Origin of the sequence: Vibrio sp. TBV020 (assembly GCF_046056895.1) — a bacterium.
GTDB lineage: Bacteria > Pseudomonadota > Gammaproteobacteria > Enterobacterales > Vibrionaceae > Vibrio.
In genome coordinates this window covers 1,152,786-1,614,158 of record NZ_JBEEAQ010000003.1, presented here as the reverse complement: position 1 = coordinate 1,614,158, position 461,373 = coordinate 1,152,786, and the positions used below count along the sequence as shown (strand labels likewise).

General features: G+C 42.9%; 465 protein-coding genes, 5 tRNA genes, 1 pseudogene, 3 riboswitches and 1 other annotated feature (2 of these 475 running past the window's edge). Of the genes and pseudogenes, 149 read left to right on the top strand and 322 right to left on the bottom strand.

From position 1 onward, the window contains the following. Together AAFX28_RS15615 and AAFX28_RS15610 are read left to right on the top strand one after the other, a co-directional pair. Positions 1-26 carry the 3' end of a TetR family transcriptional regulator gene (locus AAFX28_RS15615; RefSeq protein ID WP_408688989.1) on the top strand. The gene continues 433 nt to the left of window position 1, outside the view, so 26 of the gene's 459 nt are visible here — the last part of the coding sequence; its start codon lies off the left edge, out of view; it ends in the stop codon at positions 24-26. Between the two features lie 138 nt (positions 27-164). Beyond that, positions 165-1,271, top strand: coding sequence for a M20/M25/M40 family metallo-hydrolase (locus AAFX28_RS15610; RefSeq protein ID WP_408688987.1), 1,107 nt, complete (start codon positions 165-167; stop codon positions 1,269-1,271). A 40-nt stretch (positions 1,272-1,311) separates the two neighbouring features. Here AAFX28_RS15610 and AAFX28_RS15605 read toward each other — a convergent pair whose 3' ends face one another. The 3 genes from AAFX28_RS15605 to AAFX28_RS15595 all read right to left on the bottom strand — a co-directional run bounded on the left by AAFX28_RS15605 (position 1,312) and on the right by AAFX28_RS15595 (position 4,147). After that, positions 1,312-3,090 carry a putative bifunctional diguanylate cyclase/phosphodiesterase gene (locus AAFX28_RS15605; RefSeq protein WP_408688986.1) on the bottom strand — a complete coding sequence of 593 codons (1,779 nt, stop codon included), beginning with the start codon at positions 3,088-3,090 and terminating at the stop codon, positions 1,312-1,314. A 149-nt stretch (positions 3,091-3,239) separates the two neighbouring features. Then, the gene (locus tag AAFX28_RS15600; RefSeq protein WP_408688984.1) at positions 3,240-3,974 is read right to left on the bottom strand and encodes a chromosome partitioning protein ParA; all 735 of its coding nucleotides are present in this window, start codon (positions 3,972-3,974) and stop codon (positions 3,240-3,242) included. A 14-nt stretch (positions 3,975-3,988) separates the two neighbouring features. Continuing rightward, positions 3,989-4,147: a hypothetical protein gene (locus AAFX28_RS15595; RefSeq protein ID WP_408688982.1), complete on the bottom strand. Its 159-nt coding sequence runs from the start codon at positions 4,145-4,147 to the stop codon at positions 3,989-3,991. A gap of 221 nt (positions 4,148-4,368) precedes the next feature. Between AAFX28_RS15595 and AAFX28_RS15590 the strand changes: the two genes are divergently transcribed. Beyond that, entirely contained in the window at positions 4,369-4,707 is a 339-nt protein-coding gene (locus AAFX28_RS15590; protein WP_408688981.1) for a 50S ribosome-binding protein YggL, read from the top strand. 50 nt (positions 4,708-4,757) lie between these two features. Here AAFX28_RS15590 and AAFX28_RS15585 read toward each other — a convergent pair whose 3' ends face one another. Beyond that, positions 4,758-5,000, bottom strand: coding sequence for a hypothetical protein (locus tag AAFX28_RS15585; RefSeq protein WP_408688980.1), 243 nt, complete (start codon positions 4,998-5,000; stop codon positions 4,758-4,760). Positions 5,001-5,417: 417 nt separating this feature from the next. Continuing rightward, positions 5,418-5,533: riboswitch (glycine riboswitch) on the top strand. Positions 5,534-5,640: 107 nt separating this feature from the next. On the opposite strand from AAFX28_RS15585, the gene AAFX28_RS15580 reads away from it, so the two are divergent. Then, the gene (locus AAFX28_RS15580) at positions 5,641-7,014 is read left to right on the top strand and encodes an alanine/glycine:cation symporter family protein (protein WP_408688978.1); all 1,374 of its coding nucleotides are present in this window, start codon (positions 5,641-5,643) and stop codon (positions 7,012-7,014) included. A 36-nt stretch (positions 7,015-7,050) separates the two neighbouring features. Here the strand turns inward: AAFX28_RS15580 and AAFX28_RS15575 are convergent, their stop codons facing one another. After that, complete coding sequence (locus AAFX28_RS15575) at positions 7,051-7,683, bottom strand: LysE family translocator (protein WP_408688976.1); 633 nt, start codon at positions 7,681-7,683, stop codon at positions 7,051-7,053. Positions 7,684-7,905: 222 nt separating this feature from the next. Between AAFX28_RS15575 and AAFX28_RS15570 the strand changes: the two genes are divergently transcribed. Both AAFX28_RS15570 and AAFX28_RS15565 read left to right on the top strand, forming a co-directional pair. Further along, on the top strand, positions 7,906-8,073 hold the full coding sequence (locus AAFX28_RS15570; protein ID WP_408688975.1) for a hypothetical protein: 168 nt from the start codon (positions 7,906-7,908) through the stop codon (positions 8,071-8,073). A 76-nt stretch (positions 8,074-8,149) separates the two neighbouring features. Continuing rightward, positions 8,150-9,631 carry a carboxypeptidase M32 gene (locus AAFX28_RS15565; RefSeq protein WP_408688973.1) on the top strand — a complete coding sequence of 494 codons (1,482 nt, stop codon included), beginning with the start codon at positions 8,150-8,152 and terminating at the stop codon, positions 9,629-9,631. Between the two features lie 71 nt (positions 9,632-9,702). On the opposite strand, the gene AAFX28_RS15560 is transcribed toward AAFX28_RS15565, so the two are convergent. Then, complete coding sequence (locus tag AAFX28_RS15560; RefSeq protein WP_408688972.1) at positions 9,703-10,041, bottom strand: zinc ribbon domain-containing protein YjdM; 339 nt, start codon at positions 10,039-10,041, stop codon at positions 9,703-9,705. Between the two features lie 189 nt (positions 10,042-10,230). On the opposite strand from AAFX28_RS15560, the gene AAFX28_RS15555 reads away from it, so the two are divergent. Further along, positions 10,231-10,443, top strand: a complete 213-nt coding sequence (locus tag AAFX28_RS15555; protein ID WP_408688970.1) for a hypothetical protein — start codon at positions 10,231-10,233, stop codon at positions 10,441-10,443. A gap of 97 nt (positions 10,444-10,540) precedes the next feature. Here AAFX28_RS15555 and AAFX28_RS15550 read toward each other — a convergent pair whose 3' ends face one another. The 8 genes from AAFX28_RS15550 to AAFX28_RS15515 all read right to left on the bottom strand — a co-directional run bounded on the left by AAFX28_RS15550 (position 10,541) and on the right by AAFX28_RS15515 (position 20,039). Beyond that, the gene (locus AAFX28_RS15550) at positions 10,541-10,963 is read right to left on the bottom strand and encodes a hypothetical protein (protein ID WP_408688968.1); all 423 of its coding nucleotides are present in this window, start codon (positions 10,961-10,963) and stop codon (positions 10,541-10,543) included. A 120-nt stretch (positions 10,964-11,083) separates the two neighbouring features. Continuing rightward, on the bottom strand, positions 11,084-13,786 hold the full coding sequence (locus AAFX28_RS15545) for a DUF6701 domain-containing protein (protein ID WP_408688966.1): 2,703 nt from the start codon (positions 13,784-13,786) through the stop codon (positions 11,084-11,086). Further along, on the bottom strand, positions 13,779-15,110 hold the full coding sequence (locus AAFX28_RS15540) for a diguanylate cyclase domain-containing protein (protein ID WP_408688964.1): 1,332 nt from the start codon (positions 15,108-15,110) through the stop codon (positions 13,779-13,781). The genes AAFX28_RS15545 and AAFX28_RS15540 overlap by 8 nt, the downstream gene beginning before the upstream one ends. A gap of 1,008 nt (positions 15,111-16,118) precedes the next feature. Further along, positions 16,119-16,838 (bottom strand): class I SAM-dependent methyltransferase, encoded by a 720-nt coding sequence (locus AAFX28_RS15535; protein ID WP_408688962.1) that lies wholly within the window; start codon positions 16,836-16,838, stop codon positions 16,119-16,121. 160 nt (positions 16,839-16,998) lie between these two features. After that, positions 16,999-17,841, bottom strand: coding sequence for a DUF3626 domain-containing protein (locus AAFX28_RS15530; RefSeq protein WP_408688961.1), 843 nt, complete (start codon positions 17,839-17,841; stop codon positions 16,999-17,001). Positions 17,842-17,984: 143 nt separating this feature from the next. After that, positions 17,985-18,431 (bottom strand): GNAT family N-acetyltransferase, encoded by a 447-nt coding sequence (locus AAFX28_RS15525; RefSeq protein WP_408688960.1) that lies wholly within the window; start codon positions 18,429-18,431, stop codon positions 17,985-17,987. Positions 18,432-18,576: 145 nt separating this feature from the next. After that, positions 18,577-19,032 carry an N-acetyltransferase family protein gene (locus AAFX28_RS15520; protein WP_408688959.1) on the bottom strand — a complete coding sequence of 152 codons (456 nt, stop codon included), beginning with the start codon at positions 19,030-19,032 and terminating at the stop codon, positions 18,577-18,579. Positions 19,033-19,094: 62 nt separating this feature from the next. Beyond that, complete coding sequence (locus tag AAFX28_RS15515) at positions 19,095-20,039, bottom strand: D-2-hydroxyacid dehydrogenase family protein (RefSeq protein WP_408688958.1); 945 nt, start codon at positions 20,037-20,039, stop codon at positions 19,095-19,097. A gap of 189 nt (positions 20,040-20,228) precedes the next feature. On the opposite strand from AAFX28_RS15515, the gene AAFX28_RS15510 reads away from it, so the two are divergent. Further along, positions 20,229-20,663, top strand: a complete 435-nt coding sequence (locus tag AAFX28_RS15510) for a BLUF domain-containing protein (protein ID WP_408688957.1) — start codon at positions 20,229-20,231, stop codon at positions 20,661-20,663. 47 nt (positions 20,664-20,710) lie between these two features. Here AAFX28_RS15510 and AAFX28_RS15505 read toward each other — a convergent pair whose 3' ends face one another. The 14 genes from AAFX28_RS15505 to AAFX28_RS15440 all read right to left on the bottom strand — a co-directional run bounded on the left by AAFX28_RS15505 (position 20,711) and on the right by AAFX28_RS15440 (position 28,975). Then, positions 20,711-21,220: an AAA family ATPase gene (locus tag AAFX28_RS15505; protein ID WP_408688955.1), complete on the bottom strand. Its 510-nt coding sequence runs from the start codon at positions 21,218-21,220 to the stop codon at positions 20,711-20,713. Between the two features lie 122 nt (positions 21,221-21,342). Beyond that, entirely contained in the window at positions 21,343-21,675 is a 333-nt protein-coding gene (locus AAFX28_RS15500) for a YnfA family protein (protein WP_408690887.1), read from the bottom strand. Positions 21,676-21,826: 151 nt separating this feature from the next. Beyond that, positions 21,827-22,273: a GNAT family N-acetyltransferase gene (locus tag AAFX28_RS15495; RefSeq protein ID WP_408688954.1), complete on the bottom strand. Its 447-nt coding sequence runs from the start codon at positions 22,271-22,273 to the stop codon at positions 21,827-21,829. Positions 22,274-22,344: 71 nt separating this feature from the next. After that, complete coding sequence (locus AAFX28_RS15490) at positions 22,345-22,566, bottom strand: VF530 family DNA-binding protein (RefSeq protein ID WP_004400149.1); 222 nt, start codon at positions 22,564-22,566, stop codon at positions 22,345-22,347. Positions 22,567-22,723: 157 nt separating this feature from the next. Beyond that, complete coding sequence (locus AAFX28_RS15485) at positions 22,724-23,263, bottom strand: isochorismatase family protein (protein WP_408688953.1); 540 nt, start codon at positions 23,261-23,263, stop codon at positions 22,724-22,726. A gap of 82 nt (positions 23,264-23,345) precedes the next feature. Next, positions 23,346-23,690 carry a VOC family protein gene (locus AAFX28_RS15480; protein ID WP_408688951.1) on the bottom strand — a complete coding sequence of 115 codons (345 nt, stop codon included), beginning with the start codon at positions 23,688-23,690 and terminating at the stop codon, positions 23,346-23,348. A 172-nt stretch (positions 23,691-23,862) separates the two neighbouring features. Beyond that, positions 23,863-24,288 (bottom strand): bifunctional diaminohydroxyphosphoribosylaminopyrimidine deaminase/5-amino-6-(5-phosphoribosylamino)uracil reductase RibD, encoded by a 426-nt coding sequence (locus AAFX28_RS15475; protein WP_408688950.1) that lies wholly within the window; start codon positions 24,286-24,288, stop codon positions 23,863-23,865. Positions 24,289-24,312: 24 nt separating this feature from the next. Continuing rightward, positions 24,313-24,807 carry a GNAT family N-acetyltransferase gene (locus AAFX28_RS15470; RefSeq protein ID WP_408688948.1) on the bottom strand — a complete coding sequence of 165 codons (495 nt, stop codon included), beginning with the start codon at positions 24,805-24,807 and terminating at the stop codon, positions 24,313-24,315. Positions 24,808-24,835: 28 nt separating this feature from the next. Next, positions 24,836-25,201, bottom strand: a complete 366-nt coding sequence (locus tag AAFX28_RS15465; RefSeq protein ID WP_408688946.1) for a VOC family protein — start codon at positions 25,199-25,201, stop codon at positions 24,836-24,838. A 255-nt stretch (positions 25,202-25,456) separates the two neighbouring features. Continuing rightward, entirely contained in the window at positions 25,457-26,113 is a 657-nt protein-coding gene (locus AAFX28_RS15460; RefSeq protein ID WP_408688944.1) for a Qnr family pentapeptide repeat protein, read from the bottom strand. Between the two features lie 267 nt (positions 26,114-26,380). Further along, complete coding sequence (locus AAFX28_RS15455) at positions 26,381-26,833, bottom strand: NUDIX hydrolase (RefSeq protein WP_408688943.1); 453 nt, start codon at positions 26,831-26,833, stop codon at positions 26,381-26,383. A gap of 84 nt (positions 26,834-26,917) precedes the next feature. Beyond that, on the bottom strand, positions 26,918-27,694 hold the full coding sequence (locus AAFX28_RS15450; RefSeq protein WP_408688942.1) for a phosphotransferase family protein: 777 nt from the start codon (positions 27,692-27,694) through the stop codon (positions 26,918-26,920). A 145-nt stretch (positions 27,695-27,839) separates the two neighbouring features. Continuing rightward, positions 27,840-28,265, bottom strand: coding sequence for a CatB-related O-acetyltransferase (locus AAFX28_RS15445; protein ID WP_408688940.1), 426 nt, complete (start codon positions 28,263-28,265; stop codon positions 27,840-27,842). Positions 28,266-28,594: 329 nt separating this feature from the next. After that, complete coding sequence (locus AAFX28_RS15440) at positions 28,595-28,975, bottom strand: nuclear transport factor 2 family protein (protein WP_408690886.1); 381 nt, start codon at positions 28,973-28,975, stop codon at positions 28,595-28,597. Positions 28,976-29,187: 212 nt separating this feature from the next. Here AAFX28_RS15440 and AAFX28_RS15435 point away from each other — a divergent pair. Beyond that, positions 29,188-29,664 (top strand): annotated as a pseudogene (locus tag AAFX28_RS15435) (peroxiredoxin). A gap of 89 nt (positions 29,665-29,753) precedes the next feature. Here the strand turns inward: AAFX28_RS15435 and AAFX28_RS15430 are convergent. Beyond that, on the bottom strand, positions 29,754-30,182 hold the full coding sequence (locus AAFX28_RS15430; protein ID WP_408688938.1) for a GNAT family N-acetyltransferase: 429 nt from the start codon (positions 30,180-30,182) through the stop codon (positions 29,754-29,756). A gap of 171 nt (positions 30,183-30,353) precedes the next feature. On the opposite strand from AAFX28_RS15430, the gene AAFX28_RS15425 reads away from it, so the two are divergent. Both AAFX28_RS15425 and AAFX28_RS15420 read left to right on the top strand, forming a co-directional pair. Continuing rightward, on the top strand, positions 30,354-30,560 hold the full coding sequence (locus AAFX28_RS15425; RefSeq protein WP_408688936.1) for a hypothetical protein: 207 nt from the start codon (positions 30,354-30,356) through the stop codon (positions 30,558-30,560). A gap of 9 nt (positions 30,561-30,569) precedes the next feature. After that, a complete protein-coding gene (locus AAFX28_RS15420) occupies positions 30,570-30,806 on the top strand; it encodes a GNAT family N-acetyltransferase (RefSeq protein ID WP_408688935.1) in 237 nt (78 codons plus the stop codon). A gap of 1,193 nt (positions 30,807-31,999) precedes the next feature. Here the strand turns inward: AAFX28_RS15420 and AAFX28_RS15415 are convergent. The 34 genes from AAFX28_RS15415 to AAFX28_RS15250 all read right to left on the bottom strand — a co-directional run bounded on the left by AAFX28_RS15415 (position 32,000) and on the right by AAFX28_RS15250 (position 58,708). Continuing rightward, a complete protein-coding gene (locus AAFX28_RS15415; RefSeq protein WP_408688934.1) occupies positions 32,000-32,644 on the bottom strand; it encodes a hypothetical protein in 645 nt (214 codons plus the stop codon). Between the two features lie 147 nt (positions 32,645-32,791). Further along, positions 32,792-33,220: an ester cyclase gene (locus tag AAFX28_RS15410; protein ID WP_408688932.1), complete on the bottom strand. Its 429-nt coding sequence runs from the start codon at positions 33,218-33,220 to the stop codon at positions 32,792-32,794. Between the two features lie 146 nt (positions 33,221-33,366). Continuing rightward, on the bottom strand, positions 33,367-34,257 hold the full coding sequence (locus tag AAFX28_RS15405; protein WP_005377010.1) for a hypothetical protein: 891 nt from the start codon (positions 34,255-34,257) through the stop codon (positions 33,367-33,369). 159 nt (positions 34,258-34,416) lie between these two features. Beyond that, complete coding sequence (locus AAFX28_RS15400) at positions 34,417-34,974, bottom strand: nucleotidyltransferase domain-containing protein (protein ID WP_408688930.1); 558 nt, start codon at positions 34,972-34,974, stop codon at positions 34,417-34,419. Between the two features lie 144 nt (positions 34,975-35,118). Next, entirely contained in the window at positions 35,119-35,937 is an 819-nt protein-coding gene (locus tag AAFX28_RS15395) for an AbiJ-NTD4 domain-containing protein (RefSeq protein WP_408688929.1), read from the bottom strand. Between the two features lie 105 nt (positions 35,938-36,042). After that, positions 36,043-36,579 carry a nucleotidyltransferase family protein gene (locus AAFX28_RS15390; RefSeq protein ID WP_408688927.1) on the bottom strand — a complete coding sequence of 179 codons (537 nt, stop codon included), beginning with the start codon at positions 36,577-36,579 and terminating at the stop codon, positions 36,043-36,045. A 157-nt stretch (positions 36,580-36,736) separates the two neighbouring features. Continuing rightward, positions 36,737-36,979 (bottom strand): hypothetical protein, encoded by a 243-nt coding sequence (locus AAFX28_RS15385; protein WP_004418123.1) that lies wholly within the window; start codon positions 36,977-36,979, stop codon positions 36,737-36,739. Positions 36,980-37,217: 238 nt separating this feature from the next. Next, on the bottom strand, positions 37,218-37,754 hold the full coding sequence (locus AAFX28_RS15380) for a nucleotidyltransferase family protein (RefSeq protein ID WP_408688925.1): 537 nt from the start codon (positions 37,752-37,754) through the stop codon (positions 37,218-37,220). A gap of 153 nt (positions 37,755-37,907) precedes the next feature. Continuing rightward, complete coding sequence (locus tag AAFX28_RS15375; RefSeq protein WP_408688923.1) at positions 37,908-38,255, bottom strand: DUF4156 domain-containing protein; 348 nt, start codon at positions 38,253-38,255, stop codon at positions 37,908-37,910. 246 nt (positions 38,256-38,501) lie between these two features. Further along, entirely contained in the window at positions 38,502-39,098 is a 597-nt protein-coding gene (locus tag AAFX28_RS15370) for a class I SAM-dependent methyltransferase (RefSeq protein WP_408688921.1), read from the bottom strand. A 159-nt stretch (positions 39,099-39,257) separates the two neighbouring features. Beyond that, positions 39,258-39,629, bottom strand: a complete 372-nt coding sequence (locus AAFX28_RS15365) for a hypothetical protein (protein WP_408688920.1) — start codon at positions 39,627-39,629, stop codon at positions 39,258-39,260. Positions 39,630-40,238: 609 nt separating this feature from the next. Next, complete coding sequence (locus AAFX28_RS15360) at positions 40,239-41,057, bottom strand: DUF4365 domain-containing protein (protein ID WP_258511253.1); 819 nt, start codon at positions 41,055-41,057, stop codon at positions 40,239-40,241. A 118-nt stretch (positions 41,058-41,175) separates the two neighbouring features. Continuing rightward, positions 41,176-41,736: a hypothetical protein gene (locus tag AAFX28_RS15355; RefSeq protein WP_408688918.1), complete on the bottom strand. Its 561-nt coding sequence runs from the start codon at positions 41,734-41,736 to the stop codon at positions 41,176-41,178. A 207-nt stretch (positions 41,737-41,943) separates the two neighbouring features. Next, entirely contained in the window at positions 41,944-42,090 is a 147-nt protein-coding gene (locus tag AAFX28_RS15350; RefSeq protein ID WP_408688916.1) for a DUF6404 family protein, read from the bottom strand. Continuing rightward, positions 42,075-42,296: a DUF6404 family protein gene (locus AAFX28_RS15345; protein WP_408688914.1), complete on the bottom strand. Its 222-nt coding sequence runs from the start codon at positions 42,294-42,296 to the stop codon at positions 42,075-42,077. Before AAFX28_RS15345 ends, AAFX28_RS15350 begins: the two co-directional genes overlap by 16 nt. 139 nt (positions 42,297-42,435) lie before the next feature. Next, entirely contained in the window at positions 42,436-43,035 is a 600-nt protein-coding gene (locus AAFX28_RS15340; RefSeq protein ID WP_408688912.1) for a hypothetical protein, read from the bottom strand. A gap of 154 nt (positions 43,036-43,189) precedes the next feature. Further along, complete coding sequence (locus AAFX28_RS15335; RefSeq protein WP_408688910.1) at positions 43,190-43,768, bottom strand: hypothetical protein; 579 nt, start codon at positions 43,766-43,768, stop codon at positions 43,190-43,192. A 168-nt stretch (positions 43,769-43,936) separates the two neighbouring features. Then, a complete protein-coding gene (locus AAFX28_RS15330) occupies positions 43,937-44,284 on the bottom strand; it encodes a DUF3024 domain-containing protein (protein ID WP_408688909.1) in 348 nt (115 codons plus the stop codon). 210 nt (positions 44,285-44,494) lie between these two features. Next, positions 44,495-44,752 (bottom strand): hypothetical protein, encoded by a 258-nt coding sequence (locus AAFX28_RS15325; protein WP_408688907.1) that lies wholly within the window; start codon positions 44,750-44,752, stop codon positions 44,495-44,497. Between the two features lie 209 nt (positions 44,753-44,961). Further along, on the bottom strand, positions 44,962-45,471 hold the full coding sequence (locus AAFX28_RS15320) for a hypothetical protein (RefSeq protein ID WP_408688906.1): 510 nt from the start codon (positions 45,469-45,471) through the stop codon (positions 44,962-44,964). A 604-nt stretch (positions 45,472-46,075) separates the two neighbouring features. Beyond that, on the bottom strand, positions 46,076-47,074 hold the full coding sequence (locus AAFX28_RS15315; protein ID WP_408688905.1) for a hypothetical protein: 999 nt from the start codon (positions 47,072-47,074) through the stop codon (positions 46,076-46,078). Between the two features lie 614 nt (positions 47,075-47,688). Next, positions 47,689-48,093 carry a hypothetical protein gene (locus AAFX28_RS15310; RefSeq protein WP_408688903.1) on the bottom strand — a complete coding sequence of 135 codons (405 nt, stop codon included), beginning with the start codon at positions 48,091-48,093 and terminating at the stop codon, positions 47,689-47,691. Between the two features lie 198 nt (positions 48,094-48,291). Further along, complete coding sequence (locus tag AAFX28_RS15305; RefSeq protein ID WP_408690885.1) at positions 48,292-48,612, bottom strand: DUF2834 domain-containing protein; 321 nt, start codon at positions 48,610-48,612, stop codon at positions 48,292-48,294. A 121-nt stretch (positions 48,613-48,733) separates the two neighbouring features. Then, entirely contained in the window at positions 48,734-49,150 is a 417-nt protein-coding gene (locus tag AAFX28_RS15300; protein WP_408688902.1) for a GNAT family N-acetyltransferase, read from the bottom strand. 137 nt (positions 49,151-49,287) lie between these two features. Beyond that, positions 49,288-49,764, bottom strand: coding sequence for a GNAT family N-acetyltransferase (locus AAFX28_RS15295; protein ID WP_408688900.1), 477 nt, complete (start codon positions 49,762-49,764; stop codon positions 49,288-49,290). 105 nt (positions 49,765-49,869) lie between these two features. Continuing rightward, positions 49,870-50,643 carry a hypothetical protein gene (locus AAFX28_RS15290; protein ID WP_408688899.1) on the bottom strand — a complete coding sequence of 258 codons (774 nt, stop codon included), beginning with the start codon at positions 50,641-50,643 and terminating at the stop codon, positions 49,870-49,872. Positions 50,644-50,737: 94 nt separating this feature from the next. Next, positions 50,738-51,400: a hypothetical protein gene (locus tag AAFX28_RS15285; protein WP_408688897.1), complete on the bottom strand. Its 663-nt coding sequence runs from the start codon at positions 51,398-51,400 to the stop codon at positions 50,738-50,740. Positions 51,401-51,541: 141 nt separating this feature from the next. Beyond that, positions 51,542-52,318 (bottom strand): putative phage abortive infection protein, encoded by a 777-nt coding sequence (locus AAFX28_RS15280; RefSeq protein WP_408688895.1) that lies wholly within the window; start codon positions 52,316-52,318, stop codon positions 51,542-51,544. 146 nt (positions 52,319-52,464) lie between these two features. Next, positions 52,465-53,076, bottom strand: coding sequence for a hypothetical protein (locus AAFX28_RS15275; RefSeq protein ID WP_408688894.1), 612 nt, complete (start codon positions 53,074-53,076; stop codon positions 52,465-52,467). Between the two features lie 133 nt (positions 53,077-53,209). Next, positions 53,210-54,514, bottom strand: coding sequence for an AAA family ATPase (locus AAFX28_RS15270; protein WP_408688893.1), 1,305 nt, complete (start codon positions 54,512-54,514; stop codon positions 53,210-53,212). Between the two features lie 156 nt (positions 54,515-54,670). Beyond that, the gene (locus AAFX28_RS15265; protein WP_408688891.1) at positions 54,671-55,735 is read right to left on the bottom strand and encodes a DUF6615 family protein; all 1,065 of its coding nucleotides are present in this window, start codon (positions 55,733-55,735) and stop codon (positions 54,671-54,673) included. 173 nt (positions 55,736-55,908) lie between these two features. Next, positions 55,909-56,739, bottom strand: coding sequence for a trypsin-like serine peptidase (locus AAFX28_RS15260; protein WP_408688890.1), 831 nt, complete (start codon positions 56,737-56,739; stop codon positions 55,909-55,911). Positions 56,740-56,853: 114 nt separating this feature from the next. Next, the gene (locus tag AAFX28_RS15255) at positions 56,854-57,627 is read right to left on the bottom strand and encodes a phosphotransferase (RefSeq protein ID WP_408688889.1); all 774 of its coding nucleotides are present in this window, start codon (positions 57,625-57,627) and stop codon (positions 56,854-56,856) included. 145 nt (positions 57,628-57,772) lie between these two features. After that, positions 57,773-58,708 (bottom strand): hypothetical protein, encoded by a 936-nt coding sequence (locus tag AAFX28_RS15250; protein ID WP_408688888.1) that lies wholly within the window; start codon positions 58,706-58,708, stop codon positions 57,773-57,775. Positions 58,709-58,912: 204 nt separating this feature from the next. On the opposite strand from AAFX28_RS15250, the gene AAFX28_RS15245 reads away from it, so the two are divergent. Both AAFX28_RS15245 and AAFX28_RS15240 read left to right on the top strand, forming a co-directional pair. Continuing rightward, positions 58,913-59,161, top strand: a complete 249-nt coding sequence (locus AAFX28_RS15245) for a type II toxin-antitoxin system Phd/YefM family antitoxin (protein WP_005377003.1) — start codon at positions 58,913-58,915, stop codon at positions 59,159-59,161. Beyond that, positions 59,151-59,441 carry a type II toxin-antitoxin system RelE family toxin gene (locus AAFX28_RS15240; RefSeq protein ID WP_408688887.1) on the top strand — a complete coding sequence of 97 codons (291 nt, stop codon included), beginning with the start codon at positions 59,151-59,153 and terminating at the stop codon, positions 59,439-59,441. The genes AAFX28_RS15245 and AAFX28_RS15240 overlap by 11 nt, the downstream gene beginning before the upstream one ends. Before the next feature lie 96 nt (positions 59,442-59,537). On the opposite strand, the gene AAFX28_RS15235 is transcribed toward AAFX28_RS15240, so the two are convergent. The 15 genes from AAFX28_RS15235 to AAFX28_RS15165 form a co-directional block, all read right to left on the bottom strand. After that, entirely contained in the window at positions 59,538-60,092 is a 555-nt protein-coding gene (locus AAFX28_RS15235) for an N-acetyltransferase family protein (RefSeq protein ID WP_408688886.1), read from the bottom strand. A gap of 156 nt (positions 60,093-60,248) precedes the next feature. Next, positions 60,249-60,794, bottom strand: a complete 546-nt coding sequence (locus AAFX28_RS15230; RefSeq protein WP_408688884.1) for a hypothetical protein — start codon at positions 60,792-60,794, stop codon at positions 60,249-60,251. Between the two features lie 149 nt (positions 60,795-60,943). Continuing rightward, positions 60,944-61,348, bottom strand: a complete 405-nt coding sequence (locus tag AAFX28_RS15225; protein WP_103412993.1) for a DUF1801 domain-containing protein — start codon at positions 61,346-61,348, stop codon at positions 60,944-60,946. 138 nt (positions 61,349-61,486) lie between these two features. Continuing rightward, positions 61,487-62,314 carry a TIGR02391 family protein gene (locus tag AAFX28_RS15220; RefSeq protein ID WP_408688882.1) on the bottom strand — a complete coding sequence of 276 codons (828 nt, stop codon included), beginning with the start codon at positions 62,312-62,314 and terminating at the stop codon, positions 61,487-61,489. A 143-nt stretch (positions 62,315-62,457) separates the two neighbouring features. Further along, positions 62,458-62,805: an SH3 domain-containing protein gene (locus AAFX28_RS15215; protein WP_408688880.1), complete on the bottom strand. Its 348-nt coding sequence runs from the start codon at positions 62,803-62,805 to the stop codon at positions 62,458-62,460. Positions 62,806-62,948: 143 nt separating this feature from the next. Beyond that, the gene (locus AAFX28_RS15210) at positions 62,949-63,683 is read right to left on the bottom strand and encodes a hypothetical protein (RefSeq protein WP_408688879.1); all 735 of its coding nucleotides are present in this window, start codon (positions 63,681-63,683) and stop codon (positions 62,949-62,951) included. 145 nt (positions 63,684-63,828) lie between these two features. Continuing rightward, on the bottom strand, positions 63,829-64,521 hold the full coding sequence (locus AAFX28_RS15205) for an FRG domain-containing protein (protein ID WP_408688878.1): 693 nt from the start codon (positions 64,519-64,521) through the stop codon (positions 63,829-63,831). 180 nt (positions 64,522-64,701) lie between these two features. After that, on the bottom strand, positions 64,702-65,070 hold the full coding sequence (locus AAFX28_RS15200; RefSeq protein ID WP_408688877.1) for a VOC family protein: 369 nt from the start codon (positions 65,068-65,070) through the stop codon (positions 64,702-64,704). A gap of 158 nt (positions 65,071-65,228) precedes the next feature. Further along, positions 65,229-65,765, bottom strand: coding sequence for a hypothetical protein (locus AAFX28_RS15195; protein ID WP_408688876.1), 537 nt, complete (start codon positions 65,763-65,765; stop codon positions 65,229-65,231). 131 nt (positions 65,766-65,896) lie between these two features. Continuing rightward, positions 65,897-66,325, bottom strand: coding sequence for a GNAT family N-acetyltransferase (locus tag AAFX28_RS15190; protein WP_408688875.1), 429 nt, complete (start codon positions 66,323-66,325; stop codon positions 65,897-65,899). Between the two features lie 159 nt (positions 66,326-66,484). Then, positions 66,485-66,913: a GNAT family N-acetyltransferase gene (locus AAFX28_RS15185; RefSeq protein ID WP_408688873.1), complete on the bottom strand. Its 429-nt coding sequence runs from the start codon at positions 66,911-66,913 to the stop codon at positions 66,485-66,487. A gap of 596 nt (positions 66,914-67,509) precedes the next feature. Continuing rightward, the gene (locus AAFX28_RS15180; RefSeq protein ID WP_408688871.1) at positions 67,510-68,094 is read right to left on the bottom strand and encodes a hypothetical protein; all 585 of its coding nucleotides are present in this window, start codon (positions 68,092-68,094) and stop codon (positions 67,510-67,512) included. A gap of 154 nt (positions 68,095-68,248) precedes the next feature. Then, a complete protein-coding gene (locus tag AAFX28_RS15175) occupies positions 68,249-68,893 on the bottom strand; it encodes a hypothetical protein (protein WP_408688869.1) in 645 nt (214 codons plus the stop codon). A 153-nt stretch (positions 68,894-69,046) separates the two neighbouring features. Beyond that, a complete protein-coding gene (locus AAFX28_RS15170; RefSeq protein WP_408688868.1) occupies positions 69,047-69,334 on the bottom strand; it encodes a type II toxin-antitoxin system RelE/ParE family toxin in 288 nt (95 codons plus the stop codon). Further along, positions 69,331-69,612 carry a type II toxin-antitoxin system Phd/YefM family antitoxin gene (locus AAFX28_RS15165; RefSeq protein ID WP_408688866.1) on the bottom strand — a complete coding sequence of 94 codons (282 nt, stop codon included), beginning with the start codon at positions 69,610-69,612 and terminating at the stop codon, positions 69,331-69,333. Before AAFX28_RS15165 ends, AAFX28_RS15170 begins: the two co-directional genes overlap by 4 nt. Positions 69,613-70,334: 722 nt before the next feature. Between AAFX28_RS15165 and AAFX28_RS15160 the strand changes: the two genes are divergently transcribed. Continuing rightward, positions 70,335-70,751: a hypothetical protein gene (locus AAFX28_RS15160; RefSeq protein WP_408688864.1), complete on the top strand. Its 417-nt coding sequence runs from the start codon at positions 70,335-70,337 to the stop codon at positions 70,749-70,751. Between the two features lie 732 nt (positions 70,752-71,483). On the opposite strand, the gene AAFX28_RS15155 is transcribed toward AAFX28_RS15160, so the two are convergent. The 19 genes from AAFX28_RS15155 to AAFX28_RS15065 form a co-directional block, all read right to left on the bottom strand. Next, complete coding sequence (locus AAFX28_RS15155; protein WP_031841535.1) at positions 71,484-71,789, bottom strand: NIPSNAP family protein; 306 nt, start codon at positions 71,787-71,789, stop codon at positions 71,484-71,486. Positions 71,790-71,864: 75 nt separating this feature from the next. Further along, positions 71,865-72,647, bottom strand: a complete 783-nt coding sequence (locus AAFX28_RS15150; RefSeq protein WP_408688863.1) for a winged helix-turn-helix domain-containing protein — start codon at positions 72,645-72,647, stop codon at positions 71,865-71,867. A gap of 145 nt (positions 72,648-72,792) precedes the next feature. Continuing rightward, entirely contained in the window at positions 72,793-73,395 is a 603-nt protein-coding gene (locus AAFX28_RS15145; RefSeq protein ID WP_408688861.1) for a DUF6988 family protein, read from the bottom strand. A 1,307-nt stretch (positions 73,396-74,702) separates the two neighbouring features. Beyond that, on the bottom strand, positions 74,703-75,134 hold the full coding sequence (locus AAFX28_RS15140; RefSeq protein WP_408688860.1) for a GNAT family N-acetyltransferase: 432 nt from the start codon (positions 75,132-75,134) through the stop codon (positions 74,703-74,705). Between the two features lie 184 nt (positions 75,135-75,318). Beyond that, complete coding sequence (locus tag AAFX28_RS15135; protein ID WP_408688859.1) at positions 75,319-76,533, bottom strand: DUF3644 domain-containing protein; 1,215 nt, start codon at positions 76,531-76,533, stop codon at positions 75,319-75,321. 110 nt (positions 76,534-76,643) lie between these two features. After that, a complete protein-coding gene (locus AAFX28_RS15130) occupies positions 76,644-77,291 on the bottom strand; it encodes an N-acetyltransferase family protein (RefSeq protein ID WP_408688857.1) in 648 nt (215 codons plus the stop codon). Positions 77,292-77,327: 36 nt separating this feature from the next. Next, positions 77,328-78,398 carry a hypothetical protein gene (locus AAFX28_RS15125; RefSeq protein ID WP_408688856.1) on the bottom strand — a complete coding sequence of 357 codons (1,071 nt, stop codon included), beginning with the start codon at positions 78,396-78,398 and terminating at the stop codon, positions 77,328-77,330. Between the two features lie 685 nt (positions 78,399-79,083). Further along, on the bottom strand, positions 79,084-79,560 hold the full coding sequence (locus tag AAFX28_RS15120) for a GNAT family N-acetyltransferase (protein ID WP_408688854.1): 477 nt from the start codon (positions 79,558-79,560) through the stop codon (positions 79,084-79,086). A gap of 230 nt (positions 79,561-79,790) precedes the next feature. Continuing rightward, the gene (locus AAFX28_RS15115; RefSeq protein ID WP_408688853.1) at positions 79,791-80,189 is read right to left on the bottom strand and encodes a hypothetical protein; all 399 of its coding nucleotides are present in this window, start codon (positions 80,187-80,189) and stop codon (positions 79,791-79,793) included. Between the two features lie 144 nt (positions 80,190-80,333). Next, positions 80,334-81,047 carry a hypothetical protein gene (locus tag AAFX28_RS15110; RefSeq protein WP_408688851.1) on the bottom strand — a complete coding sequence of 238 codons (714 nt, stop codon included), beginning with the start codon at positions 81,045-81,047 and terminating at the stop codon, positions 80,334-80,336. Between the two features lie 38 nt (positions 81,048-81,085). Then, complete coding sequence (locus AAFX28_RS15105; protein WP_408688849.1) at positions 81,086-81,262, bottom strand: hypothetical protein; 177 nt, start codon at positions 81,260-81,262, stop codon at positions 81,086-81,088. Between the two features lie 553 nt (positions 81,263-81,815). Beyond that, a complete protein-coding gene (locus tag AAFX28_RS15100; RefSeq protein ID WP_408688847.1) occupies positions 81,816-82,061 on the bottom strand; it encodes a hypothetical protein in 246 nt (81 codons plus the stop codon). A gap of 341 nt (positions 82,062-82,402) precedes the next feature. Next, positions 82,403-83,014, bottom strand: coding sequence for an SLATT domain-containing protein (locus AAFX28_RS15095; RefSeq protein ID WP_408688845.1), 612 nt, complete (start codon positions 83,012-83,014; stop codon positions 82,403-82,405). Between the two features lie 138 nt (positions 83,015-83,152). Continuing rightward, positions 83,153-83,506, bottom strand: coding sequence for a hypothetical protein (locus tag AAFX28_RS15090; protein ID WP_408688844.1), 354 nt, complete (start codon positions 83,504-83,506; stop codon positions 83,153-83,155). 144 nt (positions 83,507-83,650) lie between these two features. Continuing rightward, complete coding sequence (locus AAFX28_RS15085) at positions 83,651-84,310, bottom strand: restriction endonuclease (RefSeq protein WP_408688842.1); 660 nt, start codon at positions 84,308-84,310, stop codon at positions 83,651-83,653. 630 nt (positions 84,311-84,940) lie between these two features. Further along, the gene (locus AAFX28_RS15080) at positions 84,941-85,609 is read right to left on the bottom strand and encodes an SDR family oxidoreductase (protein WP_408690884.1); all 669 of its coding nucleotides are present in this window, start codon (positions 85,607-85,609) and stop codon (positions 84,941-84,943) included. 165 nt (positions 85,610-85,774) lie between these two features. Then, positions 85,775-86,407 carry a hypothetical protein gene (locus tag AAFX28_RS15075; RefSeq protein WP_408688840.1) on the bottom strand — a complete coding sequence of 211 codons (633 nt, stop codon included), beginning with the start codon at positions 86,405-86,407 and terminating at the stop codon, positions 85,775-85,777. Positions 86,408-86,540: 133 nt separating this feature from the next. Further along, on the bottom strand, positions 86,541-87,272 hold the full coding sequence (locus AAFX28_RS15070; protein ID WP_408688839.1) for a hypothetical protein: 732 nt from the start codon (positions 87,270-87,272) through the stop codon (positions 86,541-86,543). 137 nt (positions 87,273-87,409) lie between these two features. Then, positions 87,410-87,691 carry a hypothetical protein gene (locus AAFX28_RS15065; protein ID WP_050914604.1) on the bottom strand — a complete coding sequence of 94 codons (282 nt, stop codon included), beginning with the start codon at positions 87,689-87,691 and terminating at the stop codon, positions 87,410-87,412. Positions 87,692-87,893: 202 nt separating this feature from the next. On the opposite strand from AAFX28_RS15065, the gene AAFX28_RS15060 reads away from it, so the two are divergent. Then, a complete protein-coding gene (locus AAFX28_RS15060; RefSeq protein ID WP_408688838.1) occupies positions 87,894-88,496 on the top strand; it encodes a hypothetical protein in 603 nt (200 codons plus the stop codon). 273 nt (positions 88,497-88,769) lie between these two features. Here AAFX28_RS15060 and AAFX28_RS15055 read toward each other — a convergent pair whose 3' ends face one another. Next, complete coding sequence (locus AAFX28_RS15055; protein WP_408688837.1) at positions 88,770-89,474, bottom strand: class I SAM-dependent methyltransferase; 705 nt, start codon at positions 89,472-89,474, stop codon at positions 88,770-88,772. Between the two features lie 348 nt (positions 89,475-89,822). Between AAFX28_RS15055 and AAFX28_RS15050 the strand changes: the two genes are divergently transcribed. Continuing rightward, positions 89,823-90,161, top strand: a complete 339-nt coding sequence (locus AAFX28_RS15050; protein WP_408690883.1) for a thiamine-phosphate diphosphorylase — start codon at positions 89,823-89,825, stop codon at positions 90,159-90,161. A gap of 70 nt (positions 90,162-90,231) precedes the next feature. Here AAFX28_RS15050 and AAFX28_RS15045 read toward each other — a convergent pair whose 3' ends face one another. After that, the gene (locus AAFX28_RS15045; protein ID WP_408688835.1) at positions 90,232-90,888 is read right to left on the bottom strand and encodes an isochorismatase family protein; all 657 of its coding nucleotides are present in this window, start codon (positions 90,886-90,888) and stop codon (positions 90,232-90,234) included. A gap of 184 nt (positions 90,889-91,072) precedes the next feature. Here AAFX28_RS15045 and pncB point away from each other — a divergent pair, with 184 nt between their 5' ends. Next, a complete protein-coding gene (gene pncB / locus AAFX28_RS15040) occupies positions 91,073-92,296 on the top strand; it encodes a nicotinate phosphoribosyltransferase (RefSeq protein WP_408688834.1) in 1,224 nt (407 codons plus the stop codon). Positions 92,297-92,301: 5 nt separating this feature from the next. Here pncB and AAFX28_RS15035 read toward each other — a convergent pair whose 3' ends face one another. Then, positions 92,302-93,255 carry a LysR family transcriptional regulator gene (locus tag AAFX28_RS15035; protein WP_408688832.1) on the bottom strand — a complete coding sequence of 318 codons (954 nt, stop codon included), beginning with the start codon at positions 93,253-93,255 and terminating at the stop codon, positions 92,302-92,304. A 104-nt stretch (positions 93,256-93,359) separates the two neighbouring features. Here AAFX28_RS15035 and AAFX28_RS15030 point away from each other — a divergent pair, with 104 nt between their 5' ends. Together AAFX28_RS15030 and AAFX28_RS15025 are read left to right on the top strand one after the other, a co-directional pair. Further along, positions 93,360-94,700, top strand: a complete 1,341-nt coding sequence (locus AAFX28_RS15030; RefSeq protein WP_408688830.1) for an MATE family efflux transporter — start codon at positions 93,360-93,362, stop codon at positions 94,698-94,700. A gap of 45 nt (positions 94,701-94,745) precedes the next feature. Continuing rightward, on the top strand, positions 94,746-95,264 hold the full coding sequence (locus tag AAFX28_RS15025) for a hypothetical protein (protein WP_408688829.1): 519 nt from the start codon (positions 94,746-94,748) through the stop codon (positions 95,262-95,264). Here AAFX28_RS15025 and AAFX28_RS15020 read toward each other — a convergent pair. From AAFX28_RS15020 to AAFX28_RS15000, 5 genes are all read right to left on the bottom strand, one after another. Further along, complete coding sequence (locus tag AAFX28_RS15020) at positions 95,154-96,260, bottom strand: hypothetical protein (protein ID WP_408688827.1); 1,107 nt, start codon at positions 96,258-96,260, stop codon at positions 95,154-95,156. The two genes, AAFX28_RS15025 and AAFX28_RS15020, sit on opposite strands and share 111 nt — an antisense overlap. A 36-nt stretch (positions 96,261-96,296) precedes the next feature. Beyond that, complete coding sequence (locus AAFX28_RS15015; RefSeq protein WP_408688825.1) at positions 96,297-97,976, bottom strand: hypothetical protein; 1,680 nt, start codon at positions 97,974-97,976, stop codon at positions 96,297-96,299. A gap of 530 nt (positions 97,977-98,506) precedes the next feature. Beyond that, complete coding sequence (locus tag AAFX28_RS15010) at positions 98,507-98,728, bottom strand: hypothetical protein (protein ID WP_408688824.1); 222 nt, start codon at positions 98,726-98,728, stop codon at positions 98,507-98,509. A gap of 2 nt (positions 98,729-98,730) precedes the next feature. Further along, positions 98,731-99,351, bottom strand: a complete 621-nt coding sequence (locus AAFX28_RS15005) for an isochorismatase family protein (protein WP_408688823.1) — start codon at positions 99,349-99,351, stop codon at positions 98,731-98,733. Positions 99,352-99,407: 56 nt separating this feature from the next. Then, the gene (locus AAFX28_RS15000) at positions 99,408-100,088 is read right to left on the bottom strand and encodes a pirin family protein (RefSeq protein WP_408688822.1); all 681 of its coding nucleotides are present in this window, start codon (positions 100,086-100,088) and stop codon (positions 99,408-99,410) included. A gap of 117 nt (positions 100,089-100,205) precedes the next feature. On the opposite strand from AAFX28_RS15000, the gene AAFX28_RS14995 reads away from it, so the two are divergent. From AAFX28_RS14995 to AAFX28_RS14985, 3 genes are all read left to right on the top strand, one after another. Then, positions 100,206-101,087, top strand: coding sequence for a LysR family transcriptional regulator (locus AAFX28_RS14995; RefSeq protein WP_408688820.1), 882 nt, complete (start codon positions 100,206-100,208; stop codon positions 101,085-101,087). A gap of 257 nt (positions 101,088-101,344) precedes the next feature. Beyond that, a complete protein-coding gene (locus AAFX28_RS14990; protein WP_408688818.1) occupies positions 101,345-102,853 on the top strand; it encodes a DUF3360 domain-containing protein in 1,509 nt (502 codons plus the stop codon). A gap of 212 nt (positions 102,854-103,065) precedes the next feature. Then, positions 103,066-104,067 (top strand): metal-dependent hydrolase, encoded by a 1,002-nt coding sequence (locus AAFX28_RS14985; protein ID WP_408690882.1) that lies wholly within the window; start codon positions 103,066-103,068, stop codon positions 104,065-104,067. A 42-nt stretch (positions 104,068-104,109) separates the two neighbouring features. Here the strand turns inward: AAFX28_RS14985 and glgC (AAFX28_RS14980) are convergent, their stop codons facing one another. Beyond that, a complete protein-coding gene (gene glgC, locus AAFX28_RS14980) occupies positions 104,110-105,336 on the bottom strand; it encodes a glucose-1-phosphate adenylyltransferase (protein WP_408688816.1) in 1,227 nt (408 codons plus the stop codon). A gap of 612 nt (positions 105,337-105,948) precedes the next feature. Between glgC (AAFX28_RS14980) and AAFX28_RS14975 the strand changes: the two genes are divergently transcribed. Next, positions 105,949-107,307: a hypothetical protein gene (locus AAFX28_RS14975; protein WP_408688815.1), complete on the top strand. Its 1,359-nt coding sequence runs from the start codon at positions 105,949-105,951 to the stop codon at positions 107,305-107,307. Positions 107,308-107,580: 273 nt separating this feature from the next. On the opposite strand, the gene pheT is transcribed toward AAFX28_RS14975, so the two are convergent. Continuing rightward, a complete protein-coding gene (gene pheT, locus AAFX28_RS14970) occupies positions 107,581-109,986 on the bottom strand; it encodes a phenylalanine--tRNA ligase subunit beta (protein ID WP_408688814.1) in 2,406 nt (801 codons plus the stop codon). 18 nt (positions 109,987-110,004) lie between these two features. Beyond that, positions 110,005-110,988 carry a phenylalanine--tRNA ligase subunit alpha gene (gene pheS / locus AAFX28_RS14965; RefSeq protein ID WP_004413586.1) on the bottom strand — a complete coding sequence of 328 codons (984 nt, stop codon included), beginning with the start codon at positions 110,986-110,988 and terminating at the stop codon, positions 110,005-110,007. Positions 110,989-111,243: 255 nt separating this feature from the next. On the opposite strand from pheS, the gene AAFX28_RS14960 reads away from it, so the two are divergent. The 3 genes from AAFX28_RS14960 (at position 111,244) to AAFX28_RS14950 (ending at position 114,122) form a co-directional block, all read left to right on the top strand. After that, the gene (locus tag AAFX28_RS14960; protein WP_408688812.1) at positions 111,244-111,732 is read left to right on the top strand and encodes a GNAT family N-acetyltransferase; all 489 of its coding nucleotides are present in this window, start codon (positions 111,244-111,246) and stop codon (positions 111,730-111,732) included. Positions 111,733-112,188: 456 nt separating this feature from the next. Further along, positions 112,189-113,193 (top strand): diguanylate cyclase domain-containing protein, encoded by a 1,005-nt coding sequence (locus AAFX28_RS14955; protein ID WP_408688811.1) that lies wholly within the window; start codon positions 112,189-112,191, stop codon positions 113,191-113,193. Then, complete coding sequence (locus AAFX28_RS14950; RefSeq protein WP_408688809.1) at positions 113,184-114,122, top strand: ABC transporter substrate-binding protein; 939 nt, start codon at positions 113,184-113,186, stop codon at positions 114,120-114,122. The genes AAFX28_RS14955 and AAFX28_RS14950 overlap by 10 nt, the downstream gene beginning before the upstream one ends. A 3-nt stretch (positions 114,123-114,125) precedes the next feature. On the opposite strand, the gene AAFX28_RS14945 is transcribed toward AAFX28_RS14950, so the two are convergent. From AAFX28_RS14945 to AAFX28_RS14925, 5 genes are all read right to left on the bottom strand, one after another. Beyond that, positions 114,126-115,226: a GGDEF domain-containing protein gene (locus AAFX28_RS14945; protein ID WP_408688808.1), complete on the bottom strand. Its 1,101-nt coding sequence runs from the start codon at positions 115,224-115,226 to the stop codon at positions 114,126-114,128. A 191-nt stretch (positions 115,227-115,417) separates the two neighbouring features. Next, the gene (locus AAFX28_RS14940; RefSeq protein WP_408688807.1) at positions 115,418-116,599 is read right to left on the bottom strand and encodes a hypothetical protein; all 1,182 of its coding nucleotides are present in this window, start codon (positions 116,597-116,599) and stop codon (positions 115,418-115,420) included. A gap of 7 nt (positions 116,600-116,606) precedes the next feature. Next, positions 116,607-117,401 carry an outer membrane lipoprotein-sorting protein gene (locus AAFX28_RS14935; protein WP_408688806.1) on the bottom strand — a complete coding sequence of 265 codons (795 nt, stop codon included), beginning with the start codon at positions 117,399-117,401 and terminating at the stop codon, positions 116,607-116,609. A gap of 12 nt (positions 117,402-117,413) precedes the next feature. After that, positions 117,414-119,798 (bottom strand): efflux RND transporter permease subunit, encoded by a 2,385-nt coding sequence (locus AAFX28_RS14930; protein ID WP_408688804.1) that lies wholly within the window; start codon positions 119,796-119,798, stop codon positions 117,414-117,416. Between the two features lie 174 nt (positions 119,799-119,972). Next, a complete protein-coding gene (locus tag AAFX28_RS14925; protein ID WP_408688802.1) occupies positions 119,973-120,761 on the bottom strand; it encodes a TetR/AcrR family transcriptional regulator in 789 nt (262 codons plus the stop codon). Positions 120,762-120,986: 225 nt separating this feature from the next. Between AAFX28_RS14925 and AAFX28_RS14920 the strand changes: the two genes are divergently transcribed. Beyond that, on the top strand, positions 120,987-122,066 hold the full coding sequence (locus AAFX28_RS14920; protein ID WP_408688800.1) for a PQQ-dependent sugar dehydrogenase: 1,080 nt from the start codon (positions 120,987-120,989) through the stop codon (positions 122,064-122,066). 56 nt (positions 122,067-122,122) lie between these two features. On the opposite strand, the gene AAFX28_RS14915 is transcribed toward AAFX28_RS14920, so the two are convergent. The 9 genes from AAFX28_RS14915 to uvrY form a co-directional block, all read right to left on the bottom strand. Then, the gene (locus AAFX28_RS14915) at positions 122,123-123,607 is read right to left on the bottom strand and encodes a diguanylate cyclase (protein ID WP_408688798.1); all 1,485 of its coding nucleotides are present in this window, start codon (positions 123,605-123,607) and stop codon (positions 122,123-122,125) included. A 6-nt stretch (positions 123,608-123,613) separates the two neighbouring features. Further along, positions 123,614-124,081, bottom strand: coding sequence for a hypothetical protein (locus AAFX28_RS14910; RefSeq protein ID WP_408690881.1), 468 nt, complete (start codon positions 124,079-124,081; stop codon positions 123,614-123,616). A 259-nt stretch (positions 124,082-124,340) separates the two neighbouring features. Beyond that, a tRNA-Gly gene (locus AAFX28_RS14905) sits at positions 124,341-124,416 on the bottom strand. Positions 124,417-124,447: 31 nt separating this feature from the next. Further along, a tRNA-Leu gene (locus AAFX28_RS14900) sits at positions 124,448-124,534 on the bottom strand. 84 nt (positions 124,535-124,618) lie between these two features. Beyond that, positions 124,619-124,694, bottom strand: a tRNA-Gly gene (locus AAFX28_RS14895). Positions 124,695-124,697: 3 nt separating this feature from the next. After that, positions 124,698-124,771, bottom strand: a tRNA-Cys gene (locus AAFX28_RS14890). A 236-nt stretch (positions 124,772-125,007) separates the two neighbouring features. Then, on the bottom strand, positions 125,008-125,565 hold the full coding sequence (pgsA, locus tag AAFX28_RS14885) for a CDP-diacylglycerol--glycerol-3-phosphate 3-phosphatidyltransferase (protein WP_408688797.1): 558 nt from the start codon (positions 125,563-125,565) through the stop codon (positions 125,008-125,010). A gap of 78 nt (positions 125,566-125,643) precedes the next feature. Continuing rightward, positions 125,644-127,473, bottom strand: coding sequence for an excinuclease ABC subunit UvrC (uvrC, locus tag AAFX28_RS14880; protein WP_408688795.1), 1,830 nt, complete (start codon positions 127,471-127,473; stop codon positions 125,644-125,646). A gap of 47 nt (positions 127,474-127,520) precedes the next feature. After that, complete coding sequence (gene uvrY / locus AAFX28_RS14875; protein ID WP_004416227.1) at positions 127,521-128,165, bottom strand: UvrY/SirA/GacA family response regulator transcription factor; 645 nt, start codon at positions 128,163-128,165, stop codon at positions 127,521-127,523. Positions 128,166-128,489: 324 nt separating this feature from the next. On the opposite strand from uvrY, the gene AAFX28_RS14870 reads away from it, so the two are divergent. Further along, a complete protein-coding gene (locus AAFX28_RS14870) occupies positions 128,490-130,853 on the top strand; it encodes a DNA polymerase II (RefSeq protein WP_408688793.1) in 2,364 nt (787 codons plus the stop codon). Here AAFX28_RS14870 and AAFX28_RS14865 read toward each other — a convergent pair. Next, positions 130,850-132,928 (bottom strand): EAL domain-containing protein, encoded by a 2,079-nt coding sequence (locus tag AAFX28_RS14865; RefSeq protein WP_408688791.1) that lies wholly within the window; start codon positions 132,926-132,928, stop codon positions 130,850-130,852. The two genes, AAFX28_RS14870 and AAFX28_RS14865, sit on opposite strands and share 4 nt — an antisense overlap. A gap of 112 nt (positions 132,929-133,040) precedes the next feature. Further along, complete coding sequence (locus tag AAFX28_RS14860) at positions 133,041-133,808, bottom strand: nucleotidyltransferase domain-containing protein (protein ID WP_408688789.1); 768 nt, start codon at positions 133,806-133,808, stop codon at positions 133,041-133,043. Positions 133,809-133,940: 132 nt separating this feature from the next. Here AAFX28_RS14860 and yeiP point away from each other — a divergent pair, with 132 nt between their 5' ends. After that, positions 133,941-134,507, top strand: coding sequence for an elongation factor P-like protein YeiP (yeiP, locus tag AAFX28_RS14855; protein WP_408688787.1), 567 nt, complete (start codon positions 133,941-133,943; stop codon positions 134,505-134,507). Between the two features lie 2 nt (positions 134,508-134,509). Further along, positions 134,510-134,830, top strand: a complete 321-nt coding sequence (locus AAFX28_RS14850; RefSeq protein ID WP_408688785.1) for an HI1450 family dsDNA-mimic protein — start codon at positions 134,510-134,512, stop codon at positions 134,828-134,830. A 127-nt stretch (positions 134,831-134,957) separates the two neighbouring features. On the opposite strand, the gene ihfA is transcribed toward AAFX28_RS14850, so the two are convergent. Continuing rightward, entirely contained in the window at positions 134,958-135,254 is a 297-nt protein-coding gene (gene ihfA / locus AAFX28_RS14845; protein WP_408688783.1) for an integration host factor subunit alpha, read from the bottom strand. Positions 135,255-135,862: 608 nt separating this feature from the next. Here ihfA and AAFX28_RS14840 point away from each other — a divergent pair. From AAFX28_RS14840 to AAFX28_RS14820, 5 genes are all read left to right on the top strand, one after another. Continuing rightward, on the top strand, positions 135,863-136,084 hold the full coding sequence (locus AAFX28_RS14840; RefSeq protein WP_408688781.1) for a hypothetical protein: 222 nt from the start codon (positions 135,863-135,865) through the stop codon (positions 136,082-136,084). Positions 136,085-136,292: 208 nt separating this feature from the next. Further along, complete coding sequence (gene yciA, locus AAFX28_RS14835) at positions 136,293-136,685, top strand: acyl-CoA thioester hydrolase YciA (protein ID WP_408688780.1); 393 nt, start codon at positions 136,293-136,295, stop codon at positions 136,683-136,685. Between the two features lie 106 nt (positions 136,686-136,791). Continuing rightward, a complete protein-coding gene (locus AAFX28_RS14830; protein ID WP_408688778.1) occupies positions 136,792-137,088 on the top strand; it encodes a YciI family protein in 297 nt (98 codons plus the stop codon). A 5-nt stretch (positions 137,089-137,093) separates the two neighbouring features. Further along, a complete protein-coding gene (locus AAFX28_RS14825) occupies positions 137,094-137,498 on the top strand; it encodes a GspS/AspS pilotin family protein (RefSeq protein WP_408688776.1) in 405 nt (134 codons plus the stop codon). Positions 137,499-137,694: 196 nt separating this feature from the next. Next, a complete protein-coding gene (locus AAFX28_RS14820; RefSeq protein WP_408688775.1) occupies positions 137,695-138,249 on the top strand; it encodes a VC2662 family protein in 555 nt (184 codons plus the stop codon). Positions 138,250-138,309: 60 nt separating this feature from the next. On the opposite strand, the gene AAFX28_RS14815 is transcribed toward AAFX28_RS14820, so the two are convergent. Further along, entirely contained in the window at positions 138,310-139,632 is a 1,323-nt protein-coding gene (locus AAFX28_RS14815; protein WP_408688773.1) for an outer membrane protein transport protein, read from the bottom strand. A 435-nt stretch (positions 139,633-140,067) separates the two neighbouring features. On the opposite strand from AAFX28_RS14815, the gene AAFX28_RS14810 reads away from it, so the two are divergent. Continuing rightward, entirely contained in the window at positions 140,068-140,289 is a 222-nt protein-coding gene (locus AAFX28_RS14810) for a hypothetical protein (protein WP_408688772.1), read from the top strand. 1 nt (position 140,290) lies between these two features. Here AAFX28_RS14810 and AAFX28_RS14805 read toward each other — a convergent pair whose 3' ends face one another. Both AAFX28_RS14805 and AAFX28_RS14800 read right to left on the bottom strand, forming a co-directional pair. Beyond that, a complete protein-coding gene (locus tag AAFX28_RS14805) occupies positions 140,291-140,482 on the bottom strand; it encodes a DUF1289 domain-containing protein (RefSeq protein ID WP_408688771.1) in 192 nt (63 codons plus the stop codon). A 72-nt stretch (positions 140,483-140,554) separates the two neighbouring features. Next, entirely contained in the window at positions 140,555-140,800 is a 246-nt protein-coding gene (locus tag AAFX28_RS14800; RefSeq protein WP_408690880.1) for a DUF1289 domain-containing protein, read from the bottom strand. Between the two features lie 193 nt (positions 140,801-140,993). Here AAFX28_RS14800 and AAFX28_RS14795 point away from each other — a divergent pair, with 193 nt between their 5' ends. From AAFX28_RS14795 to AAFX28_RS14775, 5 genes are all read left to right on the top strand, one after another. After that, positions 140,994-141,440, top strand: coding sequence for an META domain-containing protein (locus AAFX28_RS14795; RefSeq protein WP_408688770.1), 447 nt, complete (start codon positions 140,994-140,996; stop codon positions 141,438-141,440). A gap of 196 nt (positions 141,441-141,636) precedes the next feature. After that, positions 141,637-142,779: an ABC transporter substrate-binding protein gene (locus tag AAFX28_RS14790; protein WP_408688768.1), complete on the top strand. Its 1,143-nt coding sequence runs from the start codon at positions 141,637-141,639 to the stop codon at positions 142,777-142,779. A 38-nt stretch (positions 142,780-142,817) separates the two neighbouring features. Next, positions 142,818-144,524 carry an ABC transporter permease gene (locus tag AAFX28_RS14785; protein ID WP_408688767.1) on the top strand — a complete coding sequence of 569 codons (1,707 nt, stop codon included), beginning with the start codon at positions 142,818-142,820 and terminating at the stop codon, positions 144,522-144,524. Next, on the top strand, positions 144,490-145,140 hold the full coding sequence (locus AAFX28_RS14780; RefSeq protein ID WP_408688765.1) for an ATP-binding cassette domain-containing protein: 651 nt from the start codon (positions 144,490-144,492) through the stop codon (positions 145,138-145,140). The genes AAFX28_RS14785 and AAFX28_RS14780 overlap by 35 nt, the downstream gene beginning before the upstream one ends. Continuing rightward, positions 145,130-145,738, top strand: coding sequence for a CDP-alcohol phosphatidyltransferase family protein (locus AAFX28_RS14775; protein ID WP_408688763.1), 609 nt, complete (start codon positions 145,130-145,132; stop codon positions 145,736-145,738). The genes AAFX28_RS14780 and AAFX28_RS14775 overlap by 11 nt, the downstream gene beginning before the upstream one ends. A 6-nt stretch (positions 145,739-145,744) precedes the next feature. On the opposite strand, the gene AAFX28_RS14770 is transcribed toward AAFX28_RS14775, so the two are convergent. The 5 genes from AAFX28_RS14770 to AAFX28_RS14750 form a co-directional block, all read right to left on the bottom strand. Continuing rightward, entirely contained in the window at positions 145,745-145,894 is a 150-nt protein-coding gene (locus tag AAFX28_RS14770; protein WP_408688761.1) for a hypothetical protein, read from the bottom strand. Between the two features lie 112 nt (positions 145,895-146,006). Next, complete coding sequence (locus AAFX28_RS14765; RefSeq protein ID WP_408690879.1) at positions 146,007-146,939, bottom strand: class I SAM-dependent methyltransferase; 933 nt, start codon at positions 146,937-146,939, stop codon at positions 146,007-146,009. 11 nt (positions 146,940-146,950) lie between these two features. After that, positions 146,951-147,646, bottom strand: a complete 696-nt coding sequence (locus AAFX28_RS14760) for a TIGR01621 family pseudouridine synthase (RefSeq protein WP_408688760.1) — start codon at positions 147,644-147,646, stop codon at positions 146,951-146,953. Positions 147,647-147,734: 88 nt separating this feature from the next. Next, a complete protein-coding gene (locus AAFX28_RS14755) occupies positions 147,735-149,351 on the bottom strand; it encodes a methyl-accepting chemotaxis protein (RefSeq protein ID WP_408688758.1) in 1,617 nt (538 codons plus the stop codon). A gap of 155 nt (positions 149,352-149,506) precedes the next feature. Continuing rightward, positions 149,507-150,937, bottom strand: a complete 1,431-nt coding sequence (locus AAFX28_RS14750) for a sodium-dependent transporter (RefSeq protein ID WP_408688757.1) — start codon at positions 150,935-150,937, stop codon at positions 149,507-149,509. A 366-nt stretch (positions 150,938-151,303) separates the two neighbouring features. Between AAFX28_RS14750 and cls the strand changes: the two genes are divergently transcribed. Continuing rightward, a complete protein-coding gene (gene cls / locus AAFX28_RS14745) occupies positions 151,304-152,758 on the top strand; it encodes a cardiolipin synthase (RefSeq protein ID WP_408688755.1) in 1,455 nt (484 codons plus the stop codon). A gap of 67 nt (positions 152,759-152,825) precedes the next feature. After that, complete coding sequence (locus AAFX28_RS14740) at positions 152,826-154,031, top strand: cystathionine beta-lyase (RefSeq protein WP_408688753.1); 1,206 nt, start codon at positions 152,826-152,828, stop codon at positions 154,029-154,031. Between the two features lie 33 nt (positions 154,032-154,064). Here the strand turns inward: AAFX28_RS14740 and AAFX28_RS14735 are convergent, their stop codons facing one another. The 7 genes from AAFX28_RS14735 to pspA all read right to left on the bottom strand — a co-directional run bounded on the left by AAFX28_RS14735 (position 154,065) and on the right by pspA (position 161,521). Then, the gene (locus AAFX28_RS14735; RefSeq protein ID WP_408688751.1) at positions 154,065-154,631 is read right to left on the bottom strand and encodes a DNA-3-methyladenine glycosylase I; all 567 of its coding nucleotides are present in this window, start codon (positions 154,629-154,631) and stop codon (positions 154,065-154,067) included. A gap of 121 nt (positions 154,632-154,752) precedes the next feature. Further along, positions 154,753-157,857 carry an efflux RND transporter permease subunit VmeI gene (vmeI, locus tag AAFX28_RS14730; RefSeq protein ID WP_408688750.1) on the bottom strand — a complete coding sequence of 1,035 codons (3,105 nt, stop codon included), beginning with the start codon at positions 157,855-157,857 and terminating at the stop codon, positions 154,753-154,755. Continuing rightward, positions 157,850-158,938: an efflux RND transporter periplasmic adaptor subunit gene (locus tag AAFX28_RS14725; protein WP_408688749.1), complete on the bottom strand. Its 1,089-nt coding sequence runs from the start codon at positions 158,936-158,938 to the stop codon at positions 157,850-157,852. The genes vmeI and AAFX28_RS14725 overlap by 8 nt, the downstream gene beginning before the upstream one ends. Position 158,939: 1 nt before the next feature. After that, complete coding sequence (locus AAFX28_RS14720) at positions 158,940-159,971, bottom strand: efflux RND transporter periplasmic adaptor subunit (RefSeq protein WP_408688747.1); 1,032 nt, start codon at positions 159,969-159,971, stop codon at positions 158,940-158,942. Positions 159,972-160,158: 187 nt separating this feature from the next. Further along, on the bottom strand, positions 160,159-160,578 hold the full coding sequence (gene pspC, locus AAFX28_RS14715; RefSeq protein ID WP_408688745.1) for an envelope stress response membrane protein PspC: 420 nt from the start codon (positions 160,576-160,578) through the stop codon (positions 160,159-160,161). Further along, positions 160,541-160,774, bottom strand: a complete 234-nt coding sequence (gene pspB, locus AAFX28_RS14710; protein WP_408688744.1) for an envelope stress response membrane protein PspB — start codon at positions 160,772-160,774, stop codon at positions 160,541-160,543. The genes pspC and pspB overlap by 38 nt, the downstream gene beginning before the upstream one ends. 78 nt (positions 160,775-160,852) lie before the next feature. Next, positions 160,853-161,521: a phage shock protein PspA gene (pspA, locus tag AAFX28_RS14705; protein ID WP_408688743.1), complete on the bottom strand. Its 669-nt coding sequence runs from the start codon at positions 161,519-161,521 to the stop codon at positions 160,853-160,855. A 202-nt stretch (positions 161,522-161,723) separates the two neighbouring features. On the opposite strand from pspA, the gene pspF reads away from it, so the two are divergent. From pspF to AAFX28_RS14670, 7 genes are all read left to right on the top strand, one after another. Beyond that, positions 161,724-162,719 (top strand): phage shock protein operon transcriptional activator, encoded by a 996-nt coding sequence (gene pspF / locus AAFX28_RS14700; protein ID WP_408688741.1) that lies wholly within the window; start codon positions 161,724-161,726, stop codon positions 162,717-162,719. 114 nt (positions 162,720-162,833) lie between these two features. Further along, complete coding sequence (sapA, locus tag AAFX28_RS14695; protein WP_408688740.1) at positions 162,834-164,453, top strand: ABC transporter substrate-binding protein SapA; 1,620 nt, start codon at positions 162,834-162,836, stop codon at positions 164,451-164,453. Then, positions 164,453-165,415 carry an ABC transporter permease gene (locus AAFX28_RS14690; protein ID WP_408688738.1) on the top strand — a complete coding sequence of 321 codons (963 nt, stop codon included), beginning with the start codon at positions 164,453-164,455 and terminating at the stop codon, positions 165,413-165,415. Before sapA ends, AAFX28_RS14690 begins: the two co-directional genes overlap by 1 nt. Next, the gene (sapC, locus tag AAFX28_RS14685; RefSeq protein WP_408688737.1) at positions 165,402-166,289 is read left to right on the top strand and encodes a putrescine export ABC transporter permease SapC; all 888 of its coding nucleotides are present in this window, start codon (positions 165,402-165,404) and stop codon (positions 166,287-166,289) included. The genes AAFX28_RS14690 and sapC overlap by 14 nt, the downstream gene beginning before the upstream one ends. Then, positions 166,289-167,302: an oligopeptide/dipeptide ABC transporter ATP-binding protein gene (locus AAFX28_RS14680; RefSeq protein ID WP_408688735.1), complete on the top strand. Its 1,014-nt coding sequence runs from the start codon at positions 166,289-166,291 to the stop codon at positions 167,300-167,302. The genes sapC and AAFX28_RS14680 overlap by 1 nt, the downstream gene beginning before the upstream one ends. Then, positions 167,299-168,084 (top strand): ATP-binding cassette domain-containing protein, encoded by a 786-nt coding sequence (locus tag AAFX28_RS14675; RefSeq protein ID WP_408688734.1) that lies wholly within the window; start codon positions 167,299-167,301, stop codon positions 168,082-168,084. Before AAFX28_RS14680 ends, AAFX28_RS14675 begins: the two co-directional genes overlap by 4 nt. A gap of 7 nt (positions 168,085-168,091) precedes the next feature. After that, the gene (locus AAFX28_RS14670; RefSeq protein ID WP_408688732.1) at positions 168,092-168,880 is read left to right on the top strand and encodes a DUF2927 domain-containing protein; all 789 of its coding nucleotides are present in this window, start codon (positions 168,092-168,094) and stop codon (positions 168,878-168,880) included. A gap of 74 nt (positions 168,881-168,954) precedes the next feature. On the opposite strand, the gene AAFX28_RS14665 is transcribed toward AAFX28_RS14670, so the two are convergent. Together AAFX28_RS14665 and AAFX28_RS14660 are read right to left on the bottom strand one after the other, a co-directional pair. Further along, positions 168,955-169,332 carry a DUF2750 domain-containing protein gene (locus tag AAFX28_RS14665; RefSeq protein ID WP_408688731.1) on the bottom strand — a complete coding sequence of 126 codons (378 nt, stop codon included), beginning with the start codon at positions 169,330-169,332 and terminating at the stop codon, positions 168,955-168,957. Between the two features lie 70 nt (positions 169,333-169,402). Beyond that, positions 169,403-170,308: a manganese-dependent inorganic pyrophosphatase gene (locus AAFX28_RS14660; RefSeq protein WP_408688729.1), complete on the bottom strand. Its 906-nt coding sequence runs from the start codon at positions 170,306-170,308 to the stop codon at positions 169,403-169,405. Between the two features lie 218 nt (positions 170,309-170,526). Here AAFX28_RS14660 and AAFX28_RS14655 point away from each other — a divergent pair, with 218 nt between their 5' ends. Continuing rightward, positions 170,527-171,252, top strand: coding sequence for a transporter substrate-binding domain-containing protein (locus AAFX28_RS14655; protein ID WP_408688727.1), 726 nt, complete (start codon positions 170,527-170,529; stop codon positions 171,250-171,252). Positions 171,253-171,346: 94 nt separating this feature from the next. After that, entirely contained in the window at positions 171,347-172,552 is a 1,206-nt protein-coding gene (locus tag AAFX28_RS14650) for a putative manganese transporter (protein ID WP_408688725.1), read from the top strand. A 95-nt stretch (positions 172,553-172,647) separates the two neighbouring features. On the opposite strand, the gene hisIE is transcribed toward AAFX28_RS14650, so the two are convergent. The 9 genes from hisIE to AAFX28_RS14605 all read right to left on the bottom strand — a co-directional run bounded on the left by hisIE (position 172,648) and on the right by AAFX28_RS14605 (position 181,778). Then, positions 172,648-173,283, bottom strand: coding sequence for a bifunctional phosphoribosyl-AMP cyclohydrolase/phosphoribosyl-ATP diphosphatase HisIE (gene hisIE / locus AAFX28_RS14645; RefSeq protein ID WP_408688723.1), 636 nt, complete (start codon positions 173,281-173,283; stop codon positions 172,648-172,650). Further along, on the bottom strand, positions 173,280-174,053 hold the full coding sequence (gene hisF / locus AAFX28_RS14640) for an imidazole glycerol phosphate synthase subunit HisF (protein WP_408688721.1): 774 nt from the start codon (positions 174,051-174,053) through the stop codon (positions 173,280-173,282). Before hisF ends, hisIE begins: the two co-directional genes overlap by 4 nt. Then, positions 174,035-174,772: a 1-(5-phosphoribosyl)-5-[(5-phosphoribosylamino)methylideneamino]imidazole-4-carboxamide isomerase gene (gene hisA / locus AAFX28_RS14635; protein ID WP_408688719.1), complete on the bottom strand. Its 738-nt coding sequence runs from the start codon at positions 174,770-174,772 to the stop codon at positions 174,035-174,037. The genes hisF and hisA overlap by 19 nt, the downstream gene beginning before the upstream one ends. A gap of 28 nt (positions 174,773-174,800) precedes the next feature. After that, complete coding sequence (gene hisH, locus AAFX28_RS14630; protein WP_408688717.1) at positions 174,801-175,415, bottom strand: imidazole glycerol phosphate synthase subunit HisH; 615 nt, start codon at positions 175,413-175,415, stop codon at positions 174,801-174,803. 13 nt (positions 175,416-175,428) lie between these two features. Further along, positions 175,429-176,502: a bifunctional histidinol-phosphatase/imidazoleglycerol-phosphate dehydratase HisB gene (gene hisB, locus AAFX28_RS14625; protein ID WP_408688715.1), complete on the bottom strand. Its 1,074-nt coding sequence runs from the start codon at positions 176,500-176,502 to the stop codon at positions 175,429-175,431. Between the two features lie 58 nt (positions 176,503-176,560). After that, a complete protein-coding gene (hisC, locus tag AAFX28_RS14620) occupies positions 176,561-177,601 on the bottom strand; it encodes a histidinol-phosphate transaminase (protein WP_408688713.1) in 1,041 nt (346 codons plus the stop codon). A gap of 11 nt (positions 177,602-177,612) precedes the next feature. Continuing rightward, the gene (gene hisD, locus AAFX28_RS14615) at positions 177,613-178,908 is read right to left on the bottom strand and encodes a histidinol dehydrogenase (protein WP_408688711.1); all 1,296 of its coding nucleotides are present in this window, start codon (positions 178,906-178,908) and stop codon (positions 177,613-177,615) included. 5 nt (positions 178,909-178,913) lie between these two features. Then, a complete protein-coding gene (gene hisG / locus AAFX28_RS14610; protein ID WP_408688709.1) occupies positions 178,914-179,810 on the bottom strand; it encodes an ATP phosphoribosyltransferase in 897 nt (298 codons plus the stop codon). 53 nt (positions 179,811-179,863) lie between these two features. After that, positions 179,864-180,000: a sequence feature (His leader region), on the bottom strand. A 176-nt stretch (positions 180,001-180,176) separates the two neighbouring features. Beyond that, positions 180,177-181,778 (bottom strand): Na+/H+ antiporter NhaC family protein, encoded by a 1,602-nt coding sequence (locus AAFX28_RS14605; protein WP_408688708.1) that lies wholly within the window; start codon positions 181,776-181,778, stop codon positions 180,177-180,179. Between the two features lie 114 nt (positions 181,779-181,892). Then, positions 181,893-182,074: riboswitch (Lysine riboswitch) on the bottom strand. A gap of 563 nt (positions 182,075-182,637) precedes the next feature. Between AAFX28_RS14605 and AAFX28_RS14600 the strand changes: the two genes are divergently transcribed. Next, positions 182,638-183,045, top strand: coding sequence for an H-NS family nucleoid-associated regulatory protein (locus AAFX28_RS14600; protein WP_408688706.1), 408 nt, complete (start codon positions 182,638-182,640; stop codon positions 183,043-183,045). A gap of 109 nt (positions 183,046-183,154) precedes the next feature. On the opposite strand, the gene AAFX28_RS14595 is transcribed toward AAFX28_RS14600, so the two are convergent. Beyond that, the gene (locus AAFX28_RS14595) at positions 183,155-184,459 is read right to left on the bottom strand and encodes an inosine/guanosine kinase (protein ID WP_408688704.1); all 1,305 of its coding nucleotides are present in this window, start codon (positions 184,457-184,459) and stop codon (positions 183,155-183,157) included. Between the two features lie 196 nt (positions 184,460-184,655). Next, positions 184,656-184,925, bottom strand: coding sequence for a hypothetical protein (locus AAFX28_RS14590; protein WP_408688702.1), 270 nt, complete (start codon positions 184,923-184,925; stop codon positions 184,656-184,658). A 173-nt stretch (positions 184,926-185,098) separates the two neighbouring features. Between AAFX28_RS14590 and mnmA the strand changes: the two genes are divergently transcribed. The 3 genes from mnmA to purB all read left to right on the top strand — a co-directional run bounded on the left by mnmA (position 185,099) and on the right by purB (position 188,414). Continuing rightward, the gene (mnmA, locus tag AAFX28_RS14585; protein ID WP_408688700.1) at positions 185,099-186,223 is read left to right on the top strand and encodes a tRNA 2-thiouridine(34) synthase MnmA; all 1,125 of its coding nucleotides are present in this window, start codon (positions 185,099-185,101) and stop codon (positions 186,221-186,223) included. A 31-nt stretch (positions 186,224-186,254) separates the two neighbouring features. Continuing rightward, positions 186,255-186,875 carry a high frequency lysogenization protein HflD gene (gene hflD, locus AAFX28_RS14580; protein ID WP_408688699.1) on the top strand — a complete coding sequence of 207 codons (621 nt, stop codon included), beginning with the start codon at positions 186,255-186,257 and terminating at the stop codon, positions 186,873-186,875. Between the two features lie 168 nt (positions 186,876-187,043). Then, positions 187,044-188,414, top strand: coding sequence for an adenylosuccinate lyase (purB, locus tag AAFX28_RS14575; protein WP_408688697.1), 1,371 nt, complete (start codon positions 187,044-187,046; stop codon positions 188,412-188,414). 290 nt (positions 188,415-188,704) lie between these two features. On the opposite strand, the gene AAFX28_RS14570 is transcribed toward purB, so the two are convergent. The 9 genes from AAFX28_RS14570 to htpX all read right to left on the bottom strand — a co-directional run bounded on the left by AAFX28_RS14570 (position 188,705) and on the right by htpX (position 195,792). Then, entirely contained in the window at positions 188,705-189,238 is a 534-nt protein-coding gene (locus AAFX28_RS14570) for a DUF3833 domain-containing protein (protein WP_408688695.1), read from the bottom strand. Continuing rightward, positions 189,235-189,777, bottom strand: a complete 543-nt coding sequence (locus AAFX28_RS14565; RefSeq protein ID WP_408688693.1) for a chalcone isomerase family protein — start codon at positions 189,775-189,777, stop codon at positions 189,235-189,237. The genes AAFX28_RS14570 and AAFX28_RS14565 overlap by 4 nt, the downstream gene beginning before the upstream one ends. Next, positions 189,734-190,252, bottom strand: a complete 519-nt coding sequence (locus AAFX28_RS14560) for a DUF2878 domain-containing protein (protein ID WP_408688691.1) — start codon at positions 190,250-190,252, stop codon at positions 189,734-189,736. Before AAFX28_RS14560 ends, AAFX28_RS14565 begins: the two co-directional genes overlap by 44 nt. Before the next feature lie 20 nt (positions 190,253-190,272). Further along, complete coding sequence (locus AAFX28_RS14555; protein WP_408688690.1) at positions 190,273-191,520, bottom strand: class I SAM-dependent methyltransferase; 1,248 nt, start codon at positions 191,518-191,520, stop codon at positions 190,273-190,275. A gap of 15 nt (positions 191,521-191,535) precedes the next feature. Next, positions 191,536-192,303 (bottom strand): DUF1365 domain-containing protein, encoded by a 768-nt coding sequence (locus AAFX28_RS14550; RefSeq protein ID WP_408688688.1) that lies wholly within the window; start codon positions 192,301-192,303, stop codon positions 191,536-191,538. Position 192,304: 1 nt separating this feature from the next. Then, positions 192,305-193,585 (bottom strand): NAD(P)/FAD-dependent oxidoreductase, encoded by a 1,281-nt coding sequence (locus AAFX28_RS14545; protein WP_408688687.1) that lies wholly within the window; start codon positions 193,583-193,585, stop codon positions 192,305-192,307. Between the two features lie 10 nt (positions 193,586-193,595). After that, positions 193,596-194,324, bottom strand: coding sequence for an SDR family oxidoreductase (locus AAFX28_RS14540; protein WP_408688685.1), 729 nt, complete (start codon positions 194,322-194,324; stop codon positions 193,596-193,598). Continuing rightward, positions 194,321-194,740: a nuclear transport factor 2 family protein gene (locus AAFX28_RS14535; RefSeq protein ID WP_408688683.1), complete on the bottom strand. Its 420-nt coding sequence runs from the start codon at positions 194,738-194,740 to the stop codon at positions 194,321-194,323. Before AAFX28_RS14535 ends, AAFX28_RS14540 begins: the two co-directional genes overlap by 4 nt. A gap of 188 nt (positions 194,741-194,928) precedes the next feature. After that, entirely contained in the window at positions 194,929-195,792 is an 864-nt protein-coding gene (gene htpX, locus AAFX28_RS14530) for a protease HtpX (protein WP_408688682.1), read from the bottom strand. Positions 195,793-196,097: 305 nt separating this feature from the next. Between htpX and AAFX28_RS14525 the strand changes: the two genes are divergently transcribed. After that, positions 196,098-196,265, top strand: coding sequence for a hypothetical protein (locus AAFX28_RS14525; RefSeq protein ID WP_171759056.1), 168 nt, complete (start codon positions 196,098-196,100; stop codon positions 196,263-196,265). 54 nt (positions 196,266-196,319) lie between these two features. Here AAFX28_RS14525 and bioD read toward each other — a convergent pair whose 3' ends face one another. The 4 genes from bioD to bioB are packed head-to-tail and all read right to left on the bottom strand — an operon-like array spanning position 196,320 to position 199,989. After that, the gene (bioD, locus tag AAFX28_RS14520; protein ID WP_408688681.1) at positions 196,320-197,006 is read right to left on the bottom strand and encodes a dethiobiotin synthase; all 687 of its coding nucleotides are present in this window, start codon (positions 197,004-197,006) and stop codon (positions 196,320-196,322) included. Continuing rightward, positions 197,003-197,806, bottom strand: coding sequence for a malonyl-ACP O-methyltransferase BioC (gene bioC / locus AAFX28_RS14515; protein WP_408688680.1), 804 nt, complete (start codon positions 197,804-197,806; stop codon positions 197,003-197,005). Before bioC ends, bioD begins: the two co-directional genes overlap by 4 nt. Before the next feature lie 4 nt (positions 197,807-197,810). After that, the gene (gene bioF / locus AAFX28_RS14510) at positions 197,811-198,950 is read right to left on the bottom strand and encodes an 8-amino-7-oxononanoate synthase (protein ID WP_408688679.1); all 1,140 of its coding nucleotides are present in this window, start codon (positions 198,948-198,950) and stop codon (positions 197,811-197,813) included. Next, the gene (gene bioB / locus AAFX28_RS14505; protein WP_408688677.1) at positions 198,937-199,989 is read right to left on the bottom strand and encodes a biotin synthase BioB; all 1,053 of its coding nucleotides are present in this window, start codon (positions 199,987-199,989) and stop codon (positions 198,937-198,939) included. Before bioB ends, bioF begins: the two co-directional genes overlap by 14 nt. 133 nt (positions 199,990-200,122) lie before the next feature. On the opposite strand from bioB, the gene bioA reads away from it, so the two are divergent. Beyond that, positions 200,123-201,400 carry an adenosylmethionine--8-amino-7-oxononanoate transaminase gene (gene bioA / locus AAFX28_RS14500; protein ID WP_408688676.1) on the top strand — a complete coding sequence of 426 codons (1,278 nt, stop codon included), beginning with the start codon at positions 200,123-200,125 and terminating at the stop codon, positions 201,398-201,400. Between the two features lie 70 nt (positions 201,401-201,470). Here bioA and AAFX28_RS14495 read toward each other — a convergent pair whose 3' ends face one another. Further along, positions 201,471-202,118: a DUF2057 family protein gene (locus AAFX28_RS14495; RefSeq protein WP_408688674.1), complete on the bottom strand. Its 648-nt coding sequence runs from the start codon at positions 202,116-202,118 to the stop codon at positions 201,471-201,473. 73 nt (positions 202,119-202,191) lie between these two features. After that, entirely contained in the window at positions 202,192-203,136 is a 945-nt protein-coding gene (locus tag AAFX28_RS14490; protein ID WP_408688673.1) for a porin, read from the bottom strand. A 516-nt stretch (positions 203,137-203,652) separates the two neighbouring features. On the opposite strand from AAFX28_RS14490, the gene dinG reads away from it, so the two are divergent. Genes dinG through AAFX28_RS14465 form a run of 5 tightly spaced genes read left to right on the top strand, consistent with a single transcriptional unit; the run spans position 203,653 to position 208,386 of the window. Further along, a complete protein-coding gene (gene dinG / locus AAFX28_RS14485) occupies positions 203,653-205,725 on the top strand; it encodes an ATP-dependent DNA helicase DinG (RefSeq protein WP_408688672.1) in 2,073 nt (690 codons plus the stop codon). A 31-nt stretch (positions 205,726-205,756) separates the two neighbouring features. Next, the gene (locus AAFX28_RS14480) at positions 205,757-206,536 is read left to right on the top strand and encodes a sulfite exporter TauE/SafE family protein (protein ID WP_408688670.1); all 780 of its coding nucleotides are present in this window, start codon (positions 205,757-205,759) and stop codon (positions 206,534-206,536) included. A 10-nt stretch (positions 206,537-206,546) separates the two neighbouring features. Then, positions 206,547-207,095 carry a primosomal replication protein gene (locus AAFX28_RS14475; RefSeq protein WP_408688668.1) on the top strand — a complete coding sequence of 183 codons (549 nt, stop codon included), beginning with the start codon at positions 206,547-206,549 and terminating at the stop codon, positions 207,093-207,095. Beyond that, complete coding sequence (gene rsmS, locus AAFX28_RS14470; protein WP_004413488.1) at positions 207,095-207,265, top strand: pleiotropic regulatory protein RsmS; 171 nt, start codon at positions 207,095-207,097, stop codon at positions 207,263-207,265. The genes AAFX28_RS14475 and rsmS overlap by 1 nt, the downstream gene beginning before the upstream one ends. Beyond that, positions 207,253-208,386 (top strand): JmjC domain-containing protein, encoded by a 1,134-nt coding sequence (locus AAFX28_RS14465; protein WP_408688666.1) that lies wholly within the window; start codon positions 207,253-207,255, stop codon positions 208,384-208,386. The genes rsmS and AAFX28_RS14465 overlap by 13 nt, the downstream gene beginning before the upstream one ends. A gap of 79 nt (positions 208,387-208,465) precedes the next feature. On the opposite strand, the gene AAFX28_RS14460 is transcribed toward AAFX28_RS14465, so the two are convergent. Next, positions 208,466-210,583, bottom strand: a complete 2,118-nt coding sequence (locus AAFX28_RS14460; protein ID WP_408688664.1) for a methyl-accepting chemotaxis protein — start codon at positions 210,581-210,583, stop codon at positions 208,466-208,468. 204 nt (positions 210,584-210,787) lie between these two features. Between AAFX28_RS14460 and xthA the strand changes: the two genes are divergently transcribed. Beyond that, entirely contained in the window at positions 210,788-211,594 is an 807-nt protein-coding gene (gene xthA / locus AAFX28_RS14455) for an exodeoxyribonuclease III (protein ID WP_408688663.1), read from the top strand. 213 nt (positions 211,595-211,807) lie between these two features. Here the strand turns inward: xthA and fabV are convergent, their stop codons facing one another. The 6 genes from fabV to AAFX28_RS14425 form a co-directional block, all read right to left on the bottom strand. Beyond that, on the bottom strand, positions 211,808-213,010 hold the full coding sequence (gene fabV, locus AAFX28_RS14450) for an enoyl-ACP reductase FabV (protein WP_408688661.1): 1,203 nt from the start codon (positions 213,008-213,010) through the stop codon (positions 211,808-211,810). Positions 213,011-213,214: 204 nt separating this feature from the next. Next, positions 213,215-215,506: an acyl-CoA dehydrogenase gene (locus AAFX28_RS14445; protein WP_408688660.1), complete on the bottom strand. Its 2,292-nt coding sequence runs from the start codon at positions 215,504-215,506 to the stop codon at positions 213,215-213,217. 67 nt (positions 215,507-215,573) lie between these two features. Continuing rightward, complete coding sequence (locus AAFX28_RS14440) at positions 215,574-216,200, bottom strand: TetR/AcrR family transcriptional regulator (protein WP_408688659.1); 627 nt, start codon at positions 216,198-216,200, stop codon at positions 215,574-215,576. Positions 216,201-216,549: 349 nt separating this feature from the next. Continuing rightward, positions 216,550-216,942: a GtrA family protein gene (locus AAFX28_RS14435; protein WP_408688657.1), complete on the bottom strand. Its 393-nt coding sequence runs from the start codon at positions 216,940-216,942 to the stop codon at positions 216,550-216,552. Further along, positions 216,942-218,360, bottom strand: coding sequence for an ArnT family glycosyltransferase (locus tag AAFX28_RS14430; protein WP_408688655.1), 1,419 nt, complete (start codon positions 218,358-218,360; stop codon positions 216,942-216,944). Before AAFX28_RS14430 ends, AAFX28_RS14435 begins: the two co-directional genes overlap by 1 nt. Continuing rightward, entirely contained in the window at positions 218,357-219,361 is a 1,005-nt protein-coding gene (locus tag AAFX28_RS14425) for a glycosyltransferase family 2 protein (protein ID WP_408688653.1), read from the bottom strand. The genes AAFX28_RS14430 and AAFX28_RS14425 overlap by 4 nt, the downstream gene beginning before the upstream one ends. A gap of 166 nt (positions 219,362-219,527) precedes the next feature. On the opposite strand from AAFX28_RS14425, the gene AAFX28_RS14420 reads away from it, so the two are divergent. The 4 genes from AAFX28_RS14420 to AAFX28_RS14405 are packed head-to-tail and all read left to right on the top strand — an operon-like array spanning position 219,528 to position 222,751. Further along, positions 219,528-220,202, top strand: a complete 675-nt coding sequence (locus AAFX28_RS14420) for a response regulator transcription factor (RefSeq protein WP_408688651.1) — start codon at positions 219,528-219,530, stop codon at positions 220,200-220,202. Beyond that, positions 220,202-221,473 carry a sensor histidine kinase gene (locus AAFX28_RS14415; protein WP_408688649.1) on the top strand — a complete coding sequence of 424 codons (1,272 nt, stop codon included), beginning with the start codon at positions 220,202-220,204 and terminating at the stop codon, positions 221,471-221,473. Before AAFX28_RS14420 ends, AAFX28_RS14415 begins: the two co-directional genes overlap by 1 nt. Positions 221,474-221,529: 56 nt before the next feature. After that, positions 221,530-222,426, top strand: coding sequence for a pyridoxal-phosphate dependent enzyme (locus AAFX28_RS14410; protein ID WP_408688648.1), 897 nt, complete (start codon positions 221,530-221,532; stop codon positions 222,424-222,426). A 10-nt stretch (positions 222,427-222,436) separates the two neighbouring features. Then, positions 222,437-222,751 carry a DUF1496 domain-containing protein gene (locus AAFX28_RS14405; RefSeq protein WP_408688647.1) on the top strand — a complete coding sequence of 105 codons (315 nt, stop codon included), beginning with the start codon at positions 222,437-222,439 and terminating at the stop codon, positions 222,749-222,751. A 4-nt stretch (positions 222,752-222,755) separates the two neighbouring features. On the opposite strand, the gene AAFX28_RS14400 is transcribed toward AAFX28_RS14405, so the two are convergent. The 5 genes from AAFX28_RS14400 to AAFX28_RS14380 all read right to left on the bottom strand — a co-directional run bounded on the left by AAFX28_RS14400 (position 222,756) and on the right by AAFX28_RS14380 (position 231,888). Further along, positions 222,756-224,387, bottom strand: a complete 1,632-nt coding sequence (locus AAFX28_RS14400) for a response regulator (RefSeq protein WP_408688646.1) — start codon at positions 224,385-224,387, stop codon at positions 222,756-222,758. Positions 224,388-224,392: 5 nt separating this feature from the next. Next, entirely contained in the window at positions 224,393-224,731 is a 339-nt protein-coding gene (locus tag AAFX28_RS14395; RefSeq protein ID WP_408688645.1) for a hypothetical protein, read from the bottom strand. A gap of 12 nt (positions 224,732-224,743) precedes the next feature. Next, positions 224,744-226,141: a diguanylate cyclase domain-containing protein gene (locus AAFX28_RS14390; protein ID WP_408688644.1), complete on the bottom strand. Its 1,398-nt coding sequence runs from the start codon at positions 226,139-226,141 to the stop codon at positions 224,744-224,746. A 139-nt stretch (positions 226,142-226,280) separates the two neighbouring features. Next, positions 226,281-229,613 carry an ATP-binding protein gene (locus AAFX28_RS14385; RefSeq protein ID WP_408688643.1) on the bottom strand — a complete coding sequence of 1,111 codons (3,333 nt, stop codon included), beginning with the start codon at positions 229,611-229,613 and terminating at the stop codon, positions 226,281-226,283. Between the two features lie 409 nt (positions 229,614-230,022). Continuing rightward, a complete protein-coding gene (locus AAFX28_RS14380) occupies positions 230,023-231,888 on the bottom strand; it encodes a fructose-specific PTS transporter subunit EIIC (protein ID WP_408688642.1) in 1,866 nt (621 codons plus the stop codon). A 202-nt stretch (positions 231,889-232,090) separates the two neighbouring features. Here AAFX28_RS14380 and AAFX28_RS14375 point away from each other — a divergent pair, with 202 nt between their 5' ends. Continuing rightward, positions 232,091-232,390, top strand: a complete 300-nt coding sequence (locus tag AAFX28_RS14375) for a PTS fructose transporter subunit IIB (RefSeq protein WP_408688640.1) — start codon at positions 232,091-232,093, stop codon at positions 232,388-232,390. A 27-nt stretch (positions 232,391-232,417) separates the two neighbouring features. Further along, complete coding sequence (locus tag AAFX28_RS14370) at positions 232,418-233,194, top strand: PTS sugar transporter subunit IIA (RefSeq protein WP_408688638.1); 777 nt, start codon at positions 232,418-232,420, stop codon at positions 233,192-233,194. A gap of 9 nt (positions 233,195-233,203) precedes the next feature. Here AAFX28_RS14370 and AAFX28_RS14365 read toward each other — a convergent pair whose 3' ends face one another. Then, on the bottom strand, positions 233,204-234,043 hold the full coding sequence (locus AAFX28_RS14365) for a helix-turn-helix transcriptional regulator (RefSeq protein WP_408688636.1): 840 nt from the start codon (positions 234,041-234,043) through the stop codon (positions 233,204-233,206). 392 nt (positions 234,044-234,435) lie between these two features. Here AAFX28_RS14365 and AAFX28_RS14360 point away from each other — a divergent pair, with 392 nt between their 5' ends. The 6 genes from AAFX28_RS14360 to AAFX28_RS14335 all read left to right on the top strand — a co-directional run bounded on the left by AAFX28_RS14360 (position 234,436) and on the right by AAFX28_RS14335 (position 241,753). Next, entirely contained in the window at positions 234,436-236,340 is a 1,905-nt protein-coding gene (locus tag AAFX28_RS14360) for a fructose-specific PTS transporter subunit EIIC (RefSeq protein WP_408688634.1), read from the top strand. 65 nt (positions 236,341-236,405) lie between these two features. Next, positions 236,406-237,623, top strand: a complete 1,218-nt coding sequence (manA, locus tag AAFX28_RS14355) for a mannose-6-phosphate isomerase, class I (RefSeq protein WP_408688632.1) — start codon at positions 236,406-236,408, stop codon at positions 237,621-237,623. A 181-nt stretch (positions 237,624-237,804) separates the two neighbouring features. Beyond that, positions 237,805-239,022 (top strand): hypothetical protein, encoded by a 1,218-nt coding sequence (locus tag AAFX28_RS14350; protein WP_408688630.1) that lies wholly within the window; start codon positions 237,805-237,807, stop codon positions 239,020-239,022. A 232-nt stretch (positions 239,023-239,254) separates the two neighbouring features. Next, complete coding sequence (locus AAFX28_RS14345) at positions 239,255-239,695, top strand: PTS sugar transporter subunit IIA (RefSeq protein ID WP_408688629.1); 441 nt, start codon at positions 239,255-239,257, stop codon at positions 239,693-239,695. A gap of 12 nt (positions 239,696-239,707) precedes the next feature. Continuing rightward, positions 239,708-241,105, top strand: coding sequence for a fructose-specific PTS transporter subunit EIIC (locus tag AAFX28_RS14340; RefSeq protein ID WP_408688627.1), 1,398 nt, complete (start codon positions 239,708-239,710; stop codon positions 241,103-241,105). Positions 241,106-241,339: 234 nt separating this feature from the next. Then, complete coding sequence (locus tag AAFX28_RS14335; RefSeq protein ID WP_408688626.1) at positions 241,340-241,753, top strand: VF530 family DNA-binding protein; 414 nt, start codon at positions 241,340-241,342, stop codon at positions 241,751-241,753. 75 nt (positions 241,754-241,828) lie between these two features. On the opposite strand, the gene AAFX28_RS14330 is transcribed toward AAFX28_RS14335, so the two are convergent. Together AAFX28_RS14330 and AAFX28_RS14325 are read right to left on the bottom strand one after the other, a co-directional pair. Then, positions 241,829-242,956 (bottom strand): HNH endonuclease, encoded by a 1,128-nt coding sequence (locus AAFX28_RS14330; protein WP_408688625.1) that lies wholly within the window; start codon positions 242,954-242,956, stop codon positions 241,829-241,831. An 18-nt stretch (positions 242,957-242,974) separates the two neighbouring features. Continuing rightward, on the bottom strand, positions 242,975-243,577 hold the full coding sequence (locus tag AAFX28_RS14325; RefSeq protein WP_408688623.1) for a class I SAM-dependent methyltransferase: 603 nt from the start codon (positions 243,575-243,577) through the stop codon (positions 242,975-242,977). 347 nt (positions 243,578-243,924) lie between these two features. On the opposite strand from AAFX28_RS14325, the gene AAFX28_RS14320 reads away from it, so the two are divergent. Further along, a complete protein-coding gene (locus AAFX28_RS14320) occupies positions 243,925-245,796 on the top strand; it encodes a hypothetical protein (RefSeq protein ID WP_408688622.1) in 1,872 nt (623 codons plus the stop codon). 233 nt (positions 245,797-246,029) lie between these two features. On the opposite strand, the gene AAFX28_RS14315 is transcribed toward AAFX28_RS14320, so the two are convergent. The 9 genes from AAFX28_RS14315 to AAFX28_RS14275 form a co-directional block, all read right to left on the bottom strand. Continuing rightward, the gene (locus tag AAFX28_RS14315; protein ID WP_408688620.1) at positions 246,030-247,700 is read right to left on the bottom strand and encodes a UvrD-helicase domain-containing protein; all 1,671 of its coding nucleotides are present in this window, start codon (positions 247,698-247,700) and stop codon (positions 246,030-246,032) included. Continuing rightward, entirely contained in the window at positions 247,697-249,625 is a 1,929-nt protein-coding gene (locus AAFX28_RS14310; RefSeq protein WP_408688618.1) for an ATP-dependent nuclease, read from the bottom strand. The genes AAFX28_RS14315 and AAFX28_RS14310 overlap by 4 nt, the downstream gene beginning before the upstream one ends. Next, positions 249,622-251,655 carry a DUF3732 domain-containing protein gene (locus AAFX28_RS14305; protein WP_408688617.1) on the bottom strand — a complete coding sequence of 678 codons (2,034 nt, stop codon included), beginning with the start codon at positions 251,653-251,655 and terminating at the stop codon, positions 249,622-249,624. The genes AAFX28_RS14310 and AAFX28_RS14305 overlap by 4 nt, the downstream gene beginning before the upstream one ends. Beyond that, positions 251,652-252,116 carry a three component ABC system middle component gene (locus AAFX28_RS14300; protein ID WP_408688615.1) on the bottom strand — a complete coding sequence of 155 codons (465 nt, stop codon included), beginning with the start codon at positions 252,114-252,116 and terminating at the stop codon, positions 251,652-251,654. Before AAFX28_RS14300 ends, AAFX28_RS14305 begins: the two co-directional genes overlap by 4 nt. Then, positions 252,113-253,240: a hypothetical protein gene (locus AAFX28_RS14295; protein WP_408688613.1), complete on the bottom strand. Its 1,128-nt coding sequence runs from the start codon at positions 253,238-253,240 to the stop codon at positions 252,113-252,115. The genes AAFX28_RS14300 and AAFX28_RS14295 overlap by 4 nt, the downstream gene beginning before the upstream one ends. A 681-nt stretch (positions 253,241-253,921) precedes the next feature. After that, entirely contained in the window at positions 253,922-255,823 is a 1,902-nt protein-coding gene (locus AAFX28_RS14290) for a DNA/RNA helicase domain-containing protein (protein ID WP_408688611.1), read from the bottom strand. A gap of 12 nt (positions 255,824-255,835) precedes the next feature. After that, positions 255,836-256,237 (bottom strand): (deoxy)nucleoside triphosphate pyrophosphohydrolase, encoded by a 402-nt coding sequence (locus AAFX28_RS14285; RefSeq protein WP_408688609.1) that lies wholly within the window; start codon positions 256,235-256,237, stop codon positions 255,836-255,838. Then, entirely contained in the window at positions 256,234-257,070 is an 837-nt protein-coding gene (locus AAFX28_RS14280) for an HNH endonuclease (RefSeq protein WP_408688607.1), read from the bottom strand. The genes AAFX28_RS14285 and AAFX28_RS14280 overlap by 4 nt, the downstream gene beginning before the upstream one ends. Positions 257,071-257,074: 4 nt before the next feature. Beyond that, on the bottom strand, positions 257,075-259,102 hold the full coding sequence (locus tag AAFX28_RS14275) for a hypothetical protein (RefSeq protein WP_408688605.1): 2,028 nt from the start codon (positions 259,100-259,102) through the stop codon (positions 257,075-257,077). A gap of 138 nt (positions 259,103-259,240) precedes the next feature. Here AAFX28_RS14275 and AAFX28_RS14270 point away from each other — a divergent pair, with 138 nt between their 5' ends. Continuing rightward, positions 259,241-260,101, top strand: a complete 861-nt coding sequence (locus AAFX28_RS14270) for a helix-turn-helix transcriptional regulator (RefSeq protein WP_408690878.1) — start codon at positions 259,241-259,243, stop codon at positions 260,099-260,101. 94 nt (positions 260,102-260,195) lie between these two features. Here AAFX28_RS14270 and AAFX28_RS14265 read toward each other — a convergent pair whose 3' ends face one another. The 5 genes from AAFX28_RS14265 to AAFX28_RS14245 all read right to left on the bottom strand — a co-directional run bounded on the left by AAFX28_RS14265 (position 260,196) and on the right by AAFX28_RS14245 (position 262,889). Further along, positions 260,196-261,821 (bottom strand): hypothetical protein, encoded by a 1,626-nt coding sequence (locus AAFX28_RS14265; protein WP_408688604.1) that lies wholly within the window; start codon positions 261,819-261,821, stop codon positions 260,196-260,198. Positions 261,822-261,864: 43 nt separating this feature from the next. Beyond that, complete coding sequence (locus tag AAFX28_RS14260; protein WP_408688602.1) at positions 261,865-261,990, bottom strand: hypothetical protein; 126 nt, start codon at positions 261,988-261,990, stop codon at positions 261,865-261,867. A gap of 201 nt (positions 261,991-262,191) precedes the next feature. Then, positions 262,192-262,419, bottom strand: coding sequence for a helix-turn-helix transcriptional regulator (locus tag AAFX28_RS14255; protein ID WP_408688601.1), 228 nt, complete (start codon positions 262,417-262,419; stop codon positions 262,192-262,194). A 10-nt stretch (positions 262,420-262,429) separates the two neighbouring features. Next, positions 262,430-262,663 (bottom strand): helix-turn-helix transcriptional regulator, encoded by a 234-nt coding sequence (locus AAFX28_RS14250; protein WP_408688599.1) that lies wholly within the window; start codon positions 262,661-262,663, stop codon positions 262,430-262,432. Between the two features lie 16 nt (positions 262,664-262,679). After that, positions 262,680-262,889, bottom strand: coding sequence for an AlpA family transcriptional regulator (locus AAFX28_RS14245; RefSeq protein ID WP_408688597.1), 210 nt, complete (start codon positions 262,887-262,889; stop codon positions 262,680-262,682). A gap of 589 nt (positions 262,890-263,478) precedes the next feature. Here AAFX28_RS14245 and radC point away from each other — a divergent pair. The 5 genes from radC (at position 263,479) to AAFX28_RS14220 (ending at position 266,205) form a co-directional block, all read left to right on the top strand. Next, positions 263,479-263,955 (top strand): DNA repair protein RadC, encoded by a 477-nt coding sequence (gene radC, locus AAFX28_RS14240; RefSeq protein ID WP_408688595.1) that lies wholly within the window; start codon positions 263,479-263,481, stop codon positions 263,953-263,955. Beyond that, positions 263,952-264,419: a DUF2787 family protein gene (locus tag AAFX28_RS14235; protein WP_408688594.1), complete on the top strand. Its 468-nt coding sequence runs from the start codon at positions 263,952-263,954 to the stop codon at positions 264,417-264,419. Before radC ends, AAFX28_RS14235 begins: the two co-directional genes overlap by 4 nt. Next, positions 264,416-264,880: a DUF2787 domain-containing protein gene (locus AAFX28_RS14230; RefSeq protein ID WP_408688593.1), complete on the top strand. Its 465-nt coding sequence runs from the start codon at positions 264,416-264,418 to the stop codon at positions 264,878-264,880. Before AAFX28_RS14235 ends, AAFX28_RS14230 begins: the two co-directional genes overlap by 4 nt. 121 nt (positions 264,881-265,001) lie before the next feature. Next, complete coding sequence (locus tag AAFX28_RS14225) at positions 265,002-265,328, top strand: hypothetical protein (protein WP_408688591.1); 327 nt, start codon at positions 265,002-265,004, stop codon at positions 265,326-265,328. 118 nt (positions 265,329-265,446) lie between these two features. Further along, on the top strand, positions 265,447-266,205 hold the full coding sequence (locus AAFX28_RS14220; protein WP_408688590.1) for a hypothetical protein: 759 nt from the start codon (positions 265,447-265,449) through the stop codon (positions 266,203-266,205). Here AAFX28_RS14220 and AAFX28_RS14215 read toward each other — a convergent pair. The 4 genes from AAFX28_RS14215 to AAFX28_RS14200 form a co-directional block, all read right to left on the bottom strand. Continuing rightward, positions 266,202-266,840 (bottom strand): inovirus-type Gp2 protein, encoded by a 639-nt coding sequence (locus AAFX28_RS14215; protein ID WP_408688588.1) that lies wholly within the window; start codon positions 266,838-266,840, stop codon positions 266,202-266,204. The two genes, AAFX28_RS14220 and AAFX28_RS14215, sit on opposite strands and share 4 nt — an antisense overlap. Positions 266,841-266,851: 11 nt before the next feature. Further along, a complete protein-coding gene (locus AAFX28_RS14210) occupies positions 266,852-267,034 on the bottom strand; it encodes an AlpA family transcriptional regulator (RefSeq protein ID WP_408688587.1) in 183 nt (60 codons plus the stop codon). Positions 267,035-267,351: 317 nt separating this feature from the next. Continuing rightward, positions 267,352-268,041, bottom strand: a complete 690-nt coding sequence (locus tag AAFX28_RS14205) for an inovirus-type Gp2 protein (protein ID WP_408688585.1) — start codon at positions 268,039-268,041, stop codon at positions 267,352-267,354. Positions 268,042-268,103: 62 nt separating this feature from the next. Then, positions 268,104-269,261 carry a hypothetical protein gene (locus AAFX28_RS14200; protein WP_408688583.1) on the bottom strand — a complete coding sequence of 386 codons (1,158 nt, stop codon included), beginning with the start codon at positions 269,259-269,261 and terminating at the stop codon, positions 268,104-268,106. A gap of 103 nt (positions 269,262-269,364) precedes the next feature. Here AAFX28_RS14200 and AAFX28_RS14195 point away from each other — a divergent pair, with 103 nt between their 5' ends. Next, positions 269,365-270,078, top strand: coding sequence for a hypothetical protein (locus AAFX28_RS14195; protein WP_408688581.1), 714 nt, complete (start codon positions 269,365-269,367; stop codon positions 270,076-270,078). Between the two features lie 60 nt (positions 270,079-270,138). Here the strand turns inward: AAFX28_RS14195 and AAFX28_RS14190 are convergent, their stop codons facing one another. Then, positions 270,139-271,362 (bottom strand): tyrosine-type recombinase/integrase, encoded by a 1,224-nt coding sequence (locus AAFX28_RS14190; protein ID WP_408688580.1) that lies wholly within the window; start codon positions 271,360-271,362, stop codon positions 270,139-270,141. Between the two features lie 654 nt (positions 271,363-272,016). Between AAFX28_RS14190 and AAFX28_RS14185 the strand changes: the two genes are divergently transcribed. The 4 genes from AAFX28_RS14185 to AAFX28_RS14170 are packed head-to-tail and all read left to right on the top strand — an operon-like array spanning position 272,017 to position 274,773. Beyond that, positions 272,017-272,784, top strand: a complete 768-nt coding sequence (locus AAFX28_RS14185) for a Rha family transcriptional regulator (RefSeq protein WP_408688578.1) — start codon at positions 272,017-272,019, stop codon at positions 272,782-272,784. 29 nt (positions 272,785-272,813) lie between these two features. Continuing rightward, positions 272,814-273,482, top strand: coding sequence for an HNH endonuclease (locus tag AAFX28_RS14180; protein ID WP_408688576.1), 669 nt, complete (start codon positions 272,814-272,816; stop codon positions 273,480-273,482). Further along, positions 273,479-273,790: a DUF4406 domain-containing protein gene (locus AAFX28_RS14175; protein ID WP_408688575.1), complete on the top strand. Its 312-nt coding sequence runs from the start codon at positions 273,479-273,481 to the stop codon at positions 273,788-273,790. Before AAFX28_RS14180 ends, AAFX28_RS14175 begins: the two co-directional genes overlap by 4 nt. Then, a complete protein-coding gene (locus tag AAFX28_RS14170; RefSeq protein WP_408688573.1) occupies positions 273,787-274,773 on the top strand; it encodes a DUF968 domain-containing protein in 987 nt (328 codons plus the stop codon). The genes AAFX28_RS14175 and AAFX28_RS14170 overlap by 4 nt, the downstream gene beginning before the upstream one ends. Positions 274,774-275,284: 511 nt before the next feature. Here AAFX28_RS14170 and AAFX28_RS14165 read toward each other — a convergent pair. The 38 genes from AAFX28_RS14165 to AAFX28_RS13980 form a co-directional block, all read right to left on the bottom strand. Further along, on the bottom strand, positions 275,285-275,425 hold the full coding sequence (locus AAFX28_RS14165; RefSeq protein WP_408688571.1) for a hypothetical protein: 141 nt from the start codon (positions 275,423-275,425) through the stop codon (positions 275,285-275,287). Between the two features lie 477 nt (positions 275,426-275,902). Further along, entirely contained in the window at positions 275,903-276,151 is a 249-nt protein-coding gene (locus AAFX28_RS14160) for a sigma factor-like helix-turn-helix DNA-binding protein (RefSeq protein WP_408688569.1), read from the bottom strand. A gap of 95 nt (positions 276,152-276,246) precedes the next feature. Continuing rightward, positions 276,247-284,121, bottom strand: a complete 7,875-nt coding sequence (locus tag AAFX28_RS14155) for a PLxRFG domain-containing protein (RefSeq protein ID WP_408688568.1) — start codon at positions 284,119-284,121, stop codon at positions 276,247-276,249. A 114-nt stretch (positions 284,122-284,235) separates the two neighbouring features. Further along, a complete protein-coding gene (locus AAFX28_RS14150) occupies positions 284,236-284,460 on the bottom strand; it encodes a hypothetical protein (protein ID WP_408688567.1) in 225 nt (74 codons plus the stop codon). Positions 284,461-284,489: 29 nt separating this feature from the next. Next, entirely contained in the window at positions 284,490-285,134 is a 645-nt protein-coding gene (locus AAFX28_RS14145; protein ID WP_408688565.1) for a hypothetical protein, read from the bottom strand. Between the two features lie 17 nt (positions 285,135-285,151). Further along, entirely contained in the window at positions 285,152-285,358 is a 207-nt protein-coding gene (locus AAFX28_RS14140) for a hypothetical protein (RefSeq protein ID WP_408688563.1), read from the bottom strand. An 89-nt stretch (positions 285,359-285,447) separates the two neighbouring features. Continuing rightward, positions 285,448-286,197 carry a hypothetical protein gene (locus tag AAFX28_RS14135; RefSeq protein ID WP_408688561.1) on the bottom strand — a complete coding sequence of 250 codons (750 nt, stop codon included), beginning with the start codon at positions 286,195-286,197 and terminating at the stop codon, positions 285,448-285,450. After that, positions 286,197-286,631 carry a hypothetical protein gene (locus AAFX28_RS14130; RefSeq protein WP_408688559.1) on the bottom strand — a complete coding sequence of 145 codons (435 nt, stop codon included), beginning with the start codon at positions 286,629-286,631 and terminating at the stop codon, positions 286,197-286,199. The genes AAFX28_RS14135 and AAFX28_RS14130 overlap by 1 nt, the downstream gene beginning before the upstream one ends. Further along, positions 286,631-287,779 carry a hypothetical protein gene (locus AAFX28_RS14125; RefSeq protein ID WP_408688557.1) on the bottom strand — a complete coding sequence of 383 codons (1,149 nt, stop codon included), beginning with the start codon at positions 287,777-287,779 and terminating at the stop codon, positions 286,631-286,633. Before AAFX28_RS14125 ends, AAFX28_RS14130 begins: the two co-directional genes overlap by 1 nt. A gap of 2 nt (positions 287,780-287,781) precedes the next feature. Further along, complete coding sequence (locus AAFX28_RS14120) at positions 287,782-288,117, bottom strand: hypothetical protein (RefSeq protein ID WP_408688555.1); 336 nt, start codon at positions 288,115-288,117, stop codon at positions 287,782-287,784. A gap of 9 nt (positions 288,118-288,126) precedes the next feature. After that, the gene (locus AAFX28_RS14115; protein WP_408688553.1) at positions 288,127-288,705 is read right to left on the bottom strand and encodes a hypothetical protein; all 579 of its coding nucleotides are present in this window, start codon (positions 288,703-288,705) and stop codon (positions 288,127-288,129) included. A 32-nt stretch (positions 288,706-288,737) separates the two neighbouring features. Further along, positions 288,738-289,418: a hypothetical protein gene (locus AAFX28_RS14110; protein ID WP_408688551.1), complete on the bottom strand. Its 681-nt coding sequence runs from the start codon at positions 289,416-289,418 to the stop codon at positions 288,738-288,740. Positions 289,419-289,477: 59 nt separating this feature from the next. Further along, a complete protein-coding gene (locus AAFX28_RS14105; RefSeq protein WP_408688549.1) occupies positions 289,478-290,542 on the bottom strand; it encodes a hypothetical protein in 1,065 nt (354 codons plus the stop codon). Between the two features lie 11 nt (positions 290,543-290,553). Then, positions 290,554-292,521, bottom strand: a complete 1,968-nt coding sequence (locus AAFX28_RS14100; RefSeq protein WP_408688548.1) for a hypothetical protein — start codon at positions 292,519-292,521, stop codon at positions 290,554-290,556. Further along, positions 292,514-294,532, bottom strand: coding sequence for a hypothetical protein (locus tag AAFX28_RS14095; RefSeq protein ID WP_408688546.1), 2,019 nt, complete (start codon positions 294,530-294,532; stop codon positions 292,514-292,516). The genes AAFX28_RS14100 and AAFX28_RS14095 overlap by 8 nt, the downstream gene beginning before the upstream one ends. Next, entirely contained in the window at positions 294,532-294,981 is a 450-nt protein-coding gene (locus AAFX28_RS14090) for a hypothetical protein (protein ID WP_408688544.1), read from the bottom strand. Before AAFX28_RS14090 ends, AAFX28_RS14095 begins: the two co-directional genes overlap by 1 nt. Then, the gene (locus tag AAFX28_RS14085) at positions 294,981-295,460 is read right to left on the bottom strand and encodes a hypothetical protein (RefSeq protein WP_408688543.1); all 480 of its coding nucleotides are present in this window, start codon (positions 295,458-295,460) and stop codon (positions 294,981-294,983) included. Before AAFX28_RS14085 ends, AAFX28_RS14090 begins: the two co-directional genes overlap by 1 nt. Before the next feature lie 56 nt (positions 295,461-295,516). Next, on the bottom strand, positions 295,517-296,509 hold the full coding sequence (locus AAFX28_RS14080) for a N4-gp56 family major capsid protein (RefSeq protein WP_408688541.1): 993 nt from the start codon (positions 296,507-296,509) through the stop codon (positions 295,517-295,519). Between the two features lie 20 nt (positions 296,510-296,529). Beyond that, on the bottom strand, positions 296,530-297,390 hold the full coding sequence (locus AAFX28_RS14075; protein ID WP_408688540.1) for a hypothetical protein: 861 nt from the start codon (positions 297,388-297,390) through the stop codon (positions 296,530-296,532). A gap of 107 nt (positions 297,391-297,497) precedes the next feature. Then, positions 297,498-297,683 carry a hypothetical protein gene (locus AAFX28_RS14070; RefSeq protein ID WP_408688538.1) on the bottom strand — a complete coding sequence of 62 codons (186 nt, stop codon included), beginning with the start codon at positions 297,681-297,683 and terminating at the stop codon, positions 297,498-297,500. After that, a complete protein-coding gene (locus tag AAFX28_RS14065; RefSeq protein ID WP_408688537.1) occupies positions 297,674-297,907 on the bottom strand; it encodes a hypothetical protein in 234 nt (77 codons plus the stop codon). Before AAFX28_RS14065 ends, AAFX28_RS14070 begins: the two co-directional genes overlap by 10 nt. Continuing rightward, complete coding sequence (locus AAFX28_RS14060) at positions 297,894-298,445, bottom strand: DUF2829 domain-containing protein (protein WP_408688535.1); 552 nt, start codon at positions 298,443-298,445, stop codon at positions 297,894-297,896. Before AAFX28_RS14060 ends, AAFX28_RS14065 begins: the two co-directional genes overlap by 14 nt. A 111-nt stretch (positions 298,446-298,556) precedes the next feature. Further along, positions 298,557-300,773, bottom strand: a complete 2,217-nt coding sequence (locus tag AAFX28_RS14055; RefSeq protein WP_408688533.1) for a hypothetical protein — start codon at positions 300,771-300,773, stop codon at positions 298,557-298,559. A 2-nt stretch (positions 300,774-300,775) separates the two neighbouring features. Beyond that, positions 300,776-302,317, bottom strand: a complete 1,542-nt coding sequence (locus AAFX28_RS14050; protein ID WP_408688531.1) for a TerL — start codon at positions 302,315-302,317, stop codon at positions 300,776-300,778. 125 nt (positions 302,318-302,442) lie between these two features. Further along, positions 302,443-303,195, bottom strand: coding sequence for a hypothetical protein (locus tag AAFX28_RS14045; protein WP_408688529.1), 753 nt, complete (start codon positions 303,193-303,195; stop codon positions 302,443-302,445). 298 nt (positions 303,196-303,493) lie between these two features. Continuing rightward, positions 303,494-303,682 (bottom strand): hypothetical protein, encoded by a 189-nt coding sequence (locus AAFX28_RS14040; RefSeq protein WP_408688527.1) that lies wholly within the window; start codon positions 303,680-303,682, stop codon positions 303,494-303,496. A 5-nt stretch (positions 303,683-303,687) separates the two neighbouring features. Next, on the bottom strand, positions 303,688-303,972 hold the full coding sequence (locus AAFX28_RS14035; protein ID WP_408688525.1) for a hypothetical protein: 285 nt from the start codon (positions 303,970-303,972) through the stop codon (positions 303,688-303,690). A gap of 10 nt (positions 303,973-303,982) precedes the next feature. Continuing rightward, complete coding sequence (locus AAFX28_RS14030) at positions 303,983-304,495, bottom strand: glycoside hydrolase family 108 protein (protein ID WP_408688523.1); 513 nt, start codon at positions 304,493-304,495, stop codon at positions 303,983-303,985. 40 nt (positions 304,496-304,535) lie between these two features. Next, positions 304,536-304,790: a hypothetical protein gene (locus tag AAFX28_RS14025; protein ID WP_408688522.1), complete on the bottom strand. Its 255-nt coding sequence runs from the start codon at positions 304,788-304,790 to the stop codon at positions 304,536-304,538. 84 nt (positions 304,791-304,874) lie between these two features. After that, positions 304,875-305,618, bottom strand: a complete 744-nt coding sequence (locus AAFX28_RS14020; RefSeq protein ID WP_408688520.1) for a TIGR02642 family protein — start codon at positions 305,616-305,618, stop codon at positions 304,875-304,877. After that, a complete protein-coding gene (locus AAFX28_RS14015) occupies positions 305,611-306,033 on the bottom strand; it encodes a VRR-NUC domain-containing protein (RefSeq protein ID WP_408688518.1) in 423 nt (140 codons plus the stop codon). Before AAFX28_RS14015 ends, AAFX28_RS14020 begins: the two co-directional genes overlap by 8 nt. Positions 306,034-306,244: 211 nt before the next feature. Continuing rightward, on the bottom strand, positions 306,245-306,850 hold the full coding sequence (locus AAFX28_RS14010; protein WP_408688516.1) for a 3'-5' exonuclease: 606 nt from the start codon (positions 306,848-306,850) through the stop codon (positions 306,245-306,247). A gap of 24 nt (positions 306,851-306,874) precedes the next feature. Continuing rightward, complete coding sequence (locus tag AAFX28_RS14005; RefSeq protein WP_408688515.1) at positions 306,875-307,201, bottom strand: hypothetical protein; 327 nt, start codon at positions 307,199-307,201, stop codon at positions 306,875-306,877. Positions 307,202-307,401: 200 nt separating this feature from the next. Next, positions 307,402-307,824, bottom strand: coding sequence for a Ref family recombination enhancement nuclease (locus tag AAFX28_RS14000; RefSeq protein ID WP_408688514.1), 423 nt, complete (start codon positions 307,822-307,824; stop codon positions 307,402-307,404). Between the two features lie 463 nt (positions 307,825-308,287). Continuing rightward, the gene (locus AAFX28_RS13995; protein WP_408688513.1) at positions 308,288-308,524 is read right to left on the bottom strand and encodes a hypothetical protein; all 237 of its coding nucleotides are present in this window, start codon (positions 308,522-308,524) and stop codon (positions 308,288-308,290) included. Between the two features lie 5 nt (positions 308,525-308,529). Next, entirely contained in the window at positions 308,530-309,249 is a 720-nt protein-coding gene (locus AAFX28_RS13990; RefSeq protein ID WP_408688512.1) for a hypothetical protein, read from the bottom strand. A gap of 134 nt (positions 309,250-309,383) precedes the next feature. Next, positions 309,384-310,391 carry a nucleoid-associated protein YejK gene (yejK, locus tag AAFX28_RS13985; RefSeq protein WP_408688511.1) on the bottom strand — a complete coding sequence of 336 codons (1,008 nt, stop codon included), beginning with the start codon at positions 310,389-310,391 and terminating at the stop codon, positions 309,384-309,386. A gap of 46 nt (positions 310,392-310,437) precedes the next feature. Then, complete coding sequence (locus tag AAFX28_RS13980) at positions 310,438-311,337, bottom strand: hypothetical protein (RefSeq protein WP_408688509.1); 900 nt, start codon at positions 311,335-311,337, stop codon at positions 310,438-310,440. A 795-nt stretch (positions 311,338-312,132) separates the two neighbouring features. Between AAFX28_RS13980 and AAFX28_RS13975 the strand changes: the two genes are divergently transcribed. The 18 genes from AAFX28_RS13975 to AAFX28_RS13890 all read left to right on the top strand — a co-directional run bounded on the left by AAFX28_RS13975 (position 312,133) and on the right by AAFX28_RS13890 (position 321,857). Further along, a complete protein-coding gene (locus AAFX28_RS13975) occupies positions 312,133-312,804 on the top strand; it encodes a helix-turn-helix domain-containing protein (protein WP_408688507.1) in 672 nt (223 codons plus the stop codon). 355 nt (positions 312,805-313,159) lie between these two features. After that, positions 313,160-314,056: a recombination-associated protein RdgC gene (locus tag AAFX28_RS13970; protein WP_408688506.1), complete on the top strand. Its 897-nt coding sequence runs from the start codon at positions 313,160-313,162 to the stop codon at positions 314,054-314,056. A gap of 91 nt (positions 314,057-314,147) precedes the next feature. Further along, entirely contained in the window at positions 314,148-314,525 is a 378-nt protein-coding gene (locus tag AAFX28_RS13965) for an Rrf2 family transcriptional regulator (RefSeq protein ID WP_408688504.1), read from the top strand. Further along, positions 314,522-315,100, top strand: a complete 579-nt coding sequence (locus tag AAFX28_RS13960) for an MT-A70 family methyltransferase (protein ID WP_408688502.1) — start codon at positions 314,522-314,524, stop codon at positions 315,098-315,100. The genes AAFX28_RS13965 and AAFX28_RS13960 overlap by 4 nt, the downstream gene beginning before the upstream one ends. Positions 315,101-315,114: 14 nt before the next feature. Continuing rightward, positions 315,115-315,333 carry a helix-turn-helix transcriptional regulator gene (locus AAFX28_RS13955; protein ID WP_408688500.1) on the top strand — a complete coding sequence of 73 codons (219 nt, stop codon included), beginning with the start codon at positions 315,115-315,117 and terminating at the stop codon, positions 315,331-315,333. A 29-nt stretch (positions 315,334-315,362) separates the two neighbouring features. Then, a complete protein-coding gene (locus tag AAFX28_RS13950) occupies positions 315,363-316,043 on the top strand; it encodes a hypothetical protein (RefSeq protein ID WP_408688498.1) in 681 nt (226 codons plus the stop codon). 67 nt (positions 316,044-316,110) lie between these two features. Next, the gene (locus AAFX28_RS13945) at positions 316,111-316,860 is read left to right on the top strand and encodes a hypothetical protein (RefSeq protein WP_408688497.1); all 750 of its coding nucleotides are present in this window, start codon (positions 316,111-316,113) and stop codon (positions 316,858-316,860) included. Then, positions 316,853-317,053 carry a hypothetical protein gene (locus tag AAFX28_RS13940; RefSeq protein WP_408688495.1) on the top strand — a complete coding sequence of 67 codons (201 nt, stop codon included), beginning with the start codon at positions 316,853-316,855 and terminating at the stop codon, positions 317,051-317,053. The genes AAFX28_RS13945 and AAFX28_RS13940 overlap by 8 nt, the downstream gene beginning before the upstream one ends. After that, positions 317,050-317,826, top strand: a complete 777-nt coding sequence (locus tag AAFX28_RS13935) for a hypothetical protein (RefSeq protein ID WP_408688494.1) — start codon at positions 317,050-317,052, stop codon at positions 317,824-317,826. The genes AAFX28_RS13940 and AAFX28_RS13935 overlap by 4 nt, the downstream gene beginning before the upstream one ends. Continuing rightward, positions 317,813-318,421, top strand: a complete 609-nt coding sequence (locus AAFX28_RS13930) for a hypothetical protein (RefSeq protein WP_408688492.1) — start codon at positions 317,813-317,815, stop codon at positions 318,419-318,421. The genes AAFX28_RS13935 and AAFX28_RS13930 overlap by 14 nt, the downstream gene beginning before the upstream one ends. Beyond that, the gene (locus AAFX28_RS13925) at positions 318,414-318,989 is read left to right on the top strand and encodes a single-stranded DNA-binding protein (RefSeq protein ID WP_408688490.1); all 576 of its coding nucleotides are present in this window, start codon (positions 318,414-318,416) and stop codon (positions 318,987-318,989) included. Before AAFX28_RS13930 ends, AAFX28_RS13925 begins: the two co-directional genes overlap by 8 nt. Positions 318,990-318,997: 8 nt before the next feature. Further along, a complete protein-coding gene (locus AAFX28_RS13920) occupies positions 318,998-319,630 on the top strand; it encodes a hypothetical protein (RefSeq protein WP_408688489.1) in 633 nt (210 codons plus the stop codon). Beyond that, entirely contained in the window at positions 319,630-319,851 is a 222-nt protein-coding gene (locus AAFX28_RS13915) for a hypothetical protein (RefSeq protein ID WP_408688488.1), read from the top strand. Before AAFX28_RS13920 ends, AAFX28_RS13915 begins: the two co-directional genes overlap by 1 nt. Next, the gene (locus AAFX28_RS13910) at positions 319,851-320,570 is read left to right on the top strand and encodes a hypothetical protein (protein WP_408688486.1); all 720 of its coding nucleotides are present in this window, start codon (positions 319,851-319,853) and stop codon (positions 320,568-320,570) included. The genes AAFX28_RS13915 and AAFX28_RS13910 overlap by 1 nt, the downstream gene beginning before the upstream one ends. After that, entirely contained in the window at positions 320,567-320,896 is a 330-nt protein-coding gene (locus AAFX28_RS13905; RefSeq protein ID WP_408688484.1) for a hypothetical protein, read from the top strand. Before AAFX28_RS13910 ends, AAFX28_RS13905 begins: the two co-directional genes overlap by 4 nt. Positions 320,897-321,017: 121 nt before the next feature. Beyond that, positions 321,018-321,323, top strand: a complete 306-nt coding sequence (locus AAFX28_RS13900) for a hypothetical protein (protein ID WP_408688482.1) — start codon at positions 321,018-321,020, stop codon at positions 321,321-321,323. A 16-nt stretch (positions 321,324-321,339) separates the two neighbouring features. Continuing rightward, on the top strand, positions 321,340-321,675 hold the full coding sequence (locus AAFX28_RS13895; protein WP_408690933.1) for a hypothetical protein: 336 nt from the start codon (positions 321,340-321,342) through the stop codon (positions 321,673-321,675). An 11-nt stretch (positions 321,676-321,686) separates the two neighbouring features. Further along, on the top strand, positions 321,687-321,857 hold the full coding sequence (locus tag AAFX28_RS13890; RefSeq protein WP_408688481.1) for a hypothetical protein: 171 nt from the start codon (positions 321,687-321,689) through the stop codon (positions 321,855-321,857). Between the two features lie 263 nt (positions 321,858-322,120). Here the strand turns inward: AAFX28_RS13890 and AAFX28_RS13885 are convergent, their stop codons facing one another. From AAFX28_RS13885 to AAFX28_RS13870, 4 genes are all read right to left on the bottom strand, one after another. After that, complete coding sequence (locus AAFX28_RS13885; protein ID WP_408688480.1) at positions 322,121-323,341, bottom strand: tyrosine-type recombinase/integrase; 1,221 nt, start codon at positions 323,339-323,341, stop codon at positions 322,121-322,123. A gap of 310 nt (positions 323,342-323,651) precedes the next feature. Continuing rightward, positions 323,652-323,739, bottom strand: a tRNA-Ser gene (locus AAFX28_RS13880). Between the two features lie 144 nt (positions 323,740-323,883). Next, entirely contained in the window at positions 323,884-324,333 is a 450-nt protein-coding gene (locus tag AAFX28_RS13875; protein WP_408688479.1) for an L-alanine exporter AlaE, read from the bottom strand. A gap of 223 nt (positions 324,334-324,556) precedes the next feature. Next, entirely contained in the window at positions 324,557-326,986 is a 2,430-nt protein-coding gene (locus AAFX28_RS13870) for an ATP-binding protein (protein ID WP_408688477.1), read from the bottom strand. A 127-nt stretch (positions 326,987-327,113) separates the two neighbouring features. Here AAFX28_RS13870 and AAFX28_RS13865 point away from each other — a divergent pair, with 127 nt between their 5' ends. Further along, on the top strand, positions 327,114-327,683 hold the full coding sequence (locus AAFX28_RS13865) for a UPF0149 family protein (RefSeq protein ID WP_408688476.1): 570 nt from the start codon (positions 327,114-327,116) through the stop codon (positions 327,681-327,683). Between the two features lie 62 nt (positions 327,684-327,745). Here AAFX28_RS13865 and AAFX28_RS13860 read toward each other — a convergent pair whose 3' ends face one another. The 19 genes from AAFX28_RS13860 to AAFX28_RS13770 form a co-directional block, all read right to left on the bottom strand. Further along, a complete protein-coding gene (locus AAFX28_RS13860; RefSeq protein ID WP_408688474.1) occupies positions 327,746-328,783 on the bottom strand; it encodes a potassium channel family protein in 1,038 nt (345 codons plus the stop codon). Between the two features lie 102 nt (positions 328,784-328,885). Next, the gene (gene nadA, locus AAFX28_RS13855) at positions 328,886-329,947 is read right to left on the bottom strand and encodes a quinolinate synthase NadA (RefSeq protein WP_408688472.1); all 1,062 of its coding nucleotides are present in this window, start codon (positions 329,945-329,947) and stop codon (positions 328,886-328,888) included. 138 nt (positions 329,948-330,085) lie between these two features. After that, entirely contained in the window at positions 330,086-330,856 is a 771-nt protein-coding gene (gene ybgF / locus AAFX28_RS13850) for a tol-pal system protein YbgF (RefSeq protein WP_408688471.1), read from the bottom strand. Positions 330,857-330,870: 14 nt separating this feature from the next. After that, on the bottom strand, positions 330,871-331,398 hold the full coding sequence (gene pal, locus AAFX28_RS13845) for a peptidoglycan-associated lipoprotein Pal (protein ID WP_408688469.1): 528 nt from the start codon (positions 331,396-331,398) through the stop codon (positions 330,871-330,873). Positions 331,399-331,432: 34 nt separating this feature from the next. After that, positions 331,433-332,746 (bottom strand): Tol-Pal system beta propeller repeat protein TolB, encoded by a 1,314-nt coding sequence (gene tolB / locus AAFX28_RS13840; protein ID WP_408690877.1) that lies wholly within the window; start codon positions 332,744-332,746, stop codon positions 331,433-331,435. Positions 332,747-332,795: 49 nt separating this feature from the next. Continuing rightward, the gene (tolA, locus tag AAFX28_RS13835; protein ID WP_408688467.1) at positions 332,796-333,869 is read right to left on the bottom strand and encodes a cell envelope integrity protein TolA; all 1,074 of its coding nucleotides are present in this window, start codon (positions 333,867-333,869) and stop codon (positions 332,796-332,798) included. 12 nt (positions 333,870-333,881) lie between these two features. Next, positions 333,882-334,325 carry a protein TolR gene (tolR, locus tag AAFX28_RS13830; protein ID WP_408688465.1) on the bottom strand — a complete coding sequence of 148 codons (444 nt, stop codon included), beginning with the start codon at positions 334,323-334,325 and terminating at the stop codon, positions 333,882-333,884. A gap of 5 nt (positions 334,326-334,330) precedes the next feature. Beyond that, on the bottom strand, positions 334,331-335,029 hold the full coding sequence (tolQ, locus tag AAFX28_RS13825; protein ID WP_408688463.1) for a protein TolQ: 699 nt from the start codon (positions 335,027-335,029) through the stop codon (positions 334,331-334,333). Further along, positions 335,019-335,438 (bottom strand): tol-pal system-associated acyl-CoA thioesterase, encoded by a 420-nt coding sequence (gene ybgC, locus AAFX28_RS13820; protein WP_408688461.1) that lies wholly within the window; start codon positions 335,436-335,438, stop codon positions 335,019-335,021. The genes tolQ and ybgC overlap by 11 nt, the downstream gene beginning before the upstream one ends. Positions 335,439-335,600: 162 nt before the next feature. Continuing rightward, a complete protein-coding gene (gene ybgE / locus AAFX28_RS13815; protein WP_408688459.1) occupies positions 335,601-335,903 on the bottom strand; it encodes a cyd operon protein YbgE in 303 nt (100 codons plus the stop codon). Continuing rightward, positions 335,896-336,003, bottom strand: coding sequence for a cytochrome bd-I oxidase subunit CydX (gene cydX / locus AAFX28_RS13810; protein ID WP_000270284.1), 108 nt, complete (start codon positions 336,001-336,003; stop codon positions 335,896-335,898). The genes ybgE and cydX overlap by 8 nt, the downstream gene beginning before the upstream one ends. Before the next feature lie 12 nt (positions 336,004-336,015). Continuing rightward, complete coding sequence (gene cydB / locus AAFX28_RS13805; RefSeq protein WP_408688457.1) at positions 336,016-337,152, bottom strand: cytochrome d ubiquinol oxidase subunit II; 1,137 nt, start codon at positions 337,150-337,152, stop codon at positions 336,016-336,018. 13 nt (positions 337,153-337,165) lie between these two features. After that, a complete protein-coding gene (gene cydA / locus AAFX28_RS13800; RefSeq protein WP_408688455.1) occupies positions 337,166-338,752 on the bottom strand; it encodes a cytochrome ubiquinol oxidase subunit I in 1,587 nt (528 codons plus the stop codon). A gap of 460 nt (positions 338,753-339,212) precedes the next feature. Continuing rightward, positions 339,213-340,217, bottom strand: coding sequence for a Holliday junction branch migration DNA helicase RuvB (ruvB, locus tag AAFX28_RS13795; RefSeq protein WP_171322695.1), 1,005 nt, complete (start codon positions 340,215-340,217; stop codon positions 339,213-339,215). Between the two features lie 11 nt (positions 340,218-340,228). Then, entirely contained in the window at positions 340,229-340,846 is a 618-nt protein-coding gene (gene ruvA, locus AAFX28_RS13790; protein WP_408688453.1) for a Holliday junction branch migration protein RuvA, read from the bottom strand. A 78-nt stretch (positions 340,847-340,924) separates the two neighbouring features. Beyond that, positions 340,925-342,376, bottom strand: coding sequence for a methyl-accepting chemotaxis protein (locus AAFX28_RS13785; RefSeq protein WP_408688451.1), 1,452 nt, complete (start codon positions 342,374-342,376; stop codon positions 340,925-340,927). A gap of 138 nt (positions 342,377-342,514) precedes the next feature. After that, positions 342,515-343,036, bottom strand: coding sequence for a crossover junction endodeoxyribonuclease RuvC (ruvC, locus tag AAFX28_RS13780; RefSeq protein WP_408688450.1), 522 nt, complete (start codon positions 343,034-343,036; stop codon positions 342,515-342,517). A gap of 68 nt (positions 343,037-343,104) precedes the next feature. Further along, the gene (locus AAFX28_RS13775) at positions 343,105-344,844 is read right to left on the bottom strand and encodes a glycoside hydrolase family 36 protein (protein ID WP_408690876.1); all 1,740 of its coding nucleotides are present in this window, start codon (positions 344,842-344,844) and stop codon (positions 343,105-343,107) included. A gap of 212 nt (positions 344,845-345,056) precedes the next feature. Continuing rightward, positions 345,057-346,010: a porin gene (locus AAFX28_RS13770; RefSeq protein ID WP_408688449.1), complete on the bottom strand. Its 954-nt coding sequence runs from the start codon at positions 346,008-346,010 to the stop codon at positions 345,057-345,059. Positions 346,011-346,382: 372 nt separating this feature from the next. On the opposite strand from AAFX28_RS13770, the gene AAFX28_RS13765 reads away from it, so the two are divergent. Continuing rightward, positions 346,383-347,126, top strand: a complete 744-nt coding sequence (locus tag AAFX28_RS13765; protein ID WP_408688447.1) for a substrate-binding periplasmic protein — start codon at positions 346,383-346,385, stop codon at positions 347,124-347,126. 51 nt (positions 347,127-347,177) lie between these two features. Here AAFX28_RS13765 and torA read toward each other — a convergent pair whose 3' ends face one another. Genes torA through torE form a run of 3 tightly spaced genes read right to left on the bottom strand, consistent with a single transcriptional unit; the run spans position 347,178 to position 351,076 of the window. Next, complete coding sequence (torA, locus tag AAFX28_RS13760; protein WP_408688446.1) at positions 347,178-349,640, bottom strand: trimethylamine-N-oxide reductase TorA; 2,463 nt, start codon at positions 349,638-349,640, stop codon at positions 347,178-347,180. A 24-nt stretch (positions 349,641-349,664) separates the two neighbouring features. After that, positions 349,665-350,849: a pentaheme c-type cytochrome TorC gene (gene torC, locus AAFX28_RS13755; RefSeq protein WP_408688444.1), complete on the bottom strand. Its 1,185-nt coding sequence runs from the start codon at positions 350,847-350,849 to the stop codon at positions 349,665-349,667. A gap of 50 nt (positions 350,850-350,899) precedes the next feature. Beyond that, entirely contained in the window at positions 350,900-351,076 is a 177-nt protein-coding gene (torE, locus tag AAFX28_RS13750; protein WP_408688442.1) for a trimethylamine N-oxide reductase system protein TorE, read from the bottom strand. A gap of 441 nt (positions 351,077-351,517) precedes the next feature. Between torE and AAFX28_RS13745 the strand changes: the two genes are divergently transcribed. Next, a complete protein-coding gene (locus AAFX28_RS13745; protein WP_408688440.1) occupies positions 351,518-352,306 on the top strand; it encodes an ABC transporter permease in 789 nt (262 codons plus the stop codon). Between the two features lie 404 nt (positions 352,307-352,710). Here AAFX28_RS13745 and focA read toward each other — a convergent pair whose 3' ends face one another. Continuing rightward, entirely contained in the window at positions 352,711-353,553 is an 843-nt protein-coding gene (gene focA / locus AAFX28_RS13740; protein ID WP_408690875.1) for a formate transporter FocA, read from the bottom strand. Positions 353,554-354,051: 498 nt separating this feature from the next. Between focA and AAFX28_RS13735 the strand changes: the two genes are divergently transcribed. Then, positions 354,052-354,285 (top strand): TIGR02647 family protein, encoded by a 234-nt coding sequence (locus AAFX28_RS13735; protein ID WP_408688439.1) that lies wholly within the window; start codon positions 354,052-354,054, stop codon positions 354,283-354,285. Positions 354,286-354,629: 344 nt separating this feature from the next. On the opposite strand, the gene AAFX28_RS13730 is transcribed toward AAFX28_RS13735, so the two are convergent. Further along, on the bottom strand, positions 354,630-355,070 hold the full coding sequence (locus AAFX28_RS13730; protein ID WP_408688437.1) for a PACE efflux transporter: 441 nt from the start codon (positions 355,068-355,070) through the stop codon (positions 354,630-354,632). Positions 355,071-355,161: 91 nt separating this feature from the next. On the opposite strand from AAFX28_RS13730, the gene AAFX28_RS13725 reads away from it, so the two are divergent. From AAFX28_RS13725 to AAFX28_RS13715, 3 genes are read left to right on the top strand one after another with little or no spacing between them, the layout of a single operon-like run. Beyond that, on the top strand, positions 355,162-356,049 hold the full coding sequence (locus tag AAFX28_RS13725; RefSeq protein WP_408688436.1) for a LysR family transcriptional regulator: 888 nt from the start codon (positions 355,162-355,164) through the stop codon (positions 356,047-356,049). Then, positions 356,046-356,867 carry an NAD(P)H-binding protein gene (locus AAFX28_RS13720; RefSeq protein WP_408688435.1) on the top strand — a complete coding sequence of 274 codons (822 nt, stop codon included), beginning with the start codon at positions 356,046-356,048 and terminating at the stop codon, positions 356,865-356,867. Before AAFX28_RS13725 ends, AAFX28_RS13720 begins: the two co-directional genes overlap by 4 nt. Positions 356,868-356,877: 10 nt before the next feature. After that, a complete protein-coding gene (locus AAFX28_RS13715; RefSeq protein WP_408688434.1) occupies positions 356,878-357,513 on the top strand; it encodes a YdcF family protein in 636 nt (211 codons plus the stop codon). Between the two features lie 81 nt (positions 357,514-357,594). Here the strand turns inward: AAFX28_RS13715 and clpA are convergent, their stop codons facing one another. Next, complete coding sequence (gene clpA / locus AAFX28_RS13710) at positions 357,595-359,865, bottom strand: ATP-dependent Clp protease ATP-binding subunit ClpA (protein WP_408688433.1); 2,271 nt, start codon at positions 359,863-359,865, stop codon at positions 357,595-357,597. Between the two features lie 42 nt (positions 359,866-359,907). Then, positions 359,908-360,228 carry an ATP-dependent Clp protease adapter ClpS gene (clpS, locus tag AAFX28_RS13705; protein ID WP_006879492.1) on the bottom strand — a complete coding sequence of 107 codons (321 nt, stop codon included), beginning with the start codon at positions 360,226-360,228 and terminating at the stop codon, positions 359,908-359,910. Between the two features lie 462 nt (positions 360,229-360,690). Here clpS and cspD point away from each other — a divergent pair, with 462 nt between their 5' ends. Next, complete coding sequence (gene cspD, locus AAFX28_RS13700) at positions 360,691-360,912, top strand: cold shock domain-containing protein CspD (protein ID WP_408688431.1); 222 nt, start codon at positions 360,691-360,693, stop codon at positions 360,910-360,912. 157 nt (positions 360,913-361,069) lie between these two features. Here cspD and AAFX28_RS13695 read toward each other — a convergent pair whose 3' ends face one another. Further along, positions 361,070-363,295, bottom strand: a complete 2,226-nt coding sequence (locus AAFX28_RS13695) for an NADP-dependent isocitrate dehydrogenase (RefSeq protein WP_408688429.1) — start codon at positions 363,293-363,295, stop codon at positions 361,070-361,072. 288 nt (positions 363,296-363,583) lie between these two features. On the opposite strand from AAFX28_RS13695, the gene AAFX28_RS13690 reads away from it, so the two are divergent. Next, on the top strand, positions 363,584-364,276 hold the full coding sequence (locus AAFX28_RS13690) for a pseudouridine synthase (RefSeq protein WP_408688427.1): 693 nt from the start codon (positions 363,584-363,586) through the stop codon (positions 364,274-364,276). 264 nt (positions 364,277-364,540) lie between these two features. Here the strand turns inward: AAFX28_RS13690 and aspS are convergent, their stop codons facing one another. Then, a complete protein-coding gene (gene aspS / locus AAFX28_RS13685) occupies positions 364,541-366,319 on the bottom strand; it encodes an aspartate--tRNA ligase (protein WP_408688426.1) in 1,779 nt (592 codons plus the stop codon). Positions 366,320-366,594: 275 nt separating this feature from the next. On the opposite strand from aspS, the gene AAFX28_RS13680 reads away from it, so the two are divergent. From AAFX28_RS13680 to AAFX28_RS13655, 6 genes are all read left to right on the top strand, one after another. Continuing rightward, entirely contained in the window at positions 366,595-367,476 is an 882-nt protein-coding gene (locus AAFX28_RS13680) for a DUF72 domain-containing protein (protein WP_408688425.1), read from the top strand. Between the two features lie 111 nt (positions 367,477-367,587). Continuing rightward, a complete protein-coding gene (gene cmoA / locus AAFX28_RS13675) occupies positions 367,588-368,325 on the top strand; it encodes a carboxy-S-adenosyl-L-methionine synthase CmoA (RefSeq protein WP_408688424.1) in 738 nt (245 codons plus the stop codon). A gap of 88 nt (positions 368,326-368,413) precedes the next feature. Further along, entirely contained in the window at positions 368,414-369,385 is a 972-nt protein-coding gene (gene cmoB, locus AAFX28_RS13670) for a tRNA 5-methoxyuridine(34)/uridine 5-oxyacetic acid(34) synthase CmoB (protein ID WP_408688423.1), read from the top strand. 241 nt (positions 369,386-369,626) lie between these two features. Beyond that, a complete protein-coding gene (locus tag AAFX28_RS13665) occupies positions 369,627-370,370 on the top strand; it encodes an ATP-dependent zinc protease (RefSeq protein WP_408688421.1) in 744 nt (247 codons plus the stop codon). Between the two features lie 17 nt (positions 370,371-370,387). After that, positions 370,388-371,893, top strand: a complete 1,506-nt coding sequence (locus tag AAFX28_RS13660; RefSeq protein WP_408688420.1) for an inactive transglutaminase family protein — start codon at positions 370,388-370,390, stop codon at positions 371,891-371,893. 2 nt (positions 371,894-371,895) lie between these two features. Then, a complete protein-coding gene (locus tag AAFX28_RS13655) occupies positions 371,896-372,876 on the top strand; it encodes an alpha-L-glutamate ligase-like protein (protein WP_408688419.1) in 981 nt (326 codons plus the stop codon). A gap of 72 nt (positions 372,877-372,948) precedes the next feature. On the opposite strand, the gene AAFX28_RS13650 is transcribed toward AAFX28_RS13655, so the two are convergent. The 7 genes from AAFX28_RS13650 to cmoM all read right to left on the bottom strand — a co-directional run bounded on the left by AAFX28_RS13650 (position 372,949) and on the right by cmoM (position 383,728). Next, positions 372,949-373,356: a phosphate ABC transporter substrate-binding protein gene (locus AAFX28_RS13650; RefSeq protein ID WP_408688418.1), complete on the bottom strand. Its 408-nt coding sequence runs from the start codon at positions 373,354-373,356 to the stop codon at positions 372,949-372,951. A 10-nt stretch (positions 373,357-373,366) separates the two neighbouring features. Beyond that, positions 373,367-374,536, bottom strand: coding sequence for a hypothetical protein (locus AAFX28_RS13645; protein ID WP_408688416.1), 1,170 nt, complete (start codon positions 374,534-374,536; stop codon positions 373,367-373,369). 13 nt (positions 374,537-374,549) lie between these two features. Continuing rightward, complete coding sequence (locus AAFX28_RS13640; protein WP_408688415.1) at positions 374,550-376,103, bottom strand: methyl-accepting chemotaxis protein; 1,554 nt, start codon at positions 376,101-376,103, stop codon at positions 374,550-374,552. A 333-nt stretch (positions 376,104-376,436) separates the two neighbouring features. After that, positions 376,437-380,894 carry a chromosome partition protein MukB gene (gene mukB / locus AAFX28_RS13635; protein WP_408688413.1) on the bottom strand — a complete coding sequence of 1,486 codons (4,458 nt, stop codon included), beginning with the start codon at positions 380,892-380,894 and terminating at the stop codon, positions 376,437-376,439. Continuing rightward, positions 380,891-381,616, bottom strand: coding sequence for a chromosome partition protein MukE (mukE, locus tag AAFX28_RS13630; RefSeq protein ID WP_408688411.1), 726 nt, complete (start codon positions 381,614-381,616; stop codon positions 380,891-380,893). The genes mukB and mukE overlap by 4 nt, the downstream gene beginning before the upstream one ends. Beyond that, a complete protein-coding gene (gene mukF / locus AAFX28_RS13625; RefSeq protein ID WP_408688410.1) occupies positions 381,597-382,934 on the bottom strand; it encodes a chromosome partition protein MukF in 1,338 nt (445 codons plus the stop codon). The genes mukE and mukF overlap by 20 nt, the downstream gene beginning before the upstream one ends. A 2-nt stretch (positions 382,935-382,936) precedes the next feature. Beyond that, on the bottom strand, positions 382,937-383,728 hold the full coding sequence (gene cmoM / locus AAFX28_RS13620) for a tRNA uridine 5-oxyacetic acid(34) methyltransferase CmoM (protein ID WP_408688409.1): 792 nt from the start codon (positions 383,726-383,728) through the stop codon (positions 382,937-382,939). Positions 383,729-383,842: 114 nt separating this feature from the next. Between cmoM and elyC the strand changes: the two genes are divergently transcribed. Beyond that, a complete protein-coding gene (gene elyC, locus AAFX28_RS13615; RefSeq protein WP_408688408.1) occupies positions 383,843-384,646 on the top strand; it encodes an envelope biogenesis factor ElyC in 804 nt (267 codons plus the stop codon). A 61-nt stretch (positions 384,647-384,707) separates the two neighbouring features. Here the strand turns inward: elyC and torR are convergent, their stop codons facing one another. Beyond that, positions 384,708-385,421: a two-component system response regulator TorR gene (gene torR / locus AAFX28_RS13610; RefSeq protein WP_408688407.1), complete on the bottom strand. Its 714-nt coding sequence runs from the start codon at positions 385,419-385,421 to the stop codon at positions 384,708-384,710. 236 nt (positions 385,422-385,657) lie between these two features. Between torR and torD the strand changes: the two genes are divergently transcribed. The 5 genes from torD to AAFX28_RS13585 all read left to right on the top strand — a co-directional run bounded on the left by torD (position 385,658) and on the right by AAFX28_RS13585 (position 389,616). Then, a complete protein-coding gene (gene torD, locus AAFX28_RS13605; protein ID WP_408688406.1) occupies positions 385,658-386,305 on the top strand; it encodes a molecular chaperone TorD in 648 nt (215 codons plus the stop codon). Between the two features lie 211 nt (positions 386,306-386,516). Next, entirely contained in the window at positions 386,517-387,524 is a 1,008-nt protein-coding gene (gene purR / locus AAFX28_RS13600; protein ID WP_408688404.1) for an HTH-type transcriptional repressor PurR, read from the top strand. Positions 387,525-387,668: 144 nt separating this feature from the next. Further along, a riboswitch (cyclic di-GMP riboswitch) is annotated at positions 387,669-387,756 on the top strand. A 132-nt stretch (positions 387,757-387,888) separates the two neighbouring features. Then, entirely contained in the window at positions 387,889-388,482 is a 594-nt protein-coding gene (locus AAFX28_RS13595; protein ID WP_408688402.1) for a TfoX/Sxy family DNA transformation protein, read from the top strand. 136 nt (positions 388,483-388,618) lie between these two features. Beyond that, positions 388,619-389,311 (top strand): TVP38/TMEM64 family protein, encoded by a 693-nt coding sequence (locus AAFX28_RS13590; RefSeq protein WP_408688401.1) that lies wholly within the window; start codon positions 388,619-388,621, stop codon positions 389,309-389,311. After that, entirely contained in the window at positions 389,311-389,616 is a 306-nt protein-coding gene (locus AAFX28_RS13585; protein WP_408688399.1) for a putative signal transducing protein, read from the top strand. Before AAFX28_RS13590 ends, AAFX28_RS13585 begins: the two co-directional genes overlap by 1 nt. 8 nt (positions 389,617-389,624) lie before the next feature. Here the strand turns inward: AAFX28_RS13585 and AAFX28_RS13580 are convergent, their stop codons facing one another. The 5 genes from AAFX28_RS13580 to topA form a co-directional block, all read right to left on the bottom strand. Beyond that, the gene (locus AAFX28_RS13580; protein WP_408688398.1) at positions 389,625-390,428 is read right to left on the bottom strand and encodes an alpha/beta fold hydrolase; all 804 of its coding nucleotides are present in this window, start codon (positions 390,426-390,428) and stop codon (positions 389,625-389,627) included. 152 nt (positions 390,429-390,580) lie between these two features. After that, positions 390,581-392,041, bottom strand: coding sequence for a glycogen synthase GlgA (gene glgA, locus AAFX28_RS13575; protein ID WP_408688397.1), 1,461 nt, complete (start codon positions 392,039-392,041; stop codon positions 390,581-390,583). Next, the gene (gene glgC / locus AAFX28_RS13570; protein ID WP_408688395.1) at positions 392,031-393,248 is read right to left on the bottom strand and encodes a glucose-1-phosphate adenylyltransferase; all 1,218 of its coding nucleotides are present in this window, start codon (positions 393,246-393,248) and stop codon (positions 392,031-392,033) included. Before glgC (AAFX28_RS13570) ends, glgA begins: the two co-directional genes overlap by 11 nt. A gap of 367 nt (positions 393,249-393,615) precedes the next feature. Continuing rightward, complete coding sequence (locus AAFX28_RS13565) at positions 393,616-395,313, bottom strand: diguanylate cyclase domain-containing protein (RefSeq protein ID WP_408688393.1); 1,698 nt, start codon at positions 395,311-395,313, stop codon at positions 393,616-393,618. A gap of 194 nt (positions 395,314-395,507) precedes the next feature. Beyond that, the gene (gene topA, locus AAFX28_RS13560) at positions 395,508-398,144 is read right to left on the bottom strand and encodes a type I DNA topoisomerase (RefSeq protein WP_408688391.1); all 2,637 of its coding nucleotides are present in this window, start codon (positions 398,142-398,144) and stop codon (positions 395,508-395,510) included. A 409-nt stretch (positions 398,145-398,553) separates the two neighbouring features. On the opposite strand from topA, the gene AAFX28_RS13555 reads away from it, so the two are divergent. Continuing rightward, entirely contained in the window at positions 398,554-398,802 is a 249-nt protein-coding gene (locus tag AAFX28_RS13555) for a YciN family protein (protein ID WP_408688389.1), read from the top strand. 76 nt (positions 398,803-398,878) lie between these two features. Here the strand turns inward: AAFX28_RS13555 and aroA are convergent, their stop codons facing one another. Together aroA and AAFX28_RS13545 are read right to left on the bottom strand one after the other, a co-directional pair. After that, positions 398,879-400,159, bottom strand: coding sequence for a 3-phosphoshikimate 1-carboxyvinyltransferase (aroA, locus tag AAFX28_RS13550; protein WP_408688387.1), 1,281 nt, complete (start codon positions 400,157-400,159; stop codon positions 398,879-398,881). A gap of 157 nt (positions 400,160-400,316) precedes the next feature. Beyond that, positions 400,317-400,772 (bottom strand): glycine zipper 2TM domain-containing protein, encoded by a 456-nt coding sequence (locus tag AAFX28_RS13545; RefSeq protein ID WP_408688385.1) that lies wholly within the window; start codon positions 400,770-400,772, stop codon positions 400,317-400,319. 20 nt (positions 400,773-400,792) lie between these two features. On the opposite strand from AAFX28_RS13545, the gene aat reads away from it, so the two are divergent. The 3 genes from aat (at position 400,793) to infA (ending at position 402,509) form a co-directional block, all read left to right on the top strand. Then, on the top strand, positions 400,793-401,521 hold the full coding sequence (aat, locus tag AAFX28_RS13540; protein WP_408688383.1) for a leucyl/phenylalanyl-tRNA--protein transferase: 729 nt from the start codon (positions 400,793-400,795) through the stop codon (positions 401,519-401,521). Further along, entirely contained in the window at positions 401,511-402,209 is a 699-nt protein-coding gene (locus tag AAFX28_RS13535; protein ID WP_408688381.1) for an arginyltransferase, read from the top strand. Before aat ends, AAFX28_RS13535 begins: the two co-directional genes overlap by 11 nt. An 81-nt stretch (positions 402,210-402,290) precedes the next feature. Then, on the top strand, positions 402,291-402,509 hold the full coding sequence (infA, locus tag AAFX28_RS13530; protein WP_001040192.1) for a translation initiation factor IF-1: 219 nt from the start codon (positions 402,291-402,293) through the stop codon (positions 402,507-402,509). A 308-nt stretch (positions 402,510-402,817) separates the two neighbouring features. Here the strand turns inward: infA and AAFX28_RS13525 are convergent, their stop codons facing one another. Together AAFX28_RS13525 and cysS are read right to left on the bottom strand one after the other, a co-directional pair. Beyond that, the gene (locus AAFX28_RS13525) at positions 402,818-403,396 is read right to left on the bottom strand and encodes a thymidine kinase (RefSeq protein WP_408688379.1); all 579 of its coding nucleotides are present in this window, start codon (positions 403,394-403,396) and stop codon (positions 402,818-402,820) included. A gap of 83 nt (positions 403,397-403,479) precedes the next feature. After that, complete coding sequence (gene cysS, locus AAFX28_RS13520; protein WP_408688378.1) at positions 403,480-404,862, bottom strand: cysteine--tRNA ligase; 1,383 nt, start codon at positions 404,860-404,862, stop codon at positions 403,480-403,482. Positions 404,863-405,064: 202 nt separating this feature from the next. Between cysS and AAFX28_RS13515 the strand changes: the two genes are divergently transcribed. The 4 genes from AAFX28_RS13515 (at position 405,065) to AAFX28_RS13500 (ending at position 408,147) form a co-directional block, all read left to right on the top strand. After that, positions 405,065-405,559, top strand: coding sequence for a peptidylprolyl isomerase (locus AAFX28_RS13515; protein WP_408688376.1), 495 nt, complete (start codon positions 405,065-405,067; stop codon positions 405,557-405,559). A 48-nt stretch (positions 405,560-405,607) separates the two neighbouring features. After that, the gene (gene lpxH, locus AAFX28_RS13510; protein ID WP_408690874.1) at positions 405,608-406,336 is read left to right on the top strand and encodes a UDP-2,3-diacylglucosamine diphosphatase; all 729 of its coding nucleotides are present in this window, start codon (positions 405,608-405,610) and stop codon (positions 406,334-406,336) included. Positions 406,337-406,417: 81 nt separating this feature from the next. Continuing rightward, the gene (locus AAFX28_RS13505; protein WP_408688375.1) at positions 406,418-407,635 is read left to right on the top strand and encodes an EAL and HDOD domain-containing protein; all 1,218 of its coding nucleotides are present in this window, start codon (positions 406,418-406,420) and stop codon (positions 407,633-407,635) included. 11 nt (positions 407,636-407,646) lie between these two features. Next, positions 407,647-408,147, top strand: a complete 501-nt coding sequence (locus AAFX28_RS13500) for a YchJ family protein (protein ID WP_408688374.1) — start codon at positions 407,647-407,649, stop codon at positions 408,145-408,147. A 32-nt stretch (positions 408,148-408,179) separates the two neighbouring features. On the opposite strand, the gene AAFX28_RS13495 is transcribed toward AAFX28_RS13500, so the two are convergent. Continuing rightward, positions 408,180-408,464 (bottom strand): YeaC family protein, encoded by a 285-nt coding sequence (locus tag AAFX28_RS13495; protein WP_408688373.1) that lies wholly within the window; start codon positions 408,462-408,464, stop codon positions 408,180-408,182. A 106-nt stretch (positions 408,465-408,570) separates the two neighbouring features. Between AAFX28_RS13495 and AAFX28_RS13490 the strand changes: the two genes are divergently transcribed. Further along, positions 408,571-409,389, top strand: coding sequence for a DUF2989 domain-containing protein (locus AAFX28_RS13490; protein WP_408688371.1), 819 nt, complete (start codon positions 408,571-408,573; stop codon positions 409,387-409,389). 52 nt (positions 409,390-409,441) lie between these two features. Here AAFX28_RS13490 and msrB read toward each other — a convergent pair whose 3' ends face one another. Continuing rightward, positions 409,442-409,846 (bottom strand): peptide-methionine (R)-S-oxide reductase MsrB, encoded by a 405-nt coding sequence (gene msrB, locus AAFX28_RS13485; RefSeq protein ID WP_408688369.1) that lies wholly within the window; start codon positions 409,844-409,846, stop codon positions 409,442-409,444. Between the two features lie 335 nt (positions 409,847-410,181). Between msrB and gap the strand changes: the two genes are divergently transcribed. The 7 genes from gap (at position 410,182) to AAFX28_RS13450 (ending at position 419,033) form a co-directional block, all read left to right on the top strand. Next, positions 410,182-411,177: a type I glyceraldehyde-3-phosphate dehydrogenase gene (gap, locus tag AAFX28_RS13480; protein WP_008080593.1), complete on the top strand. Its 996-nt coding sequence runs from the start codon at positions 410,182-410,184 to the stop codon at positions 411,175-411,177. Positions 411,178-411,352: 175 nt separating this feature from the next. Then, a complete protein-coding gene (locus AAFX28_RS13475) occupies positions 411,353-412,237 on the top strand; it encodes a D-hexose-6-phosphate mutarotase (protein WP_408688367.1) in 885 nt (294 codons plus the stop codon). Positions 412,238-412,481: 244 nt separating this feature from the next. After that, positions 412,482-414,518 (top strand): methyl-accepting chemotaxis protein, encoded by a 2,037-nt coding sequence (locus AAFX28_RS13470; protein WP_408688365.1) that lies wholly within the window; start codon positions 412,482-412,484, stop codon positions 414,516-414,518. A gap of 129 nt (positions 414,519-414,647) precedes the next feature. After that, a complete protein-coding gene (gene rlmA / locus AAFX28_RS13465; RefSeq protein ID WP_408688364.1) occupies positions 414,648-415,469 on the top strand; it encodes a 23S rRNA (guanine(745)-N(1))-methyltransferase in 822 nt (273 codons plus the stop codon). A gap of 82 nt (positions 415,470-415,551) precedes the next feature. Then, entirely contained in the window at positions 415,552-416,493 is a 942-nt protein-coding gene (locus tag AAFX28_RS13460; RefSeq protein WP_408688362.1) for a ChaN family lipoprotein, read from the top strand. A gap of 190 nt (positions 416,494-416,683) precedes the next feature. Continuing rightward, positions 416,684-417,040 (top strand): hypothetical protein, encoded by a 357-nt coding sequence (locus AAFX28_RS13455; RefSeq protein WP_408688361.1) that lies wholly within the window; start codon positions 416,684-416,686, stop codon positions 417,038-417,040. 100 nt (positions 417,041-417,140) lie between these two features. Continuing rightward, positions 417,141-419,033: a BCCT family transporter gene (locus tag AAFX28_RS13450; protein WP_408688360.1), complete on the top strand. Its 1,893-nt coding sequence runs from the start codon at positions 417,141-417,143 to the stop codon at positions 419,031-419,033. Between the two features lie 60 nt (positions 419,034-419,093). On the opposite strand, the gene AAFX28_RS13445 is transcribed toward AAFX28_RS13450, so the two are convergent. The 19 genes from AAFX28_RS13445 to AAFX28_RS13355 all read right to left on the bottom strand — a co-directional run bounded on the left by AAFX28_RS13445 (position 419,094) and on the right by AAFX28_RS13355 (position 443,420). Then, positions 419,094-420,761: a mechanosensitive ion channel family protein gene (locus AAFX28_RS13445; protein WP_408688358.1), complete on the bottom strand. Its 1,668-nt coding sequence runs from the start codon at positions 420,759-420,761 to the stop codon at positions 419,094-419,096. Between the two features lie 146 nt (positions 420,762-420,907). Further along, a complete protein-coding gene (locus AAFX28_RS13440) occupies positions 420,908-421,345 on the bottom strand; it encodes a YcgN family cysteine cluster protein (RefSeq protein WP_408688356.1) in 438 nt (145 codons plus the stop codon). A gap of 107 nt (positions 421,346-421,452) precedes the next feature. Then, positions 421,453-422,712 carry a type VI secretion system ImpA family N-terminal domain-containing protein gene (locus tag AAFX28_RS13435; RefSeq protein ID WP_408688355.1) on the bottom strand — a complete coding sequence of 420 codons (1,260 nt, stop codon included), beginning with the start codon at positions 422,710-422,712 and terminating at the stop codon, positions 421,453-421,455. 54 nt (positions 422,713-422,766) lie between these two features. After that, entirely contained in the window at positions 422,767-426,264 is a 3,498-nt protein-coding gene (tssM, locus tag AAFX28_RS13430; RefSeq protein ID WP_408690873.1) for a type VI secretion system membrane subunit TssM, read from the bottom strand. 60 nt (positions 426,265-426,324) lie between these two features. Further along, entirely contained in the window at positions 426,325-427,731 is a 1,407-nt protein-coding gene (gene tssA, locus AAFX28_RS13425) for a type VI secretion system protein TssA (protein ID WP_408688353.1), read from the bottom strand. Between the two features lie 2 nt (positions 427,732-427,733). After that, on the bottom strand, positions 427,734-428,375 hold the full coding sequence (gene vasI / locus AAFX28_RS13420) for a type VI secretion system-associated protein VasI (RefSeq protein ID WP_408688351.1): 642 nt from the start codon (positions 428,373-428,375) through the stop codon (positions 427,734-427,736). Beyond that, positions 428,372-429,961 (bottom strand): sigma-54 interaction domain-containing protein, encoded by a 1,590-nt coding sequence (locus AAFX28_RS13415; RefSeq protein WP_408688349.1) that lies wholly within the window; start codon positions 429,959-429,961, stop codon positions 428,372-428,374. The genes vasI and AAFX28_RS13415 overlap by 4 nt, the downstream gene beginning before the upstream one ends. A 2-nt stretch (positions 429,962-429,963) precedes the next feature. Then, on the bottom strand, positions 429,964-432,561 hold the full coding sequence (gene tssH / locus AAFX28_RS13410; RefSeq protein WP_408688347.1) for a type VI secretion system ATPase TssH: 2,598 nt from the start codon (positions 432,559-432,561) through the stop codon (positions 429,964-429,966). A 26-nt stretch (positions 432,562-432,587) separates the two neighbouring features. Next, positions 432,588-433,361, bottom strand: coding sequence for a type IVB secretion system protein IcmH/DotU (icmH, locus tag AAFX28_RS13405; RefSeq protein ID WP_408690872.1), 774 nt, complete (start codon positions 433,359-433,361; stop codon positions 432,588-432,590). Next, positions 433,358-434,692 carry a type VI secretion system baseplate subunit TssK gene (gene tssK, locus AAFX28_RS13400; RefSeq protein WP_408688345.1) on the bottom strand — a complete coding sequence of 445 codons (1,335 nt, stop codon included), beginning with the start codon at positions 434,690-434,692 and terminating at the stop codon, positions 433,358-433,360. The genes icmH and tssK overlap by 4 nt, the downstream gene beginning before the upstream one ends. A 5-nt stretch (positions 434,693-434,697) precedes the next feature. Beyond that, a complete protein-coding gene (gene tssJ, locus AAFX28_RS13395) occupies positions 434,698-435,177 on the bottom strand; it encodes a type VI secretion system lipoprotein TssJ (protein WP_408688344.1) in 480 nt (159 codons plus the stop codon). Between the two features lie 2 nt (positions 435,178-435,179). Next, the gene (gene tagH / locus AAFX28_RS13390; RefSeq protein WP_408688342.1) at positions 435,180-436,655 is read right to left on the bottom strand and encodes a type VI secretion system-associated FHA domain protein TagH; all 1,476 of its coding nucleotides are present in this window, start codon (positions 436,653-436,655) and stop codon (positions 435,180-435,182) included. 2 nt (positions 436,656-436,657) lie between these two features. Then, positions 436,658-437,674 (bottom strand): type VI secretion system baseplate subunit TssG, encoded by a 1,017-nt coding sequence (tssG, locus tag AAFX28_RS13385; RefSeq protein WP_408688341.1) that lies wholly within the window; start codon positions 437,672-437,674, stop codon positions 436,658-436,660. Then, positions 437,638-439,407, bottom strand: a complete 1,770-nt coding sequence (tssF, locus tag AAFX28_RS13380) for a type VI secretion system baseplate subunit TssF (RefSeq protein WP_408688339.1) — start codon at positions 439,405-439,407, stop codon at positions 437,638-437,640. The genes tssG and tssF overlap by 37 nt, the downstream gene beginning before the upstream one ends. A gap of 5 nt (positions 439,408-439,412) precedes the next feature. Then, positions 439,413-439,850, bottom strand: a complete 438-nt coding sequence (gene tssE, locus AAFX28_RS13375; protein ID WP_408688337.1) for a type VI secretion system baseplate subunit TssE — start codon at positions 439,848-439,850, stop codon at positions 439,413-439,415. 5 nt (positions 439,851-439,855) lie between these two features. Then, complete coding sequence (gene tssC / locus AAFX28_RS13370) at positions 439,856-441,328, bottom strand: type VI secretion system contractile sheath large subunit (RefSeq protein ID WP_408688335.1); 1,473 nt, start codon at positions 441,326-441,328, stop codon at positions 439,856-439,858. 53 nt (positions 441,329-441,381) lie between these two features. Then, complete coding sequence (tssB, locus tag AAFX28_RS13365) at positions 441,382-441,879, bottom strand: type VI secretion system contractile sheath small subunit (protein ID WP_408688333.1); 498 nt, start codon at positions 441,877-441,879, stop codon at positions 441,382-441,384. Between the two features lie 256 nt (positions 441,880-442,135). Further along, positions 442,136-443,152, bottom strand: a complete 1,017-nt coding sequence (locus AAFX28_RS13360) for a hypothetical protein (protein WP_408688331.1) — start codon at positions 443,150-443,152, stop codon at positions 442,136-442,138. Continuing rightward, on the bottom strand, positions 443,136-443,420 hold the full coding sequence (locus tag AAFX28_RS13355; protein WP_408688329.1) for a type VI secretion system PAAR protein: 285 nt from the start codon (positions 443,418-443,420) through the stop codon (positions 443,136-443,138). The genes AAFX28_RS13360 and AAFX28_RS13355 overlap by 17 nt, the downstream gene beginning before the upstream one ends. A 415-nt stretch (positions 443,421-443,835) precedes the next feature. On the opposite strand from AAFX28_RS13355, the gene AAFX28_RS13350 reads away from it, so the two are divergent. Further along, positions 443,836-444,084, top strand: coding sequence for a YkgJ family cysteine cluster protein (locus AAFX28_RS13350; RefSeq protein WP_408688327.1), 249 nt, complete (start codon positions 443,836-443,838; stop codon positions 444,082-444,084). A 66-nt stretch (positions 444,085-444,150) separates the two neighbouring features. Here the strand turns inward: AAFX28_RS13350 and recR are convergent, their stop codons facing one another. The 7 genes from recR to AAFX28_RS13315 all read right to left on the bottom strand — a co-directional run bounded on the left by recR (position 444,151) and on the right by AAFX28_RS13315 (position 449,855). Next, complete coding sequence (gene recR, locus AAFX28_RS13345) at positions 444,151-444,753, bottom strand: recombination mediator RecR (protein ID WP_408688326.1); 603 nt, start codon at positions 444,751-444,753, stop codon at positions 444,151-444,153. Positions 444,754-444,768: 15 nt separating this feature from the next. Then, positions 444,769-445,098, bottom strand: coding sequence for a YbaB/EbfC family nucleoid-associated protein (locus AAFX28_RS13340; protein WP_004413339.1), 330 nt, complete (start codon positions 445,096-445,098; stop codon positions 444,769-444,771). Positions 445,099-445,171: 73 nt separating this feature from the next. Continuing rightward, a complete protein-coding gene (gene dnaX, locus AAFX28_RS13335) occupies positions 445,172-447,292 on the bottom strand; it encodes a DNA polymerase III subunit gamma/tau (RefSeq protein WP_408688324.1) in 2,121 nt (706 codons plus the stop codon). A gap of 29 nt (positions 447,293-447,321) precedes the next feature. Then, positions 447,322-447,867, bottom strand: a complete 546-nt coding sequence (gene apt, locus AAFX28_RS13330; RefSeq protein ID WP_408688322.1) for an adenine phosphoribosyltransferase — start codon at positions 447,865-447,867, stop codon at positions 447,322-447,324. Between the two features lie 183 nt (positions 447,868-448,050). Further along, a complete protein-coding gene (locus tag AAFX28_RS13325) occupies positions 448,051-448,407 on the bottom strand; it encodes a YbaN family protein (protein ID WP_408688320.1) in 357 nt (118 codons plus the stop codon). Positions 448,408-448,463: 56 nt separating this feature from the next. Beyond that, positions 448,464-448,595 carry a hypothetical protein gene (locus tag AAFX28_RS13320; RefSeq protein ID WP_004413335.1) on the bottom strand — a complete coding sequence of 44 codons (132 nt, stop codon included), beginning with the start codon at positions 448,593-448,595 and terminating at the stop codon, positions 448,464-448,466. Between the two features lie 159 nt (positions 448,596-448,754). Then, positions 448,755-449,855: a response regulator gene (locus AAFX28_RS13315; RefSeq protein ID WP_408688318.1), complete on the bottom strand. Its 1,101-nt coding sequence runs from the start codon at positions 449,853-449,855 to the stop codon at positions 448,755-448,757. A 244-nt stretch (positions 449,856-450,099) separates the two neighbouring features. On the opposite strand from AAFX28_RS13315, the gene AAFX28_RS13310 reads away from it, so the two are divergent. Continuing rightward, positions 450,100-450,975: a LysR family transcriptional regulator gene (locus AAFX28_RS13310; protein ID WP_408688316.1), complete on the top strand. Its 876-nt coding sequence runs from the start codon at positions 450,100-450,102 to the stop codon at positions 450,973-450,975. 42 nt (positions 450,976-451,017) lie between these two features. Here the strand turns inward: AAFX28_RS13310 and AAFX28_RS13305 are convergent, their stop codons facing one another. The 3 genes from AAFX28_RS13305 to fadI all read right to left on the bottom strand — a co-directional run bounded on the left by AAFX28_RS13305 (position 451,018) and on the right by fadI (position 455,093). Then, a complete protein-coding gene (locus AAFX28_RS13305) occupies positions 451,018-451,566 on the bottom strand; it encodes an NAD(P)H nitroreductase (RefSeq protein ID WP_408688315.1) in 549 nt (182 codons plus the stop codon). A 96-nt stretch (positions 451,567-451,662) separates the two neighbouring features. Continuing rightward, complete coding sequence (gene fadJ / locus AAFX28_RS13300; protein ID WP_408688314.1) at positions 451,663-453,786, bottom strand: fatty acid oxidation complex subunit alpha FadJ; 2,124 nt, start codon at positions 453,784-453,786, stop codon at positions 451,663-451,665. Continuing rightward, positions 453,786-455,093 (bottom strand): acetyl-CoA C-acyltransferase FadI, encoded by a 1,308-nt coding sequence (gene fadI, locus AAFX28_RS13295; RefSeq protein WP_408688312.1) that lies wholly within the window; start codon positions 455,091-455,093, stop codon positions 453,786-453,788. The genes fadJ and fadI overlap by 1 nt, the downstream gene beginning before the upstream one ends. Before the next feature lie 667 nt (positions 455,094-455,760). On the opposite strand from fadI, the gene AAFX28_RS13290 reads away from it, so the two are divergent. The 4 genes from AAFX28_RS13290 (at position 455,761) to AAFX28_RS13275 (ending at position 460,175) form a co-directional block, all read left to right on the top strand. Further along, positions 455,761-456,267 carry a sigma-70 family RNA polymerase sigma factor gene (locus tag AAFX28_RS13290; protein ID WP_408690871.1) on the top strand — a complete coding sequence of 169 codons (507 nt, stop codon included), beginning with the start codon at positions 455,761-455,763 and terminating at the stop codon, positions 456,265-456,267. Next, positions 456,260-456,988, top strand: a complete 729-nt coding sequence (locus AAFX28_RS13285) for a DUF3379 domain-containing protein (protein WP_408688311.1) — start codon at positions 456,260-456,262, stop codon at positions 456,986-456,988. Before AAFX28_RS13290 ends, AAFX28_RS13285 begins: the two co-directional genes overlap by 8 nt. A 266-nt stretch (positions 456,989-457,254) precedes the next feature. Further along, entirely contained in the window at positions 457,255-458,562 is a 1,308-nt protein-coding gene (locus tag AAFX28_RS13280; protein WP_408688309.1) for an outer membrane protein transport protein, read from the top strand. A 320-nt stretch (positions 458,563-458,882) separates the two neighbouring features. After that, positions 458,883-460,175 (top strand): outer membrane protein transport protein, encoded by a 1,293-nt coding sequence (locus AAFX28_RS13275; RefSeq protein WP_408688307.1) that lies wholly within the window; start codon positions 458,883-458,885, stop codon positions 460,173-460,175. Between the two features lie 74 nt (positions 460,176-460,249). Here AAFX28_RS13275 and AAFX28_RS13270 read toward each other — a convergent pair whose 3' ends face one another. Both AAFX28_RS13270 and ccmI read right to left on the bottom strand, forming a co-directional pair. Further along, on the bottom strand, positions 460,250-461,008 hold the full coding sequence (locus AAFX28_RS13270) for a VacJ family lipoprotein (RefSeq protein ID WP_408688305.1): 759 nt from the start codon (positions 461,006-461,008) through the stop codon (positions 460,250-460,252). A 66-nt stretch (positions 461,009-461,074) separates the two neighbouring features. Next, on the bottom strand, positions 461,075-461,373 hold the final stretch of the coding sequence (ccmI, locus tag AAFX28_RS13265) for a c-type cytochrome biogenesis protein CcmI (RefSeq protein ID WP_408688303.1). It continues 919 nt past the right edge of the window; 299 of the gene's 1,218 nt are visible here — the last part of the coding sequence; its start codon lies beyond the right edge, outside the window; it ends in the stop codon at positions 461,075-461,077.

The following is a 461,373-nucleotide window of genomic DNA, read 5'->3' as shown; positions in this document are numbered from 1 at the left end:
GTGCTAGCTTTGTAAAGCTTCTGTAGTCGATGAACGCTTTCTAGTCATACAGAGTAAAATTTGCCAAAAATTGACTGAGAGCGTCAGATTACTTGATTTAACGCAGGCCTCACCCCTCTCGACAGCGATAAGGTAATGCCTCTGTTCCCATACAAGGTATTACAATGACTCTAATAAACCGTGAACGCTTAATTAATCACTTCACTCAAATCATCCAAATCGACAGTGAGTCACGCGACGAAAAACTGATCGCAGAAACTCTCGCAGAACAGCTAGGTGACCTTGGCTTCACAGTCCATAAGTTACCTGTTCCTGAAGAGGTTTCTAATGGCTTCAACATCTATGCTCGCCTTGAAGGTAGGCTCGATGAGAGCGTAGTTCTAAGCTGCCACATGGATACCGTGACTCCAGGTAAAGGTATTGAGCCAGTCATTGAAGATGGCATCATTCGTTCAAAAGGAAATACCATTCTCGGTGGTGATGACAAGTCAGGAATCGCGGCAATTATGGAAGCGGTTCGAACTATCCAAGAGCAAAACCTTGCACACAAAACTATCGAGATCGCTTTTACTGTTCATGAGGAAGGTGGCTTGTTTGGCTCTGAGCATTTCGATATGTCATTCATTCAATCAGACAAAGCGATTGTATTAGACACTGGCGGCCCAATTGGCACTATCGTCAATGCAGCACCTGGCCAACAAAAGATCGTCGCTAAGTACATTGGCCGACCTGCCCATGCAGGCCTTGCTCCTGAAGAAGGTATCAGCGCGATTCAAGTCGCTGCAGATGCAATCACACAAATGAACTTGCTACGTATCGATGAAGAAACTACTGCAAACATCGGTATTGTTGAAGGTGGCTGTGCGACAAACATTGTGATGCCAGAACTTAAAGTTGTTGCTGAAGCTCGCTCCCTTAACGATAGCAAGTTAACAGCTCAAGTCGATCATATGATTTCAACCTTCCAAGCAGCGGCGGATAAACACGGAGCTGAGGTAGAGATTGAATCAACTCGTGCGTACAACGCGTTCGTAATTGATGACAATCACCCGCATATCAAGACTATTAAGGCATCATTTGAAGCAATTGGCGCAAGCCCATATACCAAAGGTACTGGTGGTGGCAGCGATGCAAACAACTTCAATGCGAAAGGTCTAACCACCGTTAACATTTCTACTGGCATGGCGAAAGTACATACTACAGAAGAGTTCATCGCAATTGATGATATGGTAAAAGTGACCGAGTTTATGCATCACTACTTGACACATTAATCTAGTTCAACTCTATAAAAAAGCCGCTCTATGCGGCTTTTTATGATTCCATAACCGTTTCAGCCATTCTTTGCTGTTTTAGCATCGAAAAGAATTCGTCTCGAGATAAGGGCTGAGAAAATAGATAGCCTTGGTACTGGTCACACTGCTCTTCGGCAAGGACATTTAATTGCTCTTGCGCTTCTACCCCTTCAGCCACCAGCTTAATACCCAAACTGTGCCCCATTTGAATTATGGTCCGCACTAGCACTCTATCTGAGTGACTCACCGCGCATTCATCAACAAAGCATTTATCGATTTTGATAATATCAATGGGGAGCTGTTTGAGATACTTCAAGCTTGAGTATTCAACGCCAAAGTCATCGATAGCGATAGAAACGCCTATAGCTCGCAGCTGACGACAAATATCGGTGATGCTTTCAGGGTCGCTCATCAATGTCGACTCAGTAATCTCCATTTGAAGTAAGTGGGACGGCAATTCAGTCTCTTTTAATGCTTTAACCACCACATCAAACAAATCTGCGTGGGCAAACTGTACTGTCGATACATTTACTGCAATACATACAGGCGTACCCGCATCATCGAACAGCTTCGCTTGGCGACATGCTTCATAGATGATCCAATGACCGACAGGAACGATTTGGGTTGTTTTCTCTGCGACTGGTATAAACTCAATCGGCGGCACCATTCCAAGCTGAGGGTGATTCCAGCGAAGGAGTGCTTCAGCCCCCATGACTTGTGCACTGTCTACGGATACCTTCGGCTGAAACATCAAGACAAATTGGTCATTTTGGAGGGCCGATTTAATCTCAGTCTCTATCTGATGCTGACGGATGGTTTCGCCAAGAAGCTCATCATTAAACCAACATACATGAGTATTATCAGAGCGAGCTTTAAACAAGGCGAAATCAGCATTTTTCTCCCAGACTTCATTGCTCCCAGCAGCATGTTCAGCCAAGGCAATACCCATACAGAAACTCAAGCGATGGGAAGTATTGTCCACGCTATACATTACCTTTTGATATTGATTGAGCTCCACCACGAGCTCGTCGAGTTTATCCGTCAACTGATCGCTTTCTACCAATACTAAAAATTCATCCCCACCTAACCGGTACACAATTCCAGCACTACCCACCACATCACGTATGTTTTTGGCAAATGCCACCAGCAAATCATCGCCATGTCGGTAGCCTAGCCTATCATTGACATTTTTGAAGCCCACCAAGCCGATATGGATTAACCCAAAACGGCGCGCGTTATCTTTATCTACTTGAGCAATCTTCTCTTTGTAGGCGTTCATGTTGGGAAGCTTAGTCAAATAGTCAGTTTGACTTTCTAATTTAAAATCAGAAGCTTGTTGCTTTGTTTTTACGTAGTAGTAAGTCATTAGCGTGGCAAACAGTGTAATCGCCGTTAGCTCAAGAGATGTGTCGATAAAAGCTTCAAAGTCTGATAGAGATAATTGATATAGATAGCCATTAATTAACGCGGCGCAAACCGCAATTGGCCATAACGTTCCAGGAAAGAGTACGATGTAGCAAAAAGGCAATAAGAACAGGCACTGTTTAATCGCATCGAGTGGGAAAGGCTGAATAAGCCCACCAAAAATAAACAGAGCTGTCGCTGAGAACGCGAAAATATGTTTGTATGAAGGTGAGGTTACAATCAGTGCCATTAACAAAAAAGCTGGAAACAAGTAGTAAGCCAATGCCCATGGGTGAGGCTGGGACAACAGCCCATAAGAGGTTATGCCTACAGCCACGATATACGCTATATAGACAATCATTTGCATACCCTGATTCACTTTAACCAACTGCATGACCTGCCTTACAAATCTCTTGGTTAATATAAACAGTAGCGCAAATTGGAGATTTAGAGAGGGTGAATTAGATTCAGCGAAGATATCTGACTCTTCACGTACAAAAAAAGCGCCATTTAAAGCGCTTTTGTTATGCCATTGTTCGTTGGTTAGAGACCTAATTCTTCAGAGAGTGCTTGCATCTGTTTAAGATCCATCTTATGAACTCTGATCATCTGCTCGATCTGACTCAAACGAGAGTTCGCTTCATCTTGCTTATCACATGCATCTGACTTCGCGTCCCACGATGTTCCTTCGAGGTAAACATCACACTCCTTTTTCAACTTCGCAAGCTTAGGCTGTAGATCTTCACGTTCTTTTTCTAACGCTTCTAACTCTTGCTTTACCTTAAGTTCTTGCTGAAATAGCTCTCTTGAACGTTCAAACATTGTTGCTTGCATATCAGCTTGACGGTTTAGTTTATTGTTTGTCGAGCTTACCGTTTCAATCTGTTGACGTTGTTGCGCGATTTGTTCCTCAAGTGAAAGGTTCACCTTTTCTAATTCTTCCACTTGTTGCTCAAGTTTAGTTAGTGAAACTTGGTGCGCTTCCTGTTGCTCTTGAATAGCAAGTTGTAGTTTTTCTTCAACCTCGTCATCAACCTTAGCGACTTTCTCTTCCACCCGCACTGCCATCTGCTTCTTGTCAGCGGCAAGCGTCTGATACTGTTCTTGCAAAGTATGGTAGGTTGACTCCCACTTTTTTGCGGTCAGTGAAGACCCAATCAAACCGCCTAAAGCCAAGCCTAAAACGCCAGCAATCACAATATAAATGTGTGTACGCTTATCACGTTCTTCTATGACAACAACATCATCATCTTCTTGGCGATCAGTTTGTTCGTTCAATTGTTTGCTCCTAGTTAGCGGATAAGCTCTGTGACCATTAGTGTCGCTGTATAGATTAAAAAGCCAGAAACCAAAGTAATCACGACGTATTTTTGTAGCTTCTCGCTCGTTCGATAACGAATAAGAACATAAGCTAATGCAATCAAAAACACTATTGCCAATAACCTTGTCATAACCTCTCCTTAGGCAGACTTTCTACTTATTACTTTATACCATTTTTGTCCCTAAATAGTCAGAGTAGCGTTCGTTTCTTGTCGAGGAAATCCCTGCTATTCACTCTAACGCTAACTACTCGCACAAACATTCAACAACTATCTGTACGAGTTAGCATTTAATTTGGTGACTGTAGCAATTTGGGGTATAAAGGGCTAACAATTATCAATGAGATATTAGAATGAAACCATACAAACTAGACAACAAAAAGCGCCGTATTCAGAAAAAACTATTCGTAGGTGAGTTTGCAATGCTTGGTTTCGAGCTGAGCTGTGAAACAACAATCAATGATTTCGATCGTTACGATACGTTCGTCGATGATTTTATCGATTACATTGACTCTCTTGGCTTATGTTTTGGTGGTGGCGGCCTAGAGTTATTTGAAGGCTTCCTATGTTGTACTAAGCGATACGCTGATGTGACTGAAGAACAGAAAGCGCAAGTTGTCACTTGGCTCGAAGCTCGCGAAGAAGTCAAATCAGTGAACACAAGCGAGCTGATTGATGCTAACTACTTCTAAGTAATCCTCTTATAAAAATAGCGCTATTACAGCGCTATTTTTTTACCTTCTTATCTTACCTCTACCCCTAGATTGTATTGAGCTAAACACCGAGCCACATAACTCACCTTCAGTAGCGCAGCAATCACGATAGTGCTGATATGAGCAGCAACTTGTTGGTATAACGAAAATGAATCTGCGTATGGGTAGGAAATTAACACGCTCACAATTAACGCCAACATTGTAACGATCAGCGCGATATTGGAGTAAGAGAGTAACTGTTTGAAATTTTTTTTCGTTGGTTGAGCAATCATGTTTACCTCACTTTGATCTTTCTTTTGTTTTCCCTATCTTATTGCACAAAGCCTGCCATAAATTAATCAACTTTAAATACAACAACTTAATGACGAAGAAGGCAAAGAAAGAGTCATTTAGACATACAAAGAATATATGTCCAATAGACACAATAAATTCATTTAGACTCAATATTTCAAGACATCTATTCATCAAAAATTTGCATGAAATTTTGGTTGAATTACATCAAAAGAATGATACAGTTCACACGTCAGCATGAATTCAGAATTGTTGACTAACTTTTATCCATTTACTGGATAATCGTTCCGATGAAGACTGCAGGAGAGCGGTTATTTACCAATTGTTAACATTTGGTGAGAATAACCTACCGAAGAAGTAAATCTTTCAGGTGCCACTATGTGGCGGGGACTGTAGTTGGAGGAACCTCTGGAGAGAACCGTACTACTTTGTTGTAGAAAGCGGTCGCCGAAGGAGCAAGCTCTACCCTAATTGGTAGTGTGAAACTCTCAGGCAAAAGGACAGAGGAGTGGAAAGACCTATTCTGCTGCAGCGCAACCGCCCTGCATCGATACCAGAGATCCGCGATCTCTGTGCTTTCACTCTTCTCCTTAAATAAGCATTATCACTTAAGGGGAAATCATGGATAACCTTCAATCTTTACTTAAATCTATCGACAATTTTGTCTGGGGCCCACCACTACTCATTTTGTTAGTTGGTACTGGTGTCTACTTCACTTTTCGCTTAGGCCTACTACAATTTCGACACTTACCTACCGCCCTAAAAATGGTGTTCAGTAAAGATGACTCTAATAAGCAAGGCGATGTTTCAAGCTTTGCTGCTTTGTGTACTGCCCTATCAGCCACCATTGGTACGGGTAATATTGTTGGCGTAGCGACGGCGATCAAACTCGGTGGTCCTGGGGCGCTTTTTTGGATGTGGCTTGCTGCCCTATTTGGAATGGCAACAAAATACGCCGAATGTTTACTTGCAGTAAAGTATCGACAGCAAGACAGCAACGGTCAAATGATCGGTGGCCCGATGTACTACCTTCAATACGGTGTTGGTTCTAAAACGCTAGCCATTATGTTCGCAGTCTTCGCGTTAGGTGTCGCGTGTTTTGGTATTGGTACATTTCCGCAGGTCAATGCCATTCTAGATGCCAGTGAGATCTCTTTTGGTATCTCCCGAGAAATATCTGCAAGCGTCTTAACATTGCTCGTTGCTTTCGTCACCCTTGGTGGTATCAAATCGATTGCGAACGTAGCCGGAAAAGTAGTACCAACCATGGCGCTATTCTATGTTCTAGCTTGCCTAAGTGTGATCATAATGAATGCAGATAAACTTCTTGATGCTGTTGAGTTAGTGCTCGTTTCGGCGTTTACTTCGACAGCTGCAACAGGCGTTTTTTTGGGAGCGAGTATTATGCTAGCTATCCAATCTGGTATTGCTCGAGGGGTATTCTCTAATGAGTCAGGCCTTGGCAGTGCGCCTATGGCCGCAGCGGCAGCGAAAACAGACTCTTGTGTTAAACAAGGCCTGATTTCAATGACAGGTACATTTTTTGATACCATTATCATTTGTACGATGACAGGCTTGGCACTTATCCTTACTGGCGCATGGCAAAGTGATTTCGCTGGCGCAGCCATGACAACGCACGCCTTTGCAGTTGGCTTAAATGCAGAGACTTTTGGCCCAATGTTGGTCTCTATTGGTCTGATGTTTTTTGCATTCACCACAATTTTAGGCTGGAACTACTATGGTGAGCGTTGTGTGGTATACCTATTTGGTACCAAAGCCGTTCTTCCCTATAAATTTATCTTTGTCGGCTTAGTTGCGTCAGGTGCTTTCCTTCACTTAGATATGATTTGGATTATCGCTGACATTGTAAACGGCTTGATGGCGATTCCTAACCTCATTGGTTTAATAGCACTACGACAAGTTGTAATTGAAGAAACAAAGCAATACTTTGCAGCCAGTGTTCAATCACTAAAAGAGCCTCAGTTACAAAACTAAATAAATAAAAAAACAGCGACATCAGTCGCTGTTTTTTTAATCTTCAACCATCAACTTTATGCCTAAACCAACTAACACTGCTCCTGTCGTTGCTTCCATCCTTTTCATAAAAGTCGAGCTTTTGAGCAAACTCTTTGCTGAGTTAAGCAGGCCCGCTAATCCACACTGCCAAACCATCGCAATGACAAAGTGAATACTCGCCATTAAACATGATTGCAAAAAAGCAGAGCCTTCAGGGTTTATAAACTGCGGCAAAAATGCCAAATAGAACACCGCCGTCTTTGGGTTCAATACATTAGATAAGAAGCCTTCCCTGAGTGAACGTTTTATATCTAACCGGGTATGGTTACTATCGGTGACTATCGAACCAACTTCCCCCTTCCAAACACTTTTAAGAGTCGTTACACCAAGCCAGATGAGGTATGCAGCACCGACCATTTTCACCAAGTTAAATAGTTCTGCCGATTGCGCTAAGATTGCTGAAATTCCAATAGCTGAGAATGCCGCGTGAACAAAAAGACCAAGACATATCCCTAAGCTAGTCGTCGCACCATCCGTAAATCCACCACGAGACGAATTCCGCACAACAAGCGCCGTATCTAATCCTGGGGTAAGGGTTAGCACCGTTATCGCGAGCAAAAACGCTTCAAAATTATTAAACACATCCATTCCTTTAACTTGGGCTATTCCATATATCTAATCTTGTTTTAAACCTCTTTGCATTAGATAGCAATCACACTAATAAATGTGACCGTCGTTCCAATTACGACTGGATTCACATTTTATTGATATAGGTCAATATATAACATGACAGCCCATTTATTTTTATTTAGTATGATATCGGGTAATCAGGAAGATTACTTAAAATGTAATTCCGGGGGAGGGAAGCACATGGTTATAGTACAGTTATCATACCAGGTAATGGGTATTGGCAAATGGACGCAAGTAAATGTCAGCGAAGATGTAGCTAGAGCACTTTTAAATGAGTATGAAAGCTACGGTTGGCCAGTAAAGCTAACGTCACAGGCAACTGACTTACGACTCGTCAACAATTACTAAAACAGTGCGTAATAACTTGGTCTACCAGCCTTAGGTTGGTAGACTTTGTTTTTTATACAGTCACGGAAGGCGATCCATGAGCGCATTCAATAAGTTAGTAGCCCATTCTCAAAAGATTTCCCACTTTAACCACTTATCTGCCATTGTAGGCTGGGACCAAGCCGCGGTTATGCCCTCGGGGGGTAATCAAGCCCGCAGCGCAGCCGTCGCTGAGTTATCGGTTCATATCCACTCTCTTCACACTCAACCTCAACTCGAAGATTGGTTTCATGAAGCGGAGCAAGAAGCACTAAATGCCCAAGATAGCGCGACACTTCGCGAGCTAAAACGTCAATGGCAACAAGCCAATCTATTGCCTGAATCATTGGTACAAGCAAAGTCCCTCGCTGGCTCAAAGTGCGAACATGCTTGGCGTACTCAACGAGGTGAAAATGATTGGAACGGTTTTGAAAAAAACTGGGCAGAAGTCGTAAAGCTGTCTCAAGAAGAGGCACAGATTAGAGCAGAAGCGAATGGACTCACTCCTTACGATGCCATGCTCGATATATATGAGCCAGGAACAAGCTCAGAGTCATTAGGCGTTCTATTTAATGATGTGAAAACTTGGTTACCTGATTTGATTGATCAAGTCATTGATAAGCAAAGCTCGGAACAGTTTATTCAGCCAGAAGGTAAGTTCGATACCGACAAGCAGAAAGCACTCGGTTTAGAAGTAATGAAACTCCTTCAATTTGATTTTGAACACGGACGACTTGATGAAAGCGTACATCCGTTTTGTGGCGGCGTACCAAGTGATGTACGGATTACCACACGTTACGATGAAAACGAATTTGTTCAGTCTTTAATGGGTATCGTACATGAAACCGGCCACGCTCGTTATGAGCAAGGACTACCTACTGCTTTATCTGGACTACCTTCGGGCGAAGCACGTTCAATGGGTATCCATGAGTCACAATCACTATTTTTCGAAATGCAGGTTGGCCGAAGCGACGCCTTTATCGAGCACCTTGCTCGTTTTGCTGGTAAGCACTTTGATCAACATAACAAAGCGCTATTCACTCAAGAAAACTTCCAAAAGCTTTATACTCGAGTGAAGAAAGACTTTATCCGCGTTGATGCCGACGAGCTAACCTACCCTGCTCACGTAATTTTACGCTATGAAATCGAGAGAGATCTGATCAACGGCAAGATTAAACATACCGATATCCCTGAACTTTGGGATAGCAAAATGCAGCAGTATTTGGGTTTATCCACACAAGGTAATTTCAAAAATGGCTGTATGCAGGATATTCATTGGACTGATGGAGCTTTCGGCTACTTCCCTTCATACACCTTAGGGGCGATGTATGCAGCTCAGTTTATGGCTGTAATGCAGCAAACCGTTGACGTTGATGGTGCTATCCGCTCTGGAGATCTATCACCGATATTCTCTTGGTTATCTGAAAATATCTGGAGCAAGGGCAGCTTACTAACTACTGACGAGTTAGTGAAACAAGCGACGGGTGAAACGTTGAACTCCGCCTACTTTAAGCAGCATCTATCTAATCGCTACTTATAAGCTAATGACCTATTAATAAACGCCTCAGTGATCGAATCGTCACGGAGGCGTTCTCTATTTAATATGTATCGTTAAGCTTTTTTCACATATTTAGCCGTTACCATCATTTCTCCGCCTTTATCAAGCTTACAGTCAAGCTGGTGGTCTTTGCCTTCCACAATACGTCGAATGGTCGCTTTGGTGCCAATCTTAAGTACCAATGAACTCCCTTTCACCTTTAAGTCTTTAATAAAGGTCACTTTGTCGCCCTGCTCTAACACAGCTCCATTAACATCTTTTATTGCATTTGCTTCTTTCTCTGCAGCAATTTCTTCAGGGTTCCACTCATATGCACATTCAGGACATACAAGGTTACTTTGATCTTGATAAACATATTCTGAAGCACAGTTAGGACAAGGAGGAAACGACATGACTATCTCTTATTTTGTGATTATTCACTCTATGGTAAAGCCTATCTCTCGATATGGCGAGTGATAAAAATCAACACGTTATTGTACGGGCTTACACCTAGCTAACCGAATAGCTAACCACTCCGACTAGATAAGCATTCAGTTTTATATTAATCTCTATGTACTAGAAAAACCTTAAGGAATACCGTCATGGATAAACTGCTTTCATCAGCACTTGATATCGGTCAGCGAACCAAAGTAACTAGCTTGTTTGTTAGCAGAGGCTATAAGATTGCTATCACAGACTATGATGATGTGGTTTTTGAAAAGTCTGGTGTTCAGATCAACGTTCACTTTGATAAAGCTTCGGTTGCCGAATCCGTATCTGTACTTGGTGATGAGGCCCAGTTAGCCCCGAAATGATTTGGGTTTCAAATTCATTCCTTAATAACAAGTCTGTTGTTTTATAGGGAGTATTCATAAACGAAAAAGCCCGCCATATTTGATGACGAGCTTTCGACTACGCGCGATGACGTAAGAGCTGTTCAATATCCTTGAAGACCGTGAATTCCTCTTCGGTATAGCCTCGAGCAATACTAACCCAATGATCACCAGTCTCATCGGTCCCTATAAATTCCGCCCTTAACTCGTACTTTCGCCAACAAAAAAAAGCGATGAGTATCGTAAGAGCTAAACTGATAAGTCCAAATTGTGGCACGAATGCCCACGTCGCAGCTGAAAGAATGAACGCTAACGAAACAATATTGATCGCATTCTCTTTCACGCCTAATTTCCTAGCTTCTATTCGTTTTATCTTGCTTAAACTATAAGAGTCTTTGCCAACTGATAAAACCTGAGAATTCACGTGGAAATCGTCACATTTATACTGCTTTCGAATCCGGATTCTATCAACTATCCTTTTGCCATCGATGTTGCTTCTCATCGTCTTTCTCCATGTTATTAAAGGTTAGTAAAAACTAATATATTCATGGAGTTATAGATGAATTTCATTTTATAAATCAATTGAGTGATAAGTTCAAGACAAAACAATTGACGGTAGCTATCATTTCCCAAAAAGACCAGACTCTCCTCGAAAGATGATCCTGTCGTTGCCTCTAAAAACACCAAACGTGACGATAGCTGATGGTGGAGTTTCAGAGCGACTATCTTGGTTCCAATCAAAATATAGCCAATGGTGGTCCGCCCCAGTGCAAGATGACGTGCCATTTAAATTAAGACTTACTTTTACTTTCTCTTTAACATAGGTATCAATTTGCACAGCTTTTATTGCCGAAGATGTACCGCTACTAACTTTGCCTGCACCACTTATTTGTACGTTAGTGATGGAAGAGGTTGGCCAAATATTATCAATACAATGATTATCTCCATCAAATAGACTAACGTCATCCCTTGTATTCGTTTCAAAGCGTTGACCATTCCAATATTCAATACTTAGTGGAATCGTTAACGGGGAACCTGACGGTCCATTTACATCATCAAGCTTCATTCTTCCGAAAAGCAGTGATGGCTGCTCATCAGGTAGTAACTGAATGTTAGTTCCTACACCCGTTGGAGTGTCCTTAAATTGAACAGGATCGTTAACCTCCGACGGGTAGATTCGGAGAGAGACATCAAGTGCTTCTCCTTGATTTATGTTGTACGGTCCATCAGGTAACAAATCACTTTGTTTACGCCAATAGATGTCAGAACTAGCCAGTTTCCAAGTGCTGCCTTCATAATGAGACGAAAACATAAGAGAACCAGCATCACCATTCGCTATTCTATCCAAGTGATTAAACTCATATATCGCTTTTAACTTTTCATCAAACAAGCCGTAATTCATGACTTTGTTTCCGAATTTATTAAATGCTGACACATCAACAGTTACTTGCTCAAAAGGTTGATTCATATAAGTAAAACTTTGGAGTGGTGGATTCTCCCAGGAATTTGAGTCAATGCTAAAAAAATCTGGATAAAAGCGACCTATATCAACCTCACTCGTATTCGTATCTAGCCCTAAGTAATGAGCATTTGCTTTCAAAGTAAATGTTCCTACTTCTGACCAAGTATGTGTAACAGTCAATAACCCAGAAGAATCCGGAATAAACTCCGCGACATTACTGGAAGACAACGTACCTAGTGTCCCAGATTTAGGGTAACTGATATCGTATGATAGATTTATTGGACCGCTATCTTTAGCATAATTGTAGGTAATAGGATACGAACATTCAGACGATGTATTTGATGAGTCCGGATGAACAATTGGCCTATATGTGACATTAAAAGGATGGCCTGAAGCTAGAAAACCCTTAGAAGCTATCGACGTGCCTAAATTTTGAGTCGAACCATCATCCGAAGAAATATCACACATTGCAATTTTCCATGGTCTAGATCGAATTTCGAAATTGCCAGTTAGCACACCTTTATCTATAGGGCAGTGGTCCTCTTCTGAACATGTGAAACTGTGGTCTACAAGCTCTACATTTATGTGCCCTGTTTCGATAAAGTTTACCGAAGCCTGTAAACTAGCCCCACCTGAAGCGGTATCAAAAGCAAGATCGGATTGGTCGGCGTTGGTGTTGAATGGGCGAATATAGCCAAATGTTGCTTGGGGTTTTCCATTATACCCTAAAGATATAACTTCATTATTGTCGTCACATGCTAGCACTTCCAGTTGAACAGCTTTATTTTCGCCAGCAAAAACATCTATGTCATCAATATGAAATTTAAACGGTACATACTTAATCTTAGAAGTATCCGTCAATTTAGTACCGTTTGTATCTAACGCAGCAATTAGATCAATATCTTCTAAATGGGTAGTGTCTTTCTTAGTGACTTGGTATGTTGATATCCCGTTATCCTCTGAGACGAAGCTAATATCTAACGAAGAACTGTTTAGCTCCTTAAGGTTGGGAATATAACCCGGTAAAAGTTTTCCTTCTTTATCATAAACACTTACAGTCACTTCATTGTTTGGTGCCGTTTCACACATTAAATGACTGTTGTTCGGATTTATTTTTATCTCAAATGGTAAATCATCTTCCGTTGGTGGCTCACAAGTTAAGTCATTGTTGATGATTTGGGCATCAGGATACAGCTCAATGTTTTTTGCTGTTACTCGCCCATTCACCTGACCTAACGCTCGAAGTTCGACAGTACCTCTACTGAAAACATCACCTTTGATTGGTTGAACGAGCTTAACATTAGCTTCATTGCCACTGTAGTTTTCTGCCCATATGAATAACTGATGCCCATTTGCTTCGAAAGAACTTCCCCCACCAAATTCAAACGTATTCACATATAAATAGGTATCTTGAGTGAGAGATAATGTACCGTTGAACTTGTAATTTTTAATATGATAAACATCTCCTACAAGAGTCAACTTTCCAGACCAACCAGTTATGTCATTATAACTTCCTGAATCGAGCGACATACCATTCCATGGAACAACAACATCTGAACCCGGAAGCTTAAGTTGAACTACATCTGGCTCTGGTATTAATAATGACGAGTCTTCTTTGCATATATGAGAATCACAAGTTGGAGTGTTAGTAAAATTGCCTTCTACCCTTATCCCTATGTTTCCAGATTTATTATGTGTTCCGACAATTTTAATGTTAGGGGTATTTGAATGCCAACGAAGCGCACCTTGGTCAGTCCATGATTGAACAGCATATGGTGTATATTTACAATTTGCGTGCGCTAGATTTATGTTAAGGGAAAGTGCAAAGATACAAAGCAGGTACTTCAAAGTAGTTTTAAACATGATCATCCACAGAATTTATTTTTTTATTGTCATACATGGATGAATCAGCAGCAGCCAGTGCTTCTTCTACTGAAATATCTAAGCCTTGATTGAAATAGTATCCGATACTCGATTTAACCCAAATATCCACCCCACTAGCAACTACTGGCTCGTTAGATATAATAGAGTGGATTCTATTGATAATATGCATCACCTGCTTTTCATCTTTTACACTTGAAAGATAAATAAGAAACTCATCACCACCAATCCTAGACACGAGATCTACGTTTCTTACAGACAGATTAATCCTTCTAGCGACCTCGATAAGAACATCATCACCACAAGAGTGACCATATGTATCATTAATCATTTTAAAACCATTCAAATCCAAGTTAACAATTGCAAAGCATTTATTTCTCTTTATTGACGATTTAATGTTCTTTTTTAAATTAGACATAAAGAACCTTCTATTAGTTAACTTAGTTAATTCATCCTCCATAGATCTATTATATAAACTGCAATATTGGGAATAGACTAATAAAATCAAAGCATGAAATATAATCACACCCCCCCAACCTAAAAATCGAATGACATTTGAATCATTTACTGAGTCATTCAAAGAAATAGACACAACCCACTCATTAGAAGGAAATATAATGCTAGTTTTCAATACAGATTTTGAGAACATTTCACTTGTACCCAACAAAAAATATTCTTCATCTCTATTAACACCATGCCCAATAGATTTAACTGACAGGTCGTATTGGTTATCCACTTTCATGATAACTTCACTTTTAAATAAGCTATTTATATCTAACACAGCCCCACTATTACCCCAATATTTATTATTTTCTGGCGGATCTAAAAAGATAGGATTAAATGCTATTATGCTCAATCCACCTTGAACGAGCTCAAGTGGTTTTGATATATGAATTGTTTCGGTTGCTTTAGCCTCTTGTATCGCACTCCATTGTTCAGGAATTGTTCTATAATTTAACCCTAAGGCTCTCTTATTACCTTCTATTGGATATATGGATTCAATTATGTCATTTGGCGCAATACCCAAAACCTTTAAGTGCTTAGATTTTGAAAATATACTTCTAGAAATATAAGACCATTGTTGTTCAGATTTATTAATTTCAGCAATTGCAATTGCAATTGCCGACAAGGTGTTTGTATGATGTATATCAGAGTATATTTGAGCTTCTAAGTTTGAACTCACAGCAGAAAGTGTTTCTTCAATTTCTTCCAAACGGTTTTTCTTGAAAAAAAACTCAACAAAATACAACCCAACAATCGAGCTAATTAATAAAGCAAACATAAACACAAAGTGCTTTCTAGGCATAATTCAATCCCAATCCACAGCTGGATAAAAATTGATATTAATATGGCCAAAGACAAACCGAACTAGCACTAAACTGAAAGGATTGTAAGCTTTTTCCTAAAAGTCACAACATCGTATTGTGGAACGCCCGAACTGCTCTTAACTCACTAGCTGTCTTCAAATAAAGATTTAACAATGTAAGGCTTTCGTACCTGCTACCTAGGTAAGATTGATTAGTTGGGCCTAACCGCAAACTCTTATTACTTAGAGAGTTTTTAGTTGAGTGATTCTTGTTTTTTACAAGAAAAGTCTGATAAAACAGCCCTCCCGTTGCTAACTTTTCATCGTAAGGTTATTCATAATTTAGTCATCGCTAAAGAAGGAAAAACCATGAAAAAATTGCGAGGTAAGGATAGGCTCATCGAAAATGGGCGAGTAATCATTAAAAACCGGTACTTACCAAAGTTGCGTCTAGTGATCAAGCTAAAAAGTCGTTACTTCATGGAATATAAACTTAGTTACCTAGATCTAATATCTTTTTCCGCTGCAATAACACTATCTTTATTGTTTGGAGGATTAATGATTTATTTAACCCCTATAGTTATGAGAGCTATTTCATGAATATAAAATTAAAAAATATATTAATACTCGGTTCAATAATAGCACTACCCACAATTGGATGCTTCTATATAAATACATTCATGCAAGGCATAAAAATACTAGCACATTTACTGCTGTATAATACTTTCTACTAAAGCCCTCTATCCAGAGTCTCTGAATATAATTAATGATTGGTATTAATGATGCGATTATTCCAGCTAACAAACAATGAAGTCGAGTTACTGCTTTTTTTACTGCTGCTTGGGATAGGAGTAACTTTAGCATTTATGGTTGGGAAGTTCTTTCAGCTTGCCAACGAACTAATTAAACAAACACAACAACTTTCAGACAAGGATTCAGTGAACTCGCAGGCTTGATACATGACAAAACCAATAAACCCGAACATTATTAATCTGCTTAACTTGGCTGTCATGTCACTTTTACTCGATACACCGAATAATATGTATCCACTTTCACTTGATGGATATGGTTCTCTCCTAGCACTTTGACTACCAATGAAAATGTATCTTCTTCCCCAAAACGCGCTATTAATGCTAGATAATATTTCATGGACGAGAACAACACATGTGCCAATTGCTCAGTAGTCATAGGTAAGATTAAGCTATCTTGATGCACCTTTAACTCCCTGAATTCATTGTAACCTTCAAAGTTCTCAGCATGATTATAGTTTGAAGGCTTGGCCTTAATCTCAGCTTGTAAGAGAGACATATACTCAGATAACTGAACCTTAAAGTCATAGGCAACAACAATCGAACTCGGACGACAGACGCGAACGAGTTCAGCTACCAAAGCATCTGACTTCGCATAAGACAAAGAGCCAGCAAAGGTGACGATATCCGACGAGTGCTCATCTATAGGAATGTGTTCCCCAGTACTTTGGATATATGAGATATTATCACTTGGTTCTGTTTGAGACAGCATCTCAGTGCTTGGCTCTACACCTAAGACTTCTGTACAGAAGTCAGATAAAGCTTTGCTAGACAGCCCAGTGCCACACCCAATATCTACCCCACTCTGGAACTCATAGTTTCCACAATGAGATAAAGCCTGTTCTAGAATTTTGCTGTGTATAGGCGGGCGATAAGCTGCGTAATGCTTAGAGACTTCAGTATTATATTGCTCACTCATAGCAAATTCTCTCTTATTCTCGATAAAAATCGCCTGTGATATAACGCTGCATTGAATGGTGAACAATGCCAGCCACGACACTTAACCTATTGTAACGTAAGCACTAAGGCTGTCTTAAACAAATATCGGCAAGCGTTGAGAATCACTTTTAGATGCTTTGTTATGCTTGTACTGATTGATAACCAAACCTAGCCAAGTAATGCCATAGTTTTTTAACTTCTTGTTCTTCATAGCCCTGCTTGGCAACCGCTAAACCCAGTATCTTTGCATTTATGCTCCCGTTTTGAGCTAGCTCTTTGGCTAGTTCAATATACTTCTGACCTCGATAGTCAGGATAGCGACTCATTTCTTCCAGGCTAAGCTCGTAACCATTATGCCATTTGACTGGAACACCCAAGTCTAAAGCTTGCTGTTCAATAGGGCTAGCGCGAAAAATTGGGTCAAGAACAAGACATTCGATATCGTCTTTTATTGAGATTTCACCATGTATATGTGCCTCGATATAGTCATCTAATAAGTCTGAATTTGAAGCTAGTGCTTTATCTATTAAAGGGGTAACTCGATTGAAAACGGCAAAGTCTACAGGTTCAAAATAACTATCGGGATAGCAAAAGGTGGTTCGAGTAGAAACATGAGCTTTAAGCTGGAAGTATGATGACCCGAATCGAGGAGATGCACCCATTTCATAATTTCTGAAATTTAGAGCTCCATATTTTGGTCTAAGGCTAGTTGGAGCGTCATCGTATGCACGATCAAAGACACTTTCTTCCCAAAGCCAGCGTTCGCCGCCAAGATAAGCAGTCAAACCGCCATTGCTTGTACCAGTTTCAAATTGGGATTTCAGATAGCCGTCTTCTGCGATTGCTTGAAGTATTGGTTTGTTCTCAGCAGTAAAGCGATCAGGATGGAAGTTGATTGTAACAGAACTAGCCAAGGATGACTCAATACCTTGAGACTTGAGTCTGATATTTTCGATTGCTTGCTCTACTGCATTTTTAACCATGCGATCTCCTACTTTTCGACAAAGAGCATAAAGCTACGTTAAGTAGCGAACAACGCGACCACCAAACCTAAATCATTGTGCTGTAAACACTAAAACTTTGAACTTAAGCTGCCTAGCGTTGGGAATCACTCTTAAATGCTTTGTTATGTGCGTTCTAAAGACATTGGTACGAACCTAATTCCATTGAACTCGGCTTCTTTACCTGTTGCTACGAAGCCATTTCGATTGTAGAACCCAACAGCATTTACGGACGAACGTAGACTAATTTCACGAGCATCTGTCTGATTGAGCAAGTGATTCAATAAAGTACGACCTAAACCTGATCCCTGTTGTGAACTTGCAACAAACAAATGTGTTACATAATTTCCATCACGCAAAGCAGCAAAACCTAGGACTTCTCCACCCGATACAGCCTTAATGGATGAAAACTTCTCATTACAAAAAGTAGTCGCTAGGTCAGGTAAGATTCTGTCCTTATACTCTTGCTTTCCTTGCGCATTAAACAATGGAAGCACATCCTTGTCTGAGACCTCTGAAACTAGTCTTGTTACTTCATCTAAATCTGCTATTAGGACCTTCTGAATTTCCATATTTCCTCCGAGCACATAACGCCAAATCAAGTAGTGAGTAACGCTACTACCCAACTAAACCATTGTGCCTTAAACACTAGAGCTGATTAAAACCCAAAGCGCCAAGCGTTGTAAATCCGTCGAAAATGCTTTGTTAATAAACAGCTTACAACGCGAGTTTAAACCCTTCATGTGTTGCTTTGAATCCAAGTTTCTCATAGAACCGAATTGCATCAGGACGCTGTTTATCACTTGTTAACTGAACGATTGAACAGCCTTTTCTTTTGGCCAGTTCGATAGCATGTGTAAACATCTGCTCACCGAAACCCTCTCCACGATAGTCACTATGGATTCGAACCCCCTCGATAAGACAACGCCAACTACCAATATGCGTTAGGTAAGGAATAAATGTAATTTGAAGCATCCCCACTAGAGCGTTGCCTTTCTCTACAACAATTAAATCGTTGTTTGGGTCTCGCACAATTGCTTCGAACGCTTCAAGATAGGCACTATTCAACGGAACAGAAACATCTTCTCTTTTGCTGCCAAGAGGATCATTTGCAAGCAAAGCAACAAGAGCTTCCAAATCTTCAAATTCCGCTGAACGATACTTTAATTCCATTTATAGCCCCTTAATACTTCTGAAATTGTTTGTTGTAACAACGACTGCCTCAATGTAGAAACCTACAGTGTACCCCGTTCGAAAGCTAGAATGTTCTCGAATGCAATTTTAAAATACAGTTCATAACTATTGTGCTCTACATAGCCCAAATGAGGTGTAGCCGTAACATTGGGCAACGAAAGTAAAGGCTCGCTATTGAGAGATGCAGGTTCAACATCAAAAACATCGAGAGCAGCTCGCTTAGTCGGAACAGAAACAAGTTCATTGTAGAGAGCTGACGGTTCAACAAGTTCTGCACGACTAATGTTTACAAAAAGAGAATCTGCTTTCATCAACTTTAAATCGGAGGCTTTTACACACGCTCGGGTCACATCATTTAAGCGTAGGTGAAGTGAAATGATATCAGAGCCAATAAAAAACGCGTCTTTGGAGGTAGCAGCTTCAAAGCCATGTTCAATCGCCAGTTTCCTTGACGATTCACTGCCCCAAACAACAACCGACATTTCAAATGTTTTAGCATATTGAGCAATTCGTTGCCCTATTTTTCCATAACCCCAAATGCCAAGCTTTAAGCCTTTTAGAGTTCGACCTAAACCTAACACACCTGAGTCTTGCCATTTACCCTTTCTAAGGTTCGCCGAATAACTAGGAATGTAGCGACTGGCAGCCATAATTAGCGCCCATCCCAACTCAGAAGGTGCGACCGGAGAGCCACGCCCTTCTAGCACTTGAACCCCATACTTTTCACATAAATTCACATCAATATGATTGCTGACTTTGCCAGTTTGACTAATGACTTTGAGGTTAGGCAATCGTGACAGCAGGGATTCTGTTATTACTGTCCGCTCCCGAATTAGAACAAGCGCCTCTGTTTCTTGAAGTTGATCAACAAGCTCAGTCTCAGGGAGTGTCTCATTCAAAGCTGAAACGTCATGGTGTGATAATAAATCGAAACAATCTAAGGTTTTGACCACCTCCTGGTAGTCGTCTAGCACTGTGATTTTCACTCAACTCTCCTTGTTGTTATAACGACAAATTTAGGTACGAACAGCGCTATTACCTTAGCTAAACCCAAGTGCTATGGACACTAAACTAGCTTGAAGTGAAAGCGACAAGCGTTGCGTATCACTTTTAAATGCCTTGCTAGCTTAATGAGCTAGACTAATATAAGCAACCACACACTCAAAGGAATGACTATGGCTCTCTCTAAATTAATTTATACAAGCTCTATGTCTCAGCATTGTAATTTAGAAGAGATTGACAACATTCTGAATCAGTCACGAACACGAAACACGGACAAAAACATCACCGGTGTACTCTATTACTCCAACCAGTTTTTCTTTCAGTGCCTTGAAGGTGAACTTTCTGATATTGAACAAGTCTTTCAGTCAATAGCCCAAGACAAACGGCATACTGATGTCCAACTCGTAGATGTCTCAACTATCGATAATAGAGAATTCGGTGATTGGTCTATGGCGTATGTATTTCAGTCTGAAGAACTGATCCCGCTTCATAGAGAACTATTCAACACGGATAACTTCGATCCTAGAGATATTACTGTGGAACAAGCCTGCACACTAACCTCTAGGTTAAAGCATGAACTTCCGAAAGCGTATTGCTCTATTAGCTAAAGAGGGCAACCAACGCCACGTTAAGTAGTGAGTATTTCGAATCCGCCTTAATTGTTTTGGTATGCGTTACCTCCCACACGTACCATACTGAGTCTTTCACTCTCTGTTGGAACTTCAAAATACTGGGTCACATGATGAAACACAGCTTCTGTGTCAAACATAGCTCTTTCTGGTTGTTCAATTCGGCGTTTTGCAATTTGGGATAAACATTGATCATCTGTTAAGTCTAAATACCAAAGTTCATGCTCACTACCTACTTCGACGCACAGTGATACGAACCAAGCTCTTTGCTTAATAGTATTGGCTGGGAAATCCATGACAACGTTAGCTCCCACATTCAATAAACCTTGAACATGGCTTTTAACGAAAGGCTTAATGAGATTAGAGTACTTAATGTAGTCGTCAAATGTTTGAATTTGAGAAGGATAATGAGCCGACAACCAATCATCTTCTGAAATTAGGACTGCATTATTTTCCGTAGCCACAACCTTAGATTTAGTCGATTTGCCTGCTCCCATCTTGCCACAGAAGAAGAACAGCTTTCCTTGATTTTGCATGTTTCCCCCATTTACGCATAACGCTGCATTAAGGTGTGGGCGGCCCTAACACGAAACCTGACCACACCACCCAAGGATAAAATAAAGGTTAACATGCGTAGCGATTAACTTTCGAACCGTTTTCATGTGGTTCTGGGTGCGAACATTATGATTGCCATGCCTAACAGTGCTACTAACACGCCTAGCAAATCCCATAAACTCGGACGGATACCATCTACTACCCAAAGCCAAATGATAGCTACAAAAATATAGACTCCACCATACGCCGCATAAACCCTACCTGCTGCAGTAGGGTGAAGGGACAACAACCATGCGAATAACGCTAAGAAAAACGCTGCTGGTACTAATAGCCAAACCGACTTGTCCTCTTTTAACCATAGATAAGGTAAGTAACAACCAAGTATCTCAGCGATTGCCGTAACAAAGAACAAGCCGATTGTTTTAAGTTCTATCAATTGATTTTCTCCGTTTTTAATGCAACCACATACCGACGCGTAAAGTGATGTTTCATTGAACTTAATATTCTTTGCCACAAACACTTACGCTGCAACAAACCTAAAATGCCGCACGTTGAAACTCACTTTTAAATGCTTTGTTATATGCGTACTAGATATTTACGTACAATCTCAGCATGTCTTTGTGTTGAATACCATTTTCATAGATTGGCTCAGGGTAATTTAGCAAAAAATGGTCTTTGATAATTGAGTCTACGCGAAACCCAAGACGCTGATAATAAGTCAATTGATAGCCAAATGTACCCGTCCCCAGTTCAACTCTTTTTATCCCCTTAAGCGGTAATTCAGATAGAACTCGCTTTAAAAGCTCAGAGCCAATACCTTGGCCTTGCAACTCAGGAGACACCGATACATTAAATATCTCAGCAAGAGTGTCAGTCTTCGACTTAACGACACAAGCGGCTAGAACGCGCTTGTGATCCAATCCAGCAAAGCACCATGAATCTGACAGATATGAAGCAATACTTACCTCGGAAGGATCTGCTTCAAGCAATAAATCTAGCGGAATTTCGTTACTATTAACTTCGATATATTGCATATTTCCTCCAAGCAAATAGCGCCGCATTAAGGTGTGAGCGACGCTAGCCTATACTTAGAATGCACACTATATTATTTGCAGAACGTCTCAATATAAAGCGCTTCCACCTTGTCTCTTGCCCACTGAGTTCGACGCAAGAATTTTAGCGAAGACTTAATCGATGGATTGTTGTAGAAGCAATTTATTTGAATTTCTGCATCCAAGCCTTCCCAACCGTAATGCTCCTGCAAACGAACGAGGATTTTCTCTAGGGTCAATCCATGTAATGGGTTATTTGGTTGTTCTTGGCTCATTTGAGGGATTCCCGAATTACTTATGATCGTGGTAAGTCTAACAGATTAGCAGTAAAGATTTCTTAGTTTTAACCCTACTGGCAGCATGTTGAGCTGAGGCCACTAGAATCTAAACATCATGAGCGCTCGAGTCACTCCTAAATGCTTTTTAGAACGTCTAACGAACGAGACTTAAAACCTGCTTAAATTCAGAACTTCTACAATCTTTGACTAGCTCATAGAGACACATTTCTAGTCCCGAGATTTCAGCGCCGCTTTCCTTCAGACGATTAATACCTAGTTGAGTATTTGATAGCGTTCGAGAGGAAACACAGTCATTAACCAGTTCTACATTGAAGCCTAATTCAACCAACCCCTTTGCCGTTTGGTACACACATATATGCGCTTCAATGCCACAAACTAACCAAGTATCTACATTCATGTCTTTAATGGCCGCGAGAAAGTCGGGAGACTCGCAAGCATTGAAAGTAAACTTTGTTATCGGATTAACTTCACCAAGATGAACTCTTAGTTCTTCTACTGTTTCACCCAACTTCTCTGGATTTTGCTCCAAAAGAACTATTGGCAAACCCAGAGCCTTAGCGCCAACAATCAATTTCGAGCAATTAGAAATAAGGGTCTCACTATCATAGACTAAGCGCGCGAGCTTACCTTGCACATCAACAACGATAAGTCCTGTTTTATCTCGTGATAACATTTCACCATCCTTAGTTTGATGCTACCTAACAACGCCGCATTGAGGAGTGATCGACGCTTTGCTAGGTACAGAATGCTAAAGCTTACAATTCCCAGAAACCGTGTTCAATTGAACCCAGAATGTAGATAGCAAACTTACCTTTATTCGGAATCTCTAGTGGTGGAACGGCAATTTCAGCCCCCTGCTCTTCGACTTGTGTTACTGCTTTTTCAATATCATCAACTAGCCAATAAGGACGAACCACTGGTGTTTCATTTTCGCGTAATGGAGCACGGACACCAACGATACTCCCGCCTGATAACTCACAAGTTCTAGCACCTCCCAACATTTCATCTGGCTCACCAAAACTTGCATTTTGAGCTAATTCATAGGCTTTACATACTGATTCCACATCCGGAGTTACGATTTCAAGATAGTGAACTTTCATTATTATTCCTTTTGTTATTTCTGTTGTACTAGCAAAATCACCTGTTGCCAAACTAAGTTGTGAGGACCACAAACCATCTAACCTAAACCATTACACATTAAATACTAAAACCAGCTTAGAATACCAAGCGCTAAATGTTAGGTTTGTTCCGTAAACGTTTTGTTATGTGCCATTACGACTTACCTAAGTATGGCGCAAGAAAGCCTCTGACTTGTTCATAACAAAGGCCTATATCGACCTTAATACCGCCCTGCTCTAGTATCTTAATACCTTTGCCACTGTTGCGTTCATCTGGATCAAGCATTGAAACGACGACATGTTTGATACCTGACTCTACGAGTGTATTTGCGCACGCAGGAGTTCGACCGACAAAAGAACAAGGCTCCAAAGTGACATAAGCGACAACGCCCTCAAGAGTTCCATTGTAGGCATTCAGTGCTTGTACTTCAGCATGGTTTCCTCCAATCGCTTGTGTATAGCCTTCAGACACTACTATGTCATCTTTGACTAACACACAGCCAACAGGTGGGTTTGGAATACAGTCAGGCAAGGCATTACGAGAGATTTCTAATGCTCTCAACATATGTTTCTCTGACATTCTTTGAATTCCTCGCTCTGCTATTTAGCGCTGTGTTAAACGGTAGCGTCTTACCGTGCCCTCGACTTCATCTGTATAGTTACCGAGATACTCACCACCACAGTTTTCGATAACCTTTTGAGATGCTATGTTTTCAACTGAGCAAGTGACAATAGCGGGTTCAGTTAAAGCCTGGTCACGAACCCAAGCAAGGAGATATGAGGCAACGCCTTTGCCACGAGCGGAAGGTCTAGTTTCGTAGCCAATATGACCAATTACGTTTTCTACCTTGGGATTGCTACCTTTTCTAACTCGAATAGCACCTACGATTTCAGAATCTGATACGCAGTAATAGGTTGTACTGGGCAAAAATCCATTTGAAAGCACAGAAGTCGCTTTCGAGCGTTCAACTAAATCAGACAGATAAGCCTCAGTGTTTTGCTCAACACCTTCATATTTAGGGATCCCTGACTCAAAACACTCCCTTGCGTAACTCACTAGCATTGAGGCTAAATCTGGACTTGCTTCCAACACTTTCATGTCAATTTTCCTTAAACGCTTTGTTCCGTTACTTATTCTCAGCTATGCGCCATAGCACACCGCTAGGGTCTATTATGCAAAACTCTAGCATTCCCCAAGGCTGTTCAACTAAGTCAGTAATCTTGGAACCAAATTCTTCTGCAAGATTAAGTTTTTGTATGTGTTCAAACCAGCTTTGAGTATCTTCTACTAAAAGGTGCATCATAAAATTATTACTATGAACAGGTTCGTAAAAGTCTTGAAGTAAAAACGAGCACGAACCCAATTTAAAGTAGGCAATATCTTCAAATTCAGATGCCATCTCAAACCCAATTAGTTGATAGAAGCGTTTGGAGCATTCAAAGTCCTTTGCAGGAACAAAAGACTTTATTTCGACGGTATTTAAGTTTTCCATTTCTTACTCTAGTTCCTTTTACTGCTTGTAACTTAACGCGCATTTAGGTGATCAACGTTTGGCTATGCTTGAGCGATAAAACACGCAATGCGTTGCCAATCACTCTTAAATGCTATGTTATTTGCAGATTTCCGATAGGTGACTGATCTGTTTTACATTACCGACAGCACTTGTACTTTTGCTTACTTGGATTAAACCAAATGGCATCAATGCCCACCGTGATAGCTGGCGCAATGTCGTTGTCGTATCTCGCGCTTAGTCAGGAACAATGATTACCCCTAACTGCTCTAACAATTGTTCTTGTTGCCAAGAACATATCTTCACACCTGTAAGGTCCACTTTTCGAGGGTTTAAACCATATAGCTCTGAATGACTTAGATCGCTACCTTGCATTTTGAACTGCTCCCAACAATCTTCAGAAAAAACACCTCGGCTGAGATCTGAACCTTTAAGTGATGCACCACTCAAATTAGCACCAATCCATCGGTTCTCAAACAGGTCACACTTTTCAATTAACTGTTTTTCAAAATTTACGTAGGACAGATTGCAGCCCGTGATATACGCGGAACAAAAATAGGTCTTATGGGAGATTTGATTCACGAAATTAGCTTGAGAAAAATTAGCACCTTTTAGGTCACAATCTCTTAATTCAAGGCCAAAACAGTTTGCTCCATTGAAGTATGACATTGAAAGCTTACATCTTTTAAACGAAGCATCGCGAAGATCAGAATAAGAGAAATCACAACCTTCCAACTCCCCTTGTTCAATAAATGTGCAATCAATAAATTGCGTATCTCTTAGGCTGGTACGCTTAAAACTACAGCAATAGAACTTACATTTAATAAAGGTGAACCCATTGAGGTCTTGGCTGGAAAAATCCTCTTTGACGTAAGATCGTTCTGTTTTATTCATTTTTCAGTCTCTTTAACTCTTTGAGTTGAAGACTATCATTTACGACAAACTTCTCAAGGAAAACAAAACCAGAAAAAACAATAAGTTAAAATCATGCAAAATAGCCAAAATAAGGCACCTGTGAGGCAATATAAGACTCTTATTCTCAGATCATTGAACGCCCACAGCCAGAAAAAAGTTTTAGCTCGCCATGGCAATTATAGAAAAGGCACAAAACGCAACGCATAACAAAATGCCAAGCGTTGCGATCCACACTTTAACTGTTTGTTAGCCGACTTTAATACGAAAAAGATCATTCATTGGCTTGTCTACAAAATACTCCCAGACGTGTTTGAAAACTGCATGTTGCGTTGGAAAAGGTGATAACTCCAACGCCTCTTCTAAACTGCACCATTTAAAATCAGTGTGTTCATGATTAAGAACGACTTTTTGATCCGCTGGACACTTAACGACAAAGACCGGAATAACTTCAATAACGTTTGAGTAGGACTCATAAAACTGTTCTAGAAATTGTCCATTGTAGAGTTCAGTCGCATCAATCTGGGTTTCTTCCTTAAACTCTCGAACAATGGTTTGCCAAGGCAATTCACCCTCTTCCATTGAGCCTGCGACGTGGCACCAAAAGCCACCTTTTACTCGCTTCATTAGAAGCATCTTTGTTTCACCATTAATTTCCGACAGTGCCACTCCGGAAACAATTGAATTATTTATTGGAATCATTTTTATACCTAGAAACTACGAATGTCGGCTAACGCTGCATTAAGTAGTGAGCAGCACGCGGTGATAGTTGAGAGAAGCAAAAAGTCATACCATACTTTCTACTGAGGCTAACCACTTGGGGATATGAGCCCGATACCAAGCTATATACTTTTGTCTCTCCGGGTTGTTGCGTCTCACAAGGATGTTAACAACCTCAATAATGATCCAACACTTAGCGATGATTAGATTCTCTACCAACTCTTTTTCTGGTACTTCTGAGTTGTGTTTGACGTATTGGCTTACTATTCGTTCATATTCATTGATACTACCTAGCCCATAAACCAAAGGAGCTAAGTCTATTGCTGGGCTACCTTGACTAAAACGCTCCCAGTCAAACAACACTAATTCGCCATTGCCTCTCACACCCCAGTTACCATCATTGGTGTCACCGGATATTAGAGTCTTATGTTCTAAGATCTTACCTGAGAGTGTCTGAATTCGTTTTATGCTAGATGCTATTTCGTCTGGAAGAGCTAGAGTATTCAGTGCTTCTATAGTATCCGACATTGTCCAAGTGTGGCTCTTAACAGGGACTTCAGGTAAATATTTCGAACGATGCAGGTTCGCTAGTTGAGCATACAGATCAACTCTGCTTCGTAGCTCATTCAGGGTAACAATATTAGGTATCCGCTCAATATAGAGGTTACAACCATCTAACTTCAGTAATTCGGGAGTGTTCACGCCTACCAAGTTGGGAGCAACGGTTTGATAGAAGTCGACTTCTATTTGTGATGCATTTTGCTTAAGAATACAATCTACGCCGTTTAGGCTCTCAATAGAGACTTTAGCAGAACCCATCCTTGATAAATCTTCAGTCGTCATACCTTTCCTACACTTTAACGTCACTTTAAGGCGTGAGAGTCACGTACCCACGAATCTTAACCTTACCATCGTGAGCACTGAACTCTACTAATGAGCTATAAAGCCAAGCTTAACGACTCAATCTTAAATAATTTGCTAGCTGAACTTATGCTGCCAAGCCATTTTGTTTCGCGAATTCAAGGACTTTAGGAATATCACCTTTAACTAGAATTGGCATCGCTTTTTCGATTAACTCAATTTCCCAATCCCACCATGCTAGATCTAATAGAACTTCTTGGTCAGATTCACTAAACCGAGTTTTAACCACTTTCGCAGGGTTACCTACCGCAATACTATACGGTGGAATATCTGTAGAAACGACTGACTTAGCACCAATAATTAACCCATGACCGATGTTTACTCCGGGCATAATTGTTACGTCATAACCAAGCCAGACATCATTGCCAATTATGGTATCTTTGTATGCTTTAAATGGGTAGTCTGATAACGGTAGAGCCTCAGCCCATTTTTCACCGAAAACGGCAAATGGATATGTTGTGATACCTGAAGTTGCATGGTTTGCGTCAGGCATGATGAACTGGACTCCATTGGCAAATGCGCAAAATTTCCCAATATGAAGTGAGTGCCCGAAATACCAAAATTGTATAAAACATTCTTAGTCAGGAACTCTGTTGGGTCTTCAAAATCACTGTAATAGCTAAAGTCGCCGGCATGAACATTAGTCACTTCGCTTTCCGCGATTAATGGTTTCAAATAAACTGTATTTTTGAAGTCTTTGTTCGGAAAAAGATTGTCTGATTTCATAGAGTTATTCTCGTTCAAATTTGCTTCTATTATTGCACACGCTGTAGGTCAGTGTATTCAATGAACGCCGTATCACGTAGTGCTCAACGTTACCACCTAACCTCGTATGACCTTCACCCATTTTGATCGCCATTCTTGCGCTTCCATAGGATCAGGCCAAAACTCTTTTTGCTTTCTGATCAAACCCTTTTCAACGGTATGAAAAGTAACAGCACGGGCTTTTTGAACTCCATCTGTAATCGAAACATCAGTTACGACCGTAAAGCCGTCACAAACTACCGAATGAACATCAAACTCCCAAACACCGTTTGCGGGATAGTAGGAATTAATGGCGATGAAATTTTCTCTTCCTACAATTAGTTCACCTGATTGGGGCCAAAAAACCTCAAAATCAGGACTCAGCCATTCACTGGCTTTTACAAAATCATTTGTTTGCATCGCTTCCCAGAAAGCTAGCACGACTTCTTTTGAGTTTATTATTCCCTCCAAACTATTAACGCCCCCTTAAGGTGTACGTAACGCGACTACAAAACCTAACAATGGAATGAAAAGGCCAAACGTAGCGAATCACTCATAAATTTATTCTTATGTGTATTTTAGATATCCATCATACCCTTATTTTCTGTAGGTGGTCCCTTTTGGCTTTGATCGCTAAATTGTTCATGGCAAATAAAACAAGGAATGCAGACATGATCCAGAAAGGCCAAGCAATACCTACCACATCACTCTGCGAGCTAAGCGCGGAAGGCATGGTAACCCACAACACAGATGAGCTTTTTGCAAACAAACGAGTTGTTCTTTTCGCTGTCCCAGGGGCATTTACACCAACCTGTTCAGAAGCTCATTTGCCTGGATACGTTGTACTAGCTGACGAAATCAAAGCAAAAGGCGTCGATATCATTGCTTGTGTTTCAGTGAATGATGCTTTTGTAATGTAAGTGTGGGGAGAGGCACAAAATGCCACGGAAATTATTATGCTGGCTGATGGTGATGCTAGCTTTACCAAAGCTTTAGGGCTTGAAATGGATACGGCGACATTCGGTGGGATTCGTTCACAGCGATATGCAATGGTAATCGAAAATGGTGTAGTGACACAGTTAAATGTCGAGGAGCAAAAGCAATTTGAAACTAGCAAAGCAGAGACGATTCTCGCTGCTCTAAAATAACCTTTAAAATCTAGGAGGGTTCAGAACAACCTATTCTGAACCCTTTAGTCGCGAATCATTCTTGAATGCTTTGTTTACGCGCGCTGACACTACAACGAAATTCTCATCACCTTATGATGTGGCTCGCTTTCAATATCAACCGCTAACCAACCTAAAGACTCGTACAATGAAGGTACATTTGTGTAAGCGTACAAATTACTTTGAGACATTGTCGATACTTGATTAACACCTCGTTTAATCAGTTCGCTAGCAATACCTTGACCACGCCACTCATTGGATACAAAGACGGCGTTAAACCAAATAACTTCTGAGTCACCATTAGGCTCTTGAAAGCGCGAATATGCGAGGCCACCAACAACTTGATTATCTCTGAGAGCAACAATCACAGGTGGAAGGTTGGCTTCTGGTTTATAGATATCTACGAATAGAAAGTCAGACCATTCTGTTTGAAACAGCTTCTCTAGAGCAACCCAATACTTACTATTTTCATCGCAATTTCTGAATACTACCTTGTTCATATTGGATTATTTCCTCGAAAGCGTATAACGCCGCATTAAGGTGTGAGCAATGCTTGGCTATACTTGAGCGAAGCGAAACTGCCAAGCGTTGCGAATCACTCTTAAATGCTTTGTTATGTGATACTTTCCACATCGTATATACTGATTGAAAACAAATACATATGAGTGCTTATGCTAAGACAATTACAGCTTGCTGATAAAGAAAAAATGCTTGAGCTTGTGAACAAGACACAAATGTTTGAAGCAGAAGAAGTTTCATTTATCGCTGATACTTTTGAAGGTGAATCCAGTGAAGCTATTTGGTTCGGGAAATTTGACGACGAACTAATGACTGGTGTCGCGTACTGCGTGCCAATGGAAATGACCAACACAACATAGAATGTACTAATGTTGCTCGTTGATCCTGAGTATCATCGTAGTAGAATCGGTAGAGACTTGATGCAACTAATGGAAAGCACTTTGACCAAGCAAGGGCAAAGACTTCTTATTGTAGAAACCTCAAGCACAGACGATTTTCAGACAGCGAGATCGTTTTATAGTGCTATTGGCTATGCTCAACAAGGAGCTATAGAGCACTATTACGACGATAATGACCACAAAATTACGTTCATCAAAAGACTGTAGTTTACTAGGAGTTTTAATGTGAGCTCCTATCACATAACGCCCAATTAAGGGGTGAACAACGCCTCCACCCAAACCTAAAACATTGTGCCATAAACACTAAATTTGAAGTAGAAGCAAAAATGCCGAGCGTTGTGAATCCCTCTTAAATTGCTTGTTATGTTTTACCACAAGTTACTGACTTAATTGAGAAAGAACTGCTATTTCAAACCAGTTTTCTGAACCAAACCACAAGGCTTGAACCAACTTGGCCACTAAAAGCGATTAACCTAAAACCTGTAATTCCACTTCCCTGCCCAATGAGGCAACCTGACTAAGTTTCAACAAACGCCCTTTCTTTCCAACCAAAGCGCCAAACAATGCTGAATTGCCGAGGCAACTGCCAAGCTGAAATGCTTATTGGCAAAGAGCCTAAAAGCGACTTTAAGCCAGTTACACCAACAGCCAACCTCCACGACCTGACAATGAAGCAACCCGCGAACATTGGCATGTTTTACGGGCTGAGAGATTCAAGAACTTAGACCGACAATGCGGATTTGCTGAGTCTACTAGGGACGAATTGCCAGAGGGACAAAGAACCAGAGCCAAAGACCTTTAAGCCTTTGAAATACAAGTAAACATAACGCCCAATTAAGTAGTGAGCAACGCTACCACTTAACCAGAACATTGTGCCCTAATCACCAAAGCTGATTCAAACCCAAAATGCCGAGCGTTGCGAATCTGCTTAAATTGTTTGTTAGTTGCCTGCCCTAAGTCTTAGATTTGAAGCCCATTGAGATTTTGCCAACACTGTTTCTGACGCTAGCTAATATCCCAAACCAGGCGCAGTTTCAAAGCGACTGTCACTGAAAGCACTTGGAATTTACAACGCCGCAGAAAACAGACTTAAAACCCCAAAGAACATTTTTGGAAAGACTAAGTAAAAAAGCAGACTTTCAACGAGCGAATCAGTTTCTGAAACAGAGAATCCTGCGAAACACCAACCAAAACAACACTATCGCCGACTCGAGAAGCTAAAAGGTAAAACACGAAAACCTAGCCAAAAATACACTACATTAGCCTTAAAATTGCTGATTTAGTTACTTTTTTCTTCATTGGCAACTAACGCCGCATTAAGGTGTGAGCGACACTTGGCTATACTTGAGCGAAGCGAAACCGCCAAGCGTTGCGAATCACTCTTAAATGCTTTGTTAGGGTTAGCTTGCACCATTTTGCGATTTTGAAACTAATTGCTCCACTCGACTGTAAATAAACAAGTATAGATTGGTTGAGAACATGCCCACTGCAACTGCAACCAGCGCCATTGTATAAAAACCACTCGTTGTAGTTCCCTCAACAGTTGCTATAACCCCTTGCTTTTCAAGGTGAGGAGCAACTATAGCGAGCAATACACCACTTTTAATACCAATCCAAGAGAACATTGCCATCAGACCCGACGACACAACTAATGTTCCACGATGGTCAACCACGACGTCAGACATAAGAATGCGTGTTAACCCGCCAACAGAACCTAGCAAGAACGGAATTACTAATAGCACTACTGCATTAATAGCTTGATTTATGATCACCGAGGTTTCCGCGTCCAAAATAAACGCTTCTTTGTTAACAATGGCTGCAAACATAAAAATAGAAAGTGCAAAGAAAAACGTCAGAATTATATACATTCGTTTTCTGCTTTCTTTCTTTTCTAACTCGTACCTCTCTCGATCAAAACTATAACTAATTTGTCGTTTTTCCTCTCCTATTACTTCTTGCGACTCTTGAGATTCTTGCTCTAATCCTGATTCTGTTGAGTTTGGAAACTCTGTAACTTTTTCACTCATTTTCTGATCTTGTTTCATTATAATTTTCCTGAATATTACCGGCTAGCCCTAACGCCAAATTAAGTAGTGAGCAACGCTACCACTTACCTAAAGGGTTGTGCCGTATACACCTAAGCCGATTTAAACCAAAAGTGCCAAGCGTTGCGAATCTGCTTAAATTTATTGTTAGCTGAATTTCTTAAGGTTTGCTTCCAACTGCTCTCGTAAGCCTTGATTCTCTTGCTGAATCCAATATTCCACTATTAGGTTTTCACTGACTCGGTACACTGCGCTTCCTACTGTAGAAAGTTCTAGACCTGTCGGTTCATAACCATAAATGACTCCCTCATGACGACCGTCTTGACGCCAACGTACGTAGACCTTTTGACCTTGAACTAAAAACTCTTCTATTGTGAGGTCAAAATTACCGTAAGCTTCTAGAAATTCTTCAACGTGTTCACGATAGTTTTCAGGAGTTCTCTCAATTGCTTCTGAGACTCCGGAAACAATCTGATGCGCTACAACTACTGGGGCTAGATACTGGTTTACTAAGTCTGAATTTTTCCCTGACCTTACTTGTTCGATAAAACCTCTAACCACTTCTTCCACTGACATTAATTATTCCTTCTATTCTGCTAACGCCCTGTTAAGGTGTGAGCAACGCAATACTGAAGCCGCCGCATAACACCTTAAACACAAAACACAACGCATAGTAAAAATGCCACGCGTTGCGAATCACTCTTAAACAGTTTGTTATGAGTTTATGCGACGATGTTTTGATTTGATACTGCATAAACCTCAAAGCTCTTGAGCAGCCCTGATTTTGTTGTGATTCTCTTAACCCTACAAAACAAATTTGATAGCGGATCGTCATGATTTTTTTGAACATTAGCACTTAAACTTGCTACGATCAGCTGTAGTGAAGCTGGAGTCCTAGCCCTACCAAATAGCTCAAATGAAACAGGGCGACCTTCTGCCACTACATATATGCGTCCTTTAAACGTATTGCTATTGTAACTTGACACTCGACCATAGATAACTTCATGAGTGTCTAATGTAATTAATTCCTGTATATAGCTAAATGTATCTTCATTAAACCTCGCACTAATTGGCTTATTAACGCCATTAATACTTGCACAAATATTAGCTTCTAGTGCTGTCTTATTCTTAGTTATCGGGCGGTGAATGTCTGATATAGCCGTACTGCACTTTTCAATGAGTGAATCAGCTTGATGTTGTTTGATGACTTTGAGAGCTTTATTTTGTTCTTTAGCTTCTTCGTATAACTTACCAAGGCTTTTATCATAATCAACATGGAAACCTAAGCTCTCTGAAACCACATAGTCATATAGCGAATAAACAATATGCCCAATAGGAGTATTACTTGGTGCTGTACCAAATGTATAAAGACCACCCAATACGATACTAGCTGTTATTTTCCAACTCCCCTCTTCGGGAGGTAACGCTAGGATTTTTGCACCTTTCAACGCTGGTGCTTGAGTAATAATTTTATTGTTTAAGACTAAGTGGGTTGTTAGAGCTAAAGTCCTTTGAAAACCGATTAAAGCCTGAGAAACGTCGTAGAAGTCAATTTCATGGTGATCTGACGCACCGCCTTCATACGACAATGTAAATTCAATATTGTTGTTCATTTATTCACCATTTTATAACTACGGAAACTCATAACGCCAAATTAAGTAGTGAGTAACGCTACCACCTACCTGAAGCATTGTGCCGTAAACACTAAAGCTGATTCAAACCAAAAGTGCCAAGCGTTACGAATCTGCTTAAATTTATTGTTATACAAACAATTAAAGTTTATCGACAAGCTTCTTTAAATGGTTCTTAGCCAACTCATGATTTCCGCGACTCATCCACTTGATACAATCAAAAAGCTCCCAAGTAAGACCTTCATCACCATTCGTATAAGCGGGAAAGTCCTCATGCTTTGGAGCCGGTTCATCTGTTACCCTTTGCTCGATGATGCCCGTTTTATCGAATAGCACTTTAAACGGCTTTGAAATACTGAACGATTCGCTCAGATCTAAGCAGTGAATTTCAGCACTCGTAAAATCATTGAAGATATACTTTTTAAAGTAAGCATTATCATTGTGGAAACCATCAAGTAGGTAGAATATTTCCTTGTCGCGCTCAAAAGTTGAGAAGCACTGATTTGCAGACTTATGGAAGTTGTTCTTAGTGAAAACAATAATATCTGCATCCGAAATACGGTCACCTTTCCCAGCTGCCAATGAGCCTAATAACACCGTCGCTACTACGTCATTTTCTGAAATAAACGCTGAGCACACAGATCGAACTAACTCACTTTGGAGGGGAAGATGCTCCAAATCTAGCTTTTCTGAACTCAAAACCACCTCCGTTTGTATAACGCCCAATTAAGTTGTGAGCAACGCTGCCATAGACTTAAACCATTGTGCCTTAATCACTAAAGCTGATTCAGACTCGAAATGCCGAGCGTTGCGAATCAGCTTGAATTGCTTGTTAGGCGAATTTTATTCAATTTTATGAAAATAGTTAATAAATGAAATCGCCATTTCATTAAAGAGGAGAGCTTCATTTGCTGAAACATCCGCTAAATTCGGAGAACCATGTCCTACATTTTGAACTCTGTTTCGATAAATATAAAACTGCTCTAACGACTTACATATATTTTCGTGTACTTTCCCTAACTGTTTTACTTTATTTATAGCATCACTTAATGTAGCAGGCTCTCTCTGCCCTTGTTCAACTAACCACCCTTTCAGATATCCTTCAATAGAAGATACTGAGTTTTTAATTGAATTCTCGATGTCTATGTTTTTAGGGTCAATTAAAGCCTGCTTAGCTGATTTAATTGACGCAAGCACACCTTCATATGGGATTTCAAGTTCTAGTGCCCGATCGTTTTCTGTAATTACGCAGTCATACTTTACATTAACTTCATAGTCTAAAAATTCAGAATTTAACTTAATCTCATAACCTATATTGTGATAATCAAATAAATCGTTGATTTCGTTCTCGTCAGCGATTTCTTTAGTTACAACATATTCAACCATTGATAAAACTTCATGCCATTTAGCCTTTGTAATTAACTGTATTAACATATCCGGAGTATAGAACTCATGAATGTCATCTGACCCAAACAGTTGATAATGCTCCTTACTGATCTGAACGGCTAGTTCACGGTATATTACATATCTCTGTACAGTGTTATCACTATAGTTATCAATTAGCTTATATAAGTCATACTTAAATGCTGAAGGAATAAATTCATATATCAAATCACATTCTTCATAATCTAGTTTGTGTCTTCTACTAAAATTTTTCTTCATACTTTCCTCTATTCGCCTAACGCCGCATTAAGGTGTGAGCAGCGCTTGGCTATACTTGAGCGAAGCGAAACTGCCAAGCGTTGTGAATCACTCTTAAATGCTTTGTTAGGGCACTGTTCTCAAAGATGGCCACCTTACTAGCCAGCCCTTTGAATTTACACGATCTTCAAACGTTTCTCGTGACCTTTTAGGGTTATGTGTGACACAGTAACCAAATAAGGATTCGTACCCAAAAGCTGCAATACATTCATAGCTATCAGGTGCGACTTGTCGAATGGCAACAGCTGTCTCTTGTTCTGGCCAATAGCTCATAGCATCAAGGGAGCATGTGTAGGGTAAATCGCCATTCCGAGTATGCATTAGTGCTTGGTTACGAACTTGCCAGTTAACTTCTGGCATTAGCTGCTTGAGCTGAGATTCATGGTGTAAATATGCATTAGGGTCGTTCTCGTCTGGAGCAAAGTAAATAACATCCGCATCGCTCAATGGTGTTGCTACATCAAAGCCATGCAGTGCATCCCAAACAAGATTACGAACGAAACCAGCTGCAATGTAACACTGAGGCAAGCCCAATTTAGATACGCACTCTAAGGCTTTAACTCTAACTGGATCTTGCTTGATTAATTCTACGATTCTATCCATTTTCGCCCTGTGCCCTAACGCCCAATTAAGGTGTGAACAACGCTAACACCTTACCTAAAGCATTGTGCCATAAACACTAAACTGACTTGAAGTGACGGTGCCAAGCGTTGTGAATCACTCTTAAATTTATTGTTAGCTTTCTGTCTACAGAGGAGCTCTATTGAAATTCTGTGCCGTGGTTTTCTAGTGTTTGTTTACCACATTTTAGACAAACTACGTACCTGTCTGTTAGCTCCAGTGATGCTCCTCCTGGCAAAGAAGCCGCGGCTCCACTGAAGAAACCGTCTAGAAACGCTTTGAACTGTTCTTTTCTGGACTTCCCATATTTTGAGGGTTTCTGTTTGATTGCTTCTGTATGTTCAGTTTCTCTCTCGCACTTTTCACAAAACCTAATATTCATACTGCCTCCATTGAGATTAGCGCACGCATGGAAAACGACATATTAAGAATACCAAAAGCACTAAGTAAGTTCGTATTCTTACTTAATACATTCGACTTTGTGCCCAAACTTGAAAAGATAGCTAACGCCAAATTAAGTAGTGAGCAACGCTACCACCTACCTAAACCATAGTGCCGTAAACACTAAAGCTGATTCAAACCCAAAATGCCAAGCGTTGCGAATCTGCTTAAATTTATTGTTATGGCGCAATTTTCAAAGATGACCACCTAACTAACCACCCTTTTGAATTTACACGATTTTCAAATGTTGCTCGTGACCTTTTGGGATTATGAGTGGCATAGTGACCAAATAAAGACTCAAACCCAAATGCTGATACAACTCCATATTGATTCACGCCGGTTTGACGAACACCAACGGCTGTTTCTTTTTCAGGCCAGTAGCTCATAGCATCCACTGAACTTTGATAAGGTTCATCACCATTACGTTCATGCATTTGAGCTTGATTTCGAACTTGCCAATTAAGCTCTGGCATACACCCTTTCAAGTATGCTTCATAACCCAGGTAGGCATCAGGATTGGATTCATTAGGATCGAAGTAAATCACATCAACGTCATTCAAAGGAGTCGTAGATTCAAACTCATGTAACGAGTCCCAAACTAAATTTCGAACGAAACCTGCTGCTATATAGCACTGAGGTAGATTCAGCTGAGACACATGATCTAGTGCCTCAGTCCTTATTGGGTCACGTTTTATTAACTCTACGATTTTGTCCATTTTCGTCCTGCGCCATAACGCCCTGTTAAGGGGTGAGCAACGCAATACCAATGCCGCCGCATACCACCTTAAACACTAAACGCAACGCATAGTAAAAATGCCACGCGTTGCGAATCCCTCTTAAACAGATTGTTATGCGAACCTGTTTTGTACCTAATACTTACACTTATAGGCTTTCCCAATAACCGTAGTATTAGTTGTACCTAAGGAGCCAATTGTCGCATTGGTATTCTTAGACTCTTGTACATACACTAGGTTAGCACCTAGTTTGAATGCTTCGTTCCTAAGTTCATTTCTAGCACCCAATACTAAGTTCTCATTTGAAGTAAAGTCACCAGTAAGCCAGTTACCTTGCGAACCTATTACTTCGCCAACATATGAACACATAGAACGATTTGGCTCTGTTGTAACAATTTCAATACCTTTAGCTGACTCGATTACACCATTGGCAGAACAACCAAATAAAAGACTAACACCAAAGATTAACGCTACGTTTTTCATAAATACCCCTCAAAATGATAAAGGTAGTATCGTAGTGCAAACCATTTGTAGGTTCCCTTGTTCTATTGTCTTTGAGCCGTCAGAGTCTAGTAACTTATCTTTGATTCAGTTTCGATTCAGCTTTGGTCGCATAACGCCGCGTTAAGTAGTGAGCAACGCCCTCCTACTTAAAGCATTGTGCCGTAAACACTAATTTCAAAGCAAACCGAAAATGCCGAGCGTTGCGAATCTGTCTTAAACGCTTTGTTATGTACGTTTCACTGCAACCACGGAATATGTATGCCAATGCTTTATTCTACCCAATGAAGTTTTCGCTGTTTCATCACGTTCAAAGAACCTGACTATTTCAAAACCCGAGAACAGAGCCTTTACTTCTGATTCCGACAACGATGTTGTAAGACTACGATAGTTGTTAGCCCAACTGTCTTTGAAACCCATGAAGTCACCAGCAAACACCCCACCGATTTCAATTGAAGATTTGATGTTGCTCCAAGTCGATGCAAATTGGTTTGGGTCAGCGAAGAACAAACTGGAGTTTGCGATAACTACACCAGATTTTGGATAGTCGAACGACTCAAACGAGGACTCTGAAATATCCACTAATGACTTTGACCCGAACCTATCTCTACAAATAGCGACTGAATCAGGATTAATATCGAAGCCATGAACTTGATAACCCTGTTGATCAAGGTATTCGATATCACTGCCAGTTCCACAACCACAGTCAGTGGCTACTTTGAGGTTTGATTCATTGAGTCTGACAGCAAACTCCGTACGTTTTGAATGTGGGCGAGACAGTGCCTTTTGGTAAAATTGACGCCAAATTTCAGTATTTTCATCCATAAATTTCTGATTTTCCGTAAAAGTACATAACGCCAAATTAAGGTGTGAACAACGCTAACACCTTAGCTAAAGCATTGTGCCATAAACACTAAACTTGCTTGAAGTGAAAGCGCCGAGCGTTGTGAATCACTCTTAAATTTCTTGTTATGTAGCAAGAACTTACACCAAGGCATCATTGTTACGACCATAAGTTTTTCTAGTGTAGAAAAAGCTAAAACCCAACCACACTATGGAAACTGATGTACCGAGACCAACAAAATGATAGCTAAAGGCGGCATATGTAACTAACAAAAACATACCCACTGTTAAAAGGTAAATACGGCGATAGCTTGGAATTGCAGTCAACATTGCGATAAGAGTGCGATCTAACGAAAATAGCATAAAAATGAGCAGAAAAACGACTGATACCACCTTATCTTCTCTACTATCACTGCTGAAAACTAGGTAGCCCGAGTTTAAAACAACTGCAATCTGACTGACTAAAGGGACCAATGGCCAAGGAGCAAGACCTCTCATTTCCAGTTTTTTCATTGAGACTCCAATTTGCTTCATAACGCCACGTTAAGGGGTGAACAACGATGGCCGCCCAACCTAACCTTTATTCCGTAAACACCAAAACCCAACCAGAGCAAAAACGCCGAACGTTGTGAATCCCTCTTAAACGTTTTGTTAGGTTATTGATTTTGAATTAATTTACTACAAAACATAACCACAAACCATGCTACTGGTGTAAGCTTAGTTTCAAAGCCAATTTCAAGCGATAAACTGTGACCGCCCTTTGTATTGACTTGAACCTAACCAAAACCGCCAAACGTGAAGTCTCCACGGAACTTCACACTCAAAAACTTCAATTTGAATTGCGCCTTTCAAACGAAGTGACTCCCCAATTAACGACAAGCTAATACCATGAGAGCCTGACTAAGAAGCTTACAACCAGGGGCTAGTCTGATATGCGACTACAGCGCCCCAAAAATGAAACTGAGATTCCCTGAACGGGTCTAGGTGGGGAAAGAGCAAATACCCGCAAACGATGTCTTTAACCTAACGCCGCATTAAGGTGTGAGCGGCGCTTGGCTATACTTGAGCGAAGCGAAACTGCCAAGCGTTGCGAATCACTCTTAAATGCTTTGTTAGGTAAATTTAAACACCATTTAGTTCTAATTCACCTGCGCTATACTCAATAGCATATGGCCCTTCAGCAGCGCCGGTCGTGTCAACTAGTTCTTCCACTTTAGCTTGAACAGCCGCATAACTTTTTTTCATTTGGCTATCCATAATCTGGATATCGTTATAGATATCTTGGTGCTTAAATAGATGCTTCTCTATTTCATATACTTGGTCTCGAATCTCACGAGCATCATTTACTATCGACTCAACAAGATCAAGGTCAAAGTCATCGCGTGATTCTAATTCACAAAAGCAATCATCATGGCACCTAGTCGATTTACAGATAATAAGATCATTTAAATTGCCGATTAATTTAACTATTTTTTTATATTGCTTCTTATAAAGGTTAATTGGCTCAAGTAACGACAACTTCCTAAGATCCGGAATACTTGAAGCATCAAGCACATCAGACGAATCAAAACTTACGGATAAGCTTTGACCCGATAATTTTTTCAGTGATGACTTAATATATGTTTTTGTCATTGCTTTATAGAACACATCTTTAGAGTCAACATCGACAAACACAAGAATTACGGGCTCTTTAATTGACTTCCAATATGTAAAATGCTTCTTTTTTATTGGTACAGATCTAGTGCCGTTACTAGTTGCTTTTACTTGAGCAAGAACAAATTTACCTGTAACTCGATGCTGGTCATCAAGTACCTCAATCTGGGCATCAATTCCCAAATCTACATCCAATAATCGACAAGGCCACTTTAAGTTTTGAGTTATGTGGTAGGCAAAGTAGTACTCGCCTGCATCACCAACACGATTTCTTTTTGTATATTCCACCAAGTCTCTCCAATTTACCTAACGCCGCATTAAGGTGTGAACGACGCTTGGCTATACTTGAGCGAAGCGAAAGCGCCAAGCGTTGCGAATCACTCTTAAATGCTTTGTTATGCTAGCGCTAACACTGAACCCATTTTTTCTTATCTGTCTCAGAGCGTTTTATTTTGTTGCTACTAGAAAGGGTATTTACCGCTTTAGTAAATACTTGGCGTGATAAGCCCAACTGCTCTTGAAAACTAGGATCTAGATTTTTCGGTGACTCTAACGCTGCATATATTTTTTGTTCTGCTGATACAGAGTTAGGTTTTACATTAGGGACAATAGGAACAACAACTTCGTTTTTTGTCCTAGCAATTCTGAACTTAGCGCCCAACTTTTTGCATTGAAAATCAAAAGCTGAAATTAAGCTTTCATCATTACTAAATAGTTCAAAGTGAGCAGAAGCAAGAGCTTGCTGTTCTAACGTTGAAAGTACACGCGATAGATACGAAATGATATAGAAATCAGCTTGGTTCTGGCCACTTGGATAATCAGAAAGGTGATGAAATAGCTCTTTTTCACAATATTGCTTAATTCCGTTTGATTTGGAAAAAACAAAGACTTTATCTGCTAGAGTCGCTTTGACTCGTTCAACTCCTTTCACTCCAACATTCTCTGCGTCTACAAACACAAATTTCATCAATAGCTCCTGCTTGATTGCGGCAAATGATGGTCTAAATTACCTAACTTTAACCCCATTATCAAATAGGTAGCATAACGCCAAATTAAGGTGTGAGCAACGCAGCCACGAAACCCAACCATACCACCGTAAACACTGCACTCAAAATTGGAATGAAAAATGCCATGCGTTGGGAATCACTCTTGAATGCTTTGTTAGGTTTTGGGCTTATTCTCCCAATGAACCCCAATCTGTTAGATTTAATTGCTTACGTCTAATGTAGTAGAAGGTTGCCATAATAAAGCCAAACAAAGTGCCAACAAGTAACGAGATGAAAACTGCTTCTAAAAATGGTTTACCTAACTCGTTCCACACGAAAAACCATTGAAAGATCCCCCATACAGGAGCAAAAAAGTCACACAAAGCACCACGTTTACAAAATAACTTTGGTAATAAGGTGGCGGAAAACACATTCCAAATTTACGTAACCACTTTACAATTGGTGGATTGTAATTCGACTTCCAAACGCCTTTGTCATTTAATTCTTTGTGAGCAAGTCGTAGCTTCGCTTCATAATCCATGATCTAAAATCCTCGAATTCGATATTTCCCGCGGAGAAACCTAACGCCGCATTAAGGTGTGAGCGACGCTTGGCTATACTTGAGCGAAGCGAAACTGCCAAGCGTTGCGAATCACTCTTAAATGCTTTGTTAGCATTATTTACGAACACTGCACTGTTGTCATGCCTTGAATCATTTCATAACAAAACCACGGAGAACTGATAATGCAAGCAAGCCCAATAAATGCAACAGTAACATCATGAGACCAAGGGAAAGGAAAAATACCTAGCCAACGACCTGTATCACTGTTGATCGACATAACCCACTTGGCTATTGGTAACCACAGAAAGCCAAAAATAATAAACCAAAAGACAACCCGTAACCCTTGTGAAAGTTCATAGTCTTTACTCACAGGGTACACAAGGGCAAGAACAAAAAGCACACCTGATGTAAAGGCAACTAGCCCGAAAGTAGTTTCAGAGTAAAACACTAAGACATTCTTTAGTTTGTCTGTGATAAAAGTACGATTGGTTCTGCACAATAGCAAGACACCCAGAACAAGTATAAATACGGAAATATAAAGTATCAGCAAACTCAACGAGAAAAAGCTTCCAATTGATGAACATGCAAAGCTAGTAATATTTGAATCAGCACTTAATTCCATAAGCGCAAAAGGAATAGCAAGTACACCACTTGGCACTGCCATATAGAGGTATCTAGCTATTGCTTCCTTGTATGTCATTTCTGGAAATTTCTGCATAACTTGCCGTACAACTGTCTCAATTGAGTTTGAATTTGTTTTGATAATGCTAACGCCGCATTAAGGTGTGAGCGACGCTTGGCTATACTTGAGCGAAGCGAAACTGCCAAGCGTTGCGAATCACTCTTAAATGCTTTGTTATGCTACATTTTTGTTAAAAAATAGACTTTACAAACTTAAAAATACTAGAACCGTTTTGCATTACTGGTCTTAACAAGCTATCAATAGCCCCTCCTGTTGTACCAAAATAGCCAGATGAATTAGGAGTAACCTTTGAGAAGTCGGCATAATCTTTGATTAAGTAATCTGAAACCTGCTCATCAAAGTTAGCCGATACAGTAGCTAAAACATTTTGATAAACCTTTTGGTTTATAGGCTTTGCAAAACGAAGTTCGCGCTTATCGATATGAGGGAAAACATCTTCACCAAAGAATTTTAGCAATGTCCCGCCGCATATCGCACCTCGTTTAACATCTGTCGTCGCATAAAGAGTAGTAATGACAGATAGTATTTCACATATAGTCTGTTTATCCCGCTTAACAGCTGTATCAAAAGATAGTTGGATGGCGGTGTCTATGTCATGGATATTAACATTACCAGTCTTCTCTTGAATCAGGTCTGCTAAACCTTGAAACTTAGAAATAACCTGATCTTGTAATTCTTCATCTTTCTCCAATTTAGCCAAAGCTGCGCCTGCTAATTGTAAAAGAATTTCTGCTAGTACTGGATTCATCTCTTTACTCATATTGATTACAACACTCGCATTGTAGAGAACGCCGTACCAGATTTGTAGCATAACGCCGCATTAAGGTGTGAGCGACGCTTGGCTATACTTGAGCGAAGCGAAACCGCCAAGCGTTGCGAATCACTCTTAAATGCTTTGTTATGCGCGTGGTTGGATTTAACCCCAAAAGCAACCATATGTATCAGCTTCTAAAACTTCAAAGAGAACTTCGAGAGTTTTAACCTCTGGCACTGGCTCGTAAGAATGCCACTTCAGGTCTGATTTCATCCAGTAAACTTTCCATTCATTTCTAGATTTATAGTATTTAGCTTTAACTACCGAACTCTCAATTTTTTCAGAAGGGTCATTCCATTTTGGCCTGACTTCAAAAATTTCTATTGCTTGATCTTGAATACGAAAGCCAAAATCCAGCTCATTACGAATTTCTACAGGTGGACGACAAGAATCGAGGTACTTCTCGACTGCTTTTTCATACCGTTTATGCTCAATTTCAGAAAATGCCATTTTTATCACCTAAGCTTCTGTTTAGGCTAAGTTTACGACTCATTCTAGCAACTGGCTAGTCCAACTTTCACGAAAGCGCATAACGCCAAATTAAGGTGTGAACAACGCTTACACCTTACCTAACCCATTGTGCCATAAACACTAAACTGGCTTGAAGTGAAAGCGCCGAGCGTTGTGAATCACTCTTAAATTTATTGTTAATTGGCTATTTTACGGTTTTGACAAGGCTAGTAACCACCCACCTGCTGGAAGAATAATCAATAAAGCCCACACCCCCATAAAGATAAAAAGACCAATAGAAACAATTAGGGCAGCGCCTAATGATATAGTTGCTAGCGTGCTTGCAGACAAAGTCGCAACCATTCCAGAGGTGATTCCACCAAGTACGAACCAGATTGCAAAAGCTAAGATAGCTAAACCAATAATGGTAAATAGCATCCCGTAAGGGTTAATAAACAGCATTCTCATAATCAATTTGCCTTGTCGATAATTTACGCATTATCTTATGTTCGAATGCTATTTATGTTGGGATAATCGATATTCCTCACAATGCCATTTAACGCCCAATTAAGGGGTGAACAACGCTGCCACCGACACCTAAAGCATTGTGCCATAAACACTAAAATTGAAGTAGAAGGAAAAATGCCAAGCGTTGAGAATCCCTCTTAAATTGCTTGTTAGGCATTTGGTTGCCAATACGTAGATCTCAATACTTTGCCAAGTAGCTCACTAGCTGTATCGTAACCCTCAACAGCCTTTCTGTGATATGAAGCTGCTTCAAGTTCGTTATCCGCCATTAGACATTTGGCAAAGTCATCTTTCAAAGCCCTCAGACTAACTCTAAGTTCGTCATTGGATAATCGTTGAATCAAGATTGCTGTTTTAGCATTCAAAACACGATTTTTCTCGTCTAACTTATCCGGTATTGAGTAACCCCATTTACCAGTATTTTCAAAATTAACTTTGTCGTTTCTATAGATCTGACTACACGATCGAAAGTACTCTAAAAGTTCAGTTTGGAGTTCTAAAACTGTTTCTCTTTGAAATGCATTGGCAATTTCCTGCTTTTCGTGTTCTTTAACTTTATTACTCAAAACATGAGAACTCCAGCTAGCTATAGCTGTTGTTGCGATACTTGCCAAAGCTCCAACAATAGTTCCTACAAATCCCCAAGTAACAGCTTCCATTTATGTTTCCTCGTATATGCCTAACGCCGCGTTAAGTAGTGAGCAACGCGACCACCGAACCTAAACTATTGTGCCGTAATCACTAAAGCTAATTCAAACCAAAAATGCCAAGCGTTACGAATCTGCTTAAATTGTTTGTTAGTTGCCTGCCCTAAGCCTTGGATTTGAAGCTCATTGAGACTTTGCCAACACTGCCCTTTCCTGACTTGATAAGTTCAAATCAGGCGCAGTTTCAAAGCGACTGTCACTGAAACTACTTGGAATTTACAGCGACGCAGAAAACGGACTTTAAGCAACAAAGAAAGCTTTTGGAAAAACTAAGCAATAGAGCAGAGTCTCAACGAGTAAAAGTGCTTCTGAAACAGGAACCCCAACGACACATCAACCAGAGCTAAACTATCACCAATTTGGAAAGCTAAAAGGTGGAACACGGAACCTTAGCAAAAAACACACTGGCATTAGTCCTAAAACTTGCTGATTTAGCTACTTTTTTCTTCATTGGCAACTAACGCCGCATTAAGGTGTGAGCAGCGCTTGGCTATACTTGAGCGAAGCGAAAATGCCAAGCGTTGCGAATCACTCTTAAATGCTTTGTTAGTTGACTTTATAAATTAAACAATTTTTCTAACATACGTAACTCTTTTGTTTGTCTCGTAAGTTGTCTGTCCTGCATATGAAATACATTCTCACCATTTGTCTTAGCATAAAAGTGGTGTGCATGGAAAATCGCATCGCCATAGACATTCTCACACCTTGAGTAGAGGATAAAGTCTCTTAGACTAGAACTTTTTGATAACTGAACTTCAACAATATCAGTTTGCTCTGGTTTAAGGAACTTCAGTGAGAAACCATAATGATGTACTGTTTTTCTGTTACCTTCTACACGAAATAATAGAATATTTCTTGCTGTCGCTAACCCAACATTTTCAACTTTAATCTCTGAACGTAGAAAGTCCCCTTCAGCAGAGTCGAGACATATTATTTGGGTATGATCTGGTTTACCTTCTGGAGTTCCGTTATTTACAATGGAAATTATAGGTTTTACTGCTGCTTTCTTTTGATTTTCAGAGATAAGCCTAGTTTCTTTTAGAGTTGTATATATACCTAGTAGTGTTATAAACACTGTCAATGTTGGGATAAAAATTGCTATAAAATCACCAACAGTATTACTTCCCAAACTTTGATTTATATATCCTAAGGCTAAAACTGCGATGTATGATGCAGCTAAAGCTGCAACAAGTGACAAAAGAACCAGAGGTAAAAGCAAAATATTTATGACGTAAAAGAATTCAGATAGCGAACTCTTCTTATACCAATGTTTCAAGTCATGGCACTTATTACTTAACCAAGATTTCATATTAAAAACCGCTTTTCTACTTACAGGTAAGTAAATTTTATCATTTTTATATTTATATAATTTTGTTGGATATTGATTACTTTTTACTTCAATTAGAGCATCAACGGGCACTTCCTTATACGTGTAGCCTTGTTTTTCCTGAATACCTCCAACCGAGACAAAGCTTGTAATATTGCAATTTTTATCAAGCTCAACAATAGCTAGCCCATCTTGGCTTTTAGCCATGATTATTTGTTCATTATTCATTCAAATTATCTCTATATTCGAGGAGTCAACTAACGCCCAATTAAGTAGTGAGTAACGCTACCACTTAACCAGAACATTGTGCCCTAATCACTAAAGCTAGTTCAAACCCAAATTGCCGAGCGTTACGAATCTGCTTAAATTGTTTGTTAGTTGCCTACCCAAAGAAGTTACTTTGAAATTCATTGAGACTTTGCGAACACTGCCTTTACGTACTTTGGAAAAACTAAGTCAGGCGCAGATTCAAAACAACTGTCACTGAAACCACTTGGAATTTACAACGCCGCAGGAAACGGGCTTTGAACCCCAAAGAACACTTTTGGAAAGACTAAGCAACAGAGCTGAGTTTCAACGAACGAATCAGTTTCTGAAACAGAAAATCCAGCGAAACACTAACCAAAACAACACTATCACCGACTCGAGAAGCCAGAAGGTGAAACACGAAAACCTAGTCAAAAACACACTGAAATTAGCCCTAAATTTGCTGATTTATTTAATTTTTCTTCTTTGGCAACTAACGCCGCATTAAGGTGTGAGCGGCGCTTGGCTATACTTGAGCGAAGCGAAACTGCCAAGCGTTGCGAATCACTCTTAAATGCTTTGTTATACGAAACTTGCTACATGTTTAAATATTTCTCTAATTTACTGCTTAGAGATTTGACTGCTTCGACTGACCAGTTAACTACCTCTAGAGACTCTTGTGCCGCTTTGCTGAATATTTCAGGGTTGGACTCGAGTTCTTCACGATGCCCTTTGAAAGCTCTTACCTTAAATGACTTTTCGTGCAATTCATTGAGCAGTTCGTAAATTGATGCATCTTCTGAGAACAAGAACTTGGCAGCTTCCTTTTTCTCGATGAAGCCCTTGTGAGTTTCTGAGGTAACACCATCACCTATTAATTCTTGGTAAAACTTTAACGTAGCTGTATATACCTCGAATCTCTTATTGTAGAGGTCTAGTTTGAGTTTCTGACGGTTAGTTACCAACTGTTGATAAGCAATGTAAGCTAAAAACAGTGCCATTAGGACTGCAAATATGTAGTCTTTAAAAATTCCTAAGATATCCAATTGTTAACTCTCAACTATGTAAATGATGATTTCGTATAACGCCAAATTAAGGTGTGAACAACGCTGACACCATACCTAAAGCATTGTGCCATAAACACTAAACTGACTTGAAGTGATGGCGCCAAGCGTTGTGAATCACTCTTAAATTTATTGTTAGGGCTGTGGCTGAAGGGACTGTTTTTCTTTGAAGTAAAGATACATTGGAAGCCCAAACGATACGCCAACTGACAAAGTTCCCAACACTGCAAAATATCGATACTTCACGTTGTGTTTTTGCCCATCCACTAAGATAAAACCTATCAGAGCAATCGCACCAACTAAGACATCAAGCCAAGCCATTATACTAATGGGGTTTGCCACCGCTTCACTGAACAAAAGACTAATATCTAAGCCATGAGCAACTAGCCAAGGAACCAAAGCTCCATAGGGCAGCAATATTCCTAACAAAGTAAGAACTAAATAAAACCTTACCATTTCGCCATCCTTGCAATTTTTTGTAGTAAGCCCTAACGCCGCATTAAGGTGTGAGCGACGCTTGGCTATGCTTGAGCGAAGCGAAACCGCCAAGCGATGCGAATCACTCTTAAATGCTTTGTTATGTGATAATTTCACTACCACGATCCAATACCCAACAGCGATTGTTTTTGGTGTAGCCAATTTTTCCATAATAGTCATTAGCTGCTGGTGCGGCGATTAAAAACAATTTACATGTAGGCTCTATTTGGGATTGAGTTTGAACTTGTAACTGCTTGCCTACTCCCGCCCTTTGGTATGCTTCATCAACCGCTAGGTCGGACAGATAACAGCAATAATGGAAATCCGTAATAGAACGAGCAATGCCAACTAGTTTAGAACCATCCCAAGCAGTGACTATGAGGTTGCTATTATTCAACATACCGTTGATACATTCGATATTTTCTATCGGTCTACGCTCTCCTAATGTTGAGCGCCTGAGCAAGCATATAAACTCATCAGCCGAGATCTGCTGATTAACCTTGTATTCGATATTCAATGTGACCTCCTTATCACATAACGCCGCGTTAAGTGGTGAGCAACGCATACCACTGCGCTTAAAGTATTGTGCCGTAAACACTTAAATTGAAGCAAACCCAAAATGCCAAGCGTTGTGAATCCGTCTTAAACGCTTTGTTATAACCGTTTTTCCATGCGTAAAAGACCCCAAACCTCACCGTCGAAAGAACGAGAGCCATTTTCACGCGATGCCACGGTGAAACCAAGAGACTCATAGCAATTTCTCGCAACTATGTTTCGTTCAAATACGGCCAATGATAGTAAGCTAGCGCTGTATTTTTCTTTTGCTAGCTCAACTAACTGACCAAGCATGAGCTTTGAAACGCCCTTTCCACGAAAGCTGTCCGAAACAAATACGCGGCAAATTCTGAAATGTGACGCTGAAACTTTGAATAGTTCAACATAGCCAGCACTCTGACCTGCAACAACGAAGATAAAGGGAAAAACTTGCTCTTGAGAACAATGGTTAGAAATTTGCACTGAATCCAATGGAAACTCAAAGTTTGGACCACCCCATTGATAGTTCAATTTATCCGAGTCGATCCACCCGATAAGTAGGTCATGGTCTTCTTTTTCAAATGCTCTCAGTTCCATTTTTCCCTCTAAGGTTATAACGCCGCATTAAGGTGTGAGCAGCGCTTGGCTATACTTGAGCGAAGCGAAACTGCCAAGCGTTGCGAATCACTCTTAAATGCTTTGTTATGATTTTTGTTTTCTCAATGCTTCCTCAAGACGACTTACTACTGCCAGAGAGCGCTCAATGTCATAGCTAATAGACTCATCGCCAACGATAACTTTATTAGCGGATGTTAAATATTTCTTTTCTAGATTCTTGGTTAGCCAACTTAGTTTACCTGCTTTTTGACTTAGAAATTCTACTTTTTCTTGCTCGCATAGCATCGTATCTATAATGAATAGACAAATTTGGTCTTTCCACCAATGAGGCACATTGCCTTGTTCTCTTCCCTTTTTAATAAGTACTGAAACACGCCCGATAAGTTGCCTATACATAAAGAAAATTGACCAAAGATGCTCACCGCAATACAAACGATGCTTCTCCAATTCAAAACTGTCCGCCATCATTTTCGTGATATCACTATCAAATATTTCAGGGAAGTGTTTTACATCACACGTACCAAAATCTACCCCGAACTCCTCATCTACAAGTAAATCAGCGTATGTTAATAACAGGGGTTTTGTGGAATTGATTTCAAGCAAACCGCACCAAAGCTTATCGATGGCTTCAATGCTTTTCTCGTAAGAAACCTGTGTTCGATTGATGTTAGTTGCATGAATGAAATTCGCGACACCAATACTCTGTTCAATTTGGCTTTTATGCTTGTATAACTTCTTATCGTACTCGTGCTTAATACTGTTTTCTAACCGAGTCTTAAACCATGTTTTCAATAGAAAGGATATGGCAGCACCACTTAAAGCACCAGTAAGACCAGCCGTAATTATTTCTAGTGACATAACTTTCCTTAAAAATCATAACGCCGCGTTAAGTAGTGAGCAACGCAACCACGAAACCTAACCATACCACCGTAAACACTATACTTGATTCAAACTAAAAATGCCGAGCGTTGCGAATCTGTCTTAAACGCTTTGTTAGGCTTTGGTAGGTGCCTTTCGGGTCATGCCCCCACCTTGCAAAAATATAAAAGGGCATAATTAAACAAACCATAAAAGCCCCCGAAGTTAAACAGCTAAGAAAAACCTCAGGCATAAACTCAAGGACCTTGTTTATGTTCTCTTCTGGTAGTTTCCCTTCAGCTCCCAGTATCTCAATAACCAAACTAGCCGGTCTATAACCCACCCATACTAAAAACCAAGAACATGCCGATACAGGTAAAAGAAATAATAGTGGTTTTAAATTCCGATGAGGTAAGACGAAAAACAATAATGAGATCGCAAATATGACCGCAAAAAATGCTGTCCAAGCATGGATTCTCATCTCTTGAAGCCAGAAATGTTCTTTAATATACATTAAGAGAACCAGCGCACCTAGTGTGCTTACGAACAAAAGCTTTCCGGCTTCTTTCGTAGGTTCAAACCGAACCAAGACATAAGCAACAACACACCAAAATATGCTAATCCAACCAATGACATCGACTTCTAAAGAGAAGAATCTCGGAGTCGAACTATTGGTTAATATTAAAACACCAATAATTACTCCTAATAGTAAATACACTATTGCGAATCTCACTAAAAGCCAAACCAGTTTTATCATGAGTACCTCGTTCCATGAGAAGCCTAACGCCCTGTTAAGGGGTGAGCAACGCAATACCGATGCCGCCGCATACCACCTTAAACACTAAAGCCAACGCATAGTGAAAATGCCACGCGTTGCGAATCCCTCTTGAACAGTTTGTTAGGCTTCTGGTTCACAGAACTTCACTTTATCACTAATAAGCGTCATATGTGATTCATGAATTACGTATGATTTTTGTAGGTTATCCATTAACTGAAATGTTTCTATATAAGACTGAAATTTTTTCCCATATGGACCGAAGCTATTGTAGTAGATAAGAATCAACTCTTGATCAGACAACTGAGCCCGTACCAGGCGAGAGTAAAATTGCTTATTTTTAATTTCACTTTCATCAATAAACTTAAAGATGTTATACAAAAATCTAAAGTAGTGAGCTAGTTCATGCCCATTATCATCCCAGAAACTCGAATAAGCTGCATAAAGTCGGTTTGTTTCACCCTCGAGGTCATCATCCTTTCTAACTTGTGCATCGTAGTGCTCAAAGAAACGGTTAACGAAGGTTACAAAACAATCCCTACCTGCAGTCCTAACCACTCCAGCCTCTTTACGGGTATTCACTAAGTCTATTTCATTAATGATTTGATTGTGTAATTTCAACATTTGGAAAAAAGCATTTTCAAACCCTTGGTTTTTAAGCTCATCCCTAGTGACCTTTAACTCTTCACGTTGGGAGACAATTGTCCAAACCACACCTGCAAATGCAAGACCTGAGAAAATAGAAGTAAGAGCTCCGAAACTATCCCCAAATACGCCTGATTTATTAATTGAGAACTCAGATATAGGCCAAGTTAATAAAATTAGAGACGCAGCGTAAATTAGAAATATCGCTACTACTCCGACAAACACACCCAATGCAATTTTTTCTGTTTTTTCCACGAATTTAAATACCTAACTAAGATGAAGCCTAACGCCCTGTTAAGGTGTGAGCAACGCAATACCAAAGCTCCCGCATACCACCTTAAACACTAAACGCAACGCATAGTAAAAATGCCACGCGTTGCGAATCACTCTTAAACAGTTTGTTATGCCTTTACTACCTTTAGATCTCGGTGTACTTCTTGTGAGTCAAACAAGAACTGCGCAAAATAAATTTCTAGATGACGTTGCAGCATTTCGTACGCGAGGTATCCGAATGCCACCAAGCTAACCAATAATAGCGAAACGTAGTCAGTAAGAGACGAATAATCTATAAACTGGGAAAGAATAGCTGGAGACATAGCAACAAAAGCCATTAACAAATACATGACCATATAAAAATAGGTTAAGAACACTCTTTTTCGTTGAGACTCGTATTTTGGCTTAAATTTTAGCTTGGGATACTTAAGCTCATTAAACGGAATAAAGTACTTTCTACCTTTAACATAACATTTTAAAGACTTAACTGGGTTTTCGAGGCTTATAGCATATTCAATTTCCGCAGAACTTACGTAACTACTACCTGCGATCGTGTAAAAGCCAAGGTCTTTTGCGTAAGGATGTAAAGTGTCGACCTCAGATAGAAAAGCTCTAGCATGTTGATACTCCGCTATCATTGCCGAGCGGCGTGTAAACTTGAATTTTAGTACACCAATCAAAGTTGCAATAATTGCTACCACTGCACTACAAACCTTTAAAATCGTGAGAATATCTTCCATTTTTTCTCCTGAGGCATAACGCCCTGTTAAGGGGTGAGCAACGCAATACAACAGCCGCCGCAAACCACCTTAATCACTAAATTCAACGCATAGTAAAAATGCCACGCGTTGCGAATCCCTCTTGAACAGTTTGTTAGATTTCAGGCTCTGTGAGCTGTTGGAGTAACAGTTTTCTATCGACCATTCTAACGTACTCCGATTGATCAAGTTCAAGCATTACTCTCAAGCACATTCTGTATTGCGGGCGAACAAAACGATAAGTTTTTTTGTTAGGAGATAATCGAAGTATAGGGTTTTCAGCTTTTGAAATATCTTGCAGGATTGACTCCACATCAATTAGATCGATTAAATTTTGACCTTTATTATAATCAAGCAGCTTTCCACTAAAAATAGGAAAGTGAGTTTGAACCAACCCAGTGACATAGCTCGGGTTAATATCATTGTGGCTACTATGGCCAATAGCGTATAAGACCCTTGTAAGCTCTGTTGTACTCTCATCAAATTCTAGGATGGAGTTAATTGTAGCAAAACTTCCTGACAGGGATTGCTTGAACCATTGATGTGAACCATTAATTACATGTCTACTACTTATATTTTTATCACCATGCCTCTCCAATTGCATAGCGATGGCGTAACACAACTCTTGTAGCTGTTGCGGTATTTTATTCGTTGCGAATGAAATTCTAGTTGCAAGTTTGTCATAGTCATCGCAACTATAGCCTAATAGATCACGAAAACCTTTTACTGGCAGCTTCAAAGCCTGGGAATCAGAGAGGCTACCCACTTCAGTAATCTCAGTGATACGGTTGATTATCGTGGATACATTTGGTTGAGAAGCAAAGTACCTCTCAATGCCATTTGGCACGCCTACAATAACAATTTTGACGTTATATTTAGAGTATCGATCATCGTCTAACAAGATTATGCAATTCGCAACTTCACGGATTATATCCGATTGATCTAAGATTTGTTCAAAGTTATCGAAAACTAAACAAGAAGTACCGCCTTGGGATTGATTAAACAAAAGCTCTAGGCATTCTTCAAATGGCTCTTTTTGAAAAATTTCATATGTTGCTTTGTGAAGCAATTTACCACTACCAATACCTGCATTAAGACCTGCAGATTTTTCTTCTTCATATCCTGTTTTGCGGACATTTGAATTTTGATGAATTAAATTGCTAAGCTCATGCTCTAAGCCACCTAAGCGTGAAGCATTTGATAGGTTTGCAATCATAAAAGGGACATTTTGATCAGAGAATGTATGCTTATAAAGCCAAGACTTCCCTGTTCCACTTTCACCATGTATCAATATATGGTTAGTACCATATAGCGCATCTATCAACTCTTCCTCTAACTGAGAGCGATCGACATACATGTCAGCATTAACCTCAGACTTTCGAGGGGTGAACACCTGATTAGGTAAAATTCTTCTAGCCATATTTGTCTCTATTTGTACTTATTAAATCTAACGCCCAATTAACGTGTGAGCAGCGCAAACACTGAACTTGAATGCTGCGCCGTAAACACTAAATTCAACCCGAAGTGAGAGCGCCAAGCGTTGCGAATCACTGTTGAATTGTTTGTTAAGTGTTCTCTATACACACATTTCGACCTCCTTGCTTTCTTCATGATATTCGCAATTATCATCTGGGAGTTTCTTTTGTTTGCCATGACCCAGATTAGTTCCAAGATCATTGGATGGATTGTTCCCGTGGTTTTTCCACTTACAGGTGCTGTACAGAACTATATTTTTCGGTGCATTTACACCATCAAAGTATTTTTGAAGAATGGAATCGGCATTTTCTGGGCTCTCTAACAGCTCCTTGACATAATCTGGCATTTTAATGAGTTCTGCAAAGCTTTCTATAAAACTCTCATAGTTTTTCAAGTCCATACCACCCTCGGGTATAGGCGTACCTCCATTACCTCCATTACCTCCATTACCTCCATTACCTCCATTACCTCCATTACCTCCATTACCAAAAATATGACAAAATATATTATGAAATGGGAATGAATTTTTCATAATGTCTTTTAGCTCAACCTTTTTAGGCCTTTTATTTTTTGACTTTGAATTAGTATAATCTTTAATTATTTTTTCTAATGGTTCCAATACAGATACAAACAAGCTTAATTTGTCCGAACTATAACCATCACACTTTCCATTGGGGCATTTAGGCGACAACGCTGGTGTAATACCCTCCGGATTAGAGTAAAACATATATAGTGGGATACGTGTCACTTTTCCGAAGTTGCAATATTCTTTTAATTTCTTCTTCTGCAACCCGTTTACAAACCTTCCATTTACTTTCTTTCGACCATAAAGCAGCGCATTGTTTACAATTCCTTTTTTATCAGTGTAACTAGACAGTATTTTCTTCGATTGTATTACTAACGGTTTACGAATATACCCATTCTCTTCTAGGAAGATAATTTCTAAATCTGCGCCACTTAGACTTGATTCTTCCATTCGATTAAAAGGTATTATACTAATATCAGCGCCACCAGACCTTAGTTGCCATATAACATAATCAGTTATTGACTCCTCCCCGACACTATCAAGGCTGGTAATATACTCCCTAACATCTATATTAATATCCAAAACATCTACGCAAGGTGGTTGCTTTTTTCCGGTACTTTTTCGATTATCAACTTTCACAATATCTCCTTTTATTCCAATTATTAAATCATACACTCAAGTTCGATCACACTTAACGCCCAATTAAGGGGTGAACAACGCCTCCACCCAAACCTAAAGCATTGTGTCATAAACACTAAAACTGAAGTAGAAGCAAAAGTGCAAAGCGTTGTGAATCCCTCTTAAATTGCTTGTTATACGTTCTTTTGCTCCGCTGCTCTGGCTTTTCTCTTTAGATGATCACTTTCCGCAGCATCGAATAGCTCATGAAGGGCAGATACATGCCACACTACACCAAGATCAGATTGGGGGTTTACTCGCCCTGAATATATACCTAAAAATTCCCAAGTTTTAGTTGCAGTCATTTTCACCACTTCATTGCCATCATCATTTAGAGTTCGATAAGACGATGTTCTATAAGCTATTACTGGTGAACCAGATTGCCCTTGACGGGTTCGGCAATCAATCAAAAACACTGGGTGGGATTCATCAATAAGACTCAACTCTTGCGCTAAAAATCCAGTTGCCCATATAGGTAACTTACCATATGAACTGAGACCAAAAGGAAAGCCAATTACACTTACTGTTTCGGCTGGTGAGAGAACCATATTTGCACTATCTAGTTCAGTTTCTAGATAGTAAGTATATTTATGGACATCATTCCCCCAAGTTAGGTTAAGAGCAACAATATCTGCTTTACTACCAAACCTTGGATGTTCGATCCAATATGGCGTTCCATCATCTCTGTATAAAGGTAACCTAATTTGCTTCCAATGCTTACCTACAGGTTCATTTTCAACATTTTCATGGAAATGGATAACAATAGCATTTGGTTCTGCGGCATATTTACTAAGACACTCACCCGTTTCTTGATGACGACCAGTTACATTGTGACGGTTTGTAACGAGAGTTAAATACGAATCTTTATTTCGGGCAACCAAGGTTGCCGTACCAGAGCTCAACTTTGTTTCATTAAAATACATCTCGATATATAGAGACTTTAATGTTGGGATATCAATTTTCAAATTTTACTCCATTTATCAAGAACGTATAACGCCGCATTAAGGTGTGAGCTACGCTTGGCTATACTTGAGCGAAGCGAAAGCGCCAAGCGTTGCGAATCACTCTTAAATGCTTTGTTAGCTGCACAATGCACACTGAATTTTTTCTTTATTTTCAGTGATATATTCTATGTCATTTAGATAGGCTTGAAGATGACCTTGCTCTATGTTTTCAGCAAAGGTTTCATTACCATTTTCAGCTTCACTACGCATGAACAAAACTAAAGCTTGTAATCGCTGAGTCATTGCATCCGCTAGTTGGTGTCTTTCGGACTTAGTTGCACCGTAACTATCACAGAACAACTGAGCTCTCGTTACCTGCTCAGAGATTGTACCTAACTTATCGTTGCTGTCAGTTTTGAAAGGCGCCCAACAATACACTGAATATGCTAAATCCCATATTCTTGGCGCAGGGTGCGCAGTATCAAAGTCAAATACACCTACAACTGTGTTCTCGGATAGAGCAACATTGTATGGGGTAAAGTCACCATGACAGATAACTTCAAAAGGCTCCCTTGGCTTTAGCATCCACTTGTGTGCATTGACATCTACTTGATCCAAAAGTGGCACAGTTAAGTCATGTATTTTACGCAATAGTTTACCTGCTGATGTGAGTGCATCCACAGTAGCAATTGCACCGACTAGAGGGTAGTCATAAGTATTTCCAACGACAAAACTTAGGACTTCCTGTTCTTGGTTAACACCAAGAAATCTTGGACATTCATCTACATTTTCTCGCTCGAGGTGTTTCAAAATAAGGTGAATTGTAGGACTCCACGGCTGAAGAGGACGATAGACAACTTCACCATCTCGATATACTGCTGATTCTCTTCCACCTGATAGTTCTTCCACGAAACCTCCTCGTGCAACTAACGCCGCATTAAGGTGTGAGCAACGCTACCACTAAACTCAACCATACCACCGTAAACACAAAACCCAACGATGGAATGAAAAATGCCAAGCGTTGGGAATCACTCTTAAATGCTTTGTTATGCATTTACACGAATAGACCAAACCTTTGACTATTGTCATGGATATATACACCATTATCATCCGCCCTAAGAGCATACTGTATAAGGCGAACCTTAGTATATGGCACGTTCGAATTACCAGTTTTGTAAGACATATACTCTTCATGCAATTCAATAAAAACTGAGCGGATATTATTGTCGTAAAAATACCCATATGAGCTGTGTCTTTCAGACGGATAGTTATCTTTGTAATGTACATTGTAAAAAGGTTGAAAATACTTAATTAGCGCACCTTCAACACATGAAATCCATTGTTCACGAGGCATATTTTCAATTAAACCCCCACCAGGCATCCAATCATCACGTAAGTCTTCAAAAGGAAACTCTGGAGCAACAAGCATTTGAGTAAAGGGCTTTTGAAACGACAATAGTTTCACGATAATTTCTTTGTGGGGCTTATTGTCAATAATTTCATTTGCTACTTTGCTTATTTTCTCATGACCTTTAAACCTCAGATACTTCTTAGATATTTCAGTTTTTCCAATATATTGAACATCCAGTTTAAGTATGGAACTTATCATCTCTGAATTATCAGTAAATTTGGCAACCCGCTCAAGGAACAAGAATGTATTTGCAAACTGATGCGAACCTCCATTAGAGTTATTTAGCTCAACATGATTTCCTTCAGCTTTAAGAAATAACGTTATACCATCACGAACTCTAGGCATCGTGATATCATATGCCTCCCAATCAAAATCATTGACTTGCATGAATACAGTGAACGCTATTTCATTTTCTGTATGCTTTATAGATTCAGGTTTAATCCTTAACCTATTTGTTTCGCAGACTAGATAATGAGTGAATGGTTTGCTTTCGTTAACATCAATAATTTCTTGCTCTAAGAGATTGTTAGGACTAGCCAACAAAACAAAACTGCAAACATGTCCAATTGAAATCTGCATAAGGTACAATCTCCTCTAAATGCATAACGCCCAATTAAGGGGTGAGCAACGCTACCACCCAAACCTAACGCATTGTGCCATAAACACCTAAATTGAAGTAGAACCAAAAATGCCAAACGTTGAGAATCCCTCTTAAATTGTTTGTTATACCGCTTGGTAGGAGCTAAAATAACCAACATAAAGACCACTTAAGAGACCTATTGTATGACCACTAGAATTTTAGCTGATGTTGCTGCAAGCATTACTGAATTGAAAGCTAACCCTATGAAAGTTGCAACTAGTGCTTACGGAGAGCCTGTCGCTGTACTAAACCGAAATGAGCCTGCATTCTATTGTGTACCTGCCGAAGCATACGAAATGATGATGGATAGACTCGAAGATCTTGAGCTACTAGCTATCGCTAAAGAACGTGAATCTGAAGAGAGCATTTCGGTAAATATCGATGACCTATAAACTCGACTTTAAAAAGAGCGCGTTAAAAGAGTGGAAAAAGCTTGGCTCTACTCTGCAGCAACAATTTAAGAAAAAGCTAATTGAGCGCTTAGATAACCCACATGTTCCGGCTTCAAAGCTATCTGGAGCTGACAACATGTATAAAATTAAGTTGCGTCAATCGGGCTACCGTCTCGTTTACAAAGTTGAAGACGATGTCATCATTGTAACTGTCTTAGCAGTCGGAAAACGCGAACGTAGCGATGTTTACCGTAAAGCCATAAAAAGGTTAGATGATTGATTGCGGTATAACGCCGCATTAAGGTGTGAGCGGCGCTTGGCTATACTTGAGCGAAGCGAAACTGCCAAGCGTTGCGAATCACTCTTAAATGCTTTGTTAGGCAAATTTTGTTTCGCGCACCATCTCTTGAAAGGTTTGCCCACTTAGTTCAAAGTCTTTCGTGTAGTTGAAACCTGCTTTATTGGTATGAGCTACGAAAGAGCGAGCATTGTCTTTATGTACATACGTGTAAACATAAGGAAATTCGACACTTCTTACTTCACAACTGAATCGAAACAACTTCTCAAACACACCTTGACCACGACAAGCCTTACCTACACAGACCGGCCCCCAAAAGTATGAATTGGTAGAACTGAGTTGGGTGCTACCAACCACCAATGAACCAAGTTTGTACGCCACAGAGGTAAGTCCCTCAGAACATTCCCAAAACTTCCATGAAGCACAAGCAGCCATCGCTACTATCGTGTTGTTGAGTTCAGCAACAAATATAGCCTGCTCTTGCTCGATAACTTGAGTTAGAAGCGCTTCGTCCATAACTGTATTTAAGAAGCCATCGGATTTATCAGATTCATCTAAGTTAGATACATGACAAGATTTCTGGAGTTCTACGATTTGACTGATGTCTTCTAGCTTTGCAGCTCTTATTTCCATTGCTTCCTCTGCTGATTGTTTCTTCTTTTTGCCTAACGCCCAATTAAGTTGTGAGCAACGCTGCCACCGCACTCAAACACTGCACCGTAAACACCAAATTAATTGCAACCGAAAGTGCCGAGCGTTGCGAATCAGCTTGAATTGTTTGTTAAATGGCTAAATTTGCCCACATATTTCGTACAAAGTTACGCCCTGATGCTCATAAACCAGCCTGCGAACACTTGGGTCAGTATGTTGTTGATAAAGGGTCATTTCACTCTCAAGCAATGGTTCACCGTCAATCAACGCTACACTTCTACCTTTATAAATTGCCCACTCTATTGCACGTAGCAACCCTACATACATGTGCGATTTAACTAACTGAGGAGAGCTTCTATAACCTTCAATAGAATTAAGAAAGGCCTCAAATTCAACATCGCTATTGGGCTGCTGCTCATTTAATGCACGTAACAACAACTCCTTTGCTTCAACTGTATATGACTTGTTTGCCGACATGTTGGAATTAACTATTTGACCTATATCTTTGACTAGCACCTTTATTGAGCTTCTTTCGGAATAATTTAAACGCAACGAGACGTCACCGGCAGATACAATATGTTCTATCGATTTAGAGCCAACTAAGTCAAACTCCATTACGTCACACTCAGCACTTGCTGATAAAGTAAAGCCCCAAAACATCATGCCAATAAGTAGTTTTCGCAAAGTGCCTCCTAGCCATTTAACGCCGCGTTAAGGGGTGAGCAACGCAGACCACCCAACCTAAACCATTGTGCCGTAATCACTGAAGCGGAATCAAACCCAAAATGCCGAGCGTTGGGAATCCCTCTTGAACGCTTTGTTATGTGAATTTTTCACGCGCCCAAAAGAGGTAAATGTTTACGCTGCTGATAGGTTAAAGCCAACTCTAAACAGGACTTGATTGCTGTTTCTGGCAACACTTGCGATATGGACAGAACGATTGCTCTGTTTCCCTGAAACACCAGTTCTTCACCATATAATTCTCGAAATGTATCGACTAACTTAGTTTGGCAATTAAAGAACAGGTAATAGTTGTTAGGAGATTTTAGCTTCCAGTCCATTCTTAGTGGGCTGCCTGTTTTTACACTATAGCTAGGTTCACCCCACTTTAGAGTTTCATCGACTTCACCCAGCTCCAAATTAGATGCGATTTGAAAGACTAGATTTCGTAGCTCCTCTAGCCTAACACGAGCATTTTCCGGATATTCATCGAAGCGTTCTTTGACTACCTTGTTCACTGAAACCTCCTATTCACATAACGCCCAATTAAGGGGTGAACAACGCCGCCACCCAAACCTAAAGCATTGTGCCATAAACACTAAATTTGAAGTAGAAGCAAAAGTACCAAGCGTTGTGAATCCCTCTTAAATTGCTTGTTATATTTTATTTTCGTAGATCTTCCTTGCTTCAACTGCATTGTCTAAACGTCGGTGCACTAACGAAACCATTGAAAGTATGTCCAAGGCATCAAGCTCTTCAATCTTCCAAGTTACTTTTGGAGCATGTGCAGTCGTATTTCTAAAAGTACCAAATAGCCCAACCAACAAATTACCAAAGCCTTTTTGCTCGCTACGCTCACTTTCAGTTTCTAGCGAGTTGAGCGCTAAATGAGGAACGCCTTTTATAGAAAACGCTTCATTGACCAAATTAGCACCATCAGATGTTAAACCTGTCTTGTTCCTAATTTTATCAGCAACACTTTTCGTAGCCTCAAAAACCGCATGGAAATAATTATCAACAAGTAACTCTTCACGGCAATAATATAGGACATCATGATGTACATTTCGTGATACCAGATGCTCTTTCAGTTTACTTGCTCTAGCCGCAGCTTCACTAATAGTTGATGCTTTAGCCGTACGAAATATTTTGCCATCCTCTCCCAGATTGAGACCAGAAAAACTCAATACCTGATTGAGTTGATACCGTGTATCTGAAAACCAATCTAGGTTGTTATAGTGCCTCGATGGAGCCATAGCCAACTGCAAAAAATGAAGTACACTATTTGCACACCCATCTACTTCTTGCCTATTCGCAATAGCAGAATTGAGCCTTTTCCATTTAGTATTAGAGGGATCTATGTCGTTTATTTTGGCTTCGTATAGTAATTTTTCTATTTGTGAACCGGTAAACCCACTATCCGTATCCCCCAGTATTCTACAAATAGACTCAATTGCTCCAAAATCTAACTTCTCAACTCTTGCCATAAAACCTCATAAAAATATAACGCCAAATTAAGTAGTGAGCAACACTACCACCTACCTAAAGCATTGTGCCGTAAACACTAAAGCTGATTCAAACCAAAAGTGCCAAGCGTTGCGAATCTGCTTGAATTTATTGTTATGTGAATTTACTTTTTAGTTAGGTGATTTAAAGGAGCCCATGCCAACTCACCTCCTTCCCCTAACTTTGAGCACCAGATCCAACCATTGAGCTCGTACTCTCTAATTAAGGTTTCGCCCACTGTAAGCGTATGCTCTTTGGCAACATAGTCCTTAAGAACTGTCACTTGTTCACTATCGATAGTTAGAATTTGCTTTGGAACCCAACCTTCCTTATTTATTCCGCGACAAAAGACCCAATTTGGCCAATCGCCTTTCGGATTTGATTCTTCCACAAACTGCAATTTTTCACCTTTTACTACATGAATAGGTGACTCTGGAGCATCTTGATATTCTTTAACGACTTGGTATTCCATTTGTTATATTGACTCCATTCACATAACGCCCAATTAAGGGGTGAACAACGCCTCCACCCAGAGCTAAAGCATTGTGCCATAAACACTAAAACTGAAGTAGAAGCAAAAGTGCCAAACGTTGTGAATCCCTCTTAAATTGCTTGTTAAATGTACTTGCCTGAGGACTTGAGTTGCAAGCATACATCATGCTCATTGTCTGCAATGTACCTAAAACCTATTGCATCTATAAACCTCTCCGTTAAAGGGTTGAGGATGATTGGACTGTCACCCCAGAACGAATCATTGATTAAGTTTCGAGACTGTAATTCTTTAAGCAAAGTGTAAACAACATCATTAAAATCTTCTGAGTTCCACTTCCATTCCAACCGATTTTTTTCAATACTAAGTGTATATAAAACAAGTAACTGAATGTAGTTTAGCTGTTCGAGTTGAGAGTAATATATAGCCAATAATTCAGGCGATATGTCAGCGTCAAAACATGCTGATACATACAGCTCAGAGAATAATGGGAGTTTGATTTCTTCGTATTGCCCTGCAGCTTTCATAATAGTTGCATCTAAACACTGTTCAGCCGAAGATCTCTGACCTAACCTCTGCCTAAAGAAGTCATCATCACGCACAAGATCCCCGCTTTCCAAACGGTTCGCAATTTTCAGATGAGCATCAACGTAAACTGAAGATGTTCTTAACTTTTCACGTGGTGAAAGCGGTTTATTTTGATAATCATATAAGACATTACCTATCACGTTCGTCAGTAACGTTGCACTACCACCAACAAATGCAGGTAACACTCCTGTGCTGGCTTCAACAGACAATACCGCTGCACTAGGAAAGTATGCCTTAAAAAGCTCAAATCCTGTTTTTACAAATTCTGTCAAAATTAACCCCGTACATTTAACGCCGCATTAAGTAGTGAGCAACGCTAACCACCTAACCTAAACCTTTGCTCCGTAAACACAAAACTAAACTTTAAATGCTGAGCGCCAAGCGTTGGGAATCACTCTTAAATTGTTTGTTATATGCCTAGCGTATACCGTTCATCCAGTTGATATAATTACAAGTTCCCTCAACTCCTTGATAAATAAACTCGTGATTTATTCCTAGTTTATCTAGCTGCTTTAATAAAGCAGCCTTTCTGTTTCCCGGCACCACCCTAGATATAATTTCGTTTGAAAACTCTTTGTTTGCACCCAAGTGAACAAACTGGTTGTCTTTTTTCGAATATCTGTGAACCGTAAACCAACCATTTTGTGACGCTATACGCGAGTTATTTATATTCGGTTTCCAAATTTTAGTTCTGCTCAAATCAAAAGGTGACCGATCTTTAGCCGCATCAAGAAACATATTTTCAGTGGTAACAATCATGTAGACTCTACCATCGCTCATTTCATCAAGGTCTGAACATGCAAACCAAAGCGCAACCAAGGGGTTTGTCGTCCAATCAAGAAGCCTTGTTGCTAACCCGTAATGCTGAGCATAAGCAAGCTTGTCCCACTCGCTCATAGTTGTGAAACCTGAATTACTTGCTAGACGCCTAGAAAGCTCCCCAAGCATTTCTTTCTCTAATGCGGTAGTATCCTGATGAGGGTCATTTCTCGCAATTTTTGGATGCAGAGGAAAGTGTCCACCTTGACCTCTAAACAACAAAAGTACGTCAGACTCCAGCGCTGGAGCTAATGTCAGGTAGTCAGAAATACAATTTATTTCGTTATTCATTGATTGTTTTCCATCTTATTTTTATTGGAAATGCATGATTGGCATATAACGCCAAATTAAGTAGTGAGCAACGCTACCACTCACCTAGCCCATTGTGCCGTAAACACTAAAACTGATTCAAACCAAAAGTGCCAAGCGTTGCGAATCTGCTTAAATTTATTGTTATATGCGTATTCGAAGCTACATTGAAACTGCTTCGATTTTGTTTCCGTCTAAATCACGTACGAATGCTGCGTAGTAAGTTTCACCATATTCTGGTCTTAATCCTGGCTTACCTGCACATGAACCACCTAACTCAATGGCTGCAGTATAGAACTGGTCAACAGCTTCTTTCGAAGGCGCATTAAAAGCAATATGAGCACCATTACTTGATGTAGCTTTTCCTTCGCAGGGACTTCCGACCCAAAATTCAAAGTTTTCACCATAAGCCGCTGCGATATTTTCTATATAGTGAGTACGGCTAATAGACAATGTAGAAAGAACTGAGTCATAAAAACCAACTGCTTTTACCACATCAGAAGCGCCAACTGAGACGTGATTTAGAATCATTTTTAAGTCCTTTTATTGTTTGAAACTTGAGAGCATATAACGCCCAATTAAGGGGTGAACAACGCCTCCACCCAAACCTAAAGCATTGTGCCATAAAACACTGAATTTGAAGTAGAAGCAAAAATGCCGAGCGTTGTGAATCCCTCTTAAATTGCTTGTTATGTGTTTCTTTCCAATGAGTTTACATAGTAAAAATATGAGAAATCTTTACTTTTATAGGTGCGACCTTTTAAGTCTGAAACACCTGCCTCGATGGGCACATCTGTTTTAGCAAAATCTGTCTGATTACAATACTGATCTAAGCTTTTAAAACCAAGCTCTTCAAGAACGGAGTCCGTAATAGTGCCAACATCACACGAAGTGCCGGGATTAAGAGGTGACGAAAGCTTTCCAATACCAAACCAGTCGATCCTATTTTGAGACTCAGAAACACGCTTACCTAAAGCAGAAAAGTAAAACGACTCCGGTTTTAATATTACTGGTTGCCCTCCGATATTCGTAACTCGAATCTTTAGAGTTTCTTCTAATAACTCTTCATCAGGAGAAAATTCTTCCGAATAACTAGATAAGTCAGCAATGACGATTTCGACAACACAATTGGCTCTGCGCTCATACCTTGTTAAACAAAACGTAAGAACACTAATAATAAAACCGAGTACGCCCGCAATCTTCGCGACTACATCCAAATCTATCATCGAAACCTCAATTTTTCGGAAACACATAACGCCGCATTAAGGTGTGAGCGGCGCTTGGCTATACTTGAGCGAAGCGAAACTGCCAAGCGTTGCGAATCACTCTTAAATGCTTTGTTATACGCGTACTGACACTACAACGAAACTTTCATAACCTTATGATTAGGCTCGCTTTCAATGTCAATCGCTAACCAACCTAATGACTCGTACAACGATGGTACATTGGTATAAGCATACAGATTACTTTGAGTTGCTGCTGATACTTGGCTAACACCTCGGTTAATCAGTTCACTAGCAATACCTTGACCACGCCACTCTGGTGAAACATAAACAGCATTAAACCAAATGACTTCTGAGTCACCATGAGGTTCTTTAAAGCGCGAGTAAGCAAGACCACCGATAACTTGATTGTCTCTGAGAGCAACAATCACAGGTGGAAGGTTGGCTTCTGGTTTATAGGTATCTACGAATAGAAAGTCAGACCATTCTGTTTGAAACAGCTTCTCTAGAGCAACCCAATACTGACTACTTTCATCGCAATTTCTGAATACTACCTTGTTCATATTGGATTATTTCCTCAAAAGCGTATAACGCCAAATTAAGGTGTGAACAACGCTAACACCTAAGCTAACCCATTGTGCCATAAACACAAAACTAGACTGAAGTGAAAGCGCCGAGCGTTGTGAATCACTCTTAAATTTATTGTTATACGCGTGCTGACACTACAACGAAACTTTCATCACCTTATGATTTGGCGCACTTTCAATGTCAACTGCTAACCAACCTAATGACTCGTACAACGATGGTACATTGGTGTAAGCATACAGGTTACTTTGAGTTGCTGATGATACTTGGCTAACACCTCGATTAATCAGCTCGCTAGCAATACCTTGACCACGCCACTCTGGTGAAACATAAACAGCATTAAACCAAACAACTTCTGAGTCACCGTGAGGCTCTTTAAAGCGCGAATATGCGAGGCCACCAACGACTTGATTATCTCTGAGAACAACAATCACAGGTGGAAGATTGGCTTCTGGTTTATAGGTATCTACGAATAGAAAGTCAGACCATTCTGTTTGAAACAGCTTCTCTAGAGCAACCCAATACTTACTATTTTCATCGCAATTTCTGAATACTACCTTGTTCATATTGGATTATTTCCTCAAAAGCGTATAACGCCCAATTAAGTAGTGAGTAACACTACCACTTAACCAGAACATTGTGCCCTAATCACTAAAGCTAATTCAAACCCAAAATGCCGAGCGTTACGAATCTGCTTAAATTGTTTGTTAGTTGCCTGCCCAAGCCTTGGATTTGAAGCTCATTGAGGCTTTGCCAACTCTGTTTCTTACGCTAGCTAAAAACCCAAATCAGGCGCAGCTTCAAAGCGACTGCCACTGAAACCACTTGGAATGCACAGCGCCGTAGAAAACGGACTTTTAACCCCAAAGAACGCTTTTGGAAAGGCTAAGTAACAGAGCAGACTTTCAACGAGCGAATCAGATTCTGAAACAGAGAAACCAAACCGAGCAATAAGCAAAAGTACAATTCTCACAGCCTCAAAATGCTAGAAATTGAGATACGTAGCCCCAACAAGAAACACACTGACATTAGCCCTAAAGTTTCTAATTTAGTTACTTTTTCTTCTTTGGCAACTAACGCCGCATTAAGGTGTGAGCAGCGCTTGGCTATACTTGAGCGAAGCGAAACTGCCAAGCGTTGCGAATCACTCTTAAATGCTTTGTTAGAGCTTGTATTTCAACTTGTACTCTCTGAGCTTTTCAAGCTTAAACTCATCTTTTTTACTCAGATTAAGTGTCTCAACTTGAGTCAGAAAAGCATCAATATCTGGCATAGTTTCAAAGTTAATTTGCCCGATAGTATCTTTTGAGCGCTGGTAGTTTTCGTTTAACTCTACACGCTGAACATCATCTAGAATTTCGTAAACCATATCCCAAGCATGAATAACAATATAGCTATTTTTGGACTTCTCTGTTTCAGTATCCTCAAGTTGGAACTTAACCTGAAGTGACTGAAGTTGGTCAAATAAATCATGCGTTTTTTCGAAGTTGCTTCCTTGCATACGATTAGCTTGGGCAAGTATTTCGAAATTGGTCCTAATAAGTGGCTTAGCAAGTTCTTTTAGTTCATGGATTGACGCATTTGCTTCACTCACAGCTTCCCTCAACTCAGCTTCAAATCCCGCGCCTTTAGACTTGGTAAACTTGTCCAGATTGGCAAATGCCAAGAACACACAACTCGCAGCCACAGCAATACCCATTTCAGCGGTCATTCCCTTAAGACCAAAGAGAAAAACCGAAACGAGCATAAAAACAAATCCACAATATTGATGATTAACGCCATAATTTTCCTATTTCGAGAGCTCTAACGCCGCATTAAGGTGTGAGCGGCGCTTGGCTATACTTGAGCGAAGCGAAACTGCCAAGCGTTGCGAATCACTCTTAAATGCTTTGTTAGCTTAATTAGTCAACGATATCCGTAAGAAACACCCGATTATCATTAGAGAACTGACCACATTCGAGTTCAACTAGACGGTCCAACTGCTCAATCGTTTGGGTGTGAGCCCAAGAACTAAAGCAGTATGCATCATTTTTGCTTATGAACAATGGACCAATGCAGCCTCCACTACCACAGGACCATTCGTCCACAATAAGCAAATCACTTTGGTTTGAATTGCTAACTACCACCTCAATTGCTTTAACTGATAAAGGATTGGCCACGGAGCCACCTTCGCTTGTGACTTGTTCGAAGTACTTCCTATAAGCATTGATGATATCTTCTTTTTTAAAATAGAGCTTGTCGCGGTTTATTAAGTACTCGAACCTAACCTCTGCATTTACAACTGACAGATATAATTGTTCAACATAATGTTTCTGATTGGCTATTTTCATATTGGAATCTTGCAAAGCAATGACCTCTTCAGAAAGCGCAGCAACCCTAGATTCAGCTTCAACCAAAGAGTCTTTGGTTTTTTCTAGCTCATCATGTTGCTCGAACCTCGGGTGAACAGTATTAAAGTAGGCAAAAACTACAAACAACAGACTGATTAGGGGAACAGACGCTAACAAGTAATCAACTTTACCCTTTGATGAGTCAACCCATTTCAAACTTTTATCTCCATATTAAGCTAACGCCGCATTAAGGTGTGAGCAACGCTACCACAAAACTTAACCATACCACCGTAAACACAAAACCCAACGATGGAATGAAAATGCCAGGCGTTGGGAATCACTCTTAAATGCTTTGTTATAACACAATTTTTACACGTCACTTTCCGTGAGGATCTGACGACAGTTTCGTACCGTAAGGACTCTGATTTCGTGACTTAAGCTATAGATGATGCGGTAATGCCCGAAAATGATTTCACGATAGTTGGTATGAGGTAGCTCAGGAACCATACGCCCCATTTCAGGCATACCACCTAGAAGTTCCGTTTTATCAAAAATTTCATTGACCCAATTTTCGGCAGCAGCAGGATTATCCAAAGAGATAAACTCAGCTGCATCACCCAGTTTTCCCAACGCCAAAGGAGACCAAACTACTTTCATCGCTTAATGCGCCCTAAAACTTGAGCTCTAGCATCTTCATTGGAAACACCTAGACCTGAAGCTAACTGTGCTTCGGCAGTTCGCATTTCTTCGAGTAGCTCGATTTTCTCTTGCATTGCTTCATATTCAGCAACATCTAAAACCACAGCTACACCTTTACCACGTTGAGTAATAACGAGTGGTCTGCGAGTTTCATTAATTTGCTTGATAAATGAGGTTACGCCTGCACGAAATTCAGACAAAGGCTGAATGTCTTGATCAAAGTGGATACGGCTCATGTTGAACTCCAGATGGTACAATTTAATGTACAGATAATAGTTCAACTAACCATTCTGAGCAAGAGCCTGATTTTGTGTTATAACGCCCTGTTAAGTGGCTGCCAACATACCACAAAACCTAATTAGACCACAGTAAACACTGTACCAGACTAGAACCAAAAGTGCCCCGTGTTGGCAGTCCGTCTTTAACAGATTGTTAGTTGGTTAGATTACTCAGAAGTTTGGATTTTCCACCGTAGAAACAGGTGCGGGCTAAAACGCAGTAAACGACCAATACTTAGCGTCCGACACTGCTTTAACGCAAACAGTTTCAAAGCTGAGTTAGTTCATTGCATACAGGAGCAATTGAAACTGACTAACCTTATACGCTCGTTCATCTAACCAAACACGGACTTGATTAGGCAAGCAACCCTGAACCTTATTCAAAATTGGCGATTTGATGCTTGCCGAGATACGGTGAACGAATACAAACCACGCGCACGAAACTCGTACCTTAACCCAAGAAACAAATACCAACTAACGCCCTGTTAAGGTGTGAGCAACACAATACCCAAGCTGCCGCATACCACCTTAAACACTAAAACCAACGCATAGTAAAAATGCCACGCGTTGCGAATCACTCTTAAACAGATTGTTATGTGCGTGTTCATAGTAGGCACGATTCCCGTACGGAATATCGTAGTATATAATATGCAATTAAGTTTAATGCAATCAATTATACAATGAATACAAACTCAAACGGCTACGTTGAAACTTACATAGAACCCCAAACTGGTATTGTTGCCGATTTAAAAAAACGCCCTGGTCAAAAAGCACTCCCACTAAAATGCGACGTTGCTGACATAGAATGGTTTGGTAAAGTTCGACCACTTCATGAGCTTGATTTACCCGGTGAACCGGCTGACTTTTTCATCCAATTTGGGCTTCACGTTTTTAGCTTCGAATGTGAGGGAAATTGGGTACAGTACGTTATAGACCCGACCAAAACTAAATCTCGTGAAGACTTTAAAGAAATATCAAACGCTTGGAACGACCACTTTAAAACTGTAGAGGAACGCGAGTATTTTTGTATGAACCCAAGTTGCACTGAGTACATGGTTCCAAGTAGCTACAGTTGCGATTGTGACGGAGCTTACTAAAAATTCACCGAAGCACATAACGCCCAATTAAGGGGTGAACAACGCCTCCACCCAAACCTAAAACATTGTGCCATAAACACTAAATTTGAAGTAGAAGCAAAAATGCCGAGCGTTGTGAATCCCTCTTAAATTGCTTGTTATGTTTTACCACAAGTTACTGACTTAATTGAGAAAGAACTGCTATTTCAAACCAGTTTTCTGAACCAAACCACAAGGCTTGAACCAACTTGGCCACTAAAAGCGATTAACCTAAAACCTGTAATTCCACTTCCCTGCCCAATGAGGCAACCTGACTAAGTTTCAACAAACGCCCTTTCTTTCCAACCAAAGCGCCAAACAATGCTGAATTGCCGAGGCAACTGCCAAGCTGAAATGCTTATTGGCAAAGAGCCTAAAAGCGACTTTAAGCCAGTTACACCAACAGCCAACCTCCACGACCTGACAATGAAGCAACCCGCGAACATTGGCATGTTTTACGGGCTGAGAGATTCAAGAACTTAGACCGACAATGCGGATTTGCTGAGTCTACTAGGGACGAATTGCCAGAGGGACAAAGAACCAGAGCCAAAGACCTTTAAGCCTTTGAAATACAAGTAAACATAACGCCGCGTTAAGTAGTGAGCGACGCTGCCGCACAACCTAAACTATTGTGCCTTAATCGCTAAAGCTGATTCAAACCAAAAATGCCGAGCGTTGCGAATCTGTCTTAAACGCTTTGTTATGCGTAGTTTCTCAGCTTAGCACTGGTCTAAAAAAGCTACGTTCATAGCTGATAATACAGTCCACCTTGTCAGCAAATTCGAATGCCTTAATACATTCTGGATCTTTTAGAGATTTAACTCGGTATTCTTCATAAGCCGACAAACTTTCAAACGTGAATAGAGCGAGAGCAATATTGTTCGCACCTTCAGATGGAAGAAAATAGCCATTGTGCTGACCACCAAACCTTTCAACCAATGGAATCCACATTTTCGCGTATTCTTCGAATTCTTTAACCTTTTTAGGGTCTATTACATACCTGACATAGCAAGTAATCATGAGCATTAATTCCTTCTAATTGCTTGATTTTGTGGGCTACGCATAACGCCGCATTAAGGTGTGAGCGGCGCTTGGCTATACTTGAGCGAAGCGAAACTGCCAAGCGTTGCGAATCACTCTTAAATGCTTTGTTATACCATTTGATACACGACCAACTCTTTGATTCCATTGATTTCTATAATTCTTCTCATCACGTTCTAATTCACCTATTACAACGTCTGCATAATGGAGCATTCGGTGATGATTAGCACATAGTATTACAACATTTTCCTCATGCTGCCCACCGCCTTCCGACAATGGTTTTAGATGATGGGCTTCCGAATAATGCTCTCCGTTGCTTTTTACAAATGAAAACTGACAAGACTTAATTTGACACTTGTTTTGGTATTTAGCTTTTAGCTTCTTGACGATACCTTGATAACGTTTTATCTGCTTACGCTTAACTTCAACAGTTTCATTTTCCAAACCTAAATCCGAGACTAACTCAAGAGAGTTGACGCTGTTTAAATCGACTTCATCACCAAACACAGAGGCACGATCAATACGGCTAAGGTTTTCACTAGACTTTGCAATCGAGAGTAAACTTTCTAAGTACTGACTTCCATTCGGTGTAAGCTCCCAAAGCCTAGTTGATTCACTGGATAAGTATCCTTCTTGAACTAGGTGCTGTCGCACGAACGCAAATTCATTACGCCATCGCAGTTCATTTCGACTTGAAAGAGTTTCCAAGTCAGAATCGATATAATTGAGCCACGAGTTTTCATCAATACAGTCTAAGACTTCCTTTTTAGTCGCAGAACCACTTAGAAGCCTCAATGCATACAAAATCAGAAAACGACTTTGTTCTTCTCTTTTCATCTAATACCTAACTTCCCAAAAATGGTATAACGCCCAATTAAGGGGTGAACAACGTCTCCACCCAAACCTAAAGCATTGTGCCATAAACACTAAACTGACTTGAAGTGAGGGCGCCAAGCGTTGTGAATCCCTCTTAAATTGCTTGTTAAATGGATATTCCCAGAAAGCGATCAGCCAAAGATATATGTCTTTGAAGTACATTAATATCTTTCAGTAGTTCACCAACAGAACCTAGAGAGCTAATGGCAAAACGGTTAGCAAAATCAATTGTATTACTTCCCGTTTCTTCTATTCCGGCAAGCCCTCGTTGAAATTGGTTCAACTGCATACTTCCTGAGTGTGTAAAGCTATTTAGACCTTTCCAATGATAATCTTTGAAAGCTTGTAATGAACCTTTTAGATGTGGTTTCTTATTCTCTAGATCGGCAATCATTTCTTGGAAACTGATGGAATACTTAGAATTTTTTGCTGATTTAACACTATCGCGTTTAAATTGTTCTATTTGTTTTTCCGAAGCGCACACCTTTAACCACTCAGCTTTTATATGGCTTTCAAATAGAACTCTCAGGAGGGCAGACGCCGCACCTAAGTGCTTTAACCTGACTAGGTCAAATATTGCTCGTTGAGTGTCAAATACTACAAAGTGAAGCATTAAAGACAAATTATCTCTTTCATTGAGATCCGGCTTCATATCTTTCAATGATTCTAGAATTTCAATTCCAACGTCGTTATTCAATATTTTTCCCATCCATTTAACGCCCAATTAAGTTGTGAGCAACGCTGCCACTTTACTAAAACACTGCACAGTAATCACCAAACAAGTTGAAACCGAAAGTGCCGAGCGTTGCGAATCAGCTTGAATTGTTTGTTATGTTTTACCACAAACATATGATTTACTTGAGAAAGGGCTGCTATTTCTAACTAGTTTTCTGAAGCAAACCACAAGGCTGAAACCAACTTGACCAAGAAACAGCAAGCGCTCTGTCTTTCCAACCAAAGCGCAAAACAATGGCAAATTGCCGAGGCAACTGCCAAGCCAAAATGCCAATTGACTAAGAACCTAAAAGCGACTTAAAGCCAGTTAAACAAGAAACCGACCGCCACGACCTGACAATGAAGCAACCCACGAACATTGGCATGTTTTACGAGCTAAGAGATTCAAGAACTTAGACCGATAATGCGGATTTGCTGAGTCTACTAGGGACGAATTGCCATAGGGACAAAGAACTAGAGCCCAAGATATTTAAGCCTTTGAAATACAAGTAAACATAACGCCCAATTAACGTGTGAGCAACGCAGACACTGGACTCAACTACTGCGCCGTAAACACTAAATTCAACCCGAAGTGAGAGCGCCAAGCGTTGCGAATCACTGTTGAATTGTTTGTTATGTTTTACCACAAACACATGATTTACTTGAGAAAGAACTGCTCTTTCTAACTAGTTTTCTGAAGCAAACCACAAGGCTAAGGCCAACTTGACCACCAAAGGCGACCAATCTAAAACAAGTAATTCCACTTCCCTGCCCAATGAGGCAACCCGACCGACTGACAACAAACGCCCTATCTTTCCAACCAAAGCGCAAAACAATGGCAAATTGCCGAGGCAACTGCCAAGCTGAAATGCTAATTGGCTAAGAACCTAAAATCAACTTTGAGCCAGTTAAACAAGAACCCAACCGCCACGACCTGACAATGAAGCAACCCGCGAACATTGGCATGTTTTACGGGTTGAGAGATTCAAGAATTTAGACCGACAATGCGGATTTGCTGAGTCTACTAGGGACGAATTGCCAGAGGGACAAAGAACTAGAGCCTAAGACATTTAAGCCTTTGAATTTAAAGTAAACATAACGCCAAATTAAGGTGTGAACAACGCTAACTCCATAGCTAAACCATTGTGCCATAAACACTGAACTTGCTTGAAGTGAAAGCGCCGAGCGTTGTGAATCACTCTTAAATTTATTGTTATGTGATTTTTTCATTGCATACGGAAACGCCCAAAGTTATTAGCTTTGGGCGTTTCTTCTAGCAAACTGGTTACGACAAACCGAGCTCTAAAGTGTCATATGCAGAATGGGAAAAGGTTTTCCCATATCATCAAGCGGTGAACGAGAAACTACTTTAAAACCCATATACTCGTAGAAACCTACGGCTTTCGGGTTTTGTTCGTTTACATCGACTTTGGTTGCGCCTAACTGCTCTATTGCGTATTGCAGTAGCACCTTACCAACACCTTGCCCTCTTGCCTCGTTTAAGATGAACAGCATTTCAACCTTTGAGTCGTGGATTCCCACGAAACCTAAAATTGAACCACTTTCATTTTTGACACATCTTAACGTCACAGCAGGAAAAGCCTGCTCAATGATAATTGGTTTAAAAAACTCAATATCTTCTTCTGATATGAAGTCATGAGTTGCTCGGACTGAATTTTCCCAAACATTAAGCATTTCTGCGTAATTTTCAGGAAGCACATTTTCTACAATCATCGTAATGTCTCTAAAGTTGACTGAAATTCATGTGCAGCCGCGAGCAGGTATTTTAGCCGCAATAGGTATGAAATGTCCACCAATCACATAACGCCGCATTAAGGTGTGAGCTGCGCTCGGCTACACTTGAGCGAAGCGAAAATGCCGAGCGTTGCGAATCACTCTTAAATGCTTTGTTATATGCTTATTTCACCCGAACCCTTGCGTACCACTGGTCAAACTGGTCGATGACCCTGTTGTGATAGAAAGTTTTACTAATACTTTTAGGATTGTCAGGATCTAATCGACGCAGTTTACAGTATCTCTCACCTTCAGTTTTTAACGTTCTCATTTGGTCATGAAAGACTTTATTTTGCTTAAAGTTCGTATAGCGTGCCTTGAGTATTTCCAGCAGCTCGTAGTAATCGTGTGGATAGTTTTTCAGAGCATCTTCTTCAGAAAGAACAATTTCCGGAGCATCAGGGTCATTAGTTAAGCGCACTTGTAAGGCTTCATCATTTGTCGTTTTTACCAACTTAGTATGAAGTTTCAACGATATTGCATAGTTCGCATCTTTGTCGTGCTCATGGTCTTTCTCAATGTCTTTCAGATACTTCAAGAGATTTGACTTAACCTCACTATCCACGCTAAAGCTAGCAACATCTGAAAGATGGAAAAATGATACGGGCATGAGGTAGAAATTGTACCGACTAAAGTCATGGTGGAACCAGTTCATCGCAAGAGTCATGAAGTTTTTCAGTGATGCTGTGCCAATTTCTTGGATACTAGTGCTCAACTCAAGGTCACCACAGACGAAATGTACCGAGTCATCTCGGATATTCATTAACAATCGAATGTTATCTCCGACCACCTTTGGGATAGCACCATTGGCTAGTAAACGATTCAGGGCTGCGCCCAATGAAATCGTTTTTGGGTTACCGCTTGGGGATATTACAGCTTGTCCCTTATTAAAAATATGAATGGACTCAGGATTGTCAGCACCATCCTTTACCAATTTAGACTTTAGAAGAAGTTCCCATGCATTTGTCATTAGAATTGAGAAAGTCTCTTCTCGATGCTGAAAATTAGGTTTGTTATATATTTCTATCGCTGAGATACACGCCGAGATAGCCTTTTCTAACATGATCTGGTGAAGGTACTTATCTACCTCGTCTTTTTGGCTTTGATGTTGACGAAAAGTAGTTGAGTTAAAAGTTGTGATAACTTCTGTGACCTTATAACCATTGTTCGTTCGCTCCAGCAATGAGACCCATTTTTTACGTAAATACGTTTTTACTGTAGATACACTCCAACCTGTCTTTTCAGCTAATTCATCTAACGTGAACTCGTGCCCAGACTTAAAACTCTCAAGGAAGAATGTATACGCCTTGTCTACTTGTGACCATTTTTTCTCTGACATAAACCTACCTACTGACTGCATATAACGCCGCATTAATGTGTGAGCGACGCTTGGCTATACTTGAGCGAAGCGAAACTGCCAAGCGTTGCGAATCACTCTTAAATGCTTTGTTAGGCAAATTTCGTTTCGCGCACCATCTCTTGGAAGGTTTGCCCACTTAGCTCAAAGTCTTTGGTATATTTAAAACCCGCTTTATTGGTATGAGCTACGAAAGAGCGAGCATTGTCTTTATGTACATACGTGTAAACATAAGGAAATTCGACACTTCTTACTTCACAACTGAATCGAAACAACGTCTCAAACACACCTTGTCCACGACAAGCCTTACTTACACAGACTGGTCCCCAAAAGTATGAGTTGGTGGAACTAAGTTGAGTGTTACCAACTACCAATGAACCAAGTTTATTTGCCACAGAGGTAAGTCCTTCAGAGCATTCCCAAAACTTCCATGAAGCACAAGCAGCCATAGCTACTACCGTATTGTTGAGTTCTGCAACAAAGATAGCCTGCTCTTGTTCAATAACTTGAGTTAGAAGCGCTTCGTCCATAACTGTATTTAAGAAGCCATCGGATTTATCAGACTCATCCAAGTTAGAGACATGACAAGATTTTTGGAGTTCTACGATTTGACTGATGTCTTCTAGCTTTGCTGCTCTTATTTCCATTGCTTCCTCTGCTGATTGTTTCTTCTTTTTGCCTAACGCCGCATTAAGGTGTGAGCGACGCTTGGCTATACTTGAGCGAAGCGAAAGCGCCAAGCGTTGCGAATCACTCTTAAATGCTTTGTTATATTTTTATTGCTTGACTGACTTTATCAATTTTCCGAGTTGTTCTACACCATCGAAAGTCGAAGGTATGTTTTCAGTGCTGGCTGTTATCCCTGAGAATATAATGTTCTCAAATTTCTCCAATGAGAACTTGTCCTGTTTTTTCATATCACTAGCATATTCCGAATAGTTATGAATAAACCGACAAAGTGTCATTCTTAGATCTATTTGTAGTAACTGAGATTGTAATGATTTGTAGTTACTCAGAAGTACACGGAAATAATAAACTAGGATAGCAATCAATGAGACAGTGGGTAATGCCACTAACATCATGATTCTTGAAAGCTCGGCACCCTTATCGATATTTGCTAATACATATACGATTTCTAAAGCTAGAGGTAAAACGATTAGTATCGACACTAACCTTAACCAAAAAAGTACATCTCTTACTTCTTGCTTCTTTTGCTCTGCGAGCTGATTAAAGCCTTCGCTCAGTCCAACAAAATTAAATGCATCTTTATAACTATCTAGGGACTCTTTTAGCTTGCTAGCTTTTTCTTCTCTCTCACGAAGTTCAACGTCCCATCGATTTTTGGTCTCTTCAAACTCAGAAGTTGCTACGTGAAGTTTTCTAACACTTTCAATCGCTGGGCTATTAGCAATTTCCTTTAAAATGGCTATCGGCATTTCTCTAATAGCGAAATATATATCCGAACGACCCTCTTCACTAAAATCCGCAGCATTCTCTGAACAAAACCGTCTAACTCTTTCCAAATCTCGATGCATATCATTTGGAGTCGATAGATGAAATTCAAGTAGAAACCTAAAGAGTAACCCCATAACACTGTCTAAATCATCTTTGTCTAGATTTGAGGTTCTCTCTGACAGAAAATGCAGAAGATGTTCGCCAACCCAGCCAATGTTAATTTGGCAACGCTCATCCCAAAGTTTTGGGTTATCTTTGATGGCTTTGCAAACAACAAGTAGGTATTGATTACGAGTTGTTTCAAAATCGGTTTCATACGTCAGCCCATCAATACGATTAGTGAACTTCGCTATAACTCGTTGAGTTGTCTCTCTTTCAAAAAACTGGTTCATATAACTCCATTAAAAATATAACGCCCTGTTAAGGGGTGAGCAACGCAATACGGAAGCCGCCGCATACCACCCTAAACACTTAAACCAACGCATAGTGAAAATGCCACGCGTTGCGAATCCCTCTTGAACAGTTTGTTATGTGCGTGCTTAAACTGAACACCTTTGCTTTCAGAACAGCTAATCGATATAAGAGGCGACCGCAACTGCACCAAAATAGAGTTCAAGTGCGAAGTAAAAAAGTACACTTTTAGAGACTTTCTTCTTTAAAAGCACTTTAACCATAAGAAGTGTGACAATGATGTATACGATGGCAACTAACATTCTATCCCTACATGTAGCCTGAGCCTACCCGTGGACTACCAACCGACGACATTTAGTAACCCGAACAATCAAGATGTTGGAAATGCAAAAAAGATATACAAGGCTGCACCAAATACCGAGCCAGCCATGAACAAACCCAACTTAAGTACGGTACTTTTATTCGATTCCTTTTTGGACATAGTAATTCCTTTTACTATTTAAAATGACTTTCATGAACATCTTACTGTCATAAACACACAAGCACATAACGCCGCATTAAGGTGTGAACAACGCTACCACGAAATCTAACCTTACCACCGTAAACACTGAACTCAACGATGGAATGAAAAATGCCAAGCGTTGAGAATCACTCTTAAATGCTTTGTTATAAAGCAGTTTCCATCTGGATCAAAGGCCATTTCTGTCCATTGAACTCTCTAAATTTTGGCTCTTTGTCTACAGTTACAAAACCATAGGATTTGTAGCAATTATAAGCGGTTACATTCTCTGCAAAAACAGCCAAAGTCACAACATTGAACTGTTCGCGCTTCCTGACTTCTTCGATAGAAAGTGCGATTAAAGCCCTGCCAAATCCACGCCCTCGATATTCAGGGTTAATGGCGACTCTACACAAACGTATTTCAGTTTCACTGATGTGCTGAAGTTCGATGAAACCATGCCTGTCATTTCCATCAGATAAAACGAGGAACTCAATTTCTGGAAGCTCACTACGGCTTACCATTTCAGCTTCAGAAAGTGGCCAACCGAACATCCAGCCACCCCAATATTGGGATTCCTTTTCAGTTGAAAACCATGAAATGACTTCAAGTGCATCTTGAGCTGCGAATTTTCTTAAATTCACGAAACTTCCTTATCCCGTTGATTTTGAATCAATTAGATTAAAGCTAAACCACACTAAATGCTCTTACTTTCTAATTTCTAGCGCAGATGCTGATTCTGCTTTATAACGCCGCATTAAGGTGTGAGCAACGCACCCACGAAACCTAACAATACCACCGTAAACACCGCACTCAAAATTGGAATGAAAAATGCCATGCGTTGGGAATCACTCTTAAATGCTTTGTTAGGCATTTACCCCACCTTAGATTTTGGAGGGTTCTCTAAATAACTTGCACGGTACTCTTTGAAGTACTGTTTTTCCATTGCATCTGGCTTGTCGGTAGAAATATAACCTAGCCTTAAACCACCGTAGTTATTGATAATATACCTATAAAAACAACCACTTGAACCCGAAGCTAAATGTTTTGAGTATTGAAAATACCTAGCTTTTAGTGATTGCTTGGTTTTACCAATATAGAGAATTTCTGATTGCCCTCTTAATCTTGGCACAGGGTTAACTGAACAGAAAAAGTACACAACACTTTTCGCATTAGCAGATTCAGGTAAACCGAATAATTCCCGAAATTCACTTTCAAGATCATCCGTATCAGTGATCACTTTGGGGATCATTTTTATGTTTTCAATATTCAAACTATACTCCTGATGCCTAACGCCGTATTAAGGTGTGAACAACGCGACCACAAAACTAAACCATACCACCGTAAACACAAAACCCAACGATGGAGTGAAAAATGCCAAGCGTTGGGAATCACTCTTAAATGCTTTGTTAGGCCACTATGAAGAATATGGATAGACTCTATGCGTAAGGTCTTGCGAGTGTGATAAATAAGTTTCTATTTTCTCTTCTGTAAAATCAACTGGTTTAAACTTTATGGTTATTAATACTCGGTCTTCACAACCAGCTCTGTTTACGCCAGATGGAAGAGGATCACCAACAGCTGTCGGCAAAAGCATCAAGTTAATGACGGTATGATAAATTTCATCTTCATACTCCAACTGCTTTGATAGTTTACCTAAGTAAGAAATAAGGGGCTTTCTTAGATCAATATTAGCAAGATTATGGGGATGAATCATAACAGTCAAACCAACATCATGAGTTACAGAAGGCAAAGGCCTAATAATATTATTTGGATCGGTAATTGGATACGTTTTAGGAGCGATACCAATTAACTCCATCGACAGATCCTCAAATGCAATCTCCCCTTTATTTTTAATTTGTAATATATGAGAAAAATTTTTACCTAAAGATTCCAAAGAAGTGAGATCAATATTTTGTTCAACGCTATTTATATGAACTAGCGGCTCAGACCTAAATCTGCGCTTTGTTATCTCAGTAGCGTCGAAAGCCAATTTGTTTGCTTTTTCTGCCAATTCCAATGCTTCTTTTGCCTTACCTTGTGCCTTTCTTGCATTAAAATTGGAAATAAAGAAAGTAGCAACTGCAATAATCAGTGTAATTAAAGGGATTGATTCTTTAAAGAAATCCACAATTTCATCCTCTATGTGTATGACTTGGGTTAAGTAGCCTAACGCCCAATTAAGTAGTGAGCAACGCTACCAACCAAACCAAACCAAACCAAACCAAACCAAACCAAACCAAACCAAACCAAACCAAACCATTGTGCCGTAAACACTGATGCCGATTCAAACCCAAAATACCAAGCGTTGCGAATCTGCTTAAATTGTTTGTTATGTTTTACCACAAGTTACTGACTTAATTGAGAAAGAACTGCTATTTCTGTCTAGTTTTCTGAACCAAACCACAAGGCTAGAACCAACTTGACCGCCAAAGGCGGCCAACCCAAAACAAGTAAGCCCACTTCCCTGCCCAATGAGGCAACAAGACCAAGAAACAACAAGCGCCCTTTCCTTCCAACCAAAGCGAAAAACAATGTTGAATTGCCGAGGCAACTGCCAAGCCAAAGTGCTAATTGACAAAGAACCTAGAAGCGACTTTGAGAGTTAAACAAGAAGCCAACCGCCACGACCTGACAATGAAGCAACCCACGAACATTGGCATGTTTTACGGGCTGAGAGATTCAAGGATTTAGGCCGACAATACTGATTTGCTGAGTCTACTAAGGACGAATTTCCAGAGGGACAAAGAACTAGAACCTAAGACCTTTAAGCCCTTGAAATACAATTAAACATAACGCCACATTAAGGTGTGAGCATCGCTTGGCTATACTTGAGCGAAGCGAAAACGCCAAGCGTTGCGAATCACTCTTAAATGCTTTGTTAGGTTGATGCTCACAATCAGCACATATTTGCATTACCAGTTTGCTTAACGCAACTCTCATGCTCAATCTGAGCTTCAGATTTAAAAAGGTTCGACTTACTGAGCATTACCTTACCAAAGCCCATAGCTAAAGCGATACCAACAATAAGTATTATCGTCATGGAAAGAGATAAACCTTTATGATCATTGTCACCAGATTCTTTTGGTGTAACGGCATCCTTAGTCGCTAACATGAAAATTGCGGTAATCACTGCTGATATCATCAACACTTTCGGTAATGCCGCTGATATGCAGTAGCTTTGAAAACATGAGCCATATGAAAACTGATTAAATATCAGTGTAATACTGCTAACTATTGCAAAGGTGATTATTGCTTTTATCATTCACTCGAAATTTATCAGATGAAATACCATAACAATAATATACCTGAACAGCGAAATGATAGGAAATTCAACATAAAAGATCAGCAAGTTGGCTTGAAAACCTAACGCCGCATTAAGGTGTGAGCAACGCCACCACGAAACCCGACAATACCACCGTAAACACAAAACCCAACGATGAAATGAACAATACCATGCGTTGGGAATCACTCTTAAATGCTTTGTTATGAAGCTGGGTGAAGTGATACGAAGACTGTATAAAGCACATAACCAACAAACAACCACGGTGGAAAATACAGCATTAAACCTTTAATTTGATGATACCAATATTTTACGCTAAACCAGATGTACCCTAGATACTGGGCATGGTTTTGGGGCTTCACTTCAAGCTTTGTTGCATAATAATCGACAATTTCATGGTTCTCATACTTTTCAAGGATTGAATAGTATTCCTCAACCAAATCGGTGTATTGAGCCTCTGTGCACGAACGAATATATGGCTTTAGTTTACGAGCAAACTTGCCTAATTCTACACCGTTTCGGTGCATAGCTTCAGAACGAGAGATAAAGTTCTCTTGACCAAGCAGTAAAGAATAAACAAGGACAAGTACAGCCAAAATAGATTGGATGAAATTTAGCTTTTGATTGTCAATTCCAATAGTTAAACCCCACGCTTGAGCCATTGGGATCACCAACAATGCGATAGATATGAAAGCGACTGTCCATTGAGATACACGATGATGGAATTTGAACCTTAAGCTTGCCCCATAACGTGATGACGTTGTCATTTTCACTCGACGCAGCAATTCACCAATATCATTATCTAACTCTGTCACTTGAATATTTCCTTTTGCTTCATAACGCCAAATTAAGTAGTGAGTAACGCTACCATCTACCTAAACTATTGTGCCGTAAACACTTAAGATTATTCAAAGCAAAAATGCCGTGCGTTACGAATCTGCTTAAATTTATTGTTATGTAGCGATGCTCGCTAAGACACAAACCAAGAATGCTGGCACCCCAGATATGAGTAGCTTGATGCAAAAAGCTGTGTTTTCTGAGAACCGTTCTTCATCAACTTCATCCGTTACAGTACGGTCCACCATGGAATCTGTAACCGTATCAACTCTGTCGTCAGACTGCCCTATACCACCTAGAGGCGGGTACATGAAAAATAAGGCAGTCGTTCCCCATAAAAGCATTACGATGAAAAATGCATAGTCCGATATAAACTTAAGCCCAAAGAAGCCTGTAGACACCTCTAGACCAACAACTATTACGGTTGCTATTACATTCGCAACCAATACAAATCGAACTAAACCAAGCATTTATACTCCATATCTTACCTAGCTACATAACGCCCAATTAAGGTGTGAGCCACGCTACCACGACACTCAAATTGGACACCGTAAACACTACACTAAACCCAAACCAAAAATGCCAAGCGTGGGGAATCACTCTTAAATTGTTTGTTAAGTTTCTTTTGCTACGTGAGCATAAAAGACATCCCGCAATTCGCAACATGGTTCTTCGTGTTCAGCAACAGTTACCCAGCCGCAAGAATCACAGTAAACAGTGTATGATTTGCACTTCAAACACCGTCCTACTGAGCCCATAGAGAACTTACCAAATTGATTAATGCCTAACCCATGATTCCAACAGAGTAACCCAGGAACAGACCGCCCAATTTTATAGTTTTCAATACAATGAGAACATATGTCTGATACACGCCCATATGACTCCTCAGCAAAGGATTCACTGTAAGCTTCTTGCCAATCTAAATGTTCAAGTTTAATTCTATCGCCAAACTCACGGACTCTTTTAGGAACTGATGAAGTGAAACCATTGGAAGATATTAATACACCAAAATTAGCTCCAACATCATTCATCATACTCATAAAGGATTCAGCAGCTTTAACATCTATCGGCTTATCATAATGTTTACACTCAACGATCGTTCGAATAGAGCCTTGCTCAATCAAAACGTCTATTTGACGTGATCTTTCAGAGTACTCACCTCTAATGCGCGAGTCACCTAATACCGTCACATTCGGTTCTGAGCGCTCATCATGCAAAATTTTAGTTATCAGCCACTCATATTGTTTCCAATCCGGAATCTGTTTAGTTTTCATATGACCTCAACTAGAAACTTAACGCCGCATTAAGGTGTGAGCGGCGCTTGGCTATACTTGAGCGAAGCGAAACCGCCAAGCGTTGCGAATCACTCTTAAATGCTTTGTTATGCTTGTTCTATCAGTGGACACCGTAAAATTCCAACGCTGTATACAGTTAGATTATGCCTAAAGAGATCTTATTTACGATGTTCTTTGCCACGTGAATGTTCGGCATACTTTTTGGAAATTAGTTGATGTATATGAAGTCCTGTTTTACGAACAAGATACCAATCTATCGCAGCTAAAATGACCAATCCTATGATAGTTCCCATCTAAACCCCTCCTTACACATCGGATCATAACTCTATCAAACCACTGAAAAGTTAGATAAGACAGAAGGCAATTTTTTGGGGGCAGCGATGGTTTTCAAAGAAGTTAGAGTCAAATAAGGGATAGAAACCTCATTTCTGATAAAGATGCTAGGACAGATACAAAGTGGTATTTGTTAAATACGTAAAGTGCTCATACTTATAAGTTTGAGAAAGAGCATAACGCCGCATTAAGGTGTGAGCGGCGCTTGGCTATACTTGAGCGAAGCGAAACTGCCAAGCGTTGCGAATCACTCTTAAATGCTTTGTTATACGAATTTTACCAGACGTGTTCCGTCCCCTGCCATGTTAAGAATTTACCACTTTGTTCTAAGGTCAAGTTGCTTGCAAGCTTTACAATACCTGATGCACTTTCTTCAACAGTGATATCTGCGTCCTTGCCACCCATATCCGTTTTAACCCAGCCAGGATGAATTGGGCACACAACAATTCCTTTAGGCTTAAGTTCCAATGCCAACACTTGCATTACCTTATTAACCGCTGCTTTTGAGCTTCGATACGCATACATACCATAGCTTTCTCGGTTTAATGCCCCCATTTGGCTTGAGACGGTGATAATACGAGGGTTAGCACTAGGTTCGAGAAGCCCTAAAAGAGCTCGACTAACCATAAGAGGCGCGATTGAGTTCACTGCAAAGGTATTGAGCCATTCCTTTGGGTCGATAGCCTCCATGGATTGCTCATCTGAACCAATGACACCCGCATTATTGATAAGTATGTCTAACTGAACATTGGATAGCTTAGAGGCCAAATTAGCTATTGAGGTTTCATCAGTGACCTCTAGTTCATGTAGTGTCAGCGAACGATTAACAAGCATGCTTTTTAACTGCATTGAAGGCTGACCACGATAAGTCGAGATGACGCTATAACCTAAAGCTAAAAACTGACGAGTTAATTCAAGCCCAATACCTCTTGAACCTCCAGTGATTAAGACTGTTCCATTTGCTGAATTTCCTTATTCGTATAACGCCGCGTTAAGTAGTGAGCAACGCCACCCCGAAACCTAACCTTACCACCTTAAACACAAAACCCAACGTCAGCACTAAAAATGCTATGCGTTGGGAATCTGTCTTAAACGCTTTGTTAGGTTGATTTACGCTGTGTTAGGTTTTCTTACAATTTGCCAAACTGCAATAAATATAGAAATAATTGCCCCAACAACGCCTGCGATACCAAAAATCAGTGACCATCTTGCTTCTGTTTTAGCTGATTCTAACTCTTCAAATCTAGCAAGTTCGACACTCGCAAGTTGCCTAAGTTTAGCTTCTACTTCTGGCTTATCATTTAAGAGTGAGATATCTAGGAATAGACTTCTTTCGATAGGGTGTAAACCTTCGTAAGGTGCAGTTTCTTCAAATTCATCTATGTTCTTTCGGATTTGTTGTAACCAACTAGCATATGATTCTTCGTTTATTTCTGGAACCTTGCCTGAAGCAATATTAAAATGAAGCCTCACTAATGCCTTTCTCATAGTAGGTTTAAAGTCTAGTGACTCAAACCCCTTATTTGCTGCAGCTTCATAATATAGGTTGAGTGAATCGACGTCTAAAGGTGCATTTTTTTCCATCGTATTTATCACTGCAGATTCAAACTTACTATATGTAGCTTCAAATCTGTCAATTTCTTTAGGCTCAACTGTATAAAAATACACTGACATAGCTGCGCCAATGAAGCCTGCTATAACTGAACCTACACTGATAATTAATTCTGTATATTTTTGTTTCATCTGATCCTCTGAAACCTAACGCCCAATTAAGGTGTGAAGCACGCGACCACGACACTCAATTTGAGCACCGTAATCACTGAACTCAACCCAAACCAAAAATGCCAAGCGTGCTGAATCACTCTTAAATTGTTTGTTATATTGCCAGTTCGACGTTCCTTGCGTAAACCATTCCTTTAGTGGTTGTTATTGGCATTTTGTCTGGTGTGCAGAATATATCTATACGGTCAATGTTATTCGAAATTGTGAATGTTTCGTCTAATTCCATAACGACAGACTTACTTGCTAGTTCCTCAATCTCTCGACAACGGTCAGCAATTACATTAGTAACGTTAAAGATAAACCTATACATATCAAAGCCAAGCTCATGGATTTCACCATCCAACTTCAACGATGGCTTATTACAAAACACATCCATGTTGGTTAGGATATCACTGTTGTAAGAGTAACATTCTGATATGGCATCCATCTCTTTCGCAACGAACTTAAGTTTCTTCTGATATTGTTTATGATTTTCTGGAACCATAGCATTATCAATAAAAGACTTAACACTTCTAGCAAAGGTTTCTAGAGGTATAATCAAATGCTGTACACGATCAAAGTGTACATTTTCTTCAATAGAAACAAGCATTCTAATGTCATCTACATCCCCAACATGATGAAAGTAGTTTCTAATTATTCTAAGTAATTTAAAATCTGGGTAATCTTTTATATTACAGTCAAATAACTCTTTCAGCTTATCTGCTGTGGAATGAAGGTTGTTCAGGTAAGTAAACAAGCTATTTACATCATGCTCTTCAATTGTATCAAGTCTTAAGAGAACGCGCTGACTTTCAAAATACCTATCTATAAATGTATATTTTTTCATAAAATCTCGATTGCAATATAACGCCGCATTAAGGTGTGAGCAACGCTACCACAAAACCTAACCATACCACCGTAAACACAAAACCCAACGATGGAATGAAAAATGCCAAGCGTTGGGAATCACTCTTAAATGCTTTGTTATAAGAGAACTGGCAGGCATTCCTCCGAAACCCCTTGCTCTCTTAACTTTCGCCGTTCTAAAGCAGTTTTCTGCACACGACTTTGTTCACATGCTTGAGGGATATACACTTGTTCAAAGACCTCAAGAACGCAATAAGTTACGTCTTGCCCTTGTTCACGAAGGTAATCTGCAAATTCTTCATCTACTGGGCGAGAAAAATAGTCACACCAATACGGTAAATCTTTATCAAAGAATCTCTTTGCCTCAATATATTTGTTTAAAAAATCTTGCATCATCATCTCTCTTATAACGCCAAATTAAGGTGTGAACAACGCTGGCACCTTACCTAAAGCATTGTGCCATAAACACTAAACTGATTTGAAGTGATGACGCCAAGCGTTGTGAATCACTCTTAAATTTATTGTTAAGCAAAATTTCACCTTGACCCCATTCATTTTATAGAACAAAATACCATTAAGTTAATTTAAAAGGCCACACACTATGAGTTTTTTCGCTTCGTTAGCAGCAGATCTTGTCACAAACGTTTTATCTGATGAGAAAACAAGGAATGAGTTAATTCAAGGTGGAAAGAACATGTTCTCTTCGATTTTTGACGAAGATGAGAATGGCGAACTTAGTGAAAGCGAGCTAGATAACTATATTTATGCCGAAATGTGTGATGTAGCAATACTTGGTCATGTCGCAAATATTGATGAAGAGACTAGTCAATTTATAGAAGACTATACTATGGGGCTCATTGACGGAAAGTTCGAAGAAGATGGTCCTTTCAATAGCCAATTCGTAGAGAGCAATGAGCTTTCAACACGAAAGTTAAAAAAAATGCTGAGTGAGTCCTTTGACGAACCGGATTCACTTGAAGAGATTAGTGATTTTTCTGAGCACTTTGAATTGGAAGAACACTACTATCGTATGGCAGCTAGATTAGTAATGTTCAACGCTGTTGAACGAGATGAGCCTAACGCTCAAGAACTAACATTTCTCGCTACTGCTGCAAAAACTTTCGGCTTATCAAGATTAGAAGTAAGCTCAATTAATCGCGAACTACTCACGGAAGCTGAACAGTGGAAACAAGATAATAACTAAATGTTCTGATTGGTGGCTAGCTGATATGCTAGCCATGTTGCTTAACGCCAATTAACCCACACTAAGTCAATCTAACCACCAGCTCAAGTGTCGCTTTTCTCAATATCTATAGGGGCGACCAAACTCTAACTAAATGAAAACACGTGGATTATACCAATGAGCATATCATACGCTTAGGCGTTAGATTGCAAAGTGTCTCTTAATTTTCGAAATTTCAGAAAATCAACCGAGAGACACTTCTCTGATAGGTGATGTGAGGATAATATCTAATGCTTATACCAGCTTGAGACATTTCATAAAGATGAAGTTCGGGTTGTGGAACAAACGTTGATATACATTCATATCAATCTCTTTAACCGCCTCTGAAACCTTACCTTCAGAAAGTTGTGATATCACAAGTCCACTGTTATTAATTGCATCCGTGATTTCCATCAATGAGCGGCGATAAAACGTCACTTGAACAGGGTCACCCACTGTATTCCACTCTTCTTTAACTAATTCGCGTTCAAAGTAATTGCCTGATGTAGAACACTCAAAATCAGCAAACGGATGATGGGTCGAAAATACAATGTACCCGTTCGGCTTTAAGACACGGCTAACATCTTTAAAAAATACCGTTAGGTCTTCAATATAGTGCAGTACTAAAGGACATATCATGACGTCTGTGCTCTCACTCTCCTCTTCAGGTAGGCCTTTAGCTAAATCTTGTTGGTAGGCCTTAACACGTTCGCCGAGCTTCTCCTTAACTAGTGAAACCATTTCATCTGAATAATCAACACAGGTAATTTTATTGGCTTTCGAATCAACTAGGATCTGAGCATACGCACCCGGGCCACAGCCAAGATCCAACACGTCTAAACCTTTGACATCATCCAACATACTCAACAGGGTTGGACGCTCTAAATGGGCATTGTAAATATTATCTTGGATAACCGAGTCGTACTTTTTCGCATGAGTTGAGTAGAGTTCTGATTTCACGTTGATTCCTTAATTACATTCGCGAGCGGTGTGATCATAGCCACCAAAAGCTGTTTTATTGTCGAGTGATTGTCAAATATAGGTACAGCGCTATCAAAGGGAAAAACATCTCACTGAAAATTTTATTTATCGTCTAAACAAAATCCCTAAGTTGCTGTCGGTTTTCCATCTCACTACCATGCAGTTCATTAGTAACGAACCCCTGCTAAATAGAAGTAGTTATAGATCGACCTTTGAATGTGAATTCGACTTCACCGTTTTGAGCCTATTTTGGCTCTATTTACATCTATAAAAATCTCTATTGGAGTAACTTTCGTGAACCATTTAAAAGATATTTGTCCTGCAAAAATGAGCAAAGAGCGTATTAAGCGTGAATACGATTTACGCGTGCTCAACTGCGTCAGTGAAGGCGAGTATGAATCACGAATGGCTGTTTGGAATGGTTTAACCTTAGCGGGAGCAACCACTCAAGAAGCCAAAATTTATGTGGATAACGCATTTAACAAGCTGCAAGAAGACTTAAAAGACGCGAAGCGCGAACTCGTCATCAACTACAATGAATTCTGCGTTATGGCGAACGAAGAAATCAACTTCATCAAAGTGCATGTAGCAGACAACAAATCTCAGTATTTCTGGTACGCGACGATCGCACTGATGGTGGCTGGTACTATCGCTCTTTGCATCTAATATTTACGCGAGAGCTCATTGGCCATGGATGGCTAACTTCCTACTCTCGCAATCTCTTTAAAAGTACACCTTAATCAATTAACACTATTGACTCTGAACTCTCGATAATTTCAACACCCAAGCTAGATAGCAGCTCAATCACCTCGTTATTATTTTCAGGAAACACAGCGCGTGTAGCCTCTAAATTCAAAACAACATCGAATCCAGCAGCAACAAGTTGTTCAACAGACTTCTTAACGCAAAAATCCAGCGCAAGCCCTCCCACGATCACAGATTTAATCTGACGAGAACGTAAAAATTCAATGCCTCCAGTAGATAAAGTATCTGCTTGATCGTGATAAAATGCCCCATATGGGTGAGCATCAGGATCAATGCCTTTATTGATCTGAAAGTCGTATTCTCGAACAGCAGGCAACCCTGGTAAAAGTTCAACGCCACTAGTTCCCACCACACAATGAGGGTTCCACTTAATATCAACTTCGGGTAGCCCTACAGGTTCAAGCATTTGACTCGGTGTTTCAGCTTCCCAAGCCGCGCCAGGTGGATGCATGTCTCTAGAGACGATTTTGATGGACGCCTTAGCGTGGTTGTATTTTAGTTCGCTAACAATCTCCAAAGCTCCTTGAACTGGCAGTTCGTTTGGGCAAAGTTCACTAAACCCTTTTTGGGGGTCAACATCAACGGCTGCTGTTTGAGATCGTCTTAACTGTATAACTTTCAGAGGCATAGTGATTACTCTAGCAAAGGTTCAAAATGAAATAACGGTGTCAGCTGATTATCATACTTAACTTATCGGATAAAACACCTGCTTTCACCTATGATTAAGGTCTATAGAAGGTATTTGACAATTTTCTCAGCCTTATCTAGAGTGCGACTCTTCACCAAGCCTAGTAACACAATAGGAAGGCCGAATGTCTGCCTCACTTTTCAACGACCGTATTATTCAAAGCGCCCTTGACTTAGATGTCTACAAGATCAATATGATGTTTGCAGCTTTTAAGCACTATCCACAAACTTCGGTGCGTTATGAACTTATCGTACGATCGAATGAAGATTTATCTAACCTTACAGAACAGGTTGAGGAAGAGATTAACGCACTGTCAGGTTGCCATTTCACCTCTGATGACATTGCCTACCTAACTCAAAAAGCGCCCTATTTAAGCCAAGACTTTCTTAGCTATTTGGCTGAATTTGCATTTTACCCGCAGCAACAAGTAACGGTGTCGCAAACAGATGGCCAACTAACGGTCTCGATTAAAGGGATATGGCACGAAACGATCTTGTATGAAACCTTGGTGATGAGCATTGTCTCTGAAGTTCGTAACCGTCAGCGCTGGAAAGACATTCCATCTCAGCAATTTGAGGACGTTCTCGCCGAAAAAGTAAATCAGCTACAATCTAAGATTGAAAAGCGCGGAATTCATCACTTTCAGTTTTCTGAAATGGGGAGCCGTCGCCGTTTTAGCTCACAAGTTCAGCGCGGCGTCTTGAACTACCTGAGCACGAATGTCCCACATTTACTAACAGGCACAAGCAACTATCATCTAGCGAAAGAGTTTGATCTAACTCCAATCGGTACCGTTGCCCATGAGTGGTTTATGGCGCACCAAGTACTTGCCGAACCAGCAGAATCTCAACAAGTCGCTCTAGATAAATGGCAATCAACATTCAGCGGCAAACTTGGCATAGCATTGACGGATACCATCGGCATTGATGCATTTCTAAAAGACTTTAACGTCGAGCGCGCGACTGCTTACGCTGGGGTTAGGCACGATTCGGGCAGCCCTTTTGAATGGGGAGATAAAATCATCGCCCATTACCAATCGCTAGGCATTGATCCACTTTCTAAACAGCTTATTTTTACCGATAGCCTCAACTTTGAACTTGCATTGGATATATGTGAGTATTTTGCAGGACGCGCTAGCGTTAGTTTTGGTATTGGAACCTTTCTAGCCAATGACATGGGCGTTTGGCAAAGGGACTCTGAGCACTATCACCCCCTTTCGATGGTGGTAAAAATGGCGGAGTGCAATGGACTCCCCGTGGCAAAAATCAGTGATGAACCTGAGAAAGCCATGTGTGAAAGTGAAGAGTTTCTGGCGATTTTGAAAGCTAGCTTCGCACTTCCTGCATAATCTCCCTACCACTCTACCTCTGCAGTCGACCAACCAAATTTGTCGCACAAGGCTTTCAATTGTGCGACGTCAGACTGCGTTTGAGCCACCAGCCAATCCAAAATCTCATTAGCAATCGGAGCTGGCTTGTTTTGATAACAAAAGTATTGCCACTCACTGTGCTGCAAACTTATCTTTTCAGGGCATTTCAAGAACTCTCTATTGAGTTCAGGTAATACAAGCAATAGATCAGTTACCGTTACTCCCTGTCCAGATAGACAAGCACTTAGTGCCAAGTCTAAACTGTAGAACACCGTGTCACGGCCAAGCTTTTTTCCTTTGAGATTGGCGTTGTTCAGCCATAGTTTCCAATCTTGATGATCTAAAGTCGCGTGCAAATGAGGTAATGTAAGTACGTCTTCAATCTGTATGCACTTCTCTGATAATGATTGCGCATAGACTGGCGCCATATATTCGCTACGCAATAAAGTGATGCCCGAACGATGCTGGTATCGCTCCCGCTTGCGAGAGTTAATGATCAACAAATCGCAATCTTCTGATTCTAGGTGCGGATCCTCGTCAATCGATGGGATAATGACGATCTCATGATCTGGATATTTATCGTTGAGAAGCGCCACATTGGGCATTAAAACGCGAGTAGCGAAACTCAACGCACTTTTGATGACAATACGCTTTTTCGCCGGCGCCTTCCACTGCGAAATCAATGAGTCTAAGTTATGGTAGTTCTGCCGTAGAACTTCATACAAATCTTTACCACGTTGATTCAATTCGATCGCTCGGTGCTTTCGTACTAATAGTGGTGAATTTAACTCTACTTCAAGCTGCTTGATCTGCCGACTTACGGCGCTTTGCGTAACATTTAACTCATCCGCAGCTTTAGTGAAACTCATTAGTCTGGCGACGGTTTCGAATACTTTTAAAGCATTATGTGAATAAGGAAGATTGACGTATGGGCTCATAACAGGCTCGCATGATCTGAAGTCATGTAAGAGTGGCATAAATGTCATTTGAATGGCAACCGGATAACGAATACCTTTATGCGATAACGATCACGAGGCGCTTCATGAAAAAAATACTCTCCCTAGCCATTCCACTTATTATTTCGCAAATGATCTCTATGGCGTTGGTCCTGACTGACGTATGGATGATGTCGCGACTAAGTGTTTCTGCTATTGCAGCGGGAGGATTAGGGGCTTCAGTTTACTCATTTGTGTTTATTGTCGCGGGCAGCACCGTTGGTTGCGTAGCGAACTTAATTGCTATTGCTTACGGGCAACGTGTTGCAAGACCAGAATACGGCAATCAACAAATCAGACTGGCAGTTAAAGGCGCGGTTTTGCTCTCATTCATACTAACTCTAGTGCTGACTATCAGCTTTACGTTTGTGCCAGAACTGCTCGCGCTCGCAAATCAACCAATCGAACTAGCCGCGCCTGCGATGCTGTATGTCGATACATTAAAATGGGCAATGCTCCCTTCCCTGCTGTTGCTTGTTTTACGCGGTTTAACCAGCGCGTTTGGTAATGTTCGCTCAATCATGGTGATGTCATTGCTAACCGTCACACTGAACGTTCCAATTAGCTACTTACTCGCTTTCACCTTCAATCTAGGCCTAGCTGGTTTAGGTGCAGGAACGGCATTAGCAGCATTTATCGTGATGATTGGTTACGCGCTTTGGGTATTTAAGCGCCCTGAATACGCGCCCTTTGCTCCTTGGCTACATCGAGAAGAGTATTCACTTTCTTTGCTGACACCACTATTGGCAATGGGCTTACCTATCGCCATGGCAGCGCTACTTGAGCATGGCCTGATCTATGGTGGCACGTTAATGGCGGGGACAATTAGTATTGCCGCGTTAGCTCTGCACCAGATCTTGCTGCAGTGTTTAAGTTTTACGTGGAACATCAACTTTGGTTTTTCACAAGCAGCGGCGATACTCGTCGGCCAAGACTTTGGCGCTGAAAACTACGAAGGCATTAAACGAACTGCCTTACGTAGCTTTGGCATTACAACCGCGCTGAGTATTGTTCTAGCCGGTGGTTTTATGTTGTGGCCTGAAGTTATCGCGAACATCTTCAGCCTCGATGTTGAGTTAACTAACTTACTGACCATGGTTTTATGGGTAGTTGCGCTTTCATTTGTCGTTGACGCGTGGCAGTTACTGGCCATTAACCTACTTCGCGGTATGAAGATTGTTATGGGCCCGACGATGTTAACTGCTATCGGTTATTGGTTGTTTGGCCTACCAGCAGCATGGTTACTTATACCAAACTACGAGTTGGCGGGTATTTGGGGCGGTATAGGCATTGGCTTAGGTGTCACTGGCGTCTTGTTACTGGTTCAGCTTCTGATCGCGATTAAGAAACAACGTAATTCAAATTCCCTTGCGATGGCAATGAGCTAGGCAATACACTGCCATAAAATACATCTTTATACTTCGCTAACACCTATGACCGATCAAGATATCGAGCTAGAACATATTTATCTCGAAGTGAAGGCCGAGAGGTGGCATCACATCGAACGCTTTCTTTTTAGCTATTACTGCTATAAATGCGGCTATGTGACTAAAGGTGGTAAACCAGACTGGGAAGAGGCTCGTCGAAGTGTTACTCGCTCGGTAAAGTTCACCCAACTCTCTGATTCTGTACTAGAGCCCATCGTGCCATTAGAAGTTATCATCGGAGAAATCAAGCGCTATTGGCGTGATGGTGAATTGACTCCTGCGACTCTACAGCGAATTATCGACTGCCTGTTAGATTATGTTGCCATTACACAGCAGGAACTAAGAGCATTAAAAAAAGCTGGCTTGCAAAACGCAATGCCAGCTTCTTGGTATCAAGGTAAAGAACGTGAGCCGTTAGCTCGGTTCAATGCCAAAGTATTCATTGAATGTGCCACCAATTTGACCATGGCAACTTTGGTGCAGATTAAGGGAAATATAGTTATCCCAATCAAAGGTACCTGTTAGATCCACATCCCCTTCAATATCAAACGTCGATCCAAACTGACACTCGAGGGTACTTGCAGTTAAACCACCGCCATCAGAAACACTGAATGAACTGTTTTTCGATACCAATACTTCACCGGTAACTGACGCATCGCCCCAAACCGCCAAGCGAGAGTTTCCATAGGCTTCGATGTTGCCTGATACTGTCATCGCATCCGCTTCAACAACAGAGCCTCCTTCAGATACGACTTTCGATGCGTTAATCGCATTTGCGAAAATGAATGAGCTTCCAATTGCTTCAACGATACCCAAGTTCACTGTGTCATTATCAATCACAACTGACGAATTCACATCGGACATCACTTGGTCTGCACTGCCCGTCACGCTATCTTTAACATCTACCGTCGAGTTTCTACTTGCTCGTAAAGCCAGGTTATTGATCGACCCGCCATTGATACGCAGATAAGAAGTTCGAATATCCACGTTAATCACATACTCATCACCGTCCGGTACTCCTGTCGGCAACACCACATTTTCGAAACGAACGTTGGAATTGTTTCGTGCATACACCTTGCCCTCTAACGTTAGATTCTGCAGGCGAACATTTGATTGACCGTCAATAAATACTGATTCTCCATCCCAATCAGGGTCGTTGAACGCGGCAATTGACGCTGTTCCTCCGCCGTCAATTCGTACATCGTTGCGAGTGATTTCAACTGCATCACAAGTACCGGTAATGTTGTATGTAGTCCGCGTAGAAGTGTTACGTGAATCTTCAAGTGCAGTCGCTAGTGCTGCTGAGTCATCGTCACAGTCGACGCTGACCGTCGTATACGCATCCGTTGCTGAGTCTTCTAAATCCGATACACGCGTATCTAGATCAGAGAAGTTAGCATTAACTTCACTGGCAAGTGCTGGTGTGCCCGAGCTAAATGTGTGTGGTACCGCCGCCAACGCAGACGATGCAAAAAGCAGACTGATACTTGTAGCCAACAAAGTTGTGTTTGTGTATTTCATTTCTTATGTCCTTTCAATTTCATTTCATCGAGTCGGCTATTGCCAAGTCGCATCATCCCAATTGGTGTTGTCCCAAGTTAGTGCCGAGTTCGAGTCACACGCATCACCAAGCCCATCGTTGTCTTCATCTGCTTGGTCTGCATTTGGCGTTGCCGGGCAGTTATCGCTGTCATCAGCTACGCCGTCATTGTCTCCATCCCCTGGATATTGATCATCTTCGTTATCACCCAACCCATCATTGTCAGCGTCTGCCCATTCGCTAGGATCGTTAGGGAAAGCATCAACATCGTTGGTATAACCATCGTTATCTGAATCATTCGGATACTGATCATCCTCGTTGTCACCAAGTCCATCACTATCGGCATCGACCCACTCGGTTGCGTCAGTAGGGAATTCATCCACATCGTTGTTGTAGCCGTCGTTATCGGTATCGTTGAGGTACTGGTCATCTTCATTGTCACCTAACCCGTCGTTGTCACCGTCTGCCCATTCGGTTGGGTCATCATCAAACAAGTCTTGATTGTCTCCGTAACCATCTGAGTCCGCATCTGCCCACTCTGTTGGGTCATCGTCAAACGGATCTTGGTTATCACCATAACCATCGGCATCTGCATCGGCCCATTCACTTGAGTCATCATCAAACAAGTCGATGTTATCGCCATATCCGTCGCTATCGTTATCACTCCACTCCGTTTTATCTTGTGGGAATACATCATCCACACTATCGACACCATCTAAGTCATGGTCTCCTGCGCGTGAGCGATCGGTAGGAAAGGCATCAATGGTATCTGGATAGATATCATCTTCACCATTGACGGTATCGTCATTCAGGTCCGCATTGTTACCGGTGCCATCACCGTCAGAGTCAAGGCTTTCGGTCGGGTCATTAGGGAAGTCATCGAGGTCGTTCGGTACACCGTCGTTGTCACTGTCATTAGAAAAGTCGACGCCATCAGTAGCACCACCTACATTTTCGAATGTCTTACTGTTATCCCCAGCGACTTCTTCGATCTTTTTCTTGATTTCATTGTTGACTGAGGCTGTCACAGAAAAGAACTTGGTCCCTTCTTCCTCGTTCTCGGCGACTTGCTCAAGTTCAGTAGGAGTGGAAGGGAGAACGTTAGAGTCAACTAAGTTTTCAGCAGCATACGCCGCGGCCTGTACACCTGATTCTACAAAGTCTCCCAAGATTTGATTTTCATCTAAGCCGAGCTGATCAGCGACCTGTTGAATCGCGGCTTGTTTAGCAGCCTCAACATCTGCAGCACTAGCAGAATCAGTTGTATTTTGCTTAATAAGAACATGCACCAGAGTCGTTAAGGGGGTGACATCTTGCTCACCTGGAGGTGCAGACATCATGTAGTCGTTTGCCACCGTCACATTCGGCTCATCTTCATCGATGGTCTGCCCTGCGATGGCCTGAACAACCACTGGGTACTGTTCAGGATTTTCGATGCCTGTTACGTCAAGATCCGCCACTCCACCATCACCAGAGATAGCGCTAGGCTCACCTTCATCCAGCACATAGTTTCCGTTAAGGTCTAACCAAACACGAGCATTGCGCAAATAGCCATCGATAGCGGTAACGCTATAACTGGCGCTGGCAGAAGGAGTAGAAGGTGTGGTCGTATTTGTCGTAGAGCTATCATCATTACATCCTGAAAGAACGACAGCACTAGCCAGCCCAAGCGCTAGCGAAATAGCGTTAAGTCTCATTTATATTATCCATATTGTTGCACTAACCAACGTCGCTAAAAAAGTAATATTCGTTGATCAGATTTACAAGATTGAGACCTTGTGCCACTTTTTCGTTATTGACATTTTTAATGGTTATTAATTTCAGTCACTTATTTGCAATATAAATGCGAGAGACGTCAAACCATAATCACGTGTTATTTTATAAATTAGTCATTTAGCACTTCGCCAGAAATTTCTTTGAGAATGAAAATCAATAATAGAAATCTGATAGAAATCACAATATGGATAAGAACTCAGACAAACATACGGCTCTGTTTGAGAACGAAAAAGCTCAACTTACTATTCATAAATACACAAAAAGCATGAGATAACTTTATTCACCTCATGCTTTATATGCACAATAATTGACTACTTATTGTGCAGCACCGTATTCTGAATAACGTTTAATACGTGAAAAAGCAATCGAATCTTGTAGGCTCGTAGTATATGTTTTAGCTCCTGCCCCACTTTCGAGTGGGGCTTTTTACATTTTGAAGATTGTCGTTCTGTTATGAAAAACGCAGATGCAGCTTAATTGCCGCTGGTAAGAATAGGTAGGAAACCAAAGGAACTATGACTGCAACGGATATAAAGGTCACCATCGCATTATTTTGCGAGATATGCTCAAACACCAAAGGCGGTATGAGATAGACTAACGGCAATAAAATAATAAATGTGTACAACGCCACCCAATGCCGAGAAGGTGGCGTCGATTGCTCAACGCCTTCCATGATTAACCTCTCGCAAAGTAGCTGTTCATGACATAGCCGTATTTCGTCGTATGGTCTGCTAGAACCTGCCCGAGCGCTTCACCATGATCACTGCGCCAATCATTCATCAGTTCTGCTAAAACAGAGGCCCAGGTGGTCACTTTCACCCCTGCTTGAGTCAGGCGCTGCACAGTCACTTCTTGCACGGTTTTGTTCCAAGTGCCCGACGCATCAATCACCGCATACACATCATACCCCTCTTCCACTGCCGACAGCGCAGGAAACAGTAGGCACACATCTGTCACAATTCCAGCCATGATGATCTTTTTACGCCCCGTTTTTTCTATTGCTTGCTTAAACGCCAAACTATCCCATGCGTTAATTTGTCCTTCACGTTCAATGACGTCATCGCCCAGTATGTTGGTGATATCAGGCATGATTGGTCCATTCGGGCCTTCTGGTAGACTCGCTGTCACCACACTTGGCAGGCCAATCGCTTTTGCGGTTCTGGTTAATCCCACAATATTGTTCTTTAATACCGTTGGATGCTCGTCGCCAAGTCCAACCATCAAGCCGGTCTGGTGATCGATCATGGCTAACACTGCATTGTCTGCAGTTAGAAACTCTGAATATTTCGTTTTCATTGTGTATCCCTCACTGGTTCATTTATTTTTCTGTGGTTCTGATAAAGCGGTTGTCATTAAAAGTCTTCGGTAAAAACAAGAATGAGCTGACTCTCTTCGCGTGCCGTGAAGCTAAGTTCTTCGGTTCGAACGAGTGTTCCTGCTTCTATTTCAACGCCATTAATTTGCGCTCGGCCAGTGCTTAAGTAAGCCAATACTTCGCCTTGATGCTGTGTTTGGTAACCTTCTTCTGCTTGCACAACTTCAATAATGGTGTGGCTATCGAAAGTCTCAGACTGCGTTTTGCTGCCCCCATAAATTCGTGTGCGTTGATTCGATTGAGGGGTATAAGATTGATAACTTGCTGGCTCGCCGGCTGTTTCAGGCAGCACCCATAGCTGAATCAATTGGTTCGGCACACCATCTGGGTTTACTTCGTTATGAGCGAAACCTTCTCCACCTGCACGTTGAACTTGCGCCTCACCCGCGACTAGCCCTTTACCGTGCTCCAGCGAACCTTTGTGGCTAACTCTGCCTTTCGCCATCACGCTGATCACATCAATTTCACGATGTGGGTGCATACCCGTCTCCCCGTATGGGACGAAGTTCGCATCGGCTAGGTAGACACAGTTACCAATGCCGTTTGAAGCCTTAGGGTGTTTGCGCGCACCGAAAACACGGTAATCGGTCACGACCTGTTTTTCTTTTAGGCCTGCAAAGCCGCCTTGAGGTAGTTGTTCAAGAGTTAACATTTCCATCGTCGCTTCCTTTGTAAGTTTGTTAGCTGATGGAAGTAGAATAGTTTGGTATCGAATGTTGATATATAAGGCGATTGATACAATACTGTTCGATATTTGATAACAATAAGAACGTTAATGCTCAATTGTGATTTAAACGATTTGATGGTGTTTACCACGGTAGTCGAGCAAGGCAGCTTCACGGGTGCCGCAGAGGCTTACAACACACCAAAATCGAATATCAGCCGTAAGATTACTCGACTTGAAACTCACTTAGGTGTGCGATTACTAGAGCGCTCAACTCGCTCTCTTCGCCTTACTGAAGTAGGACAGCGATATTACGAATACTGCCGTCGCATTAAAGATGAACTCGATGCTGCCGACAGCGCCGTTGAATCCATGTTAGAGAAACCTCAGGGACGATTACGGATTTGTACCTCGCTCGGTGTCGGGCAATCTCTACTCTCGGAGCACCTAGCCAATTTTTGCTTGAACAATCCAAATATTGAGTTGGACTTAACGTTAACCAACAGGCGAGTTGATCTTATCGAGGAAGGGTTTGATCTTGCTTTTCGAGTCGGTGACCTTGCGGATTCGAGTTTAGTCGCCAAACGTCTATGCTCAATCAATTTAAGGCTCTACTCTGCACCAGATCGTGGGTTTGAAACACTCTCCCATCCTAGTGAGTTACTGTCACACCCTTTAATGCTGATGAGCGCGAAAGAACGCAGTGCCGATTGGCAGTTATTCTCTGGAGAGGAACAGCATCACCTTACCTTTAAGCCAAGTGTTCGATGTGACGACTTTTCAATGCTCAAACGTATGGCAGTTCAAGGGTTGGGGATCACAGAGCTCCCCGACTATATGGCAAGAGAATTCGAACACAATGGCAAGCTCATTAACGTTTTAGCTGATTGGCACTTTAAACCGGTAGAACTTTACGCGCTGTACCCAAGTCACCGAGGTGCAACTCCTAAAGTTCGAGCGTTGCTGGATTTTTTAAGCAATGCATTAAAATAAAGGAAGAACGATACAACAAATAAGGCCCCACGATTGTGAGGCCTTATTTGTTTATAACTACATTCCACCTAGCTTATCTAACACCCTCAAACTTGCAGGCTAACTCTACGACTAATGTCTAACCGACTGAGACTATTTGTTTTTTTCGGTTTGGTTTAAGGTACTAACAACTTAAATGATTACGTTTATTTAAGTGTCGTGAGTAAACAACGTTTGTTGCAACAACACACCACAGAGTGTGAATGAAAGGAATCAAAATGAGCAGCACTTTAGAGTCCGTACACCTACGAGCAGATAAGCCTCAAACTAATGAGGATGAACTCACTTATGAACAACAACACAAACCAAGATCGGAATTTAATTCCCGGGAACAGTATCTAGAACACGAACTACAAATCATGTCGCCAAAGCGCTGGCGCCCGAACTTGCCGTCTAAAGATTATCGATTCGAGGTAGAAGATACCATTCCAGCAATGGCAGCAACCATTGGTAAAGTGGTGATGGTGGGTGCTATTGCAGCAACCTTTGCCGGAGCTCTAGGACTAAATGAAGGATTTATTCTAGAAAATGTTCGTTATGAATTACTGATAGCTTCAGTTTTCATTATTCTTTTCTCTGGCTTCTTATTGCCAACAGCTAACCTTGCAGGTACACACGGCCCACTTATCCCTCTAATTCCTATTGTTGTTGCCGCTGGCGGTCACCCAATGGCCTTTGGCTTGTTGATTGGCGCTTTTGGCTTACTGCTGGCCATCAGTAAAGGTGGCAGTATGTTGGCCAATCTCACCAGTAAAGGCGTGTGTGGTGGCTTATTGCTCTACTTAGGTTTTGTTGGAACGGTTTCTCAAGTCAAAAAGCTGTTCGCTTGGGCTGAAGGAATAGACATGAGTCATATTGCTTTTGTCGTCATCTTTTGCACCATCATTTTATACGCCTTATTAGAGCATTTTCGTAAACGTTGGTTAGCCGTTCCGCTTAGTTGCTTACTGGGTGGCAGCATTGCTTTTACCATGGGCGCGCCGTTTTCTTTTCAAACCGAGCCTGGTTTACCCAACATGAACCCTATGTATTGGTGGGGTGAGAATACAGGTTGGATGCTAGGCCTGCCGACCATTGAACACTTCATGGTGGTATTACCCTTTGCAATTTTAGCCGTGGCTATGTGGTCGCCAGATTTCTTAGGCCACCAAGTGTTTCAAAAGATCAGCTATCCAGAACGCACCGAAAAAGTACATATGAACATTGACGATACCATGACCACGGCGTCAATTCGTCAAACCTTCGGTTCTTTGCTCGGTGGTACTAACTTTACCTCTTCATGGGGGACATACATTGTGCCTGCAGCGATCGCTAAACGCCCTATTCCTGCCGGAGCTCTGCTAACTGCTCTATTCTGCATCATCGCCGCTGTTTGGGGTTACCCAATGGATTTGGCTATCTGGCAGCCTGTGCTTTGTGTTGCACTGATTGTTGGGGTATTTGTGCCATTGCTAGAAGCAGGCATGGAGATGACGCGTGAAGGCAAGACAACTCAATCGGCAGCGATTGTTGTATTTTCTTCAGCACTGGTTAACCCTGCATTTGGTTGGTCTCTCACCATGCTGTTAGACAACTTAGGCTTGGTAGGATGTAAAGAACGTAGCGGAGAACTGAGTAAAATGAGCCGTTGGGTGTTGCCGGGCATTATGTTTGTTGTACTAACAAGTGTGATGGCGTTGGTTGGCCTTCTTCCTCGTATTCCTGCAATTATCCCTAGCTTTCGTTAACCAGATTAAAACGGTTTAGTACTGTGGTGCTAAACCGTTTTTTCGATTCTTCATTAAGAATACAGCTCGCTGGTATCAGGAGTGGGACATAGGAGAATTGAGTTACTAAAGTCAGTGGCAATGTGCGGCGTTCACTAACATTACTGGCATTTTCGGTGGTGAAGCTCATCGAATCATCTACTATTAACTAATACATAATCAAAGAGTTAATGATGGACCCACTAACGCAAGGTGTACTGGGCGCTTCCCTCTCTCTATCGGCGAGCAAAAAACAGCACTTACTCGCCGCCGGCTTTTTTGGGCTAGTCGCTGGAATGGCACCCGATCTGGATGTATTGATTCGGTCTGAAAGCGATCCTTTACTCTTCTTAGAGTTCCACCGACAGTTTACCCATTCACTCTTTTTTATCCCTTTTGGCAGTTTCTTATGTGCTCTGGTTTTATACCCGCTATTTGGTAAAAAACTCCAACTATCATTTCAACAAAACTGGCTTTATAGCGCACTTGGGTATAGTACTCATGCATTGTTAGATGCTTGTACCTCTTATGGTACTCAGCTGTTTTGGCCTTTAACCAATGAGCGTTACGCCTGGAATGTTGTGTCCGTGATTGATCCAGCCTTCACCCTTCCTATATTGATATTGCTCGTCTTCACAATGCTAAAACGAAACGCTTGGCTAGCCCGTACTGCCGTTGTTTGGGCGTTAACTTATCCCACGCTTGGCATGATTCAAAGAGACAGAGCAGAGGCAATAGGATGGCAACTCGCGAAAGAACGACAACACATACCGATTCGATTGGAAGCCAAGCCGACTTTCGCGAATATTTTGGTTTGGAAGGTCATTTACGAAACAGCGGAGGACTACCATGTTGATGCCATTAGAGCGGCTGGTTCAATAAAAACGTATCCCGGTGAGAGCATCGCAAAGCTAAACCTAAGTCGGGATTTTCCTTGGCTCGACCTTAATTCGCAACAAGGTAAAGACATTGAACGCTTCAGGCAGTTTTCAAACGACTTTCTAGCGAGATCCCCCAACGGCGAACTCAGTATCATAGATGTACGATATTCCATGGTACCAAATCAGTTCAATGCACTATGGAGTATCACGCTGTCACCATCAGCAAGTGCGGACGACCATGTCAAATACGTAACACACCGTGACAATAGTTTAGAATCGAGACAGCTCTTCTCCGACATGCTATTTGATTTTTAGCCAAGCCAATCGAAAGTGATTTTCTACTGATCCGTTTTTTGGTCAATCGAAACGGTAGCTTTCAGGAATTACGACTACCCCATTTTCTGAAATATGAAAACGCTGAGCATCTTCAGTAGGATTAAAGCCAATTCTAGTATTAGGTGGGACCTTCACGTGTTTATCCACTATACAGTTTTGTAGTTGGCTATTTTTTCCGACCTGAACACCATCAAATAAGATGGAGTCAGCGATGGTTACCCCGTCATTAATTCTCACGTTAGCGGATAGAATGGAATGATGAACCGAACCTCCAGAGTTCACGACACCGTTAGCAATAATAGAGTTAATAAAGATACCTTCATTTCCCGTATCTGATGACACGGTTCTAGCCGGTGGGTATTGACGTTCGAAGGTTCTCACTGGCCAATTAGGCTGATAAAGATCTATTGGGGGAACCGCCTCCAAAAGATCCATGTTTGCTTGATAGTATGAATCGATCGTTCCTACATCTCTCCAATAAGAGTCTCTACTAACGCGGCCTTGTTCGTCACCAAATTGGTAGGCATAAACAGACTGCTTATCGATGAGCTTAGGAATGATATCTTTGCCAAAATCGTGGCTAGATAAATCATTCCCTGCATCTAACTCTAAACTTTCAACCAGCGCTTTCATTGAAAAAATATAGATCCCCATAGAAGCTAAACTTTTGGTTTTGTCCTTCGGTGTCGCTGGTGGGTTTTCTGGCTTTTCTTCGAAGGCCACAATTTTTCGTTCACTATCGGTGCCAATGCAACCAAACGCACTCGCTTCACGAATAGAGACTTCCATACACGCAATAGTAAGATCGGCCCCCGTTGCTTTGTGTTGAGCAAGCATAGGTTCATAGTCCATACGGTAGATATGGTCGCCAGATAACACCACCACATATTCGGCTTCACTTCTGTCCAGTAACCATAAGTTTTGGTAAATAGCATCTGCCGTTCCTTCATACCAATTTTCACCTTTACGCATTTGCGGCGGTACGGCGGTAATATATTCTCCAAGTTCTGGGTTGAAGATAGACCAGCCATCTCTCAGATGTTTTTGTAACGAATGCGATTTGTACTGAGTGAGAACAAGTACACGCCGCAAACCTGAATGGAGACAGTTGGATAAAGTAAAATCAAGGATTCTGTATTTACCACCGAACGGTACGGCAGGCTTTGCTCTATTATCGGTAAGCGGAGACAAGCGAGAGCCCATACCTCCGGCAAGTATTATTGTGAGTACATCTTGCATAGTCGTCATCCTTGATTCTAATTTAACGTTTGGGGGAGATACTCAAATAAGCATCAAGAATTGGACCATTTATAATTCATTGGTTTTTATATGGTTTAGCTAAACTTAAATTTTCTCTGCACTATGTTGGTGAGCACATATCAACACAAGAGCACCGAGTTGGTGCGTTTGCATTCGTCCTTTGCCAATTTCAACAATCTTTGCAGTTAAACATATAGCTGCACTTATCACGTTCGCTATTCAGTTCGTCCCCTCTCCTAACAACAAGAGATACGAGATGTAAACCAATGGGGAGGTTCTAAGCTCCAACCATGAATACCAAGAGTGTGATGTTTAGAATTAAACGTTTCCTAGTGTCTCTCTACTTATTTTGGAGGGAACACAGAAAACGCCCCTCTCAGTCAATATAGCCAATGGAATAGCTCCATATATTTCCTTGGGCTAATGTTCGGGAAGAATTGATGCTAATTAAAACCCTCAGTGCTTGGTACTCTGTCGTAGACACTAACCTCGTCAAGTCAGATCATAGATCTTTTATCTCCAAAACAGACTTCAACTCAATTACTTAGCACTCGAAACTAGATAGAATACAGAAGCCTTATCAACACGGATTTAGAAACGATGGGAAGCTATGCATACGACTCCTTAAATGATTCGTTGCTACTTGATAGTACACTCGTAACTAGATTTTACAGCGGTTTGTCAGACGCTGTACTAGAACAGGAACTTATCAAGTATCGTGAATACTGCTTAAAGGTACTGCCCGAAATACGCGATGTAGTGAAATCTAACGGTGTAGTTAGTTGCTTGGCAACTGACACCCTGTCTCATATTTCTCATCTAAAACAGGCTGCACTGTATCTAGAAGAAGTTGTAGTTGAAGATCCAGTCTTTAAACTGACGGACTTTAGAACCCAAGCTACAGAAGCCCTAACGTCATTTATGGGTATGGTGTCAACCCCAAAAGTAGACCGCGAGAAACTAGCCAAAGCAGCGGTTCGACTGATTGAATTGCGTCCGTTAGTAGCAGGTGGTTACGTCAAACTGTACCCAGTTACTTTTGAACTTGAAAAGGGTGCTGAAGTACCACTGCTCTACTCAGATGTTGGATTTGAAGACTGCTTACCTCCAAACGTCTTAGAACAGTACAAAGCTAGTGCAGATGTTCGAAGTGTTCAAAACGACAATGGACGAATGCTCGTAATGCGAGATCTGTATCCATGTAGAAACATCAGCATTCATTTTCAAGGTATGGAAAGTGGCTTCGCTATGGGTTATCTATTAAACCCCACAAAATTTGAACCGACTGATAAAGAAAACGTATTCACCATCATTCAAACTAAGTCCTCTGTGCCACCCAATAAAGCTGATTTTGAAGCTTGGGTAAATCAATCTGTAAATCAAACCGCACGTAATCACTTCATTGAACTAAGTAAGCGCATAGCGTTATCTGAATACCTTGGCTGCATGTTTGGTACGGAACATCCGTTTGAAAGCAATCTGCTTAACATGAATGTTGGGAGTACGGATATTCAAGCTAATACATTAAATTGTGCGCTACAAATGGACGTGCCATTCTTGGAACAAGTGTCCTCTGCTGATTTGATGTCTATCCGAAACAACGACGGTGAAGCATTCCAGTCATTCCGTGCTGAATTAGAAAAAGGACTGCGTGAAGCGAGGCATGAAACTAACCCTCATCGCGTGAAAGCAATTATCGAAGATACTCAGCATGAACTATTCGAAGTACAGATGCGCCAGATCGCACCTCAAATTAAGCACATCAGAAATACTCATCTTGCTGAAGCAGTAATTGCTGTAGCGGGTTTAGGTCTTAGTGTCGTGACTGGCGGGACAAGTTTGATTGCTACTGGCATAGCAGGGCTTAGTGGAATGAAATCACATAGCGACTACAAATCAAAACTCACGGCGAATCCAAGTCATTTTTTGTGGAATGTAAAACAAAAAGCAAAGAAGTAGTTCGTGATTCGACAGAAAGTCCGCTGTATGCGGGCTATTTGTTGTGGGATCTTTTACTCGGACTTGTAGGATCGGGGTCGTTCTCTCTGTTGCTATCGAACCTGACAGTGGCTCTTTTCCTTTTTTCATACCTGTCGTATTTCATTAATAACTAATTTAGCAAAGGGGCTGACACGTTTTTATCCAATAATGAGTTAGCATCCGTTTCCTGATCCAACAAAAAAGGCCTCGCAATGCGAGGCCTTTGATTTTCTATCTAATCAGAAGTGATGATTAGTCACGTAGTGAAGCACCGAACTTCTCAGATACGTGAGCAACGATAGCGTCAACCGCGCCAGCGATGTCTGCATCTTCAAGCGTGCGCTCTACAGATTGTAGTGTTAGCGCGATAGCTAGGCTCTTCTTACCTTCTTCAACGCCTTTACCAACGTAAACGTCGAACAGCTTCGCATCTTTTAGGAACTCACCACCTTGCTCTAGACATGCTGCAACGATGTCGCCAGAAGCTACTGCTTCGTCAACAACTACCGCGATGTCACGACGGTTTGATGGGAACTTAGAAAGCTGTACTGCTTCAGGAATCACTTTAGTGTTGATTGCAGACCATTCCACTTCGAATACGATAGTACGGCCGTTTAGACCAAACTTACGCTCTAGTTCTGGGTGAACGGTACCAATCACACCAACTTGCTTGCCATCAACGATGATAGCTGCAGATTGACCTGGGTGAAGCGCTGGGTTCGCTGCTTTTTCTTCAGCAGATAGTGCTGCGAAAGAATAAGCTGCTTCGTTAGCTGTTAGCTCAAGAACGGCTTCTAGATCGCCTTTCAGGTCAAAGAAATCAACTGTGTTAGTTTCGATGTCCCAGTGCTCTTCGCTGCGAGTACCTGCGATAACACCTGCAAGCATAGGCTCTTGGCGCATACCGTTTTCAGCAGACTCACAAGGAATGAAACGTAGGCCGTATTCGAATAGACGAACGCGTGGCTGTTGACGCTTCTGGTTGTGAACCACAGTGTTTAGTAGACCTTGGATTAGGCCTAAACGCATTGCTGACATATCTGCAGAGATTGGGAATGGCAGGATTAGCGGCTCAACACCTGGAACAACAAGCTTTTGCTGCTCTGGCTCAACGAAGCTGTAAGTGATCGCTTCTTGGTAACCACGGTCAACAAGTAGGTTACGAACGCGTTTTAGCGGAATGTTCGCTTCAACGTGGTCGTGCATCTTAAGTGCTGCCGCTGGGTTTTGGTTAGGGATGTTATCGTAACCGTAGATTCGACCTACTTCTTCAATTAGGTCTTGCTCGATTGCGATATCAAAACGCCATGTTGGTGCTGTTGCTGTCCAACCTGCGTCTGTAGTCTCAACAGTTAGGCCAAGACGCTCTAGGATCTCAACAACATCGCTGTCTGCAATGTGGTGACCTAGTAGGCTGTCTAGCTTAGTGCGACGTAGTGATACTGTGTTTGCTTTTGGTAGGTCAGCTTCTGACTCTACTGCAACAACCGGTGCTACTTCACCGCCACAGATCTCAACTAGAAGTTCTGTTGCGCGCTCCATTGCGCTCGTTTGTAGTGCGAAATCGACACCACGCTCAAAACGCATTGAAGAATCCGTGTGTAGACCGTAGCTACGAGCGCGGCCACGGATGTGGTCTGGTGCGAAGAATGCACACTCAAGTAGTACGTCTTTAGTCTCAGTCGTTACACCAGACTCTTCACCGCCAAAGATACCTGCGATAGCAAGTGCTTTGTTGTGGTCTGCGACAACTAGAGTATCAGCGTTTAGCTCAGCTTCGTTGCCGTCTAGAAGAGTTAGCTTCTCGCCCTGCTCTGCCATACGCACTACGATGCCGCCTTCAATCTTAGCAAGATCGAATGCGTGCATTGGCTGGCCTTGCTCTAGAAGAACAAAGTTAGTGATGTCTACTACTGGGTCGATAGAGCGGATACCACAACGGCGCAGCTTCTCTTGCATCCATAGTGGTGTTTCAGCTTGAACGTTTACGTTCTTAACCACACGGCCAAGGTAACGTGGACATGCTGCAGGTGCTTTCACTTCGATTGATACTTGATCGTCGATAGCTGGAGCTACCGCATTTACCGCAGGCTCAGTTACGTCAGCACGGTTTAGAACGCCAACTTCACGCGCCATACCACGGATGCTGAAACAGTCAGCGCGGTTAGCCGTTAGGTCTACGTCTACTGTTACGTCGTCAAGACCTAGGAATTCGCGGAAATCAGTACCGATTGCTGCGTCTTCTGCTAGTTCCATGATGCCATCAGATTCAACGTCGATACCTAGTTCAGAGAATGAACACAGCATGCCATGTGATGGTTGACCACGTAGTTTTGCTTTTTTGATTTTGAAATCGCCTGGTAGAACAGCACCAACAGTCGCTACAGCAACTTTGATACCTAGGCGACAGTTAGATGCGCCACAAACGATGTCTAGAAGTTCTTCAGCGCCAACATCTACTTTAGTTACACGTAGTTTGTCAGCGTCTGGGTGTTGACCACACTCAACCACTTTACCTACTTTAACGCCAGTGAAAGAACCAGCAACAGGTAGTACGTCGTCTACTTCTAGACCCGCCATTGTGATTTGGTGTGTAAGTTCGTCAGTAGATACCGCAGGGTTTACCCACTCACGAAGCCAAGATTCGCTAAATTTCATAGTGATGTATCCCCTGGATTACTTGAACTGTTTTAGGAAACGAAGATCGTTCTCGAAGAACGCACGAAGATCGTTTACCCCGTAACGAAGCATAGTTAGACGCTCAACGCCCATACCAAATGCAAAACCAGAGTATTTCTCAGGGTCGATGCCTACGCTGCGAAGTACGTTCGGGTGAACCATGCCACAACCTAGAACTTCAAGCCATTTGCCGTTCTTACCTTTCACGTCTACTTCTGCTGAAGGTTCAGTGAATGGGAAGTAAGAAGGACGGAAACGAACTTCAACTTCTTCTTCAAAGAAGTTACATAGGAAATCGTGCAGAATGCCTTTTAGCTGTGCGAAGTTTACATTCTCGTCTACTAGCATGCCTTCCACTTGGTGGAACATTGGCGTGTGCGTTTGGTCGTAGTCGTTACGGTAAACACGGCCCGGTGCAATGAAGCGGAATGGTGGTTTACCATTTTCCATCGTACGGATCTGAACGCCAGACGTGTGAGTACGTAGCATTAGATCTGGGTTAAAGAAGAACGTGTCGTGGTCAGTACGAGCTGGGTGATCTTCTGCGATGTTTAGTGCATCAAAGTTGTGGAATGCATCTTCAATCTCAGGACCAGACTCAGTGTTAAAGCCTAGCTCACCAAAGAACTGTTCAATACGCTCAACAGTACGAGTCACAGGGTGTAGACCACCGTTCTCGATACGACGACCTGGTAGAGTCACGTCGATTGTTTCTGCTGCTAGCTTCGCTTCAAGCTCTGCACGTTGTAGTGCGTCTTTACGAGCTGCGATCGCTTGCTGAACAACGCCTTTCGCTTTGTTGATCTCTTGACCAGCTTCACGGCGCTCTTCTGGTGGTAGTTTGCCTAGGCTTTGAAGTTGAGCCGTTAGCTCACCTTTCTTACCTAGATACTGAACACGCACTTCATCAAGTGCAACTAACGAATCCGCAGCTTCAATAGCAGCATTCGCGTTAGCAATGATCTCTTCTAGATGTTGCATCGTTTCCTCATCTACCTACACCTACATGCAATAGGCATAAGTGGTAGTGTCCATTCTGGGTTAGGCGCAAATTGCACTTACCCGATAGGGATCTTGGGTCTATAAATAGCTGTACATAGTAACGAATGACAAGGTCAAATCCAAATTGAAATCACGCTATTTACTGCCTTTGGGTAAAATTTCGGCTGAGCGCTTGATAAAAAGGCTTTTAGCACCCAGTTATTTACTGATTAAGCCAAATTATAAGGATGTTAGATGACCGTTTTGATTGAGCCAATCCACAGTAAATACGATGACGACATTTGCGCCATAATCAAATCTGTCGGTGCAGAATTTGGCGCCGTTGGTGAAGGGTTTGGACCATCAGATCCTGAAGTGGAAGAAATGAGTCTGCATTATACGTCTGATCGAAGCAGCTTGTACCTCGTTGCAACTATCGATGGAAAAATTGTCGGTGGCTGTGGGCTCGCGCCTTTTAATGGTTCAGCAAAAACATGTGAGCTAAAAAAGCTTTTCCTACTGCCGGAAAGCCGCGGCTTAGGGCTTGGTAAAACCTTAAGTTTGCAATGTTTAGAGTTTGCCAAACAGCGCGGCTTTGAGTCGTGTTATCTTGACACTCTCTCTTCAATGAAAGCCGCGATCAAGCTTTATGAAACACTGGGCTTCGGGCATTTAGATAAACCTTTAGCAGGCACCGAACACGGCGGTTGTGACGTTTGGATGTTGAAAAACCTTGAAGATTAGTGATGAACATCACAAAGTGAGCAAGGATAACCAGAGCAGCCGGAACACCCGCTGTTCATTTATTGAAACCTCGAGGAACATAGAACGTCAGGACTATCCATTTAGATGTTTTTCGAGGACAGTATGAACAACAGAAATAGCAAACAGCTGATTACAATGAAATTTATTAATTAACTCTCAAAAACAACCACACTCCATCAGTGTAAAATGAAAATACATTTAATGAGATTTATAAAACAAGGCCTTTTTAAAGGCCAAATTTATACTCTCCTTACCCCACTTATTTAACAATGAAAACAAACAATTTAAAATGCTCATATAAAATTAAGAAAAATGACGCTTAATTTATATCGATTGGCGCTATTTTCCCTTTCCAATCCCAATTCAAACAAACTTGGTTGCGTATAAATATTTAAGCTAGTATCCCTATAACTTATAGGTTTACTGAGTTGCTATATGACTATTAAGACGCTTTTCCAAATCTGCGACCAAACTCCCTTAAACGATCTCTTTAATGATATGGATATTACGTTGTGGGAAACATTACTTCAGCAAGTAGCTCGCTTTCTCGATTGCCCGGCTGTTGGGCTTATCTTAACTTCTGATGTTGGATATCAAAATATTGCCCTAGCTAAAACGGATGACATAACCGCGACCCCAGGGAAAATAATACCGCGCGAGGTCAATATATACTGTAAAGAGGTATATGATACTAAAAAGCAGTTTTATATTAATAACGCTTCGAATGTTGAAAAGTGGCAAGATAACCCCGAACTTACAATGCAAGGCTTTGTTTCCTATCTAGGCTTTCCAATTAAAAAACGCAACGGTGAAATATTCGCTACTCTTTGCGCCTTAGATACAAAAGAAACCAACTATAATATACAGCAAGTCGACTTGATGGGCTGTATTCGAGATATTATTCAAAGAGAGCTTCATACTGCAGAGCAACTCGCTGAAGTCCGGCATGAATCTCATCATGATGAATTAACGCAAGTGTTAAATCGTCGTGGTCTAATCGAAAAATACCAAGCACTATTGAAGTCTCAAGAAATCAGCAATAATAATCTCGCCATCATTTACTTTGACTTAGATGGCTTAAAAGTGATCAACGACACTTGGGGCCATGGCGTTGGTGATGCCTATATTTCCGGGTTCGCACAGGCGCTAAAAGATGCGTTGAGAGGATCTGATCTTTGCGCTCGACTAGGCGGGGATGAATTTGTAGCATTTTGTTCTTCAAGTAGACCTATCGATGTCGATAAGATCATCGAACGTATTACTGAACACTACGAGGCGATTTGTGCTTCGCTTACTGTGCCCTGTAATGCCGCGTTTAGTGCTGGAATTCTCAACTATCCTGTCCCACCTAAGGACATTAACAGTGCGCTCGAAATTGCCGATAAACAGATGTACGAAAATAAGCGAAGAAAAGCTCAGAGAGGCCAAATATGCTCTTAACTCGTGTGATGTTTTACGCTGTACTTGCTTTGCAAATATTTTCCGCTAATGCAGCCTATCAGGTAACGGTTAATCAATTTGTTCGCCATCCTGCTCTCGATATGGCGTATAAAGGGATCATTGAAGGATTACGCCAAGACGGGTTTATCGAAAATGAAACTATCACTTTCGATTACGCGGTCGCCCAAGCCGATATGGGAACCTCTCTACAAATTGCTCGGCAGCAAGTCGCGCTAAATCCTGATGTAATGGTGACACTCTCAACTCCATCGGCTCAAACAACCGCAAGTATTAACAGACGTATCCCCATGGTCTTTTCTGCAGTTAGTAACCCTCAACATGCTGGACTTCACCTTCAAGGAAACATCACTGGTGTATCTGCACTCTCGCCGATAGAAGAACAAATTCAACTCACGCGAGAGGTCTTCCCGATGGCTACTAGCATTGGTGTTCTTTATAATCCCGGAGAAGATAACTCCCGTTATATCGTTGACCTATTGGAACAGAGCGCCGAGAAACACCACTTCACGTTGATTAAGCGCGCAGTGATATCATCAACACAAGTGTCGCTCGCGACAAAGTCTTTGATTGAGGACGTCGATCTTATCTATCTGCCAACCGACAATACCGTGGCGAGTGCATTACCAGCGATCATCAAGGTTGCACAAGCTCAATCTGTGCCGACTATTGGGGGGACGATCGACTATGTAAATCAAGGCGCGGTAATGGCGCTAGGATTTAATTTTTTCGATAACGGTGTACAAGCAGGCCATTTGGTGGCGCATATTTTATCCGGCGCTAAGCCGGAGTCATTGCCTATTCAACCCACTAAAGGGCGAGAGCTCCATATAAACTCGGCCCAGCTAGATGCATTGAACGTGCAGCTCCCAAAATCTGTTCAGGAGCGTATCACTAAAACGCATTACTAAAGGCTAGTAAGCAACGCAATTTCTCCCCTTCAATTTAGCGGCATAGACAGCATTGTCTGCCGCTTTAATCAGCTCATTGTAGTCACTCATACTCTCACTGCGCTCGCCAACACCGACACTAATACTGCCACGCCAGACACTATCAGCAACTGGGACCAACATTTGATTGACCTTATGACGAACTAGCTCAGCGATGTGCATCCCCCCTTCTAAGTCGGTATTCGGGCAAATTACAAAAAACTCGTCCCCACCTAAGCGGCAGACCAAATCATCACTGCGGAAAGAATCTGCGAGTGTTTGTGCTAGCTCGATGAGTAGTCTATCACCCGCATCATGCCCAGCGGTATCGTTGACTTGTTTAAAGTAGTCGACATCAATCATGATACAAACAAGCGGTTCATTGTTTTGTACTGATTCTTCCCAGTAGGTTTTTAAGCTTCGAATTGCACAACGGCGGTTTGGTAACTTAGTCAGTGAATCGGTTAAAGTTAACTGTTCCAACTGTTTATTGGCTTGAGATAACTGTTTTGTGCGCTCATGAACTTTATCTTCAAGGCATTGGTTTAGCTCCAACAGCTCTTTGTTTCGCTCTGAAACTTGTTCAAAGAGCCCATTCAACGCTTTAAGTAATGGCTCCGTCGAGCTATCTTGCTCTTTCTCCTCACTTTCCCATGCCGATTTAGGATCAATGCCCGCTTCGATTTTCGCCACCTGACGCGACATGTTTTGATCAATCCCTAGGATATGATAAGCCAACCAATGAATAAGAAAATTCAGTAAATGCTCTGACGCTTTCTTGTTCTCTTCACTAATAAAAGCTTGCATGCTCAGTATGTCAGACATGAAAGCACGATGAATTTTAATATGCTCTTCAATATGTTGTTCATATAACCCTACAGAGCGCATCAAGCTTTCTTCTTCTTTAAAGTGATACTCTGCGTAGCGAGACAATTCAAACAGCGCCATACGGATGTCATGCAATGAAATGTTGTTCTCAGCAATGAGTGCACCATAGCGGTTGATAATTTCGACAAGATACTGATGCTGCTCATCAACATCATGAATACCTGTTTCGTAACAGCTATCCCATTCAAAAGACTTCATAAATCAGTACCTTCTAACATTTTTTGCTGGAGTCTTTCATAGAATCCAATACTTTATAATAACCATTTCTATATAATGGATTTTACATATTTATCTGATAAATCTAAGTGCAATGAAACAAAAAAGGGAGCTAGATCAGCCCCCCTTTTGTTTGGAATGGATATCACATATCAAGTTTCATCGAAAACTAATCAAAAGTAGTACTCTAATGAAAGTTCTATGAAGTCATCTTTTTTCGCAAAATAAAGTAAATCGTCGGGCGTTTCGTTCTCAAACCAATACCCATCAATTCTCCATGTCAGGTGGTTAGTCAACCTGCTAGACGCTTCGAGCTTTGCGCTATAGACGTCAGAGTTATCCAGATCCTGAGTCAACCCGAGTAGGACTTCAGTGCTATCTTCATCATTCAATGCTAATCGAGTCCCAACAAACAGATCGTTTTGCCCAACACTTTGTGCATTATTGCCACGGCTGTCATATAGGTACTCAGCAATCAACCCCACGTCCCAAACCGTTTCAAAAGCACCAACAATCGTGTACTCAAACCCCGAGACTAACCCCACATGATGATCAGCACTGTCACGGTAGATAGTCTCAAGCTTCCAGAGCCAATCTTCCACGATACCTTGCACATCCAGTCCAACTTGTTTGGCTTGTGCGTAGTATGGTTTCAGCTCACTACCATGAAGTTGATAGTAAGGATCTCGATTTGTTCCCTGAAAATAACTCAAGCCAACATCCCAATCCCCCAACATTTGAGAGTAACGGAATGCGAAATCGATATGTTGCTCCTCACGAGACGATTCATAAATGGCATCATTAGATACCGGAATCGTCGGCCTTAAGCGCCCATCAACGCCAGAGAACGTCCGCTCTCTAAAGTACGGGAGGAGAATCGCATCAACACTGCCCCACTCTTTAATCGAGGTAAAGTGAACCATAGGTTGGCCAAGCTTGTCTTCACCATCCACAGATTCTATTGCATCGGTTTGATTGACCACATCGACTAAATGAGAGGACTCTGTTACGCCCCAAAATACCTTACCAATGCCAGCCCTTAGTTCGTAGTCGTCCCAGTAAGTTAAATAAAGGGCTTCCCGTATGTCTCCATGACTGCGCTCATCATCCAAGCTATCCAATCGATAGAAAGGAGTGAAGGTGAAGTCCGAGGAATCACCTAACTCCCAGTAAAACTCTGGCTGCAATACTAAAGAGCTCTGGCCCTTATTTTGTCCCTGAGTTCCTTGGCTAAAAAATTGCCGATGCTCTGCATTGATTTGACCAGATAATCCAAACGCGTGACATTGTAACGCAACAATCGTAAGTGAAGCGCAAGCCGCTAAGCGACCTGCTGCATTTATAACTGCTTTCATACAACCCCTACTTCACACGTTTGAGGACATTCTTTTCGAAATCTTTTTCACGCAACCCTGTTTGGAAATCTAAAAGACTCGTAGTTAGCAATGTGCTTTTCCCTGTTTGATGGTTAACCATGTCCATAGTGTGAGCACGCCAATACTTATCTAAGTACTGTTTGTAGTCCTCAAATTTAAGCGTTTTAAGTAGTGAGCCCTTTCGATCGTAAAACTCTACCTGCAACGGACGGTAATGTTCAGTGTCCAACCAAACCAACTGCTTGGTATAGCCTGAGTTTTTGTCCGTTGGTGTTTGTTCTAACAAGTACGTTTCAACACCATTAAGCTGCTGATTACCCAAATGGTTAAAGGTATATTTTTCTAACTCAAACGAGCTAAGATCTTCGTAGGCAAATTCACTGCCCATGAAAGGACCAGATTTATTACGTGATGAAATGCGCTTAACTCGTTTTAGCGCGGGTAAATAAAGCCACTGGTCATCGGCATCGATACTATGAGAATGATTGAGAAATGCAGTCCCTTTCACATCTCTTGGTTGGTCGAAGATCGTTAGACCTTTATCACCGTCATTGGCGACTTCAAACGATTTAAGGCGCATTTCTCTGGTACTGCTCTCTCCTTGCGCGTTTTTTAAAATCATCTGCATGGTGGCGACAGAATCTCCCCATCCTTCATCTCTCGCTTTGCGTTCTTTAGCTATCACTAATCCTTGTTCCGGAGACGCATAAACTTGACTACTCAGCGCCAATAAAGCTGATAGCGCGATCATTTTGATTGCTGAATTACTTTTTACGTTCATTGTGACATCCTTTTAACTTTGTAATTGAGTAGGCTGAGAGTTAATTGCAGTGGTACTTTGCGCTTGCGTAGATGCCTCGGTATAACTGGCAGTATCAAACTTCATAAGCAGTGCTGGTAAGAAAACAAAGTCGACCACCAGCGCAATGAAAATAACAATTGCACTCAGTTGTCCCATATCTGCATTCAATCTAAAGCTCGACATAGCAAGTACTGAGAAACCAGCAACTAGCACAACGGTCGTTATCCAAAGGGCTCGGCCCACAGTATGAAAAGCATATCGAACCGCTTCTTCCGCTGATTTTCCTTGTTTACGGGCTCGTTGATACTTAGAAAGGAAATGCACGGAATCATCAACAACAATCCCAAGTGTTAGGGTCACCACCACCGATAGGCCCAAATTGATTTCCCCAGAGAACACAGCCCATAAACCAAAGCCAATGATTGCTGGTGCCATATTCGGAACGACACTGATCATCCCAAGCCTCAATGATCTCAGTGAGAAAATCATTAGCGCAGAGATCAAAATCAAGGTGATTGGTAAGGTAGAAAGCATACTCGCCATGTTCGTTTCACCGATATGAGCAAACATCAATGTCGGGCTCGAAGCGACAACGTCATATTGAGGCGCGTTATTGGCAAACCATTGGTAAATGCGATTTTCTAAATCCACCATTTCAACACTGCCTAAATTGTCCACCGTTGCGACCATTTTGATCGACGATTTATCTACGTTGATTTGGTTATTCAGGTCGAGGCCATATGGCAATGACATTTCGTAAAGTAGTAGGTACTGAGCAGCGAGTTCGCGATCAAGGGGCAGCGTGTAATGGCTATTATCGTCCCCATGCATATTTTTGTTTAAGCGCTTATACACATCAGACAGTGTGGCAACATGGTCAGTTTCAGGTTGCTGACGAAGCCAGGTTGAGAAATCACCGATAGTTTGTAAATACACTGGATCAGCAATACCTTGCGACTCGCGGCTTTTAACAACAATGTTGATGTTGCTCATTCCACTAATACGCTCTTCCATAAAATCAGCGGCTCTACGGAATTCACTGCGAGAGTCAAAATACTTAACCGACTCATCATTGATTTTGTTCAGAGGTAGCAAAGCTGCAGAAATAGCAATGACAACCGCTGATAGTGGTAATAGAGCCTTTCGATAACGAACAACTAAATCGCCCAGTCTATCCATAAAGTCCGTTGGGTTAGCGTTGTCGGCGTCGACAGGTTTTACTTTTATTGGTAACACTCTGAGCATGGCTGGAAGTAACGACACCGAAAGCAAGCAAGCGATCATCACGCCTAGTGCAGCTAAATTACCAAAGTCGCGTAGCACAGGTGAGTCAGACATATTCATCATCAAAAAGCCAATCGCAGTGGTCACTGAGGTAATCACGATAGGCATGAAGTTGATGGCGACACTCTGGTCAATTGCAAACTGCTTACTATGGCCGAGTTTCATATTTTGTCGCATAGTCGCAATAACGTGAACACAGTCCGCAACTGCTAAGGTCATGACCAGCGTAGGGATATTGACCGTAGCCGTACTGAGAAACATGCCAGCCCAGCCTGATAACCCCATCGTTGCTGCAACCGAGCCAATAATTACAATCAGCGTTGCTATCACACTTAAGATTGAACGTAACATCACGGTTAGAAACAGAAGAATTACCGCGAGCATCGTAGGAACAAGTGTCGAGCTGTCATCTTGCGCCGCCACCATAAACGCGTGGTTCATAGCAATGATCCCTGCTTTATGAAACTCTACGTTTGGATATAAGGTTTGGTATTTATCTATTAAAAGGTTGGCTGCTGAAATGACCTCAATGACTTCCGCAGTTTCATCCACTTCAGGGAGCTGGACCGTGATATTGACAACCGACACATCGCCTTTTTCAGAGATCATCGAATATTTTACTACCGGCTCAGACAATGCTATCTGCCTAACTTTGGCTATACGCTCTGGAGTAAGAACGTATTCATCAAGCAACAAGTCTTCGACGATAAGATCGTCTTCTGTTGCTTCAGTGTTTTGATAGTTAGCCAGAGAGTCAACGCGGCTGGAATAAGGGACTTGCCATGCGTCTTGTGTGAGTTGTTGAATCAGTGTGAGGGTTTCTGGCTCAAAGACATTGCCACTTTTCGGGGCAATAACAATTGAAAGGTTATCTGACTTAGCGAATGTGGTTTGAATTTCGTCAAAGGCTCTTAGCTGTGTATTCTCTCCATCGAAGAAAATGTTGTAGTCACCTCGAAAGTAGAGGTTCTTTCCTCCAATAGTCGCGGCAATAACCATTGAGATCGTAATTAAGAGTACCCACCAGCTGAAGCGGGTTGGCATGGTCAACCAATTAGGCGGTTGTTTGGGGATAGCTTGTTTAGTTTTCATCACACTCTCCGTTTGTGACGTTTCGTCAAAATTCATTACTTAAAAACCAGCAAGTGCTGGTATTTAAGTAACAAAACTCAAATCAACTACCGAACTAAAGTTCGAGTGTCATTTATTGACGGTTCGTCATAAACGTTGCTTTAAAAAGCCCATAAGGGCTTTTTATCTGAGTGTTTAACGCCCAACGGATTGTAAGTATTCGATCTCTTCAGCGAACAACTCTTGTTCTACTCGCTGCCAAGTCTTACGGTAATCCCACTCACTTGATAGCGGTTTCCAGTTGAGTCCATCAAGCAACATATTGGCGTTATGTAAAACGGAGAATGGATCTTGAATGCGTTTGATACAATGGCTGTTCGAAGCATTCTGAGTCAGTGCGTTAGAACCAAAAGCTATCGACCAGTTGGCGAAAACAATCGCGTCAGATCCGATACCAGGTGAGAACTTCAAGTCACCTTGTTCTACTGCGAAGTTAACCAGTTGATCAGCGTTGCCAATCACTTGTTCTTCTAACTCATTCAACTCTTTCACTCGCTCAGGAGATGCTTTTTCTAGTACCCATGGGCTCTTAGCCATGATTGCACAAGTAGAAAGTACCGGCTCCATTCGCGCGTAAATTCGATAACCAACATGCATTGCCATCACTTTTTCACGAGTATTGCCTTCAAATTCAGCCGCTCGTGCAAACAAGATAGCTTCACTTTTCAAGGAGTGAATGCACAACGCAATGATCACATCTTCTTTGCTGCAAAAATGATTATAGATAGTCCCTTTTGAATATGAACTCGCTGACGTCAGCTTATCCATAGACAAATTACTCCACCCTTCTTTCTGAACTAAAGACTTAGCTAAAAGGGTTAATTCTACTTCTCTATCTGCGATAGCTTGCTGTTTCTTGGTACGCCCAAAACGACAGCCAGCACCATCTTGTTTATCAGTTTTATTGCAGCCAAAGCCAAACATGATCAATTAATCCATATTTATCCGTTACTCCTTAACGTTCTAATTGTAACACGAATCACAACAACGTGATAAAGCACATTTGTGACGTTTCGTCATTTTTGACACTTCGTCATAATAGCGCATATATTGATCACTTCAAGCGAATTTATAAAAAACATTTGTGACAGTGATGAATTCTCATAAATGCTACTATTGCTTAATCTGATATGAGAAATGGACTTTGGAATGAAATACCTTATTAGTGCAACCGCCTTACCGTTTGCTATCTCTTTCTCTGCTCTTGCAGATAACTGGAGCGCTGAACCAATTGTTGAAGGACTAAATATTCCTTGGGGGCTTACTTACGTCGGAAACAACCAGTTAATGATCAGCGAAAAAAATGGTCAAGTTGGTCTACTCGATTTGAGTGACAACACATATGCCCTCATTGGAAAACACCCAAGCGCTTACGTTTATGGGCAAGGTGGATTGTTAGATATTGCCTACTCCCCTTTTAACAATGAGTTGGTCTATTTTACGTACGCTAAGCAAGTTAATAATACCGTTGAAACCACATTAAGCGTTGCAACCTATAAAGAAAAAAAATTGTCTGGTTGGCAAGATCTTATCGTGACTCAATCCGGTGCAGATGGTGGCAGGCATTTTGGTAGCCGCATCACATTTGATCAGGAGTCTCTTTATTTCAGCATTGGCGACAGAGGTGAGCGAAGCAACGGGCAAGATCTAACCACACACGCTGGCAGTATTTTAAAAGTAACGCCACAGGGTAAGCCTGCCAGCGATAATCCATTTATCAAAGAGCACCAAGCAAAGCCCGAAATTTGGAGTTATGGTCACCGAAACCCCCAAGGATTGTTCTACGATGACCAAACCAAACAGTTATGGTCGATAGAGCATGGTCCAAGAGGCGGAGATGAGATTAACTTAATTGAGAGAGGGGCAAATTACGGTTGGCCTGTTACCTCACACGGGAAAGAGTATTGGGGACCCATTTCCGTTGGTGACTCACAAGAAAAAGAAGGCGTTCAATCACCGAAAAAGGTCTACGTTCCTTCAATTGCTCCTGGTTCACTGATTCTTTATCGAGGAAAGACACACCCACAGTTGAATGGAAAACTACTCGCTGGTGCCTTGAAGCTTACTCATATCAACGTTTTAACCCTAAAAGGTACTGAAGTCGTCAAAGAGCAAAGAATCCTAGAAGATCTCGGTGAAAGAATTAGAGACATTGAGAGTCTACCTAACGGGGAGATCGTGTTTAGTACTGATAGCGGAAAAATCTACCAATTGAAAAGCGACAGCTAAAGAGAAGAGTAACCCAATTCGCTTCAAGTATTAATGAAACCTTGTTTAAGGGCTGTTTACTCTTTACAGCCCGCCCAAGTGACTTGGTTACGTCCGTTTTGCTTACCGACGTATAGCGCTTTATCTGCGACATTAAACATCGAATCTTGCAGTTCTTGATGGGTAATGAAATGCTCATTAATGTCAATTTGCGTCGCTACAGAGCCACCTACCGTGACAGTTAAACAATCGTATGGAGCATTCCCGTCATGAACAACATTGAGCCCTTCGATCTCTTTTCTTAATCTTTCAGTAAAGTTGAGCAACTGGCTCATCTCTGGCCTCGCGCAAAGTAGCACGAACTCTTCACCACCGTATCGAAACGCTAAGTCACTATCTCTGGCAATTTCATTAATTTTGGCACCAACGAGAGATAACGCATTGTCCCCTTCCGTATGGCCATAGATGTCATTAAAGGCTTTGAAATTATCCACATCGCAGATGATCAATCCGACATGATGTCCTTTTGCAAAGTGACGCTTAATGAAGGGAATAGCTGTCCGAGAATATTTGTAACGCGATCCTAAACCAGTCAGCGGATCAGTGTCTGACCGCGTACGCAATATACTGAGTTGATTATCCAGTTTAGTCAGCAACCCATGATATGCTTTGGCCAATTGACCAATCTCATCACTGCGGTCCCATTCACCAAGTGCGATAAGGTTTTCACTGGTGTTATCTGAACGCATGTGCTCAGCCAAGGATTTGAGTGGCGAGACAATCCAATGAGACACCCAACCAATCAACACCAGAGAGATAGCGAGTGCGACGATAGCTTCGGCGATGATCTCTTCGACCAGAGAGTTCTGTAACTCTGTCAGTTCACTTGCGTCGAATACTGCCCACACTTCACCGCCATTCTTATTTCTAAGCGGAAGAATAACGTTCAAGGTGCACAGCCCCTCATCTAAGTAAAAGCTGTCATCGTTCACGGGTGTTTTTTGCCACGGGATATAAATATTGTCAGAAATATAGATACTTTCGGCCACCGCATCATACTCACGCGTCATTCTATTTTTAATGAACCTGAGTTTTTTGTGTCGAACTGAATTATCCGCGTCTGTAGATTCTATTCGATCATTCAGCTCATGGATTTTTTGTTCTAGCTCTTGTAGTTCGGCTTGTTTAACGTCAGCACGCCACAAGTATTCAAAGCGCTTAAAATAGCTAACATGAATGCTCTGCCCCGAGTAATCCGACCGCCCTGTTATGTCGAGAAATTCTAACCCTTCAATGGATGAGAACATTTCTTTTGTCGCAGGCATGGTCAAATTCGCGTAGTTAATACCCGCGACTGAATTTGATATGAATGAGATATGAGGAGCGAGGGTCAGTTTTGCTAGGCTAGCCGAATATTCAATATGACGGTGCCATTCACTCTGATAGCGCGTGTAACTAAAACCAGAAATTAAAATCACAACCAAAAACAAATGAGATACGACCAACATTTGGTTGATCGACAGTCTGGTGACGAATTTTTTAGGTAATTTTTGTAGCTTCAACTAACTTTATCGCTCACTGTAGATATCAAGAACTGGCTCAGCACATGTTCCATTGATACAAATATCTTTATACGTGGAGTGACAGCTTTGACAGAAAGCTGGCTTCAAAGATGGATGCTGATGACTAATATCCTCGCCCTGACGATTATAACTACCGTATACCGCCTCGCCGCCAATATGTTCTGTCACCCAGACAATACCTTGAGCTTCTGACACTGCTACAGCCGTAGGGCCATCACTATAGGGTCCATGAGTTTTATATTCTTCTAACTTATTAGGATTGACTCTGATCGTCAGAGGCGAACCTTGTCCGTCATTGATCCAGCTATAAGCACGTACAGACTCTTGGATAAAAAGAGAAGTGTTCGGTGGAAGAATCGCATCTGCCGGTAAATTCGCGGACTCTTTCACTACTGGCCAATCTAAAAAATCGGGAGGAAAAGAAGCTATAGACTCTGCTCTTACCGGAGTCATAAACAGAGATACAACGAACAGAAAAACTTTCAGTAGACCATTTTGTCTATCCACTCTTAATCCTCTCACTCATATGGGTGATGCATATTTATAAACTGAGGCTATTTTATTCGATTTAAAAATAAATTCATTAAAAGTATGCGCAATAATCAGCCTAAATGATTGTAGAAGAGACCGTGCTCACTAAGAGTTAGAGATTGAAGGCAAGAAAAAGAGGAAGATACGAAAAAGCCCCAGCATTTCTGCTAGGGCTTTAATTTGGAGCGACACACGAGGTTCGAACTCGTGACCTCAACCTTGGCAAGGTTGCGCTCTACCAACTGAGCTAGTGTCGCAATTGTTTTTGCTAATTTATTAGCAGATAGATGGTGCCCCGGGCCGGACTTGAACCGGCACAGCGCGAACGCCGAGGGATTTTAAATCCCTTGTGTCTACCAATTCCACCACCAGGGCACACAAATCTAAATTTGTGATGCCTTTACTGAACTAAGTAAAACACCATCTTGATATCGAACTAAAATTCGCTATCCAAAAATTTGGAGCGACACACGAGGTTCGAACTCGTGACCTCAACCTTGGCAAGGTTGCGCTCTACCAACTGAGCTAGTGTCGCAAATGGAGGCGCGTCCCGGAGTCGAACCGAGGTCCACGGATTTGCAATCCGCTGCATAGCCACTCTGCCAACACGCCTTCACACTCCCAATCGAAACCGTTTTCACGTCGTTCCTCTTGGGTACGGAATGCATTCTACGGATTCGAACTAATGAGTCAACACTAATTTTTATTTTTTGAATCGTTTGTCTATTTAACGTTCAAAATCGCTCAAATTGATGAGTTTTCTAGCAAATAAAACTTAAAAACCGCTGACTTAATTGAAGTATTTAAAAAGCAGATACAAAAAAACGGACCGGAGTCCGCTTTTTCATTTAATGATGTTCTTCGTCGAGCAAATCATCTTTGGCTGCCATTAGATATTGAGCCATCGACCAGTAAGTCAAAATCGTCGCGATGTACAGTGCTGCATAACCAACCCAGATCATCCAATCATCATAACGCCAGATAAGTACCCATAACGCAAACATCTGACTCACTGTCTTAACTTTGCCAACCCATGACACTGCGACACTGGCACGTTTGCCGATTTCAGCCATCCACTCTCGCAGTGCTGAAATAATGATTTCACGTGCAATCATGGTAACTGCGGGAATAGTCACCCAAATGGAAGCGTAATGTTCAGTAATGAGGATAAGCGCTGTAGCAACCAACACTTTATCTGCAACAGGGTCAATAAATGCCCCAAAACGCGAGGTTTGGCCCAACTTACGAGCTAACATGCCATCGAGCCAATCCGTAAAGCCTGCAACCCAAAACACCATTGCTGCGGCGAAAGGAGACCAGCTATAAGGAAGATAAAAAACAACGACAAATACTGGTATCAAGAAAAGTCGCAACAAAGACAAGATGTTTGGAATATTTAAACGCATATTTTTAAAAGGCTCTTTTTGTTTGCGTATTGCTCTATTTGGTGCTTCAAACAGGGCTCTTATGGTGCGGGATTTTTCTTATTGTTTCAATGCTTGATGAATGTTTTCTGCCAAAGAAAGGCTGATACCCGGCACTTTGGCGATTTCTTCTACACTTGCTCTCTTGAGTTCTTGCAGACCACCCATGTATTTCAGCAACGCTTGACGACGTTTCGGCCCTACCCCTTCAATGCCTTCTAAAGCACTGGTTCTTCTTGTTTTTCCACGTTTCGCTCTGTGCCCTGCTATTGCATGGTTATGGCTCTCATCTCGGATGTGTTGCATTAAATGAAGCGCAGGCGCATCACTTGGCAAATTGAACTCATCCCCCTCAACCGTAATCAAAGTTTCCAATCCTGGTTTACGAGTGACCCCTTTCGCAATACCAATAAGGTGAGGTCGTTTCGGCCAATCGCCCCAGTACTGAGAAATGATTTCATGAGCTCTATTTAACTGCCCCTTACCACCATCAATGAACACGATATCAGGTATTTTTTCCACTTCGAGCTGCTTAGAGTAACGACGCTCTAATGCCTGCCCCATCGCGGCATAATCGTCACCACCCGTGATGCCAGAGATATTGTAACGACGATACTCTTGCTTAACCGGGCCTTCATGATTGAACACCACACAAGATGCTATCGTGCTCTCTCCCATGGTGTGCGAAATATCAAAACACTCCATACGAGAGATACTTTCCATACCCAGTAAATCCCTGAGTTCTTTGAAACGCTGAGAGATCGTCATTTTGTGATTGATCTTGGTCGTGATCGCTGTGAGAGCGTTAGTATTCGACAGTTTCAAATAACGGCCGCGCGTGCCGGTTGGATTGATATGGAAATGGACACGACGTCCTGCAATACCTGACAAGGCTTCTTCTAACGACTTAGTCTCATCCACCAGCCCACTATTGAGAATGATTCTAGCTGGCACGGTACGCGCTTCATTGTGGCTCAGATAGTATTGACTCAAAAAGGAATAAAAGACTTCTTGTTGAGTCGTATTGTTTGGAATCTTTGGAAAATGACTACGACTTCCGAGTACCTTACCCTGACGAATCATTAGGATGTGGATACAAGCAATACCATTCTCTTGAGCAAAGCCAAGTACATCCATATCTTCCATCGAATCATCAGAAACAAATTGCTGCTCTTGGACGCGGCGAATCGCCTGAATTTGATCACGGAACTTCGCGGCATCTTCAAACCTTAGTGATTGGCTCGCTTGCTCCATTTTCTCAACTAAGGTGCTCAATACTTGCTGATCTTTCCCTTGAAGGAACAAGCGTACAAGCTCAACCAAGTCTGCATAATCTTCGTCTGAAATCACGCTGCTCACACATGGGGCAGCACAACGACCGATTTGATACATCAAACATGGGCGAGTACGGTTGGCGTAAACGGTGTCTTCACACTGCCGGACAGGAAATATTTTCTGCAAAAGGTGCAACGTTTCTCGAACCGCACCTGAGTCGGGGTAAGGACCGAAGTATTCGCCTTTACGCTTTTTCGCCCCACGATGCATAGACAGTCGAGGATGCTTGTGGCCGCTAACAAAGATATAGGGGTAAGATTTATCATCACGGAGCAGCACATTATATTTGGGCAAGTATTGCTTGATATAGTTGTGCTCTAAGATCAACGCTTCTGTTTCGGTATGAGTCACCGTCACATCGATCTTATCGATATTGCTAACTAATGCGCGTGTTTTTTCGCTATCTACTTTTACTCGAAAATAGCTAGATAGGCGTTTTTTTAGGTCTTTGGCTTTACCGACATAAATAACGACAGCCTCGGCGTTATACATACGATAAACGCCAGGCTGGTTAGTCACGGTTTTTAGAAAAGAAGCCGAATCAAATTGGCTCATACCAACTCCGTGAATTGGCTTAGTAGAATTGCGATGGTAATGATGCCCTATAGTGTTTCGGTATCAATCATGCCATGGCGAATAGCTAAGTGAGTCAGCTCTACATCACCACTGATGTCCAATTTATTGAACAGGCGGTAACGATAGCTATTCACCGTTTTAGGGCTCAGGTTTAGCTGCTCAGAAATGTCAGTTACTTTCTGCCCTTTGGTAATCATCATCATGATTTGCAATTCACGCTCAGACAAATCAGCAAACGGGTTTTCCGATGCCGGAGAAAATTGACTTAGTGCCATTTGTTGAGCAATTTCAGGTGAAATATAGCGTTGGCCACTATTCACCATACGAATTGCGTTGACCATTTCATCAGGGCCAGCGCCTTTAGTCAGGTAGCCAGCGGCTCCTGCTTGCATCACTTTAGTTGGAAACGGATTTTCCGTATGAACAGTTAAAACGATAATTTTCACATCAGGATTAAAACGCAGGATCTTCTTGGTTGCTTCAAGACCACCAATGCCCGGCATGTTCATATCCATTAAAATAACGTCTGCATGATTGCTACGACACCATTTTACTGCTTCTTCACCGCTTTCAGCTTCCCCTGCTACGTTCATTCCACGGACGTCTTCAATAATACGTCGTATCCCTGTGCGAACCAGCTCGTGATCATCTACAAGGAAAACATTTATCAAACTTGTATCTCCACACTTTTATATTGGCTCTGCACCCACAAATTGTGGACTACAGCATAGCTGCCTAGTTTAACTCAAATTTCAGAATTTGCTTACTCTGAATATGTGCTGAAACGCAAACTTTAGCAAGTACTTATTTTCATATATGCCACTTAAGTTGCAATCAATCTATTAATCAATAAGTTATGTACGGTTTTATTAATTCTAACTGAATCTATCGCACACCAGTAACGACGCCGTTTGAGATTCTATTTATGTGGCGCAGCATGTGTTAATCTTAGCTTGCGGGTCAGTTTCCGTATTACCTCATTAAGCATTATTAGCATGGTTATTCAAAGCGGTTTCTTACTTACTCGTCAAGCTCGTGACATTAATGGTCAAACTCAAATTGACCTTTGGTTATCTACTCCTCAAGGGCCAACACAACTCGTCATTCAAGGCGAGAAACCGGTGTTTTTCATCCACCAAAAGGATTTAGAACAGTCAAAAGCCCTTGCTCAGCAACATTCCATTACGGTGGACTGGAAGCCTCTAGAGCTCAAAAGCTTTTCGTTAGAACCTCTCGCAGCTTGTTATAGTTCGCTTACCAAGCAATCTCAGCAATTGGGTAATGTGCTCAAGCAACATGATATTACCGTTCTGGAAGATGATATTCGCCTTGCTGACCGCTACTTAATGGAGCGCTTTGTTAAGGGCAGCCTTGAATTTGCAGGTAATAAGCAACCGAGAGGGAATTATCTTAGCTACTCTGACGTTAAATGCCGTCAAGGTGATTACACTCCCGAGCTGAATGTGGTTTCTCTGGATATTGAGTGTTCAGAGAAAGGTATACTCTACTCGATAGGTCTTGCGAGCCCAATGGACAACCGAGTCATTATGATCGGCGAGCCCCAAGAGTCTGATACTCCGATTGAGTGGGTGAAGGACGAGAAAGCGTTACTCCAAGCGATGGTCAACTGGTTCCAGCAGTTTGACCCAGACGTGATTATTGGCTGGAATGTCATCGACTTTGACTTTCGATTACTGCATAAAAGAGCAGAATGGAACAAGGTTAAGCTCGTCATTGGCCGAGGGCAGCAAAGCAGTTACTTTAGAACCTCAAATACAACTCAACAAGCGTTTATCTCTATTCCTGGTCGAGTCGTCATGGATGGTATAGATACCCTAAAAACCGCGACCTATCATTTTCGTAGCTGGTCTTTAGAGTCAGTTTCTCAAGAGCTTCTTGGCGAAGGTAAACAGATCCACAATGTGCATGACCGCATGGACGAGATCAATCACATGTTTCGTCACGACAAGCTGTCATTGGCAAAATATAATCTGCAAGATTGTGTGTTAGTGAACAAGATCTTTGCTCATACACATTTGCTCGAATTTGCCATCGAACGTGCCAAATTAACCGGAGTAGAGTTGGATCGTGTTGGAGGCTCAGTTGCCGCCTTCACTAACTTGTATCTACCTCAAATCCATCGCGCAGGCTACGTAGCACCCAATTTGCATCCTGAAAACTGGATTGCGAGCCCTGGCGGCTATGTCATGGACTCGATACCTGATCTCTATGACTCCGTATTGGTATTAGACTTTAAGAGCCTATACCCGTCGATTATCCGCAGCTTTCTGATTGATCCTATGGGTTTGATAGAAGGTCTTCAGCTCGATATTGGCAACGAAGACAATCAGGCTGTACCGGGATTTCGTGGGGGGCAATTTCATCGCTCTCGCCATTTTTTACCAGAAATGATCGAGCACTTATGGGCCGCACGGGATGTCGCAAAGAAAAACAACGAAAAAGCGTTTTCTCAAGCAATAAAGATCATCATGAACTCGTTCTATGGCGTCTTAGGCTCCTCTGGTTGCCGCTTTTTCGACACTAGGCTCGCTTCAAGTATTACCATGCGTGGGCATGAAATCATGAAGCAGACTAAAAAGCTCATCGAAGAAAAAGGCTATCAAGTTATATACGGAGATACAGATTCGACGTTTGTATCGTTAAATGGCGAACATTCGCAGCAGCAGGCCGACACGATTGGCAATGAGCTTGTTACTTACATCAACACCTGGTGGACTCGACACCTAAAGGAAGAGTACAACCTGAACTCGATACTAGAACTAGAATATGAAACCCATTATCGTAAGTTCCTTATGCCGACCATTCGTGGCCAAGAAACGGGCTCCAAAAAGCGCTATGCTGGTTTAATCGGAGAAGGTGATAATGAACGAATCATATTTAAAGGCTTAGAAAGTGCTCGTACCGACTGGACTCCTCTTGCTCAAGAATTCCAACAGACACTTTATGCGATGGTTTTTAAAGGTGACAACCCAAGTGATTACGTACGCTCGTTTGTAGAGCAGACCAAAGCAGGTGTATATGACGATAAGCTGATCTATCAAAAACGGCTACGCCGAAAGCTACATGAATACCAAAAGAACATTCCACCACAAGTTCGAGCGGCTCGAATGGCTGATGAGATCAACGCCCAATTAGGCCGACCGTTACAATATCAAAACAAAGGTCGGATCGAGTATGTGATTACCGTATCAGGCCCAGAGCCAAAAGAGTACCAAAAGAACCTAATTGACTATCAACATTATATTGATAAACAGCTCAAGCCGGTTGCCGAAGCTATTCTACCTTTTATCGGTATCGACTTTGCTACTCTCAGTGAGCCCCAATTAGGGCTATTTTAATTCTGGACTAGCGCCTGAACGGTTTGAGCTGGCTGCATAGATTCAACATAGCTCACTAGCTGGTGACAGGGTAAAGACTTACTGTAAATCCACCCTTGGATGGTGATATGGTCAAGTTCTGGAATCCAACTTAATTGGTCTTTCGTTTCAACACCTTCAATGACAATGCTCAGATGCAGCTCTGTTGCGACATTAATCAAGCCATTCAGTACACAGCGTCCTTTTTCGTTCTCAATCGTTTTAATAAAACTGCGGTCAATTTTAATCGCATCAATATCAAACAAGGTCAAATAACTGAGCGAAGAAAAGCCTGAGCCAAAGTCATCAATGTACACTTTTGCCCCAACCGAGTGTAAAGCGGCGATTGACTCCGTGACTGTCGCTTTATCCTTAAGCAAAGATTCTTCGGTAATTTCAATATGAATCTGATTCGCCACTGGTTTGATGATCTCGGTGATCTTCACCATTAGCTCATGATCAACCAATGTATCCGGCGTGAGGTTCACACTAATAGGGTGTAACAACCCTGACTTGGATAAACGCTGTAAATCTTCCACAGCTCGGTTTATTGCCCACAAATCAATGTCTTTCATCAAGCCAGCTTTTTCGAACCAAGGTAAAAATGCGCCTGGGTTTTGGATATTGCCCTCAGTATCAATCGCTCTAATCAAGGCTTCATATCCACACACACGTTTTGTCACATGGCAAATTTGTGGTTGATACTCTAAGGTGAACTCCCGTGAGCTGAAGGTTTCTAACTGGCGCTCTAGTCGCTGCTGTTCTTTTCGACTATTGGCTGCACGTTGCACTCTATCATCCATCAGCAAAGACGCTTCTTCTTGCCGACGAGAATAGGTTGTGTCAAACGACGTCATATGGATAGTCTTATTTTCTGCGTCCCGATTCATCTTTAATACCGATGGGATATAGAGCGCGGCTGAGGTACAAACTAGAAAAATTTGCAGCAGTGACGCATAGATATCACCTTCTGTCACTATGAACGCATTAATAAAAACTGGGCTATTAAAAGGAACAATCGCGGTAGGGATGGAAACATAACCACTCGATACAAACCAATAGGCAATCAGAGTATTAACTAGCGGAGCGCAGATAAATGGAAGTAGCAACCTCAGATTGAAAATGATTGGCAACCCAAAAAGCAGCACTTCGTTAATATTAAAAAAACTCAACGGTAGACTCGCGATCGCGACCAATCTATGCGCCCTATTCTTGCTAAATATCAGTAACGCGAAAACCAACCCTAAAGTCGCCCCTGCCCCACCAATAAAGCTGAAAGCGCCCATAAATGAATAGTTCACTGCACTCGATGTAATGCCGCTAGATAGTAGCTCCACATCTGCAATACTCACTGCATGTTGCAAAGTCTCTATCCAAGGCAGTAGCGCATAATAGCCATGAATACCAACGAACCAAAGCAGCGAATTAGCCACTGCGAACATACTCGCAAACAGCAAAGGAGCATCTTTGTATTCAAGGTGCCAAATACTATCGAGTTTAAGTGCATCAACACCAACAACAATGAGTGCATTCAGCGATATGACAACCAATCCAACCGCGATCGATGGAAGGATCATATTAAGGGACTCTTTGACAATGCGGCCAATATGGCGACTGTAAGCAATAGTGAAAACGCGTTTTTGATAACAGTAGGCAAGAAGCGGAATCGAGTACAGAGGAGTCAATACGCTGATAACTAGCTCAAGTACTTGTACGCTGTCTGAATAGTCAAATATTTTTTGAAACAGCGTTAAGTAAACAATCGAAACTAACGCAACAGGAGGCCGAGGAAGCCGCCACTTCATCGCTAAAATGTAAGCTAGCGCGGCCGTTAGTAACAGTGGGAATAAATCTTTGAGAAATTGGTACAGTTCATTAAGCGTGGCGACCCAAGGTGTGTCAGGACCGACAATAAACTCACCAATAGATGCCACAAGGAGAATTAATGAGATGAGCATCAGGCACGGTAGTATCCAAAGTAATCCTTCCCGGATCGCTTGCAACTGTTCACCGACTACCTCTTTTAGCTGAGACAGTCCCATTTGTTCCTTTTGCACTTACAGCACCATGCTAAATCTTTAGAGACTAAACAACTAAGATTAGACCAGAATTAGACGATGTACTGTGCTCTATATCAATCTATGGGCAATTTTATGGTACAGCGTTTATTTACCCAATCCTAAATTCTGTCTTTTTGTACTGCTTGACCAGCCAATCACCATAGCTGTCTAAGATTCCTATCACTGAACGCTTCGCAATCACTCGACCAGAAAGCAGAATCCCTAGGCGTTCGATTTCAATTTGTTTCTCTGGGTAGTAATTCAAGAACTGTTTTCCACATTCGATTGGATCATCAAACCACTGCTTATCTTTGTACATGACTAAAGAGTAACTGGCACGCAGTAACTTCTTCGCGATGATTTTTTGCGCCTTTACTTGGTCTTCATCTTTGTCAGTTCGAGCAATTCGATTGCGATACACAGCAACCCAATCTTCAACATCCATATTCCAGTGTTTAGCGATTTCCCAACTTGGTTCGTAATCACCAAAGCATTCTGAAAGGTTTTCACCATAGATACACACTGAACAGTGTCGAAGTAGAAAACCCCAAGAGAGAATTCCGTCAAGGCTCGCCACATCTTCCACCAACGCAGTTTTGAATGAGACTTCAGTGACAAATGGGTATGCCTTTTGAAAGCGCCATTTGATGGAATTAAACAAGGTTGTTCTAAGATCACTAAAGTTTTTATGAGTGACCACAATAACATCAATATTCGATTGGCCCGGCCTAGCAGTTTTACGTGCAACACTACCATACAGGTACAGACTATGAAGATTTTCCCCTAAGCCATTTTTTAGATAACTCACGAGATCATCGATAGCGGGCTGATATTGGGCCTGAAAGGCTTGGTTAGGGTCAATAGTGGTAAGGTGCATCTAATTTCGAACAATATAATGAACTGATTGCTTACAATGTTCGCTCACACCGATTGATGAATCAAGATATTCCTTCCTTTATTACCTCGGTATATAATGCCCCGACTCCCTAACACACGAAGGAAAATGTTCATGCCAAAGGCAAGTGAGCTTAAAAAAGGTTTTGCTATCGAATCTAATGGTAAAACACTATTAATCAAAGACATCGAAGTAACCACTCCTGGTGGTCGTGGCGGCGCTAAAATTTACAAACTGCGTTGTACTGACCTAAACACAGGTGCTCGCGTTGATGAACGCTACAAATCTGACGACGTGCTTGAAACTGTAGATATGTTTAAGCGCGCATCTTCTTTCTCTTACGTTGATGGCGACGAGTACATCTTCATGGACAACGAAGATTACACTCAATACACATTCAAACAAGACGAGATTGAAGAGGAACTTCAGTTCATCACTGAAGAGATCAAAGGTCTACACATTATTCTTGTTAATGGCAGCGCTGTCGGTATTGAACTACCAGCAACAGTAGAGCTAGTGATTGAAGAAACTGACCCTTCTATCAAAGGTGCATCAGCTTCAGCACGTACTAAGCCAGCACGTTTCTCTACTGGCCTAACCGTTCAAGTTCCTGAATACATCGCAACGGGCGATCGCATCATTATAAACACGACTGAACGTAAGTACATGAGCCGCGCATAATTATGGCTGATCTTATTTCTTACGACGACGCAATTGATACCGCTTACGATATCTTTCTAGAAATGGCTCCTGATAATCTCGAGCCTGCTGACGTTATTATCTTCACAGCACAATTTGATGAGCGCGGCGCCGCTGAACTTGTTGAAACTGGTGATGATTGGGCTGCGCATGTTGGTTTTGACGTAGACAAAGAAGTTTACGCCGAAGTACGCGTAGGTTTAGTTAATGAAGAAAATGATGTATTAGATGACGTCTTCGCTAGATTATTGATTAGCCGCGATCCAGAACATAAGTTCTGCCACGCATTGTGGAAACGTGACTAATTAGTAAGTGCCGAATACTAAAACACCCTAGCAATTGCCGGGGTGTTTTTTTATCAGGGTTTGTCCGAGAGATAACAGTATTCGTTATCTATATCCAAAAAGACACGCTGACCTCGGAAACCAAGATTTAGCTATCGACCTTGATGTTTTCGACTCGGGCTTTTAGCTTTTGCCCTGGACGGAAGGTCACTACGCGACGTGCACTGATTGGAATGTCTTCACCTGTCTTCGGATTTCTACCTGGTCGTTCATTCTTATCACGCAGATCAAAATTCCCGAAACCAGACAGTTTTACCTGTTCGCCACTTTCAAGTGCCTTACGAATTTCTTCGAAAAACGCCTCAACCGTTTCCTTGGCATCCCGTTTACTGTATCCAAGCTTTTCAAACAGGTTCTCAGCCAAATCGGCCTTTGTGAGCGCCATAAAACTTTCCTCAAAGCTGTGTTAAACATTGCCACCATTAGGCGGCACCTAAACATTTCGCCAAGCCAATCAACAACATATCGGCTTTACTTTGGAAAGTGTATGCCAAGCTTATGATTTTCGCCAACTTTTTTATTAAAAGGCAAGACTTTAACCACTTAAAACAAAGACATAGATGCTATTCCAATCAATATTTTCTAAAAACTTAGTTTAAAAATACCTTAATTATCAGAATATTAAACCATTACTAACACTTCACTCAGTATCAATCACCAAATAGATCAATTTTGCCAATTAAGCCGTTGATGTAAAAAGAGAAACAAAATACCCCTATTGGGTATGTGGTAGGGCTAAGTAATCGCAAAAATGAAGAATTTGTTCTGCGTGTCGAATTGAATCTCAATTTGCCTCTCAACTTACATTCTCATTCTAAAAAATTCACTTGTAGCATAGTGTCAAGTTTCTTACGCCCTCTTCTACAATCAGATCCTTCGTAAATTCATAGCATTATCCTGCTTTGAATTAATCTGGCACTGAATATGCTTTTAAACCGATTAAGAAACATATCGGCAAGGTTTCGACACTGCCACGACGTTAAGGGGTACATTATGGAAATTCAACGTCATACATATTATCGACTCATTCATCATGGTATTAAGAGTCTACTCGTCGACCGAATTGGCCACTTTACAGAACTGGAATATCACGAATATTTAAATGGTATGACTGGAAAGTCGAGTTGCTTTGCCATGAGTGAAGACGAGCTTAGATTCACCGTTGATAGTTTACGCAGCGAAGGATATTTAGAAGACTACAAGCACTTTATGTAGCATGAGAGCACTGAGAGACTAAAGCTCATTGAAGTAGCACTTTGTCCATAAAACATATTTCGTTAGACTGGAGTCAATGTAGTTATCTATAAACACATCCCGAAAGGTGGCGACACCGCAACCCCTAGCGAATAGATCACTTGTTTTGTTACAATACCTTTTTCCAGCGGCCTCTTTGGTCGCTGTTTTGTTTGTACCGGATGTCAAAATGAGCCCTGAAATGAATACACCTAAAGGTCAACTTCTTCTAAGAACCCTCGCAATGCCCGCTGATACTAACGCTAATGGCGATATTTTCGGTGGCTGGATCATGTCTCAACTTGATTTAGCCGGAGGCATACTCGCCAAAGAAATTTCCTCTGGGCGTATTGTCACTGTTTCAGTATCGAGTATTACGTTTAAGAAACCTGTTCGTGTTGGTGATGTGGTTTGCTGCTACGGAGAATGTACACGTATTGGTCGTACATCCATGAGTATTGACCTTGAAGTATGGGTTAAACCGGTCAAAGAACACGGATTAGAAGATCGCTTCATGGTTTGCGATGCGACCTTTAATTATGTTGCCATTGACTCCGAAGGAAAGCCTCGCCCGATCAATTAACTCGATGGCAGAAGTCTAATTATCTCAACGTAAAGGCTTTAAAACAGATCGATTTCGGGTAGAGTAAGCAAACTCCATTACAAATTTCACATAAGGACATCTGAAGATGTGGTATGTCATTTTCTCACAAGACGTTGAAAATTCATTAGAGAAACGTTTAAGCGTTCGCCCTGCGCACTTAGAGCGTTTACAAGCACTACAAGATGAAGGTCGCCTATTAACTGCTGGACCTATGCCGGCGATTGACTCAGATAACCCAGGTGAAGCGGGCTTTACTGGCTCTACAGTGATCGCTGAGTTTGACTCACTATCTGATGCACAAGCATGGGCTGACGCCGACCCTTATATCGAAGCTGGTGTTTACGAAAACGTCATCGTAAAACCATTCAAAAAAGTATTTTAATCACTATGAATACACTGCGAACTATTGCTTTGCTTGCCATGACAGCCATTGTCGCCGGTTGTTCTTCCGCTTCAGCAGAGAAACAAAGGCATCTCGAAATGCTTGCTGACAGTCGCGCAAACCTGTTGGCATCAGAGCTTCCTCTTGAGCATGGCCCTCTTTCAATTATGAGAGCAAACTCAAAAGGAACCACGATTGAAATTATGATGGTTTACAATCAGGATGCTCCAGGAGCAAAAGACACCAAACAGGTTCTTAAGCAGAGTATTCATACCTACTGCAGCAGCCCTGATACTCGAAATAACTTGGAAGTTGGCCTTAGTTACCGAATTAAAATGCGCAATAGTCGCGGCCAACTAATGGCAGATGAACTGGTCACTTATGACCGATGTGTAAACTCAGCCAACTAAAAAGTCACTAAAAACCTCGCTCAGCGAGGTTTTTTATTAGCATTGATTCATACGCTACCGCTTGCTCTCTATTACAAGGCGACATATAGTAAAAATATCACTCATCGCTAACGTATTGACCGATGGCGGAAAATACTAGCGTGAGTGACCAATAAAACTCAAATGGGTAAACGGAATAATCCTCGGAGCTATAACTATGAAAAAAATTCTAACTGCAGTGGCCATTACAACAGCATTCGCATCTTCAGTTGCTGTTGCTTCAACGCCTGTTATGTTCTCTTCTATCAACAATTTCAATGCACCTGATGATGCAAACGTGGGCGGCGTTCGCTTAGCAGCACTGCACGGTAAAGTTGATACACTGAAAGGTGTCGATTTCTCAATTGTTGGTATGTCTGAGTCTGATGTGACGACAGGTGTTAACTTTGGCTTGTTCTTCGGTGCATCTAAAATCAACCAAGAAATGACTGGTGCTTCACTAGGCCTATTTAACTGGAACGAAGGTAAAACAACTGGTGTTAACCTTGGTGCTGTGAACGTCACTAATGACGTAAGCGGCGCAAACGTCAGCTTTGTGAACTACTCAGAAGGTAACACGATGGTTGATGTAGGCGCTGTAAACCTTTCTAGTGAATCAACTGTTCAGGTGGGTATCTTCAACAAAACGACGAAAATCGAAGGTGTTCAGGTTGGTCTAATCAACTGTGCCGATAACGGTTTCCTACCTTGTTTCCCTATCGTGAACTTTTAATCTTATCGCTTCATAAAGAAAGACCTCGCGATTGCGAGGTCTTTCTTTTGGTACTAGAAGTTAAAAACTACGACTGTATTGTAGGCCAACTAAGATTGCATTAGCTTCTGTGGTACCGCTAATATTTGACGTCAAACCAATACTTTGTTCTTCAAACACATCAACTTCTTTACCCATTAAATAAGTAAAACCAAAATCAATATTAGATTTACTATCTATGTAGTAGGTAAAACCAGCGGAGAACCATTGACGATCTGAATCAGGAACAGAGATTGATGTAATCTGATCTTGTGCACTTTCGTCATACATATAGCCAGCACGTAATGTCCAATCGCTACTCAAGTAATAAGTTGTACCAATCGAGTAATGAAATGCATCCTTCCATTCATAAAGTGCAATAGCTCCTGAACCATCGGCGTCTAAAGTGTTAAACTCAGACCAACGAGTCCATTGGATGCTATAATGTACTGCAAATTTAGAGTCCTCAATGCGATGATAGCCCGAAAACTCTGCCATATCAGGTAACGCTATAAATAGTTTTGAGTTTGGATTGTCGTTATCACCAATAACACTAACATCACCTTTTGCTTCAAGTTCTGGGCTGTATCTATACGCTAAACCAAAACGATTATTCTTGTTTAGCTCATAAACTGTACCCAAATTAAAGCCTACTGCGACACCATCTGCTTCTGCCTTGACAGCATTCAACTGCCCTGAGACAGTCGGAAGAGTAACATCTTTTGGTTCACAAGCTGGCACAGGATGCGAGCATGGTGATACTGAGTAAGTTCCTCCACCTAAAGAGATATTAGCATTTCTCTCTAACTCACCTTTACCGTAAATTACATCTAAACCAGCACCAAAGCTAAGTTTATTACTTAAACGATAAGAACCAGACAAGCCTAAATTCAGGCTCATTATATCGGTTTTACCGCCATACTCTGTACCCGCAAAAGTCGTATCATCAAACTCAGTACTTGTACCGAAGTTAGAATATAGATTTACACCCCATGCAAACTGATCATTTACAGGCACAATCAGATGGATGTTTGGCGCTACAGACGTGCCACCAGCGTTATCATAGTTAGAATCTACGGTATCAGTTGTCGCAAATGCTTTGTACTTAGCGTCGGAAACGGTGATCTCCGTGATGATTGTTTCAAAACCAAGAGATAACGACATCTCGTCAAACAACGCCATCGCGGCTGGATTGCGAGCCATAACAGATGCGTTGTCTGCAATCACAGCGTCACCAGCGAATGCGCGACCGATGCCTGTTGCTGACTGGGCATTTAGTTGAAAACCAGCAGAATTTGCTTGAGAAGAGATAAGAGCAGCGCCAACTAAAATAGCTGACTGAGCGAAGGTAAATTTCTTGTACATGGAAAAGTCCGTAACAGTTTGTTTTACCTTTCCTTGGTACAAATGCCTAATCCATATGGCGTATTGCCAAGTATTTTACAGAACTTTATTCCATAGTAAATGTCGTACCATAAAGTTATTGATAAAACATTAGATTAGAGTTTTTGCTCCACACGTGACACCTGAGTATTTGCACTGATCTGACCAGATTGATTGAGGAAGGTTTCGAACTAGAGCGCACAAGATTAGATGAATTTTTTGTGTCAGTGGAGAACTAACATTCATTCGTGTGAAGTTTGAGTTATCAATAACCTACGAAAAGATGCCAACGTATGAGATCTCCCGTCGTAAATTTGGAATCGAATGCTGACTATTTTTTAACCTAATCTTCATTGACGAATATCACATCCACTTCTAACTTTTGATATTAGTGTCATAGCCAAGGAGGTCCACCAAATGAAACGTGCCAGCAATTCCTATCGTCTGCAGTTGATTAAAGAAGTCGCTACTCGCCAAGCGCGGCTGAATGGTGGAGATCCAATGGCCAGCCATATTCAGCACTTAATTGATGACAAGGGTCATGATGACTCTAAAAGCGAGCTAAACCAGCGTTTTTCCGGTAGCCATTTTGACGAACATGCTGGCGGTTGGGTAAGTGATCATTGGGGACCCAAATAGATCAGCGTGGATCAACAATAATCGAGAGAGGTTCACTTTCTAATCGCATTAGAATCTCTCTCTGTTCATCATCAGACAGTCGATACCATTGATGCCGTTCTTGACGGGTTCTACCACAACCCAAACAGCGTCCATGACTTCCTGCTCTGCACAAGCCGATGCAAGGATTAGCTTGTTGGTTTCTCACATCCATATAACACCTCAATATACAATGGGAGATACTTATTGTATGGTCGTTATTTCAAGGTATGTCAAGGAGTTAGAACTAAAACAAGTCTTGTTGAGGGTTAGAAATCTGTGAATCGTTCAATTCAGGTGGTGGTTTACGGTGTTTACGAATGTAGCGTTGGCGGCAAAGCTTTATAACATGCAATTGTTGAGCAGACGTCATATTTAACCAATTGAAGCGTTCCTCTCGTTTACGCATACATCCCTGACAGTAGCCTTTTTCATCTACCGTACATACGCCTACGCAAGGGCTAGGGACCGTAAAAAATTCGAGTTGCTCCAATTGATGACTCACCTATTCATGTGCCACAGTTATACTCTAAGCTAAGTATAAGTAGATGTTTATCAATAAGTTCCAATATGTGATTCACACCAAACTATGACTTAGTGCTGACAAAAACAGTGTTTTATTATCTATACTGCTTTCATCAGGCCTATGAATAGGCTTATCTATCTACTATTGGAGTTGATCTATTATGAAGCTTAGTCCAAAAACGTTACTTGCAGCAATTACCCTTCCTTTTATTGTAACTGCATGTGCGAGCAATGGTGACGATGTGAAACAAATTACAGCTCAAGATCTTCAGCACCATAATTGGGAGTTGGTGAGTATTGACGGTAAAGATATCGTTCTAGAAGGCCGCCAAACAGCACCCCGTCTTGAAGTGGGCGAGAAAATGACTGCAAACGGTAATGCTGGCTGTAACAACTTCTTCGGTCAAGCAGAGTTAAAAGATAACCAGTTCCGTATTGAGAAGATGGGTATGACAATGAAAATGTGTGTTGGCGACCTAATGGACGTTGAACAAGCATTCTCTCAAACTCTATCTGATTGGAGCGACATGACTCTTACTAAAGATGCGATGGTTCTAAAAAATGACGTACACACACTTACGTTCAAACTAAGTGACTGGAAGAACTAATCAACTCTTTTAAAAAATCGATATAAGCAGCTTTCGGGCTGCTTTTTTGTTTTGTGGCTCATTTTTCAAACAACTCATCAACAAATACATCAAATAATTAATAAATCAGCCTTTTTTCAGTCATAATGAATGAATATTTGGATTGCTCCGGTCTTACCCATTGGCCAATACAATTATTCAACAAACAGGGACTATTATGACAAGGTTGATCACTCTATTCTCGATACTACTTTTTACCCTCACTACCCATGCTTCCGACGATTGGCAAAAGACTCTCGAAGCGGCAAAAGGACAAACTGTCTACTTTCATGCCTGGGGTGGAAGCCAAGAGATTAACCAATACATTCAATGGGCTGGAGCCAATTTAAAATCGAACTACAACGTGACGCTCAAGCACGTAAAAGTGACCGATATCGCCGAAACGACCGCACGACTTATCGCAGAAAAAGCAGCGGGGAAAAATAGCGGCGGTAGTGTCGATATGGTTTGGATCAACGGCGAAAACTTCAAGTCGATGAAAAACAATCAATTGCTGTTTGGCCCGTTTGTAGAAGAGCTTCCAAGCTGGAAATTCGTAGACAAAACCTTACCTGTCGATAGCGATTTTTCTGAGCCGACTGAAGGGTTGGAAGCGCCTTGGGGTGTCGGTCAACTTGTGTTTATCCACGATACTCAGTCTTTAAACAATCCACCGGCGTCATTCAGTGAAATGTTGAGTTATGCAAAAGCATTCCCGAATACACTTAGCTACCCTCGCCCTCCTGAATTCCACGGTACGAGCTTCTTAAAAGCTTTGCTCATTGAGCTGACAAACAACGATCCATCACTGCAGCACCCTGTTGATGAAAAGAACTTTGACCTCGTCACTTCTTCGCTATGGAAGTATCTTGACGAGTTCCACCAAGTGGCATGGCGTCAAGGCAAACAGTTCCCAAGCGGTACAGCTGAAACTCTACAACTTCTGGATGATGGGCAACTCGATTTAGCCATTACGTTTAACCCAAATGCGGTATTCTCTGCGCAAGCCAACGGTAACCTTGCTGATACCACTGCTGCTTACGCTATGGAAACAGGCGCTCTGTCGAACATACATTTTCTCGCTATCCCTTGGAACGCGAATGCGTCAGAGGGTGCCCAAGTCGCAATTAACTTCTTACTGAGTCCAGAGGCTCAATCACGTAAAGGTGATCTTAACATTTGGGGTGACCCATCAGTATTGGAGAACCAATACTTAACAGGAACCGCAAAGAATACAACGCTGTACAAATCGGTTGCTGAGCCACACCCTAGCTGGCAAGCAGCATTAGAAGCAGAGTGGCAAAAGCGATACGGTAACTAAAACCCGTTTGCCAATAAACCCAACACTATGAGAGCCAGATGTTAAGAGCTGCATATTTATTAGTATTCGTTGTATGTATTGCCCCAATCTTCCCCGGGTTCATTGGTGTTTTGCTCTCTTCATTTGGCTACGTTCCACCAGTAGGGTTGTCTGATTTCTCCGTCGCCGCTTATTGGCAAGTTTTCGACTGGTCAGGGGTTGCAACCTCCATCGCACTAACAGTATTTAGCTCACTAACTAGTACCTATCTATCTTGCTTGTTCTGTTTTGCAATATTGCAAAGCCTTTGGTTAAACAAACACTGGAGAAAAGTAGAGGCCCTGCTTTCACCATTGTTAGCGATGCCTCATGTTGCGTTTGCTATTGGATTCGCATTTCTTTTCTCGCCAACTGGTATGATTGCAAGACTATTTGCTCAAAGCTTTGGGATCGAATTAGATACAACCCAAGCATCTTGGTTTGTTAATGATCCTTATGCACTTGGACTTGCCCTTGCCTTATCATTTAAAGAAGTGCCATTTTTGCTCTTGATGAGCATCCCTGTTCTTCAACAACTTAAGCTAGACAAGACGTACCAAGTCAGTACTGCTCTGGGTTATTCACCTGCACAACTATGGTGGAAAGTGGTCTTTCCTCAATGGTTAAGCAAAATGCGTTTCGCCCTGTTTGCTGTTATGGCTTATGGCGCTTCAGTTGTAGACTTGAGTTTGATTCTTGGACCAACCAACCCACCGACATTCGCTGTATTAGTATGGCAATGGTTTAACGACCCTGATCTATCCCTAATACCTCGCGCCGCGGCTGGTGCCGTTTTATTGTTTGCTTTAGCAAGTGGGTTGTTGCTTCTCATAGTAGCGATTGAGAAAGGCTTAACGCGTCAATTTGGTGATTGGCAGTTTTCTGGTCGTCACGGTATCCACTTACCAGGTAAAACTTTGTTCACCCTATCGGCATCACTGGCTGCTATCATGTTTCCGATTATGCTGATTTGGAGCTTCGCTCATCGCTGGCGTTTTCCAGATCTTTTACCTTCACGCTATAGTGAGCGCTTTTGGCAAAACGAATGGACTAATATTATCCCGTCTATCAGTCAAAGCCTGTGGATTGCGCTTGCGACGGCCTTTATTGCACTATTTTTTGGTATCATTGCCCACGAATACCGCATCAAACACAAGCTACACTTACCGAGCTATATCATCGCTTTGCCGATGTTGATTCCTCAGCTTTCTATTCTGTTTGGGCTTCAAGTTTCTACACTCTATCTGTCTGGAGATTCTTATTATTTGTGGGTAATTTGGTCACATGTCTTTTTTGCTTTCCCATTTGTATATTTAGCCTTGAACGGCCCATGGCAAAGTTACGACCAAAATTATACTCGCGCCGCACTAAGCCTTGGCAAATCTCCAATGTATGTGTTCTTGAAAATTAAAGGGCGTCTGCTGCTACCTGCGATTCTCTATGCATGGGCAGTAGGTGCAAGTGTCAGTCTTGCACAGTACTTGCCAACTCTGATGCTAGGTGGTGGGCGAATAGCCACAATTACTACCGAAGCCGTTGCGCTCTCTAGTGGCTTTGACCGACGAGTCACCGCCATCTACGCAATTTGGCAGGCGATATTGCCATTTGTATTTTTCTCTTCAGCGATTGTGCTAGGAAGACTTTTACTCAGACGACCTCAATACCAACAAAAAACAAAGGATACGGTTGCGCATGACGTTATGTCTCGAAAACCTCGCCATCCATAAACACAACGGCGAAACGCTTTTTGCAGAGTTCAATCTCACCATCCAAGCAGGCGAAATGGTTTGTTTGATGGGACCAAGTGGCTGCGGAAAATCAACCTTATTGAACCTAATAGCTGGGCATCTTAGTGATGAATTTGCCTTTCAAGGTAGCTTAACTTTAGATGACAAAGATCTGGTTGAGACAGAAGCCCATTTACGTCAAGTAGGCATCCTTTTTCAAGATGACCTGCTTTTTCCTCACCTGAATGTATGGCAAAACTTAGCTTTCGCCCTACCCAATAACATCAAAGGTGAAACACGTAAAATCAGAGTCTTAGAAGCCTTGAAAAAGGTTGAACTCGTGCATCTAAGCGAATCCTTCCCTGAACAGATCTCTGGTGGACAACGCGCTCGTATCAGCCTACTACGTATGCTCCTCGCTGAGCCTAAGTTAGCCTTGTTGGATGAGCCATTTAGCAAACTAGATAAAGCATTAAGAACTCAATTTCGGGATTGGGTCGTGGAGCAACTCAAACAAGCTAATATTCCTGCATTAATGGTTACACACGACATTGAAGACGCTCCGACACATGGGCGTATTGTCAGCTGGCCATGGGAGACAAAAGATGCTGGATAGATTTAGTATTAAGGTGATTCGCTGGCCCCTTAATCAAGCAGCCGGCATATTAGACAAAGCTGGTGCAACCGCTAACCAAACGACGTTGTTTGGTTTTCTGCTCGGGTGCTTAGCCTTTCCTGCCCTAATTTTGGAGCAATATACAGCTGCGTTAGCCTTTATTGTTTTAAACCGAGTCTGCGATGGACTCGATGGCGCTCTAGCCAGAAAACAAGGGATTACCGATGCGGGTGGTTTCTTAGATATCAGCCTAGATTTCCTATTCTACTCTCTGATCCCGTTTGGTTTTGTTCTTGCCAACCCAGAACAAAATGCGATAGCTGGTGCATTTTTGATCTTTTCTTTTATAGGCACAGGCTCAAGCTTTCTCGCGTTTGCTTCTATGGCCGGAAAGCGAGGCATCGATAACCCTGTCTACAAAAACAAATCTCTCTACTACATGAGTGGTCTAACAGAAGGTACGGAAACCATTGCGTGCTTCATTGCTTTCTGCTTGTTCCCGCAGCACTTCGCCATCATCGCCTATGTTTTTGGCGCTGCATGTTGGTTTACCACCTTTACTCGTATTTATTCTGGGTTTCATACACTCAAGGAGTGACGTGAGCTAAAAGAGAATAAACAGCAGCATCGAGGCAGCAAAACCTGCACTGAAGCTCATCGCATGGAAAGTTTCTTTTCCTGCGGCAACATATTGACGAGATATCTCTTCTTGGTAACTTTTCACATAAAGTTGCTTGATGTAGTCGTTATACATAATGAGTCCTCCTGACGTAGTAAACTCATTACAGCGTAAAACCTCAAGCTAACTTTAGGTCAAGTGCCGTATTCAAAAAAAAGCGCCAACTTAGGCGCTTTCTTTTATTGGTTTACTTAAACCTTAATACCTTCAATGACGCTTCAGGATCTGCGTCTTCAAACTCAGGGGGGTTTTCCAAACGTTCCACGAAGTTAAGCTCCGGCGCTTCCTCTTTCATTCCATCAATCAAGAATTGGCTGGTTACTTGAGGTGAGTTAACGCAAGCAATGACTTCTCCCCCCTCAGCGAGTAAGTCAGGTAGCTTTCTAAGGATACGCTTGTAGTCTTTCGTCAGAGCAAAGCTGCCTTTTTGAAATGATGGTGGATCAATTACGATCAAATCATAACGGCCCATCTTCTTGATTTTGCCCCACGAACGGAAAATATCATAGCCAAGGAACTTAACTTGATTGATGTTGTGAGCATTCAGCTTATGGTTCTCTCGACCTTTCGCTAATGAACCTTTAGACATGTCAACGTTCACGACTTGATCCGCACCACCAGCAATAGCTGCAACAGAGAAGCCACAAGTGTATGCGAATAGATTTAACACGTTCTTATGTTTAGCGTTCTCTTTAACCCAGTCACGTCCGTAGCGCATATCAAGGAATAAGCCGAAGTTCTGATTACGTCCAATATTAAGCTGATATTTAAGGCCTGACTCTTCAACCACTGGCTGACTATCAAGTTCACCCAAAATTACTTCAGAAGGAGCACCTTCAGCAAAACGGTATTGAACAACAATCGACTGACCTTGTTTGTCTAACCACAGTTGAGATTGAGATAGCTCAACTAAACCCTCTTTAAGCGTTTCGATAAATTCATCATCGACTTGCTTAAAAATGGCAACAATTAATTGGCCCTGAATCCAGTCACAGGTGATCTGCTCAAGTCCCTCAAAACGACGGCCACGGCCATGGAACAAACGGCGCACCTCATTTGGTGCTTGTTCTAACTGCTGATTCAGTTGGTCAAAAAAAGTAGCCAGTTGGTCAGCCTGCATTGGAGCAGGAATTACTTGTTGATCTTCGGCCATGATAGCTCCCATGGGGTGAGCCAAGTCTCTATGCCTTGGCGAATAGTATCGTTGTTCCACTTACGACCCAAAAGAGTTTGATTTCTTGGGTCGCAAACAAAATTAAAATCTTGATTTTGATAGGTAAAGCAAAGTGCAAATGCATGGAGGTAACCACGATCAGACTCATTACCCGCATTGTATATAGGGTCGCCTACTATCCCAGAGCCAACCGATTTGAGCGCAACTCGAATTTGGTGCGTTTTTCCACTATGCGGTTTACACAAAAACAACCTTTCACCTGGCTCTGCGGCCAAAGAGAAAAACTGTGTTATCGCTGGGTTAGTCTGAGAGTTAAGAAGCTTCCAAGATGCACGGCGAGAGCGTTCCATATCGCCACTTACTAGCCCTTGTTTCTTTTTAGGCTTCTTGCTACCAATTGCTAGGTAATACTTCTCTACGTTTCTCTGAGCGAACAATTGAGATAATTCGCTTGCCGCAGAAGAATGTCTCCCTAGTAGCAGAATGCCCGAGGTCATTTTATCCAAGCGGTGTATGAGATAGAGTTTTTCATCGCCCGTTTGTTTGGCAACTTCTTGAAGCAGCATTGTATCGCCATCATCCTTATGTACGGAAACATTAGGGTGTTTGCAGATGACGATAAAGTCAGTGTGGGTGTATAAGATATCAAACATTTAACTGGCTCCACTTTGGACGCACGAGTATACCCGTTATCCTAATGAAAGCCAGTTTTGTAAAGGTTACAGCCAGATCAAGTTAGGCTCAATTAAGTTTGAATTTGCCGACAAGTACTTCGAGCTCCTCTACTTTAGCATTCAAACCATCCACGTTTTGAGAGCTGCTAGTCGCCAATTGGAGAGACCGTTCAGAAATATCACTAATTGCCGTAATGTCTGCGGCTATTTCTTTGGTTACCGCAGTCTGCTCTTCTGCTGCGGTAGCAATAGAGTTGACCATAGATTGTACGTTAGCTGCGCCGGCTACAATCTCTTCAAGTGCATCGACCGCACCAGAGCTTCGTTCTACTCCAATTTCCACCAGCTGGCAGTTTTCGACCGTATACGTCACCGCTTCTTGAGTACCCGATTGAATCTGCTGGATGATCCCACCGACTTCTTGTGTGGCCTTAGTTGTTCTTTCTGCTAATGCTCGGACCTCATCAGCAACAACTGCGAAACCGCGGCCAAATTCGCCCGCGCGTGCAGCCTCAATTGCCGCATTGAGTGCGAGTAGGTTAGTTTGCTCTGCGATTTCTTCAATCACGCGGATAACAGAACCAATTTGCTCACTGTGTTTACCAAGTCCATCCATTTGCTTTGACATCTCTGTCATCTGTAGGCTCACTTGCTGAATTGAATCAACCATCTCTGTGATAATCTGACGGCCAGATTCAGCACTACCTTCTGAGCGTTGAGCCTCTTCGAAGGTAGCAGAGCCTTGTTGAGCGACTTCTGCAATCGTTAAGCTTAACTCTTCCGCTGCGGTAGCAATCAGATTCGCTTTGTCTGCTTGAGATGATGCACCTTCAACAATGTCTTGGCTAACGTTAGATAGTTGACCAGTGACACTTTTCACTTCATTCGCAACCGATGAAATACTGCCGATAAGAGTGGTTAGAGACCCTTGCATCTTGTTGATTGAAATCGCTAAATTCGCAAGTTCATCGCCAGAATTATCGACAATGTCTTCTGCAGTCAGATCACCATCAGACACCTTCTGGGCCACTAAATCTAACTTAGTTAAACGAGTGGTAATCGAATTGGATAGTACATATGCAATAACACAAGTCACCGCCAAAGCAATAAGGAATAAAACAATAATACTGCTCTCGATTGTGCTGAATGAGTCTGTTAGTTTCATTAGAGATTCATCAGTTTCAACAATCTCCGCTGACGATGCTTCATCGAGCAGATTTTCAATTGGAGCTAAATAAGATTCATAGAGTTTGCGTAGTTCCATGATTTCTTGTTCAAGCGCTTCCTTGTTACCCAAAAGAGGGACGATTTCTTTTTCGAAGCCTTGGGTGAATCCGCGCATCAATTTTTCGATTTCTTCAATACGGCGGTAATCAGCTTTACCTGGGACTTCTAATGCTTTGACAACCGCGATCGCATCCGCAAACTCTTGTTTATTCGTTTTATAATCGTTGAGCGCTCCCGGTACACCAGTAATCGCACCAGTCGCATCACGATAGACGTCGCCAGCTTCATCAATAAGGATTAAGTACCCCACCACTTCTGGGACATCATCCATGCGAATTTCATCAGCTACCGAATGAGATTGGGTGACCTCTGTCCATATCACACCAACCATGAGAGTCATGATTGCAAGAATACAGCCAAAACCGGCATACAATTTTTTCCGAACCGACCATTTCACTACACACCTTCCTTTGAGTAATGTTCAATCGTAAATTTATGATTACTCAATAATATCGACTTATTGATAGGTTTCTTTAATAAAAGTAGTTGATTGAAACGAAAAAACCTCCCAATTGGGAGGTTTTTATTTTAGTCGGTTTAATCGCTGCTAATTTATAGCTTCTTAGATAGAACACCCGCCAGAGCGATAATACCTAGACCAAGCAACATGATTTCGCCTTTACCGCTGTCGAAACCTGACTTGATCCCCATAAATGCAACGATTGCGATTGCAAATGGGATTACGTACTTAACTAGGTTGTACCATAGACCGAATAGTGGGAATGATACTTCGCCGTCGTTCGTGATTTCTTTTTCAAGCTCAGCGCGAGATAGACGCCAGCCAGCAAAGATACATACCAACATACCGCCAACTGCTAGGAAGATCTTATCAGTTAGAAGGTCGAAGATATCAAATGCGCCCGTGCCGAATAGCGTTGGACCTACACCGCCAAGTGATAGTGATGCGAACACACATAGTGTCGCCATTACTGCACTTGCAGAGATAACTGCTGTTGAACGCTTCATACCTTTTTCATCGATTAGGTAAGAAACTACAACTTCAAGTAGAGATACAGAAGATGTCAGCGCCGCTACCGTTAGACCGATGAAGAACATTAGAGCGAATAGAAGACCAATTACGCCGCCCATTTCAGCAAATAGCTGAGGCACAACAACGAATACTAGACCAGGACCTGCTGATGGCTCCATACCGAATGCGAACATTGCTGGGAACATTGCAACACCTGCAAGAATCGCAACACCTGTATCCATCGCAGTAACCATACCTGTAGTTTGAACTAGGTTCTCTTTCTTCTTCAGGTAAGAGCCGTAAGTCATCATACAACCCATACCAAGCGATAGAGAGAAGAATGCTTGACCTAGTGCTGCTAGAACAACGTTACTGTCAACTTTTGAGAAATCTGGCATGAACAGGAACTCAAGACCCGCCATTGCACCAGGAAGCATTAGACCTTTCACCGATACAACGATCAGGATAAGGAATAGTAAAGGCATTAGAACCTTACCTGCTTTCTCGATACCGCCAGAGATACCTTTCATTACAATAATGATGTTAAGGAATAGGTATACTGCCATCCACATTAGTGGCTGAACTGGGTCAGAGATGAAACCACCAAAGCTGTCGCCAATTGCTTCAGGCGTGCTTAGTAGGCCGCCACCAACTTTGAAGATATATGCTAGTGCCCAACCACCTACTACAGGGTAGAAACCCATGATAAGTAGACCACTGACCACACCAATAACACCAGTAAATGTCCAACGACGGTCCGTCGATTTGAACGCGCCTACTGCTGATAGACCTGTCTTACGACCAATAGCGAATTCAGTAAGCATTACGCTAAAGCCGATAAAAATTACGAATAGTAGGTAGATCGCAACGAACGCACCGCCGCCACTCTCACCTGCTGTGTAAGGAAATTTCCATATGTTGCCTAAACCTACAGCTGAACCAGCTGCTGCCATTACGAAGCCTAATTTAGACCCCCACGTATCACGGGGCTGTGCACTTGTACTTGTAGCCACGGTTACTCCATTAAATCGTTTTGTATGTTGTGTTTGCTTCTGTTAGGCGCCTATAAAAGCGATTGTAAAATTATATTTACACTTATTAGAATTTTGAGTGACGCTAACGTTGTAGCAAGTAAACCAGTTTAGGAATAAAATTGGAAGCCCAAATAGTTTATTTTTCCACCACAAATGTAATTAATATGTTTAAATGCTGTTTTTTTAGCCTTTAACACAAATTACCCACCAGTTTTTACATTCACATAACAGATTCGTTCTATCTATCAATCTGTAGCCATGATCAACTGATTTCCGAAAATCATGCTTGTCGTTATTCAACCTGAGTTCTAATATTGGGAGTGCCACACACTTCTAGGTTATTGAATGGAAAAGTTTTATCACTTTCTGACACTTGCAGGGATTGCCTTTTACTGGATCTTGGTCGCTGGTGTGACTATTCGAGTAGTACTAAAACGAAGAGCCGTCAGTGTTTCTCTCGCTTGGTTGATGATCATCTATATCATCCCGATTGTTGGTGTCGCCTGTTACTTTCTGTTTGGTGAACTTAATCTAGGTCGAAAACGTGCTGAACGCGCCAAAGAGATGCTTGCTCCATTTGCATCATGGTTCTCTAGCCTCAATAACTGCCATGCTCATTCCCCGGAAAGCTTTGGTCGCCACATCTATCGCATAGATGAACTGTGTAACAACCGACTGGGTTTACCCGCTCTATCAGGTAACTCACTCTCACTACAAAGCTCGCCCGATCAGATTCTCCACTCTATTATTGAAGATATCGAGAACGCGCAATCAAGTATCCGCCTTGTCTTTTATATATGGCATCCCGGTGGTCTAGCTGACTCTGTTGCCTCTGCGCTTATCCGAGCATCTAAAAGGGGCGTTGATGTAAAACTGCTTCTCGATTCCGCTGGTAGTCCACGCTTTTTCCGCAGTCAGTGGGTACAAATGATGCGTAACGCTGGCATTCAAGTGGTTCAAGCATTAGAGGTGAGTCCGTGGCGTATTTTCCTTAGACGACTTGATTTACGTCAGCATCGTAAAATCATTGTTATTGATGAGAAGATTGCTTACACCGGTTCAATGAACTTAGTCGACCCTGCCCACTTCAAACAAAATTCTGGTGTTGGCCAGTGGATCGATATCATGGTCCGTATCACTGGCCCAACCGTAAACGTTTTGTCTGCCATTCATTGTTGGGATTGGGAAGTGGAAACTGGTTCAAGAACATTCCCTCAACTTCCAGAGTGTTCCATCAACCCAAATGAACCTCAGCATCCAGTTCAAGTTGTGCCTTCAGGGCCAGGTATGCCTGAGCACTTAATATCGCAAGTACTAACACTCGCTATCAACCAAGCTAATCGCTCGGTACGAATTACTACCCCTTATTTCGTTCCGAGCTCTGATTTGCTCGAAACACTCAAGATGACGGCACAACGCGGTATCAATGTTGAGTTAATAATCCCACATAAGAATGACTCCTTAATGGTTCAGTGGGCCTCTCGCGCGTTTTATAGCGAGTTATTAAGCGCTGGAGTTAAGATTTTTGAGTTCTATGGTGGCTTACTACATACCAAGTCAGTTGTAATAGATGAACAATTCTGTCTAGTCGGAACCGTTAACATGGATATGCGCAGTCTATGGCTTAACTTCGAGCTCACTTTGGCTATCGATGATGAAGCATTCACCAAAGAAATGTACTGGTTGCAACAAGGCTATATCGATAACTCCCATCAAGTCGACTTTGAACAGTGGAAGAAGCGAACACTCTTTTCTCGCTTTTTGGAGCGTGTTTTCTACCTATTCAATCCGCTACTTTAATCGGGCTTGCTATTCATGCTTTGCCATGGTTTAAATAAGGCAACCTATGATTAGATAAGGACTTCCAATGTCAGAGAGTAAGCAGACCAAATACGTTACCGCAGGTCGTGATAAAAAGTGGACTAATGGTGTTGTAAACCCTCCTGTACAGCGAGCGTCAACCATCGTATTTGATACTGTAGCTGAAAAGCAGCAAGCAACGATCAACCGTGCAAATAAGACGCTTTTCTATGGCCGCCGAGGTACAAATACGCATTTCGCCTTTCAAGATGCAATGACAGAGATAGAAGGTGGCGCCGGCTGTGCTCTTTACCCTTGTGGTACGGCAGCGATCTCCAACGCGATCCTTTCGTTCGTTGAAACGGGTGATCATATCTTAATGGTGGATACTTGTTACGAACCAACTCGTGATTTCTGCGACACCATTATGAAAAAGATGGGCGTCGAAACTACTTACTACGAGCCAACCATTGGTGAAGGCATTCGCGACCTTATTCAACCAAATACAAAAATCCTGTTTTTGGAATCTCCTGGGTCGATCACCATGGAAGTTCAAGACGTACCGACTCTTTCAAAGATCGCTCATGAACAAGACATCATTGTGATGCTCGATAATACCTGGGGCGCAGGGGTGAACTTTTCACCATTTGATCATGGCGTTGATATCTCGATTCAGGCTGCGACTAAATACATTGTCGGCCACTCGGATGTCATGCTTGGTACTGCTGTCGCGAGCGAGAAATACTGGGATCAACTACGCGAACAAAGCTATCTAATGGGCCAATGTGTTTCACCAGACGACGCGTACTTGGGTCTACGCGGTATTCGTACGTTAGATGTACGTCTACGTCAGCATGCAGAAAACAGTTTGAAGGTGGCTAAGTGGCTTCAATCTCGCCCTGAAGTTGACCATGTTCGTCACCCTGCTATTGAAACCTGTCCTGGTCATGAATTCTATAAGCGCGATTTCACAGGCGGTAACGGTCTGTTCTCGTTTATCTTAAAGACGTCTTATTCTAAAGCGACCACAGCACTATTAGACGGAATGAAGCATTTCAGCATGGGCTACTCTTGGGGTGGCTATGAAAGCCTTATCTTAGCCAACGAACCTAAGAGCTTTAATAGCTTGCGTACAATTGCGAACCCGAACTTTGAAGGAACTCTGATTCGTCTGCATATCGGCCTAGAAAACGTCGATGACTTAATTGCAGATTTAGAAGCTGGATTTGCTCGCTATAACGCACTCATTCTAGAGAAAGAAGCGACAGCGTAAAGACCGCATAATTAGTTAAATTAAAAAGAGCGCTTAGGTGCTCTTTTTCTTCGCTGGGCAGCTCATCAGATGATCATCAACAAGACCTGCGGCCTGCATAAATGCGTAAACGGTAGTCGGACCAACAAACTTAAAACCCCGCTTTTTCAAGTCTTTACTGATCTGTTTGGATAGTTCCGTGCTTGACGGGAGCTCTGACATGGCTTGCCACTTGTTCACAATAGGATTGTTGTTTACATACGCCCAGAAGAACACATTAACTGAACCAAACTCTTTCTTGATTAGCAGTAGTTGCTTAGCGTTATTAATAACCGATTCTATCTTTCCACGGTGACGAACTATGTCGGGGTTTACGACCAAAGACTCAACATCTTGTTCAGTCATCTGGCTAACACGATCAATATCGAAACCATAAAACGCGCTTCTGTAGCCTTCACGCTTTTTTAATATCGTGGTCCAACTTAATCCTGCTTGTGCGCCTTCCAAAGACAACATTTCAAACAGCAAATTGTCATCATGGACTGGTACGCCCCACTCGGTATCATGATACTCCTTATCCAATTCAGACACATTTGCCCATGCACAGCGCTGCTCTTCCATATTAACTCTCTCCTAAATAGCCCTGACACTCAATTTAACGATAAGCCTGTCTCTACTCAATAAAAAAGCGCTAACTCTTATCTCAGAGTTAGCGCTTTGAAACACTTGATCTAATTAACCTTTAGATCTCGACCACTTTCACTTTATGGAAAATACGATACAGCACCGGAACAACGATCAGCGTCAGTACCGTGGCAAAGCCCAAACCAAACATGATGGTTACCGCCATCGGCTTAAAGAAGATATCAGGAAGCAACGGAATCATACCAAGAATGGTTGTGATCGCCGCCATACATACTGGACGCACACGACTTAGTGACGCATCTACCACCGCGATGTATGGCTCTTTACCCGACTTCATCTCGATTTCAATCTGATCAAGTAACACGATGCCGTTTTTAAGTAGCATGCCTGACAAGCTCAAGAAACCGAGCAAAGCCATAAAGCCAAATGGTGTATCGAGCGCAAGTAGACCCGTTGTCACACCGATAATGGCGAGAGGGACAGTTAACCATACAATCAGAGGCTCCTTTACTGAGTTAAATAGGAACACAGTAACTAGGAACATGAACAAGTAACCCATCGGCATAGTGGTAAATAGAGAAGCTTGTGCATCACCCGACGATTCATATTCACCACCCCACTCTAATGAATAGCCTGGAGGCAGTTCAATCGCTTCAATTTGAGGCATCAAACGTTTCTGCAGAGTCGCTGCCGTCTCTTCGCCGAGCAAATCAGGATCCGCCATCACCGTTAACATACGCTTACGGTTCTTACGTACAATGATCGGATCTTCCCAACGTAAGTCATAACCCATTGTGATTTGCTGTAATGGGATATATTCACTTAGTGCTGGGCTCCAAATCTTCATACCTTCGATGTTACGAATATCGATGCGTTCATCTTCAGGTAGTCGAGCCACAATCGGCATTAACGTTGTACCGTCACGATACACACCCACTGATTTTCCTGAGAAAGACATCGCTAAGAATTCATCCACATCTGACTTAGTGATACCGTAACGACGTGCTTGGCTCTCATTGAACTGAGGTTCAAGTACCTTAGTACGCTCACGCCAGTCATGACGAATATTAGTTGCACCAGGATCTGCGTGCATGATGTCTTCTACTTGCTTAGCGATACCACGTAGAATCGTTGGATCTGAACCAATGATACGCGCTTCGATCTTCGCACCGCCACCTGGACCTAACTCGATCTGTTTAAGCTTGTAGTTAATCTCAGGGAACTTGTCCTCTAGATGCTGTCTGAAGTTCGTCATCAAAGTAGCAAGCTTTTCGTAATCAGTGACGCGCGTAGTGATTTCTCCATACGCTGCGTAGCTTTTCTCTGGCGCGTAAGTCAACATAAAACGTTGCAGACCTTTACCTGCGGTTGTCGTGATATGGTCAACACCATCTTGCTCAGAGATCCAAGACTCTAGCGCTTTTAACTTGGTGTTAGTCGCACGAATGTCCGTTCCTTCAGGCAACCAGATATCCGCTTGGAAAATCGGTGTTGTCGATGATGGGAAGAACGACTGCTTCACTTGAGTAAAACCTGCAATACTTGCCGCAAGACCTAGAATCAAGACAATGACGGTTAGCCAAGCGCGCTTCATACAAAATTCTAAGAAGCCCTTGTAAAGTACAAAGATCATGCCGTTGTATGGGTCACTTTCTTCACCATCTTGCTTGAATTTTTGACCTTTGAAAAAGATATCAGCAAAGAATGGTGTTAGTGAAATCGCCGTAAACCAACTCAACATCAAAGAGATCAATAATACGGTGAATAGAGTCCCACAGTATTCACCGGTCGAGTCTTCTGACAGACCGATTGGTGCAAACGCGGTGACGGCAATTACGGTCGCGCCTAAGAGCGGCCATTTCGTCTGCGTGACAATGTCTGTCGCCGCCTGCATTCGCGTCCGACCTTTCTGCGTCCCTATCAATATCCCTTCGACGACCACGATGGCGTTATCCACCAGCATACCCAGTGCAATAACTAGGGCACCTAAAGAGATACGTTGCAAATCAATAGCAAAGTACTTCATGAAGATGAAGGTACCTAGCACTGTTAGTAATAGAATCAGACCAATCAGTAGTCCAGAGCGTAGTCCCATAAAGAACAGCAGAACGATAATTACGATCGCGACTGCCTGCCCTAGGCTGACTACAAAGCCGCTAACCGACTTATCTACTTCTTTCGGCTGACTATAGATTTCAGAGATATCTACGCCAACCGGCTGCTGGAATTTAAGTTCAGCCAAACGTCGGTCAAACCGCTCGCCAACTTCAACCACATTGACCCCTTGAGCAAATGAAACACCCAAGTTAAGCGCTAAATCGCCATTAAAAGTAATGATGTTCGTCGGTACTTCAATATAACCGCGCTTAATTTCAGCAACGTCTTTTAAGTAGATTAACCCTTGTGCACCACTTTCCGTGATGATCAAATCGCCCAACTGATCGACATTTTCGAACTCACCCGTCGGATGAATTCGAATGTATTCATCGCCGATTCGAATCGCACCAGCGTCAGATACAACGTTTTGAGTTGAGAGAAGGTTGAACACTGTGCTTGGCGCAAGACCTAAACTACTCAAGCGTTTCATCGACACTTCGATAAATACTTGTTCTTGCTGTTGACCCGAGACCGAAACTTTACTCACTCCATCAATGAGCTCCAATTCACGCCTCAAGTAATCAACATAATCAAGTAACTCCTTATAGCTGTAGCCATCACCCGTGACAGCCAACAAAATGCCGTAGACATCACCAAAATCATCGATAACTTGTGGGTCATTCACCCCCGGAGGCAATTGTCCTTTTAGATCATTAACCTTACGGCGTAACTCATCCCAGATCTGAGGTAAATCGTCTGGACCGTAGTTGTTTTTCATTGTCACAGTAATTTGCGACAAACCACGGCTAGAAATAGAGTTAACTTCATCTACGTAGGTAAGCTGTTGGATAGCCTTTTCTAGCGGATAAGTCACCTCTTCTTCTACTTGTTGTGGGGTTGCACCAGGGTAAGATGTAACAACCATCGCATCTTTAATGGTGAAAGCTGGGTCTTCTAATCGGCCTAAGCCAAAAAATGCTGCTGCGCCACCAATCAAGAAAATCAGAGAGATCATCCAGCTGATCACACGATTTCGAATAAAGTACGCTGCAATTCCTGTGATGTCCTCATCGCTTTGAGGCGAGTTTACTTTGTTATCACTCATGACCAGCCTCCTGCTCCACTACTTGTACTTCCATTCCTTCTCTCAATCGTGATACGCCTGCAATAACCACTACTTGGTCGTTATTCAAGCCCTCAAGCACCTGTACTGAGTCTTTACTCGCTTTACCGGTTTTGATCAGTTGTTTAGTCACTAAGTTATCTGATCCTAATACCCAAACATATTTATTTTCTCGCTCTAAAGGCTCGCCATCGTCATTAAAAATGGCTTCAATTGGAATTTGTACACCAAGGTTCATTTCTAGGCCGATATCTTCACCCTTTGATGTCACTTCTACAGCCATACCATCAAGAATGTATTCATCTTCAGGCATGGGTAAAGATAGCGTCACTGTAAAGGTTCCCGTCGCAGGATCTGGTTCGGTGGTGAATTCTTTGATTTGCGCCTTGTATTCATTTCCGCTCGGTACTTTAACAATGGCATTTACTTTTTCTAACGCTTGCTGATTCGGTTGATTGACGTACAAACGATCCGGAAGCTGTATCAAGATTTCAACGCTCTCCACGCTGTGAATATTGACCACTTGTTGTCCCACCTGCACATTTTCAAACTGATCAGCACTGACACGAGAAATAATGCCATCTACTGGTGCTCTCAATTTAGTGAATGAGAGGCGAAGCTTCGATAGCTGAAGTTCTGCATACGCAATCTGTCTATTGGCTGCAATTTCGTCAAACTGAGACTTTGCCAAGAGTCCTTTATCAACGAGAGGCTTTGAGCGCTTATATTGGCTATTAACAACGCTATAGCGGGCAGAGGCGTTATCAACATCCAACTGATAATCGGTTGGGTCGAGCTCAGCAATCAGGTCCCCTTTTTTCAGTTGGTCACCTTCCTTGACATAAAGCTTGCTGATTTCTCCCGCAACACGAAAGCTCAAATGAGAGCGCTCTGCCGCATTAGCCACTGCCGGGAAATACAACCGATCTTCTTTGACCTTGTGTTCAGAAAGCTCTAACACTTTCACCTTGGGTTTACCAAAATCGACATATTGCAGCTCACCGCCACAACCTGCTAAGAGCGCTACTGTCGACAATGCGCATAGATTTATCCATTGCTTCATCTTATAGACCTCGCTCTTTAACCCACTCTCGAACTTTGATTCCCGGTTCGATACCACCAACTCCAGATACAATGATTTGATCGCCTTCATTCAAACCACTTTTCACCTGACGCTTTTCATTTAACTCAACTTGTGCTTTAGCCACAATGCCTTGTTGATCCACTCGCCACACATAGATTTCGCCATTTTCTTCCATTAGCGCAGACTCAGGGATTCGTGTTGCATTCGTTGATTCAACCGCGACATGAACTGCGCCCGCCATACCTGGTAGCACGCCAATATCGGTAGGTCTTTCCATCACCATGGTCACTTTGTAAGAGCCGGTTTTTTGATCGGCTTCGGTATCAACCTCTTGGAAAAGTAGCTCATACTGATTTTGCGGGAACGCATCGAAAGTCATGGTTGCCGTTAAGTTCACCCCACTAGCAAAACGGTTGAGTAAATGGTCTGGCAGCTGAAAGAGCACCTTCATCAATTGGTTGGTTTGAATGTTCATCACCCCCTGTTTAGCGGCAATGTATTCATAGGTTTCAGCAGGTACAAGAGAAATAGTACCGTCATAGGGAGCAACTAATTGGGTGTAGCGCAGGTTAGCTCTCGCCTGCTCCAAAGTCGCTTTTGCAGAATTGTGGTTTGCTTTCGCTTGGTCAAAGTCTTGCTCAGAAACAACTTTGTCCTTACGAAGCTTTTTATAGCGTTGATATTGAACATCCGCTAAACGAAATTGAGCTTCGGCCTGCTTAGCAAGCAAGGTATATTCATCGGGGTTTAAAGAAGCAAGTACTTCACCTTTTTTAACAGGCTGCCCTGCAAGTACATCAATAGATTGCATTTGACCAGGAACACGGAATGCGAGAACCGCTTTATCGCCAGCTTCAGATGTTGCAGGAAAGGTTCGTTCAAATTGAGCATTGCCAACGGAAACTGTAAATAATTTGGCGGGCCTAGAATCAGGCTCAGGAACAGGAGGAAGCTCCTTACCACAGCCGCTCAATGCAGCAGTTATGGCAAGAAGCAAAACAGATTTATACATAGTCAACCATCCATTTGTAGCTATTAGTTACAAAGATAGATGAATGCTAACCTGACTTCCATAACAGTAGCAGTAAATTGTTATGAAAATTAGTAATTTGCTTTTATATGGACGAAGCGTCGCAAATTTGAACAACTACAAAAGTATAGATTGAGCACTCTTAGATAGAGTGCTAGTGGTCGCTTCTTTACAACGACTTAAACTCTCGATTGACTTTGAAAGCATCGGACGTCACATAAGCTTCTATATCACGTACTTGAGCTTCAAGGTTTGCGAAATCCTTTTCGATGGTATTTAGCAATAACTCTGGAGTTTGCCCTTGCTTCCAAGGTTTATTCTTTAACTTGTGTTCTTGCTCTGCTTTCATCGCTTCGACATAGTTTTTCGGTTGTTTCTCTATCATCAATGTCATTGCGATGTAAGCAAGAAGGACAAGGAAGCTTCCCCCAAGCAGCGCAGCCGAAATAACCAGAATTCGAACTAACCACACTTCCAATGAGAAGTAATTTGCAAGACCAGCACAAACACCACTGATTTTTCCATTGACCGTATCGCGGTAAAGCTCACGTTTAGTCATATCGACGTCTCCAAGTTGGCGATTCTGCATCTAAGATTCGTTCCAGAGTATCAACACGCTTTTGCATGCTCTCGGCTTTTTCAGACAATAGCTCTAAGCGTTGAAGATCTTCTTGCGATAACCCTGTACTTGCATTTTTTTTGCTTCGGTAATGTAAAAACAACCATAACGGTGCAACAAAAATCAGAAAAACAATTAACGGACCAGCAATTAAAAATGACGACATATATAACTCCTTAAATGGATAAGAAGAGTGGGTTTATTCACCCTTCCACCTAGCTAAACTAACAAAAACAAACAGGAATTACTTTTTATCTTCCATTTGCTGCTTTAATTTTTCTAGCTCTTTTTCTATGTCATCTTGAGCCTGAAGTTCAGCGAACTCTTGGTCTAAAGATTTTGCATTGCCTGTCTTGGCATACAAATCTGCCTCAGCTTCCATCTCATCGATTTTTCTAGAGTATTGCTCGAACTTTGCCATCGCTTCGCTCGTACGTGCAGTGTGCAAATGCTTTTGAACATCTCTGCGGTTTGAAGCCGTTTGACTGCGGATTGCTAATGCTTGCTGCTTCGCGCGGGTCTCTGTAATTTTTGTTTCTAGCTTGCCAATTTCGCCCGTTAGCTTTTCGATGGTTTCTTCAACCAAAGTTTGCTCTGTATGCAGGCCTTTGAGCATATCTTGCAGTTTTTGCTTTTCGATTAATGCGGCACGAGCTAAATCTTCACGCTGCTTAGTGAGCGCTAACGTTGCTTTGTTTTGCCACTCATCAATCGTGCTTTCAATTGATTCTACTTTGCGCGCCAACTCTTTTTTGTCTGCAATTGCTTTCGCCGAGTTGGTGCGAACTTCAACCAAGGTGTCTTCCATTTCTTGGATAATTAGACGGATCATCTTTTCAGGATCTTCCGCTTTGTCTAATAGAGCACTGATGTTTGAATTAACAATGTCTGCGAATCGAGAGAAAATACCCATAGCGAGGCTCCTTATGTTGATAATGTAAGAGCGCAGCAGTTGCACTCCATATAAATTCATTTTGTACCCTAGCTATACTCCAAGTAACGTGCCAACTTTTTAGTCTATATAAATCAGTCGGTTAACAAAATTTAATTTGCATTCGACGATATCTTGTGATGAATTTAACCAACAGTAGGTAAATTTCGCCACGGAGCGTGTCATGCAACAAAACTTGATCGGAGAATCACCGTCGTTTCTGTCAGTACTGGATAAAGTGTCTAAATTGGCCGCCATTGAACGACCAGTATTGATCATTGGCGAGCGAGGTACGGGTAAAGAATTAATTGCGCAGCGACTCCATTACTTGTCTAAGCGTTGGGACCAACCACTGATTTCACTGAATTGCTCTACACTCAGCGAAGGATTAATTGACTCAGAACTATTTGGTCACGAACAAGGCGCATTTACTGGCTCTAAAGGTCGTCATAAAGGCCGTTTTGAACGTGCTGAAAACGGAACTCTATTCTTAGACGAATTAGCGACTGCACCATTACTCGTTCAAGAAAAACTGCTTCGAGTTATAGAGTATGGTCAATACGAACGCGTTGGTGGCCACCAATTGCTTAACGCAAATGTTCGCCTTGTGTGTGCAACCAACGCAGATTTACCCCAAATGGCCAGCGAAGGAAGTTTCCGGGCTGATTTGTTAGATCGACTGGCATTTGATGTCATTCACCTTCCTCCTTTAAGAGAGCGACAAGAAGATATTTTGCTGTTAGCGGAGTATTACGCCATCAAGATGTGTCGTGAACTTGGTTTTGAGTACTTTGTCGGGTTCACTCAACACGCAGAGCAGAGCCTACTAACCTACCCATGGCCCGGAAATGTCCGTGAGCTAAAAAACGTCATTGAACGCGCCGTATATCAGCACGGAATCCAAGATTCCCCTATCGATTCCCTTGTATTCGATCCATTTCAATCAAGCTGGGAAACCCCAACTGTTCCCGAAAGCGATGTAAAGGAACTCGCACCCACAACAGAGTTTCACTTCCCGGTCAACTATAAGCAGTGGCAAGAAGAGCAAGACCAACTCATACTTAAAGCAGCATTGGTTCAAAGTCAGTATAACCAGAAGAAAGCAGCAGAGCTTCTTGAGCTGAGTTACCACCAATTGCGTGGCATGGTGCGTAAGTACGATATAACCAACGAGAGTTAACCCACCAAATTTGTGGTTTTACTTTGGTTCCTTGTGGCAAATAGTGGTAAATTATTAGGATCTTAAGGCATAATGGTGAGTTCCATTGCGCTTTGTCCCAGACAAGTTCTTTCTATGAAAGCATTCATTCAATTTACATTAGGTTTATTCACTCTCAGCCTTATCGTTGGCTGTGGTGAAGAGATTGATCACGAAAAAATCCGTCAAAAGGGTTTTGTTTATTGTGGTCAAGGTGGCCCAGAGACGTTCAACCCTCAATTGGTTGATAGTGGTATTACGCCAGAGACTTTAAGCCCACAGCTATTTAATACGCTCCTCACATTAGACAGTAAAACGTACCAACCAGCGCCAAGTCTGGCGAGTTCATGGAAAGTGAATAAAGAAGGTACTGAATACATTTTTGAGCTGCGCGAAGGCGTTCAATTTCAAACCACAGCTTGGTTTACCCCTTCACGCGCAATGAACGCCGATGATGTCGTGTTCAGTTTCCGTCGCATTATCGACAGCACCAACCCTTTCCATTATGTAGGTAGTGGCCTATACCCTTGGTTTAGTGGCATTGATTTTCAAAATCTCGTTATTGATGTAGTCGCACTTTCTAAACACAAAGTGCAGTTTACACTCAGCCGCCCTGACAACAGTTTTCTATCGAATATTGCCACCAGCCACGCGGTTATCCACTCTAAAGAATACGCGGGTCAACTGGAACTCAGTGACGAAAAAGCCATGCTCGACAGTCACCCGGTAGGCACTGGTCCTTTTTATCTTTCCGAGTATCAAGTTAACGATTTGATTCGTTTAAAGCGTCACAAGAGCTATTGGGATACCACACCAAAAATGGATCAGGTGGTATTCGATATTTCTCAACGTGGTACTGGTACGCTAGCGAAGTTGCTTAGAAAAGAGTGTGACGTTTTAAACTCGCCACTTTCGAGTCAACTACCAATCATTGAGAAAAATGAGCATGTTAAGTTGACAGCTAAACCTGCAATGAACGTTTCATTTGTAGCAGTTAATACGTCACACCCTGCTCTTAATGATGCGCGTGTTCGTAAAGCACTTAACTACGCGATTAACCGTCAAAACATACTCGATTCAGTCTATTATGGCACGGGTAGTCAGGCATACTCGGTGTTGCCTCCAACGTCGTGGGCTTACCACAAAGATGCCGTCCAAATCCGTTATGACCGCAACTATGCGATTGCTCTACTTCGAGAGGCCGACTACAGCAAGGGATTAGAACTCACGATGTCTGTTCCTCTAGAGCCACGAGCTTACAACCCTAGTCCACGCAAAACCGCCGAGCTTATCCAAGCAAACTTTGCCGATGTGGGTATAAAATTGAACCTGATTACTGACGACCGATTCGATCGCAGCAATCTTGGCAACAACGAGAACATTGATCTTTATTTAACAGGTTGGAGTGCCAACACCGGTGACCCTGACAACTTCTTTAGACCGCTCCTTTCTTGTGATTCGAAACGAGCTGGATTAAATGTATCAAGCTGGTGTAACCCTGATTTTGACTTCTTGCTCGACTTGGCACTAGAAGTAGACAAGCCACGTTACCGACTCAATCTTTATAAACAAGCACAAAACATTTTGAACGAAGAGTTTCCTGTAATTCCTCTTAACCATGGAATGCAGATGCAAGCACACGACCGTTCATTAGAAGGGTTTAAAGTGAGCCCATTTAACGCTCAGCCATTTGATACTGTCGAGAGGGTTCAGTAATGCTGTTGTACACTGTTCGACGCCTGAACCTGTTCATCATCACCTTGCTCATTTTGACCATGGTTGGCTTTAGTATTCTGCGTTTAGAGCCAGAATCACCATGGGCGATACAAGAATTTTGGAATGGCTGGCTGACTTATCTCGGCGAGTTAATGCAGCTAAACTTTGGGGTGAATAAAGCGGGAATACCGATCATTGATGAACTGAGCATCGTCTTTCCGGCAACTTTAGAGCTGTGTTTAATCGCCTTTGTCATTTCACTGCTCATAGGTATTCCTGTGGGTACCGTCGCGGGAATGAAACAAGGTAAATGGATAGATACTGCAATCTCTTTTACTTCTATGTCTGGTTACTCTGCGCCTCTATTTTGGATTGCGCTGTTGATGATCATGATTTTCTCTCTTCACTTTGAGTTTTTCCCAGTCGCGGGTCGATACGATTTGCTGTATCAAATAGAGCACGTCACCGGTTTTGCCTTAATCGATGCCTTTTTTGCGGACGGTAAGTATCGAGCTCACGCTCTGCAAAGCGTCATTGAACATTTGATTCTGCCTTGCTTAGTCTTAGCATTAGCGCCGACTACGCAAGTTATTGGTTTGATGCGTACATCCGTTGCAGAAGTTATGGGGCAAAACTACATCCGCGCGGCAAGAATCAAAGGTCTTTCGACTCATGAAATCGTCACTCAGCACGTGCTTAGAAATGCCATTCCTCCGATCATTCCGAAAATTGGTGTCCAACTTTCAAGTATGTTAACGCTGGCGATTATTACTGAATCCATCTTTAACTGGCCTGGTATTGGGCGCTGGTTATTAGATGCACTGTCTAATCAGGACTATGTGGCGATTCAGGCTGGGGTTATTGTGGTCGCAACCTTAGTACTAACTGCTAATATTTTGTCTGATTTGATCGGTGCGATGATCAACCCGCTAGTAAGGAAAGAGTGGTATGCTAACCGATAACGTATATCAAGAAGAGCGCATCCCTACTCAGTTTGAGCGCTTTTGGCGTAGCTTTCGCGCGAATAACTTAGCCATGTTTGGCCTATGGTGTTTGTCGCTGATCATACTGCTTACTCTAGTATCCCCTTGGATCACTCCGCACGATCCACAAGCGCAAACGGGAGAGCTATTGGTTCCTCCATCATGGAACCCTGCAGGTACAGTTGAGTATTTCCTAGGTACTGACGACTTAGGCCGAGATATACTTTCGCGTTTAATCGAAGGCTCTCAGCTAACGTTTGGCGCTGCGCTCATCATCACTTTAATTGCCACGGTTATTGGCTGCATTATTGGTGTACTGGCGGGGATGACTAAAGGCTTACTGTCTAGCACACTGAACCACTTGCTCGACACGGTGATGTCAATTCCATCACTACTCCTAGCGATCATATTTGTCGCATTCCTCGGCTTTGGTGAGTTCAACATCTTGTTAGCTATCTGCTTGGCCCTGATCCCTCGCTTCATTCGCTCGGTGTATATCGCTGTGCATACTGAAGTAGAAAAAGATTACATTATGGCGGCGCGCCTTGATGGTGCAAACGACTTCTATCTACTATGGAATTCTATATTGCCAAACATATTAGTCGTGATTGCTTCAGAGATTACGCTCGCACTCTCAATTGCGATCTTAGACATCACGGCTTTGGGCTTCTTAGGTTTAGGCGCACAAGCTCCAAGTACCGAATGGGGCGCTATTTTGGGTGATTCAGTAGAACTTATCTATTTAGCACCATGGACCGTAACCCTGCCAGGGCTTGCCATCATGTTTACTGTCATTGTTATCAACTTAGTTGGTGAAGGGGTTCGCCAAGCATTGAATGCGGGGATCGAATAATGCCTTTACTCGATATTCGACACCTGACCATAGAGATCGAAACACCGCAAGGTTTAATGAAAGCCGTTGACCGTATGAGTCTGACCCTCAATGAAGGGGAGATCCGTGGTCTTGTTGGTGAGTCCGGTTCTGGTAAAAGCCTTGTTGCGAAAGCCATTGTTGGTGTTTGTAAAGATAACTGGAAAGTAACCGCTGACCGTATGCGCTTGGGTAATGTTGACCTGCTTCAACTAACGCCTAAAGAACGCCGACGTGTTATTGCCCGCGATATTGCAATGATTTTCCAAGAGCCTTCAACCTGTTTGGACCCTTCAGAAGAAGTAGGCAGACAGCTAATCGAGGCTATACCTTCTCGCTCGTTTGAAGGAAAGTGGTGGGAACGATTTAAGTGGCGTAAAAAACAAGCCATTGCACTACTCCACAAAGTGGGAATCAAAGATCATAAGCAGATCATGAGTAGCTACCCCTACGAGCTCACCGATGGTGAATGTCAAAAAATCATGATTGCTATGGCCATCGCCGCCAAGCCTAAATTACTGATTGCCGACGAGCCTACAAATGACTTAGATCCCATCACTCAATCTCAGATCTTACGCTTATTGAGTCGTATGAACCAAGTACACAACACATCGATTATGTTGATTGGTCATGATTTAACGACAATTACTCAGTGGGCAACCCGGATTACTGTGATGTACTGTGGCCAGTCAGTTGAGTCAGCGGATACCAAGAAAATTCTGGACAAACCTAAGCATCCATACACGGTCGCGCTTCTAAAAGCGATGCCGGACTTTAGTGATTGGATCCCACATAAAGAAAAGCTTCAGTCTTTGCCGGGGACAATTCCTCCGCTGCAGCACCTTCCGATAGGATGTCGACTAGGCCCCCGTTGCCCTTATGCTCAGCGTCAGTGTGTCGAAATACCTATGACTCGCCGTATTAAAAACCACAAGTTTGCTTGTCACTTCCCATTGAACCATTCACCGAAAGAGCGGGAGAAGAAAAAAGCATGAGCGCACTATTAGAAGTAACCGATCTTTCTAAGTCGTTTATCACTCGTTCAGGTCTGTTCCGCAAGAAGACTCAAGAAGCCGTCAAACCGGTAAGCTTTAGTCTCGAAGCAGGTCAAACTATTGGCTTCATTGGGCAAAATGGTTCAGGAAAATCAACCCTGGCGCGAATGCTCGCTGGTGTGGTTGAACCGACTTCTGGCGAAATTCGAGTCAATGGTGAACGTTTAGAACACGAGGACTACTCGACACGCTGTAAGCTGATCAGGATGATTTTCCAGGATCCAAATACCTCGTTGAACCCGCGTATCCAGATTGGTCGCATCCTTGAAGGTCCGTTAAAACGAAACACTAGCATGCCGCCTGAGGCACGAATCAAACGAGTAAAAGAAACGTTACTGCGCGTTGGTCTATTACCAGAGCATGCTTATTTCTATCCTCAGATGCTAGCAACAGGCCAGAAACAGCGTGTATGTCTCGCTAGAGCTCTAATTCTGCAACCCTCTGTCATTGTCGCTGATGAAGCACTTAACGGATTAGATATGGCCATGCGCTCACAAATCATCAACCTATTTCTGGAACTTCAAGAAGAAATGGGCGTATCTTTTATTTATGTATCGCAACACATTGGTGTCGTGAAACATATCACGGATAAAGTGATGGTGATGCATGAAGGTGTCGTCGTAGAGAGTGGTGAGACTCACCAAGTGCTCTCTTGTCCAGAGCACCCCATTACTCAACGACTGGTTGAAAGTCATTTTAATAAGGCGACATGCTTTAAGTAGGAGAACCATGCTAAGGATAGCAACAACTTTATTCGGTTTATTCTCCCTTTCCTTCAGCTCCTTCGGCTATACATATTCGTCGCAGCTCACTTGGTTAGATCCTAACTTCGTGGCTCAAGCCTTTGTCGAAGTCGCATTAAGAAATGAATACTCTTCGGGTCAAAAGCCGTTGGTTAAATGGCAAGAACCAGTCAAAGTTTGGATAAAGCATGATGTCACCGACGAAGAGCTGCATGATCAGCTGACCAATGCGCATTTACGCCACTTAAGCTCAATTACCGGCCACCCAATTAAGCGTGTATCTTCTCGGAAACAAGCAAACATCGTTTGGATTTACACTACGGATGCTAAATGGGAAAAACACATTGAAAGGGAAATGGGAAAAGCCTCCCTAAAAAACACCCGCGATGCGATTTGTAAGGCTGGTTACCGAGTCGCGAGCAATAGTGCTATTACATCGGCATCGATTGTCATCCCCATCGACCGTGCACGAGTACATGGCAAGCTCGTTGCCTGTATCGTCGAAGAGATTACCCAAACGCTCGGCCTACCCAACGATTCAGACAGTGCATACCCGTCCATCTTCAATGACAATACCCCTGAAGACCTACTTTCACCATTGGATGTCGTTTTATTAAAACTGCTTTATGAACCTGAGCTAAAGGTTGGGATGACTGAAAAACAGGTGAAACCCATTATCAAGCGATTGCTTAAGCAATACCAAAACAACGGTACTCTCGATAAAGCAGTATCAGTGGCTAAGGGCGGAGAGCTATTTCAGCTAGTCGGATACTGACCAACGTCAGATTGTATGAAGAGAAAAGTGATGCCCAAGTCGTTAATGCAGACACCACTTCAACTAATTAGAAACTATTTAGCGCGCTTTTTTAATTCGAACTCAAATTCGTCTGGGTAAAGCACAACACCTTCTTCATTGTCGTTAGGGAATACAACGACAGAGAGTTCATCATCTTCTAGACCGTAAGTCCAACGACTGAACCATTTCGCAGTAGAGATAGCTTCCGCTTTACAATGTTCCCACTCACCTGTTGCCCACTGAGCAGCAAATTCTTCGTGTGGCCACACTGGAACGCAATCTTCATCTTCCGTGTTAAGCATTACACAGCCATGCTCATCGGTTAGAATCCAAACTTGACGGTTCTGTGCAATCTCTTTGATACAGTAATTGAAGCGCTCATCTGAACGCATTTTATTCACAGACTCTAGTTGTTCTTTAGATAGTGACATTTTTTGTTTCCTCTAAATAAAACGCCCACGGCAAGGCCATGGGCGTTTAAAATTCTTGGAGCTATGGAAATTAAGCCAGCTCAGTTTGAAGCCAAGGCCAACCTTGCTTCTTACGGCTTAGCGTGTTTTCCATCATTAGCATGCCATTTTCTTCATGCTTAACTAGCTTCTCTGCCCACTCACCTTTGTACAGTAGACGAGTTTGAGCTGTAGTGATGTCTGTTAGCATAACTGCCGCAAACGCTAGACCATCTTTCTCACAACGAGTTTCTAGGTCTGCTTCTAGTGCTTCAATCATACCGTCAACTTGCTCTAAAGTTGCTAGTTCAACTTGACCAACAACAACATCACGGCCGTTGAACGGGTAACCTTTCAGGTCTTTCTCAACAAGCTCTGCTGCTGATAGACCTTCAATGTTTGTCTTAGCGATTAGAAGATCTTTAATGAACGCGTCAACGTCACATACATCAGCAATAGCTGCAAGTTCTTGAACTGCATCTTTATCTTTCTGAGTACATGTTGGAGAAGCAAAACCTACTGTGTCAGATAGGATAGCTGACATCATTAGCTTAGCGATCTGAGGAGTGATTTCGTGACCTTCAATCTTGAACATGTTAAATAGTACTGTGTTAGTACAACCAACAGGCCAGATCCAAGCTTCCATTGGGTTAACAGTCATCACATCACCTAGACGGTGGTGGTCAACAATACCTAGGATTTCAGCTTCTGCTACATCGTCTGGAGCTTGAGCAAGATCTGAGTAGTCTACTAGCCAGATTTTCTCGCCAGCTACTGAAGTACGTAGTTCTGGAACCTCTGCACCCGCAACTTCTAGAATGTGCTGAGTTTCACGGTTGATTTCACCTTGACGGATTGGCATCGCTTCAACGCCACGTGCTTTTAGTAGCTCTGTTGCTACTAGTGCACTACAGATACTATCGCTATCAGGGTTCTTGTGACCTACTACTAGAATCATCTTTTTTCCTATCTGACTATATTTCTACCCAACAAAGGGCCATTACTCACAAACCCGACATTTTACCTAATTTTGATAATTTGTCATCGGCTTGAAAAAGAATATTTAAGCATAAGCCATGACAGACCTTATCTATGCTGTCTATTCTCTATGTAAGTTTAGCACTAATTCCACCCGTTTCGTTGTCACTGATAACCTTTACCTGTGGAGTAAATTTTATGTGGAGCCGTCACTTTTTACTTTTCGTGACTACGTTATTTTTTTCATCGACATCCATCGCAGTTCAAGTTAATGCTACTCAGGCAGTTTGGCCCCCTTACGTATTCAGCACAGTGAATTCAGGGCTAGCAACAGAAATCGTTACAGAAGCCTATGCCACACAAGGCTATCAGGTTGAGATGGAAATTAAGCCGTGGCTTCGCTCACTAAAAGAGGTACGTAATCAACAAAAGGACCTGCTCATTTCTCTTTGGTGGTCAGACGATCGCACCGACAAACTGGATTTAAGCGTGCCCTACTTACTCGTTCAACTCAAATTTGTGGTTCTCAAGGAAAACTCTTTCGAATATCAAAACTTCGACTCACTTCAAGGCATGAAAGTAGGGATAATTGAAGACTATGGTTATGGCGACGCATTCAATCAATCGACGGCCTTTAAACGAGTTGCCGCTGACGACTTAGAAACGAACATCAGAAAACTGAGAGCAAGGAGGATTGATGCCTTGATCGCAGATGAACGAGCAACACTTCACACAATTCGTAAGCTAGGGTTTGAGCCGGATGACTTTTACTTCGTACATAAAAGTTTGATGATCAAACCCGTACATCTTGCTATCGCCAAGGATCATCCGAATAAACAAAAGCTTCTAGTTAAGTTTATGATTGGCCTCCACGAACTGAAACAAAGTGGCCGTTATGATCAGCTGCTAGATAAATACAAATAAGCGGAGTTGGCTTGAAAACTAGCAATTAATTATTGCAAATAATTCTCATTAACATATAGTTGATAATAATTCGTATTCAACATTGTATCAGCTTATGAACTCTCTACGACTTTTCCCTGCTTTACCGAGTTGGCTCTCGCTCGCACAATTTAGGCCTGCATATAAACGCCTAATCTTACCTGTTACTTTGATTGCTCTAGTGGCAAGTGATATCACACGAGAAGTAACCGTGAACACCTTGTCTGATGCATTTTGGGCTGTGTCCAGTTATGTGGCTTTCACACTCGCTATCTATCACTACCTCTCCATTTTTATCAATAAAGAGAGTCGGATTGTTAATCTATACAACTCTTCTCGCGATCATCAAGTATTCTTCGCAGCCTTACTGGGGGCACTGCCAGGTTGTGGGGGCGCTATCATAGTAACCACCCAATTTGTCAGTGGACGCGTTGGATTTGGCGCTATCGTTGCGGTTCTCACTTCAACAATGGGTGATGCAGCTTTCCTATTGCTTGCCAGTAAACCTGATATAGGATTAGCCGTTGTTGCACTGGGCGTTTTTGTTGGTGCGCTTTCTGGTTGGGTGGTCAATGCTATCCATTCAGACGACTTTTTGCGTCCAGAAATGTCAGCCCTTGCTGAGCGATTTAGCTGCGGTAAAGAAGATAAAACCAATATGGAGCAAAAAGCGATTAACCTTCAAGGGGCGTTTTGGAAATGGTTACTCGTGCCTGCGACCATTGTTGCTGGACTAGGCTCATTCCAAGTCGATGTTAACCAACTCTTCCACCTACCTGAAATGAGTATTGAGTGGCTTGGGGCAGTATTAATCATCATCAGTATGCTGCTTTGGTCATTAACCAAAGAGATCAAAGATTACGAATCCACCGTTGCTGAAGACGTTAAACAGGTCTCTTCTCACCCAATTCAAAAAGCTGCACAAGACACAAACTTCGTAACAGCATGGGTTATTCTCGCCTTTATGGCTTTTGAACTCATTACCTTCTTTGGCCATATTGATCTTGCGACAACGTTCTCTGGTTGGGGAATTTGGATGCCGTTGATGGGATTAGCCGTTGGATTACTGCCTGGCTGCGGTCCACAAATCTTAGTAACTAGTCTGTACATTTCAGGTGCTGCACCATTATCGGCACAACTAGCAAATGCGATTTCAAACGATGGTGATGCCCTATTCCCAGCGATTGCCCTTGCTCCTAAGGCAGCCTTAGTAGCCACCATTTACTCAGCAATACCTGCATTTATTGTCGGATACGGTTACTACTTCCTGTTCGAATTATAACAACCTTTGGCTAGGTTCAATAAAAAAGCGCCCTCACAGTGAGGGCGCAGTTTCATTCAAATTAACCGTGTTGAAATCACAGACAATCCGACAATCTATTTATGACGCTCTTTGAGCTTATTGACCACATCATTCATCGATAGGCCTTGGTCTTGAAGAAGAACCATTAAGTGATAGATTAAATCTGCAGACTCACACACTAGCTCCGCCTTATCACCCGACGTCGCCGCAAGCGCGACTTCAACGCCTTCTTCGCCCACTTTTTGCGAAATACGCTTGGTACCACGCGAATATAAGTGCGCTGTATAAGAAGATTCTGGGTCGGCGTTCTTGCGGGCAGCCAGTAGCTGCTCAAGTTGATGAAGCCACACCATTTGGCTCTCTTCTTGAGGATCGCCATCCCAGCAGGTTGTTGTTCCTGTGTGGCATGTAGGCCCAATTGGATCAACTTTAACTAGCAGCGTGTCATTATCACAGTCCAAAGCAATATTTTTAAGTTGGAGCACATTGCCTGACGTTTCACCTTTAGTCCAAAGACGCTCTTTAGTGCGTGAGAAAAACGTTACTTGACCCGTTTCACCCGTTTTGGCTAACGCATCTCTGTTCATGTACCCCATCATCAGCACTTGGCTAGACTGAAAATCTTGAACAATTGCAGGTACAAGGCCATCCACTTTGTCCCAATCAATACGTTCAGCTAGCGTATTTACTTCTGTCGCCGCAAAACTCATAGACGTACCTCTACACCTTGTTGTTTCAAATACTGCTTAAGTTCACCAATATTGATGGCTTGTTTGTGGAATACCGATGCAGCTAGTGCTCCATCAACATTGGTTTGTTTGTAAGCTTCAGCAAAGTGTTCCATTGCACCTGCACCGCCAGAAGCGATCAGCGGAACATTACACACTTCACGAACCATATTAAGCTGATCCAAGTCATAGCCGTTACGGACACCATCTTGGTTCATCATATTCAATACAATTTCACCTGCACCACGCTTTTGCACTTCTTGGACCCAATCACGAGTTTCCCAGTTAGTTGCTTTAGTGCGCGCCTCATCACCAGTAAATTGGTAAACCTGATATTTGCCTGCCTCTTTGTCAAAATAAGAGTCGATACCCACAACAATACATTGCACACCAAACTTGTCCGCAAGCTGTGTAATGAGCTCTGGATTTGCCAGTGCAGGTGAGTTGATTGAAACCTTATCTGCCCCGAACTCTAGAATACGAGCGGCATCTTCTGCTGATTTAATGCCACCAGCAACACAGAAAGGAATGTCGATCACTTCAGCAACGCGCTGAACCCAACTTTTATCGACCACACGGCCATCACTTGAAGCGGTGATATCATAGAAAACCAGTTCATCAGCACCTTCTTCAGCATAACGCTGTGCCAGAGGGACAATGTCACCGATGATTTCATGGTTACGGAACTGAACGCCCTTCACCACTTGACCATCACGAACGTCAAGACATGGGATTATTCGCTTTGCCAGCATGCGAATGCCTCCTCTGCAGTAAACTTACCATCAAGTAGTGCTCGTCCAACAATCACACCTGATACTCCTGATCCTTTCAGCGCTTCAATATCAGCCAAAGAGCCAATGCCACCGGAAGATTGGAATTGCACCTGCGGATACTGCTTACAAAGGTCTACGTAAAGCTCAACATTTGAGCCTTCAAGCGTACCGTCACGAGAAATATCGGTACAAAGCACATGCTTAAGACCAACGGTCAGGTAGTCATTAATCAAGGCTTCAATCGTCACGCCTGAGTCTTCTTGCCAACCCGAAATCGCTACTTTACGCGTGCCGTTTTCATCAATATTGATATCAAGCGCTAAGACGACTTTCTCTGCACCGTATTTTTCCATCCAGCCTTTAACTAGCTCTGGTTGTTTAACCGCTGTAGAACCTACAACAACGCGCTGCGCGCCTGCTTCCAGAAGGTCTACAACATCTTGTTCACTGCGAACGCCACCACCAATTTGGATATTTGCTGGTGTGCTAGCCAATAACTTTGCAATAAGGTCTAGCTGACGAGCAGTGGTATCTTTCGCGCCAGTTAAGTCAACAAGGTGCAACCAACCCGCTCCTGCCTGATGATAAAGGTTGAACTGCTCGGCTGGATCTACTTTGTATTCGGTTACTTGTCCGTAATCACCTTGATAAAGACGAACTACCTGACCTTCAATTAAATCTAATGCTGGAATAATCACTGAATTACTTCCCTTTGATTCTTTAAAATTACAGCTCTAAAAAGTTCTGTATAAGCTTTGAGCCAGCTTTTGATGAGCGCTCTGGGTGAAATTGCACCCCGTAGTAATTACCGCTTTGCACTGCTGCAGTGAAAGGTTTTCCGTACTCACATTGAGCAATGGTGTAATCACCTACAGGCATACCAAAACTGTGCACGAAATAAAAATACTCACCTTCTTCGATATCTTTAAACAGTGGATGTTCAGGGGTAGACTTAACGGTGTTCCAACCCATGTGTGGTAATGGTAAGTTACCGGTTTCAAGCAGCTTCACTTCCCCTTCACACAGGCCCAAACATTCAACAAGCTCATCCGCTTTCTGGCCTTTTTCTTGCGAGACTTTGCCCAGTAACTGCATACCCAGACAAATACCTAGCAGTGGCTTCTCAACTTTCTTCACGAGTTCTATCAAATCACGCTGCTGAAGGTTTTTCATCGCCTCACTAGCAGTTCCGACTCCTGGTAGAAATAGCTTATCAGCCGCCAATACAACCGAAGGCTCTTTAGAAATCGTGACTTGGTAACCTAGGCGCTCAATCGCAAACTTAACCGACGAAACGTTGGCACAGCCAGTATCGATAATAACAACTTTCTGATCTGTCATAACTAGCCCTTAATTAGAGTACGCCTTTACTGCTTGGTAGCTCGTTACCTTCCACCTTAATTGCTTGGCGTAAAGTGCGACCAAACGCTTTAAATAGAGACTCAATAATGTGGTGATCATTATCGCCAGCAGAAGATAAGTGCAACGTACACGCTAGGGTATCGGTCAACGAGCGGAAGAAGTGCACAACCATCTCTGTTGATAGATCCCCGACTTGTTCACGACTGAACTCTGCCTCAAATTTGAGGTAAGGACGACCAGAGAGGTCAAGCGCACACTGAGCTAGGCACTCATCCATAGGCAAGCTAAAACCAAAGCGACCAATACCACGTTTTTCGCCCAGTGCATCTTTAAGTGCCTGACCAAGCGCGAGTGCAGTATCTTCAATAGTGTGGTGATCATCAATGTGCAAGTCGCCTTCAACGTTACACACCATTTGGAAACCACCGTGGGTCGCAATTTGATCCAGCATGTGATCGAAGAAGCCTAAACCTGTAGAGATTTTATTGCCGCCCTGCTCATCAAGATTAACCATAACCTTAATGTCCGTCTCTTTGGTTGTACGAACAACTTCAGCAATGCGAGCTTTAACCGTGAGGTCTTTTAGGATTTGCTTCCAACCCATGGTTTCTGGGTTGTATTGAATACCTTGAATTGCCATGTTTTCAGCAAGCTGAAGGTCGGTGATGCGATCACCAATGACAACTGAGTTTTGAAAATCAACTTTGCCACCTTGCAGATATTCTTTCACCATACCTAGCTTTGGTTTGCGACACGAACAATTATCTTCTTCAAAGTGCGGGCAGATAAGAACATCATCAAACTTCACGCCCTGAGATTCAAAGATTTCCATCATCATATTGTGTGGCGCATCGAACTCATCTTGCGGGTAGCTATCAGTCCCTAAGCCATCTTGGTTCGTTACCATCACTAGACGATAACCCGCATCTTGCAGTGATAATAGGCTTGGAATAACAAACGGCTCTAGTTTTAGCTTATCTAAGCGGTCTACTTGGAAATCAACCGGTGGCTCGACAATAAGGGTGCCATCACGGTCAATAAATAGGATTTTTTGTTGCTTGCTCACACGAACTTCCTTATTTCAAAATGGGTAGCTCCTGCAAAGGGCAAGAGCCAATAAATCGTTAGTTGTAGTAGTTTCTAATAAAACCGAGTGTCTTTTCACACTCGTCTCGGCTACCAATACTAATGCGCACACAGTTTTCAATTGGCGAATTGCGTAGAATGATACCGCTATCCCATGCCGCCTTAAATAAAGCGTCACCATCAGGGAACTTGACCAGCAAGTAGTTACCCCATCCTTCAAATATTTCTAGCCCTTGAATCATAGATAAGCCTACTTGCAGATATGCGCGATTGGCATTTAGATCCAGAACTTGATATTTCGCGCGAGCCAAACCAGCTTCAGATAATGCCTGTGTAGCAATTTCTGCCACTGGGATTGGCACTGGGTATGGCGCGATGACTTTTAGCAACACATTGATTAATTCTTCGTTTGCTAGTGTAAATCCACAGCGAAGACCTGCCAGTGCAAATGCTTTTGACAGCGTGCGTAAAATCGCCAGATTCGGATACTCAGCGAGTAAATCGACGGTTGACGCTTCTGGACAAAAATCGATATACGCTTCATCCATAACCACAATGGCTTTGTCTTTGGTCATCTCTAGTAAAGTAACGATATCTTCACGCTTAACTAGGTTTCCCGTTGGGTTATTCGGGCTGCAAACAAAAACTAATTTAGTGCCTTCAAGGTTCTGTTTAATGCCATCTAAGTCTAGTTGCCAATCTGCAGTCAGAGGCACTGTTTTGCGCTCTACACCAATTGTTTCAGCGCTAATTGAATACATACCGTAAGTTGGCGGGCAGTATAGAATCGCATCTTCACCGGGCTCACAAAAGGCGCGAATTAGCAGTTCGATACCTTCATCAGCGCCACGCGAAGTTAGCGTTTGTTCTGGCTTAACCCCAGCATAGGCAGCATAAGCTTCGATCAGTTCTTTCGGCTGACATTCGCTATAGCGATTCAAACGAGAGAAATCCGTTTTGTACTCATTGTCGAACGGAGATTCATTAGCGTTAAGCCAAACATCACCACTACCGCCTATGCGTCTCGCTGAAAGGTAAGGCGTGAGCTTTTGAACTTGTTTACGTGCTAGCTTTTCCATCTCTCACTTCCTTACGCTTTTGACACTAACTTTTCTACGCGAATTGTCACTGCGCGTTTGTGCGCATCTAAACCTTCCGCTTCGGCCATTGTCACAACGGTTGGCGCTAGGTTCTGTAAGCCTTCTGCACTCAACTCTTGCACTGTCATGCGCTTAGAAAAATCCGCAAGACCAAGGCTTGAGTATGTACGTGTGTAGCCATAAGTCGGCAAAACGTGGTTAGTCCCTGATGCATAATCCCCCGCTGATTCAGGAGACCAATCACCCAAGAAGATTGAACCTGCGTTGTCTAACAGCGGCAATAGCTCACGAGGGTTCTTCGTTTGCACAATCAAGTGCTCTGGACCGTAGTAATTCGAGATAGACACCGCTTGTGTCAGTGATTCAGAAATAATGATTAAGCTTGACGCTAGCGCTTTCTCAGCAATATCTGCGCGTGACAACTCTTTCAGTTGACGCTGAACGGCATCAGTTACTTTATCAGCAATAATCGGCGATGGCGTAACAAGAACGACTTGAGAGTCAGGACCGTGCTCAGCTTGGCTTAATAGATCGGCGGCAATAAAGTCAGCATCCGCTGTGTCATCAGCCAGTACTAGTACTTCCGAAGGGCCTGCTGGCATGTCGATAGCAGCACCACGGAAATCATTGCTTACTTGACGCTTTGCTTCTGTTACATAAGCGTTGCCCGGGCCAAAGATTTTATCGACTTTTGATACCGTTTCAGTACCGTAGGCCATCGCTGCAACTGCTTGGCCGCCACCTACGTTATAAACTTCATCAATGCCGCAAAGCTTCGCTACATACAAGATTTCGTCAGCGATAGGTGGTGGAGAACAAAGAACGACTTTGTGGCAACCCGCGATTTTAGCAGGCACACCCAACATAAGGACCGTTGAAGGTAACGGTGCGCTTCCTCCTGGAATGTACAAACCTACTTTCTGAATCGGACGAGTTACTTGCTCACATACCACACCCGGTTGAGTTTCAACTTTAATTGGCTGTGGCTTTTGCGCTTTGTGAAACTTAGAAATGTTAGCGTAAGCCTGCTCTAACGCCTGCTTCATTTCGTCTGATAAACGGCCGCACGCCTCACCCACTTCTTGTTGAGAGACACGAATAGATTCAGGTTTAACGCCATCAAACTTTTCTGTTAGCTCTTGGAGTGCCGCATCACCTTCGTTACGTACTTTCGCAATGACTTCTGAGACCGCAGCTGTAATGTTAGCGCCTTCTGTGATTGCTGGACGTTCAAGAATCGAATCTTGCTGTGTCTCACTTAATGATTGCCAAACGACTGTTCTCATCGTCACTACCCCATCATTTTTTCGATTGGAAGAACCAGAATCGAGCTTGCGCCAAGTTCCTTAAGTTGTTCCATCGTTTCCCAGAACAAGTTTTCTGTACTCACTAGGTGTACAGCAACTTTGTCTTTATCTGATGACAGAGGTAGTACTGTTGGGTCTTCAGCACCTGGAAGTAGAGATTTGATTTGCTCTAGTTTGTCTGTTGGTGCGTGTAGCATGATGTACTTAGACTCTTTTGCTTGTTGTACACCCTGCATACGAGTTAGTAGTTTCTCAATTAATGCTGTTTTATCTGCATCAAACTCACCCGTGCGTTGAATAAGAGTCGCTTTAGATTTAAAGATGATTTCCGCTTCTTTTAGACCATTGGCTTCTAGTGTTGCACCTGTCGACACCAAGTCAGCAATCGCATCAGCAAGACCCGCACGAGGTGCAACTTCTACTGAACCAGTAAGCATACAAGTGGAGAATGGTACACCTTGCTCATCCATATAAGCTTTCAGTAGCTGAGGGTAAGTGGTAGCAATACGTTTACCCGCTAAATCTTGTGGGCCGTTGTACTGTTCATCTTTGTCGATAGCAATTGATAGACGGCAACCACCAAAGTCTAGACGGCGCAGCTGTACAAAATCAGATGGCTCACCGAGCGCTTTACGGTCAAGACGAACCTCTTCTAGCTCATTCTCACCGATGAAGCCTAAATCAACCACCCCATCCATGATTAGACCTGGAATATCGTCATCACGAACAAGTAGTAGATCAATTGGCATATTTAGTGAGTGCACAACCAGACGCTCACCCATGATATTGAATTTTACGCCGCATTTTTTAAGCAGAGTTTGGCACTCTTTACTAAGGCGACCTTTCTTTTGAATTGCGATTCTTAGGCGTTGTGTTTGCATTGCTGTATCCCTGTGCAAGATTTTGTAATTCGTAAACTTTTTAAAACTGTAAAACTAAAAAACCCTCGGAAGAGTGTATCTCCCGAGGGTTCTAAATCTTGTAGTTTGCGATTTTAGCCTCCGGGAGTTTCCTGTCTCCCGGGTATGCGTGCATCTCCCGAAAGACTAGACTGGGTGATGGTGATGATGAATATTCATGACTAAATTACGCATACTTAATAAGCTCTTCTGTTTCGCTTTGTTGATATCCACACTAACTAAGGTGTAAACATTTTTCAACCATTTATTTAAACTTTTTTCATTTTGTCATATACAAATAAAAAGGGAGCCGAAGCTCCCTTAAATATCATTATTCAAATGATGTATTTATGCGTTCTGACAGCTTGCCATTTTTGACTTTGACAATACTGAAAGCAGCACACAAACTGCCACAAATGCTGCAGAAGAAGCTGCAAACGAAATACCAATTGACGCAGTCATACCTAATGTAATGAAACCAATACATGAAACAGCTGCAACAGAAAGCGCATAAGGCAGCTGCGTTGCAACGTGATCAATATGGTTACAACGTGCACCTGTTGACGAAAGAATTGTCGTATCTGAGATTGGTGAACAATGGTCACCAAATACTGAGCCCGCAAGTACAGCACTTAGCATAGGTAGCATTAGAGCAAGGTCCGTTGCACCTGCCATATCACCTGCAATCGGTAACATGATGCCAAACGTACCCCAAGATGTACCTGTAGAGAACGCCATCAGACCCGAAAGTAGGAACAGAATCACTGGAAGCCAATGTGGGTTAATATTGCCTTGTGCTAGCGTTGATAGGTATTTACCCGTGTTCATATCACCGATAACAGAACCAATCGTCCAAGCAAATACAAGAATCAAGATTGCGCCAAACATTGATTTTGCACCAATCCATAGCGTGCGAGAGATCTCAGATAATGCAATGCCCTGCTTGAATACAGTAAATAGAGCAACAGCAAGACCTACTAAACCACCGTAGATTAAAGACGTACCAACATCCGTATTTTCAAATGCACCTAGTAGGTTGAAAGCTACACCATCAGAAGCAAGTGCTTGGCCACCTGTGTATAGCATTGATGCAACCGTTGCTACGATCAAAGATACGATCGGAAGAATAAGGTCAGACACTTTGCCGCCTTCGCTTTCTTGAATATCAAGCTCTTCATTGAGCTCATGAGCTTCTTCAGAATCTTCCGCCTGCTCTTTCGCAAACCCGTGGCCACGAGACGCTGCAATTTCATGTTCGCGCATCTTACCGATATCTAAACCGAACCAAGCGACAGCAAATACCATTAGTAGAGCAAAGATAGCGTAGAAGTTCATTGGAATAAGGCGAACATACGCACCTAGAGCAGAGTACTCTGTAATACCATGCGAAACTAAGATACCGCCGATGATCGTCATGATGTAAGCACCCCAACTAGAAGCTGGCATGATCACACACATAGGTGCAGCAGTTGAATCAAGGATGTAAGCAAGCTTCGCGCGTGATACGTAGAAACGGTCTGTAACAGGACGAGAAATCGCACCTACAGCTAAGCTGTTGAAGTAATCATCGACAAAGATGAAAACACCTAAAAATGCCGCTAGAAGTTTCGACCCACGTTTACTTTTAACGCGTGTTTGAGCCCACTCAGCAAATGCGCGAGTACCACCTGACAAAGTCAGTAGCGCAGTCATCATACCAAGCAGTAATAGGAAGCCAACAATACTCATATTCCAGGTATTGATGCCACCGTCTTCAATAAAGACACTAGACACAGTTGAAGCGACGTAGCCAATTGCACTACCAAATGAGTAGTCATTCAGCAAGATAGCGCCAAGAACAATACCAACACCCAGTGAAACAAGTACACGGCGTGTAATGATAGCAAGACTCAAAGCCACGATAGGCGGCAAAAGAGATAAAGGAGATGATGCAAAATCAATTAAATTCATGATCTTCAAAAACCAGTAATAAATGGTTAGAGATCTACTGCAGACTTATGGAAGGAAATCATTTCCTAACAAATAAGCAAAAAGAAGCGATGGGAAAGCGAATGCTTCTCCCAGCCCTACAGTAGCGCTCCATAGTTTTACAAATTATAGACTATGGCAGTGTTACCCCTTTCGAGTGTAACCCCAGCGAATGCCTTTGATATGAACATTCACTTCGGCGAAATAACCTTTCCTGTTTACTCATTGGCATCACCCCAGTAAACATTACTTATTTATTCCGCGCCTCTACCGCGAGTGATGGAATTTTAAACTATTGAAAAATCATTTTAACAACAATTTAACCAACACTACGCATTAGGTTCCGCCCATTGTACTTATCTCAAGCTCCATTTCAACATATCATTCCATTTTTATTGTTAAAAATATCGCTAGATGTCTGTGCTTAAGTTTCCAGAGCATTTGAATACTCTTTCTAACTACTTCTTCATAGAAGGGTGAGACAAATCTAGGTAATGAATAACGTCCCATATCAATTTATGCAAAAGCAGTCTCCCCCGCTTCATTCGAGTCTAGAAACCCTTTCATTGCTCTATCAATTACAATACTAAACATATTGCTGCCTATATATGTTCAACTCGTCCAATAAATATCGATCACGTTTTATATGAAACTAAAGCAAAAGATTAAGCGTGACACCTAAGCTCCACTTTTACTTTCTATTACCAATATTAATTATCAGTAGTGATTAATTAAAATAATTGGCAAATTAGTTTATTAATTTCCCTTTTCCCGATTGTATTATTTAATTCCTCAGTTTATGATTCATATATCGACAACTTTTATATGAAGAGATGAATAAATGTCGGAACTAACAAAGACACTATTAAACATTCGTAGTCTGCGTGCATTCTCACGTGAACTAACACTTGAACAACTAGAAGAAGCACTAGAGAAACTCACTATTGTAGTTAGTGAGCGTCAAGAAGCTGAAGAAGAAGAGCGTGCGGCAGCTGCAGAGCAAGAAGCGAAACTTGCTGCAATCGCTGAGCAGATCTCGAAAGATGGTATCGATGTTGAAGCACTAATTTCTGCTTTGTCTGGCGAAACAAAAACTAAGACAAAGTCAAAGCGTGCTCCACGCCCAGCTAAATACAAATATGTAGATGCAACTGGCGAAGAAAAAACTTGGACAGGCCAAGGTCGTACACCTTCTGCAATCCAAGAGCAATTGGACGCAGGTAAGTCTCTAGAAGACTTCCTAATCTAATTACACTTATTCGTATTAAAGTAAAAAGCGCCAAATAGGCGCTTTTTTTATTGTCTAAAATACTATTAAGCCCCACAAATGTGAGGCTAATATTAATTCAAACTGAAAATTAACGTTCCCAGTACGCTTCTTCTAAGCTATCTTCACGCTCTGGTAAACCACGGGATAAACGTGGCGAGTGTTGAACCAACACCTCATAACTTGCTCGGTTTGAATATTTACAAACTTGAGAAAAAGATGAATATGTTAAGTAAGAGTGAGCATGCTTACTGGAATTCGGTACATTCTCTCTATGGTATTTATTCGCTGCCATATCGTGTAGTAACGCAGATAACGCTGCATCGCCCGCACCATTAGTATTCTTAATTTTCTCTGGTCCACCCATATATGGAGCAATATGTGAATAAACCTTAATAGGGTTGTCACACAATTCTTTCGATGCTGGGCGACTAAATTCATAACGGTTGAACTCAGCAATGCTACCTGGCAACAATGGTAGTGACGTTTCACGCTTCGCCGAGTCTTCTGTATAACCTGCCATAAATAAACCCACTGGGCCGGCAGTACATAGTACAAGATCAACCCATTCTAGTGCTTTATCTGACGCTGCAAGTGGTTCTGACTCGCCTGTTAGCGCTTCTGCTTCGTCTTCATTCATTGCAACAACAGAAACATGGTCACGTAAGAAGTCTTGCCAGAATTTAGGATCATCTTGAATCACGAACTTAGTTCCTAGAGTCAATACAACCGGTACGTCATGCTTCTTAGCATACTCAATAGCCTTCATTGTTGCTTCAGGCATTGGGTCACCTTCTTTGCAACGAACCAAATACGCCGTCAAAACAAGCGCTGATGCATTTTTGAAGATTTTCTCTGGGATGCTCTCAGGCTTCAGTTGGTTCATTTGACCTTCACTGATAGCAAACGTACGTTCGCCGTCCTCAGTAATAAGCGCGAAACAACGACCAATAGCACCTTCAACACCTTGAAGGTGGTTTAAATCCATACGGCTCGACGTATTACATAAATAACGGTAACCGTAGCTGCCGATCTTAATATCTTGGCTCATTACACCCAATAACGTAGAACGGTCATCGGCTAATACTGAGTAGTTATGAAGCGTATTACCAATCGTACCACCAGCGTATTCATTAGTGATCAACTCACGTTCTTTTAGTTCGTTGTATAACGCTTCTGCAGTCGCATCATCAATAACTAAAGAATGTCCCTTACTCAGATTGTATTTGTCGATCAGTTCACTGCTCACCTTAGCTTCAATATCAACCAAAGTTTGGTCAATACCGATGATATGCGTGCGCGACATTTTTTTGCTTTCTTGTGATTGGCTTACAAGCGGATCACGGGCATGAACAGGAAAGTAATGCTTAGATTTACGTTGACCAGGAAATTTCATAGCTATGCTTCTGCAGTAAAGAGTTCGGAATAAGGGATGAAAAGAAGCCGGATTCTACCTCGCACTGATTAGCGCGGCAACACGTGGAATTATAGCAAACGTTTGCAAGAGTAATAATTTTGTGAACAACTTTAGGTGTAATAAATAAGAGGAATAAAAAAGCGGATTAACACTCTGCATTAATCCACCATAAAAGTTACTCGCCTTCCATAAAACTTAGATCAGGTAGTGAATCTAAATTTTCAGAATAACGTTTTAGGTCAAACTCGTTACCATTCTTCATCACATCAAATATTTCGATCGCTACTGCGCATGCCATCATTGCTACCGCCTCATCACGAGGTGTTCCTGTCATCATCAGGCGCATCAACGTTTCTTTTGTTTTGATAGGGCTTCCATCAGCCAATTGGTTTTCAATTACTTCAACTAGCTGCTCTTCACCCATCATCTGATTTTCATCAGTCATATTATTTTCTCGTATTGACTTGAATTCCGCTTACTATGCCATATATAGCCATTCTATACTCGTAAAACCGCAGATATAGTGAAAATTGGAAGTGTGATTTCAGTCTCGGATCTGTCCCACTGGCACGCTTTCTGATAAAATCTGCGTCCAGTTAAATTAAGTGGTGTTTAGTAATGTCTGACAACTGTACTGATAACAGTCAAAAGAAAGTCATCGTTGGCATGTCCGGCGGTGTTGATTCATCGGTTTCTGCTTACCTTCTCAAGCAACAAGGCTACCAAGTAGAAGGCCTGTTCATGAAGAACTGGGAAGAAGATGACAATGAAGAGTACTGTACAGCAGCAGAAGATCTGGCCGACGCACAAGCAGTGTGTGACAAGCTAGGCATTCACCTACATACAATTAACTTTGCTGCGGAATACTGGGACAACGTATTTGAATACTTCCTTGCTGAGTATAAAGCGGGTCGTACACCAAACCCTGATATTCTTTGCAATAAAGAAATCAAATTTAAAGCTTTCTTAGAATTTGCGGATGAAGTACTAGACGCAGACTATATTGCTATGGGTCACTACGTACGCCGAACTTTCCCTACAGCTGAAGGTGAAAAAGCAAAAATGCTCCGCGGCTTAGACGGCAACAAAGACCAAAGTTACTTCTTATACACATTAAGCAGTGAGCAAGTGGCACGCAGCCTGTTCCCTGTTGGTGAACTAGAGAAGCCTGAAGTTCGCCGTATCGCTGAAGAACAAGATCTCATCACTGCGAAGAAAAAAGATTCAACGGGTATCTGTTTTATCGGCGAGCGCAAGTTTACTGATTTCTTAGGTCGATACTTGCCTGCACAGCCAGGTGACATTGAAACACCAGAAGGCAAAGTGATCGGCAAGCACAATGGTTTGATGTACCACACTCTTGGTCAGCGTAAAGGCCTACATATTGGTGGTCAAAAAGGCGGCGGCGGTAACGAAGATCCGTGGTTTGTTGGTGACAAAGACCTTAAACGCAACGTCCTAATTGCCGTTCAGGGTAAAGATCACCCAATGCTGAAATCTCAAGGTTTAATCGCCTCTCAACTACACTGGGTAGATCGTGAAGCGATTAAAGAACCGTTACAATGCACTGTAAAAACTCGCTACCGCCAAACAGATATCCCATGTACTATCATCCCTATCGATGATGAAAACATCAAAGTTATCTTTGACGAACCGCAAGTTGCTGTTACGCCAGGGCAATCTGCTGTCTTCTATAAAGATGAAGTCTGCCTAGGCGGCGGTATCATCGAAGAGCGTATTTAAATTAATCGTAACCATTTAGGAGTAGAATTACGTGGCTAACACACTTTACGACCGCACTATCGCATTTGCTGGAATCTGCCAGGCCGTTGCTCTGGTACAACAAGTCGCTAAAAACGGTCACTGTGACTCTGACGCGTTTGAAACTTCTTTAAAAGCGATCTTAAACACCAGCCCTAGCAATACAGTAGGTGTTTATGGTCGTGAAATTGATTTGAAGTTAGGCCTAGAATGCTTAGTCAAAGGCATTGATAGCACTCCGACTGGTAGTGAGATTACTCGTTACATCATTAGCTTAATGGCTCTAGAGCGTAAACTTCAGACTCGCAACGACGCGATGTCTCAGCTTGGTGATCGTATTCAAATGCTTGAACGCCAATTGGATCATTTTGAACTGCTTGATGAACAGATGCTAAGTAACCTTGCTAGCGTTTATCTTGATGTGATTAGTCCAGTTGGGCCACGTATTCAAGTGACGGGTACTCCAGCAGTGCTTCAGCAAACTTCAAATCAACATAAAGTGCGTGCTCTACTGCTTTCTGGTATTCGAAGTGCTGTTTTATGGCGTCAAGTAGGTGGTAAACGCCGCCACTTGATTTTCGGCCGTAAGAAGATGGTCGAACAGGCCCAGATTCTACTCGCTAGAATGTCATAATCACTATAAGCTCGCGCATAGACGCGAGCTTATTTTTTGTACTCAGGTACAACTTTCCTTATACCAGAACAACACTCACGCAAACGTTTGCGCAATATTCGTGACAAACGCGTCAGATACTGGTATAAAGCTCTCAAAATTTCGAAACTCAATTTTCAGGAGAACATCATGGAACTGTCAGCATTGACTGCTGTTTCACCAGTAGACGGTCGTTACGGAAGTAAAACTATTGCACTTCGCAGCATCTTTAGTGAGTTTGGCCTACTAAAGTACCGCTCTATCGTTGAAATTCGTTGGTTACAGAAGCTTGCAGCTACAGATGCAATCACAGAAGTTCCTGCATTCAGCGCAGAAGCAAACAAGTTCCTAGATGAGCTAGCAGCAAATTTCTCAGAAGAAGACGCGGCACGCATTAAAGAAATCGAGCGTACAACAAACCACGACGTTAAGGCTGTTGAATACTTCCTTAAAGAAAAAGTTGCCGGTGTACCAGAGCTAGATGCAGTTAACGAGTTTATTCACTTCGCTTGTACTTCAGAAGACATCAACAACACTTCTCATGCTCTAATGCTAAAAGAAGCTCGCGATGAAGTTATTCTTCCTGAAATCAAAAACATCATTGACGCGATTAAAGCACTTGCTGTCGAATACCGCGACATTCCTCTTCTTTCTCGTACACACGGTCAGCCAGCTTCTCCATCAACAATGGGTAAAGAAATGGCGAACGTTGCGTACCGTATGGAGCGTCAATACAAGCAAATCGCTAACGTTGAGATTCTAGGTAAAATCAACGGCGCTGTAGGTAACTACAACGCTCACCTGTCTGCTTACCCTGAACTAGACTGGCACAAGTTCTCTGAAGAGTTCATTACTGAATCTTTAGGCGTAACTTGGAACCCTTACACGACTCAGATTGAACCGCACGATTACATCGCTGAGCTATTCGATGCAGTTGCACGTTTCAACACTATCCTAATCGACTTCGATCGTGACGTTTGGGGTTACATCGCACTAGGTCACTTCAAACAGAAGACAATTGCTGGTGAGATCGGTTCATCAACAATGCCTCACAAAGTTAACCCAATCGACTTTGAAAACTCTGAAGGTAACCTAGGTCTTGCGAACGCAGTATTTGGCCACCTAGCACAGAAACTTCCTATCTCTCGCTGGCAGCGTGACCTAACTGACTCAACAGTTCTACGTAACCTAGGTGTTGGTGTTGGCTACGCAATCATTGCATACACTTCTACGCTGAAAGGTATCAGCAAGCTAGAAGTTAACCGTGAAGCGCTACTTGCTGAACTAGACCAAAACTGGGAAGTTCTAGCAGAACCTGTACAGACGGTTATGCGTCGTTACGGTATCGAAAAACCATACGAGAAGCTAAAAGAGCTAACTCGTGGTAAGCGTGTAGATGGTGAAGCAATGCGTAACTTCATCGATGGCCTTGAGCTTCCAGAGCACGAGAAAGCACGTCTTAAAGAGATGACTCCAGCGAACTACATCGGCCAAGCTATCGAGCTGACTGATAAGCTGTAATTGCTTTAAAGTACGAAAATTTAAAAGGGTTGGTGTGTAAGCATCAACCCTTTTGTTTTTTGTGTTTCATATTTGATGGTAAGTCGATAACTTAATTAGATTCCCTACTCCTTCCTTCGTCAGTCTATGGAATGACAATGTATACAGCATTAGCCCGCATTCTTATTGTCATCCCCGAGAGCGAGAAACGAGAGAGTTGGGGAACTCCCAAAGCTGTCCGAAAACTAAAAGAGATTCCGTACTCACAACTTCGTTGATTTAAGGAATGACGTATTTACAGCTTCTGTCCTTCATGTTTTCTGAAAGAATAGAGTTATTTGTCCAACCTCAACACCGAACTTTTTTATCTTTGTCAGATTAAAAACATGTTCATCATCTTGGCGATATAACCAGTCATCAAACGCGACAACCACTGATGAATCGTCTAGCTGGAGCTCAAAGTCATATTGCCATTGAAGGGCGTTACCGACTTCTCTTCCGGTAGCTTGACCGATAATATCGTCAGCCTGGCCCACATAACTGCCATCTTCTAAACGTTCAATGACCCAAATCCGCTGTGATATTTCTCCGTCGTCAAAAACAAAGTCTTCAACAAGCGTCAAGGTGTTACCTTCAACACTGCCTTCAATCTTAACTTCAAACCGTCTGGTCTGTTTGTCGGTATAGTCCTGCACCATTCCCCAAGCTACAGTTGAGCCTTGAAAATACTCGAATAAATCAAAGTCAGGTCCAGATGTTTCGTAGTCATCTAAATCACTACTACAACCAATTAACGCTAATGAAAGGACGATTGCGAACAGCGCTATAAAAAAGGATTTGATCATCGATTGTTCCCTATTAAACCTTGTCTAAGCTTTGGGTACTCAGTGTCTGGCGACAGCCAAATAGCTAGGAAAGCATCATTAAGCGTTTCATCGGTAATCGCCCCAATCAATTGCTGAGATGCTTCAACAGAGTGAAAGAATTGGCCTTGTTGACCATCAGTTACATAGGTGATGTTGTGCCCTTCTTCAATATCGGGAAATATGGTTTCAAGCTCTACAGCCCACGTTCTGGCTTGGAAGTAGCTGAAACCCAGTTTCTCCCACTGCTCTACTGTTGCGTCTAACAACTGCTGTTGCGATATGTCGCGCTGATAGGTGATAGACAAAGCTAAAGGATGTGGTGTGATGTCTTTATCTACCTTGTACTGTCCACTAGGAGTTAGTAACTGAGAATTATATATATCAAAGAAGAACATGGATAATTGAGCTCTACCCACTTCATTCCACTTATTCCAGTCGGTGCTTTCGTCGTGATTAATACCTGACGCCGAGACACTACTGGCTAGAGTTAGAAGCCCGACTATTATTAGCGTTTTCATATCTATACCCTCTTAAAATTAGGGCGATGATGCATGTCCATTCAAGAGCCAGCATAAGCGCACTGTAATGCAACGGTAGAGAAAATGTCACTCCACCAAATTTTTCTCCAGCGATGTAGCTCAATGACCCAGCAACGCCTCCTACTAGAGATACGATAACAATCGGGTATTGGTTCAGTAGAGAGCTAAGAAAAGAGGCGTACCAAGAAAAGATAAACCAAAGCGCTATTAACCAAAGGGGGAATGAGTCATTTGCAAACTCAAACCACCCTACCGCCATGTGGAAATAGTCGAGCATCGTGCCCAAGGCTGCGATGACAACGACTTTTTTCCATGCGATATCTCCTTTCACACTTGAGATTACTAAGGTGAAGAAAACAAGCGAAAGAGTAACGTATTGAAGACTTTCTGCTCCTATTACGGCCATAAACCAAATCACTTGAAACCAAGTCGATATAATAATAAGTCGCTTCATAGCCATCCCCAATCGAGTCGCTATGAACGCTGAAAAGTCATGTGCACTGTACTAATAGATTTGGCTTTAAATCCGCCTTCGCAATAACAAAAGTAATAGTTCCACATTCTAATGAAGCGTTCATCGAATCCTAGTTCGTTAACTTCTTCTAGCTTACTATTGAATCTCAGGTACCAATGACGCAGCGTTGTGGCGTAGTCCTCACCGATATCAAAGAGATCTCTAAGTATGAGGTCACTATGTTGAGTCGTCGCTTGAGTTAACGCAGTGATTGACGGTAGGAAGCCACCTGGGAAAATGTATTTTTGAATAAAATCAACGTTGTTACTGTAGTAATCATAACGTTGGTCGGCAATTGTTATAGCTTGAATTGCCATCAAACCACCGGGCTTAAGCAACGATTGGCATTTTTGAATGTATGAGGTGAGAAACTGTTTGCCCACGGCTTCGATCATCTCAATAGACACTAGCTTGTCATACTCTCCCTCTAACAATCGATAGTCTCGTTTGAGGAGGTTTATCTTACCTGTGAGACCTTTAGCCTTAATTTGCTGCTCAGCGTATTGATGTTGCTGTTCAGATATAGTGGTAGTCGTTACATGACAGCCATAAGTCTCTGCCATATAGATTGCCATCGCCCCCCAACCCGTACCAATCTCAATAACATGATCACTTTCTTTGAGTTGAAGCTGTTGGCAAAGGCGCTCCATTTTGTTGACTTGAGCTTGTTCTAACGTGTCAGTTGCAGACTCAAACAGAGCAGATGAATAGAGCATGCGTTCATCTAAAAACGTTTTGTACAAATCATTGCTGAGGTCGTAGTGAGCTTCGATATTTTTTGCGGAATTTTCCACTGTATTCCTATTCAGCCAATGGCTCACCTGGTACATCAATTTGGACAGCATACTTGAACGACTTTCTATCGAATCAAGTGCTGATAAGTTAAGCGCCATCAATTCCATGAGCTGGGTGAGATCAGGACTGTCCCACCAGCCGTCCATGTAAGCTTCACCTGCTGCAATACTACCGCCCTTCAAAAGACGTGAGTAAAACGCTGGGTTCTTCACCTCGATTAGCGCATTCGGTTTATCATCACTAGGCTTGCCAAAGGTTTCGCGCACTTGGTGAGATGATCCTTGATGAAAGGTTTCGACTACGGCCAATGATCCAATTTGAAGCTTATACAAACAGGCGAAAACGATATTTCTGGCACTTTTTTGTACAGTCGTCAGTGGCACGGGTAAAGGTAATGTTTGAGAGTTCATCATTGTTTCAAATCCTTGTTATTTTTCTACATCAGCGCGTGTCAAAGGCTTGTTGTCGTCATGGCTTTTGTACTTAGGGTGCGAGTAAAACGGTGCACCCTTTATCAATAGCTTTAGAGCATGCCAGTAGATACCTGTAGTCACTTTTACTGCCATCAATGGCGTCGAGATCAGATGTCTCAGCAATATTTTTGAGCACAATGGGTGTTTACGCATTTTCAACGTAGCATCAAACACTTTCGTCTCTTTATGACACTCTAAATGGATAGACAGTTGACGAATCAGAGGTCTAATTTTCCACTGGTATCGTTGATCTATCGGGTTAAACGGTGATACATGAAATTCCTTAGCGTGGCTCCACGTTGCTTCATCATTAGCATCCAAAGCATAGTAATGGCGTTCGTTCCAAGGGGTATTGCTCACTTCAGCAAGAAGGTAACGCCATTGGTTTTCTTCGTCATAAATATAATAAAAGTTGACTGGGCTAAAATAGACACCCAAGTATCTTAAATGCACAACAGCTTCCACACGCCCGTCGATCCTCTGCCCGGTTAACTCGAATAGTTTATCGAGAATGGCTCGTTTAAGATCACCCTGTCCAAGGTAGTCTTCACGTTTAAAGCGAGCCCAATGCCACCACTTACTACCAAATCCCCATACCTTTTTTTCTAGATGCTCGATTTCATCTAAATCAATACAAGGCATAAAAAGCGGATAGTTCAAGCTATGCTCTATGGGTGTAAAACGTCGATGTCGAACCGTGCCAACAAGCAGAGAACTATTCATATTAAGCGGCCCCTTGCTGACGGTTAGCATGATCTAAGCGATCAATCTCCCGCACTACATCCAACGCACTCCTTACCCCATCTTCATGAAAACCGTTGTACCAATAGGCTCCACAGAACCACGTGTTTGTTACACCGTTTATTTCGCTGCGTCTTGCCTGCGAGTTTATGGTCTCAAGGTTAAATACCGGATGGTGGTAGACAAAACGTTTTAAAATCTTATCTGAGTTAATTTGGTCACTGCTATTCAATGACACACAGAAGGTATGTGGTGAGTCAATATGCTGCAGAATGTTCATATTGTAGGTAAGTGTTGGAGCTCTTGATTGCTCTGACGAAGAACCATCTAGCCAATAGTTCCATGATGCCCAAGCCGCCTTTCGTTTTGGGAGTAGCTGCTCGTCAGTGTGAAGAATCACTTCATTCGCTTGATAGCAAAGTCCTGCGAGCACATCGCTTTCTATAGAGCCAATGTCACTCAACAACTCTTTTGCTTGATCACTGTGACAAGCAAAAATCACATGGTCAAATCGTTCTACTTCACCGTTAACATGAATGGTTGCACCTGCCGCATCGCGATGAACTGACTCAACCGGACTGTTTAACTTTATCTTATCGGAGAAACCTTCAGTCAAAGGAACAATATACTCACGGGAGCCTCCTTTTATTACATACCATTGCGGGCGATTTGTAATATCAAGCAAACCATGATTTAGAAAGAATCGCGCGAAAAATTGAAGTGGAAAAGCTCTCATATCTGCTAGAGTTGAGGACCAAATTGCTGCCCCCATCGGCAATATGTAGTTCTCACTAAAGTAATCGCTGAACTGATGCTTAGATAAGAAATCTCCTAGCGTCATCAAGCCTTTGTCACCTTCAGTCGCCACCTCTTTCACCATTCGATTGAAACGCAAAATTTCCAAGATGAATGAGTAAAACTTAGGGTTGAACCAGTTTCTTCTTTGAGCAAAGAGCGTTGACAGTGTATGGCCGTTGTATTCCAATCCGTTGCTATCATTACGAACACTAAAACTCATTTGGCTAGGCGTACCTTCAACACCAATTTCGTCTAATAGCGCCATAAAGTTAGGGTACGTTCTGTCGTTGTAGACAATGAAGCCTGTATCTACAGCATAATCTCGTCCATCAACCTCAACATCAACCGTCGCAGTATGGCCCCCAATATAGTCGTTAGCTTCATACAAGGTAATGTCATGTTGACGATGAAGGTAATATCCACATGTCAGTCCAGATATACCCGTTCCAATAATTGCTATTTTCATAATGTCGCCTCTAACCTTGAGCTAACAGTTTTGATGTGATGGCGTTTTGCCAACGATACGGGAGCAACCCAATCACTCTTAGTAAAGATGTGAACTTTCTCGGAAAGTAAATGTGAGATTTCTTTCGTGCCAGACCTTGGCGGATTTCTTCTGACGCTCGCTCCGTTGAAATCAACATTGGCATTTCGAAGGTATTTTTGTCGGTCAATGGCGTTTTTACGAAACCAGGATAAATCACAGAAACATGAATATTTTTGGGTTTGAGATCCACTTGAAGAGTGCGAGCGAGGTAGCTCACGGCCGCTTTTGATGCTCCATACGCCTCTGCCCTAGGAAGCGCGACTTCACTAGCAATGGAGCCAACAATGCCGATATGGTGCCCTGCCTTATAATATTGCTGACTCGCCTCGATAACGTTCGTTAAACCAATGACATTAATATCAAACACACGCTTCATTAGGCTGGCATCGACAACTCCTTCATCCATATATTCACAATCACCCGCATTAAAAATCCACAGTTCGGGAATGAAGGGGAGTGAATTGAAGATGTCACGTGTTTGCTCAAAATCCGTTAGGTCAAACATTAGAGGTGTAATGTTAGGATACTGGGAGCAGAGCTGGTCGAGTACCGCGTGATTTCGCCCACAAGCAAGAACGCGCTCTCCAGAAGATGCGTAGTCACTGGCAAGTTGTAGACCGATCCCTGAAGTTGCCCCTGTTATCAATACGCCACTCATTGCCCTAACCTCTGCTTAATCGTCTTGATTACCGAGCCCAGAAGCGGCAAGTTTTCATACAGCATTTCACCCAAGTCGAAGTAATCACGGTGATAAATAACTCGGCCTTGAGAAAACTTTAAATGACTCACACCATTAACGTAGATGACAGAGCCTTTAGACAATTTGGGATGCTCTAGGGCCATCTGCCATGTTAAAAAGCCACTATCACCTGTTTGCTGATGGTCTTGGATAGTGAATTCGCAGCGTTTTACATTAGCGTAAAGGGACTCAAAGTAGCTTCTTAGTGCATCCCAGCCTTCTAAGCGATGAGCAGCGTCCTCAAAAACAACTTCTTGATGATATATATCAGACAACAAGTGCAAACTAGACTTGTTGAGTTGTTGATATACGGCCCCTACTTTTTGTACATCCATTCGCTTCCCTCTCATAGTTGTACATAAAATAATTCTGTACAATTAATATAACCTTAGATGAATACATAAAGTTGTACAAATATTTTTTTGTACAACTTTTGATGGGTTGTACGAGAGGCTCATGAGAATAGATCAAAAAAAGGCTTGGTAATAAACCAAGCCTTTTCAATAAACTAGCTAAATTCTAATTACGAGTTGCGCAGTGCCGAAATACGCTTATCCAATGGTGGGTGGCTCATAAGTAACTCAGTAAGAGACTGTTTACCGTTGATACCAAATGCCATCATAGAACCCTCTAGCTGAGACTCTTGACTCATTTTTAGGCGTTCAAGTGCAGCAATCATCTTATGCTTACCAACTAATTGTGCAGCGCCAGAATCAGCATGGAATTCACGATGGCGGCTGTACCACATTGTGATGAAGCTTGCTAAGAAACCAAACACTAGCTCAAGGACGATGCTGACACCAAAGTAAACCATCATGTTACTGCCGCCTTCTTCCTCGTCACTATTCGACGACACAATGTTGGCAATAAAGCGTGATAGGAAGATAACAAATGTGTTCACGACACCTTGCATTAACGTCATGGTTACCATGTCACCATTTGCAATATGGCTAACTTCATGGGCAAGTACCGCTTCAGCCTCATCACGGGTCATGTTGTGAAGTAGACCGGTAGATACCGCAACCAGAGAGTCGTTTCGTTTGGCACCTGTTGCGAATGCGTTGATATCCGCAGAGTCGTAAATCGCTACGGTTGGCATACCAATACCGACTTGCTCAGATTGACGACGGACTGTTTCTAATAGCCAGTGCTCCGTCTCGTTGCGAGGGCTTTCAATTACCATACCACCAACAGAACGCAAGGCCATGCCCTTTGACATCATCAAAGAGATGAAAGAACCACCAAAACCAAATACAGCAGCCATAACGAGCAAGCCTGACAGGCTACCTGGTTGCATGCCTGTCACTGCATAAACAATGTTCAGGACAACACTTAATACCAAGACAACAGCTAAGTTAGTTGCAAGGAATAACATTACTCGCTTCATTACTTTTCTCCAAAAAAACGGAAGCATTTTATTATTACTGGAGATAAATCTAGCTCCAGCTTGTTCTTAACCTAATAGATATAGTCTATTCCTTTTATTTACAAGGTTAAGCAGCAAATTGAAACATTTGATTTCTATATTTTTATTTTTTATCACTAACGCGCCAAGCATTCACCACGTAATGTCTCCAGCATAAATAACAGTTGTAAAATATCGGGTGTTAGACTTTGGTAGTATTGCTGTGGAAGATAGACGTGGTAGATTTGGGGAAGATGAAAAAATCCATGGAACAAAGGAATCGAATCATGGTTGAAACTAACGACTATCAAATGGCTATTGATCTGTTGTGCTGTCACCTAGGGCTTTCCGAAGAAGAAGCAAAAAAGCAGCTAGGTATTTCTGCTGAAGATAAAACGCAGAAGCGAATCATTGAGACTCAGTCTGCATTAATGGGTCTGAATCAAGACAAATAATACGCACACTGTAATTAAAAACGGCTGCCCACTGGCAGCCGTTTTGCTTTTTAACTAGTCTCGACTGAGTAATGGTGAGACATCAATATACTTTGCCAGACCCTGACGCTTCACCGAAGGAACGTAAGGAATTTCCCCTATCTTCGGTGCATCAATTTTCTGCTCAAGCATTTCAATGATCTCTGCATAATGTTCAGTGCCTGGGTTGATTCGGTTAGCAACCCAACCTACGACTTCTAGTCCATCCGCTTTGATAGCATCGAGAGTTAACATAGCGTGGCTTAGACAACCCAGCTTGATCCCTACAACAAGTACTACAGGCAATTTCTCTTGCTGTACCCACGTTGATAAGCAATCCGAGCTAGATACCGGCACTCGCCAACCACCCGCTCCTTCAACTAATACGATATCTGAGTTTTGTTTATGCTGAGCCAATTTATCACTCAGTACCGAGTACTCAATCTCAATATTTTCACGTATTGCCGCAATATGTGGAGAGGCAGGCAGTTCCAATGCGTACGGGTTTACATCGTCATACGCAACGTCAACGGTCGCAGCTTTTTGTAAGTACAATGCGTCTGAGTTTCTAAAACCCTCGGCAGTCTTGTCACTGCCCGCAGCAACCGGCTTGTAGCCAATTGTGTTTAATCCTTTTTCCGCAAGTGCGTTTAAAATCGCTTTAGAAGCAACTGTTTTTCCAACATCGGTATCCGTACCCGCAATAAAAAATGCATCAATCATAGATTAATAACCCCTAAACAGACCTGATATGTTGCAGGTAGAAGACCCTGATGATTTCGGTAGGTTTGATATTCTTTCTCAACTAAACACAGTGATTTTCGACTGGTGAGTCCATTTGCTCTACCGTCTACATGTGTTGCTCCAATGCCTTTTAAATCACGCATCAGAGCAAAAGCAGTGTCATACCAAACCGTAATGGCCGCTAAGTCTAGTTGATGCTCATGGCATTCAGATTGCGCTAACGCAATTTTTACCTGATTGTTTGAAATAAACTCATTGACGTGTTGATATGAATCAATTTTGGCCCATGCTTGCTTTAGTTCGCATAATGAACCGTCTAGAAGCGTAGATAAATAGGCTTGACCGTGAGGCTTAACCACTCGTTTGATTTCTCTCAGTGGAACCGATAAATCCAAACACCATTGAAGGGCTAGGCTAGAAAAAACGTAGTCAACGCTACTATTGCCAAAAGGAAGTTGCTCCGCATCGCCTTGTTGGTAAGTCGTAGCTAAATCTCCACAACGAGCTTTGGCTGCTTCAAGCATCTGCTCGGACAAATCAAAACAGATGACGTGTGCTCCTCGCTTAAGTAGTTCAAGAGAAAAATAACCAGTACCACAACCAATATCTAATACCGTTTTACCGGTAAGGTCATTGGGCATTTTTTCGAGTAAACGCTCACCAACATCACGTTGAAACGCTGCATGTTGGTCATAACTTTTTGCAGCACGACCAAATGCTTCCGCGATTGCTGTTTTGTTGACTAAATTAGGTGAATCAATTAATACTGCCTGTTCCATTTCTTCACTTCTCTACAGCTCGTTTTATTTCGGTTGCCAATCGGTCTATATGATGTAATTCATGCCTAGCTGTTAAGGTAATCCGAAGCCGAGCACTACCATTTGGTACCGTCGGAGGTCGAATAGCGGTAACCCATATACCTGCATTCTTTAGTTGCTCCGCAACACCCACCGCATCTTCGGAACGACCAATAACGAAAGGCTTAATTGAAGTGTGAGTGTGCTGATAACCCTCAATATCAGACAAGGCGTCATGATAATGTTCATTTAGCTCAGAGAGCTTATCTCTGCGCCATTGCTGAGTTTGAATCATCTCCGCTGCATAAGTTAATGCCACGGCTTGTGCTGGAGGGATTGACGTTGAATAAACATGGTGACGTGCAAACTGAGTTAAGTAATCACCAACTTCACTACTGCACATAATCGCAGCGCCAGATAAGCCAAACGCTTTGCCAAATGTCACTACGAGAAGTTCTGGCTGGATTCCAGCAGCTGCACAACTCCCTTGTCCGTTGCTCCCTAACACACCGATACCGTGCGCGTCATCAACGGCTAACCAAGCTTTTCCACTAACCTTTGAGTAGATATCCGCAAGAGGTGCTAGATCACCATCCATACTGAATACCCCTTCTGTGACAACCAAAGCACTGTCAGATAATAAACTCGTCAAGTGTTTCACGTCGTTATGCCTAAAGCGCTTCATCGTCGCTGGTGACAACATACCTGCTTCCATCAACGATGCGTGGTTGAGCTTATCTTGAAGCAATAAGTCACCTTTTTGCAGCAAAGAGAAAAGTAGCGCTTGATTAGCAGAAAAGCCCGAGCTAAATAAAACAGCGCGTTCAAACCCCAGCCAGTTACACAAAGTTTCTTCAAGTCTTTGGTGTGCAGAGCAAAAGCCCGTCACTAAAGGTGAAGCACCGCTACCATTCCCATACATGTCTAACCCTGCCTGCCAAACTTTGGTTAGCTCTTTATCAGCAGCTAACCCAAGGTAATCATTGCTGGAAAAGTTTAGGTACTCGAGGCCATCATTGGTTAATTTCGATGTGTTACCACCATCCACCAAGCAAACTGAGCGATTCAAGCCCTTCTGATTTCTTTCAGCAAGGGCTTGTCGGATACGAGAGCTAAACAGTGGCATCGTAGAACAAGTCGTCTTTTGTCGGCCTTGCTGCTACACGCTCCACAACGCGATCGAGCAGATCGTTCTCTTCTATCTCATCAGGTTTTTGGGAAACTTCTTGGCGGTTGATACCCAACTTGTTAAATAGCTGCATATCTTTATCTTCAGATGGGTTTGGTGTGGTTAGTAGCTTACAACCGTAGAATACTGAGTTTGCACCTGCCATAAAGCACAATGCCTGCATCTGTTCATTCATGTCTTCACGACCAGCAGATAGACGCACAGCAGACATTGGCATCATGATACGAGCCAATGCAATCAGACGAATAAAATCGAACGGTTCAACATCATCCACCTCTTCAAGTGGCGTACCTTTCACTTTTACCAGCATATTAATTGGCACACTCTCAGGATGAGTAGGTAAGTTAGCCAATTCAACAAATAGTCCTGCGCGATCGTTCGTACTTTCACCCATACCTATGATACCGCCAGAACAAATCTTCATACCTGCATCGCGAACGTGAGATAAAGTATCTAGTCGATCTTGGTAAGTACGCGTAGTAATAATGCTGCCATAGAATTCTGGCGAGGTATCTAGGTTGTGGTTGTAGTAATCCAAACCTGCATCAGCCAATGAGTTAGCCTGCTCTGGCGTCAACATGCCTAGTGTCATACATGTTTCCAAGCCCATGCCTTTAACACCTTTGATCATTTCGGTCAGGTGGGGCATATCGCGTTCTTTCGGGTTTTTCCAAGCAGCTCCCATACAAAAACGTGTTGAGCCCGCATTCTTCGCTTTTTGCGCAGCATCAAGTACACGCTCAACTTCCATTAAACGTTCTTTCTCAATATCTGTGGTATAGCGAGCACTTTGAGGACAATATTTACAATCCTCCGGACAAGCCCCGGTTTTGATGGAGAGTAACGTACTCACTTGTACATGGTTATGTTGCTGGTATTGACGATGAACCATTTGCGCTTCGAACAGAAGATCCATAAATGGTTTCTCCATAAGCTCTCGAACTTCGGCAACAGTCCAGTTGTGACGTACTTCCACGTGCTTTCCTTTGATTTATAGTTAGTTTGATTACTTGGCTAGTCTACTGACACAATGTAAACTGTCAACACAACGCAAAATCAAAAGTTTACAACTGATGATTTTTCAATCACCTCTATATCGGGAATTGAACATGGATCTCACTTTCGATCGCCGCCATATATGGCATCCTTACACATCGACGTTAACACCTCTGACCTGCTATCCCGTAAGCTCTGCAAAGGGAGTAATGCTTGAATTAGAAGATGGCAAACAACTTATCGATGGGATGTCCTCATGGTGGTCAGCAATTCATGGATACAATCACCCACACCTTAACCAAGCAGCCCACAGTCAAATCGATAAGGTTTCTCATGTGATGTTTGGTGGTATCACTCACGAACCCGCAATTAACTTGTGTAAAAAGTTACTCTCGTTTGCACCAAGTAATTTACAACACGTCTTTTTAGCTGACTCAGGCTCTGTTGCCGTTGAGGTAAGCTTAAAAATGGCCTTGCAATACTGGCATGCGAAAGGTGAATCGAGGCCCAAGTTTCTAACTCTTAAGGACGGCTACCATGGTGATACCTTTGCCGCAATGTCAGTCACCGACCCAGATAACTCGATGCACTCTTTATATAAGGGCTTTCTTCCTGAGCACATCTTCGCTCAGTCGCCAAAGACGGGTTACTGGCAAGAGTGGGATGAAACTGACCTTGATGATTTCAAAGCAAAACTGGCTAAGCACCATCAAGAAGTTGCAGCTGTGATCTTAGAACCGATCATTCAAGGTGCCGGTGGTATGCGTATTTATCATCCAAACTTCTTGAAAGGTGTAAGAGATCTCTGCGATCAATATGGGGTGCTATTGATCCTTGATGAAATTGCCACAGGCTTTGGCCGTACAGGTAAAATGTTTGCTTGTGAGCATAGTAGTATTCAACCCGATATTTTGTGTGTTGGTAAAGCGCTCACCAGTGGTTACATGACATTGTCGGCAACCTTAGCCTCTAGTGAAGTCGCACACACAGTTTGCGGTGGTGATGCTGGTTGTTTTATGCATGGACCAACCTTTATGGGTAATCCACTCGCATGTGCTGTAGCAACTGCAAGTATGGAGTTGTTGGAGGAGAATAACTGGCAAAACCAAACCCGCCAGATAGAAAAGTTATTTGCAGAGCTGCTACCAAAACTTAAGCAATATGATCTAGTCGCCGATGTCCGTTGGCTAGGTGCGATTGGCGTGGTTGAAACAAAGGTCCCTGTCAATATGGAAGCGATTCAAGCGCATTTTGTTGAACAAGGCGTTTGGATTCGTCCGTTTGGTAAGCTTATTTATATGATGCCGCCATTTATTAGCGAGCCAGAGCATATTGAAAAGCTAGTCAATGCGATTGAAACCGCACTAATAAGCCCAGACTGTTTTCAATAACTTTTTCACTCTCCAAAATCAAAAAAGGCTTCCAATTTAGGAAGCCTTTCTATTTTTTACCTTTAGATGATTACTCTTGGTCAATCATCCAACGGCGGAATTCTTTACGTTCTTCTTTAGAAGATTTTAGGTACCATGCTTTTAGCTGGTCAAGGTTGCTTGTTTCAAGTTGAACCACTTTTTTCTCACCAGACTCAGCAACTTCAACAACCGTCGCATTCGCATCTTGCGCTGTCGCTGCCAATGCTGCACCTGAACCTACAACTAAACCACGCTTAGCATTGTGTTCACGAACAAGTTTAGGCATATCATAATAAGGAAAGACACCATCCCCACGATCCAAGACCTCTTGAGAGTAGTTAACGACTTGACCATCTTCAGTTACAATTTTCCACTCAGGTTCAGACTTGAAATGTGAATTCGCCTGCCCGTAGCTATAAAGTTTAGGTGCAATGAACGACAGTTCCGAGTCGGGAGCATCGAGACTAATAACATATGGTGGGGAGTCAAATAGTCTATCATTACCGCTGTCGTTTAGTTTTTTATTGTACTTTACGACAAGCTGTACCGGACCAGCAGGTATGTTCGCTACATCTCGCTTCTCCTCAACTTTAACTCCATCAATAAATAGGAGCTCTATACCTTCTTTTGGCTCAAGAGTCCCCGCCATCGCTGTTGAAGCTATTAACAACGGTAATAAGGAGAGGTGTCGTTTCATAGTATTTCCCTGTTCTTGTAATTAAAAAAGCCACCCTAGTGGGTGGCTTCTATGATAGCTAATTCAACTAAGATTAGAAGAATGCTTTAACACCAACTGCGTAACCAGTGTCAGTGTTGTCTTCGTTAGTACCACCAACTTCTGCGTAAAGAGTTGTGTTTGGAGCGATACCGTAACCTGCGTTCACGTACCAATCGTCTTGGTCTTTAGTAGCATCAACGTTGTCGTCTGACATAGCGTAACCTGCTGCGAAAGTAACTTTGTCTAGAGTGTAAGTTGCAGCAAGAGCGATTGTGTTAGCTTCGAAATCTTTAGATACATTTGTGATATCTTTAGTGAAATCGTAGTAAGCAATTGCTAGGCCTAGATTTTCTACACCGTTGTAACGAGCTTGAACAGACCATAGCGTCTCATCAGCTTCTACACCAGATTCGATAATTGTACCGTTACCGTAAAAACCAGTGAAGTCAAAGTCAGCTACACGGTAACCGATAGCACCATCAACATATGTATCGCTGTTTTTAAGAGCGATGTCGTTGTTGTAATCTTGAGCAATTGCAAGAGTACCGTAGAAAGAACCATTGTCGTAGTCGTAACGAGCGATTTCGTCTTGACAGTAAACTTCAGAATCTTCGAAGAAAGTAGTTAGACCGAACTGGTAGTCTGAACCAATGCCAGCGTCATCAAGAGCTGTACATAGACGACCAACTTTTAGAGAGCCTAGAGAGTCGTTGTAAACTGCAACGTAAGCATCACCTTCAGATGTACCAACATCTGTGAACTGCCAGAATGCACCTACTTGAGTGCTGTCAGAAACTGCGTAACGTACATCAAAATCTAGGTCAGCATCTTGAATGTCTTGTGCGAAGTCAGAGTTTTTAGCTGTATCCTTTACGTATACAACCTCGATGTCGCCGCCCATTTGAACAGTAACGCCGTCTTGGTTGTAAATTTCAAAACCAGCTGTTGCTGAAGCTGATGCTGCTAGAACTGAAAGAGCTACTAGAGTCTTTTTCATAATAATCCACTGCCTTTTCTATAGAATGGGAAATCCTTGCCCGGTTCCCTTTATGTTTTTTGATGATGACTCCTACCTCTTTTGGGTTGGATATCATCGCCACTAAATTTCGAGGTCTAGATTGCAAAAGATTATTCGGACTGTCAAATATTCTAAAAAACTTTGCTAAAAAAACATAAAATACATATAAAACAACAAGTTACATAAATATCAGAATAAATTACGAGCAACTTCATAACATTTTTGAGTAGTAAGTTAAGTTTCTCCTAAAACTGCCTTTTGGAATTTATCACCACCATCAACATTAAAACACCATCAACACGGAATATTTCACTACAAAACACTGCAATCTAGCGAGATATATTTTTTACATTTAGAATTAATTGTAAGTATTTGAAGGTTCAGTTTTTTTTTGTGAACAAGATCCACATTTGGTGATTAAGGATTCTATTTCGTGAACTGAGTAGTGTTTAGCAAAGTGTGCTATGATGCCGCTCCCGCAACATAGGTCACAATATGATTACCAGTAAAATCCAGCAATCTATCCGCCACAGTTATCAAAACCTGCAGTCACAGCTAGAAAACTTTGTACCTCGTCGTGCTCAGAACTATCTCGTTGCGGAAATCGCCAAGACTCTTTGCGGCGAATATCACAAATCTACGCGTATGATTGTTGCTGAAGCTGGAACCGGAATTGGTAAATCCCTCTCTTATTTAATGGCAGTGATCCCTGTTGCGGTGCTTAACAATAGAAAGGTTGTGATTTCGACAGCGACCGTTGCACTACAAGAACAGTTAGTGAACAAAGACCTGCCTCTATATAGAAGACTAACTGATCGCGAGTTTTCTTTTATATTGGCCAAAGGACGCCAGCGTTATTGCTGCGCCGAAAAACTGGCAACAGCTAGTGGTGTCGACGGCGGGCAACTGGCTATGTTTGAAAGTAAACCCAAAAAGAAAGACCTTGAGCTGCTTGAAACCATGTATAAGTCGCTTGCACAAGGTAAGTGGGATGGTGACCGAGATTCTTGGCCAAAACCAATCAAAGATGAAATTTGGCAACTTATCGTTAGTGATAAACACAGTTGCAACAACAGTATGCCAGCACATCGCGACTGCCCATTTCAGAAAGCTCGCTCTGAACTCGATAAAACCGATGTCATCATCGCTAACCACAGCTTAGTCATGGCTGACGCCGATCTCGGTGGTGGTGTCATTCTTCCAGAGCCTGAAAATACAATTTATGTTTTTGATGAAGCGCACCACCTTCCTCATGTAGCGCGCGACCATTCATCGGCTGCCGCTAGCTTAAAAGGCGCAGCGAGTTGGTTAGAACGATTGAATCAGTCCGTCACAAAGTTTTCCAATATGGCCGATGAAAAACGGGTATCTCGTTTTCGCAATGAACTGCAAGACTCCGTGCAGCAACTCATTCCTTCATTGAGCCAACTCGCAACTAGGTTCGATCCGGCTCATTTTGAAGAGAATATTTATCGCTTTGAAAATGGTGAGCTCCCTAGTTGGTTAGAAGAGGAGTCTAAAGAACTCAAAAAACTTTCTCAAAAAGGAGCTCAAGCAGTTGCCAAAATTGCTGACTTAATTGCTGAACGGGTAAAAGAAGGCGAGCTTGCCAATCGTCTAGCAGAACCAGCATTAGCTGAGCTTGGTTTCTACATCCAACGTATGGATAACCTAGCCCAAGTTTGGAACTTGATGGCTGAGCCTTTACGAGATAAAGGCGCTCCTCTGGCTCGCTGGCTTGAAGTTAGTTCCGAGCGTGAAGGCGACTTTATCGTTAATGTTTCTCCATTAGAAGTAGGTTGGCAATTGGACCAGCAGTTATGGAGTCGCTGTGTTGGTGCGGTCCTGACGTCTGCAACAATGAGGGCTCTAAACTCATTCAGTTTCTTTTGTCGCCAAGCAGGTGTGAGCGAAAAGCCAGACGATGGCGTGCGCTTCTTAGCACTCGCATCTCCTTTTGACTACCAAAACCAAGCCGAACTTCATGTGCCAAAGATGATGTATGAACCTCAAGCTCCACAGTTTACGGAATATCTTATCGAGATATTGCCTAACCTAATTGAAGACAAGAAGGCCAATTTGGTTTTATTCTCTTCTTACTGGCAAATGAATCAAGTGGCCGAAGCGTTATCAACAAGTTTCGTTAAAAAAGGCTGGGCTTTGCAGGTTCAAGGGCAAGAATCACGTTCTGAGATCCTAAAAAAACATAAAACCTTAGTTCAATGCCAAAAAACAAGCATTCTATTTGGTACCGGCAGCTTTTCTGAAGGTCTTGACTTACCTGGAGAGTTGCTTGAAAACCTCATTATTACCAAGATCCCTTTTGGCGTTCCGACCTCTCCGGTAGAAAGAGCGCACGCCGAGTATATTGAAAATCGTGGTGGTAACCCATTTATGCAGATCGCAGTACCTGAAGCGAGCAAAAAGCTAATTCAGTCAGTGGGACGTTTGCTGCGTAAAGAAAGAGATTCTGGTAAAGTCATCATCCTTGATCGCCGTGTAGTGACCAAGCGCTATGGCAGTGCACTGCTTGACTCACTGCCGCCATTTAAACGTGTAATAGAATAATCTTCGCTCTACATACAAGAAGAATAAATATATGGAATTTTTAGAGCCAACCATGCTGTTGGTGTTGGCACTTGTCGCCTTTCTTGCTGGATTTATTGACGCGGTCGCCGGAGGTGGTGGAATGCTTACCGTCCCTACCCTGCTTTCATTAGGGCTGCCTCCTCATATTGCATTAGGTACGAATAAACTTGCTGCTACCTTTGCATCATCGACAGCGGCATTTACTTACTACCGTAAAAAGCTCTTCAAGCCTGAATGCTGGGGACGTGCCTTTGCCGCTACATTGACAGGTGCAATACTTGGAACGTTATTTGTCGATCTTATCAGCACCGAATGGTTAGAGAAAATTCTTCCACTAGTCATTTTAGCCGCCGCTATCTATACCATTTGGCATAAAACGCCAAGCAAGGTAAATAACGAGACACCTCAACCATGCCCTACATTTATGAAAAAGCAATATGCTCAAGGGCTCACCCTAGGTTTTTATGATGGTGTAGCAGGCCCAGGAACCGGAGCATTTTGGACCGTAAGTTCAATGGCATTATACCGACTCAATATCTTGCTTGCGTCAGGTCTAGCAAAGGCGATGAACTTCACCAGTAACTTTACCTCTTTGGTGACATTTGCGATTTTGGGCCATATTGATTGGGTTCTTGGTTTAACAATGGGCGTATGTTTAATGGCTGGTGCCTTTGTTGGTGCACATTCCGCAATTAGATTTGGGGCTAAGTTTATCCGACCTGTATTTGTTACGGTGGTAAGTATCCTTGCCGTCAAACTTGCTTACGAAGCTTGGTTTGTAAACCTGTAGGGTCGCAGTCATGAGTAAAATTAAGCAATTACAATCAACGCTCGAACAATTATCCGTTCAAGCAGCCGGCCTCGACAGACAGCGTGGCGAGCACCACCTTGCTCTATTTGATGAAAGGCTCTTTCAATGTAAAGCTAAGCTTCTGGTTCCTTGCGTTAAAGAAACTCAATCAACGTTACAATCCATTATTCGTGAGGAAGAAGCCGGCAAACTCACGGCTCTACGCGCTGAGTATTTAACTGAACGACTTCTTGCTCAAATTGGTGCAATACAGCGTGAATTAGCAACAACCAAAATTCGTAAGAATGAGCCAAAACACAAAAGCTATTTCCAAAAGCCAATTAACGAGCTTTATCAAAATTTATCGCAACACCAAGATTGGGAGCGCCGTTTAATGGAAATGGTGCGTGACAAAGAGCTCGCCGTTCAATACGCACCTCCATTTCAACAGCAAGCAGCTCAACAAGCTCTGCTATCTACAGAGCAACGTCTGAAGCGCTGCCAAGAAGCAAAACTTAAAATCGAAAAACAGATCACTTACCGAGAGAGAAACCAATAATGTCTTCATCGAACTCAGGCTTAGATCAAGCGCCTGATGAAATAAAACTTGCCGTCGACCTTATCTATCTATTCGAAAGCAATGAAGTCGACCCTAAAGTCGCCCTTGAAGCATTAAAAATTGTTCAGTCTGATCTAGAAAGAAAGTTGGAGCAAACATGTACCAACTAACAATCGATATGAAGGCTTTCTTAGCAGAACACTGGCACAAGAAGCCTACTGTGATTAAAGGTGGATTTGCTGACTTTATTGATCCTATTTCTCCTGACGAGCTTGCGGGCCTTTCGATGGAAGAAGAGATCGACTCTCGCTTTATCTCCAATAAAGATAACCAATGGTCTGCAAAACACGGGCCGCTGCCTGAATCTCATTTCGACTCTCTGGACGAATCTCACTGGCAACTCATCGTTCAAGCATGTAACCACTGGCACTTGGGCTCGGCTGAGCTGATTGAGCCGTTTAAGCAACTCCCTCAATGGCTGTTTGATGATCTGATGGTTTGCTTTTCAGCACCAGAGGGTGGCGTTGGACCACATATCGATCAATATGATGTGTTTATCATTCAAGGTAGTGGTAAACGTCGTTGGCGCGTTGGCGATATCGATAAAGGCCAATACAAAGAATCGATTCAAGCGGGAGCGCTAAGACAGATCGAAGGATTTGATCCTATCATCGATGAAGTGCTTGAGCCCGGTGATATTCTTTATATCCCACCAGGCTTTCCACACGAAGGGAACACGCTTGAACCCAGTATGAGCTACTCAATTGGGTTTCGATCTCCTAAAGAGCAAGAGCTATTGAGCAATTTTGCTGATTACGTACTGGCGCATGATATCGGTGATGTTCACCTACATAATCCAGAGCAAAGTGTCCAAGATCATAATGGTGAACTCCTCGCGCAAGATGTCAATAAGCTCTCTGATATGCTCAAGGCTGCGCTAAATTCAGAAAAAGATATTCAAGCATTTTTAGGGGCGATGCTCAGTCAGTCTCGCCACCAGCTAGATATTGTCGAGCTCGAAGAGGAAGTCGACTCTAACGAGATCCAAGAGTTTTTATCTGGCGGCGGTATGTTACGTAAGGTATCAGGCCTTCGTACTCTCTATCTTGAGAGTATGACAAACCAAATTCACGTTAATGGTGAGACTTTTACTACTGCTGATCGATCGGTCACTCAGACTCTATGTAACAGTGAAAGTATTACACTTGATGAAATTAACGACATCAACTTGGATACTAACATTGCGCTTATCACTCAATTAGTGAATCGCGGCTACTGGTACTTTGACTAACAGAGCGCTAGGCCAAACAATATAAACTAAAATGGGCTTCGATATACGAAGCCCATTTTTTATTGCTTTAACTCTGCCTCTAAACTTTAAACTGATTGACTAGCTGTTGCTGTTTCGAAGAGAGATCACCAATCTGTGAGCTAACTGTCTCGGACTCTTCTGCTTGCGTTAAGATCTGTGCACTTAGATCGCGAATATTACTGACGCTTTGGTTCACTTCGGCAGACACTGACTGCTGTTCTTCAGCCGCTTTTACAATCTGCGAGTTCATATCATTGATCGATGCAATTGCTTCAAAGATCTGGCTTAACTCTGCTGCAGCATTCTGTACCTGTGTCGCCGAGTCATTGGCGAGATCATTACCATCTTGGATTGCTCGAACTACATCTCGAGTACCATTTTGCACGTTTTCAATCACTTTGCGGATCTCACCGACAGACTCTTGTGTTCGACTAGCTAAGTTACGAACTTCATCAGCAACCACAGCAAATCCACGACCTTGTTCACCTGCCCTCGCGGCTTCAATCGCAGCGTTAAGAGCCAATAAATTCGTCTGTTCTGAGATGCCTTCGATCACAGACAGTATTTCGGTAATGTTGGCATTGTTTGCTGCCAGCTCTTCCACCACAGGAACTGCTGCTGTCATACGCTCCACCAAGCGAACCATTTCTGTTTGCGATTGCTCGATAACATTTTGTCCACTTGCCGCAACTTCATTGGCTTTTTCCGCTGCTCTAACTGCTACTTCAGCGTTTTGTACAACTAAGCTAGCGGTCTGAGTCATTTCTTCAGATGCAGTAGCTACCAAGTCCACTTCTTTAAATTGAGAGTCACTGCTGGTTCTTGTTTGCTGTGCTGCTACTCTTGACTGCTGTGTCGTTGTGCCGATTTGTAGCGTTGTATCAACGACATCGCTAATAATCGATTGCAACTTATCGAGGAACTTATTGAACCCGATAGCAAGCTGACCAATTTCATCTTGAGACTTCACTTCCAATCGTTGAGTCAAGTCACCTTCACCAGATGCTATGTCTTCTAAACGGCTAACCACTTCTCGAATTGGCTTAACTAACCGAGAGGCGGCAAGTGCAATGGTTGCTAACCCCAAAATCACCAATGCGGCGCCTGCTATTAGTTCAGTACGAACGCTAGATTCAACCTGCTGACTAATAATTGCGTCTAACTTCTCGGCGTCAGACAATACACTCGCGCGTGGCATATCAAATAATACGCCCCAAGTTTGGTTCGCGACTACGATTGGTGCAAAGACACTTAACCAAGCTTCATCTTTACTCCATTGCGTTGTCACTTCTTGACCAAATAATAAATCTGTCAGTTGATCGTTTGAAAGAATATCACTGCCGAACGGTTGACCAACTTGGCGAGAAGAATCATCACTTGCAATCAAAGAACCATCTAGACTGATCAAGTTAATCTCACCACTTCCTGCAAATAGCTCTTTATCTGAATTAGCAACAATATTAGATAAAGAGTCTAGCCTTAGGTCGATACCAAAGAAGCCTACTGTTGTGTCATCAATTTTCAGAGGAACTGAGATAGAACTGGTTAAGAAGGCGCCTCCATCTTGCTGAACAACACGAGGAGTAGTGACACACGTATCTTCTGAAGCAAGCGGACAATAGAAGCGTTCACTATTTACAGAATCGGCTAATGTCGCTTCCGAGATAACATTCGAAACAACATTTTCACCATTTTGAGCCGTCATCCAATAAGGAGCAAAACGACCCTTATCATTTGAGCCTACATATTCCGCATCAATATAGTTGCTGTCTTCACCATCAAGCATTTCAGGGCGAAATACTAAATAAGCACCTTGAATAGTGTCAAAATCCACTACTGCTCTACGAACCATTTCATCAAGTGCGATACGCAGCTCTTCACTGTCACCAAAGTTTTCTTCACTCAGCCCCTTTTGAAACATCGCACTTGATGCCAGCATTTCAGCTCGATATAAGGCTTCATTTAGGAACTCCGTAACCTCGGTCGCATTGAGCAAAGCGCGGGTTTCCACAATCTGTTCAGATTTATCAATAACAGAAGCAGAGCTTTGCTGCTTGATTTGATGCTGATTAGAAATGGCGTTATAAACAGAAAAGCCAATTAGAGAGACTGAGGTGATAAGCAGGCACAAACCTGCAAGAAGCGTGATTTTCCACTGCACAGATAACGTTCGCATATTACTTCCTTTTAGCAAACTCGGTGATTACAGGACTTTCGATACAAATGTGATTATCAATTACACCACAATTGATTTATATATCAATCGAAAGTTTAAATAATTGTTAACAATAGCGAGCCACTATTTCCCTTTCGCCGCAACAGAGGTTTGATGCTAATATTGCGCTAATAAAAATAAAGCAGTCATAGCTAAGGAACAGAAATGAAAGTAATTTCTTTCAATATTAATGGCCTTCGTGCCCGACTTCACCAACTACAGGCGGTCATCGACAAACATCAGCCAGATGTCATTGGTCTTCAAGAGATCAAAGTTCACGATGAAGCGTTCCCACTCGAAGATGTTGAGGCCATGGGTTATAAGGTTTACTTCCATGGTCAAAAAGCGCACTACGGCGTGGCTATGCTATGTAAAAAAGAGCCTATCTCAGTTCAAAAAGGCTTCCCAACGGACAATGACGATCATCAAAAACGTATGATCATGGTAACCGTAGAAGATGATAACGGTGAGAAAGTGACCGTCCTAAATGGTTACTTCCCGCAAGGTGATAATATTGGCCACGAAACCAAGTTCCCTTACAAACGTCAGTTTTACAAAGACTTAATGACCTACTTAAATGACCATCACACTAACGATGAACAACTGATAGTGATGGGTGACATTAATATTAGCCCGCTTGATTCAGACATCGGTATTGGCGAACCAAACCGTAAGCGCTGGTTAAAAACAGGTAAATGTTCTTTCCAACCTGAAGAGCGTGAATGGTTGAAGACGCTACTAGACTGGGGATTTGTGGATACATTCCGTCAAATTAACCCTGATGTAAATGATCGCTTCTCGTGGTTTGACTACCGCTCTAAAGGATTCCCTGATAACCGTGGCCTTCGCATTGATGTGGTATTAGCAACGCCGAAGTTAGCTGAGAAATGTATCGAATCAGATATCGATTACGAATTACGCGGTATCGAAAAGCCGTCTGATCACGCACCAATTTGGTCGACGTTTAAGTAACGAGAACACGAACAAAGATTCCCTACTCTCTCCTTCGTCGTTCTATGGAATGACATAGATTTTATCCTGTCATCCTCAAGAGTGAGGCACGAACGAGTTGGGGATCTATAATAGCAAGTAGATACAAATCTTAGATTTCTTCAGTATGCCAAATACAAAAAATCCGGAGCCAGCGCTCCGGATTTTTATTTATCTTTCAGTAACTGAATCTTATTAGATAGCTACGAAATCTGCTTTGTAGTCTGGGTTAACGTCAGCTTCGTAGTCAACGCCTTCAACACCAAAGCCGAATAGCTTCAAGAACTCTTCTTTGTACTCAACGTAGTCAGTCAGTTCTTTAAGGTTCTCAGAAGTGATTTGTGGCCATAGCTCACGACAGTGCTGCTGGATGTCATCACGCAGTTCCCAGTCATCTAGACGTAGGCGGTTCTTATCATCCACTTCTGGAGCAGAGCCGTCTTCTTTGTATAGACGTTGACTGAACATACGGAAGATCTGTTCCATACAACCTTCGTGTACGCCTTGCTCACGCATCTTCTTAAATACCATTGCGATGTACAGTGGCATTACAGGGATTGCAGAACTTGCTTGAGTTACAACCGACTTAAGTACTGCTACATTCGCTGTACCGCCAGTTGCAGAAAGCTTGTCGTTTAATGCTGTTGCTGCACGATCTAGATCCATCTTCGCTTTACCTAGCGCACCATCCCAGTAGATTGGCCAAGTTAGCTCAGTACCGATGTAGCTGTATGCTACCGTCTTACAACCGTCAGCTAGAACACCCGCTTCAGAAAGAGCGTTGATCCAAAGTTCCCAATCTTCACCGCCCATTACAGTAACAGTGTCTTTGATCTCTTCTTCAGTTGCAGGCTCAACACTTGCTTCGATGATCACGTCTTTGTTTGTGTCTACTGCTGTCGAAGTATACGTTTCACCAATTGGTTTTAGTGATGAACGAATCACTTCACCTGTTTCAGGCATTTTACGTACTGGTGACGCTAGTGAGTATACCACCATATCAATCTGACCTAGGTCTTCTTTGATTAGGTCGATCGTTTTCTGCTTAGCTTCATTAGAGAATGCGTCGCCGTTTAAGCTTTTTGCGTAAAGACCTTCTTCACGAGCTAGCTTTTCAAATGCTACTGAGTTGTAGAAGCCCGCTGTACCTGGCTTTTTCTCTGTGCCTTCTTTTTCGAAGAAAACACCGATAGTTGAAGCACCGCCACCAAATGCCGCAGCGATACGAGAAGATAGACCGTAGCCACTTGATGCACCCACAACAAGTACACGCTTAGGAGCGTCTTTGATAGGGCCTTGCGCTTTAGTGTAAGCAATTTGTTCTTTTACATTAGCTTCACAGCCTACTGGATGCGTAGTAGTACAGATAAATCCGCGAATTCTAGGTTTGATGATCATATTCAACTTCCTTTAAATAACCCCGCTAGAATAAAAGTTTCGACGTAAGATCGCATCTAATTTCTGTAAAAATGTCGCCAAAATGCAAGTGGTTGGAGCACTTTAAAGCAATTGTCCTCTCACAGACGAAAGAAAGGCGCCCAATTGGACGCCTTATTGAGTAATTGAACAAATATCGTTCAATATCTATTTTCCAAATCGCATTTAAGCGACGCTATCAAGCTTTGCTGGTGACTTTTTTTGCGTATCATGAGTGCGAACTTCGCTGAAATCATGGCTAAAGTGGTCAACTTGAATCGCTTTATAGCGTAACTTGTCAGCCGCTACGATTTGATCCACTTCATCTTGAGTCAGTACGTTCGCTTCAAGTGCTTGTGCAAGGCGATCTTTAAGCAGACCTTTACGTGCTACCTTGCCCTCTTTCGCTGCACGCATCATCTTACGCTCAAGGCTCTTAATGTCGTACATCGCTAAGAATGCATTTTCCATCAAGCCTACACTGTCATTTTCATCTTGACCGACAAAGCAAAGGTGAGTCAGACGGTCACGGTGTGCGCCCGGAGTCATCAAGCTTTCCGCCAATTTAACTGTCAGGTCATCACTTGGCTTAGCGAAATGGTTACCTAGTGGGAAGATAATGACTTTAAGTAGGCGACCCACCGCTTTTTGAGGGTAGTTACTGAATGCTTCTTGCAGTGATTTCGCACCATTGTGAAGACAGTGCTGAACAGCATAATGTACATAGTCTAGATCTTGTTGCTGACGACCTTCGTCTTCATACTTTTTCAGTGCTGCCGAAGCCATGTAAAGATAAGCGAGTGCATCACCTAAACGAGCTGAAATCATTTCTTTACGTTTTAGATCTCCGCCTAACGTCGCCATGGCGATATCTGCGCTGACTGCAAGTGCACGGCTCAAGCGAGTCATATCTTTGTAGTAGCCCTGCGTTGGACCGCTCATGTCTGCTTTGATAAAGCGAGAACCAGTTAACGCTGCACCAAATGCACCAAAGGTGTTACCCATTGCATGTTTGATATGTTTGAACAGCAAGTCATCAAACTCTTTTGCACCTTGCTTTTCGTCTGGGTTGGCTGCCGCTTCCATCTCTTTCAGTACATATGGGTGACAACGTGTCGCACCCTGACCAAAGATCATCAGGTTACGAGTCAGGATATTTGCACCTTCTACCGTAATCGCAACAGGGATACCAAGATATGGTGCCGCTAGATAGTTCATCGGACCGTCTTGAATTGCTCGACCTGAATGGATATCCATTGAGTCATTAAGAATCGTACGAGCCATTTCGGTCATATGGTACTTCGCAATCGCGGTAACAATTCCCGGCTTTTCTTTTAGATCGAGTGACGTTGTCGTTAGCGTGCGCGTTGCTTCCAACAAGTATGTTAAACCACCAATACGACCGAGTGATTCTGCGACACCTTCAAACTTACCAATCGACATACCAAATTGTTTACGTACGTATGAATATGCACCGGTCGTGCGAGCTGTCAAATGGCCAATTGCAGTGCCAAGTGCTGGTAATGAAATACCTCGACCTGCTGAAAGACACTCCACCAGCATACGCCAACCTTTGCCCGCGTAATCTTGACCGCCAATCAGCCATTCCATTGGAATAAAGACATCTTTACCACGAGTAGGACCATTCATAAACGCTAGGCCAAGTGGGTCGTGGCGCTCACCGATTTCAACACCTTTATGGTCCGCTGGAATAAGAGCACAAGTAATGCCTAGCTCTTTCTTATCTCCCATCAGTCCGTCTGGATCGTACATCTTAAATGCTAAGCCCAATACAGTAGCCACAGGAGCCAAGGTGATGTAACGCTTGTTCCAGTTTAGACGAATACCTAATACTTCTTTGCCTTCATGTTCGCCGTAACAAACAATACCTTCATCTGGAATACCACCTGCGTCCGAACCAGCTTCAGGGCCCGTCAATGCAAAACATGGGATGTCGGTACCGTCAGCTAGACGCGGTAGCCAGTAGTCTTTTTGCTCTTGGGTACCATAGTGAGAAAGTAGCTCACCGGGACCTAACGAGTTTGGAACCATCACCGAAACTGCGGCACTGATACTGCGAGTCGCAATTTTGGTTACGATTGTTGAGTTAGCCAGTGAGGAGAACTGACGACCACCATATTCTTTAGAGATGATCAGAGAAAAAAAGCGCTCTTTACGTAGGTATTGCCAAACTTCTTCTGGCAAATCGCGATCTTCTTTTACGATCTTATGATCATCTAACATTTCCAACAGTGTTTGCAGTTCATTGTCCATGAACGATTGCTCTTCTGCTGAAAGCGTTGGTTTAGGGTATTGATGTAGTTTGGTGAAGTCAGGACGACCTGAAAACAGCTCTCCATCCCACCATACACTTCCCGCTTCCATCGCTTCTTTTTCAGTGCTTGAAAGAGGTGGTAGTACTTTCTTAAACATTTTGAAAGCCGGGTCGCTAACCCATTTTCTTCGTAGAGAGCCCATAATCAGATCCTTTTGTTCGTTTAATGGTCCAATATTTTTATTTTTTGTATAGGTACAGATTTAAGTTTTATTCCGCCGCGACACCCGCAGCTAAAAATGGAATCAGTTGGTCTACAACAGACTTAGCGTCCATCGATTTTCCGTAGTCGTTCTCAGCAATTTCTAGTAGTGCTTGGCTTGATGCCATGGTGAAAACACACGTCCCAAGGGTAAAGTGCAAACGCCAGAACAGCTCTTCTTGAGTCAATTTAGGATTTGCTTTCATTACCGATTCAGTAAACAAAGACAGTGTTTCCGAATACCGCGTCGTGATAAACCAACGCAGGTGACCTTGAACATCGGTGTAACCACGACCAATCAACAACATAAAGCGACTTGTTCCGTTTGGCCTTACATCATTCAAGTTACGCAAAGGCGCTCTTAAAGACTCAAATACTTCAGCCATGCTGTAATCGTCATTCAAGTTCAGATTTATCAACGCATCTTGAACCGCTGGCATAAACGCCTCGAGGTATCGATTAAGCACCGCTCTTACCAATGTTTTCTTATCACCAAAATGGTAGTTGACCGACGCAAGGTTAACGCCCGCTTTGCTGGTAATCGTACGCAAAGAGGTATCTTTGAAGCCATGCTCAGCAAACAAAGCTTCAGCAACATCAAGGATTTTCTCTTTAGTCGAATTTCTCACTGGCATTTCAATCACTCGTATTAAACAACTGTTTGAAAATATACATTCGAAACACGAAAGCAACAAGTTATTAACATCACATTTTTGCTTATTGGTCTGACCAGAGGGCGTAACTTGTTGAGATGAAGAAAAATTTAATTTTTTTTAATTTGAAGGGAACTGAATGGAAAAGTCTGAGTCTTACTAAGTGTAGTTAGCAGAGCATTCAGGGTTTGGAGAACCCATTAAGTTTAACAGGCCGTCAAACTTGTTTTCTTACTGAAGCTACTAATTTACGCTGCTTTTTCTTATTAACTCCTATGTTTATTTGTATCCGCCCAGAGCCAAATTGCTCTGGGCTTTTTTTATTCTGTAGTTATTTGTGCGCTTTCTTAAATACCCAGAACGAACTAAGTAAGTAATTACTAACCATTCCTACCAATACTCCAACAACCAATGCAACCATCGGTATAACTCCCGACTCCCCTAACGTTAATAGCACCGCTTTAAAAGACAAGAAATTGGGAATCGCCGAAATACATGCGCTGCCCATAAACTTAAGCCATTGTTTAGCTAGCGCACTGTCTTGGCTGGCAAACGTAAAAGTGCGATTGCCAAACCAGGTCACGGTCGCAGCAACAACAAACGAAATAAGTCGGCTGCTGATGAGCGGAACTTCAAGCAAATAAAAACATAACGCAAATGTAGCAGCATCGGCGATAAAGCCAATGCCTCCTACTAATGCAAATTTCAATAGACGATGTGCCATTAACTAGCCTCACATCGATAGAGAGAACGGCGACTCTTCGACGTAAATTCTATGATGCAGTTGAGTGACCTTTCTTGAACAATTAGATCAACTTGCTCTTTGTGTCCAATCAACTGGACTTTTTCTAAAGAGTCCAACACGGTTTCATCAGTCAATTTTTTTGCTTTACCGTAACTATAAAACTGTCCTGAAAATGGTCGGTGACCAATGTAAAAAGTTTCAACATTGTGGTCTGCCATTCTAAAAATAACCTTGTCACTTTTCTTGTCCCCTGTTCCTAGTTGAATGAAGGTTACTGCGCCTATCAGCAACACAGGGACGATACTCGCAACGAGTTTGAACCATCTAACATCCTTTTTCACATCAGACATTAGAATCGTAATCAACAAGCCTATCGCTGGAATTCCCGGAAGCACATACGCTGGAAGAATATTCCCTGAGAATGTAAATAGAATCAGCGGTGCAACCATCCAAAGAACCAGAAAACTAAACAGTCCATGTTTTGGCGTAATTGAAGAACCAAGTGCTTTACGTTTCACCCAGAACAATATTGGTAACACAATTGACCATGGTGCCGCTGAATAAATCCAAAACAGCCAAATTGTACCGCGTACTTCATCATGTGCACTGCCATACAAATCCCCTTCCCAGCCACTGACTAAGAAGCGTTTAAAATGTTCGCCGACAATAAAGTAGTCTATAAACCCTGGAGTTGCTTGCTCGGCCATCACATACCAAGGTAAAGCAATCGCCAACATCAATAGTGTACCGAATACAATTGGGAGTCGGTGCCAAAGTGTCTTAAATGCCCCAATAAAGCCATGTTGAATCAGCAACCATGGGAAGACAGCTAACCCCATAAGCACGATCACAAGTGGACCTTTTGCTAAAAGCCCTATCGCCAACCCACAAAAGCCAATATAACCCCATGCTTGATTTGGCTTGCTCTCTTCATAGCTCAGCCAACATAAGTAAAAACCCAACATAGCGATGGTCATGCCTAAAGTTAGCGCCATATCAGTCATCACAGCGCCTGCAGCAATAGAAAATATCGCACACGTCGCAAGCACCAATGCAGTGATCAAACTGTTGTAACCAACACGCTTTGCAAACATCGCCATCATAACGATGATCGTAAGACCCGCTAACCAGTGAGGAACACGAACCGCAAACTCATTAATGCCGAAAGTTTCAATACCTAACGCACTCATCCAAGTAAACAACGGCGGCTTCCCCCAAAATGGGACGCCATAATCAAATTGTGGTGTGATCCAATTGCCTGTTTCGATCATCAACCTAGCCATTTCCCCATACCTCGCTTCTGTTGTATCCATTAGCGGGTATGCACCCAAGCTTAGTAGCCGAATAAATAGGGCTGCACCTAGAATTGCCCAAAGATGTACTCGGTTAAAACTCACGCTCTTTTCTCCACAGTTTGTAATAATTGTTTGGGTTGTTTTTCATTCACGGATTGCACTAGATAAAGTGGTCGCTGTTTGGTTTCGATAAAAATACGACCAATATATTCACCCATCACACCGATACTCAGCAGTTGAATACCTCCGAGCGCTAGTTGAACTACCATCATCGATGGATAACCTGTGACAGGGTCTCCAAACAGCATGGTTTTGCCGATGATCATCATGCCGTAGATAAACGCACTCGCTGCTATCAAACTCCCGAGGACAGTGGCAATGCGCAGTGGTCGAATCGAAAATGACGTAATACCATCAACCGCAAGACCAAATAGCTTGAGATAATTCCATTTCGTTTCACCGCAATAGCGAGCATCGCGCTGAAATTGAAGTGTTGTTTGCTTAAATCCAGGCCAAGTAAATATACCCTTCATGTAACGATTACGTTCAGGTAGGCGATTAATGTGGTCTACAACCTCTCTTGCCAGTAAGCGAAAATCACCGACATTTTCTGGAATATCAGATTTGACCATTGAGTTAAGTAGTCGATAAAAGGCAGCGGCTGACTTACGTTTAAACCACGTTTCTCCGCGTCTTTCGCTGCGCTGCATATTGACTACGTCATAGCCTTCTCGCCATTTAGCCAGCATGTCAGGAATCAACTCTGGGGGATCTTGAAGGTCTGCATCGATTAAAATCACAGCCAGTCCATGACTATGCTCTAGCCCTGCACTCATCGCCGACTCTTTGCCAAAGTTTCGGCTCAATGCAACACTTTGAATTGATGACGTTAATGAGGTGAAGCTATTTACAAGGTTTAGGCTATCGTCTGTGCTACCATCATCGATGTAAATGATCTCGCTCGTATCTGGAAGTTGGTCTAACACCGCAGTTAGACGAGCATGAAGTTCAGGTAGTACTTCCTGCTCATTAAAATATGGCACGATAACACTGAGTGTAACCGTCGCGTTTATATGGTTTGGAACTGAGCTAACGATACCCATAATGTCCCCTATATGCTGTCATTTATGCTTGGATTGCTGCTTGCGAAGACTTGCTTCACAGCTTATAGGAGACCAACTTATCAATAGTGATGTGGAAAGGTTGTTGTTCACGTTTTTTCCACAGTCAGATTGAGATCATTCTGCTGTCTAAAATTGAGAGAACACTATGAATAAAGTATTGCTAGTCGAAGATAACCGTGAAGTTGCAGGCATCTTATTTGATTACTTCGAATGTGAAGGGATGGAACTTGATTATGCAGACAATGGGGAGCTTGGACTTCAGCTTGCTTTAGAAGGGTCATTTGATCTAATCCTCCTTGATTTAATGTTACCACGTATGGACGGGCTGACCGTCTGCAACAAATTACGTGAAGCAGGAATCAATACACCGGTGCTAATGCTTACCGCTCTCGATAACCGTGAAGATATGCTAAAAGGCTTTAAACATGGGGCTGATGATTACTTAACTAAGCCTTTTGATTTGGAGATTCTAGAAGCTCGCATTCAAGCATTGATCAAACGCTACCGTGGCCAAGTTGCCAATACCGTCATTCAATTTTCTAGCTTAAAGATCGACCAAAAAACTCGTCAAGCGTACCGAGAAGATAAACTACTGGCGCTCAACCCAACGACATACACAATACTGGAACTGCTGTGTCAAAAAGCACCCGAAGTAGTAACACGACAAGAGTTATCTGAGAAGCTTTGGCAAGAAAGTGAACCTAACAATGATGTGCTGCGAAGCCATATCTATCAGTTAAGAAACCAGCTTGATAAACCTTTTGCGACACCAATGCTAACCACCATACCTAAGATTGGTTTCCGCCTAGAGGACGCTTAATGTTCAACCCTTCGTTTTCTAACACCAAGACCTTAACAGGCCACTTAGCGATATTCTTTACTGCGGTATCCATCACAGTGGGTATCGTCAGCTTCTGTATTTTCTACCTCGCATTGCAATGGTCTGAAGATAGAGTTGGAGAACGACGAATTCTGATTGATAGAGACGCCGCCGTCGAACGTTTCTTAGCGGGAGAACAAGGTCAGATCAGGCTTGACGAGTTGACCACTGCCTATAACGACATGACTTTGGTACCAAAAGAGTACCAAGACTTATTGGAGTCCAAAGAAGATTACTTAGGGGAGATTGGCGACGGTTTTGACCCTTTGTCCCATATGGTGTTCAAAGGCCAATATACCGATAAAGGTCAGACTAAGTCTCTGGTTCTACTTTCACTGATTGATCGAGTCGAGTTTGGCGTTGACGAATTAGTGTATTCGGGGGCTATTGTCACCATGTTTGTGGCGACCTTGATGTTCGCCTTCGGTACGATCCTATATCGCCTGTCTATCCGTCTTATTGAACCTCTCAACGATATCACCGAACAATTGAACCAAGAATCGATAGATGTTGAGCGTGCCTTCTCAATTAAGCCAGAATCCGCCAAGGAGTTTCATCTACTTTCTAATCGATTGAATCAATACCGAACTGAGCTAAAGCAAACTCTCAAACGAGAACAAGCTTTTGCTCGCTACGCTAGCCATGAATTAAGAACACCTCTAACCGTCGTAAAAGGCGCGAATAAACTGTTAATGCGCGCAGAGTCTACTGATTTCCAAGGAAGACAGATACAGCGAATTGAAGATGCTACCCGTGAAATGATCACCATGGTCGATGCGCTATTGTCCATCGTCCGCTACGAGCGAAGTATTACTGAAACCCCGCTTAGGGAAGTGAGCAGAAGTGAACTGGAATCGATCATTGATACCAATACCGTGCAAGCTTCGAGTAAGAACCTTAGCATAGAACTTTCTGTTACCGGTTCACCGACCACCCGAGCCACTGAACCTGTTATCAACATGGTTTTGGGCAACCTACTGCGTAATGCTATTGCCGCCACTGACCAAGGAAAAATAACGGTTCAAGTCTCAAAGGATGCGTTGATATTGATCGATGATGGCCCCGGTCTTAGTGACACTCCTAGTTTGGAAGGGCATGGCTTAGGACTATTGATTGTTGATGATTTATGCCAACGATATGAGTGGCAGTTTGACATACAGAACCACGAATCCAGAGGCTGCGTTGCTACAATAAAGTTTGATCCAGTTTGATACTAATCGGCGACAATTGGGTAATATGGTCGCCCGTTTCTTAGCAATTAGACCAAATGAAACTTGCCAATACACCGATAACCCAACACCATTTTGATGGCATTCCCTTTTTTCTAAAGCGTGATGATCAACTTCATAGCCATTTTAGTGGGAATAAAGCCCGTAAGTTTATGGCTTTGTTAGAGCACGACTCCTCTGAAGTAAAGACGCTAATCAGTTATGGCAGCGCTCAGGCAAATTCGCTTTATTCTTTGTCAGCTTTGGCAGCAATTAAAGGTTGGCAGCTGGAGTTTTATGTCGATCGAATCCCGAGCTGGCTAGCGGAAAATCCTATTGGCAATTATCGTGGAGCATTGGAACTTGGTGCAAAAGTGATCCCAGTGTCGGATTCTCAGCTTCACCCGGCGGAATACATTGCGCAAATTCGCCAACCCGACCAAAGTTGCCTTGTCGTTCCTGAAGGTGGGCGAAGCAACATTTCACAGAAAGGCATCCAGCAACTTGCTAGCGAGATTCTATCTTGGAGCCGATTTGAACCAAACCGTAATTTCGTCGTAGCGCTACCAGCAGGAACAGGCACTACCGCCCTCTATCTCCATAAATTTTTGAAGCCCCATGAGATCGAGGTTATAACCTGTCCATGTGTCGGTGGGAGAACATATCTCATTGAACAGTTCAAGCAACTGGGCGAATCTGATCATCCAACAATTCTTGAACTCGAAACTAAGCATCATTTCGGTAAGCTCTATAAACAGGATTATCTAGTTTGGCAGCAGCTACTTGATGAAACTGACGTTGAGTTTGACCTGCTTTATGATCCAATGATGTGGCAATGTCTACAATCATGGTATAAAGAAAACCCACATAAGACGATTATTTACGTTCACCAAGGCGGCATACTCGGCAATGAGAGTATGTTACCCCGCTATGAACGAAAATATGGTGTGATTTAGGAGTGCGATAATGAAGCCTTTCCCTTTGCTTGCGCTAGCAATGATCAGCTTGCCTACCTTTGCCAATATTATCACCACACCAGCTAAACCCGTAATTGGAATCAATGCCTCAGAAGTGGCTAAAAGAGTCTGTTATTACCAAGATCAAGCCTATTCTGACGGCGCAATTCTACAAGTGGGCGAACACTACATGTTGTGCACAAACGCCAATGATTTTGAAACCAATGGCGCGCTTAAATGGGTGCAGTTGGGTTCCAATTCTGTCCCTGTTCAAGAAACAACGGAGCAACCGCCAAAGGCTGGAAAACGTTACTCCGTTAACTAACGATTTAGGCAACATTCGACATCGCTTTAGCGTATAGCTCCTTGTAGTTCATGCGATTTTTTTCACTGCTCGTCAGCTGCGTAAGGATCACTCGGTGGCATTCAGCAAGTACATTGCAAAGTCTCTTATAATCCTTAGCTGGGAAGTCATTATCAGCGACTAAACGAATAATGGCGAGACGAACCTTAACTGAGTGTGGCATCAAGCTCTTAAGCTGAACATAAAGTTCAAGGAATACACTATTGTCTTTTTCTCCTTGCCGACTGAGCTGCGCCAAGGCTTCTTTTATCTCTCTGATTTTTTGCTGTTTATTAGCATGGAGCTGTTCGAAATTCTGCGCCATATGTTCCTGACTACGTTTGATGTGATTGCCTTGCTCACCTCTGATTGAACGCCTCATATTAGGTAAGGTATCAATAATCTGTTTTGATAGACCTAACTTGTCGAGCAAGTAAACGTAGTGATAGTAATCGTAAAAGTGCATATCGTTTACAACCGCCAAATCAGCAAGCTTCGTACTGGCTTGACGCAGTTCATCTCTAACAATATGAATATGTATATTGAGTAGTTCAGATTGAAAGCTCAATGACTGGTGCTTCGACAACGCATTTATTTTCGAAGCAATAAGCACTAATTGATTTTCAAAATTATTAGAAGCGTCACTCTCATTAAATCGATATAAAAAACACCGTACGTAGTTCAAATTGATATGTTCATTATCACGGAACGTCCATTCGTTCTTTTCTGTATATCGTTTAATGAAGGCGAAAGCATCTTCATAGTTTTCAATCGCTAAAGACAGGTTGGAGACGATCAGTTCACGTTCAGCACCGACTTCCATTAGGAGTGTTGCCTTTTTTAGATGAGTAATCGCTTCAGCGAGCTCGCCTTTTTGAAGACTTATTGATGCCATTTCATCATGAAAGTAGGGATTGTTGTCGCGGTTATCGAGCGTCGTAAGCACACCACTGGCTCTTTCCCTCTCATTTATCGCAATGAGAACATGTGCCAATCGTACTTTGAGCAAATCACTTTCGTACGCTTGAAGTAACAGCTCATACTCTTCTACAGCCTTACGGTATTCTTTTAGCGCCGTTAATGAACGCGCCTTTAACAACCCTATAGTTAGAGCATATTCAGCCAAAAACGGTTTCAGGTTTTCACACTCATCAACAGCAGCCTGATAGTCTTGTTCTTGGAGGGCTTGATAAATAGGGGCCAATGCTCGCTTTCTTCTTAAACCTGAGTACAACCTTGAAGAAAGAAAAGGCTTATTAAATGGCTTTAACAGGTAGTCATCAGGCTCACTATCGATGATACTGCGTACAACCTTAGGCTGATTCTCCCCAGTCAGAAAAGCAAAGAAAGTTTGGCTAGTCAGTAACTTCATGCTCTTCAACTCTTCGAGCAACTGGTACCCATTTAATTTGGCGTTGAAGTTATAGTCACAAATGACGATATCAAACTGATAATTCTTACAGAAGTTGATCACATCCGTTGGTTTGTAAGCACACATAATATTGTTGCTATCAAAACCAATCTCTCGCAGTGTTACAACAATTGAATTGCATACTAAGCGTGAGTCATCGGCCACCAGCACTTTAAATTGCTTTACGTCTAATTTTGAATTTTTCATGACTTTCAGACGTTGTCAGAATCAAAGAACCAACGCTCAACACTAGCAACACTGCTTTCGAGCTCACGAACAAACCAATCTATTTCAAAAGGTTCTACTGACATTTGATCTAGAAGGTAATCCAAAAGCATCTTCGCTTTCTCATAGAGTGAGTCATATCCGATCATCGCGAGGCCACCTTTAATTTTATGCAAAGGCTCGACCAAGCTACCACCAGTGTTGTGCGCTTTCCTAAGCACCATGGCATCATCCCTCATGACTTCGATAAAAGACTCAGCTAATAGCGCTCTAGAGTCTGGTGGGTAAGCCAATAACCAAGCTATATGTGAGTTACACTGAACCATAGAATCGACCTTTTATGACTCTGCTTCTCTAGACGATGACTTATCCTCATAAAGGCTTTCATCAGCAGCGACTAAGGCATATTCCAAATCATCTTCTGGCCTTTTAAATGCAATACCAACACTTACTGAAACCTTAATATTATGAAGGCTGCTGCTTTTACGTGAGAGTTCTTGTTGTAGTCTTTCCTTTAATTCCAATGCTCTTTCTGTTGTACAGCCAGGCAAGATGGCAAGAAACTCATCACCACCGGATCTCACTAGATAATCAGACTCTCTAAAGACGGAAGTCATTGAATCAGCAATACACTTAATTGCCGCATCTCCATAATGGTGTCCATATGTGTCATTGATGTGCTTAAGCTTATTGCCATCAATCGCCAATACAGCCAGTGTTTGATTTACTGTATCCGACAGAAATTTTTGAGTGCTAAAAATTTTTCTATTGTATAAACCTGTCATATCATCCCGATTTGACTCTTCATATACTCGAGATATCATCGTTTTTTCAGATTTATACCTTTTGTACTGTACCGTACCAAAAACTGAGATAATGAATAAAGTTGCTAGGATCGGCAAAGTATCAATAAACAATTTACTTAATGGGTATTCGTATACTATTACTGACTTATTATCAACCACGTATGTTGAGCGGAATGAAAGGTCATACATTGGATAGCCTGGGTAGTTAATTGTGATATAGTTAATTCCTCCTTTATTATTATTCTCTACACTTGAGCTATTAGCAGTCATCGAGGATTCAAGGTACATATCAACACTAATATCCCCAATAATATTTCCTTGCACAATTACAGGGCTAGAAAGTGTAATGCTTGTCGCTCCTGTAATTTGGTCACGGTATACATTGGAAACAAGAATCCGATCAGAAAGTGATTCCTTAGTTGCATATGTTGAGCATAAATTATTCTCTCTACATCGTTCCTTTCCGATCGTGTCACTGCCTAACTTCGAACCGTCAATTTCTTTTAAAGTAAAGATCTTTCCTAAGCCTTCATAAGAGCGGTAATACGTTAATGCGTTCTCATCTTCAATAAATGAATTCATATTCCCAAATGCATAAACCATTGATGACATAACTGTATCTTCACTGCCTTCATATTTAGGCTCTTGACCAGAAAGAGGGTAAATAAAGATATCAATTCCATATTTATCCGCTTCTGAGTAGACGTTATCTAATATATCATTATCAATATAAAGCACTGTGTTAACAAAAAGGGATGTATATACCAAACGCTGTTTTTGTTTATCGATAAATTCTGTTGAGTACGCAAACTTGGTTTTTTTATTCGTTAACTCAACAGCTGAGTAATAAAATAAAATAACAACATAAGCAATAAACGCGAATACTGTCGCTTTGGACATTACATCCCATTTGCAGTCTTTTAGAGTCATACTTGACCACTTCATAAGTACAAGCCTCACTACCTTAGATATAAGTTTATGATATTATTGATATTGATTTATAAGTATGTACGACTTGGAAAAACCATCAGAATTACTACTTACTGAATATTTCACTCAAGAAGTCAGATTAAATAGAGGGGGCCTCTGTTAAATATTCTTTTAAGATTGTGTGTAATACTTCAATACTATATGGCTTGCATAACACCGTGTCGACGCCAGACTCTTCACCCAGTTTACTCGCGACTCGGGCATCTTCAGCAGTGATCCCTATCACGGGTAAATGTCGATAGGTAGGACTGCTCTTAATTAGCCGAGTCAGTTCAAAGCCATCCATTTCAGGCATATGAAAATCGGTTAAAACCACAGAAATGTTTTGAGAACTCTTTAAGCAATTGAACGCCTCTTTACCGTTACCAACAATGTGATATTGCACACCAAACTCATCTAACTGCATTTTGATGATGTTTTGATTGATTTCATTGTCTTCAGCAACTAACACTTTACCAACTAGCGAGTGAGTTTCTGTAGACTCGTTTGTTTCGACACGTGATTGAATCAAGTGCTTTTGTATGATGTCTGGATAACGGCACTCTTCTACCGACAACATTTCCACTGCCTGTCCCTGAACAGAGATTGCAATTCGATCCTCCCCACTCAATGACACGTTAGTGTGTTTGGATCCGACCGACATCCCCCAGACTCTACACCACTGCTTTAAAGCAATTGGCAGTTCCTCAGAATAGGTCAGCTGACTAATCTCACCATCTTCAGGCTCTGCAGAGTCAAAAGGAATAGTGAGACTAAATACAGATCCGACATTAGGAATGCTCTCTACTGTCATAGTTCCTTGCATACAGGTAACCAACTTATCAACGATACTTAAACCTAAACCAGAACCACCATACTGCCTTGTCACACCAGCATCCGCTTGAGTAAAGGGTTTAAGTACTTTAGTCAGCTGCTCTTTGGACATGCCAATCCCAGTATCAGATATGGTTATTCTTAAATCCGACTGCGTACCATTGACCTCGATTTTCACGAAACCAGAAGCCGTGAATTTAATCGCGTTGGAAAGTAAGTTATTGAGGATTTGTACCAGTCTCAGATCATCGATTAAGGCATATCTAGACACCAAAGGATTGACTTCAACTCGATACAGCAGCCCCTTCGCTTGAGCGACTTGTTCGTGAGATCGAATAGACTCGCACAACAGTTCAAGCAAATTCACTTTATTGGGGCTTAAGATTAGCTGTTCAGCATTAAGCTGAGAAAAATCCAACACCTCATCAACTAAGGTGTTCAGATGGCGCGTCGATTTCTGCGCCTGAACAAGCAAATCTGTTGTGCCAGTATGCGACTCTCTAAGACAAGCAAGTTCTAACAACCCCTGAATCGCAGCAATAGGAGTTCGGAGTTCATGGCTCATCGTTGCCAAAAACTGTTCTCTCGCAATAACGGCTTGTTGGGCACTTTCACGAGTGCTGATTAATTCTGTCTCACGCTGCTTTTGCTCTGTAATATCATCGATTACCGTCAACACATACTCTCTGTTCGCAATTAACGAGCGGATCGCTTTGCGTTGTCTATGAACATGAACAAGGTTCTGATTACAGTCTTTTACCTCATGGAAATCGGCTATTACTTTCCCTTTCAGCACTTCGTCCACTTCAGTCGCATTATCAACTAAATAACAACTAGAGGTGTCTGCTCCATCGTGATCACTTAAATTACGTTTATTAAGGTAGTCATTGCAGTTGCTAAGCAAAAGGTTATTGTCTTTGTCATGAATGAAGATCCAGCTATCAAGCTCAGATATGATGGATTTAAACCATTCCTTCTCTTTCTCTCTTTGATTTGCGCTAGACTCAGCTAATTTCACTTTAAGCTTCAAATTAGAAATAGCGAAATAGGTAAACAAAGCGAAGAAAACAAGAACAGCAATAGCACCAATCCCCATTTGCCAAAGCTTATCTGCAGTGTAACCATTGACTAGGTTGATATTTCGATGCCCGCGCATGATCTTCTTCAGCTCATTTTCATCAATGCTGGTGAATAAACTATTTAACAGGCTATTGAGTGCAGGATTATCCTTAGTAGCAAGCGCTAAATTAACTTTTAAGACGTCACGCTTACCTATCTCTAATTCATCTGCATCATTTCTTAATAAAATGGTGTAGGCAAACTCTTGAGGTATATACGCAACGTCAATAGCCCCTGATTTGAGGTCTTCAACAATAGATAGTATCTCAGTGTATTGTGAAACCTGTTGGTCTTGCCAACCAACTAAGTGAACGAGCCCCTTTTTATCTACACCACTCAATATGCCAGTATTCATTGCACCCGCATCATCTGAATCAGCTCCTTTTTTAGTCAAAGAAACATAATTAACTGTCATAAAAGGATTCGTTAACTGCCAATTTGGAATTAAGGTGGTATCAACATAAGCAACAGGAACAAGATCTGAATTAAAAGCCGAGAGGTTCCCATTTACAGTCTCTACTGGCTCTACATACTCAAACCTTAAGCCACTGCGTGATTTCAATAACTCGAAAAAATCAAACAAGAAACCATCAATATCTCCCTTCTCATTACGAAATAAAAAAGGGTATGACGTTGCCGAAGTACTGTAGGTGATAGGAGTGTCGCTATCTTTTGTATTGAGATATCTCGCCAATCTCCGCTCAATTGTGTGGTAACGGTTGTTGGATACTAGTGAGCGAAGAGTTCTGCCTGACTTCTCAACAGAAAGTACGTTATTAACTTGATCCACTAACCATTGATTTTGCTTAGCCGTAATCAAGCCTACTTTTTCTCCCTGAACCCAATCAGGCGTATCAATCATGCCGCGAATAATGTTGCTTTGGTCAAGATAAGTACTAAGTACAACAAAGCTATCAATCAATGCGTTGCTTTTACCATCGCGCATACTTTTCATAGCATCGGCAAGATCTATTGCATAATTAATTTTTGAGATTCCCTCTCGTTCAAGTTGATCACAGTAAGACGAACCCTTTACACATGACCAGCTCAAGTCACTTGGCCGACTATCCACTAAGGACTTGTCTGAGTACCAAACGGCGATACGACTAGTAAAAAACGGCTTCGAGAACAGGAAACGAGATTCACGTTGTTTCGTTTGGCTGAATCCCACCGCCCCAGAAACTTCTTGATGCTCAACCGCAAGTAAAAGCTGATCAATATTAGGGTAAGGTTTGAGTTCAACTTCGACATTCATCGCTGAAGCAATGTTGTGCAGATAATCATTCATAATCGAGAAGAAGGTATTAGTCAGCAATACACATGCATGATTCTCACAATTTCCATTCGATACAACACCGAAAGTTAAAGTAGAAGACTTTGAATCAGCCTCTGTTGATTGTGCATACAACACTTTACTTGTGAATGTGAGAGACACTAGCAACAATAGAATCAATGAGACTGTACGATAAAAATAAGGCATTTCACTTTCCTAACATATTGGAAAGTTAGAGTATTATTAGAGGATTTAAAGTCAAATATGCTTGAAAGAACAATTATATATAACTGTTTGAATTAAAAGAATAATAAAACCAAAAGTAAGAATATTACTACACAACAATCAGATATTGATAAGCATGAAAAGTTAATGTGAAGCCAAATTTCCTACAATATAAAATCATATAACGATTATTGATAGACATCAGAAATAGGGAGGAAACCAATTTTATTCCCCTACAATAGAGGTATATATAATCAGTAATTTATAAGTAGTGATGATAAGAGGTATCAGATTTATCTTAAACGCACAGCTCGGACATATAAAAAAGCTCCGCCATAATAGCGGAGCAAAGAGCATAATAGTCGGGGGACTATTGACTAAATTATTCAGGTTAGCGTCGGCTATAAAGTAAAGCCCGTGCATTTAATATTGCATCTCTTGTTGGTACATCGACCGTCTTCATTCCCTTAAAACGCTCTGGTTCTTTAATTGCGACATCATGGGCTAAAACCACCATCCGCGCGTTTTTTATATCTTTCTCCGTAATGCGATTATTGATGCCATTCGCACCTTGAGTTTCAACCTTAATTCTCACACCCATGGTATAGGCGGCTTTTTCTAGTGACTTAGCAGCTAAAAAAGTATGCGCGACACCTGAAGGGCAAGACGTTACAGCCAGAATCTCGGCTTCCCCATCTCCTTCCATTGCATGATAGACACGGGCCAGCGCAGCCTCTTCTTCCTCATCAAGAACGTTTTTCTTCAGTAAGATGACTATCAGAGCTGTGGTTAATGAGCCAGCTAACGTACCGACGATATAACCGAGCTTTCCATCGACAACAGGGAGCACGATCCAGCCCCCCCAAGGCGCATGGTTGATGACATGAAACATAAAGCCAATCACATTACCGACAATACCACCGACAACGATGGCAGGTAGTACCCTCGCAGGATCCGCCGCGGCAAAAGGGATTGCCCCTTCGCTAATACCAATCATCCCCATGATACCCGCCGCTTTACCTGCTTCACGTTCATCACGTTTAAACTTTTTCGGTGACAGGAAAGTCGCTAATGCTAATCCCAAAGGCGGTGTACAAATCGCAATACCAACGCCACCCATTAACCATGGTTGCGTATTAACCTGGGTTTGGGCAAACAAAGTCGCCACTTTATTAATAGGGCCGCCCATATCAAACGCTGTCATTGCGCCTAATACAGTTCCAAGCATCACCTTCCCTGAACCCGCCATACCGGTTAGCCAATCATTCAAACCAGCCATTGCTGTCGATATAGGCGAGCCAATCAGCCACATCACTAAACCACAGGTCGCGAAAGTCCCCACCAATGGATAAATAAAAATGGACCCGAGAGAGGCCATGCTGTCTGGTAATTGGATCTTCTTAAGTAGTCGTACGACAAAACCAGCAAAGAAACCAACAACTATCGCACCAAGAAAACCCGTATTGTATTGGTCTACGGCGACCCATGACCCAATCATTCCAGGAGCTAAACCAGGCTTATCGGCAATCGAATAAGCAATGTAACCACCTAAAACAGCAGTAAACAGGGTGAGTCCAGCAATACCCATTGTTGCGATATCTGCAAGGACGCCAGTTTCAGGCACTGCGCCATGACCTGAAATCATTACCGATAATGAAAGTAGCACCCCACCAGCAACGATGAATGGGATCATGTGGGAGGTACCAAACAACAAATGTTCTTTGACATGCGCTAAACGCAGTTTCCATGGACTCAATGGCTCATACTGCGGCAGGGGTTCCTCATCCCAAAACTCGTGCTTTGGCTGCTGGATATCAGTCAAAAGATCACACGCTTCATCTACACTTTGCGCAGCCTTTAGCTGACTAATAAACTCTTCTTCAATTAACTTAGTTGAGAGTTGAGCAAGGACCTCAATGTGGTGATGATCGCCACCATCCGGCGATGCTAGCATAAAGAATACATGCGACAACTCACCATCTTCTGCACCATAATCAATGCCACTTCGACTTATCCCAACCGCTACTGCAGGTTGTGTGACCGCATCACTTTTTGCATGAGGAATGGCTACGCCGTCTTCAAAGCCCGTATTACCAATCTCTTCTCGCTTCCATAAATCAGCTAGAAACCTCTCTTGATCAGCGAGCTTTCCTGCGCCGTCCAGTAATCCAACCAACTCTTTGAGCGCGTCAGCTTTGGTTGTCGCCTTAAGATCTAAACAGATGATCTCTGGCTCAATTAGATTAGTAATGTCCATTGTATTTACCTTGCAATGTTCACGCTCGAACATAGATTAACCAGCGACTATGGTGTTAGATATAGGACGAAAACACCAATAACTGGATTATTGTAACACTCGTATCAAACTGTGATGCGCGTCTTTCGAATCATGGTGCTAAATCAATGCCAGCACTTTATGCTGTGCTAATATTCGCAAAAATAACTAGCCGAGAAACATCGTGAAAATAGTCGCTGTCACCGCCTGTCCAACAGGCATTGCACATACTTATATGGCAGCAGATGCACTTATCAAAGCTGCGCCCAAATATAAGGTACAAATCAAAGTCGAAACACAAGGTGCGATGGGAATAGAGAATCTCCTGACACTACAAGATATCGCTCTCGCTGATAGAGTGCTCATTGTGTCCGACATTGATATTGACCAAGCTGCACGCTTTGAAGGTAGCAACGCGATCCGAGTTTCTATCGAAGATGTATTAGTTAATGTCGATAAAATCTTTCTAAAACACTGTCGATAATCATCTTAGGCCAGCAGTCCATTAGTTATGAATGAATACCAACTTACCTTTTTGGTCGAAAACGCAGAAGCAAGTGCGCACATTGCACAGCCCCTGCGTCGTTTGGCGAAAAAGTTTAAAAGTACGATTCAAATCATCAACATAACCCGCGATCGCAGTGCAGACCTAACCAAAGCAGTGGCGATGCTTCAAGTCGGCCTAGTTCAAGGCGACCTGTGCCAAATCACTGCAATGGGGATCGATGCAGAACTTGCCTGCTTTGTCCTAAAAGATGTTATTGCAGAGCATTACACTCTAATTGGCTCGCAGAATAATTATGAATTTTCTAGCGAGCTTGCAAAACGTTTACCGCAGCTATGCCCCGTTAGTGACACTATATGGCACTATGCTAAAGCACACACGGAACTCACCAAATTCGAATGCCTCAAAGGTCTGGCTCAATTGATTCATCCTGGCCACCCAGATGAGCTGCTACTCGCTTTCATTAAACGGGAAGAGCGCTCTTCTACGTGTGTCACTCCTGGCATCGCTCTGCCCCACGTAATGTTTGAGAATATCGATCATGTATCTATCGCTGTCATTGCGAGCGATAGTCCTATCGATTGGGCCTCTCAAATGGGAGACGTTCATCTAGCTATAGCACTGGTGATGCCTACCAAGCCAACGCGTGAGCAGATTATCGCAGCCACCAATCTAACTCGAAACCTACTTTGCGATCAGCTTTCTGATCGCCTTCGACTGACGCGCAGCAGCGTTGATCTTCAAGCGCTGCTGATGTACTCCATGTCCCAATTATTGTCTTAAGCAGCTTTCTTAAATGGAGCCACGATATTCTGTGGGTGTTCTTCCGGTTCGATTTTTAAAAACGCGGCAGAAATAGTTCACATCTTTAAAACCGCAACGCATTGACACTTCATTGAGCTTGAAATTGTACTTTTTAAGCATGAACTTGGCACGATCAATACGAACCCACGTAATATAGTCTGCTAGCGTCATATGCCCTTGTTGACGGAACAGCCTAGAAAGGTGATTCGACGAGATACTAAAACGAGTCGCAATGCTGTCACGGGTGATCTGACGGTGAAAGTTCTCTTGGATATAAATACATATCCCTTGGTAAAGATCCTGTACTCGACTTTGCGACTTTTCTACTGGTGCGTCCAACATCGTTTTGCTGTATTGCAGTAACGCTTGCAACAACAACTCATCCATTGGCTTTTTATTGTTTTCTCTCGCCAGCGAGCTTAACGCTTCTAAAATATTGTCTATCGCAAAGCCCGACCGTGTTTGAATACTGTGCTTTTGAATGTCGTAAAAGCACGCCTCCCCTTTACGCTTACTGACTAGACTGAGTCCCAACTGCCTGCGACCAAATAGCATACTTAGTACTGAACAGTCGGTATCCCAATCAGGCTTATTCCAGCAGTTTGGCGGAATAAAAATCGCATCACCTGTTTTAGCAACAATGCTGGTCACTTTGCGTTCATGACTTTCCATTTCATTGACGTATTCACCATCTAACACCAATTCAAGACGCGGAAAGTTTACCTGATAACTAAATGCTGGAGGCGTATGAAAATCTCCAGCAAACCAGATGTTATGGAAAGGCTCTCGTTCATTGAGTACTGACGAGATTAAGTCATGAAATACCATTTTTAATCATCTCTAACTACAGGTAAGTCTGCACAATAAGTGCCAATAACCTAGATATACTCCTTCAGGGAAAGAAGTGCTATTGAGCAAAATCACAATCCGAGATCTAGGTTACAAAAATCCAGCTATGGCAATAAATTTCTAGTTCTAACGAGCCTATAAATGACAGTAAACCAAGTTGCCCAACAGCTCTAATTCTTTGTTTAAAAAGAGCTTATCTTACATAACTCTTTGTCAACATTGACCTAAATTAACACCTCTAACCGATCAAAATCACACTCTACACGTAACGCAACAATCCTCCAGTAAATGCATTTTTTCTTCACTACAGAGCGTTGCTGATAGATTTCAAAATACCCCTAACAAAACAAGAAAAGCACTAGGGGTCCATTATGATCACCAAACTGATCAACGAGAACTTAATTAAGCTTGAGCTTCAAGCCAATTCCAAACAAGAAGTATTTGAAGAGCTGATCGAAGTCCTACACCAACAAGGTCGAATTTCTAACAAAGCTGATTTCTTAGCTGATATCCAAAAACGCGAAGCTGAGGGTAATACCGGCTTTGAAGATGGCATTGCAATCCCACACGCAAAAAGTGCAGCGGTGATTGAACCTGCGGTCGTGATTGGTATTCACAAAGCTGGTATCGAATACGGCGCAGACGACGGTCAACCATCAAAACTGTTTTTTATGATCGCCTCTCCTGATGGCGGTGATAACCACCACATTGAAGTACTAGCTGAACTCTCTTCTAAATTGATTGAAGATGGTTTTGTTGAAAGTTTTATTAACGCGACTTCCCCTCAGCAAGCCCTTGAGTTGCTATTACAACAACCTCAAGCAGAAGAGACACAACCTTTAGAGAACACCAAAGGCTTTATCATCGGTGTTACTGGTTGTCCTGCCGGTGTTGCTCATACTTACCTAGCGGCTGAAGCGTTAGAGAAAGGCGCCCATGCTATGGGCTTTGAGGTCAAAGTTGAAACCAATGGCTCAATTGGCGTGAAGAACAGTCCAACAGAAGAAGAGATTGCTCGCGCTGATGCGATTGTTGTGGCCTGTGATAAGCAAGTTGATATGGCACGCTTTGCCGGTAAACGAGTGATTAAAACTAACGTAAAAGCACCAATTCGTGACGCTCAAGGTTTGATTTCTCAAGCGCTTGATGCTCCAGCTTACCAAGCCGAAACCACAAGCACACAGCAATCAGTGTCTGATAAAGCGTCTCAAGCACGTTCCGATCTGTACCGTTACCTAATGAACGGCGTATCCCACATGATCCCATTCGTAGTCACTGGTGGCTTACTTATCGCCCTTGCTCTAGCAATAGGTGGTGAACCGAGTGAAGCGGGGATGGCAATTCCTGCTGGCAGCATGTGGAACCAAATTTTAGAAGTTGGTGTAGTCGCCTTCACTCTAATGATCCCTATTCTTGCGGGCTACATTGCATACGCTATTGCTGATCGTCCTGCCCTAGCTCCAGGCCTAATTGGTGGTTGGATTGCGAACAATGGCTCATTCTACGGCGCTGAAGCAGGCACAGGTTTTATCGGTGCTATTGTTGCTGGTCTATTCGTCGGTTACTTCGTCAAGTTTATTACTTCAATCAACTATCACAAGTTTATCCAGCCGCTTGTGCCAATCATGATCGCTCCGATTACCGGCTCACTGTTTATTGCAGGTCTATTCATCTTTGTTATCGGCGCACCAATCGCAGGACTAATGGATGGTTTAACTGCAATGCTAACCAGCATGAGCACAGGTAACGTTGTTCTTCTCGGCATCGTACTCGGTGGTATGGCTGGCTTTGATATGGGTGGTCCATTTAACAAAGTCGCGTTCCTATTCTCTGTCGGCATGATTGCTAGCGGCCAAACTCAATTTATGGGCGCGATGGCGTGTGCAATCCCTGTTGCTCCATTGGGTATGGCTCTCGCTACAGCACTAGGTCGCAAGTTTGAACTGTTCGAGTCTTCTGAAATTGAAGCAGGTAAAGCTGCAGGCGCAATGGGCTTGGTTGGCATCTCTGAAGGTGCAATTCCATTTGCTGCGCAAGACCCTATGTCTGTGATTCCTGCTAACGTCCTTGGCTCTATGGTTGCCGCAGTTATGGCGTTCTCATTTGGCATCACCAACAGCGTTGCTCACGGTGGTCCTGTTGTTGCTCTCCTTGGCGCAATGAACTACCCATTGCTAGCCCTTGTTTGTATGGCAGCAGGTGCGGGTGTCACAGCGCTAACTTGCATCACCTTAAAGAACCTTCGTAAAGCGAAATACACAGCCGCAGCGGCTTAATCCTTCTCTATTGATATTGGCTTGGGCAACACGTCCAAGCCGCTTTTCTCTTTATGGTGATGTCTATGTCTGAACTATCAATTAATACCGAATCGCTGCTTGAACGCGTCTTTTATCCAATGACTAATGTCATTCAAAACTACGCTTGGGGCAGCTCATCTTCATTTACTCAACTGTTTGGCACTGCTAACACTGCGGGTGAGCCGCAAGCAGAAATCTGGATGGGTGCTCACCCTAACGGTTGCTCAATGGTTAACACTGGAACCGAGCAGACCAAACTGTCGAACCTTATTAGCCAAAACCTTAGCCTATTTTTAAGTGATAAGATTGCCCGTCGATTCGGCGAACTGCCTTATCTATTTAAAGTGCTTGCCGCTGAAAAAGCGCTTTCTATCCAAGTACACCCAAACAAACATCAGGCCGAACTTGGTTTTGAGCATGAAGAGCAGCAAGGCATTCCATTGTCAGCAAGCAACCGCAACTACAAAGATGCGAACCATAAGCCCGAATTGGTCTACGCATTGACTGACTATACAGCGATGAACGGTTTTAGGCCGATTAGCGAGATCCTTGCGCATTTCAACTACCTTGATATTCCTGAGCTCAACTCACTGGTTAACGATCTATCGGGCGATCAAACGCCGAATGGGTTGGCAAGCTTTTTCTCAGGGTTGCTATCACTGCAAGGAGAACAAAAAGAAATCGCGCTGATGATGCTTATCATGAAAGCCAAGCTCTCGCCGACTCCGCTGTTTAATCTCATCACCGAGCTTGAAGAACAGTATCCAGGCGACGTCGGTTTGTTTGCTCCACTCATCCTTAATGTGATCGTCTTAAAACCAGGTCAAGCTATGTACTTAGATGCGGAAACACCACACGCCTACATCAAAGGTACAGGACTTGAGATCATGGCGAACTCTGACAATGTACTGCGTGCTGGGTTAACACCTAAGTATCTCGATATAAAAGAGCTCGTTTCATGCACTCGCTTCAACGAAAAACGTATCGATTGTCTGTTGTTAGAGCCCATTAAAAATAATGGCATGTTGGAGTATCCAATTCCGGTCGAAGACTTCAAATTCGCCATTATTGAGCACTCTGAGCAGCGAGAAATAGAAACTCAAGGCGCTGAAATTCTATTACCTCTCGATGAAGCCATGGTGCTTACCCACATTTGTGGCGAGCAATGTGTCATCGAAAAAGGTCAGTCAGTCTTTATTCCGGCTTACGCGCAGCAATACACTATTGATTGCTCAGGTCGAGTCGCTCGCGCTTATAGTTAAGCCTTATCTACCTTCCAATAAAGCCCTGAAATAAAGGGCTTTTCTTATGAAATTTAAAGAATAAGCAACCAACTAAAGCAGAGAGTTGGGGACAATATCAACCGCTTAAAAAACAACCGTTTACTGTAAAAAGAATCCCCCCTATAAACATAAGGAATTCAATAATCATATAGAGGGAATTATGTTTTTTTCACGACTAATAAAAGTGTTACCAACTCTTGCCCTATTTACACTATCCATACCAGCAGCTAACGCTTATCAGGTCTCGATAGATGAATATCAACTTGAGTCTGGCCCAGCGTTATTCGGCTACGTTGATGGTCAATTAGCTAAGAACTTCACTGATGATGGAATAGAACTGGAAACTTATTGGGTCTCTCCTACACATCAAAAGGTGAGTAACAAAATTTATTTCATTCACGAGCAAGCGAATGTTGGATCAGTTAAGTTTTGTATTAAACCAATAAGCGCAAATGAAATATGTTCACAGCCTTATGCGCCTACCAATAAGAATTCACAGAGGCAATCAAGAAGTAATGAAGCAAACGTGGATGTCTCTTTTGTCAATTTTTCTGCGCTGAATAAGTTCTATGTCGGAGTAAAACCAACCTCAAAAGTAGCTGTCGACGTGACTAAGGGTAATATTTCTTTTATCTACCATGAACAACTCGATGAACTAAATAGAGTAAGAGACAATAAAATTGACTATTCTGTTGAAAATTCGGAATTAATAGGGAGAGCGTTAGATAATACGATAAGCAAACTTAAAGCTTGTACCCTCGTTTCTTTTTCATTTTCATCTCCTGTTAACCTAGAGTCTTGTACCGACTATGTCCCTGTTCTTGACCAATCAATGGATCCCGACAGCACGATTTGTTTATTCGCAGACGTTAATGCGACAGGTGCTAAGTACTGCTTTGATAATAAAACGTTGAATAAGCCTCTGCGTGTTCCAGCACCTTTTGATCAACAAGTGTCATCGATCTCAATCGCACCGAACTATAGGGCAACGATATCAACAACAACCTACATTCGGGATAATAGTCAAATAATGACCTTAGGTCCGAACAATACATATAACCTAAATGACAACTTCAATGATCGAGTTTTTGTGGTTTTGATTGAGTCCGAAGACACTGCAATGTGTATCTATGAAGGCGTTAATTTTACCAACCTTCATTCTTGCAAAGCACTGCCTAATAGCCCTAGTGTGGTACGTGTTCCAAATACAGGCGTATCGGCAATCACCCTGTCTCCTCGTGCGAAAGTAAGTACCTACGTAAACATCAATGGTACTTATAAGTACACAAATTATCAGGCAACGACCCTTTGGAGTCCTAAAACCTACTTAGATGGACTGATACTAATGAAATCTAGTACCACGGTGATTGGTCATTAACGCAATTGCAGCAAAGATAAATCTCTATCGCGTTCTAAAATTAACACCTCGCCATTGCGGGGTGTTTTTATATTCATAGCTTCCAAAAATTATGACCTCATTTGATGATACGAATCACACTTGAATTTGGTGGATACAAAAGTCTAGTAGTTGGATTTTTTTTACTATTTTCGAGTTTACCGGCAAGGATTAAATTAACTCTATTGCATAAGCACTTCGAGTTAAAAAATAAATGATTACTGAACTAACAAACGTCAAATTAATTAAAGGCAACCTTCAAGCAAATAATAAAAAAGAAGTGTTTGAAGAACTTGCTCAAATGCTGCTAGACAACGAGCGTATTAATAACAAATCTTCATTCTTAGATGATATTGAAACACGAGAATCTTTAAGCATCACCTCTATGGATGGTATTGCCTATCCACATGCAAAAAGCCAAGCCGTCACTAATCCTGCTATCGCAGTGGGAGTAAAGCGCGAAGGCATCGAATATGGCGACGAAGACGGTATCAAACCAAGCCTGTTTTTTATGATCGCATCACCGGATAACGGCGCCGACCATCATATTTATGTTCTTCAGGAACTGTTCGGAAAATTCAGCGAAGAGTTCATTGAAGAAATCCATAACGCGAAAGACGAACAACAAATCCTTAATATTTTAATCAATTCATAAGGCGTAGTAATTATGAGTACCCTAACAGCTCAAGCTACTAACAATAGCGACTTTAAGAAACTACTCAGCACCATGAAAGGACACCTTTTATTCGGTACTTCTCATATGCTTCCATTTATCGTTGCGGGTGGTGTACTTCTGGCACTAGCGGTAATGGCATCAGGTAAAGGTGCGGTTCCGGCTGATGGCTTACTGGCAGATATTTCCAACATTGGTATTAAAGGTCTAGTGCTATTCCCTATCATCCTTGGCGGGTTCATTGGTTACTCAATTGCTGACAAACCGGCGCTTGCACCAGCGATGATCTCTTCTGGCATCATGGCTGATATGGGCGGCGGCTTCTTAGGCTGTATCGTGGCAGGTTTCATTGCCGGTGGCGTAGTATTCCAGCTTAAGAAGATCCCGCTTTCAGCAAACATGACCGCTCTAGGTGCTTACTTCATCTACCCGCTTATCGGCACGTTGATTTCTGCTGGTATCGTTCTTTGGGGTATCGGTGAACCAATCAAACTGTTCATGGCGTCTATGAACGAGTTCCTAGCTTCAATGGCTGGCGCATCTAAAGTAGTTCTAGGTACGATTCTTGGTGGTATGACTGCATTCGATATGGGCGGTCCAATCAACAAAGTAGCAACGCTATTCGCTCAAACTCAAGTTGATACTCAACCATGGTTAATGGGCGGCGTGGGCATCGCAATCTGTACGCCTCCTCTAGGTATGGCGCTAGCAACCTTCCTATTCAAGAAGAAATTCACTAAGCAAGAACAAGAAGCAGGTAAAGCAGCTGCAATCATGGGTTCTATCGGTATATCTGAAGGTGCGATTCCATTCGCAGCAAACGACCCAATGCGCGTCCTTCCTTCAATCGTAGCGGGTGGTATTGTGGGCTGTGTATTTGGCTTCCTAACAGACGTTCTACTACACGCACCATGGGGCGGCCTAATCACAGCACCTGTATCAAGCAACATCCCAATGTACGTGGTTGGTATTGCACTAGGCTCACTTACAACAGCAGTTATCGTTGGCTTCTGGAAACCAGTCGCTGATGAGTCAGAAGAAGAAATCGAACAAGCAGCACCTGCACAAACTCAAGCGGCTCCAGTAGCTGGCGAAGGTGAGTACGACATCGTAGCAGTAACATGTTGCCCATCAGGCGTAGCGCATACATTCATGGCCGCAAAAGCGCTAGAGAAAGCAGGTGCAGCAGCAGGTATTAAGATTAAGGTAGAAACTCAAGGTCAAAACGGCATTCAGAACCGCATCACTGACCTAGATGTGGCTAACGCTAAACTGGTTATCTTAGCTCACGACATTCAAGTGAAAGATGCACAGCGCTTTGCTAACGCTAACGTGGTTGAATGTTCAACCAAAGAAGCAATGAAGAAAGCAGCTGAGTTAATCACCGTCTAACTTCAAATTCGTCAAACCAAGACGCCATCCAAACGGGTGGCGTTTTTGTTTGTACGGTATACATCTTCGCCATATCTATGCTCAACAGAGCGTTTTATTGATTGATAATTAGGGAAAGCTGGTCAACTCTGCTAGTATCCGCCCCCAACGACTTTTAGGGCCAACGACCATTGTTTTATCGAACTCGGAAGCAACCCAGCCACCAGCTAGGTATGTAAAAACCAGGAGCTTATTATGATGACTGATGAAGAAAGAATTGAACTGCAACAGAACAACCCGTTGCACGGTCTTAAGCTAGAAACCATGCTTAAAGAGTTGGTGGATTTCTATGGTTGGGACATTCTTGATACGGCAATGCGCTTTAACTGCTTCCATACCAAGCCGTCAATTGCCAGCAGTGTTAAGTACTTAAAGAAAACCGACTGGGCTCGCGAGAAGCTAGAGAACTTTTATCTTTACCGCTTTAAACGCATGCCTCGCGCTTCGGCTGAAGAGTATGACTTGCCCCCTCGTGCTCGTACCTTTCCGCATGGCCTAAAGCCGAAAGAGCCAATGGAGTTGACCGTTGAGTCTATCTTGAAGTCTCAAGCGAAAGCGGCGTCAGCGCACAAAGCGAAATCATCACGTAGTCGAAACTTCCGTCGTTAGTTAGACACGTGAATTAGAATTGATTAAAAGCCAGACAGCGATGTCTGGTTTGTTTATTAGAAATGCAGAGCAAAGTTAGAACCCTTTAAACAACACCCCACGATGGTAGCCAAGATAAGGCTTATTCTCTCGTCTGATATTAAACGACATTCCCTCCTTAAGACCTAGAACATCGGGCGTTTCTAGGTATTTTGAAATCATCACCTTACCGCTATCATCAAAGGATATAAACCCGAGGTCGAACGCTTTATCTAAGTTCGCAACAAGCAACAATCCATTATATTTATCTAACCTCTCTTCGTTATTTGAGTTACGCCAAGGCTTAATATGTGAAGCAAGCAGAAGCTGTGTATTTCGATAGCCCGTCACCGCGCAGCCACCCCACATCTCGATCAGTTTTGATCGAAATTGGCCCTGCCCCATTCGGGTATTAATCAAGATCGTCTTTTCTGTTTCCGTCAGTTTTTTATCGCTCATAACACGGCGAACATCGGCATTAACATCAATCTGAGATAGATCGGCTAGGAACTGATGGTAGTGGTTTAACGCAGCGCTATACATCCCTTTACCGCGCGAGTCCCGAATTTTAAATTCATCCAACTGCCTTACCCGCTCTTCATAGCGAATAAACTGCTTATAAGATTTAACCTCAGTGAGCGGCTGTTCAAGTTCACCTGCATCTGCGAGCCAATGTGAGATAGAGCCTCTAATCGCTCCCACGTAGTTCTTCGCCGTTTTCTCTGACTTGCCAATGTCTAGCAGCCATTGGCGGAACAAGGATGGAAGATCGGCGAAATTCGCCACAAGCGCATCTTTCAAGTCATTAGAAACAATTGAACTACTCATGTAATCAAACAGCTCAGGATCTAAAGAGGCATACTCTATCGCTTTGGCTGAATATCTTTTGGTGTTTGTCTCATCAAAGCCGACGTGATAACTCAGGTGCCAAAAACCTTCACTTTTGAGATGGTAAAACGGGTTCTCTGGAGTATTACGATCATTGCCTTGAGCAAAACTATCAAAGTAATGGCTAAAGCGATCTTTCACCGCTTGGTTGAACTCAATTCGGTTCTTTAGCAGGTGACCCGCTTGAATTAAATCCATTACGGTAAGTAGCATGCACACCTTGTGCGGACTTTTCTTGCCCCCAGCACTGTTCATATTCAGGTTCTGGAACTTTTCAACATAAAACTCAAGAGACACGGCTTACTTCCTCTTTATCTACACAGATGATGCTTTTTCTAATACCACTGTTTGCCAAGTCAACCCTGTCCGAGATAGCCCATCTTCAGTATCTTCAACGTGACAAACCACTAACTCTAATCGTTGGGCAATTTGTTCTAACTCAGCAAGAGAGACACCATAGCTTGTACGGCCATCACCGAAGGCACCATGACGTAAGGTAATAACTATTCTGCCCCTTCCGGCTAACCGTTCCACCAAAGAACAAAGTGACTGATAACGCTTAGGAACCGGAATATGCATCCACACTGCTGAGACAAGAATAAGATCGAAGCTATAAGATAAAGCGTCTAGAGCACGAAGATCTGGGAGCTGGGCATCAACCCAATTAATCGTTGGCGAGGTGCGCTGTTGGCCTAACTGACGAAAGCTTGCCGAAGGCTCAATAGCCACAACCTTACAGCCATGTGAATCAAACCACTGAGCGTCTCTACCCGACCCTGCCCCTACATCCAGCACTCGACTACCAGATAGAGGCCAGTATGAACGCCAACTAATATGTACGGATTCAAAATCAGCAGAGTCATACTGCTCAGCCAATTGAGCCGCATTTTCGTCGTAAAAAGAGAGGTTTACATCCATGGCAAATACCCAAAAGTTTCCCTAAAGGCATAATAACCATCTTAATTGCATATAGCGATAAAGTATTAAAAAGGAATGAGGGGTTGTGAGGAAAGTTCAACCTTATAACGCTAAATGCGAAAAAGCCCTAGTATTTCTGCAAGTGAGAAAGTCGAACTTCCGGGTTATCTCATTGAAATTTAGTAACTTATTGCAAGTCGACTTTCGGGAATATACACCCTGTCATACACAGCAAACTTGTGAACAATATCACAAATAAAAAATTTACCTTGGGTTTGTCAAAAGATGATTGCCTAGTTTAACACGCCCTGATACTGTACACACAACCAGTATCCAAGAGGTGACCTATGACTCCAGAAGAGCGAAACGAATGGCAAGTGAAACTTGCCAAAATACCGTTAGATATAAAGCTTAATTCCTTACCTCTTGACATGTCATGGAACTACTTTGAAGACCTATGCCAAAAACTTGCGTCTGAAGAAAGCAACTTTGGTAATATTGAAGTATCAGATGTAATGATTTATGGAAGAGGTGGACAGAAACAAGAAGGCATCGACGTAAAAGCAACTATACCGAACTCCGAAAAGTTCTTTGTAATGCAATGTAAGCGATACAAGAAAGTTACTGCCGACAATATCACTAAATGGGTTGACAGTTTTATTGAAGGTAAGTTTTCAAATCAAACTTCTATGTATATCTTGGCAACCACTTTCGATCTCAGCTCTGATACAAAGCTAGTGGATTCGTGGCATAAAGCCCAACAAAAGCTAAATTATCTTGGGATTAGAAGCGCAATATGGGACCAAAAGTCCATCCTAGCCAAACTGAAAAACTCGTTTAAAGTTACTAGTATGTTCTGGGGAGAAACCATCGCCGCAAGATACTGCCATCAAGATTTTTCAGAAAATCTCTACCCCTACTCTTTTCCTGTGGAAAATATTAATATTTCCAATAACATAGTCCATATACAAAATAACACATGCCAACTTGACCTAATAATACCAACCGAGAAAGAAGGAATAAAAGCTGGTGGTATTTTTTCATTTGCAAGAAGAGATCTACATGGAACCACATTTAGTATTGATGGCGAGGCATTGATTCCTTTATTGCAAGTCAAGGCTCATACCTCTTCTCTTCGTGATAGCAACTACCTGTACAAAAGCGAGGCTAAATACTATTTGTCATTAGCCAATATTCGTTTAACTTTGGCGGAGAATGAAGTAGACGATCTTGACTGGATTCTAGAACAAGCCTTTTCTTACTATCTAGACGGTAGTAAGAAAATTGAAGAAAAATTCAAAACAAAGCGATTTAAACGTTCTAATGGAGATTTCAAGGTCACACTCTGCGAAATAAAACTCAGCTTATGGAACACCATCATTGACTACACTTATGATCATGACATAGCGAATGGCAACACCTCTGACTTCATTTTTAAATCAGACCCAAGCTGCCTTAGAGTTGTTGTAGGTAGTGACACTGAAAATTTGGACTTTGGATATCACCTAATCATGTATCCAAAACCTAGTGATTCAATGCTCAATGATAATGTAATACTTGAATGGAAACCTTTGAATGATTTTTCTGGAAACCCAGTAGAAATAAACCAAAGAAAAGCCTGGGATGCAGAGTTTACCTATCACTGGCTGCACACCTACTTATTCCCTAGGGTGTATGATTGGGCTAAAAGTACAACAAAAAACAACACAAACCTTATAAGGCGACTCTTCAAAAAAGAGAGCGAAAGTAATATACCTCCCTTAGATTACTTTATTGCTAGCAACTATAAAGCGACTTCGAGAAATCTAGGGGGAAATGTTAGTTGCCTTAAAACCATGCAAAATTACTCTGATAAACTGCAACAACACTTTCATTGCTACCAACACCAAGCAAGAATTAAAAAAGAATTAATTCTGAATGTGGTTGACGCTTGTATTTTTCTTCTTAATGAAAATACCGAATTGAACTGTAACTACATTAGAGGGAATCTGCGTTTGGGAAAAGAAACTACTCTGAAAGAACTCATTCTACTGAAAGAGAATAAGGAAACTCGAGTCTACGCTACCTCGACTATGCTCGATATGGCCTTGAGATCTTTAGGAAAACTACTTGAAATAAAGCCTGAACTGTCTCAATACGAAATTGACTCTTTGACCGACTACCTTTCGCCAGTATCTGATAGATACGAAGAAGACTGTATCTGTAAAACATATATTTAGTTTAAATGGGCTCTATAAGAGCCCACTTTAATACCCAGAGTGAACACCGACAATGGTAGCCTCTCAATAAACCAAAGAAGCCAACAGTAGAATTTAAACAAAGGAAATTTGAAACAAAAAGATTGCAGTACTCGGACAGTCAGAAAAGGTACCGGGATCTAGTTATACGCATTGACAAAAAATATATCACGCTAATAAACAAGCTTTACGTTCACTCGCTTTAATCCGTAGCTTCAACCTAAAAAACCTTCATTCTGTTGAACGTACCCTAGGTATTCTTGTTGTGGTGTGCGGTCTTCCCTCCAATTTCCCGTGAATCCCGAAGGCCTCTCTCTTTTACTTGTGTTGGTCATGACTAACCTATGTTTGGCACGTGAAACGCCAACAAAGAAGGCGCAGCGATTTGCATCCTGATCGCCGAAAAAAATCTCATTCTCAATTGCCATCATGACAACTGAATCGAATTCGAGCCCCTTGCTTTTGTGGATGGTTAGAATCCTAACTGCCTGGTCATCAGAGAAGCGACTTATCGCGCCCAATAAGTCCGCCTCAATAGTCCTTAGTTTATTTATGTGGGCATGAATTTCGGAGGCCACTTCATTAAGCCTATCTTTTGACTCGTAATCTGGAGATAGCGATGTAACTGTCTCAATACCAACAAACATAAGAAAAGAACGAACCCTCTCCCACCAAGAAAAGTACCTATTTCCTTCAATGTTTTCCTGTGCAATTTCTCGCCTTTGCTGTCGAATAAACTGACCAAATGATGGCCTACCACTGGATTGGGGATATTCGTCCTCGAATGGTGTTAGGAGCTTAGACAGGCTTCTCCAGGCACCGGGGCAACGCTCCCCGTAGAGGCATTGAAGGTAATCAACAATGAGTCGGGCTAATGGCTCAGTGGTGATATCTTGCATCTGCTGTTCGTTGCGATAAGGGATACCACGAGCCTCCAGAGCAGTCATAAGTGGGGCTGCGTAAAGATCGAGTTGCTTGGATACTAATATGGCTATTTCAGACCTGGGTAGGCATTCAGTTCCGATCCAATGTGAGACTGTTTCAGCGATCCATTCAGCTTCATTAACACAAGTGTCAAAGTGCAACGACTGAACTTCACCTTCGAGGCCAGTTAGTTGCTCATCGGAAATAACGGATGCAGGATCTAAAGTTCGTATTATCTCATTCTGAAGGCGCAGTAATACTGGCTGAGATCGAAAGTTTCGATACATGTTCAGTGGTCTGGCTCCAAAGTCATTAGAAAATTGCAGGAAAATTCCCTCTAGAGCGCCGGCCCAGCCCATGATCTTTTGCTTAGTATCACCAACAGCCGTAAGGCGAGCACCTGTTCCTAGAAAAGCTACTTTAACTAACTCGTACTGCAAATTCGTGCAATCCTGAAATTCATCGAGAAACACGTCGCAATATGTCTGTCTAATTGCGTTTCTGGCAATTTCTGAGCTCTGAAGGATTTTGATTGCTAAGGGGACCAGGTCAAGAAACAAAATCTGCTGATGGGGGATTTTAGTCTCACCAATTGTATAACCGACGTTGAGCGCATCATTGCCAGTGAGTACCAGCCTGAATCGATCAACAATGCGTTTAGCAAACGCATGAAAAGTATAACTATCGAGACGGGAACCAAGCTCAGGGCCACAACGTTGAAGCACTCTTTCTTTAAGGTTTTTACTAGCATCGACTTTAAACGAAATAGCAAGAATCCGTTTCGGGTATCTTGATACACCTGTGCGCAGAAGGAAATCGGCTTTTTGAGCCAGCATTTCTGTCTTTCCTGCTCCAGGCCCTGCAGTAAGAGCCAAGGACTGATGTTGCTCTGTTGCGGCAGTGTATGCATTGGGTTCCAGCTGTAAACCATCAGAAGGCCTCCAAGAGTCTATCGCTATCATTCTGGTATAGCCTCTAGACACTCTTTGACTACACGCGCTAAACGATTAATAGATTCAGGTATGCTTTCGAGTATTTCTGCATCAGATAGCTCTGCAAAGGCTTCAATGTGTGAAGCTGGCTTGCTTCCTAGTTTAAATAGCTGATGATAAGTGTTAAACAGCTTTAACTCATCAGGAGTATATTGTGCTGAATTAAAATGACTTTTGCCCAACACAGCTTTAATGGTTGAATCTTCTGCAACTTCTTCAACTACGTTGTAAGCCCTCGGGTAGGCAAGCAACATTGCAAAATCTAAGTCCATCGGAGAAGAGAAAAAGACTCCTTTTGACTCCAACTCTTGAAAAATGCTGTGAGTTCCATTGTCGAAAAAATGGTGTGTTCTTACTGGAATCTGCGGTTCATTCCACTTTGGTAAAGGGAAAAAGCGATCTGGGAGCTTATTCATCTCAGAGTACTTGGCAATCTGGTCAGAAGCATACTTAATTCGCCCCCATCCCGCTTGGTATCGAGCTACATCGAGATCGAGTAAGGTCACATAAGGAATCTCCAAAGCAGACAAAAGTCTCCAGAAATGGTTTACATGTCGGCCACCCAGTGGGGCGACGGCGATAGCAGATTCATCAACCGGTATGCCTTTCGCTGCAAGGAGTCTAGGAAGGACTATTTCTTCGCTGTCACCTTCACCTAATACGACCAAGCGGGAGAAGTATATTTCTGGAAAGGCTTGTACTGCTTGTCGGACAAACTTGTGCGCCTCATCAGTTGTGGACGGCATTTGAATATGTTTCACCTGAGTGTGACGCGCAGAGTTAAGTCGCAGATAGCGAATATCTTCAGGTTTAACACGACGTAGCATAGAAGGGGCGTGGGTGGCTATCAGTGCTTGCGCATCACCACCTTTCGTCATATCCACTAGCGCATTCACTATACGACCCAGATAGTGCGGCGAAAGGCTGTTTTCGGGCTCTTCTAGCGCAACGATAGTAAAAACTGGTGGCTTAAGCTTTTCTAGGTCAAATGCAGCATCCTCACCGCAGAGTGTTGCCTTATTTACTGCTTGTGATGATAGTACTAAGGAAAGGTAAAGCATCGACTTTTGTCCATCGCTAAGGCGAGAGAAATCGACGCTCCCCTCATCATGCCCTGGTCCAAAGGAAATCGACGTATGTTGCAATAAAGCCTCTATCTCTGATGCGACAAATGTAACCTTGGGGTCTGTAAAGAAATTGCCTTTGTGCAGCTTGTTCCACGTGCTTGTAAGACCTTGGCTTAGAGCCAAAATAGAAGGATTTCCAACCAAACTATCGCTTATTTTTTCTGTTAGTCTTGAGATGGTTTCTCGTTCATTATCCCACTTAATAGAGCGTAGCATTCTGCCCAAAATAGCATTGGAACCGTACTTTACGTGCTCCGCAGGATCACGCCTAGCAGGAAGATAGTGAACATGAATGTGATTACGCTCACCACGTGGCACTTTCGCACTATTTTGTGGTGAACCATCTGGGTTTACTTCCAGTACATAATCAAGTGTTTCTTCGATATCACCATCAATTCCCATCGTCGCAGTAAGGCGATAGCGTACCCTTGGGATGCCGTCAAGAGCATCCAACCTCATATGCCCGAAGTGCGGAGCGACTGTACTGTTATCAACGCCCTCTCTCAGCTCTGGAAAGGTGAATTCCGCCTCGATCCATAGCGACCGTTCTTCAGGAGGCACCTCTTCCGCTACTGGCACATGGAAGTCTGAACGCTGAATTCTGCGCATAGCTGGATTAAAGCCGAACATACGACTCAGAGCCAACAGAGCTGACGTCTTACCAGAACCATTTGGTCCAATCAGATAGGTCATATCTGCGAGCAAAATCGTTGTTGGCTCACAACCAAAAGACTGAAAATTGAAAAGCTTTACATAACTGAGTTTCATTCTTCACCCTCTAGCACATCGTAAGCGAGCTCAATTAACCCCCTAGAGCGCCATCGATTCCCATTCACTAAAGACTCAAATGAGATCCCGTTAGAAAGCGTTAAACCATCAGCATGATCTGTAACTATGATTTGTGGGCTATATCCGTATTTTAACTCGAGCTCATTGCAGTATATAGAAAGCTGACTAAACAGTTTTTCAACCGCTTCAATATCCTCATCAACATGCCTTTCTTGTTTCGTCCGCTGTTTAGCTTCTCGATCTTTTTGCTCCTCGAAAGTCTGAGAGTTGTCACGGTTAAAATTCGGAAAATAAACCTGCGTCGGCTGATCAAAGAACAGAACTGACGGGATCGCACATTTATCGCCAAGCTCTACAAAGTACTTATGTAATGCCAAAAATAAAGTTATATGGCAGTAGAGCCAGTTCGCACCACTGCCCATTGACCTCAGATAGATCCTTTCATTGCTAGGGGTCAAATGATAGAGATCAAACGACTCAAATGAGAAGTGGAGATTGATAGGCTTATAACTGGCTTCAAACTCGAAATGGCTGCCGATTTCTGCCATATATTCATTGACCTTAGACGAAGCGCGCTCGAGTCCCTTTTGAACATCATACTGTTTCAGATCCTTATTGATACCTTTCAGCTTCTTAGCAATCTCTGTGATTTTCTTTTCAAGCTCTTCATCGTCGGCCATATTGAGAGTGTCAAGAAGCATGAATAGCTTAGCTTTCTGCATCAGGATACTCTCATACAGGCTCTTTTGTTCTGCTATCTTCTTTTCTGTTTTCTCAATTTCCGTTATTTGCTTGTTTAATTCAGTCAGTGCGCTACCAACTACCTCGGTACTGCGTTTCACGTCAACCAAAGATGATTCAAATTTTGCTTTCATAGGGCGTGCTTGAGCAAGGTTGCCTGACACTTTCAAGATGGCTTGCTGCAGTTTTTCTGCACTCTCTTTAAGGCTATCTTTTTCAGTGTGACAAAACGGACACACTGAAGCAGATATGTGGATATGCCCAGGCGAGCTAAACTGCTTTATGTTATCTACAAAAAGCTCTTCTTCTTGAATATGCTTATTAATTGACGCGGCTTGGCGATGCAGCTTTCTTAACTCAGCAGACTTTTTGTTGCGTGCCAACTTCAGCTCAATATATCGTTGTGTAGTAGCGTCTGAATTATGGTTTATTCTTTCGGGCACTATGATGCTATCAAATTGCTCCTTGGCATCTTGTGGATGACGTAGCACCTTCTCCAATGGCAATGGTTCTTCTTTAAATCCCATCAGAGCATAGAGTTGCTTCAAAGCCGGACCGACATTTTGCTTAAATCTCTCTGAAGTACGCTTGTTTGTTTCTCTTTGCCTCTCCAATCTCCTGTTCTCGGCACTTAAGCGTTCTTTCTCTTGCTTTAAATGAAAGAACTTTTGATCCACTAAGCCTAAGAATATTTTTGTGTGGTCAATTGCCTGATCGCGCTTTTCTTTCTCATCAAACCGATAAAACAACGCATGTTTATTTGCTACTAGGTTTTGATGCTGAAGAATAAACGATGAAAAACTACGTATGGATGGTGTAGCTGCCTTAGCATTATTGCGCCGATTAGCCCTGGCGACTAATGACTCATCTACATCATCTATATCCAAGAAAAAGTTTCTTAGATGCTTCTTAAACTCACCTAGCGGCCGAAAATAGTGAATACTGAAATAGTCTCGAGCAAGATCATCAGAATTGAACGACTCCTGACGACGAAAAAAGGCTTTTGTCGCCATATCAGGATCACGAGCAATCACCATCTCTTGTCCATTGACAGCTAGCGCAACATAATAGATCGCAGCATTTGTTGTAATAACGCCTTTAGGAACAGTGTTTTCATCACTACCAAAGCAATAGTCAAAGATTTCAATTAAGGCGCTCTTACCCGTCGATGACTTACCAGTAACAACATTTAGCCCCTTTTTAAAGCTAACCGGGTGCTTATTTCCTTGCTTATCAATAACACCAATCTCATGAATTAATGTTTTCATCTAGGTTTCACTCCTAAAAACGCATAAATCTCAATCACTGAGTGACCGCTAAATAGTCGCCCTAACTTCTCCGCACTTTTTTGACGGGTAAATGCTGAACCTGAGCCATCACATGTAGAGAGGGACAAACGTTGCTCATTTATGGATAACCAGTCATTGATCAAGCAATATTGGACGCATTGTTCAGTTAACACCTGAAACCCATCGATTCGCTCTTGAAGATCAAACAGTTTGGTTCGATCGCTGAAAATAGACCAAATCGAGCTTTGTTTTTTATCCCCAAATACAGCACTAGAAACTTTCTTACCAAAAACCGGATGGCTACAAAGTGGGATAACCAAGGGGGCGAGTAAAAGGTTATGTTCAGACTCCCCCATGGCCGTGTAAAACGAGGCAATGTATTTGCCATATTCAAAAGGGTTGTACTTCAACTCATATAAGGCGTCCGCAATACTGCTCATAGCTCAACCTTCCATCTTAAATCACGTTCTTCATCATCCATGGCGTCGTGTATAAGGCCATTTTTGTATTCAATAGGCGGGATATCACTGCCCATATTCAGCGGCTGCTCGCCTATAGTCTTGTTGTAAAGCAATTTGGAGCTTTTAATTTCATTCGTTACTTCAAGTTGAGCACTTGAATGGGCAAGCTTATATTTTTTGACCAACTGGTTCTGATAAGCAACTGTTTTATCCCTAAAAAGAGGGTATTCATCCAACTGTTCAAGTAGCGAGTTCTGCAACTCAAGCCAATTACCGATTGCATCTGGTATCATTTCATGATGTTCAATTTCAGCAATTTTTTGTACAAACGACCTATTCTGGAGTGACTTCACTTCCAGCTCAGACGCCTCATACCCTTCAAAAGCAGGAAAAGTGAACTCTTTTTTACAAAGTAGCGCAGTTAACTCTTCGCACTTTGCCGAAAAGTCATTGTGTTTAATGCACCAAGATTGCTGTGTTGCTTGTGCGTATACAAACCCAATAAGCCCATGAAGATAACTTTTCAGATTGTTCTTCGGAATACCCACTGGTTTTGAGAGCACTTGTTTTTCCAGCTCTGCACCATTGTCAGCTTCTGTAAATAACGTGACCTTATCAAGAACACTTTCAAGTACTGACTCATCAGATCCCATTACGGCTTTCTGTAATTTGATAACCTCTGGAAGCTTCTCGGCGTTAAGTTGTTCTGCTGTACGTTCAGAAAAAATCGTCTTTAGTACTTCCAGGCGTTGGCCTTTATTCTGTATGTTCCAGTCCCTAAGGCGAGTTGTCGAACCAAACGCTTGTGTAGTGTGTAGGACTAAAGCGCCATATTTGGTGTGGTCAAAATCAGCAGCAAGCCAGTTTTTAAGTGTTTTCCAAAGGTTTTCATGGTGATCAGTGAGTGGTGCAGCGTATTCTTTTACTTCGATTTGTGTGGATGTCAAACTATCAGTTGAAAGGAGGCTTACATCACCATCTTTTTCGAACCAAACCGACTGACTATCTTCAAGTAAAAAACACTTGTTCAAGCCGATTAGCACCTGGTAATGAAATGCTAAAGCGGTTGTTAGCGCTGCATTTTTGGTTTCACCACTACTCACACTCACTCCTTAATGGATATCTCTTACTTAAATGTGGGGCAAAGCCAACAACACAACAGCCAACACATCTTTCTTACTAATAAAATACTCAAATGTCTTTAGGTACCTAATAACTACCTTCCACACTATGAATGGGGGAAACAAAGACTGAAGAAATCAATAATATACTAATTTCATTGCTATCTGTGTAGTATGCATTTTATTGTGAGCTCTCAAATTTGGTATCCCTGATTTAAGTTACGATATGACGTGTTCTCGGTTGGCATCGCATATGAGTTAATAAAGTTCAGTTCACAGCTATAGACGATTGCTTCCACTATCGGGAGCTAAGGTGCTATTTTCTTTCGTAGCAAAGCAGACATATGGGGTGAATACATGTAACCCCGACGGTTACACAGAATTATTTACAGGATCGAACAAAGTCCAAAATCAACCTATGACTTATGGAATCAAGTTCCACCCTAACAAGCTAGGTCCCCCCAACTTAGATAATAAAGACAACAGGTATAAGTGAGTTCTATCCAAATATAGAAGCGGGTGCTGGGCAGTAATAGCTGTATTTGTTGTTATCTGACGATTACGCCATTCGATCAAGCTAGTACAATTGCGCTTGTTTGCTAACTGAATCTTTACGAGCTTTCTTACTCTTGTTAAATCTAATATACACTTAATGAAAGCCTCTCAAATTTCCCTCATGCCACACAGCTTTAAGTATTCAAAAGTTTCCTGGTCATCACATTTTATGACCAAACCACTACGCCCGCGGCTGAGCAATACCCTGTAACTACCCTCGGTGTAATGCTCGTACTGGCGCCGGTCTTCAGCCACCAGCTTTCCATTCCTATAGACCATATCCTGTCCCCAGTTAAACAGAGCAAGTGATAGTTCTAAACCTTGACAACTAAACTCAGTACAAGCCGCTCCAAATTGGCAACATGAATTTCTAGAGCTTGGTGGCTCAACGTACCAAGGACCAATATGTTTACCTGGTTTGTATTTGTCTTTCTGGACTTCCTCAATAAACTTGCCACCTTGGCTTGACATCAACCAGCCTGTTCTAAAGGCGTCTTTAAGCTTGTTTCCTTCGTGCATCGTTTGTTGTAAATCCAGAGCGTAAGTTTCAGCAGTTTGCTTGTTTTTAGTCAGTCGTAATGGATAGTCAGCCTGAATGTCCAAAGCGACTTGTTGTGCTTGGTCAGGATTGTTAGATAGAACCGCTTCAATCCACTTGTCTAAACTTTCCGTATAGGCCTGCCGAATGGGCGTTTTGAGGTTATACACTTCTTTCTTGAGTGGCGTAATGAGCTGCATTTTATCAGCGTGAAGCGATGGCATGATGGGAACTACTTTGCCGTTTTGTGCTCTTATTGCTGCATCTAGGTCTGCTAGCATCTGCTCTAACTGCATCTCATTGCGATGGATCGCTTGGCCATCCCCCACCAAAAGCACCAGTACCCCGAACGGTTGACGAGCAAGCCAATTACAAAACAGCATCAACTCAGATGGTGATTGTGATTCTCTAGGGCTTGCTTTGTCCCACGCTCGCTGCGCTTCATCAAATACGACAAAAGTCTCTCCGCGTGATTTTAGTGAGCGCTTCAGATCCTTCTTGAACGGGAGCAGATCTTGGATCATCACTCGACCATCAATGACCTTATCTACAATCCGATTGCCTAGCTGTTTACCACTGTACTCTAACGTATGTTGCAGGACCTGAACGAGAGGTCCATTACCAGAAAGAAAAATAGGCTCACTCTGCTTTACGCTCTCGCTGCGTGCAATTTCTGCAACAGAACTAATACCTAGTAACGTCTTACCGGCACCAGGGCGCCCATGAACAACGACAACATATCTTTGCTGCTTATCCCTAGCATGCTGGTAAAGCGTTAACAGTGCCGCACGTGCCTGGTCAATATTTTCACCGGCTGAGGTTTTTAACGTAGGTATTTTAGCGTCGAAAAAGACCTGAGCAGTGCCATGCAATATGCTTGGCTGGCGATAAAACTCACCTTTTGCCCACTGGAGTACATTATAGAAACTAGGTTTACTTAATGACGTTATAAGCTGTGAAGCTAACTGGGGGGCCAGGCCATCTTCTGCTATGTCACACACAACATTTGGGTGTTGGAACGGCTTAGCACCAGGTTTGGTGAGAACAACAAAGCCATGACCGACTAGGTCGATAGATTCACTGTGATAGCGTCGCATTGTTTGCAAATCAGAGTTTGCTCGAAGAATTTCGTATTCAGAGGCTTCTTGCTTATGTTTGAACTCGACTACAAACAATTCGCCAGCTGGAGTAACTAGGTTAACATCCGCCGCTCGTTTTCCGCCTTCACCAATCAATTCTTGTTCAAAGGCTATCCAGCACTTCTCTGGTTCCACTTGAGTTTCTGTAATAACGTGATTAAGGGTAGACGTCATTACATCGTATTCAGTTTCCCATGCGTAGCGTTGCGCAGGATCGAGATCTTGCGTCCAACTCAAACTACGATGGAAAGATACTAACGACTCTAGAAAACTAGCTTTGTCTGTAGAAAGAAAGTCTTGCCAAGTCCCATCCCAGCCTGCTTTTAGATCCATTTTCGTTATCCTTCAGAACGTAAACTGGAGTTTTTCAACGGCCGGTATATCGGCCGCAGCCCAATCAACATCCCAAAGTTGGTCTATGGATAACCAACGAGAGTCAATATGCTCTGTAAGCTCAAGTTCGCGCGTTGGTACCTCAATAACAAAACAATGCATGGTGATATCAAAATCAGGGTAGCTATGCTCAATCGTCAACAAAAACTTTGGTTCAGTAACGGCAATTCTTAACTCCTCGTCTAGCTCCCTGGTAATGGCTGCAACAAGCGTTTCTCCAGGTTCTACTTTACCACCAGGGAACTCCCATTTTTCGCTAACATAATCTAGCTTCGATGGCGCTCTTTGTACGGCTAGGAATTCACCTTCATTTTTCAGTACAGCCGCAACGACTTCAATGTGTTTCTTACTCATTGATTTAGCTCTTCTAATAATTTATTGCTACGAGATTTTAAAACCTCAACATCCTTTGCGTCATCTACGATATGCATTTTCTTGTGGCAATTGGGGCATAATGCGACTGTATTTTCAGCCGTATCGTCTCCACCTTTGGCGAGCCAAACAATATGGTGTGTCTCGAGATATGGCTCGCCTTTCGCATTTTTAAATGGCGCCGGTTGTCGACAAAGTTGGCACTGACCTTTAGCAAGGCGTTTAGCCAGTTCTGCTACCCAAATATTTCGCTCATAGCTGGTGGATTGTTGTTGGTACCGTGTAGCGGTTTTTCCACCTTTTGTCGCCAAAGACTGAAGCTCCTCAAGAGTCAATTTCTTGGCCTTACGAACTCGGACACTCTCAACGTTATCGCGATCTTCTTTTCTAACCTGGCGCTCACCCGTTACAAGCTTTAGAGGGAATATATATGCTCTTCTTGGATTACCTTGTTCATCATCTTGCGTTTCCGAGTACGGTTCACCGTCGAGAGCGACTTCGCCAACATAGGTGTATTCTTGGTCCGTAAACACCTCAAATAAGTGAACAGCGACACCATTGGTTCTCGATTCAGCTAGCGTTTTATTCTGCTGAAACGTCAGGCTTTGATCGCCTTTAGAACCCATGCCAGTATAGTGGAGAACGCCCCCTACCCACCGATCATCATAAATAGACTTGATATGGTTCGATACAATGACCAATGTATTGGTTTTATGAGAGCGACGCATCCCACCTTGTGGGCTACAACCGAAGACTTCGCATAGTTCGGTGTTGTTGAGTTTTGTGCCGACGGGAAGAGAGTTATGTTCATACATGATGCTATTTCCACTCTGTTGCTGAAGTGTCGTTGCGCAGTAAATATTGCTTTAGTTGATGAGCTCTATTTATTGCTTCAGGTTGATTGTAAATATAAAGTCCGTCATCCAACCAGTCCCAAAAGTTCAATAGTTTTTTCAATGCATCTACATCTACTCGACCATAAACTTTTACGAATGCTTTGTTATAGTGCTCATTAATCAAGACAACTAATCGTTCAACGAACATATTTAAGGCTTCTTCAACCCAATCTTGTTCCTTAGCTTCAAGCTCTGATGGATCTTCAATACGCAACAATAACCCCGCCCTTTCGATTGAATCTCGATAGGTAGAATCAGGGGTCCAGTTCCCCATCAAATCTTTCCAATTGGTATTCAAAAACTGTGTTTTGGTCCTGTTCTTAATCTCATTCAACTTCTCTTCAAACATTTTGATGTCTGAAGGAGACTTATAGATTAAGTACGCTGATTGCTGTTGCGACATCTCGATTGCCAATAGACTACGAGATTCAAAAAGTTGCATACGTTTCTCAAGTGAGTAGCTGAGAAGATCATTAGTGATTCTCCAAAGAGCCATCGGTTGAGGTAAATCTTTGGCACGCAATTCTGTTTGCTGTCCGATGCTTTCTAAAAGGAGATTCAAATAACGCTCCCAAACGCTAGAAGAAAGATCACTAGATATAACACTCCAGTAATTACTCGCTACATCTGCCAAATGGTATCTGAGCTTTGTTAGCTCTTGGATTGTAATACTTTCTTTGAGCGCTTGTCGGGCATAAATCAATTGATGCCGTAACCCTCTAAGCTCCTTGGCATGCTCTATACGCTGAGCTTTCCTTTGTCGCTCTTCAAGCCTAGTTCTTTCATGGGCGATTGTTTGACGAGTTAATTCAAGTAAGGAGCTCCGTTCATCATACTCCTGTAATACATAATCAAAGCATTCATTTATCTCATCTGATAAATGCGTCAGTGATAACGATGAAAGCTCACCCTTCTCTCCACAAGAAGCAATCTGATCGAGCACTTGATAAATTCGTTTAACTGACTGCCGAGACTCTCGTTGAGCCTTTTCCTGTATAGCAGCTGACAGTTCTTGTTGTTTTCCATGCAAAGCAGCTTTTGTATTGATTGCGTATGGTAGCCTTTCTGGAGACAATATTAAGTCACTCAAAACCACCATTTGACACCCATAGCTCATCTCTAAGAAAAGCTCTGTTGACTTAAAATCAAACTCGGGGAAATGTGCCTCGAAGTAGAACTCTCCACTCTCTTGGCTTTTATCTAACGCTTCTTGAGAGAAAACAAAGGCATTACATTGGATGTCTTTCACTTTGCTCTCAAACTCCGCAAAACTTTCAGGGTGAGCCTCTAAGGCGGTACCGTACATGATGTAATAGAAAATAGAATCGCTTCGACCTTCACTAAACAACCAAATCAGGTTGATCTCTTCCCCTAAGAAGAAGTGCTCGCGAGCATGGATTATTTCTGGGTCCAACCAACCTTGAATCAACTCTATCGCGAATCGATTACCATTGGTGTCTTCAAAGTAAATATCCGGCTTGCGCCATTTTTTGGAAGTGCCTTTTTCTGTAAAGACAAACTTTTCTACTTGGATAGAATCACGCTTTATCTGATCTGATTCCCTCAATGTACCGGCAATAAAGTGCTTTGTGCGAAAGTGCCATTGAGTTTCATGCATTTCAGCTTCAGTAAATGCAAAATCACCATGGTAGTCACTGTGAAATGGACAATCTACCTCATCCAACTCCGGAATATGCTTATGATAGAAAGCAGCTCTACTAGTCGCACTTCGTGCTCGATACCTTACAGGGAGCCCACAATAACCACATTTAATAAAGTCTTCACCTTCCGCGCTATGAACTACAATTTTCTTCTTTATAGATGCTGTACGAGCTTCATCAGGTGTTGAGCCATAAAGCCCCAGATAATCACTGGCTAATATTGGACCTTCGATGCCTTTAATCGCAAGTTCCCATAAACCATTTTTGTTATCGCTGTTAATGTAATTCATAAAGGCCACCCGCAAGTGCGTTACGCTGTTCTGGTTACTTTCTTGACGATTTTCAGTCCCAACAATATTATGACGCCAATGACGACAGGTAAATACTGAATACATACACACGTCGCATAACTAGACAGGAGTTAGATGATGAGCAAATGGCCAATACGTTGGGATCTACTGTTCCGCTACAGAATGATAGAAGTCATCGCACTATGGGAAGGACGGTTAACGACCAATCACCTGATTAAGAGCTTTGGTATTGGCAGACAGCAAGCATCGAAAGATATCAACTCTTACCTCTCTGAGGTGGCACCTGGCAACCTCGTTTATGACAAGCAATTAAAAGGTTATAAGCCAAGTGACAGCTTTGCTCCACAGCTAACAAGTGGACATGCCGATGAATATCTTCATATTCTAGCGCGCAGTGAAGACATGGCTGTGACCTTTAATGAACTGGATATGGGTTTTGAAAATGTTTCCATGGTCCACCCTGTGACTCGCAATATATCACCACAAGTCTTGCGTCCTTTAGTACTGGCTATACGAGAGAAAAAACGTGTCGATATAAGCTACACATCACTCAAAGACGGAATTGAAGTTGAACGGATTATCTCTCCACATACCCTAGTTTGCACACCTCTACGCTGGCATGTTCGGGCCTATTGTGAACATGCGAATGATTATCGTGATTTTGTGCTCAGCCGTATAAGAGGCATTCCATGCCTTGAGGCTAAAAGAGTAAAAGGAAGAGAGCATGACGAGTTATGGAATACTCCCCTCACAGTTGATTTAAAGCCTGACCCACGACTATCAGAAGTTCAAGCCAATGTCGTTGAGCATGATTACGGTATGGAAAAAGGTACACTCACAATACCAACCAATGCTGCGTTGGTTCGCTATGTTCTCGATGCCTATAATATCGATATTAATGTATTGGATTCGAATCCTAAAGGTCAGCAGATTATTGTGGCGAACTTTGAGGAACTAAAACAATACTTATACTTCTAGCTTAAAAGAGATCAAACACATTGGTGGTTTGTACCAATTCAAATTAGATATGGCGGTTATCCATTCTTCCAATCATTGGCTTCGTATTAAGTGGTCATAGCTGCCAGTACCGTGCAGTCTTCATTAACGCATATACTGTACGCAAGCTATCTTCAGACTCAGGGTCTTCCATTCCTCGCAACCAACGAACCTTGATTCCAAGATAGCTTGCCCACGCAATGGCTTTTTTGAACTCTCTGTAATTATCGGCTTTAGCGCTGCTTTCAATATATTGATTAACGAGCAAGTATTGCTCCTGTCCTGCCGAATAACGCGCTAAAGAAAAGGCTCTTTTAAAATGAGGATGTGCATTTTGATAGTCTTCATTTCTATAGTGGAAAATAGCTTTACACCATTCCACCAGCCAGCAGAGCATTTTGCCGAGCTCAGCAATTTCGACTCTATTCTTATACTCATCAATTTCACTTAATGACGTTGCTTTTCTCTTGAGTTTTAGCCCTTCATCCAGCAGCCGAGGAAAATCACTAGGCACCAAGTCGTTAGTCGGATTCTCATGATGCTTCACTAAGCTATAAGTCATGACAGGCCCAATATGAGCTATCAACTTCCTGAACTGCGCGATGCGGATAGTGCCTTTGCTGTCCAGTTTATAGTTGATGCCTTGGGAGCCCCATTTAATTTTATCAGCCCTAAGCCACCACAACTCCATTACCGCACTATACCAATAGTCTTGTCGTTCAAGCGCCAGAACATCCATATTGTTTACACGCTCTTGCACCAACACCCTATAGTGGCATGTCTCTCTGTTAAACCTACGGTACTGTTTCTTAAAACCGATAACGAGTTGATACAAATAATCATCGCCATAAGCGCTTTGAACAGACTTAAAGCAATATGTTGTAAATCGTCCCAGCAAGAGTCCTACTCGATAAGCACTAATCTGATTTGGAGTAACATCTCTACTAAATCTTTCATCATTAGTCTCGGCCAAAGCTTCGATTGAATCATTCAGCGCTTTACTGAGAGCATGCGTACTAGGTAGCTGCTGATCTGAGGTCCACCTTTGTGCATTTTCAAGGTTCCGTTCATAACGCTTGTATTTTTCTACCAATTGCTTGTTTGTCTGATATGAAATATCACCCTGCGCCGGATTGTGAAACCTTATCTGTGATAACCCCTGAGAGCTATATATCCACTGCCACACTTTTGTTATTGGAAACTGAACTGCTGCTCCCTTGGCGTCAAAGTTCACATCAGGCAACCACCAAAACTTGTCTTCAGGTAATGATAAACCTGATGCATTAACGTCGAACGCCAACGAGTTTTTAAATAATGAAGTTAATACCCTATCTATTAAGCGATGCTGAACTACCCATTTAATTGTCTCGGGAAAAGACAGATATGTTCCATCGAGGCGGACAAGGTCTCTATATTGGTCCAAAGCATCTTCAATTGACGCCATTATGGCTAATGTTACTCGAGGGTCATCGACTAACTCGAACACTATTTCACCGAAAACACTTAATAAATCCTCTAATTGGTTATCAATCTTAGAGCTCTCTCTCGCTAACCGCGCAAGATTTTTCTGTATAGTCTTTTTGTGTTTCTCGCCTCCAACAACCGAAGTTTCATCGTTCTTCTGAGGGAGGATACCGGCAGCATTGAAAAGCTCTCGAACAACCTCTCCTATAGTTGGAAAACGGTAGTGTAGTTCTTTCATTTCAATCAAAGGGCCTGGAACCAGGCCCTCTCCTACCTTCTAATTATCCTTTCTTGGGAGTAGCCACCCCTCGTCCACCACCTGATTTATTACCTGTTGTTGACGGCCAGTTTCCTCCTGGACCAGGGTGGCTTGATGGTCCACGTCCACTACTTTTGCCTTTTGCCATATATCTATCCTCCATAGTAGCTATTTCTATTGTTTACTATTGAGCACGCGTTCACGCGCTCCTGAAGAAATTTATTCTAGCCTCTGATTTAATTCTGCCTGCGTTTTGGAGACACTTTGCCCTGAGTGGCATCCAACAATCAGTCAAAAAAATAACATACCAGAGTAGTACCTAGCTCACGCTAGGTACTACTCCATCACTTTAGCGCAGCATCAACCTCTGCTCGACCCAGTCAAAAACCTCTCTTTCATCCCAGGCAACTGCCCTGCCTCCAAGGCTAATTTGCTTAGGAAAGTCTCCCTGCTTTATAAACCGATAAATCGTAGCTCTAGATAGACCCACAATATCACGCACTTCGTCCAAACGAATGAGTCGGTAACCTTGCGTTATGGAGTTCCCTGACATTATCGAACCACTTCCAAGACTCATATCTTTCTCCTTATTGCCGAAACACTTGATTAAGCATGACATGGCTAGCGGTTAATGACTGAACAGCAATACGAGTTGATTTATGCTCTGCTACCCAGCGATCTACTTCGCTTTCCAGCCAGCCTGTAGCACGCTCACCAAGTTTAATTTGCCTTGGAAATTCTCCTCTCTCGATAAGTCGCATTAATCTGGTTTTTCCAAACCACAATTTGTCTAAAACCTGTTTCAACTTAATAATTTTCATCTAAATCTCCACCTAGCTAAGCAATTGATACCTCCAATGAGGATTGAGCTCGACTCTCAGCTATTGTTTTCAAAATCCACACATCGATGTCTTCTTCTAACCAGCCAACGCTGCGCCTACCCAAGTTGAGTTTCTTGGGGAAATTTCCATCTTTCATTCGTTGATAAATTGCCGAGCGGCTAAGTGAGGTTTTGTGAATCACTTCTTGAAGCCTCAGTATTTTCATAACGTATTCTCTATCTCTGATACATATTAAGGATGCCCTGTGTATTTTTTGATTCAGTAGTACTCAATACGTCCCGAACCGTCTCATTGACCCAGTATCTATAAGTACAAACTCCACTCACAGTTAATACTTGCGAATGACTAAAACTCGAGAGCCTCTCCTAACCTGTCGATAGTTTCTTAGCGCGGTCAATATTCCCGCCCCACCGGAAAGCCAACAAAGCTTGATTAATGTAGATGTATGGGCAAACCCGAGCATTGATACAATTGAAAAAGGTGGTGCAGGCTGGCGTGCGAGGCACCTAACAGCTAATACAGACATTAAAGCCGCAAAAATCAGAAGCCATTGCCTTAATCCCACCCCCCGAATAGCTATCACTCCCGATGCTAAATCCCCCTCAATTTCCAAGAAATGTTCACCTCGATTTACAGCATCAACCAGCTGCTGCTCTGAATAAACCTTCATTCTTTACCTCATTCTGTTGGTTGGTGTTCGCCTGAATAATGTGTGCCTAAAATCTGGTTATTTAGAGTCGGATTAAAAGAAATTTCACGCTCATATCATCGTGATGAACTCAAAGGAGAGCATCATGAACCAACACGCCCTAGAGCCTTACCCGTTGAATCCCCCAGTCACTCGTCATCAAGTGTTAGAAGCTGCCGCAAGTATCCTCCAAGAGCAGTTTGTAAGGGGGGATGTATTCACTAGTCCTAACACCGTTAAAGAGTTTGTCGCGTTCAAGCTTGCAAGCAAAGAACAAGAAGTTTTTGCGGTGCTGTACCTTGATAATCAGCATCGCCTCATCCAATACGAAGAGTTGTTTTTTGGAACAATAGACGCAGCATCCATCTACCCAAGAGAAGTCATCAAGAAAGTCCTAGCCAATAACGCCGCAGCCGTCATTCTGGCGCACAATCACCCATCAGGAGTGGCTGAGCCTTCTACCTCAGATAAACACATCACAACGAAGCTGGTGGACGCTTTAAACGTTATCGAAGTCAGAGTGCTCGACCACATTATTACTGGTGAAGAGTGCGTCTCCTTTGCCGAGAGGGGGTTACTGTGAATATTCATTTCCATCCAAGCACATCACTGCTCAGCAGCGAACAGCTTTCCCCGTGTCTTAGCCATCAACTCAAGCGCTGGGATATTCCAACCGATGCCAAGCGACTCGCTATGAACCTAAGAAAGCGCAGCTTTTACACCCAACGCTTGGGCCATCCACCTGTAGAAATTCATTTGGAGCGAGCCACTAAGTCTGCACCTTGGCAAATCATCGTCATCGCTAGCTTTGGCTTTATCGATGAAAACGATAAACAGCTCGATATGGACCTGTACTTCAACTTAAAACGAGGGTGGATTTATCAACCCCTTACTCTGCAATGCAATTTGCTAGAGCCAAGTGCTCTCTCGTTATTGGTCAGCTTCAGCAATGCGCTAGCCAAGAGTATTACAAACAAGAAGTTTGACGAGTTGACACTCTGCGTATCAGGCACCTTCACTACACCAGTTCAAGGACAACGGATATGAACCAAAAACAAGAAAAGGTAGAGCACTCTATCGCCCTAACTCCACTCCCACATTCCCCGTTACTTTTATCTTATTTAATCAACAAGGTGAGTGAGCTAGAGAAATGTCACTCAAAACTCGCGGTAACGATTAACTTCAAAGATACCAGCTACACCCCCTACGACGGTGGCTACCACCCTGTAGAAATACGTCTGAGCAAGTTGGACCAACAAAACACATCACGCACTGTTTGGCAATTGGAGTACATAACGGATTTTGCCTATCAAGGCCACACCTTCCCAGAGCTGGCGAGAGACATTGACTTTGATTTTGCCAATGGCTGTTTTTATTCCGTGTTTCTGGGGTGGAAAACCATCAAAGGCAATCAAGATGCCATCGAGCTCTACACATTATGGGAAAGCAACTTTCTTAGTTATCTCGATATGGACGCGTTTGATTCGATATCGGTAAAGGCAGATTAATTGATTGCCCATGTAGGAAGTCAGTCGCAATTGTTAGTCAACAACTCCGCCCCAAATTGCATTGGACATTATTTGTCTTAGCCATCCGTATCTTAACCTACTCAATTACAGGAGATACTTCATGGACGTCATTAGCTACTCAGAACTAAACGATGAAAAACTTCGTGAACTCATATCTAAAAGACGCTCGTTCACCTTAACCGATGTTGATGGAATCAGCCGAACGGTTACTCGCCTTGAATCGCATATAGAAGGACAAGGTCTGTCGTGTCGAATCTACACGGCAGGAAGAAAAGCGGTCATGGCTTCTACATTCAGCCCTGCCGCCTTATTTGGCTTAGCATCCTCAGCGGCTATTGCTGCTCATAACCTTGCAACGAGAAACCCAGACTATGAAGTGGCGAAATACCCACTAACCAACAAGCTTGAAATCACCTTCATGAAATAACCTCATTGGGCTGTGTGGCCACCAGCCCAGTTTCACAACACCTACCGCAATATAACGCCCTGCACCACTGGGTGGGGCTTCGTGCATTCGCGGTCGATACATGAGACTGGAAGTCACTATGAAAAGCAGCCCAAACAAGCAAGCCTCGGCTCATATTGAATTGATATTGGAGCTTTACACTCTCATCCCAAGCAGCTACAAAATTACGTTAGGAGAACTTCATCAAAAGCTGCTACAACGTGGCATACATCGCTCGACCAGAACCATACAACGCTCATTGGATATCATCACTCATTACTTTGATGTAGAGAAAGATGAGCGTAGCAAGCCCTATGGCTATCGAAAGATTCTAACTGGCTCAGCTCGGCTAAAAAGCCGAGAAACAGCACTACTGCTGTTATCCATGCGTTGCTTAAACCCTATCCTGCCCAAGGAAATAAGCTCGTCATTTACTCAAAGCTATAACGATGCAGAGCATTACTACTCCAAACACCATCACAAACATAAAGAGCTTCTTTGGCTGTCACGTATTCATCTCGTGGACAATCACATATCGACAAAACAGTTGAGCATGTCAAAATCCTTTAACACAATTAACGAAGCCCTTTACCATCAAAAGCAAGTAAAACTAACCACTAGAGACGCACGCTATATGGCGACACCTGTAGGTGTAATTATTGATGACGAATGCAGTGGGGTTCTAATAAAGGAAAGTGAACCTGACTCCCCGGTTCGCTTTATAAGATTCGATACCATCGAGTCTGCTCAACGCTCAACATTTCACGCAGAGCAAAACTCTTTTTCAGCCTTTGCCCAATGGTTAGCCAATAATGGCTACAATCCACCCTCTTCACTTGACCATTTTCCGAGCCGCTAAGCCAGCTGCTTTTTACTGGCCAACCAACCCTGTTTGATACCCACCTTATGCTCACTTTTCATTGGGCCTAAGGTGGGCATTTCGGCCATGATTGAAAGAAACATAAATAGCTCCTCTATTCTCTCCCTATAGTTTTCCTCTCCTGCTTTAAGTACTTTCACCTGTTGTTGGTCAACCTTAACAAAGGCCCCGATGGCAGAGCTTGGGCACCAAGTAATTTTTTGCCAACAAAGACCAATGATTTGTTTAATCCAGGCGAAATCCGAGGGTTTAAAAGTTTCTAGGTTGAGTAAAAAAACAGCCCTGTATATTGGTCGAGTATCGGTTAGTTTTTTTGCATAGATAATCTGAACCTTACAGAAAGGTCTAAACCCGCCAAACTTGTTATGCGTTGCACTATGGATTCGTACCGCAAGAGAGTTAAAACATTGCTCGATGTTTTTTTTGCAATTAATAGGAATTGTCAATCGGACAGGTACCACAAGTAAATTTGGATGCCTATGTAAAGCATGGTCCATACTTTGTTTGATTATTGATAAGTTCTCGGTTGCAAGGCTATGCATCGTCTCGACCACAGGCAAGCCTTTAAATGAATCTTGAGTATGTGGGGTCAGTAAATGTTTCCTCCTGTTCATAACTCTCCCTCCTAAGTCTTGCGATGCTGCAGGCGTTGCATTATCCACTGGTCGATTTCTTCTTCAATCCAACTGACTGATTTAACACCTAACGTAATTTGAGTTGGGAACCTCCCTTCAGACATGAATCGATAGATGGTTGCTCGGCTTAGAGTGGTCTTTTCCATTACTTCTGGAAGTTTGATTAGTCTCATTTCACTTCTCCTGTGTGTGGGATACACAACAAGGAGTGAGTATGTAATTTAAAACACCATCAACATCTTGAGAGACAAGCTGGTTGATTAACTGGTTTAACTTCCTCATACAATTAACTGATAGAAGGAGCCCTGTAAGGGGCTCCTAGCTAGCTTATTTAGATGACTAAAAAGAAATAAGGAAGTCGTACTACGTACTCCTCTACTAAATAGATACCCCATTGGTCAATGGATGGTAACCAGCAACCAGTAAACCTAGTTGCTGGGTAAGAACTCGGGGATAACTCTTACATAAGATAGGGGTAATGAAAGTCGTTTTATTTTTTTTTGTTAGCGCAAACGCCGTGAAAAAGCACGCAAAGGCCATTCGCTTTACTCATGCCAGGAGTTGGTTGCAGCGCCAACTCACTGAGCTCGAATTTCAATTGCCTTAATCTATGCGGGTACGAATCAATGTCTCGGTTTAAAAACTGCACATTGCCATTGGGATGTGTTACTAGAGAATAGTCTGTTTTAGGGAGCTGCAGTGCCCTTGACCAGCAATACCCTATCATCCCTTTAAGTTTACTTAATCCCGTTGCTGTGTCTTTAGTCCTATTACCTGTTTTACGGATGAATAGTCTTGGGTTAACCATTAAAGTGAGCTTATAACGTTTAGTTTTAGAACCTGCTTGACCCTTCGATAAGGATTTGGCGCCGAATAAGTAAATATCTCTTGGTCCTAACTGCTGTTCTTTTATGTAACGGATGACCTGGCTTCGAAGAGAATAGAAAAAGGCCTTAATAGCTTTAGTTTGCTCAACATCGCAGTTCGATATCATCTTCACTGAAAAATGGACAGCCATCACGTTAGAAAACTTTTCATCGCAATGGTCATACAAATCAAATATCTGCTCTAGGCAAAGTTCATTCAATGCGCCTAACTCTGAGTTAACCTGTATACCATTGAACATTAACTTGGTGTATGCCTTGCTCTTATCTGAGGTTAAGGTGATAATTTTGTTCATAGTTTTGTTCCTATATAGCTTGCATTAACGTCATGCAAAGGAACAAGGAGCGATGTAAAAAACTACTGATTAGGTGTCGAATGAAAAGATGCACCTGATATGAACATATCTTTGGGCGGAGAAGAAAAAGCATCCTCCCCCCCAATACGTAGCAAAACACCGGGGCTTCCCTCTTCTAATACAAGCCCTTTATCGTTAAGCTTTTCAACAACCCTCATTGCAGCACTCATTAACAGGTCAACTAAGAATGCATAAGACCGTTCATCCACACCACCTCGGAGAGGCATATAACCCTTGATGACCTTTTCTGCTGCTCCTTTCCCACTGTGCAGCATGGCTACCATCATTTCATCAAAAACAAATTGTAGCCTTTGAATAACTCCCACGCCGTGGGATTCCAACATAAAATGACGAAAATCGTCACTAAACGGCAGCGCATCCTCACCACAAAATTCGCGTACATATGTGTCAGGGAAGCGAATAGCCACTAGCATCCCCTCATCTCGGCGGGTGTTACAAAATACTATTTGGTAGAGGCTACGAACATCAAAACAGTCACGCCGAGATAACGCTGCTGCATCAAAATCAGGAAGCTCCATTTTCACTTCGTAGATGCCAGTACATCTACCAAACAACACTTTGCCACTTACCCCTGGCGCGACTTGATACAGATATTTTTTATCTAGTAATCCAGATAATTGATTTCTCAATACCTTTGAGCCGGATACATGCCCTGTAAACTGTTCAAGCTTAGTCTGACTCATTCCATATATGCGTCCCTGCGTATCGGAGTGTAGGAGCATCACTAAGAAAATCATCACTTCTCCATCCTTCAAGCCATTAGACTGGCTTAGAGTGTTAATAAACCTTTCAACCTTCCATTTAGGTGGCTCTGTTCCGAGGATGGTTCGGTATTGAGAATAGCTCCCCTGCAACTCCAAAAGAAACTCTTTATTCAATCTAAACGATGACTTAGGTCGGCCACGTTCAAACGTACGTGACCTAATCTCAGTTACCTTGTTTTGACCTAGTAATAACTTTGTCAAAGCTTTCGAGCTTGATGGTGACAGTCGTGCTTTTTGAGAAAAACTCTCCATATCAAATCCATCAACAAAGCCCCCTCTTTCGATGAACCGCAACAAACCTAACTTCCATGTTGGCTTTATATTTTTAATCTTTGCTAGCGTAAGACCCCAAGCTATTCTATAGTTTTCTCCCATAATAACCCCGGTTAAATAATATTTTAAACAAGTTTCAAAACTTGTTTAAAATTAATACAGCGAGTATATTTTATCCAGTAGCTATTCCTAAAAAGGTGACCCGATGAATCCCAAACACACTCTGGCAAACTTTGATTGGACGCCTTTAAGTGAAGACACCACCTGGTTGAGAAAGCAAATTGCTGGAGAATACAATACACCGAGCAACGCGGAAGAATACAATACACCGAGCAACGCGGAAGAATGCCGACAGTTTCTCGAAAAGCTACACAATAGCGATAATTCCAAGAAGTTCAGAGCAACACTCAAGAACCGTTGGGCAAAAAGATGTAGGGATAGAAAAAACACAAAAAAGGGACTAGTTCTCCTGCACGAATGGTTGCCGAAAAAAGTGATGATAAAGCTTGAGTCACTAATCACATCTGGATATGAAATAACAAATAGACAGGAGGCTCTAACTCAACTAATTGAGGGCCAGTACCAAACAAATAAGGAAGTAAAACGGCAAGCTAAGTCAGATAAAGAAAGGTACACACGAGAAGGACAATGGAATGAAGTCGGTTCTAGATCATCTGAGCAAATTGCTGCACTAAAAAATCAATTGAATGAACTTACCGAGAAGTACCAAAAACTAGAAAGGTTGAGCCAAGGCTTAGAGAAAACGAATGAAGCCCTTAAATTAGAAATTAATGAATTAACCAATGGGAGTGCAAACATCGACCAGGTAAGTAGCATATCATCACAGGTTAAGATCAACATTCCAGAAGACGTACAGGCCCTAGCCGAAGTTCTCGCAAAAAATGAGGGACTAAAATAATGTCCTAGCACAAGCTTTTTCTCACGCTGAGAACCTAATATCCATATCTCAGTCTCTCCGTCAATGACTGCCGTGCGCCACAGACAAGCATCCTATCGAAGCTTTTTCAATATAGGTACTCCACCACTCCATCATTTCTCGTCGGCGTTCTAGATAATCGGTTCGGTTGTATGCTGCTCGGATTGCATTTCTTTCTTGGTGCGCGAGGGCCGCTTCAATAATGTCAGGAGCAAAGCCCTGCTCATTGAGTGTTGTGCTAGCTAGGGAGCGAAGACCATGAGCTGTAGTCCGATTTTTAAACCCGATACGTCCCAATGCTTTATTAATAGTTTCAGAGTCAATAGAACGCTTAGGAGAGCGATTTGAAGGGAACACATAAACTCGGTGGCCACTCACTGGCTGCATTCTATTTAAAATCGCAATCGTATGATCTGTTAAAGGTACGCGATGCTCTCTTTTCATCTTCATTCGTTCAGCTGGGATAATCCAAAGCCTACGCGCTAAGTCAATCTCCTCCCACTTTGCTCCAGCCGCCTCTCCAGGGCGAGCCATAGTATGTAGCTGAAACTCAATTAAGCACTTAGTCGCTAAATACATATTGGCAGTAGCAACTGTTCTCAATAATTCTGAGATTTCCTTTGGTTTGAGAGCGGCCATATGCGTTACTTCTGGCGATTCAAAAGTCTTTCCTACCCCAGCAATAACGTTGTGCTGTAATAAACCACTGTTAATCGCATAGGTCATGATCTCGTTGAGCAGTTGAACTACCCGTTTAACAGTCTCAAGCTTGCCACGTTTCACCAATGGCTTAAGAGAGTCTTGTACTAGCAGTGGCGTTATTTGATTGATAGGGACTGAGCCCAAAGATGGAAATGCATGTATCTCAAGCTTGCGCCAGTTATCATGTAACGTTTTAGGCTTGAGTCGGTTCTTAGTCTCTTTCCACTTCTCTGAGATGAAAAGTAGAGTATTTGCATGCTCTTCCAGATTTAAACGAGCTTGCTGTAAGCGTGCTTGTTTAGGGTCAATCCCATCACTGAGCATAACTCTCATTGTATGGGCTTTCTCCCTCGCTTTCTTAAGAGTTACTACGTCCAAGCTGCCCAAGCCAAGTAATGTCGGCTTGCCAGTCAGTCGGCTTCTGTAGCGGAACTCCCAGTATTTCAAGCCATTTGGTTTTACAAGTAAGTACAAGCCTCCTCCGTCGCCAATCCTGTATGGCTTTTCTTTGCCTTTAGCTTCTTTTACCCTTAATGCGGTTAGTTTGTTTAGCAAGTGCGACATGTTCACCTCCAGTGTATGACAAATCAAAAAGTACAAAATGATGCCTTTTTTAGCGTCATACACATTGCAGGTAACCGAATGAAAGTATTGAACTTATAGCAATTGCTCGAGCAAGAACCTAAAGTTCTGCACTTAATGGTTTCTAGTCGAAATCGAGTACAAAGTGTATGACTGGGCATCTGAGGTAAATTGAATCATACACACAGCCCTACACTCGAATGAGGGTCCCTGTAAGACAAGTTAAGAAGTGTGGGGATCGTAACGTGTTGTTTTTAAATGCTTTAGATATAAAAAAAGACGTCCTAGGACGTCTTTCTTCAAAAATGTGGCGGTGAGTGAGGAATCAGGATTAACCACATAACCACATGTTTTAAAAAGAATCCTAGTAAAAGCTGACTTTCTTGTGTTTCATTATGTGTTACATAATGCACGCGCCCATAAATCCATACGACAACATCAAGACAAGTCGACTCCTCAAAAAGTCCATAGGGTGACAAATAAGCATCGATTTAGACAAAATAAACATCAAATAATGCAACCACGATCTCATTAAGGAATAAAAATGTCTCGTTCGAGTTATTGAAATTTGCGAACAAAAAAGCCCCTATGTATTATTAGTCGTGCTAACAGCTAATATACAAAGGAGCTTTTCGTATGCTTAAGGATAATACACACCGCCAATTGGTTTCAAGTCAATCGAATAGCCAACCTCTTACAATGTCGCATCGCGAGATTGCTAATCTAACAAATACTCGCCCTGATAACGTAAAGCGCACCATTGACTCTCTGGCCTCTAAGAACTTAATTACTTTTACTCAAACTGAGGAAAAGCCCACATCGGGTAGACCTGGCATCGCTTACCACGTAAATGAGAAAGACAGTTACGTTGTTGTTGCTCGCTTATCCCCTGAATTCACCAAACGACTAGTAGACCGCTGGCAAGAGCTTGAAGCTCAGGTTTCTACTCCATTACCAAATTTTAGCGATCCTGCTGAAGCTGCTAGAGCTTGGGCTGCTGAGTTCGAACGTAAACAGATCGAAATACAAAGAGCAAATGAAGCAGAGTCAGAAGTAAACCGTCTTCAAGGTGTATGTAACGCTGTCACGGCTCAGTTTGCCAGTGGCATGACTCCACCAGCTTTTTGTAAGCAACTAAATGGCGTCAATATCCAACAGGTAAATAACTACCTTATCAAGATCGGTGCTCTCATCCGAACTAAGGCAGGTTTAGAACCAACTGCATACCATCGCGATCGCTACTTCAAAGTTTCTTTTAATGCGCACGGCGGTAAAAACCGCGCTGTTGTTTGCTTAACACTAAAAGGAGCTAAGTGGTTATACAGCCACTACATCAATAGAAACCTCCCTATGAAAAAAGATTGGGACAACAGAACCTCACACATTCTGTTTACTGACTCTTAATTCAAATTACATTCACAAGGTAAAGACCAATGACCAAAAAGAAAAGACAACAAATCTGGGATAAGACAGAAGGCAAATGCTTTTACTGTGGCTGCGAACTACCAGAAAAAGGCTGGCACGCCGATCACTTCCACCCAATAGTTAGAAGCATTGTTCCAGTCTTAAACGATAAAGGTAGAACAACCGGTTTCACCACAGGCAAAGAATGCGCTTATCCTGAATTGGACACAATTGAAAACCTTGTCCCATCCTGCGCACCTTGCAATCACTTCAAACATTCTTTCTCGATCGAGGGTTATCGCTACATAGTTGCAGAACAATTTAAAAACACTCTCAAGAGCTCGGCGGGGTTACGACAACTAGATCGTTTGGGATTAGTTGAACTCTCGGAAAAGCCTGTGCAGTTCTACTTTGAAAAGGTTGGCATTAAGCCCCCATGTGAATTTGAACTAATGGGAATAAGTAACGAAGCAAGAGAAATTACTTGGGAAGTAGACAACTCTGAACCTGATTACTTTTACCACTCGTTTGATAGCTTCATTTGCTCTCTTAGAAGGATTGGTCCCAAGTGGCTTGTGATAGCTATTGGATCTGGTTGGCAGGAATTTGGCCGCACAGAAATACCCAATAGTAGGAACTCCAAATATCAAGCCGCTGAATGGGCTTTACGAATTCAAAAGGAAGTAAGCACACAATGAAAATCTACATTGCAGGGCCAATCACTGGCATTGATAACTACAAAGAAAACTTTAATACCGTTGCTGACAAGCTTACCAACTTAGGCTTTCGAGTTATGAACCCAGCGATCTTACCAGAAGGTTTTGAGTGGGAAGAATACATGGCAATCTGTATTCCTATGCTTAGTTGCTGTCACGCTGTACTAATGCTCGAAGGTTGGGAAGATTCTCGCGGTGCTCGCGAAGAGTACGACAAAGCTCTTGAGTTAGGGTTAACAGTCATAACTCAACAAGAGCTTAAGGAACTTGAGCAGGGTGCCGTTGCATGATCAAGGTTAATATCGACATTGTTCCCACTTTAAAAGCGGCCATTGTGCCACTTGAGGGGATCACAGACAAACTCAAAGAGTTAATTGTTAATGGTCAGGTAGGGTTAGTGTCACCTGGTGCAAACCAGTCGACAGAAGAGCGTGAGGTTTTGCAATACGATGATGCAACACTTGTCTCTTTCTTCGCCGATCGGGACGTACAACAGTTAATTGGTCCCACTTCTCGCTATGCTGACTCTCTAGATAAATGTCAATTGGCAGATAACGGCTACTGCGATCACAACTTAAAGACTCGCAATACAGGTGAAGGTGCGATTCGACTGTGTTGGCATCACGACAATTTGGCAGATAACGACCACAAAGCCTTTAATATTGCCCGACTTAACTCAGTTCGTCATGGATTGCAGCGCGTGTCACAGCAACTTCATGGCAAACAAGTACCAATTACTGACGCTGATATTTGCTGGTGGGCTGTTCGCAACGGTGTTTCAGAGTTATTACCCCAATCGATACTCGATCGACAATTCCCAAGAATGGCAACGAGTAAACGGCTAGGAGTAACGGGAAGCAAAGATACCAACGAACGATACAACCCAGAAAGCCAACGTGAGCAGCTTGAGCGCTTAGCTAAACCAATGGTGCTCTTTTCTATAGATAACGAACCACCAGCAATGTATATGCGCAAACCTAAGCCTTTGCGTTGGCACAATGTTCAATACATTGACTTTGTACTCAAGCTAAAGTGCTGCGCTTGCGGTGAGCCAGCTGAAGTTGCTCAGCATTTGATCGGCCACGGTGAAATGAAGATGGGAGAAACTGGCAATGACTTTTTTACATTCCCTTTATGCCATGTACACGCGAAAGAGCTCGGGAACAATCCGCTTGCTTGGGAGCAGAAGCACGGTAACCAATTATTCCATATGAAAACGACTCAGAAAAAAGCTTTTGAAGTGGGCGCCGTAATGACAGGAGATACACAATGATTGTACTCGCAGTATATGCCGCATTATGCGGAACAGGCTATGTGATTTATATGAACACAGACAACACTAAAAATAAAGGCTATTCGGATTAAAGTGAGGATCGAATTAGCTCAACTAATACGTTATTAAAATGAGTAAGGGGGGTCGAACTCTCTCATATAAACACAATATCTAGTATCAATTGCAGCTGAGGCAGGCACTACATATAGGGATTACGAACATGAAAGCATACAAGCACAGCAATAAAAGAATTCAATATAGAGATAATAAAGGCAAGTTTACCACTCCATGCTTGGATGCTGAGTGCTGTCCTAATTGTAGAGCCGTTATTCTGCCAGAAGGTGTGCGTTTCAATAAGCGTTATCCCGATAAATGCCACCAGTGCGGTGCAGCCTTGGACTTTAAAATCTAGAGGGATAGAGCATTAGACAAATTAATGCTCAAATCCTCACATACGCACTTTAATCCGCATACCCAAAATAAAAAGCAGGGCTAATCCCCTGCTTTATTTTTATCCACTTTGTTTCAACTTCTCAATTACCTTAGCTAAGCGCTCCACGGTAATTGCCCTGTAAGCATCAGACAAATCATCACGCTCTAAAGCATAAACCAGATTGGTTAAGTGTTTGATCATCTTGTCTGTATCATCCATAAAAATCCCTTGATGTTATCCAATTCCCCCTAATTCATAATCGTTCCCAATACGAAAGGGGCAGAGCAACATTAAGCACTGCACCAAAAGTGCTACTGCATATCTTTGCTATCTCTCATGAGTTTCATTGATCTTCGAGACAAACATCCCCTACCTCGACAACAATATGTCAAAGAATATTAGACTGAAGAAATTAGAATATTTAACGAACGGAGTTCGTAATTTATGGACTTTAAGTTGTGTCTGTTGGGAGAGCTTTCATAATTCACCTAGCCAATAGTTTATTTATATTATTTTGTTACCTTTTATTTCTTGTGGTTATCTTAACAAGATTGTCAAACCAAGAAAAATTGCAGAATGAATAAGCGCACCCCTGAAGGGTTCAGTTTGCATTTTACCAATGAATTAATTATGAGATTCAAGTCTCATTAATGAACAAAAGAAAATTTTTCAACAGAAACCGAAACTATTAGTCCATTACTTTAAGCTCTCTAATAACCTTCGTAAAAAATAAGATTCCAACTCATCACCTTCACGCCTTCGCAACGTCACCCTAGCTCGCCGAACACTAGACTTAACTGTGTTAACAGAAATACCAAGTTGACGAGCAGCTTCATCACGACCAAAAATAAAAAAGAATAGAACTGGCAAAGCCTGTTTCTTAGTTAAGACAGGGAAAACTTTAACAGCCAATTTTAGGTATTCTTTCTTTACCAACTCATCCATAAGTGTGATTCCCTAGATAGAAACAGGAAACCAACCGACTAGCTAATTATAAACAAGTTAATAAAAATGCGCACAAATGAGAGCTAAATCACCAATCAAAAGAAGTCATATTCATTTATAAGCGACTGATACTTATCATTAATACGAAGCCCTGAATTCGTCTTCTTCAAGTTATTCAACCTTGCTTTAATGGAACGCTTGATCGAATCATTAGTAATTGGGTTCATTCGACCATACTTACTTTTATTCCATTTCTGAATTTTCTCCATAACTTCTTTCATTGCGTTCTTATCGCCCAGACGATAGGCCGTGTAGTACCCATTAACCAATTGAGAGCGACGCTTAGTTAAGTGCACTTCATAGTTCTTAATTGCACTATTCTCATCATATTGAATGTTTGCACGACCAGAAGAGAAACCAAGGGCTTGAGCAGCAAGTTCTGCAGCTGACATATCACCGATAACTTGTGCACCAGAGCGGGTATATACCCCCTCTTCGTTAATGTATCGCGCCATTTTAAGCATATCCTTAACTACCTTAGGCGACATTTGCTCAGCGCTTCGGATCCCGAAGTCATCACCAATATCACTTAAGCCTCGTGCAAAGCTAAATCCTATGCCACCCAATACAGGACCAAGACCTTGCTTGATGTATTCAAGGTAGCGCTGATCTGTATCTATATCGCGATCAATTGAACGCACCCACAAATCATTAAGAGAAATTCGACCAGAAATAGAAGGCAGTGATCCATACCAGAGCAAGGCGGCATTCTCATTACCCACGGCTTGAGACAACATTGACTTAAGCTCTACTTCAGCGCTCCATGGTTCGTCGTCATCACCAAAGGCTGCTTGAGCTGCATCTACAGCGATCGTTAGTGCACTTAATGGCAACGCACCTAAACCACCAATACCAAATGTCATTGCCAGCGTAGACAGCAACTGCTTACGAGCTTGCGATTTAACTTCTGGGCTTTCACCCTTTAATGACTTGGCTAAGTTTGACCATAAGTAGTACGTCATGTTTTGCGAGTATTGCTTAAATTGCAGCGCAACCGCGGCTAAGTCTGATTGCATAAACCTAGCACGGTTAGTTGATGTGTAATCGAAGTGACTTTCCCAAGTGTCTTTTATTGCCTCATCAACTGCCTTCTGGTGATCCCCATATTTTTCCTTGGCCAATCGATACGCCGACATAAAGGTAACTTCACGGTTGAATACTTCAGCATTGTGGAATGACCAGCCGATCACATTCATTGCTTTGTTCCACGCGCCCGAATACTTTGCGTTCGGGTTCTCTGCTAAGCCGGCTAGGTCTGCTGCTTGAGTTGTATCAATCACACCTTGCTTAACCGCCTGGCGAAACGCATCCAATTCTTGACCACTTAAATGGTTTCCCATCACGCCATAACCACGCTTACGCTCACTACCCGTTAGCGCCTTTGAAGCCGCTTTCAGGAACTCTTTCGAAGTGTTAGCCATAACTGCACTTGATTTAGCAAATCCATGCTTAGAGCCAAGTACGGGGATTGCTACTTGAAGGTTTTGCGTTAAGTTCACTAGCGCCGCCGCTGGAGTTAAACCCAGCAACCAACTAAAACCAATTGAAGTAAGTTTTTGTGCCCATGCGCTACGATGAGGATTGCGAACCCATTCGTGACGCTTATCCATTTCTTCAGTAATACGGCTTATCTCCGCGTTGTCAGTTGCGGTATCAGAGTACTTCTTGATGTTGACCAAGTGGTTATCAAGAATGTCCATATGATCAAGCCTTGCTTGCTGGCGCGACTGCTTGAAACCATTGTCGGCAAGCACACGTATTGCGTCGTTACTAAAGCCTTCTACCCCTTTACGGTGAATAAAGTTTCTACGTAGCGATCGACCGGGCAACGTACGCAAGTACATTTGATAAACCTGATCCGATAGCGTATCTGCATTGTGCTGATTCATCTTACTACTACGGATCAGATTCATTACATCAGCAACAAACGGTAATGATACTTGCTGACCTTCATTACCCTGCGCTTTCATGCCTGACTTAACTTCAAAACCCGCATCACGCAGCTTATCTCGCGCCGCTTCCATTTCCGATTTCGATTCAAACATCATGTATTGACGTTCGCCATTCTTGTCAGCAAAGTCTATCCAGTAATCACCAAAGCGAGATAGTGGGAAATACAGTCCTTTAGCACGAACCTCTTGGCGCTGACGAAGCTTAGCCAGCATTTCTTTACGGATCTTCTGATCTTCTACAGCGCGATTAATATTCTCTTCCAATGATTTATCAAAGCGCTCACCTTGTTTCGTGTAGTAGTCTCGCATTTCACGGAACTTGGCTTTTTGCTCTTTAGTAAGTCGACCCCATACCGGCTTAAGCCTTACGTGCTCTTTCTGTCGGTTTGGTTCTTGTTTGAGGATTTGTCGAAGCTCTTTGAGCTCTTCAAAGATAGCCGAACCACGCTCAGAGTTATGACCACCATATTCCTTATAGGCACGCTCAAGTCGTTCAATCTCTTGCTTGAGGTCTTCCGTGCGAGATTCAAACGGCTTGCTTGGGTCCACATCAGCAAGTGTCGCATCGTGCGCAAACTCAAACAGCTGATCCGCGGCTTTGCGATTCTTTTTTGCCCACTTGGATAGATCATCTGAAATAGTAGCAGCCTCTTCCGCTAACGTATTTTGAGTGGAAACCATAGAGTTAACCTCTTGCTGGTAACCATCAATCATTTTTTCTAAATCTTTATCGATGAAACCAGCGACTTCACCAATTTGTCTCAAAGTAAGCATTGCATACTTGTTTCGCCCAAGAGCCTCAATAGGTGCAAAGCCACCGATCGCCGACTTAATACGTTTTACTAAATCGGTTTGTTTGGTATTAAGCACCTGATCAACACTTGGTTGAACATCAAGTGAGTAGTTAACGCGTCCCTTTTTGCTACCTGGTGGATTACTTGGTGGAGGATTATTTAACGATGTACGAATATTGGTTAATAGCTCGAGTAAATCTGATTTACCATACTTAGCTAATGATTCGAAACCGTGGCGGCGTAACCAGTTTTTCAGTTTCAGAATCAAACGATCAAGTGCACTTGAAACGCGTTTGCTTTCAGCAACATGCGCAAGCAGTTCATCAAATAAAATGTAATCCGATTGTTCTGTAGAGATTTCATTATTCGCTACCGCTCGATCGGTGACATTAATGTAAGCCCCTAAATCAACATTCATCTTACGCGCTAAACTAAGAACCCCACTCTTACCGCCAAGCAGGTTACGAATGTTAGCAAGCTCTTTATTGATCTCATCACCAAATAAACTGCGTAGACCGTGGTGACCGACAAGCTCATGGAATATAAAACGCTCCGCATGTTCTTTAGTTGGTATCTTCGGTGCGATTAAATAGACACGCTCACTATGAGGATCATACAAACCATTGACCTTGCCTTCGACTCCATCATTCATAATTTGATAGCGAATATGGTTAGGTAAATCTTGTTCTGAGCCCACAACTTCTACCAGTTTTTCCGCGTGTGCTAAATCAGGTGAACCTTTAAAGATACTTTTAACAAACTCTTTTACTTGCTTGGTTGTTGGGTCGCTGTCAATTTGAGAGGTTTGTGAAGCATCTAATCTGTATAAAGTAACGTTACCATCGGAACCCGCGTCCTCTTTAATCGACTTGGCAAATTCAGAGTAAGCCTCAGAGATCCCACGCTCCATTTCTTTTGCGGTTGGGTATGGGTAATCTTCCTGATTGTCGTGAGGTAACACATTCGCTAGATAGTCATTAGTAATACCATTGTGAGAGTTTTGCTCAATTACCCACGTTTCAAAGGCACGGGCCACCAGCTCAACATCAGTATTCCAATAGCCTTTCGAACGTAACTCATCGCGCTTACCCGAACGTTCAGGTAACTTAGAGTCATGGATCGCCTTCTTAATGTTGTCCCACTTCTCGGCCATTTCTGGTCTAACACCCTCAACAGTGCTAGCACTCTTGCGACCTGAAACATTTATTCCATTACCAAAATGATAATCCAACGCATGGAACCATTCGTGAGCCAAAGAACCTTTACCATGGACCTTTGTTAAGTTAATGACGAATGTACCTGGTTCAAAATGCGCAGCTGCGCTACTACGACCACCTTGGCCACGCGCACCAAATGCTAAACCTAACTTGCCACCCAGTGATATTGCTCGAGTGGTCACCCCCATCAGATTAGCCAAATCCACCAGCGAGTCATAAGCATTATTTAGATCTTGCTGACGGCGCTTACCTTCTACCCAGTTACCAAATTGGACCCCACGGAAACCAAATGCTTTCGAAAAGTCTTCTGGAGTAACATCACCTTCACGTTCAACAATTCCATCCCTTGGGCGATTGGTGTCTGCTCTCACTTGCTGGCGAGCTTCATTACGTCTTGTGATCACTTCGTCTTCAAGTGCGATCTGGTTTTCTGCCATGTATTCGCGAGCTTGTTTAGTGCTGTCAAAGCCTGACTTAATCTCTACAACTCGTGACCCTACTTTTACACCAATGAATACTTCACCTGTAAAACGCTTAACGTACACGCCCATATCAACACGTTTTTTCGGTGTGCTGGTTGTGGACTGCTGCTGGTTATTGTTGAGCAACTGAAGCGCTTTATCGTTAAGTTCTTCCATCGTTTTCGCTTCGACTGACTCACGGCCATACGACTTTTTACGCTTAAAGGTGTAGTTCTTGGAAATGTTGTAATAGTTGGCTTCAAAGTTCCCAAGCGTTTCAATCTGTTCGATCGTGAGATCGTCAGCGATTGATTGAAGCAATTGCCCCATGGTTGATTTATGGAAAGGGGAATCATCTAAACGCGGATCATTGTCCATCGCTAGTTTTAATACCGAACGAGTAGAGTCCACTGCCTGTACCCAACGATCAAGGCGATAAGTCTTACGAGGCTTAGAAGGAATTGCACCGCGCAGTACTGCAACCATCGCAAGGTTAAAGTTCGATACGCCTTCTTTAGACAGCTTCTTATAGTTCGGCTTAGGCAGCAACTTAGACAGAGGCTCTGACTTCATTTCCTCTTGAGTGAAGTCTTTGTTCAGACTATCGCCAAACGCACCCCATGTATGCTTACGGGCGCCATGAAGTGTTTCACCAAAATCTTCAATCTTATTGTTCGCCTGATCATTGTTTGATGTTTGGTTGGTTGGTTCTTTATCTATAGAGCTATCGGCTTCTTGCTGAGAATCATCGACTTCAGAGGCGCGTTCCTTCGCTACTTCTGGTGAATAGTTCGTTTCACTCTCTTGGTCCGTTTGCTGATCGGCATTAGCTGGTGGCGCTTCTTGCACTGGTTCAGGATCAGGCTGAACGTTAGACTCTGATTCATTACTAACCTCGTTCTGTTGCCTATGAGCACGTAGACGCTCATTCATTGAAGCTGTTTTACCAATAAACTTGTTGGCAAGGGTTCGGACACCATTTGATAGCTGGCGTTTTACCTCAGGTAAACTGACTTCTTGACCATCGATTTCAAGTACAGTGCCTTGAGATTCATCAACAATCTTATTCACTTCATTCATCGTAGAAGTGATCAGGTTTTCTTTAAATTCTGCGGCTTCAGCTGACTCCATCTTATCCGCGAACAAAGCTTCTGCTGACTGTCGTCTTGCTACGTTTTCAGGCTTATTGGCCTCGATACGAGCTTGCTCCTTGGCTTCTTGCTCATAAGCTTGTAAACGTTTCTCGTTTTGCTGGAACTCTTTCAATACAGCATTGGTATCAAAACCCTTAGCTCGTTGAATGCGGCGCTTAAGACGCTTACTCATCCCTTTCGTTTTTTGCATCATTGACGCTAAATCTTTGATCGGCTTCTTGCCTTCTTCGCGAAGCTTCATTGACGCTGGGCGATCAGAAAAATTAGACACTCGCTCAGGTGGTAAATGATTCAATAAATCATCATTAACTGGATTACCTGGTTCATCCAATTGGTTTTTGGCCATATCATAGTCACGGCGAGACTCTATGCTTTGTTGATTAAGCTCAATGTCTTGGTTCGCTAGTTTTTCATGCACCGCATGAGCTTGCTGTGTTGGTCCCTCACTTGGAGTAATAGCCTCCACTCTTGGTTTATCATCGAGGTAATCAAGTTTATCACGTAGTGCAATACCTTGCTCTTCACGAATGCGCTGTGCCGTTTCGGTTGGTTGATAATCTTCTTCAAGTCCATATTGACTGCGGATCTCTGAATCCATTTGAGCTTGCTCAAGCTCTGCTTTAAGTTGTTTGGACGATTCAGTGTCCACTAGAGATTGTTCGGCTAGAGGTAACTCATTCTCTGATGCTGGTTGATCAAGTGCTGCGATTGCAGATTCTTTGTCAGCGACAACACCATTGTCTTGATAAATAGAAAGTCGCTGGCGAATCTTCTGCTGCACATCCGGTGAGACACGGTTAGCAGCAACACGGCGATCCACGTTCGTTTGAAGTGGATCTATATCCATTTGTTTCGCTTGCTCTGCCAATGAAAGCAATTCATCTTCTAATTGCTGTGCGTAGTCTGGAACGTTATCAATTGCAGGATCAGAAAGTTCTTGAACAATTTCCTGATAACGCTCTGGGTTGTACGCTTGCGCCAACTCCAAAGTATCTTGTTCTGCATTTCGTTCAGGTAAAACCCCACGCTCTTGAAGAGACAAACGACTTGCCTGACGTTTAGCAGAAAGTGCATTCTCAATCTGTCGCTCTTTGGAGCCTTCTAATGCAGCACTTGCTGCACTGTTTGAATCATCAAGACGGTTAAGCTCAGTATCAAGAGATGTGTTGCCAGTGATCGGTTCTTCAATCGCTCGTTGTTCAGGAGTGCGTTGTTCCACAGGTTCTTCTTGGTGGACCACTTCCGGGCTAGATAATTCGGCTGGTGGCTCAATTGCTTTAGACTTGCGACCGTTCTTGTACCCTTCCACGGTGCCTGTTGTACCACCCAACATACCGCCAATCACACCTTCATTAAGCGCACCAGAAACCACCCCATCCATCACATCATGTTCTGGGTTAACGAAATCACGATAGATTTCATTTGAGACATAGGCCTCTACACCACCCTGCCCACTTTCTTGCACCCCTTCGATCGTCGCACCTTTCACAAGGCCTGTCTTAGCCGTTTTACCTGGCTGGAATAGGTTGTTCGTAATACCTAAGCCACGACCACCAACCGCACCAGCTAAACCACCGATAGTATTAACAGCGGTAATTTTGGGATCGTAGTAAGCGCGATCAGCTGCTGCTTCTGCCAATGCTTCACGAGCGGCTAATCCCACTTCTTGATCGCTTAACTGTTGGTTCTCAGGGTCTTCACGCATCTTCCAGAACATATCGGAAAACGCCGGGCTATTTTGCAACTCAGTAAACGATAAGTTTTTGAATTTCTCACGCTCATTGTTAGCAATCATACCGTTGCCTACCGTCACACTGATCGCAGCATTAGCCACGAAGTCGCGAGCCTTGCCTTTAAAACCGAGCTTTGACGCTTCTTTTTTGGCTGCTTCCTGCAGCGCTTTCTTACCTGTTGCTGTCGTGAGTAAACGAGCACCACCCTTAGCGATCATGCCACCAGCACCACCCGTACCAATGAAACTACCGACTGTACCAATCCCCTGACCTAAGTAGTTCAACCAAGTCGCTGCATTTGTAGCCCCTTCACCAAGAGTAAGTTTACCGTTTTCATCTTCAGTAAAGATTTCTTGTGTTAGTGCGTTTTGCCCCGCTTCGGACATTTCAGAAATTTGCTTATCCGCTTGGGTATTTAACCAATCTCGAATACCACCACCAAAGCCAGTTAGCTGATCAACCGTTTCAAACGTGCCGGCCATACCTTGATAAAGGCCACGCTGAACGCTATCAACAAAATCACCAACCATGCCTTGAGTATCAACCGAGTCGTCAGGCGCTGTGCCAAAGTTTAAGTTGCGTATTGGGCTTCGATACATTTTGAGTTCCTCAGAAACTAAAAAGCCCGCACAAATGGCGGGCATAAAAAAACCGACTCAAAAGAGTCGGCTATGTTCATTATTGGGAATTATCGCGCAAATTTGGTTAGATCGTCAATTATAGTCACGCTCTAGCTCTTTGGATTTCTGATACTCTTCAATTTTCACTTGTACCACCAAATCCTCTTCACTCTTTAGTAGTTCACTAATATCAAAGTCACGATCAACTTTAACCTTTAACTCTTCGATTCTTCGATTCCTTTTTTCCAGTAATTTCTGTTTTCGACGGGATTCCCAAATACAAACAAGAATCACCAATCCTACTATCCATGTGATCATTGACACCTCGACTTCAAATTAAGAACAACTTAACCTCTAGGTAAAAACCTACGCCCAAAGAAGTTGTCATCTTTTGCAGCATATAACGTAGATTGCAGCCCAGAGGCCAACTGCTCAGTGGTTAGCGCATCACTACAATAAGTCACTATAGCAGCTCCATAAAGTCCACCATTTGAAGAGACAAGGGGGTTCCCTACAGTTGCGCAATTCATATCCGATTTTGTTTTTAACTCTAAAACATAATTGGCCTTGTAATAACAATCGTGCATCAGAACTTCAGAACCAAGAGCTTCGAGCTCGCACATACTTGTAATATCATCCAAAGGACTTACAACTTCAAACTTATCATCTTCAGAGTATTTCGAGATCAAAAATTGCCTAACATGCTCATACCACGCGTAAGGAGCATGTTCTCTGGGTGGGAGGCTTGTTCTATCTTTATAAACTGTAAGAGATATTTGAGGTTCAGGAAGGTCATCGTAAAATACCATAATGTCTTGGGTACTCGGAACATCTAGACCTTGCAACTCTGCCAATTTCAACCTTTCGAGATACCTCTCATTACTCACTTTAACTCCATTCGGTAAGGTTATTGCTACTTTTTCTGCTTGTGTAGAAGTAGTTTGGCAACCTAAAAGACTAAATATCAGAGCCATTACTATTGAAAACCGCATTGTTTAAAATCCTTTTCCTACTGAAACATTAAAATAATTGTGAGCTCTGCGTTGTGGTACATCTCACTAACTAAAGGCCAGCCACCACCCGTTTGTTCTATAAGTGCATTGTAGTAGGGGCTGAGTTGATTACGTATTGCACCAAACCAAAACAGAGCGACAAATACGCCAACGCTAAAGAGAATAGGATCTTGAAGGTACTTATAAAGTAGTTTCCTAAACATGGTGTGCATCCTTGGTCATAACCTGACACCAAGTTTAGGAGGAAGAGAAGTGGTAGGTCTATTGTTTTGATCAAATAAACAACAAATAGTTAAAAAGGTCGTACATTTCCTGATAGCTGCAACTGTTCCATATCCGCGGTTTGCTGACCTGTAGACGGCTTGAGTCTCATCGATTTTAGAATGCCACTCAACGGACCTGAACGTTCCAAATATTCAGTTTCGGCAGTAGAGCGATTGCTAACTGTGCTGCTGTCATTCTTAACAGGAATGACAAAATCATCTGTCATATTGGTTGCCGTCTGATCCGGTTCCGGTTCTGGTGTCGGCTGTTCAAACTGAGTAAGAAAGCCTTTCGCACTAGAATGAAAAGAACTAAACAACGGACTCAGCTCAACCATATCAGGGTTATTTTCAACCAACTCATCAAGTCGAGCGTAAAGAGGCGCAGCTGCTGAGAGTTTCTGCTCTGGAGTCATCATTGAATCTGTAGAGATCTTATCAATACTTTCTAAATACTTTGCACCTTGATTTTCAAAGCTCTTAACTCTATTCGCTAACAAAGTATTGCTTCGATTTCCGCTCTTATTCGATTGGTTACGAAGCTTGGCCAATGCTAAATCGTGCTCACGCCCAGCTTCCAAATCAGCTTCCTTATCAGCCCGGACCTTCGCATAATGTGCATCACGATCAGCACGTTCGTCGGCAAGACGAGTTTGATATTTCTCATCTTCAGCTTGCTCTTGGCGAAGGCGCTCTTGATCTTCGATACTTTGCCTAGCGTTTTCTCGAACACCTTGGCCACCGCCGCGAAGCATACCACCTAAGATTCCTACTGCCATTACATATCTCCTTGTGATGGTTGAGGCGCTTCTTGTTGCATACCTTGATTCACCATTTGCATGAACTGCTCATATTTAGCGCGTTCTTCTGGTGAGATAGCTTCCTGTGCCATGGCTAAGAAAGACTCCATAGCCACAGAGAAAACCTGAGCCATAATCGCCTCTAGCTCTTGTGGTTTTAAAGAAAACTGACTAAGTGCTTCTTTAGCAATATCCACAGCACTTTGGAGAACAACTTGTGCTGGTACCTGCTTTTTATTCGCTTTAGCTTCTTCTAGTGTAGCGAGCATAGCATTAGCTAAAATTAACCCCAAACTAGCTGGAATGTTTTTCGGGTCTACCTGAGCACCAGATTTTTGAATGCTCTTTTGCATGATGCCATTAAACACTTGTTGCATTTTGGCCTGACCATCTTGCTTCATTCTATTTAACATTATCGCTTAAACCCCATTCCATAATTTGAATTAAACTCGTCACCATCAACCCATGTAAAATCGGGCAACATTGGACCTTGATTTACGAGCTCTGCCGCCGGCGTTGGTTCAGGCAGCATTCCCGCTAAAACCCCTTTGTTTCTATCTCGATTTCTATCACGATTGAAGTTATGAGATTGACTATCTGATAGTAGGTTGTTCTCTTCCAGATACTTTTTGTTGTTATTGATGTAATTATTGAGCCCAACAATATCATCCGCAACACCAATTACAGCCCCAGCGACAGGATTTAATACTGCAGGGGCAATATCTTTAATGACTCCTACATCATTCATAGAACCTAAAAGAGCACCGGCTTGAGCTGCCCCGCCAATGTTTTGAATTATGTCACCTCCACTCATTGCCGATTTAGCTTGCTCTTTTAGATTTTGTTCATAGTCAGTATCACTATCAAACAAACTACTTACCCATCCAATGGCTTCTGATGCTATCTTCCCAGTTGGTCCCAAAGGAGAAGAAACGAAATCACGAGCTATTTCCATTTGCTTTTCTTCTATTGCGTCGCCTGTCAAACGAGCAATGTTTTCGTCACTGGTGTTCTCGTTAATAGCTTCACCAGAATACGCATTTTCTTTGTTATAAATACCTGCCTTAGCTTCTGATTCCGTAGGCTCCCTGAAATGAATAGAACTATATTCAGTAGGATTTTGGCTGCGCTCATAAGCTTCGTTTTCTTCAGGATTACTGGCACTTCTCATGCCAGCCAGCACACCACGCCCACCGACTGGAGATATAGACGAAGCATTCAAACCATACGTGCTCATTCCACCCATTGGAGAGAAACCACTTCGTTCATTCTCGGCTTCAGCTTTCTTTTCCGCTTCAGCTTCTGCTTTTTTCTGTTCAGCACGCGCCTTACGCTCTGCTTTTTCTCTAGCCTCTCTTTCAGCCTTCTCTTTAGCAGCCTTAGCTCGCTTTATTTGCTCTTGACGTTCTCGCTCTTCACGCTGTCGTGTAGAATATGAGGACTCTCGCTTCTTGCGATCATGGTCATTTCTATCTCTGTGACGATCTCGCCCAATAGAATTATCAAAGTCACGCTTACTTTGTCCGTAAGAGGACGCCCCACCCATTGGAGAAAAACCCATAATTAACCTCGCATACGCTGAAGAACGCCATTCGACAACTTACCGCCACCAGCAAGAGAATCACGCGTCGCTCCCATTGAATAATCCAAAGGAGCAAGATTACTTTCAACCCATTGATTGCGATCATCCTTTTGCTCTTGAAGATGGTCGTTAAACTGCAGGCGCTGATTTTGCTCCAGCTCCATACGCTCGAGTGTGTTTTGGTGTTGGCGGTCTTCAAGTTCTGATTTCACCAGGTAGTCACCAGCCGACTCTGCGACAGACCCCATAACCTGCATTCCTTGATCACTAGTTAGCCAATCCATGGCTTTACCGAAAGATTCTGTAAAGTTAAACATACTCACCCCTTACGTCAGTAGATCTGCAAAATCAGACCAGTCTTTTTCTGTAGTAGCTAACCCACCATATAGCTGTTTCATTTGGTTAAGTTGTTGCTGCTGCTTAGCGTAGAGATCTTTAATTGCATTAGCCTTCTCAGCTGCTGGGATCTCTGCTGATTGAATATCTTTATAGGCATCAAAGAAACTGGTTTGAAGTTCTTTGGCTGCGTTTAAATATTCGCCAACCGTGTTAGCTCGAACTGAGTCTTCCTGCATCTTAATGTCATGCTGACGGCCTAACTCATTCTCGCTTGATGTAAAACGTTGCTGTACGTTCTGCTGAGCCATTGGTAAAGCCGCATCAACCATTGCACGCTGAGCCGCCTCTGCACCAAGTGTTGAGTTTTGCATACCTCGACTTGCTGCGATTTCGTTACCTTTTGATTTCGCTGATCGCATTGCTAACGAGTTTTGGCTAGTAATGTTTGCAACTTCATCAGCCACATTAAGAGGATCAGGCGTCTTATTGGCTTGTGTTTGAACCGGCTGGTCGGCGGTCGTCGCCCCACCCGGAATACCTGAAGACATTGAACTTAAGATAGACATACATACCCCTTTTTAGGCACAAAAAAACCGCTTTAAGCGGTTATGTAAGTAAATGGTTTGGTTTTCTCTCCAGCATCCCAAGCACCAAACTTAGCCCAAACATCGCGCTTGCGCACTACATGCGCAGCAAGCACCTGGCGAAGTTCAGCAAGAGTCGTCGTACGCCAAGAGTTATCCGCTAAGCGAAACATCTCGGTTTCATTTTCTGTCGCCCCAATCGTTTCGGCATCATCGATCACCGTACGAATATCAACGGCATCTTCGAGACATTGCCATTCCACACCAAGCAGAAATAGATTCGCACTCACTGCTGTATCACGAATTATTTTCGCTTGTGCCTCTAGCTCTTCAACCGTTGGCGGGCGTGGTGCTGCTGGTGGCGATACATCCCAATCATGTGCTCTAACCAATCCGTTATCGATATGCCATTGCACTCGATACTGTTTCCAGTTTGGATGATACGGCGTAATCATTAGGTCTTGGCCAATCACCCGCACTGAGAAATTGCTTTCCGTAGTAAAGCAGAGATCATGAATCGGCTCGGCCACAGGATCACTTACCTCTTGGACAGGCTCAACATAGTCATGTGCAAAAATTTCACTATTCGCTGCCTTAATATCTAGCCCTAAGCTGAACCATTTCTCGGACCCAGCTTCAATAACTTGAACACCATCGGTTACCGCGGTATTCGTTTCATCTGTGTATTGCCACATAATCGCCTCGTTTCGTTAGGCATTAAAAAAGCCTCCGAAGAGGCTTAATTAAAGAAAGGTTAAATGACTGTCCAAGTGGTGACATCAGCGTGTTTAAGAGTGGCATCTGCAGAATATATTAAGCCGTAAATCCTATACGCTGCATTAACAGTTGTCCCCACCCTTACAAGCAGTCCCAACAGGCTCTTGTTTGTAATATCATAGAATGAGCACCCATCATAAACTGCACCAGAAATTGTAACATTTGGGACTGCTCTCATTATGACAGGGAAGTTAATTGAAACCCCAAATGAGTCAGGACGACCACACCCAAGCATAAAACCGGCACTAGAGTGTTCATACCTTCTAACATATTGACTGTAACAATTGCGTTGCTTGCTTTCTTCATCCTCTGGATGCCAAGGAACTTTGACCTCACCCATACGCAAATCGACTTTATCTGACGTATTTGGCAGTGCAATACCCCAATGTCCACTAGCTGGACTCTTGCCTTCCCAGATAACCACACCATCGGCTTGCAATATGTAATTCGCTTCCGGTAAGTATGAACCATCTTCTACCACTTGGAACATACGAGTAGCATCGTACTTGCGCCATAAATCCCAACCTTGAGCGTCAACGACCAATGCTGACCAGTTACCATCAAAGCCAATTTGATTTACTGGATGAGTCATATCCGTGTTGTGAAGCAATCTAGGCTGAGCTGCTACTGATAATAATTCTTCCAATGAACTAGTAGATTTACGGTTTTTACAACCAACCAACATGATCGTATTACATGTTGTACCCGATCTAGTTGCCTCAACCGTTGTAGCAGATTTTGCAGTTAAAGTTACGTAAGACGTACCTGCGCTGTCATTTGGATCGTAAACTCGTTGTGACCACCCTGTCGGAGAACGAGTAAGCACTTCTTTAGGAATGATTGTTGTTACGGATTCGTCAACATGATTGCCAACTGTCCAAGTCCAATGTAACTCGTCAAAATCTTCCCAAGCACAGGTTGTAGGTAACGTATATAAAGATGGGTTAACTACACCGTCTAAATCGAAAGGAATGATAGTTAAACGTTCTACTGTTTCTCTACTGCCTTTACCGAAGACAGTCTCTGGTGTTAAAAATGCCATAATCTGTCTCCTTAGAGTTCCGCGTTTGCTATTAACCAAGTAGTGGTGGATGGGTTGCTAGTACTATATCTCGCTCCCCAAGGAGTATGCGATGTACCTGTAGGGGTCAGCGACACATCAGAACTAACGTCTGGTTGTGTTCTCATAGTTACAGGGAAGCATATCTGTGTCCAATGCCCCGCATTGTTAAGCGCAGAAAGACCTACATATAACGCATCCGCATAATCGTTTGCATCCATACGAATATAATAACGCTGACACTTCGCAAGGTTAGTAGCAGGGTCATCCGGTACGAATGGCGTAGCCACTGAACCTAGTTCTAGTTTCATCATTGACGCTGTAATAGGTACATCTAAATCCGTACTATCCCAATGACCACTAGCAGGTGATATAACCTGCTTAACTATAGTGTCACCACCGTCTACATAGCTCAGCGTATATGTGGTACTTGGTAGTAATGCTAAATCTTCTACAGGCTGACGCTTAGTATTGGCATCAATTTTTTTCCATCTATCGAACCCGTACTCACCTATGGTTACGCTCGCCCAATCAATCACTTCACGCTGGTTTTCTGTCTCCAGTGCATTAATGAACACATTAGGATTAGGCTGCATAACATCAGGCATTCTACTTGTCTCACCAACACCATCAGCAACCACCCACTTGCCGCGATTATTCTTGCGGAAGTAATAAGTAGCATTGCTATTAGCTGGGAACTTATAGCCGGTATGCGTACCGTCGTCGTAATCCCACGTTTCCGTTTGAGTATCGATTGTGATGTAAACGCTATCGGCACCCGTTGATCCAATTGCACTAACCGCAAACCAAGTGCCATTTGGCATACCAATCGGAACAAGAGCGGTTTTGCTTATGTCATCGGACATATCCAGTTCATATGCTTTCTTTTTAGCTACGGAAAAGTTGGCCGTTTTCAGAATGAACTTAGGGACACCGCCGCCACCAACGCCAGCCCACTCAACACCGTTACCACCTTGGAATTCATCTTCGTCGTCGTCATAGCGAAACGCGCCTTTATCTGGCGTTCCGCCTTCAGCCGAAGTACCCACTGGCATGAAAGCTTTACCAGTTGGTGAGTCTTTTGAAACCGTTGTTAATGCAGAAAGATTCGTAACAACCCAAGCGCCTTGCTCGTAAACGTAACTTTTACCATCAGTACTGTTGTAATAACTCGCACCTTCAGTAAGTGGGTTACCATCGTTGTCTGTGGTTGGTGGGGTAGCATGACTGCCTAAGTGAAGCTTTTGCAGTAAAGCATAAGTTGCTTTGGTTTCATCTTTTGCCTGAACCGTCGTGTCTTTATCTTGGCTAACTTGTTGTTGCCAACTATCGACATCACTGTGCATCGAAGTAACCTCTTGATGCTTAGTGGTTACGTCTTGTTGTTTTTGAGTCACATCGGTTTGACGCTCGGCAATATCTTCTTGAATGGCGATCAGATCAGCGAGTACCGCATCAGGGACCATACCTACATCCACCAGCACTTCATCATTAAGTGTGAGCGCACTGGTAAAGGTAATGGTCTTAGTAGGTACATCATAGTTAAAGCCTACTGTTTGATAGAGTCGGCCCCCGTTCTTATGTACATACGCTAAAGACTGAAACTGAGAAGGTAAAACAATCTGCGTTTGCCCCTCTGTCGCAACATAACGCAGAGTAGTGAATCGCCCATCAACTGGCCCCAAACCTGTGAGCGAGTTTTCAATGTTATCTAAGCGATCATCCTGTTCATTGTTTTTGTTACCTTCGGCTGCAACCTGACCATGCGTAGCTGGATGATTATCCTCAGTCGGCGCAACAATAGTAAAAGAGGTAAGAAAGCCAATAGTTCCATCTTGGCGAGGTTTAGGTAGCTTCTCAAAAGCACTTTGAACGGCATCTAACTCATTGCGCACATCATCAGATCGTGCGGTAGTAAACGGTTCTAACTCGGCTTTACGTTCGTAGTAATCGTTAGACACGGTACTTTCTCCTTGGAATATAAGAGAGCGTATAACCGTCTAGCTTGAAGTTCTTTTCGTAGTCACTTCGACCAGACAGCAGAATGGAAATATTTTTCGAATGGCCATTGAGATAGACCGTTGGTGTCACGTAGTCAGGACTTGACCAGAAGAAATTATCCCAAAGGGATTCATCCCATCGACCACCACCACCAAATACGCCTTGAATCTCGCTTCGTGATTGCGCGTGCTCCATTGAGCCATAATCGAGAGAGTGAATAAATTTTAGATTGAGCGAGCCTTCAGAAGACATTTGCAGTTCGAACGAATCCCAAGACTTAACGATATTAGGGCTACCCGTATGCGTATAAGCCAAGCGAAGCACCCAATAAATTTCGCTACCAGCAAACGAACAGATCTTGTCGTTTTGTCGATAGATGAGCCCATCATCAAATGCGAGGTATGTATGCTCCTTAGTATCCCATACTCCCTCTAGTGGCTTAGGGTATGAGAAAAAGGACGCACGGTTTTTTCCGTCAGAAAGTAACTGAACAATAAAATGCCTAGCTAAGCCACGCTGATAAAAACGGACTTGGTTATGCTCTCTTTTATGTGAATGAGCAAAGAACTTGGTATGAAGAGGATGAAACGCATCATCACCTAACAGCGCATTCGCATGAATTTCACTGGCAATAAAGTCACCAAACGCCTCGGTTTGGGTTACATCGATAAAGCCGTTGTTACTGTGTGCAATCGGCTTGAAGGTGCCTGTCAATGTACCAGCGGTAATACCAACCTTTGACAGTGGCCCTGCAACCCAATCTTGGCGAGTACTACCACTTAACACATGTAGGCTATTCTCACAGCCGATCAACATGTAACCACCTGGCATTGATTGCAATGCGGTGATCTCATCCCCAGTACCAAACTGCTCAGCACCTAATAGGATTTCCCAATTTAACGGTTCACCGACAGCACAATGCCCATACTGACCACCTTGAAAGGCGACAAACAAGTGATTGCGGTGTATTGCTATCGCAGTGATCGTACGAGTGTCATGCACGGGAATGGGAATGATCACGCCATTAGGACGGACTTCAACCAGCGATTCCCCATTAGTGCCGTAAGCGTAACGAGTAGCACTACCTGCATAGAAGTTGTGATACTTAAAGGTCCAGACTTTCCCAGCAGAGTAAGTCGCCTTGATCATCGATCCAGCTGTAACTGCTTTTACTGCCCCGCCAATGGATACATTAACATCCGCATTAACAGTAACTGGCTGGTCAATATACATAATGCCGGTTTGACCATCGGCTGAGAATGTTGCCGCGTGCAAGGTAACGACTGTCCCGCCAACATCAACGCTAACCCCATCGACAAACGCTTCAGGCTCAGTCACTGTTTTAAGGGTCACTTCATACACATCAGGCACAGCCGTCCATGTATGATCGTTATTGCCCAATGAGATTGCGAGATCACTGCCATTATCGCGAAACGCAATTAACTGACCATTAAGATCCACCACACCGCGAAGTAAACCATCACCGATAGGCTTAGCGATTTTGCCAAACATGAGCTTATGTGCTGACGCCAAAATTTGCGCCTGTTCTTCAGCATTACTGCCAAAGCCAAATGTGGTGATGTAATTCAATGGCTGAGTAACTGGCCCACCGCTAGGAGGTGTGATAGTCACTGTGTCATCTTTGACACCAACTAACTTCACAGCGACCACTTTTAATGACAGGTTAGGCTCATCAATAGAAAAGATGTGGCCAACAAAACCATTTAACTCGAGCGTACCGCCCACCCACGCAGCGTCGACCACTGGCAAGATCACACGATAGTAAATGTAGTCACTTGGGGCTGGCGCACCATCAACAGGCTCATAGCCCTCAATGCGCCCAAAGCCACCACCCCATAAAGGCTGAACATTATCGGCAGTTATGGCATGACTTGGCGATTTAGCGATCGGAGGCGTAACAAGGTCGACCGTGCCTTGCAATGCTACGTGTTGAGTTTTTGGTTGTGGCATTATGGTAGCGGGCTCTCAGAAACAGGTTCAGAAGGTTTACCCCAATTCGCACCGATATAGCGATTAGCCATTTTAGACATAATCTTGCTATGACCTTCATCTGCAATAGCACGCAACTCAGGCGCATTAAGAGACAGAGATTGTTTCTTCATTGCCTGATAAACGATGATCATTTGGTACTGCTCGGGAATGAATGGGGTATGAAGTTGCTCAGTGAGAACTTGAGGGTCGTGACGGTTGTAAAACGTATCTGCTTCAGCGGGATCGTCTTTAGGCTTCAAACCAAAAAACTCACTATCCCAGTTGTCGTCTTGGACCTCTACCCAAGCTTCACGAATAGCATCCACGATTTTCCCGTAGCGCCCAGTTTGGTTAACGACAGCGGTTAACCCCGTACCGCTGTCGTTCATCTCACCGTGCAATCGATTACACAGCTGAAGGAAATTCATTACACTTCAGACACTGCGTAACAACGGCGAATGATAGGAGTGATTGAACCATCTTTCTCCTGCTTGTAGGTCGTCACCTTCACATCTTTAATGTGCTTGATCATCGGCTCAGGCAGTTCAATCTCTTCTTCAAACTTAACCAGAATCTTGTATTCATTGATCTGGAAATACTCTTGAGGGGAGTCAGTCAATGAGTTTTGCACAATCACTTTACGGCGAGGATGCGCAGAAACTGGTTTGTAAACAGGTTCTTTAGCTCCTGTCTGTGCAGGTACAATTGGATCTTGAGGTTTTAAGCGCTCAGGCAATAAGCTCATAGGACGCTCATAACCGTTGTTTTCTTCAAACGCTAGAATTGCGTCTTGCAGGTCGTTAATACTTGCACTGCCATCGGGCTCAATGCCACATACATCTTTTAAGTGCGTAATGAGCGGGTCTTTACGTTTAACGTCTAAGTTAATGAAATCGTAGTTGGCCATAATCAGTTTCTCTTATTCAAAAAAAAGCCCCTCGTTAGAGGGGCAAAGGCAAGGTATTACAGCTGAGTTGCTGCTACCTCGATGCGCATGAGCCATGCTTGGTTGAGGATGACACCTGCAAACCACATGATCCAACCAACGGAACCATTCTGGCCGAGTTCATCACCAAACTCAGGTTTACCTGGGTTACGCACTTTCAATTCGTGCGACTGTTTACCTTTCAGTGGGCAGACACCGTAAGCGTCCTCACCGAAGACAACGATCGGGTAAACGTCTGCATTAGTACCAGTGGTAGAAATCACCGTACCACCAGCTGCACCGCCCGCATCTTCGAGAGGAATTAACAACGGCGTGGTAATAAAGCGCACGTTCTCAACACTACCGAACTCTTCAGGTACGATAGGGCTACGTGAGCCGTATTTCGCTACTGGGGTAAAGCCTTCCAGATCGCGAATATCTGCTTCAAGGTCGGTATGACAAACAGCGATGTACGCAGCTTCAACCGGCTTGGTAGCGTAATCTGCCGAACCGGACAAGATACGAGTTTTCTTCTTCGCACGGTTACCAGACAGCGAACGTACTGCCTGACGAAGTTTCACTAGAGAAATCTTAGTGTTTACTTCGTTACGAGCGGTACCGTTAGCAAAAACAACCGCAGTACCAGCAGATACGATACCCCAAAGAACAAGCTCTGCAGTTTCTGCCGCTTGTTGACCACACAATTGAGTCATCTTTTGAAGAATTGGATCTTCGTGCGTGTCTTGGATTACATCAGTAATGCCCGTCCAGTCACCGTATTGCTTTAGATCCACTTCCACATCTTCGACCGCAAGCTTTTGACCTGCAGGACGAACACCTTCAGTAAGTGGTACGGTTGCGGCTGGGAATGGCACCGCACGACGGAACTTAGCTTTCTGACCTTTATTCTTTGGTACAGGCTCAGTTTGACCAAGCTTAGAAAGGACTTGGATCACATCGGCGTGAACCAAGAATTGCGCCTTCGCGTAAAGACCTACGCGTGGGGTAATATCACCGTATTGGGTCGACATAGAATCACCTTTAGAATGAATTAACTATGTCCGAAGTCCTTTTCGACCTGCTGAGAGATAGACTTCCAAAGTGCATCTTCATCATCTACATCAGCATTGTCTTTCGGTACTGCAGAGCGGCCACCAGCCGTATTAAGAGAGCGCTTTTGCTTCTCACGGCGACTTTGGACCTCGCTACCGGGACTCGGACTGGATTTGAATTGATTGAGCAGGTAAATGGCGTCTTGTGGGTCATCGGAATCGAATAGCCCTTGTACCCCTGCAGGTTGAGATTCGAGCCAAGAGTTGAAACGAGGGTCTTGTAGAATCTGTCGAGCGTCAGGAATAGCGTCTTCAACCGCTGATTCAGCAGCAATCTGAGTTTCTTCCTGTAGGCTTTCCAGCTCCCCATCAACGAGGCTCTGCATTGGGTCAAGTGCGGCTTTGATTGACTGATTTGTTCGTTCAGTACTTTTCGCCATGCTTTTTTCAAGCTCTTCAGCAAGCTCAGGGAAGTTCTCGCGGAAGTCATCATCGAGAAAACCTTCTGGGTTCTCAGCTAGACTTTGCGTAACTTGACTAAGCTTCTGTTGAGCACCTTCCCAACGTTTTAGCGCGGATCTAGTGCGTCCCTTTTCTGAATTAAGAGAATGCTCTAAACGCGCATTGGCGGCTTTCAGTTGCTCAAGCTCATCAGGCTCCTGTTCATTCGAACTAGTCGCTTTGTCTTCTTCCCCTTGGCCTAGAGGATCCAACTCGCTTTCATTTGATTTAATAGGGTCTACCGTTGGCTCGTTCACGACTTCGCCAGTTAATTCACCCGTCATTTCAGAGACTGCGGTTGCAAAAACGGCATCTTCATCAATGTCTAGGTGATCTTGGTTGTTATCTTCGACCTTCATCGAATATCTCCTTGCGGCATTTCTGCGGCTTGGGTAAGGCGGCATTGACTGCGGCCAGAAACGAAAAAACCCCGCCGATTGGCAGGGTTTCAGTAATGGTTAATTGTTTATTGCTGTAGTGGTTTGTCTAACTTATCTAGGAGCTCTTTAAGCTTCTCAAGCTCTAAGTATCGACCTCTTAGCAATGTGGTTTGAGTCTCGTCATTCGGATAAACCAATTGGTCTTTAACTTGCTCCATTCGCTCATCGACATATTCAGAGACTTTCTTGCGTGCTATGGCATCTAACTGCATACATAAACCTGTAAGCTTTTAGTGCCTTTGTGCTTTAGGTTGACGCACATAGCAGCGGCCTTGAGTCGGCCATTAAAAAAGGTTTCGACGCGCTCACGCACATCAGAATAATTTTTGAAAGGGTTACAAGCGATCACCAAAGCATACTCGCCAAAGCGATCGTATAAGTAAGCTTGCACCATGCTTGCAGCTAAAGTTTGGTTAGGTTCTTTATTGGTTTGCATCTACCACCACCCAATCTTCAGCATCCATATCAGATTGACTTGCCAACCAACCGGGGAGCATTGCTCGACGGCCTTCAGCATTGACAGTGTACATATCAAAGTGCGGTAAGATTTCACATTCATCTACACCGTGGCTCTTGTACACGCTACCTTCAAACATGGCATGTGTTTCACCTTTAGAACCTGGATTGTAAATACACCACATTCCCTTACCATTCCACCCACGACGAGCAACCTTAAAGCCTTTCTTCATGGCGTTAATCGCCTGGCCAAATGTCATTGACAATGTTGTTCCCAAAGCCAAATCAAACAACGGAAGAAATGCCCCACCATCAGCGGTATTAAAACCAAATCCCACTTCCGAAAAATCTTTACCTTCTTCGGCAGGAATATCAGGATTCATAAAAAAGTCAGGATTGCGATAGAACCGTGCAACTACAGTCTCATCAGTTACTGTAGTTAGCGTATAATCCAACCCTTCCACTAATATAATCCCTTTGTGACTATGGACTGTTTGGCCTTTGCTTTGATCACTCATTGGTCATTACCTTTCTTTCGGAAACAAAAAAGCCCAACCGGTTAGGGCTGGGCTCAGGGGATACTTTTGCATTATTGGAAATTATCGCGCAACTAATCTGTAAGTCAATACTTAGTCAAGGCCAAAATTGCCTTCTTGACCAAGAGTGAACTTCAAGTCGTACTCAGCTAAAAACTTCTGCATGTCGTGATCTTGCTTAGCTCTTTGCTTGCTTAGCTCTGTCACTAGACGCTCAGTGTTCCACTTATCGTTTTGAGCAAGGCGCATCATTTCGACTTCTTTTTGCTGCGCTAACTTCATTTGGTCGCTCTGATAGCGGAACAATGCTTGCTGTCTTCGGATCTCTTGCTCTGCAAGTTTACCCTCTGCTTTCAATCGCTCAACTTGTCGAGTCGTATCAGCTTTAAACTCTTCGAGCTGCATCTGGTGCTCATGTTTCATTTTCGTAAGCTGAATATCCATCTGCGCTTTGATCAGTGCTGGGTCTTGTGGTTTGTTCTTCGCCTCTTCTTGTTGCTGTTTGATGATCTGGTCATATTCTGACTTCGGCTTAAGCATTGCTTGTACACCAAGACTCATTGACTTAACCAGTGACTCAAGGCCGTTGTACCAATCAAATGCTGGCGCCAAGTGTGGATGCGCTGAGAATCGGTCGAACATTTCAATGATCTGTGCCGTCTGCATTTCTTTAACTAGAAGTGCCGAAGTGCCTCGAGCAGTACAACTCATATCGCCTTTAATGTCGTTACGTGGGTTGAACTGCATGTTCCAAACATAGAAACGAGTCACTAATGGCTTAGTCACTGCATCATCGAACTCTTTCACCTGGCGACGACGAACTGCGTTAGCAGCATTCATCAACATACTCATGCCGCCAAGTGTTGGTGTTACCTGTCCTTGCTCACCTTGAGAGATCATCGGTAACCCCGACTCTTCATCCATAAAGGCTTTCGCCATACCAATAACATTTTGGTATTCAGCCTGTCGGGATTGCATAGAGAAGACACCGAATGCTTTTTGCGCTTCAAAGTGCGCCGTCGCGTTGCTGCTATCTTTGGTGTACCACGTTTTACGAGGTGAGAACTCATACTTACCATCAGCTGGCTCAAGTACCGCTTTGTTAACAACGATCTGATCACCAATGGTCGTAACGCCGTTATCCAGCATTGCACGCCAAGCTGAGTTCATTACATCTTGAGTATCTTTGATTAAATGAGGGATACCGAAACCAAAGATGCCAGATACATCGGGTTCGGCACAATAAACCGAATACGGGTTATCTTCAGTATCAAAAGGGTTAAGGTTCACATCAATAATGACGCCATTACCCGACAATTGAATAACACCTTCGACTTCTCCGTGCTCACCTAGATCGTCGTCATCTTCTTCAAACAACCCCGCTTCAATAAGTACACGGTTAGGCACTGGACCATGATAGGTCCAAATCTCATAGCGATTGTCTTTGTAAGTCGGCTGTAATCCATTTAACTGTCTAATCTGGTTAACATAACCAAGAACGTCACCAGTTACTGCATGGGTATCTTTCGGATCAGTTCTAATGAGCGCCTTTAAACCTTCAGCGATCTTGTTCTTGTCTTTGAGCATTTTAATTAGAGTGCGCTTATTCAGATACTCGCGCTCAAAGGTATGCTGACAATCTTCAATACAAGTTGCCGACATATCCGGTACAAAGTCCCAAGGGTAGACGTTCTTAGCGGCTGGCTTTTCTTCGTGAACAATATCAGCGGCCCAAACGCCAGATTCAACCTCATTCCACTTTGACGACTTTCTCACTTCCATCACTGGCGCACGCACTATGCCAGTACCAAGCACGCCAGCATAGTGAAGCATCCAACGGGATTCACCGGCGTAGTCACACTCTTCTAGTTGATCATCAATTTGCGATTCCATTCCGCGAGCTCGAGCAATGGCCTCATCCATCTCTCGCTTAGCGACAACGGCCACATCACTTTCCTGATCGGGGTCTTGCTCAAGAATCTTCTCTAACTGCGGCACTGGCGTTGGAGAGATACCATAGTTTTTGTCGTCAGCTGGAAACAACATATCAGTCATTTGCGCTACCCAAGCATCCGTCTTGCTGCGGGTATAGCCGATAAACACCTGGCTTCGCTTCTGCTCTTTCGCGTCAGTGTAGAACTGCTCTTCATACTTACCCATATAGCGGCGCATATCGTCAACCCAACGCTGTTCTATAGGTGTACGAGATTGAAGTTCTTCACGTAAAGTAACTAGTAACTCTTGCCCGAAGTTTTTAATAGGCGTGAGTACGTCCACATCCTCTTGATGTGTTTCTGGAGTGTCTTGCATGATTAGTACCCTGCGTTAGCGTTGAGAGTTTTGTAGGCGTGAGTAGCTTGGTGAATAATTTCTTCGCGGCGGTTTGTAGGTAACGCACCTAAACAGACGTACTGGAAAGCATCAGACAAGTGTGAATATTGGTTCTTGTCTGGTTTATCCGAATACTTCTCTTGTCCCGATACGTTAAGTCGCTTGTACTGGTAACCCGTTTCCATTGCCTTGATGAGAATCCGACAATGCGGGCTAATAGTGATAGCCGGCTGACCGCGATAAAGCTGGTGTAAAAAGTAACGAACCGCCTCAAGTCGGGCGGTTACGTTGTTAGTTGCTGCTGGTTCGGCTCGTAAGCCTTCTTCTTCGAGAATCCCGAAACAGGTCTTCTCATCGTTCTGGTCCTTGGCCACACCTGCCGGGTCACCAAAGAACTCAAGATCACAACCTTTATATTTCTGCGCAATGAGTGGGTTCAGCTGCTCTTTGACAAAGCGCCTGATCCCCATACCTTCAGATACCACCTCATCAATGATTCGAACCTGTCCAGAAGGTGAGATCTGAATGAATACTGCAGAAGGAGTCAGACCGAAGTCGAGGCCGATCAGTGTTGGCCAGCCTTTCACTGGCAATAGTTTGGTTTTGCTTACATGGAAGTCACGGTTAAACGAGTCGCCGAACACTGGCTTACCATCAGCAACCACGGCGAACTTGTTACACATCCTTGAACGAATCCAGTTCAGTGTTTGGCCTTGTACTTTCTCAAGCCAATAGCCCCACTTGTTCTTGTGGTTATCTGCGTTCTCTGCAGCGGGATTAGCAACGAATGTCTTGCCTAAGTACTCAATGACATACCCTGCATCAATCATGTTGCGGATCTCGGGTGACAGTGCCTCTTTCGGTGTCCCGGTGATCTCTAGTAATCCACCTGGTTGTTCAACAAAGGTCCAGTTGTCCGGGCAAAGTGGTGTCTGTGTCTCTTCATCGACGCCCTTCTCCATTTCGTACCACCAGTGATCATCATCTGGTGAGTTGGTATCCATGATCATGCCGTACCACGTAGGACCACCATCACGCATTGAAGGGTAACGACCTGCACGCGAAAGAGCTTCGAGGACAACCGAACGAGGTAGAAACTGTGCTTCGTTAATCCATACGCCTGTACATTCAAGCGACATTAGCTTGGATATGTCTTTAGGCTTATCGAGTGACAAGAAGAAGAACTCAGCTTCTATCGTGGTTTCCCCGTCCGGGTGTTTTTGTTTCCACAATCCACGGATAGGAGAGTCGTAAACAATCGGACAAATAGACTGGGGTATCCAGTCTTGGAACGTTTTGATTACCGTTCCTTTCAGTTCTGGGTAGGTATTACGAATACATAACCATCGTGTCTTACGCACACCTTCAGCATTTGGCTCCTGCTCCATGCTGACTTTCTTCATGTGCATCACACAACCTACCGACTTACCAGAGCCGATCGGACCACGTATCGCAGTCACTAAAGGTCTTATCTTGTGAACAACCTTCTTAAATGACGGTGACGCTTTGTATCGAATGTGCACTTATAGCAATCCCAACAACTGCATTAGCCAAAGTGATTGAGGTTCACCGAGCAATGCCATGGCGTAACTAACGCCAAACGACAAAACCGAATAGAAAAAGATGATGAGTAACTTTTTCATAACCTTTACCAATCAATCTCGTAAGTAACTTTATCGTCATCACCGTTGTTCTTGCGCATATCGATGATCACGCCCTTCTCTTCAACTTGTTTTCTAATTAGTTTGATTTGCTCAAGGTCTTTATCTGCTGACGAGTTCAGCTTCTTCATCTTGAGTCTGAGTAGGACACTCTTTTCGCTAATGTCGGCGATAGTGTGAGTGAGGGATTCAATTCGTTGGATAGCCCAATCGAGCTTACCTTCCATTTTGATGTATTGGTCATACAGCTGAACACGTTGCTCAATGCTTTTGGAATCTTCTATATCACTGGCAATTATCTTTAGGGCTCTCATGGAACGAACAGCCCGAACGCGCATCAATCCAAGTTCAGCATCAAGCTCAACTTTATGACTCTTTTCGAGGACCGCAATATCTTCCTCATCCATAAACTCAGCGTAAAACCCGTGAGTCTTTTGGTTGGTGTTCCCCAGCATCCCTGCAGAGAGTTCCTGCGAAAACTCTCGCGCTTCACGGATCACCTTGTCGCAACTCGGATCGCCTTGATTACTCTCGGCTTTCTCCACTTCCTGCGTATTCTTAGTGCGACCATCTGCGACACCTTTTGGTGCTGGTGGCCGTTTGATGTAACGCTTCGCACTGTTGGGGTTGATTCCGTTCTTTTCACACCATCTTTTAACTGTGATCCCAGTCTTTAAATGCTCTGTTTGAAAAGCTCGGTTTAACGCGGGCCAGTTTTTGTCTTGTTTTGGTTTAGCCATAACATCTGACGATCACTCTTTACGCCACTCGCGCCACGCCCAGTAGATAGCGGCAAGGAGCGCGAGTGTTGTAATCACTTCAGAAACCTAAGGTTAAATGATGTGGATATTGTTTGCGGTTAACTTAGCAACAGATGCGACTACGCCCAGAATGACGAATACGTACCAGTAATTAGCTAAGAATGCGAACATAAGGAAAAAGAGTTTCATCTAGAGTATCTCCAACTAAAGGGCTTCTAAATCAGCCCGTAGCTCAGCCAAACGACGAGCGCTAGTAGCATCGAGACAGATACCACCATCACTCAGTTTGATCACGTTTAGATTTGTTGGCCAAGTCGGAGAAGGATTGCTCACTGTGCTGCACGCTCCCACCATTAGAGATAGCATCAGCACTATCATCGGCATAAGAACGTTTCTTTTCGCGGTTACAAGCATCGAGAATCCCCTCTAACATACGACGAACAAATACAAGCCAACTAAAATCCATAAGAACTACTTAGGTGTGGGCATGTTTTTCGAGTGACGATAGTTACCTGCGGCGATATTCCAAAACAGACGAATCCACCACGGCCAGCGCCTTTTAAACTCTTCACTGATCTGTGCATCAACTTGAGACACGATACCGATCAGGCCAGCTGCCACGCCTAGCACTTTGTAAACCCAAGCAGGAATCTCGGGATCGACAGGAACACCAGTTGCCGCCCACGCAATAGCGGGTAGAACGAACAGTAGTAAACCACCCACAAAACTACGGATAAAAGAATATACATTCTTCATAGAACACCTCTTAATTGTCTTCAGCTGCAAATAACAGCACTTGTGAAATACGGCGCATCCAACCACGTCCATATTCATTGAACGTAGAAATGCGCGTATAGAAGTCGATACGCTTTGCGATAAAGCGCATCAACAAATCATTGAGCTCTAGTTTTCTAGTAGCCTCGAGTGTTTTAGGGCCGATTACACCATCAGGCTTAGTGCCTACAGCACGCTGAAGCATTCTTGCTGCTCGAGGAAAACCATGTTGTACAGCTGCATCAAACAGTTGGTATTGCATCGCTGGGCGAAAACGGTCCATTCCCAGAGCAACAAACCAGTCTTCAAAGTAAATAGCGCGAATCTGCTCGTTGGTTAAATTCCGAATATCTAGGTGCGGGTAGGTCATTGCAGAGATCCCGCAGTTCGTGCCTTTTAGCTCGCCAATACCAACCTTGCCACCGGTCCAGTTACCTCGGTCTTTGGGGTCGTCTTGAAACTTGCCTTCGTGTAGCACCACACGTTCGAAAGATTTATCAAACATTTTTCTTCTCGCAATAAAAAAGCCGCCATTTGGCGACTTGTTAAAGATCTAGCTTTTTGAGAATGTGGCTTTGGTTTGTCGTGTTTTGCACTATCTGCCGATTGAGGGTCCTTTGCTCTGAAATGAAGGTGTCAAACTTTTGCATGAACTCTTCATTCTTCTTCTTTGACTCTTGCTCAATACGAGTAATGTCCTTCGTATTGTCTTCTACTCGGTTGTCGAGAGCTCCGTAACCAAAAGCTAATGTTCCTAATATAAGTGCCGCTTGAAGCGCACTTTGAATGTTTACCTGCATACTGACTCCAAAACGAAAAAACCCCGCCAAATGGCAGGGTTAGTTATTCTATTATTGGGGATTATCGCACAGCTTCTGTGCTTGTCAATCTGCTCGCTCGCGCTTAGCACGCGCTTTCATCGCTTGAATAGCGAGGGCTTTATTAGCGTTAAGCTCACTGACCACTGATTCAATCTTGATCGCAGCGTCATTATCTAGCTTCACGTTTAGATTTGATAAATGTATTTTCCAGTCGTTGTGATTGTTCTTAAAGTAACCATCACCGTTACACGACTTACACGGCCCTTCAGCACCATTCCCAGTTCCACCACATCGAGGGCAATGACAAGATAAGCGAGAGTATTTATCGGCATAATCATCAAGGGCTTGCTTTTCTGTTTTAATGTCGAGCTCATGCTGCTCAATCATTCCTTCATGGCGACCTGTTTTAGATAAGGATTTTATCGCCCTTTTCCATGAGTCAATCATTCTTCGGCTTCTATTAGCTCGAGCACCATGGCGCTTAAACAATGATTTGATACGGGTCTGGTTCTTACCTAAAGGAAGGAAACACAACTCGGCATAGGCAACAGTCATCAATGCTTGAGCATTCTTGTCTGATCCGAATGCCTCCAATAAGTGACATTGCAACTTTTCTACGTGCTGCACCTCACCAAACTCAGTAGCCATAACAACCGATAGTCCTATGGGATTTTTATTCCCAGCAACGCATATCGCTGAATACAGTTCTTGTTTGTCGAGTGAGTTTTTAGATCGGTTAAAATTGGAGCTCATATTAACTGACTTCGGTTTACTTAGCTTTTCTAATAGCTCTACAACATTACTCATCTTTCCCTATCCCCAGGTAATCAACAATGACTTGTTTTGCTTCTTCAAACCCATAACAGATAACAGCCAAATACCCTCTTCGATTTAGCCGTTCAATCCATTCCTTTTGCTCTTTCGAAACTGATGATGAAAAACCTTTAGGTGATTTCATTTCGATTCTTAAGCCGTGAAATCCACCAGCAGCAATATCAACAATCAGATCGGGGTAGCCTTTACTACCGCCTAGCTTCTTAAAATCACTTTGTGCTTTGCCACCACGCTTACCTTCATTTGGTACATGCGTAATAGACTCACCTAACTTCTCTCCCTGATAGGAAACCAACCAAGACCAATCAATCAAAGCGGCTTGCTCTGCCGTTTCGATTTCTCTTGGTTTTTTCTTTGAAGATTTTCTAAACAATTCGAGCTCATCCATAAATGACCTTAAGAATACTTTTAAATTCTCGAACGAGACACCACTATATCAAAAAAACCCGCACAATGGCGGGCATGGCTTAAACTACTTTCAGGCTCGTTCGTAGTGGACCAAACACTCTTCACCCTTATAAATGGTTACTGAGTGAAACTTCCCTGTATATTTAGCTAGCTCTTGCATAAAAGGTAATAAACCTAGCTCGTTGGCAAACTTAGCCGCCTGTTCTCGGCTCTTTTTTCGCAACACCGCAGGGACGATTCATGTTATTAAACATCGACCAAATAACAGATACATATTGAGCTTGGAAAATTGCATCATCTAAGGCCGAATGATGAGTACCAGAACGGTGAAGGCTAGATTTTGGATCAATACCAAGGATGTCGCGACCCATTTTTACAATGGTTCGAACATCAAGGTCATTCCAATGAATGAAGTTAGGTCGAATACGCGCAGATTTGAACGCATTATTAAGAATGACGTTATCAAAACCACTTCCGTTACCCCACAAGAAAATTTCTTTTACGCTACCAATATCAGCTAACCATTCGTTTAACTGGTTCAATGCGTCTTTTAAACTTACCTTCTCGGTTTCTTTTTGAAAGATTGCGCGAGCATCTTCAGATTGTTGCATCCACCATTGAACCGTTGAGCTATCGATTTCACCATAGTGCGCTGAACTGTTTAAACTAACCACTTGATAAAATCTATTGCCTAGATCTCCTGTCGTTGGATCAAATACTACAGCTCCAATTGAAACAATTGATGCATTACTACCTGAACCCATTGTTTCTAAATCTACCATTATATGTTTGGTCATAACCTATTCGCTATTAATTTGAGTTTAAGATTGAGCGATCGCCAACTTGTGCTTAATCCACATGTCGACCACTTTTTTAGTTGGTTTTAATTGATGCTTACCGAAAGGAACTTGATGCTGCTTTAATATTTCAAGTACACGATCAACTAAGTAATCAGGCAAACCAACGTTGTAATAACTAGAAACTTGTTCTTCTGCTCGTTCCAGACGAAGACAAAGCATCTTGAATGCTTCTTCTGGCTCTTTACCCATTGAGTACGACAGCATCTTTACCGACTGCTTAAAGCCTAAAGCGGCAACTTCAGCATACTCTTTTGGGTACATTTCACGGGCTGATTTTCTTAAAGACACACAACACCTCGCTTAGCGCAGTAGACACGTAAAAGGGCATTGGTTCGTTGCTCTGGGGTTACCCCCCAGTGCTTGCAGCGAAGGTGCTCAAGCTTGGATTTTTGAGATTTGGTCATTGCGGTCATTCCTTGTGATTCGAACGAGTCTTTTTAATTCTCGTTCGATACATATAATAGACACTACCAAAAGTCACAACAAGCTTAGTTTTGTGCTTGTCCTCTCATTTCTGCGTCTTTCTTAACCAAGTCATCAAAGCTCCAAATCTCTGTCTTTTCACCGATAGTATCCTGTGCATCTAGAGAAAGACGTTCCCAGCAAAAACGCGCCATATCTAGATCGCTACCAACCTTCTCTTTAAAGTGCGCATAATTGCGATGACGAACGGGCTCTTTACCTGGTGGGACATTAACGCCTTGATGATGACCGGGACACAAAGGAACGGAAAAGAAGTGGCAATACTGCTCTTTGCTTCCCTTGTCCGGGTTATGGTGGGTTGATAGATATTGCTCTGGCTCAGGGTAATCATTCTCATACCCCAACATATTACAAGCCACACAACCAACTGACTGCATTGCCCCACGAATATAGGCTTCTTCTGCTCTGTTAGGCTTACGACCATTCATTTCAGTACCTCCGAAAACAAAAAAGAGAGCCAAAGCTCTCTTTAACTACTCTCACTATTCGCATTAGTGCGCTTATCAGCGGTCTAATACGGCCAGCTTAACCCTATGCTGACGGTATGGATCACCTCCTTACCACCTCGCGTACAGCGAAGCTTTTGAATAGGTGTGGGCCTTACACCCACTCGGGCAATAAGCCTAGTCGGGTACGCTCCGGGGGCTGCACGTTCCACCCATGGCGTGAATATTTTTGAAATGGAAATACTTCTGCCGTTCCAGCTTTCTTTGTGCTGACTGCTGGCGTTTGGTTCTCTCTCTATGCGATTTAGAGCGCATCTTCATAACAGGAGGAATACTGCCTCTGCGCTTGTTTAGTCGACCAAAGCGTTTTGCCATTTCGAACCCAATAAAAAAGGCGGTGTATACGAATATACTACCGCCTCGTTCGAGAATCAATGTGACTCGTTCAGGGATTCGCTTCACTAAGAACTAATGAAAAGTCAATCGGCTTACGTATCGTCATGTAACTAATTCGCCTTTCATGTTCTAGCTGCGAAAGTTCTCTCTCCATCCATTCTTCATGCATTGGTAACGTCAGAGGTAATTTGTCTTCAAGGTCGATCTCTTTAACCAACCGACTTGCAACCAAGGTATTGTAATCAGTAGTCGTTACTGTATGCGGTGGGTATTCAACATAAATCACATAATCTATGAAGTCCTAACAGTAAATAAATGTTGATATCGTCGTGATAAATGCTCTCTTCTCATGCCTGTGACTTTTGCCACTGCCGTTTTTGTGACGTTTGCTCCTTCATTGGTCAGTTTTTCTATTGCTTTAATGATGTCATCTTCACTCTTATTAGTTCTCTTCTTGTGTGTTATATATGCTCCCTTGGAGTAATTGCATGGGTTGGTCTGAACGTTTCTTTCGACTGTCACTATTGTGTCATTATGCCACCCTCCATGAGCGACATTAGTTACATGAATCTTTTCGAACCCATATTTCTTCCCCACCCCACCACTATTCCAAGCACAAGTAATAACAATAGCCCCAGGGCGAGTGATTCGTGAGATTTCCTTCTTGAGGTCGCCCCAAAACTTTGACTGAGTAGTTTGAAAATTGACTGTTTTATTCAGCGATGCATAACACTCTTTGATTTGTCGAGGTGAATATGGAGGATCAAACAAAACAGTATCAATCGAATTATCATCAAACGTTCGCAAGAACTCTATTGCATCCATGCAGTAATCAGCACCAACGCTGGGATCTATATCATTTGTAATCTTCGCCAATCTATTGACATTAGAAAATGGGTCGATACTCTCCCCCTTCAAATATCTTCCAATAATTTCTTTGATTGGTTTTATTTCAAATGTGTTTTTGTTCGGCATTGCCCATGCTGTCTCTATAATCACTAACGTCTCCATACATACACTTTTAGGATTTTCTCACCACCGCCACCAGCAAAGTTATCCACTACAATTTCATTTGTTCGTAACATTTGGTCATAATCCTTGTGATGCCTAGCGAACCGAGATCCGCTAGGACTTTTATTGGTCTATTAGTTATTGCGAGTTAATTGATCTCTCAGGTTAGGCGGTGTGCCTTTAATGGTTAGAGTGTCGGTTTCTGGGTCATAGAACACACGCTCGCTTAGTAACAAGCTATCGAAACTGATATTGATACCGCCACCTGCGCCAACATACTTAGTCAGTTTGCGCACTGCAGCTGTATCACCTGGGAAACTTTCTTCAAGTTCATAACCTTGCTCCGCGGTGTAATCGGCAAAGCTGGTGCCGTTTTGATCAGGTGGAAGTTCACCAGACAACTCGCGAACCTGTACTTCTTCACCCATCTTCATTTGCTCTTTGCAGTAATTAGCAACTTGTTTCTTGTAGCTAAGCGTTTCTTCCTTATCCAACTTCGCATCTGAACAGAAGTCTTGAACCGCTTGCATCAGAACTTGGTTTTGCTGTTTGGTATCTAAGCCAACTTCGGCCTGTAAGAAATCCAAGAAGAAATCAGCAACTTTACGTCCAACGCGCCCTTTGATGTATGAAACGTAACGATTCGACTCCTTGTCGGTTTCAAAGCTCGTTAAATCAATACGGGCTGCAATGTCCATCTTGCCAATGTCTAAGTAGTCGGTTGGGACAATATCAAGGTCATCAGCTACCGTGATACTGCACATAGAAGGGACCAACGCCACGAAAAGATATTCCGTTGCTAATGATTGGTACTCAGCGATCACTAATGCGCCTTCACTTGCGAACGGGTACTTGCTTAGCTCATCTTTGAGGCGTTCAGCACTCTCCGAGGAAAATTGATAGAAACTGCCTTCGCCGTTGTCACATCGAGAAATTACGAGGTCGTCCTTAAATTGACTGTCTGGTTTGAATAAACCAAACCCTTTACCCGCTTTCGCATTGAAAGTGCGGTGTAGCTCAGCCACAAGATTTTCAGTGTTGAGGTTGTTTTCTAGTGCCTCTGAACGGTATTTAACTACGAGCTCATCCGTTTCAGTTTTTACTAGTTGGTGTAACACTACTGTTTTTAAATGAATCGTCATTTGGGTTTTCCTTGTTAGTACTTGGTCATTTACCTTGTGATAGGGACTAGCCCTGATTTTTTAACTGATCTCGCTTTTCTCTAAGCTCAGTTAATTTCTTTTCCATGCTTTGCACATAAGCGCCATGAAGTGCCTGATCGAGAGTTCGACGTTTTTCCAAATCGCTTTCAATCGCATTAATCTCGCTATCGAGCTTTGCAATATCGTTGCTTTTCGACTTTTCTGGATCAGCGATAGATTGCTTAGGCAACTGCGGTAAGAACTTAGCCTCAAGCTGAGGGAACTTATCGCGGAGTTTGCCTGGACTAAGAATGTTTGTTTTCCAGAAACTGTCCTGATTGGCTAGTCTGAAAACATTTGTGATGTGCTGGTGGGTTAATTTATTACGCTCACGCATCAAACGGATAACATCAGCCCATTTATCTAAATTGGCTTGTGTTCGTGGGGCAACTAGTTGGATTCTTTTCAACATCCAAGAAGCAAGCTTCATATCATCGTCAGAGAATTTATTCTCGGACAAAGAATATCTAAGATCAGTAGTTACTTTAAGATCAGTAGTTACTTGTGTCGTCTTAGGCGGATCCGCCTTACACGGATCAGGCTTAGGCGGATTGGGGTTTGCCACATCCGTCTTAGCCGTATGTGGGTAGTCCTGAACAACATACTCAGTTGCACCATCAGGAAAGCGAATTCGCTCGCAAAAACCCTGTTGAATTAACTCGGTTAAGATGTTGTAAACACCATCCCTACCAGTAGTTTTAGCTGTGCCTTTAGTAACCTTCTGTAAGTGAGCGACTGACACTTCCCATGAGTCGGGTTTGCTCAATAAATACGAAAGCATTCCCATCGCTTGAAAGCTCAAGCAACCATCGCTAAAAATATCGTTTGAGATCCGAGTGAAGTTATCTATCTTGCGCTTGCGCTTGATGTTAGGGGTTCTACTCATCGCCTCCTCCTTGAAACTCCCAACATTTGGGTTTATCCGTAAGCGAGAAAGCAAACACCAAAGCTTCTGAGGTAGTTAATCCCCATTCAATAGCCTTGTGTTGGTTGACTATCACTGTGTATTGCATATAATTTCTCATGTCATTAGGTGCATTTGCACTGCTACTGAAAGAACCGCCCCGCTTAGGCGGTTTTTTTATGCCTGATCGAAAATATGTAGATTTGGTTCACTTCCCCTATTCAAATGTTGAACAACAAATGGCTAGCACTTTTGATTGATTTTTTAACGTTTGAGACTCACCGACAGGAAACCAGCCTGATAGCGGGCCGCGAGTAACGTTAGCGTCCAATACCATTTATTGCATGAATGCGCTTAGGTTGTGGCGGTGCTCCATGAAGCTCGCCGTCTGGTCAAAGGATTGGGGACCGGTAGGTGCAAGCTTCCCGCCACACCTAAAAGCACTCGTTATTAACATTCCACCAGCGAGTCGATAAATATCGGAGCTGACTCAATCGTGGCCATACAAATTCTCGAACAAGACATTTAAAGTGTCAAGCGGATCATTGAAAATTTGCAATAGCAACATAACTGGTTAAATACACAGTATTTCATTATCTTGCCACGGCAAAAAATACATATGATACTAATAGGACAAATTCATTTGTTATTGAGACACTTGTAGATATTTTGAGCTCTAGAATGCAAACGTTTAAATAGCAGAATAAAAATTGACCGAACACCAAGATAAAAATACGGCCAAAATGAATCATCGATTCAAAGGAGCACGAGGTTAGCATGACCGGACAACAATCGACCATTTCTCAAAACATTCAAAAGCGAATGACAGATTTGGGAATTAGAAACAAAGTAGAACTATCTGAGAAAAGTGGCGTTTCTAGAACCGTTGTAACCAACATCATTAACATGCCAAATAAAAGCGTGATGATCGACTCTGCAATAAAGCTTGCGAGGGCGCTAAAATGCCGAGTTGAGTGGTTATGTGATGGTACAGGGCCAATTAACGACGACTACCTGGAAGAAAAGTTTCGCATAACTGAAGGCGTACCATTACTACAACTTAGTGATATTGATGTGTATAGCGCGGAAGAAATTCTAGAAGAGTTTATTGATAACGATAAAGTTGAACGCATTCCTTGCTCAGCTGGAAACAACAATAGTACCTTTGCCATTAAGCTCACCTCAATAAGTTATAGAACTATGCTAGGCAAATACGAACGGAGTGGGATGTTATTTTTTGACTGCCAAGCGAAACCATTCAGTGGTCAATGGGTGCTTGTAAAAATATCTGAAGACGCAACTCCCGAGATAATGGAATACATATCAGTACAAGGACGTCAGTTTCTTAAATCATTAGAAGCCGACATACCCGAAGAACTGCAGAGATTAGAAATTACAGATCAAATCAAAGTAATCGCAACAAAGGTTAGTTACGCCATAAACGAATAACCTCCCTTCTCGATCGCGACAACCAGCGACCTGTTCGCTGGTTTTTTTGTGCCTAAAAACATGACTCCCATCAAAAATATTGCGATCGGCACTATTAAGCACTTTATTTCCCTTGAGTCTATAATGTATTATATGTCTCGTTCGTTACACAAAATGATCGAATAATGGCAATAAAGAAACCTTATCGGGTTTTATTATTCCCAAAAAAGGAAAGCCCCGCATTGAGCGGGGCATTCACAAGGTTATGACCAAGCCGTGATTACTCAAGGCCCGGTGGTGGCAAGGCGACCAAACCTCCCCACCGCTTTGAATAATAACATAGATATTAAACGTCACAAGCAGAGGATTTGCACTAATGACCGTATTTCCTAAAAACCTCTTAGTTTACAAGGCTAGAGAAGGCTTTCTTATCACAGAAACCGACTTGAAAAATAAACTTTGCGACTTCGCTTTTGTTGAATGTGGCCCCCAAGATAAAGCAAAAATGGGGTGGACTCCCCCTTTTGGCATTGGTGGCGTTTATCATTCTCATGGCGGGCAAAATTTCTTACTGAAGTACTGCAAACAAGAGCGCAAGGTCAACTCGAAAGCTTTCAAGAAACTATTCGATGATAGCGTCGACAGTATTGAAGCATCTGAAGGTCGCCCACTCAACAAAAAAGAGAAGGACAATATCAAAGACGACCTATTAATTGACATTCTCCCAACCACATTACCGCAAGACGAATACATCCACGTATTCATTATCGAAAGCGGACAATTTATCGCAATTGACGCAAGCAGCACAGGCAAAGCCGAGACAGTTATCGCCCTGCTACGCAAATCATTAGGCTCTCTCCCTGTAGTGCCACTCACAGGCGAACGCCCAGCTGACATGGTAATCACTGACTGGATTCGCTCAGGTCAAACTCCTGACGGCATTTGTTTAGGAGATTCCGCTAAGCTGCAATCCGTTCTTGAAGACGGCCCTAAGATTGGCATTAAACAAGCTGAACTCACTTCAGATGAAGTACTCACTCATATCGACCATAACGCCATGGTTAAGGAGGTGGGCATTGACTTTCAAGATCGCATTGCGTTCAGCCTTACAGACGACCTCGAGCTCAAGAAGCTTAAATTCTCCGATGAAATCAAAGATCAAAATGATGATATTCCACGCGAAGACAAACTGGCTCGTTTTGATGCTGATTTGTCTCTGGTATTTGGTGAAGTTAAATCTGTAATCGAGTTTCTAACTCAATCTTTCAAGTGATTTATAGCCTTTTAACCGGGGCATTCACAAGGTTATGACCACCGAATAGCTACCCGACCAAATGATGGTAGCTATTCAAAAGGACTAATTTATGCGTAGCAAAAAAATGAATATTGGTTTAGCGATTTGCGTTTTACTCGCTAAAAGCAACAGCACCCTAACTACCGTACAAATATCAAAGCAATTGGATATTTCCGTTAGTTATTGCGAACAAGTTATTTCATCACTTAACAATAGTGGGTTGATCAAAAGCAGAAGAGGCGCAAAAGGTGGGTATCAAGCAAGCATCAACCTAATGGATACAAGCATTAAGTTGGTGATGGAGCTATTCGACCCGATTAGCAATGCTAGTGAGACTGCATTTAACTTCATCGCAGCCGTAAACAATATGGAAAACCATATTTATATCAACATGAAAATCCGCGACTTAGTTAAAGAGTACGACGCACTTAACAAGGAGGTTGTATGAGCTATCAAGTGATTTATGCCGATCCACCTTGGACTTACCGAGATAAAGCAAAGAGCGGCGATCGTGGCCTTGAAAACAAGTATCCAACTATGACTCAACGCGACCTCACTTTATTGCCGATTGAAAGCATCGCCGATCAAGACAGTTGTATCTTATTCATGTGGTGGGTAGGTCCAATGCCAGAAAAAGCCACTGAATTAGCTGAGGCTTGGGGCTTTCGCGTAATGAATATGAAGGGCTTCACTTGGGTTAAAACCTATCAAAAGAAAACCGATAAATTTGCTATTGGTATGGGTCATGTAACCCGCTCAAACAGTGAAGACTGTTTAATCGCAGTAAAGGGCAAACTTCCGCCTCGTTTCGACGCTTCAATCAGCCAAGTTGTAGTAGCGCCACGACTCGAGCACAGCGCCAAACCTGAAGAAGTTCGCCAACGAATCGAACGACTATACCCAGACGCTAAGAAACTGGAACTCTTCGCACGATGCGATAAACCAATCGATGGTTGGGATGTGTTCGGCAACCAAGCACACGGTTCAATCGAATACCAACCAGCCAAATTCATCATTCCATAACGTAGAGGCTAATCATGGCGCAAGACGAAGGACAAATGTCCACCAGCGAAGATCCACAAATCATTCGTGCAAAAGAAGTAATGAGTATGACTGGCCTTTCTAAAAGCGCCCTTTACTCAATAGCCAAAGACGATGAAACCTTCCCAAAACGCGTTCAGTTGGGTTCGCGAGCAATCGGATGGGTTAAGCAAGAAGTCGTAACCTGGCTTAACAACAAAATCGACAACCGCTAATAAACGCGGTATTCACAAGGAAAAGACCAATGAAAGAACTACAGCAAATCGTAAATGACCAAATCAACACAATGATCGAAACCGGAGCTATAGAGAAGATGATCGAAGAGCGCTTGAATCAAGCAGTGAAAGAAACTGTCAATAAATCAATGTGCTCATACGGTGACTTTGGAAAAGCTCTTAAAGGCAAGGTTGAAGAGTCATTAAATAACGCTATCACCCACGTAACGCTTCCTGAATATAACAAGTTTATTGCTGACGTTATTAATGAGTCATATTCGAAGGTGCTTGAAGATAACAGCAAGAAACAACTTGTGGAATTGATCACCGACACTATTGAAATGCCAGAAGCTCAAATCTCTATGCAAGATTTGTTAGACGAGGTGGCGAGATGTTGGGGTGAGGAAGCTGGGCATTATTCCGACTCAATCGAAATTGAATGGTCTGATAGCCACGGAATCCATTTCACATTAAAACACCCTGAATACGATTGGCAGTCAATTAAAGTAGTCATGTACGATCACGGTGAATCTGGCGTTTACACCATTGGTTACATTTCGTCAGTTGAGCGTGGGAAGAAATACACCTCTGTCTTAGATTCGACTTATGCAATAGGCCTACCGGGTTACTTATATAAGTTGTATTGCGCTAAAACCAAAATCATCGATGTTTCCGATGTTTATGGAGACGACATTTATCTAGGCGACTAATCATTGAAAAAATGAGGTGGGGATTATTCCCCACTCTATCTTCTCACTTCACAAGGTAATGACCAAAATGACCAACGTATTAAAGAACTCAAAAGGCATAGAGATCCAACCTCGCCCAACTCTAAATGATAGCGAAATCAAAAAGCTCGTTATCCGAAATGCTGTAGATGCATTATTTAGTGATAAGTACTGCCCTTTCGAAGACCACGAGAAACAAGACCTTATCAACTCTCTTGATACTCATTACTACCAACATATCGATGAATACGATTTAGCGAAATATTTTGAAGATGATAGCTGGGACGTTGACCGAGATTTCGTTACCAACCTTGAACAAGTCACTGGTTACTTGGACCAAGCGCTTAGAGATAGTGAAAAATCTTGGGCAGATTTGCACCAACCTATACCGCCCTTTGAAATTGGGACGCGCCTTAAATTCCTTGACGTTAGAGGCGTTGAGTATGGCTCGATCGACTCCATCTATGAGTACTCTCCAGCTTACTACACCGTTAAGGTAGACGGCACAACTGAGAATGACTCTAGGCGCCGCTTAATTCGCTTCGAAGATGCTAGGCCTCAAGTGCTATCTATCGGTGATCTAGTCGAGCCGATCAAAGCTGACTATCAATTGGCTAGCGGTTGTAGCCGTTACGATAATGCCGTTGTTATATCTACTGACCCATTTGTACTAACTTCACGTTTAGCCGATATGCGTTGGCAATCAACTGTAAAACCAGACCACTTTCGAATTGTTGGGAAAGTAGAAGGTGAAGAACTTGAAATCTGCATGGAACGCCTGGAGGTAACCAATGACTAGCCAGCAACTACCATATGGTCACCCTCGCATTTTCGATTCTCGTAAAGCAGCCGGCCGTAACTACGAAAGTCCAACCGCCCAAGAAACTAGACGCTGTGAAGCCCGCCGTTCTGTAGAACGCATTCAAGACGCTAGAGCTTTAGCTAAAGAGCTTGGTTGTTCACTATCTGAAGTGTTGGAGGATATGCAATGAAAGCTATTCCAATGTTATTCCAAACTGAATTAATACGCGCCCTATTGGAAGGACGCAAAACAGTAACTCGCCGCCCTGTAGATAAGAAGAAACACGAGTTTATTCGCTTTATGGGTTCAAGTGATAAGGAATGCTCTAACTTAGAATTCTTAGGGCTTAACTACGCGAAATGGAAAGACGATAACGATAAGGTTCGCGGGCCAGAATATTTAGTGTACTGCACAGAGTACCCAGAAGAAGGTATTGTACCTATTGGCCAAGGTCCAGCTCAAAAAGGTGACCTAATTTATGTTCGCGAAACTTTCATGGCTGATCCAGATACTGACCATGATTCATGGAATGATCACGAACTTAGTTACTTTGAGTGGGCTGGCTGCGATTCTTCACCACAATTCTTACCTGATGCCCTCAAGACTACAGAGCATTGCATCTATAAAGCTAACGGTCCTATTGATGGTAAGTGGATCCCTTCTATCCATATGCCACGATGGGCAAGCCGACTAACTCTAAAAGTCACTGATGTTCGCATTGAACAACTCAAAGACATTACAGAAGAGCAAGCCAAGAATGAAGGCATGGCACCTGGTTTCACTAACGAGTTTGGAAAATGCCCAGTAGTTCCTAACTACAGAGATGGTTTCTTTCGCACTTGGAACAACATTTACAACAACTGGGACCAAAACCCTTACGTATGGGTAATTGAGTTCGAAGTTATTCATAAGAACGTTGACCTGGTGATCAGTGAAATGGAGGCATCCAATGAAACAAAGTAAAGAATTGGTAGCTTGGACTGTGACTTGTGAAAGTACACCTGCAGCTTGTGTTGTATTCCATCATCATGGATTGGCAGCCAGAAGATTAGGTTCTGAGAGACTTGGTGAAGATTTCGATTATTTGGATTGTAGACGATCTCCTGAGTTTGATTACTTTGCAAAAGAAGGTTCTGTTCCTACGAAAGCATTACTTGAAGCGGGGTGGTGGTTTGAATGTCACCACTGTCAAAAGAAACTTCCGGATGAAGATTTTCACCCATGGGAGGATCTTGCGATTGATGGTGACTTTGTATTCTGCGATCACAATTGTAAGTCGCAGCACGAAAAAGAAGTTAATAACCGTAATGCTGGATTCGAAGAGTTTAAGCAAAAGGTTCAATCACTAAGGCCAGATCTTGAGTTTACCAAATTCCAAGGTGGATATCCTTGGATCTCTATGGTGGCTAATTTCACATTCCCCGGCGCCAAATATGGCGGCAGCGTCAGGGATCAACATGGCGATGGGACTATCTCTTGGCATATAGCCAATGGCGACCTAGAGATTTGGAAGGAATATGAAGCTAACTTTGACAATCAGGAGATAACCAATGGCTAGTCGCGGGGTTAATAAAGTCATCATCATGGGTAACCTAGGACAAGATCCTGAGGTTAAGTACACTGCTAATGGCAGTGCTGTGGCGAATATCACCATTGCAACATCTGAAACATGGCGCGATAAAAACAATGGTGAACAGCGTGAAAAAACAGAATGGCACCGTGTTGTTCTGTTCGGAAAAACAGCTGAAATTGCAGGTGAATACCTACGCAAAGGCTCGCAAGTTTATGTTGAAGGTCAACTTCAGACTCGTAAATGGCAAGACCAAAGTGGACAAGACCGTTATACAACAGAAGTGGTTGTTCAATGGCCAATGGGTCAAATGCAACTGCTAGGCGGTCGTGCTCAAAGTGGTGCTCCAGCACAAAATATGGGGCAATCTCAGCCTCAGCAAAGTGGTTGGGGTCAGCCTCAGCAGCCAATGCAGCATCAACCTGCTCAACAGCAACCACAGTCTCAGCCACAGCAAGCTCAGCCCCAATACAATGAGCCGCCAATGGATTTTGACGATGATATTCCATTCGCACCACTTGGATTACAACATCCGTCTTTGATGAACTGTGTATAGGTGATGATATGGAAAGTCAACTAGAAGTGAGAAAGGTGGCAAACATGTGTAACTGCCACTCATACAATAAAGACATTGGTGATGATAAAGAGGTGATCTTACATGCGCCTAAGTCGTTTGGGTTTACAAATCCTCATGGTGTTTGCGTCGATGCATGCATAGCGCCAGTAATTGAGCATTTATGGAAAAAGAACATTATCACTAGAAACTCATGCTGCGGTCACGGAAGGCTAAAACCAAGTATCATTTTTAATGAATCAATGAGCTATAAAGACGCAGTTGAAATTCGCTCAATAATTGCCGAGGTAGACGATCGGGAGTTTGATTTATTGTCATGGGTACTGACCAATCCAATAACAGTTGAGAAGTTACATAAAGAACTAGAAAAATATAAGGCTCAAACTCTAGTTCACGCATGGGATATGGAAAAACTATTGGTTGTGATGCAATCATTCTATATCGAGTTAGCTCAAGGCAATCAAGATGCTGCGAACTCTTGGATCATTAACACTCTGTTTGGTCCCGGTCTTATTCCGGAAAATACAGAGATAAGTGCTCAAGAGCATTTCGATAACGCACTGAAAGGTCGTATAGAAACGTTAGATGAAGCGAAAGCCAAGCTAAAACAACAGAGTGAATAATGAGTATGGAAATCAAACTAAGTATTCTTGTTACAGCGTGGGTTGTTCTTTGGGTGGTTAAACGCATTGCAACCGCATACCTTGAATCAACTCTTGGTGAACATTGGCGAGTGACGTTCTCAGACCGCAAACCAAAACTACATACTGCTCTTGGTTTGCACGTAATCGCAACAATCGCTTACACCATTTACGTTATTTTAGCCTTTGCTTGGGGGTGGTAATGGAAATCAAAGTCGAAGCAAAAGTTTGGCCTGATCGTATTGAGCTAAAAGAAATCTTTAAGGATTCTCACTTTGACTCAAGGATTATTCAGGATAAGTGCACTCAGGTTCTTAACCTAAAAGAGAAAACTATAACTGATGCGCTTGTCTCTTTGGGTTGGACTCCACCAGCTGGAAGCAAAACGTTGATTGAAGCATTAGATCATATTGCTAATCCATTGAAAGCAATGCAAGCCGAAGCGAAGGAAAATGATTACGAGCTCGACACCAGAATGGCGTTAAGACTAAGTGCTTGTGATCTTTATCTTAAAGGGCTGGCTAGAAGCGCACTGATAACCCACCAATCTGAACTTGGTTCTTCTCTAGAGGTTCAAATGGCTAATGCTTCGCTTAATGATGCTAGTGCTTCTCTTAATGCAGTAATGCGTGACTTCGTTGATGTAGGTGATGGAAAGTTTTCATATAAACGACCTAAGCCGTATGAGTCATACGATATTGGTGATGACAAGCTAACTGCGTTACGTGATGAGCTACAAGCAGCACTTAAAGCGAACGAAGAGCTTAAGGCATTTGTTCGCCACTTCCTTAGTGTTCAAAACCGATGGAAGCCCAGTTTGCAAGGCCGTGGAATAAAAGCCTATCGCGTTGCTGAAATTGTCTTTTATCAAGCTAAACAGTTATTAGATAAGCTAAATCATACTCAGGGAGCGCAGAAATGAGTGAATTTAAGAAAGAAGATCGCTACTTGGTGATCAAACGCAGTGATATTGAAAAGTTTCTGACCTACTCAGAAAAAGAAGATCTGTACCAGCTTGCTGAGGTGGTTCGCGATGGCAGGGCTATATTGACCAGTAAACCTTTAGAATGCGTTGTTGTAGAGAGTTCTTGGCCTATTTACAACGATGTATGGAAGATGGTTGAGGCTAATACGCTGCGTCATCCGACTGAGCTTAATTTACTGCGCAAGGAGCGTGAGATATTCGAAATCGAATCGATTGAGGATATAGACGTTGTAGGTGAGGAGATTCTTTGTTTTGACGGTTGAGACTGGGTGATTGACTACGTTGATGTTTGCGCAGAGTGGGGTCATCAATACATGGCTAATGGAACCGAAGTTGAAGCGTGGTGTAAATTGCCAGTAAAGCTAAATAGTAAGGAATAAGAGAATGTCAGAGATTGAATACAACGTAATATCTGGAGCAGAGGTCAAGGCCGATGTTTACGGCGGGGATAACTGTGATGCGCATGCTCCTTACATAGAAACTTGGTGTGAAGGTGATATGGACACCAATACCAGCAAAGAAATTAGCTTTGATAGTAAGCGCTGGCCTGTAGGTACAAAGCTTGTTGTCCAAGTTCCCCAATGTCCTAGTCCAGATTGCCATGTAGATGCTGAATCCCAAGATAAAGACGGTAAATGTACTGAGTGTGGCTTTGACTGGAAGAATTGGGCTGAAGAGCAATATAGCTAACAAGTGGAGATTGATTTTGAATAGAACGGAAGCAAAAAGGCTTCTTGAAGAAGGGGTGATGCTTACGCACCCCTCTTTCACTTCTAGCGAATGGGTTAAGGGTCTTGGTCATGGAATGTATGAGTTCGAAGATGGCTGTCTTTGTGACGCTGACGAATTCTGGCGCATACGCTCTGACGAGGTATTCAGCAGAGACTGGAAGGTAAAGCCTGAACGTGGCATTACAGTCAATGTAGGTACTATAGGCCACGTTGATTTTGGCAAGACGACACTACAGGCCGCCATTAACTGCGCCATTGATGGTCGTCGTAACAAATCAGACCGCAAGCGTGATCGTTCTGGTCGCTGGTAAGGAGCAAATTGATGGACATAGCAGAGATTAGTCGAACTAATGATGGCATGGATGATGCAGCTCTTCTAAAGCTCAGAGAACGTGATGACATGCAGGATGAATCGGCATATCAAGAGTTCAGAGAGTGTTGCGCTGGGGATACAATAGAGCAGCTAGAGCAGTCGAACGCGCTTTGGATGTAGGTGTTTTGAAACGATGCGACAACTGCGAATATCAATATCGTTTCTCTAATGATGCCAGCGGTAATAAGTATTACTGCGAATGCAGCGAAGGTTGTGGTAACTCTTACAAAGTATCGCAAGTTGGTGAGGTTTGTACTGAATGCAACAAGGGAACAATGCAGCCGCAAGACGTTGACCCTTGGGAATAGAATTGTTGAGCGCTAAAGGCCAACAAGTCGAACTGGCCCTTCGACACAACAAAGGGGCGTAACGCCCCTTTTCTTTTATACCGCTAGTGAAACTTTAACAGCACTATTTTCAACAATGTGCTCACTCCACCATTCCATCATAGTTCTTCTTAAATCAAACCAATCAGATCGGTTATAGGCGCCACGAATACGATCGTCATCACCGTGTGCCAAAGCTGCTTCAATAACGTCACGATTAAATTCTGCTTCATTGAGCGTAGTCGAAGCCAAAGAGCGAAGGCCATGCGCACAAGTACGATCAACAAACCCCGCCCTTCTCAATGCACGGTTAAGTGTTTCTGAGTCTGTGTGCTTTGATGGAGCCCGCGCTGATGGAAATAAATGTTCTCGGTGGCCACTAACTGGCTTCACTGCTTCAAGTATAGAGATCAACTGATCAGTTAATGGTACGCGGTGATCACGTTCCATTTTCATTCGTTCAGCAGGAATGGTCCAAACCTTATTAACTAAATCTATCTCATCCCAACGCGCTGCAGCTGCTTCATTTGGTCGAACCATAGTGTGCAATTGAAACTCAAACAAACAACGAGTAACAAAGTACATATTGCTGGTGGACATTTTTTGCATGAGTTCAGGCAATTCACCTGGTGCTAATGCAGGAAGGTTTCTGGTTTTCGGTTTTTTAAACACCGCTGCAATGCCAGCTAATGGGTTGTGGTGAATAAGTCCGTAGTTAACTGCGAACGTCATAATAGAATTGAGCAATGCACAAGTGCGCTTAACCGTTTCAAGCTTACCTTGACGTTCAGGTTCGCGAAGTGCAGCAATTGCTTGCGGGGCAGTGATTTGAGTAACTGGAATGCTACCGAGTGCCGGGTAAACGTATTTTCTCAGTTTCTGAACGTGTCCATCTAACGTCTTGGTTTTAATAGAATCAGACTTGGACTCTAACCACATTTCAGCGATTCGCTCGAGTGAACTATTTTGCTCTTCAGAAAGAGTCGCTTTCTCTTGCTCACGCTGTAACTTTGGATCGACGCCTTCAGTTACTTGTCTGCGGAACTTGGCGCACATTTCACGCGCTTCTGCCAATGAATAAGTTGGATAAGGACCAACGCCCAAATTGGTCACCTTGCCAGTTGTCGGCTTGGTGTAACGAAATACCCAAGACTTAGATCCAGTCTTGCGTACAAACAAATATAAACCGCCACCATCTGACAGCTTATAGTCTTTGTCTTGTATGTCGGCAAGTTGTACGTGCCTTGCTGACAGCTTGTTTAAACTTCTGGGTGCCATAAAGTAACACATCCTACGGGTGGTCATAACTCTTGTGAAATCATGTGTTACTTTGGAATTTAAAGCCTTTTAAAACATAAACTTAAACGTAAATAACATGCGTATATAAGCTTAATTTTTGGAGCGTTTTAAAAAGTTTAGTGGTGCGAAAAGTAACACATGCTCTATCACTGAGTATAATGTGTTACTTTCTGTGTTACTAGTGGGGAGATAACAAGAAGTACATATAGTACAAAATGAACATGACGTTTATTAAAAAGCCTTAAATTTCAGAACTCTAGGGACATAATAAACGCCATATTATTAGATTTGGCGGTGAGTGAGAGATTCGAACTCTCGATACGTTGCCGTATACACACTTTCCAGGCGTGCTCCTTCAGCCACTCGGACAACTCACCGAATCAAATTGTGGTTGGTATCGTTAACCAACGAGGCGCTAATTTAATGATTCTATTAGGTTAGGTCAAGTCCAATACCTAAAAAAAGCGCTGTTGTTAGTTTGTTTGTACACTTACTAGCTAATTCGACCGAGATTGCACCAGTTACGCTTCTTGGTAGTAACCTGGGACGCGAAACCACTTACGGCACATATCTAAGAAATAGCCGTAAAGAACCCCCATGCCGCACGATACAACTGCGTTAGATGTAACTGCCGTAATGATTTGATCAGTCGATGCGCCAACAGTAAATAGAATCGCAGCATACACCGGAGATTGGAACAGCACGTAAGCCACAAGGTCAGAGATGTTCTTCATCACACCCGTGTTAGAAAGACGGGCACCTTGGCGCAGCACATAGTCACGGAACAGGCCGTAAGGGAAGGCAATCGCGATGTTAACTGGAATCGAAAGCGTTCGAGACGCTAAAGATTGTTCAAAAGTCATACCTGAGATAAAAATCTCAATGATCATTCCAGAAATAAAGCAAAAAACTACCATCGCAAACGTATCAGCCGCAGCATTACGAATACAAAAAGGCCCACGAGACTTCATTCTTACCTCAAGATAAAAAACTATAAAATTAAAGAGTCAACAAAACATACCTCTACAACCAATCGTAATGACCAGTTGATAAGGCTATTAAATCATTAAAATTATAGTTTTAGATTTCAAAGTTAAAACGAAGTGGTAAATAAACAACTAGAATAGGTAATAAAGTTAGATATTTACGCTGGTTATATTGATTTTGTTTAAAAAACAACCACCATGGCGTAATTTAATTACAGTAATCTTTTACTTGTACAGTAAGTACGTCAAGTTCATCTTGGTGAGGGAACTCTCCAGATGCAAGGCAACGCTCAATAACAGTGAGGTTTTCAATGAGTGCTGGTGATTGAGTACTATCTAATTGCCGCTGTATTTGAGCAAAACTTTCACGAGCATAGAGTAGGTTTTCATTTTCAATCGCCATGAAGAACATCATCAGTGGTTCTTCAAGCTCTATATCTCCGTTGTACTGCGTGTTTAACAAGTGGGGTTTGAATTGATAGAGCAGCTCGGAGTGGCTAAGCAAGCTATCATCAAGCTCGGTTTCATCTACAGGTTTGGAGATAATGTAGTTTACCCCCGCCCCTAGCATTCGTTGCCATGTATCTTTAAATACATCTGCAGTACAGCCAATGATCAACACGTTAGACTTTTCATCGCTTAGTCCACGAATAACCGCCGTCGCCTCTACGCCATCCATCACTGGCATGTGATTGTCCATCAGAACTAGGTCATACTCTCCTGTTCTTATGGCATGTACAGCAAGTTCCCCGTTTTCAACACAATCACAAGAGAAGCCCTTATTGGTCATAAAAGTATTGAGAATAGTGGAATTGGTTCGATTGTCTTCTACGATGAGTGCTTTTAAGCCGTGATAGTCGAGTTTCTTATGCTCGGTATATTCAGCAAAGATGGCTTCGCTAATGTCCATCTGTAAGGCAACTTCAAAGCTAGAACCGATACTAACCTCACTCGTGAGCTTAATATCCCCTTCCATTAAGTCACACAGCTGTTTGACGATGGCTAGCCCAAGACCAGTCCCTCCAAACCGGCGAGTCGTGGAAGATGCAGCCTGTTCGAATGGATTGAAGATTTTATCTTGCGCTTCTTTGTTGATCCCAATCCCCGTGTCTCTCACTTGAATGATTAAGAAGTTGCATCCATTCCTAACTTCTTCTTTGAAGCTCACCTCGACATAGCCTCGAGAGGTAAATTTCACTGCGTTATTGAGGAGATTAAAAAGAATCTGTCTGAGTCTGGCTTTGTCACATTGATACCATCGCCCCTCTGGTACATCAGAGTAGACTTTAAACTGTAATCCTTTCTCAGAGCAGAGCGTGTAGTAAACACTGTTGATACTGCCAATGATCGCTTCTAATGGGAAAGGTGCTCTTTCCAACTCTAAATGGCCTTGCTCAACCTTCGAGAAATCAAGAATCTCGTTCAGCAAGGTCATCATATGTTCGCCAGACTCATAAAGCGTTTTCATGTGCTTACGCTGTTCGGAGGTAAGATCCGTTTTTAGCAAAATTTGCGCAGTACCCAATACGCCGTTCATCGGTGTTCTGATCTCATGAGACAGCGTCGCTAAGAAGGCACTTTTCGCTTTAGTCGATGCTTGAGCCTTCACCTTTTCTTCTTCTAGGTAAACGGTCTTCTGATTGAAAGAGTCGATTAGGTACTTTATTTCGTCATTACTGTTGTAGGCGAACTGAATACTCCCGCCTTCTTTCGATTCTTGAACACTTCTGGCAATGACAGCAATCGGAGAGATTAAAAAGCGGTTGATAAGGAAATAACCCAACATTACAAAGATCAGCATGATAGGGACAATAACTGCCTCAACTTTCGAGACAACATCATACACTTGCTCAGCAACCAAGCGCTTGGCATTCACGACATCTACGCTCCAATTAAAGTCACCAAACGTATGCTTACTGATGTAGATGTTCTCAGCTAGTTGGAAGTTATATTCGGTAATCACATCACCGTAACCATCTCGTAAGATCACACCGAGATCGTATTCTTCTGCGTGGAGGCGAACAAAATCAACCAAAGATTCAAGGGAGATATCGACTGTCGCAACACCAGCAAAGACCCCGTCGATATAGTATGGAGAAGAGGCGGTGATCATTTGAATGTGCGTGAAAGGATCGATGTATACCGGAGACCAAGAGATAGTGCCTTGAGGCTTTTCAACAACAGAGGTGTACCAAGACTCTTTGTCATAGCCACCTGACGCAGGATTATCCCAAGAATAGACCCTATCCACTTGTCCGTCGTTGGCACGATTAAAGAACAGGCTACTGAATGCCCTACTTTCATCAATCGAATACGGTACAGGCCACAAACCACCACTGACGGTAATATCATCAATAAGCAAAAACAGTTTACGAAGCAGATATGCTTGATGTTCTTGTGACTCGCCAGTGCTCCCGATGCTGACAACACCTTGCAAGATGCCTAATGATTTATTAAGAGGTTCTTTAATCTGAGTCGAGATAAGTTCTGTACGTAATTCAAGATTTTTTTCGAGTTGGGCACGCGTAGGCGGCTCCACCACCAAATAGGTAATGGTACCAATTAAACCTATCGCCACAGCCAAATAAATCGCTAAGGCAATGATACTCTTTCGTTTTAGTGACGAGCGTATATCCATAAATCTTTGAATTTTTGCTGTTTATTAAAAATTATAGCGAATATATCAATGCAGCAACCTTTTTCTCTCATGTGTTGGCTGTTACCATTGCCTCATCACAAGTCCTGACTGTAATAGGGTGTCTATTTTGACTTTACAACAACTGCTGTCATTGCCAGAGCTAGAAAACAAATTGATCAACGAAGCTAAGACTCACGGCTTTGTCACTGCGATGGCTGCTGCGCCGCATGTACTGCCGCCCGAAGAGTGGCTACCGTTCCTTTGGGGTGGTGAAGAAGTTGCACCATTTAGTGACGGCGAACAGCTAGAAACCTACATTGAACTGATCATTGCGCTTTGGAATCAATACCGCCCTGCTCTACTTGATAACCAGTGGGTGTGGCCTGAAGGTTGTGCATTAGACGAAGAAGATATTGTAACCGCACAGACACGTGATTTCTGTGAAGGCTTACTTCAAGGTTGGCAGCTTGCAAGAGATGATTGGGAAACCATCATGCCTGAAAACACTGAAGACAGCGCGCTACTTGGCGGCGTTATTTTGTCAGTGAGCATGCTGTATGATCCTGAAACATCAATTGCAACTCTAGCAGAGCAAGGTATCGAAGGGTTAGAGCAGTTTGAAGAGATCTTCAATGCAATGCCAACAATGTTGTGCGGCTTAACGATGCGCGGCGTAACATTAGCAGAGCAAAAATAATAGACTCTACAAAACAAAGAGCTCGCAGGGTAACTGCGAGCTCTTTTTGTTTTTTCAGGAGATTAATTGGCGATCTTCGACCAATCAAAATCATCGATTCGCTCATCAGCGATGTAGAATACCTTCGCACCCGGTGGGATATCACGCTCTAACTCTGGATTGAGTTCGATTCCCTGGCCAATATCAAAGGCGATTAAGGTTGCCTGATACTCTTTCTTCATAAAGTGAAACGCCGCTTCAACCGTCACCTTGTTGAGGTTCTCTGGGTAGGTCGTCGAGTACTGAGTCATACCTCTTGTTGAGGCTAATAACTCTTGGTGAAGTGCACTAGAGCCAGGGTCAACCGCCGCTTTCGCTAACATCTCAGCACCAACCGCCGGAATACATTCTGCATTAGGACAATGCTGGTTCAGAAGGTTGCTGAGAGCTTCATCTTTGAAATATGCCAGTAAGTGAGCCGTTGGGTTGATGTTAGCACTGTAGAGAGCCGCAGAGAGCGTAATATCATCTTCAAGATTATCGACAACAATACAGCTCGCTTTATCAATAGCTGCTTTTTCCATCTCTTGAGCATCGGTGTAGCTGTTAACCTTTACGAAACCGATCTGCCCAGGTAACGGGTTTTCGATGTCTGAACGACTACATAATACGATCGGGCGTTTACCCTCTTCCTCATGCTGCAACATACGAATCAAATGCATCGTGCGTTGACCGTTCCAACCTAGTAGTAATATGTGATTTTCCACACCAACTCTCCGTTTACCTAATATACCTGCACGCCAATACTCGACGGCTCCAGTTGCTAAGCGACCAATCAACGCCGCAAACAGTGTCAACCCACCTGGGATAACAAATAGAATCACAACCCACTTCCCCATTGCCGTTTCGGGCGAATGGTCCCCATAGCCGACTGTCGAAGCCGTTACCATCAGGAAGTAAATAAAGGTCGAGAGATCATGAGTAAGTGAATGCTCACCACTACTGGCTAGCAATGACCAAGAAAGCGCAATATAAGCAAGAACTAATAAGGCTAGATTGCGGTTGCTGAGGCTAAACAGATGGGAGTTCAGCCACTTTTTAAATGATAACCAAAGCGTCATAACACTCCTTATTAATGCACTGTGTTTGTATTTAAGCTCAATGAAAGGAATAAAAAAACCAGCCGAATATGGCTGGTTTTAAGAACTGTGATAGCAATCTATTTATGCATTGCCTTTAACTTGCATATTTAGCTGCTCAGCAAAATCTAACATTCTGTTAAGTGGAATCAGTGACTTAACACGAAGCGCTTCATCTACAAAGATTTCGTGCTCTTTACCGCCTTCACGCAGTGCTGCTTCAATCGCTTTTAGACCGTTCATTGCCATCCAAGGACAGTGCGCACAGCTACGACAAGTTGCACCCGCACCCGCTGTTGGCGCTTCAATCAGCTCTTTTTCAGGAACAAGCTGCTGCATTTTGAAGAAGATGCCCTTGTCTGTTGCAACAATCATTTGCTGATGCGGTAATTCTTTTGCTGCTTTGATTAGCTGGCTAGTAGAACCGACAGCATCTGCAAGTTCAACAACACTAGCTGGTGATTCTGGATGAACCAAAATTGCCGCGTCTGGGTAGACAGACTTCATCTTACGTAGAGCGTCAGCTGAGAACTCATCATGAACGATACACTCACCTTGCCACAGTAGCATGTCTGCGCCAGTTTTATTTGAGATGTATGAACCTAGGTGACGGTCAGGGCCCCAAATAATTGGTTTATCTTCCGCATCTAGGTGTTCAACAATCTCTAGTGCGATACTAGATGTTACAACCCAGTCAGCGCGTGCTTTGACTGCCGCCGATGTGTTGGCATAAACAACAACGGTGTGATCTGGATGCGCATCACAAAACTCTGAGAACTTGTCTGCCGGACAACCAAGGTCCAATGAACACTCTGCTTCTAGTGTAGGCATTAGAATGCGTTTTTCTGGGGTCAGGATCTTAGCTGACTCACCCATAAAACGAACGCCACCAATGATCAACGTGCTCGCTGGGTGACGATTACCAAACTTGGCCATTTCAAGAGAGTCACCCACAAAACCACCCGTTTCTTCAGCCAGTGCTTGAATCTCAGGATCGGTGTAATAGTGGGCAATCAAAACCGCGTCTTTCTCTTTCAGAAGCTTTTTAATGTTTGCGGTGTACGCTTGTTTTTCTTCTTCTGACAGTGGAACCGGTTTTGGTGGGAATGGGTAAACTGTATCGATTGTATCTAATATGTGGCTCATTGCTCTTGCGCTACGCTACTTCCAGTAATCCGAGTATTGTAACCCCAACGACGACGTAGATTCCAGTTTCGGAACAAATTAGATACTCAATAAAAAAGGAGCACTGAGTGCTCCTTTACATTTATGATTGAAACGCGCTTATAGACGTTCTTGAGCTAGTTTAGCTGAAGCGCTATTTGGATACTCGCTAACTACCTGTTGGTAATATTTTTTTGCTTGTTCTGCGTTATTATTACGCTGAGCAATATCACCAAGTTTTACGAGTGAATCAGCACGTTTATTGGAATCTTTATAAGCCACTACCGCTGCAAAGCTCTTCACCGCTTCTTTATCTTGCTTCTTAGCAAAATAAAGTTGGCCTAACCAGTAATGAGAGTTAGGTGTAAACGTTGAATCTGGGTAGTCCTTTTGGAACTGCTGAAACGCAGCAATTGCGCCTGTGTAGTCACGCTTTTTCAGAATCAAGTCGACAGAGTTTTGGTAGGCTGTTTGCTCATCAACATTTGAGCTAAATGTACCACCCGTTTGTTTCTCTGATGTCGCTGTTTCTGTTTTTGGTGCTGGCGTAGTCGCTTGACTGCGAACTTTGTCCAATTCAATGAACAGTTCACGCTGACGCTGCAACATCTGCTGCATGTCATAGGTGCTTTTCTCTAGTTGACCGCGTAGTTCGCTAATCTCTAGAGCCATATCGTCTAACTGCTGCTGCATTTGCAACTGTACACGATTACGGTTTTCCAATAGGCGCTCTAAGCGCTGGACATCAGATTCGCTTCCACGAACTGACGATGAAGAAGTGGCAGTATTGCTACCGCTTAGATCGGATACTGGAGCTGGTGCAGCGAGCACATTGCCCGCTGCACTTGCCAGTAACGTAAGCGTAACAACGCGCTTTAGGTTACTGAACATAGACTAATCCTTGATTAGTACACTAGAACTGCGCGGCGGTTCTTAGCGTATACATCTTCTGATTGACCTAGAAGAAGTGGTTTCTCTTCACCGTAGCTAACGATAGAGATTTGATCAGCCTGAACACCTAGAGCTTGTAGGTATTTAGCAACTGCAGTTGCACGACGCTCGCCTAGTGCGATGTTGTACTCAGGAGTACCACGCTCATCAGCGTGACCTTCGATAGTTACTTGAAGGTCTGCGTTTTTGCTTAGGTATGCAGCGTGAGCAGCTAGCATTGCTTCGTAGTCACCCGCGATTGTAGCGTTGTCGAAAGCAAAGTAGATAGTTTGAGTTTCGCGTAGTGCTTGCTCTTTTAGCTCTTGCTCAGATAGTTGACCGTTTGCATCGATTGGTGAAACAACCGTGTTATCAACTGTTTGAGTTTGGTTAGTTTCAGTTGAACCTGACGCGTTTGCTGCATCATCGCTCGAACTACATGCTGTAACGGCTAAAACTGGTAGCGCAATTAGAAGCCCTTTAAGAACCTTGTTTAGTTGCATTGTTATCGTTTCCTTTATTATTGATACTTACTCGCTACAAGAACGGTGACCATGCTGGCGCACGAACTCGTCCATTTGTTGCTGGTAATCTTGCTTTAAAGCGCCCGTCAATGGACACCATTGAAAGAACATTTGTCTTGTTATAGATCGAGCTATAAATGACCATACCGCCATTCGGCGCAATACTTGGTGATTCGTCGAGCAGCGTCTTCGTTAGCGTCTGCATCGCACCAGTTTCTAAATCAAGCTTCGCAAGATTGAAACCTGAGTTACTGCGATTCACCATAACTAGGAAGCGGCCATCAGGTGTAATTTGTCCACCTAAGTTTTGACTACCCTGCCAAGTTATACGGTTAGTCGAACCGTTTGCCAAATCTACTTGATAAATCTGAGGTTTACCACCCCGATCCGACGTAAAGATCAGAGATTTTCCATCAGGATGCCAAAATGGTTCCGTATTGTTCGATCGTCCACGAGTGATTTGGGCCAGTTTACGCGTATTAAGGTCTAACGTATAAACCTGCAGACTACCCGTTTTTGACAATACTAATGCCAGTTTACTGCCATCTGGAGAGAATCTTGGCGCACCGTTATGACGAGGGTATGACGTTACTTTTTCACGCTCACCGGTATAGATGTTCATGATAAAGATTTCAGCCTGACCATTTTGGAAACTTACATATGCCAGTTTCTTACCATCAGGTGACCATGCTGGCGACATCAGTGGTTGTTTTGAACGCAATACCAAACGCTCGTTATAACCGTCATAGTCTGATACCCGAAGCTGGTATGGGAACTGATCTTTATCATTCACCACAACATAAGCGATACGAGTTAAGAAAGCTCCCTTTTCGCCTGTTAACGCCTCATAAACAAGATCTGAAATGCGGTGAGCGTATTCTCTTAAACGCTTGCCCGGTACGGTTGCACGCTTATTAAAGATGACGTGATCTTTCGATAGCACCAATTGACCATCGTCACTCAGTGCTTTGCTTTGGCCCTGAGTTAGCTGACCACGAACCACATCAACAAGCTGGTAATTGATCACATAGTTACCTTCAGCATTTTGGCTGATTGAACCTGTGACAAGTGCATCAACCCCAAGACCAGTCCAGGCACTGAAATCGACTTCAGATTCGCTGTATGGTGTTTGGGGCATTTTACTTGTCGCAACAGGGCTAAATTTACCGCTGCGCTGTAGATCTGATGCGATAACTTTCGACACATCTTCAGGAAGCTGAGTATTGCCTTCCCACTTAAATGGAACGATAGCGATTGGACGAGCCGAATCGATACCATCTGTAATTACCAATTCCAACGCCGCATTCGCCGTTTGGAATATGCTCATCATAGTGAGCACACATCCTATTATTAGTCGCTTTAACACAAGCTTTTCCTTATAACTCAGGTACTACAGTTAGGTTGATATTCTTAATCTTATTGACCACCTCTGGGTCTTTAGGCAACGGAAAGCTGTTCACTTGAGCCACAGCGCGCTTGGTCGCGGCACACAGTCGACTATCACCACCTAAAACAGAAAGATTACCAACAATTGCGTCTGCTCCGGTTGGGATTAGACGCAAGTTAACTCGGCAAGACTTTCCCCTAAAGCTGTCCTCCAGCAATAAGTTCTGTTGAATCAGTTGGGTATAAATAGCACCGTAACGATCTGCTTCGCTAGTGACGTGGCTTGAACGAGCAGAAGTATTCGCTTCTGATTCCGATTCAAGACCCGCAAAGATATCGTTTAGAGCGGCTTCTTGCTCTTTACGTTCACGCTCTAGACGTTCTAGGCGCTCTTTCTCTTTACGTGCTTTCTCAGCGGCCTCTTTTGCGGCTTTCTCTTTTGCTATGCGCTCTTTTTCTGCTTTTTCGGCAGCTTCACGTTCACGTCGAGCTTTCTCTTCAGCAGCCTTCGCCGCTTTTTCTCGCTCAACCCGTTCTTGTTCCGCTTTCGCAATCGCCGCTTCTTTGGCTAAACGTTCTTGCTCAGCTTTTTTAATCGCTTGTTCTTTCGCTTTACGCTCAGCTTCTAGCTTTGCAACTCGCTCTTTTTCTTTCTTAGCGCGTTGCTCTTCCGCTTTACGTTCCTTTTCTTTAGCGATGCGCTGTTTCTCGGCTTCACGAGCCGCTTTAGCTTCACGAGCTTGCTGCTCTTTTAGCTTACGAATACGCTCTTCTTCAGCTTTGCGATTTTTTTCAAGCTGTTCGCTTTCACGGCGTAGCTTATCTAAACGGTCTTGCTCTTTCTTAGCCGCTTGTTCACGCTGACTACGAATTTGCTGGGCTTGTTGACGTACTAATGCAGGGTCAATCACAACAGCCTGAACCACTCGCCCAACAGGCTCTGGTTTTGACATTGTGAAGTCCGTTCCCCATATCAACGCAACGATTAAAAGTGCATGCAAAGCAGCCGATATTGCTATCGGCTTTTTGTAATCACTTTTCTTCTTGTTGTTCTTCTCTTTCATGAATGACTAACGCTATTCCTTAATGTCAGTCAGCAACCCAACTTTAGGGATACCGGCACGACTTAGCTCATCAAGAACCAAAACCACTTCAGCGTATGGTGTTGCAGCGTCACCACCCACAGCCACAGGTGAATCAGGCTTAAGTGACAGCTCAGCTTTGACTCGCACAATGATGTCTTGCAGCGAAATACCGCGCGTCACTTCTTCATCATTGACACTTAAACCAAGGTTGCCGTCTTTATCGATCTCAACGATGATAAAACTCGCATCACTATCACCAGCGAGTTCTGACGCTGGCTTAGCCGTCGCTGTTTTAGGTAACTCAACATCTACCCCTTGTGTTACAAAAGGCGAGGTCACCATAAAAATTATCAACAGTACAAGCATCACGTCGATATAAGGTACGACGTTGATCTCTGCAGTCATCTTTCGCTTTTTACGTTGGTAGCCAGCCATGACAACTATTCCTTATTTGAAGCGTCACGACCCGCCATTGCTTGACGGTGCAAAATGCTATGGAACTCTTCAGAAAAAGTCGCGTAGTTATGTTCAAGCTTACCTACTTTGTTGCTTAGGCGGTTGTATGCCATAACAGCTGGAATTGCAGCAAATAGCCCCATTGCTGTCGCAACTAGGGCTTCTGCGATACCCGGTGCAACCATTGCTAATGTTGCTTGTTTTACCTCACCCAACGCAATAAACGCATGCATGATGCCCCATACCGTACCAAACAGACCGATGTATGGACTAATAGAGCCAACAGTTGCAAGGAATGGTAAGTTAGTTTCAAGATCATCCACTTCACGCGCCACGGCTACACGCATTGATCGACCAGTACCTTCCATAATGAAGTCAGGCGAGTCTGCATTTGACTTGCGTAGGCGAGCAAACTCGGTAAAGCCTGAATAGAAGATTTCTTCAGTACCCGCGAGGTCGTCTTTACGTTTTTTGGCATTTTGGTACAAGATGGATAAATCCGTACCTGACCAGAATTTATCTTCAAACGTTTCGGCATCTTTCGATGCTTGGGATAGCACTTTACTGCGCTTAATGATCATCGCCCAAGATACGATAGACATACCCAAAAGAATCAGCATAACCATCTTTACAAGCAGACTAGCTTGTAAGAATAGATCTAGCATCGAAATATCAGCGGTCACTGTTAGTAAGCTCCATAACTATTGATTGAGGCATTGCTTTTGGCCTCATTTTTTTATTATCGATACATGCTACCTTAACCATTGCCTTACACAATATGTTGCCATCAGGATTAACGATCTCCTGACAGAATGTGAGTGAGGCTTTCTTAAGGTCTGTGATAGATGTTTTAACAACAAGGTGATCATCAAGACGTGCACCTTGTAAGAAATCAATGTCCATGTGTCGGACTACAAAACCCAAGTTTTGTTCCAAAAGAGTTTGCTGAGAAACACCAATCGTTCGAAGCAACTCTGTTCGAGCTCGTTCAAAGAATTTGAGATAGTTTGAGTGATAAACAACACCACCAGCATCAGTATCTTCATAGTATACGGTGACTGGCCACTCAAAAATTGCCGCTTGTTCCTGCACTTGGATGTCCGAATAATGGATTTAGACGGATACTATAACGCAACTCGTTACCATCTATGCAAGCGTCATTTGAAGGTTTTCAAAGCTTGAAACAAAAAAAAGCGCCACTCATTAGCGAGTCGCGCTTTTTTTGTACGAAATGAGCAGAGTTTACCCTCTTTTCTATGAGAGACGCATTACCGTTAAATAGATAAGAATCAGCAAAGAAAAATAAGGGCTAAACAGAACTTGCCAGTACCAGTTGCGAGGTTTAAAACCAATACCAAACACCATGCTTGAGCAAATTGCCCAAATCAGCAATGGCGAGATAACTGCATTAAAACCACCGATCGAATCTGAATAGAGTTCTGGATCCCACATAACCATAGCAACATGGTAAAAACCAAGAACTAACGATAAGGCTCTAAACAGAGCCTTATCAACCGGCGCATGTAGCTTGGCTACCTGCTCAGCGAGACTACTCACTGTCTTTGTCCATCATTTCTGAGTGCTCTAACCAAAGAGCGTTAATGATGCCGAATGCACATGCTAACAATACACCCAGAATCCATGCGAAATACCACATATCAATTGCTCCTTAGTAAGCTGAAACGTCGTTGTCTTCGATGTGTTTCTTATCTAGACGACCGAACATTTTGTAGTATGTCCACGTCGTGTAGCCAAGAATCACAGGTACCATCACTGCTGCTACTGCTGTCATTAGACCCAGTGTCAGCTCACTTGCCGTTGAATCCCACATAGTCAGACTATGGTTAGGTACAAGGCTCGATGGCATAACGAATGGGAACATTGCAAAACCTGCAGTCAAGATAACTCCTGCGTTAGCAAGACTTGAGAATAGGAATGCAAAACCACCACGTTCAAAACGAGACGCCATTGCAGCTAGAAGTGGCATTACCACACCTAGTAGAGGCGCTGCCCATAGCGCTGGGTATGTTTCGAAGTTCGTCATCCACGCACCCGCTTGAAGAATCACTTCTTTGTTCAGTGGGTTAGAGTCAGCAAATGTATCGATTGTGCTAGTGATAACATAACCGTCAATTGACTGAACCCAGAAACCACCTAGAACAAATAGTACTGCAGCGATCAAACCAGTGACCTGTGCGACACCACGAGAACGAACATGCAGTGCTTCTGTCGTTTTCATCTGTAACCAAGTTGCGCCTTGAAGTACGAATAGCATCAAGCTAAGTACACCACATAATAGTGCGAACGGGTTTAGAAGACCAAAGAACGAACCTTTGTACTCTGACATTAGTAGGCTGTTTAGTTCAAATGGTACGCCTTGAAGTAGGTTACCGAATGCTACACCAAAGATGATTGGCGGTACTGTGCCACTAAAGCAAAGTGCATAGTCCCAAGCTTTACGCCATTTTGGGTTTTCAATTTTCGAACGGTAATCTAGAGCAAGTGGACGTAACCAAAGCGCTGCTAGAGTCACGTACATTGCTAGATAGAATCCAGAAAACGACGTTGCATAAACAAGAGGCCATGCAGCAAATAGCGCACCACCAGCTGTAATTAACCAAACTTGGTTGCCGTCCCAGTGAGGGGCAATCGTGTTTAGCATAATACGACGTTCTGTGTCACTTTTGCCGATAACAGGTGAAAGCGACGCAACACCCATATCAAAGCCATCAGTTACAGCGAATCCAACTAGTAGTACACCAATTAGAACCCACCAAATAAGTCGTAAGATTTCGTAATCAAACATAATATTCCCTCACTTATACTTCGACTGAACGGCCGACTTTGTCTTCAACAGAGTTAGCTTCTTGTTCGAAGTGGTAGCGACCTGTTTTCAGGCTGCTTGGACCTTTACGTGCAAATTTAAGCATTAGGTAAACTTCTGCAATTAGGAACACTGTGTATAGCGCAATAATTGCGAATAGAGATGTCCAAAGCTCACCAAGAGTTAGTGCAGACGCTGCTACGTGTGTCGGTAGGATCTCACCTACTGCCCACGGCTGACGACCGTATTCTGCAACGAACCAACCTGCTTCAATCGCAATCCAAGGTAGTGGAATGCTAAATAGCGCTGCTTTAAGAATCCACGGTTTCTGTTCAATCTTCTGACGACATGTTTGAACGAATGCAGCACCAAATACGAATAGCATGATGAAGCCACAAGCAACCATGATACGGAATGACCAGAATAGAGGCCAAACTGTTGGGATAGAATCATCCGCCGCCGCTTGGATCTGCTCTTCTGTCGCATCGACTACGTTTTCTGTGTAGCGCTTAAGAAGTAGGCCGTAACCTAGGTCACCTTTCACTTCGTCAAAGGCTGCCATGTTTTCTTCTGACTTGTCGCCTGCACGAAGTTTTTCAAGCAACTCGTATGCGTACATACCCGTGCGAATACGATCAACGTGCTCATCACGTAGATCACGTAGACCTGTTACTTGCTCATCAAGTGAACGCGTTGCGATAATACCCATAACGTAAGGGATCTTAATCGCGTAATCCGTGTGCATTGTCTCTTGGTTTGGAAGACCAAACAGAGTGAATGCCGCCGGCGCTGGTTCTGTGTGCCACTCAGCTTCTACTGCTGCTAGCTTCACTTTCTGTACTTCACCTAGCTCGTAACCAGATTCGTCACCTAGTACGATTACAGAAAGGATAGCTGCCATACCGAAAGAAGCGGCAATTGCAAATGAACGACGAGCGAATGCGATGTCACGACCTTTTAATAGGTAGTATGAACTGATGCCTAGAATGAACATTGCGCCTGTCGTGTAGCCTGATGCTACGGTATGCACGAATTTAACCTGAGCAACTGGGTTTAGAACAACCTCAGCAAAGCTCACCATTTCCATACGCATGGTTTCGAAGTTAAATTCTGCGCCAACTGGGTTTTGCATCCAGCCGTTTGCTACGAGGATCCATAGTGCAGAGAAGTTAGAGCCAAGTGCAACTAACCACGTAACCACTAAGTGTTGACGTTTCGATAGACGATCCCAGCCAAAGAAGAATAGACCTACAAAAGTAGATTCCAGGAAGAAGGCTACGAGGGCTTCAATCGCCAAAGGTGCGCCAAAAATATCACCTACATAGTGCGAATAGTATGACCAGTTAGTACCAAACTGGAATTCCATGGTTAGGCCAGTCGCCACACCAAGTGCAAAGTTAATACCGAAAAGCTTACCCCAGAACTTGGTCATGTCCTTATAGATTTGCTTGTCCGTCATCACGTACAAAGATTCCATGATGGCAAGTAGGAATGCCATACCTAGAGTCAAAGGTACGAAGAGGAAGTGATACATCGCAGTCAGAGCAAACTGCAACCGCGATAAATCAACAACATCGATCATGATTACTCCTATGTGTCGGCTGAAGACACTTTTTTACATCCCTGCCAGCATAAACATTCGTTACTCAACTTTAAAAGTTGTTATTAAATAACGGCGTACTGTTGCAAAAATGTACCGTAACGGTTAGTTAATTGTTAAGCATCAGCTAATATAGCTAGCGCTAATATTACTGGTAAAAACAGTATGTTTCAAAAGGTTTATAGGCAGAGTTCGCTTTGATTTGTATCAACTTTTGTGCGGCATTCTTGTTTAGTTTTTCGTCAACTTGATCTATATCAACCAAAATACGTCCCTTTTGTTACGTGCGAGTTATCCAAGACCACCCGATCACTATTTATGCAAAACAACAAGTTAACAAGTCACTCAACCCTGTTACCTATTTAGTGGTAAGCAAATATCATTACCGTGATCCAGATCACCAAATAAAAAAGCCTGCTAATTTTAGCAGGCTTATGAAAACTTATTTTTCAATTCCGAAATGAAGATAGGCTCGATCGGTGGCTATTCGTCCCCGCGGCGTTCGCTGCAAATAGCCTTGTTGGATCAGATATGGTTCTAAGACATCTTCAATGGTGTCTTTCTCTTCACCAATAGCAGCTGCCATGTTATCAAGACCAACCGGTCCACCACCAAACTTCTCCATGATCGCGAGTAGCAGTTTTCTATCCATATAATCGAAGCCTTGAGCATCAACATCAAGCATGTTTAGCGCTTTATCCGCTACCTCAGCACAAATATGACCATTGCCTTTCACTTCAGCGTAATCTCGAACACGACGTAATAGTCGGTTAGCGATACGCGGCGTTCCACGAGCTCGCCTTGCAACTTCCAACGCCCCTTCCGACTCCATCGATAAGCCCAAACAGTCAGCACTACGCTGAACAATGTTTTGCAGGTCAGGAATTTTGTAATACTCCAAACGCTGAGTAATACCAAAACGGTCGCGTAGTGGCGAGGTCAATGAACCTGCTCGCGTAGTAGCGCCAATTAGAGTAAATGGCGGTAAGTCGATCTTAATTGAACGTGCTGCAGGTCCTTCACCAATCATGATATCAAGCTGGTAGTCTTCCATAGCTGGATAGAGCACCTCTTCAACCATTGGGCTCAGACGGTGGATTTCGTCAATGAAGAGCACGTCATTTTCTTCGAGGTTAGTCAGAAGTGCGGCTAAGTCGCCCGCTTTTTCCAGTACAGGGCCTGACGTAGTGCGAATATTCACGTCCATTTCATTGGCCACGATGTTCGCTAGCGTGGTTTTACCTAAGCCTGGTGGGCCAAATATCAGCAAGTGATCTAACGCTTCATTACGTAACTGCGCTGCTTTGATGAAGATTTCCATCTGATCGCGAACATGATCCTGACCTTTGTAATCTTCGAGCTTTTTAGGTCGTATCGCACGATCGATGACATCTTCTTCTTTATATACTGTATTGTCTGGCGCAATTAAGCGATCCGCTTCAATCATGATTTATGCCTTTATACCATCGACTTCAATGCTTCACGAATGAGCTGCTCACTGCTCATATCCGCTTTCTTAACTTGTGACACCACTTTAGACGCTTGGGTTGGTTTATAGCCTAGAGCTAGCAATGCACTGATCGCTTCTTCTTCTGCGCTTTCCTTATTCGCTTGAGGCGCAGAGTCAACTGGCGCAGCGTCTGTGAACGGAGTAAATAAGTCTCCAGCGCCCCAGCCTTTCAGTCTGTCTTTCATTTCAACCACAAGACGTTCTGCAGTCTTCTTACCAACACCAGGTAGCTTAACAAGAGTCGAAACATCTTCACGTTCAACACTTGCCACAAATTGACTTGCCGTCATTCCAGAGAGAATCCCTAGCCCCAGTTTAGGGCCGACGCCATTTGCTTTGATAACTTCTCTAAACAATGCACGCTCTTTGACCGTATTAAAGCCATAAAGCAGTTGAGCGTCTTCTCTCACCACGAAATGAGTATAGATGATCGCTTCTTCACCAATATTTGGCAGCTCATAGAAGCAGCTCATCGGCATTTGCACTTCGTAGCCAATGCCATTAACTTCAATCAGTAGTTCAGGGGGTTGTTTCTCGATAAGAATGCCGCGCAGACGTCCAATCACGGTAGTTACTCTTTGGAAATGAATTTGCGACAGGATAATAAAGAACTGGATAGACATCCAGTCCTTTATTATTTGGAGCTAGATTTTTGAGACAACTTGATCAAGTTGCGAAGTTAAGGTTCTTACTGCGTCTACTTGTGAAGTCAATTGCGCACCATTTTGGGCTACGTTCTCAGAAATTGTTTTCGTTGCAACCACGCCATTCGCCACTTCACTGCTTGCTTGGTCGAGTTCTTTTAGTGCCAGCATTTGATTAGACATGATATTCGCAAGTCCGTTGACGTCTTGTGAAATTGCTGAAACTTCGACAATCATCGACTTCATTTTAGCCGCACTTGAGTTCACCACGTTCTGCCCGTGTTTGACTTCCTGCTCGCTGCGATCGAGCAAGTTTCTAATCTCGATCGCGGACTGACTACTTTTAGCGGAAAGATCACGCACTTGCTCTGCTACTACCGCGAAGCCACGACCTTGCTCCCCTGCTCTCGCCGCTTCGATTGCAGCATTGAGTGCCAATAGGTTAGTTTGTTCGGCAACGGAGGTGATCAAGTCTGCCACTTTCATGATCTCTTCATGGCTACCAATAATTTGGCTGATGGCTGATGTAGAGTCTTCTAGCAACTGCGAACTCGTTTCCGCTTGTTGGTGTACAGCATCGCTGCGTTCTCTGAGTTCATCAACAAAACGGGTCGAACCTTCGATTCCTTCTGCAAGCTGGTGAACTTGTTGACTCATCTGCTCTGCCGCGCTTGCCTGAGATTCACAATTGATGTTCAAGTTCGAGACCTGATCGTCTAGCGTCAATGACTGCGATTCCAGTGTTTGAGAAACATCTTTAAGCTGTATTGAGTTTTGATTAGCTTGCTCTAGAACGTGGGAAAGGTTCTGTTCGCCGAGTGTGGCCTTCGCGGCAATCGCTTCACTGTCACTTTTCGCCCGCTCGGCGATCTCTATCGCTTTCTCTCTTTGCTTGGCAGTGAACGCCTGCGCAATACAGATCACCACTAAAGGCAATACCGTTCCAGACCAAATTTCAACACGTTGCGCTGCTTCAGATAGCTCTAACACCGGAAACGAACGTCCAGAGACATGTAGATAGGTCATGATGGCTGAGCATAAGATAACTGTCACACTCCAACTGATCGCAACCATTCGCGTACCGGACAAGAAGAATGCCACCACAAGCAAGGGAACCCAGTAAGTTTGGGTCGATTCCACGATACCGCCGCTTTGGTAAATGATGTTGAGGGCATGAACCGACATGCCAATAAAACCAAGGTTAAGTGCAATTGTTGGGTTCTTTAACAGTTTTAGGCAAACGGCAGCAAAGAGCTCGAATCCAATCAACATTATAGAAGTCATAATTAAGCCATCATGACCGTGATTAGACCACTTTATCAGGCTATAAATACCGACTAGAAAAGCGATGAAAGAAAATAGAGAGAGGGTGTCGGCCTGACGCCGTTGATTTTTTGTCCATTGAGGTTTCTCAGGCATACAGAATTGTCGCCACATGTTGACAGGGTTCATGTTCAATCTTCCTTGATTGATATCTTATTAGACCTCTGACCACTATATTAATACAACATTTTTATAACAAACCTAGTAAGCAGATCTGTTTTACATGTCTCAGTTTTGCACCAATAGGTAGTAAATAGTGTGGAATGGTTAACGGTAACGTCCTCTTCGAGCACCTGTTGCTTTACCTGCCAACGCGACTAAAGTTTTATTAGTATTGGCATGACAAATTGCTACACCTAACGCATCGGCAGCATCCGCTTGTGGTCTCGCTGGTAGCTTAAGCATTTGTTGGACCATATGCTGAACTTGCTCTTTGTCCGCACCACCTGTTCCTGTCACCGCTTGCTTGATCAGTCTCGCAGCATACTCATGAACCGGCAGATCCGCGTTCACTGCTGCCACTATTGCACTGCCTCTTGCCTGACCCAGCTTTAATGCCGAATCTGCATTTCGCGCCATAAAGACTTGTTCAATCGCAAATACATCCGGCTGAAACTGAGTAATGATCTCAGAAACACCTGCATAAATTTGCTTGAGTCGGCCGGGTAATTCCTTTTCTGACGTTCGAATACACCCACTGCCTAAATATTGTAAATGACGACCCGTTTGGCGAATCACTCCATAACCTGTAATCCGAGAGCCCGGATCGATCCCAAGTATAATTGACATTATTTTCTTTATTGCCGCTAGGGTCTGCTGACCTCAATCCAGTACGCTATTTTAGTCTAGCCGTTTGTCTATGGCGAGGTAATTATCGCTCGACTCGCTAAACCTGAATCTAATGCGACTTCATAAACCTGAGTAGGCTGAGGCGTCAGCTTTTCGCCAGTCCAATAATCGTACCAAAAGACAGGATAATTCGCCGTTAGAGTTACTTCTCGCGCAGGCTGATGGTAATTGAATAGGCAATGTAATTCGTTACGCTCTGTAAGAGGCAAAAATGCATGATGCAGATTAAGCGCAGTAAACCTTGCCGATTCCTGATTATGCTTTTGTCGAATGGCAAGCTTGGCCAAACTCTTTTTCGCAAAAGGAGTCAGTTCGGTTAAAGGGTCACCAGATAGAAGCATTCCGCCGCAAGCAAGGAGTACATCTCGGTGGAATTCATAGTTACTGCGCTCCGTTGCTTGGTTTGCCAGTGAAACGAAAGTTGCGCAGTCTGGGTCGATTTGCCACAACTTACGATGCTGCCAACTACGGTAGAAGGTTTCTTTGGCTATCTGTTCAAAGCGATTTCCACACCGTTCTACATCATCTGACACTCGCATTGCATCCACAACGCCGAGTGACGGCCACATTGGAGCATTACAACCGAGAATCAAGGCCTCGCCAGCGCCTCTAGCGATCGCTTCCATCCCGAGTCGGTATGCTTCAACGCCCGTGACACCAAGTTCACTACGGATACCTTTTAATGTACCCCAATAATTCGCATCCAGTTTAAATAGCTCTACTCCCCACTCTTCGCGCATCGTTTTTACCACATGGGTTAAGTGATCTTGGACTTCTGGATTTGTTGTATCTAAGATATACCAAGGGGTGCAACGCCAACCAGCGTAAGTAATGTCTTCTGCTTTTAGTAAACTGCCATCTGCATGGCGTACAAACCAATCAGGGTTCTGCTTGAATACGTCAGACTCTGGCTGGGCAATAAAAGGGGCTAACCAAATCGCAGGTTTTTTACCTCTCGCTTTGATTTCACCTAATACCGACTTAATTCCAGATGGGAACTTGTCTGATGGTGTTAACCAGTCTCCCATATAAGCTTGGTAACCATCATCAAGCAGAGCAACGTCGAACTGCTTCAGATTATCCGCCATATAATCGACGTTATCTTCAATATTTTGCTCAGTGACTTCTGCATAATAGGCATACCAAGAGCACCAACCTAAAGGTGCATCACGCGTAACGCCAGAACGAGCCAAATGATGAGAGTTTATACAGTCACTAAATTCAGCATATAAGCCAGATAGGGACTCCCCTCGTAAAATGACGACAGACTCAAGTTTATTTGTCGACCAATCTTGTGGATGTGTATCTTCTCCATCTATAAACGCATTAACGATTAGCCGACCGTGATCATCTTCAACAGTAAAGTAGCCAGCAAAACGGTGACAAGAAGTGAATCCAAACAGCGCGTAGCCGAGGGAGTCTTCAACAACAAGATAGTTGTAATATCGCTTGGGTTGTTGAGATGAGTATATGCGGTAGCTTGAACTATTATCTGGACATCGACCGACATCAATAGGTAAATCATGCGTGCCCGTAGTCTGGGCTAGCATTTGAAAACCATCACCTAGTAATGTTGCTTGTCGCTCGAAATCGAATTCAGTTTGGAAGAGTAAATATTGGTCATTAACGGATGAATTGGACAATCCACAATAAGTGAAAAAAACCTCATTGTTGAAGGTTTCAACATCAAGGTCACTATTCGCAACCAACAATTGACGTTCATTGTCTAAATGTACAACTCTCACGATAAGACACTCTAAGGATCAGTGATTTTCTTAATTAGAGCATTCAGCAAACTTATTGTCTATTTAGTCAACATCACACTTTATAACAAGCGTCACGTTTTAAAACGAAAAAGCCCTCCAACTCCGGAGGGCGAAAAGGCAGTGGATTATTGCGCTAAGCATCCTGCTTAGAAAACGGCCTATTTACCTAGGCCGTAATAAGACGGAAATTTAGATTAGAATGCGTACGCTAGTTTAACGAATGATTCTACGTCGCCTTTTTCCCAACCATTGATTACTTTACCTTCGTCAGAAACATGGTAAGCAATATCAATTAGCGCAGAGAAATTGTTTGTAAATGCGTAAGAACCACCAAAGTTCACAGCTTCGCGGCGATCTTCAACAGATACGTAACCAGCTGCTAGGTAAAGTGCTTCCATTGAGTAACCGATAGAAGTGTTGTAAAGCTTCACTTTTTCGCCATCAGAGAATTCTTCTTCAGCGAATGTCGCGCCAATGCCAACAGCACCTAGCTTAACTGCACCGTTTACTAGATATAGTTGGTCAGTGAATACTTCTGTTTTACCATTTGAATCAGTAGTAATTTTGTTATCGTTGTCTTCGTAACCGAAGTTAACCATGAACGTCTCATTCTCGAAACCTACATAGCCATTGTAACCACCTTGACGGTCTTGACCTTCATAGTTACGGTCACCGAAGTAAGAAACACCGTATTTGAAGCCTTCTTTATCACCTTCGAACTTAACAACTTGACGAGCGTCAGATGCGTCTGAAGGAGACCATAGGAACTCGATTGTTTGGTCAGCAGCGCCATCAACAGCATCTAGAGCAGTATCGTTTGCGTAGCCTGCAGAGATAACACCGTAACCAGTTTTGTAACCAACCCAAGTGTCAGTAATAGTAAATTCAGAGTCAGATGTACCGTAGTCATCTTCAATATCAAATTCACCGCCGAACTTACCAACAATGTTGCCATTCTCGTAGTCTGCGAAGATATCGAAACCAGTTACACCACCGTTGTAGATCTCGTCATCTGAACGGCTAGAGTCAGAGTAACCACCTAGAGCAAACTCACCAGAAACTGTGAACTGGTCGCCAGATAGTGCTTCTGCTGCTACTGCTGAACCTGCAACAAGAGATAATGCTACTGCTAATGCTGTCTTTTTCATTTTTATTTGTTCCTATAAATTTTTATTTATGAGCGCCAGTTCCACCGGCTTGCCCTGGCAGCAGAAATTATTCGCAGAACTAATAATTAACAAATAAAATGATCCAAAAATAACTAATAGAAAGCTCACTTAACGAGCTCATTTTTCTAAAAAACTCTAATATTGCTGATAAATGCGACAATAACCATCAATAAAAGTGAAGGCGATCACACCGATAAGCCTAGGTTTCTAAAAACACCTAAACTCCAACCGTGTTCACTACTTAGTTAAAAAGTTCAATCATATTCTCAACAAATGAGATTTAGCTAAAAATCTCTACCTCTATAGGCTGTCGACTACACTTTCTAAGAACTCTCTATTGAGGAAAATAAGGTGTTTATTCGCAGGTGTGTGCTTTACGGAATACTAGTTTTGTACCCTTTATCTGCTTCTTACGCGGCTACCGTGCTTCGTGTTGCACAAACAACGTGGCCGCCTTTCATCATGGATTCACCCTTTGGTCGAGGCATAGCGCACGATATTGTCATCGAAGGGCTAACGACAGCTGGTTATCAAGTCGAATTCGTAGAAAAGCCCTGGGCGAGGATCTTGAAAGAAACACTTAAAGGGAAAAATGACATCATCGTCGCTATTTGGAAAACCAAGCAGCGAGAACAAGACTACCTGTTCACTGAGCCATACATGTATAACCAAATGGCGGTTGTCTCTAGGAGCGAGCTCGACTTCGAATACCAGACAATCGAGAACTTGAAAGAAAAGCGTGTCGCTTTAATCAACGGCTATGCCTACGGTGCTGAACTGCTTGAATACGAGCAGATGTATAAAGTCATTTCTATTGACCTACCAAACAGTATTCGTCTGTTGCTTTCTGGTCGTGCCGATATCCTCGTCACTGACGAAGCAGTAGGTAAATGGACGATAAGTGAAATGGGGATAGAAGCGAACCGACTCCATTTCAGCGACAATTACTTGGACTCAACGCCCGTTCATGTCGCGGTACGTCGAAGCCACCCACGTGCTCAGGAAATTGTCGATACTTTGAATAGGTACTTTAAAACACACGGGGAGGTAAAAATGAAAAAGCTCAGACGCAAATATGGCCTAACCCTTCCTTAAGGCAAAAAAATACCAGCCAATTGGCTGGTATTTTTATTCGTTTGCGTTCAATTACGCGACTTCGATTGGACCACCGAATGAAGTTACTGGCGGTACTTTGCCTGTGAACTTCTCGAAATCTACGATACAAGTGTTCGCAGAAGTCGCCTGAGCAAGCTCAGAAGAGCCGATATCCATCGTTAGCGTGTTCGGATCGCCGTATGTACAGATAGCGCCTTCTTTTTCATTTAGAGGGCCGTACCATGCACCTTCTTCGATACGAATAACACCACGTGGGTAGCTATCAGTCAGTACTGCACCTGCTAGTAGCTGACCACGGTCATTAAATACGCGAACTAGATCGCCGTCTTTAATACCTTTCGCTTTCGCATCTGTTGGGTTGATGTACACAGGCTCGCGACCTTGTACCGCATATGTTGCACGGAACTCTTCTGATTCACACATTTGCGAGTGAAGACGCTTGTCTGGGTGACACGATTGTAGCCAGTACGGGTGTTTCTCAGAGCCTGGACCACCATGTGAACGTTCTGTCTTTTCAAACCACATTGGGTGTTCTTGACAGTGCTCGTAACCGAAACGACCGATTGTACGGCTAGTAATCTCGATAAAGCCTGATGGAGTACCTAGTGCGTTGATCTCAGGGTCTTTACGGAAGTCCGCATGACGAACCCATGGAGAACCTTCACCAAAGTCTAGAACACTCTTCTCCCAGAACTCATCGAACTCTGGCATATCGAAGTTAGCTTTGTTTGCTTCACGACAGTCTGCGTATAGTGAGCGAACCCACTGCATCTCGTCCATACCACGCGTGTACTCGTTGTGACGACCGAAGCGACGAGTTAGTTCAGTAAAGATCTCAAAGTCAGTCTTAGACTGGAACAATGGATCCACTAGACGGTGCATTGCGATCAGGCCTTTACCTGAGTACGAACCGTAAACGTCAATATCGTTACGTTCAAACTGAGTACATGCAGGAAGAACGATATCAGAGAAGCGACACGTTGCTGTCCAAGCAAATTCAATCGTCACAACCGTTTGAAGCTTTTTGAATGCTTTCTTCATACGGTTACGGTCTTGGTGGTGGTGCCAAGGGTTGTTACCCGAGATAACCATCATCTTGTAGTCTGGTAGCTTCACTTTAGAGCCGTTGTAACGGATCTCTTTACCTGGTTCTAGCAGACAGTCAATCCAACGCGCTACAGGAATTGTACGGCTGTAACCGTTGAAATCGTTGTTGTCCCACTTCGGCTTAGAGCCTGTGTCAAGGTTACGTGGGAAACCACCTGGTGCTGCAAAGCCTGTTGATGGAACACCGATACCTGAGTAGTGGTGACCGTAAGAGATACCACCGCCTGGTAGACCAATCTGACCAACCATAGCTGCAACAACTGCCGCTGCCCAGTATGGCTGCTCACCGTGCTCTTGACGTTGAATACACCAACCCATCAGGATTTGTGTACGACCGTTAACTAGCATGCGTGCAAATTCACGGATCTTGTCAGCTTCTACACCACAGATTTCTGCTGCCCATTCAGGAGTCTTAACAACTTTGTCTTTAGTCTCACCCTGAACATACTCAATGAACTCTTTGAAGCCTAGACAGTAAGTGTCGATGAACTTCTTGTCGTATAGGTCTTCGTTATAAAGAACATGAGCAACCGCCAGCATGAACGCCACGTCTGTCATCGGGTTGATGTACATGTGGTCGTTGCCTAGGAAACGTTGAGTCTTGTTCTTAACCGGATCAACAGACAATACATTGATCTCGCCTTTCGCAACTTTCTCTTTTAGTTGCTCAAGGTAAGGGTACGATTGGTGCGTCTCACAGTTCCAACCTACTTGAAGGTTTTTCACTGGATCGTTCGCCCAAAGGATAATGTTGTCTGAGTTCTCTAGGATCTCTGACCAAGATGTACCTTGTGCGTATACTTCTGTCGAACCAAGAACGTAAGGCAGAATAGTTTGACCTGCACCCGTAGAGTAGTCACCTACTTTAGTGATGAAGTTACCATGCATACCTACAGCACGTTGCATGTGGCTGGTACAGCTGTGGAACTGACCAGTTTGACGCCAGCCTGTCTGACCTGCGTGTAGTGCCCATGGACCGTAATCTTTTTGAATACGCTCAAGTTCACGGTAGAACAAATCTAGTGCTTCGTCCCAAGTAACACGGATAAAGCGGTTGTTACCACGAGTGTCCGCGCTGTACTTGTGTTTCTTCAGCCAATCAAGGCGAACCATTGGGTAACGAACACGTGAAGGGTTGTAAATAACACCCTTAATGCCGTTGATCATATCTGTTGGGTTAGTGTCAGATTCAAGAGGCTTAATTTCTTGCACTTTACCCGCATAGATGTGGGCGCGGAACGCGCCCCAGTGAGAACCTGAAACTTTCCAAGTTCCCGTTGATTCTGCAGCGCTTGCAGAAGCAGATGCCAATAAGCTTGGACCGATTACTGATGCTGCGCTTGTGGTTGCTACACCTTTAAGAAAACTTCTTCGTGTAATAGCCATTTCAAATACTCCGTCTGACGCTTATTAGTGGTGACCTTCAGCAAAATCTGAAGAGTGCTTCTGTAGATATTTCAATACAAGTGCTTCACTGTCTGTATCGAAGTTCACGAATGCAAGCATACCGTTAAACATACCTGGCCAAGTGTTTGCGCTGAAGTGCGCTTCATCTGGTTGAGTGTGACAAACTGAACAGTTTGTTTTGTATGCTTCGCTCGCTTTCTCCCAGATAGGAGTCACGTCATTAAGCATCGCTTCTTTCTTCATCCAAACTTTCGCTGACACTTTCTCCCAAGGAAGACCAGTTAGCTCATCGACTTTCTTCTCGCCTTTAGTCACGATGTCATCACTTAGCGCAGCTTCTTTAAGTAGAGAACCCATAGCGATGTTCATGCCGAAATCTTCTTGGATTACACGACCAAAGCCTTTCGCTTTACGCCAACCGTCGATTTCAACTTGCATCATGTCGCCTTTCTCATCCAGAACCTTAACGCTAGATGCTGGGTTAAGAAGACCAGCTTCTGTTGTTGCAGTTTCATCGAAGTAAACTGGAAGGTGACGTACGCTCACTAGTTCAGTACCTGTTGAGTAATCAGTGCCAGACGTTAGCTGCTCTAGCTCACCAACGATACCGCCTACGCTATCCATATTTGCTGGAAGCTGGTGCGCAATACCTTTGTGACAATCAACACAGCTTTGATCTTTTTCAGCTGCTTGTTTCATTTGGATACGAGCTGTTGGAGACATTTGCTCGAAATCCATAGATTCGTAGTTGTGACAGTTTTTACACTCTAGAGACTTGTTCGCCGAGAAACGGTCCCATTCGTGTTTAGCAAGTTCGATGCGGCGCTCTTCAAACGCTCCTGGTTCATCGTAGTTACCAAATACTTGTGCAAATACTTCTTTAGATGCCTGCATTTTACGTGCAATTTTGTCAGTCCAGTTATGTGGTACGTGACAGTCAGGACATGTTGCACGAACACCAGAGTGGTTTTTCCAGTGAACCGTTTCTTGCAGCTCAACATACACGTTATCGCGCATGGTATGACAGCTGATACAGAACTCTTCAGTGTTAGTCGCTTCTAACGCAGTGTTAAAACCACCCCAGAAGATAACACCAGCGATAAAGCCGCCCATAGTCAGCACGCCTAAGCTGATATGAACCGCAGGGCGTGTCATGGTACGCCACAATTTTACGATCAATGATTTCATGGTTTGCTCTCTTAAAATCTTTTCAAAAATGTGGAAATGAGCTCAACGGGTTAACCGTGAACTCCAGGTGGTCCCATAACGAATACTTGCAGCATCCATACTAGGAATCCGTAGCCACCTACGAAAGCCACACTCAGAATTGGGAAGAGAACAACCGCGATGAAGAGGAATGACTTCCACTCCAGAGAGCGTTTTTCACCACTCTCGATTTTGTTAACATCACTCATACATTTGCCTATTTTGTATCTAGTGTTATTTGGTTAGCTCTTATGATTGAGCTAAATTTTCTTCTATCTCTAGATGGAAATGTTAGACCATACTATAAGTAGGGTTCAATCAATTCCGGTCCATCTGCCGTTGTTATTCAACACTTTTTTGAGCTCATCCAGAGTTGTGTTTAATTACATTTTTATGTGTAAATAAACCAAGTTTTGTGAACAAATATGAACAGAAAGATGACACCAAAAAACCATCATTTACCACAACATTGTGACAACAACTGTAACATCTACCACTTTAGAGGCACAGGTTTTACGTGCTAATTCTAGTTGATTTGTAACAAAAATGTTTCTAAAACTAAGGGGATTTTGTCACTTTTTTTGAAATTTGAGCAAGGTGACTCATCGGCAATATTCGGTACAATACACCGATAGTCGTTGGGAGGAACTATGCAAAGCGTCGTCGATATATCTTGGCTCACATTAGCGTTATTTTTCGGTTTACTCGCGATCCCTTTCGCAATTAGCAAGTTTTACCAGCTGCAGATCAGTCGAGAAATTATCATTAGCGTAGGGCGAATGACACTCCAATTACTCTTAGTCGGTGTCTATTTAGAGTACTTATTTACCCTTAATAGCTTGGTTATCAACCTATTGTGGCTTGCATTTATGATGGTGATCGGAGCAAGCGCTATCATTTCAAAAGCCAAGCTGCCAAAAAAACCAATGCTAATACCTGTTGGCACGGGCTTGTTATCTGGCTTATCTCCAGTCCTATTACTCATTACCCTCGTCATTATTCAACCTACCCCTCTTTATAATGCCCAATATTTAATTCCATTAGCTGGGATGCTACTCGGCAATTCCATGAGCGGAAATATAGTCGCTCTACAAAACTTCTTTAATGCTTTAGAGGAAAGAAAAGGAGAGTATGAAGCGGCAATATCACTCGGAGCATCTAAAGAGTACGCGACTTTGCCCTTCGTGCGCGAAGCTATTCAACGTTCTTTGGCTCCGACATTAGCAACCATGACCACCAGCGGGTTGGTGACGTTACCAGGTATGATGACAGGGCAAATACTTGGCGGCGCGAGTCCCATCGTAGCGATTAAATACCAGATCATGATCATGGTGGCGATTTTCGTCATGATGTCGATTTCAATCACCCTTTCTTTAACTCTGACAGTCAAAAGCTGCATCAATAAAGAAGGAAGGATCTTGGTTAGATCCGCCCAATAGACACGATCTTTTCTCTCATGAACAAGGGATTAAAGATCTTATCCACAGATTCTGTGGATAACCGTGGTGATACTTCCCAAACAATTTGCTGCACCGAGCAAGCTCACTGCCTCCACACGAAAATTTCTTTGCATTCATGCGCATATAAATTAATTCGTGAGACGTAATAATAGTGTCATTCTGCTCTCCTATCGTTGCACTTAATGAAAGTACAGTGGAGAACACTTATGTCTATTTCCAAAGATTTCATAGAACTCGGAGAGGCAAGTTGCCCAATACAAGATCTTCATGACTGGTTAATCACTACTCCACCACTGATTTTGCCGACGCTAGAGAATGGCCCTTCGCCGCAAACAAAAAAGACCCACCTAAGTGAGTCTTTTGAGTCGTGTTTATATGTTTAATTAATCGCGTAGATAGATTAACCAATACCACATACCAACAAATAAGCCACCACCAATAATGTTCCCTAACGTGACTGGAATTAAGTTATTGGTGATAAAATCAATCATATTTAGATCGGCGTAATCAGCAATGTTAGCACCGGTCATCTGCCAAAATTCAGCTGGTGCAAAATTCTTGATACCGATTGCCATTGGGACTTGGAACATATTCGCGATACAGTGCTCGAAACCCGCAGACACAAACATTGCCACAGGTAAAATCATTACAGCAATCTTGTCTGTAAGAGTACGGCCGCTGAAGGTCATCCATACAGCAATGCAAACCAAAACATTACACATGACGCCAAGTGCGACTGCAGATAAAAAAGTGTGATGCATTTTATGCTGCGAAATCGCCATCGCATTTAAGCCAACTTGGCCATGATCAAACATGTACTGTTTAGTCAGTAGCATGCAAACGACCAGCAACAAGGCACCGATTAAGTTACCGCCATAAACTACAGCCCAGTTCTTAAATAAACATTTCCACGTAATCTTGCCACTCGCACGCGCAACTAACGTTAACACTGAGCTGGTAAATAGCTCACCGCCAGTCACTACAACTAGGATCAAGCCTAAACTAAATGCTAAACCACCAAGTAGACGAGTAATTCCCCACGGTAAATCACCTGCCCCCGTTGTCACGATTGTGTAGAACACAAATGCAATGCCGATATGGATACCAGCTGATATCGCGAGTAAAAACGACTTAACTGGATCTTTGGTTGCTTTGCCTACGCCAATTTCTGCCGCACGCTCTGCCATTTGAGGAGGAAGTAAAGAGTCAAACTGGTTTAGATTTATCATTACGAAACATTTTGCAACATGTGGATTTGTGGGCGCGGATAATTACGTGAATTGTGATCGAATTCAAGCGTTAATTCCTTGAAATGGACAAAATGTTTTTAATATGAAGGAAACTTTCCTTAATCAAGCCAAGAACTTAGCTAAAATTAAATAAATAGATTTTATAACACCGATTGATTTGATTTACTTTTCAACAACTTAACCAAAACTGTTTCTTTGATTTTTTATCCCACAGGCACTTTAGGCTGATTGTTCATAATAATTCAATTTAATATGCAGTTTTGCTATTAAGACGAATTATAGCTCCCCCATTAGGGTTAATCTCATTAGTCTTTGATTTGAGTCTATTCTCAATGCATTCGCTTACTCAACCACCAAATCATCTCAATCTTTTTAAGAAAGTAAGGGATGGATAACATTTCTCGTTGGATAAAGTTGCTGATTTCCAACATCCTGATTAAGTTGAGATAAGTACTTTCTATGAAGGAATTAAATATGAAACTTACGCCTGAATATATGTCTGAACTTAACCTATTGCTTCAATTTGACATCAGCAGCGCAGCGACGGGTATTAAAGTTCACCATGATGCGACTGAAGAAATGCAGGCGGCCGTCCAGCGTCTTTATGAGAAAGGTCTATGTACTTTACCTGACGGTGGCTATCTGACTGACGAAGGCATCGAAGTTGCGGAACACGCAGATAAAATTTTAAGAGTTCTATCTAGCTAATTCGCTCTTAATCACAACAGAATTTGAGCTTGGTAAACGACCAAGCTCCTATCCTTCTCCTGATTACTACCTTAATCTCTAGGGTCTGTTGACCTTTTGCGGTTAAATTTTGTTCGAGATAAAAGCGTTTTTATCGCGGCGAGAGGTTTGCAGCCTAGTTATTCTAAGCAAGTATCTCTCAACAAAGAGAAAAACGCTTTTAGCCGAACCCTCTGGGCAGCATTTGTAGGCCCTTTCTCCTGCGTTATCGGCTTATCAGGTAGAGCTACTACAACTCAAAGCCTCTGCCTTGCATAAAGAATCTACAAATTGCTGCAAAAATCAGCTCAAATGGTCAACAGACCCTAGTCATTAACACTCGATACTCTTTCGCGTTGAAACCAACGTTGGTATGGCTGTAAACGGTCATAAGCCCAATTGAATGCTGTCGCATAAAAGAAGAAAAAGACTAAGAACCCCGCTTCCAATAGCAACGCTTGCCCAATACTAATTTGCAAAAACCATGCTATCGAAGGAACGGTAATGAAGATCAATCCACCTTCAAAGCCTGCCGTATGCCCAACACGCATTTTTAATGAGCGATTTTCTCTATCATGACCAAACATGCGATCAAACATCAGGTTGTAATAGTAGTTCCAAACCACAGTAAATAGACTCAGTCCAACTCCAACCAACGCAAGGTCGCTCGCACCTTTACCTGTGATAAATGCCGAAGCAGGAACAATCATCGCCAAAGCCAATGCTTCAAATACTACGGCGTGAAATACTCTTTCTTGTGTGTTCATTACAATTTTTCCAATCAATGTCATAGTCGATGTCGTCATTATCATCTACATTTAAGATGCAATATAATTAGATACCATCAGTAAAAGTGATATGTATAGCATCGAACAACTAGAGGCCTTTGTCGCAACCGTGGAGCAAGGCTCTTTTTCCGCCGCAGCACGATCGCTAAACAAAGTGCAATCTGCGATTAGCCAGCACATTATGAATTTGGAAATAGACAGTGGTTTAGAGCTGTTTGACCGTTCATCTCGCTACCCAAAACTCACCTTGAGTGGTACACAGCTTTTACCACACGCGAAGGCGTCACTTCAGCAGCATTATCGGTTAAGGCAGTGCATCGCTCAGATTGCCAGTGATGAATCAACCCAACTAAGCCTAGCGGTTGATGAAGGGATTCCAATGGATAACCTTTCCAGTGTTATCGAACATGTGTCTGAGAAGTTTCCCGGAGTTACCTTTGAATTTCTCTCTGCTTCAAGTGTTGACGTGATTGAGCTTGTTGAGTCACAACGCGCTACAACAGGTGTGATGTTCTCGGAGACCTCTCTGCCTGTGGGGTTAGACTTTGAATCAGTGGGCAGTATTGAATTCGATGTCTATGTTGGTGCAAAACATATATTGGCGCAACAAAGAGCTAATAATGTCGACCAATTGATTTTGCATCGCCAGCTGTTAGTAAGGTCAAAAAACAGTAAAACCAGCAGCTTCCAAAAAGCCTACAGCCCTGACGTTTGGTATGCTGATAACTACTATATGTTAAGAGAGCTGATACAAAAGGGATTTGGTTGGGGCGTGCTACCTAAGCACATTGCGACATATGGCATGGCAAGCAATGACATTGTTCGTGTTCCTGTAGAATTTGAGAACTTAAACTGGAATGCCAACGTGGATATTATCCAGCATCCTGCTTTTAGTTCACACCCAATCCATGCTTATTTACGCTCAGAATTAAGACAACTATTAGGAAAACCGTTGTGAAGCAGATATCTATTATCGGCGGTGGTTGGCTTGGACAACCGCTCGCCCACTATCTTGAAACTCTTGGTCATAAAGTATCAGTCAGTCGCACATCTGCCGAAGGTGTCGAGCAACTCGCACAAAATCACCTACAAGGCTTTGAGTTTAATTTAAGTAACGAAATCTCAGAGCTCACAGCAAGCCTAAAAGCCAATACTCCAGATATTGTCATCGGCTGCTTTCCACCAGGATTTAGAAAAGGCCAAGGCGATGAATACGCACACCATTGGAGCAAACTGGTGCAAATATGCCAGCAGTCCAATGTATCCCGCGTGGTGATGGTGAGCTCAACAACGGTTTACCCAAATACCGCCCAAAATATGGTAGAAGATAATGCGAGCCTAGCTCTGGCTTCTAGAAACGACGCCTTTACAGATAACGCAAAAATCATGCTTCAAGCTGAACAGTATCTTATTGATTCAGGGCTAAGCTATGCGATCGTACGTTGCAGCGGATTAATCGGCCCAGAGCGACACCCTAGCCGCTTTACATCAAAACTAAAGCAAGTCAGCAACCAAGCTCCAGCCAATATATTACATCTGCATGACGCAATTGGCGCCGTAAGCTTTGTCTCGTTGAACAACGATAATCTAGTTGTAAACGCAACGACGCCGAATACGGTAAGCAAAGCCGAGTTTTATCAAGCCGCTCTTGATAACTCCGATAGTAACGAGTCGCTTCCACCTGTTACTGACACTCCGGACAAACGCATTATTGCTGACAAGTTATTGAGTTTAGGCTATCGCTTTCACTTCCAACACACTCTCGAAATGCTTTAAGGGGCGTGCTATGGCGAACAAAAAACTCTATCAACATATAGAACACATTTGGGACTACATGCAACTAGACCACCCGCTGAAGAAAGCCGACTGTATCTTTGTTCTTGGCAGTAATGACTTACGTGTCGCAGAATATGCAGCAACGCTATATTTGGAAGGTTGGGCTGAAATGTTGATCTTCTCTGGTGGCGTTGGGCGGTTAACCAAAGACACGTTCGAATCCAGTGAGGCCGAAACATTCGCCGCGATAGCTAAGGGAATGGGTGTACCCCATGATGCTATCATCATAGAGCCTGAAGCAACAAACACTGGTCAAAATGTCCAATTCACTCATCAATTGCTCAAACAAAAGAACATCGAAGTTAACTCATTCATTTTAGTGCAAAAACCTTATATGGAAAGACGCACCTTAGCGACATTCGAAAAACAGTGGCCAAGCCCTTACGAATCAGTCTCTGTAACGTCTCCCAAAACACGTTTTTGCGATTACTTTAACGATGAGATCGATATTGTCACTACTGTGACTGCAATGCTTGGCGATTTTGAACGAATCAAGAACTATCCTGCTCTCGGTTTTCAAAGTGAACAAGAAATCCCTCAATCCGTCGAGCACTCCTATCAAACACTCAAACCTTACTTTGAGTGAATAAAAGTCTCAACTACTACAAATTAAAGAAACAAAAAAGCCAGAGCATTTGCTCTGGCTTTCTATTAACACTCATGAAGGTTAGTGAATTGCGGCTTCTTTCTCACTAAGGTATTCAAATTTCAGCTCATCATCTTTCAGATTCACTTTCACTGTACCGCCATCAACCAATGAACCAAACAGTAGCTCGTTGGCTAAAGGTTTCTTAAGCTGATCTTGGATAACTCGTCCCATTGGTCGAGCGCCCATTGCTTTATCGTAACCTTTCAGTGCAAGCCAGTGACGAGCATCATCTGAAACTTCAAGTGACACACCGCGTGCGTCTAACTGAGCTTGTAGCTCGACAATAAACTTATCAACCACTTGATGAATCACATGCTCATCTAAGCTGTTGAACCAAATAATATTGTCTAGACGGTTGCGGAACTCAGGTGTAAACACTTTCTTGATCACTGACATCGCATCGTGGCTATGATCTTGTTGGATCAGGCCGATCGATTTCTTCTCAGTCTCCTGAACACCCGCGTTTGTCGTCATCACAAGGATCACGTTACGGAAATCCGCTTTACGACCATTGTTATCCGTTAGCGTACCGTTATCCATTACCTGTAGTAGCAAGTTAAAGATATCTGGGTGTGCTTTCTCAATCTCATCAAGTAGAACAACTGAATGAGGATGCTTGATCACTGCATCAGTCAATAGACCGCCTTGATCATAACCAACATAACCAGGAGGCGCACCAATCAATCGACTCACTGAGTGACGCTCGCCATACTCAGACATATCAAAGCGAAGAAGTTCAATACCAAGCAGTTTAGAAAGCTGCACTGTCACTTCGGTCTTACCAACACCTGTAGGGCCAGCAAATAGGAATGAACCCACCGGTTTATGATCAGCACCTAGGCCTGCACGAGTCAGTTTAATCGCCTCACTCAGTACATCAATCGCATCATCTTGACCAAATACTAGCATCTTCATCTTATCATCAAGATTCTGAAGAATTTCTTTGTCAGAAGAAGAGACTGATTTCTCAGGGATACGTGCCATCTTAGCAACCATAGCTTCAATGTCAGCAACACCAACCGTTTTCTTACGACGACTTGCTGGAGCCAGACGATGACGGGCACCCGCTTCGTCAATCACGTCGATAGCCTTATCAGGTAAATGACGCTCATTAATGTATTTCGCAGACAGTTCAACCGCAGCGCGCAAGGCTTTATTGGTATATCTCACTTCATGGTGAGCTTCATATTTAGGTTTAAGACCCATCAAGATCTTGGTTGTGTCATCAAGTGATGGCTCAACCACATCGATTTTTTGGAATCGACGAGACAAAGCACGTTCTTTCTCAAAAATAGAGCTGTACTCTTGATACGTTGTCGAACCAATACAGCGAAGCTTACCGCTACTTAACAACGGTTTAATTAAGTTAGCTGCATCAACTTGACCACCAGATGCTGCACCAGCACCGATAATGGTATGAATTTCATCAATAAATAGAATCGCGTCGTCTTCTTTCTCTAACTGCTTCAGAATTGCTTTGAAGCGTTTTTCAAAGTCACCACGGTACTTAGTACCCGCTAGCAGTGAACCAATGTCGAGAGAGTAAATAACGCTATCAGCAATAATATCTGGAACTTGACCTTCCACAATACGCCAAGCAAGACCTTCCGCTATCGCGGTCTTACCAACACCGGCTTCACCAACCAATAGTGGGTTGTTCTTACGACGGCGACACAGAACTTGAATAGTACGTTCTAGCTCTTTATCACGACCAATCAGTGGGTCAATCTGACCTTGTTTTGCGATTTGATTAAGGTTAGTTGCGAAACTTTCTAAGCGATCTTCAGAACTGTTTTCTTCAACGTTTTCATTACCAAATGAGCTAGAGGAAGAAGATTCATCTTCTGAACCTGACGCTTTGGTAATGCCATGAGAAATGAAGTTCACAATATCTAAGCGGCTTATATCGTTTTTCTTTAGAAGGTAAGCAGCATGAGATTCTTGCTCGCTAAAAATTGCGACTAATACGTTGGCACCTGTCACTTCACTGCGTCCTGAAGACTGAACATGGAAGACAGCGCGTTGGAGAACACGTTGGAAACTCAACGTTGGTTGCGTTTCACGTGTTTCGTCGTTTTCTGGAATAAGTGGCGTTGTTTGATCGATGAATATATCAAGCTCACTGCGCAAAGCATCAATATCAGCTTGGCAGGCCTGAAGGGCTTCTCTTGCAGCATCGTTTTCAAGCAATGCTAACAGGAGGTGCTCGACAGTCATAAACTCATGTCGTTTGTCTCGTGCACGTGCAAAAGCGCCGTTCAGACTCGACTCTAATTCTTTATTCAGCATAAGTACCTCCTTTAAGAACAACTTAGGTTGTTCGAACAAGCATTAGGCTTGTTCCATTGTACAAAGCAAAGGATGCTCATTCTCTTTAGAATACATAGTAACTTGCGCTACCTTGGTCTCAGCAACTTCTGCAGTATATGTGCCACAAATTGCCTTGCCTTCATAATGCACCTGAAGCATCACTTGCGTCGCTTTGTCGATATCCATAGAAAAAAAACGTTCTAGGATTTCAATAACAAAGTCCATTGGGGTGTAGTCATCGTTGTTTAATACAACGTTATACATGGACGGCGGCTTAACTTTAGTTTTCTCTAACTCCAGTAGATCAGAATCTGGAGTAACCCATTCAAAATGTTTGCTCATGACTTTTCGACGTTAATGTTGAACTCTTTTAATTTTACCACTTCATGAAGCGAAAGTTTCGAATTTAGCTCTTACTATTAAGAACAAAATACGACAAAAAGTTTTTGTTCTTACTTAGAGACTAATGCAGCATTTGAGTCGCTGCAAATAAAACATTTCTATCAAACGACGACTTCTATCTAATTGATTAAAAAGAAACCAAATTCCATTCACACAACCAATCAAAGACAGTTAATTCACTACGAGTTAGTAACAAAAATGTAAATCTCAAAAGTGATTTGCTTGCAATTATGTAGACTGTAAGACCTTTTTCCTATTGACTGTCCCACATCATTGGCTACATTGGTCAAATAGTGACTAAGAATTTGGCAGCGGCTGAATGAAAATTCACTTTCTGTTTACAAGGAACTCAATGTAAACACCAAACAACTTCAGTAACAATATGCATGAGGGATGTATAGCATGGCTACAGGTACAGTAAAATGGTTTAACAATGCCAAAGGATTTGGTTTTATCTGTTCAGAAGGGGAAGATGGAGACGTGTTCGCACACTATTCTACGATCCAAATGGATGGGTATCGTACTCTGAAAGCTGGTCAACAAGTAAACTTTGAAGTGGAAGAAGGACCAAAAGGCTACCACGCGAGTTCTGTGGTACCAGTGGAAGCTCAACCAGCAAAATAATCGCTGCCATAATTGATATCAACCTAAATAAGTAAATGCTCACTTTCAATTTCTAGATTCACTTACTTATGCAGATTGGTATAACAAACTCTTTTATATCAGTTGTAAAGATCATAAAAAACCCGCCTCTCGGCGGGTTTGTTTTTATCAAGCTTGATTAACCATTGATGATAGCGTTTAACGTAACGCTTGGACGCATTAATGGAGACGCTTTCTCAAACACTGGCGCATAGTAACCGCCCAGCTCGCCAACAACACCTTGTGCATCGTTTAGTTCAGCAACAATCTTCTCTTCATTTGAAGTCAGTGCTTCTGCGATTGGAGCAAACTCTGCCGCTAGCTCAGCGTCAGCAGTTTGTGTCGCAAGTGCTTGTGCCCAGTATGTCGCAAGGTAGTAGTGGCTACCACGGTTGTCTAGTTCACCAACACGACGTGATGGCGACTTGTTGTTGTCTAGGAAATCACCAGTTGCTTTATCTAGCGCATCTGCAAGTACTTGTGCTTTAGCATTACCAGCAACGGTACTTAGATGCTCTAGAGACGCAGCTAGTGCTAGGAATTCGCCTAAAGAGTCCCAACGCAAGTGGTTCTCTTTCTCTACCTGTTGAACGTGCTTAGGAGCAGAACCACCAGCACCTGTTTCAAATAGACCACCACCGTTCATTAGAGGAACGATCGAAAGCATCTTCGCCGATGTACCTAGCTCTAGGATTGGGAACAAGTCAGTTAGGTAGTCACGTAGTACGTTACCTGTTACTGAGATAGTGTCTTGGCCTTCTTTGATGCGAACTAGAGAGAACTGACACGCTTCAAGCGGAGCAAGAATCTTGATTTCTAGGCCAGAAGTATCATGTTGTGGTAGATATGCGTTTACTTTCTTAATTAGTTGAGCATCGTGTGCACGGTTCTCATCTAACCAGAATACCGCTGGAACACCTGTTGCACGTGCACGTGTTACTGCAAGCTTAACCCAGTCTTGGATTGGCGCATCTTTCACCTGACACATACGGAAGATATCGCCTTCCTCTACAGATTGCTCTAGTAATACCGCGCCTGATGCATCAACAACACGCACTGTACCAGCCGCATCTAGGATGAATGTCTTATCGTGTGAACCGTACTCTTCCGCTTTCTGAGCCATTAGGCCCACGTTTGGCACGCTACCCATTGTAGTTGGGTTGAATGCGCCGTTCTCTTTACAGAAGTCGATAACCGCTTGGTAGATACCTGCGTAGCTACGATCTGGGATCATCGCTTTAGTATCTTTCTGTTTACCATCTGGACCCCACATTTGGCCTGATGAACGCAGCATTGCTGGCATAGATGCGTCAACGATGATGTCACTTGGCACGTGAAGGTTTGTGATACCGCGGTCAGAATCAACCATCGCTAGTGGAGGCTGAGTTTCGTAAACAGCTTGTAGCGCTGCTTCGATTTCTTCTTTTTGAGCTGCTGGTAGCCCTTGGATCTTCGCGTAAACATCACCGATACCGTTGTTTACGTCAACGCCAAGCTTCTCGAATACGTCACCGTATTTAGCAAATACGTCTTTGTAGTAAACCTTAACCGCATGACCAAAGATCACAGGGTCAGAAACCTTCATCATTGTCGCCTTCATGTGAAGTGACAATAGAACATCTTGTTCTTTCGCTTCAGCAATTTGTGCTTCAAAGAATTCTACCAGCGCTTTTTTGTTCATTACTGAACAATCGATGATTTCTTTATCTTGTAGCGGGAATGAACCTTTAAGCTCTTTTACTGCACCGTCAGCGCCAACAAACTCGATTTTAACGTCAGTTGCACCTTCTACAGTGTGTGATTTTTCACTACCAAAGAAGTCATTACCAGTCATGCTAGAAACGTGTGATTTCGAATCTGCTGACCATGCGCCCATTGAATGAGGGTTTTTCTTCGCGTAGTTCTTAACAGATAGAGGAGCACGACGGTCAGAGTTACCTTCACGTAGAACTGGGTTAACCGCACTACCTTTGATTTTGTCGTAAGTCGCTTTGATCGCTTCTTCTTCGTAAGTGCTTGGCTCTTCTGGGTAGTTCGGTAAGTTAAAGCCTTTAGCTTGTAGTTCAGCAATCGCTGCTTTTAGCTGCGGGATAGATGCCGAGATGTTTGGTAGCTTGATAATGTTAGCTTCAGGTGTTTTCGCCAATTCACCTAGCTCTGCAAGTGCGTCACCAATACGTTGCTCGTCAGTTAAGTGCTCTGGGAAGTTAGCAATAATACGCCCAGCTAGAGAGATATCACGAGTGTCAACATTGATGCCTGAAGAAGCAGTAAACGACTGAATAATCGGCAGTAGTGAATATGTCGCTAGAGCAGGTGCTTCATCAGTAATAGTGTAAATAATTGTAGGTTTTTCTGTAGGCATGAAATTTCCCTATTGTTCTAACCGGACCGCTATAAATGTGGTCCTGTGTGTGTGAACGCGAACAAGTTATGAATAATCCCCTCACTTGTTGCGATTTGTCCGTCTCTTTTGTTTTCGTCGTTTGATACGACATCCTTGAGAGCGATTAGTTATAATTAAACAAAAACGCGATAATAGTCTATTATCTTGTTCAACAATCCTGTTTTTGGGCGCGCAAATGATAGCCCATAGCGGATAGTTTAGATACTTTTACCCACACTTTATTTACATTTTTGCAAGGTAGTTAACATGTCACCACGCTCACGCCGTGACTCATCCTCATCGCCATCAAAAAAGCAACCATCGGGTTTTAAACGTAAAAACAATCAAAAAAGTTTTAGTTCCTCTTCTTCCCGTCAGCGCCGCAAGCCTATAAAAAACAAGCCAAAAGTCGCACCAGAAGATCGCAAGGTTGTGGTATTTAATAAGCCATTTGACACCTTAAGCCAATTTACTGATGGGGATGGACGAAAAACACTTGCTGACTACATTCCAGTTAAAGATATCTATGCTGCCGGTAGGCTGGACAGGGACAGTGAAGGGCTGATGGTGCTAACAAACGATGGCATCTTGCAAGCTCGTTTAACACAACCAAGCTCTAAATCACCAAAAACGTATTGGGTACAGGTTGATGGAGCGCCAAGCGAAGACGATCTGGACAAACTGCGCAAAGGCGTTGAGTTAAAAGATGGAATGACATTACCTGCACAAGTAGAAGTGATGTCAGAACCAAGCGTATGGGAGCGTAATCCACCCGTTCGTTTTCGTGCGAATATTCCAACAACATGGCTAGCCATCACTATTATTGAAGGGCGCAACCGCCAAGTACGTCGTATGACGGCGAATATTGGCTTCCCTACTCTGCGTTTGATCCGCTATTCGATGGGTGATGTGACGCTAGGAGATTTGCAGCCAGGTGAGTGGAAAGAGATAGAACTTTAATTTTTATAGATGAGTGACAAGGCATGAGATTCCTTACTCCCTCATTCTTCGGTCTAAGGAATGACGTTATACAATGTGGGTTTCCAAGTACAAAAACGGCGCTTCAATCGAAGCGCCGTTTTATTTAATAAATTCATATACTCAAAATAATTGGAGTTTCAGCTAGGCAACAAGTAAGTTCATCCCTATGCGCATAGGTATTCTATGTAATTAGGGTGAACTTACGCAGTTAACAACGCTGAAACTTCAAGTATGAAGAGTAGATTACTCTTCTTCTTTCTTCTCTGCAGCCTTAACCGCAATCGCTAGTTCTTCAAGCGAAGCTGGGTTAGCTAGGCTTGGAGCGTCTGTTAGTAGACAAGAAGCGTTCGTTGTTTTCGGGAACGCAATCACGTCACGAATGTTCTCTGTACCACAAAGTAGCATTACTAGACGGTCAAGACCGAATGCTAGACCTGCGTGCGGTGGAGTACCGAACTTAAGCGCGTCTAATAGGAAACCAAACTTAGCTTGTTGCTCGTCAGCTTCGATACCTAGGATATCAAATACTGCTGATTGCATTTCAGCATTGTGAATACGTACAGAACCGCCACCAACTTCATAGCCGTTTAGAACCATGTCGTATGCGTTAGAGTTAGCAGCTGCTGGGTTCGCTTTTAGCTCTTCCGCTGTCACACCTAGAGGTGATGTGAATGGGTGGTGCATTGCGTGCAGGTTACCTTCGTCATCTTCTTCGAACATTGGGAAGTCAACAACCCATAGCGGAGCCCATGCTGATTCGTCAGTTAGCTCTAGGTCTGTACCTAGTTTCAGACGTAGTGCGCCCATTGCTTCAGAAACTGTGTTCGCTTTGTCTGCGCCGAATAGGATGATATCGCCAGTCTCAGCGCCAGTGCGCTCAAGAATGCCGTTGATCACTTCTTCGTTTAGGAACTTAGCAACTGGAGATTGGATGCCTTCCATGCCTGCTGTACGGTCGTTCACCTTCATCCAAGCTAGACCTTTCGCACCGTAGATACCAACAAACTCACCGTAGCTGTCAATCTGTTTACGAGTTAGCTTAGCACCACCTGGTACGCGAATTACTGCAACACGACCTTTCTCGTCGTTAGCAGGGCCAGAGAATACTTTGAACTCAACGTCTTTAACTAGATCAGCAACGTCTACTAATTCTAGAGGGTTACGTAGGTCTGGTTTGTCAGAACCGAAACGACGCATCGCTTCAGAGAATGGCATGATTGGGAACTCACCTAGATCAACGTCTAGAAGCTCTTGCCACATGTTACGAACCATCTTCTCAGTTGTTGCACGTACTTCTTCAGCGCTCATGAACGATGTTTCGATATCGATTTGAGTGAATTCTGGCTGACGGTCAGCACGCAAGTCTTCATCACGGAAACACTTAACGATTTGGTAGTAACGGTCAAAACCAGACATCATTAACAGCTGTTTGAATAGCTGTGGAGACTGAGGAAGTGCGTAGAACGAACCTTTGTGAACACGGCTAGGTACTAGGTAGTCACGTGCGCCTTCTGGTGTTGCTTTCGTTAGTACTGGCGTTTCGATGTCTAGGAAGCCGTTGTCATCTAGGAAACGACGAACAAAGCTAGATGCTTTAGCACGTAGTTTAATACGATCGCTCATTTCTGGACGACGTAGGTCTAGGTAACGGTACTTTAGGCGCTGCTCTTCAGAGTTCTTTTGGTTGAAGTCTAGTGGCAGAACGTCAGCACGGTTGATGATTTCAAGACCTTTAGCAATGATCTCAACTTCACCCGTTGCCATGTCTTTATTTACTTGGCTGTCTGGACGAACGCGTACTTCACCCGTTAGTTTGATACAGAATTCATTACGAAGTTGGTTAGCAACTTCGTACGCATCAGCCATATCTGGGTCTACAACTACCTGAACGATACCTTCACGATCTCGCATATCGATGAAAATAAGACCGCCCAAATCACGACGACGGTTAACCCAGCCGCAAAGTTCTACAGTTTGTCCTGCAAGGGACTTGTTCAGGTGACCACAGTAATGGGTACGCATAATGAATTTCCCAATCTCTTAAAATTTGTTGATTACTATCTATCGGTGTACATTTATCGATAGAGCAAAGTTCCATTTATACGCTGAAAGTCAGATGAAATCGACTACCCAGCGTACAATTTATTGCGATTTATTATCTATTGATGCTTTTTAAACCAACAAAGGCGTAAAAGTGCACCAATAGCAAAAAAATTGGCGATGATTATAGCCCTATAACGGTCTCTTGGGCAAAACTCTCACACGACTCATATGTAGATAAAACCGTAACGACAATTATGCACCTTTATCCAATTCGGCTTGGCCTAACTATGTGGTCAAACAATCAGTGGCAACAAAGCTTTTATGGCCGAGGCACTCAAGCTGGCCAAAGACTCGAAAAGTACGCCAGTGTCTTTCACACCGTTGAAGGTAATACCACCTTTTATGCAACGCCAAGTGTCACAACAGTTAGGAACTGGCATGCTGCCACACATGATGACTTTCGCTTTACATTTAAATTGCCGCAAAACATTACTCATCAACAAATGTTGCAAGGCTGCCAAAGTGAGCTGAAAAGTTTTATGGCCATTATGGAACCGCTGCATGAACGGATCGGTCAATGGACAATTCAATTGCCGGCAGCATTTGGTCCGGAGCATCTAGAAAGACTCAAAATGTTTTGCGCCCTTTTCCCACCTAACTATCCAATCGGCGTTGAAGTCCGTCACCCCGCTTTCTTTGCTAAAGGTGACGAAGAAAAGGCTCTGAATCATTGGCTAGTAGAACAAGGTTATGACCGAATCATTATGGATAGCCGCCCGGTTTTTTCTGAGCAGCTCACCCGCTCTCATCCACATTATGAGTCATTACTCGACGCTCAGCAGAAAAAACCTAAAGTGCCGGTGCATGCGATTGCAACTGGGCAGCACCCTATGATTCGCTTTATTGGTCATCCTGAGGGAGAGCTCAACCAGCAATTTTTTACCCCTTGGCTATCAAAGTTGTCACAATGGATAAATGAAGGGAAACAACCCTATCTAATGATCCACACTTCAGACAACCTCATTGCTCCAGAGTTGGCGGCAAAACTTTACGCTCAACTTCAATTACACGTCAAATTACCTAACTTATCTGAATTTCCTGGCACTGGTGGCAACGCTCAAATACAGATGTTTTAAGTGATTAACCTACAAGGCATGACATAGCATCGAATTTCTCATAAAATACGCCCCCTTTTGTGGCGGATACTATGGTTACCCCACACCTTGTTAGTTTATGAGAACAGAGTTATGAACCCAAAGAGCAATCCAGATACCATGTTTTCGGCTCCAATCGATAAAATTGGGGATTTCACCTTTGACGAACGTGTCGCGGAAGTCTTTCCGGACATGATTCAACGCTCTGTTCCTGGTTATAGCAACATCATCTCTGCAATCGGCATGTTAGCAGAGCGATTCGTTAAGCCACATTCGAATGTTTATGACTTAGGTTGTTCATTAGGCGCAGCAACTCTTTCTATGCGTCGTCATATTCAACAAGAAGGCTGTCAAATTATCGCGGTAGATAATTCCTCTGCAATGGTTGAGCGCTGTAAGCTGCACGTGAACGCGTATCGCAGTGACACACCAGTTGATGTTGTTGAAGCTGATATTCGTGACATTGATATCGACAACGCTTCGGTTGTGGTGCTTAACTTCACTTTGCAGTTCTTGTCTCCGGAAGATCGTTACACACTGCTAGAAAAGATCTATGCAGGGCTTCGTCCAGGCGGAATTCTTATTCTTTCTGAGAAGTTTGTTTTCGAAGACCAAGCCTCGAACGAGCTATTGATTGATCTTCACCATGACTTTAAGCGAGCAAACGGCTACAGCGAACTGGAAATAAGCCAAAAGCGCAGTGCTATCGAGAATGTGATGCGTCCAGACTCAAAGAAAGAACACAAAGAGCGCTTTGCTAAAATTGGCTTCAGTAGCTACGACGTCTGGTTCCAGTGTTTTAATTTCGGTTCAATGTTTGCGATAAAATAGCAAAACGCAAACACAACTTGCTCTCATTAGAACGTCATCCTCAATAATGACAAACTTGACTTTTACACCACAAAATCAGTGAAAAACTATGTTTAACTTTGCCAATTTTTATCAGTTAATTGCCTCAGACACTCGTCTTCAACCTTGGCTAAATGTGCTACCTCAGCAGCTTACAGATTGGCAAAACGCTGAACATGGTGACTTTGGCCGTTGGCTAAAAGCGCTCAACAAGATTCCAGAAGGCCACCCTGATCAGGTTGATATTAAAAATGCCGTGATGCTGGCTAACGATACGCCTTTTCATACTGGCGAATTAAAGAAGCTAGAGAATCTATTACGTACTTTCCACCCTTGGCGAAAAGGCCCATATACGGTTCACGGTATTCATATTGATACGGAGTGGCGCAGCGACTGGAAATGGGATCGAGTACTTCCGCATATTTCACCATTAAAGAACCGCAGCGTTCTAGATGTAGGCTGTGGTAATGGCTACCACATGTGGCGCATGCTAGGTGAAGGTGCTCGTCTTACTGTCGGTATTGACCCTTCACATTTATTCTTGATTCAGTTTGAAGCAATTCGCAAGTTGATGGGCGGCGATCAGCGTGCCCACTTATTGCCTTTAGGTATTGAGCAGCTACCAAAACTAGAAGCATTTGACACAGTATTCAGCATGGGTGTGCTTTACCATCGAGTATCACCACTTGAGCACCTAATACAGCTCAAGAATCAATTAGTCTCTGGTGGCGAACTAGTCTTAGAAACATTGGTAATTGAGGGTGATGAAACATCCGTTCTTGTTCCAGTGGATCGTTATGCACAAATGCGTAATGTTTACTTCTTCCCATCGGCGCTTGCATTAAAAGTTTGGTTGGAAAATGTCGGCTTTGAAAATGTTCGAATTGTTGATGAAAACGTTACGTCAACGGATGAGCAGCGCACGACCGATTGGATGACTCATAACTCATTGCCGGATTACCTAGACCCTAACGACCCGTCGAAAACAGTAGAAGGCCACCCTGCTCCACGTCGTGCAGTATTGGTCGCGACGAAGCCATAGGTTAGGTAACAGTTGAAAACAGACGAATTGACAAAGAGTTAACCCAACAATCGCATCAAGTCGTTTCTCTTAACTTTAATCCCCAATACAATGATAAGGATGCTGTGCATCCTTATTTTTTTCGTATAGATCCCGTTCCTCATTTTTTGAGAGCTTAGGCTGCGCTGCTACTTGTTTACAGCGAAATTTATACGCTAAACTTGTTATTTATCTTTTATTTAAACTACATTCAGGTTTATCAATGTTGAAAAGATTGACCCCTATTATGGCGATACTTGTACTTTCTGGCTGTACCCTTACCAACAGTACTCAATATCACCAAGAAACCTTAGCGGCAATTCAAGCCTCAGAAGCAAATCTAACCAATCAATATGTAAACCTAAATTTGCAGCTGAGCAATCAATCTGATTATATCGAAAGCCTTGAAAATCAAGTGCATGACCTTGAAGATCAGCTTATAGCTTTCAAAGCAGAAGCAATGGAAGAAGTTCGTAAAAAACCTGATCCAGTTGTCATTCCTGCTCCTGCACCTATAGCTCCAACTCCCACTCACGGAGTGGTTTTAGGCGAAGTCGAATCGGTCACGATCGATTCCATTAAACAATCATTCGATGCGCGGGTCGATACTGGCGCGGCAACGTCTTCACTCAATGCTGTCGACATTGAACAATTTGAGCGCAATGGAAAAAACTGGGTTCGATTCCATCTTTCAGACGGTGGGAAAGAGCTCAATGACACAAACTGGATAGAAGCACCTATCGTTCGATTTGTGAAGATCCGTCAGTCCACGAACGACGAAGTCGAAAGACGTGCAGTCGTAGAGTTGTGGGTCAGACTCGGAAAAATTCATGAAAAAGCGCAATTTACATTGGCAGACCGCTCTCAAATGAGTCATCCTGTCCTTTTAGGCCGCGAATTTATCAGAGATATCGCAGTGGTTGATGTAAGTAAAAAATACATTCACACGGAAGTTCCACAAAAATAATAAGGTATCGTAAGCTTATGACGTCAAAAATCCCGTTTTACATATCAGTCGCGCTGATCATCGTCGCTGGTATTGTCTTAAGTATCTTTCGTCACCAAAACTATGGCGTACCCTGGACACCGGGCGAAACTAGCCAAGTTTGGGATATTGAAGCTCGCATAGAGTTCAACGGGCAAAACGAACCCGTTAAAGCCTCGCTAGCAGCACCTCATACCCAAAGTGGTTTTACGCTTATTAATGAGTCATCATCTTCTCCAGGTTACGGCGTTTCATACGTCAACACCGACTCTGGCCGCCGTGCCGAATGGTCAGTTCGTCAAGCGACTGGCCCACAAACGATCTATTACAAAGTTCAGTTTCTTGTCGACCCTCAAGCGAATGTCGAGCCAATCGCACCAAGTGACGACATAACTCCACCGACTTTCGATGGCCCAGCAGAAGCCGCTGCCATTGCATTAATCGAGCGTGCAAATCAACGTTCCGCTGATGACATCACTTTCACTCGTGAATTGATCAAATCGCTAAATGATGGTGATAGCCAAAATGCATCACTACTACTCAATCACCTATCTAAGGTTGAATCTGTAGACAAGATCTTGGCTTACGCAAAGATTCCTAGCAAAGTAGTCGGTGTTATTGAGTTGGAAGATGGCCGTCGCCGCCAAGCAATTCAGCATATGAACCAAGTGTGGGATGGCAAGAATTGGGTTTTATTCAATCCAAACGATCCTAACCAAGTCATCAAAGAGAACATATTAGTTTGGGATGAATCGAACGTTTCCCTACTGGATTTAGTGGGCGGTAACAACAGTCAAGTCCACTTCTCAATGATTGCTCAAGAAGTTTCTCCTGCTCAAGCAACTAAGCAAAAAGTAGAAGCAGATGGCCTACTCAACTTCTCAATCCACAGCCTTCCATTAGAAGAGCAGGCAATGTTTAAAACCATTATGTTGATTCCGATTGGTGCACTTATCGTAGTGTTCCTTCGTGTCATCATAGGTCTAAAGACATCAGGTACATTCATGCCAGTTCTAATCGCTGTTGCCTTCGTGCAAACGCAGCTAGTGACAGGTATCGTCGGATTCTTGTTGATTGTCGGCACGGGTCTGGTGATTCGAAGCTATCTATCCAAACTCAACTTACTCCTAGTCGCTCGAATATCAGCGGTGATCATTACGGTAATTATGATTATCTCCGTATTTACTGTTGTCGCATTTAAGATTGGTTTGACGGAAGGTCTATCAATCACTTTCTTCCCGATGATCATTCTTTCTTGGACGATTGAGCGTATGTCGATTCTTTGGGAAGAAGAAGGGGCAAAAGAGGTGGTTCTGCAAGGTGGTGGTTCACTACTGACTGCAGTAATGGTTTATCTGGCAATGACAAACCCATACATCCAGCACCTAACGTTCAACTTTATAGGCCTACAGCTAATCGTACTAGGCGGTATTCTACTACTTGGTACTTACACTGGTTACCGTTTAACAGAGCTTCGTCGCTTTAAACCATTAGCGGAGGACTAAACATGTTTTCACGTTTTACCTCTCAGTTTACGTCGCCGGGTAAGCTCCGCCATAAAGGCATTATGGGCATGAACCAGCGCAACCATAGCTACATTGGGCGATACAATGACCGCTCAAAGTACCCGTTGGTTGATGACAAGCTCAAGACGAAAATTATCGCACAGCAGCACGGTGCAACAACACCTGAGTTGATTGGCAAGATCAGTAACCAAGCTGAAGTTAGAACCATCCACAAGATGGTTGAAAACTGGCCGGGTTTCGTTATCAAACCCGCTCAAGGGAGTGGTGGTAAGGGTATCTTGGTTATTACTTCCCATAAAGATGGGGTGTACACCAAGCCGTCTGGCGCAACCATCAACAAAGAGGATGTCGAACGCCACATCAGTAATGCACTGGCGGGTCTATTTTCTCTTGGTGGTAAAAATGATGTAGCGATCGTCGAAAATCTCATTAAGTTTGATGATTGTTTTGAAGGCTTCAGTTATGAAGGGGTACCTGATGTACGTATCATCGTATTTAAAGGCTACCCTGTGATGGCAATGATGCGCTGTTCAACGGCTGCATCTGACGGCAAAGCAAACCTTCACCAAGGTGCTGTTGGTGTTGGGATCGACATCGCAACAGGTAAAGCTATACGTGCTGTACAGTTTGACCAACCGATTACTCATCATCCTGACACTGGTAAGGACCTCTCTACCCTACAAGTACCACATTGGGAGCGCTTACTTGTACTTGCTTCAAGCGCTTGGGAAATGACTGGTTTGGGCTACATGGGTACCGACATGGTACTCGATAGAGATGAAGGTCCAATGGTTCTTGAGCTAAATGCTCGTCCTGGTCTAGCGATTCAAATTGCTAATGGTGCGGGCCTATTACCAAGACTTCACCATATTGAAAGTTTAGGAATGCCTGCTGAATATCCAAAACCTGCAGAACGTGTCGAATACGCTGCCAAGCAGTTTGGTACCGTAGCGCAATTCTAACCATTTAGCTGCTAACGAAATAAAAAGCCCCAGCGATTAAATGCTGGGGCTTTTTTTAGGTTTTATACACGATTACAGTTTTAGTAGCACCTTTACACTGCTGTCTACCAGACTTTCGTCAATGTAACCTATCGTGTTTGAACTGCTAGCAATTCGCGCCTTAAGTTGAGCTGGTGTATCTGAAGCAGGAGGTGGCGTCCCTTTGCCTGTGAATAGCTTCTTCGACCAATACGACTCTAGTTGAGCGAGCGACTTTTTAGTCACAGATTGGTGAAACTCTGCTTTTTCAGCGTTGCTATCCGTTAACTCTAGCACCGCAAGATTACCACCGTTGTATTTCGTTTTTTTCCCTAAGTAAGCTTTCTTAGCATCAGACGCAGTTAAGCCATCAGGTAACGATGGGGAGCCAATAACGACAAGCCCAGCTGCTGCGTTAAACGAAATCAATAAACCTAGTGCAGTTGTGATCATTCCTTTCATCTGCGCTCTCCTAAAACGTTGCATCAAGTTTAACGGTGTAGATAAGGCTGTCATCGTAGCTAAATTTGCCTTGTGCAGGGATATAGCTGTTGGTGCTAAGGCCACCATTTGAACCATCAAACTTATTCGCGTATGTGACATCACCCTTTAATGCTAAACCAGGCTGGATATCCCAGCGAGCGCCTAGACTGTATGAAGTACGTTGATAGGACAGCGCAAGAGTTTCAATTACGTTGCGATCTTCATCATCAATAGTTTCAACTCGCGCTAGTGAAATGTAAGGCATCACACTCGCAATGTTGTAACCTGCTGTAATATAACCAGCTTGGGTATCAGCAAAGTAACCGTCAACAATCGTCCGTGTTGCTTCTCCCATTAATAGCCAATCGCCGTCTTCATAGCGAACCCCAAAGCTCGAGTAACTACCTGACTCTGAGTCAATATCCTGAAGTGGACTAGTTGCTGGGAAGGTAACATCCTCTACTTTAGCAATAGTGTAGCTACCACGTACTGTCCAATAATCGTCAGACCAAGTCGCCACAGCACCCCAAATGTCTTCAACGCTACCAGAACCACCCAACTCACTTTGCCCAGTCATCTCTTCTGAGCCAGTAAATAGCTGTACGCCCAAATATGAGTCTTCCAGTTCAAACTCATAGTTTGCATCCACACCAGTGAATGAGGTAATTGGCACACGACCGTAAACTTCTTCTGGACTACGAGCCCAAGGCTGCGCGTAACCTACTTCCAAATACTCAGACAACATGAATAGAGGTAGGCGCAGTAGACCACCACGGACTGTTACGTCGTTGTCAAAGGTGTAACCTAAGAATGCCCAAGTTACGTCTGGGTCCCAGTTTTCTTCACCGCGAGCAACCACCTGTATGGTTGCTTCTAAGTTATCACTAGCTTGGAAAGTGCCTTGTAAACCAAACAAAGAGTCTGATTTAAAATCTCCCGACTTTTCTACACCAGCGAAACCAGCATCGTTGTCTGCACCCGCATAGCTCACCGACCCAAATCCATTAACTCGAATTTTGTCAGTCTCACTTTGTGACGCAACAAGCTCAGAAAGCTGAATAACCTGCTGTTCCAGTTGCGCAATTTTATCCCCGTCAGCAAGCACTGCTTGGCTGAATAATGCGGTAGCAATACCCGCTGCTATAATATTCCTTTTCATATAACATCCATTTTTAATTGTTACTGATTTTGAACTGCTTAATGACGCTATGCAGTTTTCTAGTAATGTCTTCTACTTCGTTCGATAACACGAACAGATCATCAGCGCTCTTTGTCGCTCGATGGGATTGGTTTTCTACACTCGACAGCTTACTTTCAACATAATCTGAGTTGACTCGTTGTTGGTCTGCAGCTGCTGCAATGTTTCGGTTTAAATCATTCATTAGCTGAACTTTATCGGACACTGAGCTCAACGCATCGAGTACTTGTTTGGACTGTTCAGCACCATTTTTCGCTTTCACAACCCCGTTGTTCATTGAGCTTGAAGCTTGGTCCGAAACGCTTTGTAGCTCAGTCAACATTTCACGAATGGCTGATGTCGACTCTTGGGTCCGTGACGCTAATTGACGGACCTCGTCGGCAACGACTGCAAACCCTCGACCTTGCTCCCCAGCACGAGCAGCTTCAATGGCAGCATTGAGTGCAAGTAAGTTGGTTTGCTCCGCAATTTCGCCAATGGTATTGACTGCCCCGCCGACTTTGGCCGAGTACTCAACAAGCTGAGCCACAACTTGCGCTGTACTTTCCACATCTGCCGCTAGTGCTTCAAATGAAGCGACCGATTCAACAACCGTGGCATGGCCACAAGCGACACTCTGGTTCGCACCGTTTGCTTCTTGAGATGCGTCATCAGCACTGTTTGAAATGGTATTTACTCCGGCAAGTAGCTCTGACACATTACTCAAGGTTTCACAGATTGCCTGTTGCTGACTTTGGGTTAACTCGCGGCTATCTTGGCTAAAGGTCATCAAACGCTCACTGATTGTTACAAGGTGTGCAACTTCATCTCGAGTTACTGAAATGTTACCTTCTAGCTGTTCAACAAATCGGTTGAAATTAGTCACTAGCTCTTCCACTTCACCTTTGCCTGCAAAATCTAAACGTGAGCTAAGATCCCCTTCGCCTGACGCAAAGTTTTCAAGTGAGTGTGCAACTGCAGAAATTTCTCTCTGTAGACGATTGCCTGTATATGCGGAATAAAATGCGAACATCATTAGTGCTATTGCGCCGATCACGCTGACCATCACAAAGCTACGGTTTTCTTCATGGATGAATTGATTAGTATCTGTTGCGATACTTTCTAGACGGTTTTCGTATCCTTGAACTAAATCTTCAACCTTTTGCACCAACGCTAGATAATGGTTGGCATTTTGCGCTGCTTGACGCCCTAGCTCAGTAAAGTCATCAGGCCCTTCAATAAACTGCGTAACAATATTCGATGTATTCTGGTGAAAACGATTCACCTCTTCTTGCAGTGCTTTGATTTTCTGCTTCTCTCCTCTATCAACGATAGTTCTTAGTGCTGAAAAGCCAGCTTCTAATTCGCGATAAAGACTCTGTGCGTTATCATAGTTTTCTTCTTCAGCGAGCATTACTGCAAGGTTCATTTGCTGATCATACTGGGCAAGCAAACTACCAATCTCGATACTCTTTTGAGTCGCAGGGAAGACAACTTCTTTGATATCAGTTAAGTCTTCCGTCACGTGCTCCCCAAGTTGCTTGTACATGTAGAACGTCGTTCCAAAAAGGCTGAACGACAATAAGCAAAATGCTAAGAAGCGGATTTTTACATACATAAATTTAACACACAACATACTGTAACGATCAATGAGCATAGCACCCCGTATAAACAAAAAAAAGACTATCGTTCGATGAATCTGTAGATTTTGGATAAAAAAGTGACTTTGAGGGAAAAATGAGAAATTTGTCACTATTACGATATATTGGCTTTAGCTTCGGCAGTTAATGCGATGTTAAAACTAGGTGGATACCACCTTTCTCATGACGAAAAAAAGCCTGATCATTGGATCAGGCTTAATACATTAGGGTTGGTTTAGCTTTTAGAGCGCGTCGACTAGCTCTTGTGCTTCACTCTTTGGTTTTTGCTCTTGACCGAATCCGCGTAAGCCAACGACGTGTACATGCTCGTGATCTTTAAACACCTTACGGACCAATTTATAGGTCGTACCTTTCTCAGGGCTGATGTTTTCCGGTGCAGCGATCAGAAGTTGCATATCCAAACGGTCACAAAGCTCGAATAGTGTCGAGATAGACTTCGCATCCAGACGTGCGGCCTCATCAAGGAACAATAGGCGACAAGGCACAATATCTTTGCTACGTAAGCGACGGGACTCTTCTTCCCAGCTTTGAACAACCATAAGTAGGATTGACTGACCAGTACCGATCGCCTCACCTGTTGATAGCGCACCAGATTCAGCTTGTAGCCAACCATCAGAGCCACGGTTAACTTCCACACTTAGCTCTAAGTAGTTACGGTAGTCTAGTAGCTCTTCACCCAGAACCTGCGGTGAGCGTTGCCCCATATCGATATGTGGGTTCACACGCTGGAACAACTTCGCCATCGCTTCAGAGAAGGTAAAGCGTGATGATTCGAACAGATCTTTGTGCTGCTCTTGTTGCGTTGAAAGGCCGTTAAGCAGTACTTCGTGGCTTTCACGGATCTTCACGTTTAGACGCACACCCTTAACCTGACCAAACGAGATGTTTGATAGGCCTTGGTTTAGCATACGAATACGGTTTTGCTCACGCTGAATCGTCTTCTTGATGATGCTCGCCACTGACTCAGAGCTGATTGCTAAGCGGTTTTCACGCTGCGTTAGCTCTTCTGTTAAACGTGCAAGCTCCACTTCCATCTCTTCAATCGCTTCAACTGGATCATCAGTGCGAATGATATCTTGGCGAATACGCTCACGTAGATGCTGGTAAACGGCAATGTAGAACAGTACTTTACGCTCAGGACGGGCGTTATCTTCAGATAGACGCAACGCATCACGTAAGTCTTCGTTATCCGCCACTGCTAGACGCAGTGCACCCAACGATTTATCTGACATTGAACGCAGCTCATCCGCTGACATGTAAGCCAATTCACGTTTGTGCAGACGACGCTCAACATCGTTTTCACGCGCTAGGCGCAGTACGCTACACCAGCCTGCTTTCGCTGCAACCACAAAGGTGCGCAGCTCAACATACTCTTTCTGAACTTTCTTCAGGCGCTTCGCCAGCGACTTCATTTCCAGCTCAGTTGAGGTGATGGTACGCTCGTATTCACTCTTACGTGAACGAGACGTGTGTAGACGCTCTTGCAATTCGTCACGACGACGTTGTGCACGCTCTGCTGCGCCTTCATCTGCTGTTACACCGTATTCTTGTAGCTCTTGCTTGAACTCTTGCAAGGTCTCAAGTTTCGCTTGATGCGAACTCTTAAGTGATGCCAATACTTGGTTGTATTGGTTCATCTGACCTTGCGCTTGTTTTAGTTCGTCACGAGTACGTGTACGCGCTTTTTCTGCTTCTACCAGCTTAGCTTTAAGCTGTTCACTCAATTCGCTGCTCTGGTTTAATAGGTCAACAGAATCTGAGTACGCAAAGTAGTGACGACGTTCAACTAGATCTGCCAGTGCAAAGATCTGTGTCTTCAACGTTTGCAGCTTCTGGTCAGCCGCTTGGTATTCACTCTCTAGTACATCGAATTGCTCTGGGTCAGCATCCAACGCTGAGACAATCTTCTCAAGCTCTGTTAGCGCCTTACCATGGTTAGCAACAAACGCTTTCGCTTCAGTCAGTTTTTCGATGTTCTGCTCAAGCTCTTCAAATTGAACGACTAGTGCATCATCTTCAATCAACGCCATATTTGGCGCAATCTTATCCAGTGCCGACAGCGCTTGTTTGCTCACCTGTAGTTGGCTACGTTGCTGCTGCTCTTTTGCATCCAAGTCCGCAAGTAGACGCACTACTTGATTGCGTTTTTCACGCACACTCATTAGTGCTTGCTCTGGATCGGATTCGAACGCGACCTGAATGTGTTTCGCGACAAAATTGTTGAATGCTTGGTATAGACGCTGAAGTTTCTGCGAATCAAACGCCGCTTTCGCGTGTTGCTCGACTACTTCATCACGTTCGTTACGCAGTAGCTCTAAACGCTGTTCACGTGCCGCACGGCCAAACAGAGGGATTTCTGGTAGACGAGAGTAACGCATCTGACGATCGTTCATACGAACACAAACTGCGCCTTCTAGCTCTTCTGCATCGAAAGAGCTGTCATCAAACGCGTCGATATCGCCTTCGATGATGTACAAGTCTTCTGGACAATCATCCAGCTCAACAAGCTTCTCTTCGATACCCGATAGATCAGAAACTACAATCGCATGACGCGCTGGGCCGTACATTGCGCTGAAATATGGCGCATCATCAATGGTGATATCATCATAAATCTCAGACAGCAGTACGCCACCTAATGTATCGGCTAAACCTTTAAGGCGCGGGTCATTTGAACCGCCAGGTGACGCAAGGCGCTCAATTTCAGTATCTAGCTGTGCGCGACGCTCTGCCAGTTTATCTTTTGCCAGTGATTGCTGCTTTTCGTCTTCCAACACCACTTGCATGTGCGACATGACTGACTGGCTATCTTCTAGCTCTGCACCACTTTGCTCACGTAAGCTTTCTAGTGCATCGTTCGCAGCAATCCAAGTCGGAGCAATTGCTTCAAGCTTGTTGATTTCAGAAGCGGCATCTTGCTCAACTCGGCGCTGTTCACTGCGCTGCTCACGAAGATCTTCTTGAGACATCTCAAGGGATTCGATTTGCATCGCATGACGTTCACGCTCTTGTTCAAACGCTAGCTCATCAACTAAATCAGTGTTGTGCTGCTTTTGGTATTCAGCCACCAACTCTTGTGTTTGACGCTGCTTATGTAAACGACGCTCAACATCACGATGCTGCGCACGCCATTGCTGCTCATTTTGCGCTAATTGCTGAGCATCACGACCTTGTTGAATCGCTGTTTTCGCTTTAGCCGCTGCTTCCTGGCGCTCAACAGAACCTACAATCGAGCGAACCAGTTTAAGTGCAGCTTCAAACTGCTCAGCCGCCGCTGAAGACATATCGAGCTTATGTTTGGTCGCCAGAAGCTCAGTTGTGCTTTGCGCTTCTTGCGCTTTCAACTCATTCACTAGGGCCTGCGCAGATTCTGCTGTCAGACCGTCGTTACCCAGTAGCTGCTTGGCTTTATCCAGCGCTTGCATCGCTTGCTGGTATTGCAATGCGCGAGTCTGCTGAACATCAAGTGCTTGTTGATAGTCAGCAAGCTGAGTCTTTAAGCTATCCACTTCCTCTTCAGAAACAGTTGCTTGCTCTTCAGCCATCAAAACACGCTCTTGCGCTTCTTCAACTACCATCATTTGCTCTTCAAGACGCTCTTGCAGCTCTTCAAGATCTTCTTGGTAGCGTTCGATTTTCTCTTGCTGACGCAGCGCATTTTGCACAAGCTGTAAGTGGTCCGACGCAGCTTGGTAGTCTTGCTCTAATGAAGACTCTGACTCAACTAACAGCTCAAGCTCTTCTTGTACGCGGTTAAGCAGGTTATTTTGCTCTAGCAGCGTTTCACGAGAACCAAATAGCTCTGAACGCAGTGATAACGTTTTATCTAGCTTGTTACGGCGATCGTTAGCATGACGCATGTAGTCCGCAGCCACATAGTTAGTCGACTCGGTAATCAAGTGTTTGAACAGATCACGGTCTGCTTGAGTGGTTTTGATCGCTTCTAGCGTCATGCGGTTTTCACGCAGCGCTGATTCCATATCTTGAAACGCTTTCTTAACCCCGCCATTTTGTGGCAATAGGTAGTCACGTAGTGAACGGGTAATCGCACTTGAAATACCACCGTAAAGTGATGCTTCAATCAGACGGTAGAATTTAGAACGGTCGCTAGAGTTGCGCAGTTTCTTCGGAATAACACCGAATTCAAACATTTGTGAGTGGTATTCCACTACCGATGAGAATGCTTTGAACTGAACACCTTCAAACTCAGCAATCGCTTCTTTCACTTCATTGATCTGGCGAACACGCGCTTGAGTTGCCGATACGCTTTCAATCAACACATCGGTTGGTTTAACGTGACTTGGTAAGCCTTGAATAACAAATGGTTTGATATCGACTTTTTTGTCACGACCAGCAACTTGCTGAAGCTTAACAGCAAACAATAGACGTTGATTACGCGAGTTAACCACATCAAGCGCGGCGTAACATGCACCAGCTTGCAGCTTACCGTAAAGGCCTTTATCACGAGACGACTGGCTACTACCTGCTTCGGTTGTGTTGCGGAAATGCAGTAGTGTTTGGTCAGGGATCAATGCAGTAATAAATGCCGCCATCGTGGTCGACTTACCTGCACCATTACCACCAGAAAGCGTGGTTACTAGTCCATCAATATCAAAGGTACGTGCAAAGAAGCCGTTCCAATTGACCATGGTCAGCGATTGATATTTACCTCGTTCAATCATGCTTCACCTTCTTCTATCATATCTTCGGCTTGTTCTTCTTCGCTTGCTGATTGCTCTAGTAAGCTGCCTTGGCTTGGTTCTTTAGTGTGGACTACTGCTTCACCATCACGGATTAGACGTAGCTGAGCTTCACGCATATCATCGCCAACGCGTACATCCGCACCAAATCGGAATACTGACTCACTGATGCTGAATTTGCCTGTTTCACCAATGTTGATGATCATGCCTAGACGGCGTAAACGACGTAGTGACGTACGCACTTTTTCAAATAACTTTTCTTTATCTAGGTCAGAGCCTGTCGCACGGTTTGTTACTAGCTTCATTAGCTTGCTTTCATCCGCAAGAGCTAGCAGTTCTTCATACAACTCTTGGTTAGTAAAGATACCTTCATGAGCCAAACGCTCTGGGCTTAAGTAAAGGAAACAAAGTACCTTACCCACCAGCATGTCCAGTTCTGACAGCACACTGCGGCCAATCAAAGAAGTTGAACGCGGACGCAAGTAGAAGAACCCTTCCGGTGCTTTTACTAGCTCAGTGTTGTAGCGCTGGTAAAAAGAAGAAAGCTCGATTTCGAAATCTGACAGCAATGCGTGGTTATCGAGATCTTCGCTTGAGATATGACGCCCTGCTCGCAGCACGCTATCCAGTGCTGGAAACAGAGGGTTAGAAATTGCTTTTGCCAGCTTATCTGACATGTAATCGTTAATATCGGTCGATGACATTTGCTTGTACCTTTGCACCAAAATCGTTAATCGCTTGCCAATCTGGCTGGATCGCTTGATAGTCAGACTCTGAGTAGCCTAGACGTACCGCTTGGTCGATAACAATTCGTGCTAAATCAAAATGATGGGTCTGTGGGTGCTGTGCAAGATAGTCGCGTAGCACTAGGCCTAAGTCGATTGGTGTGCCTTGCTCTTTATGAATTTTCAGCATGCTACCAATACGCTCTGACAGCTCATCGTTAACCTGTTGAAACTCTTCATATTCCACTTCTAATGGTACTTGGCCAGTGACTTCGTCATCTCGGAGTACCAAAGCTTCATCACGAAGGTCTGTTAGACGCTCAGCATCTGCATATGTCAGATACCAAGGCATATCGAAGTAATCTTTCACTGATTGGCGTAAGCGAGAGCTAAACGCTCGGTTCTTATCCATATCAATGGCTGTTCGGATAAACTTGTGTACGTGGCGATCGTAACCGATCCAAAGATCAATCGCTTGCTGACCCCAGCTAGTAATGCGATCGAGCTTCATTTGCAGACCAAATAAGGTTTCTGCAATGAACTCTAGTTCGTCGTCACCATAGACAAGTTCTTGGATGTCAAGAATCTGAGTCTGAAGTTCATCACCTGCCGCTTGCAGTGTGTCTTGTAGTTCTTTCAGCGTATTGGACGTTTCAGATAGCAGCGATTCACAGTTATTGATCGCATCACGCCAATCTTTATTCAACAGCTCAGCAATTTGGAGCTTTACTGACTGCTGCTGTTCATCCATCACACGTTGGTTCAGATCAATCTGGTCGAAGATCTCACCTACGGAATACTTTAGAACGCCGTAAACATTTTTACGCCAGTGACCCGGTGTTCCACCTTGACGAGCAGATTCAATCGCCTTTGCCATCTCATCAGCAACCATAGAGAGCTGAATCGAAAGTTTAAGCTTTGAAAACTCACGGTGACGCACGTAGTAATCTGTGATGCCAATCGCAAGTGGTGACAAGCGGTAAATGCTCGCACCTTCTGTAACTTCACTGGTAAAGCGGCTAATTAGTCGCTGCTTGACCATTTCATTGATGGCATTGTTGGCACGAAACGCCGATGCATCACCCGTTTCTTCGAATAATCGAGTTACGATGGTGAAAGCATCGTGGAGTTCGCCCTCTCCTAGTTCTTCATCAAACCTTTCATTGCTTAGAACGGCTATGGCGATTAAAAACGCCAAGCGTTCCGTTGTTAGGTTCAATGAGAAATCATTCTGCTTAACCCAGCCAACCAATTCATCGATAGGTTGCTCAGCAGCATTTAGAGTCATCTCACTCATTGTTAGTCCTGCTTATCTTTCTTTTGTGCCCATACATGTATGTATCGGCCTAACGAGAGGTATGGCTCTTGTCTACAAAGTTGTTTCTCTAGCGCTAGCACATCTTCATATTCATAGTCACCCATGTACTCCATATTACCTATGTAGTCACTGAAACAACGAATACCAGATTTGCCACAAATCGTGAAACCAGCATCTTCTACCCATTGATAGACTTCTTCCGGTTTTAAGCCCTTTTGCGGCTGCAACTTAAATCGTTTTCGATGTGGCATTCCATCAAGTACGTGAGGAATATTGCCACACACTACGTTCTTATATACCAATCCATGATGGTTATAGAACATAATTGATGCCACCCCACCCGGTTTCACCTGCTCAAGTACATTTTCCAATGCAGGCTTCGGGTCAGCTAGCCACTCCATTACTGCATGAAAAAGCACCACATCAACGTTCTTATCAAGGTGTTTCTCAATTGATTGAACAGGGGAATGAATGAAGCGATACTGCTCAAGCAAGCCGTTATTTGCAATATCCTGCTCTGCTAATTGCAGCATTTCAGAAGATAGATCACATAACGCTACATGATGTCCGAGCTTAGCAAGCTTTTGAGACATTTGTGCCAATCCGCCACCAGCATCAAGCACATTAAGTTGTTTATTTGCCCCATCAACAGTATGAAGTACCTGTTGAAGATCTTCCCAAACAATGACTTGGCGTATCTCACCTTTGTCAGAGCCGTAAATATTTTTTGCAAATTTGTGGGCAATATCGTCGAAATTGCGGTCTTCAGTCACAGCAGCATGAGTTATTATGTCTAATCGTGCTGCTATTCTGTCACAAGAAAGGCAGGAATAAAGAGGCTTTCTCTTAAAATATAATCAATTGATGTTTTTTCGGACTATTTAGGTATGTTTGAGCTGAAAAAAGTTGTGTCTTCTTTGCTAATGCCACTGCCAGCGATGTTAATCATTGGTATGTTTGGCCTTATGCTAATCATGTTCACGCGTAAACAGAAAACAGGATGTTTTGTTGTCCTCTTCTCTTTTATAGGTATTTTCTTAATTGCCTTCCAACCGGTTTCTTCTCGATTATTGATGCCTCTTGAGCGTCAATACACTGCATTTTTCCCGGTAGATGAATCAATAGACTATGTCATGGTGCTAGGAAGTGGCCATGTCGTCGATGATAAAATCCCACCTACTTCAGAATTAAGCCGAACAGGTTTAATGCGCTTGGCCGAAGGTATCCGCATTATGCGTATCTACCCGGGTTCAAAGCTAATCTTGTCTGGTTATTCTGGTGGTTCTGAAGTCAGTAATGCTCGCATGATGGCAAAAGTAGCCTTGTCATTAGGCGTGTCAAAATCTGACATTATTTTGCTTGAGACAGCCAAAGACACTTGGGAAGAAGCAAGGCAAGCGGCTGCATTCGTTACCACTAAAAAGCTTGTGGTTGTCACGTCTGCAAGCCATATGAAGCGTGCATTGAACGAGTTTCACTCTGCAGGAATGGAGCCTTACCCCGCGCCAACCAATTATCTTGCACACGACAATATTACCCAAGCATGGGAAAAGTACACACCTAAAGGAAAGTACTTAGAACAAACAGAACGCTACTGGCATGAAACGTTGGGGCGTATATGGCAATCATTACGCGACTGGGCGTCAGATTATGAAGAGAAAAGCCTAGAGTCAGCAGAAAGTAAAATCTAATAGATAAAAAAATACCGAGGAAAACCTCGGTATTTTTTTATTCTTTGTGCAGGAAGATGCATTAATCCCCTGCGAACATGTAACCTTCACCATGCACGGTAACAAAGATTTGCGGATTCTTCGGATCGAACTCCATCTTTGCACGCATACGACGAATCAATACATCGATAGTTCGATCGTTAGGCGCATCTACACGGTGGCTAATCATGTTTAAAATACGTTCGCGGCTTAACACTTGGTTCGGGTACGAAGAAAGCGCCACCAGAAGCTCATATTCAGCTTTCGTTAACTTAACTGGTTCACCGTTGCGGCTTAACGCTCGACGTTGAACATCAAACGTCCAGTCACCGAAGCGAACCATGTTCTCGTTTGATTTGTCGCTCTCTGTATTTCCAGACACATTACGTGCTGCTGAAATTCGCCAAAGCAAGTTTTTTACTCGAACTAATAGCTCGCGCAGTTCAAAAGGTTTCGTGACATAATCGTCTGCACCCATTTCTAGGCCAACAATTTTATCAATGCTATCCGTGCGTCCTGTTACCAGGATAATTCCAATGTCTGACTGACTGCGAAGTTCGCGAGTTAGCATTAAACCATCTTCACCAGGCAGGTTAATGTCCAACATCACCAAATCAATCGCATTACTTTGTAGCATGTCACGCATTTGCTCGCCGCTTTCAGCTTCGCTTACGTCGTACCCTTCATTCTGAAAGTAACCAACTAGCTTGCTGCGAGTAACTGCGTCATCTTCTACAACTAGTACGTGATAACTCATCTACACCACTTAATTTACATTGGGATTTGCTCTTTCTATTATTCTATTCATAAATAGTAACATTTCTAGTATTTATCACTTTAAAAACTAGAAAGATGATTTTTTATTGATTCAAGACAAAACTTTTCTAGGCATTAATATCTTCCAACATTCCTATTTATCTTGTCATACAAGCCGTTACCGCTATTCATTTTTATTCGTTACAATATCGGTAATTATTTGGGGAGTAATACCTAATGAAAGAAATCAAAACATTTAACGAACAACGTGCAGAAATCTATTGGTGGCTATCTAGCCTTTTCGCAACTGAGCTAACTGAAGAAAATATCGCACAATACCAATCACCAGAGATTCGTACTTTCTTAACTGGATTGGGTGAGAACGAACAACTAAAGCCTGCTATCACCCGTATTACGGATGCGCTGAACCGACTAATGGATCGTGAAGATGCTCAATTAGAGCTAGCTGCAGACTTTTGTGACCTTTTCTTAAAATCCGATAAGGACTCAGCACTTCCATACGCGTCTATGTACATTGGTAAATCGGGTCTACTGAATGACACTCCAGCCAAAGAGATGGAAGCATTAATGGCCGAGCATGGCGTCGAGGTAGACAAAAAACTCAACGAACCAGCCGATCACATTGCAATTGAACTCGATTTCTTGGGTAACTTAATCGTGGGTTCAAATAAATCGGAAGATGAAAGCCAACTAGAAGAGGCATTCAAGGCTCAAGAAGCATTTATTCAGCAGCATCTGTTGAGCTGGGTGCCACAGTTCTCAAACAAGTGCCAGAAATTCGATGAGTTTGGTTTCTACTCAGCTATTAGCACATTGACAGTCGCTTTCTTAGAGTTGGATTGCCGCTATCTGCTAGGCGAATAAAGACAAACATTGTGACCTCTCGCAGGTTGCACTAGCGTTTTTTGTTTGCTCTTAAGTGTTTTGCGGTCTAATATTGTGACCGCAAACGATAAAAACAAACGAATCAAATACAAACCGCTAAATAGAGCGGTTTTTGTGTTTCTGATACTTTCTGCCTAAATATTCTAAACTGAATATTAACTCAAGGCAGTCATCGACAGGACAGAACCTTATGGCCACTATAAAAGACGTTGCTCGCCTTGCTGGTGTATCGACGACAACTGTGTCACATGTAATTAATAAAACTCGCTTTGTTGCTGAAGCTACGCAAGAAAAAGTAATGGAAGCAGTGACTGAACTGAACTACGCACCTAGTGCCGTTGCACGTAGCCTGAAGTGCAATACGACACGTACGATTGGTATGCTAGTGACTCAGTCAACGAACCTTTTCTTCTCTGAAGTCATAGATGGTGTAGAGAGCTACTGTTACCGCCAAGGCTATACGCTGATCTTGTGTAACACGGGTGGTATCTATGAGAAGCAGCGCGACTACATTCGCATGCTGGCTGAAAAGCGCGTTGATGGCATTCTTGTTATGTGTTCTGACTTAACAGAAGAGTTAAGTGAGATGCTCGACCGTCACAAAGACATCCCTAAAGTAGTTATGGACTGGGGCCCAGAGAGCTCACAAGCAGACAAGATCATCGATAACTCAGAAGAAGGCGGCTACTTAGCGACGAAATACTTGATCGAACGCGGTCATACAGACGTCGCCTGCCTAAGTGGTCACTTTGAAAAAGCTGCATGTCAGGAACGTATTCGTGGCTTCAAGCGTGCGATGAATGAAGCGAACCTACCAGTTAACGAAGATTGGATTCTAGAAGGTAACTTCGAGTGTGATACCGCTGTACTTGCAGCAGATCAAATCGTTGCTATGGACAAAAAGCCAACTGCAATTTTCTGCTTCAACGACACGATGGCCCTTGGCTTAATGAGCCGCTTGCAGCAGAAAGGTATTCGCATTCCAGAAGATATGTCTGTAATTGGCTACGACAACATCGAACTGGCAGAGTACTTCTCACCACCGCTGACGACAGTTCACCAACCAAAACGTCGTGTAGGTAAAAACGCTTTCGAAATTCTACTAGAGCGCATTAAAGACAAAGAGCATGAAAAGCGTATCTTTGAAATGCACCCTGAAATCGTTGAAAGAAATACCGTACAAAACATTAAGAAATAACTTATTTGACATACACTTAGCCAACAAATCTTATTGGCTAAGTGTATAAGTTAGGCTCTATTTATTGAACCAAGATCACACTTATCCTATTCAGGCGTGATGTTCTGCCCAAAATCCATTTATCCTTATTATTGTTCGATTATGCCACGAACAGGGCAAACCATTTCGAAAGAATGGGACGCAAAGCCTCCGGCCTTAAACAATTGATTTGTCTGGTAGCGGGGTTGCCGATGGTAAATATGCACACGTTATATTGAGTATTCTTGTACTCGTATGACACCTGATTGACAAAAAGCCTGCATAATTTTGCTACTCTCTCGGACCTGAATTGGTGGCGTATACATATACACCGAGAATACACAGCATGGATAAACCAATACTAAAAGACTCAATGCGACTGTTTGAGCCCCTAGGCTTAATAAAGTCTCGCTCAATGTTTGGTGGCTTCGGTATTTTTGCCGACGACACTATGTTTGCATTAGTCGTCAATGATAAGTTGCACGTTCGGGCAGACGATGCACTTGCAACGCAATTTAAATCTCTCAGTTTAGAACCTTACGTTTATAAAAAACGTGGCTTTCCCGTCGTCACAAAATACTTCGCTTTAGGCGATGATTGCTTCGACGATACTTCAAAGACTCTTGAGATTGCCCAGGCTGCACTTTCGGCAGCAAACAGTGAAAAGAAAAAACAAGCGAAAGCTAAACCAAACCGCCTAAAAGATCTGCCTAATTTGAGACTCGCAACTGAACGAATGCTCAAGAAAGCAGGGATTGATAGCGTTGAGAACCTAGAAGCAACTGGAGCAGTGGACGCCTTCAAAGCGATTCAATCTTCACACTCTTCAGACGTCAATGTCGAGTTGCTCTGGGCATTGGAAGGCGCAATCAATGGTACTCATTGGTCTGTAATTCCTCATAGCCGTCGCGAAGAGCTCTTAAGCCAATTAAGTCGCTAACGCAATTTCATTTCCTATTTTAAAAAGTCAGCCATTGTGCTGACTTTTTTGTCTTTATTGAAATTTACTGCTTGCTTTCCCTGTCTAGTCTATTAACACTTTGTTTAATCGGCCATGATTCTTGATGGAGCAGCTCATGAATAAAAAAATCATACTAGGCATTATCTTTGTTTTACTTATTGTTTTCCTTGGAATGAACTTTGGCCAGTACCTAACGTTAGAAAATGCTAAAGCACAACAAGCAGAACTTGCACAGTACATCAGAAACAACTTTATTGTCGCAGCACTTACCTATTTCTTAGCCTATGTGGCAATCACTGCATTCTCTATACCCGGTGCCGCTGTTGTCACTTTATTAGGTGGAGCTCTTTTCGGTTTTTCAACCGGGTTACTTATCGTTTCATTTGCCAGTGCAATTGGTGCTACGTTAGCCTTTTTAAGCAGTCGATTTTTACTACGTGATTGGGTACAAGGTAAGTTTGGAGAGAAGTTATCTGCTATCAATAAAGGTGTTGAAAAGGATGGCGCTTTCTACCTGTTTTCACTACGCCTAATCCCAGTGTTCCCATTTTTCTTAATCAACTTGTTAATGGGACTTACCCCAATTTCAACCGCTAGATACTACCTTGTGAGTCAACTTGGTATGTTGCCAGGCACTGCGGTTTACATTAATGCAGGTACTCAGCTTGCTCAGATCGACAGTCTATCAGGGATAGTTTCCCCTACTGTTTTAGCCTCATTTGCCCTACTTGGACTGTTCCCTGTTATCGCGAAATGGGTAATGGCAAAATTTAGAACTGAGCCATCAGCATCAAACGGAAGTGTTTAATGAAAATATTTTCAGCAGCCACACCAACCGAAGCTCATATTGTTTGTGAGCTTCTAAAAACGGAACAAGTGCAGTGTGAAGTTCGAGGAGAAGGAATTTTTGGACTTCAAGGGGAAGTCCCATTTGGAGAAAATAGTGAGCCATACATCTGGCTACTTAACGATAAAGACCACTTAAAGGCCTCACAACTTATCCAAGAGTACCAAACGACTCAGGAAGGTCAGGGTTGGGAATGTATAGAGTGTGGTGAGCAGAATGAAGGGCAATTTGGCGCATGTTGGCAATGTGGGAACAGCGCCCCTTAAGCCGTTCGCTATCTTGTTTCAATTTGCTCTTTTATAAACGCAATAGAGTGTTGGTTGAACTCTTCTGGGCGCTCCACGTTGCACACATGACCACAGTTTTCTATCTCAAGTAGCTGGCTGTCACTATGCGCCGCGACCATTTCCTTCACAGGCTGGATAAACATGTAGTCTCTATCCCCCATTAGATAGAGTGTCGGAATTGGCAATTCTCTATCTTTGAAGTAGCGCATTAGCGGGTTTACTTCCGCTGTCAAAATGAACCAACGTTTGAATTCTTTCTGACACAGCTTCTTTGCTTCGCGAATGAATAAGTGGCGGGATTCTTTTTGAGCACGTTGCGGCATCACGATGTAGGCAAATAGGCTGTATAACCACATGTAAGGGACGATATGCTTACAAAGGTTGCCCAGTCTCACCAACACTTGAGAGCGCGTGTTTAAACGTGTTACAGCGCCACCCAACACCATAGACTTAACGCGATCAGCTGAAAGCTCTGCAATATTACGAACAATAATCGTACCGAGTGACATACCGACAAAATGCGCTGACCGGATTTTTAGATGATCCAGCACTTTGAGAATATCAACAGTCACTGCTTTGAACGTATAACGATTCGCCATTATCTCTTTGAGTAACTGGTTCGACTTTCCATGACCTCGGAGATCGATTAACAACAGATTAAAGTGCTGTTTGTAGGCTTTAATCTGTTTAAACCAGATAGAAGAACTGCCCCCGGCACCATGCACAAACACCACCCACTCATCACTGGTAGGGTGCGCAAAGGTTTTATGGAACAGTAAAGACTCACTCATATTAAATGGATAATTCTCTGAGAATCGAATTGGTTAGGAGAGTATCATAATCATAGAAGGATTGAAGTCTGAAGGTGTCATTTCTTATTTAGCATTATGCAAAAAACTGTAACTCCGCACAAAAAAGGCGCTGTTAAGCGCCTTTGATATATTTACGTGTTGAGTGCTGAGTGATAAAGCTCTAGATATTCATCCGCTGCTTTATTCCAACAGAAGTTCTGCCCCATTGCATAAAGCTGTACGCGTTTTACTTCGTTAGGTTGCTGTGCATATAGAAGCAGTGAACGCTGTAAAACGTTCAGTAACGCATGAGGCTCTGGTGCATCAAAAACAAAACCTGTCGCATTGTCAGGATCTACATCGTAGTCATTGACGCTGTCACGTAAACCACCGACAGCACGGACAATAGGCAACGAACCATAGGCCATGCTGTAGATCTGATTTAGACCACACGGTTCAAATTCTGATGGCATAATGAAGAAATCAGAACCTGCTTCTACAAGGTGAGCTAACTCATTGCTGTACGCTTCAACAAACGCGAACTTATCACTATGTTTTGCTTCAATTTCTTTTAGTTGTGAAGCTAGAACTGGATCGCCCGTACCAACAATAACGACCTGAACATCGTGTTTAAGGAAATCAGAAAGAATCGGCAATAAGTAGTGGATACCTTTTTGGTTGGTCAAACGACATACCATGCCATAGACCGCAACATCCTCATTACCTAAGCCAACTCGCTGCTGTAGCTCTTTCTTACATGCCTTCTTACCGCGAACCATGCTTTGACGATTTGCTTTGTAATTGACTGGTAAGAACGAATCCGTTTGTGGATTCCAGGACGAGTAATCACACCCATTTAAAATACCGACCAAGTCTGCTGAGCGACGTTGGAACTCTGCGGCCATACCATGGCTACCGAGTTCTGTTTTTAGCTCTTGCGCATAAGTTGGACTCACCGCATTGATCTTATCTGCATTGAGCACACCTGCACGCAACATGGAGACATGGGTATCACTGACCGCAGCATCAGGGGCGTAGCGGGTATGCATTTCAGGAAGCACCTGCAACTCATCGTAGCTAAATACGCCTTTAAATACCGCATTATGGATAGAGATAATGCTCTTCGTAGCATTAAAGAACTCATCGGTGCCATAACGGTGTTTGAGCAAATACGGTACAAAGCCAGTGTGCCAGTCATTGGCATGAACGATATCAGGCTTAAACCCAAGCTTAGGCAACATGTCGAGACAAGCGGCACTGAAAAAAGCAAAGCGTTCGCCGTTATCAGCGTAAGCTTGGTTGTTTTCAGCGTACATTTCTGGTCGATCGTAATATTTAGCACAATCGATCGCGTAAACCTGAACACCTGCAATTTCAAGTTGCTTAACCGCATACTCGGTATGAGGCCAATGTTCGAGCTTGGTTTCAAGAAGAGTTGTCGCTTGATCTAAGCCCGCGATTTTCTGATACGCAGGTAATGTAATACGAACATCTTGCTGAAGAGTATGAAGAGCTTCAGGCAGTGCCTTGGCAACATCAGCCAAGCCACCACTTTTGATTAAGCCTTCAACTTCCGATGCTACAAAGAGAATGGATAAATTCTTAGTAGCCAATTCGAGCTCCTTTAGGGATTACTACGATACCATCGTCAGAAACATGGTAGTGTTTTTTGTCTTCCGCTAAATTCACACCAATCTGTGTACCTGGTGCAATATCCGCATTCTTATCAACGATAACACGACGCAGCACACAGCCCTCTCCGACTTTAACGTCACCAAGAAGGATACTTTCGCTGATATCACACGCTGATGCGATATTACTGCGGAAACCTAGTACTGATTTTTCAATACGCGAGCCACGTACATAGCTACCATTACAAACTAAACTATCGATAATCTGCACTCGGCCATTGTCGGAATCAGTAAATGTTGCTGGTGGCAATGGTGGGTAGAAAGTGTGTAAAGGCCATTTACGGTTGTAGAGTGAGAATGGCGCATCTTTCTCAAGTAAATCCATATGTGCTTGCCAGTATGCGTCAATCGTACCTACATCACGCCAGTACACTTCTTCTTTTTCGCCAGTAATGCGGTTAGTACTGAAGTCATAAACAAACACGTCACCGCGTGGGAACATTTTAGGGATAATGTCCTTACCAAAGTCGTGAGAAGACTCTGGATTATCTGCATCTTCAATCAGTTCGGCAAAAAGGTTCTGTGCTTCAAAAACGTAGTTACCCATAGAAACAAGTGCATGTTCTGGGTCACCAGGGATAGATTTAGGATTTGCAGGTTTTTCTTCAAAACCAACCATTCGACCTTGTTCGTCAACCTCGATAACACCAAATTGAGACGCTTCAGAGAGTGGCATACGCAATGCTGAAACGGTTAGCGATGCCTCTTTCTCTTTGTGGAAATCCAGCATCTGTTTGATATCCATTTTATAGATATGGTCAGAGCCGAAAATACAAACCTGATCAGGTTCAGAGAGTTCCATAAAACGCAGGTTTTGGTAGATGGCATCCGCTGTACCTTCGTACCAACGTTTACCAGTGCGCATTTGAGCAGGGATTGGGTCAATGAAACGGTCTGTAATGCCGTTGATGTTCCATCCTTTCTTAAGGTGATGGAATAGTGATTGCGATTTGAACTGAGTGAGTACGTAAATTCGCATCAAATCTGCGTTTACGAAGTTGTTCAATGCAAAATCGATCAGACGGTAGCTACCGCCAAAAGGTACCGAGGGTTTACTGCGAGATTCCGTTAGTGGACGTAGGCGTGAACCTTCTCCACCAGCAAGGATCATTCCCAAAACACCAGCCATGTATTTCTCTCCATTTTATTATTTATTGTATGTGACGGACCAGAGTTAGGGGGATCCGTCAAAATTCCTAATATTAACGCCGCTCCTTGCAGGCGTAATACGCAGCTTTAGCTACATCACAAACTAAGAGAATGAGATAAGCCTTCTCATCTCTCTTGTGCAAAAGGTTTATTATAACTTATCGTATTTCAGGAAGATTACAATTTAAAATATGCTGTACTCAGAAGCTCACACTTATTACTTTTTATCGTCCTGAGACAGCTCACACTATCCTCGCACAAAGAAACAAAGCCTTAACATCTCCCCTACATTAACGTGACTTTGCTCGCAATGAAGCATCATTAATTCTTATAAATAATGAGGAAAACTACGCGGATTTCTTTTCTATTGTCAGTGAGTGAATATAAATCGCATTTTCATAATGTGACTTGGCGATATACAAAGAGCTGTCTGCTAACGCCAATGCTTGTTGCAATGACATATCAGGGTTTATCAGTGTCCCTCCGATTGCTAAATCTATCGAAATTTGAGATTCATCAGCATTAGACGAATCCAATTGCTCATCAATAAATGTTTTAATCCTTTGAGCCACATGCTGTAAGGTTTCGCGCTTACCACTTCGCACCAGTAACAAAAACTCACCATCGGCCCAGCGCGAGGCAACATCGTATTCTCGTATAGCTTGATGTAAACCTTCTGCAACCAATTTGAGTGCCGAGTTATACTGTTCGGGTTGTTTTGCGTTTTTTATTGTGTCACCAATACCGGCATCAATCCAAATCAGTCCAAACTGATACTGCTCGCGGCTGGCACGAGATAACTCTAGTTTAAGCTCTCGTTCAAGGCCGCGTTTATTGTGAAGTTGAGTCACCACATCAAATACGGTCAACTTGTCCAATGCTTCTGTTCGTGACGCAACCATACTATCAACGCCATTACGATTGTGATTTAGCTCTTCTTCAAGTTTGTCGAGATATTCGTCGAAAGGATTCAAGCTGAGATCTTGAGGGGGCGATTGTGCTCTAGCAAGAAAAGCCAAACGCTGCTCACGGTACTCCATAGGCACAATCCAGTACTTCACTAGATAGACGTATGTGAGCAACGAAAATAACGCCGTTATGACTGCGAGAGGAAAGTAGAGGTAATTTGACACCCAGTTAGGAATCATTTCATCAATACTAACAAACGTTAGCTCATACCAACCAAGCTCCTCTATGTATTGAATGGCAACAACTGCTCGTCCTACCCCTTGCTGAACCATAAGAACTTCCGCTTCTTCGCCCATCTTTTGCCTTTTCATCAGCGCTTCTATGGCTTGATAATCTAGTTCATCGCTGAAGATTTCATTTAAGCGCGGCTTGAGGTTGCTAGAATCACGAAGTGGGTAAGCTACCTCACCACCGTCAAAAGAGAGTTGAATACGGCGACTAGCATCAACAAAAATAGTCCTGAGAGCATCAGAGTGATGATTAGTCAGCTGTCGAAATAGTAGCGATACTTCAATGCCTGTCCCAACAATCCCTAAAAACTGACCATCTTTCATCACACTTTGGTTTATCCAAACTCGGGTTAAGCTCAAGTGGGCATCTCGGGCGATATTAACGGAGAGGTTGGTTTGGCTATCTTTCTGCTCAAAATACCATTTGTCATAGATAGATATTGGGTCTAAGTAATGGCGAAAAAAAGTGTCTCTGCGGATGCTTTGCACGTCATTGAAGTGGTAAGCGAGATTTTGATCAAGAGCGATAAAGAAGTTTTTGGATTTAAACTGCCACCGATAGTGCTCTAGCGTATCCTCCGCCACAGAACGATAAACATCATCATCGCTATGAAATCCCCAGGAGGTAATATTAGGATGCGTGGAGAGCTGCTTAACCAGTTCGACTTCTTTAATAATGGGCGTTAGAAGGGTTTCCGCATCATAACGAGCAGAAACTTGCGCGTATTTCCATAATAAGTCTGCGACAACTTCATCAATCACATGCTTAGAAACAGTGTATGCAGCAAAAACAAATGTAACACTGCTGATTGCAATTAACATCAACAGCTTCAGTCTCTGTGTCATGGCGCCCTTCCGTAGTTCACCTAGATCAATAGAGTCTGACAATTATATTGTCAAAACTGATATTAATTATCTTTATACTAAACCCAAGCGAAAGTGCGATAACTGAGAGTAGATCTCATTTGTATGAAAACGGATGATCATTCGGTGCATAAAAAAGCAGCCGATTGGCTGCTTTTCATTTCTAGGATAGATGGCTATTTTTTCGCTTTCGCTGGTTTTTTACGTTTATCCGTAATTTCCCATTTGCCATCAACATACAGTGCTGTGTAACCAGATGGTTTTCCATCTACTTCAGAGCGAACGTAGTTCTCTTTCGACTTACGACTAAAGCGCACGACCATTGGAAGTCCATCAGGATCCTTTTCTGGCGCTTCCGCTAAGTAATGGAACTTAGGTGAGATACGATCTTTAAATCGAACTAGCTCTTCCACTAACGGCGCTCGTGTTTCGCGTGATTTAGGGAACGTACTTGCGGCTAAGAATAAACCTGACGCACCATCACGAAGAACAAAATAAGCGTCTGAGTTTTCACATGGTAGCTCAGGTAAGTGCACAGGATCTTCTTTCGGTGGCGCTACTTCGCCATTTTTAAGGATCTTACGAGTGTTCTTACATTCTTGGCTCGTACAATCCATATATTTACCGAAGCGGCCGTTCTTAAGCTCCATATCGCTGCCACACTTGTCACACTCGACAACTGGGCCATCGTAGCCTTTAACCTTGAATTCACCATGTTCAACAACGTAACCGTCACAGTTCGGGTTATTACCACAAACATGCATCTTACGTTTTTCGTCGATTAGGTACGCGTCCATCGCTGTTTCACAGATAGGACAACGCTTCTTCGCTCGTAGTGCTGCTGTTTCAACATCTTCTTCAAGAACGTTGATAATGCCGTCTTCGTCACCAAGGTTGATCGTTGTCTTACAACGCTCTTTTGGTGGAAGTGCATAACCAGAACAACCTAAGAACACACCAGTAGAAGCAGTACGAATACCCATTGGACGTGAACAAGTTGGACACTCGATATCGGTGTAAACGATATGATTCGGTTTCATACCGCCTTCGCCTTCATCAAGCTCAGCTTTGGCTAAGTCACCTGTGAAGTCGTTAAAGAAATCATCAAGTACATTCTTCCAATTCGCTTCACCTTCTGCGATTTGGTCAAGCTTTTCTTCCATACGAGACGTGAACTCATAGTTCATCAGTTCATCGAAACTACCATCAAGACGGTCTGTTACGATTTCACCCATTTTCTCTGCATAGAAACGACGCTGCTCAACTTTCACATAACCACGATCTTGAATCGTTGAAATGATTGAAGCATATGTCGATGGGCGGCCGATACCACGTTTTTCAAGTTCTTTAACCAATGCTGCTTCAGTAAAACGTGCCGGTGGCTTAGTGAAGTGTTGTTTAGGGTCAAGCTTGATAAGCTCGATAGTATCACCCACCTGAACCGCAGGAAGAATCTGATCTTCGTTCTTACCTAGAGGGCGCTGAACACGAGTCCAACCGTCAAACTTAAGGATACGACCTTTCGCTTTCAGAGTGTACTCAGCCGCTTTCACGCTTACTGTCGTTGAGTCATATTTCGCTGGCGTCATCTGACACGCGACGAATTGATTCCAAATCAATGAGTACAATTTGTGGGCGTCCGCTTCCATACCTTTTAGGTCATCCGCTTTCACTACCACATCTGAAGGACGAATCGCTTCGTGCGCTTCTTGAGCGCCTTCTTTGCTGCCATATACTGTTGGCTTAGCTGGAAGGTAGGCGTCACCATACTGTTCGCCGATAAAGCCACGAACCGTCTCTACCGCTTCAGAACTCAAGTTCGTTGAATCGGTACGCATATAAGTGATGTAACCAGCTTCATACAAGCGCTGCGCTAGCATCATTGTTTTCTTAACGCCGTAGCCTAAACGAGTGCTTGCCGCTTGTTGAAGCGTAGACGTAATAAACGGAGCAGAAGGTTTGCTCGACGTTGGACGGTCTTCTCGCTTACACACTTCGTAACGTGCGTTTTCAAGTACAGCCATTGCCGATTTTGTCTCAGCTTCATTGACTGGTTTAAACGCGACGCCTTCTTTTTGTGCAACTTGCAGGCGGAAATCTGTTTTATCTTGCGTTTTAGTGTCCGCGTGAATATCCCAGAACTCTTCTGGAATAAACGCTTTAATTTCACGTTCACGCTCAACCAATAGCTTCACCGCTACTGACTGTACACGACCCGCAGAAAGGCCTCGAGCCACCTTCTTCCATAGAAGAGGTGAAACCATAAAGCCAACAACACGGTCCATGAAACGACGCGCTTGCTGGGCATTCACACCCGGCATGCTTAACTCGCCCGGTTTCTCGAACGCTTGTTGAATAGCATTTTTTGTAATTTCGTTGAATACAACGCGTTTGTATCGCTCTTCATCGCCACCGATGATCTCACGAAGGTGCCAAGCGATAGCCTCTCCCTCGCGATCCAAATCGGTTGCTAGGTAAACGCTGTCTGCGTCTTTAGCAAGTTTTTGCAGTTCTGCGACAACTTTCTCTTTACCCGGCAATACTTGATAGTTCGCTTCCCAACCATGGTAAGGGTCAATACCCATTTTCTTGATTAGCGACTTACGATCTTTTTCTTTTTTGATTCGTGCTTTTTCTTCAGCGCTCAAGCCCTTGGTCGAAACCGCAGCTGCCTTCTGACCAGTACTTTGGCCAGCAGTCGGTAGATCACGAACGTGACCCACACTGGACTTAACAATGAAGTCCTTACCTAAATACTTATTGATGGTCTTCGCTTTGGCCGGCGACTCCACAATAACCAATGACTTACCCATAATTGACTCAAGTGTCCTTTATCGAGTGCGAATTATCGCACAACATACTTAATACTTTGCTTCTTTTTTTACTATTGAGCGAGATTACAAGAAGATCAATATCTTTTTTAAATTTCTATCGTGACTGCTCGACAAATCAACGATGTCTGCGAATAGTTATCGCCTGAAAACACCAATGGCTCAATTGAGCATAATCGAGAGGTCGGGAAAGCGTCACATACTAAACGTCAAAAGATTATGGATGCCAACTGGAAACGACTTTTTTTGCCACCAGTCACAAAACAATTTTTCGATTCGTTGTTTCGCAGTCTCCCTAGGCTTGATCTACCGCATTTGAATTTTTTATTGATTTCCCTACAATTTTGCCATCACTTCTTATAATAGAAGCAAGACAATAAAGGTATTTCCCATGAGCGATAAAAAAGCCATTTCACAAACAGAATTGCTAATGATAGCTAACCATGTCATCCAAGATCACGAAGACTACCTTGAGGGTATGCGTGCAGACAGCGTCGAGGAAAAAGATGGGGTATTAGTATTCAAAGGAAACTACTTTTTAGATGATAACGGCCTGCCAACGCCAAAAACGACAGCAGTGTTTAACATGTTTAAGTATTTAGCCCATCACTTGTCGAAAGAATTTACGCTAAATACTTAATCGCGATAAACGAAGAAGGGTTGGCACAATGTGCCAACCCTTTTTTATTTTCAACTACTTAAACAGTCCGAACCTGTTAAGAGCTTAAACCTTCTAACTTATCAAAGTAATCTGGGAAGGTCTTCGACGTACATTTCGGATCATTGATCGTCACCGGTGTATCACTCAGTGCAACCAAAGAGAAACACATTGCCATACGGTGATCATCGTACGTGTCGATCGCAGCATGGGTAAGTTTAGCTGGCGGTGTAACCACAATGTAGTCTTCACCTTCCTCCACTTCTGCACCCACTTTGCGTAGCTCTGTTGCCATTGCGGCTAAGCGATCTGTCTCTTTTACACGCCAGTTATAAACGTTACGAATTGCCGTTGTACCTTCAGCAAAAAGTGCCGTGGTTGCAATCGTCATTGCAGCGTCTGGGATGTGGTTGAAATCAAGATCGACAGCTTTCAGCTCTCCGACACGCGAAATAACGTAGTCTTCACCCCACTCAATTTCTGCGCCCATTTTTTCTAGTGCATCAGCAAATTGAATGTCACCTTGGATACTGTTTTTACCAATGCCCGTTACCTTGATCTCGCCGCCTTTGATTGCTGCAGCCGCCAAGAAGTATGAAGCTGATGATGCGTCACCCTCAACTAGGAAATCCCCTGGAGCGACATACGACTGGCCTTTGCGAATAACAAATTCTTGGTAGTCGTTGTTTTCTACTTCTACGCCAAACTGAGCCATGATATGCAGTGTGATATCAATGTATGGCTTCGAAACTAAGTCACCGACAATCTTAATTGTCACATCATCTTGAGCCAGTGGAGCCGACATCAAAAACGCGGTTAAGAATTGACTAGAAATCGAACCATCAATCTCTACTGCGCCACCTTTTAGGCCTGTTCCGTAAATCTTTAAAGGTGGGTAGTTGTCATTTTCTAAGTACTCGACCTCAGCACCCGCCTGACGAAGCGCATCCACTAAGTGACCAATTGGTCGCTCTTTCATACGTGGTTCACCAGTCAGTACATATTCGCCTTTACCAAGACACAATGCAGCGGCAAGCGGGCGCATTGCGGTACCAGCATTACCTAAAAACAGTTCTAGTGCTTCAGGTGCATCAAAAGGCTTACCTAAGCCTTCAACTTCGCAGACAGTTTTATCTTCAGATAGGGAATAGTTAACACCAAGTTTAGTAAGCGCGTTTAACATATGACGGATGTCATCGCTGTCTAGCAGGTTAGTTAAACGCGTTTTGCCACTTGCTAGAGCTGCAAGTAGTAGTGCTCGGTTTGAAACACTTTTTGAACCCGGTAAGTTGACCTCACCATTGACTTTATTGATAGGTTGTAACGTAAGGCTTTCCATTAAAATCGTTAATCCTTGCTCACCTCGCCTTCCTAAACGAGATGATGAAAATTCTTCGTACTTGCAGCCTATCTAAAAAGCTTCGTTAAAACCAGAGCAAAAGCACGATAAAAACTGAATAATTATGTGGTCAGCTCAGCCTTATGCTCAACCGACATTAATACTCTTTATCAACTCGCACTCCATCATCAAAATAGAGAATACGAACCTTATCACCTTTCTCAAACAGCATGTTCGTATCGACATCTTGGATGACATCAATCAGATTACCTTTGTCGGTTTTAATCAGAATCTCAACCAACCTATATTCAACACGATACTCTTGATTGGCATGATTTCTTGCCACTCCCGCCCCAGCAACTGCGCCCACAGCCGTCGCTACTTCTTTACCCGTACCTCCGCCAAACTGATTGCCTATCACTCCACCGACTACTGCACCTAGTAAGGTTTCCCAACCAGAACCTTGCGATTTCACGATATCTTGCTGCGTAATGTAACGGACGGTATCAACTTGCCCAAATACCACTTCATTAACCGGTCTTGCAGTATTTCTTTGGTATGCCGCATTGGCAATAAGCGGAAAAACCAATATGATCCACAACAATTTCTTCATTTCTGCTCTCCTACTCTTTCATGGCATTGTATCTCACTGAACTTGACCCAGACGAAATTTGGTTTCCTTCACCATTCAACGCCCTCGTCGACCCAAATGGTTTATTGGCCATGGGTGGTGATTTATGTCCTGAGCGCCTGCTGTTTGCTTACCAAAACGGTATTTTCCCTTGGTATGGTCCAGGTGAACCGATTTTGTGGTGGAGTCCGTCACCAAGAGCAACCTTTACTCCTAAGACATTTAATCCGTCAAAAAGTCTCAAGAAGTTTCAAAGAAAGCATCAATATCAAGTCAGCATTAATCAAGCAACTGAAGCTGTGATTGACTATTGCGCGTCTACACGGACAGCAGATGAAACTTGGCTGAACGAAGATATGCGTCATTCGTACAAGACTTTAGCTCAGCAAGGCCACTGCCATTCTGTAGAAGTTTGGCGAGATAAGACCTTAATTGGTGGATTGTATGGCATTTCTATCGGCCAACTATTTTGTGGTGAGTCGATGTTTAGCCTTGAAACCAACGCATCTAAAATTGCGTTATGGTATTTTTGCGAACATTTTCAACAGCATGGTGGGCAACTCATTGATTGCCAAGTAATGAATCCTCACCTAGCCTCTTTAGGAGCGAAAGAGCTGGAACGCGATGACTTTATACAAAGGCTGCTATCCTTTAAGAATCAGCCATTACACGCTAACTGCTTTAACAAACAATGGCTAACTCAATCAACAGAGGAGCGCAATGAGTTCTGATCTTCAGCAAATTCGTATTGGTCTAACAGATTGCCATCCATGCAGTTACTTGACCGACAGACAGGAAAGAGTCGCCGTTGCGCTCGACCCTGGGATGCATTGTGGATCGAGCTATGAAGTGCTGCTTGCAAATGGGTTCAGACGCAGCGGCGACACCATATACAAGCCACATTGTGATCTTTGTCAGTCTTGCCAAGCGCTACGTGTTTCCGTCCCTGACTTTAAGCAATCCAAAAGCCAGAAACGCATCTACAACAAAGCTAAAATGTTTGAATGGCAACTTAAAACCGATATGGATGAAGATTGGTTTGAACTCTACGCCCGTTATATCGAAGCACGCCACCAAAATGGATCGATGTATCCACCGAAAAAAGATGAGTTTGCGACGTTTTCTAACTGCGCGTGGTTAAATACGCAATACCTACACATCTATGACCAAGGCAAGCTTATTGGTATCGCAGTTACCGATATATTGTCGAATAGTGCCAGTGCTTTTTATACGTTTTACGACCCAGATTATGAGCTTTCATTAGGAACGTTAGGTGTCTTATTCCAATTGGAATATTGCCAGCAACAAGGTAAACAGTGGCTCTATTTAGGCTATCAAATCGATGAATGCCCTGCTATGAACTATAAAGTCCGCTTTCAACGTCATCAAAGGCTAGTAAATCAGCGTTGGCGAGGGTAGAATACGCCCCAACTTTACTTAATTCATTTTTATCGGCATTATTCCCCCGGTAAAAATTGTCCATTTTTAAAAGAGGATTAAATGGCTAAAGAAGACGTAATTGAGATGCAAGGCACTGTCCTTGATACTCTACCAAACACAATGTTCCGTGTTGAGCTAGAAAACGGCCACGTAGTTACTGCTCACATCTCTGGTAAAATGCGTAAGAACTACATCCGTATTCTTACTGGTGACAAAGTAACTGTAGAGATGACTCCATACGATCTATCTAAAGGTCGCATCGTCTTCCGTGCTCGTTAATCTCTGACTGCCTAGCGCAATCCGAATTAGTCGAATACAAACAAAAAAGCGAAGCCTAGTGCTTCGCTTTTTTGTTTGTATCAGCGGTATCAAGCTTAGTCATCATTAGATATAGCTAACGCATGCTGCTTGGCTATATCTAATAATGCCTGCATTGCAAAATACTCACTACCTACATTCAGACACATTAATGAATTCATGGATTGGTGGTGTGTAACATGCATGCGTATTGATGACGAACCAACCACTCAGCTCAATTAAGCGGCTTGTGTAACACCACCTGTCCATGAGTTCTAAGAAGCCTTAAGTTACTTACCAAGCGCTTCTTTATAGTGCTGACGACAAACAGACACATAACGGTCATTGCCACCAATAGCAACTTGATCACCTTCCGCAATCGCAACACCATGCTCATCAGTACGAATCACCATGTTTGCTTTACGGCCACAATGACAAATTGTTTTTAACTCAACCAATTTATCTGCCCAAGAAAGCAAATATTTACTGCCTTCAAAAAGCTCACCCAAGAAGTCTGTTCTTAGACCGTAGCAAAGAACAGGAATGTGTAGCTTGTCCACAACTTCGGTTAATTGGTATACCTGCTCTTTAGAAAGAAACTGACACTCGTCAACTAAAATACAATGGCGTTTCTCAGCTTCATTTAGAGCTTCGATTTCTTTATATAGATCGGTTTCCGTATTAAATAGCTGCGCATCTGATTGTAAGCCAATTCGAGAGCTCACTTTTCCAACACCATAGCGATCATCAAGAGCCGCAGTGAAGATCACTGGTGTCATGCCACGTTCTTGGTAATTAAAAGAAGATTGAAGAAGAGTGGTTGATTTACCCGCGTTCATTGCCGAGTAATAGAAATACATCTGAGCCACTGATTGATACCTGTATAAAGATTTATAAAAATTTTAAAGAAAAGGGCTGAATCAACAGCCCTTAAATATTCTTCGCTTACCGCTTACTTACGGCGCCATGTTGTGCCTTCTGGACCATCTTCAAGTACGATGCCCATTTCAGTCAGTTTATCGCGAGCCATATCTGCATTCGCCCAATCTTTCGATGCACGGCTATCGTTACGAAGCTTGATAAGTGCTTCAATTTTAGCCACTTCGTCATCATTAGCAGCGTCACCTTTCAGGAATGATTCTGGGTCCTGATGAAGAATACCGATAACGTCAGCCAATTCGCGCATGACTGCACCTAGGCTGCTTGCTGCTGCTAGATCATCAGTTTTCAGGCGATTAACTTCGCGTGCCATATCAAACAGCACTGAGTACGCTTCTGGCGTATTGAAGTCATCATTCATAGCTTCCGTAAAGCGTGTCACGTACTCTTCGCCACCGGCTGCTGTTGCAGTTAGGTCTAGGCCACGCAATGACGTGTATAGACGCTCTAGTGCTGAACGAGCTTGGTTTAAGTTATCTTCGCTGTAGTTTAGCTGGCTACGGTAGTGACCTGACATTAGGAAATAACGAACCGTTTCTGCATCGTAGTGGTTTAATACATCACGAATCGTAAAGAAGTTACCAAGAGATTTAGACATCTTCTCACGGTCGACCATTACCATGCCGCTGTGCATCCAAGTATTTACATACTGAGTGCCATGTGCACAGCATGATTGTGCAATCTCGTTTTCGTGGTGTGGGAACTGAAGGTCAGAGCCACCGCCGTGGATATCAAAATGATTACCAAGAATAGAAGAGTTCATTGCTGAACACTCAATGTGCCAGCCTGGGCGACCTGGGCCCCAAGGAGATTCCCATGTTGGCTCGCCAGGCTTAGACATTTTCCAAAGAACAAAGTCTAACGGGCTACGTTTTGCTGTTTCTACATCAACACGAGCACCTGCTTGTAACTGATCAAGATCTTGCTTAGATAGCTTGCCGTACTCGTCAAACTTCTTCACTTCGAACATCACATCGCCGTTACTCGCAACGTATGCAAAACCACGTTCGATTAGCTTCTCAACTAGCTCAATGATTTCAGAGATAAACTCAGTTGCACGAGGCTCAACGTCTGGACGCTTCATATTCAGCGCGTCAAAGTCTGCATGCATTTCACCAATCAGGCGCTCAGTTAGAGAATCACACGACTCGCCATTTTCGTTGGCACGCTTGATGATTTTGTCATCGATGTCAGTGATGTTACGAACAAACGTTAGGTCATAACCCAAGTAGCGAAGGTAACGAGAAACCACATCGAAAGAAACGAACGTACGACCGTGACCAATATGACAGAGATCATAGATGGTTACCCCACAGACATACATACCGATCTTACCGGCAGTGATTGGTTTGAATTCCTCTTTCTGTCTCGTGAGTGTGTTATATATCTTTAACATGATCTCTATCTAATAATTGGGTGAAATAAAATAGTCCCTCAGTATACCAACTCATGCCCAGTTTCGTAATCCCTCAAATGCTCAAAAAGACATCAATAGCACCTATACTCAGGTCTCAACCCTTACTTTTCACGTATTAATGTCCGAAAAGTTACGATAGAATCTTGGGCTCAAGTCAAAAACATATGTAAAGGACAAAATCATGATCACCCTTCACACAAATTTTGGTGACATCAAAATTCAACTTAATGATGAAAAAGCACCAGAAACAAGCGCAAACTTTCTACAGTACTGCCGTGATGGTTTCTACGACAACACACTATTCCACCGTGTTATCGATGGTTTCATGATTCAAGGTGGTGGCATGGAGTCTGGTCTTCGTGAAAAGCCAACTCGTGCACCAATCAAAAACGAAGCGAACAACGGTCTTAGCAACAAAGTAGGTACTCTTGCTATGGCTCGTACTATGGAGCCGCACTCAGCAAGCTCTCAGTTCTTCATCAACGTAAACAACAACACATTCCTAGATTTCCGTAGCGAAAGCCTAGATGGTTGGGGTTACTGTGTATTCGGTGAAGTTGTAGAAGGCATGGACATCGTTGAGAAAATCAAAGGTGTTAGCACTGGTTCTTACGGCATGCACCAAGATGTTCCACTAGAAGACGTACTAATCACTGGTACTACAATCGAAGAATAATCTTGGATTTAGAGAGCGCACTTTGAGGCGCTCTCTTGTTAAATGACTATGACCACACTATTTATCTCTGATCTACACCTCTCCCCTACTACACCAGACATTAATCAATGCTTTGTCCGTTTTATGCGAGAAGAAGCAATCCATGCTGAAGCACTCTACGTGCTAGGCGACCTATTCGAGTTTTGGGTTGGTGATGATGACCGTTCTGACTTTGCTTGTCTTATCAAAGAAGAATTTAAAGCTTTAACCGCTCGAGGAGTCCCTTGTTTCTTCACACAAGGTAATCGTGACTTTCTAGTTGGAAAACGCTTTGCAAAACAAACAGGTGTAACACTTTTATCAGACGAAACTGTCATCGACCTATATGGCAAAAAAGCCGTCATTTTGCATGGCGATACACTATGCACTGAAGACGTAAAGTATTTGGAATATCGGGCAAAAGTTCATCAGCCATGGCTGCAATGGGTGTTCAACCGCATTCCGATGTTCATCAAAAAGAAAATCGTCAGTAAAGTTCAATCGGACATCAGAACCGATAAACAAACAAAATCCCTAGATATTATGGACGTGACACAAAGCGAAGTTGAGCGCGTAATGGAAAGTCATAATGTCGACTTAATGATCCACGGTCACACACATAGGCCCAAGGTTCACGAATTTAATAAAAACGGCAACAACTATACTAGAATAGTGCTAGGTGACTGGTATACACAAGGTTCTGTACTAGTGTACGATAAAAACTCTTTCGAGTTACAACAACGACCTTTTGGTCAGTAAATTTTCGGCTTTTGCACTGTTCTAGCTCGCCCTTTGGCCAGCTGATATTTTTATAATATTACACGGAGCGCGGTATATACCTTGAAATACTCTTATATTGCTAGGCAACCCATTCTTGATAAAGACAAACATACGGTTGGCTATGAGCTGTTGTTTAGAGATGGTCCACAGAATACTTTTCCGGAAATCGATCCCGAACAAGCCACAAGCCGCTTACTGTCCGACCACTTTTTATCGACTCACTATGAGACTCTTGGGGATAAACTCGGCTTTGTTAATTTTCCTTACCAAAGCCTAATCAACAGAGTTCCAACCCTATTTCCATGTGATAATTTAGTAGTCGAAATCTTAGAGGACTGCCCTCCTACTGAAGAGCTTCTAACAGCAGTAAAAGAGATGGCCGCCGCAGGCTACAAAATCGCACTCGATGACTTTATACCAAGCAAAGAATGGCGCGCATTTTTGCCATACGTTTCGATCATTAAGTTCGATATTCGCCAAGTACCGATTGAAAAGGCTCGCATGTTCATACTGCGTCTTGAAGCGTCAAAGATCGAATTTCTGGCAGAAAAAGTAGAAACCTATGAAGAGTTTGAACAAGCGAAGCAAGCCGGTTTTGATTACTTCCAAGGCTATTTCTTTAGTAAACCAGAGATGATCACCAGAAAATCTTTAGAGCCTTCATTTATGACGGTCATCCAGCTTCTTACTGAGATATCTAAAGAGAACATGAACTATGGGGCGATTGAGTCACTAATCAGTAAAGATTTGACCCTTTCATACAAGTTGCTGACTTTTGTTAACTCGTCTTCGATTGTAAAAACGCGCATTCAATCGTTCAAACAAGCGCTAGTTTATCTGGGTGAAGATAAGCTTCGAAAATTTATTTCTCTCGTGGCTCTTGCATCCACACAGGACAGCAAACCAGATTACCTATACGGTTTGTCAATTCAGCGTGCCCGATATTGTGAACTCATTGGTTCCCGATTGAACGTTAAGCTAGAATCCGGCCAAGCATTCCTTACCGGTATGTTTTCATTACTCGATAGTTTATTGGATCGACCACTAGAGCAGATTGTTGACGAAATCTCAGTCGACGAATCAATTAAGCTCGCGATTATTAAGAATGAAGGCATACTTGGCGATATTCTTATGCTTACTAAAGCCTATGAAAAAGCCGAATGGGAAAAAGTACAACAGAGCTGCAAGACCATCGGTTTAGATCAAAACATCTTGAGTGAATGTTATGATGCTTCGGTGAAATGGACGGCTGATCTTCTGTCTGTCAAAACGAATTAATTGGTATATTTATGACCTCCTTATGCCCATGCGGAAACGCCGTGGACTACAGCCAATGCTGTCAACCGATCCACAATGATCATAGCCTTGCAACAACTCCAGAGAAGCTTATGCGTTCGCGTTATAGTGCACATGTAGTTGGGCTTGTCGACTATGTAATCAATACCTACCATCCAAGCTGTCATGCTGAAGAACAACGCGAAGGGATTGCCGAGTCGATTGATAGTGATTGGTGTCGATTAGACGTCATCAACACCGCTGATGGCTCACACCAAGATGAAGGCTTTGTTACGTTTAAAGCTTTCTTTAACCAAGACGGCCATGAGTACTGCTTAGAGGAGTGCTCTCGCTTTATTCGTGAAAATAATCTGTGGTACTACATTGACGGGACGTTTCCTGAACAACAAGTGGACGACCCTCGCTTAAAGCAATCAGTACGAGACTTAAAAGTAGGCCGCAATGACCCATGCATTTGTGGAAGCGGGAAAAAATTTAAAAAGTGTTGTGGCTAAATTGAAAAAAGCAGGTTTAACCTGCTTTTTTATTATTCTTTATTAGGATTGATTCGCACAATATCGTCTTGTCCCTGCTGAAATTGTTTCTTTAGTTCAGCTTTCGACTTAAAACTAATTTCACCACCCTTAGCAACTGTCATATGTTGTGCATCTGCATTATGCTTAGATTGATACAACATCACAGCTTGCATACAAGAATCTCGCTGCTCTTGTGAAAGTAGAGTACCCTCAGGCCACTTACCTGTTTCTACAGCAAAAAGTAGACGCTCATAAGCCTCTGGTGTGATGGCATTGATTAACTGCTCTGCGTCCATGGAAAATCCTAATTCGTCAAAAATGATAGACGAACATTAACTGGCTAGCAGATTGAGTCAAGGAAACAGCGATAATTAAGTGTAACGGATCACAAGCAACGACAGTATGAAATTATTAAAAGTGCTTGCCCTTATAGGTGCAAGTTTTACCCTTGCGGGCTGTTTTGAAGGCAATAAAAACACTGAGCAGCTGTGCAACTCTAATCCTGCTCTCCAATGTGAACGCCTCAACATGGGCGATGGACAGTGCCGCATTCCAAGAACCGATTTGATTTGGCATCGTTTCGAAGTTTTTAAAAATCCAAACGATGAAAACAAGATCAAAGAGTACAAATACCTTGCTGAATATAAAAAATGTTTAGAGCTCGCTTCTCAAATCCAACCTATTGATCAGTCGGGTCTAAAAGAGCGTAGGTTCAACTCACTAATCAATGCCGCAGAGGATTTGGATGCAATTGTTGCAACTCTTGAAAAATCTAATTCAGCACAAGCGTTCTACTTTTTATGGAGTCAGATAGGCAGCGAGCAAGCGAGACGTAACTTCTTACAGTTAGAAGGTACACCTGAATTAGACACGGCGGAAATGCAGTATGCGTTAGCTACGTTCTATACCAGCCGCAATCAGAACAAAACCCGAACTCTGCTTCTACGCGCACTTGAATTAACAAACAAAAGCACTATCAACACAGAAGTGTTCAAGTCACTCGCAAGTACAACCTACCGATTGGGTACTAAGAAGGAAGCGTATATTTGGACCATGGTAGCGCACAGATACGACGTCCCTATCGCATCAACCAGTGAGCTGCAACTGCTCTATGGCTTTGATAAAAGCACTTACCAACAATTAGATGAGATTGCGGAGCAGTTTGAAGATGCGATTAATAGTGGCACCTTCAAGGCGACCATGGTTCCTAAGTTTAAATAGATAGAAATCTTGTAAGGATGAAACAAAGAGCGGTGATTAAATCACCGCTTTTTTATGAATTGTTGAAAATTAACGACACAGAGTTAACACAAAAGCGTTCGCCCGTTGTTTTAGGTCCATCAGGAAAAACGTGACCTAAATGGCTATCACAAGCCGCACATCTGATCTCAGTTCTAACCATTCCGTGACTAAGATCTTCTAAATAACGAATGGCCTTATCATTGATAGGGGCATCAAAGCTAGGCCAGCCACACCCTGAGTCGTACTTGCTATCTGAGATGAATAGCGGTGCTTGGCAGCAGGTACATGAGTAAACTCCTGTCTTCTTGTTGTGTAGTAACTTACCTGAGAAAGGGGCTTCTGTGCCCTGCTCTCGGCATACACGATACTCTTCGTCAGAAAGCACCTCACGCCAGTATTCATCAGGCTTCACTACCTTTTCTACCTTTTGTTTCACAGCAATAATTCTCCGTATTCTCATTTTTTATTATGACTTTTTTCGCGAAAAACTTGCGAAGCGCAGCCTTTGTAGCACATACTTTGACACCATAACAGGATGGTTAAACTTTCAGCACTGCTGGCATCATCTTTACTATTTTACGTCAACTGGTTAGGGAAAAAACCAGTAATCCGTTCAAAAGATAACCATTTGCGACTAATTGTGAAAAAAAGCGACGCTTTTTTTTGACTTTAAACAAGTTAAGTCCGATTATCAGTTGCAGATTTTGACTGGATTCTGTAATTTTACTACCAGTTATCTTTAATCAGAAATTAAGTTGTGGAGCAACTATAATGACTATCAAAGTAGGTATTAACGGTTTTGGCCGTATCGGCCGTTTCGTTTTCCGTGCAGCGCAAGAGCGTAACGACATCGAAGTAGTAGGTATTAACGACCTAATCGACGTAGAGTACATGGCATACATGCTTAAGTACGATTCAACTCACGGTCGTTTCAACGGTACTGTTGAAGTTGAAGGTGGTAACCTAATCGTTAACGGTAAGACTGTACGTGTTACTGCAGAGCGTAACCCAGAAGATCTAAAATGGGATGCTATCGACGTTGACGTTGTAGCTGAAGCAACTGGTCTTTTCCTAACTGACGAGACTGCACGTAAGCACATCACTGCTGGCGCGAAGAAAGTTGTTCTAACTGGTCCATCAAAAGACGCTACTCCAATGTTCGTAATGGGCGTTAACCAAGACACTTACGCTGGTCAAGACATCGTTTCTAACGCTTCTTGTACTACTAACTGTCTAGCGCCTATCGCTAAAGTTCTTAACGACGAGTTCGGTATCGAATCTGGTCTTATGACTACAGTTCACGCAACTACAGCTACTCAAAAAACTGTAGACGGTCCTTCTGCTAAAGACTGGCGCGGTGGTCGTGGTGCTTCTCAGAACATCATCCCATCTTCAACTGGTGCTGCTAAAGCTGTAGGCGTTGTTCTTCCAGAACTAAACGGCAAACTAACTGGTATGGCTTTCCGCGTACCAACTGCTAACGTTTCTGTAGTTGACCTAACTGTTAACCTTAAGAACGGTGCATCTTACGAAGCTATCTGTGCAGCTATGAAAGCAGCATCTGAAGGCTCTCTAAAAGGTGTTCTAGGTTACACTGAAGACCAAGTTGTTTCTCAAGACTTCATCGGTGAAGTTCAAACTTCAGTATTCGATGCTAAAGCTGGTATCGCTCTAACTGATAACTTCGTTAAAGTTGTATCTTGGTACGACAACGAAATCGGTTACTCAAACAAAGTTCTAGACCTAATCGCACACATCTCTAAGTAATTATTACTTTAAGATAAGCGTTTAGCGCAGAATCTTGTAAAAGGCGGCTCTCGAGTCGCCTTTTTTGTATCTACGCAACCCTCACAATGAGATTCAATCCAAATACGGCAGATAGCTCAGTAAACTGCCCAATGTTCTAGTATTTGAATTCAATTTCCCTTAGAAGGATTATGTAATGGATTTATCAACTCTCCCTGCTCTAACTGTATTATCTGATAACGTGACCATCGTTGAGATTGATTCGGTTAAGGCCGTGCGCGTTATCCACGATAAAGCCACTGCGGCGGTATCTCTATTTGGTGGCCATGTTCTTTCGTACAAGCCTAACGGCCAAGAAGACCTGATTTGGATGAGCCAGCAAGCAAAATTCGATGGTAAAACGGCACTTCGTGGCGGTATTCCGGTTTGTTGGCCTTGGTTTGGTCGCATTGCAGCGCCTGCTCATGGCTTTGCTCGCAACAGTGAATGGACATTACTAGAGCACCGTGAAAATGAAAACGGTGTGATCATCGAGTTGGGTCTCTTACCTTCTGAATCAACACTCGCGGTTTGGCCGTATCAATTCCAAGCTCATCTATTGGTTGAAATTGGCGATGAACTCAAAGTGACACTAGACGTTACCAACACCGACACTCAAGCATGGACCTTCTCTGGCGCACTGCACACTTATCTAACCGTTGGTGATATCGAGCAAGCAAAGACTACTGGCATGGGCCCTGAGTACATCGACAGTCTGAAAGGTGGCGAAATTTGCCAAGGTGACGATGTCCTAAAGCTGACTGATACTATCGACCGCGTTTACACACAACCAGAAGATCAAATCGTTGTTGAAGATCCAACACTAAGTCGATCAGTGACGGTGGTAAACCAAGGCCATAATTCAGCAGTTCTTTGGAACCCTTGGGCAGAAGGTGCTCAAGGTATGGGTGACATGCAAGACGATGGATACAAAACGTTCCTATGCGTTGAATCTACATTGCACGCGCCTTCACTAGAGCAAGGTAAAACTCTGCAACCTAATGAAAGTCATCAACTGATCACTAAGATTTCTACCAAGTAGACGATTCGTCGCGGGTAGCTATGCCCGCGACATTACCCTCCTGCCGAAATTTCTTCTTTCTCCATCCGGTCTTTTCGCTTTAGGCATGCCGCCTTCACATTTTCGACTCTGTTATCTTTAAAATCATTAATACGAATCAATTATAGGCATTTTATAAATCGCTATTATTATTCCTGATTTTTTGCTGCCGAAATATTCATTTTTCAATGATAACAAGAGTCTATAAAAGACAGGATAATTAGAGATGTTCGAAAAACTCAAAAACCAAAGCGTCGGTTTTCAATTGAAACTGGTCATACTGCTTTGTTTGCTAATTTCATTCGCGGGTACAGCGACACTCGTTTACCGCAATGCGTCCAAGGTTCTGCTAGATACCACACTAAAAGGCCATCAATCTGAAGTTGAAGCCATGGCGATGACCATAGCAGGTCAATTTGATGCCTATTTGCACACAGCTAAAGTACTCGAATCTACCTTTAGAAATGGCTATCTAGCGGGAGTTTATGTCGAGGATTACAGCGTCGATTTTAACGGTAAGTCGATCCCCAATATCACCCAATATGGCGAGAGCTTAATTGGCGACACTAAGCTTGTAGATAGTTTTACTCGTGACACTGGTGCAGTAGCAACCATCTTTGCTCCTTTAAACGGTGATTTCATTCGCGTTGCTACTTCTTTGAAAAATCTTTCTGGTCAACGCGTTGTCGGTACAACTCTAGGCAAGGATCATCCTGGCTATAAGCAATTGAAGAACGGTCAGCCATACTACGCGCAAGTCAAACTGTTTGGTGAAAGCTATATTACCTACTACGCCCCTATCAAAAACTCTGCTGGTCAAGTCAACGGTCTTTCTTTTATTGGACTTCCCGTCGAGCAAGCGACACAAGATCTCTATAAGTCTTTGGAATCCATAAAATGGGGAGAGACGGGCTACACTATTGTGGTCGACAATCAAGAAGATAACCTTGGTAAATACTTGCTGCACCCTATTCATGATGAGAATGCACCGTCAATCATTGAGGTGTCTGACTACGAGGGCAACAAACCATTCCACAAGATCTTTGAGCAAAAAAGTGGGTTGATTCGTTACCCTTATGAGTATCAAGGCACGATTGGAGAAAAATACCTTGTTTATACCGAGGTACCTGGGTGGAACTGGAAGCTTCTAGGTGGAACCTTCATCCAAGAGGTAACTAAAGGGAGTGATACGCTGCTTAAACTCATCATTACCATTGCCACTATTGTAGCAATTGCTACCTTTGTCATTTTGACCATTTTCCTAAATCGTAATCTAAAGCCACTGACAGTATTAAATGGCTATATGGCGAGACTCGCTCAAGGAGAAGTTAGCCTCGACATTCCTTCTGGTGGTAAAGAGTCAAAGAACGAGATTACTAACCTCAGTAATGGCGTCGCGAATATGGCAACGCAGCTAAACACTCTTGTAGGTGAAATACGCTCGACCAGTGACTCAGTTCAAACTGCCTCACAAAGCGTTTCCAATGATGCCCAGCGCAACCTAAGCCAATCTGATATTCAACAACAGCAAGTAGAACAAGTGGCGACAGCAATCGAAGAAATGGCCTCTTCCGCGCAAGCAGTAGCTCAACAAGTTGAAGCAATTGCCGAAAATGTTCGCTTAACCAATCAAGACAGTCAATCAGGGCTCGATGTTGTTGAAACAGTTTGTATCGATATTGCTCAGCTCAATGACCAGTTAGACAACTCCGCAAAAGCGATAGAACAGGTCAACCTTGACAGCGAAGCCATTCAAACCGTTACGAGAATGATCGATGAAATCGCCGAGCAAACCAACCTATTGGCCCTTAATGCAGCAATCGAAGCAGCACGAGCGGGCGAACAAGGCAGAGGGTTTGCTGTTGTTGCTGATGAAGTGCGCACTCTAGCCCACAGGACTCAAACTTCGGTAAAAGACGTGGTGTCTATCATCGATAAGCTAAAAGGCTCAACCAGCAATGCGGTAGATATGATGAACAAAAGCCAAGTCAATGCCAATCAGGTGTTAGACAAGGCGCAAGAAGCAGGCATAGCGCTCGAAACTATTGCATCTCAAGTTCAGTCTATCGCAAGTCAGGCGGATACGATTGCTGCGACTTCTGAAGAGCAAGCGAATGTCTCTCAAGAGATTGCCTCTAATGCAAACTCTATCAGTGAGCTGAACCGAGAAAGTCGTGAGACAAGTGCTAAAACGACACAAAGCGCCGATCATTTGATAAAGCAAGCAGCATCATTAAAACAACAAGTGGACTTCTTCCACTAAGTTAGACCTTTTTGCAATGATTAAGCAGCGTTCAGGCGCTGCTTTTTTGTCGAGTCAGCACCTTGCTTGCTAGTTTGCTTTTACGCTTCCTGATAAACTTCGCCTTGTTAGTTTTCACCAGAGCCTGTTATGTCTTACACCTGCCCTTTATGCCATCAAAATCTTACGCTGTCAGAACGCACATATCGTTGTCAAAACAATCATTCCTTTGATCTAGCGAAGGAAGGTTATATCAACCTGATGCCTGTTCAACATAAACGCTCAAAAGATCCTGGTGATAATAAAGAGATGATGCAGGCTCGCCGACGCTTCTTAGAAAAAGACCATTATCAACCTTTAAAGAGTCGTGTAGCAGCTTTATGTGCAGAGCAACTTAAAGAGACTCAGCACTCTTTACTAGACATCGGTTGTGGCGAAGGTTATTACACAACTGCCGTTGCTGAGTCTTTAAATCAGCAAAACTCTAAGGCCGTGGTATATGGCCTCGACATCTCCAAAGTGGCAATCCGCTTTGCGGCGAAGCGATACCAAAATTGCACTTTCAGTGTTGCTTCTAGTCATCGCCTACCTTTTGAGCAAGGTAGCCTAGATGCAGTGCTTCGTATTTATGCGCCATGCAAGGCTCAAGAACTATCACGTGTTCTTACTGATAACGGCATCGTGATTACTGTTACGCCAGCAGGCCGTCACCTTTATCAGCTGAGAGATGAAATATACCCTGATGTCCGCCTACATGATGAAGAGCCTGAACAGCTCGACGGTTTCAAACTAGAACATCAAGAGAAACTGAGCTACGTCATGAAGCTTTCCGATGGCGATGCTTTTGACCTACTCCAGATGACACCATTTGCTTGGAAGGCTTCACCAGAGCTTAGAGAAAAACTCAATTCAGCTACACTTTATGAGTGCGAGGCTGACTTCATGATACGTATATATCGTAAGTCCAATTAAAACATAGATAACAATTCTCATTTTCATTGAGTTATCATAGAGCCTCCATTACTATCTGCTACATACATTAATGGAGGTTCTTATGTTTCGGCTTTTTGCCATCTCTCTTAGCACTTTAGCGCTCACCGCTTGTTCGACACTCTCTTCACATAATGCGGACAGCACAATCAATAATTTCTACGATTATCAGCTTTATTCACCTTCGATACAGCCTATTAATCTCCAGAAATTGCCGAAAGAAATTCTCGATGCTGATGTCATCCTCATTGGCGAATGGCACACCCACTCCGCAATCCATCGATTTCAAACTGAGTTACTAGAACAGCTAGCAACACAAAATGACGTAGCGCTATCAATGGAACAATTTTCTCGCGATCAGCAAACAACAATCGACAGTTATTTGGCTGGCGAAATAGGCGAGCAAGTGCTGATAAAAAACGGCAAAGCTTGGCCGAATTACGAAAGTGACTATAGAGCTCTTATTGAACTAGCCAAGAAAGAGCAGTTAGATGTCATTGCTGCCAACGCTCCAAAACCGCTTGTACGCTGTATCGGCCGACAAGGGATAGAATATCTAGATAAACTGAATGGAGAACAAAGAGCGAGTCTTGCTATCGATATAGACACCGCAGACAGCCCCTACAAAGAGAAGTTTATGGCTTCTATGCATCATGGTGAGCCCGAACAGACCGAAAAGCAGTTTGCCGCTCAGGTCACTTGGGATGAAACAATGGCTGAAAGCATCACCAACTACCTACATCAACACCCAACAAAGCAGGTAGTTCACATTGCAGGTAAGTTCCATATTGAACAAGGGTTAGGAACCAAAGCATCCATTTTAAAACGCAATCCAAACCTTAAAGTGGTCGTCATTTCACCATACTCAAATCTAGAAGATGCAAATCCAAACAGCGATTATGTCTTGAACGTGCTTGCACCACCAACTCGCTATATAAAAATGGAAAATCGTATGGCAGCCTACAAACACCTTACTAAACGCAACGATGATCTAGAGTGTAAATAGGCATTAAAGTTGCTAAGTTCCTATCGCTCCTATAACTCAAAGTTCATCTAGGAGCGATGCAATCTATCGGCATAAATTAAAATCGGCACACTTTATGCTTGTTTTATTTTTATACAAATTTTGCATAATTTGCACAAGTTTTTCATCAAGCAGTCGATATATTGTCTGAGGATAATGTAAGGAGATCATTATGACCCCAGTAGGAATGGAGTCAGCTAAGCTGTCACCAAGCCAGCAGGTAAAGCCTCAAGCAGCTGCCGCAACCCAAGAATCAAGCCCGGCTCCATTGAAAGTCGAGCAAAGCAAAGTGACCCTTTCAGAGGAAGGAAAGGCGCTTTTGGCTGCACTCCAGCAAATTGAAAAAGACGGTAAAGCAGCCTCTGAAGGCGATAAGTCCGTTGGAGACAAAGTAGAGTCTTTTGCACACGGGGCATTAGGTATGGATCACCCTGACAAAATTGAAGAAGAGGATGACGGTTCATATTCTGCGGGGCAATACCTTTCCGCTGCGGCAACCATTGGGGGTATTCTTTTAGCAGTTCTCTAAACGGCTAAAAACCTTCTATCTTGTCGACAACGATCTTCGTTTGTCGTGTAAAGTCACATCATTCCATAATCAAAGAACTCTTAATTATGGAAAGATACTTGTGCGTAACACATTTTCTCTTATTGATAAGCCAACCTTTTTCGGTGCTATCGCCCTGCTCTTAACCATTGTTATCCCCTTAATTTTGTTTCCTCAACAAGGTGCAGATTGGATTGCAGTGGCAAAAAGTTTCATGACCGACAAACTCGGTTTCCTTTATCTTGCCCTAGGCTTAGGCGCGTTTTTCTTCATGATCTACGTTATCTTCAGTGATATGGGTCAGATCAAGCTTGGTGAGCCTGACGAAAAACCAGAATTTGCCACGTCTTCTTGGGCGGCAATGTTATTTTGTGGTGGTATCGGCGCAAGTATCTTGTACTGGGGCTGTATTGAGTGGGCCTACTACTACCAATCACCTCCATTCCAATTAGAGCCAGGTAGTGAAGAAGCCGTTCGCTGGGCTGCTACTTACGGCCTATTCCACTGGGGTCCAATTGCTTGGGCTATTTACCTTATCCCTGCTCTGCCTATCGCTTATTTCTTCTACGTACGCAAGCAGCCTGTACTGAAAGTGTCTAGCGCCCTAATGCCAGTTTTAGGCGAAGAACGAACCAAAGGCGCTGCAGGTAAAATTGTAGATGTATTGTTTATCTTCGGTCTTCTTGGTGGTGCGGCTACTACGTTAGGTCTTGCCGCTCCTCTAATTGGTGAAGGCTTAAACTTCCTATTTGGCATTCCACAGACAACCTTAAGCCAAATTGCAGTTCTACTCGTTTGTACCGCGATTTTTGCCTACTCTTCCTACGCAGGTATGGAAAAAGGCATCAAGGTTCTGAGTAATATCAACTTCTGGGGCGCAATGGGTCTATTGGCCTTCGTTCTATTTGCTGGCCCAACCATTTTCATGCTAGAAACCGGTTTAGATTCTATCGGTCGTATGCTGTCAAACTTCTTCGTGATGGCAACATGGGCAGAACCATTTGGTGGCTACGGCACATTTGAAAACACCCACTTCCCTCAAGATTGGACTATTTTCTACTGGGCTTGGTGGTTGGTATTTGCACCAAGTATGGGCCTATTTGTAGCGCGAATTTCTCGTGGTCGCACAATCAAGCAAATGGTGTCAGGTTCGATTTTCTTTGGTTCACTAGGCTGTTTCTTATTCTTTATGATCTTGGGGAACTACGGTCTATCGCTACAGTTATCTGGTGAGCTAGATGTCGTTGGCATCTTGAATGCGGAAGGGGCGACCAAAGCCATCTTCTCAATGTTGGATGCACTACCTATGGGCACTGTCGTTATCGCCGTGTTCACGATTCTGTGCATCATCTTTACCGCAACAACATTCGATTCTATCTCTTACATCCTTGCTTCTGTAGTGCAAAACGATGTCACTGAAGAGCCGATGCGCTGGAACCGATTATTTTGGGCGTTTACCCTATCTTTCTTACCAACTGTTCTAATGTTCTTAGGAGGCCTAAGCACACTACAAACAGCGGCGATTGTCGGTGGTCTGCCATTACTGGGTATTTCAGTTATGCTGATGATCTCTGCGGTCAGAGCAACTAGCCTCGACCTACGTCATCAAGAGGACTATGTTGAACCAACCATTAATATCGAAGACCTTCCTGAAATGGACCCGTGGTCATCTGAAGGTATGGCACTAGCTCGCTTTGAGAGAAGCCGTGACGCTGCGCAAGAAGCAGCTGAACTTGAGCGCGAAGCGCTGACCAATGTCATTAAAGTTAAGAAGCGTATTCGAGCATTTGCACTGGAACATTCAGGTGAAGAAGAGTTTTCAGATCACCACCTTCCGCAAGATCTACAAAACGAGCTGCAACTTGCACTTGATGAGGTGGCAAAAGCTCAAGAACGTAAACAAGAAGCGTCTGAGCAAGCTCAAATTGCCCGTGGAGAGTTTAATCAGGCGGTCGTTAACGCAGCCGCTGTTTAGCAATAATCTTCCTTCCCTAAGTCAAAGCTCACCATTCGGTGAGCTTTTTTTATCTTTCGATTAGTCAGTTTCCTTGACCATATGTAAATGAACATCTTGTTGAGGGAATGGAATGGATATCCCTTCTCTGTCAAAGCGTAGCTTCACTTCTTTGGTGACATCCCAATACACATCCCAGTAATCATCTGTTTTAACCCAAGGGCGCACGATAAAATCTACAGACGAAGTATTCAGGGTATGAACCCTAATATTAGGCTCAGGAGAGCGAAGTACCGCAGGATGTTCGAGCACGATTTCCGTCAAGATTTTCTCTGCTTTTAACAAATCATCAGCGTAGCCTATACCGAAAACCATATCGACTCGACGTAGACGTTCATGTGTAACGTTCTTGATGACATCTCCCCAGATCTTCCCATTTGGGATGATGATGATCTGGTTATCAAATGTTTTGATCGTTGTATTCACCAAGCTCATATGACTAACTTTACCGTCAACACCACCAGCAAAAACAAAGTCTCCCACATCAAATGGGCGATAGATCAGTAGCATCATACCTGCGGCAAAGTTAGATAATGTATCTTGTAACGCGAAACCGATAATAACACCGGCAATACCGAAACCAGTCAAGACTGGGGCAAGGTTTAGACCAACTTGAGACAGAGCAACCATGATACCAATCACCCATACAATGTTGCCCGACATACCGATAAAGAAATCCTGCATTAACTGGGATAACTTGAGGTTTTTCGATACGACGGTTTTACTCACCACTTTGCGTACCAGTTTAGCGATAACTTTTGTCACTAAGAGCAACAGGACAAAAATGAACAACTGGAACAGGTGTTGCGGCGCGTTACTGCCTAACCAATCCCACGCATTGTTCGACCAATGACTAACAATAGAAAGAATCACTTTTCCTTCGAATAGGTCTTGAGTGATGCTCCCTGTCACTTCAAACATTAAGCGCTTATATTCGGATGTATCTAGACCAAGATCGTCAGCGATAGGAATTAGCGAGGTCAGACTATCTACGGCAATATTCATGCGCTGCTTAATCACCAACTGACTAAGTTGTAATGCCGCTTTTTCAGATTCAGGACTAACAGTAAGTTGCTTGCCGACAACATTTATTTGTTGGCTAAAATACTCAACCGAAGCAGAGATTACGCGTAAGCGCTTGGCCACAACACTTTTGTATTGTTCTTCAACAGTGCTTTCATCAACACCTAAGGTTTTTAGCCACTCAATGTTCTGCCAATTAGATTTGATGACATTGTCAAAATAGTGTTGAAGTTCTTGGTAATCATTAAGCAGAGAAAGTCTTTCTTCATCTTTGGCACCATCGATTTTGATGTTCAGTGCCTTGATTTTTTCATCAAGATAAAGGGTCGCTCCCCTCGAGTAGTTCTGTTGCAACTCTACTTGAGAAATAAGAGCCTCTTTAGGCATTGAGTCTTGCCTAACAGCACTTGCTAGTACAGATCTTAACTCTTCATTTTTCTGGAAAAGCTTGAGTTGAAGGGCATCTTTTTCATCACCACTTGATACGCTCAAAGTGTCAGACAGCTCTTTAAGATCTGCGTTGATCTTATTTATTGCAGCTTCTGCATTTGAGGTTGTAGCAACTGACACTTCTTGAGAAGCCATAGAAAGAGGGCTAAATAGCACTACAAGCATCAACCAAACACTGGCACGCCATTTTGTGCGACGGTGAGACAATGAATCCATAATTACCTCAGAAAGACAAATACAACTATTTGTTTATTATATGAATGAGCTTAAAGTGTACACCACAATATGGATAGGATTGATATCCTAACGTCAAGATATCATATAAAAAAGCAGCCACTCTAGGTGGCTGCTTTTTTATATAGTTAAGAACGATTTGGGTGATTCAAAATGTGGTCTTCCCAATTAACCACATCGATCTCATACACCACTTTATTTCGCACACTTTCACCTGCTGCGTGCATGGCTGACTTTGAGCCCGTTATCAGTGGATGCCATTCAGGTAGAGGCTGCTTTTCTGCTAACAATCGATAAGCACATGTATGAGGTAACCATGTAAAGTCTTCGATGTCGTCACGTGTTAGCTTGGTACACTCTTCATCGTAGTTAAAACGATTCGGATAATCTTTGCACGAGCACGTTTTACTGTTGAGCAAGCTACACGCAACATTGGTGTAATAAATTTCGTCTGTATCTTCATCCATGAGCTTGTGCAGACAGCATTTACCACAACCATCGCAAAGTGATTCCCACTCAACTTCGGTCATCTCTTCTAAAGTTTTCTGCTGCCAAAATTGCGTCATATTCGCTAACCTCAAATATTCAAATACGTCACGGAAAAAGGAAAGCCGAATTTATATAGATACTTTGACCAAAGTGCAAGCAATTCGGTCAAGTGTTAAAGATTCTTTCAGTTTACGAGTTGTTGGTTCAATTGAGCAATTTTCCAGCTTAATTGATTTAACCTGCGAGTTAGCTCCTCAAGCTCCGTTTGTGCCTGACGGTATTCCTTAGCCTCAATCAAACTTTCTATATACCCTACTCTCGCATAAATAGGAGACAAGCTCACAGCAAACTCCTCTAGGGATTGAGTAACAACAGTAACCTCAGACCAACGACGGTTCTTCACTAATAATGCAATATTAGCCATGTTAGTTCGAACTTCTGCGAATCGCTCTACAAACAACCCTACTTGCTCTAAAGCTAGCTTTTGTTCATTCATAGCCGCTTGGCTTATGCTATTCACTTGACTACTTTCACTAAACAAACGCTGTAGAACCCCAACCTTATCTATTACCTCTAGATAGGGCTGCTCTATCGAAGCCTGCATCTTCTCGTCGATTGTTCGCTCATATAAACCGATAATATCGCCCTGATACTCCCGCAAACTTTCAGGAGGATTCAGCTCCATAAACTCAGCAATGTTATTGGCATTCAATACTGGAGATTCGGTCAACGTTTTAAATTGCGGCCGACTAGGCTCGATAATATGCACGTAGCTCCACCAGCCAAAAGCAACAACAGCAACTGAGAGAAGACTCGAAAGGAATAGCCCCCACCGAAACCGCTCTTTGGGTATATACCCAATCAGTTGTTCACGATGTTTTTCATGCTTTTTCATCGCGGTGTGATATTGGGTCTCTATATGATCAATATGCTCAAAAATAGCAAAACCAACCCCTTCAAAATCTACTTCATGCTGCGGTTGACGCGATACTAACCAATAATGGATTCGCTCACACAAACGCTCACTTCTGTACAAGTCTCTAAGGTGCTCATGAGTTGGCTTCATACCTTTCAACTCGGGCAATACCTTTGCGTTTACCCAATCCAACAGTTCTTTTTGTCTCTTCGCTAACTTTGCATCAGGCTCTGGCTGCAACGTCAGACACTGGTTAATGAGCTCTAATCCGTTCGCATATCCTCTCATCCCCTCTAACTTTAACTTCGCAACGGTTAGGTAACAGCATAAAACTAAATCAAGACCTTGCTTTGCAGCGAGAGCTTCACAATTTTCATTTACGACTTGCCAATCGGTTCCACCCGATAATGGGTTAAAGCGACTGTTTATCTCATCTCTTACTTTTTGGTAGAGCTCAGTTTGTCTGATGGTCTCTGGGTTTGAGACTATGGTGTAAATATTCTGCTCAATGACAACAATTTGAGACATAACGACTTCGTCCTAATTCGAAATGGAGTGAACGCGTCACTCCATTTCAATAAGTTAATAGAGGGTCTGGGATAGCTTAAAGGACTTAAATAAACGCTCAGTAAAAGGGTTCGCATCAGATTCCGCATTAATACGATAAATCATGTTCCCACCAGCAAAATCGAATTTATAGTCAACCGATGTTTGGCTTGCTGCGAGTACATCACCTTTATCTAATAGGCGGAAGAACGCCCAGGGCCCTTGAATATTTAAACTACGAGGCGACACGTTGTGTTGGGTAGGAACAAGCGTCACTTTAGATACCGCCGAGTCTCGCAATGTATTTGGCCATATCAATTCCACGCCAGCACGTGGGCCATGACTGTAAGATAAGTACTGCCCATCGATATTCAGAATGCTCCGTCTTTTATTGCTGCTGAGTTGAATTGGCTCGACTGAAAAATTCACATCTAGGATGCCTTTACGGTTAAAAAACGCCTGCCTAATCCTTTGAGCCTGTTCTATCTGCGCTAAAACCTCTGGCCTGATGATCGACTGAACAGAGTCCGACTCATCGACAGCGATATTTTCATCAATAAAGATTTTAAGCTGATTAGTATAGAAACTATCTAGCGTACCTTGAGGAGCAAAAAAGGTTTCAAAGTCTTCTAAAGCGACATCTTTGGTTGATGTCGTATTAAATGGATAACGGTTAGCGAGTTTTGCATAATAAGGTTGAAATACATCTTCAGACCAACGTACTTCAAGGTGCTTGATCGCCTCTTGTTTAACAACATACCAGCTCTCATCTGCCAATTTTTCCATCATACTGTCTAACGGTTTTGGTAGACCTGAAGAGATGCGTTTAAGCGTATAAATTGGATCTGCGCTCACCAACTTAACTCGAGACTTCGTCGCTTCGAGGGCAGCCATTCCAGCATCCGGCGATTCTTGAATTCCTTTTAAGTAGGCTTTAAGTTCGTCCACTGAGTGCAACACTTCATTGATGTATGCAGGTTGTTCTCCAATAGCTTTTAACATTAAGTTTAACTCAGCAAATGGGGACTGAATGTTAGACGCTACTTGATACTTTGCACTTTTAACCAGTTCTGCTTCTATATCACCAGATGAATCAAGCCCAGAAATTACCTGAGTGTTACTCTCTAACGTCCTCAACAACCGTTGGAGAGGCTCAACATTACCCGTTAGGTTTTCTAAAACCATCACCGCATCATTGATATCGGAGAAGTACTTCATATCAATGTCGTTAAGTGCCGCTCGCCATGTATTTACATAATCTGCGACATACAGATTGCGAATTTTTTCACGTAATACTTGCTTATCTGCTTCGCTAAATTGAGCAGTCTTAGACTGACCTAATACCCAACTATCAATCAAGGCGAGTTCTGATACAGATTCAGAACGTGGCATGAAGTATTTTTCAAATCCAGTTTTTGTCAGCATCTGGGGAATATACAAGCTTTGATTAGATACCCTTTCTTCAAACACGACATCAAAAATTGGCCCGACTAAATTTCGAATACTGATAGAAGGTCCTAATACCGTTTGCGCGTTTAGCTTCAAGTTTCGATAAACACGTTGGTCATTCGGCATCGCGCTCAGTTCACGCTGTATACTCGATACTGTACTCTCATAAGGTTTCATCGCTGCAATAGCAGCTTCATCTCCATAGTTTTTTGATGCGACTAGGTCTGTGTGACGCATTGCGTAATCTAAATGGTCAAGAAGCTGGCCTTGGACTTTTTTATCTCCGGAAAAAGCCTGCTGCCAGTACTTACCAAAGTAGTCGAGTACATAATCTTTGTAACGGCCGCTCTTATCTACCATCATTCGATAGACTCTTAATACGGCGAGCTTTTCTTCATCCGTCTTTGCACGTTTTAAATCTACTATCACGTCTGCCATTAATAGAGGCAAAAAGCGGCTTTCTAGCAAATTCAAATACGTATTCTCGACCATCGGCCCAATAGTGTGGCCTTGATAAAGGCCAAAGTCGGAAATGTACTCCGGCTTCTCTCTAAAAAAACCAAACTCAAGGGTCGCTTCGCGTATCTTATTGAGAGGCTCTAAAACATCTTTTTGAGAAGCCAGTGATAAACTCGAGGGAAACTGCTCTTTATATTCATTCACCTTCATCAATACCGCGTCTGACTGACTAAAGTTAGTCAGGTAATATTGATGCCAAGTTCCCATCAGCAATATCGAAGCAACGGTACATGTCACAAACGATAAGCCAATCAAGCGACGCTTTTGTTTTGCCACACGGAAGTTGTCCGATGCTAAACCCGCTTCTGGATAGATAATGTTGCTAAACAACTGCTGAGTGAAATAAACCGTCGAGTTCTTAGCTTGTTGCGCTTTATTGATTGCATGTGACAACCCGTAGCGCCTTGCAGCAGAGTCGCTGAATGCATTACTAGGCACCCCCTGCTGATAAACAGATGTAAAGTACGCACCACGAACTAGAGCAGACGTCGAAAATTGATCACTCGATAACGCATCCTGAAAAAACGCTTGTAAAATACTTTGTAGGCCCGAAATCTGACGAGTGAAACTGTATATAGCGCTACGTTCTTCTTGCTCGATTGGTTCAGCAACTGCATGTGGAAATAACTCATTAATCCGGCTAACAAATTTACTGTATTCATCGGTAAATTCTTCTAGCCAATGGTCTAAGTTTTCGACAGATTCAAGAGAGAAAGTAAAACCTAGCACTTCATCTCGCTGAGCTTTTGAATAGTGCTTAAAGAATGGTTCGAAGCCATGTAACAGATCAAGCTTCGTTAGAGTGATATAAACAGGGAGTCGCGTGGTTAGAGTTTCCATCAACTCACGAATCCTTGCCCTTAATAAACTCGCATAAGCTTTACGCTCAGAAGCAGACGAGGTTGCCAAATGTGAAATGTCTAGTGCTAAAACAATGCCATTCAACGGCCTACGACTACGGGTTTTATCCAACCAATGGATAAAGTTCAACCATAATCTTCTCTCAAGTTCGCCATCATTATCTTCGCTCCGATTACCTTGAGTTAATAATTCACCATCTGGATCAATCAAAACCGATTCATCGCCGATCCACCAGTCAAAAGAATATGGGTTATCGCTTTTTTTACCCGAGGCTCTCATCACCGAAGAAAGTGCAAAATTTTGCCCCGAGCGGTTAATTAAGCTCGTTTTACCGGCATTTTCTAAGCCAAGAACAAGATACCAAGGCAAAGCGTACAAATAATTACGAGTATTCAAGCTTTGCTTCATTTCTGTCATAACGCCGTTGAGTTCACTCTCTTGGCGCTCTTCATACACTGAAATTGGGTCCAGCTTGAGCTGCTCTTCACGAGATTGCTGCTTCTTATAGTCTCTTAGCCGATTCCACTGCCAGAATCCCCAACCAGAGATAGCAAGCAAAATAAAAATAACAGACGCGATACCTCGCGCAAGTAATGTTTCTAGTGGCTTAATATCTCTGAATTCAAGCCATGGACCGGCCCACCAAATAAAGACATTAACTAAAATAAATAAAGTAAACAGTAAGATTGGCATCGCCGCTGCAATGCTAGGTTTGCATTTAGTTGCTAACCCTATAACACTTTTCCACATGGATATTCCCTTAACTTATGCTGACGCTGTATTTCGCTCTAATTGCTCTATGAGCGAAGGTTCCCATTGAGAGACTTGAGCTTGCATAGCTTCTTGTTTTAAATGTTGATATTGCTCTGTTGCCATACCATCAAGGTGGTTATGCTTTAAAAGGTCAGCACTGAGAAGTCGCCAATAAAATCGCTCTCTCGGCTCAATAGCGACATTGAGCCCATCATTTATCATCGACATTGCTACTGCGATACCGCCTTCTCTCGCTAGATTAAAGACTTCATCTCGTTGCTCTTGCCAACTATTGACTAAGGCTCCTGAGTTACTAGATTTTTCATTCCCGACTAACCACTCCTGGACTGGATCAGGAATAAAGCGTTCACCGCTTTTGAACTTTAACTCTCTCATTGTCGGGAAACGCTCTATGAACGCTGTGGTTTCTTCTTTTATTGCTTGGCACCATTGTTCATAGCCAAGGGCTTTAGCAATATCATGGCTTAGCAATTGTCCTTCAATCCAAAACGGCGATATGGTCAAGCTTTGCTCCACTTGTCGCCAGAGAGCCAAATTTGGCTGAGCCGATTGATCTTTGTACTCTTTGACGCGCTCGGCTTGCATTCCCCTCAGTAAACAGTGTCCACCCTTGTCATGATCTGGAAGCGAAGTGATGCCTCCCCACAACGCATGTCGACGTACACGAATCGCTAACGCCATACCGAACTCTTGTTCAGAGAGAAAATCAGCAACCTTTAACAGCGTCTCTTTTGCTGCTTTTTCACTAGAATTATCGATAGAAAGCGCAGATTGGCTTACCGAGGGAGAACTTTGTGAAGGTGATGGCGACGACACTGCTTGTCTCTTCTCTCGCTCTTCACTTTGGCTCGCTTTGCTTATTCGATTGCTCACCGTCGCAACAATGGACTCCACCATATCTGAGGCTAAGTCATGTACGCTAATGACTCGCTGCCATTCCAAAACCGCACAACTCAGCTCTTCTCTGGCTTGACTATCAAGGTTGTGAAAATCAAACTTGTCCACCGCCATAGAAAAGCGCTGGCACATTTGACTAAAAAATTTGCGACGAGGAAGATTTCCTCGTTTCCCAGGAGCCGGAAAACTATCTAGCCAATAGTGAGCGATGAAATCTCCCATGACGTGGAATGAAGCGATAAAACGATCGGCAGTCAACTCTTGGTGCAAGCATTGCAATAGGTAAACCAACAGTTTTATATCTTTGCTTTTCTCTTGGAGCAGTTTTAGTGTGCTGTGTTCAACTTCTTGCCATTGCACGCTCGCATGGGACAATGAACCTACTTTCATCATTTGGTCTTCGATGAAGTCAAACAACGGCTCATCTAACAGTCGCTCTCCCACTGGAGAGGAGTCACTAACAGGTTCAACGATACAATTGCGATATTGAATCAATTCCATACCTACCACCCGCAGAGCTTTCTTAAAGGACGTAATCCAGTTTGAAGCCCACTCGTATCAAACTGTAATCCATCCACTCTTTCTGAGTTTGACCTCATTATTATCCGTCGTTCTTTCGCGAGGTTTTTCATCATTTCAATCGCAGGGATACCCTGTGCTGATGAAAAAACGACACCCAAGTCATCACTTCTCCAAGCTTGGCGTTGACCATGTGCAATTGAGACAGATATGCGGGCATCATCCAAAGGCTCAGCTAAAGCCAGATCAATACGACTAATTTTGTCCATGCAACTCATGACCAACACTGCTGGCTTCTCGTCACCTTTATCCTGCGCCTTGAGTGTTAACCAAACATCTTTTTCATGCTTCACAGCTTTCAGTCCATGCTCCGCCTCGGCGTCGTCACTCGCTTCATCAAACGCAAGCAACCATATTCGCGGCATCTGCACAGCATCTGTCTGCCCGTTTGATACAACGGGCGTTTCAAAGAGCTGGTCAAAACAAGTCAATCGTTCAAGTCGCTCTGTAATAACGCGGCATTGCTCAGCCTGAGCCCACTTTTTTGTGCTACTTGCTACAGCCTTTCCAGATGCCCACGATAAAATGCCGACCCCTATCACCAATCCGATAGTTACTATTTTCATAGCGCTTGGATCTCCAATTTCTGACACTTGTAGGCGAGCGTTCGCTTAGGCATGCCAAGACTTTTTGCCGCTTTCCCTCTGTTACCTGCAAAAAACTTTAGGCGGTCACGAATAATTTGTTCTTCATAGTCACTAACGGCCTGCTTCAAATCAGTAATACTGGCGAAGTCACTTTGATGATGTTGGTACGGGGTGTCATGAGAAACTGTCACATGCGATGTAGGAAGTACCGGTTCACTTAGGCTTTTAAGCTCGAAGTTCAAACAAGCAATACGATTTGCAAAACTGCCCTCACTGACCTCTGTGTTATCTTCTGATTGGGCACATCCAAACTCGATCAGATGTTTTAACTCACGAACATTTCCTGGAAAGACATATTGCTTTAAGCAGTCTATAGCACGATAGTGGAGGCCTCGAATATGGCGACCATGTTGTTCATTGAACTCGTTTACAAAGTGCTGACTAAGCTGTTCAAGGTCTTCGAGGCGTTCTGCTAGGCGAGGTAATGACAGTGGATACTGAAACAGTCGATAGTAGAGGTCTTGCCTAAAATGTTTCGCTTGCACTCGAGCGAGCAAATTGACGTGAGTGGCGGAAACTAGACGAAAATCAGAAGATTTCTCTTCTTTTCCACCAACAGGCCTAAACTTTTTCGTTTCAAGAACCCGCAGAAGTTTAGCTTGAAGCGTCAAAGGCATATCGCCAATTTCATCTAAGAATAACGTCCCACCATCAGCTTGTGCGATTAATCCTGTTCTATCTGATTCTGCGCCAGAAAAAGCGCCTTTACAGTATCCAAACAACTCACTTTCTAATAAGTTCTCAGGAATGGCAGCACAGTTAATGGCGACCAGAGATTTATCACTGCGACTCGACAGCTGATGGATAGCTTGAGCAACAAGTTCTTTGCCTGTCCCGGTATCTCCTTGAACCATCACTGATAACTGAGAAGATGCCGCACTGACAATCTGTTGACGCAACCGGCGCATGACCTGACTTTCACCGATTAATGAATTCGATAAATCACTCGCGAGTTGGTGTCGTTTTTTGTCACGTTGAATCTCATTGAGGGATTCAGATAAAACTTTAATATCGCGCTGCTCTTGCTCTAGCTCCTCTAACAGCCGCCATTGCTTGGTAAATACATCCACAAACGCAGTGCACGTTTCACCTTCAAAAGCACTGTTAATTTTGCTCGGTTCTCCTTGCATATAAAGCACAAACTGAACGCAATTTGACTGTAAAGGTAATGGTTGAATGCGCACACCATCAAACATGCCAACTTGTGAAACTAGCTCACAGAATGCTCGGTCCGTTTGCCAGAAAAGCAATTCATCTGCAGAAAGAGACATCGCCTTAGCATTCTGTAAGACATGCGCGAAAGGATTACTCAGATCATTCACCGACCACGACACAGGTAGAGTTTGATCATGGGGGATTAGGCGGCGCCCTTCAGTGTTAGGAGAAAGTACCAAGCAATGTGACAAACTTAGTTCTTCAGATAATACTGTCGCGAACCTAAGCGTTAACTCTTCCTTGGATTTAATTCCGATGAGCTCTGTAGCCCTTACTAACCAATTTGCCATACCTACTCCACTTCACCTGCAAATTGACCGTTATTTGCGGATAGATGAATTCGATTTACAGGCTTTTGCTCCGATAGCTTATTGAGTAACGCCAAAGATACCGGTGGTAGAAGCTGCCCTTCAATGATCGCCTCAAGCATTCGAGCACCATTTTCAGAGCGTGTTGCTCTAGACAAAATTTCATCGATAAGGGAGTTCTCAATGATGACTTCTGCCTCATATCGTTCTTTGAACAGGCGCTCTAGACGTTCCAATTTTGCTCTCACGATGACTTCAAGTATTTCAGTGGAGAGAGGCATGTATGGGATCACCTCCATTCGAGCTAGAAGTGCTGGTTTAAAGAATGCTGCCAACTCTGGATAAAGTGCATCATCAAGACTGTCGATGTCTTCAGCATAATCAACGATGGTTTGGTAACCGAGATTTGATGTGAGGAAGAAGACCACGTTCTGGCAATCGATAATGCGCCCTTCACCATCTGCGAGTTCACCTTTATCAAACGCCTGATAAAAAAGGTTTAATACTTCTGGGTGCGCTTTTTCAACTTCATCAAGTAAAACGACCGAATATGGCATCTTACGAATAGCTTCTGTTAGTACACCACCTTCGCCATAGCCGACATACCCTGGTGGTGAACCTATTAGCCGAGACACTGTGTGCTTTTCTTGGTATTCGGACATATTGATTGTGGTTAAAAATTGCTTCCCTCCATAGAGGTGCTCTGCTAGTTGGATTACTGTCTCTGTTTTACCAACACCACTTGGGCCAACTAAAAGAAATGCCCCTTTAGGTCGACCTGGACGACGAAGATCAGCTCTAGCGGTCAGCAAGTGTTTGTGTACCCTATCTATCGCGACATCCTGACCTTTAATCACATCACCCAAAATAGAGGTCAAATGAGTAATTTTGTATAGCTCGTCACTGTTCATTTGGTCTACTGGTACACCTGTCCAATCCGCAATAACCTCGGCAATTTGCTGTGCGTCAACTTGAGGGTGAATCAGACGCTCTGCAAAGGGAATGGCATTTAGTTCTTGGTATTTGGCTCGAATTTGCTCACTAATAGCCTCGGTTTTTTCTTCAGACTCAGGAGCTACACATAACTGCGCCCGTAAAAAAACAATATCTTCCACCAGCTGTTTTTGATGCTGCCAATTTCCATTAAGTGCTTGATACTCCTCTTCATCAACCGCATTTTGTGTTTGCAGCTCATCGAGTCTAGCGGTGTCCAAATCTTGGCCTAATAATTGAGCTCGGTTGAGCATTTGTATTTCAAGTTGTCGCTGATGTTTAGCTGTTTCAAGGATTGCTAGGCGCTTAGGAGGGGTGCTTAGATTTATCGCGATTCGTGCACATGCGGTATCTAAAACATCAATGGCTTTGTCAGGTAACTGACGGCCAGAAATATAACGTGCCGAGAGTTCCGAAGCCGCTTTAAGTGCATCATCCGTGATAAGCACGTTATGCGTAGTTTCATAGACCGAATTAAGACCTCGCAGTATATCGATTGCTTGTTCGACGCTCGGTTCATCGAGTTTAACAAGTTGGAATCTGCGAGTTAGAGCAGGATCTTTTTCAAAATATTTTTTGTACTCTTTCCAAGTCGTGGCAGCAATAGCACTTAACTCTCCACGAGCGAGAGCAGGCTTAAGCAAGTTAGCGGCATCGCCACCACCTTCTTGATTCCCCGCACCAATGAGCGTATGCGCTTCATCAATAAAGAGAATAATTGGAGTCGGAGAATGCTTGATTGCATCAATCACACCCTTCAACCTTTTTTCAAATTCCCCTTTTACGGATGCTCCTGCTTGAAGCAACCCTAAATCCAATGCATAGAGCTCCACATGTTGCAATTGATTGGGAACTTGGCCTGATACGATGCGTAACGCTAAACCTTCGATCACGGCACTTTTACCAACCCCGGCATCACCTACGACGATAGGGTTGTTCTTTCTACGACGACAAAGTATGTCGATCATCAGGCCAATTTCATGCTCTCTGCATAACACAGGGTCAAGCTCATCTTTACGAGCTTGGTCCGTCACGTTGGTACAATATTTATCTAAGGCAGATACATCCGAGCTTGAGTTTACATTTGTGCGACCTTTCGTTTTATCAGGCACTTGTGTTTCAGAAGACTCACTAAGAATTGTCGTAAAGTTTTTGCGTAAGTTCTCACGATTAATATTGCAAGTCGCCTTTACTAAATTAGGCACCATATAACGGTCTGCGCGCGTCAATGCAGCAAGCAGTATCGCCCCCGAGCGAAGCTCTGTCTGGTTAAGCTCGGTAGTTGAAAGTAGCCATGCCTCTTGCAATAGTTCAACTAGCAGCGGAGAAAATGCAGGGTAGCTATCTAATGATGCTTCTCTCGTATAGCCATCAACCAGAGCATGATTTAAATCATCAAGCGAAGTATCTGCTTGTTTGAAAATCACTCGCACATCCGAAAGAGGGTTATTAAGCAGCACCTCTAGGTAGTGCTCGAAGGTAATTTCTCCATGTTGACGTTCAATACAAACCGTCGCTGCTTGTTCTAACGCAAGCTTACTCTGTTCATTTAACTTTGAGATAAGAGTTGGAAGTTCAATACGTATCACTGTAATAACCTAAGCCTTAATTATTGTTATAAAATCTGATTCAACTGCTCAATCACATCACTTGATTTGACATGAAGAAGGTAGCTGTAGCTAAGGAATGCTCCCGCCCATAGCAGTGAAAATCCTGCAAATATCACCCATATCGGTAGCTGTTTGCTGAGCTTATATTTAGAGCGAACAACATGTTCAGTTGCATGGGTTAACTGCTCTGTGTTGTGCTCGTCTGAGTGATGGAGCAATTGATAAAGTCGCTCAATCACTTTTTCGCGCTCTAACTTGCCTGATTCGATAACTCGATATTTACCTTCAAAGCCCAAAACCAAGCACTGATAAATGAACTCCAACAGTTCGGTATAATTCTCGGGTTCTTTTTCGAGGCGCTGGAGGATCGTAAAGACTTTTTCCCCTCCCCAAGTTTCATTATGAAAGCGAGAAAGAAGCGAATGCCCAGCCCATACCGTTGACGCTCCCCATTCGGTGCCAAGCACTGCTTCATCTAAAAATGTGCACAAAATATAGCGATAGGCCATCAACACAGCATGTTCATAGCCTAAGCCGGTTAGCTCTATCTCTATATTTTTGATTTCTTCCAATGTTTGGTCATAAATAGCTTCGATGTTTTCACAATCAGCCAACTGACGAATACGTAGAGATAGCCCGAACAAAGGCGTTGATGCATCTATAAGAGGGTTTCTTTGGCTTCCTCTAAGTTGAAACCAGTAATCCTGATCATGATTGATGTTCTCAACATCATCAAAAAGTAAGCTACTTAATCTATTACTTTTCTTATCCACACTTATTCCCTTATTGCCCAAAATTGTAAATCGAGGTCTTCAAATGCAGCGGCAATATGAAAAGCAAATCCGCTAGACTGCGAAAGCTGCTGCCATGCGCTGTTCGTTTTATCTAACTGGTAATAGATATAACCTGCGTGATAAGGCAATTGACGCGGTGCAACTGGTAATACAACCAACGGAATCCCTGGCAGTTGTAGCGAAATCAGTTCGCGTATTTTTTCAACCGAAGAAACTTTAGTCTGTTGAGTGAACTGGCGACGTAGCTCATCCATAGGCATACGAGCTTTAACTGCGATAATAAAATCAGCGGTCTGCATCAATTGCGGATCCTGAATAGGAGCCACCATCAAACCATATTTACGCTTATCAAGCTGAATCGCTACCGCCCTTGGTTCAAGCACAACACTGAGTGCTTGTCGCAAATTTCGAATCAGAGGCCAAAAGGACTCTGTTGGCATATCATGGTTGTAACTAACCACACTAGGTGAAAGTCGACTTTCATCCGTAAAAGTCGCTAGCTCGCCAACCACAGAAGATAGACTTTCAAATAGACGCTCTGGGTGCAGGCTGCGCAGTTCTGCTAAATGCTGAATTTGCGGCTGCAATCGGTTAAGAGCCTGAAGCAACATAAAATCAGATACATCTGCGACACCACCTTGTGATGGAGAACCAATTCGTTGAGCAATATTTTTCGCCCGTTCACGCATTAATCCCGATGTTTCGTTGATGAAACGATGAAGCGCTTGAATTGCGACAACATTAACGTGACAAGGGATAAAGTCAGGGTCCATCACAACGCTACCATCGGGCCGTTTCTCTAATATTCTTCCAACGGCCATTGAGGCGTAGGCGCTACGATCTTCTTTTTCTAGCATCAATTGAACCCGTATGGGAGAAACATCAATCGTGGTCATATCTCCCTGTAAGGTATGTACATCTCTTACCTCTAACCGCCTACTTTCGTAACGACCAGTCCCCTGTGCATCTGGCCAATTCACTTCTCTCAATGATTCACTTCGTAACGGTACAGCTAAAAAAACCAATTGGTTGGCCAATGACGCATCATCAATCTCCAACGCATCAGGAAGCATGTCTTCTTGAGGAATCCTAAAGACCGAGCCATCAGGCATCACACCTACCGCTCGCTCAATAGCAATGCGCCCAAAAGAGAGATACTCAGGGTTGAAAGAGAATTCAGATATGCCATATAGATAGCGACTAACCGAACTTAGTCGCTCATCCATAAAGTATTCCGTGTATCTTTGCTGTTGCTGAAAATGTTGAGGTTTAATGAATAATCCCTCGTTCCAAATCACACGATTTCGTGAAAACATCTTCTCTATTCCACCCTGTCCAAATCGATTTCATAGTCATGAAGAAGCATCAATAAGTGATACTCCCTGCCCTTATTTAAAACCTTGACGGCCTTCTTCCATTCGCTAAGTTCGATATCAGAAAAATTAGCGAGTACGCCGATATAATTCGTCTCCTCATTCACCTCAATTTCGTTAACAAACTTAAATTGGCCAGGCAGTAATACGTAGTCATACGTTTTGATAAAATTGCTTTTTAGTGCTTTCTTGTAGTCTTCTTTGAGTTGATCATAACTAGACGACATAAACATAGAGTCATCAACCAACTCGAACACTTGGATTTCTACTGGAGAAGCTTCTCCCCAAATACTTGGGTTCATACCCTCTGTCGCGACTATGCTGAATGTCACCTTAGTTGGCGCTTTTGTCGGTTCTGGAGTGCTGGGTTCGCTACTACACCCCGTCACTATTGCAAGACAGAAGCATATAAAGAGCAGTTTTCTCACCTTCAGTACTCCAGCTGTTTTTCTCGAATTTTTCTGTCATACGATTGTTCAAATATTTCCCAAAACAGCTTTTCAAACCCTTGCTGGCGATGTGAAGTAAGCTCCTGATAGTAGTGACAATACATCTGCCAAGCCCACGCATCTACGCCTTCACTAGGGGCTTGGTGAGTACGTTTATAATTTTGAAAACGGCGTAGTAGAACATCAGGAGAAAACGCACCCAATATTTGAGTCAACGCTTGTCCCGTCGCGTATTGCATTGCCTCGTTGTGCGCTTGGACATTGGCTAGACTCTCTTGAATTGCAGAAGGCGCAGATAAATGCACTGCACTTTGTGTTGAGTCATAGAGGGTTTGAATCGTCTCTTCATAGGAAAGACCTAGCCTTAGCGGGTTATCTTCAATTGGCTGAAGGTTTCGATTGAGAGTGCCAAAACGGCCATCATTGACTTGCTGGTGAAGAGCTAAAATGCCTTTGATGCACGCTTGCAGAGATTCACCTAGCTCCTGAGATAACATTTGCATACGCCCAATATCATCTGACTCACCTATGTGTGCCCCAAGTCCATTTAACAAAGGTCCCGTAAGCAAATGTCCACCAGAAGTTGACGAGGATGATTGGTTAATTAGTTCGGAAGGAATGCTTTTTGCCACCTCTTCCTCTAGCAAATCTAGTTCTTGATCGTCCATTTTAAAGCCCTTTAAAACGTCAGTTGTTGTTTTTTTTAGGTCAGATCCTTCGATTTGGACTGACTCGAATTTTTTCTTTACGCTGGTATTTTTGGAAGCTGTATTTGCCTTCTTGGATCGAAAGCCAAAATTCAAAATTCTCTTAAGCATCATGGAGGATGAAAGCTCATTGCTACTGTCGGCCTGTACGACAAAATCCGGATCTTTTGATGAGAGATCTTGTTCAAGCCCCAAACGAGAAACTTCTTGCTCATCTGCACTTGATAAGTCAGGGTCGATTAATGATATTGAGTCTTTTGAAACAAACTCCCCCAATACACCCAATGGGTCCGTATTCTTCAGCTGATTCGTATCCGATATCTGAATTTGGTTAATACCATGATTAGATAAGAGATCGACTGATGATTCAGCAAACAGCGAATTCAGTGACTCAGAGCTAATCTCCGCCTCTACATCACCAAAAATAACTCGGATGTCGTAAACGCCAATTCTGATGCAATCATTGTGAGCAAGTTTAGCCAGTAGCTCTCGACCAATCGGCATCACTGAACCGTTGAGATAGGTTTCCCCACAAAGATCCTTAATGCAGAAAGCGCCATCTACTACCACTATTTCACAGTGATTTGGGGAAACTAACCCCTCCGAATCAGTTAACAACCAAGCTGAATCGTTACCTGAACCTATGACTCCTCCCTGTATATCCCACTCCATAAGTGCCGAGAGTCTTGATTCAAGTTTATGTACATTAGTCACCAACAGCGTTAACTTGGTTAAAGCGGAATTCTCCATATTCATTGCCTTACTTGAATTAATACGTTTTTCTTAGATCCGCTTTGACCCAAAAATGATGTCCAGCCTAAAGCGATGTTTGACTCTTTGTTGAGGACGATCTGTTGCGACTCTTCGTCGGCCATCGAGAGTGATAAGTCATACGCCATTTGCTCACGTAAAATAAATTCGACTAACTTACAAAGTGGTTCAAACTCTTTCCCTGAAGGTAAAAAATCTAAAAATCTACTACGGCTTAGTTGACCAATACATATGGTGAACTTGCCATTGCAATCAACAACAGACTCTCCAACAATCGTTGAAACACCTAATGTGCTATTGTCTTTACCAATCACCGTTTGTTGGGAGATATCTATATCCACCTTTCTGCGGGTCCATTGCTCGATTCGAACCTCTTTGAGGTCAAAACAATGCGCTATGATCCCTGCTACAACTTGCGGTGACCGACTCCGACCAGCCAAAGTGCCAGAATAAGCGAGCATCTTGCACCAATTGATAGGCGTGTCCCCTCTTAGTTCAGAGGAACCCAGCCCGACCAATGACAAGAGCTGTGCGGAAAAGTCGTCTTTTGCATCCGGCTGAAATCGAACAAAATATCGATACTTACGCCATATCCGATACAGCAAACTAATTAAACGGTTATTGAAAAAGTCAAAGAATGGTTGCTTTTGCCCTTCAGGCCCCTCCATCAACAGCTGTTCGACAACATAGCCAGGCAGCGGAGATTGAGCGCCAGACAATCCAAAAAAATTGGTTCGCATTACCACCCGTTTATCGTCCCGCAGATCCAAACAATCCACATCTGACGGAGAAAAGCCTAAGCTTGGATTTGAACTAAATACCAGCTGACACTGGCGCTCCCAGTCGTCGTCTTCTGGGTCAAACCTATTTAGCTTTTGCAGTAATTCGACCAATTGATAAAAATTGTATTCATGCACTTTCTTAGGCATATCAACTGGTGCGATAGAAGCTTCAAACTCTGTCATATGAGAGGCTGCATTCCCACTTGAGAACCCCATGTGTATCTCTCTTGGTTAGTGGCATTGACAACATGCAGTTCATGGAACGAGTTAATACTTGCGTATAAGGCAAAAAAGTTGCTCAAAACTGTACCGAATAGATACAAATCACCTTCTGAGCCACAGCCAGCTTGATCAATATAAAGCGTCGACTGCAACCCTCGAATAGGGAGGCCATTCATGATTTTATCGATAGGCTTTGACTCAATTTTCTGAATCGCGGCCAATCGACGTGCTGATACTTTCTCTGCTTGGCGGTCAACCAAAGCTTTAAAGTCATATGCTCTTAGCACACTACTTAGAGCATCTTTTGAAAGTAACGATAAATAGTTCAGTGATAAATTAGAGATAAGTGTCCATAACAAACTGCCATCAAGGACTGGTCTTAATGACTGCGACGGTATAGACAAGTTAGAAAACGTTGCAAACGGCGGAGATGTATCCGTTGCTTCGCAAATATCACCAACTCCCAACTCCAAAGGGAGTAATCGATTAGTACAGGTCAACTTAACCGATATCGCTTCGTCAACATCGAAAGAAACGGTCTCATCACTGCGAACAAAGGATATAAAGCTGTCAAACCCATCTGCTCGAATACTTTCCTTGACTCTGGTTCGATAATAAAGAGCCCGACGATGACGTACTCGTTCTACTTCATGCTGAAAACTTTCAAATGGAGAGTAAATTCGCTTAGCACCTCTCACTCGCTTTCCTTCAGAATATAAGTCCTGCCAACCAACCACACCTTCCACATTAAACACTTCATAATGAGATGGGTAACGACTAGAAGGCACAACCCTGTACTCTGACTGCTGTCCTGATAAAGCAATGGGATCTGCATCATGTTCGAACAAGTTAATGATCGGAGTGCAGTAAAGCTGAAAGTTCTCTTTTTGTACTCTTACATCTACGGGCAAAGTCTTAGAGAAGTGAAAACGAATTGAAAACTTACCCACTACCGCTTTAGGAATAACATCACTCAAACGAGAAAGATCGAAGAAGTGGAACGCTTCAGAAAACGAAAGGTACTCTTGAAGAATCCGATACCCTTCATAGACGTTCGTTGGATAAGGTAAGAGAGCGTCATTGCTATCAAAGCCAACGGTAGTGAAGCTATTCTGGTGGAGAGAAAACTCTGTGCCATCGACATCAATAGTAACCTTATCGAGATAGTGACTTAGCCATAGATAGATCATCTGAGAGCTGTATTTGTCTCCTCCAAGATAGAAGCGCAAGCTGTCTAATAATGCATTTCCAACCGTAACTTCGCCCTGCGTTTGTAATATCACATCAATGATTGTCGCCTCGCGAGTGTGCTGTGCTTGCACATCGAGGCACTCAATAGGATATATATCGACATCTCGACAAGTTTGAAAATGACATTTCGTTCCAAGAATTGGCTTACTATCTACTTGTGTGCCTTTCCTAATTGTCTGCTTCTCACTCACACTTTGGTCAGGAGTAAACGCCAAAATACTCATACTAGGAACAGGTCTCAGATAATTCGGCCAAAGCATATTGATCATTGAATGAGTAAGCTCAGGGAATTCATCTTCAACTTTTTCTCGCAAACGCCCAGTTAAGAAAGCGAAACCTTCTAACAAACGCTCAACATCCGGATCGAGTGTACGACCATGAAGGAATCGAGAGAGCTGTGGATGAATCTCTGTGAATTCACGTCCCTGCTCTTTAAGAAAAGTAAGCTCTTCTCTAAAGTATTTATCTTGGCTCATATTCCCTAAATCACTCGATATTTTCGGTTCTGATCAAGCAGTAAACTGAAACAAACTTTCTCATGAATAGCCTCACAATTGATCTGCGCTGTAATTCTAAATTGCAGAGAAAGAGGGCTGTAGCGATCGGTAACGGTCATAACTTCAATATGTTTCAATCTAGGTTCAAACTGATTCAAACAATCTTGAATTGATAACTTCACTTTCAGCGACAGATCTAAAGTATCTAACGTGGCGTCATTGAAATCAGTTAGCCCGAGAGTGGGTGCACTTTGAGCACCTCCCATTCGAGTATTTAGGATCTTAGCCACATTTCGCTTTATTGATTCCAATACATCCCTTGCGTTTGGGCCTTGGGTGAAAGAAGCATTGTTAGAGTTGGCTTCCAAACGTTCTAGAAAGCCAACTCCAAACGTACTCTCTTCTGGTGCAAAGTACGTCATTTGAACTACGCCTGATCTAATCGTCCAACCAAAGACAACTCAAAGTTTGCTCCCATATATTTAAAGTGAGGGCGAACTGAAAGCGAAACTTGGTACCAGCCTGGATTCCCTTGTACATCAGCAACTTCGATTTTTGCTGCACGCAAAGGGCGGCGACTGCGTACATCTGCTGGCGGGTTCTCTTGGTCAGCTATGTACTGTTTTATCCAAGTGTTAAGCTCACGCTCTAGATCTTGGCGTTCTTTCCACGAGCCAATCTGTTCGCGTTGCAATACTTTAATGTAGTGAGCAAGGCGATTAATGATCATCATATACGGTAGCTGAGTGCCGAGCTTATAGTTGGTTTCCGCTTCTTTACCTTCTTTCGTATTAGGAAATATTTTCGGCTTTTGGATTGAGTTAGCAGAGAAAAATGCCGCATTATCACTGCCTTTTCTCATCGTCAATGCAATGAAACCTTCTTCGGCCAATTCAAATTCTTTACGGTCAGTGATCAACACTTCAGTAGGTATCTTACTCTGAAGTGCGCCCATGGATTCAAACACATGCACGGGTAAGTCTTCGACCGCGCCACCACTTTGTGGGCCAATGATATTCGGACACCAGCGATACTTTGCAAAGCTATCAGTCAAGCGAGTTGCAAATGCGAAGGCAGTATTTCCCCATAAGTAATGCTCGTGAGATGCAGCAACACTTTCTGAGTAATTGAATGATTTGATCGGGTTTTCGATTGGATCGTAAGGTACTCGAAGTAAAAAACGTGGCGCTGTTAGACCTAAGTAGCGTGCGTCTTCTGACTCCCGTAATGAACGCCACTTAGTGTATTTTGGACTTTCAAAAATTGACTTCACGTCTTTAATATTAGGCAGCTCTTCATAAGAATCTAAGCCAAAAAACTCTGGGCCGACACTCGATAAAAATGGCGCATGAGCCATCGCACCCAACGCTCCCATATACTGGAGCAGCTTCATATCTGGAGTTGAAGGCGTGAACATAAAATTGCCGACTATAGCGCCAGTAGGCTCACCACCGAATTGACCATATCCAGATGAATACACGTGTTTATAAAGACCAGACTGAGTTGTTTCAGGTGCAAACTCGAAGTCTTCTAACAATTCTTCTTTAGTCACATGAAGTAAATCGATTTTGTTATTCTCACCAAAGTCAGTTCGATCTACCAATAATTTTAGACCGCGCCAAGCTGATTCCATTTGTTGGAATTTCGCGTCATGTAGGATCTCATCCATTTGCGCGCTAATTTTCTTGTCTAGTTCCACAAGCATCTGATCGACTAGAGCTTTGTTGACGGCTTCATCTGTCTGTTGTGACCCAATCAAGTTTTCAATAAAGGCTGCGACGCCTTTTTTAGCGACATCATAACCTTCTTCGCTTGGCGCAATTTTGGTCTGCGCCATGATTTCATCTAACAAGCTTCCCTCTGCGAGCTGAGGCCTTTCTAATACCGATTCTGTAGACATTTCTTTATTTCCCTAGTCCAAAAAGTGACGAGTGTTCGTGGTCTTACTTAGTCTTATTTTTCTTCTTCGCTAACGAGGTTGAGCTCATTAAGAAGCTTGTCACGAGACTCTTCGGAGTTGAGTAATTCCTGTAGGCGATCTCTAAATGCTGGGATATTGCCTAAAGGCCCCTTTAGAGCGACCAATGCTTCCCTCAACTCAATAAGTTTGTTCAACTCAGGAACTTGATTGGAGATGGAGTCTGGTGTGAAATCTGTAAGTGAGTTAAAACGAAGCTCAATAGGCATATCTGCACTAGGATCTTCACCCAGCTTATCTTTGACTGATGTAGACAAACTCAGCTCACTCTCACGCATGACCGACTCAAAATTATTTTTGTCCACTGAGACTGTGCTGCGTTCTTCAACCGGCGTATCTTCGACATGACCTTTAAAGTCCCCGACCACCAGTGTTTTCAAAGGTAGCTCAATCTCTGCCTGAGCGTCGCCTGTTGCAGGTATGTATTTAATATTAATCCGCTCTTTAGGAGCGACGCTTCCTTCCTTAGACATAATCAAAACTCTCCAGATTTAAGTTTTAGAAGTTTGAATCTATACAAATAGAAATAATTCGCACAACAAATCACCGTATTAATCACCTATAATTAATTGAGTAATTTATTTATATACTCCAACTTATTAATTCAATATTTTAGAGTTAGAAAGGAGTTTACCTTTATGTGCTATAAAGCAACCTAAGACAGATATTATTTTAAGGTAAGAGTATTCTTATAAGATTATGAAGTGGTTCGCACCACGACATTCATATTTAATTCTTTATATTGTCCATAATTTCGTCATAGTTATAGAAATCAGGACCAGACATGAGTTGTCGTTTTATACTTTCTGCGGCCATTCGTTGCTCTTCCGAAATGATCTTAGACAACTCTAAATAACCTCTTTGCGCCTGAGAGTATAAAGTGGGCAAAGCGTCTGAGCCTGCTGTCTCCAAAAATGTCTCTAGGTACGCTTTTGACTTTGCTAAATCAGCATCAATAAAATTGTATTGCTTACTTATCCCTCGATAAATTTTCGATAGTGATAATAGAGTGATTAAGTCTCTTTGCTCTAATGCTTTTTCCCGCCATGCTAGAGCTTTTCTAAAGTTCTTTCGGGCCTCGTATATGGAGATAAGACGCCTAATCGCTGGGATATAACCTAACTTAGCGGCTTGGTCATATTGGCTCATCAATACCCGCTCTTTCTTAGCTTGGAACAAGAATTCTTCGTCGCCACGTTCTATCCTCAACCCACGCTCCATGTAGGCTTGCGCTAAACCAAACCGCTGAGCTTGAGCTAAGTAATAATCCGAAAGCGCCTTATTATCACTCATGTAGTATTGAGAGAGCCGAAAGTAGGCCTTGCTCGGATTTACAGCACCCAATTCAATCAAGTGATCATAGTATTTTTCACGAAATTTGTTCTTTTCAGCAGGGCTCAACCAATCGCTTATAGCATAAAGATAATGCATAGCGGCAAGGCTTCCGTTCTCAGCAGCTAACCTGAAATAGTCGCGATAGGAGTTATCATGACGATGTATGTTACTTACTCTCCTTAGTTCCATCGCATAAACATAGCTACCGCTCGCATGCCCAGAATCTGCCGAAAACTTCAAGTATTTCAATGCCTCATTGTTTTTTAGCTGAGTTCGTAGCAGCTCCCCATACTCAAACGACTCTGTAGGCGTCAACTTGCTAACGTCATACATTTCTTTAGCTAGAGAAAGGCTTGAGCAAAAGATAAGTAGGCACAAAATAGCCAGTGTTTGCCTAACCAATGTTAACACTGCTCCCTCCTTGTAGAGTGCCACCACAGCTAACGCTATCACCTGAACGAGCAGCTGGCTTTCCCTCTATCATTACCGTTCCCGACCCTGATGCTATCGCTCTACCATGTTTCGGGTGCTTTGGCTTGTCGTGGGGCTCAAGTGAATCTCCTTGACGCGCTGCAGGAATACCGTCTATTTTGACAGTTGTTGCACCCGATATTACCGCTGTCGGTGGAAATCCATCATGCCCACTACCAATATGCCCGACAATAATTCCGTTCCCCATATTTCATTCCTAATTTTATTTTAGTTGGATAGGAATCGCTGCAACTTTCAAACCAAGTTATCAACTCAATAAATATCGCCAAATCCAAGATAAATTTAATAAACGAATCTTAAAACGAGCAAATAATTGCTTACTAGGTAATAAATAACCCACATTTTAATTAATATTAGAACTATCAGATTTAGAAAGGAATAGCATTAAAATTATTAAGTCGTGGCATTTGCTAAGTTTATTATCTTGAAAATAATTGATAGATTTATACAATAAAAATAAATAGCTATTTAAGAAGATAATGAAACAATCAAACTACAACACTTGCAGCTATGTTTTCTCTTATATTCCTAAAGTCTAAAGTAGTGATGTATGTCTCATTTCCTGCTATTATCGCCCACTAATTTTTTTTGAGGTCAGCAGAATGGATTGTCGATTAGGGTGCGGAGCATGCTGTATTGCTCCAAGTATTTCTTCTTCTATTCCGGGAATGCCAAAGGGTAAGCCTGCGGGAGTAAGATGCATTCAATTAAATGAAGATAATCTGTGCAAACTCTTCGGCAAACCCGAGAGGCCTAAAGTCTGCCATCAATTTAAAGCATGTCCTGTGATATGTGGTTCAACTACGCAGCAAGCAATAGACAATATCACTGAGTTAGAGAACATCACCTAATTTGGCGCTCTGAATAGCCATCTCTTTATTCAAAAACAAAAAAGCCGCAGTTTCCTGCGGCTCTTTTTAAGAGAGTTTCTGCCTACCGAGCAATGAATGCGATAGCGTTGTGCCATCAACTAGCTCTAGTTCTCCACCGACTGGAACACCATGAGCGATTCGGCTTGCTGACACCTGATGTTCGCGACATAGCTCTGCGATGTAATGTGCGGTTGCTTCACCTTCCACTGTAGGGTTGGTTGCAAGAATCACTTCACTCACATCGCCACGACGTAATCGATAATCGAGCACATCTAAGCCAATATCACTTGGACCAATACCGTCAAGTGGTGATAGGTGACCCATCAACACAAAGTAACGACCAGAAAACTGACCCGTTGCCTCTACTGCTGCAATATCTGCTGGGCTTTCCACGACACACATTTGACCATTCTCTTGACGCTTGGGGTTGGTACAAATATGGCAAACTTCTTCTTCAGTAAATGTTCGACATTCACTGCAGTGACCAATTTCGGTCATCGACTGACTGAGCGCATCTGCTAGCTGCAATCCGCCTTTTCTATCTCGCTGTAACAAATGAAAGGCCATACGCTGCGCCGACTTGGGGCCAACCCCAGGTAGACAACGTAAGGCCTCCATCAATTGCTCCAGCATATGACTGGTGCGCATTAATATGTTACTCGATTAGAAAGGCATCTTCATGCCTGGTGGTAATTGCATACCGCCAGTTACGCCTGCCATTTTCTCTTTCTGAGTTTCTTCAACGCGACGTGCCGCGTCGTTAAACGCAGCTGCGATTAAATCTTCTAGCATTTCTTTGTCGTCTTCCATCAGACTCTCATCGATTTCAACACGACGCACGCTGTGACTACCAGTAATCGTTACTTTCACAAGGCCAGCACCAGACTCACCTGTTACTTCCATGTTAGCGATTTCTTCTTGAAGCTTTTGCATGCGATCTTGCATTTGCTGGGCTTGCTTCATTAGATTGCCCATACCGCCTTTACCAAACATGTTTATCTCTCTGGTTATTTAGCTTGTTTCGTTATTAGATTGGGTTGAAGCCGAATAGTTTCAACCCCTCAAATTAAATTGGCCTTACACTTTCAGAGTCGAGCGCTGCCGCAAATCGTTTTTCGATAAACTGAACATGCGGATCATTCTCTAAACTGGTGAATGCCTGTTGCAGTCGGCCTTGATAGAGTTTGTCTCTTAACTCAAGCGGCGTTTCCCCGCGTTCTCCAACTTCAACGCTTAACTGGCATTCTTCACCTAAAACTCGGTTGAGCTCACCAAGTAGTTCACTTTGAGCTTTATCGGTATTTAAGTGTGCCTGAGTTGATCGTAGTGTCAAAGCAATGGTTAAGCCATTTTTCTCATAGTACGAGTTCAATGCTAACTGCTCCGTTAATTTGGCGGTGTTCAGTTGGCTAATAAGCTTTGCCCAATCACTTTGATTTAAACTTTCATCAACGAGCTTTTGTACCATTTCTGGTGTTTTTTCATGCTCTAACGCCTTTTTGAGTAATGTTGGCGTTAGCTCTAATGTTTCTTTTTTTGCCTGCGGAAGTGTTGGTTTCCACTGGTATGGCTCATTCTTAGCCGGCTCAGGTATCGCATTTGGGTTTTGGTTCGATAATGGCGACACCTGCCCTGTTCCACCGTGTTTTTTTGCTACACGGTCAAGAACAGACTCTGATTTTGCAGATGTCGCATTAGCCTTTTTTGGCGTATTACCCTGAGTAGGGTTGATCCCTTTACGTTGAGAGCGTAGCTGGTGCCTTAAGCCACTCACTGGAGATGCTGGACGTGCTTCAGGCTGTGGGCGACTTGTCGGCTGAGGCACACCTTGAGCTGTACCATATTGCTCTCGAGCAGGCTCATATTGAGGCTCGTCGTATTGTGGGGGCGGCTCTGGCATGTAATCCATAGGAGGCACATCATAACCTTGCGCTGGCGGCGTAGGGTTCGCAGGTGCCGTATTCCGAGACGCCGGAGGCTGAGGTACGTGACGTTCAGGGGCAGACTGAGACTGTTGTGGCTGTGATGCTGCCGGTGCAGCGACTGGCGCACTCGCAATCTGAGCTTGTGTATCCGTCGAAATCACGTTCGCCTGCGCCCTAGACACTGGTCTAAATGCCATCATACGAAGAACAACCATTTCTAACCCAACACGTTCTGACGGGGCCAAAGGTAAATCTTCACGACCTTTCAGTGCTATCTGGTAATAAAGTTGAACATCTTGTGGACTCAAAGAACGACTTAGCAACTCAACTTTTTCAGCATCTGGCTGACTTTGGTCCAATGTCGCTGGTAATGCTTGATACATTGCTAAACGGTGCAATTGAGTCGCTAACTGTTGAAGCAACCCATCCCACTCAACACCGTTTTGAGCTAATGATGAAATACACTCCATCGCAGTCTGCGCTTGTTTGGTGCTAATCGCTTCAAGTAGATGCAGTGCCTGATCGGTATCTAGCGTGCCAAGCATGTGCGCGACGTTATCTGTTAATACTTGTCCATTACCAAGAGCAATCGCTTGATCAGTCAAACTCAGCGCATCACGCATACTGCCATCAGCCGCATGGGAGATCATTCCTAAAGCTCTCGCTTCAGAGCTTACTTGCTCTTCCTTTAGAATATGATCAAGCTGCTCATGAATATTGTCGACGCTAATTGGCTTCAGGTGGAACTGAAGACAGCGTGACAAAATAGTAACAGGTAGCTTCTGAGGATCGGTCGTCGCAAGTAGAAACTTCACATACTCAGGCGGTTCTTCTAGCGTTTTCAACAATGCATTGAAACTATGGCGCGAGAGCATGTGAACTTCATCGATTAGATAAACTTTAAAGCGACCGCGCGCAGGCTTGTACTGAACGTTATCTAATAATTCACGAGTATCTTCAACCTTAGTACGAGACGCCGCATCGATTTCCAGTAAATCAACAAAACGGCCTTCGTCTATCTCTCTACAAGTGTCACACGTCCCACATGGATTCGCAGTAATACCTGTTTCACAGTTCAATCCTTTAGCAAATAAACGTCCAATCGTCGTTTTACCCACACCACGAGTTCCGCTGAACAAGTAAGCATGGTGCAAACGATTTTGGGCTAAAGCATTTTCAAGTGCTGTTAAAACGTGGGCCTGACCAACTACTTGGTTAAATTTAGCAGGTCGCCACTTTCGCGCTAAGGCAAGATAACTCATGAAATTATACCCATCAATAACCTACCCGATTAGTGGCCTTCAAACTCACAGATGCTGTATACATCTAAACCTAAGCCTTCAAGACGCTTATCACCGCCGATTTCAGGAAGGTTAATAACAAATGCGGCGTGTTCTACGACACCACCAAGTTGACGGATTAACTTAGTCGTTGCTTCAATCGTTCCGCCTGTTGCCAGTAGGTCATCAACCATCAACACTTTATCACCTTCAGTGATCGCATCAGTGTGAATTTCTAACGTGTCAGTACCGTACTCAAGCTCGTATGACTGAGCTACAGTAGCACGTGGAAGTTTTCCTGGCTTACGTACAGGAACAAAACCCAGGCCAAGCTCTAAAGCTAAAGGAGCACCAAATAAGAAGCCACGCGCTTCTGTACCAACTATCTTGGTAAAGCCCATGTCTTTGTACTTTTCAACTAATAGCTGAATCGTTGCTTGGTAAGCTTTTCCATCTTCCATAAGGCTAGTCACATCGCGGAATAGGATGCCTGGTTTTGGATAGTCAGGAATACTTTTGATGCTAGATTTGATTTGCGCGATTGTTTCAGTTGTCATAATTCTGTACTTAGATTGGCTAGGTCATGTGAGCAATCGATATCAGCACCCACACTCAGCATAGTTATCAGCACAATCTACCCTAGAGATATACCCAAAACAGTCATCGCGGTTCATTGTGCTTTCAACAGTGCCTAAAAAACAAACGCCCACTTCGAAAAGTGGGCACACTTCCTAGCAATCTTAGTGATTTTCTTTGCTATCGGCAAGGTACTCAGTCACAGGTAAACGAATAAACCAGCTGAGCAATACCACCAGCATGATCACCAGCATGATCTTTAACCAGAAATGCGGAACGAACCAAATAGAGAAGGTGAAGCTAAGTACTATCCAAATTGCACCGCGCTTTTTTACTTTGGCAGTTACAGCTCTGTTTTGGTGCCAATTATCCAAAATAGGGCCAAAGGTTTTATGCTGGTGTAACCAACGGTGAAAACGTGGACTACTACGCATAAAGCAAGCGCTAGCAAGCAAAATAAAAGGCGTTGTGGGAAGTAGAGGAAGGAAAATGCCAATGATGCCTAAAATTAGACTGAGCATACCAACAACATTAAGGAAGAATCTGCGAATAATGATGGTATGCTCCGTGAGCCGTATTAGAAGCCCGCATACCCATTCAACACTCGAATCCAAGTCAGTGTTGCAGGAAGAGTTGGGATCAGTAATACAGCAATAAATCCTAGAAAGTAGAAGATATTATAAGGTTCTTTAAAATCGTTGTCTGCCATGAGCTTGCTTCTCTAATATTGAATGTGACGATGTGCTCGTTGAATTATTAATCGAGTGTTAATAAGTTGAGCTATTTTTGTTTATGGCGGACTATACCCTATTCGGCCTGGCACAAACACCGACCGAAAAAAGGGTTATTATAAAGTTATCATATAGGGTTAAGCGTTTGCCCCACGATATATATCTAAGCTAAAGCTGCTTGAGCCTAAACAGCTCAAAGTAAGTTGGCATGCTGATTGAATGTTTAGGTCAGCAGTAATGAAATTTTTTGAGCAGTTTTCGCCGAGCAAAGCACCTGCAGCAATATGCTGCGAGATATACCCATTAGCCCACTGTGCATCTAACCCTGCTGGTAGTAATGACAACGTTCCTTCCGACAAGTCTGCAATGCCAAACAGAGCTTTAACTGGAGTGCTACACCCAGAGCATTCAATACCTCGTTCAAGCAAGGCGGCGATATCTTTCAAATCCGCGTTAAAGGATTTCAAATTGCGTAAGTAATCATGGAACAGTGCTCTCACTAATAATGTCGTCGCAGCGCCATGTTGGCCGTCGCTATTTGAGTCCACAAGATAAAATGCAAATTGCCCGTTCATTAACCACGCATAGTCAAAAACAAGGGGCATGACATCGGTTGATTGTAAAAGGCGATAACTACACTTCCAGTCTCCTTGCGAAGTGTCTTTGTCTGGGAGTAAAGCATGAAGTAAATCTTTAGCTGCGCTTGGGTTATCTTCTAAGTACTCTAAATGCCAGTGAAGCTCCTGCTCTTCAGGCATATCACCGCTATCTACTCGAAACCATTGACTGGAGAAGTCACGCTGGTCACTTAGATGGTTGTCAGAATCATCAAGGGTATTTTCGATCGCACAAGCAAGGTGCTCATGGTTACTAATCGGTTTAGGCAAAAAGTCCTTAATGCCAAATCTCAGTGCTTTCGCCACATCCGAGATGTCATCCGTTGCCGAAACTACAATGAGTGGCAGTGATGGGTATTCAAGGCTTACCTCCTCGACGAATTCGATACCATCTAAAATGGGCATCGAGAGATCACACAGGATCAGATCAGGTTCCGCTGTTCTTAATTTTTGAAGGCCATCTAAGCCATCTTCAGCCTCAACCACTTTATAGCCTTGTGAGACCAAAAAGCCAGAAGTGATACGACGGAAAATAGGATCGTCATCCACCACCATAATGAGTTTTTGAGCCGCAGCGACAGGCACAGCCGCGTTGGTTCCAACTTCTATTGTCTTGTGCATATACCTTCGCCTCACACAACTAAGAGTACAACTGGATTTTTATTGTTATTCTTGTCGATTGTTTCAAACACTCCTTAAAAAGTAGTCTTGAACGGCGATTTATACAAATCTTCCACTTTGAGGCCTTGTTGCATACTATATGTATGGAATATCAAATTTCTATAAACTTGTTGATGTGACTCAAGCTTTGACATTTGATATACATATAAATTATCCAAATTCGTAAAAAAGTGTGTCTGATATAATGAAATTAGATGATCTAAACCTTTTTAGACTCGTAGTCGAAAATGGGAGTTATACTGCAACTTCCCGTAAAACTATGATCCCAGTTGCGACAATAACGCGACGCATTCAGGCATTAGAAGAATCCTTGAACCTTCGCCTTCTAAACCGCCATGCCCGTAAACTTTCTCTTACAGAAGCAGGCGAACGCTTTTTCAACGAATGCTCTCCTCTATTAAATAGGCTTACGTCAGCGGCAGAAGAAATTACCGATGAATGTCGTGGAGCAGCAGGTAAGATTCGAATTATCGCACCATCAAACCTAACTAAACGTATGATGATGCCGATGTTTAGCAGCTTCATGATTCAGTATCCAGACATCAACATCGAGCTGACAACAAGTAACCAAGCGGACCAGTTAGACCCTACTGAATGGGATGTCATCTTCCGTGTCGGCCCTCAACGTGATTCGAGTCTTATTGCACGCAAGATCAGTGCAGTCGCCGATATTTTGGTCGCTAGCCCTGAGTACCTAAAGAAACATCCTGCTCCTAAGCATGCAGAAGACCTTCATCAACATTCATTGTTGAAAGGTGCACCGCTTTTGAAGTGGCAGTTATCTAACCACAGTGGTGAAATTGTGGTGAACAATGACAAAGGACGATTCCAAGCAGATACATTGAATGTGGTTAGAAGCGCATGTTCTGATGGCTTGGGGATTACTTTGATGCCAGATGTCATGATCAAAGAGTATATTGATGACGGCAGTCTAGTCCGAGTACTAGAAAACTGGAGTGCTAACCCGCGTGATATTTACATGTTGTATAACCACAAAGATCACCTGCCTGAGAAAGTAAGGCTATTTATCGATTTTGTCATCGCATACAACATTCATTAAAAAAAGAGCTCGGCTAAAAACCGAGCTCTTTTTTATGTTTGCTTATAAATACTCTACGAACTTAGTTAAATCTCGCTCGGGTACTTTCATTGGCGTGCAGCTTGGGGTACCTAAATATAGGAAGCCGACGATTTCATCATTCCCCTCTAGGCCAAATGCCTGATGCACTTCAGGGTGGAACATCCATTTACCAGAGCGCCAGAACCCTTGAAAGCCTTGTGCGACAGCCGCCATTTGCATTGCTTGTACAGCACAGCCCGCAGACAAGTGCTGCTCAATCGCTGGCACTTTGTCATGTTCCGTGACCTTGGCAATAACGGTAATGACCATTGGTGCTCTAAATGGCGCATTTTTTACCTTTTCAACCACAGCTTGTTCACTTTTTTCCGCTTGTGCTGCTTTGACTAAAATATCAGAAAGCTTGCTCAACCCTTCACCTTGGGCAATTACAAAGCGCCAAGGTGTAAGACCAGCATGATCTGGCGCACGTAGGCCAGCGCGTATAATATTTTCTAAGGCTTTCCCTTCTGGCGCTGGTTCTGACAATTTCGCAATTGAACGACGATTGAGCAACAAATCTAAAGCATCCATTAAACTTCCTTTTTAGTTCTAAGTTTTCTTCTTGATAATAACTCTCATAAATAAAAAAGGCGAACCTCTCGGCTCGCCTCATAAAATTATTTTCAGTTACTCATAGAACTTAGCATCAAGCCCAGCTCGCGTTAGCAACCCATCACATGGGGCAAAACGGTCACCATATTTCTTGGCATGTTCATTCATGATTTCAACCAGAGGTTTGATGCCTATTTGATCCATATAGCGGAATGGACCACCTAGGAACGGCGGGAAACCAATACCAAAAATAGCGCCAATATCACCATCTCTCGGACTACGAATAATACCTTCATCTAAACAACGCACCGCTTCGTTTAACATCGGTAGTACACAACGCATTGCGATATCTTTCTCAGATAACTTCGACTCAGGATTCAGTCCAAGCAGTTTGTACACTGATTTGTCGACTTCCTTCTTCTTCCCTTTATAGGTGTAGAAACCTTTACCGCTCTTACGCCCTTTTCGACCATCATTGAGGAGTTTGTCGAAAACATCTGGCCCTTGGAAACGCTCACCCAGTTCAGCAACAAGGATTGGCATAATTTTGGAGCCAATATCTACGCCAACCTCATCAAGCAGAGTTATCGGTCCAACCGGGAAGCCAAAATTAAGTAATGCTGTATCTAACTGCTCAATAGGTTCCCCCGCCAACAATACTTGTGCGGCTTCATTCATATACGGAGCTAGAATACGGTTTACATAAAACCCTGCGCAGTCTTTAACAACGATTGGTGTTTTACCTTGCTTGCGGGCAAATTCAACAACCGTCGAGATCGTTTCGTCAGAAGTCGTTTCATGTGGAATCACTTCAACTAATGGCATTTTTTCTACAGGGCTGAAATAGTGTAGACCGACTACATTTTCAGGACGCTGCGCTTTCTCTGCGATTTGATGAATAGGCAGTGACGAGGTATTAGTTGCGAAAATGGTGCTATCTTTCGCATTCTCTTCAATATCTGCGACCATCTTCTGCTTTAGGTCTAAATCTTCAAAAACGGCTTCAATGACGATGTCAGTATGATTAAAACGAGTGAAATCTACTCCACCAGATAGCTGCAACATTTTATCCTGAAGTTGAGCTTTAGAGATAATACGGCGTTTTCGCTGCTTTTCGAACAACTTGTAGTTGTATTTCAGCGCGTTCAATACACCATCATTTGAAACATCTTTAATACGCGTTGGAACTTTTGCTTTAGCAACGCTGACATGACTAATACCCGCCCCCATCAAACCACCGCCTAACACAGCGGCGTTCATAATCCCTTTAGGCTCTGCTTCACTACCGTTTTCTTTCTTCATTTCTGTTGTAGCAAAGAAGATTGAACGAAGTGCTCTCGATTCAGGAGTCATCACTAACTCTCCGAATCGTTCCGCTTCTTTCTGCTGACCTTTGTCAAAGCCCTTTTCGAGACCAAAGCGGATCACTTCCAGAATCGCATCTGCCGCCGGGTAATTACCACGTGTTTTCCCATTAGTCTTCTTGGCAGCTTGTTCAAAAATCACTTTGCGACCTAAACCTGTATTCGAAATCAGTTTTTCTTTAGTTGATGCTTTACGTTTGTTCTTTTTCTTACCAACGTTTTTTTCGACAAAGCTCTTCGCTACTTCTAGCAGAATCGTTTCCGGTACGACAGCATCTGCAACACCTAGCTTTTTGGCTTTCTTTGCACGTAATTGTTTACCCGTCAGGATAAGATCAAGCGAAGGAAGTAAACCAATCAAACGCGGTAAGCGCTGCGTACCACCCGAACCGGGTAATAAGCCAAGTTGAACCTCAGGTAAACCCAGTCGTGTCTTGTCAGAGTCGGTACATACACGATAATCACATGCTAACGCCAGCTCTAAACCGCCACCCAAGCATGGTCCATGAATTGCCGCAACCACCGGATATGGAAGATCAGACAGTTGCTGAAACATTTGCTGGCCTTTTTCAGCTAACGCCTGTGCTTCTTTAGCGCTAGTACATGCATCCAACATGCGCACATCTGCACCTGCAATGAAGTTATCTGGTTTTAGCGAATGTACAATCAAACCTTTTAATGACGATTGCTTCTCTGCTAGTTGAGTGAAAATCGCTTCCATTTCTTCAGCAAATGCAGCTTGTAAAGTATTCATTTTCTCGCCAGGCACGTCGATAGATAGCCAAGCGATGTCTTGCTCATCAATTGATAAATTAAATGCCGTTTGCTCGCTCATTACTCTACCTCCAGTACCATTGCTGCACCCAAGCCACCAGCAGCACACGCTGTATTTAGGGCCAAACCACCACCACGTCGCTGTAGCTCTCTTAATGTTTGCGTGATCATCCTTGCACCTGTTGCTGCAAACGGGTGGCCATAAGCGATTGAACCGCCAAGGACATTAAACTTGTCCATGTCTATCTCGCCAATTGCTTTAGCACGGCCTAACTTTTCTTGCGCAAACTTGTCACTGCCAAACATCTTAACGTTCGATAGAGCTTGGGCTGCGAATGCTTCGTGCATATCAATCAATGTTAAGTCAGACAACTCAATGCCCGCACGATCTAGAGCCATTGGTGTAGCATACGACGGCCCCATTAACATGTCGCTTTCAACACCAATCGCCGAAAATGCGTATGAACGAATGTAACCCATAATATCCAGGCCTAGCTCTTTAGCTTTGCCTTCGCGCATAAGCATGATGGCCGCTGCACCATCTGTTAACGGCGTACTGTTGGCAGCGGTAACACTACCATATTGTCGATCGAATGCCGGTCGCAGTTTTGCGTAGCCTTCAATCGTCGAGTCTTCTCGAATATTGTTGTCTTTTGAAATCCACTTTTTGTACGGTTCAGGGAAAGCGGTCATCACCTCCCCTTCAATTTTTCCGTCGTTCCAAGCTTGAGCTGCTAGAGTATGTGAACGGTGTGCAAGTTCATCCTGTGCTTGGCGGGTAATTCCATGCGATTTCGCCATCTGTTCAGCTGTCTGGCCCATTGATAGGCCTGTTGAATGCTCAGCGACGGCTGGTGGCACTGGCATTAAGTCTTTAATTGACAACGTTTTTAGAATTTTAAGTTTTTGGCTTAACGTTTTGGTTTTACTCAGCGCAAGTAGGTTTGCTGCCAATTTTTTCGACACACCAATTGGCAAGACTGAAGAAGAATCCGCACCACCTGCAATACCGACATCAATGGTTCCCGACATGATACTTTCAGCGACATTCACTGCTGACTGAAAGCTGGTCGCACAAGCACGTGTAACACTGTAAGCATCAGTGTGTATGTTCATACCGGTACCTAACACAATCTCACGTGCGATGTTTGGTGCTTCTGGCATTTGTACCACCTGACCAAATACCACTTGTTCAATCAACTTGGGATCGATTTCGGTACGAGCAAGCATATCGCTCACTACCATTTTGCCTAAATCCACGGCTGGTACTTGGCTAAATTCGGTACTTTGACGTGCAAAAGGCGTGCGCAAACCTGCGACGATTGCCACACGTTCTCCTGAGCGAGTTTTCACTTCCTGCTTGCCCATTGTTGCTCCTTAATTAATAGAGGTCTGACCAGAACCATTGTAACGAGAATGTTAATTCAATCAAACGGTCGTTTGAATAAACGTGACTTACACCAGATTCCGTCGTTAAAGGAATTGATAACACTATGATACTGCTCAGAGTTCTTAACAGGTCAAGTTGGTGTAACTTTTAATAGTAGAAGTGGTTTGATAAGGCTCAGGCAAAAAAAAACCACACAAATCTGTGTGGTTGGAATGTATAAAGCAATTAACTTAACGCCAATTGAAATAATCAGTTTCCTGATTAGGAGAAAGTAAAGTCAGCCTTCAAAAGGAAGTGTCATCTTGCTCAACTTGTCAGTGTAAACACCGACTAGATGACAGGTGCTACTATAACCGCTAGAGTGAAGTAGATTTTGAAATAGATCAATTTTAGGTGGATTTATGCCTTGCTTGTCCGCTTATATTCGCACCAACTATATAAATTCACGACTTACTCGCGTTTTTATCGAGTACATTAGCGCTTGCGAATATACCTATAACACCTTTCAGAATGAAGGCAACTCAACGGTTTAGCCATTCATATAACTGCATAACAATAAGAAATCACAGAGCAACGAGGGAGGCTCATGTGTCAATTATTAACTTTTTTGGAAAGAAAAAGTCCAACGATCCGGTCAACTCGGATATGGACAGACAAAGAAAATATGAAGCGCTTGTAAGAGCCTATCATCGAGACTTGTATCGTTATGCCTATTGGTTGTGCAAAGACCCTACTATATCGGAAGATTTAGTGCAGGAAACTTGCCTTAGAGCGTGGAAATCTCTAGATAGCCTGCAAGATGAGAAAGCAGCAAAGTCATGGCTTATTACCATTTTAAGACGTGAGAATGCACGCCGCTTTGAACGCAAACAATTTGATCTGGTTGATATCGACGATCATGGCAATGATGCTAAGGTTTCGGACGATCCTCATCATCAAACCGAATGGATTCAAGCTCAGATAATGAAGCTTGAAGATGAGTACCGAGAACCTCTATTTTTGCAGGTCGTTGGTGGTTTCAGCGGAGAAGAAATCGGAGAGATCCTTGGTCTTAATAAAAATACCGTTATGACGCGTTTGTTTAGAGCCAGGAACCAACTCAAAGAGATGTTAGATTCAGACAGTACACAGAGAGGACAGCAAAATGGATGAATTAGAGTTTCGTCGACGCATAATGTCCGACCCAAAACAACGCGACAGCGAAATCACTGAAGCGATTAGAAGCAGTGATAAAAATAGCCAGTTTGCGGAAGAGATTTTGGATCTCGATAAGCAAATAGCACAAGCTATGTCGGTTGATGTTCCGGATGATCTCGCTGATCGTATACTGTTCAATCAAACTTCTGCTGCAGAGAGTAATGTGGTTCGTCCCAACTTCGCTCGTAAAGCAATGGCTATGGCCGCATCCGTCGCTTTTGTTGCTGGTTTGCTTGTCGGGCAGATCAATTGGGGTAACTTCGTTGTATCACCAGCTCAGGCGAGTCTAGCTAGTACGGCAATGAAGCATGTGGTTGATGAGAAACCTTTTGTCGCCAATCTCGATGAACAGGTTCAGTCGAATCAGATCAACGCTAAGATGATGCCATTTGACCATCAACTGTCCGAAACCTTCCCTTACCACGTCTACTACCTGAATCATTGTGGCTTTGGTAAGTCGAATGCTCTGCACATGGTATTTCAAGGTGAAAAAGGAAAGGTCACGCTGTTTTTAACTGGAATTCCGTCAGATAAAGCTGTCGACTTCAACAAAGATGGTATGGCGGGTATTGTGGAACCTATGGGAGATACCAGCTTAATCCTTGTCGGTGACGAAGGCGAAAATGTAGCGAAAATCGCGGAAAGCATCGCGAATATCATCAAACCAATGAGTTAACAAAGTGGTAACATTTTGTGATCCAGTTCATGGCTTAGATTCTACTCCTAAGCCATTTTTTCTGGGGAAAAATAGAGTCATGACTCTAAAAAGACCTATTTTCCAGCACATTCCTGCCAGATACACATCATTTCCATAATTTTATCACCCAAATTGCCAATGGTCGGATTTCTATATCTTATACTTGAGTCTAGTATCAGCCACCACTGAGCTTTTGCTCAAATAATATCGCCCAGAAGAGGCGAAGAGAAAAGGAAAAAGCAAAAATGAACAACACGCGTCTGTTTAAAAAATCGCTATTAGCAGTGACCATTACAACCGCAACTATCGCTTCGCAGCCAGCTCTCTCTGCCGGCTTCCAGCTAAATGCACAATCTGCAACTGGTATTGGCCGTGCTTTTGCAGGTGATGCTGTAATCGCTGATAACGCGTCTGTTATGGCTCGTAACCCAGCAGCAATGGCCCTATTCGACAAGATGGAGCTTTCTTTAGGTTTCGAAAGCATCACTTCAATGATTGAAGTTAAAGATGCTACATACACTAGTGGTGTTTACAACCCGACAACGGGTCAATCAACTCCTGTGTCTTCTGCAAATGCTAACTATGACGATGCAGGTGACACTTCAATTGCACCAAACATCCACTTAATCGTACCTGTAAACGACAAATTTGCTTGGGGTGTTAACGCCTACTCAAATTTCGGTACTAAAACCGAGTTTGATGATAACTACGTTGCTTCTGAATATGGCGGCTTAACAGATGTTAAAAGCTTCAACCTAGGTCTTGCTGGTTCATATCGTGTAAACGAGCAGTTAAGCTTCGGTGCTGGTCTTGACCTTATCTATGGTCAAGGCACATTTAAACGTGCAGTACCAAGTACCAACAGTGCTGCTTACCTTCTAAATGTAGATAAAGCAGACGGTTGGGCTGTTGGTTTTAACCTAGGCTCTGTTTACGAGCTAGATGAGAATAACCGTTTCGGTCTATCGTACCGCTACAGCCCAGAGTTCACAGCAGATGACGATGCTGGGCAAAAAGTAACCTTACCACTACCAGATATGGCTGAGTTCTCAGGCTTCCATAAGATTGAAGACACCAAATTCGCTGTTCACTACAGTGTTCAGTGGATTGGCTGGAGCTCAATGGATAAAATTGACTTCGAAAACTTAGATGCATCTACATCACAACTTGGCGCTGTAAGCTCTACTTACCAAAAAGACTACAAGTGGCAAGACGGTTGGCGTTACGCAATCGGTGGTACGTACTACCTAAACAATGATTGGACACTACGTACGGGCTACATGTACGACACAAGTGCTCAAGACAGCCTAACATCTATTTCAGTACCTGATTCAGATCGTCAATGGTTCTCTGCGGGCTTTACATACCACATTGATAGCGCATCAAACGTCGACTTTGGTTTCACTTACCTAATGGGTAAAGACACAGACGTGAACGAGACTCTAGTTCTACCTAACACAAGTAGCCCTACTGGTTACGGATTTACAAACGTTTCCGGCACTACACACGCTGACGCTATCCTACTGGGTTTACAGTACAGCCGCAGCTTCTAAGTTAAGCTTACATTACGCATCCAAGGGCCAGTTTCTACTGGCCCTTTTTATTGCCTTAAATATCTAATTCCACTCAATTTATCAGCACCCGCTTCGCCAATTTGAGCTTACAACTGTATACAGAAACCGATTCAATGCACTACAAGTGTTCGCTGAAACCAAGAAACAAATCATTTACAAGCCAGATTAATAACCAAAATACTGGGTATTTAGAATATTAAACTCTAAAAGTACTAAATACACTGTTTTTAATTTTTAAAGTAATAGCTCTAACTCTATGATCGCCCGACTGATTACCATTAATCTCAGCGAACATTACAATGAAAACAAATAAGACTCTCCTTTCACTTGCAGTGGCAGGTGGCCTACTGGCCTCAGCAACAACCGTTAACGCTGCTGGCTTCCAGCTAGCAGAATACTCAGCGACTGGCCTTGGCCGTGCGTACGCCGGTGAAGCAGCGATGGCTGACAATGCAGGTGCACAATGGCGCAACCCTGCAATGCTAACTTACCTAGAAGGTACTCAGGTTTCCGTAGGTGCTATCTATGTCGACCCTAATGTTGACTTAGAAGGTAATAGCTACCCGAATACCGCTTTTGCAACTTCGACGAGTTCCAAAGACTTCGCTCATGATGCGGTTATTCCGAATTTTTACATTTCTCATAAATACAATGACAAATTTGCTCTAGGCTTTGCACTTGGTACCAACTACGGAATGGAAACATCCCTAGGTAAAGAGTTTGGTGGCGCTAACCATGGCAATGAAGCTAGTGTTTATTCTGTAGAAGCAAACTTAAATGCCGCTTACCAACTAACTGACGCTGTGAGTATTGGTGGTGGTGTACGCTACATTGATGCAGAAGGTAGCTTTGGTGCAGTAGCTGCTCGCGATGTTGTACTTGTCGGTGTTTCTAAAGGTGAAACACTTAAATATATGGAAGGTGACGACACTGCCTGGGCTTGGCAAGTTGGTACAGCATGGCAAATCAACGATGATAACCGCATTGGTTTCACGTACAAATCTGAAGTAGATCTAAAACTGGAAGGTACTGCAAATGGCCACGGTTTCCTATTAGGTCAGCCAACCAATAAGATCCCTGGTTCAATGAACTTAGCACTTCCTGCCACTGCGGAGTTAGCTAGCTTCCACCAACTAACCGATAAACTTGCCGTGCACGCTAGTATTAATTGGACTGATTGGAGTTCATTCGAAAAACTAGAAGCAAACCTTTCAGATCGCACAGACCCTGTTCTTATTAAAGAAGAAAATTGGGAAGACAATATGCGCTACGCGATTGGTGCGACATACCAAGTTGATTCGAAACTAACTCTGCGTACCGGCTTAGCATACGATGAATCAGCTGTGAGTGAAGAGCATCGTACCGCGACTATTCCAGAGACTGATCGTACGTGGCTAAGCCTTGGCGCAGGTTACCAATGGTCAGAGCAACTTAACTTCGACGCTGGCTTTACTTACATCTTCGCGAAAGACGCCAAAATGTACGAAACAGACCCTGGTTTTGGCGCTGGCGACACGTTTGGCGGGGCATTCGAAGGTGAAGTAACTGGTAGCATTTGGCTAATCGGTCTACAAGCGAACTACACGTTCTAAGAGCTATTTAGCAACGCTAAATACACAAAAGGCTTGGTCATACCAAGCCTTTTTCTATCTGTAGCAACAAGAGCTTAAAAGTCTTCTAGATATTCATCTAAATAGGCTTCTTCTTCAGCATCATAGTCATCGTTTTCAATTTCTGCCTTAAAGTCTTGGCGTTGAATGTAAACGTCACGGACTAACGCATAAGGATCTGGTGAATCATCCAGTAGTGACTCTTGTTTAGCTAACACTGCGCGGCTCTCTAAACCTTCTAGTGCCCATTTACCTAACCCTGCCCAGAAGTTTAAGAAGGACAATGGCACATACATACCATCAACAATGTCAGCAGTTTCTCTTACTGTCCAAGGACCATAAGCAGGAACCATCACATACGGTCCATTTCCTACTCCATAATGACCTATCGCATCACTAAACGCTTTCTCATTGTGATCGGTAATCCCAGCTTCCGACGCCACATCAATCAAACCACCTAAGCCTAAGGTCGTGTTAATCCAAAAACGGTTGAAGTGGTCCAGTGCTTTACCACCGTTACCCATGACGAGATTGTTCACCATACTCGACGGTTCGTCTAGGTTACCGAGAAAGTTTGCAATACCATTACGAATAGGAACAGGCACATAATCCACATACGCCAAAGAAACCGGTTTAACCAAATATGGATCTAAATAATCGTAATTGATTGTCCACATTGAGCGGTTAAAACTTTCAAGAGGGTCATAGACTTGCGGCTCATCTGCTAATGACTCTTCACTAGGCGCTGACGCACACCCAGTCATAATAAGAGCTGAGCATAGCAATATCCCTATATGCGACTTGATCTTTTTCATTATTATTATTTCCATAAAAAAGGCCGGTGTTTCCACCGGCCTTTGTCGATCTATAAACAGTAACTATTAATACTGGCTATTAATCATAACTTCAACTGGTTCACCCATTTTAACGGCTTCGCTCTCACCAAACCAGTCCCCTTCTTTCGTAGCAACGTTACCGTCACTATCGATACGAACGCGAACCATAAGTGATTCAAGAGATGATAGCTTACGTTCTTGAAGCATACTGTTTCCATCATCTAAAACTACCGTTCTTGGGAATGTGCCAAGAGGGAAACGTGCAGCTGCGACAGGCATAGGCGCACCATCTGCAGTATGAACTGATACTATGACAGAAGCGTTAGGATCCGCTTGAACTTGTT

Excerpts from the sequence above, each read along its gene's own strand:
- AAFX28_RS15610 (WP_408688987.1), top strand. The coding sequence starts at position 165 with ATGACTCTAATAAACCGTGAACGCTTAATTAATCACTTCACTCAAATC.
- AAFX28_RS15605 (WP_408688986.1), bottom strand. The coding sequence starts at position 3,090 with ATGCAGTTGGTTAAAGTGAATCAGGGTATGCAAATGATTGTCTATATA.
- AAFX28_RS15595 (WP_408688982.1), bottom strand. The coding sequence starts at position 4,147 with ATGACAAGGTTATTGGCAATAGTGTTTTTGATTGCATTAGCTTATGTT.
- AAFX28_RS15590 (WP_408688981.1), top strand. The coding sequence starts at position 4,369 with ATGAAACCATACAAACTAGACAACAAAAAGCGCCGTATTCAGAAAAAA.
- AAFX28_RS15585 (WP_408688980.1), bottom strand. The coding sequence starts at position 5,000 with ATGATTGCTCAACCAACGAAAAAAAATTTCAAACAGTTACTCTCTTAC.
- AAFX28_RS15580 (WP_408688978.1), top strand. The coding sequence starts at position 5,641 with ATGGATAACCTTCAATCTTTACTTAAATCTATCGACAATTTTGTCTGG.
- AAFX28_RS15575 (WP_408688976.1), bottom strand. The coding sequence starts at position 7,683 with ATGGATGTGTTTAATAATTTTGAAGCGTTTTTGCTCGCGATAACGGTG.
- AAFX28_RS15570 (WP_408688975.1), top strand. The coding sequence starts at position 7,906 with ATGGTTATAGTACAGTTATCATACCAGGTAATGGGTATTGGCAAATGG.
- AAFX28_RS15565 (WP_408688973.1), top strand. The coding sequence starts at position 8,150 with ATGAGCGCATTCAATAAGTTAGTAGCCCATTCTCAAAAGATTTCCCAC.
- AAFX28_RS15560 (WP_408688972.1), bottom strand. The coding sequence starts at position 10,041 with ATGTCGTTTCCTCCTTGTCCTAACTGTGCTTCAGAATATGTTTATCAA.
- AAFX28_RS15555 (WP_408688970.1), top strand. The coding sequence starts at position 10,231 with ATGGATAAACTGCTTTCATCAGCACTTGATATCGGTCAGCGAACCAAA.
- AAFX28_RS15550 (WP_408688968.1), bottom strand. The coding sequence starts at position 10,963 with ATGAGAAGCAACATCGATGGCAAAAGGATAGTTGATAGAATCCGGATT.
- AAFX28_RS15545 (WP_408688966.1), bottom strand. The coding sequence starts at position 13,786 with ATGTTTAAAACTACTTTGAAGTACCTGCTTTGTATCTTTGCACTTTCC.
- AAFX28_RS15540 (WP_408688964.1), bottom strand. The coding sequence starts at position 15,110 with ATGCCTAGAAAGCACTTTGTGTTTATGTTTGCTTTATTAATTAGCTCG.
- AAFX28_RS15535 (WP_408688962.1), bottom strand. The coding sequence starts at position 16,838 with ATGAGTGAGCAATATAATACTGAAGTCTCTAAGCATTACGCAGCTTAT.
- AAFX28_RS15530 (WP_408688961.1), bottom strand. The coding sequence starts at position 17,841 with ATGGTTAAAAATGCAGTAGAGCAAGCAATCGAAAATATCAGACTCAAG.
- AAFX28_RS15525 (WP_408688960.1), bottom strand. The coding sequence starts at position 18,431 with ATGGAAATTCAGAAGGTCCTAATAGCAGATTTAGATGAAGTAACAAGA.
- AAFX28_RS15520 (WP_408688959.1), bottom strand. The coding sequence starts at position 19,032 with ATGGAATTAAAGTATCGTTCAGCGGAATTTGAAGATTTGGAAGCTCTT.
- AAFX28_RS15510 (WP_408688957.1), top strand. The coding sequence starts at position 20,229 with ATGGCTCTCTCTAAATTAATTTATACAAGCTCTATGTCTCAGCATTGT.
- AAFX28_RS15505 (WP_408688955.1), bottom strand. The coding sequence starts at position 21,220 with ATGCAAAATCAAGGAAAGCTGTTCTTCTTCTGTGGCAAGATGGGAGCA.
- AAFX28_RS15495 (WP_408688954.1), bottom strand. The coding sequence starts at position 22,273 with ATGCAATATATCGAAGTTAATAGTAACGAAATTCCGCTAGATTTATTG.
- AAFX28_RS15490 (WP_004400149.1), bottom strand. The coding sequence starts at position 22,566 with ATGAGCCAAGAACAACCAAATAACCCATTACATGGATTGACCCTAGAG.
- AAFX28_RS15485 (WP_408688953.1), bottom strand. The coding sequence starts at position 23,263 with ATGTTATCACGAGATAAAACAGGACTTATCGTTGTTGATGTGCAAGGT.
- AAFX28_RS15480 (WP_408688951.1), bottom strand. The coding sequence starts at position 23,690 with ATGAAAGTTCACTATCTTGAAATCGTAACTCCGGATGTGGAATCAGTA.
- AAFX28_RS15475 (WP_408688950.1), bottom strand. The coding sequence starts at position 24,288 with ATGTCAGAGAAACATATGTTGAGAGCATTAGAAATCTCTCGTAATGCC.
- AAFX28_RS15470 (WP_408688948.1), bottom strand. The coding sequence starts at position 24,807 with ATGAAAGTGTTGGAAGCAAGTCCAGATTTAGCCTCAATGCTAGTGAGT.
- AAFX28_RS15465 (WP_408688946.1), bottom strand. The coding sequence starts at position 25,201 with ATGGAAAACTTAAATACCGTCGAAATAAAGTCTTTTGTTCCTGCAAAG.
- AAFX28_RS15460 (WP_408688944.1), bottom strand. The coding sequence starts at position 26,113 with ATGAATAAAACAGAACGATCTTACGTCAAAGAGGATTTTTCCAGCCAA.
- AAFX28_RS15455 (WP_408688943.1), bottom strand. The coding sequence starts at position 26,833 with ATGATTCCAATAAATAATTCAATTGTTTCCGGAGTGGCACTGTCGGAA.
- AAFX28_RS15450 (WP_408688942.1), bottom strand. The coding sequence starts at position 27,694 with ATGACGACTGAAGATTTATCAAGGATGGGTTCTGCTAAAGTCTCTATT.
- AAFX28_RS15445 (WP_408688940.1), bottom strand. The coding sequence starts at position 28,265 with ATGCCTGACGCAAACCATGCAACTTCAGGTATCACAACATATCCATTT.
- AAFX28_RS15430 (WP_408688938.1), bottom strand. The coding sequence starts at position 30,182 with ATGAACAAGGTAGTATTCAGAAATTGCGATGAAAATAGTAAGTATTGG.
- AAFX28_RS15425 (WP_408688936.1), top strand. The coding sequence starts at position 30,354 with ATGCTAAGACAATTACAGCTTGCTGATAAAGAAAAAATGCTTGAGCTT.
- AAFX28_RS15420 (WP_408688935.1), top strand. The coding sequence starts at position 30,570 with ATGTTGCTCGTTGATCCTGAGTATCATCGTAGTAGAATCGGTAGAGAC.
- AAFX28_RS15415 (WP_408688934.1), bottom strand. The coding sequence starts at position 32,644 with ATGAAACAAGATCAGAAAATGAGTGAAAAAGTTACAGAGTTTCCAAAC.
- AAFX28_RS15410 (WP_408688932.1), bottom strand. The coding sequence starts at position 33,220 with ATGTCAGTGGAAGAAGTGGTTAGAGGTTTTATCGAACAAGTAAGGTCA.
- AAFX28_RS15405 (WP_005377010.1), bottom strand. The coding sequence starts at position 34,257 with ATGAACAACAATATTGAATTTACATTGTCGTATGAAGGCGGTGCGTCA.
- AAFX28_RS15395 (WP_408688929.1), bottom strand. The coding sequence starts at position 35,937 with ATGAAGAAAAATTTTAGTAGAAGACACAAACTAGATTATGAAGAATGT.
- AAFX28_RS15390 (WP_408688927.1), bottom strand. The coding sequence starts at position 36,579 with ATGGATAGAATCGTAGAATTAATCAAGCAAGATCCAGTTAGAGTTAAA.
- AAFX28_RS15385 (WP_004418123.1), bottom strand. The coding sequence starts at position 36,979 with ATGAATATTAGGTTTTGTGAAAAGTGCGAGAGAGAAACTGAACATACA.
- AAFX28_RS15380 (WP_408688925.1), bottom strand. The coding sequence starts at position 37,754 with ATGGACAAAATCGTAGAGTTAATAAAACGTGACCCAATAAGGACTGAG.
- AAFX28_RS15375 (WP_408688923.1), bottom strand. The coding sequence starts at position 38,255 with ATGAAAAACGTAGCGTTAATCTTTGGTGTTAGTCTTTTATTTGGTTGT.
- AAFX28_RS15370 (WP_408688921.1), bottom strand. The coding sequence starts at position 39,098 with ATGGATGAAAATACTGAAATTTGGCGTCAATTTTACCAAAAGGCACTG.
- AAFX28_RS15365 (WP_408688920.1), bottom strand. The coding sequence starts at position 39,629 with ATGAAAAAACTGGAAATGAGAGGTCTTGCTCCTTGGCCATTGGTCCCT.
- AAFX28_RS15355 (WP_408688918.1), bottom strand. The coding sequence starts at position 41,736 with ATGAAATTTGTGTTTGTAGACGCAGAGAATGTTGGAGTGAAAGGAGTT.
- AAFX28_RS15345 (WP_408688914.1), bottom strand. The coding sequence starts at position 42,296 with ATGGATTATGAAGCGAAGCTACGACTTGCTCACAAAGAATTAAATGAC.
- AAFX28_RS15340 (WP_408688912.1), bottom strand. The coding sequence starts at position 43,035 with ATGCAGAAATTTCCAGAAATGACATACAAGGAAGCAATAGCTAGATAC.
- AAFX28_RS15335 (WP_408688910.1), bottom strand. The coding sequence starts at position 43,768 with ATGAATCCAGTACTAGCAGAAATTCTTTTACAATTAGCAGGCGCAGCT.
- AAFX28_RS15330 (WP_408688909.1), bottom strand. The coding sequence starts at position 44,284 with ATGGCATTTTCTGAAATTGAGCATAAACGGTATGAAAAAGCAGTCGAG.
- AAFX28_RS15325 (WP_408688907.1), bottom strand. The coding sequence starts at position 44,752 with ATGAGAATGCTGTTTATTAACCCTTACGGGATGCTATTTACCATTATT.
- AAFX28_RS15320 (WP_408688906.1), bottom strand. The coding sequence starts at position 45,471 with ATGGAAGCTGTTACTTGGGGATTTGTAGGAACTATTGTTGGAGCTTTG.
- AAFX28_RS15315 (WP_408688905.1), bottom strand. The coding sequence starts at position 47,074 with ATGAATAATGAACAAATAATCATGGCTAAAAGCCAAGATGGGCTAGCT.
- AAFX28_RS15310 (WP_408688903.1), bottom strand. The coding sequence starts at position 48,093 with ATGGCACTGTTTTTAGCTTACATTGCTTATCAACAGTTGGTAACTAAC.
- AAFX28_RS15305 (WP_408690885.1), bottom strand. The coding sequence starts at position 48,612 with ATGGTAAGGTTTTATTTAGTTCTTACTTTGTTAGGAATATTGCTGCCC.
- AAFX28_RS15295 (WP_408688900.1), bottom strand. The coding sequence starts at position 49,764 with ATGGAACTGAGAGCATTTGAAAAAGAAGACCATGACCTACTTATCGGG.
- AAFX28_RS15290 (WP_408688899.1), bottom strand. The coding sequence starts at position 50,643 with ATGTCACTAGAAATAATTACGGCTGGTCTTACTGGTGCTTTAAGTGGT.
- AAFX28_RS15285 (WP_408688897.1), bottom strand. The coding sequence starts at position 51,400 with ATGATAAAACTGGTTTGGCTTTTAGTGAGATTCGCAATAGTGTATTTA.
- AAFX28_RS15275 (WP_408688894.1), bottom strand. The coding sequence starts at position 53,076 with ATGGAAGATATTCTCACGATTTTAAAGGTTTGTAGTGCAGTGGTAGCA.
- AAFX28_RS15270 (WP_408688893.1), bottom strand. The coding sequence starts at position 54,514 with ATGGCTAGAAGAATTTTACCTAATCAGGTGTTCACCCCTCGAAAGTCT.
- AAFX28_RS15250 (WP_408688888.1), bottom strand. The coding sequence starts at position 58,708 with ATGCAGATTTCAATTGGACATGTTTGCAGTTTTGTTTTGTTGGCTAGT.
- AAFX28_RS15245 (WP_005377003.1), top strand. The coding sequence starts at position 58,913 with ATGACCACTAGAATTTTAGCTGATGTTGCTGCAAGCATTACTGAATTG.
- AAFX28_RS15240 (WP_408688887.1), top strand. The coding sequence starts at position 59,151 with ATGACCTATAAACTCGACTTTAAAAAGAGCGCGTTAAAAGAGTGGAAA.
- AAFX28_RS15235 (WP_408688886.1), bottom strand. The coding sequence starts at position 60,092 with ATGGAAATAAGAGCTGCAAAGCTAGAAGACATCAGTCAAATCGTAGAA.
- AAFX28_RS15220 (WP_408688882.1), bottom strand. The coding sequence starts at position 62,314 with ATGGCAAGAGTTGAGAAGTTAGATTTTGGAGCAATTGAGTCTATTTGT.
- AAFX28_RS15215 (WP_408688880.1), bottom strand. The coding sequence starts at position 62,805 with ATGGAATACCAAGTCGTTAAAGAATATCAAGATGCTCCAGAGTCACCT.
- AAFX28_RS15205 (WP_408688878.1), bottom strand. The coding sequence starts at position 64,521 with ATGAATAACGAAATAAATTGTATTTCTGACTACCTGACATTAGCTCCA.
- AAFX28_RS15200 (WP_408688877.1), bottom strand. The coding sequence starts at position 65,070 with ATGATTCTAAATCACGTCTCAGTTGGCGCTTCTGATGTGGTAAAAGCA.
- AAFX28_RS15195 (WP_408688876.1), bottom strand. The coding sequence starts at position 65,765 with ATGATAGATTTGGATGTAGTCGCGAAGATTGCGGGCGTACTCGGTTTT.
- AAFX28_RS15190 (WP_408688875.1), bottom strand. The coding sequence starts at position 66,325 with ATGAACAAGGTAGTATTCAGAAATTGCGATGAAAGTAGTCAGTATTGG.
- AAFX28_RS15185 (WP_408688873.1), bottom strand. The coding sequence starts at position 66,913 with ATGAACAAGGTAGTATTCAGAAATTGCGATGAAAATAGTAAGTATTGG.
- AAFX28_RS15180 (WP_408688871.1), bottom strand. The coding sequence starts at position 68,094 with ATGCTCGTTTCGGTTTTTCTCTTTGGTCTTAAGGGAATGACCGCTGAA.
- AAFX28_RS15170 (WP_408688868.1), bottom strand. The coding sequence starts at position 69,334 with ATGAAAGTAGTTTGGTCTCCTTTGGCGTTGGGAAAACTGGGTGATGCA.
- AAFX28_RS15165 (WP_408688866.1), bottom strand. The coding sequence starts at position 69,612 with ATGAGCCGTATCCACTTTGATCAAGACATTCAGCCTTTGTCTGAATTT.
- AAFX28_RS15160 (WP_408688864.1), top strand. The coding sequence starts at position 70,335 with ATGAATACAAACTCAAACGGCTACGTTGAAACTTACATAGAACCCCAA.
- AAFX28_RS15155 (WP_031841535.1), bottom strand. The coding sequence starts at position 71,789 with ATGATTACTTGCTATGTCAGGTATGTAATAGACCCTAAAAAGGTTAAA.
- AAFX28_RS15150 (WP_408688863.1), bottom strand. The coding sequence starts at position 72,647 with ATGAAAAGAGAAGAACAAAGTCGTTTTCTGATTTTGTATGCATTGAGG.
- AAFX28_RS15145 (WP_408688861.1), bottom strand. The coding sequence starts at position 73,395 with ATGGGAAAAATATTGAATAACGACGTTGGAATTGAAATTCTAGAATCA.
- AAFX28_RS15140 (WP_408688860.1), bottom strand. The coding sequence starts at position 75,134 with ATGATTGTAGAAAATGTGCTTCCTGAAAATTACGCAGAAATGCTTAAT.
- AAFX28_RS15135 (WP_408688859.1), bottom strand. The coding sequence starts at position 76,533 with ATGTCAGAGAAAAAATGGTCACAAGTAGACAAGGCGTATACATTCTTC.
- AAFX28_RS15125 (WP_408688856.1), bottom strand. The coding sequence starts at position 78,398 with ATGAACCAGTTTTTTGAAAGAGAGACAACTCAACGAGTTATAGCGAAG.
- AAFX28_RS15100 (WP_408688847.1), bottom strand. The coding sequence starts at position 82,061 with ATGATATCAGCAGTGATTACCGCAATTTTCATGTTAGCGACTAAGGAT.
- AAFX28_RS15090 (WP_408688844.1), bottom strand. The coding sequence starts at position 83,506 with ATGCTTGGTTTAGTTCGATTTGTATTGGTTGCGAATGTAATAGCAACC.
- AAFX28_RS15085 (WP_408688842.1), bottom strand. The coding sequence starts at position 84,310 with ATGAAAACTAAACAGATTCCGGATTGGAAACAATATGAGTGGCTGATA.
- AAFX28_RS15075 (WP_408688840.1), bottom strand. The coding sequence starts at position 86,407 with ATGAAACAAAAATATACAGAATTAATTATCAGTGTAGGTTCAGTTATA.
- AAFX28_RS15070 (WP_408688839.1), bottom strand. The coding sequence starts at position 87,272 with ATGAAAAAATATACATTTATAGATAGGTATTTTGAAAGTCAGCGCGTT.
- AAFX28_RS15065 (WP_050914604.1), bottom strand. The coding sequence starts at position 87,691 with ATGATGATGCAAGATTTTTTAAACAAATATATTGAGGCAAAGAGATTC.
- AAFX28_RS15060 (WP_408688838.1), top strand. The coding sequence starts at position 87,894 with ATGAGTTTTTTCGCTTCGTTAGCAGCAGATCTTGTCACAAACGTTTTA.
- AAFX28_RS15050 (WP_408690883.1), top strand. The coding sequence starts at position 89,823 with ATGAGCAAAGAGCGTATTAAGCGTGAATACGATTTACGCGTGCTCAAC.
- AAFX28_RS15045 (WP_408688835.1), bottom strand. The coding sequence starts at position 90,888 with ATGCCTCTGAAAGTTATACAGTTAAGACGATCTCAAACAGCAGCCGTT.
- pncB (WP_408688834.1), top strand. The coding sequence starts at position 91,073 with ATGTCTGCCTCACTTTTCAACGACCGTATTATTCAAAGCGCCCTTGAC.
- AAFX28_RS15035 (WP_408688832.1), bottom strand. The coding sequence starts at position 93,255 with ATGAGCCCATACGTCAATCTTCCTTATTCACATAATGCTTTAAAAGTA.
- AAFX28_RS15030 (WP_408688830.1), top strand. The coding sequence starts at position 93,360 with ATGAAAAAAATACTCTCCCTAGCCATTCCACTTATTATTTCGCAAATG.
- AAFX28_RS15025 (WP_408688829.1), top strand. The coding sequence starts at position 94,746 with ATGACCGATCAAGATATCGAGCTAGAACATATTTATCTCGAAGTGAAG.
- AAFX28_RS15020 (WP_408688827.1), bottom strand. The coding sequence starts at position 96,260 with ATGAAATACACAAACACAACTTTGTTGGCTACAAGTATCAGTCTGCTT.
- AAFX28_RS15015 (WP_408688825.1), bottom strand. The coding sequence starts at position 97,976 with ATGAGACTTAACGCTATTTCGCTAGCGCTTGGGCTGGCTAGTGCTGTC.
- AAFX28_RS15010 (WP_408688824.1), bottom strand. The coding sequence starts at position 98,728 with ATGGAAGGCGTTGAGCAATCGACGCCACCTTCTCGGCATTGGGTGGCG.
- AAFX28_RS15005 (WP_408688823.1), bottom strand. The coding sequence starts at position 99,351 with ATGAAAACGAAATATTCAGAGTTTCTAACTGCAGACAATGCAGTGTTA.
- AAFX28_RS15000 (WP_408688822.1), bottom strand. The coding sequence starts at position 100,088 with ATGGAAATGTTAACTCTTGAACAACTACCTCAAGGCGGCTTTGCAGGC.
- AAFX28_RS14995 (WP_408688820.1), top strand. The coding sequence starts at position 100,206 with ATGCTCAATTGTGATTTAAACGATTTGATGGTGTTTACCACGGTAGTC.
- AAFX28_RS14990 (WP_408688818.1), top strand. The coding sequence starts at position 101,345 with ATGAGCAGCACTTTAGAGTCCGTACACCTACGAGCAGATAAGCCTCAA.
- AAFX28_RS14985 (WP_408690882.1), top strand. The coding sequence starts at position 103,066 with ATGGACCCACTAACGCAAGGTGTACTGGGCGCTTCCCTCTCTCTATCG.
- glgC (WP_408688816.1), bottom strand. The coding sequence starts at position 105,336 with ATGACGACTATGCAAGATGTACTCACAATAATACTTGCCGGAGGTATG.
- AAFX28_RS14975 (WP_408688815.1), top strand. The coding sequence starts at position 105,949 with ATGGGAAGCTATGCATACGACTCCTTAAATGATTCGTTGCTACTTGAT.
- pheT (WP_408688814.1), bottom strand. The coding sequence starts at position 109,986 with ATGAAATTTAGCGAATCTTGGCTTCGTGAGTGGGTAAACCCTGCGGTA.
- pheS (WP_004413586.1), bottom strand. The coding sequence starts at position 110,988 with ATGCAACATCTAGAAGAGATCATTGCTAACGCGAATGCTGCTATTGAA.
- AAFX28_RS14960 (WP_408688812.1), top strand. The coding sequence starts at position 111,244 with ATGACCGTTTTGATTGAGCCAATCCACAGTAAATACGATGACGACATT.
- AAFX28_RS14955 (WP_408688811.1), top strand. The coding sequence starts at position 112,189 with ATGACTATTAAGACGCTTTTCCAAATCTGCGACCAAACTCCCTTAAAC.
- AAFX28_RS14950 (WP_408688809.1), top strand. The coding sequence starts at position 113,184 with ATGCTCTTAACTCGTGTGATGTTTTACGCTGTACTTGCTTTGCAAATA.
- AAFX28_RS14945 (WP_408688808.1), bottom strand. The coding sequence starts at position 115,226 with ATGAAGTCTTTTGAATGGGATAGCTGTTACGAAACAGGTATTCATGAT.
- AAFX28_RS14940 (WP_408688807.1), bottom strand. The coding sequence starts at position 116,599 with ATGAAAGCAGTTATAAATGCAGCAGGTCGCTTAGCGGCTTGCGCTTCA.
- AAFX28_RS14935 (WP_408688806.1), bottom strand. The coding sequence starts at position 117,401 with ATGAACGTAAAAAGTAATTCAGCAATCAAAATGATCGCGCTATCAGCT.
- AAFX28_RS14930 (WP_408688804.1), bottom strand. The coding sequence starts at position 119,798 with ATGAAAACTAAACAAGCTATCCCCAAACAACCGCCTAATTGGTTGACC.
- AAFX28_RS14925 (WP_408688802.1), bottom strand. The coding sequence starts at position 120,761 with ATGTTTGGCTTTGGCTGCAATAAAACTGATAAACAAGATGGTGCTGGC.
- AAFX28_RS14920 (WP_408688800.1), top strand. The coding sequence starts at position 120,987 with ATGAAATACCTTATTAGTGCAACCGCCTTACCGTTTGCTATCTCTTTC.
- AAFX28_RS14910 (WP_408690881.1), bottom strand. The coding sequence starts at position 124,081 with ATGACTCCGGTAAGAGCAGAGTCTATAGCTTCTTTTCCTCCCGATTTT.
- pgsA (WP_408688797.1), bottom strand. The coding sequence starts at position 125,565 with ATGCGTTTAAATATTCCAAACATCTTGTCTTTGTTGCGACTTTTCTTG.
- uvrC (WP_408688795.1), bottom strand. The coding sequence starts at position 127,473 with ATGAGCCAATTTGATTCGGCTTCTTTTCTAAAAACCGTGACTAACCAG.
- AAFX28_RS14870 (WP_408688793.1), top strand. The coding sequence starts at position 128,490 with ATGGTTATTCAAAGCGGTTTCTTACTTACTCGTCAAGCTCGTGACATT.
- AAFX28_RS14860 (WP_408688789.1), bottom strand. The coding sequence starts at position 133,808 with ATGCACCTTACCACTATTGACCCTAACCAAGCCTTTCAGGCCCAATAT.
- yeiP (WP_408688787.1), top strand. The coding sequence starts at position 133,941 with ATGCCAAAGGCAAGTGAGCTTAAAAAAGGTTTTGCTATCGAATCTAAT.
- AAFX28_RS14850 (WP_408688785.1), top strand. The coding sequence starts at position 134,510 with ATGGCTGATCTTATTTCTTACGACGACGCAATTGATACCGCTTACGAT.
- ihfA (WP_408688783.1), bottom strand. The coding sequence starts at position 135,254 with ATGGCGCTCACAAAGGCCGATTTGGCTGAGAACCTGTTTGAAAAGCTT.
- AAFX28_RS14840 (WP_408688781.1), top strand. The coding sequence starts at position 135,863 with ATGGAAATTCAACGTCATACATATTATCGACTCATTCATCATGGTATT.
- yciA (WP_408688780.1), top strand. The coding sequence starts at position 136,293 with ATGAGCCCTGAAATGAATACACCTAAAGGTCAACTTCTTCTAAGAACC.
- AAFX28_RS14830 (WP_408688778.1), top strand. The coding sequence starts at position 136,792 with ATGTGGTATGTCATTTTCTCACAAGACGTTGAAAATTCATTAGAGAAA.
- AAFX28_RS14825 (WP_408688776.1), top strand. The coding sequence starts at position 137,094 with ATGAATACACTGCGAACTATTGCTTTGCTTGCCATGACAGCCATTGTC.
- AAFX28_RS14820 (WP_408688775.1), top strand. The coding sequence starts at position 137,695 with ATGAAAAAAATTCTAACTGCAGTGGCCATTACAACAGCATTCGCATCT.
- AAFX28_RS14815 (WP_408688773.1), bottom strand. The coding sequence starts at position 139,632 with ATGTACAAGAAATTTACCTTCGCTCAGTCAGCTATTTTAGTTGGCGCT.
- AAFX28_RS14810 (WP_408688772.1), top strand. The coding sequence starts at position 140,068 with ATGAAACGTGCCAGCAATTCCTATCGTCTGCAGTTGATTAAAGAAGTC.
- AAFX28_RS14805 (WP_408688771.1), bottom strand. The coding sequence starts at position 140,482 with ATGGATGTGAGAAACCAACAAGCTAATCCTTGCATCGGCTTGTGCAGA.
- AAFX28_RS14795 (WP_408688770.1), top strand. The coding sequence starts at position 140,994 with ATGAAGCTTAGTCCAAAAACGTTACTTGCAGCAATTACCCTTCCTTTT.
- AAFX28_RS14790 (WP_408688768.1), top strand. The coding sequence starts at position 141,637 with ATGACAAGGTTGATCACTCTATTCTCGATACTACTTTTTACCCTCACT.
- AAFX28_RS14785 (WP_408688767.1), top strand. The coding sequence starts at position 142,818 with ATGTTAAGAGCTGCATATTTATTAGTATTCGTTGTATGTATTGCCCCA.
- AAFX28_RS14780 (WP_408688765.1), top strand. The coding sequence starts at position 144,490 with ATGACGTTATGTCTCGAAAACCTCGCCATCCATAAACACAACGGCGAA.
- AAFX28_RS14775 (WP_408688763.1), top strand. The coding sequence starts at position 145,130 with ATGCTGGATAGATTTAGTATTAAGGTGATTCGCTGGCCCCTTAATCAA.
- AAFX28_RS14770 (WP_408688761.1), bottom strand. The coding sequence starts at position 145,894 with ATGTATAACGACTACATCAAGCAACTTTATGTGAAAAGTTACCAAGAA.
- AAFX28_RS14765 (WP_408690879.1), bottom strand. The coding sequence starts at position 146,939 with ATGCAGGCTGACCAACTGGCTACTTTTTTTGACCAACTGAATCAGCAG.
- AAFX28_RS14760 (WP_408688760.1), bottom strand. The coding sequence starts at position 147,646 with ATGTTTGATATCTTATACACCCACACTGACTTTATCGTCATCTGCAAA.
- cls (WP_408688755.1), top strand. The coding sequence starts at position 151,304 with ATGGAAAAGTTTTATCACTTTCTGACACTTGCAGGGATTGCCTTTTAC.
- AAFX28_RS14740 (WP_408688753.1), top strand. The coding sequence starts at position 152,826 with ATGTCAGAGAGTAAGCAGACCAAATACGTTACCGCAGGTCGTGATAAA.
- AAFX28_RS14735 (WP_408688751.1), bottom strand. The coding sequence starts at position 154,631 with ATGGAAGAGCAGCGCTGTGCATGGGCAAATGTGTCTGAATTGGATAAG.
- vmeI (WP_408688750.1), bottom strand. The coding sequence starts at position 157,857 with ATGAGTGATAACAAAGTAAACTCGCCTCAAAGCGATGAGGACATCACA.
- AAFX28_RS14725 (WP_408688749.1), bottom strand. The coding sequence starts at position 158,938 with ATGAAGCAATGGATAAATCTATGCGCATTGTCGACAGTAGCGCTCTTA.
- AAFX28_RS14720 (WP_408688747.1), bottom strand. The coding sequence starts at position 159,971 with ATGTATAAATCTGTTTTGCTTCTTGCCATAACTGCTGCATTGAGCGGC.
- pspC (WP_408688745.1), bottom strand. The coding sequence starts at position 160,578 with ATGCAGAATCGCCAACTTGGAGACGTCGATATGACTAAACGTGAGCTT.
- pspB (WP_408688744.1), bottom strand. The coding sequence starts at position 160,774 with ATGTCGTCATTTTTAATTGCTGGTCCGTTAATTGTTTTTCTGATTTTT.
- pspA (WP_408688743.1), bottom strand. The coding sequence starts at position 161,521 with ATGGGTATTTTCTCTCGATTCGCAGACATTGTTAATTCAAACATCAGT.
- pspF (WP_408688741.1), top strand. The coding sequence starts at position 161,724 with ATGCAACAAAACTTGATCGGAGAATCACCGTCGTTTCTGTCAGTACTG.
- sapA (WP_408688740.1), top strand. The coding sequence starts at position 162,834 with ATGAAAGCATTCATTCAATTTACATTAGGTTTATTCACTCTCAGCCTT.
- AAFX28_RS14690 (WP_408688738.1), top strand. The coding sequence starts at position 164,453 with ATGCTGTTGTACACTGTTCGACGCCTGAACCTGTTCATCATCACCTTG.
- sapC (WP_408688737.1), top strand. The coding sequence starts at position 165,402 with ATGCTAACCGATAACGTATATCAAGAAGAGCGCATCCCTACTCAGTTT.
- AAFX28_RS14680 (WP_408688735.1), top strand. The coding sequence starts at position 166,289 with ATGCCTTTACTCGATATTCGACACCTGACCATAGAGATCGAAACACCG.
- AAFX28_RS14675 (WP_408688734.1), top strand. The coding sequence starts at position 167,299 with ATGAGCGCACTATTAGAAGTAACCGATCTTTCTAAGTCGTTTATCACT.
- AAFX28_RS14670 (WP_408688732.1), top strand. The coding sequence starts at position 168,092 with ATGCTAAGGATAGCAACAACTTTATTCGGTTTATTCTCCCTTTCCTTC.
- AAFX28_RS14665 (WP_408688731.1), bottom strand. The coding sequence starts at position 169,332 with ATGTCACTATCTAAAGAACAACTAGAGTCTGTGAATAAAATGCGTTCA.
- AAFX28_RS14660 (WP_408688729.1), bottom strand. The coding sequence starts at position 170,308 with ATGATTCTAGTAGTAGGTCACAAGAACCCTGATAGCGATAGTATCTGT.
- AAFX28_RS14655 (WP_408688727.1), top strand. The coding sequence starts at position 170,527 with ATGTGGAGCCGTCACTTTTTACTTTTCGTGACTACGTTATTTTTTTCA.
- AAFX28_RS14650 (WP_408688725.1), top strand. The coding sequence starts at position 171,347 with ATGAACTCTCTACGACTTTTCCCTGCTTTACCGAGTTGGCTCTCGCTC.
- hisIE (WP_408688723.1), bottom strand. The coding sequence starts at position 173,283 with ATGAGTTTTGCGGCGACAGAAGTAAATACGCTAGCTGAACGTATTGAT.
- hisF (WP_408688721.1), bottom strand. The coding sequence starts at position 174,053 with ATGCTGGCAAAGCGAATAATCCCATGTCTTGACGTTCGTGATGGTCAA.
- hisH (WP_408688717.1), bottom strand. The coding sequence starts at position 175,415 with ATGACAGATCAGAAAGTTGTTATTATCGATACTGGCTGTGCCAACGTT.
- hisC (WP_408688713.1), bottom strand. The coding sequence starts at position 177,601 with ATGGAAAAGCTAGCACGTAAACAAGTTCAAAAGCTCACGCCTTACCTT.
- hisD (WP_408688711.1), bottom strand. The coding sequence starts at position 178,908 with ATGAGAACAGTCGTTTGGCAATCATTAAGTGAGACACAGCAAGATTCG.
- hisG (WP_408688709.1), bottom strand. The coding sequence starts at position 179,810 with ATGCAAACACAACGCCTAAGAATCGCAATTCAAAAGAAAGGTCGCCTT.
- AAFX28_RS14605 (WP_408688708.1), bottom strand. The coding sequence starts at position 181,778 with ATGAATTTAATTGATTTTGCATCATCTCCTTTATCTCTTTTGCCGCCT.
- AAFX28_RS14600 (WP_408688706.1), top strand. The coding sequence starts at position 182,638 with ATGTCGGAACTAACAAAGACACTATTAAACATTCGTAGTCTGCGTGCA.
- AAFX28_RS14595 (WP_408688704.1), bottom strand. The coding sequence starts at position 184,459 with ATGAAATTTCCTGGTCAACGTAAATCTAAGCATTACTTTCCTGTTCAT.
- AAFX28_RS14590 (WP_408688702.1), bottom strand. The coding sequence starts at position 184,925 with ATGACTGATGAAAATCAGATGATGGGTGAAGAGCAGCTAGTTGAAGTA.
- mnmA (WP_408688700.1), top strand. The coding sequence starts at position 185,099 with ATGTCTGACAACTGTACTGATAACAGTCAAAAGAAAGTCATCGTTGGC.
- purB (WP_408688697.1), top strand. The coding sequence starts at position 187,044 with ATGGAACTGTCAGCATTGACTGCTGTTTCACCAGTAGACGGTCGTTAC.
- AAFX28_RS14570 (WP_408688695.1), bottom strand. The coding sequence starts at position 189,238 with ATGATCAAATCCTTTTTTATAGCGCTGTTCGCAATCGTCCTTTCATTA.
- AAFX28_RS14565 (WP_408688693.1), bottom strand. The coding sequence starts at position 189,777 with ATGAAAACGCTAATAATAGTCGGGCTTCTAACTCTAGCCAGTAGTGTC.
- AAFX28_RS14560 (WP_408688691.1), bottom strand. The coding sequence starts at position 190,252 with ATGAAGCGACTTATTATTATATCGACTTGGTTTCAAGTGATTTGGTTT.
- AAFX28_RS14555 (WP_408688690.1), bottom strand. The coding sequence starts at position 191,520 with ATGATGAACTCTCAAACATTACCTTTACCCGTGCCACTGACGACTGTA.
- AAFX28_RS14550 (WP_408688688.1), bottom strand. The coding sequence starts at position 192,303 with ATGAATAGTTCTCTGCTTGTTGGCACGGTTCGACATCGACGTTTTACA.
- AAFX28_RS14545 (WP_408688687.1), bottom strand. The coding sequence starts at position 193,585 with ATGAAAATAGCAATTATTGGAACGGGTATATCTGGACTGACATGTGGA.
- AAFX28_RS14540 (WP_408688685.1), bottom strand. The coding sequence starts at position 194,324 with ATGAGTGGCGTATTGATAACAGGGGCAACTTCAGGGATCGGTCTACAA.
- AAFX28_RS14535 (WP_408688683.1), bottom strand. The coding sequence starts at position 194,740 with ATGGATGTACAAAAAGTAGGGGCCGTATATCAACAACTCAACAAGTCT.
- htpX (WP_408688682.1), bottom strand. The coding sequence starts at position 195,792 with ATGAAGCGAGTAATGTTATTCCTTGCAACTAACTTAGCTGTTGTCTTG.
- AAFX28_RS14525 (WP_171759056.1), top strand. The coding sequence starts at position 196,098 with ATGGTTGAAACTAACGACTATCAAATGGCTATTGATCTGTTGTGCTGT.
- bioD (WP_408688681.1), bottom strand. The coding sequence starts at position 197,006 with ATGATTGATGCATTTTTTATTGCGGGTACGGATACCGATGTTGGAAAA.
- bioC (WP_408688680.1), bottom strand. The coding sequence starts at position 197,806 with ATGGAACAGGCAGTATTAATTGATTCACCTAATTTAGTCAACAAAACA.
- bioF (WP_408688679.1), bottom strand. The coding sequence starts at position 198,950 with ATGCCACTGTTTAGCTCTCGTATCCGACAAGCCCTTGCTGAAAGAAAT.
- bioA (WP_408688676.1), top strand. The coding sequence starts at position 200,123 with ATGGATCTCACTTTCGATCGCCGCCATATATGGCATCCTTACACATCG.
- AAFX28_RS14495 (WP_408688674.1), bottom strand. The coding sequence starts at position 202,118 with ATGAAACGACACCTCTCCTTATTACCGTTGTTAATAGCTTCAACAGCG.
- AAFX28_RS14490 (WP_408688673.1), bottom strand. The coding sequence starts at position 203,136 with ATGAAAAAGACTCTAGTAGCTCTTTCAGTTCTAGCAGCATCAGCTTCA.
- dinG (WP_408688672.1), top strand. The coding sequence starts at position 203,653 with ATGATTACCAGTAAAATCCAGCAATCTATCCGCCACAGTTATCAAAAC.
- AAFX28_RS14480 (WP_408688670.1), top strand. The coding sequence starts at position 205,757 with ATGGAATTTTTAGAGCCAACCATGCTGTTGGTGTTGGCACTTGTCGCC.
- AAFX28_RS14475 (WP_408688668.1), top strand. The coding sequence starts at position 206,547 with ATGAGTAAAATTAAGCAATTACAATCAACGCTCGAACAATTATCCGTT.
- rsmS (WP_004413488.1), top strand. The coding sequence starts at position 207,095 with ATGTCTTCATCGAACTCAGGCTTAGATCAAGCGCCTGATGAAATAAAA.
- AAFX28_RS14465 (WP_408688666.1), top strand. The coding sequence starts at position 207,253 with ATGTACCAACTAACAATCGATATGAAGGCTTTCTTAGCAGAACACTGG.
- AAFX28_RS14460 (WP_408688664.1), bottom strand. The coding sequence starts at position 210,583 with ATGCGAACGTTATCTGTGCAGTGGAAAATCACGCTTCTTGCAGGTTTG.
- xthA (WP_408688663.1), top strand. The coding sequence starts at position 210,788 with ATGAAAGTAATTTCTTTCAATATTAATGGCCTTCGTGCCCGACTTCAC.
- fabV (WP_408688661.1), bottom strand. The coding sequence starts at position 213,010 with ATGATCATCAAACCTAGAATTCGCGGATTTATCTGTACTACTACGCAT.
- AAFX28_RS14445 (WP_408688660.1), bottom strand. The coding sequence starts at position 215,506 with ATGGGCTCTCTACGAAGAAAATGGGTTAGCGACCCGGCTTTCAAAATG.
- AAFX28_RS14440 (WP_408688659.1), bottom strand. The coding sequence starts at position 216,200 with ATGCCAGTGAGAAATTCGACTAAAGAGAAAATCCTTGATGTTGCTGAA.
- AAFX28_RS14435 (WP_408688657.1), bottom strand. The coding sequence starts at position 216,942 with ATGGCACATCGTCTATTGAAATTTGCATTAGTAGGAGGCATTGGCTTT.
- AAFX28_RS14425 (WP_408688653.1), bottom strand. The coding sequence starts at position 219,361 with ATGGGTATCGTTAGCTCAGTTCCAAACCATATAAACGCGACGGTTACA.
- AAFX28_RS14420 (WP_408688651.1), top strand. The coding sequence starts at position 219,528 with ATGAATAAAGTATTGCTAGTCGAAGATAACCGTGAAGTTGCAGGCATC.
- AAFX28_RS14415 (WP_408688649.1), top strand. The coding sequence starts at position 220,202 with ATGTTCAACCCTTCGTTTTCTAACACCAAGACCTTAACAGGCCACTTA.
- AAFX28_RS14410 (WP_408688648.1), top strand. The coding sequence starts at position 221,530 with ATGAAACTTGCCAATACACCGATAACCCAACACCATTTTGATGGCATT.
- AAFX28_RS14405 (WP_408688647.1), top strand. The coding sequence starts at position 222,437 with ATGAAGCCTTTCCCTTTGCTTGCGCTAGCAATGATCAGCTTGCCTACC.
- AAFX28_RS14400 (WP_408688646.1), bottom strand. The coding sequence starts at position 224,387 with ATGAAAAATTCAAAATTAGACGTAAAGCAATTTAAAGTGCTGGTGGCC.
- AAFX28_RS14395 (WP_408688645.1), bottom strand. The coding sequence starts at position 224,731 with ATGGTTCAGTGTAACTCACATATAGCTTGGTTATTGGCTTACCCACCA.
- AAFX28_RS14390 (WP_408688644.1), bottom strand. The coding sequence starts at position 226,141 with ATGACTCTAAAAGACTGCAAATGGGATGTAATGTCCAAAGCGACAGTA.
- AAFX28_RS14385 (WP_408688643.1), bottom strand. The coding sequence starts at position 229,613 with ATGCCTTATTTTTATCGTACAGTCTCATTGATTCTATTGTTGCTAGTG.
- AAFX28_RS14380 (WP_408688642.1), bottom strand. The coding sequence starts at position 231,888 with ATGGACATTACTAATCTAATTGAGCCAGAGATCATCTGTTTAGATCTT.
- AAFX28_RS14370 (WP_408688638.1), top strand. The coding sequence starts at position 232,418 with ATGAATGAATACCAACTTACCTTTTTGGTCGAAAACGCAGAAGCAAGT.
- AAFX28_RS14365 (WP_408688636.1), bottom strand. The coding sequence starts at position 234,043 with ATGGTATTTCATGACTTAATCTCGTCAGTACTCAATGAACGAGAGCCT.
- AAFX28_RS14360 (WP_408688634.1), top strand. The coding sequence starts at position 234,436 with ATGATCACCAAACTGATCAACGAGAACTTAATTAAGCTTGAGCTTCAA.
- manA (WP_408688632.1), top strand. The coding sequence starts at position 236,406 with ATGTCTGAACTATCAATTAATACCGAATCGCTGCTTGAACGCGTCTTT.
- AAFX28_RS14350 (WP_408688630.1), top strand. The coding sequence starts at position 237,805 with ATGTTTTTTTCACGACTAATAAAAGTGTTACCAACTCTTGCCCTATTT.
- AAFX28_RS14345 (WP_408688629.1), top strand. The coding sequence starts at position 239,255 with ATGATTACTGAACTAACAAACGTCAAATTAATTAAAGGCAACCTTCAA.
- AAFX28_RS14340 (WP_408688627.1), top strand. The coding sequence starts at position 239,708 with ATGAGTACCCTAACAGCTCAAGCTACTAACAATAGCGACTTTAAGAAA.
- AAFX28_RS14335 (WP_408688626.1), top strand. The coding sequence starts at position 241,340 with ATGATGACTGATGAAGAAAGAATTGAACTGCAACAGAACAACCCGTTG.
- AAFX28_RS14325 (WP_408688623.1), bottom strand. The coding sequence starts at position 243,577 with ATGGATGTAAACCTCTCTTTTTACGACGAAAATGCGGCTCAATTGGCT.
- AAFX28_RS14320 (WP_408688622.1), top strand. The coding sequence starts at position 243,925 with ATGACTCCAGAAGAGCGAAACGAATGGCAAGTGAAACTTGCCAAAATA.
- AAFX28_RS14315 (WP_408688620.1), bottom strand. The coding sequence starts at position 247,700 with ATGATAGCGATAGACTCTTGGAGGCCTTCTGATGGTTTACAGCTGGAA.
- AAFX28_RS14310 (WP_408688618.1), bottom strand. The coding sequence starts at position 249,625 with ATGAAACTCAGTTATGTAAAGCTTTTCAATTTTCAGTCTTTTGGTTGT.
- AAFX28_RS14305 (WP_408688617.1), bottom strand. The coding sequence starts at position 251,655 with ATGAAAACATTAATTCATGAGATTGGTGTTATTGATAAGCAAGGAAAT.
- AAFX28_RS14300 (WP_408688615.1), bottom strand. The coding sequence starts at position 252,116 with ATGAGCAGTATTGCGGACGCCTTATATGAGTTGAAGTACAACCCTTTT.
- AAFX28_RS14290 (WP_408688611.1), bottom strand. The coding sequence starts at position 255,823 with ATGGATCTAAAAGCAGGCTGGGATGGGACTTGGCAAGACTTTCTTTCT.
- AAFX28_RS14285 (WP_408688609.1), bottom strand. The coding sequence starts at position 256,237 with ATGAGTAAGAAACACATTGAAGTCGTTGCGGCTGTACTGAAAAATGAA.
- AAFX28_RS14280 (WP_408688607.1), bottom strand. The coding sequence starts at position 257,070 with ATGTATGAACATAACTCTCTTCCCGTCGGCACAAAACTCAACAACACC.
- AAFX28_RS14275 (WP_408688605.1), bottom strand. The coding sequence starts at position 259,102 with ATGAATTACATTAACAGCGATAACAAAAATGGTTTATGGGAACTTGCG.
- AAFX28_RS14270 (WP_408690878.1), top strand. The coding sequence starts at position 259,241 with ATGAGCAAATGGCCAATACGTTGGGATCTACTGTTCCGCTACAGAATG.
- AAFX28_RS14265 (WP_408688604.1), bottom strand. The coding sequence starts at position 261,821 with ATGAAAGAACTACACTACCGTTTTCCAACTATAGGAGAGGTTGTTCGA.
- AAFX28_RS14260 (WP_408688602.1), bottom strand. The coding sequence starts at position 261,990 with ATGGCAAAAGGCAAAAGTAGTGGACGTGGACCATCAAGCCACCCTGGT.
- AAFX28_RS14255 (WP_408688601.1), bottom strand. The coding sequence starts at position 262,419 with ATGAGTCTTGGAAGTGGTTCGATAATGTCAGGGAACTCCATAACGCAA.
- AAFX28_RS14250 (WP_408688599.1), bottom strand. The coding sequence starts at position 262,663 with ATGAAAATTATTAAGTTGAAACAGGTTTTAGACAAATTGTGGTTTGGA.
- AAFX28_RS14245 (WP_408688597.1), bottom strand. The coding sequence starts at position 262,889 with ATGAAAATACTGAGGCTTCAAGAAGTGATTCACAAAACCTCACTTAGC.
- radC (WP_408688595.1), top strand. The coding sequence starts at position 263,479 with ATGAACCAACACGCCCTAGAGCCTTACCCGTTGAATCCCCCAGTCACT.
- AAFX28_RS14230 (WP_408688593.1), top strand. The coding sequence starts at position 264,416 with ATGAACCAAAAACAAGAAAAGGTAGAGCACTCTATCGCCCTAACTCCA.
- AAFX28_RS14225 (WP_408688591.1), top strand. The coding sequence starts at position 265,002 with ATGGACGTCATTAGCTACTCAGAACTAAACGATGAAAAACTTCGTGAA.
- AAFX28_RS14220 (WP_408688590.1), top strand. The coding sequence starts at position 265,447 with ATGAAAAGCAGCCCAAACAAGCAAGCCTCGGCTCATATTGAATTGATA.
- AAFX28_RS14215 (WP_408688588.1), bottom strand. The coding sequence starts at position 266,840 with ATGAACAGGAGGAAACATTTACTGACCCCACATACTCAAGATTCATTT.
- AAFX28_RS14210 (WP_408688587.1), bottom strand. The coding sequence starts at position 267,034 with ATGAGACTAATCAAACTTCCAGAAGTAATGGAAAAGACCACTCTAAGC.
- AAFX28_RS14205 (WP_408688585.1), bottom strand. The coding sequence starts at position 268,041 with ATGAACAAAATTATCACCTTAACCTCAGATAAGAGCAAGGCATACACC.
- AAFX28_RS14200 (WP_408688583.1), bottom strand. The coding sequence starts at position 269,261 with ATGGGAGAAAACTATAGAATAGCTTGGGGTCTTACGCTAGCAAAGATT.
- AAFX28_RS14195 (WP_408688581.1), top strand. The coding sequence starts at position 269,365 with ATGAATCCCAAACACACTCTGGCAAACTTTGATTGGACGCCTTTAAGT.
- AAFX28_RS14190 (WP_408688580.1), bottom strand. The coding sequence starts at position 271,362 with ATGTCGCACTTGCTAAACAAACTAACCGCATTAAGGGTAAAAGAAGCT.
- AAFX28_RS14185 (WP_408688578.1), top strand. The coding sequence starts at position 272,017 with ATGCTTAAGGATAATACACACCGCCAATTGGTTTCAAGTCAATCGAAT.
- AAFX28_RS14180 (WP_408688576.1), top strand. The coding sequence starts at position 272,814 with ATGACCAAAAAGAAAAGACAACAAATCTGGGATAAGACAGAAGGCAAA.
- AAFX28_RS14175 (WP_408688575.1), top strand. The coding sequence starts at position 273,479 with ATGAAAATCTACATTGCAGGGCCAATCACTGGCATTGATAACTACAAA.
- AAFX28_RS14170 (WP_408688573.1), top strand. The coding sequence starts at position 273,787 with ATGATCAAGGTTAATATCGACATTGTTCCCACTTTAAAAGCGGCCATT.
- AAFX28_RS14165 (WP_408688571.1), bottom strand. The coding sequence starts at position 275,425 with ATGGATGATACAGACAAGATGATCAAACACTTAACCAATCTGGTTTAT.
- AAFX28_RS14160 (WP_408688569.1), bottom strand. The coding sequence starts at position 276,151 with ATGGATGAGTTGGTAAAGAAAGAATACCTAAAATTGGCTGTTAAAGTT.
- AAFX28_RS14155 (WP_408688568.1), bottom strand. The coding sequence starts at position 284,121 with ATGTATCGAAGCCCAATACGCAACTTAAACTTTGGCACAGCGCCTGAC.
- AAFX28_RS14150 (WP_408688567.1), bottom strand. The coding sequence starts at position 284,460 with ATGATCACATGGATAGTAGGATTGGTGATTCTTGTTTGTATTTGGGAA.
- AAFX28_RS14145 (WP_408688565.1), bottom strand. The coding sequence starts at position 285,134 with ATGCGGTTTTCAATAGTAATGGCTCTGATATTTAGTCTTTTAGGTTGC.
- AAFX28_RS14140 (WP_408688563.1), bottom strand. The coding sequence starts at position 285,358 with ATGTTTAGGAAACTACTTTATAAGTACCTTCAAGATCCTATTCTCTTT.
- AAFX28_RS14135 (WP_408688561.1), bottom strand. The coding sequence starts at position 286,197 with ATGGCAGTAGGAATCTTAGGTGGTATGCTTCGCGGCGGTGGCCAAGGT.
- AAFX28_RS14130 (WP_408688559.1), bottom strand. The coding sequence starts at position 286,631 with ATGTTAAATAGAATGAAGCAAGATGGTCAGGCCAAAATGCAACAAGTG.
- AAFX28_RS14125 (WP_408688557.1), bottom strand. The coding sequence starts at position 287,779 with ATGGGTTTTTCTCCAATGGGTGGGGCGTCCTCTTACGGACAAAGTAAG.
- AAFX28_RS14120 (WP_408688555.1), bottom strand. The coding sequence starts at position 288,117 with ATGTTTAACTTTACAGAATCTTTCGGTAAAGCCATGGATTGGCTAACT.
- AAFX28_RS14115 (WP_408688553.1), bottom strand. The coding sequence starts at position 288,705 with ATGTCTATCTTAAGTTCAATGTCTTCAGGTATTCCGGGTGGGGCGACG.
- AAFX28_RS14110 (WP_408688551.1), bottom strand. The coding sequence starts at position 289,418 with ATGTGGCAATACACAGATGAAACGAATACCGCGGTAACCGATGGTGTT.
- AAFX28_RS14105 (WP_408688549.1), bottom strand. The coding sequence starts at position 290,542 with ATGGCATTTTTAACACCAGAGACTGTCTTCGGTAAAGGCAGTAGAGAA.
- AAFX28_RS14095 (WP_408688546.1), bottom strand. The coding sequence starts at position 294,532 with ATGCCACAACCAAAAACTCAACACGTAGCATTGCAAGGCACGGTCGAC.
- AAFX28_RS14090 (WP_408688544.1), bottom strand. The coding sequence starts at position 294,981 with ATGAATTTCCTTCAGCTGTGTAATCGATTGCACGGTGAGATGAACGAC.
- AAFX28_RS14085 (WP_408688543.1), bottom strand. The coding sequence starts at position 295,460 with ATGGCCAACTACGATTTCATTAACTTAGACGTTAAACGTAAAGACCCG.
- AAFX28_RS14080 (WP_408688541.1), bottom strand. The coding sequence starts at position 296,509 with ATGTCGACCCAATACGGTGATATTACCCCACGCGTAGGTCTTTACGCG.
- AAFX28_RS14075 (WP_408688540.1), bottom strand. The coding sequence starts at position 297,390 with ATGAAGGTCGAAGATAACAACCAAGATCACCTAGACATTGATGAAGAT.
- AAFX28_RS14070 (WP_408688538.1), bottom strand. The coding sequence starts at position 297,683 with ATGCAGTTAGATGCCATAGCACGCAAGAAAGTCTCTGAATATGTCGAT.
- AAFX28_RS14065 (WP_408688537.1), bottom strand. The coding sequence starts at position 297,907 with ATGCAAACCAATAAAGAACCTAACCAAACTTTAGCTGCAAGCATGGTG.
- AAFX28_RS14060 (WP_408688535.1), bottom strand. The coding sequence starts at position 298,445 with ATGAGTGATCAAAGCAAAGGCCAAACAGTCCATAGTCACAAAGGGATT.
- AAFX28_RS14055 (WP_408688533.1), bottom strand. The coding sequence starts at position 300,773 with ATGCAAGACACTCCAGAAACACATCAAGAGGATGTGGACGTACTCACG.
- AAFX28_RS14045 (WP_408688529.1), bottom strand. The coding sequence starts at position 303,195 with ATGGCTAAACCAAAACAAGACAAAAACTGGCCCGCGTTAAACCGAGCT.
- AAFX28_RS14040 (WP_408688527.1), bottom strand. The coding sequence starts at position 303,682 with ATGGATTTTAGTTGGCTTGTATTTGTTCGTCGTATGTTAGAGGGGATT.
- AAFX28_RS14035 (WP_408688525.1), bottom strand. The coding sequence starts at position 303,972 with ATGAAGAATGTATATTCTTTTATCCGTAGTTTTGTGGGTGGTTTACTA.
- AAFX28_RS14030 (WP_408688523.1), bottom strand. The coding sequence starts at position 304,495 with ATGTTTGATAAATCTTTCGAACGTGTGGTGCTACACGAAGGCAAGTTT.
- AAFX28_RS14025 (WP_408688522.1), bottom strand. The coding sequence starts at position 304,790 with ATGCAGGTAAACATTCAAAGTGCGCTTCAAGCGGCACTTATATTAGGA.
- AAFX28_RS14020 (WP_408688520.1), bottom strand. The coding sequence starts at position 305,618 with ATGAGTAATGTTGTAGAGCTATTAGAAAAGCTAAGTAAACCGAAGTCA.
- AAFX28_RS14015 (WP_408688518.1), bottom strand. The coding sequence starts at position 306,033 with ATGGATGAGCTCGAATTGTTTAGAAAATCTTCAAAGAAAAAACCAAGA.
- AAFX28_RS14010 (WP_408688516.1), bottom strand. The coding sequence starts at position 306,850 with ATGACCAAACATATAATGGTAGATTTAGAAACAATGGGTTCAGGTAGT.
- AAFX28_RS14000 (WP_408688514.1), bottom strand. The coding sequence starts at position 307,824 with ATGAATGGTCGTAAGCCTAACAGAGCAGAAGAAGCCTATATTCGTGGG.
- AAFX28_RS13990 (WP_408688512.1), bottom strand. The coding sequence starts at position 309,249 with ATGGAGACGTTAGTGATTATAGAGACAGCATGGGCAATGCCGAACAAA.
- yejK (WP_408688511.1), bottom strand. The coding sequence starts at position 310,391 with ATGACGATTCATTTAAAAACAGTAGTGTTACACCAACTAGTAAAAACT.
- AAFX28_RS13980 (WP_408688509.1), bottom strand. The coding sequence starts at position 311,337 with ATGAGTAGAACCCCTAACATCAAGCGCAAGCGCAAGATAGATAACTTC.
- AAFX28_RS13975 (WP_408688507.1), top strand. The coding sequence starts at position 312,133 with ATGACCGGACAACAATCGACCATTTCTCAAAACATTCAAAAGCGAATG.
- AAFX28_RS13970 (WP_408688506.1), top strand. The coding sequence starts at position 313,160 with ATGACCGTATTTCCTAAAAACCTCTTAGTTTACAAGGCTAGAGAAGGC.
- AAFX28_RS13965 (WP_408688504.1), top strand. The coding sequence starts at position 314,148 with ATGCGTAGCAAAAAAATGAATATTGGTTTAGCGATTTGCGTTTTACTC.
- AAFX28_RS13960 (WP_408688502.1), top strand. The coding sequence starts at position 314,522 with ATGAGCTATCAAGTGATTTATGCCGATCCACCTTGGACTTACCGAGAT.
- AAFX28_RS13955 (WP_408688500.1), top strand. The coding sequence starts at position 315,115 with ATGGCGCAAGACGAAGGACAAATGTCCACCAGCGAAGATCCACAAATC.
- AAFX28_RS13950 (WP_408688498.1), top strand. The coding sequence starts at position 315,363 with ATGAAAGAACTACAGCAAATCGTAAATGACCAAATCAACACAATGATC.
- AAFX28_RS13945 (WP_408688497.1), top strand. The coding sequence starts at position 316,111 with ATGACCAACGTATTAAAGAACTCAAAAGGCATAGAGATCCAACCTCGC.
- AAFX28_RS13940 (WP_408688495.1), top strand. The coding sequence starts at position 316,853 with ATGACTAGCCAGCAACTACCATATGGTCACCCTCGCATTTTCGATTCT.
- AAFX28_RS13935 (WP_408688494.1), top strand. The coding sequence starts at position 317,050 with ATGAAAGCTATTCCAATGTTATTCCAAACTGAATTAATACGCGCCCTA.
- AAFX28_RS13930 (WP_408688492.1), top strand. The coding sequence starts at position 317,813 with ATGAAACAAAGTAAAGAATTGGTAGCTTGGACTGTGACTTGTGAAAGT.
- AAFX28_RS13925 (WP_408688490.1), top strand. The coding sequence starts at position 318,414 with ATGGCTAGTCGCGGGGTTAATAAAGTCATCATCATGGGTAACCTAGGA.
- AAFX28_RS13920 (WP_408688489.1), top strand. The coding sequence starts at position 318,998 with ATGGAAAGTCAACTAGAAGTGAGAAAGGTGGCAAACATGTGTAACTGC.
- AAFX28_RS13915 (WP_408688488.1), top strand. The coding sequence starts at position 319,630 with ATGAGTATGGAAATCAAACTAAGTATTCTTGTTACAGCGTGGGTTGTT.
- AAFX28_RS13910 (WP_408688486.1), top strand. The coding sequence starts at position 319,851 with ATGGAAATCAAAGTCGAAGCAAAAGTTTGGCCTGATCGTATTGAGCTA.
- AAFX28_RS13905 (WP_408688484.1), top strand. The coding sequence starts at position 320,567 with ATGAGTGAATTTAAGAAAGAAGATCGCTACTTGGTGATCAAACGCAGT.
- AAFX28_RS13900 (WP_408688482.1), top strand. The coding sequence starts at position 321,018 with ATGTCAGAGATTGAATACAACGTAATATCTGGAGCAGAGGTCAAGGCC.
- AAFX28_RS13890 (WP_408688481.1), top strand. The coding sequence starts at position 321,687 with ATGGACATAGCAGAGATTAGTCGAACTAATGATGGCATGGATGATGCA.
- AAFX28_RS13885 (WP_408688480.1), bottom strand. The coding sequence starts at position 323,341 with ATGGCACCCAGAAGTTTAAACAAGCTGTCAGCAAGGCACGTACAACTT.
- AAFX28_RS13875 (WP_408688479.1), bottom strand. The coding sequence starts at position 324,333 with ATGAAGTCTCGTGGGCCTTTTTGTATTCGTAATGCTGCGGCTGATACG.
- AAFX28_RS13870 (WP_408688477.1), bottom strand. The coding sequence starts at position 326,986 with ATGGATATACGCTCGTCACTAAAACGAAAGAGTATCATTGCCTTAGCG.
- AAFX28_RS13860 (WP_408688474.1), bottom strand. The coding sequence starts at position 328,783 with ATGACGCTTTGGTTATCATTTAAAAAGTGGCTGAACTCCCATCTGTTT.
- nadA (WP_408688472.1), bottom strand. The coding sequence starts at position 329,947 with ATGAGCCACATATTAGATACAATCGATACAGTTTACCCATTCCCACCA.
- ybgF (WP_408688471.1), bottom strand. The coding sequence starts at position 330,856 with ATGTTCAGTAACCTAAAGCGCGTTGTTACGCTTACGTTACTGGCAAGT.
- pal (WP_408688469.1), bottom strand. The coding sequence starts at position 331,398 with ATGCAACTAAACAAGGTTCTTAAAGGGCTTCTAATTGCGCTACCAGTT.
- tolB (WP_408690877.1), bottom strand. The coding sequence starts at position 332,746 with ATGAGCATATTCCAAACGGCGAATGCGGCGTTGGAATTGGTAATTACA.
- tolA (WP_408688467.1), bottom strand. The coding sequence starts at position 333,869 with ATGAAAGAGAAGAACAACAAGAAGAAAAGTGATTACAAAAAGCCGATA.
- tolR (WP_408688465.1), bottom strand. The coding sequence starts at position 334,325 with ATGGCTGGCTACCAACGTAAAAAGCGAAAGATGACTGCAGAGATCAAC.
- cydX (WP_000270284.1), bottom strand. The coding sequence starts at position 336,003 with ATGTGGTATTTCGCATGGATTCTGGGTGTATTGTTAGCATGTGCATTC.
- cydB (WP_408688457.1), bottom strand. The coding sequence starts at position 337,152 with ATGTTTGATTACGAAATCTTACGACTTATTTGGTGGGTTCTAATTGGT.
- cydA (WP_408688455.1), bottom strand. The coding sequence starts at position 338,752 with ATGATCGATGTTGTTGATTTATCGCGGTTGCAGTTTGCTCTGACTGCG.
- ruvB (WP_171322695.1), bottom strand. The coding sequence starts at position 340,217 with ATGATTGAAGCGGATCGCTTAATTGCGCCAGACAATACAGTATATAAA.
- AAFX28_RS13785 (WP_408688451.1), bottom strand. The coding sequence starts at position 342,376 with ATGAACCCTGTCAACATGTGGCGACAATTCTGTATGCCTGAGAAACCT.
- ruvC (WP_408688450.1), bottom strand. The coding sequence starts at position 343,036 with ATGTCAATTATACTTGGGATCGATCCGGGCTCTCGGATTACAGGTTAT.
- AAFX28_RS13770 (WP_408688449.1), bottom strand. The coding sequence starts at position 346,010 with ATGAAAAAGACAGCATTAGCAGTAGCATTATCTCTTGTTGCAGGTTCA.
- torA (WP_408688446.1), bottom strand. The coding sequence starts at position 349,640 with ATGGCTATTACACGAAGAAGTTTTCTTAAAGGTGTAGCAACCACAAGC.
- torC (WP_408688444.1), bottom strand. The coding sequence starts at position 350,849 with ATGAAATCATTGATCGTAAAATTGTGGCGTACCATGACACGCCCTGCG.
- torE (WP_408688442.1), bottom strand. The coding sequence starts at position 351,076 with ATGAGTGATGTTAACAAAATCGAGAGTGGTGAAAAACGCTCTCTGGAG.
- AAFX28_RS13745 (WP_408688440.1), top strand. The coding sequence starts at position 351,518 with ATGCAAAGCGTCGTCGATATATCTTGGCTCACATTAGCGTTATTTTTC.
- AAFX28_RS13735 (WP_408688439.1), top strand. The coding sequence starts at position 354,052 with ATGAAACTTACGCCTGAATATATGTCTGAACTTAACCTATTGCTTCAA.
- AAFX28_RS13730 (WP_408688437.1), bottom strand. The coding sequence starts at position 355,070 with ATGAACACACAAGAAAGAGTATTTCACGCCGTAGTATTTGAAGCATTG.
- AAFX28_RS13725 (WP_408688436.1), top strand. The coding sequence starts at position 355,162 with ATGTATAGCATCGAACAACTAGAGGCCTTTGTCGCAACCGTGGAGCAA.
- AAFX28_RS13715 (WP_408688434.1), top strand. The coding sequence starts at position 356,878 with ATGGCGAACAAAAAACTCTATCAACATATAGAACACATTTGGGACTAC.
- clpA (WP_408688433.1), bottom strand. The coding sequence starts at position 359,865 with ATGCTGAATAAAGAATTAGAGTCGAGTCTGAACGGCGCTTTTGCACGT.
- clpS (WP_006879492.1), bottom strand. The coding sequence starts at position 360,228 with ATGAGCAAACATTTTGAATGGGTTACTCCAGATTCTGATCTACTGGAG.
- cspD (WP_408688431.1), top strand. The coding sequence starts at position 360,691 with ATGGCTACAGGTACAGTAAAATGGTTTAACAATGCCAAAGGATTTGGT.
- AAFX28_RS13695 (WP_408688429.1), bottom strand. The coding sequence starts at position 363,295 with ATGCCTACAGAAAAACCTACAATTATTTACACTATTACTGATGAAGCA.
- AAFX28_RS13690 (WP_408688427.1), top strand. The coding sequence starts at position 363,584 with ATGTCACCACGCTCACGCCGTGACTCATCCTCATCGCCATCAAAAAAG.
- aspS (WP_408688426.1), bottom strand. The coding sequence starts at position 366,319 with ATGCGTACCCATTACTGTGGTCACCTGAACAAGTCCCTTGCAGGACAA.
- AAFX28_RS13680 (WP_408688425.1), top strand. The coding sequence starts at position 366,595 with ATGCACCTTTATCCAATTCGGCTTGGCCTAACTATGTGGTCAAACAAT.
- cmoA (WP_408688424.1), top strand. The coding sequence starts at position 367,588 with ATGAACCCAAAGAGCAATCCAGATACCATGTTTTCGGCTCCAATCGAT.
- cmoB (WP_408688423.1), top strand. The coding sequence starts at position 368,414 with ATGTTTAACTTTGCCAATTTTTATCAGTTAATTGCCTCAGACACTCGT.
- AAFX28_RS13665 (WP_408688421.1), top strand. The coding sequence starts at position 369,627 with ATGTTGAAAAGATTGACCCCTATTATGGCGATACTTGTACTTTCTGGC.
- AAFX28_RS13660 (WP_408688420.1), top strand. The coding sequence starts at position 370,388 with ATGACGTCAAAAATCCCGTTTTACATATCAGTCGCGCTGATCATCGTC.
- AAFX28_RS13655 (WP_408688419.1), top strand. The coding sequence starts at position 371,896 with ATGTTTTCACGTTTTACCTCTCAGTTTACGTCGCCGGGTAAGCTCCGC.
- AAFX28_RS13650 (WP_408688418.1), bottom strand. The coding sequence starts at position 373,356 with ATGAAAGGAATGATCACAACTGCACTAGGTTTATTGATTTCGTTTAAC.
- AAFX28_RS13645 (WP_408688416.1), bottom strand. The coding sequence starts at position 374,536 with ATGAAAAGGAATATTATAGCAGCGGGTATTGCTACCGCATTATTCAGC.
- AAFX28_RS13640 (WP_408688415.1), bottom strand. The coding sequence starts at position 376,103 with ATGTACAAGCAACTTGGGGAGCACGTGACGGAAGACTTAACTGATATC.
- mukB (WP_408688413.1), bottom strand. The coding sequence starts at position 380,894 with ATGATTGAACGAGGTAAATATCAATCGCTGACCATGGTCAATTGGAAC.
- mukE (WP_408688411.1), bottom strand. The coding sequence starts at position 381,616 with ATGTCATCGACCGATATTAACGATTACATGTCAGATAAGCTGGCAAAA.
- mukF (WP_408688410.1), bottom strand. The coding sequence starts at position 382,934 with ATGAGTGAGATGACTCTAAATGCTGCTGAGCAACCTATCGATGAATTG.
- elyC (WP_408688408.1), top strand. The coding sequence starts at position 383,843 with ATGTTTGAGCTGAAAAAAGTTGTGTCTTCTTTGCTAATGCCACTGCCA.
- torR (WP_408688407.1), bottom strand. The coding sequence starts at position 385,421 with ATGAGTTATCACGTACTAGTTGTAGAAGATGACGCAGTTACTCGCAGC.
- torD (WP_408688406.1), top strand. The coding sequence starts at position 385,658 with ATGAAAGAAATCAAAACATTTAACGAACAACGTGCAGAAATCTATTGG.
- purR (WP_408688404.1), top strand. The coding sequence starts at position 386,517 with ATGGCCACTATAAAAGACGTTGCTCGCCTTGCTGGTGTATCGACGACA.
- AAFX28_RS13595 (WP_408688402.1), top strand. The coding sequence starts at position 387,889 with ATGGATAAACCAATACTAAAAGACTCAATGCGACTGTTTGAGCCCCTA.
- AAFX28_RS13590 (WP_408688401.1), top strand. The coding sequence starts at position 388,619 with ATGAATAAAAAAATCATACTAGGCATTATCTTTGTTTTACTTATTGTT.
- AAFX28_RS13585 (WP_408688399.1), top strand. The coding sequence starts at position 389,311 with ATGAAAATATTTTCAGCAGCCACACCAACCGAAGCTCATATTGTTTGT.
- AAFX28_RS13580 (WP_408688398.1), bottom strand. The coding sequence starts at position 390,428 with ATGAGTGAGTCTTTACTGTTCCATAAAACCTTTGCGCACCCTACCAGT.
- glgC (WP_408688395.1), bottom strand. The coding sequence starts at position 393,248 with ATGGCTGGTGTTTTGGGAATGATCCTTGCTGGTGGAGAAGGTTCACGC.
- AAFX28_RS13565 (WP_408688393.1), bottom strand. The coding sequence starts at position 395,313 with ATGACACAGAGACTGAAGCTGTTGATGTTAATTGCAATCAGCAGTGTT.
- topA (WP_408688391.1), bottom strand. The coding sequence starts at position 398,144 with ATGGGTAAGTCATTGGTTATTGTGGAGTCGCCGGCCAAAGCGAAGACC.
- AAFX28_RS13555 (WP_408688389.1), top strand. The coding sequence starts at position 398,554 with ATGAGCGATAAAAAAGCCATTTCACAAACAGAATTGCTAATGATAGCT.
- aroA (WP_408688387.1), bottom strand. The coding sequence starts at position 400,159 with ATGGAAAGCCTTACGTTACAACCTATCAATAAAGTCAATGGTGAGGTC.
- AAFX28_RS13545 (WP_408688385.1), bottom strand. The coding sequence starts at position 400,772 with ATGAAGAAATTGTTGTGGATCATATTGGTTTTTCCGCTTATTGCCAAT.
- aat (WP_408688383.1), top strand. The coding sequence starts at position 400,793 with ATGGCATTGTATCTCACTGAACTTGACCCAGACGAAATTTGGTTTCCT.
- AAFX28_RS13535 (WP_408688381.1), top strand. The coding sequence starts at position 401,511 with ATGAGTTCTGATCTTCAGCAAATTCGTATTGGTCTAACAGATTGCCAT.
- infA (WP_001040192.1), top strand. The coding sequence starts at position 402,291 with ATGGCTAAAGAAGACGTAATTGAGATGCAAGGCACTGTCCTTGATACT.
- cysS (WP_408688378.1), bottom strand. The coding sequence starts at position 404,862 with ATGTTAAAGATATATAACACACTCACGAGACAGAAAGAGGAATTCAAA.
- AAFX28_RS13515 (WP_408688376.1), top strand. The coding sequence starts at position 405,065 with ATGATCACCCTTCACACAAATTTTGGTGACATCAAAATTCAACTTAAT.
- lpxH (WP_408690874.1), top strand. The coding sequence starts at position 405,608 with ATGACCACACTATTTATCTCTGATCTACACCTCTCCCCTACTACACCA.
- AAFX28_RS13500 (WP_408688374.1), top strand. The coding sequence starts at position 407,647 with ATGACCTCCTTATGCCCATGCGGAAACGCCGTGGACTACAGCCAATGC.
- AAFX28_RS13495 (WP_408688373.1), bottom strand. The coding sequence starts at position 408,464 with ATGGACGCAGAGCAGTTAATCAATGCCATCACACCAGAGGCTTATGAG.
- AAFX28_RS13490 (WP_408688371.1), top strand. The coding sequence starts at position 408,571 with ATGAAATTATTAAAAGTGCTTGCCCTTATAGGTGCAAGTTTTACCCTT.
- gap (WP_008080593.1), top strand. The coding sequence starts at position 410,182 with ATGACTATCAAAGTAGGTATTAACGGTTTTGGCCGTATCGGCCGTTTC.
- AAFX28_RS13475 (WP_408688367.1), top strand. The coding sequence starts at position 411,353 with ATGGATTTATCAACTCTCCCTGCTCTAACTGTATTATCTGATAACGTG.
- AAFX28_RS13470 (WP_408688365.1), top strand. The coding sequence starts at position 412,482 with ATGTTCGAAAAACTCAAAAACCAAAGCGTCGGTTTTCAATTGAAACTG.
- rlmA (WP_408688364.1), top strand. The coding sequence starts at position 414,648 with ATGTCTTACACCTGCCCTTTATGCCATCAAAATCTTACGCTGTCAGAA.
- AAFX28_RS13460 (WP_408688362.1), top strand. The coding sequence starts at position 415,552 with ATGTTTCGGCTTTTTGCCATCTCTCTTAGCACTTTAGCGCTCACCGCT.
- AAFX28_RS13455 (WP_408688361.1), top strand. The coding sequence starts at position 416,684 with ATGACCCCAGTAGGAATGGAGTCAGCTAAGCTGTCACCAAGCCAGCAG.
- AAFX28_RS13445 (WP_408688358.1), bottom strand. The coding sequence starts at position 420,761 with ATGGATTCATTGTCTCACCGTCGCACAAAATGGCGTGCCAGTGTTTGG.
- AAFX28_RS13440 (WP_408688356.1), bottom strand. The coding sequence starts at position 421,345 with ATGACGCAATTTTGGCAGCAGAAAACTTTAGAAGAGATGACCGAAGTT.
- AAFX28_RS13435 (WP_408688355.1), bottom strand. The coding sequence starts at position 422,712 with ATGTCTCAAATTGTTGTCATTGAGCAGAATATTTACACCATAGTCTCA.
- tssA (WP_408688353.1), bottom strand. The coding sequence starts at position 427,731 with ATGGAATTGATTCAATATCGCAATTGTATCGTTGAACCTGTTAGTGAC.
- vasI (WP_408688351.1), bottom strand. The coding sequence starts at position 428,375 with ATGAAAATAGTAACTATCGGATTGGTGATAGGGGTCGGCATTTTATCG.
- AAFX28_RS13415 (WP_408688349.1), bottom strand. The coding sequence starts at position 429,961 with ATGGCAAATTGGTTAGTAAGGGCTACAGAGCTCATCGGAATTAAATCC.
- tssK (WP_408688345.1), bottom strand. The coding sequence starts at position 434,692 with ATGTTTTCACGAAATCGTGTGATTTGGAACGAGGGATTATTCATTAAA.
- tagH (WP_408688342.1), bottom strand. The coding sequence starts at position 436,655 with ATGGAGAATTCCGCTTTAACCAAGTTAACGCTGTTGGTGACTAATGTA.
- tssG (WP_408688341.1), bottom strand. The coding sequence starts at position 437,674 with ATGGGGTTCTCAAGTGGGAATGCAGCCTCTCATATGACAGAGTTTGAA.
- tssF (WP_408688339.1), bottom strand. The coding sequence starts at position 439,407 with ATGAGCCAAGATAAATACTTTAGAGAAGAGCTTACTTTTCTTAAAGAG.
- tssE (WP_408688337.1), bottom strand. The coding sequence starts at position 439,850 with ATGACGTACTTTGCACCAGAAGAGAGTACGTTTGGAGTTGGCTTTCTA.
- tssC (WP_408688335.1), bottom strand. The coding sequence starts at position 441,328 with ATGTCTACAGAATCGGTATTAGAAAGGCCTCAGCTCGCAGAGGGAAGC.
- tssB (WP_408688333.1), bottom strand. The coding sequence starts at position 441,879 with ATGTCTAAGGAAGGAAGCGTCGCTCCTAAAGAGCGGATTAATATTAAA.
- AAFX28_RS13355 (WP_408688329.1), bottom strand. The coding sequence starts at position 443,420 with ATGGGGAACGGAATTATTGTCGGGCATATTGGTAGTGGGCATGATGGA.
- AAFX28_RS13350 (WP_408688327.1), top strand. The coding sequence starts at position 443,836 with ATGGATTGTCGATTAGGGTGCGGAGCATGCTGTATTGCTCCAAGTATT.
- recR (WP_408688326.1), bottom strand. The coding sequence starts at position 444,753 with ATGCGCACCAGTCATATGCTGGAGCAATTGATGGAGGCCTTACGTTGT.
- AAFX28_RS13340 (WP_004413339.1), bottom strand. The coding sequence starts at position 445,098 with ATGTTTGGTAAAGGCGGTATGGGCAATCTAATGAAGCAAGCCCAGCAA.
- dnaX (WP_408688324.1), bottom strand. The coding sequence starts at position 447,292 with ATGAGTTATCTTGCCTTAGCGCGAAAGTGGCGACCTGCTAAATTTAAC.
- apt (WP_408688322.1), bottom strand. The coding sequence starts at position 447,867 with ATGACAACTGAAACAATCGCGCAAATCAAATCTAGCATCAAAAGTATT.
- AAFX28_RS13325 (WP_408688320.1), bottom strand. The coding sequence starts at position 448,407 with ATGCTCAGTCTAATTTTAGGCATCATTGGCATTTTCCTTCCTCTACTT.
- AAFX28_RS13320 (WP_004413335.1), bottom strand. The coding sequence starts at position 448,595 with ATGGCAGACAACGATTTTAAAGAACCTTATAATATCTTCTACTTTCTA.
- AAFX28_RS13315 (WP_408688318.1), bottom strand. The coding sequence starts at position 449,855 with ATGCACAAGACAATAGAAGTTGGAACCAACGCGGCTGTGCCTGTCGCT.
- AAFX28_RS13310 (WP_408688316.1), top strand. The coding sequence starts at position 450,100 with ATGAAATTAGATGATCTAAACCTTTTTAGACTCGTAGTCGAAAATGGG.
- AAFX28_RS13305 (WP_408688315.1), bottom strand. The coding sequence starts at position 451,566 with ATGGATGCTTTAGATTTGTTGCTCAATCGTCGTTCAATTGCGAAATTG.
- fadJ (WP_408688314.1), bottom strand. The coding sequence starts at position 453,786 with ATGAGCGAGCAAACGGCATTTAATTTATCAATTGATGAGCAAGACATC.
- fadI (WP_408688312.1), bottom strand. The coding sequence starts at position 455,093 with ATGGGCAAGCAGGAAGTGAAAACTCGCTCAGGAGAACGTGTGGCAATC.
- AAFX28_RS13290 (WP_408690871.1), top strand. The coding sequence starts at position 455,761 with ATGGACAGACAAAGAAAATATGAAGCGCTTGTAAGAGCCTATCATCGA.
- AAFX28_RS13285 (WP_408688311.1), top strand. The coding sequence starts at position 456,260 with ATGGATGAATTAGAGTTTCGTCGACGCATAATGTCCGACCCAAAACAA.
- AAFX28_RS13280 (WP_408688309.1), top strand. The coding sequence starts at position 457,255 with ATGAACAACACGCGTCTGTTTAAAAAATCGCTATTAGCAGTGACCATT.
- AAFX28_RS13275 (WP_408688307.1), top strand. The coding sequence starts at position 458,883 with ATGAAAACAAATAAGACTCTCCTTTCACTTGCAGTGGCAGGTGGCCTA.
- AAFX28_RS13270 (WP_408688305.1), bottom strand. The coding sequence starts at position 461,008 with ATGAAAAAGATCAAGTCGCATATAGGGATATTGCTATGCTCAGCTCTT.